At 67.1% G+C, this 461373-nt stretch carries 429 protein-coding genes, 10 tRNA genes, 1 other RNA gene and 8 pseudogenes (2 of these 448 running past the window's edge); 227 read left to right on the top strand and 221 right to left on the bottom strand.

The features are described 5' to 3' along the window. From G6N66_RS26860 to G6N66_RS26845, 4 genes are all read left to right on the top strand, one after another. Positions 1–619 carry the 3' portion of an ABC transporter substrate-binding protein/permease gene (locus G6N66_RS26860; protein ID WP_085233894.1) on the top strand. Its footprint begins 1193 nt before the window's first position, so only the last 619 of its 1812 coding nucleotides appear in the window; its start codon lies beyond the left edge, outside the window; the stop codon is at positions 617–619. Next, on the top strand, positions 616–1365 hold the full coding sequence (locus tag G6N66_RS26855; RefSeq protein ID WP_085233893.1) for an amino acid ABC transporter ATP-binding protein: 750 nt from the start codon (positions 616–618) through the stop codon (positions 1363–1365). The genes G6N66_RS26860 and G6N66_RS26855 overlap by 4 nt, the downstream gene beginning before the upstream one ends. Before the next feature lie 65 nt (positions 1366–1430). After that, positions 1431–1922: a MarR family winged helix-turn-helix transcriptional regulator gene (locus tag G6N66_RS26850; protein WP_085233892.1), complete on the top strand. Its 492-nt coding sequence runs from the start codon at positions 1431–1433 to the stop codon at positions 1920–1922. Between the two features lie 39 nt (positions 1923–1961). Continuing rightward, positions 1962–2633: an SDR family oxidoreductase gene (locus G6N66_RS26845; protein ID WP_085233891.1), complete on the top strand. Its 672-nt coding sequence runs from the start codon at positions 1962–1964 to the stop codon at positions 2631–2633. Here G6N66_RS26845 and leuS read toward each other — a convergent pair. After that, a complete protein-coding gene (gene leuS, locus G6N66_RS26840) occupies positions 2630–5506 on the bottom strand; it encodes a leucine--tRNA ligase (protein ID WP_139825309.1) in 2877 nt (958 codons plus the stop codon). The two genes, G6N66_RS26845 and leuS, sit on opposite strands and share 4 nt — an antisense overlap. Before the next feature lie 179 nt (positions 5507–5685). Here leuS and G6N66_RS26835 point away from each other — a divergent pair, with 179 nt between their 5' ends. From G6N66_RS26835 to G6N66_RS26825, 3 genes are all read left to right on the top strand, one after another. Further along, on the top strand, positions 5686–6723 hold the full coding sequence (locus G6N66_RS26835; protein WP_085233889.1) for an LpqN/LpqT family lipoprotein: 1038 nt from the start codon (positions 5686–5688) through the stop codon (positions 6721–6723). Positions 6724–6793: 70 nt separating this feature from the next. After that, on the top strand, positions 6794–7144 hold the full coding sequence (locus G6N66_RS26830; protein ID WP_085233888.1) for a hypothetical protein: 351 nt from the start codon (positions 6794–6796) through the stop codon (positions 7142–7144). Between the two features lie 17 nt (positions 7145–7161). Next, a complete protein-coding gene (locus G6N66_RS26825) occupies positions 7162–8142 on the top strand; it encodes a bile acid:sodium symporter family protein (RefSeq protein ID WP_085233887.1) in 981 nt (326 codons plus the stop codon). Here G6N66_RS26825 and G6N66_RS26820 read toward each other — a convergent pair. Continuing rightward, positions 8139–8744 (bottom strand): YqgE/AlgH family protein, encoded by a 606-nt coding sequence (locus G6N66_RS26820; protein ID WP_085233886.1) that lies wholly within the window; start codon positions 8742–8744, stop codon positions 8139–8141. The two genes, G6N66_RS26825 and G6N66_RS26820, sit on opposite strands and share 4 nt — an antisense overlap. Positions 8745–8879: 135 nt before the next feature. Here G6N66_RS26820 and G6N66_RS26815 point away from each other — a divergent pair, with 135 nt between their 5' ends. Then, the gene (locus tag G6N66_RS26815; RefSeq protein WP_085233885.1) at positions 8880–10169 is read left to right on the top strand and encodes an MFS transporter; all 1290 of its coding nucleotides are present in this window, start codon (positions 8880–8882) and stop codon (positions 10167–10169) included. Further along, positions 10169–10942 (top strand): TIGR03084 family metal-binding protein, encoded by a 774-nt coding sequence (locus G6N66_RS26810; protein WP_085233884.1) that lies wholly within the window; start codon positions 10169–10171, stop codon positions 10940–10942. Before G6N66_RS26815 ends, G6N66_RS26810 begins: the two co-directional genes overlap by 1 nt. An 82-nt stretch (positions 10943–11024) precedes the next feature. On the opposite strand, the gene eccCa is transcribed toward G6N66_RS26810, so the two are convergent. Continuing rightward, positions 11025–15224, bottom strand: a complete 4200-nt coding sequence (gene eccCa, locus G6N66_RS26805; RefSeq protein ID WP_085233883.1) for a type VII secretion protein EccCa — start codon at positions 15222–15224, stop codon at positions 11025–11027. A 4-nt stretch (positions 15225–15228) separates the two neighbouring features. Next, positions 15229–16716 (bottom strand): type VII secretion protein EccB, encoded by a 1488-nt coding sequence (gene eccB / locus G6N66_RS26800; protein WP_085233882.1) that lies wholly within the window; start codon positions 16714–16716, stop codon positions 15229–15231. A 261-nt stretch (positions 16717–16977) separates the two neighbouring features. On the opposite strand from eccB, the gene G6N66_RS28930 reads away from it, so the two are divergent. Then, positions 16978–17130 carry a hypothetical protein gene (locus tag G6N66_RS28930; RefSeq protein WP_169721523.1) on the top strand — a complete coding sequence of 51 codons (153 nt, stop codon included), beginning with the start codon at positions 16978–16980 and terminating at the stop codon, positions 17128–17130. A gap of 4 nt (positions 17131–17134) precedes the next feature. On the opposite strand, the gene G6N66_RS26795 is transcribed toward G6N66_RS28930, so the two are convergent. From G6N66_RS26795 to G6N66_RS26765, 7 genes are all read right to left on the bottom strand, one after another. Beyond that, a complete protein-coding gene (locus G6N66_RS26795) occupies positions 17135–18070 on the bottom strand; it encodes a hypothetical protein (RefSeq protein WP_232079422.1) in 936 nt (311 codons plus the stop codon). Positions 18071–18136: 66 nt separating this feature from the next. Then, positions 18137–18850 (bottom strand): DUF5631 domain-containing protein, encoded by a 714-nt coding sequence (locus G6N66_RS29850; protein ID WP_232079568.1) that lies wholly within the window; start codon positions 18848–18850, stop codon positions 18137–18139. A gap of 1456 nt (positions 18851–20306) precedes the next feature. Further along, a complete protein-coding gene (locus G6N66_RS26785; protein WP_085233880.1) occupies positions 20307–20846 on the bottom strand; it encodes a hypothetical protein in 540 nt (179 codons plus the stop codon). A gap of 317 nt (positions 20847–21163) precedes the next feature. Then, complete coding sequence (locus tag G6N66_RS26780; protein ID WP_085233879.1) at positions 21164–21712, bottom strand: hypothetical protein; 549 nt, start codon at positions 21710–21712, stop codon at positions 21164–21166. A 251-nt stretch (positions 21713–21963) separates the two neighbouring features. Next, positions 21964–23715 (bottom strand): putative alpha/beta hydrolase, encoded by a 1752-nt coding sequence (locus tag G6N66_RS26775; RefSeq protein ID WP_085233878.1) that lies wholly within the window; start codon positions 23713–23715, stop codon positions 21964–21966. A gap of 15 nt (positions 23716–23730) precedes the next feature. After that, positions 23731–24240: a pullulanase gene (locus G6N66_RS26770; protein WP_085233877.1), complete on the bottom strand. Its 510-nt coding sequence runs from the start codon at positions 24238–24240 to the stop codon at positions 23731–23733. A 24-nt stretch (positions 24241–24264) separates the two neighbouring features. Next, on the bottom strand, positions 24265–25698 hold the full coding sequence (locus G6N66_RS26765) for a CCA tRNA nucleotidyltransferase (RefSeq protein WP_085233876.1): 1434 nt from the start codon (positions 25696–25698) through the stop codon (positions 24265–24267). A gap of 120 nt (positions 25699–25818) precedes the next feature. Between G6N66_RS26765 and G6N66_RS26760 the strand changes: the two genes are divergently transcribed. The 11 genes from G6N66_RS26760 (at position 25819) to G6N66_RS26710 (ending at position 38942) form a co-directional block, all read left to right on the top strand. After that, a complete protein-coding gene (locus G6N66_RS26760; RefSeq protein ID WP_085233875.1) occupies positions 25819–27324 on the top strand; it encodes a putative alpha/beta hydrolase in 1506 nt (501 codons plus the stop codon). 19 nt (positions 27325–27343) lie between these two features. Continuing rightward, positions 27344–27685, top strand: a complete 342-nt coding sequence (locus G6N66_RS26755; RefSeq protein ID WP_139825295.1) for a hypothetical protein — start codon at positions 27344–27346, stop codon at positions 27683–27685. Positions 27686–27696: 11 nt separating this feature from the next. After that, a complete protein-coding gene (locus tag G6N66_RS26750; protein ID WP_139825294.1) occupies positions 27697–27969 on the top strand; it encodes a hypothetical protein in 273 nt (90 codons plus the stop codon). Between the two features lie 76 nt (positions 27970–28045). Further along, positions 28046–28777, top strand: a complete 732-nt coding sequence (locus tag G6N66_RS26745; protein ID WP_085233872.1) for an NUDIX hydrolase — start codon at positions 28046–28048, stop codon at positions 28775–28777. Then, on the top strand, positions 28774–31146 hold the full coding sequence (locus tag G6N66_RS26740) for a hypothetical protein (RefSeq protein ID WP_085233871.1): 2373 nt from the start codon (positions 28774–28776) through the stop codon (positions 31144–31146). Before G6N66_RS26745 ends, G6N66_RS26740 begins: the two co-directional genes overlap by 4 nt. Positions 31147–31277: 131 nt before the next feature. Beyond that, positions 31278–34694 carry a lipid II flippase MurJ gene (locus G6N66_RS26735; protein ID WP_139825307.1) on the top strand — a complete coding sequence of 1139 codons (3417 nt, stop codon included), beginning with the start codon at positions 31278–31280 and terminating at the stop codon, positions 34692–34694. Between the two features lie 53 nt (positions 34695–34747). After that, complete coding sequence (sigM, locus tag G6N66_RS26730; protein WP_179968323.1) at positions 34748–35293, top strand: RNA polymerase sigma factor SigM; 546 nt, start codon at positions 34748–34750, stop codon at positions 35291–35293. A gap of 60 nt (positions 35294–35353) precedes the next feature. Continuing rightward, on the top strand, positions 35354–36118 hold the full coding sequence (locus G6N66_RS26725; RefSeq protein WP_085233868.1) for an anti-sigma factor: 765 nt from the start codon (positions 35354–35356) through the stop codon (positions 36116–36118). Positions 36119–36217: 99 nt separating this feature from the next. Then, positions 36218–37198: a thioredoxin-disulfide reductase gene (trxB, locus tag G6N66_RS26720; protein WP_163645929.1), complete on the top strand. Its 981-nt coding sequence runs from the start codon at positions 36218–36220 to the stop codon at positions 37196–37198. 18 nt (positions 37199–37216) lie between these two features. Then, on the top strand, positions 37217–37570 hold the full coding sequence (gene trxA / locus G6N66_RS29845) for a thioredoxin (RefSeq protein ID WP_163645928.1): 354 nt from the start codon (positions 37217–37219) through the stop codon (positions 37568–37570). 151 nt (positions 37571–37721) lie between these two features. Continuing rightward, positions 37722–38942 carry an N-acetylmuramoyl-L-alanine amidase gene (locus G6N66_RS26710; RefSeq protein WP_085233867.1) on the top strand — a complete coding sequence of 407 codons (1221 nt, stop codon included), beginning with the start codon at positions 37722–37724 and terminating at the stop codon, positions 38940–38942. Here the strand turns inward: G6N66_RS26710 and G6N66_RS26705 are convergent. From G6N66_RS26705 to rpmH, 9 genes are all read right to left on the bottom strand, one after another. After that, entirely contained in the window at positions 38907–39683 is a 777-nt protein-coding gene (locus G6N66_RS26705; RefSeq protein WP_085233866.1) for an acetyltransferase, read from the bottom strand. The genes G6N66_RS26710 and G6N66_RS26705 overlap by 36 nt on opposite strands. Before the next feature lie 219 nt (positions 39684–39902). After that, positions 39903–40901 carry a ParB/RepB/Spo0J family partition protein gene (locus G6N66_RS26700; RefSeq protein WP_085233865.1) on the bottom strand — a complete coding sequence of 333 codons (999 nt, stop codon included), beginning with the start codon at positions 40899–40901 and terminating at the stop codon, positions 39903–39905. After that, positions 40898–41812 (bottom strand): ParA family protein, encoded by a 915-nt coding sequence (locus tag G6N66_RS26695; protein ID WP_085233864.1) that lies wholly within the window; start codon positions 41810–41812, stop codon positions 40898–40900. The genes G6N66_RS26700 and G6N66_RS26695 overlap by 4 nt, the downstream gene beginning before the upstream one ends. Positions 41813–41910: 98 nt before the next feature. Next, positions 41911–42645, bottom strand: a complete 735-nt coding sequence (gene rsmG, locus G6N66_RS26690) for a 16S rRNA (guanine(527)-N(7))-methyltransferase RsmG (protein WP_085233863.1) — start codon at positions 42643–42645, stop codon at positions 41911–41913. 60 nt (positions 42646–42705) lie between these two features. Continuing rightward, positions 42706–43278: a Jag family protein gene (locus tag G6N66_RS26685; RefSeq protein WP_085233862.1), complete on the bottom strand. Its 573-nt coding sequence runs from the start codon at positions 43276–43278 to the stop codon at positions 42706–42708. 97 nt (positions 43279–43375) lie between these two features. Next, a complete protein-coding gene (gene yidC, locus G6N66_RS26680) occupies positions 43376–44467 on the bottom strand; it encodes a membrane protein insertase YidC (protein ID WP_139825293.1) in 1092 nt (363 codons plus the stop codon). Further along, positions 44448–44717, bottom strand: a complete 270-nt coding sequence (yidD, locus tag G6N66_RS26675) for a membrane protein insertion efficiency factor YidD (protein ID WP_085234073.1) — start codon at positions 44715–44717, stop codon at positions 44448–44450. The genes yidC and yidD overlap by 20 nt, the downstream gene beginning before the upstream one ends. Positions 44718–44773: 56 nt before the next feature. Beyond that, positions 44774–45136, bottom strand: coding sequence for a ribonuclease P protein component (gene rnpA / locus G6N66_RS26670; protein ID WP_085233860.1), 363 nt, complete (start codon positions 45134–45136; stop codon positions 44774–44776). Between the two features lie 19 nt (positions 45137–45155). Next, positions 45156–45299: a 50S ribosomal protein L34 gene (rpmH, locus tag G6N66_RS26665; protein WP_083049437.1), complete on the bottom strand. Its 144-nt coding sequence runs from the start codon at positions 45297–45299 to the stop codon at positions 45156–45158. 594 nt (positions 45300–45893) lie between these two features. Between rpmH and dnaA the strand changes: the two genes are divergently transcribed. The 10 genes from dnaA to G6N66_RS26615 all read left to right on the top strand — a co-directional run bounded on the left by dnaA (position 45894) and on the right by G6N66_RS26615 (position 59615). Further along, entirely contained in the window at positions 45894–47429 is a 1536-nt protein-coding gene (gene dnaA / locus G6N66_RS26660) for a chromosomal replication initiator protein DnaA (protein ID WP_085234072.1), read from the top strand. Positions 47430–47855: 426 nt separating this feature from the next. Further along, the gene (dnaN, locus tag G6N66_RS26655) at positions 47856–49055 is read left to right on the top strand and encodes a DNA polymerase III subunit beta (protein ID WP_085233859.1); all 1200 of its coding nucleotides are present in this window, start codon (positions 47856–47858) and stop codon (positions 49053–49055) included. Continuing rightward, positions 49056–50204, top strand: a complete 1149-nt coding sequence (gene recF, locus G6N66_RS26650) for a DNA replication/repair protein RecF (RefSeq protein WP_085233858.1) — start codon at positions 49056–49058, stop codon at positions 50202–50204. Continuing rightward, entirely contained in the window at positions 50201–50764 is a 564-nt protein-coding gene (locus tag G6N66_RS26645; protein WP_085233857.1) for a DUF721 family protein, read from the top strand. The genes recF and G6N66_RS26645 overlap by 4 nt, the downstream gene beginning before the upstream one ends. 254 nt (positions 50765–51018) lie before the next feature. Beyond that, positions 51019–53052, top strand: coding sequence for a DNA topoisomerase (ATP-hydrolyzing) subunit B (gene gyrB, locus G6N66_RS26640; RefSeq protein WP_085234071.1), 2034 nt, complete (start codon positions 51019–51021; stop codon positions 53050–53052). 41 nt (positions 53053–53093) lie between these two features. Next, on the top strand, positions 53094–56873 hold the full coding sequence (gyrA, locus tag G6N66_RS26635; RefSeq protein ID WP_085233856.1) for an intein-containing DNA gyrase subunit A: 3780 nt from the start codon (positions 53094–53096) through the stop codon (positions 56871–56873). 32 nt (positions 56874–56905) lie between these two features. Further along, positions 56906–57769 (top strand): DUF3566 domain-containing protein, encoded by an 864-nt coding sequence (locus G6N66_RS26630; RefSeq protein ID WP_085233855.1) that lies wholly within the window; start codon positions 56906–56908, stop codon positions 57767–57769. 58 nt (positions 57770–57827) lie between these two features. Next, positions 57828–57901: transfer RNA gene (locus tag G6N66_RS26625), tRNA-Ile, on the top strand. Between the two features lie 136 nt (positions 57902–58037). Next, positions 58038–58110: transfer RNA gene (locus tag G6N66_RS26620), tRNA-Ala, on the top strand. Between the two features lie 131 nt (positions 58111–58241). Continuing rightward, positions 58242–59615, top strand: coding sequence for a PE family protein (locus G6N66_RS26615; RefSeq protein WP_085233854.1), 1374 nt, complete (start codon positions 58242–58244; stop codon positions 59613–59615). 218 nt (positions 59616–59833) lie between these two features. On the opposite strand, the gene cwsA is transcribed toward G6N66_RS26615, so the two are convergent. Then, the gene (gene cwsA / locus G6N66_RS26610) at positions 59834–60262 is read right to left on the bottom strand and encodes a cell wall synthesis protein CwsA (RefSeq protein ID WP_085233853.1); all 429 of its coding nucleotides are present in this window, start codon (positions 60260–60262) and stop codon (positions 59834–59836) included. Positions 60263–60359: 97 nt separating this feature from the next. Between cwsA and G6N66_RS26605 the strand changes: the two genes are divergently transcribed. Continuing rightward, on the top strand, positions 60360–60905 hold the full coding sequence (locus G6N66_RS26605) for a peptidylprolyl isomerase (protein ID WP_085234070.1): 546 nt from the start codon (positions 60360–60362) through the stop codon (positions 60903–60905). Between the two features lie 55 nt (positions 60906–60960). Here the strand turns inward: G6N66_RS26605 and G6N66_RS26600 are convergent, their stop codons facing one another. Both G6N66_RS26600 and crgA read right to left on the bottom strand, forming a co-directional pair. Then, entirely contained in the window at positions 60961–61383 is a 423-nt protein-coding gene (locus G6N66_RS26600) for a PH domain-containing protein (protein WP_085233852.1), read from the bottom strand. A gap of 155 nt (positions 61384–61538) precedes the next feature. Beyond that, positions 61539–61820, bottom strand: coding sequence for a cell division protein CrgA (gene crgA, locus G6N66_RS26595; RefSeq protein WP_085234069.1), 282 nt, complete (start codon positions 61818–61820; stop codon positions 61539–61541). Between the two features lie 95 nt (positions 61821–61915). Here crgA and G6N66_RS26590 point away from each other — a divergent pair, with 95 nt between their 5' ends. Together G6N66_RS26590 and G6N66_RS26585 are read left to right on the top strand one after the other, a co-directional pair. Beyond that, positions 61916–62659, top strand: a complete 744-nt coding sequence (locus G6N66_RS26590; protein ID WP_085233851.1) for a DUF881 domain-containing protein — start codon at positions 61916–61918, stop codon at positions 62657–62659. Between the two features lie 17 nt (positions 62660–62676). Beyond that, positions 62677–63378, top strand: a complete 702-nt coding sequence (locus G6N66_RS26585) for an aminodeoxychorismate/anthranilate synthase component II (RefSeq protein WP_085233850.1) — start codon at positions 62677–62679, stop codon at positions 63376–63378. Here G6N66_RS26585 and pknB read toward each other — a convergent pair. The 7 genes from pknB to G6N66_RS26550 form a co-directional block, all read right to left on the bottom strand. Continuing rightward, positions 63356–65227 (bottom strand): Stk1 family PASTA domain-containing Ser/Thr kinase, encoded by a 1872-nt coding sequence (gene pknB / locus G6N66_RS26580; RefSeq protein WP_085233849.1) that lies wholly within the window; start codon positions 65225–65227, stop codon positions 63356–63358. The genes G6N66_RS26585 and pknB overlap by 23 nt on opposite strands. Beyond that, complete coding sequence (locus G6N66_RS26575; protein ID WP_085233848.1) at positions 65224–66459, bottom strand: serine/threonine-protein kinase; 1236 nt, start codon at positions 66457–66459, stop codon at positions 65224–65226. Before G6N66_RS26575 ends, pknB begins: the two co-directional genes overlap by 4 nt. Then, positions 66456–67934 (bottom strand): D,D-transpeptidase PbpA, encoded by a 1479-nt coding sequence (gene pbpA, locus G6N66_RS26570; protein ID WP_085233847.1) that lies wholly within the window; start codon positions 67932–67934, stop codon positions 66456–66458. Before pbpA ends, G6N66_RS26575 begins: the two co-directional genes overlap by 4 nt. Beyond that, positions 67931–69340, bottom strand: a complete 1410-nt coding sequence (locus G6N66_RS26565; protein ID WP_085233846.1) for an FtsW/RodA/SpoVE family cell cycle protein — start codon at positions 69338–69340, stop codon at positions 67931–67933. Before G6N66_RS26565 ends, pbpA begins: the two co-directional genes overlap by 4 nt. Continuing rightward, positions 69337–70833 (bottom strand): PP2C family protein-serine/threonine phosphatase, encoded by a 1497-nt coding sequence (locus G6N66_RS26560; RefSeq protein WP_085233845.1) that lies wholly within the window; start codon positions 70831–70833, stop codon positions 69337–69339. The genes G6N66_RS26565 and G6N66_RS26560 overlap by 4 nt, the downstream gene beginning before the upstream one ends. Beyond that, a complete protein-coding gene (locus G6N66_RS26555; protein ID WP_085233844.1) occupies positions 70830–71294 on the bottom strand; it encodes an FHA domain-containing protein FhaB/FipA in 465 nt (154 codons plus the stop codon). The genes G6N66_RS26560 and G6N66_RS26555 overlap by 4 nt, the downstream gene beginning before the upstream one ends. 132 nt (positions 71295–71426) lie before the next feature. Next, a complete protein-coding gene (locus tag G6N66_RS26550) occupies positions 71427–73151 on the bottom strand; it encodes a DUF3662 and FHA domain-containing protein (RefSeq protein ID WP_085233843.1) in 1725 nt (574 codons plus the stop codon). Between the two features lie 260 nt (positions 73152–73411). Here G6N66_RS26550 and G6N66_RS26545 point away from each other — a divergent pair. Next, positions 73412–73494: transfer RNA gene (locus tag G6N66_RS26545), tRNA-Leu, on the top strand. An 81-nt stretch (positions 73495–73575) separates the two neighbouring features. Here the strand turns inward: G6N66_RS26545 and G6N66_RS26540 are convergent. The 4 genes from G6N66_RS26540 to G6N66_RS26525 form a co-directional block, all read right to left on the bottom strand. After that, the gene (locus G6N66_RS26540; RefSeq protein ID WP_085234068.1) at positions 73576–74967 is read right to left on the bottom strand and encodes a PPE family protein, SVP subgroup; all 1392 of its coding nucleotides are present in this window, start codon (positions 74965–74967) and stop codon (positions 73576–73578) included. Positions 74968–75280: 313 nt separating this feature from the next. Next, positions 75281–75622, bottom strand: a complete 342-nt coding sequence (locus tag G6N66_RS26535; RefSeq protein ID WP_085233842.1) for a GNAT family N-acetyltransferase — start codon at positions 75620–75622, stop codon at positions 75281–75283. A 71-nt stretch (positions 75623–75693) separates the two neighbouring features. Beyond that, entirely contained in the window at positions 75694–77073 is a 1380-nt protein-coding gene (locus G6N66_RS26530; protein ID WP_085233841.1) for an acyl-CoA dehydrogenase family protein, read from the bottom strand. A 54-nt stretch (positions 77074–77127) separates the two neighbouring features. Then, a complete protein-coding gene (locus G6N66_RS26525) occupies positions 77128–77553 on the bottom strand; it encodes a WhiB family transcriptional regulator (RefSeq protein WP_085233840.1) in 426 nt (141 codons plus the stop codon). 143 nt (positions 77554–77696) lie between these two features. On the opposite strand from G6N66_RS26525, the gene G6N66_RS26520 reads away from it, so the two are divergent. The 6 genes from G6N66_RS26520 to G6N66_RS26495 are packed head-to-tail and all read left to right on the top strand — an operon-like array spanning position 77697 to position 81766. Further along, positions 77697–78476 carry a helix-turn-helix domain-containing protein gene (locus tag G6N66_RS26520; RefSeq protein ID WP_085233839.1) on the top strand — a complete coding sequence of 260 codons (780 nt, stop codon included), beginning with the start codon at positions 77697–77699 and terminating at the stop codon, positions 78474–78476. Beyond that, positions 78473–79288, top strand: a complete 816-nt coding sequence (locus G6N66_RS26515; RefSeq protein ID WP_085233838.1) for a C40 family peptidase — start codon at positions 78473–78475, stop codon at positions 79286–79288. Before G6N66_RS26520 ends, G6N66_RS26515 begins: the two co-directional genes overlap by 4 nt. A 24-nt stretch (positions 79289–79312) precedes the next feature. Further along, complete coding sequence (locus tag G6N66_RS26510; RefSeq protein WP_139825292.1) at positions 79313–79675, top strand: DUF4226 domain-containing protein; 363 nt, start codon at positions 79313–79315, stop codon at positions 79673–79675. 38 nt (positions 79676–79713) lie between these two features. Beyond that, positions 79714–81132 (top strand): DUF4226 domain-containing protein, encoded by a 1419-nt coding sequence (locus G6N66_RS26505; RefSeq protein ID WP_085233837.1) that lies wholly within the window; start codon positions 79714–79716, stop codon positions 81130–81132. Positions 81133–81146: 14 nt separating this feature from the next. Continuing rightward, on the top strand, positions 81147–81464 hold the full coding sequence (locus tag G6N66_RS26500; protein WP_085233836.1) for an ESX-1 secretion-associated protein: 318 nt from the start codon (positions 81147–81149) through the stop codon (positions 81462–81464). Next, on the top strand, positions 81461–81766 hold the full coding sequence (locus tag G6N66_RS26495) for a DUF2694 family protein (protein WP_085233835.1): 306 nt from the start codon (positions 81461–81463) through the stop codon (positions 81764–81766). The genes G6N66_RS26500 and G6N66_RS26495 overlap by 4 nt, the downstream gene beginning before the upstream one ends. Here the strand turns inward: G6N66_RS26495 and G6N66_RS28925 are convergent. Then, positions 81763–81906, bottom strand: a complete 144-nt coding sequence (locus G6N66_RS28925; RefSeq protein ID WP_169721521.1) for a hypothetical protein — start codon at positions 81904–81906, stop codon at positions 81763–81765. The genes G6N66_RS26495 and G6N66_RS28925 overlap by 4 nt on opposite strands. Positions 81907–81986: 80 nt before the next feature. Here G6N66_RS28925 and G6N66_RS26490 point away from each other — a divergent pair, with 80 nt between their 5' ends. Together G6N66_RS26490 and G6N66_RS26485 are read left to right on the top strand one after the other, a co-directional pair. Beyond that, on the top strand, positions 81987–83135 hold the full coding sequence (locus G6N66_RS26490) for a DUF5631 domain-containing protein (RefSeq protein WP_085233834.1): 1149 nt from the start codon (positions 81987–81989) through the stop codon (positions 83133–83135). A gap of 29 nt (positions 83136–83164) precedes the next feature. Further along, complete coding sequence (locus G6N66_RS26485) at positions 83165–83491, top strand: DUF2710 family protein (protein ID WP_085234066.1); 327 nt, start codon at positions 83165–83167, stop codon at positions 83489–83491. A gap of 2 nt (positions 83492–83493) precedes the next feature. Here G6N66_RS26485 and G6N66_RS26480 read toward each other — a convergent pair whose 3' ends face one another. From G6N66_RS26480 to G6N66_RS26470, 3 genes are all read right to left on the bottom strand, one after another. Next, positions 83494–84351 carry an LLM class F420-dependent oxidoreductase gene (locus G6N66_RS26480; RefSeq protein WP_085233833.1) on the bottom strand — a complete coding sequence of 286 codons (858 nt, stop codon included), beginning with the start codon at positions 84349–84351 and terminating at the stop codon, positions 83494–83496. 69 nt (positions 84352–84420) lie between these two features. Further along, positions 84421–84493 (bottom strand) — tRNA-Arg (locus G6N66_RS26475). A 34-nt stretch (positions 84494–84527) separates the two neighbouring features. Then, positions 84528–84616, bottom strand: a tRNA-Ser gene (locus G6N66_RS26470). 88 nt (positions 84617–84704) lie between these two features. Between G6N66_RS26470 and G6N66_RS26465 the strand changes: the two genes are divergently transcribed. Further along, positions 84705–85772, top strand: coding sequence for a pyridoxal phosphate-dependent aminotransferase (locus G6N66_RS26465; protein ID WP_085233832.1), 1068 nt, complete (start codon positions 84705–84707; stop codon positions 85770–85772). Then, positions 85769–86230, top strand: coding sequence for a DUF4334 domain-containing protein (locus G6N66_RS26460; RefSeq protein ID WP_085233831.1), 462 nt, complete (start codon positions 85769–85771; stop codon positions 86228–86230). Before G6N66_RS26465 ends, G6N66_RS26460 begins: the two co-directional genes overlap by 4 nt. Before the next feature lie 84 nt (positions 86231–86314). Here G6N66_RS26460 and G6N66_RS26455 read toward each other — a convergent pair whose 3' ends face one another. Then, positions 86315–86896 (bottom strand): TIGR03086 family metal-binding protein, encoded by a 582-nt coding sequence (locus G6N66_RS26455; protein ID WP_085233830.1) that lies wholly within the window; start codon positions 86894–86896, stop codon positions 86315–86317. A gap of 23 nt (positions 86897–86919) precedes the next feature. Between G6N66_RS26455 and G6N66_RS26450 the strand changes: the two genes are divergently transcribed. Further along, positions 86920–87744: a crotonase/enoyl-CoA hydratase family protein gene (locus G6N66_RS26450; RefSeq protein ID WP_085233829.1), complete on the top strand. Its 825-nt coding sequence runs from the start codon at positions 86920–86922 to the stop codon at positions 87742–87744. Here the strand turns inward: G6N66_RS26450 and G6N66_RS26445 are convergent. Then, positions 87731–88132 carry a hypothetical protein gene (locus tag G6N66_RS26445; protein WP_085233828.1) on the bottom strand — a complete coding sequence of 134 codons (402 nt, stop codon included), beginning with the start codon at positions 88130–88132 and terminating at the stop codon, positions 87731–87733. The two genes, G6N66_RS26450 and G6N66_RS26445, sit on opposite strands and share 14 nt — an antisense overlap. A gap of 23 nt (positions 88133–88155) precedes the next feature. Between G6N66_RS26445 and lipE the strand changes: the two genes are divergently transcribed. The 3 genes and pseudogenes from lipE to G6N66_RS26430 all read left to right on the top strand — a co-directional run bounded on the left by lipE (position 88156) and on the right by G6N66_RS26430 (position 90763). Beyond that, complete coding sequence (gene lipE / locus G6N66_RS26440; protein WP_085233827.1) at positions 88156–89391, top strand: lipase LipE; 1236 nt, start codon at positions 88156–88158, stop codon at positions 89389–89391. Between the two features lie 27 nt (positions 89392–89418). Then, positions 89419–89617: pseudogene (locus G6N66_RS26435) on the top strand (hypothetical protein). Positions 89618–89656: 39 nt separating this feature from the next. Beyond that, positions 89657–90763 (top strand): Rv2629 family ribosome hibernation factor, encoded by a 1107-nt coding sequence (locus tag G6N66_RS26430; protein WP_085233826.1) that lies wholly within the window; start codon positions 89657–89659, stop codon positions 90761–90763. Between the two features lie 11 nt (positions 90764–90774). Here G6N66_RS26430 and G6N66_RS26425 read toward each other — a convergent pair. After that, positions 90775–90861, bottom strand: a tRNA-Ser gene (locus G6N66_RS26425). Between the two features lie 45 nt (positions 90862–90906). Between G6N66_RS26425 and G6N66_RS26420 the strand changes: the two genes are divergently transcribed. Then, positions 90907–91884, top strand: coding sequence for an NAD(P)H-quinone oxidoreductase (locus G6N66_RS26420; RefSeq protein WP_085234065.1), 978 nt, complete (start codon positions 90907–90909; stop codon positions 91882–91884). Here G6N66_RS26420 and G6N66_RS26415 read toward each other — a convergent pair. Then, positions 91881–93077 (bottom strand): cysteine desulfurase-like protein, encoded by a 1197-nt coding sequence (locus G6N66_RS26415; protein ID WP_085233825.1) that lies wholly within the window; start codon positions 93075–93077, stop codon positions 91881–91883. The genes G6N66_RS26420 and G6N66_RS26415 overlap by 4 nt on opposite strands. Positions 93078–93197: 120 nt before the next feature. Between G6N66_RS26415 and G6N66_RS26410 the strand changes: the two genes are divergently transcribed. From G6N66_RS26410 to G6N66_RS26360, 11 genes are all read left to right on the top strand, one after another. Next, positions 93198–95174 (top strand): DUF6541 family protein, encoded by a 1977-nt coding sequence (locus tag G6N66_RS26410; protein ID WP_085233824.1) that lies wholly within the window; start codon positions 93198–93200, stop codon positions 95172–95174. 14 nt (positions 95175–95188) lie between these two features. After that, positions 95189–95743 carry a bacterial proteasome activator family protein gene (locus G6N66_RS26405; RefSeq protein ID WP_139825290.1) on the top strand — a complete coding sequence of 185 codons (555 nt, stop codon included), beginning with the start codon at positions 95189–95191 and terminating at the stop codon, positions 95741–95743. Between the two features lie 12 nt (positions 95744–95755). Beyond that, entirely contained in the window at positions 95756–96550 is a 795-nt protein-coding gene (gene wzt, locus G6N66_RS26400) for a galactan export ABC transporter ATP-binding subunit Wzt/RfbE (protein ID WP_085233823.1), read from the top strand. 7 nt (positions 96551–96557) lie between these two features. Beyond that, a complete protein-coding gene (gene glfT1, locus G6N66_RS26395) occupies positions 96558–97472 on the top strand; it encodes a galactofuranosyltransferase GlfT1 (protein ID WP_085233822.1) in 915 nt (304 codons plus the stop codon). Then, entirely contained in the window at positions 97469–98299 is an 831-nt protein-coding gene (gene wzm, locus G6N66_RS26390; protein WP_085233821.1) for a galactan export ABC transporter permease subunit Wzm/RfbD, read from the top strand. The genes glfT1 and wzm overlap by 4 nt, the downstream gene beginning before the upstream one ends. A gap of 174 nt (positions 98300–98473) precedes the next feature. Further along, positions 98474–98953, top strand: coding sequence for a GreA/GreB family elongation factor (locus G6N66_RS26385; protein WP_085233820.1), 480 nt, complete (start codon positions 98474–98476; stop codon positions 98951–98953). A gap of 67 nt (positions 98954–99020) precedes the next feature. Next, the gene (locus G6N66_RS26380; RefSeq protein ID WP_139825306.1) at positions 99021–99389 is read left to right on the top strand and encodes a GtrA family protein; all 369 of its coding nucleotides are present in this window, start codon (positions 99021–99023) and stop codon (positions 99387–99389) included. 31 nt (positions 99390–99420) lie between these two features. Beyond that, positions 99421–100776 (top strand): FAD-binding oxidoreductase, encoded by a 1356-nt coding sequence (locus G6N66_RS26375; RefSeq protein ID WP_085233818.1) that lies wholly within the window; start codon positions 99421–99423, stop codon positions 100774–100776. Further along, complete coding sequence (locus G6N66_RS26370; RefSeq protein WP_085233817.1) at positions 100777–101541, top strand: decaprenylphospho-beta-D-erythro-pentofuranosid-2-ulose 2-reductase; 765 nt, start codon at positions 100777–100779, stop codon at positions 101539–101541. A gap of 2 nt (positions 101542–101543) precedes the next feature. Next, complete coding sequence (locus G6N66_RS26365; protein ID WP_085233816.1) at positions 101544–103439, top strand: galactan 5-O-arabinofuranosyltransferase; 1896 nt, start codon at positions 101544–101546, stop codon at positions 103437–103439. 5 nt (positions 103440–103444) lie between these two features. Then, on the top strand, positions 103445–106714 hold the full coding sequence (locus tag G6N66_RS26360) for an arabinosyltransferase domain-containing protein (protein WP_085233815.1): 3270 nt from the start codon (positions 103445–103447) through the stop codon (positions 106712–106714). 79 nt (positions 106715–106793) lie between these two features. Here G6N66_RS26360 and G6N66_RS26355 read toward each other — a convergent pair whose 3' ends face one another. Continuing rightward, positions 106794–107012, bottom strand: coding sequence for a hypothetical protein (locus tag G6N66_RS26355; RefSeq protein WP_085233814.1), 219 nt, complete (start codon positions 107010–107012; stop codon positions 106794–106796). A 207-nt stretch (positions 107013–107219) separates the two neighbouring features. Here G6N66_RS26355 and G6N66_RS26350 point away from each other — a divergent pair, with 207 nt between their 5' ends. Then, positions 107220–107831: a maleylpyruvate isomerase family mycothiol-dependent enzyme gene (locus G6N66_RS26350; protein WP_232079564.1), complete on the top strand. Its 612-nt coding sequence runs from the start codon at positions 107220–107222 to the stop codon at positions 107829–107831. Here G6N66_RS26350 and G6N66_RS26345 read toward each other — a convergent pair. Then, the gene (locus tag G6N66_RS26345; RefSeq protein ID WP_085233812.1) at positions 107818–108954 is read right to left on the bottom strand and encodes a BTAD domain-containing putative transcriptional regulator; all 1137 of its coding nucleotides are present in this window, start codon (positions 108952–108954) and stop codon (positions 107818–107820) included. The two genes, G6N66_RS26350 and G6N66_RS26345, sit on opposite strands and share 14 nt — an antisense overlap. 130 nt (positions 108955–109084) lie before the next feature. Continuing rightward, complete coding sequence (locus tag G6N66_RS26340; protein WP_163645927.1) at positions 109085–109246, bottom strand: hypothetical protein; 162 nt, start codon at positions 109244–109246, stop codon at positions 109085–109087. Positions 109247–109559: 313 nt separating this feature from the next. On the opposite strand from G6N66_RS26340, the gene G6N66_RS26335 reads away from it, so the two are divergent. The 7 genes from G6N66_RS26335 (at position 109560) to G6N66_RS26305 (ending at position 121147) form a co-directional block, all read left to right on the top strand. Further along, positions 109560–112889 carry an arabinosyltransferase domain-containing protein gene (locus G6N66_RS26335; RefSeq protein ID WP_179968322.1) on the top strand — a complete coding sequence of 1110 codons (3330 nt, stop codon included), beginning with the start codon at positions 109560–109562 and terminating at the stop codon, positions 112887–112889. Continuing rightward, positions 112886–116113, top strand: coding sequence for an arabinosyltransferase EmbB (gene embB / locus G6N66_RS26330; protein ID WP_085233811.1), 3228 nt, complete (start codon positions 112886–112888; stop codon positions 116111–116113). The genes G6N66_RS26335 and embB overlap by 4 nt, the downstream gene beginning before the upstream one ends. Before the next feature lie 6 nt (positions 116114–116119). Then, entirely contained in the window at positions 116120–117016 is an 897-nt protein-coding gene (locus G6N66_RS26325; RefSeq protein WP_085233810.1) for an SGNH/GDSL hydrolase family protein, read from the top strand. 232 nt (positions 117017–117248) lie between these two features. After that, positions 117249–117644: a hypothetical protein gene (locus G6N66_RS26320; RefSeq protein ID WP_232079420.1), complete on the top strand. Its 396-nt coding sequence runs from the start codon at positions 117249–117251 to the stop codon at positions 117642–117644. Between the two features lie 35 nt (positions 117645–117679). Then, on the top strand, positions 117680–119458 hold the full coding sequence (locus tag G6N66_RS26315) for an acyl-CoA dehydrogenase family protein (protein WP_085233808.1): 1779 nt from the start codon (positions 117680–117682) through the stop codon (positions 119456–119458). Beyond that, positions 119458–120318, top strand: a complete 861-nt coding sequence (locus tag G6N66_RS26310; protein ID WP_085234062.1) for a helix-turn-helix domain-containing protein — start codon at positions 119458–119460, stop codon at positions 120316–120318. The genes G6N66_RS26315 and G6N66_RS26310 overlap by 1 nt, the downstream gene beginning before the upstream one ends. A gap of 7 nt (positions 120319–120325) precedes the next feature. Next, a complete protein-coding gene (locus G6N66_RS26305) occupies positions 120326–121147 on the top strand; it encodes an SAM-dependent methyltransferase (RefSeq protein WP_085233807.1) in 822 nt (273 codons plus the stop codon). Between the two features lie 21 nt (positions 121148–121168). Here G6N66_RS26305 and G6N66_RS26300 read toward each other — a convergent pair whose 3' ends face one another. The 11 genes from G6N66_RS26300 to glf all read right to left on the bottom strand — a co-directional run bounded on the left by G6N66_RS26300 (position 121169) and on the right by glf (position 140466). Next, the gene (locus tag G6N66_RS26300) at positions 121169–122722 is read right to left on the bottom strand and encodes an acyl-CoA carboxylase subunit beta (protein WP_085233806.1); all 1554 of its coding nucleotides are present in this window, start codon (positions 122720–122722) and stop codon (positions 121169–121171) included. Continuing rightward, on the bottom strand, positions 122719–128094 hold the full coding sequence (pks13, locus tag G6N66_RS26295; RefSeq protein WP_085233805.1) for a polyketide synthase Pks13: 5376 nt from the start codon (positions 128092–128094) through the stop codon (positions 122719–122721). Before pks13 ends, G6N66_RS26300 begins: the two co-directional genes overlap by 4 nt. A gap of 7 nt (positions 128095–128101) precedes the next feature. Then, entirely contained in the window at positions 128102–129991 is a 1890-nt protein-coding gene (fadD32, locus tag G6N66_RS26290) for a long-chain-fatty-acid--AMP ligase FadD32 (protein WP_085233804.1), read from the bottom strand. A 251-nt stretch (positions 129992–130242) separates the two neighbouring features. Beyond that, positions 130243–131190 (bottom strand): carboxylesterase Culp6, encoded by a 948-nt coding sequence (culp6, locus tag G6N66_RS26285; protein ID WP_372515828.1) that lies wholly within the window; start codon positions 131188–131190, stop codon positions 130243–130245. Positions 131191–131405: 215 nt separating this feature from the next. Then, positions 131406–132320 (bottom strand): esterase family protein, encoded by a 915-nt coding sequence (locus tag G6N66_RS26280; protein WP_085233802.1) that lies wholly within the window; start codon positions 132318–132320, stop codon positions 131406–131408. A 171-nt stretch (positions 132321–132491) separates the two neighbouring features. Continuing rightward, complete coding sequence (ag85A, locus tag G6N66_RS26275) at positions 132492–133535, bottom strand: diacylglycerol acyltransferase/mycolyltransferase Ag85A (protein WP_085233801.1); 1044 nt, start codon at positions 133533–133535, stop codon at positions 132492–132494. Between the two features lie 326 nt (positions 133536–133861). Next, positions 133862–135832, bottom strand: coding sequence for a terminal beta-(1->2)-arabinofuranosyltransferase (gene aftB, locus G6N66_RS26270; protein ID WP_372515827.1), 1971 nt, complete (start codon positions 135830–135832; stop codon positions 133862–133864). Beyond that, complete coding sequence (locus G6N66_RS26265) at positions 135819–136739, bottom strand: decaprenyl-phosphate phosphoribosyltransferase (RefSeq protein ID WP_085234061.1); 921 nt, start codon at positions 136737–136739, stop codon at positions 135819–135821. Before G6N66_RS26265 ends, aftB begins: the two co-directional genes overlap by 14 nt. Positions 136740–136747: 8 nt before the next feature. Further along, complete coding sequence (locus tag G6N66_RS26260; RefSeq protein WP_085233799.1) at positions 136748–137281, bottom strand: phosphatase PAP2 family protein; 534 nt, start codon at positions 137279–137281, stop codon at positions 136748–136750. Then, positions 137274–139196 (bottom strand): glycosyltransferase, encoded by a 1923-nt coding sequence (locus tag G6N66_RS26255; RefSeq protein WP_085233798.1) that lies wholly within the window; start codon positions 139194–139196, stop codon positions 137274–137276. The genes G6N66_RS26260 and G6N66_RS26255 overlap by 8 nt, the downstream gene beginning before the upstream one ends. A 58-nt stretch (positions 139197–139254) precedes the next feature. Beyond that, positions 139255–140466, bottom strand: a complete 1212-nt coding sequence (gene glf / locus G6N66_RS26250; RefSeq protein WP_085233797.1) for a UDP-galactopyranose mutase — start codon at positions 140464–140466, stop codon at positions 139255–139257. Positions 140467–140712: 246 nt separating this feature from the next. Between glf and G6N66_RS26245 the strand changes: the two are divergent. The 3 genes and pseudogenes from G6N66_RS26245 to G6N66_RS26235 form a co-directional block, all read left to right on the top strand. Beyond that, positions 140713–141603 (top strand): annotated as a pseudogene (locus tag G6N66_RS26245) (PirG); the annotation flags it as partial. Positions 141604–142030: 427 nt separating this feature from the next. Beyond that, on the top strand, positions 142031–143623 hold the full coding sequence (locus G6N66_RS26240; RefSeq protein ID WP_085233796.1) for an LGFP repeat-containing protein: 1593 nt from the start codon (positions 142031–142033) through the stop codon (positions 143621–143623). A 10-nt stretch (positions 143624–143633) separates the two neighbouring features. After that, positions 143634–145601 (top strand): spermine/spermidine synthase domain-containing protein, encoded by a 1968-nt coding sequence (locus G6N66_RS26235; protein WP_085233795.1) that lies wholly within the window; start codon positions 143634–143636, stop codon positions 145599–145601. Here the strand turns inward: G6N66_RS26235 and G6N66_RS26230 are convergent. The 7 genes from G6N66_RS26230 to G6N66_RS26200 form a co-directional block, all read right to left on the bottom strand. Then, the gene (locus G6N66_RS26230; RefSeq protein WP_085233794.1) at positions 145543–146010 is read right to left on the bottom strand and encodes a DUF350 domain-containing protein; all 468 of its coding nucleotides are present in this window, start codon (positions 146008–146010) and stop codon (positions 145543–145545) included. The two genes, G6N66_RS26235 and G6N66_RS26230, sit on opposite strands and share 59 nt — an antisense overlap. A 22-nt stretch (positions 146011–146032) precedes the next feature. After that, positions 146033–147220, bottom strand: coding sequence for a glutathionylspermidine synthase family protein (locus G6N66_RS26225; protein WP_085233793.1), 1188 nt, complete (start codon positions 147218–147220; stop codon positions 146033–146035). Beyond that, positions 147217–147876: a hypothetical protein gene (locus G6N66_RS26220; protein ID WP_232079419.1), complete on the bottom strand. Its 660-nt coding sequence runs from the start codon at positions 147874–147876 to the stop codon at positions 147217–147219. Before G6N66_RS26220 ends, G6N66_RS26225 begins: the two co-directional genes overlap by 4 nt. Before the next feature lie 85 nt (positions 147877–147961). Next, complete coding sequence (locus G6N66_RS26215; protein ID WP_085233792.1) at positions 147962–148792, bottom strand: Cof-type HAD-IIB family hydrolase; 831 nt, start codon at positions 148790–148792, stop codon at positions 147962–147964. Positions 148793–148810: 18 nt separating this feature from the next. Next, a complete protein-coding gene (locus tag G6N66_RS26210) occupies positions 148811–149596 on the bottom strand; it encodes a lysophospholipid acyltransferase family protein (protein ID WP_085233791.1) in 786 nt (261 codons plus the stop codon). A gap of 28 nt (positions 149597–149624) precedes the next feature. After that, positions 149625–150380 carry a lysophospholipid acyltransferase family protein gene (locus G6N66_RS26205; RefSeq protein WP_085233790.1) on the bottom strand — a complete coding sequence of 252 codons (756 nt, stop codon included), beginning with the start codon at positions 150378–150380 and terminating at the stop codon, positions 149625–149627. 3 nt (positions 150381–150383) lie between these two features. Beyond that, a complete protein-coding gene (locus G6N66_RS26200; protein ID WP_163645926.1) occupies positions 150384–151163 on the bottom strand; it encodes a lysophospholipid acyltransferase family protein in 780 nt (259 codons plus the stop codon). A 132-nt stretch (positions 151164–151295) separates the two neighbouring features. Between G6N66_RS26200 and G6N66_RS26195 the strand changes: the two genes are divergently transcribed. Further along, a complete protein-coding gene (locus tag G6N66_RS26195) occupies positions 151296–152846 on the top strand; it encodes an MBL fold metallo-hydrolase (protein WP_085233788.1) in 1551 nt (516 codons plus the stop codon). After that, complete coding sequence (locus tag G6N66_RS26190) at positions 152843–153187, top strand: hypothetical protein (protein ID WP_085233787.1); 345 nt, start codon at positions 152843–152845, stop codon at positions 153185–153187. Before G6N66_RS26195 ends, G6N66_RS26190 begins: the two co-directional genes overlap by 4 nt. 18 nt (positions 153188–153205) lie before the next feature. Here G6N66_RS26190 and G6N66_RS26185 read toward each other — a convergent pair whose 3' ends face one another. Beyond that, positions 153206–154624, bottom strand: a complete 1419-nt coding sequence (locus G6N66_RS26185) for a condensation domain-containing protein (RefSeq protein ID WP_085233786.1) — start codon at positions 154622–154624, stop codon at positions 153206–153208. A gap of 456 nt (positions 154625–155080) precedes the next feature. Here G6N66_RS26185 and G6N66_RS26180 point away from each other — a divergent pair, with 456 nt between their 5' ends. Together G6N66_RS26180 and G6N66_RS26175 are read left to right on the top strand one after the other, a co-directional pair. After that, positions 155081–155812 (top strand): GAP family protein, encoded by a 732-nt coding sequence (locus tag G6N66_RS26180; protein ID WP_085233785.1) that lies wholly within the window; start codon positions 155081–155083, stop codon positions 155810–155812. 85 nt (positions 155813–155897) lie between these two features. Then, complete coding sequence (locus tag G6N66_RS26175) at positions 155898–157163, top strand: PE-PPE domain-containing protein (RefSeq protein ID WP_139825289.1); 1266 nt, start codon at positions 155898–155900, stop codon at positions 157161–157163. Positions 157164–157179: 16 nt separating this feature from the next. Here G6N66_RS26175 and G6N66_RS26170 read toward each other — a convergent pair whose 3' ends face one another. From G6N66_RS26170 to pks2, 3 genes are all read right to left on the bottom strand, one after another. Continuing rightward, a complete protein-coding gene (locus tag G6N66_RS26170; protein ID WP_179968320.1) occupies positions 157180–160395 on the bottom strand; it encodes an MMPL/RND family transporter in 3216 nt (1071 codons plus the stop codon). Positions 160396–160418: 23 nt separating this feature from the next. Next, on the bottom strand, positions 160419–161861 hold the full coding sequence (locus G6N66_RS26165) for a condensation domain-containing protein (RefSeq protein ID WP_085233784.1): 1443 nt from the start codon (positions 161859–161861) through the stop codon (positions 160419–160421). A 67-nt stretch (positions 161862–161928) separates the two neighbouring features. Further along, positions 161929–168258, bottom strand: a complete 6330-nt coding sequence (gene pks2, locus G6N66_RS26160) for a sulfolipid-1 biosynthesis phthioceranic/hydroxyphthioceranic acid synthase (protein WP_232079418.1) — start codon at positions 168256–168258, stop codon at positions 161929–161931. Between the two features lie 439 nt (positions 168259–168697). Here pks2 and G6N66_RS26155 point away from each other — a divergent pair, with 439 nt between their 5' ends. Beyond that, the gene (locus G6N66_RS26155; RefSeq protein ID WP_085233783.1) at positions 168698–170461 is read left to right on the top strand and encodes an AMP-binding protein; all 1764 of its coding nucleotides are present in this window, start codon (positions 168698–168700) and stop codon (positions 170459–170461) included. Positions 170462–170547: 86 nt separating this feature from the next. Here the strand turns inward: G6N66_RS26155 and G6N66_RS26150 are convergent, their stop codons facing one another. From G6N66_RS26150 to G6N66_RS26140, 3 genes are all read right to left on the bottom strand, one after another. Then, complete coding sequence (locus G6N66_RS26150; protein ID WP_163645925.1) at positions 170548–171822, bottom strand: HNH endonuclease signature motif containing protein; 1275 nt, start codon at positions 171820–171822, stop codon at positions 170548–170550. 108 nt (positions 171823–171930) lie between these two features. Then, positions 171931–173490, bottom strand: a complete 1560-nt coding sequence (locus tag G6N66_RS26145; protein WP_085235036.1) for a phytoene desaturase family protein — start codon at positions 173488–173490, stop codon at positions 171931–171933. A 48-nt stretch (positions 173491–173538) separates the two neighbouring features. After that, positions 173539–174162 (bottom strand): TetR/AcrR family transcriptional regulator, encoded by a 624-nt coding sequence (locus G6N66_RS26140; RefSeq protein WP_085235037.1) that lies wholly within the window; start codon positions 174160–174162, stop codon positions 173539–173541. 88 nt (positions 174163–174250) lie between these two features. Between G6N66_RS26140 and G6N66_RS26135 the strand changes: the two genes are divergently transcribed. After that, a complete protein-coding gene (locus tag G6N66_RS26135; RefSeq protein ID WP_085235038.1) occupies positions 174251–174739 on the top strand; it encodes a DUF2834 domain-containing protein in 489 nt (162 codons plus the stop codon). Here G6N66_RS26135 and G6N66_RS26130 read toward each other — a convergent pair. Further along, on the bottom strand, positions 174736–175302 hold the full coding sequence (locus G6N66_RS26130; protein ID WP_085235039.1) for a class I SAM-dependent methyltransferase: 567 nt from the start codon (positions 175300–175302) through the stop codon (positions 174736–174738). The genes G6N66_RS26135 and G6N66_RS26130 overlap by 4 nt on opposite strands. A 55-nt stretch (positions 175303–175357) precedes the next feature. Here G6N66_RS26130 and G6N66_RS26125 point away from each other — a divergent pair, with 55 nt between their 5' ends. Then, entirely contained in the window at positions 175358–176188 is an 831-nt protein-coding gene (locus G6N66_RS26125) for an AraC family transcriptional regulator (protein ID WP_085235040.1), read from the top strand. On the opposite strand, the gene G6N66_RS26120 is transcribed toward G6N66_RS26125, so the two are convergent. Next, positions 176083–176661: a TetR/AcrR family transcriptional regulator gene (locus tag G6N66_RS26120; RefSeq protein ID WP_085235041.1), complete on the bottom strand. Its 579-nt coding sequence runs from the start codon at positions 176659–176661 to the stop codon at positions 176083–176085. The two genes, G6N66_RS26125 and G6N66_RS26120, sit on opposite strands and share 106 nt — an antisense overlap. Before the next feature lie 86 nt (positions 176662–176747). Between G6N66_RS26120 and G6N66_RS26115 the strand changes: the two genes are divergently transcribed. Continuing rightward, positions 176748–177629, top strand: a complete 882-nt coding sequence (locus G6N66_RS26115; RefSeq protein WP_085235042.1) for an SDR family oxidoreductase — start codon at positions 176748–176750, stop codon at positions 177627–177629. 5 nt (positions 177630–177634) lie between these two features. On the opposite strand, the gene serS is transcribed toward G6N66_RS26115, so the two are convergent. After that, positions 177635–178891, bottom strand: a complete 1257-nt coding sequence (serS, locus tag G6N66_RS26110; protein WP_085235058.1) for a serine--tRNA ligase — start codon at positions 178889–178891, stop codon at positions 177635–177637. A gap of 128 nt (positions 178892–179019) precedes the next feature. Here serS and G6N66_RS26105 point away from each other — a divergent pair, with 128 nt between their 5' ends. The 3 genes and pseudogenes from G6N66_RS26105 (at position 179020) to G6N66_RS26095 (ending at position 181075) form a co-directional block, all read left to right on the top strand. Continuing rightward, positions 179020–180462 (top strand): septum formation family protein, encoded by a 1443-nt coding sequence (locus G6N66_RS26105; protein ID WP_408632890.1) that lies wholly within the window; start codon positions 179020–179022, stop codon positions 180460–180462. Between the two features lie 5 nt (positions 180463–180467). Continuing rightward, a pseudogene (locus G6N66_RS26100) lies at positions 180468–180884 on the top strand (metallopeptidase family protein). Next, positions 180881–181075, top strand: a complete 195-nt coding sequence (locus G6N66_RS26095; protein WP_085235044.1) for a hypothetical protein — start codon at positions 180881–180883, stop codon at positions 181073–181075. The pseudogene G6N66_RS26100 and the gene G6N66_RS26095 overlap by 4 nt, the downstream one beginning before the upstream one ends. 22 nt (positions 181076–181097) lie before the next feature. On the opposite strand, the gene G6N66_RS26090 is transcribed toward G6N66_RS26095, so the two are convergent. Both G6N66_RS26090 and pheA read right to left on the bottom strand, forming a co-directional pair. Continuing rightward, complete coding sequence (locus tag G6N66_RS26090; protein WP_085235045.1) at positions 181098–181784, bottom strand: histidine phosphatase family protein; 687 nt, start codon at positions 181782–181784, stop codon at positions 181098–181100. After that, a complete protein-coding gene (gene pheA / locus G6N66_RS26085; RefSeq protein WP_139825395.1) occupies positions 181781–182728 on the bottom strand; it encodes a prephenate dehydratase in 948 nt (315 codons plus the stop codon). Before pheA ends, G6N66_RS26090 begins: the two co-directional genes overlap by 4 nt. Positions 182729–182843: 115 nt before the next feature. Between pheA and G6N66_RS26080 the strand changes: the two genes are divergently transcribed. Together G6N66_RS26080 and G6N66_RS26075 are read left to right on the top strand one after the other, a co-directional pair. After that, positions 182844–183635: a DUF2470 domain-containing protein gene (locus G6N66_RS26080; protein ID WP_085235060.1), complete on the top strand. Its 792-nt coding sequence runs from the start codon at positions 182844–182846 to the stop codon at positions 183633–183635. Positions 183636–183886: 251 nt separating this feature from the next. Next, complete coding sequence (locus G6N66_RS26075; protein WP_197747069.1) at positions 183887–184828, top strand: LCP family protein; 942 nt, start codon at positions 183887–183889, stop codon at positions 184826–184828. Positions 184829–184833: 5 nt separating this feature from the next. Here the strand turns inward: G6N66_RS26075 and G6N66_RS26070 are convergent, their stop codons facing one another. After that, positions 184834–185664: a glycerophosphodiester phosphodiesterase gene (locus G6N66_RS26070; protein WP_085235061.1), complete on the bottom strand. Its 831-nt coding sequence runs from the start codon at positions 185662–185664 to the stop codon at positions 184834–184836. Positions 185665–185669: 5 nt separating this feature from the next. After that, on the bottom strand, positions 185670–186740 hold the full coding sequence (locus tag G6N66_RS26065; protein ID WP_085235048.1) for a DUF4328 domain-containing protein: 1071 nt from the start codon (positions 186738–186740) through the stop codon (positions 185670–185672). 418 nt (positions 186741–187158) lie between these two features. Between G6N66_RS26065 and G6N66_RS28920 the strand changes: the two genes are divergently transcribed. The 9 genes from G6N66_RS28920 (at position 187159) to rraA (ending at position 193125) form a co-directional block, all read left to right on the top strand. Further along, positions 187159–187314 carry a hypothetical protein gene (locus G6N66_RS28920; RefSeq protein WP_169721531.1) on the top strand — a complete coding sequence of 52 codons (156 nt, stop codon included), beginning with the start codon at positions 187159–187161 and terminating at the stop codon, positions 187312–187314. Positions 187315–187482: 168 nt separating this feature from the next. Further along, positions 187483–188106 carry a superoxide dismutase gene (locus G6N66_RS26060; protein ID WP_085235049.1) on the top strand — a complete coding sequence of 208 codons (624 nt, stop codon included), beginning with the start codon at positions 187483–187485 and terminating at the stop codon, positions 188104–188106. Positions 188107–188237: 131 nt separating this feature from the next. Continuing rightward, positions 188238–188771, top strand: a complete 534-nt coding sequence (locus G6N66_RS26055; RefSeq protein WP_085235050.1) for a peptidase — start codon at positions 188238–188240, stop codon at positions 188769–188771. A gap of 934 nt (positions 188772–189705) precedes the next feature. Next, complete coding sequence (locus tag G6N66_RS26050) at positions 189706–190104, top strand: helix-turn-helix transcriptional regulator (protein WP_085235051.1); 399 nt, start codon at positions 189706–189708, stop codon at positions 190102–190104. Between the two features lie 171 nt (positions 190105–190275). Further along, the gene (locus G6N66_RS26045) at positions 190276–190932 is read left to right on the top strand and encodes a DUF6474 family protein (protein ID WP_085235052.1); all 657 of its coding nucleotides are present in this window, start codon (positions 190276–190278) and stop codon (positions 190930–190932) included. A gap of 54 nt (positions 190933–190986) precedes the next feature. Further along, positions 190987–191583, top strand: a complete 597-nt coding sequence (locus tag G6N66_RS26040) for a YcnI family copper-binding membrane protein (protein ID WP_085235062.1) — start codon at positions 190987–190989, stop codon at positions 191581–191583. Next, positions 191580–192116 carry a copper resistance CopC family protein gene (locus G6N66_RS26035; protein WP_085235053.1) on the top strand — a complete coding sequence of 179 codons (537 nt, stop codon included), beginning with the start codon at positions 191580–191582 and terminating at the stop codon, positions 192114–192116. The genes G6N66_RS26040 and G6N66_RS26035 overlap by 4 nt, the downstream gene beginning before the upstream one ends. A gap of 93 nt (positions 192117–192209) precedes the next feature. After that, on the top strand, positions 192210–192638 hold the full coding sequence (locus tag G6N66_RS26030) for an Rv3852 family protein (RefSeq protein WP_085235054.1): 429 nt from the start codon (positions 192210–192212) through the stop codon (positions 192636–192638). A 1-nt stretch (position 192639) separates the two neighbouring features. After that, entirely contained in the window at positions 192640–193125 is a 486-nt protein-coding gene (gene rraA, locus G6N66_RS26025; protein WP_085235055.1) for a ribonuclease E activity regulator RraA, read from the top strand. Here the strand turns inward: rraA and G6N66_RS26020 are convergent. After that, the gene (locus tag G6N66_RS26020) at positions 193122–194591 is read right to left on the bottom strand and encodes a flavin-containing monooxygenase (protein WP_085235063.1); all 1470 of its coding nucleotides are present in this window, start codon (positions 194589–194591) and stop codon (positions 193122–193124) included. The two genes, rraA and G6N66_RS26020, sit on opposite strands and share 4 nt — an antisense overlap. A 59-nt stretch (positions 194592–194650) precedes the next feature. Between G6N66_RS26020 and G6N66_RS26015 the strand changes: the two genes are divergently transcribed. From G6N66_RS26015 to G6N66_RS30185, 3 genes are all read left to right on the top strand, one after another. Further along, positions 194651–195310: a TetR/AcrR family transcriptional regulator gene (locus tag G6N66_RS26015; RefSeq protein ID WP_179968319.1), complete on the top strand. Its 660-nt coding sequence runs from the start codon at positions 194651–194653 to the stop codon at positions 195308–195310. 23 nt (positions 195311–195333) lie between these two features. Then, positions 195334–196533: a DNA polymerase IV gene (dinB, locus tag G6N66_RS26010; protein ID WP_085235057.1), complete on the top strand. Its 1200-nt coding sequence runs from the start codon at positions 195334–195336 to the stop codon at positions 196531–196533. A gap of 113 nt (positions 196534–196646) precedes the next feature. After that, a complete protein-coding gene (locus G6N66_RS30185) occupies positions 196647–198599 on the top strand; it encodes a PE family protein (RefSeq protein WP_456320204.1) in 1953 nt (650 codons plus the stop codon). A 20-nt stretch (positions 198600–198619) separates the two neighbouring features. On the opposite strand, the gene G6N66_RS26000 is transcribed toward G6N66_RS30185, so the two are convergent. Further along, positions 198620–199624, bottom strand: coding sequence for a PHP domain-containing protein (locus G6N66_RS26000; protein ID WP_085236716.1), 1005 nt, complete (start codon positions 199622–199624; stop codon positions 198620–198622). Then, the gene (locus G6N66_RS25995; RefSeq protein WP_085236718.1) at positions 199612–200043 is read right to left on the bottom strand and encodes a hypothetical protein; all 432 of its coding nucleotides are present in this window, start codon (positions 200041–200043) and stop codon (positions 199612–199614) included. The genes G6N66_RS26000 and G6N66_RS25995 overlap by 13 nt, the downstream gene beginning before the upstream one ends. A gap of 51 nt (positions 200044–200094) precedes the next feature. Here G6N66_RS25995 and G6N66_RS25990 point away from each other — a divergent pair, with 51 nt between their 5' ends. Continuing rightward, positions 200095–200943 carry an LLM class F420-dependent oxidoreductase gene (locus tag G6N66_RS25990; RefSeq protein ID WP_085236720.1) on the top strand — a complete coding sequence of 283 codons (849 nt, stop codon included), beginning with the start codon at positions 200095–200097 and terminating at the stop codon, positions 200941–200943. Between the two features lie 346 nt (positions 200944–201289). On the opposite strand, the gene G6N66_RS25985 is transcribed toward G6N66_RS25990, so the two are convergent. Both G6N66_RS25985 and gltB read right to left on the bottom strand, forming a co-directional pair. Further along, positions 201290–202756 (bottom strand): glutamate synthase subunit beta, encoded by a 1467-nt coding sequence (locus G6N66_RS25985; protein ID WP_085236721.1) that lies wholly within the window; start codon positions 202754–202756, stop codon positions 201290–201292. Further along, entirely contained in the window at positions 202749–207341 is a 4593-nt protein-coding gene (gene gltB / locus G6N66_RS25980; RefSeq protein WP_085236723.1) for a glutamate synthase large subunit, read from the bottom strand. Before gltB ends, G6N66_RS25985 begins: the two co-directional genes overlap by 8 nt. 516 nt (positions 207342–207857) lie before the next feature. On the opposite strand from gltB, the gene G6N66_RS25975 reads away from it, so the two are divergent. After that, on the top strand, positions 207858–209009 hold the full coding sequence (locus tag G6N66_RS25975; protein ID WP_179968318.1) for a MinD/ParA family ATP-binding protein: 1152 nt from the start codon (positions 207858–207860) through the stop codon (positions 209007–209009). 12 nt (positions 209010–209021) lie between these two features. Here the strand turns inward: G6N66_RS25975 and sigI are convergent, their stop codons facing one another. Further along, positions 209022–209879 carry an RNA polymerase sigma factor SigI gene (sigI, locus tag G6N66_RS25970; protein ID WP_085236724.1) on the bottom strand — a complete coding sequence of 286 codons (858 nt, stop codon included), beginning with the start codon at positions 209877–209879 and terminating at the stop codon, positions 209022–209024. Between the two features lie 106 nt (positions 209880–209985). On the opposite strand from sigI, the gene G6N66_RS25965 reads away from it, so the two are divergent. Next, entirely contained in the window at positions 209986–210834 is an 849-nt protein-coding gene (locus tag G6N66_RS25965; protein ID WP_085236726.1) for an NmrA family NAD(P)-binding protein, read from the top strand. A 1-nt stretch (position 210835) separates the two neighbouring features. Continuing rightward, positions 210836–211288, top strand: a complete 453-nt coding sequence (locus G6N66_RS25960; protein ID WP_085236727.1) for a nitroreductase family deazaflavin-dependent oxidoreductase — start codon at positions 210836–210838, stop codon at positions 211286–211288. Between the two features lie 66 nt (positions 211289–211354). Here G6N66_RS25960 and G6N66_RS25955 read toward each other — a convergent pair whose 3' ends face one another. After that, a complete protein-coding gene (locus G6N66_RS25955) occupies positions 211355–211648 on the bottom strand; it encodes a WhiB family transcriptional regulator (RefSeq protein WP_085236729.1) in 294 nt (97 codons plus the stop codon). 412 nt (positions 211649–212060) lie between these two features. Here G6N66_RS25955 and espM point away from each other — a divergent pair, with 412 nt between their 5' ends. Beyond that, positions 212061–213164, top strand: coding sequence for an ESX-1 type VII secretion system transcriptional regulator EspM (gene espM / locus G6N66_RS25950; RefSeq protein WP_085236730.1), 1104 nt, complete (start codon positions 212061–212063; stop codon positions 213162–213164). Between the two features lie 22 nt (positions 213165–213186). Here the strand turns inward: espM and G6N66_RS25945 are convergent, their stop codons facing one another. The 18 genes from G6N66_RS25945 to G6N66_RS25860 all read right to left on the bottom strand — a co-directional run bounded on the left by G6N66_RS25945 (position 213187) and on the right by G6N66_RS25860 (position 228892). After that, complete coding sequence (locus tag G6N66_RS25945) at positions 213187–213585, bottom strand: type II toxin-antitoxin system VapC family toxin (protein ID WP_085236732.1); 399 nt, start codon at positions 213583–213585, stop codon at positions 213187–213189. Continuing rightward, the gene (locus G6N66_RS25940) at positions 213582–213815 is read right to left on the bottom strand and encodes a FitA-like ribbon-helix-helix domain-containing protein (RefSeq protein ID WP_085236734.1); all 234 of its coding nucleotides are present in this window, start codon (positions 213813–213815) and stop codon (positions 213582–213584) included. The genes G6N66_RS25945 and G6N66_RS25940 overlap by 4 nt, the downstream gene beginning before the upstream one ends. Before the next feature lie 108 nt (positions 213816–213923). Continuing rightward, complete coding sequence (gene eccA, locus G6N66_RS25935) at positions 213924–215720, bottom strand: type VII secretion AAA-ATPase EccA (protein WP_232079562.1); 1797 nt, start codon at positions 215718–215720, stop codon at positions 213924–213926. Between the two features lie 57 nt (positions 215721–215777). Further along, positions 215778–217400: a type VII secretion protein EccE gene (gene eccE, locus G6N66_RS25930; RefSeq protein ID WP_085236736.1), complete on the bottom strand. Its 1623-nt coding sequence runs from the start codon at positions 217398–217400 to the stop codon at positions 215778–215780. Next, on the bottom strand, positions 217397–219055 hold the full coding sequence (gene mycP, locus G6N66_RS25925) for a type VII secretion-associated serine protease mycosin (protein ID WP_163645974.1): 1659 nt from the start codon (positions 219053–219055) through the stop codon (positions 217397–217399). The genes eccE and mycP overlap by 4 nt, the downstream gene beginning before the upstream one ends. Positions 219056–219063: 8 nt before the next feature. Further along, a complete protein-coding gene (gene eccD / locus G6N66_RS25920; RefSeq protein WP_085230954.1) occupies positions 219064–220593 on the bottom strand; it encodes a type VII secretion integral membrane protein EccD in 1530 nt (509 codons plus the stop codon). Then, complete coding sequence (locus G6N66_RS25915; RefSeq protein WP_085230953.1) at positions 220590–221612, bottom strand: MinD/ParA family ATP-binding protein; 1023 nt, start codon at positions 221610–221612, stop codon at positions 220590–220592. Before G6N66_RS25915 ends, eccD begins: the two co-directional genes overlap by 4 nt. A gap of 115 nt (positions 221613–221727) precedes the next feature. Next, positions 221728–222558 (bottom strand): ESX secretion-associated protein EspG, encoded by an 831-nt coding sequence (locus tag G6N66_RS25910; protein WP_085230952.1) that lies wholly within the window; start codon positions 222556–222558, stop codon positions 221728–221730. 114 nt (positions 222559–222672) lie between these two features. After that, positions 222673–222963, bottom strand: a complete 291-nt coding sequence (locus G6N66_RS25905) for a WXG100 family type VII secretion target (RefSeq protein WP_085230951.1) — start codon at positions 222961–222963, stop codon at positions 222673–222675. A 30-nt stretch (positions 222964–222993) separates the two neighbouring features. Next, a complete protein-coding gene (locus G6N66_RS25900; RefSeq protein WP_085230950.1) occupies positions 222994–223353 on the bottom strand; it encodes a WXG100 family type VII secretion target in 360 nt (119 codons plus the stop codon). Between the two features lie 90 nt (positions 223354–223443). Next, complete coding sequence (locus G6N66_RS25895; protein WP_085230949.1) at positions 223444–224646, bottom strand: PPE family protein; 1203 nt, start codon at positions 224644–224646, stop codon at positions 223444–223446. A 12-nt stretch (positions 224647–224658) separates the two neighbouring features. Beyond that, positions 224659–224958 carry a PE domain-containing protein gene (locus tag G6N66_RS25890; protein ID WP_085230957.1) on the bottom strand — a complete coding sequence of 100 codons (300 nt, stop codon included), beginning with the start codon at positions 224956–224958 and terminating at the stop codon, positions 224659–224661. 99 nt (positions 224959–225057) lie between these two features. Next, positions 225058–225441, bottom strand: coding sequence for a type II toxin-antitoxin system death-on-curing family toxin (locus G6N66_RS25885; protein WP_085230948.1), 384 nt, complete (start codon positions 225439–225441; stop codon positions 225058–225060). Further along, the gene (locus tag G6N66_RS25880; RefSeq protein ID WP_085230947.1) at positions 225438–225644 is read right to left on the bottom strand and encodes a CopG family transcriptional regulator; all 207 of its coding nucleotides are present in this window, start codon (positions 225642–225644) and stop codon (positions 225438–225440) included. The genes G6N66_RS25885 and G6N66_RS25880 overlap by 4 nt, the downstream gene beginning before the upstream one ends. 39 nt (positions 225645–225683) lie before the next feature. Continuing rightward, a complete protein-coding gene (locus G6N66_RS25875) occupies positions 225684–226646 on the bottom strand; it encodes a 2-hydroxyacid dehydrogenase (protein ID WP_085230946.1) in 963 nt (320 codons plus the stop codon). A 174-nt stretch (positions 226647–226820) separates the two neighbouring features. Further along, positions 226821–227444, bottom strand: coding sequence for a hypothetical protein (locus G6N66_RS25870; protein ID WP_085230945.1), 624 nt, complete (start codon positions 227442–227444; stop codon positions 226821–226823). Between the two features lie 60 nt (positions 227445–227504). Further along, positions 227505–228539 (bottom strand): phosphotransferase family protein, encoded by a 1035-nt coding sequence (locus G6N66_RS25865; RefSeq protein ID WP_085230944.1) that lies wholly within the window; start codon positions 228537–228539, stop codon positions 227505–227507. Between the two features lie 5 nt (positions 228540–228544). Further along, the gene (locus G6N66_RS25860; protein WP_085230943.1) at positions 228545–228892 is read right to left on the bottom strand and encodes a nuclear transport factor 2 family protein; all 348 of its coding nucleotides are present in this window, start codon (positions 228890–228892) and stop codon (positions 228545–228547) included. A gap of 127 nt (positions 228893–229019) precedes the next feature. Here G6N66_RS25860 and G6N66_RS25855 point away from each other — a divergent pair, with 127 nt between their 5' ends. Continuing rightward, positions 229020–229961 carry a class I SAM-dependent methyltransferase gene (locus G6N66_RS25855; protein ID WP_085230942.1) on the top strand — a complete coding sequence of 314 codons (942 nt, stop codon included), beginning with the start codon at positions 229020–229022 and terminating at the stop codon, positions 229959–229961. Positions 229962–229994: 33 nt separating this feature from the next. Here the strand turns inward: G6N66_RS25855 and G6N66_RS25850 are convergent, their stop codons facing one another. Next, entirely contained in the window at positions 229995–230840 is an 846-nt protein-coding gene (locus G6N66_RS25850; RefSeq protein ID WP_085230941.1) for a glycoside hydrolase family 25 domain-containing protein, read from the bottom strand. A gap of 80 nt (positions 230841–230920) precedes the next feature. Between G6N66_RS25850 and G6N66_RS25845 the strand changes: the two genes are divergently transcribed. The 5 genes from G6N66_RS25845 (at position 230921) to G6N66_RS25830 (ending at position 234170) form a co-directional block, all read left to right on the top strand. Then, positions 230921–231340, top strand: a complete 420-nt coding sequence (locus G6N66_RS25845; protein ID WP_085230940.1) for an MmcQ/YjbR family DNA-binding protein — start codon at positions 230921–230923, stop codon at positions 231338–231340. Positions 231341–231431: 91 nt separating this feature from the next. Beyond that, a complete protein-coding gene (locus G6N66_RS29825) occupies positions 231432–231650 on the top strand; it encodes a hypothetical protein (RefSeq protein WP_085230939.1) in 219 nt (72 codons plus the stop codon). Positions 231651–231678: 28 nt separating this feature from the next. Beyond that, positions 231679–231837: a DUF6131 family protein gene (locus G6N66_RS28915; RefSeq protein WP_169721501.1), complete on the top strand. Its 159-nt coding sequence runs from the start codon at positions 231679–231681 to the stop codon at positions 231835–231837. 112 nt (positions 231838–231949) lie between these two features. Beyond that, positions 231950–232654, top strand: a complete 705-nt coding sequence (locus G6N66_RS25835) for a response regulator transcription factor (RefSeq protein WP_085230956.1) — start codon at positions 231950–231952, stop codon at positions 232652–232654. Further along, complete coding sequence (locus tag G6N66_RS25830) at positions 232632–234170, top strand: sensor histidine kinase (protein WP_085230938.1); 1539 nt, start codon at positions 232632–232634, stop codon at positions 234168–234170. The genes G6N66_RS25835 and G6N66_RS25830 overlap by 23 nt, the downstream gene beginning before the upstream one ends. 8 nt (positions 234171–234178) lie before the next feature. On the opposite strand, the gene G6N66_RS25825 is transcribed toward G6N66_RS25830, so the two are convergent. Beyond that, a complete protein-coding gene (locus G6N66_RS25825; protein WP_085230937.1) occupies positions 234179–234649 on the bottom strand; it encodes a lipoprotein LpqH in 471 nt (156 codons plus the stop codon). Positions 234650–234825: 176 nt separating this feature from the next. Between G6N66_RS25825 and G6N66_RS25820 the strand changes: the two genes are divergently transcribed. Further along, positions 234826–236700 carry an alkyl/aryl-sulfatase gene (locus G6N66_RS25820; protein WP_085230936.1) on the top strand — a complete coding sequence of 625 codons (1875 nt, stop codon included), beginning with the start codon at positions 234826–234828 and terminating at the stop codon, positions 236698–236700. Between the two features lie 149 nt (positions 236701–236849). Here G6N66_RS25820 and G6N66_RS25815 read toward each other — a convergent pair whose 3' ends face one another. The 7 genes from G6N66_RS25815 to G6N66_RS25785 form a co-directional block, all read right to left on the bottom strand. Further along, positions 236850–238001: a hypothetical protein gene (locus tag G6N66_RS25815; RefSeq protein WP_139825011.1), complete on the bottom strand. Its 1152-nt coding sequence runs from the start codon at positions 237999–238001 to the stop codon at positions 236850–236852. 63 nt (positions 238002–238064) lie between these two features. Continuing rightward, the gene (locus G6N66_RS25810) at positions 238065–239033 is read right to left on the bottom strand and encodes an NADPH:quinone oxidoreductase family protein (RefSeq protein ID WP_085230934.1); all 969 of its coding nucleotides are present in this window, start codon (positions 239031–239033) and stop codon (positions 238065–238067) included. Then, positions 239033–239644: a TetR/AcrR family transcriptional regulator gene (locus G6N66_RS25805; protein WP_276012284.1), complete on the bottom strand. Its 612-nt coding sequence runs from the start codon at positions 239642–239644 to the stop codon at positions 239033–239035. Before G6N66_RS25805 ends, G6N66_RS25810 begins: the two co-directional genes overlap by 1 nt. Beyond that, complete coding sequence (locus G6N66_RS25800) at positions 239634–240917, bottom strand: acyl-CoA dehydrogenase family protein (protein WP_085230932.1); 1284 nt, start codon at positions 240915–240917, stop codon at positions 239634–239636. The genes G6N66_RS25805 and G6N66_RS25800 overlap by 11 nt, the downstream gene beginning before the upstream one ends. 11 nt (positions 240918–240928) lie before the next feature. Further along, on the bottom strand, positions 240929–241687 hold the full coding sequence (locus G6N66_RS25795; RefSeq protein ID WP_085230931.1) for an SDR family NAD(P)-dependent oxidoreductase: 759 nt from the start codon (positions 241685–241687) through the stop codon (positions 240929–240931). A 1-nt stretch (position 241688) separates the two neighbouring features. Next, positions 241689–242735 carry a phosphotransferase family protein gene (locus tag G6N66_RS25790; protein WP_085230930.1) on the bottom strand — a complete coding sequence of 349 codons (1047 nt, stop codon included), beginning with the start codon at positions 242733–242735 and terminating at the stop codon, positions 241689–241691. Positions 242736–242798: 63 nt separating this feature from the next. Next, positions 242799–243437, bottom strand: coding sequence for a class I SAM-dependent methyltransferase (locus G6N66_RS25785; RefSeq protein ID WP_085230929.1), 639 nt, complete (start codon positions 243435–243437; stop codon positions 242799–242801). Between the two features lie 50 nt (positions 243438–243487). On the opposite strand from G6N66_RS25785, the gene G6N66_RS25780 reads away from it, so the two are divergent. Both G6N66_RS25780 and G6N66_RS25775 read left to right on the top strand, forming a co-directional pair. After that, complete coding sequence (locus G6N66_RS25780) at positions 243488–244099, top strand: histidine phosphatase family protein (RefSeq protein WP_085230928.1); 612 nt, start codon at positions 243488–243490, stop codon at positions 244097–244099. A gap of 9 nt (positions 244100–244108) precedes the next feature. Then, positions 244109–245158: a phosphotransferase family protein gene (locus G6N66_RS25775; RefSeq protein ID WP_085230927.1), complete on the top strand. Its 1050-nt coding sequence runs from the start codon at positions 244109–244111 to the stop codon at positions 245156–245158. Here the strand turns inward: G6N66_RS25775 and G6N66_RS25770 are convergent. Beyond that, positions 245147–245506 (bottom strand): LapA family protein, encoded by a 360-nt coding sequence (locus tag G6N66_RS25770; RefSeq protein WP_085230926.1) that lies wholly within the window; start codon positions 245504–245506, stop codon positions 245147–245149. The genes G6N66_RS25775 and G6N66_RS25770 overlap by 12 nt on opposite strands. Positions 245507–245618: 112 nt before the next feature. Here G6N66_RS25770 and G6N66_RS25765 point away from each other — a divergent pair, with 112 nt between their 5' ends. Genes G6N66_RS25765 through G6N66_RS25745 form a run of 5 tightly spaced genes read left to right on the top strand, consistent with a single transcriptional unit; the run spans position 245619 to position 249690 of the window. Then, on the top strand, positions 245619–246566 hold the full coding sequence (locus G6N66_RS25765) for an ABC transporter substrate-binding protein (protein ID WP_085230925.1): 948 nt from the start codon (positions 245619–245621) through the stop codon (positions 246564–246566). Further along, entirely contained in the window at positions 246563–247666 is a 1104-nt protein-coding gene (locus G6N66_RS25760; protein WP_085230924.1) for an ABC transporter ATP-binding protein, read from the top strand. The genes G6N66_RS25765 and G6N66_RS25760 overlap by 4 nt, the downstream gene beginning before the upstream one ends. 2 nt (positions 247667–247668) lie before the next feature. Then, positions 247669–248352 carry an ABC transporter permease gene (locus G6N66_RS25755; protein WP_085230955.1) on the top strand — a complete coding sequence of 228 codons (684 nt, stop codon included), beginning with the start codon at positions 247669–247671 and terminating at the stop codon, positions 248350–248352. Further along, positions 248349–249089 carry an ABC transporter permease gene (locus G6N66_RS25750; protein ID WP_085230923.1) on the top strand — a complete coding sequence of 247 codons (741 nt, stop codon included), beginning with the start codon at positions 248349–248351 and terminating at the stop codon, positions 249087–249089. The genes G6N66_RS25755 and G6N66_RS25750 overlap by 4 nt, the downstream gene beginning before the upstream one ends. Positions 249090–249093: 4 nt before the next feature. Next, positions 249094–249690, top strand: coding sequence for a putative glycolipid-binding domain-containing protein (locus G6N66_RS25745; protein ID WP_139825010.1), 597 nt, complete (start codon positions 249094–249096; stop codon positions 249688–249690). Here G6N66_RS25745 and G6N66_RS25740 read toward each other — a convergent pair. Next, the gene (locus tag G6N66_RS25740) at positions 249653–250597 is read right to left on the bottom strand and encodes a prephenate dehydrogenase (protein WP_179968372.1); all 945 of its coding nucleotides are present in this window, start codon (positions 250595–250597) and stop codon (positions 249653–249655) included. The two genes, G6N66_RS25745 and G6N66_RS25740, sit on opposite strands and share 38 nt — an antisense overlap. A gap of 130 nt (positions 250598–250727) precedes the next feature. Here G6N66_RS25740 and G6N66_RS25735 point away from each other — a divergent pair, with 130 nt between their 5' ends. The 5 genes from G6N66_RS25735 to G6N66_RS25715 all read left to right on the top strand — a co-directional run bounded on the left by G6N66_RS25735 (position 250728) and on the right by G6N66_RS25715 (position 253756). Then, on the top strand, positions 250728–251249 hold the full coding sequence (locus G6N66_RS25735) for a tRNA adenosine deaminase-associated protein (protein ID WP_085230920.1): 522 nt from the start codon (positions 250728–250730) through the stop codon (positions 251247–251249). Beyond that, positions 251246–251701: a nucleoside deaminase gene (locus tag G6N66_RS25730; protein ID WP_085230919.1), complete on the top strand. Its 456-nt coding sequence runs from the start codon at positions 251246–251248 to the stop codon at positions 251699–251701. Before G6N66_RS25735 ends, G6N66_RS25730 begins: the two co-directional genes overlap by 4 nt. 29 nt (positions 251702–251730) lie before the next feature. Next, a tRNA-Ser gene (locus G6N66_RS25725) sits at positions 251731–251820 on the top strand. 305 nt (positions 251821–252125) lie between these two features. Next, positions 252126–252956, top strand: a complete 831-nt coding sequence (locus G6N66_RS25720) for a DNA-processing protein DprA (protein WP_197747052.1) — start codon at positions 252126–252128, stop codon at positions 252954–252956. Next, entirely contained in the window at positions 252953–253756 is an 804-nt protein-coding gene (locus tag G6N66_RS25715) for a hypothetical protein (RefSeq protein WP_085230917.1), read from the top strand. The genes G6N66_RS25720 and G6N66_RS25715 overlap by 4 nt, the downstream gene beginning before the upstream one ends. 79 nt (positions 253757–253835) lie before the next feature. Here the strand turns inward: G6N66_RS25715 and istB are convergent, their stop codons facing one another. The 8 genes and pseudogenes from istB to G6N66_RS25675 all read right to left on the bottom strand — a co-directional run bounded on the left by istB (position 253836) and on the right by G6N66_RS25675 (position 261482). Then, positions 253836–254693, bottom strand: coding sequence for an IS21-like element helper ATPase IstB (gene istB, locus G6N66_RS25710; protein WP_085235496.1), 858 nt, complete (start codon positions 254691–254693; stop codon positions 253836–253838). Then, positions 254690–256049, bottom strand: a pseudogene (locus G6N66_RS25705) (IS21/IS408/IS1162 family transposase). Before G6N66_RS25705 ends, istB begins: the two are co-directional and overlap by 4 nt. A gap of 414 nt (positions 256050–256463) precedes the next feature. Then, on the bottom strand, positions 256464–256820 hold the full coding sequence (locus G6N66_RS25700; RefSeq protein ID WP_139825482.1) for a hypothetical protein: 357 nt from the start codon (positions 256818–256820) through the stop codon (positions 256464–256466). A gap of 357 nt (positions 256821–257177) precedes the next feature. Next, positions 257178–258224: a Gfo/Idh/MocA family protein gene (locus G6N66_RS25695; protein ID WP_163645923.1), complete on the bottom strand. Its 1047-nt coding sequence runs from the start codon at positions 258222–258224 to the stop codon at positions 257178–257180. A 5-nt stretch (positions 258225–258229) separates the two neighbouring features. Further along, positions 258230–259105: a phytanoyl-CoA dioxygenase family protein gene (locus tag G6N66_RS25690; protein ID WP_139825483.1), complete on the bottom strand. Its 876-nt coding sequence runs from the start codon at positions 259103–259105 to the stop codon at positions 258230–258232. Positions 259106–259294: 189 nt separating this feature from the next. Then, entirely contained in the window at positions 259295–260449 is a 1155-nt protein-coding gene (locus tag G6N66_RS25685; protein WP_085235726.1) for a glycoside hydrolase 5 family protein, read from the bottom strand. A 134-nt stretch (positions 260450–260583) separates the two neighbouring features. Then, positions 260584–261057, bottom strand: a complete 474-nt coding sequence (locus G6N66_RS30300; RefSeq protein WP_085235727.1) for a TM2 domain-containing protein — start codon at positions 261055–261057, stop codon at positions 260584–260586. A gap of 35 nt (positions 261058–261092) precedes the next feature. Beyond that, on the bottom strand, positions 261093–261482 hold the full coding sequence (locus tag G6N66_RS25675; protein WP_085235728.1) for a YbjQ family protein: 390 nt from the start codon (positions 261480–261482) through the stop codon (positions 261093–261095). A gap of 105 nt (positions 261483–261587) precedes the next feature. Here G6N66_RS25675 and G6N66_RS25670 point away from each other — a divergent pair, with 105 nt between their 5' ends. From G6N66_RS25670 to G6N66_RS25655, 4 genes are read left to right on the top strand one after another with little or no spacing between them, the layout of a single operon-like run. Continuing rightward, on the top strand, positions 261588–262850 hold the full coding sequence (locus G6N66_RS25670; RefSeq protein ID WP_085235729.1) for a sulfotransferase family protein: 1263 nt from the start codon (positions 261588–261590) through the stop codon (positions 262848–262850). Between the two features lie 14 nt (positions 262851–262864). Further along, positions 262865–264103 carry an MBL fold metallo-hydrolase gene (locus G6N66_RS25665; RefSeq protein ID WP_085235730.1) on the top strand — a complete coding sequence of 413 codons (1239 nt, stop codon included), beginning with the start codon at positions 262865–262867 and terminating at the stop codon, positions 264101–264103. Further along, positions 264100–264573, top strand: coding sequence for a VOC family protein (locus tag G6N66_RS25660; RefSeq protein WP_085235731.1), 474 nt, complete (start codon positions 264100–264102; stop codon positions 264571–264573). The genes G6N66_RS25665 and G6N66_RS25660 overlap by 4 nt, the downstream gene beginning before the upstream one ends. 1 nt (position 264574) lies before the next feature. Next, positions 264575–265546, top strand: coding sequence for an LLM class flavin-dependent oxidoreductase (locus G6N66_RS25655; protein WP_085235732.1), 972 nt, complete (start codon positions 264575–264577; stop codon positions 265544–265546). 7 nt (positions 265547–265553) lie between these two features. Here the strand turns inward: G6N66_RS25655 and G6N66_RS25650 are convergent, their stop codons facing one another. Further along, on the bottom strand, positions 265554–265946 hold the full coding sequence (locus G6N66_RS25650; RefSeq protein WP_085235733.1) for a hypothetical protein: 393 nt from the start codon (positions 265944–265946) through the stop codon (positions 265554–265556). A gap of 138 nt (positions 265947–266084) precedes the next feature. Here G6N66_RS25650 and G6N66_RS25645 point away from each other — a divergent pair, with 138 nt between their 5' ends. Further along, positions 266085–266471, top strand: a complete 387-nt coding sequence (locus tag G6N66_RS25645) for a DUF2237 family protein (RefSeq protein WP_085235734.1) — start codon at positions 266085–266087, stop codon at positions 266469–266471. A gap of 269 nt (positions 266472–266740) precedes the next feature. Beyond that, complete coding sequence (locus G6N66_RS25640) at positions 266741–269962, top strand: ATP-binding protein (RefSeq protein WP_308205871.1); 3222 nt, start codon at positions 266741–266743, stop codon at positions 269960–269962. Here the strand turns inward: G6N66_RS25640 and G6N66_RS25635 are convergent. Next, the gene (locus tag G6N66_RS25635) at positions 269959–270603 is read right to left on the bottom strand and encodes a GntR family transcriptional regulator (protein WP_085235736.1); all 645 of its coding nucleotides are present in this window, start codon (positions 270601–270603) and stop codon (positions 269959–269961) included. The genes G6N66_RS25640 and G6N66_RS25635 overlap by 4 nt on opposite strands. Positions 270604–270663: 60 nt before the next feature. On the opposite strand from G6N66_RS25635, the gene G6N66_RS25630 reads away from it, so the two are divergent. From G6N66_RS25630 to G6N66_RS25620, 3 genes are read left to right on the top strand one after another with little or no spacing between them, the layout of a single operon-like run. Then, positions 270664–272037 carry an LLM class flavin-dependent oxidoreductase gene (locus G6N66_RS25630; protein ID WP_085235737.1) on the top strand — a complete coding sequence of 458 codons (1374 nt, stop codon included), beginning with the start codon at positions 270664–270666 and terminating at the stop codon, positions 272035–272037. Then, positions 272030–273214, top strand: a complete 1185-nt coding sequence (locus G6N66_RS25625; protein ID WP_085235738.1) for a CaiB/BaiF CoA transferase family protein — start codon at positions 272030–272032, stop codon at positions 273212–273214. Before G6N66_RS25630 ends, G6N66_RS25625 begins: the two co-directional genes overlap by 8 nt. A gap of 13 nt (positions 273215–273227) precedes the next feature. Next, the gene (locus tag G6N66_RS25620; RefSeq protein WP_085235739.1) at positions 273228–274139 is read left to right on the top strand and encodes an HpcH/HpaI aldolase/citrate lyase family protein; all 912 of its coding nucleotides are present in this window, start codon (positions 273228–273230) and stop codon (positions 274137–274139) included. Here G6N66_RS25620 and G6N66_RS25615 read toward each other — a convergent pair. Next, positions 274123–275004: a PfkB family carbohydrate kinase gene (locus tag G6N66_RS25615; protein WP_085235740.1), complete on the bottom strand. Its 882-nt coding sequence runs from the start codon at positions 275002–275004 to the stop codon at positions 274123–274125. The two genes, G6N66_RS25620 and G6N66_RS25615, sit on opposite strands and share 17 nt — an antisense overlap. A gap of 102 nt (positions 275005–275106) precedes the next feature. Between G6N66_RS25615 and G6N66_RS25610 the strand changes: the two genes are divergently transcribed. Beyond that, a complete protein-coding gene (locus tag G6N66_RS25610) occupies positions 275107–275475 on the top strand; it encodes a hypothetical protein (protein ID WP_085235741.1) in 369 nt (122 codons plus the stop codon). 6 nt (positions 275476–275481) lie between these two features. On the opposite strand, the gene G6N66_RS25605 is transcribed toward G6N66_RS25610, so the two are convergent. Genes G6N66_RS25605 through G6N66_RS25595 form a run of 3 tightly spaced genes read right to left on the bottom strand, consistent with a single transcriptional unit; the run spans position 275482 to position 277957 of the window. Beyond that, complete coding sequence (locus G6N66_RS25605; protein WP_139825484.1) at positions 275482–276090, bottom strand: TetR/AcrR family transcriptional regulator; 609 nt, start codon at positions 276088–276090, stop codon at positions 275482–275484. Further along, positions 276087–276860 carry an SDR family NAD(P)-dependent oxidoreductase gene (locus tag G6N66_RS25600; protein ID WP_085235742.1) on the bottom strand — a complete coding sequence of 258 codons (774 nt, stop codon included), beginning with the start codon at positions 276858–276860 and terminating at the stop codon, positions 276087–276089. Before G6N66_RS25600 ends, G6N66_RS25605 begins: the two co-directional genes overlap by 4 nt. Before the next feature lie 20 nt (positions 276861–276880). Beyond that, positions 276881–277957, bottom strand: a complete 1077-nt coding sequence (locus G6N66_RS25595; RefSeq protein ID WP_085235743.1) for an NAD(P)H-dependent amine dehydrogenase family protein — start codon at positions 277955–277957, stop codon at positions 276881–276883. A 50-nt stretch (positions 277958–278007) separates the two neighbouring features. Here G6N66_RS25595 and G6N66_RS25590 point away from each other — a divergent pair, with 50 nt between their 5' ends. From G6N66_RS25590 to G6N66_RS25570, 5 genes are all read left to right on the top strand, one after another. Further along, positions 278008–278877 carry an SDR family NAD(P)-dependent oxidoreductase gene (locus G6N66_RS25590; protein ID WP_139825485.1) on the top strand — a complete coding sequence of 290 codons (870 nt, stop codon included), beginning with the start codon at positions 278008–278010 and terminating at the stop codon, positions 278875–278877. Positions 278878–278945: 68 nt separating this feature from the next. Next, positions 278946–279365 carry a hypothetical protein gene (locus tag G6N66_RS25585; RefSeq protein ID WP_085235745.1) on the top strand — a complete coding sequence of 140 codons (420 nt, stop codon included), beginning with the start codon at positions 278946–278948 and terminating at the stop codon, positions 279363–279365. A 65-nt stretch (positions 279366–279430) separates the two neighbouring features. Next, complete coding sequence (locus tag G6N66_RS25580) at positions 279431–280795, top strand: WS/DGAT/MGAT family O-acyltransferase (RefSeq protein ID WP_085235746.1); 1365 nt, start codon at positions 279431–279433, stop codon at positions 280793–280795. 5 nt (positions 280796–280800) lie between these two features. Further along, entirely contained in the window at positions 280801–281295 is a 495-nt protein-coding gene (locus tag G6N66_RS25575; protein ID WP_085235747.1) for an NUDIX domain-containing protein, read from the top strand. A 2-nt stretch (positions 281296–281297) separates the two neighbouring features. After that, the gene (locus tag G6N66_RS25570; RefSeq protein ID WP_085235748.1) at positions 281298–282536 is read left to right on the top strand and encodes a cytochrome P450; all 1239 of its coding nucleotides are present in this window, start codon (positions 281298–281300) and stop codon (positions 282534–282536) included. 5 nt (positions 282537–282541) lie between these two features. Here the strand turns inward: G6N66_RS25570 and G6N66_RS25565 are convergent, their stop codons facing one another. From G6N66_RS25565 to G6N66_RS25555, 3 genes are all read right to left on the bottom strand, one after another. After that, entirely contained in the window at positions 282542–284053 is a 1512-nt protein-coding gene (locus tag G6N66_RS25565; RefSeq protein WP_085235749.1) for a GMC family oxidoreductase, read from the bottom strand. Further along, on the bottom strand, positions 284040–284504 hold the full coding sequence (locus G6N66_RS25560) for a hypothetical protein (RefSeq protein ID WP_085235750.1): 465 nt from the start codon (positions 284502–284504) through the stop codon (positions 284040–284042). The genes G6N66_RS25565 and G6N66_RS25560 overlap by 14 nt, the downstream gene beginning before the upstream one ends. Before the next feature lie 63 nt (positions 284505–284567). Beyond that, positions 284568–285632: an ATP-dependent DNA ligase gene (locus G6N66_RS25555; RefSeq protein ID WP_085235751.1), complete on the bottom strand. Its 1065-nt coding sequence runs from the start codon at positions 285630–285632 to the stop codon at positions 284568–284570. A gap of 11 nt (positions 285633–285643) precedes the next feature. Between G6N66_RS25555 and ligD the strand changes: the two genes are divergently transcribed. Continuing rightward, positions 285644–286681 (top strand): non-homologous end-joining DNA ligase, encoded by a 1038-nt coding sequence (gene ligD / locus G6N66_RS25550; protein ID WP_085235752.1) that lies wholly within the window; start codon positions 285644–285646, stop codon positions 286679–286681. A 134-nt stretch (positions 286682–286815) separates the two neighbouring features. Here the strand turns inward: ligD and G6N66_RS25545 are convergent, their stop codons facing one another. Then, the gene (locus G6N66_RS25545) at positions 286816–287550 is read right to left on the bottom strand and encodes a DUF732 domain-containing protein (RefSeq protein WP_163645922.1); all 735 of its coding nucleotides are present in this window, start codon (positions 287548–287550) and stop codon (positions 286816–286818) included. 106 nt (positions 287551–287656) lie between these two features. Here G6N66_RS25545 and G6N66_RS25540 point away from each other — a divergent pair, with 106 nt between their 5' ends. Continuing rightward, a complete protein-coding gene (locus G6N66_RS25540) occupies positions 287657–287917 on the top strand; it encodes a hypothetical protein (RefSeq protein WP_085235754.1) in 261 nt (86 codons plus the stop codon). 5 nt (positions 287918–287922) lie between these two features. On the opposite strand, the pseudogene G6N66_RS30540 reads toward G6N66_RS25540, so the two are convergent. The 6 genes and pseudogenes from G6N66_RS30540 to G6N66_RS25510 form a co-directional block, all read right to left on the bottom strand. Next, positions 287923–288075, bottom strand: a pseudogene (locus G6N66_RS30540) (tyrosine-type recombinase/integrase); the annotation flags it as partial. Positions 288076–288227: 152 nt separating this feature from the next. Then, the gene (locus G6N66_RS25530) at positions 288228–288830 is read right to left on the bottom strand and encodes a TetR/AcrR family transcriptional regulator (RefSeq protein WP_085235800.1); all 603 of its coding nucleotides are present in this window, start codon (positions 288828–288830) and stop codon (positions 288228–288230) included. 20 nt (positions 288831–288850) lie between these two features. After that, positions 288851–291706: an MMPL/RND family transporter gene (locus G6N66_RS25525; RefSeq protein ID WP_085235756.1), complete on the bottom strand. Its 2856-nt coding sequence runs from the start codon at positions 291704–291706 to the stop codon at positions 288851–288853. Next, a complete protein-coding gene (locus G6N66_RS25520; RefSeq protein ID WP_139825487.1) occupies positions 291703–292149 on the bottom strand; it encodes an MmpS family transport accessory protein in 447 nt (148 codons plus the stop codon). Before G6N66_RS25520 ends, G6N66_RS25525 begins: the two co-directional genes overlap by 4 nt. A 232-nt stretch (positions 292150–292381) precedes the next feature. Then, positions 292382–292819: a type II toxin-antitoxin system VapC family toxin gene (locus G6N66_RS25515; RefSeq protein ID WP_085235757.1), complete on the bottom strand. Its 438-nt coding sequence runs from the start codon at positions 292817–292819 to the stop codon at positions 292382–292384. Continuing rightward, positions 292816–293070, bottom strand: a complete 255-nt coding sequence (locus tag G6N66_RS25510; protein ID WP_085235758.1) for an antitoxin — start codon at positions 293068–293070, stop codon at positions 292816–292818. Before G6N66_RS25510 ends, G6N66_RS25515 begins: the two co-directional genes overlap by 4 nt. A gap of 559 nt (positions 293071–293629) precedes the next feature. Here G6N66_RS25510 and G6N66_RS25505 point away from each other — a divergent pair. The 3 genes from G6N66_RS25505 to G6N66_RS25495 are packed head-to-tail and all read left to right on the top strand — an operon-like array spanning position 293630 to position 296786. After that, positions 293630–294622: an ABC transporter ATP-binding protein gene (locus G6N66_RS25505; protein WP_085235759.1), complete on the top strand. Its 993-nt coding sequence runs from the start codon at positions 293630–293632 to the stop codon at positions 294620–294622. Positions 294623–294662: 40 nt separating this feature from the next. Then, positions 294663–295940, top strand: a complete 1278-nt coding sequence (gene lipL, locus G6N66_RS25500; protein WP_085235760.1) for an esterase/beta-lactamase LipL — start codon at positions 294663–294665, stop codon at positions 295938–295940. A 33-nt stretch (positions 295941–295973) separates the two neighbouring features. Further along, positions 295974–296786, top strand: coding sequence for a DUF3060 domain-containing protein (locus tag G6N66_RS25495; RefSeq protein ID WP_085235761.1), 813 nt, complete (start codon positions 295974–295976; stop codon positions 296784–296786). Here the strand turns inward: G6N66_RS25495 and G6N66_RS25490 are convergent. The 4 genes from G6N66_RS25490 to G6N66_RS25475 form a co-directional block, all read right to left on the bottom strand. Next, entirely contained in the window at positions 296767–297573 is an 807-nt protein-coding gene (locus G6N66_RS25490) for a rhomboid-like protein (protein WP_085235762.1), read from the bottom strand. The genes G6N66_RS25495 and G6N66_RS25490 overlap by 20 nt on opposite strands. Before the next feature lie 13 nt (positions 297574–297586). After that, positions 297587–298900, bottom strand: a complete 1314-nt coding sequence (locus tag G6N66_RS25485; protein WP_085235802.1) for a diaminopimelate decarboxylase family protein — start codon at positions 298898–298900, stop codon at positions 297587–297589. A gap of 81 nt (positions 298901–298981) precedes the next feature. Next, positions 298982–299758 carry an SDR family NAD(P)-dependent oxidoreductase gene (locus G6N66_RS25480; RefSeq protein ID WP_085235763.1) on the bottom strand — a complete coding sequence of 259 codons (777 nt, stop codon included), beginning with the start codon at positions 299756–299758 and terminating at the stop codon, positions 298982–298984. 8 nt (positions 299759–299766) lie between these two features. Continuing rightward, complete coding sequence (locus tag G6N66_RS25475) at positions 299767–300276, bottom strand: PaaI family thioesterase (RefSeq protein WP_085235764.1); 510 nt, start codon at positions 300274–300276, stop codon at positions 299767–299769. Between the two features lie 96 nt (positions 300277–300372). Between G6N66_RS25475 and G6N66_RS25470 the strand changes: the two genes are divergently transcribed. From G6N66_RS25470 to G6N66_RS25460, 3 genes are all read left to right on the top strand, one after another. Beyond that, positions 300373–300948: a TetR/AcrR family transcriptional regulator gene (locus G6N66_RS25470; RefSeq protein ID WP_232079416.1), complete on the top strand. Its 576-nt coding sequence runs from the start codon at positions 300373–300375 to the stop codon at positions 300946–300948. 80 nt (positions 300949–301028) lie between these two features. Further along, positions 301029–301862, top strand: a complete 834-nt coding sequence (locus G6N66_RS25465; protein WP_085235766.1) for a mycofactocin-coupled SDR family oxidoreductase — start codon at positions 301029–301031, stop codon at positions 301860–301862. 10 nt (positions 301863–301872) lie between these two features. Further along, on the top strand, positions 301873–303075 hold the full coding sequence (locus G6N66_RS25460; RefSeq protein ID WP_085235767.1) for a cytochrome P450: 1203 nt from the start codon (positions 301873–301875) through the stop codon (positions 303073–303075). 13 nt (positions 303076–303088) lie between these two features. Here the strand turns inward: G6N66_RS25460 and G6N66_RS25455 are convergent, their stop codons facing one another. From G6N66_RS25455 to G6N66_RS25435, 5 genes are all read right to left on the bottom strand, one after another. Further along, a complete protein-coding gene (locus G6N66_RS25455; protein ID WP_085235768.1) occupies positions 303089–303706 on the bottom strand; it encodes a TetR/AcrR family transcriptional regulator in 618 nt (205 codons plus the stop codon). 12 nt (positions 303707–303718) lie between these two features. Next, positions 303719–304051: a hypothetical protein gene (locus G6N66_RS25450; protein WP_085235769.1), complete on the bottom strand. Its 333-nt coding sequence runs from the start codon at positions 304049–304051 to the stop codon at positions 303719–303721. Then, the gene (locus G6N66_RS25445; protein WP_085235770.1) at positions 304048–305352 is read right to left on the bottom strand and encodes an aromatic ring-hydroxylating oxygenase subunit alpha; all 1305 of its coding nucleotides are present in this window, start codon (positions 305350–305352) and stop codon (positions 304048–304050) included. Before G6N66_RS25445 ends, G6N66_RS25450 begins: the two co-directional genes overlap by 4 nt. Beyond that, on the bottom strand, positions 305349–306245 hold the full coding sequence (locus tag G6N66_RS25440; protein ID WP_085235771.1) for an enoyl-CoA hydratase/isomerase family protein: 897 nt from the start codon (positions 306243–306245) through the stop codon (positions 305349–305351). The genes G6N66_RS25445 and G6N66_RS25440 overlap by 4 nt, the downstream gene beginning before the upstream one ends. 64 nt (positions 306246–306309) lie before the next feature. Beyond that, complete coding sequence (locus G6N66_RS25435; protein ID WP_085235772.1) at positions 306310–307275, bottom strand: TIGR03621 family F420-dependent LLM class oxidoreductase; 966 nt, start codon at positions 307273–307275, stop codon at positions 306310–306312. 79 nt (positions 307276–307354) lie between these two features. On the opposite strand from G6N66_RS25435, the gene G6N66_RS25430 reads away from it, so the two are divergent. Genes G6N66_RS25430 through G6N66_RS25420 form a run of 3 tightly spaced genes read left to right on the top strand, consistent with a single transcriptional unit; the run spans position 307355 to position 309966 of the window. Beyond that, positions 307355–308065, top strand: coding sequence for an SDR family NAD(P)-dependent oxidoreductase (locus G6N66_RS25430; protein ID WP_085235773.1), 711 nt, complete (start codon positions 307355–307357; stop codon positions 308063–308065). Between the two features lie 8 nt (positions 308066–308073). Further along, positions 308074–309525: an aldehyde dehydrogenase gene (locus G6N66_RS25425; RefSeq protein WP_085235774.1), complete on the top strand. Its 1452-nt coding sequence runs from the start codon at positions 308074–308076 to the stop codon at positions 309523–309525. 54 nt (positions 309526–309579) lie between these two features. Then, positions 309580–309966: a PPOX class F420-dependent oxidoreductase gene (locus G6N66_RS25420; RefSeq protein ID WP_085235775.1), complete on the top strand. Its 387-nt coding sequence runs from the start codon at positions 309580–309582 to the stop codon at positions 309964–309966. Between the two features lie 58 nt (positions 309967–310024). On the opposite strand, the gene G6N66_RS25415 is transcribed toward G6N66_RS25420, so the two are convergent. Then, positions 310025–310303: a GlsB/YeaQ/YmgE family stress response membrane protein gene (locus G6N66_RS25415; protein ID WP_085235776.1), complete on the bottom strand. Its 279-nt coding sequence runs from the start codon at positions 310301–310303 to the stop codon at positions 310025–310027. Positions 310304–310487: 184 nt separating this feature from the next. On the opposite strand from G6N66_RS25415, the gene G6N66_RS25410 reads away from it, so the two are divergent. The 3 genes from G6N66_RS25410 (at position 310488) to G6N66_RS30180 (ending at position 312213) form a co-directional block, all read left to right on the top strand. Then, positions 310488–311189 (top strand): sensor domain-containing protein, encoded by a 702-nt coding sequence (locus G6N66_RS25410; RefSeq protein ID WP_085235777.1) that lies wholly within the window; start codon positions 310488–310490, stop codon positions 311187–311189. Between the two features lie 10 nt (positions 311190–311199). Beyond that, complete coding sequence (locus G6N66_RS25405; protein WP_085235778.1) at positions 311200–311985, top strand: SDR family NAD(P)-dependent oxidoreductase; 786 nt, start codon at positions 311200–311202, stop codon at positions 311983–311985. A gap of 93 nt (positions 311986–312078) precedes the next feature. Then, positions 312079–312213, top strand: coding sequence for a hypothetical protein (locus G6N66_RS30180; RefSeq protein ID WP_263990375.1), 135 nt, complete (start codon positions 312079–312081; stop codon positions 312211–312213). On the opposite strand, the gene G6N66_RS25400 is transcribed toward G6N66_RS30180, so the two are convergent. From G6N66_RS25400 to G6N66_RS25390, 3 genes are all read right to left on the bottom strand, one after another. Beyond that, a complete protein-coding gene (locus G6N66_RS25400; protein ID WP_085235779.1) occupies positions 312210–313196 on the bottom strand; it encodes an SDR family NAD(P)-dependent oxidoreductase in 987 nt (328 codons plus the stop codon). The genes G6N66_RS30180 and G6N66_RS25400 overlap by 4 nt on opposite strands. Positions 313197–313219: 23 nt before the next feature. Continuing rightward, positions 313220–313945, bottom strand: coding sequence for a cutinase family protein (locus tag G6N66_RS25395; protein ID WP_085235780.1), 726 nt, complete (start codon positions 313943–313945; stop codon positions 313220–313222). 154 nt (positions 313946–314099) lie between these two features. Then, entirely contained in the window at positions 314100–314273 is a 174-nt protein-coding gene (locus G6N66_RS25390; protein ID WP_085235781.1) for a CsbD family protein, read from the bottom strand. 89 nt (positions 314274–314362) lie between these two features. Between G6N66_RS25390 and lipL (G6N66_RS25385) the strand changes: the two genes are divergently transcribed. Continuing rightward, complete coding sequence (gene lipL, locus G6N66_RS25385) at positions 314363–315646, top strand: esterase/beta-lactamase LipL (RefSeq protein ID WP_085235782.1); 1284 nt, start codon at positions 314363–314365, stop codon at positions 315644–315646. Between the two features lie 2 nt (positions 315647–315648). On the opposite strand, the gene G6N66_RS25380 is transcribed toward lipL (G6N66_RS25385), so the two are convergent. From G6N66_RS25380 to G6N66_RS25365, 4 genes are read right to left on the bottom strand one after another with little or no spacing between them, the layout of a single operon-like run. After that, complete coding sequence (locus G6N66_RS25380; protein WP_139825489.1) at positions 315649–316284, bottom strand: cutinase family protein; 636 nt, start codon at positions 316282–316284, stop codon at positions 315649–315651. A gap of 38 nt (positions 316285–316322) precedes the next feature. Beyond that, on the bottom strand, positions 316323–317381 hold the full coding sequence (locus tag G6N66_RS25375; protein ID WP_085235783.1) for an NAD(P)H-dependent amine dehydrogenase family protein: 1059 nt from the start codon (positions 317379–317381) through the stop codon (positions 316323–316325). A 29-nt stretch (positions 317382–317410) separates the two neighbouring features. Next, positions 317411–318544, bottom strand: a complete 1134-nt coding sequence (locus G6N66_RS25370; protein ID WP_085235784.1) for a hypothetical protein — start codon at positions 318542–318544, stop codon at positions 317411–317413. Further along, positions 318541–319875, bottom strand: coding sequence for a hypothetical protein (locus tag G6N66_RS25365; RefSeq protein ID WP_085235785.1), 1335 nt, complete (start codon positions 319873–319875; stop codon positions 318541–318543). The genes G6N66_RS25370 and G6N66_RS25365 overlap by 4 nt, the downstream gene beginning before the upstream one ends. An 84-nt stretch (positions 319876–319959) precedes the next feature. On the opposite strand from G6N66_RS25365, the gene G6N66_RS25360 reads away from it, so the two are divergent. Then, positions 319960–320376: a hypothetical protein gene (locus G6N66_RS25360; protein ID WP_232079415.1), complete on the top strand. Its 417-nt coding sequence runs from the start codon at positions 319960–319962 to the stop codon at positions 320374–320376. Here G6N66_RS25360 and G6N66_RS25355 read toward each other — a convergent pair. The 3 genes from G6N66_RS25355 to G6N66_RS25345 form a co-directional block, all read right to left on the bottom strand. Further along, positions 320368–321726, bottom strand: a complete 1359-nt coding sequence (locus G6N66_RS25355) for a CHAT domain-containing protein (protein ID WP_085235786.1) — start codon at positions 321724–321726, stop codon at positions 320368–320370. The genes G6N66_RS25360 and G6N66_RS25355 overlap by 9 nt on opposite strands. Further along, positions 321723–323453, bottom strand: a complete 1731-nt coding sequence (locus G6N66_RS25350; protein ID WP_085235805.1) for an ATP-binding protein — start codon at positions 323451–323453, stop codon at positions 321723–321725. Before G6N66_RS25350 ends, G6N66_RS25355 begins: the two co-directional genes overlap by 4 nt. A gap of 83 nt (positions 323454–323536) precedes the next feature. Then, positions 323537–324019 carry a lipoprotein LpqH gene (locus G6N66_RS25345; protein ID WP_179968317.1) on the bottom strand — a complete coding sequence of 161 codons (483 nt, stop codon included), beginning with the start codon at positions 324017–324019 and terminating at the stop codon, positions 323537–323539. Between the two features lie 137 nt (positions 324020–324156). Between G6N66_RS25345 and G6N66_RS25340 the strand changes: the two genes are divergently transcribed. After that, positions 324157–324537, top strand: a complete 381-nt coding sequence (locus G6N66_RS25340; RefSeq protein WP_085235788.1) for a hypothetical protein — start codon at positions 324157–324159, stop codon at positions 324535–324537. 49 nt (positions 324538–324586) lie between these two features. Continuing rightward, complete coding sequence (locus tag G6N66_RS25335) at positions 324587–325339, top strand: enoyl-CoA hydratase/isomerase family protein (protein ID WP_232079414.1); 753 nt, start codon at positions 324587–324589, stop codon at positions 325337–325339. A gap of 17 nt (positions 325340–325356) precedes the next feature. Here G6N66_RS25335 and G6N66_RS25330 read toward each other — a convergent pair whose 3' ends face one another. Continuing rightward, entirely contained in the window at positions 325357–326130 is a 774-nt protein-coding gene (locus G6N66_RS25330; RefSeq protein ID WP_085235790.1) for a hypothetical protein, read from the bottom strand. Between the two features lie 91 nt (positions 326131–326221). Continuing rightward, positions 326222–326307 (bottom strand) — tRNA-Ser (locus tag G6N66_RS25325). A gap of 90 nt (positions 326308–326397) precedes the next feature. Between G6N66_RS25325 and ffs the strand changes: the two genes are divergently transcribed. The 5 genes from ffs (at position 326398) to G6N66_RS25300 (ending at position 332560) form a co-directional block, all read left to right on the top strand. Continuing rightward, positions 326398–326492, top strand: an RNA gene (gene ffs, locus G6N66_RS25320) — signal recognition particle sRNA small type. A gap of 89 nt (positions 326493–326581) precedes the next feature. Next, on the top strand, positions 326582–327859 hold the full coding sequence (locus G6N66_RS25315; RefSeq protein WP_139825492.1) for an aminotransferase class I/II-fold pyridoxal phosphate-dependent enzyme: 1278 nt from the start codon (positions 326582–326584) through the stop codon (positions 327857–327859). 167 nt (positions 327860–328026) lie between these two features. After that, a complete protein-coding gene (locus G6N66_RS25310; RefSeq protein WP_085235792.1) occupies positions 328027–329823 on the top strand; it encodes a DNA polymerase III subunits gamma/tau in 1797 nt (598 codons plus the stop codon). 133 nt (positions 329824–329956) lie between these two features. Then, the gene (locus tag G6N66_RS25305) at positions 329957–330985 is read left to right on the top strand and encodes a zinc-dependent alcohol dehydrogenase (RefSeq protein ID WP_085235793.1); all 1029 of its coding nucleotides are present in this window, start codon (positions 329957–329959) and stop codon (positions 330983–330985) included. 24 nt (positions 330986–331009) lie between these two features. Continuing rightward, positions 331010–332560, top strand: a complete 1551-nt coding sequence (locus G6N66_RS25300; protein ID WP_085235794.1) for an MFS transporter — start codon at positions 331010–331012, stop codon at positions 332558–332560. On the opposite strand, the gene G6N66_RS25295 is transcribed toward G6N66_RS25300, so the two are convergent. From G6N66_RS25295 to G6N66_RS25285, 3 genes are all read right to left on the bottom strand, one after another. Further along, positions 332487–333161, bottom strand: a complete 675-nt coding sequence (locus G6N66_RS25295; RefSeq protein WP_085235795.1) for a TetR/AcrR family transcriptional regulator — start codon at positions 333159–333161, stop codon at positions 332487–332489. The genes G6N66_RS25300 and G6N66_RS25295 overlap by 74 nt on opposite strands. Positions 333162–333285: 124 nt before the next feature. Continuing rightward, complete coding sequence (locus G6N66_RS25290) at positions 333286–334593, bottom strand: class I SAM-dependent methyltransferase (RefSeq protein WP_197747051.1); 1308 nt, start codon at positions 334591–334593, stop codon at positions 333286–333288. Next, positions 334590–335969 carry an FAD-binding oxidoreductase gene (locus G6N66_RS25285; RefSeq protein WP_085235806.1) on the bottom strand — a complete coding sequence of 460 codons (1380 nt, stop codon included), beginning with the start codon at positions 335967–335969 and terminating at the stop codon, positions 334590–334592. The genes G6N66_RS25290 and G6N66_RS25285 overlap by 4 nt, the downstream gene beginning before the upstream one ends. Positions 335970–336051: 82 nt before the next feature. Between G6N66_RS25285 and G6N66_RS25280 the strand changes: the two genes are divergently transcribed. Further along, positions 336052–336489, top strand: a complete 438-nt coding sequence (locus tag G6N66_RS25280) for an SRPBCC family protein (protein WP_085235797.1) — start codon at positions 336052–336054, stop codon at positions 336487–336489. Between the two features lie 62 nt (positions 336490–336551). On the opposite strand, the gene G6N66_RS25275 is transcribed toward G6N66_RS25280, so the two are convergent. After that, the gene (locus G6N66_RS25275) at positions 336552–337286 is read right to left on the bottom strand and encodes an Rv3717 family N-acetylmuramoyl-L-alanine amidase (RefSeq protein WP_085235798.1); all 735 of its coding nucleotides are present in this window, start codon (positions 337284–337286) and stop codon (positions 336552–336554) included. 146 nt (positions 337287–337432) lie between these two features. Between G6N66_RS25275 and G6N66_RS25270 the strand changes: the two genes are divergently transcribed. Next, positions 337433–337807, top strand: a complete 375-nt coding sequence (locus tag G6N66_RS25270) for a YbaB/EbfC family nucleoid-associated protein (RefSeq protein WP_163645921.1) — start codon at positions 337433–337435, stop codon at positions 337805–337807. A gap of 9 nt (positions 337808–337816) precedes the next feature. Next, positions 337817–338428 carry a recombination mediator RecR gene (gene recR / locus G6N66_RS25265; protein ID WP_085232642.1) on the top strand — a complete coding sequence of 204 codons (612 nt, stop codon included), beginning with the start codon at positions 337817–337819 and terminating at the stop codon, positions 338426–338428. Between the two features lie 86 nt (positions 338429–338514). Here the strand turns inward: recR and G6N66_RS25260 are convergent, their stop codons facing one another. The 3 genes from G6N66_RS25260 to G6N66_RS25250 form a co-directional block, all read right to left on the bottom strand. Next, positions 338515–339147 (bottom strand): C39 family peptidase, encoded by a 633-nt coding sequence (locus tag G6N66_RS25260; RefSeq protein ID WP_085232643.1) that lies wholly within the window; start codon positions 339145–339147, stop codon positions 338515–338517. 76 nt (positions 339148–339223) lie between these two features. Next, the gene (locus tag G6N66_RS25255; protein WP_085232644.1) at positions 339224–339931 is read right to left on the bottom strand and encodes a type 1 glutamine amidotransferase; all 708 of its coding nucleotides are present in this window, start codon (positions 339929–339931) and stop codon (positions 339224–339226) included. Then, positions 339924–341165, bottom strand: a complete 1242-nt coding sequence (locus tag G6N66_RS25250) for a Mur ligase family protein (protein WP_085232645.1) — start codon at positions 341163–341165, stop codon at positions 339924–339926. The genes G6N66_RS25255 and G6N66_RS25250 overlap by 8 nt, the downstream gene beginning before the upstream one ends. Before the next feature lie 249 nt (positions 341166–341414). Here G6N66_RS25250 and G6N66_RS25245 point away from each other — a divergent pair, with 249 nt between their 5' ends. From G6N66_RS25245 to G6N66_RS25235, 3 genes are all read left to right on the top strand, one after another. Next, on the top strand, positions 341415–342407 hold the full coding sequence (locus G6N66_RS25245; protein WP_085232646.1) for a DEDDh family exonuclease: 993 nt from the start codon (positions 341415–341417) through the stop codon (positions 342405–342407). 141 nt (positions 342408–342548) lie between these two features. Next, complete coding sequence (locus tag G6N66_RS25240) at positions 342549–342791, top strand: helix-turn-helix domain-containing protein (RefSeq protein WP_085232647.1); 243 nt, start codon at positions 342549–342551, stop codon at positions 342789–342791. Beyond that, a complete protein-coding gene (locus G6N66_RS25235; protein ID WP_085232648.1) occupies positions 342788–344137 on the top strand; it encodes a HipA domain-containing protein in 1350 nt (449 codons plus the stop codon). The genes G6N66_RS25240 and G6N66_RS25235 overlap by 4 nt, the downstream gene beginning before the upstream one ends. Positions 344138–344177: 40 nt before the next feature. Here the strand turns inward: G6N66_RS25235 and leuA are convergent, their stop codons facing one another. Further along, positions 344178–345992, bottom strand: coding sequence for a 2-isopropylmalate synthase (gene leuA / locus G6N66_RS25230; protein WP_085232649.1), 1815 nt, complete (start codon positions 345990–345992; stop codon positions 344178–344180). A 258-nt stretch (positions 345993–346250) separates the two neighbouring features. Between leuA and G6N66_RS25225 the strand changes: the two genes are divergently transcribed. The 6 genes from G6N66_RS25225 (at position 346251) to G6N66_RS25200 (ending at position 352006) form a co-directional block, all read left to right on the top strand. Then, a complete protein-coding gene (locus tag G6N66_RS25225) occupies positions 346251–346604 on the top strand; it encodes a VOC family protein (RefSeq protein WP_085232650.1) in 354 nt (117 codons plus the stop codon). A 140-nt stretch (positions 346605–346744) separates the two neighbouring features. After that, the gene (locus G6N66_RS25220) at positions 346745–348010 is read left to right on the top strand and encodes an aspartate kinase (RefSeq protein ID WP_085232651.1); all 1266 of its coding nucleotides are present in this window, start codon (positions 346745–346747) and stop codon (positions 348008–348010) included. Continuing rightward, positions 348011–349057 (top strand): aspartate-semialdehyde dehydrogenase, encoded by a 1047-nt coding sequence (locus tag G6N66_RS25215; RefSeq protein ID WP_085232652.1) that lies wholly within the window; start codon positions 348011–348013, stop codon positions 349055–349057. After that, on the top strand, positions 349054–350181 hold the full coding sequence (locus tag G6N66_RS25210) for a DUF4185 domain-containing protein (protein WP_139825170.1): 1128 nt from the start codon (positions 349054–349056) through the stop codon (positions 350179–350181). The genes G6N66_RS25215 and G6N66_RS25210 overlap by 4 nt, the downstream gene beginning before the upstream one ends. Positions 350182–350284: 103 nt before the next feature. Then, entirely contained in the window at positions 350285–351457 is a 1173-nt protein-coding gene (locus G6N66_RS25205) for a PE family protein (RefSeq protein ID WP_085232653.1), read from the top strand. Positions 351458–351547: 90 nt separating this feature from the next. Then, positions 351548–352006, top strand: coding sequence for a universal stress protein (locus tag G6N66_RS25200; RefSeq protein ID WP_085232654.1), 459 nt, complete (start codon positions 351548–351550; stop codon positions 352004–352006). Between the two features lie 19 nt (positions 352007–352025). On the opposite strand, the gene G6N66_RS25195 is transcribed toward G6N66_RS25200, so the two are convergent. Then, positions 352026–352265, bottom strand: a complete 240-nt coding sequence (locus tag G6N66_RS25195; protein WP_085232655.1) for a hypothetical protein — start codon at positions 352263–352265, stop codon at positions 352026–352028. Positions 352266–352303: 38 nt separating this feature from the next. Beyond that, on the bottom strand, positions 352304–352447 hold the full coding sequence (locus G6N66_RS28910; protein WP_169721513.1) for a hypothetical protein: 144 nt from the start codon (positions 352445–352447) through the stop codon (positions 352304–352306). A 46-nt stretch (positions 352448–352493) separates the two neighbouring features. On the opposite strand from G6N66_RS28910, the gene G6N66_RS25190 reads away from it, so the two are divergent. From G6N66_RS25190 to egtE, 9 genes are all read left to right on the top strand, one after another. Further along, on the top strand, positions 352494–352721 hold the full coding sequence (locus G6N66_RS25190; RefSeq protein WP_232079412.1) for a DUF3072 domain-containing protein: 228 nt from the start codon (positions 352494–352496) through the stop codon (positions 352719–352721). A 93-nt stretch (positions 352722–352814) separates the two neighbouring features. After that, complete coding sequence (locus G6N66_RS25185; RefSeq protein WP_085232657.1) at positions 352815–353201, top strand: hypothetical protein; 387 nt, start codon at positions 352815–352817, stop codon at positions 353199–353201. Positions 353202–353370: 169 nt separating this feature from the next. Next, the gene (locus tag G6N66_RS25180; protein WP_085232658.1) at positions 353371–353781 is read left to right on the top strand and encodes a hypothetical protein; all 411 of its coding nucleotides are present in this window, start codon (positions 353371–353373) and stop codon (positions 353779–353781) included. A gap of 222 nt (positions 353782–354003) precedes the next feature. Next, positions 354004–354651 (top strand): sensor domain-containing protein, encoded by a 648-nt coding sequence (locus G6N66_RS25175; protein ID WP_085232659.1) that lies wholly within the window; start codon positions 354004–354006, stop codon positions 354649–354651. 131 nt (positions 354652–354782) lie between these two features. Beyond that, complete coding sequence (egtA, locus tag G6N66_RS25170; RefSeq protein WP_085232660.1) at positions 354783–356099, top strand: ergothioneine biosynthesis glutamate--cysteine ligase EgtA; 1317 nt, start codon at positions 354783–354785, stop codon at positions 356097–356099. Positions 356100–356359: 260 nt separating this feature from the next. After that, on the top strand, positions 356360–357655 hold the full coding sequence (gene egtB, locus G6N66_RS25165; protein ID WP_163645972.1) for an ergothioneine biosynthesis protein EgtB: 1296 nt from the start codon (positions 356360–356362) through the stop codon (positions 357653–357655). Beyond that, positions 357655–358368: an ergothioneine biosynthesis protein EgtC gene (gene egtC / locus G6N66_RS25160; protein WP_085232662.1), complete on the top strand. Its 714-nt coding sequence runs from the start codon at positions 357655–357657 to the stop codon at positions 358366–358368. Before egtB ends, egtC begins: the two co-directional genes overlap by 1 nt. Then, positions 358365–359330 (top strand): L-histidine N(alpha)-methyltransferase, encoded by a 966-nt coding sequence (gene egtD, locus G6N66_RS25155; protein ID WP_085232663.1) that lies wholly within the window; start codon positions 358365–358367, stop codon positions 359328–359330. The genes egtC and egtD overlap by 4 nt, the downstream gene beginning before the upstream one ends. Before the next feature lie 47 nt (positions 359331–359377). Beyond that, positions 359378–360466, top strand: a complete 1089-nt coding sequence (egtE, locus tag G6N66_RS25150) for an ergothioneine biosynthesis PLP-dependent enzyme EgtE (protein ID WP_232079557.1) — start codon at positions 359378–359380, stop codon at positions 360464–360466. Positions 360467–360472: 6 nt separating this feature from the next. On the opposite strand, the gene G6N66_RS30175 is transcribed toward egtE, so the two are convergent. From G6N66_RS30175 to G6N66_RS25135, 3 genes are all read right to left on the bottom strand, one after another. After that, on the bottom strand, positions 360473–363070 hold the full coding sequence (locus G6N66_RS30175; RefSeq protein WP_085232665.1) for a PE family protein: 2598 nt from the start codon (positions 363068–363070) through the stop codon (positions 360473–360475). A 272-nt stretch (positions 363071–363342) separates the two neighbouring features. After that, the gene (locus G6N66_RS25140; protein ID WP_085232666.1) at positions 363343–364014 is read right to left on the bottom strand and encodes a class I SAM-dependent methyltransferase; all 672 of its coding nucleotides are present in this window, start codon (positions 364012–364014) and stop codon (positions 363343–363345) included. 20 nt (positions 364015–364034) lie between these two features. Further along, the gene (locus tag G6N66_RS25135) at positions 364035–365513 is read right to left on the bottom strand and encodes a glutamate--cysteine ligase family protein (RefSeq protein WP_085232667.1); all 1479 of its coding nucleotides are present in this window, start codon (positions 365511–365513) and stop codon (positions 364035–364037) included. An 82-nt stretch (positions 365514–365595) separates the two neighbouring features. Here G6N66_RS25135 and glpK point away from each other — a divergent pair, with 82 nt between their 5' ends. After that, positions 365596–367131: a glycerol kinase GlpK gene (gene glpK / locus G6N66_RS25130; protein ID WP_085232668.1), complete on the top strand. Its 1536-nt coding sequence runs from the start codon at positions 365596–365598 to the stop codon at positions 367129–367131. A 77-nt stretch (positions 367132–367208) separates the two neighbouring features. On the opposite strand, the gene G6N66_RS25125 is transcribed toward glpK, so the two are convergent. Then, positions 367209–367919 carry a PadR family transcriptional regulator gene (locus G6N66_RS25125; protein ID WP_085232669.1) on the bottom strand — a complete coding sequence of 237 codons (711 nt, stop codon included), beginning with the start codon at positions 367917–367919 and terminating at the stop codon, positions 367209–367211. Between the two features lie 138 nt (positions 367920–368057). Between G6N66_RS25125 and G6N66_RS25120 the strand changes: the two genes are divergently transcribed. Further along, positions 368058–368444, top strand: coding sequence for a hypothetical protein (locus tag G6N66_RS25120; protein ID WP_085232670.1), 387 nt, complete (start codon positions 368058–368060; stop codon positions 368442–368444). Between the two features lie 6 nt (positions 368445–368450). On the opposite strand, the gene G6N66_RS25115 is transcribed toward G6N66_RS25120, so the two are convergent. The 10 genes from G6N66_RS25115 to G6N66_RS25070 all read right to left on the bottom strand — a co-directional run bounded on the left by G6N66_RS25115 (position 368451) and on the right by G6N66_RS25070 (position 382690). Continuing rightward, positions 368451–369101: a biliverdin-producing heme oxygenase gene (locus G6N66_RS25115; protein WP_085232671.1), complete on the bottom strand. Its 651-nt coding sequence runs from the start codon at positions 369099–369101 to the stop codon at positions 368451–368453. A gap of 64 nt (positions 369102–369165) precedes the next feature. After that, complete coding sequence (locus tag G6N66_RS25110) at positions 369166–369735, bottom strand: TetR/AcrR family transcriptional regulator (RefSeq protein ID WP_085232733.1); 570 nt, start codon at positions 369733–369735, stop codon at positions 369166–369168. Between the two features lie 35 nt (positions 369736–369770). Then, the gene (locus G6N66_RS25105) at positions 369771–374396 is read right to left on the bottom strand and encodes a cytochrome P450 (protein WP_085232672.1); all 4626 of its coding nucleotides are present in this window, start codon (positions 374394–374396) and stop codon (positions 369771–369773) included. Next, the gene (locus tag G6N66_RS25100; RefSeq protein ID WP_085232673.1) at positions 374389–375429 is read right to left on the bottom strand and encodes a pyridoxal phosphate-dependent aminotransferase; all 1041 of its coding nucleotides are present in this window, start codon (positions 375427–375429) and stop codon (positions 374389–374391) included. The genes G6N66_RS25105 and G6N66_RS25100 overlap by 8 nt, the downstream gene beginning before the upstream one ends. Beyond that, entirely contained in the window at positions 375426–376502 is a 1077-nt protein-coding gene (locus tag G6N66_RS25095) for a UbiA family prenyltransferase (protein ID WP_085232674.1), read from the bottom strand. The genes G6N66_RS25100 and G6N66_RS25095 overlap by 4 nt, the downstream gene beginning before the upstream one ends. Before the next feature lie 2 nt (positions 376503–376504). Beyond that, complete coding sequence (locus G6N66_RS25090) at positions 376505–378970, bottom strand: ABC transporter permease (RefSeq protein WP_163645919.1); 2466 nt, start codon at positions 378968–378970, stop codon at positions 376505–376507. 56 nt (positions 378971–379026) lie between these two features. Further along, positions 379027–379710 carry an ABC transporter ATP-binding protein gene (locus G6N66_RS25085; protein ID WP_085232676.1) on the bottom strand — a complete coding sequence of 228 codons (684 nt, stop codon included), beginning with the start codon at positions 379708–379710 and terminating at the stop codon, positions 379027–379029. After that, positions 379704–380075, bottom strand: a complete 372-nt coding sequence (locus tag G6N66_RS25080; RefSeq protein ID WP_139825172.1) for an FAD-dependent oxidoreductase — start codon at positions 380073–380075, stop codon at positions 379704–379706. Before G6N66_RS25080 ends, G6N66_RS25085 begins: the two co-directional genes overlap by 7 nt. Further along, a complete protein-coding gene (locus G6N66_RS25075; RefSeq protein WP_085232677.1) occupies positions 380072–381502 on the bottom strand; it encodes a PPE family protein in 1431 nt (476 codons plus the stop codon). Before G6N66_RS25075 ends, G6N66_RS25080 begins: the two co-directional genes overlap by 4 nt. 288 nt (positions 381503–381790) lie before the next feature. Continuing rightward, positions 381791–382690 (bottom strand): RDD family protein, encoded by a 900-nt coding sequence (locus tag G6N66_RS25070; protein ID WP_085232678.1) that lies wholly within the window; start codon positions 382688–382690, stop codon positions 381791–381793. 260 nt (positions 382691–382950) lie between these two features. On the opposite strand from G6N66_RS25070, the gene G6N66_RS25065 reads away from it, so the two are divergent. Then, on the top strand, positions 382951–383952 hold the full coding sequence (locus G6N66_RS25065) for a stage II sporulation protein M (RefSeq protein WP_085232679.1): 1002 nt from the start codon (positions 382951–382953) through the stop codon (positions 383950–383952). A gap of 14 nt (positions 383953–383966) precedes the next feature. On the opposite strand, the gene G6N66_RS25060 is transcribed toward G6N66_RS25065, so the two are convergent. The 5 genes from G6N66_RS25060 to G6N66_RS25040 are packed head-to-tail and all read right to left on the bottom strand — an operon-like array spanning position 383967 to position 389283. Continuing rightward, the gene (locus tag G6N66_RS25060; RefSeq protein ID WP_085232680.1) at positions 383967–385289 is read right to left on the bottom strand and encodes a DUF58 domain-containing protein; all 1323 of its coding nucleotides are present in this window, start codon (positions 385287–385289) and stop codon (positions 383967–383969) included. Beyond that, a complete protein-coding gene (locus tag G6N66_RS25055; protein ID WP_085232681.1) occupies positions 385289–386278 on the bottom strand; it encodes an AAA family ATPase in 990 nt (329 codons plus the stop codon). The genes G6N66_RS25060 and G6N66_RS25055 overlap by 1 nt, the downstream gene beginning before the upstream one ends. Beyond that, a complete protein-coding gene (locus G6N66_RS25050) occupies positions 386275–387438 on the bottom strand; it encodes a DUF4350 domain-containing protein (protein ID WP_139825173.1) in 1164 nt (387 codons plus the stop codon). Before G6N66_RS25050 ends, G6N66_RS25055 begins: the two co-directional genes overlap by 4 nt. Further along, positions 387420–388073 (bottom strand): DUF4129 domain-containing protein, encoded by a 654-nt coding sequence (locus G6N66_RS25045; RefSeq protein ID WP_085232683.1) that lies wholly within the window; start codon positions 388071–388073, stop codon positions 387420–387422. The genes G6N66_RS25050 and G6N66_RS25045 overlap by 19 nt, the downstream gene beginning before the upstream one ends. A gap of 13 nt (positions 388074–388086) precedes the next feature. Continuing rightward, positions 388087–389283, bottom strand: coding sequence for a hypothetical protein (locus G6N66_RS25040; protein ID WP_085232684.1), 1197 nt, complete (start codon positions 389281–389283; stop codon positions 388087–388089). A 137-nt stretch (positions 389284–389420) separates the two neighbouring features. Between G6N66_RS25040 and G6N66_RS25035 the strand changes: the two genes are divergently transcribed. From G6N66_RS25035 to G6N66_RS25015, 5 genes are all read left to right on the top strand, one after another. Continuing rightward, complete coding sequence (locus G6N66_RS25035) at positions 389421–389885, top strand: GatB/YqeY domain-containing protein (protein WP_085232734.1); 465 nt, start codon at positions 389421–389423, stop codon at positions 389883–389885. Between the two features lie 42 nt (positions 389886–389927). Then, positions 389928–390914, top strand: a complete 987-nt coding sequence (locus tag G6N66_RS25030; protein ID WP_085232685.1) for an LLM class F420-dependent oxidoreductase — start codon at positions 389928–389930, stop codon at positions 390912–390914. 39 nt (positions 390915–390953) lie between these two features. Then, positions 390954–391508, top strand: coding sequence for a type 1 glutamine amidotransferase domain-containing protein (locus G6N66_RS25025; RefSeq protein ID WP_085232686.1), 555 nt, complete (start codon positions 390954–390956; stop codon positions 391506–391508). Positions 391509–391578: 70 nt separating this feature from the next. Next, positions 391579–392271 (top strand): HemK2/MTQ2 family protein methyltransferase, encoded by a 693-nt coding sequence (locus tag G6N66_RS25020; RefSeq protein ID WP_085232687.1) that lies wholly within the window; start codon positions 391579–391581, stop codon positions 392269–392271. Further along, positions 392268–392477: a CDGSH iron-sulfur domain-containing protein gene (locus tag G6N66_RS25015; protein ID WP_085232688.1), complete on the top strand. Its 210-nt coding sequence runs from the start codon at positions 392268–392270 to the stop codon at positions 392475–392477. Before G6N66_RS25020 ends, G6N66_RS25015 begins: the two co-directional genes overlap by 4 nt. A gap of 8 nt (positions 392478–392485) precedes the next feature. Here the strand turns inward: G6N66_RS25015 and G6N66_RS25010 are convergent, their stop codons facing one another. From G6N66_RS25010 to G6N66_RS24985, 6 genes are all read right to left on the bottom strand, one after another. Beyond that, complete coding sequence (locus G6N66_RS25010; protein ID WP_276013552.1) at positions 392486–393445, bottom strand: iron-containing redox enzyme family protein; 960 nt, start codon at positions 393443–393445, stop codon at positions 392486–392488. A gap of 98 nt (positions 393446–393543) precedes the next feature. Next, on the bottom strand, positions 393544–395787 hold the full coding sequence (locus G6N66_RS25005; protein ID WP_085232690.1) for a SpoIIE family protein phosphatase: 2244 nt from the start codon (positions 395785–395787) through the stop codon (positions 393544–393546). Then, complete coding sequence (locus G6N66_RS25000; RefSeq protein WP_085232691.1) at positions 395784–396410, bottom strand: SpoIIE family protein phosphatase; 627 nt, start codon at positions 396408–396410, stop codon at positions 395784–395786. The genes G6N66_RS25005 and G6N66_RS25000 overlap by 4 nt, the downstream gene beginning before the upstream one ends. After that, positions 396403–396813 carry an ATP-binding protein gene (locus tag G6N66_RS24995; protein ID WP_085232692.1) on the bottom strand — a complete coding sequence of 137 codons (411 nt, stop codon included), beginning with the start codon at positions 396811–396813 and terminating at the stop codon, positions 396403–396405. Before G6N66_RS24995 ends, G6N66_RS25000 begins: the two co-directional genes overlap by 8 nt. Continuing rightward, positions 396803–397192, bottom strand: a complete 390-nt coding sequence (locus tag G6N66_RS24990) for an STAS domain-containing protein (protein WP_085232693.1) — start codon at positions 397190–397192, stop codon at positions 396803–396805. The genes G6N66_RS24995 and G6N66_RS24990 overlap by 11 nt, the downstream gene beginning before the upstream one ends. Positions 397193–397212: 20 nt before the next feature. Then, positions 397213–398112 (bottom strand): STAS domain-containing protein, encoded by a 900-nt coding sequence (locus tag G6N66_RS24985; protein WP_085232694.1) that lies wholly within the window; start codon positions 398110–398112, stop codon positions 397213–397215. A 183-nt stretch (positions 398113–398295) separates the two neighbouring features. On the opposite strand from G6N66_RS24985, the gene G6N66_RS24980 reads away from it, so the two are divergent. Then, a complete protein-coding gene (locus G6N66_RS24980) occupies positions 398296–398664 on the top strand; it encodes an STAS domain-containing protein (RefSeq protein WP_139825174.1) in 369 nt (122 codons plus the stop codon). Between the two features lie 47 nt (positions 398665–398711). Here the strand turns inward: G6N66_RS24980 and G6N66_RS24975 are convergent, their stop codons facing one another. Next, entirely contained in the window at positions 398712–399470 is a 759-nt protein-coding gene (locus G6N66_RS24975; protein WP_232079410.1) for a maleylpyruvate isomerase family mycothiol-dependent enzyme, read from the bottom strand. 118 nt (positions 399471–399588) lie between these two features. On the opposite strand from G6N66_RS24975, the gene G6N66_RS24970 reads away from it, so the two are divergent. From G6N66_RS24970 to G6N66_RS24955, 4 genes are all read left to right on the top strand, one after another. Continuing rightward, entirely contained in the window at positions 399589–400194 is a 606-nt protein-coding gene (locus G6N66_RS24970) for a TetR/AcrR family transcriptional regulator (RefSeq protein ID WP_139825175.1), read from the top strand. Between the two features lie 31 nt (positions 400195–400225). Continuing rightward, positions 400226–400726, top strand: a complete 501-nt coding sequence (locus G6N66_RS24965; protein WP_085232696.1) for a DUF6328 family protein — start codon at positions 400226–400228, stop codon at positions 400724–400726. Positions 400727–400883: 157 nt separating this feature from the next. Further along, complete coding sequence (locus G6N66_RS24960; protein ID WP_085232697.1) at positions 400884–401174, top strand: DUF4193 family protein; 291 nt, start codon at positions 400884–400886, stop codon at positions 401172–401174. Between the two features lie 353 nt (positions 401175–401527). Continuing rightward, positions 401528–401839: a DUF732 domain-containing protein gene (locus tag G6N66_RS24955; protein WP_085232698.1), complete on the top strand. Its 312-nt coding sequence runs from the start codon at positions 401528–401530 to the stop codon at positions 401837–401839. A gap of 15 nt (positions 401840–401854) precedes the next feature. Here the strand turns inward: G6N66_RS24955 and G6N66_RS24950 are convergent, their stop codons facing one another. Beyond that, positions 401855–402187, bottom strand: a complete 333-nt coding sequence (locus G6N66_RS24950; protein WP_085232699.1) for a DUF732 domain-containing protein — start codon at positions 402185–402187, stop codon at positions 401855–401857. Positions 402188–402484: 297 nt separating this feature from the next. Between G6N66_RS24950 and G6N66_RS24945 the strand changes: the two genes are divergently transcribed. Then, entirely contained in the window at positions 402485–403714 is a 1230-nt protein-coding gene (locus G6N66_RS24945; protein ID WP_085232700.1) for an ATP-binding protein, read from the top strand. A 118-nt stretch (positions 403715–403832) separates the two neighbouring features. Here the strand turns inward: G6N66_RS24945 and G6N66_RS24940 are convergent. The 4 genes from G6N66_RS24940 to ponA2 form a co-directional block, all read right to left on the bottom strand. Continuing rightward, positions 403833–403909, bottom strand: a tRNA-Pro gene (locus tag G6N66_RS24940). 60 nt (positions 403910–403969) lie between these two features. Continuing rightward, positions 403970–405070: an L-cysteine desulfhydrase Cds1 gene (gene cds1, locus G6N66_RS24935; protein WP_085232701.1), complete on the bottom strand. Its 1101-nt coding sequence runs from the start codon at positions 405068–405070 to the stop codon at positions 403970–403972. Then, the gene (locus tag G6N66_RS24930; RefSeq protein WP_085232702.1) at positions 405067–406044 is read right to left on the bottom strand and encodes a metallophosphoesterase; all 978 of its coding nucleotides are present in this window, start codon (positions 406042–406044) and stop codon (positions 405067–405069) included. The genes cds1 and G6N66_RS24930 overlap by 4 nt, the downstream gene beginning before the upstream one ends. A gap of 44 nt (positions 406045–406088) precedes the next feature. Further along, positions 406089–408518: a transglycosylase/D,D-transpeptidase PonA2 gene (ponA2, locus tag G6N66_RS24925; protein ID WP_085232703.1), complete on the bottom strand. Its 2430-nt coding sequence runs from the start codon at positions 408516–408518 to the stop codon at positions 406089–406091. 366 nt (positions 408519–408884) lie between these two features. On the opposite strand from ponA2, the gene G6N66_RS24920 reads away from it, so the two are divergent. Next, positions 408885–409235, top strand: a complete 351-nt coding sequence (locus tag G6N66_RS24920; protein ID WP_085232704.1) for a WhiB family transcriptional regulator — start codon at positions 408885–408887, stop codon at positions 409233–409235. Between the two features lie 124 nt (positions 409236–409359). On the opposite strand, the gene G6N66_RS24915 is transcribed toward G6N66_RS24920, so the two are convergent. Continuing rightward, complete coding sequence (locus tag G6N66_RS24915) at positions 409360–410520, bottom strand: ArsA family ATPase (RefSeq protein ID WP_085232705.1); 1161 nt, start codon at positions 410518–410520, stop codon at positions 409360–409362. Further along, on the bottom strand, positions 410517–411539 hold the full coding sequence (locus G6N66_RS24910; protein WP_139825176.1) for an ArsA family ATPase: 1023 nt from the start codon (positions 411537–411539) through the stop codon (positions 410517–410519). Before G6N66_RS24910 ends, G6N66_RS24915 begins: the two co-directional genes overlap by 4 nt. A 41-nt stretch (positions 411540–411580) precedes the next feature. Between G6N66_RS24910 and G6N66_RS24905 the strand changes: the two genes are divergently transcribed. From G6N66_RS24905 to G6N66_RS24895, 3 genes are read left to right on the top strand one after another with little or no spacing between them, the layout of a single operon-like run. Beyond that, positions 411581–411742 (top strand): DUF4177 domain-containing protein, encoded by a 162-nt coding sequence (locus G6N66_RS24905; protein ID WP_090350112.1) that lies wholly within the window; start codon positions 411581–411583, stop codon positions 411740–411742. Continuing rightward, complete coding sequence (locus G6N66_RS24900) at positions 411739–412203, top strand: RidA family protein (RefSeq protein ID WP_085232706.1); 465 nt, start codon at positions 411739–411741, stop codon at positions 412201–412203. The genes G6N66_RS24905 and G6N66_RS24900 overlap by 4 nt, the downstream gene beginning before the upstream one ends. Next, entirely contained in the window at positions 412200–412997 is a 798-nt protein-coding gene (locus tag G6N66_RS24895; protein WP_085232707.1) for an MBL fold metallo-hydrolase, read from the top strand. Before G6N66_RS24900 ends, G6N66_RS24895 begins: the two co-directional genes overlap by 4 nt. A 73-nt stretch (positions 412998–413070) precedes the next feature. On the opposite strand, the gene crp is transcribed toward G6N66_RS24895, so the two are convergent. Beyond that, the gene (crp, locus tag G6N66_RS24890) at positions 413071–413745 is read right to left on the bottom strand and encodes a cAMP-activated global transcriptional regulator CRP (protein WP_085232708.1); all 675 of its coding nucleotides are present in this window, start codon (positions 413743–413745) and stop codon (positions 413071–413073) included. Positions 413746–413843: 98 nt separating this feature from the next. Beyond that, entirely contained in the window at positions 413844–414239 is a 396-nt protein-coding gene (locus G6N66_RS24885) for a hypothetical protein (protein WP_085232709.1), read from the bottom strand. Between the two features lie 185 nt (positions 414240–414424). Here G6N66_RS24885 and nth point away from each other — a divergent pair, with 185 nt between their 5' ends. Genes nth through marP form a run of 4 tightly spaced genes read left to right on the top strand, consistent with a single transcriptional unit; the run spans position 414425 to position 417758 of the window. Continuing rightward, positions 414425–415105: an endonuclease III gene (gene nth, locus G6N66_RS24880; RefSeq protein ID WP_276013555.1), complete on the top strand. Its 681-nt coding sequence runs from the start codon at positions 414425–414427 to the stop codon at positions 415103–415105. A gap of 6 nt (positions 415106–415111) precedes the next feature. Continuing rightward, positions 415112–415747, top strand: coding sequence for a TlpA family protein disulfide reductase (locus G6N66_RS24875; RefSeq protein ID WP_085232711.1), 636 nt, complete (start codon positions 415112–415114; stop codon positions 415745–415747). Between the two features lie 47 nt (positions 415748–415794). Then, positions 415795–416559 carry an NUDIX hydrolase gene (locus tag G6N66_RS24870; protein WP_085232738.1) on the top strand — a complete coding sequence of 255 codons (765 nt, stop codon included), beginning with the start codon at positions 415795–415797 and terminating at the stop codon, positions 416557–416559. Positions 416560–416564: 5 nt separating this feature from the next. After that, positions 416565–417758 carry an acid resistance serine protease MarP gene (gene marP, locus G6N66_RS24865; RefSeq protein ID WP_139825181.1) on the top strand — a complete coding sequence of 398 codons (1194 nt, stop codon included), beginning with the start codon at positions 416565–416567 and terminating at the stop codon, positions 417756–417758. On the opposite strand, the pseudogene G6N66_RS30535 reads toward marP, so the two are convergent. The 3 genes and pseudogenes from G6N66_RS30535 to G6N66_RS24850 all read right to left on the bottom strand — a co-directional run. Then, positions 417726–417824: pseudogene (locus G6N66_RS30535) on the bottom strand (hypothetical protein); the annotation flags it as partial. The gene marP and the pseudogene G6N66_RS30535 overlap by 33 nt on opposite strands. Positions 417825–417863: 39 nt before the next feature. Beyond that, a complete protein-coding gene (locus G6N66_RS24855; protein WP_085232713.1) occupies positions 417864–418814 on the bottom strand; it encodes an alpha/beta fold hydrolase in 951 nt (316 codons plus the stop codon). A 10-nt stretch (positions 418815–418824) separates the two neighbouring features. Then, positions 418825–419364, bottom strand: a complete 540-nt coding sequence (locus G6N66_RS24850) for a phage holin family protein (protein WP_085232714.1) — start codon at positions 419362–419364, stop codon at positions 418825–418827. Between the two features lie 304 nt (positions 419365–419668). Here G6N66_RS24850 and G6N66_RS24845 point away from each other — a divergent pair, with 304 nt between their 5' ends. After that, a complete protein-coding gene (locus tag G6N66_RS24845; protein WP_085232715.1) occupies positions 419669–420391 on the top strand; it encodes a chymotrypsin family serine protease in 723 nt (240 codons plus the stop codon). Between the two features lie 9 nt (positions 420392–420400). Here the strand turns inward: G6N66_RS24845 and acs are convergent, their stop codons facing one another. Then, the gene (gene acs, locus G6N66_RS24840; RefSeq protein ID WP_276013543.1) at positions 420401–422407 is read right to left on the bottom strand and encodes an acetate--CoA ligase; all 2007 of its coding nucleotides are present in this window, start codon (positions 422405–422407) and stop codon (positions 420401–420403) included. A gap of 47 nt (positions 422408–422454) precedes the next feature. Here acs and G6N66_RS24835 point away from each other — a divergent pair, with 47 nt between their 5' ends. The 6 genes from G6N66_RS24835 (at position 422455) to G6N66_RS24810 (ending at position 428916) form a co-directional block, all read left to right on the top strand. Beyond that, complete coding sequence (locus tag G6N66_RS24835) at positions 422455–422979, top strand: DUF4232 domain-containing protein (RefSeq protein WP_372515842.1); 525 nt, start codon at positions 422455–422457, stop codon at positions 422977–422979. Positions 422980–422996: 17 nt separating this feature from the next. Then, complete coding sequence (locus G6N66_RS24830) at positions 422997–424616, top strand: peptide ABC transporter substrate-binding protein (protein WP_085232717.1); 1620 nt, start codon at positions 422997–422999, stop codon at positions 424614–424616. A gap of 12 nt (positions 424617–424628) precedes the next feature. Continuing rightward, entirely contained in the window at positions 424629–425555 is a 927-nt protein-coding gene (locus tag G6N66_RS24825; protein ID WP_085232718.1) for an ABC transporter permease, read from the top strand. After that, the gene (locus tag G6N66_RS24820; RefSeq protein ID WP_085232719.1) at positions 425548–426411 is read left to right on the top strand and encodes an ABC transporter permease; all 864 of its coding nucleotides are present in this window, start codon (positions 425548–425550) and stop codon (positions 426409–426411) included. Before G6N66_RS24825 ends, G6N66_RS24820 begins: the two co-directional genes overlap by 8 nt. Then, on the top strand, positions 426408–428006 hold the full coding sequence (locus G6N66_RS24815) for a dipeptide ABC transporter ATP-binding protein (RefSeq protein ID WP_276013544.1): 1599 nt from the start codon (positions 426408–426410) through the stop codon (positions 428004–428006). Before G6N66_RS24820 ends, G6N66_RS24815 begins: the two co-directional genes overlap by 4 nt. A gap of 142 nt (positions 428007–428148) precedes the next feature. Next, a complete protein-coding gene (locus tag G6N66_RS24810; protein WP_085232721.1) occupies positions 428149–428916 on the top strand; it encodes a Fic family protein in 768 nt (255 codons plus the stop codon). Between the two features lie 393 nt (positions 428917–429309). Here the strand turns inward: G6N66_RS24810 and G6N66_RS24805 are convergent, their stop codons facing one another. Beyond that, a complete protein-coding gene (locus G6N66_RS24805; protein ID WP_085232740.1) occupies positions 429310–430176 on the bottom strand; it encodes an HAD-IB family hydrolase in 867 nt (288 codons plus the stop codon). A 428-nt stretch (positions 430177–430604) separates the two neighbouring features. On the opposite strand from G6N66_RS24805, the gene ssd reads away from it, so the two are divergent. Genes ssd through G6N66_RS24770 form a run of 7 tightly spaced genes read left to right on the top strand, consistent with a single transcriptional unit; the run spans position 430605 to position 435118 of the window. Continuing rightward, positions 430605–431684, top strand: a complete 1080-nt coding sequence (gene ssd / locus G6N66_RS24800) for a septum site-determining protein Ssd (RefSeq protein ID WP_085232741.1) — start codon at positions 430605–430607, stop codon at positions 431682–431684. Next, positions 431681–432856: a TadA family conjugal transfer-associated ATPase gene (locus G6N66_RS24795; RefSeq protein ID WP_085232722.1), complete on the top strand. Its 1176-nt coding sequence runs from the start codon at positions 431681–431683 to the stop codon at positions 432854–432856. The genes ssd and G6N66_RS24795 overlap by 4 nt, the downstream gene beginning before the upstream one ends. Further along, complete coding sequence (locus tag G6N66_RS24790) at positions 432853–433656, top strand: type II secretion system F family protein (protein ID WP_085232723.1); 804 nt, start codon at positions 432853–432855, stop codon at positions 433654–433656. The genes G6N66_RS24795 and G6N66_RS24790 overlap by 4 nt, the downstream gene beginning before the upstream one ends. A gap of 10 nt (positions 433657–433666) precedes the next feature. Then, a complete protein-coding gene (locus G6N66_RS24785) occupies positions 433667–434251 on the top strand; it encodes a type II secretion system F family protein (RefSeq protein WP_179968314.1) in 585 nt (194 codons plus the stop codon). A 15-nt stretch (positions 434252–434266) separates the two neighbouring features. Further along, entirely contained in the window at positions 434267–434467 is a 201-nt protein-coding gene (locus G6N66_RS24780; protein ID WP_085232724.1) for a DUF4244 domain-containing protein, read from the top strand. Between the two features lie 35 nt (positions 434468–434502). Continuing rightward, complete coding sequence (locus tag G6N66_RS24775) at positions 434503–434793, top strand: TadE family type IV pilus minor pilin (RefSeq protein WP_085232725.1); 291 nt, start codon at positions 434503–434505, stop codon at positions 434791–434793. Positions 434794–434809: 16 nt separating this feature from the next. Continuing rightward, on the top strand, positions 434810–435118 hold the full coding sequence (locus G6N66_RS24770) for an Rv3654c family TadE-like protein (RefSeq protein WP_139825177.1): 309 nt from the start codon (positions 434810–434812) through the stop codon (positions 435116–435118). A gap of 4 nt (positions 435119–435122) precedes the next feature. Here the strand turns inward: G6N66_RS24770 and G6N66_RS24765 are convergent, their stop codons facing one another. The 3 genes and pseudogenes from G6N66_RS24765 to G6N66_RS24755 all read right to left on the bottom strand — a co-directional run bounded on the left by G6N66_RS24765 (position 435123) and on the right by G6N66_RS24755 (position 441618). Continuing rightward, positions 435123–436160 (bottom strand): PAS domain-containing protein, encoded by a 1038-nt coding sequence (locus G6N66_RS24765; RefSeq protein ID WP_085232727.1) that lies wholly within the window; start codon positions 436158–436160, stop codon positions 435123–435125. Between the two features lie 488 nt (positions 436161–436648). Next, a pseudogene (locus G6N66_RS29810) lies at positions 436649–439179 on the bottom strand (PE family protein). Positions 439180–439302: 123 nt separating this feature from the next. After that, positions 439303–441618: a DEAD/DEAH box helicase gene (locus tag G6N66_RS24755; RefSeq protein WP_085232729.1), complete on the bottom strand. Its 2316-nt coding sequence runs from the start codon at positions 441616–441618 to the stop codon at positions 439303–439305. 314 nt (positions 441619–441932) lie between these two features. Between G6N66_RS24755 and cspA the strand changes: the two genes are divergently transcribed. The 3 genes from cspA (at position 441933) to topA (ending at position 445910) form a co-directional block, all read left to right on the top strand. Further along, positions 441933–442136, top strand: coding sequence for a cold shock protein CspA (cspA, locus tag G6N66_RS24750; protein ID WP_007166602.1), 204 nt, complete (start codon positions 441933–441935; stop codon positions 442134–442136). Positions 442137–442315: 179 nt separating this feature from the next. Further along, positions 442316–442915 (top strand): hypothetical protein, encoded by a 600-nt coding sequence (locus G6N66_RS24745; protein WP_085232730.1) that lies wholly within the window; start codon positions 442316–442318, stop codon positions 442913–442915. Positions 442916–443129: 214 nt separating this feature from the next. Beyond that, on the top strand, positions 443130–445910 hold the full coding sequence (gene topA / locus G6N66_RS24740) for a type I DNA topoisomerase (RefSeq protein WP_085232731.1): 2781 nt from the start codon (positions 443130–443132) through the stop codon (positions 445908–445910). Positions 445911–445917: 7 nt separating this feature from the next. Here topA and G6N66_RS24735 read toward each other — a convergent pair whose 3' ends face one another. Then, positions 445918–447534, bottom strand: a complete 1617-nt coding sequence (locus tag G6N66_RS24735) for an adenylate/guanylate cyclase domain-containing protein (protein ID WP_139825178.1) — start codon at positions 447532–447534, stop codon at positions 445918–445920. Positions 447535–447689: 155 nt separating this feature from the next. Here G6N66_RS24735 and G6N66_RS24730 point away from each other — a divergent pair, with 155 nt between their 5' ends. Beyond that, entirely contained in the window at positions 447690–448907 is a 1218-nt protein-coding gene (locus G6N66_RS24730) for a DNA polymerase III subunit delta' (RefSeq protein WP_085232744.1), read from the top strand. Positions 448908–448966: 59 nt separating this feature from the next. Next, a tRNA-Thr gene (locus G6N66_RS24725) sits at positions 448967–449042 on the top strand. Between the two features lie 13 nt (positions 449043–449055). On the opposite strand, the gene G6N66_RS30530 is transcribed toward G6N66_RS24725, so the two are convergent. The 3 genes and pseudogenes from G6N66_RS30530 to G6N66_RS24715 form a co-directional block, all read right to left on the bottom strand. Continuing rightward, on the bottom strand, positions 449056–449178 hold the full coding sequence (locus G6N66_RS30530; protein ID WP_408632897.1) for a hypothetical protein: 123 nt from the start codon (positions 449176–449178) through the stop codon (positions 449056–449058). Between the two features lie 84 nt (positions 449179–449262). Continuing rightward, a pseudogene (locus G6N66_RS24720) lies at positions 449263–450485 on the bottom strand (PE family protein); the annotation flags it as partial. A gap of 167 nt (positions 450486–450652) precedes the next feature. Continuing rightward, positions 450653–452467: a hypothetical protein gene (locus G6N66_RS24715; protein WP_232079409.1), complete on the bottom strand. Its 1815-nt coding sequence runs from the start codon at positions 452465–452467 to the stop codon at positions 450653–450655. On the opposite strand from G6N66_RS24715, the gene G6N66_RS24710 reads away from it, so the two are divergent. Next, positions 452433–453380, top strand: coding sequence for an NAD-dependent epimerase/dehydratase family protein (locus G6N66_RS24710; protein WP_085235338.1), 948 nt, complete (start codon positions 452433–452435; stop codon positions 453378–453380). The genes G6N66_RS24715 and G6N66_RS24710 overlap by 35 nt on opposite strands. Positions 453381–453416: 36 nt before the next feature. On the opposite strand, the gene G6N66_RS24705 is transcribed toward G6N66_RS24710, so the two are convergent. Genes G6N66_RS24705 through G6N66_RS24690 form a run of 4 tightly spaced genes read right to left on the bottom strand, consistent with a single transcriptional unit; the run spans position 453417 to position 456187 of the window. After that, positions 453417–453752: a DUF2304 domain-containing protein gene (locus G6N66_RS24705; RefSeq protein WP_085235337.1), complete on the bottom strand. Its 336-nt coding sequence runs from the start codon at positions 453750–453752 to the stop codon at positions 453417–453419. Beyond that, positions 453752–454450, bottom strand: a complete 699-nt coding sequence (locus G6N66_RS24700) for a glycosyltransferase family 2 protein (protein ID WP_085235336.1) — start codon at positions 454448–454450, stop codon at positions 453752–453754. The genes G6N66_RS24705 and G6N66_RS24700 overlap by 1 nt, the downstream gene beginning before the upstream one ends. Before the next feature lie 13 nt (positions 454451–454463). After that, entirely contained in the window at positions 454464–455663 is a 1200-nt protein-coding gene (locus G6N66_RS24695) for a polysaccharide biosynthesis protein (protein ID WP_232079408.1), read from the bottom strand. A 35-nt stretch (positions 455664–455698) separates the two neighbouring features. Next, a complete protein-coding gene (locus G6N66_RS24690; RefSeq protein ID WP_085235335.1) occupies positions 455699–456187 on the bottom strand; it encodes an inorganic diphosphatase in 489 nt (162 codons plus the stop codon). A gap of 108 nt (positions 456188–456295) precedes the next feature. Between G6N66_RS24690 and dacB the strand changes: the two genes are divergently transcribed. From dacB to hpt, 4 genes are read left to right on the top strand one after another with little or no spacing between them, the layout of a single operon-like run. After that, positions 456296–457681 (top strand): D-alanyl-D-alanine carboxypeptidase/D-alanyl-D-alanine endopeptidase, encoded by a 1386-nt coding sequence (gene dacB / locus G6N66_RS24685; protein ID WP_085235334.1) that lies wholly within the window; start codon positions 456296–456298, stop codon positions 457679–457681. Then, entirely contained in the window at positions 457678–458733 is a 1056-nt protein-coding gene (locus G6N66_RS24680) for a zinc-dependent metalloprotease (RefSeq protein ID WP_085235343.1), read from the top strand. Before dacB ends, G6N66_RS24680 begins: the two co-directional genes overlap by 4 nt. Then, positions 458712–459671 (top strand): tRNA lysidine(34) synthetase TilS, encoded by a 960-nt coding sequence (tilS, locus tag G6N66_RS24675; RefSeq protein WP_085235333.1) that lies wholly within the window; start codon positions 458712–458714, stop codon positions 459669–459671. Before G6N66_RS24680 ends, tilS begins: the two co-directional genes overlap by 22 nt. Positions 459672–459698: 27 nt before the next feature. Beyond that, entirely contained in the window at positions 459699–460310 is a 612-nt protein-coding gene (gene hpt, locus G6N66_RS24670; RefSeq protein ID WP_085235332.1) for a hypoxanthine phosphoribosyltransferase, read from the top strand. Between the two features lie 47 nt (positions 460311–460357). On the opposite strand, the gene G6N66_RS24665 is transcribed toward hpt, so the two are convergent. After that, entirely contained in the window at positions 460358–461083 is a 726-nt protein-coding gene (locus G6N66_RS24665) for an SIMPL domain-containing protein (protein WP_085235331.1), read from the bottom strand. Positions 461084–461314: 231 nt separating this feature from the next. Here G6N66_RS24665 and G6N66_RS24660 point away from each other — a divergent pair, with 231 nt between their 5' ends. After that, a protein-coding gene (locus G6N66_RS24660) for a PH domain-containing protein (protein ID WP_085235330.1) crosses the window boundary here: on the top strand, positions 461315–461373 show its 5' portion. It continues 319 nt past the right edge of the window; only the first 59 of its 378 coding nucleotides appear in the window; the start codon lies at positions 461315–461317; its stop codon lies beyond the right edge, outside the window.

The raw sequence follows: 461373 nt of genomic DNA, 5'->3' as shown, positions 1-461373 counted from the left end.
GGTCCTCGCAATGGCCGGCAGTTCTCATTCCCGCTGGCTGCGCTGGCCCGCGCGGATCTACACCGATATCTTCCGCGGGCTTCCCGAAGTGGTGATCATCCTCATCATCGGCATGGGAATCGGGCCGCTGGTGGGCGGACTGACGCACAACAATCCCTACCCGCTGGGCATCCTGGCGCTGGGCTGCATGGCTGCCGCGTATATCGGTGAGATTCTGCGAGCCGGCATTCAAAGCGTGGACGCCGGCCAGCTGGAGGCCGCACGTGCCCTCGGGTTCAGCTACTCGTCGGCGATGCGACTGGTGGTGATCCCGCAGGGTATCCGGCGGGTGCTGCCCGCGTTGGTCAATCAGGCGATCTCGTTGTTGAAGGCCTCCGCGCTGGTGTATTTCCTCGGCCTGATCGCCCAGCAGCGCGAGCTGTTCCAGGTTGGCCGCGACCTCAACGCACAGACCGGAAACCTGTCTCCGCTGGTGGCCGCCGGGCTCTTCTATCTGGTGCTGACCATCCCGTTGACACACTTGGTCAACTACATCGATGCGCGGTTGCGGAGCGGCCGCTCGGGCGGCACGCCCGATGACACGGATCTGGTCACGCCGACCTTCCAGGAGATGACATGACGACGGGTCTGACTGGCCGCGCGTCAGTGTCGTTGGCGGCCAAGGACATTCACCAGACCCTCGGTGGCACGCAGGTGCTGCGCGGCGTCGATATCGACATTGCCGCCGGCAGCACCGCCGCCATCGTCGGACCTTCCGGATCGGGGAAGTCCACGCTGCTTCGTACGCTGAACCGCTTGCACGAGCCCGATAGCGGCGACATTCTGCTGGACGGACATTCGGTGCTCGGTGACGATCCCGACGCACTGCGGCAACGCATCGGCATGGTGTTTCAGCATTTCAACCTGTTCCCGCATCTGAGCATCATGAAGAACGTCGCGCTGGCGCCGCGCAAGTTGCTCGGACTGTCGTCGGACGCGGCCCGCGATCTCGCGCTGGCGCAACTCGACCGAGTTGGCCTCAAGCACAAGGCCGGTGCCCGCCCGGGGATGCTGTCGGGGGGCCAACAACAACGGGTGGCGATCGCACGCGCCCTGGCACTGGCGCCGCAAGTGATGCTCTTCGACGAGGCGACCTCAGCGCTGGACCCCGAATTGGTCAAGGGAGTGCTGCAGCTCATCGCCGACCTGGGTCGGGACGGCATGACGATGATCGTTGTCACGCACGAAATGGGCTTCGCCCGCTCGGCGTCAGACACCGTCGTTTTCATGGATCAGGGCAAGGTCCTCGAATCCGGCCCTCCCGAGCAGATCTTCGAGGACGCGCAGACCGAGCGGTTGCAGCGGTTTTTGTCCCAAGTGCTTTGACGATCTAGAACTAGGCGCCGATAGGTCCCTTCCGCACCGCGCGTGTCGGGTTAGACTGCCGACTTATGGCGGACAGCGAACCCACTGGGCGCGAGGTGACCGAGCTTGCCGAGGGCCTGCACCGTGCGCTGTCCAAGCTGTTCTCCATCCTGCGGCGCGGCGACCCCAGCGCGTCGGCTGCGGCCAATGATTTGACGCTGGCGCAGCTTTCCATCCTGGTTACGTTGCTCGATCAGGGCCCCATCCGGATGACGGACCTGGCGGCGCACGAACGGGTGCGGACCCCCACCACCACCGTGGCGATCCGTCGGCTGGAAAAGATCGGTCTGGTGAAACGCTCGCGCGACCCCTCCGACCTGCGGGCCGTGCTGGTCGACATCACCCCGCGCGGGCGGGCGGTGCACGGCGAATCGCTGGCCAACCGGCGCGCGGCGTTGGCCGCTATGCTCAGTCAACTGCCCGAATCGGACCTGAACACGCTGATGAAGGCGCTGGCCCCGCTGGAGCGGCTGGGCTGCTCGGGTGAAGCGCGCTTGAAAGCTCCTGCCACTCAATAAGATTCGCAACGCCAGTAAGCCGGCCAGTAAGCTGGCTGCATGCCAACTGCACTCATCACCGGCGCTGGCGGTGGTATCGGCTCGGCGATCGCCGCGGCGCTGGCCCCGACGCACACCTTGCTGCTGGGCGGCCGGCCGTCTGCCCGGCTCGATGCCGTCGCGGAACGGCTCGGAGCGACCACTTTCCCGCTGGATCTGAGCGACCTGGACACCATCGAGGCCAGCTGTGAAGTCGTCGACGAACTCGCGGTGCTGGTGCACAACGCGGGGGTATCGCTCCCCGGCCGCGTCGGCGATTCGCATGTCGACGAATGGCGCGCCACCTTCGATGTCAATGTCCTTGGAGCGGTGGCGCTTACACTGGCGCTGCTGCCGGCGCTGCGCAGCGGCCGAGGCCACGTGGTGTTCATCAACTCCGGCGCAGGACGCACCGTATCGCCGGGCATGGCTTCGTATTCGGCGAGCAAGTTCGCGTTGCGCGCGTTCGCCGACTCCCTGCGCGACGACGAGCCCGACCTGCGGGTCACCACGGTGTATCCCGGCCGCACCGACACCGCTATGCAGCGTGAACTCATCGCATTCGAGGGCGGCGAGTACGACCCCACCAAGTTCTTGCGGCCCGAAACCGTCGCCGAGGCGGTCGCCCACGCGGTGGCTACCCCACCCGACGGCCACGTGCACGAGGTTGTCATCCGGCCGGGCCGGCGCTAGACGACCAAGTTCACCAACCGGCCGGCGACCACGATCACCTTGCGTGGCTCGGCCCCGGCCAAAAACGCCTGCACCTTCTCGTCGGCCAGGGCGGCGGCTTTCACGGCGTCGTCGTCGGCGTCGGCGGCGACGGTGACCCGCCCCCGCACCTTGCCGTTGACCTGCACCGGGTATTCGACCGTGTCGTCGACGAGATAGGCGGGATCGGCCTCCGGAAACGGACCGTGCGCCAGCGCGGTGGTGTGGCCCAGCCGCAGCCACAGTTCCTCGGCCAGATGCGGCGCCAGCGGCGCCACCATGAGCACCAGCGGCTCGACCGCCGCGCGGGGCGCCGAGTCCCGGTACTTTTTGGTGAGGTGGTTGGTGTACTCGATCAGCTTGGCCGCTGCGGTGTTATTGCGCAGTGCGGCATAGTCTTCGGCGACTCCGGCGATGGTGCGGTGCAACGCGCGCAGGGTGTTGGTGTCCAGGCTGGGTGCATCGACCACGCTGGCTTCGCCGGTCTGCTCGTCGATCGCCAACCGCCATACCCGCTGCAGAAAACGGTGCGCGCCCACGACATCCTTGGTGGCCCACGGACGGGAGGCCTCCAACGGCCCCATCGACATCTCGTACACCCGCAGCGTGTCCGCACCGTAGGCATCGCAGATCTCGTCGGGGGAGATCGAATTCTTCAGGCTCTTACCGATTTTCCCGAATTCCTGAAAGACCTCGATCTCGCCGTCGGGCCCCGGGTAGAAGAACCGGTCGCCGCGCTCGATCACCTCGGCGGCCGGTACATAGGACCCGCGGGCATCGGTGTACGCAAAGGCCTGAATGTAGCCCTGATTGACCAGCCTGCGGAACGGCTCGGCGGAACTGACGTGACCGAGGTCGTATAACACCTTGTGCCAGAACCGCGCGTACAGCAGGTGCAGCACCGCGTGCTCGGCCCCGCCGACGTACAGGTCGACACCGCCGGGATCGTTCGGGCCGTGCTCGGCCGGCCGCGGGCCCATCCAGTACGCCTCGTTTTCCTTGGCACAGAACCGGTCTGAGTTGTGCGGATCGGTGTAACGCAGTTCGTACCACGAGCTGCCGGCCCACTGCGGCATCACGTTGGTGTCGCGGCTGTAGGGCTTCAGGCCGTCGCCCAGATCCAACTCCACGTGCACCCAGTCGGTCGCCTTGGCCAGCGGCGGCGATGGTTCGCTGTCGGCGTCGTCGGGATCGAACAACACCGGCGAATAGTCGGCCACGTCGGGCAGTTCAACGGGCAGTGCGGACCCGGCGAGGGCATGCGGGCGCTCGTCCTCGTCATAGACAATGGGAAACGGTTCGCCCCAATACCGTTGCCGCGCGAAAAGCCAGTCACGCAGCCTGAATTCGATGCGGGCCCGGCCGCGCCCCTCGGCTTCCAGGCGCGCGGTGATGGCTGCCTTGGCCTCCTCGACGTTCATTCCGTCGAGGTAATCGGAGTTCACCAGCGCGCCGTCGCCGGTGTGTGCGGCCTCCGAAATATCGCCGCCGGCAATCACTTCCAGAACCGGCAGGTGAAATTCGTGGGCGAAGTCCCAGTCCCGCTGGTCATGGCCGGGTACCGCCATGATCGCCCCGGTGCCATACCCGGCCAAGACGTAGTCGGCGATGAAGATCGGGACGGGTTTGTCGTTGGCCGGGTTGGTCGCGTAGCTGCCCAGAAAGACGCCGGTCTTTTCCTTGCTTTCCTGCCGTTCCAGGTCTGATTTGGCCGCGATCGCCCGGCGGTAGGCCGCGACGGCCTCGCCCGGCGTGGCGGCGCCGTAGGTCCAGTGCGGGTCGGTGCCGTCCGGCCACGCGGTGGCGACCAACTCGTCGACCAGGTCGTGTTCGGGGGCCAGCACCAGGTAGGTGGCACCGAACAGGGTGTCGGGCCGGGTGGTGAACACGTCGATATCGACCTGCCCGTGCGCAGTGGTGGCCGCAAACAGCGCCGTCGCGCCGGTGGAGCGACCGATCCAGTTGCGTTGCATGGTTTTGACCTGCTCCGGCCAATCCAGCAGGTCGAGGTCGTCGAGCAGCCGGTCGGAATAGGCCGTGATGCGCATCATCCACTGCCGCAACCGTTTCCGGAACACCGGGAAGTTGCCGCGGTCACTGCGGCCGTCGGCGGTGACTTCCTCGTTGGCCAGCACCGTGCCCAGGCCCGGGCACCAGTTCACCATGGAGTCCGCCCGATACACCAACCGATGGCCGTCGATGACGTCGGCCCGCTCGCCCACCGACAGCGTGGCCCAGTCCCGCCCGTCCTCGAGTTGGCGTGCCCCGGAATCGTATTCGGCGATCAGCTCGGCGATCGGGCGGGCCTTGCCGGCCTCGCGGTCAAACCACGCGTTGTAGATCTGCAGGAAGATCCATTGGGTCCACTTGTAGAAATCGGCATCGGTGGTCGAGAAGCTTCGCCGGCTGTCGTGGCCCAGCCCGAGCCGGCCCAGTTGGCGGCGGAAGTTTTCGATGTTGGCTTCGGTCCTGGTGCGCGGATGGGTGCCGGTCTGCACGGCGTACTGCTCGGCCGGCAGCCCGAAGGCGTCGAACCCCAACGCGTGCAGCACATTACGGCCGTTCATCCGGAAGTACCGCGCGTAGACGTCGGTCGCGATGTAGCCCAGCGGGTGCCCGACGTGCAGGCCGTCGCCCGAGGGATAGGGAAACATGTCCTGGACGAACAACTTGTCGGGGGGCACCCCGGCACCATCCGTCGGAGCCAGGTCGCCGACCGGGTTGGGCACGTGGAACGTGCCCAGCCGGGCCCAGTTCTGCTGCCAGCTGCTCTCGATGCGGCTCGCCAGCTCCGCCGTGTAGCGGAAGGGCGGCGCATCGGAGTCCAACTGAACAGGTTCGGTCACGTCACACAGGGTATAAGGGCGACGCGCCGCAGCCGTCGGGCACAGGTTGATCTCGGTTCCGTTGCGCAAGATCAGAGCTTCATCCCAGGTCTATTGCAAGCCTGTCCACCGCGTCTGACCACTAGTTACATTCAGCCTCTAGCGAGCTTCGGGCGCTGACGCCCGACATTTCGGAAGGGTCGACGCAGATGATTGAGATTGCCCGTACATGGCGGGTACTCGGTGGGGGTCTGGTCGCCGGGGTGATCGGTGTCACCGCGTTCGCGGGCGCCACCGCGTCGGCGGATCCGCTGGTTCCCACACCCCCCGCTCCCGCGGTGCCCAGGGTGCAGGCGGCGGCCCCCGTGGCCCCCGTGGCCCCCGCGTCCCCGGTCGCGACCGGCAACAGCGCCGTCGTTCCCCCGACGGCGTCCTACCCGGGCGCCTCGGCCGCTCCCGGTAACGCCGCCGCGGCGGCCCCGCTGCCGCCGACGGTGACCACCCCGGTGACCGGCACGCTGCGCGACTACCTGCAGTCCAAGGGCGTGAAGCTGGTGGCGCAGAAGCCCGACGGGTTCAAGGCTCTGGACATCACCCTGCCGGTCCCGCCGCGCTGGACCCGGGTTCCGGACCCCAACGTGCCCGACGCCTTCGCAGTCATCGCCGACCGGCTCGGCAGCAGCATATATACGTCAAACGCGCAGGTGGTGGTGTACAAGCTGGTCGGTAACTTCGATCCCCGCGAGGCCATCACGCACGGCTTCGTGGACAGCCAGCAACTGGCCGCGTGGCAGACCACCAACGCCTCGCAGGCCGATTTCGGCGGGTTTCCGTCCACGGTCATCGAGGGCACCTACCGCCAGAACGACATGACGCTGAACACCTCGCGGCGCAACGTCATCGCCACGTCGGGGCCAGACAAGTACCTGGTCTCGTTCTCGGTGACCACCGACGCCGCGCAGGCGGTGGCCGATGGCCCCGCGACCGATGCCATCATCAACGGCTTCCGGGTGACCGTGCCGGGCGCGCCGGCGCCGGCTCCGGTCGCCACGCCCACGCCGGCTCCGGTTGCGACGCCGACGCCGGCTCCGGTCGGGTTGCCCGCGCAGGCACCCCCGGCCGCGACGTCGCCGATGGCCGCCCAACAGCCCGCCCAACAACCGCAGCCCAACCCGCTGGCGGCGTTGGTGCCCGGTCTGCCGCCGCTGCCGAATCTGCACCTGAACCTGCTGGGATCGCCTCGCTGATTCGGAATCCGCGGCGATAGCCGGCGGAGCCGGGCACGCCGGTCGCGCACCGGACTCGTATTGTGAGCCCATGTTGATCGCGGGCGTGCTGTGCATGTGTGCGGCGGTGGCGTCGGCCGGGTTCGGCACCTGGTCGCTCGCCCACGGGCCGGCTCCCAGTCCGGCCGACACGACAGCGGTGGCGTTGCGCGCGATGGCGCCGACGCAGTTGGCGGCGGCGATCATGCTGGGCGCCGGCGGACTGGTGGCGCTGGTGGCGTCGGCGCATACCGCGCTGGTGGTGCTGATCGTGTGTGTCCTCGGCGCCCTGGGCACGCTGGCCGCCGGCTCCTGGCAGAGCGCCCGATTCGCGCTGCGCCGGGAAGCGCTCGCCGAGGACTGCACGGGCGACTGCGCCGGCTGCACCCTGTCCTGCCACTGAGCCCGCACCCTGTCGTTTTGAGGCGGCTCCGGGCGCTTCCCGTCGACGGCTTCCTGCTGTTGCTGGCGGCGACGGTGGCTCTTGCCGCCCTTCTGCCCGCCAACGGATCGGCCGGCGAGGCCGTGTCCGGCGCGGCGAAAGCGGCGATCGCCGTGCTGTTCTTCCTCTACGGCGCCCGGTTGTCGCCGCAGCAAGCCTGGCACGGGGTGCGGCAATGGCGACTGCACCTGCTGGTGCTGGCCACCACCTTCGTGATCTTCCCGCTCCTCGGGCTGGCCTGCTGGGCTCTGGTGCCCGCGCTGCTGACCGATGACCTCTATGCCGGGCTACTGTTTTTGTGCCTCGTCCCGTCCACCGTGCAGTCCTCGATCGCGTTCACCTCGATCGCGCGCGGTCACGTGTCGGCGGCCATTGTCAGCGCCTCGTTGTCCAACATCCTGGGTGTGGTGCTGACCCCGCTGCTGGTGGTGCTGTTGATGAACCATCCGGGCGCGCCCCCCGTCACCGGCCGCGCGCTCGGCGACATCGTGGTGCAGCTGCTGCTGCCGTTCGCGGCCGGACAGTTGGCGCGGCCGTGGATCGCCGCGGCGTTGACGCGGCACGCCGCGCTGCTCAAGGTGGTCGACCGCGGTTCCATTCTGCTGGTGGTCTACACCGCTTTTTCGATGGGCGTGATCGAGGGGATCTGGCTCAGCGTCGGTGGCTGGCAGTTGATCACGGTCGTCGTCGTCGCCACCGTGCTGCTCGCCGTGGTGCTCGTCGTCACCTGGTTGATCGGCGGATGGGCCGGGTTCGAGCGCGGCGACAAGATCGTGCTGCTGTTCTGCGGCTCGAAAAAGAGCCTGGCATCCGGACTTCCGATGGCGCTCGTGTTGTTCCCTTCCGCCACAGTCGGTTTGAGCATGTTGCCGCTGATGATTTTTCACCAGATTCAGCTGGTGGTGTGCTCGGTGATCGCCAGCAGGCTGGGGCGCCAACAGCTGGAGGAAGTGGCCTAGTTGCGGCTCACGTCGATCGGGTGTGTGGCAAGCAACGCCAACGGCAGCGGTTGCCGGCGCAGCACCTGACCCCACAGATCGGTTCTCGGACCGACCAGAAGGTCAGAAGGCAACGCCGACAACACAATCCAATCGTCGCGCTCGATTTCGCCCTCCAGCTGACCGATGGTCCAGCCGGAATAGCCGGCGAAGATGCGCACCCCCTCGACCAGTGGCGCGATCAGATCCGGTTCGGCGTCCAAGTCGACCATCACCATCCGGCCGGCCACGTGCCGCAGGCCCGGCACACCGTCCGGGTCCGCTCCCACCCGCAGGGTGGCGAGGCACAGCGCGGCGTCTCGCTTCACCGGCCCGCCGATGAACATCGTCTTGGGCTTCGTCGCCAGTTTGGCCCACTGCGGCAGCACGTTATAGACCGCGGTCTCGCTGGGACGGTTGAGCACAACGCCCAACGTGCCGCCGTCGTTGTGTTCGACGATGTAGATCACGCTGCGCCGAAACGTCGGCTCGAGAAGATCCGTGTTGGCAAGCAGCAACGTACCCGCACGCACCCGCTGGGCGGCGGGGGCGATGTAGTCCTCTGGGTCCTCGGGCGGGGGCACCCCACCATCATGGCACCCCGAAGGGGTGTCCCCCGGTTAAACGATGACGTCGCACAAATATTTGTACTGTGGTTGAGGCGTCGAATCCCCCATCGCGCCGAATCGTCGGAAGTTGGCTGTGTGACTGGATCTCGGATGCACGCGCGTGCGCCCGTCCACCTGTGGCGGCTGGTGCGCAGCATGCCCGATTTCTGGCGGCTGCTGCAGGTACGCATGGCCAGTCAGTTCGGTGAGGGGTTGTTCCAGGCCGCGCTGGCGGGGGCGCTGCTGTTCAATCCCGACCGGGCCGCCGACCCGATGGCGATCGCGGGCGCCTTCACCGTGCTGTTCCTGCCCTACTCGCTGCTCGGGCCCTTCGCCGGCGCGTTGATGGACCGCTGGGATCGACGGCTGGTGATCGTCGGCGCGAACGCGGGCCGGGCGGTGCTGGTCGCCGTGATCGGCGTGATCCTGGCCGTCGGGGCCGGCGAACTGCCGCTGCTGATCGCGGCGCTTCTCACCAACGGCCTGTCGCGGTTCGTCATGTCCGGCCTGGCGGCGGCGCTGCCCGACGTGGTACCCCGCGACGAGGTGGTCACGATGAACTCGGTGGCCACCGCGACCGGCGCCGTCATGGCGTTCCTGGGCGCCAACTTCATGCTCGTGCCGCGCTGGATCGTCGGGGCGGGCGACCGCGGCTCCTCGGTGATCGTCTTCCTCGTCGCGATCCCGGTACTGATCGCATTGCTGCTGGCCTGGCGCTTTGGCCCCGGCGTGCTGGGCCCCGACGACTCCCGTCGCGCGATCCATGGGTCGGTGGCCTACGCGGTGATCATGGGCTGGCTGCACGGGGCGCGCACGGTGCTGCAACGCCCGACCGTTGCCGCCACGTTGTCCGGCCTGGCCGCGCACCGCATGGTGGTGGGGATCAACTCGCTGGTGATGCTGGTGCTGGTCCACCATTTGCGAGATCCCGCGATCGGCGGGCTGGGCACCGCGCTGCTGTTTTTCGGTGCGTCGGGCCTGGGCGCCTTCCTGGCCACGGTGTTGACGCCGGTGTCGGTGCGGCGCTGGGGGCGCTATGCCACGGCCAACGGCGCGCTGCTAGCCTCGGCGGTCATCCAGGTCGCGGCCGCCGGACTGGTACTCCAGATCATGGTGGTGTGCAGCTTTTTCCTCGGCATCTCCGGCCAGGTGATCAAGCTGTGCGCCGATTCCGCGATCCAGATGGACGTCGACGACGCGCTGCGGGGGCACGTCTTCGCCGTGCAGGATGCGCTGTTCTGGGTGATGTTCATCGCCGCGATCACCGTGGCCGCGACCCTGATTCCCGACGACGGCCGCGCGCCCGCGTTCGTGGTGGCCGGGTCGGTGCTGTATGTGATCGGCCTGCTGGCCCACACCACCTTCATGCGCTCGGCGCGCCGACAACCTGCGAGGCAATGATGGCTGGACCCGGACCCGTGGTGGCTGACCTGCGCGCCGAAAGCGACGACCTGGACGCGTTGGTGGCGGCGCTTGCACCGGACCGCTGGGCCGCTCCGACGCCCGCGCCGGGCTGGACCATCGCCCACCAGGTCGGGCACCTGTTGTGGACCGACCGGGTCGCGCTGCTGTCGATCACCGACGAGGCCGGGTTCGCCTCGACGTTGGCCGCGGCGGCGACCGACCCGGGTGGTTTCGTCGACGCGGGCGCCGAGGAGCTGGCGTCGGTACCGCCGGCCGAGCTGCTCGCCGACTGGCGGGAGACCCGCGCGCGCCTGCACGACGCGCTGCTGACGGTTGCCGACGGCCGCAAACTGCCGTGGTTCGGCCCGCCGATGAGCGCGGCGTCGATGGCCACCGCGCGGCTGATGGAGACCTGGGCGCACGGGCTCGACGTCGCCGACGCCCTCGGCGTGCAACGGCCCGCCACCGACCGGCTGCGGTCCATCGCGCACATCGGCGTGCGGACCCGGGACTACGCGTTCGTCGTCAACAACCTGACTCCGCCGAGCGAGCCATTCCTGGTCGAGCTGCGCGGGCCTTCCGGCGATGTCTGGTCCTGGGGACCGTCGGATGCGGCGCAACGCGTGACGGGGTTGGCCGAGGACTTCTGTTTCCTGGTCACTCAACGCCGCCCGCTGGCCACCTTAGACATCACGGCCGAGGGCGCCGACGCGCAGCACTGGCTGACGATTGCGCAGGCCTTCGCCGGGCCTCCGGGTCCGGGGCGCTGAACGCGTGCGTCGCTTGAGCACCGTCCGCCGACCCATAGGTGACTTTCAAATGCGCTATCACCGCTGATACTTCATGAACCGCCTACGGGCTGTCGCCACCACGCCCGGTCGACGGCATCCCCACCAAAACTCCCTCGACCGCTTCGTCCGCGCTGAGCAGCAGACCCCTCCCCGGCGGCAGCGCTTGAGCGCGGACCAACCGATTGATTCTGTTTTGCGGATCGTTGTCCATGTACAGCTGGGCTACCTTCGCTGAAGTCTGGAACCTGATCCACGGATCCATTTGCAGCGTCGCAAAATTCGCGCTATTGCGCGTCATGAACACGTGCAGACCGATCTGTCGGGCGCGTTCCATCAGCATCCACAGCGCCGCGCCCACCGGCGGCTTAGCCGGGTAACTCTGCTCCTTGCGCAGATCCTGCACGTCGTCGATGAGAACGAAATGCCGGGATCCCTCCCACGGCTTGAGGGCGCGCAGCTCCTCCTGGCTCAAACCCTTGGGAGGGAGCCGCGGCAACAAGATCTGTTGGGCCAGTTGGGTTATCACCTCGTCGATCTCGTCTTGGTCGTAGGCGTAGGCACGGACGTAGCCCGGACCGTGCAGATCTCTCAGCCCGTGCGCGGCCGTTTTGGGGTCGATCAGCGTGAGTTGGGCCTCCTGCGGGCTGAACCGGCTCATGATCGCCTCACCAATGGCCATCAGCGCGGTCGTCTTGCCGCAGCCCTGCCGGCCCAGAATCACCATTCCCGGGCTTTCCCGGAGACCGATGGGAACCGGACCCAGTTGGTGCCGTTCGCCGATCGCGAAGGCGATCGACAGCTCATCACCGCGGGGGTGCGCCGCTTCGTGCGTGAGGATCGCCTGTAGTTCCACGCGCTGCGGCAGCCGCTGCAGGTTGGCATGCTTGGTCACCCCGGCGACCTCGGCGACGCGCGCGCCGACGTCGGTAACCTCGAGCGGCATGCCGGTGTCAGGGTTGACCAACACCGGCACACCCACCCGCAGCTCGTGGAGGCTGTCGGTCAAACCGAAGCCGGGACGGTTCAACGTCCGCCGAGCCGCTTCCCGTGACTCGAGCGACGAGTGGCCCATCTGGCTCTCGCTGGGATCGGCCAACCGCAACTGGATTCGCGCGGTCACATTCTGCAGCAGGCTCTGTCTTTGTCCGTGAATCCAGCCTCCGGCGCTACACATCACGTGCACCCCGTACTCGGGGCCGCGGCTACTCAGCGAGATGATGCGATCGCCCAGCAGGTTGTCCATCGCGTAGAGGCCGTCGTAGTCGTCGAGCACCACGAAGACGTCGCCGAACGGGTCATTGGGATCGGTGCCGCCCAACCCGTCACTGCCTGGCCCGAATCGCCGCTCGCGAAATCCGTCGAGGTCAATCTTGGCTTGCCGGAACGCATTTTCGCGCGCATCGATCAGCGCGTCCATGCTGCTCAGGATGCGCTCGATGCCTTCGTAGTCCTTCGGCGACACAATGTCGGTGACGTGCGGCAGCGAGGCAACCTGGGCCAAGGTCGCACCCCCGACGCAGAAGAACGTCACCCTCGACGGGCTGTACATCGTTGCCGCAGAACACATCAGGGTCATCAACGTGGTCGTCTTGCCGCACTGTTTGGCGCCGACCACGATGATGTTGCTGCGCAGCGCATCAATGGCGTACACGACCTGCTTGGATTCCTCGGGGATATCCATCACGCCCACCGGAAAAGTCAGTCCCGAGTTCTGACCGTAGTCGGCATGCCATGGCTTGCCCCGGTAGCCGGCGACCAGAGCGTCGACCGGCTCGGGGTCGTCCAGCGGTTCCAACCACGGCCGCCGCGGTGATCGGTGCGGCACGTTCTGCAGCGACTCCCGCAACACGTCCACGATCTTTTTCCGCTTGAAACCGTCTTCGTGATAGAGGAATTCGTCAGGCTCGGTGTCGACGGCGGCGGCGGCTTCCAGTGCCGCGGCGTCGGGGGCGTCCAACGGTTGGTACTGCCAGTTGTACAGCCGCGGCTTCGTCAAGGTCATATCGACGGTGGTAGACATTTCGCTCACCTTCGGCACCACGAACGGTGCCGACAGGTAGAAGCATCGAAACGGTTCCAGGTCGCGCGGCCCGACCTTCAACAGTGCGAAGCCGTTTTCCTTCGACGGCAGATGATAGGCAGCGTCCGACCCGATCACTTCCCGGCTATCGTCGCCGGACTCCGCGCGCAACGCGATCCGAAAGGCGATGTTGGACTTGACTTTTTGCAACGAAGACAGGTCCAGGCGCTGTCCGCCCAGCATGAAGAAGACGTTGGCGCCGCGGCCCTCCTGGCCGATGTGGATGATGAGGTTGATCCACTTCTCGTGATTGGCGAACAACTCGAGATATTCGTCGACGATCACCAACAGCACCGGCACCGGTGGCAGGTCGCGTCCGGCCAGTCGGATCTCCTCGTAGTCGTTGGCATCGCGCGCCCCAACGGATGTGAACAGTTCATAGCGCTGCTTGATCTCACCATCGATCACCCGGCGCATCCGTTCCGCCAGATGCCGCTCGTCCTTGCCGAGGTTCGACAACGCGGCCACCACATGGGGAAGGCCAAGGATGTCCTGGGCCGCCGATTCGAATTTCATATCGACAAAGATGACGTTGAATGTCTCTGGGGAGTGCGTCAGCGCGATCCCGTAGACCAGCGACAGAAAGAATTCCGATTTGCCCGATCCGCTGGTGCCGATGACTACCGAGTGGAACCCGAAGCCACCGAAGTCTTTTGCGCGGATGATGATGTTTTGCAGCTCGCCATTGGGTTTAGCGCCGACCGGGATTTCCGACCACCGCTCGTCGCCGCGGCCGCGGCGTTCGGCCCACAGCCGGTCGACGTCCAATTCCCGCGGGTCGCTGATGCCCAGCGCACGCAACAACTCGGCGGCGCCGCTGGTGGAATCGGCGATCTCGCTGCGACTCGTGGGTGACCACCGCGCCATCGCCCGCGCATACCGGTAGGCCCGCGGAATCGACAACTGGTCGGCATGGGCGAAGAACTTGCCGCGCGCTCGCAGCAATGGCGCGGGGCGTCCGTCTTCGTTGTCGGGGCCGGCGCCGTTCCTGCTGGCTTTGCCGGTGACGGTTGCCTCGGCCATCTCTAGAATCTGACCTTCGCCGAAGCCGACCCCGATGCCCGCGCGAGACGCGATGCGCAGCAAAGTAATTCCGGCCTTGCCGACCTGTCCGACTACGCTTTCCCACGCATCTGGACTGCCGGTGTTGTCGTCGACGATCACCAGGTGTGGTCCCAAAATCGCGGTGTCAGTGCCTGGCCCGGTTTCCAGCGCCGAGCCCATTGCGGTCGGGCTGGCCGCTGCGAGTGGCGTCCACGCGCCACGCTTACCCTTCATGTGCAGCTCAGCGCCCAAGGCCTCTTCCAGCTCCTCGGGTGTGGCAAATATCAGGCGCCGCCAACCGCACGCATCGAACAGTTCGTCGTGCAAGTTGTGCGGCAGCCAGACCATCCACGACCAGACTTCGGGGTTTCTTGTTACCACCATCAACTTGACGTCGCGCGGATTGTGGAACACCGCAAGGGAACACAACACGGAACGCATCAGGGACCGGACTCGATCCAGGTCCTCGCTGACGAAGCTGAACCCGGGCGCCGACCGGAGGTTCAACACTTTGGCGATATCGCGAATCTTGCGCTGTTCCAAGATGAAATCGCGCAGCGCCTGCCCGGTGACCGGCTCGAGTTCCTCGTCGGAGGCGATGTCGGGCCACGTCACCGACAGCACCGAATCCGGTGCGTGCTGAACGCCGGTCCCCACCCGCACCTCGAGGAAGTCGACGTCGCCGCGGCCGCGTTCCCACATCCGCGGGCCGCCGATAATCGCGCCGAGCCCCCGTGGATCGGAGTGCACCGACTGCTGCCATTGACGTTGCGCGCACACGGCGGCCTGAATCTCGTCGCGGGTGGTGTCGAGGTCGCGCAGGTAGCGGCGGCGGCCCTTTTCCATTTCGCCCCAGGTGATTTTGCGCGCCCGCCCAAGCCGTCCGGAAAACGCCAGCATGCTGAACGCACCGATACCCATCAGCGGAAAGAAGCCGGTGGACAAGCTGCGCACACCGGACACGTAGAGCATCACGATGGTGCCGATCAGCGCGATGATCAGCGCCGGCACGCCGATCATCACCCAAATGTTGCGCGGCTCGCGTTCCGGCAGCGCGATCGGCGCAGCCGGTGCAACCCGAACCGGTTTCGGCGGCTCGATTTTGACGCGATTGATGGGAAACGATCTCTTCGACATTTCGCTAGCCCCCGGCTTTCGCAGTTGTGGTGACGACGGCCGCTTGACCCAGCGCCGGGACCGTGTCGCGGGCGAGAAGCGCCGCCTGTCGCGACAAAGCCGGTCCCGCAGCAAAAGTCCGCAACAGCGGCCACGGCGCCTGCACTGCCGCGGCAGGATCGAGCCCCAGCGCGCGCAACGTCGCCTCGTCGGCGTCGATCCCGAATCGAACCCCGTTGTCCGACACCCAAAACAACGATTCACGAGAATAGGCGGTCATCGCACCGCTGGTCGACGTCACGAAGTTGGCCGCGCCCGGCAACACCAGCACCTGATTGGCGACCACCGATGCTGAGTCGCGGTCGTCACGCACCAGGCGCACGATCCGGTTGTCCATCGACTCGGGCACCGGAAGCCCCCGCCCGTTATACACGGCGACGCGGGCCTGGGGATCCGTCGACGCCTTCTCCCAGCCGACACATGTTGTCGGATTAGCCGCTGGGTCAACGAAATTCAGCCGCCCGGTGGGATAGTAGTCGACCGGCAACGACGAGACTTGGGGGATGTTGACCAACGTATCGGGACTCACCGCCCGCGGCGCTGTCGATCCGTAAGAGTTTGCGCTGCGCAGCAGATCGGCGACGAAGCTGTTGATCTTTTGCACCCCGTCGGGTAGCAGCACGTAGAACTGGCTTCCCCCGGTGGCGGTTTGGGCCTGCAGGACCGCGCCCACCTGTGAACCTGGCACCCACTTTGACGGGGTGCCCGCCTCCGGTACTTGCGGCACGCGCAGCGGCTCCGTCGCGGGCAGTGCGTCGAACAGGGCGCGCGAAATCTCCACCGGCGCAGTCACTCCCGGGTCAAGCCCCAGGCTCAAGGTGACCGCCCGGTTGGTGGGGTCGATCTGTGAGCGCTTGGCTCCCCAAATCACATACGTGTTGCCGTCGAATGTCACCAGCAGCCCCGCGTCGTTGTGCAGCGGTACGGCGCGTCCCGCGGCGCTGAGTTCGCCCGCGATTGAGGTGACCACCGGCTTATCCCCGCTGCGCGGACGCCCTGCCGTATCGCACACCGACCACGCCGAGACGGCGCCGCGGTTCACCGTCATCGCCGCGGGCGCCCCCGGGATGCCAACCAGCGGCCCCGTCGGATACTTCGCGATCTCGGCGGGCTTGACCCACGTCGGCTGCCCGGCAGTGCCGGTCGCCAGCCGCGCGGAGGTCAAATTCAGCGCCGGATACAGTCGCCCGTCGATGCGCGCGTAGATTGCACCGGAATCGCGGTCGCCGATAATCGCCGAGTCGCCCACTGCCCCCGCGGGCTTGAGCACGTTGAGCAACATCATCCAGCCCGCGCCGATCGCCACCAACACCATCGACAACACGATCGCGGCGGTCTGCTTGCGGTCGTCGTGTTTCATCCGCGCCGAGAAGCGCGTTGTTGCCGCCCGCAACCGCCGGTTGTAAAACAGGTGGCCGGAATTTTGGTCCCGGTTGGACAAACTCAGCGGCATTCCCAGTAACCCCTCGATGATTCGTGACGATCCCCCTCAACGAATCTTCCACCGTAAATCCGCTCGAATCGACCCTCATTTGCGCTGCGCAACTTCGCACCTGGCATCGCCGTGCCGGCCGCGACGGCGCCGGACAACGCGAGCTGAGCCACGCGTCGGATTCTTGCCCAGCGGCCCGTACTGCGGTATTCACCTGCGGTAGGGCTGCGGCTGGCGCCCTGCGGCCGGTAGCGTTGGGCGCGGCGGGGACGGAGGACAGCGATGGCAACGCAGCAAGCAGCAGACGGCCGTAACCAGGAGCAGCAGCGTAGCCTCGCCGTGCGCAAGGCTGCTGCCAGGGTTGCGGTAGCCGCCAGCGAGAAAACAGGGCGCCCGGTCGATCCGCGGGTCAAAGAACTCGCCGAATCGCCGTAGCGGGCTATTCCTTCGGCTCTTCGTCGCTGGGCATGATGACGATCCGCCGCGGGGACCTGACGACGGGCGGCTTGTCGTCACTGGATCTCGTGACAGGAACAGCTGGCGGTGGCGTCATGCGGCCCTTGACCGGCTGGCCATTGGGCACCGCGGGGGCCGTCACCCGCTTCTCTGCGGGTTTGTCCTTGTTCTCCCCCGTTCCGCCCGCGCCCATCGCGCCCGGGGGCATGATCGGCATGCCGGTCATGCCCGATGGTCCTGGTCCAGTTGGTGTACCACCGGTCGGTGGCGCCGCTACGGACCTTGCGGCGGCCGGAGTCGTCGGCGGAGACGACGTCGGCACCGGCGGCGGGCCCATGACGCCGGCCGGGACCGTACCGCCGCCGGCGCCGAAACCATCGCCAGCGCCACCACCGGTGCCGCCCCCTATGCCAGATTCACCGCCGAGGCTGTCGGCCAGTTGCGCCTCGGATGCCAGGCCCGCAGCGCCCTGACCCTGCTGCAGCGCACCCATCAGCGGCTGCATAGCCTGCATGGCCTGTTGCGGTATCTCCTCGAGCGGCTTCATGAGTCCACCGACCGCCCCGCCGATTCCGCCCGCGATGCCCGACACCATTTGTTGGATCATCTGCGTCGCCTGTTGGTCGCCCGCCTGCGCGCCCACACCCTGCATTCGAGCTGCTGCATCGGCATCTTGCGCCGGGAACTTTCGCGCGGCGTCGAGCGCGCGCATACGACGATCGAGGTCCTCAAGAGTGCTGGATTGCACGTCGTCGGGGACGTCGGCATTAGCCGCGGCACCCGCTACGCCACCCCAAATACCGGCAGGCGACTGGTCGGGCGGGGGCACCGGAGACGGCGTTGGACCGGATACTGGCGGTGCCTCAGCCACGCTCCAATTGATCCCCGGATTTTGCTTTATTGGCGGCCCACCGCTCATGCTCTTACCCCTAAAACGTAGAGCTCCCCTAGCAGCCAGTTTCGCACAGCACGCTGCGTCCGGTATTCAGGTAGCAAGCTGGTGCGCGCCGCCGCGACGGTTGGTGACCGCGAACCAGGCCATGTGATAGTTCGCCAAATATTCATGCCCGTCGATCAATGCCTCGATGGCCGCCAGCAGCATCCAATCGCCAACCGCGGCCGGATCGTGGTGGGGGTAGGCGCTCAGGACTGCGCTTTGAACGTCGCTGATGCTTGTGCGCAACAGCGCGTGTTCGTTCTCGCCGACACCGGTATTCCGAGTCGCCGGCGCGGCGACCGCCTGCGCGATCCGCGGTAGTCCGTCACGACGGCGGACAGCGTCCACCAAGGTCGGTCCGAGCTCGTCGACCGTGGGAGCGGCGGAGCGGGCCGTCCGGTCACCGGTGAGCCGGGGCGGATCGGAATCCGGTTCCTCTATATAGGCATTGGGCTCGTGAGCCGCCGCGACAACGACGGCGCCCAGCAAATCGAGGACGCCCGCGTCGTGGCGTCGCGACGTCGGCTCGAGCAACGTCACGCCTGCGGGAAGCCGGATGTGCGGGGGGATCCAACCGCCGGCGAGATCGGTGACGAAGTTGGTCGTGCCGTCGTCGCGTAGGCCAGCCGCCCACGACAGGCGCGGCTCTTGGCGGGCGACCGCATCGACGAGCCGCTGCAGCCGTTGCTGCTCGACGGCCCTGCCGGCCGCCGCGCCGGAAGCAGCGCCCGCTCCTGCCGACAGCGCCGATGCTCCTGCCACGGTTGACCCGCTCGCACCGGCCTTCCCAGCCGCAGCCACTGACGCTGCCCGCTCGACCGGGGACACCAGCGGCCCACCTGCCGACGGAGACGTCGACGCAGACGGCGCGACCGGCGCCCCCGAGACCGGCGTCGACGGAAGCGGGGGCATTGCTGGCGCCGTGACCACAGGCGGACGGAGATCGGACCCGTAGGCCGGCAGCGGGCCAGCAGGGAGCGCGGGACCGACGGCGGCCGGGGCTGCCGGACCGCTGGTCACCACCGCGGGCGCGACCGTCATTCCCTCGCCACCGGTTGGTGTGGCCGCGACGCTGGGCGCCGGCGCATCCACGGGAACGTGTGGGGCAGTGAATGATTCGCCGCCACTGAAGGCAGATACGGCCGCGGGGGGCGACGTCGCCAGCGGCGGAGGTGCCGCTGGAAATGCCGCAGATCCCGGCTCCATTGCGTGCATCGCGCCGTCAGAAAACGATTGCAAAGGAGGTGTGGCGGGCTGGCCTGTCGGTAATCCGCCCGCGAACGGCTGCCCCATCGGTCCGGGCGCGAAATTATGGCCGAGCGCGGCTGGCGAAAGGGGTGCGCTGGGCGTCGCCGGGATCGTCGGCGATGTCGGTCCGCCAACGCCCGGAACCGATGGACCAGCAGCCGGCGGCAGTCCAGCCGGTGATCCCGATGGGACAGTTCCTACGCCGCCAGGCCCATTAGTTCCAACACCCGCAGCTGGCACGGGCCTAAGACCAGCCGTGAAAGCCTGGCTTGCTCCACTAGTAGGCCCCCCGGTGCCGGCGCCAGCGGCCGGTGCGGCTGGAGCACCATTCTGAACACCTCCGCCGCCGCCAACAGCTGGCCCACCCGTAGTGCCTACCGCCCGTGGTGAATCCAAGTCCTCCTTGCTGATCGGGCGTGGCGACTGAACATCATCTGCATTGAACCCGTGCTCACGCGCCCAAGTTCGGGCATCGCCATAGACGCCCTCAGCTTCCAGAATCTTTTGAGTCGCCGCCATGATCTTGTTAACGGCTACCCCGGACGCCTTCGCCGCGTCGGCGTTGCACCGCGCTTGGATCGTCTGTATTTCTGCTAACTTCTCCGGCGGTGGCTTTTTCGACGCGATAACGTCATCTATTTCCTTATTGCCTTGGTTTGCTATCTCTGTCAAACGGCTTCGTAGATAATCGATTTCGTCGGCGGCGGAGCTTAGAGCATCTGCCTTAACCTTATATTTTTCTGCCTTGTCAAGTTCCGACTTCTCGCCCTGAAAAAATCTTGAAACCAGATCTTCGGCTGATTTTCCTTGGTTCTGAGATAGCAGCTCCCGCCGGTGCCTGAGCGTCTGAGCGAGTTCTTGCTTTTTTGTTGACCACTCGGCCCAGTGACAGGCGGCATCGCGGAGAGTTGTCGACGGACCCGGCCACCAGGCACCTATAAGCGGCACTGTCCAAGTGCCCATCGGTAGGTCAGCCGCCACCACATAGCCTTTTCATTACGGCGTCCTTGGCAATGATGTCATCGAGCGAAGCTCTCCACTGATCATCGGTGCCAGCGCTCGACAACGCCGTCGTGGTCCGATACGCGTTGGCTAGCACATGTGTCGCGTCGCGATGCGGCGCGTCAAGAGCTGGATTGGCTGCCGCATTGTCGAGCATCGCCGCGGCGTTAGTGAGTGAAATACGGGCCAACGCTTTATCAGTCCCGTTCGTCTCAACTTGGACGGCGCGCGCCGCTAACGTGTACGTGTCGCAGAGCTGCCGTTGCGCAGCGGTGTTCTCGGCGGGGGTGTAAGCGGGCGTGATGGTCGCGGCTGGCGTCCCGGCGTGCGTGGACCTCGCGAGAGCCACGACCAGCGCCGCCACTCCCACGACAAGAGCGATCGTCGCCAGAGCGACAGCTGGCCATGTGCGTGGGCGCGGCTGCGAGTGGAGCTGGGCTGGCCGCCCCGCCTCGGGCGGGCGGTTGGTCGACGAATTACCGAAGCCCAAAGGCTGGTCCCCCACCATGCGCCCTCCTGAAAATCTGCCCGGGACAGTCTCTCGAATTGTCGGCGGGCTTTCCACCGTGCGTGGAAACGACAACGTCGATGGTGGAACAAGCAGTGGGACGGCAGCAAATCACTGCCGACGCCAACACGACTCTGCCCGATGCTGTTTTGCCCTGATTTTGTGATAGCAGCTCCCGTGAGCGTCGGAGCGTCTCGGCTAGTTGTTGTTTCTTGGTTGACCATGTGGCCCAGTGCCGCGCGGCGTCACGAAGAATCGTCGATGGACCCGGCCACCAGGGACCAATCAGCGGCCCGGTGTAAGTGCCCGTTGGGAGGTCAGCTCCCACCGCACACCTTTTTCAACACAGCGTCCTTGGCCACAATGTCATCTAGCGCGGCCTGATATTCGGAGTCCGAAGCGATCCCGTAGGTCCCCTTCGCCGTAAGCGTTCCGTACGCAGTCGCCAGCGCCCGTGCTGCGTCGCGGTGGTTCGCATCGAGGGTCGGATTGGCGGCGGCCATGTTGAGCAGAAGGGCGCCATTCGTAGTTGCAATGCGAGCCAGCGCTTTATCCCCGCCGCCGGTGTCGATCGCTACTGCTTGTGCCGCGAGCTTATATGTGTCACAGAGCTGACGCTGGGCAGCGGCTGTTTCAGCCGCCCTGTATGTCGGTGTCGTGATTGCGGGGGGCTGGGATGCGTGCGTGGACCTCGTGAGCGCCATGATCAGGGCCGCGACTGCCACAACAACAGCGATCGTCGCCAAAGCGACAGCTGGCCATGTGCGTGGGTGTGACGGCGTGCGGACCTGGGCCTGCCTCCACTGGTCCGCAGTCGGGCGGTTGGCCGACGCCTCACCGAAGTCCGAAGGCAGGTCCCCCACCATGCGCCCTCCTGAAAATCCGCGCTTCGGGACAGTCTCTCTAATTGTCGACAGGCTTTCCACCCTCTGTGGAACCGACAACGTCGATGGTGGAACAAGCAATGGGACCGCAGCAAATCACCGCCGACGCCAAACTCGACCGGGCCGACTCGACGAGAGGTCGCCGTTGGATCCACCCAACCCGCCAACATCACGACGACCCTATTCGCCAGCTATAACTCCAGCGCTCCCTGCGGTTCCTGCCCGAGCATCGGCTACTCGGTTGGTCCCCGATGGCGATGTCCGGTGGTCGCCGGTCGCCATGCCTCGGGGTCAAAGCCCTCGCCCATGGGAAACTCACCGCGGTGGTGGGCGGTCATGCCGTCGCGTTGTAGCGCATCGCCATGCCCGGAGGCCACGTCGGCGACGCTGAAAAGCGACTCGGACCCGTCGTCGAAGTAGTGCATGTGGTCATTGATCGGATTGACGCTGTAGCCGGGAACTTCGGCTTTGAAGCGAGTGGATCCAAATCCGTCGACCGCAGGGTCGTCGCCGAGTCCTCCCAAGGACAGTGCGAGCGGACCCGTCCGCAAATGTGCTGGAGCCCACGTGACCGCGTCTCCGGACGCCGCCCCGACGTACAGGTGTCCCCCCGGCGGCAGACGGAAGTCGGCCGCGGAGTGTGCCCGGTCGGTGCCCGGCGAGCCGAGCAACACCACGTCGTTGGTGCGCATCCCGTAGGTCGCCGCGTCCGACACAACGGTCGATCCGTAGGAATGGCCGACCACCGTCATATGAGTCGGTTCCCCCTGATGGGTGACCGCCAAGGCGTTCACTTCGGCTGCCAACAGTCGGGCCCCGCGACGGGCCATGCTCGGCTCGTACAGGCCCGGGTCGAACGCGGTGTTCGGTGCGTCGTAGCCGACCCAGACCACCACCGCGGTTGGCTTGGCCCAGTCGGCGTGATTGGACTCCTCGTATAGGTGCACTCCGTCGGGTTCGGCAAGCGTCCCCTCGCGCACATTCGCGCCGGCCCCGCTCACCAGAACTGCGGTATTGGCCGCGGTATCCGGGTTGCCCATGGCGATGGCCGCGGCCCCCTCTCCCCCGAATGCCTCGGGTTGATACCTCAAGAGGAACACCTCGGGAGGATGCCCGTGTAGGTCTTTCGCCGCGGCGGCCGCGGCGAGGCCTTCCTGGGTGCGGCGGGCGTTGTTGTACCGAGCCGCGTCGCCTTCTCCGCGATGGAGGTCGTCGTTCATCACTGCCTTGTTGATCGCGCTACGGACATCGACGGGAATCCCGTTGAGATTCCCCAGCTCTGGTGGATGCGCGGCGGTCAGTCGATCCTGCTGTCCTCGGCTCAGCGCGCGCCACCAGCGATTGGCGTCCTCAGCGCTTGTTCCCGGTGCTGGAAACTGCATGGGCTCTTCGGGTTTCGGCTCAGCCGTGACGTCCTGGGACGTCCGAGCCAGCCCGCTCAGTGCCGTCCGCAAGCAGTCTGAGTAGTCGCTGCGCAGCGAGTTCAGTTGTGTCAGAGTAGCTTTGGCTTCATCGAGGACGCTCTGCTCGAGGTCAGCGACAAGCGCATCAACCCCCGGCACACGGATAGAGGCGAGCTGGCCCACCCGGCTGTCGGCGTGCCGCAGCTGGGCCTCCAGTGTCGGGATCAACACCGCGCCGACGCGTTGTGCGTGAGCCAATGTGGCTGCGACACTTTCTAACCCGACGCCGATCGTGCGCAGGTGTGACGACTGTGTCGCCAGTGACTCGCTCATGCGCCGCACTTCCGGGGAGTCCCCGATCGGCTGGTCCCCGTTCCCGCGATTCCAGGACGCCGACAAGCGGCTGCGGGCCGCACCAAACGCGGCCTCTGATGCCGCGGTGCACCCGCTCGCGTCGTGAAACGCCTGTGCCAGCGCGCCAATCTGCGCCGGACGACCCGCTTGCAGGGTGTTGTTGATCGCCCAAGGGTCCGCACCGATCTCGGCGATCAACTGCGGAATGCGGATGTATCGCAGCCGCATTGCACGGCCCGGCGATCACAACGAGCTGGCGCCGTCGGCGAGACCGTCGCCGTTGGTGTCAGATAGCCGGACGTTCCAATGGCCGTCACCGTCGGTGTCAACGTATCCCGTTACGCCGTTCTCGCCCGCGCACAAGACCCGATCCGCCGTCCCGTCGCCGTCGGTATCGAGCAAGCGGTCATCGAGGTGCCCGTGACCGTCGAAGTCGACCAACGGGCCACCAGTGTGCTCGACCCCATCGAGCCCAAACCAGCGCAACTGCCCACCGCGGTCCACTGCGACCGCCCATGTCCCCGTCCCGTCGTCGGTGAAGAACGCCTCGGGAGTGCCGTCGTTGTTCAAGTCAAGCACGGCGTGGTCGGCCAGCCCGTCGCCGTCGAAATCGGCCAGCGCGTCGTCGCGCAGCCCGTCGCCGTCGAAGTCCAGGCTGACCGCATCGAGTCGACCGTCACCATCCAGGTCGAGCTCGGGCTGGCCGTTCCACATAGCCGCTGTGCCGTCGTCACCGGCGAGGCAATAGTCCACGAATTGTCTGACGCCGCAAGGGCACTACGGGTTCCCGCGCGCCCGCCACCACGCCAGCAGCTCCGCGGTGGCCTCCTCCGTGCTCAGCGGTCCGCGCTCCAACCGCAGCTCTTTGAGAAACGACCACGCCTCACCGACGAGCGGACCCGCCGGGATGTCGAGCAGCGCCATGATCTGGTTGCCGTCCAGGTCCGGACGGATCCGCGCCAGATCCTCGCGGGCGGCCAGCTCGGCGATGCGGGCTTCGAGCTGGTCGTAGTTGGCGCGCAGCCGCGCGGCGCGGCGCTGATTGCGCGTGGTGCAGTCCGCGCGCACCAGCTTGTGCAGCCGCGGCAGCAGCGGTCCGGCGTCGGTCACATAGCGGCGCACCGCGGAATCGGTCCACTTGCCGTCGCCGTAGCCATGAAAACGCAGATGCAGAAACACCAGCTGCGAGATGTCGTCGACCATCTGCTTGGAAAACTTCAACGCCCGCAACCGTTTTCGGACCATCTTGGCGCCGACCACCTCATGGTGATGAAAGCTCACCCCGCCGTCGGGCTCGTGGCGGCGAGTGGCGGGCTTGCCGATGTCGTGCAGCAGCGCCGCCCAGCGCAACACCAGATCCGGGCCCTCGTCCTCGAGCGCGATCGCCTGCCGCAGCACGGTCAGCGAATGCTGGTAGACGTCCTTGTGCTGGTGGTGCTCGTCGATGGCCATCCGCATGCCGCCGATCTCGGGCAGCACCACCTCCCCCATCCCCGTCTGCACCAGCAGGTCGATCCCGGCCACCGGGTTCTCCCCCAGCAGCAGCTTGTCCAGCTCGGCGGCCACCCGCTCGGCGCTGATGCGGGCCAGTTGCGGCGCCATCTCCTCGATGGCCGTGCGCACCCGCGGCGCGATCGTGAAGCCCAGTTGTGAGACGAAGCGCGCGGCGCGCAGCATCCGCAGGGGGTCGTCGCCGAACGACACCGACGGCTCCGACGGCGTGTCCAGTACGCGCTCGCGCAGGGCCGCCAAACCGCCTAGAGGATCAAGGAATTCACCGGGCCCGTCCGGGGTGATGCGCACCGCCATCGCGTTCGCGGTGAAGTCGCGGCGCACCAAATCGTCGTCGAGTCGATCGCCGTAGCGCACTTCGGGATTTCGCGACACCTGGTCGTAGGTGTCGGCGCGGAACGTGGTGATCTCCAGCCGTTGGTCGTTCTTGCCGACGCCGACGGTGCCGAATTCGATACCGGTGTCCCACAGGTTGTCGGCCCATCGCCGCGTGATGTCCTGCACCTGCTCCGGCCGGGCGTCGGTGGTGAAGTCCAAATCGGGGCTCAGTCGCCCCAACAGCGCGTCCCGCACCGAACCCCCGACCAGGTACAACTCGTGACCGGCCGCGTCGAACAACGCACCCAACTCGCGCAACACCGGGGCATGCCGATTCAAGGCGACAGCGGCCGCGGTGAGCAGGTTGGCGTCCTCGGGCACGTTCGAGAAGCCTAATGGGTCCGTTCGGGGCGACGCTGCGGGCCGAAGGTGAATTGACCGTTCGCTGGGCCGGAGTAGCGTCACACCCGGCAGAAGGGGGAGGCAGTTGAGGGCCGCACGATGCACCTCAAGTACATAAGCCGCGGCGCGCTGGTCATAGTTGCCGGCGGCAATCCGTGGAAAGTCAACGCCACGCTGCAAAGCGGCCGGCCGGCCCAGATTTCCGATCTCGCGCAAGCGTTCCATGATGCGGGCCAATCCACGACCGACGCCGAAACCGCCTTCCGTCAGGCGCGCGACCGCTTCGAGAAGGCGTGGACACATGAGGACGGTGGCAACCCGATCAACGACTCCGCCGAGGTCGAACGCGCCTCCAAAACACTGGGCCTGCAAGCGGCGCAACTGCCGGAAATCGGCGCCGGTCTGGAGAACGTCGCCGCCGGTTTAGCCGAGGCGCAGCGTTCCGGCAAGAATGAAATCTCAACGCTCGAAGGCAAATTGCAGAGCCTTGATGACGAGTTGGGCGTGGTGGATGAGCTCGAAAAGCATTTTCGATGGGGTACGCCCCAAAGATGGGCGTTTGAGGAGTACACCGCGCGCATCGAAGACCGCGCCCTGCAGGAAACCAAGAAGTCGTTGAGCACGCTCACGCACATTCGCGACCAATATTCGGAACGCCTGCGGCTTTCGATGAATAACCTGCGGAAGCAGGGCGGGTACGACCCGGTCCTTATCCAAGGTGTCGACGGCCACGAACCGGAAACGCCGGGACAGGACAAGCGCCGGGTTAACCAGATCGACGCGTTCAAGCAGGTTTTTGGTCGCGAGCCCACGTCGGATGCTGATTGGGCGACTGCGGCAGCTCTTGACCCGCACACCTACAACCCCGACTTTGGCGGGCAAGAATCACGGGTCGAGGTGGTGAAGATTAGCCCCGTGCCCGGCCAGGGCGTCGTCCGCGTCTCGCAGTGGATTCCGCAACGGGACGTTTGGAATCTGCCTCCAACGCGGGATCTTGGCAACAACCGCTTGGAACAGCCGTTTTTCGACCCGGAGAACACCAAGGTCACGGCGTACATTGACTACGAGAATGGCCTTGTGGTGCTGCGCCAGAATCCTTCCGTCGAGCAGACCCGAACCGGCGGTCCAGGGGAGGTACGGGTAAAGGCGCCCAGCGGTAGCGTGAGTCAGCTTTCTGATGGTTCGGTTCGCATTAAATACGACGCGGGCAATCCGTTCGCGCCGGCCTTCACAGCCGATCCCAACGGGCTACTTGCCGGCCATACGGAAACGGTCAACGGTGACCTCGTGTTCACACCTGGTCCGGGGGGCGTGCAGGTCAACGGAACGCGCACCGACTACCCCTCGCTGGAGGTCTATCAGGACCAACCAAATGCGGGCACGCGCACGGTCTTGATCGACCCGGCGCAGTCGGGCAGTTCGGAGGGCCCCGGGTTGAACCTGCTCTGGCACCACGATGTGGGCCCACTCGGCGGGAAAGCGTTCGCGCCGTTTGACCACGGCGGATGGAATCTCACGTACGACGTGCCTGCGCCGCTGCCGTCCACGGAGTTCGGCCCGGTCACCAACCCACCGTCGGTGCCTTCACTGCGAGCCCAATCCTGAGCGCAGAAAGCGAGAACCCATGTACGAGCAGGCTCCGGCCCCGGTTCGTCGTTTCGACAGCCGCGTCTGGCGCACAGCGACATGGTCTGGACCATTGCTCGTCCAGGTCGTGTTGGGAGGGCAGTTCCTGGCCATGTTGGCGCTGGGACGGTGGGCGTTCCCCACGCTCTCCACGGTTGAGGAGCAACGAAAGTGGTCGCTCACCTCGACGGCCTGCACCATGCTTGCGTCGGCGGTCGTCTGTGCGGCGTTGATGCTTTCGCGTACGCCGTTTTGTCGCGCTCTCGCCCTCAGCCTCGCGAGTTCCTCGGCCGTCGTCCTCATCGGGGCGATTCTTTATGCTTTCTGGCTGTTGCATTGAAAGGTGTTGTGGTGTCGTACAATTCGGCGGTTTCCCGCTCAAATGGTCGTTATGGGCCGGTGACGTTCGTCGTGGCACAATTGCATATCCTCATCACGACTCTGCCCATGTGGCTCTTGTTTCCTTATTCGATGGTGTTCGTTCTGCCGATAGTGCTTGTCTACCTCGCGCTATCCGCGCTTATTTCGATAAGCGGCGGAACAATGGGTCAGGTTGGCCGCGGAATGCTTATCGGTAGCCTTGCCGGGCCGCTGTCGCTGGCCGTCCTCGCGTTGGCGGCCTGACTATCGGCGGCGCCGGATAGTCCCGAGCGGCGAGTATGTCCGGGAAGACCCGCACGTGCCAGCTACTATCGCTTGGGTGTCCGACGGCGAGCAAGCAAAACCGCGTCGGCGCCGGGGCAGGCGTCGGGGCCGTCGTGCTGCCGCTTCCGCCGAAAGCCCATCCAGTCAAACCACCAGCGAGTCGAGCACCCCCAAACCGCGCCGGCGGCGCCCCACGCGCGGCGGCCCGGAACGCTTGCGCACCGTGCATGAAACATCGGCCGGCGGCCTGGTCATCGACGGGCTCGACGGGCCCCGGGAATCCCAGGTCGCGGCCCTCATCGGCCGCATCGACCGGCGGGGCCGGATGCTGTGGTCGCTGCCCAAGGGTCACATCGAGATGGGCGAGACCGCCGAGCAGACCGCCATTAGAGAAGTTGCCGAAGAAACGGGTATTCGCGGCAGCGTGCTGGCCGCGCTGGGACGCATCGACTACTGGTTCGTCACCGACGGCCGTCGGGTGCACAAGACGGTGCACCATTACTTAATGCAGTTCTGCGGCGGAGAGCTGTCCGACGAGGACCTCGAGGTCGCCGAGGTCGCCTGGGTGCCGATGTGCGAGCTGCCGTCACGGCTGGCCTACGCCGACGAGCGGCGCCTGGCCGAGGTGGCCGACGACCTGATCGACAAGCTGCAGAGCGACGGCCCCGCCGCCCTTCCGCCGCTGCCGCCGAGTTCGCCCCGGCGCCGACCCCAGACGCATTCGCGCACCCGCCATTCCGGCGAGCCCCCGGCGGGCCGGAAGAACGGTCACGGGCCGGGGACGTGACCGCGCGACGACTCCGGTGGGCCGGCTTGTTGCGCCTCGCCGCAGTGGTCGGCATCGTGGCCGGTTTCGGGGGGGTGCTCACCGGCCTGTCGCCGCACGCGGCGGCGAACGAGCCCACCGCAACCCCATTCGTGCGCGTGCGCATCGATCGGGTGAGCCCCGACGTCGTCACCACCACCAGCGACACCGCCGTCACGGTCACCGGCAGGGTCACCAACATCGGCGACCGCCCGGTCCGTGACGTGATGGTGCGCCTCGAGCACGCCGGCGCCGTCACCTCCTCGGTCGGGCTGCGCACCTCGCTGGACGGCAGCACCGACCAGTACCAGCCCGCCGCGGACTTCGTCACGGTGGCGCCCGAACTGCAACGCGGACAGGAGGCCGGCTTCACCCTGTCCGCGCCGGTGCGCGCCCTCAAGAACCGGTCGCTTGCCATCAAAGAACCCGGCATCTACCCGGTGCTGGTCAACGTCAACGGGACCCCGGATTACGGCGCGCCCGCCCGGCTGGACAACGCGCGGTTTCTGCTGCCGGTGATCGGCGTCCCGCCCGACAAACCCGACGTGATGGACGGCGCCGTCGCGCCCGACACCTCCAAACCCGTGTGGCTGACCATGCTGTGGCCGCTGGCCGATCGGCCCCGGCTGTCCCCGGGCGTGCCGGGCGGCACTATCCCGGTACGGCTGGTCGACGACGATCTGGCCACCTCCCTGGCCACCGGCGGCCGGCTGGACATCCTGCTGTCCGCGGCGGAAGCCGCCACCGGCCACGACGTCGATCCCGACGGCGCGGTCGGTCGAGCGCTGTGCCTGGCCGTCGACCCGGACCTGCTGGTGACCGTGAACGCGATGACCGGCGGCTACGTCGTGTCCAACGCCCCCGACGGCCCCGCCCAACAACCCGGAACCCCCACCCATCCCGGGACCGGCCAGGCCGCCGCCACCGCCTGGCTGGGCCGCCTGCGCGCGCTGGCCCACCGGACCTGCGTGACGCCGCTGCCCTACGCCGGGGCCGATCTGGACGCCCTGCAGCGCGTCCACGATCCGGGGCTGAGCGCGGCCGCCACCACCAACGCCGGGGACATCGTCGACCACATCCTCGACGTCACCTCCACGCGCGGGGCCACCGTGCTGCCCGACGGGCCGTTGACCAGCGGTGCGGTCAACCTGCTCGGCGCCAACAACGGCACCGTCGCGATCGCGGCCGCCGACTTTTCCGCGGAGGACAACCTCGACATCGCGCCCCTGCGGGTGTCTCCGCAGGTTGTCGTTGCCCCGTTCGACCCCGCCGTCGGCGCCGCGCTGGCCGCGGCCGGGACCAACCCGACCTTCCCCACCTATGCCGACTCCGCGTTGACCGTGCGGCTGGGACACGACTCCGCCACCGCGCGCCGCCAGGACGCCTTGGGCTCGATGCTGTGGCACGCCCTGGACCGCGACGTGGTGCCACGCACCCAGATCCTGGTGCCGCCCGCGGTGTGGACCCTGCAAGCCGATGACGCGCAAATCATCCTGACCACCCTGGGCACCGCGATCCGATCCGGCCTGGCGGTGGCGCGACCCTTGCCGGCCGTGATCGCCGACGCCCCCCAGGCGGCGCAGGCCCATGGCGGGCCCCCGGAGCCGGTGAGCGCCTCCACGTCCGCCCGCGGCCGGTTCGGCGACGACGTCACCGCCAACATCGCCGGCCAAGTCGGTCGGCTGTGGGGATTGACCTCCGCGCTGGCCACCGACGAGCGCACGGGCCTGACCGGCGTCCAGTACACCGCGCCGCTGCGCGAGGACATGCTGCGCGCCCTGAGCCAATCGGAGCCACCCGACACCCGCAACGGGCTGGCCCAGCAGCGCCTGACCATCGTCGGCAACACGATCCGGGATCTGTTCGGCGCGGTGACGATCGTCAATCCAGGCGGCTCGTACACGCTGGCCACCGAGCACAGTCCGCTGCCGCTGGCGCTGCACAACGGCCTGGCCGTGCCCATCCGCGTGAAGCTGCAAGTTGACGCGCCGCCGGGGATGCGGGTCACCGACGTGGGCGTGATCGAGTTGCCGCCGGGATACCTGCCGCTGCGGATACCGATCGAAGTGAACTTCACCCAGCGGGTCGCGATCGACGTCGCGCTGCGGACACCGGACGGCATGCGCCTCGGCGAGCCGGTGCGATTGTCCGTGCACTCCAACGCCTACGGCAAGGTGCTGTTCGGCATCACGATGACCGCGGCCGCGGTGCTGGTGGCGCTGGCCGGACGACGGCTGTGGCACCGCTTCCGCGGCCAGCCCGACCGCGCCGACCTGGACCGCCCCGACCCGCCCGATGCCCGGCGCGCCGCCAGGGTCGATCGGCGGGTGGACGAAAAGAACCGCGTTTGACGCGCCAGCGATCGCCCCGGTCTCACCGCGACCCCGCGTCGCCGCCGACGGGGCCGCTGCCGCCGGTCCCCGACCTGCCCCGTCAGCGGCCCGAGCTGTCCGACGCCGCGCTGGTTTCGCGGTCGTGGGCGATGGGGTTTGCGACCCTGATCAGTCGGCTGACCGGGTTCGCCAAAATCGTGTTGCTGGCCGCCATCCTCGGCGCCGCACTGGCCAGCTCCTTCTCCGTGGCCAACCAACTGCCCACGCTGATCGCCGCGCTCGTGCTGGAGGCGACGTTCACCGCGATCTTCGTGCCGGTGCTGACCCGCGCCGAGCAGGCCGACCCCGACGGCGGCGCCGCATTCGTGCGGCGCCTGGTCACGTTGGTGACCGTGCTGCTTGTGGTCGCCACCACGCTGTCGGTCCTGGCCGCGCCGCTGCTGGTGCGCCTGATGCTGGGCCGCGACCCGCAAGTCAACGAGCCCCTGACGACCGCCTTCGCCTACCTGCTGCTGCCCCAGGTGCTGGCCTACGGCCTGACCTCGGTGTTCATGGCAATCCTCAACACCCGCAACAAGTTTGGGGCGACGGCGTGGGCGCCGGTGGTGAACAACCTCGTCGCGATCGCCACGCTGCTGGTGTACCTGCTGGTCCCCGGTGAGCTGTCCGTCGATCCCGTCCGGATGGGCAACGCGAAGCTGCTGGTGCTCGGGATCGGCACCAACCTAGGAGTCTTCGCACAGGTCGCGGTGCTGTTGATCGCCATCAAGCGCGAGCACATCAGCCTGCGCCCGATGTGGGGCATCGACGAGCGGCTCAAACGCTTCGGCACGATGGCCGCCGCGATGGTCCTTTACGTCGTCATCAGCCAGCTCGGCCTGGTGGTGGGCAACCAGGTCGCCAGCGCGGCCGCCGCGTCGGGCCCGGCGATCTACAACTACACCTGGCTGGTCCTGATGCTGCCGTACGGCATGATCGGGGTCACCGTCCTCACCGTCGTGATGCCCCGGCTGAGCCGCAACGCCGCCGCCAGCGACACCCGCGGCGTGCTCGCCGACCTGTCGCTGGCCACCCGCCTGACCCTGATCACCCTGATCCCGATCGTCGCGTTCATGACCGTCGGCGGACCGGCGATCGGCAGCGCGCTATTCGCCTACGGCCACTTCGGCGGCGTCGACGCGGGCTACCTGGGCGCCGCGATCGCCCTGTCGGCGTTCACCTTGATCCCCTACGGCCTGGTGCTGTTGCAGCTACGCGTGTTCTACGCGCGCGAGCAGCCGTGGACGCCGATCGTGATCATCCTGGTCATTACGGCCGTCAAGATCACCGGCTCGCTGCTGGCACCGCACGTCACCCACGACCCGAAGCTGGTCGCCGGCTACCTCGGGCTCGCGAACGGCCTCGGCTTTCTCGCGGGCGCGATCATCGGCTACTACCTGCTGCGGCAGGCGCTGCTGCCCGCCGGCGGTCACTTGGTCGGCACCTCGGAGGTGCACACCGTCCTGGTAACCGTTGCGGCGTCGTTGCTCGCCGCGCTGGTGGCGCATGTGGCCGACCGGTTGCTCGAGCTGGGCGAGTGGACGGCCCACGGCGGCGGTGCGGGCTCGCTGCTGCGGCTCCTCGTGCTGGCCGCGATCATGCTGCCGATCATGGCCGTGGTCATGGTCCGGGCTCAAGTACCCGAAGCGCAGGCGGCGCTGGGCCTGGTGCGGCGCAAGATCACCGGCCGCGCTCCCGCGATACGCATTCCCCAGCGCGGCGAAGCCGGGCGCAGCGGGTCACCACCGACAGGCAATACTGCGGTCACGTACCCTGAGCAGAGGAATTCCTCCCAGCCGGTGGCACACGCGGTCCAGGAGCCGATCCGGCGCAGGCCTCCGGAACGGGCACCCAGCGCCCGGATAGCGAAAGGACCGGAGGTGACAGATCGCCCACTGGAGGGCGCCGCATCCGGCGTGGGGTCGGGCGGCGACCTGCCCCGGCCGACCGCCGACGACTTCCAGCCGGATCCGCCCGCCCGCGAACCCGGCCCGGATCCCCGTCCCCGCCCATCGGGCCAGGTGAACGGCGACGTTTCCACCTCGGCTGCCGCAGAATTGGTGCCCGGCGCCCGGATCGCCGGCGGCCGTTATCGGCTGTTGGTGTCCCACGGCAGCGCGCCCCCCTTACAGTTCTGGCAGGCGCTCGACACTGCGCTGGATCGACAGGTGGCGCTCACCTTCGTCGACCCCGACGGCACCCTGCCCGAGGAGGTGCTGCAGGAGATTCTGTCGCGCACCTTGCGGCTCAGCCGGATCGACAAGCCCGGCGTCGCTCGAATACTCGACGTCATCCAGACGGGGTCCGGCGGTCTGGTGGTCTCGGAGTGGATTCGCGGCGGTTCCCTGCAGGAGGTCGCCGACACCTCGCCGTCGCCCGTCGGCGCCATCCGGGCGATGCAGTCGTTGGCCGCCGCCGCGGAGGCGGCCCACCGAGCCGGTGTCGCGTTGTCGGTCGACCATCCCAGCCGGGTGCGGGTGAGCATCGACGGCGATGTCGTGCTGGCCTACCCCGCGACGATGCCCGACGCCAACCCGCAAGACGACATCCGCGGCATCGGGGCCACGCTGTACGCGCTGCTGGTCAACCGGTGGCCGCTGCGCGAGTTCGGGGCACGCAGCGGGTTGGCCCAAGCCAAGCGCGACGCCTCCGGCCTGCCCGTCGAGCCCGCCGTCATCGACCGCGACATCCCCTTCCAGATTTCCGCGGTTGCGGTTCGGGCGGTGCAGGAGGACGGCGGGATACGCAGTGCGTCAACGCTTTTGAACTTGCTGCAACAGGCGACCGCGGTCGCCGACCGCACTGAGGTGCTCGGCCCGATCGATGATGTCCAATCGCCGTCCGGCTCGCTTAGACCCGCTCCGCGGGAGAACGGCATCTTTGCGAATCGCCGCCGCAACCTGATCATCGGTGTCAGCGCGGGCGCTGCGATCATCCTGGTGGCCCTGCTGGTGCTGGCCTCGGTGGTCAAGGGCATCTTCGGCAACCTGGGCGGTGGCCTCAACAACGACAAACTCGGCCTGAACACGCCTACCTCGTCGAGCTCGTCATCGCAGACCAGTTCCGCGCCTGCCGGCAGTGTCGTCAGACCGACCAAGGCCACCGTCTTCTCCCCCGATGGCGATGCCGACAACCCGGGCCAGGCCGGGCAAGCGATCGACGGTGATCCGACCACCTCCTGGTCGACCGAGGTCTATATGGACGCGGTCCCGTTCCCGAGCTTCAAGAAGGGTGAGGGGTTGATCCTGCAGCTGCCGAGCCCCACGGTGGTGGGCGCGGTGAGCATTGACACTCCCAGCACCGGAACCAAGGTGGAGATTCGTTCCGCATCGACCTCCTCGCCGTCATCGCTGGAAGACACCAAGCTGTTGACCTCGGCCACCGCGCTGAAACCCGGACATAACGTCATCAAGGTCAGCTCGGCAGCACCGACGTCATATCTGCTGGTATGGATTTCCACGCTGGGAAGCACCGACGGCAAGAGCCAGGCCCAGATCCAGGAAATTAAGGTGCAGGCGGCCTCGTAGCGGCCGTCGCGGGTGAAGTGCCGCGTACCAGGTGATTGATTACTGTCCCGGCCGTGGGCACGGAGCGCAGTGACGCCGAACTGCTGGCAGCTCACGTCGCCGGAGACCGCGACGCCTTCGCCGAACTGTTTCACCGTCATCAACGGCAGCTGCACCGGCTGGCGCGGCTCACCACCCGCTCCCCCGAGGACGCCGAGGACGCCTTGCAGGACGCCATGCTTTCGGCGCATCGCTGCGCCGGCTCGTTTCGGCACGACGCCGCGGTCGGCAGTTGGTTGCATCGCATCGTCGTGAACGCCTGCCTCGATCGGCTGCGGCGCGTCAAAGGCCGCCCGACCATCCCGCTCGAGGACGTCTACCCGGTGGAGGATCGGACGGTTCAGGTAGAGACGGGGATCGCCGTGCAGCAGGCGCTGATGCGGCTTTCGGTCGAGCAACGGGCGGCGTTGGTCGCCGTGGACATGCAGGGCTGCTCGATCGCCGACACCGCCCGGATGCTGGGCATCGCCGAAGGCACCGTCAAGAGCCGCTGCGCGCGCGGCCGCGCCCGGCTGGTGCAGTTGCTCGGCTACCTGAACGCGCCGGCCGATCAGCTGTAGCGCACGACCATCCGGGGCTGTGCATGGCCCCCGTACTGTGCATGACGGACACTGGGGCGGATGAGTGCAGGCGAAAAGGATCATCCCCCCGATGGCGCGGATTCGGCGCTGACGGTGGAGCTGCTCGCCGACCTACAGGCGGGTCTGCTCGACGACGACACCGCCGCCCGGGTGCGCCGACAGGTCCGCGCGGACCCCGAGGCGCAGGCCACGCTTCGCGCCTTGAACCGGGTGCGCAGTGATCTGGCCTCGAGCGCCGAGGCTACGGCCGCGGTGCCCGACCCGCCGCCAGCTGTCACCGCCCGGATTTCGGCGGCACTGCGCTCAGCGAGCGGCCCGTCCGGCGGCGGCGCCGCGCACTCGGCCCGTCCGCAGATCCGTCCCGCCCGACTGGTCGCGGGAGTGGCCGGCGTCGGTGCGGTGGTCGCGGCGATCGTGGTCGGCACGGTGGCGCTGGTCAACGCGCCCACACCCGTCCCCAGCGCGCAGGTGACGGCCGAACACATCACGGTGTCGACACCGCCGATGTCGATCCCGCTGTCGGCGGCCCAGCTCCTCGGCCTGCTCGACCGCAGCCCCGACTACGGCACGCCCGCAGGCCCCCTCAATGACCCTGCACGGCGCGCATCCTGCCTCAGTGGCCTGGGCTATCCGGCGTCGACGCGGGTGCTCGGCGCGCAGCCGATCGACATCAACGCCCGCCCGGGCGTGGTGCTGGTGCTGCCCGGCGACACACCCGACAGCCTGACCGTCTTCGCGGTGGCGCCGAATTGCAGCGCGGCCGACACCGGTCTGCTGGTCAGCACGCAGGTTCCACGCACCTGATGGTCTCCCGGGGTGATGCAGGGTGTGGTACGACACGTGCGGGAACAGGCCCGCCTAGGCTGACGTTCATAGGCTTAGCTTCAAATCGGAAAGGCACGCATGACCTCTGCTGCTGATGAGACTGTGCACGACGTAATCGTTATTGGTTCGGGTCCCGCCGGATACACCGCCGCGCTCTACACGGCCCGCGCGCAACTGGCGCCGTTGGTGTTCGAGGGCACCTCGTTCGGTGGTGCGTTGATGACCACCACCGAGGTGGAGAACTACCCCGGCTTTCGCGACGGCATCACCGGCCCGGAGCTGATGGACGAGATGCGCGAGCAGGCGCTGCGGTTCGGCGCCGATTTGCGGATGGAAGACGTCGAGTCAGTGTCGCTGGAGGGCCCGGTGAAGTCGGTCACCACCGCCGAGGGCCAGACCTACCGGTCGCGTGCGATCATCCTCGCGATGGGCGCCGCCGCCCGCTATCTGCAGGTTCCCGGCGAGCAGGAACTGCTGGGCCGCGGCGTGAGTTCGTGCGCCACCTGCGACGGGTTCTTCTTTAAAGATCAGGACATCGCCGTGATCGGCGGCGGCGACTCCGCGATGGAAGAGGCCACCTTCCTGACCCGGTTCGCCCGCAGCGTGACGCTCGTGCACCGGCGCGACGAGTTCCGCGCATCGAAGATCATGCTCGAGCGCGCCCGCAACAACGAGAAGATCAAATTCATCACCAACGTCAACGTGGTCGCGGTAGACGGTGAGACGACGGTGACCGGCTTGCGGTTGCGGCACAACACAACCGGTGAGGAGACCACGCTTCCGGTGACGGGTGTGTTCGTCGCGATCGGTCACGAGCCGCGTTCGGCCCTGGTGCGCGATGTCGTGGACGTTGACCCGGATGGCTACGTGCTGGTGCAAGGCCGCACCACGAGCACGTCGATCGAGGGGGTTTTTGCAGCCGGCGATCTGGTGGACCGCACCTACCGCCAAGCGGTGACTGCCGCCGGCAGCGGCTGCGCCGCCGCCATCGATGCCGAGCGCTGGTTGGCCGAACACGAAGGTGCTCGCGCCGAATCCCTGACCGTACCGACACCCTAATTGATAGGAGCATTAACGATGGGCGACCCCGAAAAAGCCACAGCCACAATCGAAGTCTCTGACGCGTCCTTCTCCACTGACGTGTTATCGAGCAATAAGCCTGTGCTGGTTGACTTTTGGGCAACCTGGTGCGGGCCGTGCAAGATGGTCGCCCCGGTACTCGAGGAGATCGCGACCGAGCGGTCCGGGCAACTCACCGTCGCCAAACTGGACGTGGACGCCAACCCGGAGACGGCGCGTGACTTCCAGGTCGTGTCGATCCCGACGATGATCTTGTTCAAGGACGGTCAACCGGTGAAGCGCATCGTCGGCGCAAAGGGAAAAGCCGCGCTGCTGCGCGAGATTTCCGACCAACTTCCCAACATCACCTAAGCCGTTTGGATCGCGGCGCGACGCTCCGCGTTTACCCTGGGGTTTTCCGGAAATCCTTAACCGTCTGAGACAATAACCGTCAGCTGTTGTGCGCCGTTATGTCCCGACAAGTCTTTGCCAGCGCGTTAGTGAGTCCCGGAGGGCCCTTGGTATGCCGAGTCCGCGCCACGAACACGGCGATGTGCTGCGCTGTGGAGACCGTAGCGCGGCTGTCGCCGAGATCCGGGCCGCGCTGTCCGCGTTGGGACTACTGGACGGCCCCGACGACGACCTGACCACGGGCAGGCATGTCTCGCCCGAGCTGTTCGACGCCGAGCTCGACCACGCGGTGCGCGCCTTCCAGCAGCACCGCGGGCTGCTCGTCGACGGCGTTGTCGGCGATGCCACCTACCGGGCCTTGAAGGAAGCCTCCTACCGGCTGGGCGCCCGCACGCTCTATCACCAATTCGGCGCCCCGCTCTACGGCGACGACGTCGCCACCCTGCAGGCCCGGCTCCAGGACCTGGGTTTCTACACCGGCCTGGTCGACGGACACTTCGGCCTGCAGACGCACAACGCGCTGGAGTCTTATCAGCGCGAATATGGACTCGCCGCCGACGGCATCTGCGGCCCGGAAACGTTGCGCTCCTTGTACTTTCTGAGTGCCCGGGTCACCGGCGGTTCGCCGCATGCGATACGCGAGGAAGAGCTGGTCCGCCGATCCGGTCCGAAGCTGTCCGGCAAGCGGATCATCATCGATCCGGGCCGCGGCGGCGCGGACCACGGAACCATCACCCAAGGCCCCGCCGGCCCCATCAGCGAAGCAGATATGTTGTGGGACTTGGCAAGTCGGCTCGAAGGCCGGATGACGGCCATCGGCATGGAGACCTTCCTATCGCGCCCGACCAATCGCAGCCCGTCGGACGCCGAACGCGCGGCCACCGCCAACAACTACGGCGCGGACCTGATGATCAGCCTGCGCTGCGAGACGCAAACCAGCCCAGCCCCGAATGGCGTCGCGTCCTTCCACTTCGGCAACTCGCACGGCTCGGTGTCCACCATCGGCCGCAATCTCGCGGATTTCATTCAGCGAGAAGTGGTGGCGCGCACCGGTTTACGGGACTGTCGTACGCATGGCCGAACGTGGGATCTGCTCCGGCTGACGCGGATGCCGACCGTGCAGGTCGACGTCGGCTACATGTCCAACCCGCGAGATCGGTCGATGCTGGTTTCGACGCAGACCCGCGATGCCATCGCCGAAGGAATCCTCGCCGCGGTCAAGCGGCTCTATCTGCTCGGCAAGAACGACCGGCCCACCGGCACGTTTACCTTCGCTGAATTGCTTGCCCACGAACTGTCAGTCGAACGAGCCAGCAGACTCGGCGGTTCGTAAGTCACTCACGTTGGACGGCTGGGAACCCGCCCCCGCCCCTACCGGCACTTCCAACTGGGCATTAGCCAGCAGACGCTCCAGGGCGGCCTCGACTTCGGCCTTCCAACCCAGTCCCTTGTCCAACTCGAGCCGCAACCGCGGGAAGTACTGGTGCGGGGCGACCACGACGAAGCCAACGTCTTTCAGGAAATCGGCGGCGATGATGCAGTGATCGACCGAGCAGTCGCCGAGGGCCTCCAGCACCGGCCGCACATCGGGGTCGGCGGCGCGTGGATCCTGCAACTCGGCGGCCGCCTCGGTGCGACCGAAGGCCTCCAGCGCGCGCACCCCGCGGCGAACCAACTCGTCGATCACCCGGGCGATGAGGCTGTGCGGCAGGTCGTCGGTGGCCTGCCCCCGCTCCACTCCCATCGAAGTCAATAAGACCGCATCCGCCGACACCGGCGCGGTAGGAAACCGGTGCGCCCGTGGCACCGCGCCCGGTGGGGCGTAGAGCACGTAGCCGAGGCACGGCGGCTCGGCGTGGCTGCGTTCGTCGGGGATCGCCGTCGCGACCTGCCCGCACGAACCCCACTCCAGCATCACCATCGACAGCCACGCTTCTTTTTCGAACTCCGGGTCGGCGAGATGGTCTTGGTTGCCAAGCGTCGCCGGATCCACCTCCCAGAAGACGCAGCGGCGCGCGTGCTTGGGGAGGTGCTCAAAGGCTTCGAGCCGCAGCGGCGTGATTCGAGCGGACACTAGCCTCCTGGCCTTCGTGCGGTACTGCAGCCACTCCAGAATAGGAGAGTTTGTCGTCTTCGGGCCACTCCTGCCCCCTGTTGCCGCCGGCGCAACCGGCGCTTCCCAGCTCGGCGTCGAAATGGCTTGACGCACAGTGGATCTGCGTCGGATTGCCGTGCTTCTCGCGGCCCGCCATCACCGCAGTGTCACAGTGACGTAATTACATGAGGTGGCCGGTCAGCTGCCGGAGGGGTTCATCATGTCGATGATTCGCTGCAGATCGTCCACCGACGCGAACTCGACCACGATCTTGCCTTTGCGCCTGCCGAGGCTGACCGTCACCCGGGTGTCGAAGGCGTTCGACAGTCGCTCGGCGACGTCCTGCAGGCCCGGCATCTGGATCGGCTTGCGCCGCGGCGGCGTCGGCGTGGAGGTATCACCACGATTGGCCAGAGTCACCGCCTCTTCGGTGGCCCGCACCGACAGGCCCTCCGCGACGATCCTGCTGGCAAGCTCTTCCTGTGCCTCGGGACCGCCCTCCAGGGACAACAGCGCCCGGGCGTGACCCGCGGACAGCACGCCCGCGGCCACCCGACGCTGCACTGGGATCGGCAGCTTCAGCAACCGAATCATGTTCGTGATCAGTGGGCGCGAACGCCCGATCCGCGAGGCCAGTTCATCGTGGGTGACGTCGAACTCGTCGAGCAGTTGCTGGTAGGCCGCCGCCTCTTCCAAGGGGTTCAGCTGCACGCGGTGAATGTTCTCCAAGAGGGCATCGCGCAGCAGGTTGTCGTCACCCGTCTCACGCACGATGGCCGGGATGGTGGCCATGCCGGCCTCTTGCGCCGCCCGCCAACGCCGCTCCCCCATCACGATCTGGTAACGCGCGCCGCTCGCCGAATCCGGCACCTCCCGCACCACGATCGGCTGCAACAGGCCGAACTCGCGGATGGAGTGCACCAACTCCGACAGCGCCTCCTCGTCGAACACCTGCCGGGGCTGACGAGGATTGCGCTCGATGTCGCTCGGCGCGATTTCGCGGTAGACCGCACCGATCCCCGCGACGTCCGGGGCTGCGGCCGCTCCGGCCGCTCCCCCGATCAAGACGTCGGCGGCCGCGTTGCCCATCCGGGGGCCGAGTGTCGCCGGACCGGAGTCGGCGTCCGCGGGGCCGGTCGGGATCAGCGAAGCCAATCCTCGGCCGAGGCCGCCCTTCCTACGCGACGGCTGTGTCATGGTTGTCCCTTCGCGGATGGTGGCTGATCACGGTTGGCCAGTTCGCGGCTTGCGTCGAGATAGCTCATCGCACCCCGCGACCCGGGGTCGTAGTCAATGATCGTCATGCTGTAGCCGGGCGCCTCGGAAACCTTGACGCTGCGCGGAATTACAGTACGCAAAACCTTGCTCCCGAAGTAGCGGCGCACCTCTTCGGCCACCTGGTCCGCGAGCTTGGTCCGCCCGTCGTACATCGTGAGGATCACGGTGCTCACGTCGAGTTGCGGATTGAGATGGGCCTTGACCATCTCAATATTGCGCATCAGTTGGGAGACGCCTTCGAGCGCGTAGTACTCGCACTGGATCGGGATCATCACCTCCGGCGCGGCAACGAGCGCGTTGATGGTCAGCAGCCCGAGCGACGGTGGGCAGTCGATGAAGACGTAGTCGAAGTCGAACTTGTCCAACTCGCCCAGGGCCGTGCGCAACCGGTTCTCGCGCGCCACCATGCTCACCAATTCGATCTCGGCGCCGGCCAGGTCGATGGTCGCCGGTACGCAAAAGAGGCGCCCGCTATGGGGGCTGGGCCGCAGCGCCTCCTGCAACCCGACCTCCCCGATCAGAACCTCGTACGACGAGGGGGCGCCGGATTGACGTTCGGTGATTCCCAGCGCCGTGCTGGCGTTGCCCTGCGGATCGAGGTCGATGACCAGCGTCTTGAGCCCTTGCACCGCGAGCGCGGCCGCCAGGTTGACCGCGGTGGTCGTCTTGCCGACGCCGCCCTTCTGGTTGGCGACGGTGAACAGCCGGCGCTGACGCGGTCGCGGCAGCGGGTCGTCGGTGGTGTGCAGGACGCGCATGGCCCGTTCGGCCGCGGCGCCGATGGGGGTGTCGAAGTCGTCGGATGTTTCACGTGAAACATCGGCAGGCATGCCCGGCTCCTGGGGCCCGCCGGGTGCCGCTGCCGGCGGCTCATCGTGCGGCGCGCCGACGGACGACGAGGGCGCGTCGCTCCAACCTCCGGGAGAACTCACCGCGTTCCCCTGTTCGTTTCTCGTGCGGCCTTGTGCCGCGAGGAACTGCCTCGCCGCGCTAACACCACGGTCGCGGGCGGACGCAAGTATTTCGCGCCACATGTGACCACCCTGGCATCAACCGCGCCCGCTGCCTCCATCACACGCCGATGCTGCCGGAGTTCGTCGGGAGCCTGCTCCCCCTTGATCGCGACCATCCGCCCGCCCGTCCGTAGCAATGGCATGCTCCACTTCGTCAGCTTGTCCAGCGCGGCGACCGCCCTCGAAACAGCGGCGTCCCGCTCGCCGATCTGGGCGCGGACCCCCCGCTCTTCGGCGCGGCCGCGCACCACCTCGACCGGCAACCCTAGTTCGGCGATGACCTCGCGTAGAAAGTCGGTGCGGCGCAACATCGGTTCGAGAAGCACGATGTCGAGATCGGGGCGGGCAATCGCCAACGGTAGTCCGGGCAAGCCCGCACCGCTGCCGATATCCACAACCCGCTCCCCCGGCTCAAGGAGTTCGCTCACAGCCGCACTGTTAAGCAGATGCCGCTCCCAGATCCGATCCACCTCCCGCGGCCCCAGGAGGCCGCGTTCCACGCCGGCTCCCGCCAACAGTTCGGCGTACCGCCGAGCAGCATCCAGGCGCGGCCCGAAAACTGCTGCAGCTGCGTCGGGGCCCGCCTCGCCGCCGGGCAGCACCGGGGACTCGCGCCCTTCGCAAGGGCTGACATGTTTCACGTGAAACATCCCCTTCTTGGACCCGGCTTGGCCGCCCGGCACGAACTACATCTTTGTAACTCGGTGCGCCTAGTCGTGCAGGACAACAACCCGGCGCGACGGCTCAACGCCCTCGCTTTCGCTGTGCACGCCCGGCACCGCAGCGACGGCGTCGTGCACGATCTTCCGCTCGAACGGTGTCATCGGGGAAAGCTCCTCGCGCTCCCCGCTGCTGAGCACCCGCCGTGCGACCTTGTCGCCCAGCGCCGCCAACTCCTCGCGCCGCCGCCGGCGCCAGCTGGCGATGTCGAGCATCAAGCGGCTCCGCACGCCGGTCTTCTGATGTACCGCCAAGCGCGTCAGCTCTTGCAGCGCGTCGAGCACCTCGCCCCCGCGGCCGACCAGCTTGTTCAAGTCGTCGCTGCCGTCGATGCTGACGACCGCGCGGCTGCCTTCCACGTCCAGGTCGATGTCGCCGTCGAAGTCGAGCAGATCCAACAGCTCCTCGAGATAGTCGCCGGCGATCTCTCCTTCGGCGACCAACCGCTCCTCCAAGTCGTCGGCTTCGTCGCCACCCTCATCCACCGTGGCTTCGTCCTCGGCAGCTGTCTCTGCTATCGATTCCGCATCGGTCTCGTGCTCGGCGGTCTCGGCGTCCGTCATGGCTTTCCCTCTTCCTCAATCCACGGGCCCGTGTTTGTCATGGGGTCGCTCGCCCGTCTCACCCCGGTAAGGTCTGGCATCCGTCCCGGCCCTGCGCTCAGCGTTTCCGCTTCTTCGGCCGCGCCCCGGGCCGCGGGGTGCGGTTGGGCGGCGCGTTGTTTCGTCCGGCTGTCGGCTTTTTCGGGTCGGTCTCTGCGGTCTCCGCTTCGGCTATCCGTCCGGCCGAACCCGTGTCTGTCGATTCAGTGCTCGGCGGTGTCGACTTGGCCGGGCGCTTCGGCTTGGCCCCAGGCGCCGGTGCGTTCGCAGCGCGGCGCTGGATCACTTCCTGCTTCTTGGCCTCTTCCTCTTTTTCGATCATCCCGAACACGTAGTGCTGCTGGCCGAAGGTCCAGATGTTGTTGGAGAACCAGTACAGGATGATCGCCAACGGCAGGAACGGGCCGCCGACGACAACGCCGAGCGGGAACACGTACAGCGCCATTTTGTTCATCATCGCCGTCTGCGGGTTGGCGGCCGCTTCTGCGCTCTGCCGGGCCACCGAGGCGCGACTGTTGAAGTAGGTCGCGATGCCGGCCATGATCATCACCGGCGCCCCGACCGCAATCACCGCGGGGCGGTGGAAGTGGGTGAAGGCCTCCAACCCGGCGTGTTGCGTCATGAACGCCCCGATCGGCGCGCCCCACAGGTTGGCGTCGAGGAAGTGCCCGACCTCCGCCGGCGTGAACACGTAGTTGCCGGTCAGCCGGTTCTGGATGACCGACATGTGGGGCTGGCCGATGCCTCCGGTCGTGCGGTTGAACGACCGCAAGACGTGGTAGAGGCCCAGGAACACCGGGATCTGCGCCAGCATCGGCAAGCACCCCAGGATCGGGTTGAACCCGTGCTCGCGTTGCAGCTTCTGCATTTCGAGCGCCATCCGCTGGCGGTCCTTGCCGTACTTCTTTTGCAGCGCCTTGATCTGGGGTTGCAGCTCCTGCATCTGCCGGGTGGTGCGGATCTGGCGGACGAACGGCTTGTAGAGCAAAGCGCGCAGACTGAACACCAGGAACATCACGGCCAGCGCCCAGGCGAAGAAGTTCGACGGGCCCAGCACGGCGGCGAAAAGCTTGTACCAGACCCACATGATCCACGACACCGGGTAATAGACGATGTCGAGACTGAACGGATCAAACGACAAGAGACTCACCTTCCCCTAGCTCCGCTGGGGAGTCCCAGGCGTTGCTTTCTAAGTCGTCGCAGCCACCCGCGGCGCGATGGGGGCCGTCCCGCTCGGGTATCGGGTCCCATCCGCCACGATGCCAGGGTCCACATTTCGCCAGCCTGCAGGCGGCCAGCCAGCTCCCCCGGATCAAGCCAAACTCCGTTAGAGCGTCGACCGCGTACTGGCTGCAGGTCGGGACGAAGCGGCAGGACGCCGGCCGCAACGGCGACACCATGTGCCGGTAGAGCTGGATTACGAAGACCAGCCCTCGCACGCAGCGCGCCGACAGGCTCACCGGTGTGTCCCGGACGGGTTCAGGGCGCGTCGCAACCCGGTTCGCAGCTGCTGTTCCAACCAAGCGGACGACACCTGGCTGCTGCTCGGCAATGCCCGAATCACCACCCGATCGGACGTGGAGAGGTCGCCCAGCATGGTGCGCGCGACGTGGCGCAGTCGGCGCGCGACCCGATGCCGCTCAACCGCCGAACCAACGGACTTGGCGATGATCAATCCGACCCGCGGACCGTCACCGTCCCCAGGGTCGCTCCCCCGCCTGACATGGACGACGATGTCGGGCTGCACAGTGCGCAGCCCGTATTTCACCGTCGCATCGAATTCGGTGGACCGCCTCATGCGGTTGCGTGCGGAAAGCACCGCAAAAACCGTGCAGCGATCAGGCAGAGAGTGCGCGGCGGCCCTTGCGACGCCGACCGGCGACGATCGCACGTCCAGCGCGAGTGCGCATGCGCAGACGGAAGCCGTGCACCCGGGCTCGGCGCCGGTTGTTCGGCTGGAAGGTCCGCTTGCCCTTGGCCACGGCGTTCTCCTGTCATGTCCGGCCTGCTCATGCTTCGCCAGCACGCCGGTCGGGGGTGGTCTTGCTGTTGGCCGGCGCGGTCCCCAAGCGCTTTCATCCTGGGTCGCAGCCGTATCGCCGACTTTCGGGCGACTGTTCGAGGGTACTGACCGGCTTTCGCTGGGTCAAACCTGGCCAAATCCTGGCCGACCACGGCCGCCGAAAACTGGCTTGTCCCAACGCACCCGACGGCACCTGCCGAGGTAAACAGTCGGCACCCACGAGACCAACCGCCGCAATCTTCGCAGTAACCGAAAATGACCGCAAAACAACCGATCCGAATGCAACAGAACTGTTGGCAGCCGGACGGAAAACTGTTAGCTTCAGCCAGTGCCGTTTCAGACAGGAGCGGTGGTCACGACGAAGCGAGGATGGCGGATCGACTAGCTGCCTAGATGACCCACGGGTTGTCTCCAGCACGGAGATCGCGAGCTGTTGCCAAGAGGCCTCAGCTCACTGAACGATCATCCTGTCCACACCTGTGTATAACTATGTGGACAGTCGCCTTTGTCGCCACCCGAACCCGGACCTCACGAGAGCCAGGGAGATGCGTCGTTGATCGATGATCCCGGTTCAGGTTTCACCTCGGTGTGGCATGCGGTCGTCTCCGAACTCAACGGCGAGTCCCCCACCGACAACGGGGTCGCCACCCACAACGCTCTGATTACGCCACTGACCCCTCAGCAACGCGCCTGGCTGAATCTCGTCCAGCCACTCACAATCGTCGAGGGCTTCGCGCTGCTGTCGGTGCCGAGCAGCTTCGTGCAAAACGAGATCGAACGCCACCTGCGCACCCCGATCACCGACGCCTTGAGTCGTCGACTCGGACAGCAGATACAGCTGGGGGTCCGCATCGCCCCGCCGGCGGCCGTCGACGACGCGACCGCCCCGGCCGACCCCGGTCTTCCTCGAACCGAACTGCTCACCGACGCCGACGACTTGGACGCCGAACCCGACGACGCCGACGAACCCGACGAGCCCCTTGGCGATGCGCAACAAAGCTGGCCGGCCTATTTCACCGAACGCCCACACAGCAGCGAGTCAGCGGCCGCCGCCGGCGGCACCAGCCTGAATCGCCGCTACACATTCGACACCTTCGTCATCGGTGCCTCCAATCGGTTCGCGCATGCCGCCACTTTGGCGATCGCCGAAGCACCCGCCCGGGCCTACAACCCCCTATTCATCTGGGGCGAGTCGGGGCTCGGTAAAACACACCTGCTGCACGCAGCCGGCAACTATGCCCAACGACTGTTCCCCGGGATGCGGGTCAAGTACGTCTCCACCGAGGAATTCACCAACGACTTCATCAACTCGCTGCGCGACGACCGCAAGGTCGCGTTCAAGCGCAGCTACCGCGACGTGGACGTGCTGCTCGTCGATGACATCCAATTCATCGAAGGCAAAGAGGGCATCCAGGAAGAGTTTTTCCACACTTTCAACACTCTCCACAACGCGAACAAGCAGATTGTCATCTCGTCGGACCGCCCGCCCAAGCAGCTCGCGACCCTCGAGGATCGGCTGCGGACCCGGTTCGAGTGGGGGCTGATCACCGACGTGCAGCCGCCCGAGCTGGAGACGCGCATTGCCATCTTGCGCAAGAAGGCTCAGATGGAAAGGCTCGCGGTCCCCGACGACGTACTCGAGCTCATCGCCAGCAGCATCGAACGCAACATCCGCGAACTCGAGGGCGCGCTCATCCGGGTGACCGCGTTCGCGTCGTTGAACAAAACCCCGATCGACAAGGCGCTGGCCGAGATCGTGCTTCGCGATTTGATCGCCGACGCCAGCAATCTACAAATCAGTTCGGCGACGATCATGGCCGCCACCGCCGAATACTTCGACACCACCGTCGAAGAGCTCCGCGGCCCCGGCAAGACCCGGGCCCTGGCGCAGTCTCGGCAGATCGCGATGTACCTGTGCCGCGAACTCACCGACTTGTCGCTGCCCAAGATCGGGCAGGCGTTCGGCCGCGACCACACCACCGTCATGTACGCCCAACGCAAGATCTCATCGGAGTTGGCCGAACGACGCGAGGTGTTCGATCACGTCAAGGAACTCACAACCCGCATCCGCCAGCGCTCCAAGCGCTGAAACTTGCAAAAAACTTCTGACCCTTAAGTCACATCAGCCTCAGCGTGCGTGTGTGGGCGGTCCTGTGCACAACCGGCTGAAATATCGCGGTGGCCTTCGGATTTTCGTGCACAAGCGTACGCAATCCCCAGGGATCCAACATGTCCGGCGAAGTTATCCACCGCGTCATCCACAGCCCGCGCCCGCCCCTAGCTGCGCCGAGGTCACGCTGTCCCCAACATGCACAGCCCTTAATACTGTTACTGAGATCTCTTCGTTATTTCTTCTTTGAAAACCGCCGTTGGGGACACCGGTCGCACAGGCCGTCCAAACTGGTCGTTGACCAGCCTTGTCAGCCTCATCGATTAGCTTTCAAGTTGGCGCTGAACGATCTACGGTTGTTCTTCGATGTGCCACCGGAGTGCGAGTGTTAGGTGAAGGGAAGCCATGGACGCGGCGACGACAACAGCTGGCCTCACCGATTTGAAATTCCGTCTGGTACGGGAGTCCTTCGCAGAGGCGGTGTCATGGGTGGCGAAGAATCTGCCCACCAGGCCCGCGGTGCCGGTGTTGTCCGGGGTCTTGCTCACCGGCTCGGATGACGGCCTGACCATCTCGGGGTTTGACTACGAGGTTTCCGCCGAGGCACAGGTTGCGGCCGAGATTGCTTCTCCCGGAAGCGTTTTGGTATCCGGTCGGTTGTTGTCAGACATCACTCGGGCACTGCCCGACAAGCCGGTGGACTTCTACGTCGACGGTAACCGTGTCGCGTTGACCTGCGGAAGCGCCAGGTTCTCGCTGCCGACGATGGCGGTTGAGGACTACCCCACGCTGCCCGTCCTGCCGGAAGAGACCGGGACGTTGCCCGCGGATCTGTTCGCCGAAGCGATCAGCCAGGTCGCGGTTGCCGCCGGCCGGGACGACACGTTGCCCATGTTGACCGGCATCAGGGTTGAGATCTCCGGTGACACGGTGGTTTTGGCCGCCACCGACAGGTTCCGTCTGGCGGTCCGCGAGTTGACCTGGTCGGCGTTGACGCCGGACGTTGAGGCCGCGGTGTTGGTGCCGGCGAAGACGCTGGCCGAGGCCGCGAAAACCGGCACCGACGGGGCCGATGTTCGGCTGTCGTTGGGGGCCGGATCGGGTGTCGGCAAGGACGGGCTGCTCGGTATTAGCGGCAACGGCAAGCGCAGCACCACGCGGCTACTCGATGCGGAGTTCCCGAAATTTCGGCAGCTGCTGCCCGCCGAGCACACTTCGGTGGCGACCATCAACGTGGCCGAGTTGACCGAAGCCATCAAGTTGGTGGCGTTGGTCGCGGACCGGGGCGCCCAGGTTCGCATGGAGTTCGGCGATGGCATGCTGCGGCTTTCGGCTGGTGCCGACGACGTCGGCCGCGCGGAGGAAGACCTCGCGGTGGACTTCGCCGGCGAGCCGCTGACCATTGCATTTAACCCGACCTATCTAACCGATGGGCTGGCATCGGTGCATTCGGAACGGGTGTCGTTTGGCTTTACCACGCCGGGCAAGCCCGCGTTGTTGCGTCCGGCGGCCGAAGGCGACGAAGTGCCCTCGGGGAGCGGACCCTTCGCCGCCCCGCCCACCGACTACGTGTATTTGTTGATGCCCGTTCGGTTGCCTGGATAGGTGTACGTCCGGCATTTGGGACTGCGGGACTTCCGGTCCTGGGCGCAGGCCGATCTCGATTTGGAACCGGGGCGGACCGTCTTTGTCGCTCCCAACGGATACGGCAAGACGAATCTGATTGAGGCACTTTGGTATTCGACGACCACAGGATCACACCGGGTAGGGACCGATGCGCCGTTGATTCGGGCCGGAGCCGACCGCGCGGTGGTCTCGACGATCGTCGTCAATGACGGGCGGGAATGTGCGGTCGATTTGGAAATCGCCGCGGGGCGGGCCAATAAGGCGCGGTTGAACCGGTCACCGGTGCGCAGTACCCGCGAGGTGGTCGGGGTGTTGCAGGCGGTGTTGTTCGCGCCCGAAGACCTGGCGTTGGTCCGCGGGGATCCGGCCGATCGCCGTCGTTATCTGGATGATCTAGCCACGGTGCGAAGACCGACCGTCGCCGGCGTGCGCGCCGACTACGAGAAGGTGCTGCGACAGCGAACGGCGCTGTTGAAATCGCTTTCCGGCAGCCGACACCGCAACGACCAGGGCGCGTTGGACACCCTCGATGTCTGGGACAGTCGGCTCGCCGAGTACGGCGCTCAACTGATGGCCGCCCGCATTGATCTGGTCAATCAGTTGGCGCCGGAGGTGGAAAAGGCATACCAGTTGTTGGCGCCGTCGTCGCGGCCCGCGTCGATTGGCTACCGCGCCAGCCTGGACGGCGGCCCGTCGTCCGATCCGGATCGCGAATTCCTGGAAGCCGCACTGTTGGCCGCGCTTTCGGCGCGGCGCTCCGCCGAATTGGAACGCGGGATGTGCCTGGTGGGTCCCCACCGTGACGATCTGGAATTGCGGTTGGGCGATCAATTCGCGAAAGGCTTTGCCAGCCATGGGGAATCGTGGTCGTTCGCGGTGGCGCTGCGACTGGCGGCCTACGAGCTATTACGCGCCGACGGCAGCGAACCGGTGCTGTTGCTCGACGACGTGTTCGCCGAACTGGACGCCGCGCGCCGGCGGGCGTTGGCGGCCGTGGCCGAATCGGCGGAGCAGGTACTGGTGACCGCGGCGGTCTCCGAAGACATTCCCTCGGGCTGGGACGCTCGCCGGTTGACGATCGAGCTGCGCGACGACGACTCGGGCCGGGCCTCGGTGGTACAGCAGTGAGCGACTCTGACGACGTCGCGTCGGCCGACAACGCTGAGCCGGCGGGTGAATTGACCGGGATCGATCTGGTCAGACGAACCCTGGAGGAAGCCCGCGCGGCCGCCCGCGCCCAGGGCAAAGACGCCGGCCGGGGGCGGTCGGCGCCGCCGTCGGGGCGCCGTGTCGCGGGGCAGCGGCGAAGTTGGTCGGGCCCGGGTCCCGACGTTCGGGATCCGCAGCCGTTGGGCAGGGCGGCGCGCGAGCTGGCGAAAAAGCGGGGATGGTCGACGCACGTCGCGGAGGGCACCGTGCTTGGCCAGTGGTCCGCGGTCGTCGGGCAGCAGATCGCCGAACACGCGACCCCCACCGCACTGAGCAACGGGGTGCTCAACGTCACGGCCGAATCGACCGCGTGGGCGACGCAGTTGCGGATGATGCAGCCGCAACTGTTGGCAAAGATCGCGGCGGCGGTCGGCGACGGGGTCGTGACATCGTTGAAGATCACCGGCCCGGCGGCACCGTCGTGGCGGAAGGGGCCCCGACACATCGCCGGTAGGGGACCCCGCGACACCTACGGCTAGGCTGATTTGCGGTCTCCCGGCGGGCCCGGGCCAGGACGCGCGAGGCACCGCCTCAGAGCCGCCAGAACGTCACAGACCAGGGTGACTGGCGTCGGGACGTGCGTGGAATAAAGATATCGAGCACACGGCGCAGTTAGGTAGGTAGAAACGCGCCCAGAAAATCGGTCCAGGCCACCGATCACGGTAGAGTGGAGTATGCGATCGCTGCGGTGACTGGACCGCTCGCACGAATCCCCAAGGAGAGCATCCGGACCGTGGCTGCCCAGAAGAAGAAGGCACAAGATGAATACGGCGCTTCGGCGATCACCGTGCTGGAGGGTCTCGAGGCTGTCCGTAAACGCCCCGGCATGTATATCGGCTCCACCGGTGAGCGCGGTCTGCACCACCTCATCTGGGAGGTAGTCGACAACTCGGTGGACGAGGCGATGGCCGGTTACGCCACCCGGGTCGACGTGCGGCTGCTGGACGACGGCAGCGTCGAGGTCACCGACGACGGGCGTGGCATTCCGGTGGCGATGCACGCCACCGGGGCGCCGACCGTCGATGTGGTGATGACCCAGCTGCATGCCGGCGGCAAGTTCGGCGGCGAAAACAGCGGCTACACGGTCAGCGGCGGGTTGCACGGCGTCGGTGTGTCGGTGGTCAACGCGTTGTCGACCCGGCTCGAGGTCGAGATCAAACGCGACGGATACGAGTGGTCCCAGTTCTACGACCATGCCGTTCCGGGCACGCTCAAGCAGGGCGAGGCGACCAAGAAGACCGGAACGACCATCAGGTTCTGGGCCGACCCCGAGATCTTCGAAACGCTTGAGTACGACTTCGAAACCGTCGCGCGTCGTCTGCAGGAAATGGCGTTCCTGAACAAGGGTTTGACGATCGAGCTCACCGACGAGCGGGTGTCGCAGGACGAGGTCGTCGACGAGGTTGTCAGTGACACCGCCGACGCACCCAAGACTGCCGAAGAAAAGGCGGCCGAATCGACCGCGGGGCACAGGGTCAAACACCGCACCTTTCACTACCCCGGCGGCCTGGTGGACTTCGTCAAGCACATCAACCGCACCAAGAACCCGATCCAGCAGAGCGTCATCGACTTCGACGGCAAGGGCGCCGGCCACGAGGTCGAAATCGCGATGCAGTGGAACGGCGGATATTCCGAGTCGGTGCACACCTTCGCCAACACCATCAACACCCACGAGGGCGGCACGCACGAAGAGGGTTTCCGCAGCGCGTTGACCTCGGTGGTGAACAAGTACGCCAAGGACAAGAAGCTCCTCAAGGACAAAGACCCCAACTTGACCGGCGACGACATCCGCGAAGGCTTGGCCGCCGTCATTTCGGTGAAGGTCAGCGAACCGCAGTTCGAGGGCCAGACCAAAACCAAGCTGGGCAACACCGAGGTGAAGTCGTTCGTGCAGAAGGTGTGCAACGAGCAGCTCACGCACTGGTTCGAGGCCAACCCGACCGAGGCGAAAACCGTTGTGAACAAAGCGGTGTCCTCGGCGCAGGCGCGCATCGCAGCGCGCAAGGCGCGAGAGTTGGTGCGCCGCAAGAGCGCCACCGACCTCGGCGGTCTCCCCGGCAAGCTCGCGGATTGCCGCTCCACCGACCCGCGGAAATCGGAACTGTATGTGGTGGAGGGTGATTCGGCCGGCGGCTCGGCGAAGAGCGGGCGCGACTCGATGTTCCAGGCGATCCTGCCGCTGCGGGGCAAGATCATCAACGTGGAGAAGGCCCGCATCGACCGGGTGCTGAAGAACACCGAAGTCCAGGCCATCATCACCGCGTTGGGTACGGGAATCCACGACGAGTTCGACATCACCAAGCTGCGCTACCACAAGATCGTGCTGATGGCCGACGCCGACGTTGACGGACAGCACATTTCGACGCTGCTGTTGACCCTGCTGTTCCGGTTCATGCGGCCGTTGATCGAAAACGGGCACGTATTCCTGGCCCAGCCGCCGCTGTACAAGCTGAAGTGGCAGCGCAGCGATCCGGAATTCGCCTACTCGGACCGCGAGCGCGACGGTCTACTCGAGGCGGGCTTGAAGGCCGGCAAGAAGATCAATAAGGAAGACGGCATCCAGCGCTATAAGGGTCTGGGCGAGATGGATGCCAAGGAGCTGTGGGAAACCACCATGGATCCGTCGGTGCGGGTGCTGCGCCAGGTGACCCTGGATGACGCCGCGGCGGCCGACGAACTGTTCTCCATCCTGATGGGCGAGGACGTCGACGCGCGCCGCAGCTTCATCACCCGTAACGCGAAAGATGTTCGCTTCCTAGATGTCTGAGATGTCTGATTCGAGTTCTAACGATCTAATCCGAGGATCACATGACTGACACCACGCTGCCACCGGGCGGCGAAGCCGGCGACCGGATCGAACCCGTCGACATCCAGCAGGAGATGCAGCGCAGCTACATCGACTACGCGATGAGCGTGATCGTCGGCCGCGCGTTACCCGAAGTGCGCGACGGCCTCAAGCCGGTGCACCGCCGGGTGCTGTATGCGATGTACGACTCGGGATTCCGCCCCGATCGCAGCCACGCCAAATCGGCACGCTCGGTCGCCGAGACGATGGGTAACTACCACCCGCACGGCGACGCGTCGATCTACGACACCCTGGTGCGGATGGCGCAGCCGTGGTCGCTGCGGTATCCATTGGTCGACGGCCAGGGCAACTTTGGTTCGCCGGGCAACGACCCACCGGCGGCGATGCGCTACTGCGTAACAGCAGACGCATTGGTGCGCTTACCCTTTGGGCATTCGGTGCGGATCGGCGATGTGGTACCGGGGGCTCGGCCCAACTCGGACAACGAGGTCGAGCTGAAGGTTCTCGATCGGCACGGCGATCCGGTGGTGGCCGACCGCGTGTTCCATTCTGGCGAACACCAGACCTATACGGTGCGGACCGCCGAGGGCTATGAGGTCACCGGCACCGCGAATCATCCGCTGCTGTGCCTGGTCGATGTTGCCGGCGTGCCCACGCTGTTGTGGAAGCTGATCCAAGAGATCCGCGCTGACGACTGCGTCGTGTTGCAGCGGACGCCGCCAGTGGAGTTTGGGCCGGTCGATTGGTACCCGACCCTGCGGGCCCTGCTGTTGGGCGCCTTCATCAGCGAGGGTTTTGTTTCCGAGACGCGGGCCGGATTCAACAACCTCGACCGTGACTACTTCAACATGGTCGTCACCGCGTATGACGCTGTCGTCGGTGGGCGGCGCTACGTTTCATCGCGGACCATCGCGTCCGGGTCGAAGCTGCATGAGCTTGATATTCACAACCTTTCAGAGTTGAAGAAAACGCTCCTCGGCGGGCTGTGCGGACAGCGATCGGCGGACAAGGTTGTTCCGAGCTGGTTATGGGAGTCGCCGGCCGCTGTCAAAAGGACGTTTCTCCAGTCGTTGTTTGAAGGTGATGGATCGTGCTCGAGGTTGCCGCGCAACACGATTCAAATCTCGTACTCCACACGGAGCAAGCAGCTGGCGGTCGATGTCCAGCAGATGCTGCTTGAGTTCGGCGTGGTATCCAGGCGTTATCGGCACGCGACCGGTGAGCACAAGGTGGTCATCACCAATCGGGCGCAGGCCGCGGCGTTCGCCACCCAAATCGGTTTTGGTGGAGCAAAGCAAGCGAAGCTGACTGCAATCCTGGCGTCGATGCCGCCGTGCGCCGGTATGGACAGCGACCACGTTCCCGGCCTCGCCACGTTCATCCGCAAGCATGCCGGTGGTACGTGGGCCGACCGCGACTGGCTCAATCGCCACAACGTCGACCGCATCCACCGTTGGCGGACCAAGGGCGCCGAGATCCTCGCGCACATAGCCGATCCCGACGTGCGTGCCATCGCGACAGACCTCACCGATGGCCGCTTCTATTACGCCAAAGTCGCATCTGTCAGCGAAGCCGGCGTGCAACCGGTGTACAGCCTGCGCGTCGACACTGAAGACCACGCATTTTTGACCAACGGGTTCGTCAGCCACAACACCGAGGCGCGGCTGACCCCGCTCGCAATGGAGATGCTGCGCGAAATCGATGAGGAGACGGTCGATTTCATCCCCAATTACGACGGCCGGGTGCAAGAGCCGACCGTGCTGCCGAGCCGGTTCCCCAACCTGTTGGCCAATGGTTCGGGCGGAATCGCGGTCGGCATGGCGACCAACATCCCCCCGCACAACCTGCGCGAGTTGGCCGAAGCCGTCTACTGGTGCCTCGACAACCACGAGGCCGACGAAGAGGCGACCCTGGCCGCAGTCTGCGAGCGGGTCAAGGGCCCGGACTTCCCCACCCACGGTCTGATCGTCGGGTCTCAGGGCATCCACGATGCCTACACCAGCGGTCGCGGATCGATCCGGATGCGCGGAGTCGTTGAGATAGAAGAAGATTCGCGCGGACGTACTTCGATCGTCATCACCGAGTTGCCCTATCAGGTCAACCACGACAACTTCATCACGTCGATCGCGGAGCAGGTCCGCGACGGCCGGCTCAGCGGCATCGCCAACATCGAGGACCAATCCAGCGACCGTGTCGGCCTGCGCATCGTCGTCGAGATCAAACGCGACGCGGTGGCCAAGGTGGTGCTGAACAACCTCTACAAGCACACCCAGCTGCAGACCAGCTTCGGCGCCAACATGCTCTCGATCGTCGACGGGGTGCCGCGCACGCTGCGCCTCGACCAGATGATCCGCTACTACGTTGCGCACCAACTCGACGTCATCGTCCGGCGCACCACCTACCGGCTGCGCAAGGCCAACGAACGCGCCCACATCCTGCGCGGCCTGGTCAAGGCACTCGACGCGCTGGACGAAGTGATCGCTTTGATCCGAGCGTCGGAGACGGTCGACATCGCCCGCGCCGGGTTGATCGAGCTGCTCGACATCGACGAGGTCCAGGCCCAGGCCATCCTGGACATGCAGTTGCGGCGCCTGGCGGCCCTGGAGCGCCAGCGCATCATCGACGACTTGGCCAAGATCGAAGCCGAGATCGCGGACCTGGAAGACATCCTGGCCAAGCCGGAGCGGCAGCGCGGGATCGTGCACGACGAGCTCGCCGAGATCGTCGACAAGCACGGCGACGACCGTCGTACCCGGATCATCGCGGCGGACGGCGACGTCAACGACGAGGACCTGATCGCCCGCGAGGACGTCGTCGTCACCATCACCGAAACCGGCTACGCCAAACGCACCAAGACCGACCTCTACCGCAGCCAGAAGCGCGGTGGCAAGGGCGTGCAAGGTGCCGGGCTCAAGCAGGACGACATCGTCGCGCACTTTTTCGTCTCCTCGACGCACGACTGGATCCTGTTCTTCACTACCCAGGGCCGGGTATATCGGGCCAAGGCCTACGAACTGCCGGAGGCCTCCCGAACGGCGCGCGGTCAGCACGTCGCCAACCTGCTCGCGTTCCAGCCAGAAGAGCGCATCGCCCAGGTGATCCAGATCCGCGGCTACGAGGACGCGCCCTATCTGGTGCTGGCCACCCGCAACGGCCTGGTCAAGAAATCGAAGCTGACCGACTTCGACTCCAACCGGAGCGGCGGCATCGTCGCGATCAACCTGCGCGACGGCGACGAGCTGGTCGGCGCGGTGTTGTGCTCGGCCGAGGACGACCTGCTGCTGGTCTCGGCCAACGGCCAGTCCATCAGGTTCTCGGCGACCGACGAGGCGCTGCGGCCGATGGGGCGAGCCACCTCCGGCGTGCAGGGCATGCGGTTCAACGCCGACGACCGGTTGCTGTCGCTGAATGTGGTCCGGGAGGGCACCTTCCTGCTGGTTGCCACGTCCGGCGGCTACGCCAAGCGGACAGCCATCGAGGAGTACCCGGTGCAGGGGCGCGGCGGCAAGGGCGTGCTGACGGTGATGTACGACCGGCGGCGTGGCAGGCTGGTGGGGGCGTTGATCGTCGACGAAGACAGTGAGTTGTACGCGATCACCTCCGGGGGCGGTGTCATCCGCACCGCGGCGCGCCAGGTCCGCAAGGCCGGCCGGCAGACCAAGGGCGTTCGGTTGATGAACCTGGGTGAGGACAACACCCTGCTGGCCATCGCCCGCAACGCCGAGGAAAGCGCCGACGAGGATGGCGAGGACACCGATGGTGCTGAAGAGCCGGGCAACTAGACTCAGCCGCACAGACGTACGAAGGAGTCGCGGTGAGTTCACCGAACGAGCCTGGGGCCGCTAGCAAGGGCGACAAGGGTGACAGCCTGAACGGCGATGGCGCGCCCGAGCGCTCCGGTGCGCACCGGGCGGGGCCGCCTTCCGGGTCCGCGCCGACCGGCCCCGGTCCGGAGTCGGGCGACTCGCCGCCGTGGCAGCGGGGGCCCGCCCGGGCATCGCGCCCCGCCCAGCGCCCGGCGCCCGACGCGGGCGAGGCACGCGTGAACCGCTTCGTCTCCGGCACGTCGGTGTCGCAGACCCAGGAGTTCGACGCTCCCCCGGCGCGCGGCGATGGCCCGCCGTCTGAGGCCTACGCCAGCGAATTGCCCGATCTGTCGGGCCCCGTTCCGCGGCCCAGAGCGCGCAAACCCGCGCCCGAGCGGGGTTCCGCGCCGGCGGAGACGGCGGGCAAGAGCCGTCCGGGCGCGCCCGACTCGCGGGCCGAGTCGCGCGAAGAACGCGACAGCCGGGTCCAGGTGTCGCGGCGCGGCCGAGGTCCGGTGCGCGCGAGCATGCAGATCCGCCGGATCGATCCGTGGAGCACCTTGAAGGTGTCGCTGCTGCTTTCGGTGGCGCTGTTCTTTGTCTGGATGATCGCGGTGGCGTTCCTCTACTTGGTGCTCGGTGGCATGGGGGTGTGGGCCAAGCTCAACAGCAACGTGGGCGACCTGCTGAACAACACCAGCGGCAGCGCCGGAGAACTCGTCTCCAGCGGCACCATCTTCGGCGGGGCCGTCTTGATCGGCTTGGTCAACATCGTCCTGCTGACCGCGATGGCGACCATCGCCGCGTTCGTCTACAACTTGGCGACCGATCTGATCGGCGGCATCGAAGTGACGCTCGCGGACCTCGACTAGCGTTTTGGGGGTGGGGCGGCGCGTGCGGTAATCTCGTCGCTCGGCCGTACTCACGTACGGGCCTATAGCTCAGGCGGTTAGAGCGCTTCGCTGATAACGAAGAGGTCGGAGGTTCGAGTCCTCCTAGGCCCACAACCATGTGTCCGTCAAGACGATGTGTAAGGCTGGCGCTGCCGGTGGTCGCGATCGCTTCGATAGGGATAGTGGCGGCGGTGGTGCGGTCACGACGTGACGTCGAGGTGTGGCACGTGGCCGCGAATCAGGGCGAGGGGCCTTAGCTCAGTTGGTAGAGCACTGCCTTTGCAAGGCAGGTGTCAGGGGTTCGATTCCCCTAGGCTCCACAAGTTCTGCTTGAGCGTCGGCGCAGGCACCGGTGGAATACGGTTCTTGTTTTGAGTGATACGCCAGTCTAGGCTCCCACTAATATCGGCTTCTTTCGGGCGTTCCCCCGGACCGTGGTTAGGGGTGCGGTGTGTCGTATCTGGTAGCGGTGCCGGATCTATTGACGGCAGCGGCTCGCGATCTGGCCGGAATCAGCTCGGAGATCAGCGACGCGTCCGATGCGGTGCGTGCCGCGACGACGGGGATGCCCCCGGCGGCCGCCGACGAGGTGTCGGCGCTGATCGTCCGACTCTTCGCCGGCCACGCCGACCAGTACCGGGCGCTGAGCGCGCAGGCCGCGGCGTTTCACGGCGCGTTCGTCCGGGCCGTTGCGGCCGGCGCGACCTCGTATGTGAGCACCGAGGTCGCCAACGGCTCCGACATCGCGCTCATCATGGGCGGAACCTTCAACCCGCAACCAACGCCCGGCTACGTCAGCGCGATCAACAACCTGTTCATCCAGTCCAACCCGAACTACACCGGCTTCACCCCGTTCGGGCTGTACACCCCGGAGAGCGGCGGCGTCCTCCCACTCGTCAGCGGGCTGACGCTGGATCAGTCGGTGGTTCAAGGCGAGATCATTCTCAACAACGCCATCATGAACGCGCCCGCCGGCAGCCACATGCTCGTGTTCGGCTATTCGCAAAGCGCATGCATCGGCACGCTCGAGATGCGGGCCCTGGACGCGCTGCCGCCGGGCGAGGCGCCGAACCCCAGCAACCTGTCTTTCATGTTTATCGGCAACGGGGACACCCCCAATGGCGGTGTCTTCTCGCGGTTTTCGTTCAACATCCCGGGCCTGGACATCTCGACCTATGGCGCGATGCCGCCCAACACGCCGTACCCGACCACCATCTACACCTCCGAGTACGACGGGCTGGCCAACTTCCCGCAGTACCCGCTGAACATCGTCGCCGATCTCAACGCCGTCGCCGGCGCGATCTACGTGCACCCGCAGTACGCGTTCTTGACCCCGGCGCAGCTGCAGAGCGCGGTGCCCTTGGCGACGTCGCCCGGTTACTACGCCGACGGCGGCGTCACGCACTACTACATGATCCCGGAGCAGAACCTGCCACTGCTCAATCCCATACGGGCGATCCCCGTCATCGGCACCCCGCTCGCCGACCTGCTGCAACCGGATCTGCGGGTGCTCGTCAACCTGGGCTACAACCCCAACGGCTACGCCGACGTCCCCACCGGCGCGCAGTTGTGGCCGGGTTTCAGCCCCGTCGATGACCTGCTGAGAAGCGTTCCACCGCCCTGGAACGAGCTCATCTGGCAGCCCGACTACACGCCCTCGCCGCTGCCGCACAACAACCCGTTGGTGATCTACCGCGAGCTGGTCATCGGAGCACAGCAGGGCGTCACCGACGCCCTGGTCGACATCGGGGTATTGCCGCAGTCGTACTACGCGACGACCTACCCCGCGATCAACGACCTGGCGAAAATGACGAAGATCGCCTAGCGGCAATCGACGTGATCAATCGCGGACCGACCGCCTACGCGCGCACCAAAAGCATTGGGATGCAATGGGTCCCGGCAAGGCTGCGCGTTGTCCGATGGCCGGCGGCCGTGCCGGAATCTTGAAATACCGCCGCCACCAAGCGATTACAACGCCGCGACTGCGCGCGACTCGACGCGGAGCCGGTCTGGTAATGGGCGTGATGCACGCGAAGGTAAGCGCTACGGGCGCGGTTGCGGGTCCACGCTCGGCGGCCGAGGTGACGGGTCCGGGCGACCCTTTGAGCGTCGCACGATGCTGAAGGACACGGCTCCGACGGCCAGGACCGCCGCCGCGGCTCCCGCGATCACCCACGGGCGCGGACCGCGACGCTGCCTCTTGCGCGTGTCCTGCAAGGCCTGCGGCAGGCTTGCGACCACTTCCTGTGCCGCCGCGAGCTCCTGGGCGATTGTCTCCTGGGCCGCGGCGACCTCCCGGGCCAGCCGGCCTTGCTGGTAGCGGCGACGGAGCTGCGACGCGGTCGATTGCACCGAATGAACGCCAAGCCCGACAACGCCTCGGGTGACGTCCACCGGTCCGACCGCCGAGTACGTCAGGCCGCGGCTCAGCCGCTCCCGTGGGGTCAATTTGGTTGCCGCCTTTGCGCTCATCTGCCGCCTCTCCCTACCTGTCGCCCGAATGCTTCACCAGCCTGCCATCATTGCGGCGCTCGCGGGAGTGGACCCGGTGCGGACGTGCCCGCGCGTGATGGCAGACTCTGATCCCGTGACTAACCCGATCCAGACCGCCACCGCCACACTGCACACCAACCGCGGCGACATCAAGGTCGCGCTATTCGGAAACCATGCACCGAAGACCGTCGCCAATTTCGTTGGGCTGGCGCAGGGCACCAAGGAGTATTCGACCCAGAACGCATCGGGCGGCCCGTCGGGCCCGTTCTACGATGGCGCGGTCTTTCACAGAGTGATCCGGGGCTTCATGATCCAGGGCGGCGACCCGACCGGGACCGGGCGCGGCGGCCCCGGCTACAAGTTCGCCGACGAGTTCCATCCCGAATTGCAATTCGACAAGCCCTACCTGTTGGCGATGGCCAACGCCGGGCCGGGCACCAACGGCTCGCAGTTCTTCATCACGGTTGGCCCGACGCCGCACCTGAATCGGCGGCACACCATCTTCGGCGAAGTGACCGACGCCGACTCGCAAAAGGTCGTCGACGCGATCGCGACGACGGCCACCGACGGCAACGACCGGCCCACCGAACCGGTCGTCATCGAGTCGATCACCATCTCCTAAGCGTTCCTATGCGCCGCGAGCGTGCGCAAAATGACGCTCGCACGCTCGCCGGGGGTTAGTTCTTGCGGCCGGCGTAGCCGGCCGTGGTGAGGGCGTCGAGCACTTCCAGCGGGTCGGTGCCAAGGTCCCAGCGCGAGAAGATCACCAGCGCACCGGGGACCGTCTCGAGTTCGAGCAACCGGACTTTGCGCGCGTAGCGGCGGAACTCGGTGATCCGGATGATCTTGATGTCGGAGTGCTGAAATAGCTGCGTCTGGAACCAGCCCCGCAGGACCAGGCCGTCGGGGGTGATTGCCAGCTTCGGGCGCGCACGCCAGGACAATGCGGCAAACACGATCAACCCCGCCGCGGCAATGCCGCCCAGAACCCGCCCCGGCGGGTCTGTGACGACAGTCACACTCGCGATAGCCATGGCGACGCCCACGATCCCGCAACCTGCGATTCCCGCCGGATGCGGCTCCCACGACGTTTGCTGCATGCCCCGTCTAACCCCTCCTACCACTGCCGATGCGGTTATCCACAAGCGCTATCAACAGTGGGGATAAATCACACGCGTGTGATTGGGTGACGAGAAGGTTGCTAGACCAGTAACAGATCGACCACGAGATGAATTCATCGTGTCTTCAACGCCCGTTAATGCCAGCGCATCGTGAGCAACAGCCCGGTGATCATGAAAGCGAACGCGATGGCATAGTTCCACGGGCCCAGCTGCGCCATCCAGTGCAGCGCCGCCGGAGCCTGGGTTCCGACGGCCGCCAACTGAAACACCATCAACCAGACGAGCCCGATGAGCATCAGGCCGATGAACAGCGCCACGAACCACACACTCGAGGGCCCGACCTTCACCTTCACCGGCGTGCGGCTGACCGAGCTGACGGCGAAGTCGTTTTTCTTGCGGACCTTGGACTTGGGCATGATTTCCTTGGGATGGGGACCGATCACGTTAGCGGCTGCGTAGCTTGGTTACGAGACTAACTCACCTGGCCCCCTGACCAGGAAAATGGAGAAGCATGACTGACATGCGCCGCTCACCGTGGCGGTTCGGTGTCCCGTTGGTGTGCGTGCTCGCCGGCCTGCTCCTGGCCGCCACGCACGGGGTGTCGCGCGGCACCGAGATCCGCCGCAGCGACGCCCCGCGCCTCGTCGACCTGGTCCGAGAGGCCCAGTCGTCGGTGACCCGGTTGAGTGCCGCACGCGACGCGCTGACCAAAAAGCTCGATTCGATGCACGGCCGGTCCACGGATGCCGCACTGGGGGCGATGCTGAGGCGATCCGCCGAGTTGGCGGGCGAGGCGGACATGGACCCGGTGCACGGACCGGGCCTGGTGGTGACGCTGCAGGACGCGCAGCGCGACGCCAACGGCCGCTTTCCGCGGGACGCGTCCCCCGACGACCTGGTGGTACACCAGCAAGACATTCAGGCCGTCCTCAACGCGTTGTGGAGCGCCGGCGCCGAGGCGATCCAGATGCAGGACCAGCGCATCATCGCGACCTCGGTGCCTCGCTGCGTCGGCAACACGCTGTTGCTCAACGGGCGCACCTACAGTCCGCCCTACAAGATCACCGCGATCGGCAATGCCACGGCGATGCAGGCGGCGCTGGGGGCCGCTCCCCTCGTGACCCTTTACAAGCAGTACGTGGTCCGGTTCGGCCTCGGCTACCAGGAGGACGTCAAGCCCGATGTCCGGATCGTCGGCTATACCGAACCGGTCCGCGTGCATTTCGCTCAGCCGTCGGGCCCGGTGGGTTACTGACTCGGTAACCTGACACGATGCGGATCCTGGTTGTCGACAACTACGACAGCTTCGTGTTCAACCTCGTGCAGTACCTCGGACAGCTCGGGGTTCAGGCCGAGGTGTGGCGCAACGACGACGCGCGGCTGTCCGCCGAGCAAGAGGCGACGACGGTCACGCAGTTCGACGGTGTGCTGCTCAGCCCGGGGCCGGGCACGCCCGAACGCGCCGGCGCGTCGATCGGCTTGGTCCGCGCGTGCGCCGCGACCAACACGCCGTTGCTGGGGGTATGCCTGGGCCACCAGGCCATCGGCGTCGCTTTCGGCGCCAAGGTGGATCGCGCCCCCGAATTGCTGCACGGCAAGACCAGCAGCGTGTTCCACACGAATGTTGGTGTCCTGCAAGGCCTTCCGGACCCATTCACCGCGACCCGCTACCACTCGCTGACGATCCTGCCGGAGTCGCTGCCCGAGGTCCTGGAGGTCACCGCGAACACCCGCAGCGGGGTGATCATGGCGGTGCAACACACCAGCTTGCCGATCCACGGTGTGCAATTCCACCCGGAGTCGATCCTGACCGAGGGCGGGCATCGGATGCTGGCCAACTGGCTCGTCTACTGCGGCTGGGCCCGAGACGAAACGTTGGTCCGCAGGCTGGAAAACGAGGTCCTCGCGGCGGTGCGGCCGCACCTGCCGGAGTCGTTGCCGAATCCCGGCGCTACTGACCGAACTTCAGCGTGATGATTCCGTCCCGGTTGACGCCCATGCCGGCCTGCGGGTTCTGATACACGATCCGGTTGTGCTGGGAACCGCCGGCGTCGACGTCCGGGCCCTTGTCCAGCACCCCGGTCCAGCCCAGGGCGCGCAGCCGGGGCTCGGCGTCGGTCCAGAACATCCCCGACAGGTCGGGCATCAAAAACTGGTTGCCCTTGGACACCTGCAGCTCGATCACCGAATCCACCGGAACCGTCTGGCCCTTGGGCGGATTGGTGCCGGTGACCTCGCCGGCCGGGCGGGGGCTGTCGACCGAGGCCTGGGTGAGCTTGGTAAAGCCGTAGACGTTCAGGTTCTTTTGCGCCACATCGACGGTCTGACCGGCAACGTCGGGAACCTGCTTGGTCTCCGGTCCGGAGCCGACGACGACGGTGATCACATTGGTGATCGCCGAGGTCTGGTTGGCCGGCGGATTGGTGCCGATGACCTTGCCGGAAAGCTCCGGCGTCGACGGGGAGTTCGCCTGCTTGAACTTGGTGAAGCCGGCGGCCTTGAGCTTGTTGATCGCGTCGGAATAGCTCATCGAGGACACGTCGGGTACTTCGCGCTGTTCGGGTCCGGTGGAGACGATGATCGTGATCAAGTCGCCGGCGGCGACCGCGGCGTTCGCGCCGGGATCGGTGTTGATGACGTGATCGGGCGGGACCGTCGAATCGGGCCGCTGCTGGGTGCGGGTCTTGAAGCCGCGGTTTTGCAGGGCGGCGATCGCGTCGGCTGACACTTGGTCCCGCACATCGGGCACCTGAACGTCGCGCGTATTGCCGCCGAACGTGTTAAACGCGATCACGACGACGATCGTCAGCACCGCCAGCACGGCGACCGCGACGACCCAGCGGCCGACCGAACCGACGCGCTCGCCGTCGTCGTCCAGGGCCTGGCGAGGCAGCGGATCGGTGCGCGGCCCCCCGACATTCGAGCCCCCCGACGAGAACAGAGAGTTCCGCTCGTCCCCGCTGAGCACCTTGGGTGCCTCCGGCCGTTCACCGTTGTACACCCGGACCAGGTCGGCCCGCATTTCCGCCGCGGTCTGGTAGCGGTTTTCCGGGTTCTTGGCCAACGCCTTGAGCACGACGGCGTCGAGGTCGCTGGAGATGCCCTGGTGTCGTTCGGACGGCGGCACCGCGTCTTCGCGGACATGCTGGTAGGCCACCGCGATGGGGGTGTCTCCGGTGAAAGGCGGGTCGCCGGTGAGGATTTCGTAAAGAACGCAGCCCAGCGAGTAGACGTCGGATCTGGCGTCGACGGGATTGCCGCTGGCCTGTTCCGGCGAGAGGTATTGCGCCGTCCCGATCACCGCCGCGGTCTGTGTCACGCTGCTGCTGTCGGCGATCGCGCGCGCGATGCCGAAGTCCATGACCTTCACCTGGTTGGTGTGGCTGATCATGATGTTCGCCGGCTTGACGTCGCGATGGATGATGCCGTTTTCGTGGCTGAAGTTCAGCGCATTGCACGCATCGGCGATGACCTCGATGGCCCGCCGCGGGGGCAGGGGTCCGTCGGTGTGCACGATGTCGCGCAGGGTTTCACCGTCGACGTATTCCATCACGATGTAGGGCAACGGGCCTGCGGGGGTTTCGGCCTCGCCGGTGTCGTACACCGCCACGATGGCCTGGTGATTCAGCGCGGCGGCGTTTTGCGCCTCGCGGCGGAAGCGCAGGTAAAAGCTGGGATCGCGGGCCAGATCGGCGCGCAAAATTTTGATCGCGACCTCGCGATGCAGGCGGTGGTCACGCGCCAGGTGGACCTCGGACATCCCCCCGAAGCCGATGATCTCCCCCAGTTCGTAGCGATCAGACAGGAATTCAGGGGTGCTCATGGTGGTGTCTCGTGCGGCGGCGGCAGCAGCGGAAGCCTGGGCCCGAAGCCGGTGGGAGTTTTGGAGGGCGGCGGCGCGGCGGGCGGGCTGCCGGTGTCGGTGACCGTCGGCGGGGGTGACGCGGGTGGGTTTTCGCTGCTGTGGTTGATGACGATCAGCACCGCGATGATGATTGCCAGCGCTCCCAGCACGCCGGCGGCCCAGAGCAGCGCGCGCTGGCCCGACGAGAAGGTGCGCCGCGGCGGCGGAGGGCGGCGACCGCCCGTCGACGGCCGGGATCGGTGCGGCGCCGGGTTCCGGCCACTGGGGGTACCTGCGATCCTGGTCGGCGTGGCCGAGGGAATGGCGGCCGGGGACGCCCGGCCGGCCGGCGGGGTCTGACTCGGCCTGGGTGGCCGGCGGCCGGCTCGTACCGCGGCAACGGCATCCGCGAACGGACCCCCGCTGCGGTAGCGCATGCCCGGGTTTTTCACCAGCGTGATCTCGATGAGTTCTCGCACATTGGGCGGCAGGTCGGCCGGCAACGGCGGCGGAGGCTCCTTGATGTGCTTCATCGCCACGGTCAGGGCGCCATCGCCGGTGAACGGCCGCTTGCCCGAAACCACTTCATAGCCGACGACCCCCAGCGAATACACGTCGCTGGCTGGGGTCGCATCGTGACCCAGTGCTTGTTCGGGCGCGATGTATTGCGCGGTACCCATCACCATGCCGGTCTGCGTGACCGGGGCCGCGTCGACCGCCTTGGCGATGCCGAAGTCGGTGATCTTCACCTGCCCGGTGGGCGTGATGAGGATGTTGCCCGGCTTGACGTCGCGGTGCACCAGGCCCGCGGCATGCGCGATCTGCAGCGCTCGGCCGGTCTGCTCGAGCATGTCCAACGCATGCCGCAGCGACAGCCGGCCGGTGCGCTTGAGCACCGAATTCAGCGGTTCGCCGTTGACCAGCTCCATGACCAGATAGGCGGTGCGGCCCTCCCCGTCCAGCTGGCTTTCGCCGTAGTCATGGACGCTGGCGATGCCGGGATGGTTGAGCATGGCGGTGGTGCGCGCCTCGGCGCGGAACCGCTCGATGAACTCCGGGTCCTGCGAAAACTCCTGCTTGAGCACCTTGACCGCGACGCGCCGGCCCAGGCGGCTGTCCACCGCCTCCCAGACTTGGCCCATGCCACCGGTGGCGATGAGCCGCTGCAGGCGGTACCTGCCCGACAACGTCACACCAACTCGGGGGCTCATGCTCCTCCCTGCAGTGCGGCCTCGATCACGGCCCGTCCGATCGGCGCGGCGAGCGCACCTCCCGTGGCCGACAGCCGGTCACCGCCACCCTCCACCAGTACCGCTACCGCAACCTTCGGGGTCTGGGCGGGCGCGAAGGCGATGTACCACGCGTGCGGCGGCGTGTGCCGCGGATCGGTGCCATGCTCGGCAGTACCAGTCTTGGATGCGATCTGCACGCCGGGGATGGCTCCTTTCTGCTGCGCGTCCTTCTCGGCGCCGACCATCAGCTCTGTTAGCTTAGCGGCGACCTGCGGCGACACGGCGCGGCGCTGCTGATACGGCGCTGTTGTGCTGATGATGGACAGGTCGGGGCCCTTGAGGGTGTCGATCAGATAGGGCTGCATCATCACCCCGTTATTCGCGATGGCCGCGGCGATCTCCGCGTTCTCCAGCGGTGTCAGCGCGACGTCTTTCTGACCAATGCTTGACATACCCAGCGCGGCCGCGTCCGCAATGAGTCCCACATTGGATTCGGCAACCTGCAGTGGAATGACACTGGGCGTGCTGTCCAGGCCGAACGAACGCGCCATGCTGCGCAGGGCGTCGGCGCCGGTGGCCAGGCCCAGCTGGACGAACGCGGTGTTGCACGACAGAGCGAACGCCTCGGTCAGCGACACGGTGGGGTCGGGGCCGCATGGGGTGCCGCCGTAGTTCTCCAAGGTGACCGTGCTGTCGGGTAGCGGAATCCTGGCCGCGGAGGTCAGCTGCTCGTTCGGGTCGGCACCCGCCTGCAGCGCCGCCGCGGTCGTGACGACTTTGAAGGTGGAACCGGGCGGGTAGGTCTCGGCGATGGCGCGGTTGGTCAGGGGCGAGTTGGGATCGTCACGCAGCCGCTTCCAGGCTTGCGCCTGCTCCTCGGGATTGTGGGAGGCCAGCAGGTTGGGGTCATAGGACGGAGACGACACCATCGCGAGGATCTTGCCCGTGGCCGGTTCCAGCGCGACCACTGCTCCCTTGCAGGGCGATCCCGCGCAGCCTTGCTGCATGGCGTCCCAGGCGGCTTGCTGGACGCGGGGGTTGATGGTGGTGTCGACATTGCCGCCGCGCGGATCGCGGCCGGTGAAGAAGTCGGCCAGCCGGCGCCCGAATAGCCGCTCGTCTGACCCGTTCAATACCGGGTCCTCGGCGTGTTCGAGCCCGGTACTGGAATAGCGCAGTGAATAGAAGCCGGTGATCGGCGCGTACACCGCCGCGTTGGGATACACCCGCAGGAACCGGAAGCGGTTGTCGGTGGCCACCGAATAGGCCAGCAGCTGCCCACCCGCGGTGATCTGGCCGCGCTGACGTGAATACTCGTCGAGCAGTACGCGCTGGTTCCGGGGGTCGGCGCGCAGCCCGTCGGCGGTGAAGACCTGCGTGTACGTGGCGTTGAGCAGCAGCAGCACGATCAACGCCATCACGATCACCGAGATCCGGCGAAGCGAGGTGTTCATACTTTTTGGATCACTTCGGTGCCGGCCGTCGCGATCGGCGAGGTGTCGCGGGGGTGGGTGCGCAGCGGTCGGCGCGCGCTGTGCGAGATGCGCGCCAGGATGGCCAGCAGCACGTAGTTCGCCAGCAGCGACGATCCACCGTAGGACAGCCACGGGGTGGTCAACCCGGTCAGCGGGATGAGCCGGGTGACACCACCGACGACGATGAACAGTTGAATGGCCAGCGTTGACGCCAGGCCCGCGGCGAGCAGCTTGCCGAAGCTCTCCCGCGTCGCGATGGCGGTACGCAGGCCGCGGACAATGACGATCGTATAGAGCAGTAGCAGCGCTGCCAGACCCACCAATCCGAGCTCTTCGCCGAACGCGGCGATGATGAAATCGGTCGACGCCGCGGGCACGGTGTCGGGTTGGCCGTTGCCCAGCCCGGTGCCAAAGATGCCACCGGTAGCAAAGCTGAACATCGACTGCACCAGTTGATAACCGCTGCCCTCGGGATCGGTGAACGGGTCCCACCACATCTGCACGCGAACCCGTACGTGGCTGAAAATGAAATACGCCACAACGCTTCCCGCGACGAACAGCGCCAGTCCGATGACCACCCAGCTGAGTCGCTGGGTGGCGAGATAGACCACCACCAGGAACGAGGCGTAAAGCAACAGCGAAGTGCCGAGGTCCTTTTCGAAGACCATCACACCGATCGAGATCACCCACGCCGCAAGCAAGGGCGCGAGGTCTCGCGGTCGGGGCAGGTTCATACCCATCAAATGCCTACCGACACTGTGGAAGACGCCGCGCTTGGCGATGAGCACGGCGGAGAAGAAGATGAGCAGCAGGATTTTGGAAAATTCGGCGGGCTGAATCGAGAAGCCGGAGAAGCGAATCCAGATTTTCGCGCCGTTCTGTTCGGATAAGGATGCCGGCAGCAGTGCGGGTATCGCCAAGAAAACCAGACCCGTCAGGCCACAGATGTAGCCGTAGCGAGCGAGCTGTCGATGGTCTTTCAGAAACGTGACCACGAGCGCGAACGCCGCGACTCCGACCAGGGTCCACAGCATCTGCTGGGCCGCGCCGGCGTGATGGTGCCTATTGAGCTCGCTGTTGACGAGGTCGAGCCGGTGAATCATCACCAGACCAAGTCCGTTGAGCAGGGCCACGATTGGCAACAGCAGCGGATCGGTGTACGGGGCAAAGCGGCGAATGACCAGATGCGCGCCCCCGAACACGGCGAGGAAGGCCAGGCCGTAGCGAGTCAGGTCCCAGCGCAAGCCCTGCTCCTGGTTGGCTTCCACGACGAGTAAGGCCGCGACGGTGACGATGGCGGCGAAGCACAGCAGCAGCAGTTCGGCGTTGCGTCGCGTGGGCAGCGGGGGTGTCACCGCGACCGGTGGTTGGACCTGCGTGGTCATGCCGCCGCCCGGCAGTGCGGAATTGCGGGCACCGGCTGGGGAATTGTGGCGGGCGCAAGCGAGGAGGCCGACGGGGCCACTGGGGCCGAGGTGGCCGCCGGCGAGGTAGTTGAGGGGCCGCGCGTGGCGCTGCTGGTAGGCGAGGTCGGGGGCGTAGTGGTTGTCGGGGCGGTGGACTCGGGTGCCGGCGTTTGGCCCGCCGGTGCGGGCGGTGAGGTGGCGCGAGGGGGCGGGCAGGTCAGCAGCGAATCGGCCAGCAACTTCCGTAGCTGGGACTCCGCCTGATCGAGCGTGCCGCCCGGCAGGCCGCTTTGCACCTGCGCCTGTCCGGCGGGGTTGAGATCCTGCGGCGTCGTCAGTTGGCAGCCGTTGCTCCCGGATTGGCCGTAGCTGATCAGCGACATCTCGTTGCGTGCGTTGACGCAGGCCACCAGGTACGGCTCCTGCAGGGAAATGCCCAGCAGCGAACCCTGAATGCCGCGCAAGATGGACACCTTGCCGCGGTATTCGGCGACGTAGTAGTTATTGGTGATGATCCACCGGCCAATAGCCAGGCCGGCCAGCACCACCAGCACCACGACGGCTATGACGAGGGCCATCCGGCGCCGCGACCACCGCGGTCGAGTAGCTGTATCGACTTGCGGCGGTGTACGTTTGGCAACCTCCTTGCGTGGGTTGATGGCCGAGGCGCGGCCCGCGGCGGTGTTGGGCAGGGTCACGTTTTGGTCGTCTTCACCAGATACCGCGCCGGCGAGAATCGGCTGGGTCTGCCCGTAGTCGTAGTCCACGACATCGGCGACGACGACGGTCACGTTGTCCGGACCGCCACCGCGCAACGCCAATTCGATTAAACGATAGGCACTTTCGGCTACGTCGGGAATCTGTAACGCCTCGAGGATGGTTTCGTCGCTCACCGGGTCGGATAGGCCGTCCGAGCACAGCAGGTATCGATCGCCGGCCCGCGCTTCCCGCATTGTCAAGGTGGGCTCGACCTCGTGGCCGGTCAATGCCCGCATGATCAAGGAACGCTGCGGATGGCTATGAGCCTCCTCGGCGGTAATCCGGCCCTCGTCGACCAACGTTTGGACGAAGGTGTCGTCCTTGGTTATCTGCGTGAGTTCCCCGTCGCGCAGCAGGTAGCCGCGTGAGTCACCGATGTGCACCAGCCCAATCTGGTTGCCCGCGAACAGGATTGCGGTCAGCGTGGTGCCCATGCCCTCCAGGTCGGGCTCCAGCTGAACGTGCTCGGCGATGGCCGCATTGCCGGCGCGCACCGCGGCTTCCAGCTTGCCCAGCAGGTCGCCACCGGGTTCGTCGTCGTCGAGGTGGGCCAAGGCGGCGATGACCAATTGGGACGCCACCTCGCCGGCCGCGTGGCCGCCCATGCCGTCGGCGAGGGCCAGCAGGCGAGCGCCGGCATACACCGAGTCTTCGTTGTTCGCGCGTACCAGTCCGCGATCGCTGCGGGCCGCATATCGCAGGACCAGGCTCACGGGCGCAACTCGATTGCTGTTTTGCCGATCCGAACCGGCGTACCTATGGGAACTCGTACCGCAGTGGTCACCTTTGCCCTGTCAAGGTAAGTGCCGTTGGTCGATCCTAGATCCTCGACGTACCATTCCGAGCCGCGCTGGGACAACCGGGCGTGCCGCGTCGAGGCGTAGTCGTCGGTCAGGACGAGGGTGGAATCGTCAGCGCGCCCGATCAACACGGGCTGTCCGCTCAGGGTGATGCGTGCTCCGGTCAGCGACCCCTCGGTCACCACCAGATAGCGCGCCGCGGTCCGCTGTCGCGCAGGAAGCAGCGTGCCGCGCAACGCCAAGCCGCGGCGCACCATGACCGCCCCGGTCGGCGCATAGATGTCGGTCTTCAGGATGCGCAGCACCGACCAGATAAATACCCATAGCAACATTAAAAATCCGGCACGCGTCAGCTGCAGTACCAGTCCCTGCATCTGACGTCCTTTCCGTCTCGCGCCGTCCTGGCGCCGGGCCCCGGGTCCGTGACACCGTGCCCATCGGCAACGTCACGATAGCTTGGACGCTGGTGGAAGCGGGAGAAGCACGGCAGCGTGAACCCGACCGGTTCAGTGAATGCGGACGATGATCTCCGAGTGACCCAGGCGGATCACGTCGCCATCGGCCAGCTGCCACTCCTGCACGGGCGCATTGTTGACGGTGGTGCCGTTAGTGGAGTTCAGGTCGGAAAGGAGCGCGACGCGTCCATCCCACCGGATCTCCAGATGCCGTCGTGACACTCCGGTGTCCGGCAACCGGAACTGGGCGTCCTGTCCGCGACCGACGATGTTGGAACCGTCGCGCAGCTGATAGGTCCGCCCGCTGCCGTCGTCGAGCTGCAAGGTGACCGCGGTTCCGGCCGATCCATACTCGCCTTGCCCGTAACCGCCTTCGTAGCCGCCTTCGTAACCCCCGTAGCCGCCGCCCTGGCCGTACTCGGGCGCGGCCGATTGGCCCGCCGACTGGCCCCAGTCGTAGTCCTGGTTCGCCGGCTCGGCGTAGCCGCCGCCGGGCGGGCCGTATCCGCCGGGCGGGACGCTTTCGGCGTATTGCGTGTAGTCGCCCGATGAGTAGTCCTGGCGGCCGTATCCCTGGCCGCCTTGCTGGTAGCCCTGGTCGTATCCGCCCCCCTGCTCGGGATAGGCCGGGCGCTGTTCGGGTGCTGCCGTCGGAGCCTGGCCGCCGTAGCCGCCCTCGTCCTGCCCGCCCGGGCCTCGACCGTAGTCGCCGTACCCGCCGTAGGCCTGTTGACCCTGTTCGCCGCCGGGCGAGCCGTAACCGCTGTCCTGGCGGTAACCCTGGTCGTAGTTTTGGCCACCCTGGCCGGGCTGGCCGCCGTATCCGGCCGGGGCGGGCGGGCGTTGCTCGTAGGGCGGCGGTGGGTAGCCACCCGGGCCTTGGTCGGGGTAGCCGCCTTGCTCCGGGTAGCCGCCCTGCGATGGGTAGCCGCGCTGGTCGGGGTAGCCGCCCTGTTGTGGATAGCCGCCGTGCTCGGGATAGCCGCCCTGCGGTGGGTAGCCGCGCTGGTCGGGGTAGCCGCCCTGGTCGGGGTAGCCGCCCTGCGGTGGGTAGCCGCGCTGGTCGGGGTAGCCGCCCTGCTGGGGGTAGCCGCCTTGGTCTTGGCGGGGCGGCGGATATCCCTGCTGGGGCGGATAGCCGCCTTGTTCCGGCGGGTATCCGCCGCGCGGGTCGTGACCGCCCTGCGGATCCTGCCCGCCCCGCTGGTCGTCCTGCGGACGCCCGTAGCGCTCGTCGTAATACTCGTCGCCGGGCCGCCCTTGTCCCGGTCCCCCGCGGTAGCTCGAGTTGTCAGTCATTGGTGGTACTCCTGGTTCTGCGCCGAACGCCTGATTTGATTGTGGTCGGGGGGCATCGCTGAGCGTCGGGCGGGGCTCGACATCGGGGTTGACAGCACCGCGGGCGCGGAACTGGCCGGTATGCAGGTTCGACGACCGCTCGAACCGGACGACCACATCACCATACGTTTGCCACCCCTGTTCATAGATATAGTCGGCCAAGTAGCTCGCGAAAGCACCCGACGTGAGATCCGGGTCGCCGCCGAACTTCTCAAAGTCGTGCACACCGAGGGTAATGATGTATTCGTTGGGTGCCAAAAGGCGCTTTCCCTGAAGGGGGCGGACACCATCTTCGGCTTCCCTACGCAATAGGGCTTCAATCTCTTGCGGGACGATTGATCCGCCGAAGACACGCGCAAACACGTCACCGACGGTCGCCTCGAGCTTGCGCTCGATGCGCGCGGCAAGCCCCTTCTGGCTAGCACCGTGGCTACCCACCGCTCAGCGCTCGCCCGCACTTGCCATGGCATATCGCCGGCGCAAGGCAAACGACTCGGGCGCGTGTTGGATCACCCAAGCATGGTATCGGGATGGCGCGACGCTGCGGCACCGGGAGAATTCTGAGAATCGCATCATTGCAGGTCAGAATCGTATTGCCGCAGACTTCCGGGGGCTAGGCAGTCGAAGGGCCCCGCCAACGGCCGAGGCGACGGTTGGGGCGCACGACGCTTACAGTGGTATGGTCCTTCGGTTGTTTCGGGCGAGTGGCGGAATGGCAGACGCGCTGGCTTCAGGTGCCAGTGTCCTTCGGGACGTGGGGGTTCAAGTCCCCCTTCGCCCACAATGTGATGACGACAATCTCCCCGGCCAATCGGCCGGGGATTTTGTTTGGGGCGCTTTCTCTTTCGCCGACTCGACGGATTTACTGCGGAAGCAGGCGCCGTTTCTGCTCGGTGAATTCCTCTTCGGTGAGGATTCCCGAGTCGCGTAGCGAGGCCAGCTCGCGTAGCTCGGCGGCGATGCTCGTAATCGGGCCGCCCGGCGGGGTTTTCGGCGCCTGGGCCGATTGCTGGGCCGGTTCAGGCTGGGCCGGCTCAGACGGCTTTTGGGCGGGCACCGCGACCCGCTCGCCGATCCGCTCTCGGCGGCCGGCCCCACCCGTAGCGCCGGTACCGGCGCCGCCGGCGCCGCCAGCCAGGGCTCGCCCGGCCATGCCGGCCAGGGCCATCTGACTGAACACGCCTCCGGCGCCCGTCGAGGTCTCTGCGCTAACGACGGTGGCGGCCGGCAGTGCCACCGCGAGGGGGCGTATCTCCGGGGCCGCCTGCGCCCACCCGGTCGGCACCGACATCTTGCCGACCGTGTTCGCCGTTCCCATGCCCGCCGAAACCGGGGAGCCCAGGTTGGTGATCACCGGGAACGGGGACGGAGGCACCGGACCCGTGCCCGGCCAGGACTCAATGCCTGCCCAGCCGCTGACGATGTCGTCGGTATGGAGACCGGTGTAGAAACCGCCAACGTCGTAGGGCAGGGCCGTTATCCCGACTGCCGAGTCGACACCCAGTCCCGTGCCGCTCAATTCTGGATCGACGAAAATGCCGCTAAGGCTTCCCAGCAGGTTGATCAGTTCCAGCGGCGACAGCGCCTGGGCCGGGGAAGCGGCACTGTTCAGCGCGCCGGGCACCGCCGACAACGCCTGCTGCGCCTGGGTGAGCGCGCTCGGTATGTTGCCGGCGGGGGCGGCGCCGGCTTGGGCGACCGCGGCCGCTTGGTTCGCCTGTCCGCGCGGGTTGGTGCTCGACGGCGGTGAACCGAACGGTGGCAGCGATGTCGCCGACGCCGACGCGCCGGCATAGCTGTACATCGCGGCAGCGTCTTGGGCCCACATCTCGGCGTACTGCGACTCGGTGAGCGCTATCGCCGGCGTGTTCTGACCGAACAAATTGGTCGCCACCAGGGCCGCCAACAGGCTGCGGTTGGCCGCGACGACCGGCGGCGGCACCGTTTCGGCGAACGCCGCATCGTATGCGGCGGCCGCCGCTGTGGCCTGGTAGGCCGTCTGCTCGGCCTGCGCGGCCGTGCTCCTGATCCATGCCACATAGGGAGCGGCCGCGGCGGCCATCGCCGACGCCGCCGGGCCAGTCCAAGCTCCGGCGATCAGGCCGGCGATCGCCGACTGGTATGAGCTCGCCGTCGATTGCAGGTCAGCGGCCAGCGCGTCCCATGCCGTCGCTGCGGCCAACATCGGTCCCGAGCCGGGACCGGCATACATGCGGGCGGAGTTAACCTCTGGCGGCAGTAATCCGAAATCCATGTCGTTTCCTCCGATCGGTTCGCCCGCCGCCAACGCGTTGGCGGTTCGGTGACGGCGTCCCGGGCATCAGCGGCGTCGGCCGAAATTTCTTCGCGGTCATCGCCGGAACTGGCGTGGCAGGTCGCCGACACCGGTCGAGCCGATGCGCGTGTTCACCAGCCGGACGGCTGACGTTTACCGCGTTTGCTGGACCGATGATACGGGCCCCGACAGCCATGCTCGTAACAAAGCCGCATGTGCGAAGCCTAGGAGCTAAATGTGAGTTGGCAGCAAAACACCGGCAAACCGTGTCCGTATTGTTTCGCGCGGCGGACTAGGTGCTCGGCTGCGTCTGCACCCAGCGTTGGATCTCGGGGGTGACGGGGTCGGTGAGCTCGGCGAACTCGGGATGCTTCTCGACCACGTTGGCAACCATCGAGCAGACCGGGACGATGCGCTTCCCGTCGGCGCGCGCCGCGTCGAGGGCATGCTCGACGAGGATGGTTGCCAGGCCGCGTCCGCCGAACGCGGGGTCGATCACGGTGTGATAGAAAACCCGCTCGTCGCCGCGATCGGCGAAATCAGCGAAACCGACGGTTTCGCCCTCGACGGCAATGGTGTATTTGCCGTCCTGCTCGCTGACCGTGGTTTGCGCGCCGGTCTTATCCGTCGTCATGTGTCTTCCTTCCGTTGCGCCCGACCACGTTGCCTCGATGGGTGCTCCCTTCGCGACAGTACCTCTGGAATTCACCGGGGCGGACGGAGCACCTTCATGGCTACTCGCATGATCGGCTCGGGAACCTGGTCTTTCGCCGACAGCGCGGCATCGGCGACGCGCGAACGCAGCGGGGCGCCGCGACCGAAAATCTTGTTCAAAGGTCCCCCGGACGGCTCAATCACGACATGAAGGGGCGGGGTACCCACGGCCGCCCCAAGCGCGTTCGAGATGACCATCCGCTGGATTTCGCTCGTGCCCTCAAAGATGGTGTACAGCTTGGCATCTCGATACCACTTCTCGACCGGATGATCGGTGATGTAACCCCAGCCGCCCATTGTCTGGATCGCGCGTTCGGTGGCTTTGACCGCAACCTCGGTGGCGGCGAGCTTGGACATCGAGCCCTCGGCGCGCTCGAAGGGGACGCCGCTGGCGGCCATCCAGGAGGCTCGCCAGGTCAGTAAGCGGGCCGCGTCGATCTGGGTTGCCAAGTCCGCCAACGGGAAAGCGATGCCTTGATTGTCGATAATGGGACCGCCGAACGCTTCTCGCTCGGTGGCGTAGGACGTGGCGTACTCCAGTGCGGCGCGCGCGATCCCGATCGCCTGGGCGGCGACCATCGGCCGGGTTTGTTCGAAGGTGCCCAATGTAGCCGACCCCGACCGCTTTGCGCCCGCGACGACCTCGCGGGCTTTGGCCAGCTTGTGGTCCAATTTCTCTTGTCCGCCAAGCAGATTGGCTCCCGGAATGCGCACGCCGTCGAGCTTGAGCTCTGCGGTGTGCGACGCCCGGCAGCCCAACTTGTCGAGCTTGCGCACCATCTCGAGCCCGGGCGTGCCTCCGGGCACGACGAACAGCGCTTGACCGCGGTGGCCGAGCTCTTCGTCGACGACTGCGTTCACCACGTGCACGTTGGCGATGCCACCGTTGCCAATCCACATCTTGTGGCCGTCGATGATCCAGTCGTCACCGTCGCGGCGGGCTCGGGTGCGCAGATTGCGCACGTCGCTGCCGCCTTCGGGTTCGGAAATCGCCAGCGCCGCGAGCTTGAGATCGCCGGGCGTTCCGAAGCATTCGGGTGCCCACTGCAGCATCTGTTCCGGCGAGGCGGCCTGCCCGATCGCCGACAGTGCCAGCGCCGGCATGACGATCGCCAAACCGATTCCGGCGCAGCCCCAGAAGATTTCCTCCATGAACATCGGCAGCGACAGGCCGGTGGGGTCACCGATCAGGTCGCGGTAGAACAACGGGCTGTAGAAGCCACGTTGAGCGGCCTCCTCGAGCACCGGCCAGGGAAACTCTTGGCGCTGGTCATAGTCCAGTGCAACGGGACGTATCACGGAGTCGGCGAATTCGTGTGCGCGCCGGGCCAGGTCATGCTGCGCCGCGGTCGGGGTCAGGTCGAACGTCATGCCAACGCCTACCCCGTCGGCAGGGCCAACAAACTGACCGGCGGTGCGGCGCTTTTACGCCGCCGGGCGCGGACCAATCCGCGAGGCGGGCAGGTGCAGCACCACCGCCGTCACCGGAGCCGTCTGGTGCCCGCTGCGGGACAGGAGGGCCGCATTCTCGGGGAGTTGCCTGGAGTTGATTTCGCCGGCGGCGATGCGGCGCAGCGTCTCGTGGGCCGCGGCCAGTTGCGCGCGCTTGCGGTATTGGCCGCCGGGAAGTTTGATGCCGGCCCACACGCCGTACTCCTCGCGGTGCTTGATGGCGCGCTGGGCGCACTGGCGCTGCTGGGCCAGCGGGCAACGGCGCAGGCACTGGATGCGCGCCTCGGTAGCCGACCGCTCGTACGCGCGCGCTTTCGCGGCGCCGTCACCACCGTCGTCGTCGGGGTAGCCGAACCATAATTCCGGGTTGGTTGTGCAGGGGTGTCCCGTGGCGACCATGCCGAGCCTCCTCCTCGAACTGAAACGTAGGCAAAAGCGTATACAGATAGAAGGTGCTGACGCAAGGGAAACGTCGACCAAAACGTATATCCACAACTGCGGACCGTTGCCTGTGTAATATCCGGCTATGGCCGGAGCGTCCGATGAGCCGTGAATCGGCCGGCGCGGCGATCCGGGCGCTGCGGGAATCCCGCGATTGGTCCTTGGCGGAGCTCGCGGCGGCCACCGGCGTCAGCGTCATGGGATTGAGCTACCTCGAGCGCGGCGCCCGCAAACCACACAAAAGCACAGTTCAGAAGGTTGAGAATGGCCTCGGGTTGCCGCCGGGCACCTATTCGCGCCTTGTGGTGGCAGCCGATCCGGACGCCGAGCTGGCCCGGCTGATGGCCGCGCAGACCCCGCAGACGACGGCGCCGCGGCGGGCCGCGTCGGTCGTGGTCGATCGCCACAGCGACACGGAAGTCCTCGAGGGCTACGCCGAAGCACAGCTCGATGCCATCAAATCTGTCATCGATCGGCTGCCTGCGACGACATCAAACGAATATGAGACGTATATTCTGTCTGTGATTGAGCAGTGCGTGAAGGCTGAGAGGCTGGCGGCCAGCTCCTGGCGGGTGGCGGTCACCGCGGGCCCCGACTCGACGACCCGGTTGATGGAGCACCTCACGGAACTCGAGGAGACCCGGGCCGACCTGCTACGGCGGATGCCCGCCAGCCTCAGTGCGCGATTCGACGCGGCGTGCGCGCAATCGTCGCTGCCGGATCCGATCATTGCGGCACTGCTCGGCGTCAGCAGCGACGACGTGTGGGAGATTCGCAACCGCGGTGTCATCCCTGCCTGGGCGCTGCCACACGTCCGCGCCTTCACCGAGACGGTTGAGTCGGCGAACCGCGGCTCGGCCGGCCAGGAGGACGGCGCGTGATCGAAGGCGAAGTGCAAGCGCTCAGGCGCGCTCATCAACTGTTCGCCGACAGCGGTCCGCGGGTTGCGCTGGACGCGCGCACCAGTCACGTCGTCGCGCTGGATGACGTTGCGGGACAACAGCACTATCAGATCGCGGCACGCCGCAGCCGCGATGCGTTGGCGTCGGCGGCGCGGACAGACGCGGCGACCGAAGCCGTCATCGCCAGCGCCCAACGCGACCACGCGCAGGCACGGCAGCTGACCAAGAATGTGCTGCATCAAGCCCTGGCCGACGGCATGCCTGCGGCCAGCCCGATGGCACAGCGCGAGGCGTTGCGCCGAAGCGCGGCGCGACTGCGGGCCCAGCGAGCGCATGTCTTGGTGGCCCGACGCCGGGCTCGGCGGCACCTGATGGCGCTGCGAGCGCTGCGGTACCGCATGACGCACCGGCACGGCCCCGGTCTGGCCCGCCTGGCCCGCCTGCCCGGGGCGGGCGGCCGCGCCGGCGTCGCGGTGCGTGCGGCGTTGTCGCGGTTGGGCCGCCCGTATGTCTGGGGCGCGACGGGCCCTGACCAGTTTGACTGTTCGGGGCTGGTGCAGTGGTCCTATGCGCAGGCCGGCCTGCACCTGGACCGCACGACGTACCAGCAGATCAATGACGGAATCCCGGTCCCGCGCTCGCAGGTCAGGCCGGGGGACCTCGTCTTCCCCCATGCCGGGCATGTGCAGTTGGCCATCGGCAACAATCTGGTCGTCGAAGCGCCCTACTCGGGTGCGACGGTGCGGATTAGCCGACTGGGCGGCAACGTGCAAATACGCAGACCCTTTTGAGCACGCTCTGAGGAGGTGGGACCCGTGTCGGAGCAAGAACAATCCATGTTGGCCGCCGTCCGGGCGCGGCAGGCAGCGCTGTCGAGCTCGCACGACACGGTGGCCGACGCCGACCGGGTGCTGGTCCAGGCGATCTCCGAGGCTCACGCCGTGCTGCGCGAAAGCGTCACCCGGCTCGATGCGATCGCCGCGGAGATCGACCGGGTAGCGTCGGGTCAAGCGGGCGCCGCCGTCGATACCCCGATGGGCGCACGCGAATTTCAGAAGTTCCTGGTTGCCAAACAACGCGAGATTGCCGCGGTCGTGGAGCGTGCACACGAACTCGACCGCGCCAAAAGCGCTGTGCTGCAGGGCTTGCGGGCACAGTACACATCCTCGACGAGGTGAATTGTCGCCGCCGCCAGGTCTCGCTACTGTCGGCCGGCATGGCGACCTATCGGGATGTACTCGCCGCGGTCAAACAGATTCGGGACCGCACGGGCGACCCGAACGCGTGGCAGACCGGGCTGACGCCGAGCGAGCTGGTGGCCGTGATCATCCCCACCACGCGGCCCGACCAACTCGATGCGATCCTGGGCAGAATCCGCCAGCAACACCCGGACGTGTTCGGCGGCCCGCCGCGCCTGGCCGGCGCACCGCCGGCGTCTCACGAACCGCAGCAGGGTGAGGCCGCCAAGGCCATCGCGGACGCCGAAGCCGCTCTGGCACACCAGAATTCGGCGAGTTCTCACCTCGATCTGCAGGTGATCTCGGCGATCCTGAACGCCCACTTGAAAACGGTCGAGGGCAGCGAAGAGCTGAGCAAGCTGCAGCAGGAGACCGAAGGGGCGGTCCGGGCCCGCTCCGACTTGGACACCCCGGCAGGAGCGCGTGACTTCCAGCGGTTCCTGATCAGCAAGCTGCGTGACATCCGCGCCGTGGTCGCCAACGCGAGTTTGGATGACACCTCGAAGTCGACCCTGATGGCCGCGTGGACATCCCTCTACGACGCCTCGAAAAACGAAGTGGCCGTTCCCGCTCCACGGCCATCCGCGCCCGCCGTGCCCGACGATCCACCCGCGGGAACGCCCGACGACGCCGCAGCGGATCCGTACCTGGATGCACTGCTTGACGACCCCGGCCTGCCCGCCGAGGGATTACCCGCGCAGGATGCGCTCGCTGCGGCTCCGCCGCCACCGGCGACGCCCGCGCCGATGACGCCCACGGCGATGCCGTCGATGATGCCGAGCATCCCCAGTTTCGGCGGAGGATCACTGCCGGGTGGCTCCGCACCGGGGTGGAATAGCGAAGGCGGGCTTCCGCTTTCCAAGTTGCTCGACGGCGCCGAGCCCGAACCGACGGACGGCGACGAAGCTGGCGACCCGAAAGGCACCGAACCGGTCGACGCGGCCGGAAGCGAGCCCGAACCGCCGCCCAGCGGCCCGACGGTGGTCACCTTGCCCGACGGCGAGACGGTGACGGCGGGCAGCCCGCAACTGGCGGCGGTGATCCAGGCCGCGGTCGGTGGCACGCCGATCGCCGAGGCCTTCCACCAGCAGAGCATCACCATTCCGCCGCCTGGGACGGCGGTCAGCAACCCGATCGATCCCCAGCGGGTCATCCCCGGAGACATCGGCGTCCTCCGCGACCGCCACGCCCTTGCGCTCGGCAACGGTAAAGCGCTGCTCGACGGCCAGATTCAGCACATCGCCACCGTGAGTGGGCCGAGCTTTCTAGGCTGGGAGCACCCGCCCGCAACGCAAGGATCGGCGGCAGGGACGCCACCTGCCCCACCGACCGCACCGGCCAGGACGGACCCACCGGCCCCGACCCGGCCGGCGGCGACGTCGAGCACCGGCGACTGAAGAGGAGACAGCGGATGGCAGATCGAATCCAGGCGGTGCCCGCGCAGTTGCGTGCGGCCGCCGTCCATCACGAGGAGACGTCGGAGTACTTGCGGACCGTGCCGTCGTCGCATCCCGCGATCCAGGAGAGTCTGGACTCCCTCGGACCGATCTTCGGTGAGCTGCGCGAGGCCGGCCGCGAACTGTTGGAACTGCGGTGGCAGTGCTATCAGCAACAGGCTGACAACCACGCCGAGATGGCACACAACCTCAGGACGTCGGCGACGATGTGGGACGAGCACGACCAACAGGCGGCGCGCGACTTCGGCGACATCACCGACGGCGGCCGATGACGGACGCCAACCCCGCGTTCGACACCGTTCACCCCAGCGGACATATCCTGGTCCGCTCCTGTCGTGGCGGCTATATGCACAGCGTCGCCCTGAGCGCCGAGGCGATGGACACCGACGCCGCCACCTTGGCGCGCGCCATCGTGTTGACCGCGGATGTGTCGTGCCTCAAGGCGTTGCTAGAAGTGCGCAACGAGATCGTCGCCGCGGGCCACACCCCGTCCGCGGAGGTTCCGACCGCCCACGATCTCGATGTGGCGATCGAAAAGCTGCTGGCGCATCGACTACGCCGTCGCAAAGCCTAAAGCAGCCAGGGCTTGGCGATATCGGGGTCGGGTGCGATATCCTCCGGCGGCTCGATCGGATTGGCGCCGAACAACTCTCGCGCGCGGCGCAGCAACGTGCGCACCTCGTCGAGTTGCTGCTGCAGCGCAGAATCAGCCATGGCCCCACGCTACCCAGGCCGGGATCGACGCACAATTCACCGGCGAAAACGCCGGCGGCGGGTGCCGGTACGCTTACGCGGTGGCGATCTTCGGTCGGAACACGGCGCGCCGGCGCCTCCGGAGAGCGACAAGGGAATCGCTGGCGATTCCCACCTTCAGCTCTCCTGTCGATTGCACCCCGTGGGTCATCGGCGGCCTTTGGCCCGCCGAACTTGCGACGGTTAACGCCGAAACCTCAACGCTGGCAGAGTATCTCAATGCCGACCTGCGGCGGATCGCCAGCAGCGCCAACGACGAGCTGAGGATGATCCGGCGAGCGGGAATGAGTGATGCGGCCCGGCAGGCAGAAGAGGCCCGGGTCATCAACGAGGCCCGCAGCCGTGCCGAGCGGCGAGTCGAGTCCACGGTTCGTCAGCTGCGCGCCGCGCCGGCCGGCGGTCGGGCGCGATCCCCGCGGCACGCCGTGCGGGAAGCCCCCGCGGCGGATATCGATAAGACGCAAGTGATCCCCGCCGTCAACGTGGTTGAAATGCCGGACGTCGCAGAGGACGTCAACGAGCCCGCGACGACGCGGGTGGAAACCCCGGAGCCGCCGACGCCCGCCTCGGTGGAATCCGACGCCGAACGATTGCGGCGGCTGGTGGCTTTCGTCGCGCGCCAAGAACCCAGGCTGAATTGGGCGGTCGGCGATTACCCCGACGGCAGCACGGTTTTGGTCACCGACCTCGCCCACGGATGGGTGCCCGCGGGGATCAAGTTGCCGGCCGGCGTGCGGTTGTTGGAGCCCGGGCGACGCACGGGCCGAGCTTCCGCATTGATCGGCGATGCGCAGCGCGTCGAGACCTACAGTCCCGGTGATCCGCTGGGCTGGTCGACCGATTTCGCCGCGACACAGTCCTCGTCGCAGCCGCGCGACCTGCCTGCCGTTGACGACCTGGGATGGCAATTAATTCAAGCCACGCACTGGCGCGACGGCGTGCCGCGCATCGTGCACACGTTGGCCAAGGCCGCGGCCGCGGCGACCGGTGTCGTCGAGGACGAAGTCGATCTGCTGCGGGTGCACCTTGATACGGCGCGGTGCCGGCTACTGGACCAGTATCCGGACGTCGATTCCGGCCTCCTGGCCAACTGTCTGCTGCTGGCCGCCGCCGAGGGCGTGGTTACCGGGGATTTGCTGTCGGCGAACTATCACTTCTCCTGGTTTCAGAAGCTCGACGCTTTGAATTGACGCTGGTGAGAGGGGTCGATGATACTGACATCGTGTCAAGGTCGGACAGTCGCAGCGAGCGCAGCGACCTGAAAGACCGAGCTCTCGTCGAATCGGTTCTGCGGGAGCTAAGTGCGGCCGCCGACAAGTGGGAAGCCGTTGTCGCGCAAGCCGAAACCGTCACCTACAGCGTGGATCTCGGCGACATTCAGGCCGTCGCGAATTCCGACGGCAGGTTGTTGCAGCTGACGCTGCATCCGGGCGTCACCAGCTACGCCCACGGTGAATTGACCGACCGATTGAACCTGGCGATCGAGGCGCTGCGCGAAGAGGCAGAGGCCGAAAACCGGGCGCGGTACGGCGGAGAGCTGCACTGAGGTCACTTCAGATCGGTGGCGACGCGCTCCAGGACGGCGAGGTGGTCATCGACGGTTGCCAGGCCGGCGCCCATGGTGTTCACCGATAGGTGCGTCGCCCCGGCCGCCTTCCACTCGGCGATCTCGGCCGCCACCTGGTCGCGGTCGCCGGTCCAGCTGACCCGCCCTTCCATCCCGAGGCTGTCGGCGTCGCGGCCTGCGGCCACGGCCGCCTCCTTCACCCGGGCAACCGCGTAGTCCAGGCCCGGCCCGGGACCCATCATCGGGAACCAGCCGTCGCCGAGCCGTCCGGCGCGTTCATAGGCGCGGTCTGAGGCCGCGCCGAACCACAGCGGGATCGGGCGCTGATTCGGCAGCGGGGCCAAACCCGCACCGGTCACGGTGTGGTATTTGCCGTTGAAGGTGACCGACCGTTCGGTCCATAGCTTGCGCATGACCTCGACCTGCTCCTCGGAGCGTTTGCCGCGGTTGGTGAAGTCCTCACCGAGCGCCTCGTATTCGACCGCGTTCCAGCCCAGCCCGATCCCGAGCCGGAAGCGCCCGCCGGTGAGCAGGTCGACCTCGGCGGCCTGCTTGGCGACCAGTGCGGTCTGCCGCTGCGGCAAGATGATGATGCCGGTGACGAGTTCCAGCGAGGTGACCGCGGCCAAAAAGCCGAACATGACGAACGGTTCGTGAAATGTCGTGTCGATGTCGTAGGGGCCCTGGAAGCCCTGGTGCACCGCGGGGTCGGCGCCGACGACGTGGTCGTAGGCCAGGATGTGGGTGAATCCGAGCTGTTCCACGCCCTGGGCGTAAGTGCGGAGGACGGCGGGATCTCCCCCGAGCTCGGTTTGCGGGAACGTGACTCCAAGACGCATTCGCAATGCAACCGTGCCGCACCGCAATTGCTTCCCGCGAAGTGAAAGCCGCTGCGCGCTGCGCGCCTGCGCGCCCGAAGGGATTCGAACCCCTAACCTTCTGATCCGTAGTCAGATGCTCTATCCGTTGAGCTACGGGCGCCTTGTCTTCAGTTATGTTCTCGCAAACAACTCCGCGGAGGCGAGAGGATTTGAACCTCCGGTCCCCTTGAAGGGGGACAACTCATTAGCAGTGAGCCCCATTCGGCCGCTCTGGCACGCCTCCATGGACTTCACGAGGGTACCCGAACCGTTTCCGGGATCCCGCAACCGTCGGGGCCATAGCGTACACAGCCGCGACATATGCTGACAAAGTGAGCGCCCGCCTGCGACCCGAGCTGGACGGGCTGCCCGTTTATGTGCCAGGCAAAACGGTGCCGGGGGCCACCAAACTGGCCAGCAACGAGACGGTGTTCGGGCCGCTGCCGAGCGTGCGCGCGGCCATCGAGCGAGCCACCGATGCGATCAACCGCTATCCCGACAACGGCTGCGTGGAACTCAAGGCCGCCCTGGCCAAGCGGCTGGATTTCCCGCCCGAACAGGTCGCCGTGGGGTGCGGTTCGGTCAGCCTGTGCCAACAGCTCGTGCAGATCACGGCCGGTGCCGGCGACGAGGTGATCTTCGGCTGGCGCAGCTTTGAGCTCTACCCGCCCCTGGTTCAGGTCGCCGGCGCGACCGCGATTCGGGTGCCCCTGACCGAGCACACCTTCGACCTCTACGCCATGCTCGCCGCGGTCACCGAACGCACCCGGCTGATCTTCGTCTGCAACCCGAACAATCCCACCTCCACCGTCGTGGATCCGGGCGCGCTGACCCGGTTCGTCGAGGCGGTTCCGCCGCACGTTTTGATCGCCATCGACGAGGCCTATGTCGAGTACATCCGTGACGGCATGCTGCCGGACAGCCTCGCTCTGGTGCGCGCCCATAGCAATGTTGTTGTGCTGCGCACCTTTTCGAAGGCGTACGGGCTGGCGGGTTTGCGGGTCGGCTACGCGGTCGGTCACCCCGAGGTGATCGTCGCGCTGGACAAGGTCTACGTGCCGTTCACGGTGTCCAGCATCGCGCAGGCCGCCGCGATCGCCTCGCTGGACGCCGCCGACGAGTTGCTGGCCCGCACCGACGCGGTCGTCGACGAACGCGCGCGGGTCAGCGCGGGGCTGCGCGATGCCGGGTTCGTTTTGCCGCCGTCGCAGGCCAACTTCGTGTGGTTGCCGCTGGGGCCCCGCACCCTCGACTTCGTCTCGCGAGCCGCCGACGCCCGCATCGTGGTCCGCCCGTACGGCACCGACGGTGTGCGGGTTACCGTCGCGGCAGCGGAAGAAAACGACGCCATGCTGCGCTTCGCGCGCGGCTGGAACGCGAATCATGGGAGTACGCAATGACTCTGGCCCGCAAGAAGTTCACCGAATTCAAGGAAAGCGCCGTTCAGGTGTCCGACGCCGAGCTCGACGAGTTCTGGGCGACCCTCGAGCCCGCCACCATCGACGGCATGATCGGCGAGTGGAAGGGCGGCGAGTTCGCCACCGGGCACCGGGCCAACGGTTCGCTCGCCAAGATCAACTGGTTCGGCAAGACCTTCAAATCCGCCACCGATGCGCAGCCGCTGGTCTGCCTGGACGCCGACGGCAACAAGTACTCGAACGTGGAGCGGATGAACGGCGAGGCCAGCCTCTGGCTGGAAGAATTCCGCGGCGAGGTCACCGCCACGATGGTCTACGACGGCGCGCCCGTGCACGACCACTTCAAGAAGATCGACGACGACGCCGTGATGGGCATCATGAACGGCAAAGGCGTCCTAGACAACGGCCGGTATTACTACTTCTACCTCGAGCGGGTGTAGCGCTGGCTGCTACTCGCCGAGCGTGACGGGAGGGCGAAAATCCGCCCATTTTCGCGCCACGAGAACACTTTCGGCGAGAGGCGCCTACTGCGGATTGCGCCCGGTAAAGGCCACCAGCCGGTCCAGGGCGCCGGCCTCCTCGCCCACGGCGACCGGCTCGTCGAACCCGGCCCGGCCGCGCAGCTCCGGTCGGATGGTGGCGCGCGCCAGCCCCATCACGTATTCGGCCAGCGGCTCGGGCGCGTCGATGTCATGTCCGACGGCGCGGGCGTAATCCCAGGCGTGGACCAGGAATTCGAGCGACAAGATCCCGCACGCCGTCTTGGCCGGCATCTCGCCCTTGCCGAACGGCACGCTGCCGTCCAACCCGCGGCGATGCCAGGCGTCCAGCGCCGGGCGGGCGGCGCTGACGACGCGGCTCTCCGCGGAGGCGCCCTCGTCGGTGTCTGGAGGCTCCGCGCCGGCCAGGCCGCCGAGACCCGAGATGGAGTTCAGCAGGTGCTCGGTCAACTGCGCCACGGTGAACTGCGTGCACGGCGTCTGTCGCGCCATGTCGTCCCCGGCGACGGTGTGCAGCACCTGCTGCAGCACGCCCAGCGTGTCCTCGGCGCTGGCCAGCTCGTCGGTCGGCGGGGAATCTGGTCCGGGTCGCAAATCGGGAGCCATGCCCACCACGCTACGGTCTGCTGATGGGCGAAACATACGAATCCGTCACCGTCGAAATCAAAGACCAGGTTGCGCAGGTGACGTTGATCGGACCGGGTAAGGGCAACGCGATGGGGCCCGCGTTCTGGTCGGAGATGCCGGAGTTGTTCGCGTCGTTGGACGCCGACCGCGACGTGCGGGCGATCGTCATCACCGGGTCGGGCAAGAACTTCAGCTACGGCCTCGACGTGCCGGCGATGGGAGGCTTCCTCACCCCGATGCTGGCCGATGGCGCGCTGGCCCGGCCGCGCGCGGACTTCCACGCCGAGGTGCGACGCATGCAGGGCGCGATCACCGCGGTGGCCGACTGCCGCACGCCCACGATCGCGTCGGTGCACGGCTGGTGCATCGGCGGCGGGGTCGACCTGATCTCGGCGGTGGACATCCGCTATGCCAGCGCCGACGCCAGGTTTTCCGTGCGTGAGGTCAAACTGGCCATCGTCGCCGACGTCGGCAGCCTCGCCCGCCTGCCGCTGATCCTGAACGACGGGCATCTGCGCGAGCTGGCCTTGACGGGTAAGGACATCGACGCGGCGCGGGCCGAGAAAATCGGCCTGGTCAACGACGTGTACAGCGACGCCGAGGCCGCCCTAGCCGCCGCGCATGCCACGGCCGCCGAGATCGCCGCCAACCCGCCGTTGACCGTCCACGGCATCAAGGACGTCCTCGACCAGCAACGCACCGCGGCGGTCTCGGAGAGCCTGCGCTATGTCGCCGCGTGGAACGCGGCCTTCCTGCCGTCGAAGGACCTGACCGAGGGCATCTCGGCGACGTTCGCCAAGCGGCCGCCGCAATTCACCGGGGAATAGCCCGGCGCTCAATAATGCTGTAGCGCAAGGCAATTGCGAGCAGCACGGTGGAGATCGCCAAGCCGGCGAATTCGAGATAGCCGACCCACGCTCCGGTGTGGTGATTGGTGTCGACGAGATGGCTAAGCGCGTGCAAACCCCAATGTGCGGTGGCGTAGGCGAGCGCCGGCACCCGCCATGTCGACCAGCGCATGGCGGCCAGCAGCAGCAGACCCAGCGGCAGCTCGAACGAGGCGTTATCGAAGATGTAGTGCGTGTTGCGGGCGCCGAACGCGCCGAGGGTGTCGAAGAACGCCACCGGCGCCAGCGCCATGAAGACCCCGACGGCGACCGAGTAGATGCCGTAGGCAACGAGCATGACGTCGACGTAGCGGGAACGTGTGGCCATAGGGCCACGCTAGGCTCGCGGAGGTGACACCCGACGGCAAGGTCCGCGTCCCGGCCGACCTGGACGCCGTGACGACGATCGGCGCCGAAGACCACTCCGACATCGGCACAGCCGCCGTCGAGCGCATCTGGCAGGCCGCCCGGCACTGGTATCGGGGGGGCATGCACCCCGCGATCCAGCTGTGCATCCGCCGGCACGGGCGGGTGGTGCTCGACCGGGCGATCGGCCACGGCTGGGGCAACGCACCGACCGATCCGCCCGATGCCGAAAAAATCCCGGCCACCACGGACACGCCGTTCTGCGTGTACTCGGCGGCCAAGGGCATCACCGCGACCGTCGTGCACATGCTGGTCGAACAGGGGTACTTCGCGCTCGACGACCGGGTCTGCCAGTACATCCCCAGCTACACCAGCCACGGCAAGGACCGCACCACGATTCGGCACGTGCTGACGCACAGCGCCGGCGTCCCGTTCCCCACCGGGCCCAAGCCGGACCTCAAGCGCGCCGACGACCACGAATACGCCCAGGAGCAGCTGGCCAAACTGCGGCCGCTGTACCGACCCGGGCTGGTGCACATCTATCACGCGCTGACCTGGGGTCCGCTCATGCGCGAAATCGTCTACGCGGCGACCGGCAAAGACATCCGCGACATCCTGGCCGCCGAGATCCTCGATCCCCTGGGCTTTCGGTGGACGAATTTCGGCGTCGCGAAGCAGGACGTCCCGCTGGTTGCGCCCAGTCACGCCACCGGGCGCCCGCTCCCGCCGGTGATCGGCGCGATCTTCCGCAAGGCGATCGGCGGAACCGTGCACGAGATCATCCCGTACACCAACACCGCGGCGTTTTTAACCACCGTGGTGCCGTCGTCGAACACGGTGTCGACGGCCAACGAGCTGTCGCGCTTCGCCGAAATCTGGCGGCGCGGCGGCGAACTCGACGGCGTGCGGGTGATGAGCCCGGAACGGATGTACGGCGCGGTGCAGGAATGCCGCCGGTTGCGGCCGGATTTCGCGGTGGGCTTGTGGCCGGCCCGATGGGGCACCGGTTACATGCTGGGCACCAACCGATTTGGACCCTTCGGCCGCAATGCACCGGCCGCGTTCGGCAATCTGGGGCTGGCCAACATCGCGATCTGGGCCGACCCGGCGCGTGGCCTGGCCGCCGGCGTGATCAGCAGCGGCAAGCCCGGCCGCGACCCCGAGGCCCGCCGCTACGGCGCCCTGATGAACACCATCGCCGCCGAAATGCCAACCGGTTAAACCGCGCCGCGCGGGGAACAAGACGGTATGGCTACATACCGGGTGCTGAATCCAAAGGGCGAGGTTGTCGCGACCTAGGATGTCGGGGGACATCGAAAGCGCCGACGACGCGCACGCCTGGTTCGTGGACAACAAGGCCGACAATTCCGAGCTGGGCTGGCGGATGGAAGTCGAGCACGACGGCCAATGGTCTTTTTTCGACGACACCGAGGGCGGCGGCGCCTGACGCGTTTGTCTGCTCGGCGGTCGGGCAACCCAAACAGGCATGGAATCCGTCCGCTTTCGTTCGCTGCTGGATACGCCCGGACCGTTCGTGTCGGTCTACTTCGAGGACTCTCACGACACCCATGACGCCGATGCTCAGTTAGAGCTCAAGTGGCGTGGGCTGCGCGAACAGCTCGAGGACCAGGGCGTCGATGAGGCCCTCACCGCCGAAATCGGCCAGGCGATCATGGATTTGCGTCCGCCGATCGGCCGGAGCGGGCGCGCGGTAGTTGCCGGTGCGACGGGGGTCGTGGTCAACGAGCACCTGCTACGGCCGACCGCCGAGACGGTGGTCCGCGTCTCCGAGCTGCCCTACATCGTCCCCATCCTCGAGAACGGCTTCGACTCGTCGCAGTACGTGCTTGTGGTGGTCGACCACGCCGGAGCCGATATCACCGTGCATACCGATGGCCGCCTGCGTTCGGAGACGGTCGACGGCGGCGGCTACCCCGTGCACAAGGCATCGGGCGCCGAGACCGCGGGCTATGGCGACCCCCAGTTGCGCACCGACGAGGCGGCCCGCAAGAACGTACGTGCCGTCGCCGACCGCGTCGCCGAGCTGGTGGACCGGACGGGCGTCGGCGTGGTCTTCGTGGTCGGCGAGGTGAGCTCGCGCTCCGACCTGCTGACCGCGCTGCCGGAACGGGTGCGCGCGCTGGCGGTACCCCTGCAGATCGGGGCTCGCCACAGTGGGCACGGCTTCGATGAGGTGCAGCGGGCCATCGAGGGGTGGTTCCTCAAGCGGCGGCTCAACGTGATGGACGACGCCGCGCAACGCTTTGGCGCGGAGATCGGACGGGACTCCGGCCGGGCCGCCGAAGGCCTGGGCGGCGTGTGTTCCGCCCTGCGCCAAGGCGCGGTCGACACCCTGATCGTCGGCGACCTCGGCGACGCCACCGTGGTCGCCGACGAAAACCTGACCACCGTCGCGCCCAACGCGGACGTCCTTTCCGAGCAGGGCGCCGCGCCCGCCAAGACGCTGCGCGCCGACGAGGCGCTGCCGCTGTTTGCGATATCGGTGGGGGCGTCGTTGGTTCGTACCGACGAGCGGATCGCGCCCGCCGACGGGGTGGCCGCGGTGCTGCGCTACGCGCCCTCGGTGCATTGAGCCGCACTGAGCGGTGGCGGAGGGATTTGAACCCCCGGACGGTTTTAGCCGTCTCTCGCTTTCAAGGCGAGTGCATTAGGCCGCTCTGCCACGCCACCAATGGACAACGCTAGCTAAGAGTAGGCGGTAGTAGCGTGACCGGCATGCGCGCCATCGTCGCCGAGGCTTCCGATCAACTGGTATGGCAAGAAGTGCCCGACGTGGCCGCGGGGCCGGGCGAGGTGCTGATCAAGGTCGCGGCGGCCGGGGTTAACCGCGCCGACGTGCTGCAGGCCGCCGGCAAGTACCCGCCCCCGCCGGGCGCCAGCGAGATCATCGGGATGGAGGTCTCCGGGGTCGTCGCGGAGACGGGCGAGGGTGTCACCGAATGGCCTGTGGGACAACAGGTTTGCGCACTGCTGGCCGGCGGCGGATACGCCGAATACGTCGCGGTGCCCGCCGGTCAGGTGCTGCCGATTCCCGACGGTGTCGACCTGGTGGACGCGGCGGGCCTACCGGAAGTGGCCTGCACCGTGTGGTCGAACCTGGTGCTGACCGCGCACCTGGGCAAGGGCCAGCTGCTGCTGATGCACGGCGGGGCCAGCGGCATCGGGACCCACGCGATTCAGATCGCGCGGGCGCTGGGCGCGCGAGTGGCCGTCACCGCCGGGTCGGCCGAAAAGCTGGAATTCTGTCGCCAGCTGGGCGCCGAAATCACCATCAACTACCGCGACGAGGATTTCGTGGCGCGGCTGCGCGAGGAGTCCGAGGGCAAGGGCGCCGACGTGATCTTCGACATCATGGGCGCGGCCTACCTGGACCGCAACATCGACGCCCTGGCCACCGACGGCCAGCTGGTCATCATCGGCATGCAGGGCGGCATCAAGGGCGAGCTGAACATCGGCAAGCTCTTGGCCAAGCGCGCGCGGGTGATCGGCACCACGCTGCGCGCCCGCCCGGTGACCGGCGCCAACAGCAAGACCGAGATCGTCCAGGCGGTGACGGCGTCGGTCTGGCCGATGATCGCCGAGGGCAAAGTCCGGCCGATCATCGGCGCGCGGATGCCCATCCAGCGGGCCGGCGAGGCGCACCAGGATCTCGTGGCCAGCAAGGTGACTGGAAAGATCGTGTTGACCGTTTAGCCGAACGACGCCAGCGCGCGCACCAGCTGGTCGACTTCGGCCATCGTCGTGTAGTGCGCCAAGCCAACGGTGACCGCGCCGCCGACGTCGTTGGCGCCCAGAACTTCCAGTGCGCGCGAACTCTCGTCGGAAACCGCGAGAATTCCGTTGTCCGCCAACCGCTGCACCACACGGTCGGCGGGCACCTGGTCCAGCGCGAAACTGATCACCGGTATACGGGCCTCCGGGCGCCCGATCATCATCACCAACGGCAGCGAGCGCAACGACGCGATCAAATAGTCGAAGACCCGGTTCAGATACCCGGCCGCGGATTGCATTGACAGCGACAGCCTTTCCCGCCTGCTACCGCGCGCCGATTCATCAAGCGCCGCAAGGTATTCGATGCTGGCGACCGTCCCGGCCAGCAGGCCGAATTGGTACCTGCCCACCTCGAGACGCGCCGCGCCGGTCGCCTGAGGGTCGGTCGACAGGGAGCTGAAGGTGTTGATCAGCGTCGGATCGCGGAACACGATCGCCCCGATCGGCGGGCCGCCCCACGCGTGGGCATTCACCGCGACCACGTCGACCTCGGCGTCCTTGATGTCGAGCAGTCGGTACGGTGCGGCAGCGGAATGGTCGACGATCACCAGACCGCCGACGTCGTGCACCAGCTTGGTCATCGCCCGCAGATCGGTGACGGTGCCCAGCGTTCCCGAGGCGGAGGTGACGGCGACCAGCCGGGTCGACTTGCCGATCAGACTCTCCCACTGCCACGTCGGCAGGTCGCCGGTCTCGATGTCGACCTCGGCCCACTTCACCTTGGCGCCGTAGCGGTGTGCGGCCCGCAGCCAGGGCGCGATGTTCGCCTCGTCATCGAGGCGGCTGACGATCACCTCGTATCCCAGACCGGCGCGCGAGGACGACGCCTCGGCCAGCGACGACAACAAGACGGCGCGATCGGCGCCGAGCACGACGCCCGCCGGGTCGGCGCTGAACAGGTCGGCCACCGCGGCCCGCGCGGCCTCCAGCACGGCGGCGCTGCGGTGCGCCGACGGGTGTGCGCCGGCCGTGCTGGCGCTGGATCTACGGAAGGCCGTCGACACCGTGGTCGCGACGGAATCGGGGATCAGCATGCCTTCGGGCGCATCGAAATGCACCCATCCGTCACCCAGCGACGGATGCAGACCCCGCACCCGGGCGACGTCGTATGCCATGAAAGCCACCTTAGAACTTCCGCGATTCGGCGGAAATTTCGCAGTAATCATCCGGAGGCAGCGGGTGCCTTGGAGCCTCGGCTCCGCGAGGAAGGTCACCCGGCCAGCCATAATAGTCGGGTGGGGCTGGGCTTCGGAACGCTGATCGCGCTGTTCTTGCTCATCGCTCCCGGGGCAATCATCGGGCGTATCGCCCAGCTAAGGTGGCCGGTCGCGGTGGCCGTTGCGGCACCGCTGACCTACGGCGTGGTGGCGCTGGCGATCATCCCGTTCGGGGCCCTGGCCATACCGTGGAACGGTTGGACGGCGCTCGCGGCGCTGGCCGTGGTGTGCCTGCTGACGGTGGGGCTGCAGTTGCTGTTGGCCCGCTACCGCGACGCCCGCGCCGAAGCACTGGGTATCGGCGGCGGGCCGGCGCTGGCGGTGGCGGCCGGGGTGTCGCTGGGCGTCCTGCTGGTCAGCTGGGCCGCGTGGCGCGGGCTGGTGCACTGGCAGTCCGTCCCCAGCACCTGGGACGCGGTCTGGCACGCCAACACGGTGCGGTTCATCCTCGACACCGGCCAGGCGTCGTCGACGCACATGGGCGAGCTGCGCAACGTCGAAACTCATGCGCCGCTGTACTACCCGTCGGTGTTCCACGCCCTAACGGCGGTGTTCTGCCAACTCACCGGGGCGGCACCCACCACCGGCTACACCGTGACGTCGGTGGCGGCGTCGGTGTGGCTGTTTCCGTCCAGCGCGGCGGTCCTCACCTGGTTTTTGGTCCGCCCGAGAACCACCCAATGGCGGGCCGCGGGGGCGACGGCCACGGCGGCCGCGCTCTCGGCGTCGTTCACCTCGGTGCCCTACGTCGAATTCGGCGTCGCCGCCATGCCCAATCTGGCGGCCTACGGGGTCGCCATCCCGACGTTCGTGTTGCTGTGCTCCACGCTGCGGCACCGCGACCGCATCCCGGTGGCGGTGCTCGCGCTGCTGGGCGTGTTCTCCGTGCACCTCACCGGCGGGTTCGTCGTTGTCCTGTTCGTGTTGGGGTGGTGGCTGCTGGACGCGCTGTGGCATCCGGTGCGCGGCCGGCTCGCCGACGCGCTGACCCTGACCGCCGCGGCGGTCCCGACGGGGCTGATCCTGGCGCCGCAGTTCCTGGGGGTGCTGCGTCAGGCCGACATCATCGCCGGGCATGCGTTCCCCAGCTTCAGGAGCGTCAAGCAGGGCGTCATCGACGCGCTGTTGCTGCACACCCGCCACCTCAACGATTTCCCGATCCAATTTGGCCTCGTCGTGCTGTCGTACCTCGGTATGGCCCTCTTCCTGTACAAGAAGATCTGGTGGCCGGTGGCGATCTGGTTGGTGCTGACGGTGGCGACCATCTACTCGGGGGCGCCGTTTCACAACGCGGCCGGTGCGGTCATCGAAGAATTCAGCAAGTTCTTCTACAACGATCCCCGCCGCCTCACGGCGGTGGTGACGATGCTGTTCACGCCGATGGCGGGTGTCGCACTGTTCGTCGTGGTCATGGCGGCGGTAGCGGTCGCCAAGCGGCTCGTCGATCGAATCAGGCCGCTACCGGCGCCGGCGTGGGTCGCGGCCGCCGCGGCGGTGCTGGCGATGGTCACCGTGTTCAGCGGCCGGCACTACCTGTATCGGCATCTGGTCCTGTTCGGCGATAAGTACGACTCGGTGATGGTCAGCCAGAAGGACCTTGACGCCATGGCCTACCTGGCGACCCTGCCCGGCGCGAGGAACACCCTCATCGGAAACTCCAACGTGGACGGCACGGCGTGGATGTACGCCGTGGCGGACCTGCACCCGCTGTGGACCCACTACGACTTCCCACAGCAAACGGGGCCGGGCTATTTCCGCTACATCTTCTGGTCGCGCGCCAACACCGGCAACCCGTGGGTGGTCGAAGCGGTGCGGGTGCTCAACATCCGCTACATCCTCACCAGCGAGCCGTCGGTTCGCGGATTCGCCGTGCCCGAAGGACTAAGGTCACTGGAGAAATCGAAGTCGTGGGCGAAGATCTACGACAACGCCGGCGTCAACGGTGGCGCCCAAATCTGGGAATGGCGCGGGAACCCCGCAGCACCACACTCCTAGAACTTCGCACAAGGATGGTGACTGGATTGGCTACGAGCAACGACGACGACGACATCGAGGTCATCGGCGGCGTCGACCCGCAGATTATGGCTCTCCGCCAAGCGCGCGACAGCGCGCATCGCAGGGACGAGGACGACTCCGAGGAACGTTCCCTGACCGACCTGGTCGAGCAGCCCGCCAAGGTGATGCGAATCGGGACGATGATCAAGCAACTCCTCGAAGAGGTGCGCGCCGCCCCGCTGGACGAAGCCAGCCGCAACCGGCTGCGCGAAATCCATGCCACCAGCATTCGCGAACTCGAAGAAGGCCTCGCACCCGAACTGCGTGAGGAACTCGATCGGCTCACCCTGCCGTTCAACGAGGACACCGCACCGTCGGACGCCGAGCTGCGGATCGCCCAGGCTCAGCTGGTGGGCTGGCTGGAAGGACTTTTCCACGGCATCCAGACCGCACTGTTCGCCCAGCAGATCTCCGCGCGGGCGCAGCTCGAGCAGATGCGTCAGGGCGCGCTGCCGCCGGGGGTCAGCAGGTCGGGGCAGCCCGGATCCGGGCACGGGCAGTACCTGTAAGCAGAGTTCACGGTGTCCGCTCCACATATCGAGACACGCGACGCGTGGGTCGAGTTCCCAATCTTCGACGCCAAGTCGCGATCGTTGAAGAAGGCCGTGCTGGGCAAGGCGGGCGGCACCATCGGGCGCAACAACTCCAACGTGGTGGTCATCGAGGCGTTGCGGGACATCACCCTGTCGCTGAACCTGGGCGACCGGGTCGGCCTGGTCGGCCACAACGGGGCGGGGAAATCGACTCTGCTGCGCCTACTTTCGGGCATCTACGAGCCCACCCGAGGCTCGGCGACGGTCACCGGCAGGGTGGCCCCGGTCTTCGATCTGGGGATCGGCATGGACCCCGAGATTTCCGGTTACGAGAACATCATCATCCGCGGCCTGTTTTTGGGGCAGACCCGAAAGCAGATGCAGGCCAAGGTGGACGAGATCGCCGAGTTCACCGAGCTGGGCGATTACCTGTCCATGCCGCTGCGGACCTATTCCACCGGGATGCGAGTGCGGCTGGCGATGGGCGTGGTCACCAGCATCGACCCCGAGATCTTGCTGCTCGACGAGGGCATCGGCGCGGTGGACGCCGACTTCTTGAAGAAGGCGCAGTCACGGCTGCAGAGCCTGGTCGAGCGTTCCGGAATCCTGGTATTTGCAAGTCATTCCAACGAATTTCTGGCCAGGCTGTGCAAGACCGCGCTGTGGATCGACCACGGCGAGATCAAGCTCTCCGGCAGCATCGAGGACGTGGTGCGTGCCTATGAGGGTGAGGACGCGGCCCGGCACGTGCGTGAGGTGTTAGAGGAGACTGCGGCGGGATGACGGCGGGATGACTGACTCGGTCTTCGCCGTCGTGGTCACCCACCGGCGCCCCGACGAGCTGGCCAAATCCCTGGACGCGCTGAGCACCCAGACGCGCCTGCCCGACCATCTGATCGTGGTCGACAACGAAGGCGCCGACAGGGTGCGGGATTTGGTTGCAGCCCAACCGATCCCGACTACCTATCTGAGTTCGCGCCGAAACCTCGGCGGTGCAGGCGGTTTCGCGCTCGGGATCCTGCATGCGCTGGCGCTGGGCGCCGACTGGGTGTGGCTGGCCGACGACGACGGCAGGCCGCAGGATACCCGGGTGCTTGCGACGCTGATGGCATGCGCCGAGAAGTACGGCCTGGCCGAGGTGTCCCCGATGGTCTGCAACATGGACGATCCGGAACGGTTGGCGTTTCCGTTGCGGCGTGGCCTGGTATGGCGCAGGCGCGCAACCGAATTGCGCACCGAGCAGGGGCAGGATCTGTTGTGGGGAATCGCGTCGCTGTTCAACGGCGCCCTGTTCCGCGCGTCCACTTTCGAGGCGGTGGGCGTCCCGGACCTGCGGCTGTTCATCCGCGGCGACGAAGTGGAGGTGCATCGCCGGCTGGCGCGGTCCCAGCTACCATTCGGCACCTGCCTGGACGCGGTCTACCTGCACCCCTGCGGATCCGACGAATTCAAGCCGATCCTGGGCGGCCGGATGCACACCCAATATCCCGACGACGCCGCCAAGCGATTTTTCACCTACCGCAACCGCGGCTACGTGCTGGCGCAGCCGGGTCTGCGCAAGCTGCTGCCGCAGGAATGGGTCCGGTTCGGCTGGTTCTTCCTGGTGACCCGCCGCGACCCCAAAGGCTTGCTCGAGTGGATTCGGTTGCGCCGCTTGGGGCGCCGCGAGATCTTCGGCAAGCCCGACCCAGGAGGACCGTCATGACGTTCACCGACGCGGCAGCCCAGTCCAGGACGCTGACCCGGGCCCGCAGCGACCTGATCGACGGATTCCGGCGCCACGAACTGTGGCTGCACCTGGGCTGGCAGGACATCAAGCAACGCTACCGCCGCTCGGTGCTGGGACCGTTCTGGATCACCATCGCCACCGGCACCACCGCCGTCGCGATGGGCGGCCTGTATTCCAAGCTGTTCCACCTGGAACTGTCGGTGCATCTGCCGTATGTGACGCTCGGGCTGATCATTTGGAATCTGATCAACGCGGCCATTCTGGAGGGGGCCGACGTATTCGTCGCCAACGAGGGATTGATCAAGCAATTACCGACGCCGCTGAGCGTGCACGTCTATCGGCTGGTGTGGCGGCAGATGATCCTGTTCGCGCACAACATCGTCATCTATCTCGTCGTCGCGATCATCTACCCGAAACCGTGGTCCTGGGCCGACCTGTCGGTGTTTCCGGCGCTAGCGCTGATCGTGCTCAATGCCATATGGGTGTCATTGTGTTTCGGCATCCTGGCCACCCGCTACCGCGACATCGGCCCCCTGCTGTTCTCCATCGTGCAGCTGCTGTTCTTCATGACGCCGATCATCTGGAACGACGACACCCTGCGCCAGCAGGGCGCCGGGCGCTGGGCGAGCATCGTCGAACTCAATCCGCTGCTGCACTATCTGGATATCGTGCGCTCCCCACTGCTGGGCGCCCACCAGGAGCTGCGGCACTGGGTGGTGGTGCTGTCCTTGACCGTGGTGGGCTGGGTGCTCGCGGCGTTCGCGATGCGGCAATACCGCGCCCGGGTGCCGTATTGGGTGTGACCCGAGCCGAAAGACGATTCGCGCCAACACGATCGGCGACGACGAGGATAATTTTGCCGACAGAGTGGGTATCCAGTTCCGCTACCAGCTGAAAATGCGTGTTGGGATACGGGTGACGCCGGCCTCCCGATGGTGTATCACTGATTAACCACGACAAGACCTAGGGCGGCGGACGTGAGCAAGAAAGGCCAATCGGTTGCGGATGCGGCGCGAAATCAGCTAGCCGCCGAACTGGATCGGCTGCGGCAGCGGCGCGAGCGCTTGGAGCTCGAAGTCAAAGACGACCGCGGCATGATCGGCGACCACGGAGACGCGGCCGAGGCGATACAGCGAGCGGACGAACTCGTCGTCCTCGCCGATCGGATCAACGAATTGGACCGGCTGCTGCGCACCGGGCCCGCGCCCTCGGACAACTCCGACGTCCTGCCCGGCGGTACCCAGGTGACGCTGAAGTTCGCCGACGGGGAAGTCGTCACGATGCACGTGATCTCCATCGTCGAAGAGACACCGGTGGGCCGCGAGGCCGAGACGTTGACCGCGCGCAGTCCGCTCGCCTTGGCCCTGGTCGGCCACAAGGCGGGCGACAAGGTGACCTATTCGACGCCGCAAGGCGAAAGCCAGGTCGAGTTGGTCGCGCTCAAGCTGCCCAAGTGAGGCGCCACTAGACTTCGAACCCGTGGAGACAGCGCCGTCGCGTCCGGGCCTGAGCCTGGCGACGCAGGTGTGGCGGTTCGTGGTCACCGGCGGCTTTTCGGCGATTGTCGACTTCGGTCTATACGTGCTGCTGTACAAGGCGGTCGGACTGCAGGTCGACCTGTCGAAAACCCTCAGCTTCATCGCCGGCACCACCACCGCGTACCTGATCAACCGCCGGTGGACGTTTCAGGCGTCGCCGAGCACGGCCCGATTCGTCGCGGTCATGCTGCTTTATGCGATCACCTTCGCCGTACAAGTGGGGCTCAATCACCTGTGTCTGGCGCTCTTCCACTACCGGACCTGGGCGATACCGGTCGCGTTCGTGATCGCGCAGGGCACCGCCACGGTGATCAACTTTGTTGTGCAGCGAGCCGTGATCTTCCGGATCCGCTGACGCCGACGGTCAGGCGGTAGCCTCTTTGACGATGTTGACGACCAAACGCCTCACCGGCTGGGGCCGCACCGCTGCCTCGGTAGCGACGGTCCTTTCCACCCGGGAGCCGGATGAGATCGCGAAGGCAGTGGCCAACGCGGGCGATCGTGGTGTGATCGCCCGCGGCCTGGGCCGCTCCTATGGCGACAACGCGCAAAACGGTGGCGGGCTGGTCGTCGACATGACCCCGCTGAACCGCATCCACTCGATCAGCGCCGACAGCCGGCTGGTCGACGCCGACGCCGGCGTCAACCTGGACCAGCTGATGAAGGCGGCCCTGCCATTTGGGCTGTGGGTGCCGGTGCTGCCGGGAACCCGGCAGGTGACCATCGGTGGGGCAATCGCCTCCGACATTCACGGTAAGAACCACCACAGCGCGGGCAGCTTCGGCAACCACGTGCGCAGCATCGACTTGTTGACCGCCGACGGCACGATCCAACACCTCACGCCTGACGGCGAGCACACCGAGCTGTTCTGGGCCACCGTGGGTGGCAGCGGACTCACCGGCATCATCCTGCGTGCCACTATCGAAATGACGCCCACCGAAACGGCGTACTTCATCGCCGACGGAAACGTCACCAACAGCCTTGACGAGACCATCGCACTGCATACTGACGGCAGCGAAGCCAATTACACCTATTCCAGTGCCTGGTTCGACTCCATCAGCCCGCCCCCGAGGTTGGGCCGGGCCGCGGTGTCGCGCGGCTCGCTGGCGACCTTGGACCAGTTACCCAAGAAGCTGCAGCGCAATCCCCTCAAATTCGATGCGCCGCAACTACTTACACTGCCCGACATCTTCCCGAATGGCCTGGCGAACAAGTACACCTTCGTGCCCATCGGCGAGCTCTGGTACCGCAAATCCGGAACTTACCGCGGCAAGATCCAAAACCTGACCCAGTTCTACCACCCGCTGGACATGCTCGGGGAATGGAATCGGGCGTTTGGCCGGGCGGGGTTGGGCCAGTACCAGTTCGTCGTGCCCACCACTGCCGTTGAAGAGTTCAAGGGCATCATCCGCGACATCCAGAAGTCCGGACATTACTCATTCCTCAACGTGTTCAAGCTGTTTGGCCAGGGCAATCAGGCGCCGTTGAGCTTTCCGATCCCGGGCTGGAATGTGTGTCTGGACTTCCCCATCACGCCCGGACTTAACAGCTTCCTCAACGAACTCGATCGTCGGGTGCTGGACTTCGGCGGCAGGCTATACACCGCCAAGGACTCGCGCACCACCGCGGAGACTTTTCATGCCATGTATCCGCGCATCGACGAGTGGATTGCGGTGCGGCGCAAGGTCGATCCCACCGGAGTCTTCGCCTCCGATATGGCCCGACGGTTGGAGCTGCTCTAAATGGTGCTAGATGCGGTGGGAAATCCACAGACCATCCTGCTTCTCGGCGGCACGTCCGAGATCGGGCTGGCGATTTGTGAACGCTATTTGAAGAACGCGCACGCGCGAATCGTGTTGGCCGCCATGCCCGATGACCCGGGCCGCGACGACGCGGTGGCGCAGATGAAGGCCGCCGGCGCGCGCTCGGTCGAGTTGATCGACTTCGAAGCCACTGACCCCGACAGCCACCCCAAGATGATCGACACGGGCTTCGCCAACGGCGACGTGGACGTCGCGATCGTCGCCTTCGGCATCCTCGGCGATGCCGAAGAGCTGTGGCAGAACCAACGCAAGGCCGTGCAGGCCGCCGAAATCAACTACACCGCAGCCGTTTCCGTGGGTGTGCTCCTCGGTGAGAAGATGCGCGCTCAAGGCTTCGGCCAGATCATTGCGATGAGCTCGGCGGCGGGCGAGCGGGTGCGCCGGTCCAACTTCGTCTACGGCTCCACCAAGGCCGGTCTGGACGGCTTCTACCTGGGACTGTCAGAAGCATTGCGCGAGTACGGGGTTCGCGTATTGGTGATCCGGCCCGGCCAGGTGCGCACCCGGATGAGCGCGCACGTCAAGGAAGCTCCGCTAACCGTCGACAAGGAGTACGTTGCGAACCTCGCGGTGGCCGCTGCCGCAAAAGGTAAGGAATTGGTTTGGGCGCCAGCAGCATTCCGCTACGTGATGATGGTGTTGAGGCACATCCCGCGGAGCATCTTCCGCAAGCTGCCGATCTGACCATGCGCAACGCCCTCGCCAGCCTGGGCCAGATGGTCTTGGCCGCGGCGGTCGCCGCGGTCGTCGCGGTGGTATCGCTGATCGCCATCGCCGGCGTGCAGTGGCCGGCGTTCCCGTCGTCCAACCAGCTGCACGCGCTGACCACCGTCGGTCAGGTCGGCTGCCTGGCCGGGCTGGTGGCTTCCGGCTGGGCATACCGGCGCTTTCCTTGGTGGGCCCGACTGGGCGGGCTGCTCTTCGTCTCGGCGTTCACCGTCGTCACGCTGGGCATGCCGTTGGGGGCCACCAAGCTGTATCTGTTCGGCATCTCCGTCGACCAGCAATTCCGCACCGAATACCTGACCAGGCTCACCGACAGTCCCGCGCTGCACGACATGACCTACCTGGGCCTGCCGTCGTTCTACCCGCCGGGCTGGTTCTGGATCGGCGGGCGGGTCGCGGCGCTCACCGGGATGCCGGCCTGGGAACTGTTCAAGCCGTGGGCCATCACCTCGATCACCATCGCGGTCGCGGTCGCGCTGGTGCTGTGGTGGCGGATGATCCGCTTCGAGCATGCGCTGATCGTCACCACCGCCACCGCGGCGGCGACGCTGGCCTACGGCTCGCCGGAGCCCTACTCCGCGATGATCACCGTGCTGCTGCCGCCGGTGCTGGTGCTGACGTGGTCGGGTCTGCGCGCCGGCGCTCCAGGAGCACCACCCGCCGGCGTGATACTCGAGCCGCGGAGCGGCTGGGCCGCCGTCATCGGCGCCGGCGTCTTCCTTGGCTGGACCGCCACCTGGTACACGCTGCTGTTCGGCTTCAGCGCGTTCGCGATGACGCTGATGGGGCTGGCGCTGGTCGCATCGCGCTGGCGGGAGGGTGGCCGCAAGGCCGCCCTCGACCCACTGCGCCGGTTGGTCGTCATCGCCGTCATCGCGGCGGTCATCGGCGGCACCACCTGGCTGCCGTACCTGTTGCGGGCGGCCACCAACCCAGTCAGCGACACCGGCAGCGCCTACCACTACCTGCCGGCCGACGGCGCCGAACTGACCTTCCCCATGCTGCAGTTCTCGCTGCTGGGCGCAGTCTGCATGGTCGGCACGCTGTGGCTGGTGGCGCGGGCCCGCTCGTCGGTCAGGGCGGCCGCGCTGACCATCGGGGTGCTGGCCATCTATCTGTGGTCCCTGCTCTCGATGCTGGCCACGCTGGCGCGCGTGACCCTGCTGTCGTTCCGCCTGCAGCCGACGCTGACCGTGCTTTTGGTCGCTGCCGGGGCGTTCGGCTTGGTGGAAGCCACTCAGGCGCTGGCAGCACGCCATCGCGCGGTGGCCCCGATCGCCGGTGCCGTCGGGCTGGCCGCCGCGATCGCGTTCAGCCAGGACATTCCCGACGTGCTGCGGCCGGATCTCACCATCGCCTACACCGACACCGACGGGCACGGCCAGCGCGGCGACCGGCGGCCGCCGAGTTCGGAGAAGTACTACGACGCTGTCGACGCGGCCATCCTGCGTGGTACCGGCCGCCCGCGCGATCAGACGGTGGTGCTGACCGCCGACTACAGCTTCCTGTCGTACTACCCCTATTGGGGCTTTCAGGGCCTGACGTCGCACTACGCCAACCCGCTGGCACAGTTCGACCTGCGCGCCGCGCAAATCGAGAAGTGGGCGAAGTTCAAGACGGCCGACGAGCTGATCCACGCCCTGGACACGCTGCCGTGGCCGCCGCCGACGGTGTTTTTGATGCGCCGTGGCGCGAGCAACACCTACACCCTGCGGCTGGCCCAGGATGTCTATCCCAACCAGCCCAATGTCCGTCGCTACACCGTCGACCTGCGCGCTGCCCTGTTCACCGATCCGCGGTTCAGCGTGCAAAGCATCGGCCCGTTCGTGCTGGCCATCCGCAAGCCTGGGGTCTAGCGCTGATGGCCACGAAAACTCGAGAACTAGCATCTAGCTCCGTGAGTGGCGCGGCGACAAATTACCGGTTGGCCCGCGTCGTCGCCGTCGTCGCCGGGCTGCTCGGTGCCCTGCTCGCCGTCGCCACCCCGCTGCTGCCGGTCAACCAGACCACCGCCCAACTCAACTGGCCCCAGAACGGCACGTTCGGCAGCGTCGAGGCGCCGCTGATCAGCTACGTGGCCACCGAGCTGAACATCAGCGTGCCGTGCCAGGCGGCCGCCGGCCTGACCGGACCGCAGAACGCCGGCAAGACGGTGTTGCTGTCGACCGTGCCCAAGCAGGCGCCCAAGGCCGTCGACCGCGGGCTGCTCATCCAGCGCGCCAACGACGAACTGGTGCTGGTCGTGCGCAATGTCCCGGTGGTCACCGCCCCGCTGAGCCAGGTGCTGGGCCCGGCCTGTCGGCGCCTGACCCTGACCGCGCACGCCGACCGGGTCGTCGCGGAATTCGTCGGACTGACGCAGGGGCCCAACGCCGAGCATCCCGGCTCGCCGCTGCGCGGCGAGAAGAGCGGCTACGATTTCCGGCCGCAGATCGTCGGCGTGTTCACCGACCTGGCCGGCCCGGCCCCGCCGGGCCTGAGCTTCTCGGCCACCGTGGACACCCGCTACAGCAGCAGCCCCACCCAGCTGAAGATGGCCGCGATGATCCTCGGGGTCCTGCTGACCGCCGTCGCGCTCATCGCGCTGCACGTCATGGACACGGCCGACGGCACCCGGCACCGCCGCTTCCTGCCCGCGCGGTGGTGGTCGGTCGGCGGCCTGGACGCGCTGGTCATCGGCGTGCTGGTGTGGTGGCATTTCGTCGGCGCCAACACCTCCGACGACGGCTACATCCTGACCATGGCGCGGGTGTCCGAGCACGCGGGCTACATGGCCAACTACTACCGCTGGCTAGGAACCCCCGAGGCGCCGTTCGGCTGGTACTACGACCTGCTGGCGCTGTGGGCGCACGCCAGCACCGCGAGCATCTGGATGCGACTGCCCACCCTGGTGATGGCGCTGACGTGCTGGTGGGTGATCAGCCGCGAAGTGATGCCGCGCCTCGGCCACGCCGTCAAGCAGAGCCGGGCCGCGGCGTGGACCGCGGCCGGCATGTTCCTGGCGACCTGGTTGCCGCTCGACAACGGCCTGCGGCCCGAGCCGATCATCGCGCTGGGCATCCTGTTGACCTGGTGTTCGGTGGAGCGGGCGGTCGCCACCAACCGGCTGTTGCCGGTGGCGGTCGCTTGCATCATCGGAGCGCTGACCCTGTTCTCCGGGCCGACGGGCATCGCGTCGATTGGCGCGCTGCTGGTGGCGATCGGGCCGCTGCGCACGATCATGCACCGCAGGTCCGCAAGGTTCGGAGCGCTCCCGTTGCTGTCGCCCGTGCTGGCCGCGGTCACGGTCACCGTGATCTTGATCTTCCGCGACCAAACCCTGGCCGGCGAGATCCAGGCGACCGCCCTCAAGCGCGCGCTCGGGCCGAGCCTGAGCTGGTTCGACGAACCCATCCGCTACGAGCGCCTGTTCATGGCCAGCCCCGACGGATCGGTCGCCCGGCGCTTCGCCGTGCTGGCGCTGGTGCTGGCGCTGGCGGTAACGGTGGCCATGTCGTTGCGCAAAGGCAAGATTCCGGGCACGTCGGCAGGGCCGAGCCGCCGTATCGTCGGCATCACGATCATCTCGTTCGTCGCGATGATGTTTACCCCCACCAAGTGGACCCACCACTTCGGTGTGTTCGCCGGGCTCGCAGGATCTTTGGGGGCGTTGGCCGCGGTCGCGGTGACCAGTGCCGCCATGCGGTCCCGACGTAACCGCACCGTCTTCGCCGCGGTGGTGCTGTTCCTGGTGGCGCTGTCGTTCGCCAGCGTCAACGGCTGGTGGTATGTGTCCAATTTCGGTGTGCCGTGGTCGAATTCGTTCCCGGCATGGCACTACGCGTTTGCCACCGCACTGCTCGGGCTGACGGTCTTGGTGCTGCTCCTGGCGGCATGGTTCCACTTCGCCGCGCCCGATAACGGTTGGCCACAAACCCGCTACGGCGTCCGGGCGGCCGGAATCATCCAGTCCCCGTTGGCAATTGCGACATGGCTGCTGGTGCTGTTCGAGGTGTTATCGCTGACCCTGGCGATGACCGACCAGTACCCGGCGTGGTCGGTGGGGCGGTCCAACCTCGAGGCGCTGACCGGCAAGTCGTGCGGACTGGCCGAAGACGTTCTGGTGGAGCAGGATCCCAACCCCGGCATGCTCGCCCCGGTGAGCGGTTCGGTGGCCGACTCGTTGGGCGCGGGTCTGTCGGAAGCGTTCACGCCCAACGGCATTCCCGCCGAGGTTCGCGCCGACCCGGTGATGGAGCGGCCCGGTGACCGCAGCTTCGTTAACGAGGAGGACAAGACCGCCACTACCAACCAGGCCGGCACCGAGGGCGGCACCACTCCGGCGCCGGGCATCAACGGATCGGCCGCCCAGTTGCCGTTCAACCTGGATCCCGCCCGCACGCCCGTGCTGGGCAGCTGGCGCTCGGGTATCCAGCTGCCGGCTCACCTGCGCTCCGGCTGGTACCGGTTGCCGCCGAGGGACAAGGCCGGGCCGCTGCTGGTGGTGAGTGCGGCCGGTCGCTTCGATCCCCGCGAGGTCCAGGTGCAGTGGGCCTCAGACAAAGGGGGGGATAGCGCGGACCAGGCGGCCGGCGGGCACCCCGGCGGGTCGTTTCAGTTCGACGACGTCGGGGCGGCGCCGGCCTGGCGTAACCTGCGGCTCGCCTTGTCGACGATCCCGAGCACCGCTACCCAAATCCGCCTGGTGGCCAACGACGAGGACCTGGCGCCGCAGCACTGGATCGCGATCACGCCGCCGCGAATTCCGCAGCTGCGCACGCTGCAGGACGTGGTCGGCTCCCGCGACCCGGTGTTCCTGGACTGGTTGGTCGGCTTGGCGTTCCCGTGCCAGCGTCCATTCGGTCACCAGAATGGCGTCGACGAAACCCCGAAGTGGCGGATCCTGCCGGATCGATTCGGCGCCGAGGCGAACTCTCCCGTGATGGACAACAACGGGGGTGGCCCGCTGGGCGTCACCGAGTTGCTCCTGAAGGCGACCACGGTGGCCAGCTACCTGAAAGACGACTGGGCGCGGGACTGGGGCAGCTTGCAGCGACTGACGCCCTACTACCCGAACGCGCAACCGGCCCGGCTGGAACTGGGGACGACGACGCGTAGCGGCCTGTGGGGCCCGGCACCGCTCCGGCATTAGGCGGGGTGGGGAAACACTTCTGCCCCGCTCCGGATGGCCGTCGGTACGAATCCGGAAACGGGGCAGAAGTGCGTGGGGATTACGGGATCAGAGCGCGCAGCGGGTGGTGCAGCGCCCACGCCGGGTGCTTGATGTCGCCGACGTAGTGGCGCACCGGGTGCAGGGGCCCGCTGTGCGGGTCATAAGGCTCCGCGGAGGCGGTGGCCGGCATCAGGGATGCCACCAGTGACAGCCCGATGCCGCCCAACATGACGCCCGCCGCCATGCGGATTTTGGAAACCTTGTTCTTCGCCTTCATGGGTGCCCTTCCATTTCTGCTTTGGGGTCGGTCGCGGTTGGCCGACAACACCAGGCTGCCCGCGGCGGCTTGCGCGTCCCTGGCGAAGTTCTTGCGAGATTCTTGCGAAATTCTTGCGTGGCTGCGGGAGGGCAATCGGTTGCTTTTCGTTGGATGCCCGCGGTCCACGTGCCTACGCTGGGGTTCGTGGCTGGTGCACCCACGCTGATGGACATGGCCCGCGCCGAGCGGGCCGACCTCGCGGAGTTTCTGGCCACGCTGACCCCGCAAGACTGGGCCGCGCCGAGCCTGTGCACCAGGTGGACCGTCAAAGACGTTGTCGCGCATGTGATCAGCTACGAGGAACTGGGGACCCTGGGGCTGATCAAGCGATTCCTCAAGGGCGCCGTCGTGCGCGCGAACCAGGTCGGCGTCGACGAGTTCGCGTCACTGAGCCCGCAGCAGCTGCTCGATTTCTTGCGCGATCACCTGACGCCCCAGGGGTTGACCGCGGGTTTCGGCGGCATGATCGCACTGGTCGACGGCACGGTTCACCACCAGGACATCCGGCGCTCGCTGGGCCGACCGCGCAACGTCCCCGCCGACCGACTCACCCGCATTCTGCCGCTGGTGCCGAGCAACCCCCGCCTGGGCGCGGGACGCCGGATCAGGGGGCTGCGACTGCGGGCCACCGACGTCGACTGGGTCCACGGCCGCGGGCCCGAAGTCATCGGGCCGGGCGAAGCCCTGTTGATGGCGATGACCGGCCGTCCCGCGGCGCTCGCCGACCTCGCCGGTCCGGGGCTCGATACGTTGGCCGCACGGCTCAGCCCGGGTTGATCTGGAAGGTGTACTCGCGACTGCCGATGCGGATGAGGTCGCCGTCGGCCAGCGGGGAACTGCCCCGGATACGCCGACGCTGCACCTCCACCCCATTCGTCGACTTCGAATCGTGGATGACGAAACCCGCTCCGGTGTCGATGATTACGGCGTGGTAGCGGCTGACATCGGTGTCGTCGTCGAAGACGATGTCATTGTCCGCGAGACGTCCGATCCGGGTCGAGGCGGCGTTCAGCGGATACTGACGACCCTTTCGGTCGAGCAACCAGGCGACGGGTTGCCCCGCGCTCAAGGCGATGTCCGACGCGGTCTGGTAGGCGCTCTGCTTGTGCGTGGTCAGCGCCGACCGTTTGGCGACGATGGGTTCCTGCCGCAGGATGCGCTCGTAGAGCGCGCTGACCGTCGGGCCGGGGTCGATGCCCAGCCCATCGGCCAGCGCCGTCTTCAGTCGCCGATAGGCACCCAGGGCGTCAGATTGGCGCTCGGTCACGTAGTAGGCGGTGATCAGCTGTGCCCACAGCGGTTCGCGATAGGGGTGCTCGGCGGTGAGTGCCTCCAGCTCGCCGATGACGGCGCCGGCGCGCCCGCACGCGATCTCGGCTTCGGCGCGCGCGGTGTGGGCGGCCACCCGCTCCTCCAACAGCATGGCGGCGTACGCATCGACGAACGGGAAGTCACGCAGGTCGTCGAGCACGGGCCCGCGCCACTCACCCAGCGCCGCATGCAGATGGTTGCTGGCATCCTCGTAACGGCCGGCGGCCGCGGCCCGAACACCCGCGGACTTGTCGGCGGTGAAACGGCCGACATCGCAGTCGGCGTCGGCGATGGTGATCTGATACCCCGGCGGTGCGCTGGCCAGCACCAGGTACGGATCCACGCCGGCGCCGGCCAGCAACCGGCGCAACGTGGAAATGTGGGACTGGATGCTGGTGCGCGCGGCCGGCACGGGATCGTCACCCCACACCGCGTCGATCAACGAGTCGACGGATACCGGCCGGTTGCGGTTGATCACCAGCATGGCCAACACCGCCCGCTGCTTGGCGGCACCCAACGACACCCGGACGCCGTGCGCGGTGACCAGCAACGGTCCCAGAACGCCGAACCCGAGACCCGAGTTACTCATCGCGCCGCCAGCCTTCCGGGTACCTCCAGTCTTCAGCCCTCATTCTGACGGCAGTGTAGCGACAACTGAAGGATTCGCTCGGCTAACCCGCGCTCACGGAACGCGATTTGCCGGACGAATTAAGCGGTGGTTACAGCGCGGGCAGCGCGCCCTGCGCGACGAACTCGTGGAGCAGGCCCACCAGGCGGTCGACCGCGAATTCGTTGGTCAGCACGATGGGGCGCATCCGATCGCGAGGCGTGATGGCTGCCGGCTTGAACGCGTCGGTCCTGCTTGTGGTGGGTGCGGTCATGGCAGGTCCTCTCCCCGAATCCCAAATGCGCCAATGTGTGAAGTTGTTTCCCTAATTGGTGCGCTGCTAAACCAAAACTCCTAATGAATTCAATTAACGCCCGCGCAGGACTGAATCTCGCGGTCGGAGGGCATTTGCGCCGTCGGCCGCCATTATTACCGGCGTGCTTTTGGGCACGTGTCGAGTATTTCTTTCGCGTCGCTATCGAAATGCTTCCGCGCGCGGCCGTCGGCTATTTCAAAGCGAGTCTTGTCGCCGCTTCACGAGCGTCCATCCCGGGAGTCGACAGCTGCGTCGCTTACGATCGACCCTCGTGCGCTTAGACGCTTCCGAAGACGACGAAGAGCGGTCGCAGCGGCTCCCGAGGCTGATCGCGGTCGTCGCGGGAATCACGGGCCTGCTGTTGTGTGCCGTGGTTCCTTTGCTCCCGGTCAAACAAACCACGGCCACCATCGTCTGGCCGCAAGGAAGCAGCGCAGCCGGACACGTCAATCAGGTCACCGCCCCGCTGCTGTCTGGTGCTCCGCGCGCACTGGACATCTCCATCCCCTGCTCGGCCATCGCCACCCTGCCCGCCGAGGGCGGCTTGGTGGTCTCGACCCTGCCCACCGGGGGCGTGGATGCCGGCAAGAATGGCCTCTTCGTCCGCGGCAATAGGGACACCATCGTCGTCGCCTTCCGCGATTCGGTCGCGGCGGTGGCCCAGCGCTCCGCCGTCGCGGCCGGTGCGTGCAGCGTGCTGCACGCCTGGGCCGACGCCGGCGGCGCGGGCGCGGACTTCGTCGGCATACCCGGCGCCGCCGGGACCCTGTCCGCGGAGAAGAAGCCTCAAGTCGGCGGAATCTTCACCGACCTGAAGCTGGCCGCCCAACCGGGCCTGTCGGCCCGCATCGACATCGACACCCGGTTCATCACGGCGCCCTCGGCCCTGAAGACGATCGCGATGGTGCTCGGTGCGCTGGCCGTCCTGGCCGCGGTCCTCGCGCTGGCGGCCCTGGATCGGCGCAGCCGCGGCGCCACGCTCAGGCTCGGCTGGCACCGCCCGCGGCTGCAGCGGGTCGCCTGGCGTCACGTCGGGGCGGCGAGCTGGCTCGCCGACATCTTGGTGATCGGCACGCTGCTGCTGTGGCACATCATCGGCCCCACCTCCTCCGACGACGGCTACAACCTGACCATCGCGCGGATTGCGCCCAAGGCCGGCTACGTGGCGAACTACTACCGCTACTTCGGGACCACCGAGGCCCCGTTCGACTGGTACCTGTCGGTGCTGGCCAAAATGGCGGCGGTCAGCACCGCCGGGGTGTGGATGCGGTTACCCGCGACCCTGGCCGGGATCGCGTGCTGGCTGATCATCGGCCACTGGGTGCTGCGTCGCCTCGGCCCGGGCCGCGGTGGCCTGGCGGCAAACCGGGTGGCGGTATTGACGGCGGGCGCGGTGTTCCTGGCCGCATGGCTGCCGTTTAACAACGGCCTGCGCCCCGAGCCGCTGATCGCGCTGGGCGTCATCGTCACCTGGGTGCTGGTGGAGCGTGCGATCGCGCTGCGCCGCCTGGCGCCGGCCGCGGTCGCGATCGTGGTCGCCATGCTCGCCGTGACCCTGGCACCGCAGGGGCTGATCGCGGTCGCCGCGTTGCTCACCGGGGCGCGGGCCATCGCCCAGACCATCCGGCGACGCCGGGCGACCGACGGGCTGCTGGCCCCGGTGCTGACGCTGGCCGCGTCGCTGTCGCTGATTCTCGTGGTGGTGTTCCGCAGCCAAACGCTGGCCACCGTGGCCGAGTCGGTGCGCATCAAGTACAAAGTGGGGCCGACGATCGCCTGGTATCAGGATTGGCTGCGCTACTACTTCCTCACCGTGGAGTCCAACCCCGACGGGTCGATGGCGCGCCGGTTTGGGGTGCTGGTGCTGCTGCTGTGCATGTTCGGCATGTTGGTGGTGCTGCTGCGGCGCGGCAAGGTGCCGGGGCTGGCCACGGGCCCGGCCTGGCGGTTGATCGGCACCACGGCGTTCGGGCTGCTGCTGTTGACGTTCACGCCGACGAAGTGGGCCGTCCAGTTCGGCGCGTTCGCCAGCCTGGCTGCGGCCCTGGGGGCGGTCACCGCGTTCACCCTGGCCCGGGTCGGCCTGCACAGTCGCCGCAACCTGACGCTGTACATCACCGCCCTGCTGTTCGTGCTGGCGGTTGCCACGTCGGGCATCAACGGCTGGTTCTACGTCGGCAACTATGGGGTGCCGTGGTGGGACATCCAGCCCGTCGTCGCCAGCCATCCGGTGACCACCATGTTTTTGACGTTGTCGATCCTCACCGGGCTGCTGGCCGCCTGGCAGCACTTCCGCATGGACTACGCGGGGCATACCGAGATCAAGAACAATCGGCGCAACCGCGTCCTGGCCTCCACGCCGCTACTGGTGGTCGCGACGATCATGGTGCTGGGCGAGGTCGGCTCGCTCACCAAGGGCGCCGTCTTCCGCTACCCGGTCTTCACCATCGCCAAGGCCAACCTGGCGGCAATCGAGTCGGGGTTGTCGCCCACCAGCTGCGCGATGGGCGATGACGTGTTGACCGAACCGGACCCCAATGCCGGTATGCTGCAACCGATTCCGGGGCAGACGTTCGGCCCCGACGGCCCACTCGGCGGGATCAACCCGGTCGGCTTCAAGCCCGACGGGGTGGGCGACGACCTGAGGTCGTATCCGGTGGTGACCAAGCCCGGGGTGGTGAACTCCGACGCGTCGCCCAACAAGCCCAACGCCACCATGAGTGACTCGGCGGGCACCGCCGGCGGCTCGATTCCCAAGGGGGCTCCGGCCGGAGTGAACGGTTCGCACGCGGCGCTGCCGTTCGGCCTGGATCCGGCCCGCACACCGGTGATGGGCAGCTACGGCGAGAATTCGCTGGCCGCCACGGCGACCTCGGCGTGGTACGAGTTGCCGGCCCGCGCTGTCGACCGGCCGCTGGTGGTGGTCTCCGCCACCGGCGCCATCTGGTCGTACAAGGAGGACGGCACCTTCACCTACGGGCAGCAGCTGAAGTTGCAGTGGGGCCACCGCGACGTGGACGGCGGCACCGTCCAGCCGCTCGCGCAGGTGCAGCCGATCGACATCGGCCCGGAGCCGGCGTGGCGCAACCTGCGCTTCCCGCTCACCTGGGCGCCGCCGGAGGCCAACGTGGCGCGCATCGTCGCCTACGATCCCAATCTGAGCTCCGAACAGTGGTTCGCGTTCACGCCGCCGCGAGTTCCGGTGCTGCAGACCCTGCAGCAATTGATGGGATCACACACACCGGTGCTGATGGACATCGCGACCGCCGCGAACTTCCCCTGCCAGCAACCGTTCTCCGAACACCTTGGCGTTGCGCAACTTCCGCAATACCGCATCATGCCCGATCACAAACAGACGGCCGCGTCGTCGAACGGGTGGCAGGCCAGCGAGGCCGGCGGCCCGTTCCTGGTCACCCAGGCGATGCTTTACACCTCGACGATCGCCACGTATTTGCGCGGTGACTGGTACCGCGACTGGGGATCGGTGGAGCAATACCACCGCCTGGTGCCCGCCGATCAAGCGCCGGATGCCGCCATAGAACAAGGTGTGATGACAGTGCGCGGCTGGAGCCGGCAGGGACCGATTCGAGCCCTGCCATGAGCGCCATCACCGTGCGCAACTCCGACGACACGACCGCCCCCGGTCAGAACGTCCGCCTGGCGCGCTGGGTCGCGACGATCGCCGGGCTGATCGGATTCGTGTTGTCGGTGGCGACACCGCTGCTGCCCGTCGTGCAAACCACCGCCACGCTGAACTGGCCGCAAAACGGGCAGCTGAATAGTGTTACCGCACCGCTGATTTCGCTGACGCCGGTCGACGTGACGGCCACCGTGCCCTGCTCGGTGGTGCGCGCGCTGCCGCCCGAGGGCGGCGTGGTGCTGAGCACGGCACCCAAGAAGGGCAAGGACGCCGCGCTGAACGGATTGTTCGTCGTGGCCAGCGGCAAGCGCGTCGACGTCACCGACCGCAACGTGGTGATTGCCAGCGTGCCGCGCGAGCAGGCGGATTCTCCTCAGTGCCAACGCATCGAGATCACCTCCACCAAGGCCGGCGCCTTCGCCACCTTCGTGGGATTGACCGATCCGGCGGGCAAGCCGGTCGGCGGTGGCTTCCCCGATCCCAACCTGCGCCCGCAGATCGTCGGGGTGTTCACGGATCTGACCGGTCCCGCTCCGCCGGGGCTGCGGCTCTCGGCGACCATCGACACCCGGTTCTCCACCACACCGACGACGCTGAAACTGGCCGCGATGGTGTTGGCGATCGTGTCCACCATCGTCGCGCTGATCGCGCTGTGGCGCCTCGACCAATTGGATGGCCGGCGGATGCGCCGGCTCATCCCGGCAAACTGGCGCACGTTCACCCTGGCCGACGCCACGGTGATCTTCGGCTTCGTGCTGTGGCATGTGATCGGTGCGAACTCCTCCGATGACGGCTACATCCTGGGCATGGCCCGGGTCGCCGGCCCGGCCGGCTACATGTCCAACTATTTCCGCTGGTTCGGCAGCCCGGAGGACCCGTTTGGCTGGTATTACAACCTGCTCGCGCTGATGACCCACGTCAGCGACGGCAGCCTGTGGATGCGCCTGCCGGACCTGATCGCGGGCCTGCTGTGCTGGCTGCTGCTGTCGCGTGAAGTGCTGCCCCGGCTGGGCCCGGCGGTGGTGTCCAGCAAAGCCGCGACCTGGGCGGCCGGCATGGTGCTGCTGACCGCGTGGATGCCGTTCGACAACGGCCTTCGCCCCGAGCCCATCATCGCGCTCGGTTCGCTGGTCACCTATGTGCTGATCGAGCGGTCGATGCGCTACAGCCGGTTGACGCCGGCGGCGCTGGCGGTCATCACCGCCGCGTTCACGCTGGGCGTGCAGCCCACCGGCCTGATCGCGGTGGCCGCGTTGGTTGCCGGTGGCCGCCCGATCCTGCGCATCCTGGTTCACCGCCATCGCCTTGTTGGCACGTGGCCGCTGGTGGCTCCCATACTGGCGGCCGGCACGGTCATCCTCACGGTGGTGTTCGCCGACCAGACGTTGTCAACGGTGTTGGAAGCGACCAGGATTCGCACCTCGATCGGGCCCAGCCAGGCGTGGTACACCGAGAACCTGCGCTACTACTACCTCATCCTGCCCACCGTGGATGGCTCGCTGTCGCGCCGGTTCGGCTTTTTGATCGCCGCGCTGTGCTTGTTCACGGCGGTGTTTATCATGTTGCGCCGCAAGCGAGTTCCCGGTGTCGCCCGCGGGCCGGCGTGGCGGCTGATGGGCGTCATCTTCGGCACCATGTTCTTTTTGATGTTCACCCCGACCAAGTGGGTGCACCACTTCGGGCTGTTCGCCGCGGTGGGCGCGGCGATGGCCGCGCTGACGACGGTGCTGGTCTCGCATGACGTGCTGCGCTGGTCGCGCAACCGGATGGCGTTCGCGGCGGCGGTGTTGTTCGTGTTGGCGCTGTGTTGCGCCACCACCAACGGCTGGTGGTACGTCTCGAGCTACGGCGTGCCGTTCAACAATGTCATGCCGCGGTTCCACGGAATCAGCCTCAGCACAGTCTTTTTCGCCCTGTTCGTGATCGCGGCGCTGTGGGCGGTCTGGTTGCATTTCGCGCCTCCGGACCGCGGTGAGGGTCGGCTGGCGCGGGCGGTGACGGCGGCGCCGGTGCCGCTCGCGGCCGGGTTCATGGCGCTGGTGTTCATCGCGTCGATGGTCGCCGGCATCGTGCGCCAGTACCCCACCTACTCCAATGCCTGGGACAATTTGCGTGAGTTCAGCGGGGGCTGCGGCCTGGCCGACGACATCCTCGTCGAGCCGGACAGCAACGCCGGCTTCATGAACCCGCTTCCGGGCGACTTCGGGCCGCTGGGCCCGCTCGGTGGTGTCGGCCCAACGGGCTTCAGCCCCAACGGCGTACCGGACCGCACGCTGGCCGAGTCGGTCAAGGAGACGGCGGTGCCACAGCCGGGCACGGACTACGACTGGGATGCCCCGCTCAAATTGACGGCGCCGGGCATCAACGGGTCGACGGTGCCGCTGCCCTACGGCCTCAACCCCGAACGGGTTCCGCTGGCCGGCAGCTACACCACCGGCGCGCAACAACAGAGCAGGCTCACGTCCGCGTGGTACCAGCTACCCAAACCCGACGACGGGCATCCGCTGGTAGTGGTGACCGCCGCGGGCAAGATCGCCGGCAACAGCGTGCTGCACGGGCACACCGACGGGCAGACCGTCGTGCTGGAATACGGCAAGCCCGGCCCCGGCGGGGACATGCTGCCGGCCGGGCGGCTGGTGCCCTACGACCTGTACGGCGAGCAGCCGAAGGTTTGGCGCAACCTGCGCTTCCCACGCGCGAAAATGCCCGCCGACGCGGCCGCGGTGCGGGTGGTCGCCGAGGACCTGTCGCTGACGCCGGAGGACTGGATCGCGCTCACCCCGCCTCGGGTGCCGGAGCTGCGCTCGCTGCAGGAGTACGTCGGCTCGACGCAGCCGGTGCTGCTGGACTGGGCGGTCGGGCTGGCGTTCCCGTGCCAGCAGCCGATGCTGCACGTCAACGGCGTCACCGAGATCCCGAAATTCCGCATCACCCCGGACTACAACGCCAAAAAGCAGGACACCGACACCTGGCAGGACGGCGTCAACGGCGGCCTTTTGGGCATCACCGACCTGTTGCTGCGGGCGCATGTCATGTCCACCTACCTGTCGCGTGACTGGGGCCGCGACTGGGGATCGCTGCGTAAGTTCGACACGCTGGTGGATGCGCCGCCCGCCCGCCTCGACCTCGGCACCGCCACCCGCAGCGGCCTGTGGTCGCCGGGCCCGATCCGGATCAAGCCCTAGGGCTGCATGGGTTCGAAGCGTCTGGCGGTCGCCTCCCTGATCGGTGCGCTGGCGGCTGCGTGCGCCGGCCCGCCATCAGGGAGCCCCGCGGCGCCCGGGCGCGCCGGTTCGACACAGCGGCTCAGCTACGTCGCCGTCGGCGACTCCTTCGCCGCAGCGCCGGGCGTACCCGATCCGGCGCCGCCCGCCGGGTGTCGCAAGTCGACGAACGGCTACCCGTCGATACTGGCGCGAGAACTCAAGGTGATCAGCTTCGTCAACGTCACGTGCAGCGGCGCGAAGACGGAAGACATCACCGTCCGCGCGCAGCAGACAACGGACGGTCCGGTTGCCCGCCAGATCGATTCGGTCGACGCGAGCGTGGACCTGATCACCGTCACCATCGGGGCCAACGACGTCGGGCTGCCCTCCGACGCCAAGGGCTGCGAGGCCGAATCGGCCGAATCAGAACCGTGTACGAACAAATTCGTCGTCGACAACGTCGACCGCATTTCGCAGGTAAGTAACGCGCAATTGCCGGCGTGGGGCGCGCTCATCGACCAACTGCGCGCCGCCGCGCCGCACGCGCGAATCGTCTTCGTCGGCTATGGCACGTTTGTGCGGCCCGGTGGATGCTTTCCGGCGCAGCCGGTGCTATCGCGCGACGCCGACTATTTGCAATCCAAACTCAGTGAACTCGATGACCTACAGCGGCAACTCGCCGACGAGAAGGGAATCGACTATTTCGACACCCGTCTATTAGCGCGGGGCCACGACATCTGCGCCGCCCCCAACGAGCGGTTTATCGAAGGCTATATGACGGCCGGTTCCACGGAACCCTTGCATCCCAACGCTTTTGGCGAGATGGCGGTGGGGAAGGCGCTCGCCGACTATCTGAGAAGTCCGCGCGCCGCATTTAATTGACTCGGTCCAATAAAAGGCAGTTTCTGGACTTCGGGTTTTACTCGCGCTAATTTCGGCAATTACCGCTTCCGGGATCGGGCAACTCCTACGGGGCATAGAGGGTGGGCAAATGGGCGCGCTAACAGCCTGCGGAACAGCCGCTGCGGCGTTCACTTTATTGACATTTCCGACAATTACTGTCGCGGGCGGTAGCGCAATCGCCAATCCCGGCGCCAATAGCAACACCAGGGTCGTGCTGGATGCGTCACTGCGGGATTGCGATTTCAGCCCCGCCCGCACCGCCCCCGGGATCCCGGCCGTGATGCTTGGCACGGGCTGGGCCGACATCCGTCACACCGGGAGCAGCGCGGTCGCGGAGGTGCACCTGGACGTCCCCAACGAGCCGGGCACCCACTACATCGTCGGCGTGATCGAGGAACCCCGCCCGTCGTCGGCCAGCTGCGGTCCCGGAGCCGCGGGCACCAGCTTCGGTGGTCTTGACACCGACGCGGCCGGTGTCGGAACCACCACCGTTCAAGACAACCTTCGGCCCGGCGCGACCGGGGTCTGGGTGGTCATCGAGCGCCCCAATCCGCACTCACAAGACCCGGCCGAGTTCTACACCTCCGAATTCCTGGCGCCGGTCTAGCCTGCACGGTCCGCGACTGTAATACCGTCGCGAACATGAGTGAGTACGAGTCCGAGGCCGTCGACCGGTTGCCGTTTTCGACCCCGGAGAAGTCGCAGCGCTACCGCACCGACAATTACCGCGGGGCCGTCGGCCTGAATTGGTACCTCACCGATCCGACGCTGCGTTCCACGATGGCGTATTACCTCAAGCCCGACGAGCTGGCCGTCGTCGAGCCCCAATTGATCAGCATCGGTGCGCTGATGGGTGGCCCGGTCGCGCAGTGGGCCGACGAGACCGACCGCAACCCGCCGCGGCTGGAACGCTACGACCGGTGGGGGCACGACATCAGCCGGGTCGTCATGCCGTCGTCGTTCACCGAGTCGAAGCGCGCGGTGCTGGACGCGCAGAAGACCCTGCGCGCCGAGGCGCGGGCGGCCAACATGAGTTCCTCGCTGGCGATGTTCGCGTCCAACTATCTGCTCAACCAGGCCGACATCGGGATGGGCTGTGCGCTCGGCACCGGCGGCGGCATGGTGCAGTCGCTGGTCGCCGCCTACGCGCCCGCCGACGTCAAGGAGCATGTGCTGGGCAAGTTCGAATCCGGTGAATGGGCGGGCGAGACGGCGCAGCTGCTGACCGAGCGCACCGGCGGTTCCGACCTGGGAGCATTGGAGACAACGGCGACCCGGGCCGGGGATGCGTGGTTACTCAACGGCTTCAAGTGGTTTGCGTCCAACTGCGCCGGGGAGGCGTTCGTCGTGCTGGCCAAACCCGAGGGTGCTCCCGACTCGACGCGCGGCGTCGCGAACTTCCTGGTGCTGCGCACCCGACGGGACGGTTCCCGCAACGGCGTGCGCGTGCGGCGGCTGAAGGACAAGCTCGGCACCCGCTCGGTGGCCTCCGGTGAGGTCGAGTTCGTGGACGCCGAGGCGTTTCTGCTGTCCGGCGAGCCGACCGGGGACGCGGGCGGGGCCGACGGCAAGGGCCTGGGCCGGATGATGGAGCTGACCAACGCGGCCCGGCTGGGAATCGCCTTGTTCGGACTGGCCAACGCGCGCCGCGCCCTGGTCGAATCGCTGTGCTATGCCCACCAACGTCGCGCATTCGGCGGGCCGCTGATCGACAAGCCGTTGATGCGGCGCAAGCTGGCCGAGATGATCGTCGACGTCGAAGCCGCCCTGGCGTTGGTGTTCGACGGCACCGGGGCGACTAACCACCGCCAGCCGCGCGGCCTGCGCCAGCGCATCGCGGTGCCGGTCACCAAGCTCAGGGTGTGCCGGCTTGGGATCACCGCGGCGTCCGACGCCATCGAGATCCACGGCGGCAACGGGTACATCGAAACATGGCCGGTGGCAAGGCTTTTACGCGACGCGCAGGTGAATACGATCTGGGAGGGGCCCGACAACATCCTGTGCCTGGACGTGCGGCGCGGCATCGAGCAGACCCGCGCGCACGAGACGCTGTTGGCGCGCATGCGCGACGCGGTGTCGGTCTCCGGCGACGACGCGACCACCCGGCTGGTCGCCGGCCGCATCGAGGACCTGGACGCGGCGATCACCGCCTGGATGAAGCTGGACCGTGACCTTGCCGAGGCGCGGCTGTTCCCGCTGGCCCAATTCATGGGCGACGTCTACGCCGGGGCGCTGCTCACCGAGCAGGCGGCCTGGGAGCGGGAAACCCAAGGCAGCGAACGCAAGTCGCTCGTCGCCCGGCTGCACGCGCTGCGGTATCTCGCCGACCGCGCGCCGCTGCGCGGCATCGACAACGACACCGACGAGGCGCTGGAGCGCTTCGACGAGTTGGTCGACGGCGCGTTCACGGCCGAGGCGTGATGACTGCTCAGCTGTTGTATCGGCCGCGCCCGCCGCTCGCCGATCACATCGAGTATTTCGGCTACTGGCGGGGCGATCCTGCGGCCGGCGCACACACGAGTCGCGCGCTGCCGCGAGGCGCGGTGACGGCGATCATCGATGTCGACGGTTGCACCGATCTCGGTTTCTGTGCCGCCGACGGCCGCACGCGGCTGGCGGTTCCGCCGGCGTTTGTCGTCGGCGCCGGCGTGGCCTCCTACATCATCCGTATCGTCCCCATCCACAGCGTCATGACGATCCACTTCCGGCCCGCGGGGGCGCTGGCGTTCCTCGGGTGTCCGCTGGGTGACCTGGAGGATGCGGTCGTCGGCCTGGACGATCTGTGGGGTTCGAGCGCAGAACGGCTGCGCGAGCGGCTGATTGCGGTCGGCTCGGCGAGAGGACGCGTGGCGTTGCTGGAGGCGTTCCTGCTCGAGCGGATGCGCCCCGGGATTTGGCCGCAACCGCGCGTGGCGTCGGCCTTGCGATCCGCGGAACTCGACCCATCGATGCGGGTCTCGAAAGCTCAAGCCCTGAGCGGTCTTTCGGCCAAGCGCTTCAACGCACTGTTCCGGTGCGAGGTCGGGCTGACTCCGAAGGCCTATCTTCGGGTGCGCCGCCTGCAGGCGGTACTGCGTGCACTTAACACGCGCGCGGGGGGTGCTTCGATCGCCGGGATCGCGGCCGACCTCGGCTATTTCGATCAGGCTCACTTGGTGCGCGAGTTCCGGTCGTTCGCGGCCATCACGCCGACGCAGTACGCGCAACGACGCTCGGCGATGCCCGGTCACGTCGAACTCGGACCAAAATATCCAAGCCAGGCCGGCGCGGGGCGCCGATGATGGCGTCATGGACAGGAATCACGTAGCGGTCGCGGACACCGGCCTGCTGGTTGCGGCGATGCGCGCCCACGAAACCACCCGCGAAGACCGGCTTTTCTCGGATCCCTTCGCGCAGCGGCTGGCGGGCGACCGCGGGCGGGAGTTGTTCGCGGCGGGCCTGGCCGCCAGCGGTGAACAATCCACCATGCAGATCGTCGTGCGCACCCGATTCTGGGACGAGGCGCTCCTGCAAGCGGCGCAGGAAGTTCGCCAGATCGTCATCCTCGCGGCGGGCATGGACGCGCGTGCCTATCGGCTGCCCTGGCCCGACGGCACCGTCGTCTACGAACTGGATCAGCCGCACGTGCTGTCGGCCAAGGCCGATCTCCTCGCTGGCGAGCACCCTCTTTGCCAACGTGTCCCGGTGGGTGTCGATCTGGCCGACGACTGGCTGGCCGCCATTCGAGCTGCCGGTCTGGATCCGGCCCTGCCGTCGGTTTGGCTGATCGAAGGGCTGTTGCAATACCTGGACGAGGGCGCGGTGGGGACATTGTTCGAGCGTGTCGACGCGCTGTCGGCGCCCGGCTCGGTCCTGCTGTACGACGTCGTCGGCAAGACGCTGCTCGAGTCGGAGTTCATGGCGCCGCTGCTGAAGTCTATGGCCGACAACGGTGCCCCGTGGCTGTTCGGCACCGACGATCCGGGGCGGTTGTCCCAACGCCTGGGCTGGTCGGCGACGGTCACCGACATCGCGGAACCGGGCAATCGCTACAACCGCTGGTATGCGCCGTCGGTGCCGATGGACGTACCCGGCGTGCCGCGAGGCTATTTCGTCGAGGCGACCAAGTAGCCAAAGACTCGCGGGTGAAAACTAGATCGGCAGCAGGCTGTGCTTGCGCCCGACGCGGTACCACAATTGCTTGTCCCGCAACAGATGTAGCGACCGGCGCAGTAGCAGCCGGGTTTGGTGCGGGTCAATGACCGCGTCGATGAACCCGCGTTCGGCGGCGATCCACGGGATCGCCATGTTGAGGTTGTAGCCCTCGATGAAGTCCTTCTTGATCGCCTGCGCCTCGGGCGTCGTCGGGTCCGGGAAGCGCTTCATCAGCAACTGCGCGGCGCCCTCGGCGCCGATCACCGCGATCCGCGCGGTCGGCCAGGCGAAGTTGAAGTCGGCGGTCAGCTGCCGCGACCCCATTACGGCGTAGGCGCCGCCGTAGGACTTGCGGATCGTGATCGTCACCTTTGGCACATCGGCTTCCACCACCGCGGACAGGAACCGGCCGCCGCGCTTGATGATGCCGTTCTTCTCCTGCGCGGCACCGGGCAGGAACCCGGGCGTGTCGACGACGAACACCAGCGGGATCTCGAACATGTCGCAGAACCGGATGAAGCGGGTCGCCTTGTCGGAGGCTTCGTTGTCGATCGAACCGGACAGGAACATCGGCTGGTTGGCGATCACCCCGACCGGACGGCCGTCGACCCGGGCGAACCCGGTGATGATCGCCTGCCCGCCGTGCGCGGCGACATCGAGGAAGTCGCCGTCGTCGAAGATGCGCAGCAGGATCTCGTGCATGTCGTAGGCCATGTTGTCCGAATCCGGCACGATCGAGTCGAGTTCCAGGTCGGTCGGCGTGATTTCCGGCTCCAGGCCCGGATTGACGACCGGCGGTGTGTCGAAGACGTTGGACGGCAGGAACGACAGGAAGTCCCGCACGTACTGGAACGCCTCGGCCTCCGAATCCACCACCTGGTGGATATTGCCGTAGCGGGCCTGGGCGTCGGCGCCGCCGAGCTCGTCGAGGCTGACCTCTTCGCCGGTGACCTCCTGGATCACGTCGGGCCCGGTGACAAAGAAGTAGCCCTGGTCGCGCACCGCGACCAAAAGATCGTCCTGAATCGGCGAATAGACCGCTCCCCCAGCGCATTTGCCGAAGATCAGGGAAATCTGCGGCACGATCCCGGACAACAACTCGTGGCGGCGGCCCAGCTCGGCATACCACGCCAACGACGTGACCGCGTCCTGGATGCGGGCGCCCCCCGAGTCCTGGATGCCGATGATCGGGCAGCCGACCATCGCGCACCACTCCATCAGCCGGGCCACCTTGCGGCCGAACATCTCGCCGACCGTGCCCTGAAACACCGTTTGGTCGTGCGAGAACACCCCGACCGGCCGGCCGTCGATCAGCGCGTGCCCGGTGACGACGCCGTCGCCGTACAGCGCGTTGGGATCGCCGGGGGTGCGGGCCAGCGCGCCGGTCTCCAGGAAGGTCCCCGGATCGACCAGGGCATGCACGCGCGCGCGGGCGCTCGGGATGCCCTTCTTTTCGCGCTTGGCCACGGCCGCCTCACCGCCGGGCTCCTTGGCCAACTCCAGCTTTTCGCGTAGCTCAGCCAGCAGCGCGGCGGTGGTCTTGGTGCTCAATTACGGGCCCTCTGTTCAGCCTCGATCTGGTCCAGTGCGCGGCTCATGTGTTCGCCCACCTTGGCGATGATCGGCTCGTCGATGGCCTGAATGTGCTCGCCACCGATCGGCACCACCTCGAGGTCGGAAACGTACTCACCCCAGCCGCCGTCCGGCTTGCGCACGGCGTACCGCGGTTCGAACATGATCGCGTCGTCATGGTAGCGATCGGCCATATAGAGGGTGACATGGCCGTCGTAGGGCTGGATCTCGGCGGTGTCGATGGCCCGGTTGTCCAGGTACGACGTGCGCTGGTGCTCGATGATGCCGGCCGGGATCTGCACCCCGCTCTGACGCACGGCCTCCAACACGAACCGGATCTGGCCCTCGTCGTCGAGCTCCTCGAGTTGCTCGTAGGGAATGGCCGGGATGGTGACGTTGAAGGTCCGCTCGGCGAACCGGGCGTAGCGGTCCCAGCGCTTGCGGACCTCCTCCTTGGTCTGCGGGACCTCCTCGCCGGCGCGCACCGCGTCGATCAGCCCCACCCATGCGACGTTTTTGCCCAGCCGCTTCAGCCCGATCGCGCACGCGTAGGCCAGCACACCGCCCAGCGACCAGCCGGCCAAGATGTAGGGCCCGTCGCCCTGCATCTCGATCAGCTTCGGAACGTATTGCGCCGCACGCTCTTCGATCGACCCCTCGACCCGTTCGAATCCGTACATCGGGGTGTCCGCCGGCAACCGGTTCAGCAGCGGCTCGTACACCACCGTCGACCCGCCGGCCGGATGGAACACGAACACCGGCGGTTTCGAGCTGCCCTCCGGGCGCGCCCGCAGGGTGCGGACGAACCCGTCGATCTGCCCAGCCTCCAAATAGCCGCGCACCTTCTCGGCGAGCGCCTCAATGTTCTCCGACGTCAGCACGTCCTCGACCGTGATCGGCCCCTCGGCGCGCTCGGAGAGCCGCTGAGCCATCTTCTCGGCGGCGGCGTCGTCCAGCTTGGGCAGCGGGTTGAAGATGCCGCCCGCGGACTTGCCGGTGACGATCGCCCAGGTGGCGAAGGTGACGCGCTCGGCGGCGTCACGCGGCGGGATGTCGGCGTTCAGCGCCTTGGCGACCGCCTCCTGGTTGAGCGCGTCGGCGGCGGCCGCGAGGTTCGGCTTGCCGTTTGCCGAGGGCCCGGACGGGCCCGAGGGGTCCGTCGGCGGTGGCGGTATCGGAATGTCCGACGGTGGCGGGGCCTGCGTTTCCGGCTCGGCCTGCGGATCCGGCGCGGGCGCCGTCACGCTGGCCGGCGTTGCGCCGCTGAGCATTTCGGCCTGCGCCCGCGCGATCTCCTCGGCCGTCTGCGTCTTCTGGTGCTCGTGCAGCAGCTCGACCTCGTCGCGGTGCTCGATCGCGTACTCGATCAGCTTCTCGACGTTGTACAGGTTCGCGTCGCGCACCGCCGTCAACTGAATGGGCGGCAGGTCGAAGTCGTACTCGACCCGGTTCTTGATCCGCACCGCCATCAGCGAGTCCAAACCGAGCTCGATCAGCGGCACCTCCCACGGCAGGTCCTCGGGCTCATAGCCCATGGCCGCCGCGACGATGGTGCCCAACCGCTCGGCGATGGTCTCGCCGGACTCCGGCGACCACTTGGTGAAGCCGGCCGGCATGTAGCGGGTGGTCAGGCTGTCGCCGAGCGTCTCGGCTTCGGGGTCCTCGCCGGCACTGATCGCGGCCGCCCGCGGATCCCCGGTGGGTTCGACGGGCGCGGATGCTTCCGTGATCGCCGGGGCCGCCATCGCAGTGCCGGCGCCGACGGCCGTCGGCAGCGCCGACGCGACGCCGCCGCGGCTGACCAGCGCGTCGTACACCAGCGTGAAGGACTCGTCGACGCGCGCGTGCACCTGCACCGACGCGCCACCGGGGTGCCGGGTCAGGGTCGTGACCAGCCGGGCACCGTACGCGGGCACCGCGCGCTGCTCGGCGGCCGTCAGCTGCGCGTCCGGCATCACCTGTGCCGCAGCGACTTTCACCAGATCGGCGAGATCCGTCGTGGTGCGGGGAGCGTATTCCCAGACGTGGCGACCGTCGGGCAGCGCGACGTGGGACCCAGGCGGCAGGATCGAGCCGTCGCCGGCGAAATGCACGTCGAGCCAGTGTTCCTTGCGCTTGAATCGGGTCGGCGGAATATTCGCGTAGTCCTGGGGTCCGGTGGCCGGGCTGAACAGCGTCCGTGGATCCAGGTCGTGGCCGTAGACGTAGAGCTGGGCCAGCGTCGAGGTGATCGACTCGACCTCGTCCTGCTTGCGGGCCAGCGTCGGGATCAGCTGGGCGTCGTGCAGCCCGGCGTCGGCCGTCGTGAGACCCACCTGCATGAGTGCCACAGGGTTGGGGGCGAGCTCGACGAACGTGGTGTGGCCGCTGTCGACCGCGTTGCGGATGCCGTGGGTGAAGTAGACGCTGTGCCGCAGCCCCTTCTTCCAGTACTCGACGTCGTGGATCGGGTCGCTGCCGGGCTTGATGTAGCTGCCCTCGTGCACCGTCGAGTAGATCCCCGCGGTCGGGCTCATCGGCTTGATGCCCTGCAGTTCGGCGGCCAGCTCGCCGAGCAGCGGGTCCATCTGCTGCGTGTGGCTGGCGCCCTTGGTTTGGAACTTGCGGGCGAACTTGCCCTCCGCCTCACAGCGGGCAATGATCGCGTCCACCTGCTCGGGCGGGCCGCCGATGACGGTCTGGGTCGGCGCGGCGTAGACGCACACCTCCAGGTCGGGGTAGTCGGAGAACACCGTCTTGATCTCGTCGGCGGAGTACTCGACCAGCGCCATCAGCCGGATGTACTCGCCGAACAGCATCGCCTCGCCCTCGCCCATCAGATGCGAGCGCGAGCAGATCGCCCGGGTGGCGTCGGCCAGCGACAGGCCGCCGGCGAAGTACGCCGACGCGGCCTCGCCCAGCGACTGCCCGACGACCGCGGCCGGCTTGGCGCCGTGGTGCTTGAGCAGCTCACCCAGCGCGATCTGGATCGCGAAGATGGTGACCTGGGTGGTTTCGATGCCGTAGTCCTGCGAGTCGTCCAGGATCAGCTCGAGCACCGAATAGCCGAGCTCGTCCTGGACCAGGGCGTCGACCTTCTCGATCCATTCGGCGAACACCGGGTTGCGCAGGTACAGGCTCTTGCCCATCTTGCGGTGCTGCGCCCCGAACCCGGCGAGCACCCACACCGGGCCGTTGCTGACCGGGCCGTCGACGCTGAACACGTTGGGGCGCTGCTTGCCCTCGGCGACCGCGCGCAGGCCCTTGACGGCCTCCTCGTGGTTGTGGGCGAGCACCACCGCGCGCGAGCGGCCGTGGTTGCGCCGCGACAGCGAGCGGCCGATCGACTCCAGCGACGACTCCTGCCCCTCGGGGCTTTCCATCCAGTCCGCGAGTTCGGCGGCGGCGGCCTTCTTGCGCGACGTCAGGAACGCCGAGACCACCAACGGGATCACCGGTTCTGGAAGCTCTTGTGCGGCAAGCTCTTCCAGCGCGGCTTCCTTGAGCGCGAGCGCCTCGTCGGTGATGCCCGGCAGCTCGTACTCCGGCTCCTCCGCCACGGCGTCGTCGCCGATGATGTTGCCGAAGTCGTCGAAGCGCAGCGCATGGCTTTCCAGCGCAGGCGATTCGGTGACAGCCGCCTCGGTGACCCCGGTGGCCTGGGCCTCCGGCTCGGGCTCGCGCTCAACCACGTCACGCGGCAACACCTCGCGCACCACCACGTGCGCGTTGGCGCCACCGAAGCCGAAGCTGGACACGCCGGCCAGGGCGTAGCCGCCGTAGCGCGGCCAGTCGGTCACGGTGTCGATGACCTTCAGGCGCATCCCGTCGAAGTCGATGTAGGGGCTGGGCCCGGCGAAGTTGATGGACGGCGGCAGCTTGTTGTGCTGCAGCGAGAGCACAACCTTGGCCATGGCGGCCACGCCGGCGGCCGATTCCATATGTCCCACATTGGTTTTGATGGCACCCAGCAGCGCGGGTCGGTCCGCGGGCCGGCCCCGGCCGACGACGCGGCCCAGCGCCTCGGCCTCGATCGGGTCGCCCAGGACGGTGCCGGTGCCGTGCGCCTCGATGTAGTCGACGGTGCGCGGGTCGATGCCCGCGTCCTTGTACGCGCGGCGCAGCACCTCGGCCTGCGCGTCCTGGTTGGGTGCGATCAGGCCGTTGGACCGGCCGTCGTGGTTGACCGCGCTGCCGGCGATGACGGCCAGGATCTGGTCGCCGTCGCGGCGCGCGTCATCGACCCGCTTGAGCACCAGCATGCCGCCGCCCTCGGAGCGCGTGTACCCGTCGGCGTCGGAAGAGAACGACTTGATCCGGCCGTCCGGCGCGAGCACCGCGCCGATCTCGTCGAAACCAAGGGTCACCGCGGGGGTGATGAGCGCGTTGACGCCACCGGCGACGGCCACGTCGCACTCGCCGTTACGCAGCGCCTGCACGGCCTGGTGGGTGGCCACCAGCGAGCTCGAGCACGCCGTGTCCATCGCCACCGAGGGACCGCGGAAGTCGAAGAAGTAGGACACCCGGTTGGCGATGATCGCCGTCGAGTTCCCGGTGATGGCATAGGGGTGCGCGACGGTCGGGTCGGCGATCGACAGGTATCCGTAGTCGTTGTTGGTGAAGCCGATGTACACGCCGACGGCCTCGCCGCGCAGGCTCGACGCCGGGATGCGCGCGTGTTCGAGTGCCTCCCAAGTCAATTCGAGCGCCATCCGCTGCTGCGGGTCGATGTTGTCGGCCTCGGTCTTGGCCACCGCAAAGAACTCGGAGTCAAAACCCTTGATGTCCTTCAGGTAGCCGCCGCGGGTGCGCGCCTGATTGATCCGTTCCGCCAGCCGGGGCTCTTCGAAGAACTCCGACCAGCGGCCCTCGGGCAGATCGGTGATGGCGTCGCGGCCTTCCAGCAGCGCCTGCCAGGTCTCCTCGGGGGTGTTCATGTCGCCGGGCAGCCGGGTGGACAGGCCCACCACCGCGATGTCGACGCGCTCGGCGGGCCCGGTGCGCGTCCACTCGGCGCCATCGAGGGCGGCGTCGTCGACCTCGGGCTCGCCCTCGATGATTCGGGTGGCCAGCGATTCGATGGTCGGGTGCTGGAAGGCCACCGCGACCGACAGCGTGACGCCGGTCAGGTCCTCGATGTCGGCGGCCATCGCCACGGCATCGCGCGACGCCAGACCCAGCTCCACCATCGGTACGGACTCGTCGATGTCGTCGGGCGATTTCCCGACGGCGTTACCCACCCAGTTACGCAGCCACTGCCGCATCTCGGGGACAGTCGTTATGCGCCGCTCTTGCTCGCCCACATCGTCACCGGCGCGCGTCTCGATCTGGTCGGCGGGCAGGTTCTCCTGTGGTTCCTCTATGTCAGCCATACCTTCCTCAGGACTCGGTGGCGAACACCGTCGGAGAAGCGACGCCGCTGCGCAGGCTGCCATCCAGGTAGGCCGCGCGGCAGGCGCGGCGACCGATCTTGCCGCTCGACGTGCGCGGGATGCTGCCGGCCTGGACCAGCAGCACGTCGCGCACGGTCACGCCGTGCCCCACCGCGATGGCGGCCCGGATGTCATCGACGATCGGCTGGTAGTCCAGCTTGTGTGTGCCGGGCGCGCGCTCCCCGACGATGACCAGCTGCTCGGAGGTGTCGTCAGCGTCGAGCTTCAGGCCGGCGTGCGTGTCATCGAACACGCTCGGCGGCAACTGGTTGGCCGGCACCGAGAACGCGGCCACATAGCCGACCCGCAACGCCTTGGTGGATTCCTGCGCCGTGTACTCCAGGTCCTGCGGGTAGTGGTTGCGGCCATCGACGATGACGAGGTCCTTGATCCGGCCCGCTATATAAAGGTGTCCCTTGTGGTAGGTGCCGTAGTCGCCGGTGCGCACCCACAGGCCGTCGTCGGCGGCGCCCTCGGCGTGCGACTCGCTGATCCGCGACTTGAGGATGTTCCGGAAGACCTCGGTGGTCTCCTCTTCCTTGCCCCAATACCCGACGCCCAGGTTGTTGCCGTGCAGCCAGATCTCGCCGATCTGCCCGTCCGGCAGCTCGCTGGCCGTGTCGGCGTCGACGATGACGGCCCATTCGTCGACCCCGATCTTGCCCGCCGAGACCTGGGCGACGGCGTTCGGCGCGTCGGCGGCCACCTCCACGAAGCTGCCCTTGTTCAGCGCGTCCCGGTCCACGTGGATGACCGTCGGCTTCTCGTCCATCGGGGTGGTCGAGACGAACAGCGTCGCCTCCGCCAGGCCGTACGACGGCTTGATCGCGGTCTCCTTCAGCCCGTAGGGCGCGAAGGCTTCGTAGAACTTGCGCATCGAGGCCGGGCTGACCGGCTCGCTGCCGTTGAGGATGCCCTTGACGTTGCTCAGGTCCAGGGGCGGCTCGTCGTCGCGGGGCAGGCCACGCACCGCAGCGTGCTCGAACGCGAAGTTGGGCGCGGCCGAGAAGACGCCGCCCGTCTCGCCGGGCTTGCGCGCCAGCTCCCGGATCCAGCGACCGGGACGACGCACGAACGCGGCGGGCGTCATGAAGGTGAAGCTCTGCCCGAGCACCGACGACAGCAGGCAGGTGATCAGGCCCATGTCGTGGAAGAAGGGCAGCCACATGCAGCCGCGGTCGCCTTCGGTGCCCTCCAGCGCGTTGAGCACCTGCAGCACGTTGGTGGGCAGGTTCAGGTGCGTGATCTGCACGCCGGTCGGGGCGCGGGTCGAGCCCGACGTGTACTGCAGGTAGGCGATGCTGTCCTCGTTGGAGTCCGGCGGCTCCCAGGTGGCGGCGACCTCGTTGGGCACCGCGTCGACGGCGATCACCCGGGGCCGTTCCTTGGCCGAGCGGGCGCGGATGAACTTGCGGACGCCTTCGGCGGAGTCGGTGGTGGTCAGGATCGTCGACGGGGTGCAGTCGTCGAGCACGGCGTGCAGCCGGCCGACGTGACCCGGCTCGGCCGGGTCGAACAGCGGCACCGCGGTACGGTCGGAGTACAGCGCTCCGAAGAAGGAAACGAGGTAGTCCAGGTTCTGTGGGCACAGGATCGCGATGCGGTCGCCCGGCTGGGTCACCTGCTGCAGGCGCGCCCCGACGGCGCGGTTGCGGGCGCTGAACTCGGACCACAGGAGGTCGCGTTCGATGCCGTCCCGTTCGGTGGAGAAGTCCAGGAAGCGGTAAGCCAGCTTGTCCCCGCGGACCTTCGCCCACTTTTCCACGTGCTTGACCAGGTTGGTGTTTTCCGGGAAGCGGATCTTGCCATTGACGATGAACGGGTTGTGGTACGCCATTCCGCCCTCTCCTGCTATCACGCAACATCTCGATCGGCCCAGCCTGCTTAGGCCGACGGTTATCTTCGGTTGGCTCGGCTACCCACCCTGCGCGAGCCGCGACCCGATCGGGTCAACACACACTACTCGTATGCTCTTACTTTTCTCTTAATGTTAAGGCGCGCCGCGCGGCAGACCAAATCACAAGGTACCGCCGATACGGTCACTATCCGGGTACTGCGAGCTGTGTCCCGCCGCCCAGTAAGCGCGGTTCATCCGTGTTTGGGATGCGGTGCGCCGTCGATGAGCCCGTGTGCCCAGTTCAGCGTCCAATCGGGCGCCGGCGTCCCGTCGAGGTTCCAAAACTGCGGAGTGGCGTACAACGCGTGGATCGGCTGGCCCCCGTTGCCGGCCAGTGTGCTCAGCGTGTTGGACAGGTTGGCGATGTTGAACGCCTCGGCCGGGGCGGCACAGATCAGGTCGCCGGGCGCGCAGATCTCGTTGGTCTTGCCGTCCAGCGCGCCGAAGCCGCCCGGCCGCGGACCGGTCATCGTCAAACCCATCCCGGACAGGATCGGCACCTCGTGCAGGGTGATCTCGGCGCCCTCCCCCGGCGGATCGGGCCCGATCACCTTGCCCACCCCCGGCTCGCGCCGGCCGTCGGCGATCAGCGTCACACCGAGGACCAGGTCGTCATCGACGGGTCCGCGCCCGTTGCCGATGTCGCTGGCGATGTCACCGGCGATCACCGCGCCCTGCGAAAAGCCCATCAGGACGTAGCTGGTCAGCGGGCACTTGTTGTTCATGTCGGTCATCTCTTGGACGGTCGCGCGGGTGCCCTCCGCTCGGCTGTCGTTGTAGGACATCTGCTGGTCGGAGCTCAGCGGATTGTGAAACTGCGCCGTGTAGGGAGTCGTGAACGTCTGCACGCGCGACGACGGGAACTGCTGGCCGAGCGTGGCGGTCACGTTGTGCAGCAACGCGTTCGGGAATTGCATCGGAGTGAGCGGGCTGTCCTGCAGCGACGATTCCCAGGTACCGGGAACGTCGACCAGCAGCACATCCGGGCACGACGCGTCCTGCGAGGCGGGCCGGGGCTTGTGCGGGTGCGAGGAGCCAGAGGTCGGGGGCACGGCCCCGGGCACCGCGCTCGGCGGCGTTTCTGGGCTGCGCAGCATGACCACCACGGCGAAGATGACCAGTCCGACGACGACGGCCATCGAGCCGGCCGCGACCCAGGCGAGAACTCGGTGACGTTGACGACCAGCGTTGCTGGTTTTCACGGAAGATTTGGCCTTCTTGGCCATAACTGTGCGGTCTCCTGCTAGCAGAGTCGGTAGGTCGCAGCCCTCTGCTGCACTCGACTACACGGTACCGGCTCGAGGTATGTGCACCCTGAGGACCGATTTGGCCTCTGATCGCGCTGCGATCGCCGCTAGCGGATGGCGCCGACGATGTCGCCCGACATGGCGCCCAGCTGCCCGCCCCACGAGCCCCAGCCGTTGTCTCCGCCACCGGGGAAGTCGAAGTGGCCGTTGTGCCCGCCGACGTTGCGGTACTGCTGGTAGAAGGTCAGGTTGGTGCCCATCGCGGTTTCCGACTGGCCGATCATGGCGGCGGGATCGCTGGCCGCGCCGGTCTTCGGGCTCCACACCCAGATGCGGCTGTTGTTCGCCGCGAGCAGGTCGGCATGGACCCACGGGTCGTGCCATTTCCACCGGCCCAGCTGCGCCGCGCCCCACATCGCTTGGGTGTTTACCCCACCGAACTGCTGCATGCCCGCCGTGATCGCCCCGTTCACCGAGGTGTCCGACGGGTACAGGAAGCCGGAGAGCGAGCCGGCGAAGCCGTACCGATCGGGATGGAAGCAGGCCAGCGCCATCGCGCCATACCCGCCCTGGGCGGCGCCGACGACGGCATGGCCGCCCGGCGCCAGGCCGCGGTTGGCGGCCAGCCAATCGGGCAGCTCCTGGGACAGGAAGGTCTCCCACTGCTTGCTGCCGTCCTGTTCCCAGTTGGTGTACATGCTGTAGGCACCACCGGCCGGCGCCGCCACCGAGATCCCCTTGCCGGCCAGCGTGTTCATCGCGTTGCCTGCGGTCACCCAGTTGCTGACATCGGGTCCGGCATCGAAGGCGTCCAGCAGGACCACCGCGTGCGGCCCGCCGGCCAGGAAGGCCACCGGGATCTCGCGGCCCATCGCGCCCGACGGCACCATCAGGGTTTCGTAGCCCGCGGCGCGGGCTTTGCCCGGGTTGGCTGTCGTGACCGTGACACCGCCCACCGCGATCGACAGTGCGGCGGCGCACAGCACCCGTAGGACCGCCGACAGAGCCCGTACACCGCTCATGCCTAACCTCCCTCGTGGATAGCTGTGAAGAACACTATCCAAGGTCAGGGCCGGTTCCAACAGGCAGAGACGGCCGGGTAGTGAACCCCGTCGCCCGCGGACGCGCGAAAACGACTGACGGCGACGACCCGGATGGGTCGCCGCCGCCAGTTGATTGTTCAGGCCAGGTGCTTACTGGCCCTGGTTGCCGGCCGGGTTGGCGCCCGGAGCGGTGGTGGGGCCGTTGCCGGGCGTGGCGCCCAGCACCCGCTGCAGCTCAGGCTTCATCGCGTTGACCTGCGCGCCCCAGTACGGCCAGTCGTGCGTGCCGTTGGCGTCGAAGTTGAACACCGCGTTGTGACCACCGGCGGCGTTGTACGCGTCCTGGAACTTCAGGTTGCTGGTCCGGACGAAGCCCTCCAGGAACTTGGCGGGCAGGTTGTCGCCGCCGAGGTCCGACGGCTTGCCGTTGCCGCAGTACACCCAGATGCGGGTGTTGTTCGCGACCAGCTTGCCGACCTGCAACGACGGGTCGTTGCGCTGCCATGCCGGGTCCTCCTTCGGGCCCCACATGTCGGCGGTCTTGTAGCCGCCCGCGTCGCCCATGGCCAGGCCGATCAGCGTTGGGCCCATGCCCTGCGACGGGTCCAGCAGCGCCGACAGCGAGCCGGCGTAGATGAACTGGTCGGGGTGGAACGCCGCCAAGATCAGGGCCGACGAACCGGCCATCGACAGGCCGACCACGGCGCTGCCGGTCGGCTTGACCTGCCGCTGCGACGCCAGGTAGGCGGGCAGCTCACTGGTCAGGAAGGTCTCCCACTTGTAGGTGGTGCAGCCGGCCTTGCCGCAGGCGGGCTTGTACCAGTCGGAGTAGAAGCTGGACTGCCCACCGACCGGCATGGCGACCGAGATGCCGGACTGGTAGTACCACTCGAACGCCGGGGTGTTGATGTCCCACCCGTTGAAGTCGTCCTGCGCCCGCATTCCGTCGAGCAGGTACAGCGCGGGCGAGTTGTTACCGCCGCTTTGGAACTGCACCTTGATGTCGCGGCCCATGGCCGCGGAAGGCACCTGCAGGTATTCCACCGGCAGGCCCGGGCGAGAGAACGCCCCAGCGGTCGCCGAGCCCCCCACGACGCCGATCAGACCCGACAGCAGAGCCGCTCCCACGGCACCCACCGCGAGCCGGCGCGGCATAACCGCTACGGCGCCGCGAAACCTGTCAACAAGTTTCATGCTTTGCTTCCTCATCCTTTCGGCCGCAGCACACGCACGAAAGCGTCTTCTGGGCTTAGTGGGTTTTTCGACTGCACACGTCCGGCGCGGCAGTGCCCGTGTAGTCAATCACATCTTTGCCCCCGGGCTCTCATCGAGCGCGTCGCTGAGGCGGTAATTCACAGCGCTTTTCGCGCTCGGCGGGGCGCCGAATGCGGCCGTTTTCGCATGTGCCGAGGCATGGCCGCCCGCTGGTGAGCGCTTGGTTGTGACTTTGCTGTCAGTGTCTGGGAATCGCGCGCGCCAAACCGCGACTGTGATTTTTTCGGCACCCGTACCAGAACCGGTCACTCGCGGGGAGGAGCGGGGGGCACGTCCGGCACCGGCAGCCCGCACCGGGCGAGTTCGTAGAGCGGGACGCGATCGATGCGGTAACCGGTGAATCGAAACGAATTCACCAAGTTGGACACGAACCGGTGCGGGGTCATCGGGGCGCGCACCGAGCTCAGCACCGCCGTCGTCTCGGGGCATTTGAGGGCCGCCACCGCCTGCGCGACCCAGGCCTGGTCCAGGTAACCGGGTATGCCCGGGGGCCACTTCACCCAGGGGCCGTCGGCGATGACCCAGTCCGGGAAGAGGTTTTTGTCATGGCCGATCCGTCCGTGCTTGAGGCGCTCGGTGTGCGCGGCGATCGGGTTCGCCAGCCCGATCTGGTCGATCACCCTGACATCGAGTCCGACGTTCATGCCCACCATGCCGAGGTTGGTGAAAAACACTGCGTGCTCAGGCTTTTGACGGCTTCCCGGGGGCGGCGGGATCATCGGGACCAGGTCCCACTGGTTGTAATTGCCCGACGGCAACAGCAAGGCTCCGTCGGGGGTGTTGTCGAGCGCGGTCAGGATCGCCGCCATCCTCGGGTAGTCCAGGTAGTCGGCGGCGGTCAGCGGATGCGCGTGGCCGGTGGCCTGCGCGTAGAAGCGGCGTTCGTCCACGATGCCGGAGTAGGTGACGCGGGTGGCGTCGTCACCCATGCCGGGCGAGTTCGCCGCCCACAACGACCAGCCCGCGATGCCCAGCCACAGCAGGGTGGTGGCGCCGGCCAGCCAAAGGCTCGTCTCGCGCGAATATTTCTCGCCGTCCGGGATGGCCACCGGGATCACGGCCACCGGGGCCAGCAAACAGAACAGCGGCGCCAACAACACCCGCGCGTGCATGAAGTCGCCGCCCTGACGGATCCAGTAGAGTGCCTGCACCAGGCCACTGAACAGCACAAAGGCCACCGCGGCCGGGGGGCTTTGCACCGCGCGCGCCAGTCGGCCGTAGTTGGGGGACTCCATCGGGCGTACGAACGACGGCCGACGACGGACCACCGTCACCAAGATGCCCACCGCGACCAGCAGAACTACCGGCGCCCACAGCGCGTAAGGCCCGGTGAAATTCGCGAGGTAGATCATGCCTTGCGACCACTTGTCCCCGGCCGCGTCCTTGGCCAGGGCGGTGCCCGGCACCAACAGGCCGTAGTAGCCCATCCGGAAGATCTCGTAGGCAACCGGCAGGAACCCCCCGGCCACCACGATGAGCACGCGATTGCGCCAGGTCCGGGCAGCGATGAGCATCATGATCAGCGCCAGCCCGCCCATCAGCGCCAAGTCGGGCCGGACCAGCACGGACAACCCCGCGACGACGGCGAGGGCACCGAGGAACGCGCGGCTGTCCGGCCGGGTTCGCAGCGGCTGCGACCAACACACCATCATCCACCACAGCAAACCCAGATACGCCAGAGTCAGGCCGCTCTCCAGACCGGATGTGGCGAAGTCACGCGCGGGTGGCAGCGCGATGTAGACCAGCGCGCCGGCGGGCAGCAGGATCGCCTTGCGTCCCCGCAGGCTGGGGGCGTACAGCCGGCCCGCACCCAGCATGAGCAGCGCCACGCCCAGCAGGGACAGCGTCAGCGCCAGGGCCAGCGCCACGTACTCCATCCGCAGCGGCCCGCCGATCCAGCTTCCCACGTACATCAGGTACGTCCATGCGGTGGACGTGTTGGCCTCCACCCGCTCGCCCTGGTTGAACACCGGTCCGTTGCCGGCCAACAGATTTCGCACGGTCCGCAGCACGATCAGCCCGTCGTCGGCGATCCAGCGCCGTTGCCAGCTACCCCAACCGAACAGCACGACAACCACAAACACGCTCAGCCACAGGCTGATTCGAACCGTCCGCTGATAGGGAAACGCGAACCGGGCCAGCCGCGGCGCACGGCGAAAAGGCCGGAAAGTCAGGGCCCCAAAAGGCGCGGCGAGGTTGGGACTAGCCGAAGGCAACAGCGGCACCAAGTGTTCCGATCCACGCCACCGCGAGCAGCTGCAAGACCCGGTCACGTAGCGCGATGTCTTCGGGTTCCCCGGCCAGCCCGCCGTCGACGTCGACCGCGTAGCGCAGGATCGCGATGGTCCACGGAACCATCGACACCGAGAACCAGCCCGCCGACCCATGGTCACGCTCGAAGGCCCACAGCCCGTAACACATCACCACCGCGGTGGCCGACAGCGTCCAGACGAAGCGCAGGTAGGTCCCTGTGTAGCTTTCCAGCGCCTTGCGGATGGCCGCGCCGGTGCGCTCGGACAGCTGCAGCTCGGCATACCGCTTGCCGGCCGCCATGAACAGCGACCCGAACGCCATGACGAGCAGGAACCACTGCGACAGCCGGGTATCGGTGGCCGCGCCCCCGGCGATGGCGCGCAGCAAAAATCCCGACGACACGAAGCAGATGTCCATCACCGCTTGGTGTTTCAGGCCGAAGCAGTAGCCCAATTGCATAGCGATGTAGATCGCCATCACCACGGCGAGGTTCGGCTTGAGCCACCAGGCCAGACCGAGTGAGGCCACGGCGAGCACGACGGCCAGGGTGTAGGCCAGCCATTCGGGCACCACGCCCGCGGCGATGGGGCGATACCGCTTGGTGGGGTGCTCGCGGTCGGCCTCGACGTCGCGGACGTCGTTGATCAGGTAGATGGCCGAGGCGGCCAGGCTGAACACCACGAAGGCCACCAACACCTGGATTGCCAGCGGGCCGTATTCGTAGTGGTAACCGCGGCCCGCCGCGCTCAGCGGCGCGGCCAGGACGAGCACGTTTTTCACCCATTGCCGCGGGCGGATCGCCTTGATCACGCCGACGATCAGGTTCCCCGGGGGTTTGACGGGGACCTCTTCGCTGACGTGTTCGTTCAAGTCCTCACTCACCTGCGCCACAACTTTCGCGTTCGGACGGCGATCCCCGCGACGGCGGCGCCGAGACCGATGCCGAAGGCCACGTCGCTGGGATAGTGCACTCCCAGCAGTATCCGCGAAAGTGCCATCGGAGGAACGAGCAACACGGGTAACGGCGACCCGGTGGCCCCAATGGCTCTGCCCATCAGGAGGGCCGCGGCCGTGGTGGAGGTGGCGTGCGCCGACGGGAAGCTCAGCTGGCTGGGTGTGCCGACGTTCACCGCGACGGCCGGGTGATGCGGCCGTTTGCGCCGTACCACCCGCTTGACCAGCACGGCAGCCGCATGCGCGGTGAACGCGCCGGCGCCGGCCAGCAGCCACTCCTCGCGGCGGCGCGGCATCAGCAGCGCGCCGAGCAGCGACACGGCGACCCAACCGATGCTGTGCTCGCCGAAGTGGGACATCGCGCGTGCCGTGGTCAGCAGGCCCGGGCGGTCGGCCAGCGCCGACTGGACGGCAACCATCGCGGCAACCTCACCGCGCGGCGGCTCGGGTTCAGGCATGCCCGGGCTTGCCGTCCGTCTTGCCGTCCGCTGAGAGCTGCCCCGCGGGCAACAACGCCGTCTCCCACTTTTGCTTGCTGGACAGCACGGGCAGCGCGTCCCGGTACACCCGGCGCATCTCGTCGAAGCGGCTCGCGAGTTGACGTTGCCGGCGCAGCGACTGCAGCAGCAGCGTGAACATCTTGCGCCGGTCGCGCTGGCGGTAGACCACGCCGCAGCCGTCGGCGGTGGTGACGGTGACGCCGTCGACCGTGCACAACCGGAACCAGCGCGCGTCCTGGGTCGGCACGTTGAACTCGGGGCGCTCGTGAGCTTCCGGGTCGGCGCGCTTCAGGTTGTGCAGGATGCCGCGGGCCAGCCGGTAGCTGATGGACACCGGGTTCACCGGCGGCTTCATCGCCTTGCACATGCGCGCCGGCGCCGGCAGTTCGCTCGCCGCCGGTAGCACGACGGCGTCCGGGTATTCCTTGCGCAGCCGGTGCACCTCGGGCAGGGCCGACTCCAGAATCGAAAAGATGTGTTCGGGTCCGGCGAGGAAGTCGTCGATCGCCCTGTTCTGGATTGCCACGGTTGAATATTCAAGGCAGGCAAGGTGTTTCAGTGTTGCCTTCAGGTGACTGCGGACCAGACCGCTGACGTCGCCATCCCAGTGCATGGCCGCGACCACCAGCCGGTTGCGCAGGTGGTAGTAGGCCTGCCAGTCGATCGCGTCGTCTTTGTCGCTCCAGGCCATGTGCCAGATCGCGGCGCCGGGCAGCGTGACCGTCGGGTAGCCGTGCTCGCCGGCCCGCAGACCGTATTCGGCGTCGTCCCACTTGATGAACAGCGGCAGCGGCTGCCCCATCTCCTCGGCGACCTGGCGCGGGATCATGCACGTCCACCAGCCGTTGAAGTCGACGTCGATGCGCCGGTGTAGCAGCGCGCTTCGTTCGTTCTTGTCGTTCAACGGGAATTCGGCGAAGTCGTGGTCGTATTCGGCGTGCGGCGCTGCGGTCCACATGAAGTTCGACTGGTCGACGACCTCGCCCATGATGTGCAGGTGCGACGGCTCCTGCAGGTTGAGCATCTGGCCGCCGACCAGCATCGGCGTCTTGGCGAACCGGTTCATCGCCAGCACCCGCAGAATCGTGTCCGGCTCGATGCGGATGTCGTCGTCCATGAACAGAATCTGTTGGCAGTCGGTGTTTTTCAGCGCCTCGTACATCACCCGGCTGTAACCACCGGAACCGCCGAGGTTGGGCTGGTCGTGGATGGAGAGTCGACTGCCGAGACCGGCGGCCGCCGCCGGGAAGTCCGGGTGGTCGCGCACCTTGCGGGTACCCTGATCGGGAACGATCACCGCACCAATGACCTTGTCCACCAAGGGATCTGCGGTGAGATCGGCGAGCGCGTTGACACAGTCGCCGGGGCGGTTGAACGTCGGGATCCCCACCGCGATGTTGGCCGTACCCGGAGCGGGTTCGGTCGCATACCAACCTCCGCTGACCAGGCTGACCGCGGTGTCGGTGGTGATGTCGAACCAGATCCAGCCGCCGTCCTCGAACGACCTGAGGGGCACCTCGATTTCGACGACGGTCGGCTGATCGTCGGTGCCGACAAACGGGCGGCCCTCCACAGAGATTCGCACCCCGGTGGCCTTGGTCCGGTACAGGTCGACGCGGCCCGTTCCAGTCAGCTCGACCCGCAGCACCACCGACTTACAGATCGACCAACGCCGCCAGTAGCTGGCCGGAAAGGCATTGAAATACGTGGCGAACGAGACCTCGGATTCCTTGCCGATCTCCAGCGAGGTGCGGCTCGTCGCATGCGCACGTCGGGCGTTGGTGGTGGACTCTTCCAAATACAGCTTGCGCACGTCGAGCGGTTCCCCCGGACGCGGCAAGATGATTCGGGACAGCAGGCTTACGGCGGTCATCGCTGCCGCTCCTCCCCTACATTCGTGTCGCTGCGCGCCATATCGTCGCCGGCACGACTCATGCGTGCGCGCCTTCCTCTTCTTTTTGCGTTTCGATCAGCTCCGCGCCGTCGCGCAGGTGCGGCGCCAGGACGTTGTCGTACATGTTCAGTGCACTGGCGATGGCCATGTGCATATCCAGGTATTGATAGGTACCCAGCCGTCCCCCGAAAAGCACCTTGGACGACGCGGTTTCGGACTTCGCCTTGGCCCGATACGCGGCCAGCAGCTCGCGGTCGGCCTCGGTGTTGATCGGATAGTAGGGCTCGTCGTCGTCCTCGGCGAATCGCGAGTACTCCCGCATGATCACCGTCTTGTCGGTCGGGTAGTCCCGCTCGAGGTGAAAGTGGCGGAACTCGTGGATGCGGGTGTAGGGCACGTCGAGATCGTTGTAGTTCATGACCGGCGTGCCCTGGAAATCCCCGATCGGCAACACTTCCACTTCGAAATCCAAAGTGCGCCAACCGAGCCGGCCCTCGGTGTAGTCGAAGTAGCGGTCCAGTGGGCCGGTGTAAACGACTGGCGCGTCGGGACTTTCGGCGCGCAGCTGCTCGCGGACGTCGAACCAGTCGGTGTTCAGCCGGACCTCGATGCGGTCGTCGGCGGCCATGTTCTTCAGCCATGCGGTGTAACCGTCGACCGGCAAGCCCTCGTAGGTGTCGCTGAAGTATCGGTTGTCGAAGGTGTAGCGCACCGGCAGCCGGTTGATCACGGCGGCCGGCAGCTCGGCGGGATCGGTTTGCCACTGCTTGGCGGTGTAGCCCTTGACGAACGCCTCATACAGGGGTCGGCCGATCAGTGAGATGGCCTTCTCCTCGAGGTTCTTCGCGTCCGCGGTGTCGATTTCGGCGGCTTGTTCGGCGATCAGCCGTCGGGCCTCGTCGGGGGTGAAGTACTTGCCGAAGAACTGCGACACCAGGCCCAGGCCCATCGGGAACTGGTATGCCTGCCCGTTGTGCATCGCGAAGACCCGATGCTGGTAGTCGGTGAACTCGGTGAACTGGCGCACGTAGTCCCACACCTTCTTGTTCGAGGTGTGGAACAGGTGGGCGCCGTACTTGTGGACCTCGATTCCGGTCTGCGGCTCGGGCTCGGAGTAGGCGTTGCCGCCGATATGGGGGCGTCGGTCGACGATGAGCACGCGCTTGTCCAGCTGGCTAGCCACGCGCTCGGCGACCGTCAGACCGAAGAATCCGGACCCGACGACGAGAAGGTCAAAACGAGCGGTCATCGGTTGCCTACGTTATCCGACCGGGCGGAAATAACCCCATTTGACGACGTGACGGGGCCGTGATTCCGGCCGGGCTCCGGCCGGGTGGGGTTGCCGCGCCGTGTGTTGCGGTCCGACTACCGATTGCCTCACGATTCGATATCGCCACACCAGTCACACCAATCCCACTCGTACCATCGACTCCGTGGGGCTCATATCTGCAGATATGGCCCGACACACCAGATAGCCCAAATTGAGGAGACTTCCGTGCCGAACCGACGCCGACGCAAGCTCTCGACAGCCATGAGCGCGGTCGCCGCCCTGGCAGTCGCGAGTCCATGCGCTTATTTCCTGGTCTACGAATCGACCGAAAGCAACAAACCGCCGCAGCACCACGAGTTCAAGCAGGCGGCCGTCATCACCGACCTGCCCGGCGAGCTCATGGGAGCGCTGACGCAAGGACTGTCGCAGTTTGGCATCAACCTGCCGCCAGTTCCCGCGTTGAGCGGGACCAGCGGCGCCAGCACCGGGTTGACGAGTCCGGGCCTGGGCAGCCCGGGCCTGGGCAGCCCGAGCCTGGGCACCCCCGGACTGGGTACCACGGGTCTTACCGGTACCGGGCTCACCAGCCCGAGCCTGGCGAGCCCCGGTCCGACGACTCCCGGTCTGGGCGCTACCACCGGCCTGACGCCGGCGGCCACCGGCGCCACTGGCGGGCTGACCACGCCCGGCACCGCGCTGACGCCCACGCTGCCGACCACCCCGGGTGCGGCGGCTGCAACCCCGAACCCCGCGCTCACCAGCCCGGCCGGGGTCGCACCCGGTACGGGTGCGGGCATGGGCAGTCCGATCGCGGCGCCCAGTGAGGTGCCGATCGCGGACCCCGGCGTCGACGGCACCTACCCGATCCTGGGTGACCCGTCGGGGTTGGGCGGTGCCGGACTGTCACCGGCCCCGGCCGCCAGCAGCAGCGGCGGCGGCGGACTCATCAACGACCTGATGCAAACCGCCAACCAGTTGGGCGCTAGCCAGGCCATCGACCTGCTCAAGGGCCTGATCATGCCGGCAATCATGCAGGCGCAGCACGGTGGTGCCGCCGCGGCCGCGCCGGGTGCTGCCCTGCCGACCGGTGGTCTGCCGGGTGCGGCCGGCCTGCCGGCTGCCGCCGGCGCGCCGGGCGCCGCTGGCCTGCCGGCCGCGGCCTTGCCGGCCGGTGCGGCCCACGGCGCAGTGCCCGCCGGGGCACTGCCGACCGGCGCCGCGCCCGCTGCCGCCCTGCCTACCGGCGGCCTGCCGGCCGCGGGAGCACCGGCCGCAGTTGGGGCGGCCGCCGCTCCGGCCGCGGCGGCTCCGGCTGCAGCGGCTCCGGCGGCTCCGGCTGCTGCTGCTCCGGCCGCGCCGCTGGCGCCCCCCATGTAACAAACCTTCACTACCTGTCCCCTGACGGCACCGCAGAGTCACATCTCTGCGGTGCCGTCGAACGTCCGTCCGCGGAGTTCTGGGACCATATACCGTGTCGCCTCACAAATAACATTAGACACACAAGTAACATCGGCTGGTGGTGTCCGGTAGGCGTACGCCGACGATGTTGCTCACCGCTATCGCGGCGACGGTCGTCATCGTGTCGTGGATTGCGGACCCGACCCGCGAAACCGGCCCCGCCGCCGCTCCCGAGACCCGACTGGCCGAGCACCCGCTCACCGGGCTCGGCGCGGGCATCACCGTTCGCGAAGTTTCCCAGGATCTACCGTTCTCGCTGGTCGCGCTCACCGGCGACCTGGCAGGCACCTCCACGCGCGTGCGGGCCAAGCGCGCGGACGGCTCGTGGGGGCCCTGGTACCAAACGGATTTCGAAACCGGCCGGGCCGATGCCGTAGGGCCGGTGGGACCGCGCAGCACCGAACCGGTGTTCGTCGGCACCACCACCTCGGTGCAGATCGCGGTCACCCGCCCGATGGACGCGCAGGCGGCCCCGGCGCCGGCCGAGCCAAGACCGGTCCTGGGCTACAAACCGGCCACCAAGGAACAGCCGTTCGGGCAGAACATCTCCGCCGTGCTCATCTCTCCGCCGCAGGCACCGGCCAAGACGACGTGGACACCCCCGGCCGGCGTGCTCATGCCGGGTCAGGCGCCCGCCATCATCAGCCGAGCGGATTGGGGCGCCGACGAATCGCTGCGCTGCGGTACCCCGAAGTACGACGACGGGGTTCGCGCCGCGGTGATCCACCACACCGCGGGCAGCAATGACTACTCGCCGCTGGAATCGGCCGGCATCGTCAAGGCCATCTACACCTACCACGCCAAGACGCTGGGCTGGTGCGACATCGCGTACAACGCGTTGGTCGACAAATACGGCCAGGTGTTCGAGGGCAGCGCCGGAGGACTCACCAAGGCGGTCGAGGCCTTCCACACCGGCGGGTTCAACCGCAACACCTGGGGTGTGGCCATGATCGGCAACTTCGACGACGTGCCGCCGACACCGCTTCAGCTACGAACCGTGGGCCGGCTGCTCGGCTGGCGTCTGGGTATGGACAACGTCGACCCCAAAGGCACGGTGGCACTGGAATCGGCGGGCAGTCACTACACCACCTTTCCGGCCGGTGCCGTCGCGACGCTGCCGACCATCTTCACCCACCGCGACGTCGGCAACACCGATTGCCCGGGCAATGCGGCGTATGCGTCGATGGACGAGATCCGGGACGTCGCCTCACATTTCAACGATCCGCCCGAGGAGCTGATCAAGGCGCTGCAAGGCGGCGCGATCTACCAGCACTGGCAGGAGATCGGCGGCGTGAACAGCGTCTTGGGCTCGCCGACGTCCCCGGAGGATGACGCGGAGGGCGGGGCCCGCTATGCCACGTTCGTCCGGGGGGCGATGTATTGGTCGCCAGCCACCGGACCCCAACCCGTCACCGGCGCGATCTACAACGCCTGGGCCTCGCTGGACTACGAACGCGGCGTGCTCGGCTTGCCCACCAGCGCGGAGATCCAAGAGCCGCTGCAGATCACGCAGAACTTCGCGCACGGAACGTTGAACTTCGACCGGCTGACCGGCACCATCACCGAGGTCGTCGACGGGATCACGACACCGGTTTCGGGGCCGGTCTCGGGGCCGACCGCGAGCGCACCCGAGTTGCCGGCCGAGCATTTCTCGCCGCCGACTCGCCCGGCCATCTAGTCTGCGACATGTGCCCGAGTCGCCCTATCTGAGCATCGATCTCGATCGGGTGCGCGACGATTTCCACACCCTGCACACGGCGCTGCCCGGGGCGCGGATCCGCTACGCAGTCAAGGCGAATCCGGCCGAACCCATCCTGCGCCTGCTCGCGGCAGCAGGCGCGGAATTCGACGTCGCCTCGCCCGGTGAGATCGACGCATGCACCTCCGCGGCGATCGAGGGCCGCCTGTTGACGTTCGGCAACACCATCAAAAAACCGGCAGACATATCCCGAGCGTTCTCGCGGGGGGTGCGCAGGTTCGCGTTCGACACCAAGGACGGTGCGGCAGCGATCGCCGAGTCCGCCCCCGGGTCAAGCGTGGAATGCCGCATCGCGCCGCCGTTTCCGTCATCGGTGACGCCGTTCGGCCACAAGTTCGGGTGCGCTCCGGCTGAGGCCGTCGGCCTGCTCGAGCACGCCAGGGCGCTGGGACTTCGACCGGAGGGCGTGTGCTTCCACGTCGGGTCCCAACAGCTCGACCCGTCCGCGTGGGAGCTCGGAATACGCTGCGCCGAGCCGATTTTCGCCGCATGCGGCGACCTGACCACCCTCAACGTCGGCGGCGGGTTCCCGCTCGCGTATGCGACCGGTGCGCCGGAGCTGGCGCGGATAACCGAGTCCATCGCGGCCGCGCTGCAGCGCCACTTGGGCTCACATCCCCCACAACTCGTGGTGGAACCCGGACGGGCGATCGTGGGGTCGGCGGGCACCATTCACTGCGCGGTGGTAGCGGCGCGCACCGGCACCGACGGCCGACGCTGGGTGTACCTCGACATCGGTCGCTACGGCGGGCTCGCCGAAACCGAGAACGAGTACATCCGGTACCGGTTGCGGACCGACCGCGACGGCGACCCCGTCGACGACGCCGTGCTCGCCGGGCCGACGTGCGACGGCGACGACGTGCTCTACCAACGCTATCCGCTCCCGGTCACGCTGCGGGCCGGCGATCGGGTCGAAATCGCTGACGCCGGCGCCTACACCGCGAGCTATGCTTCGGCGTCGTTCAATGGATTCGCGCCGTTGCCAACGTATTTCGCCGGGCGCCCGCCGACCAGGGACATCGTCGAGTCGTTGGCGCCCGGGCTCACCCGCACGTGGCGGCTCTCCGAAGTCATCTGTGACGCGCGCACCCAATTCCAGCATCTGGTGATCGGGCGCACCGAACAGGGCGTCGCGTTGTTCAGCGATGGTGAACGACAGAGCACCGAGCTCAGCCAGCTCGTCTACCACGAGGCGTTGTTGATTCCTGCGCTGCTGCTGGCGGGCAAGGTCGAACGCGTGCTCGTCATCGGCTCGGGCGAGGGGGTGGTCAGCCAGTTGGCGGTGGCCGCCGGCGCCACGCACGTCGACCACGTCGACATCGACCGCGACGCCGTGCGGATGTGCGCCGAACACCTACCGTACGGGTACACCGTGGACGAATTGCGCAGCGCCGAAAGCGGACTCGGCCCGATCACCGTGCACTACCGAGACGGATGGAGCTTCGCCGCCGAATGCAGCGCACGCTACGATGTCGTCGTCGTCGACCTGCCCGACGAGCGGCCCGAACCCGTGCAGCAGAACCGGTTGTACGACGTCGACTTCCTCAGAACGTGCCGCGATCTCGGCCGCGTCGTGGTGTTCCAGGCCGGGTGTCCGACACTGTGGCGGAACGAATCCCTGCGCTGGTCCTGGCGTCGCTTCCACGAAACCTTCGACGAGGTGGTGTATTTCGGCAGCGATGAACATGAGTGGTCGTTTTTGTCGGGACTAACCGAAACCCTGCAGGGCCCAGCCGATCCCGTGGCGACGATGTCGGCCCGCCTGCCGGCGCTGCGCTATCGGCCGCAAACGATCGACGCCGACTCGCTGCGCGCATGCACGATCCCCCCGAGAACGCTCAGAGAATCGCTACCGCCACAACGATACCCAGCGCGAACTGCGCCGCCGCGACCATGAGCGACTCGTAGCTGAACTCGTCGCGCTGGAACAGCGCGTCCATGTCAATGCCGATGACCAGGGTGGCAAATCTCATCATGACCACCTGCGCGACGATCCCGACGAGACCGAAAATCGCGGAACCCACCAGCCCTTCCACCAGCTTGCCCGACGATGCGTAGATCGCCAGCACCACGATGAGGGCCATGCTGACCATCCCCGCGGCGGCGACGACGATGGCGTTGGGCTTTCCCGCGTCGACCATTCTGCGCAGCGGCCCCGGTGTGGTGAGGTCGATGGCATAAAAGCCGATCACCATCAGGATCAACCCGACGATCGCATACAAGACGATCGCACCGACTCCACGGCCGAGCACGTTCCAGTAACCCGCATCCCAATAGCCCGACAGCGCGATATTCGTTGTCGTCATCGATGATCAACTCCGTTCGGTTTCAGGGGGAACCGTCTTTTATAGGAATCCTGTGCGGCACGAAAGCCGCGCCGTCGTCGGTCACCAGTCCGGCGGTCTCGCGGATGCCCAGCCCCGCCGACGAATCACCGACGACCCACGCGCCCAGGGCGGGCCGCATGTCGTCGAATTGAGGCAGCGGGTCCAGCAGTTGGTAGACGAACCCTTCCTCGCCATAGACTCCGCCGGTCGCGGTGTCCATGCCCGCACCGACGACGGTGATGTTGGCCCCCTCGCGGCCCAGCTTGGGCTTGCGGACGTATTCGGTCAGCTCGTGCGGGTCGTCCAGGTAGGCGGGCAGCAGGTTCGGGTGGCCCGGATACATCTCCCACAGCACGGCCAGGATTGCCTTGTTGGACAGCAACGTTTTCCACAGCGGTTCGATCCACATCGTCTGCGGCAGGCTCGACACCACATTTCGGCCGAACTCGTCCTCAAGCACCCACTCCCACGGGTGCAGCTTGAAGATCGTGTCGATCTGGTCCTCTTCCAAATCGACGAACCGCTGCAATGCGCTGTCCCAACCGACGTCCTCGATCATCAACCCGACGGTCGTGAACCCCGCTTCCGCCGCGGTCTCCTGCAGGTAGGTCGTTGTGATCTGGTCCTCACCGGTCGTCTCCACCCCGGACCAGGTGAAGTGCAACTCGTTGCTGGGCAACAGATCACGGACGACCTTCCAGCGGTCCACCAGCTGCTCGTGCAGTGAATTCCACTGGTCCCATTTGTCGCTGTCGGGAAATTTGTCCTTGAGCCAGTACCACTGCAGGATCGCCGCCTCGAGCAGCGTGGTGGGCGTGTCGGCGTTGTACTCCAACAGCACCGCGGGCCGGCGCCCGTCGTAGCGCAGGTCGAAGCGGCCGTAGACATGTGGGTCCGACCGACGCCACGATTCGGCGATCGGCTGCCAACTCCATTCCGGCAGAGCGAAATCCGCGTACCGCTCCATCAGCACGACCTGCTCGACGGCCTTCAGACACATCGAGTGCAGCAGCTCGACGTCGGCTTCCAGCGCCAGGACCTCGTCCATGTCGAACTCGTAGTACACCGACTCGTCCCAGTACGGCCGGGCCGCGCCCCGCGCATCGCGCGCCGGTGTCCCGTACACCAATCCCTGCGATTCGACGATCGAGCGCCAATTCGGTCGGGGCTGAGTTCTGACGCGCTTCACGAGCCGCCGCCCTTGCCGCCAAGCTTGCCGCCCAGTCCACCGCGCTGAATGGTGGTGCCGGACCGCGTCTTTACCGTCGAACCGCTGGGCGCCACCGTCGAACCGCCGATCGGTCGCTGGCCGATGGACCCCGAACTGCCGTAGTAATACCGGTACGAATGCCCACCCCAGAAGAAGAAGCCGTTGAGGCCCGCGGTGTGGCCGGTGCAGTAACTGTCCGGAACGATCACCGGCTGCCCATTGGTGTCGTCCCGGACGCACTGCGCGGTGACCGTGGGTCCCGAAAACGCCCAATACCCCAGGCCCGCAACCACACCCACCACCCCGATACCGACCCCGGCACCGATCAGCCGGCGATTTCGCTTGCGGCGCTTGGCCTCGGCCGCGAGGCGGGCCTCCTCGAGCTCCTGCTGCTTCTTGGCGAACTTCTCCCGCGCGCGCAACTCGGCGGGCGTCGGCGCCCGCGGCCGCGTCGTGTCCGCGTCCTGGAACTCGACACTGCCGCCGGAGGGGTACTGCGTCGAATCGTCGTCGTCCGACCCGGCTTGGGGTGGCTCGGGTTCGGTTGCGGGCCGCTCGACCGCCTCGGTCTCGTCGCCCTCGTTAGTGTCCTCGGGCTCGCCGCCGGCCGGCGGCCGCCCTTCGTGTGACCCCATCAGCCGGCCTCATCCGGCACGCGGCGGGCGTCAGGCACAAACATGGACACGCGGGCAGTTTCCCACATCGGATCAGCGTACGACGCTAGATACTCCACCAACGTTCCAGCACCCGCGCGACACCGTCCTCGGTGTTGGGGCTGGTGACCTCGTCGGCGGCGGCCACGGCCTCGGGATGCGCGTTGCCCATCGCGACCCCGCGTCCAGCGCGCAGCAGCATCGGGATGTCGTTGGGCATGTCCCCGAAGGCCACTACCTCGTCGTCGTCGATGCCCAGGGGTCGGGCGATCTCCTCGACACCGGTCGCCTTGTTGATGCCCAGCGGCAGGATCTCCACCAGGCCGTTGTTGGTGGAGTAGGTGATGTCGCCCTGCAGCCCGACATGCTTGGCCAGCTCGGCGGCCATATCCGCGCTGCGCGCGCCGGCCTTGCGGATCAGCAGCTTGATCGCCGGCGCGCTGAGCAGGTCCGCGATTGACACCTCGGTGTTGTCCGGGTTGAGCCACGCGTGCTCGTAGCCGGGCGAGCTGATGAACTGCGGGGTCGCGGTGTCGTGGGCGCTGTTGCCGATCCGCTCCACGGCCAGCCCCGCGCCCGGGATCGCCTTGTTCGCGATCTCGGCCAACTCGCCCAGCAGGTCGACGGACAGCGTGCGCGCGGACAGCACCCGATCGGTCGCGGGGTCGTAGATCACCGCGCCGTTGGCGCACGCTGCCATCGGCGCGAAGCCGAGCGCCTCGACGACGGGGCGCACCCAGCGCGGTGGCCGCCCGGTCGCCAGGATGAACTGCGCACCGGCGTCGACGGCGGCACGCACCGCCGCGCGGGTGCGTGGGGTGATGGTTTCGTCGTCGTCGAATAGCGTGCCATCGACATCGCAAGCGATGAGGGCCGGCGCGGTTCCTTGAGCGTCTATTTTTACCGACCGGTCCCGTCAGTGAATCCCACTCTGGTCCTGCCCCGGCCGCGTCACACCGTCGTGCCCGTGCTTGCGGGCCCGCTCCTGCAATTCGGCCAACCGGATCGCCCGGGAATCGTCCTGGTTCGGCGCACTGCCACCCAGCCGCCGCGGCACCCAGAACTCCCCCTCGGGGTGCGGATACTCCTCTTGCACTTTGTACAGCAACGCGGTCATCGCGTTGCGGAGCGTCACGTTGAGCTGCTCGGGAGTGCCCTGGGGCGCCAGCGGCCGCCCGGCGGCCACGGTGATCGGAACCTTGTTGCGGAACACCTTCTTTGGATGATCTTTGGGCCAAATCCGATGAGCTCCCCAGACGATCACCGGAACGATCGGCACCCGCGCCGCCAGCGCCATCCGCGCCGCGCCGGTCTTGAATTCCCTGAGTTCGAAACTGCGGCTGATGGTGGCCTCGGGATGCATCCCGATGAGTTCCCCCTCACGCAGGCGCTGCACGGCCGCGTCGAAAGCGTCTTGACCCCGGGTGCGGTCCACCGGGATCAGCCGGGCGTGTTTGATGACGTAGTTGACCGCCTTCACGTCCGCCATTTCGGCCTTGATCATGAAGTACATCCGTCGGCCCCGCTCACGCACGGCGAACAACGGCGGCAGCCAGTCCAGGTAGCTGGTGTGGTTCTGGGCGAGCACCGCGCCACCGCGCGTGGGGATGTTCTCCAGGCCCTGAAATGTGAACTTGGTTCCGTTGATCGCGACCATCGGCGGAACGATCCACTCCCCAAAGCGGTAGAACGGCTCTGCCATGTCCCCTCTCCTTCCCGTGCCCCCCGGCCTACCGCGACCGATGCGCGCTACGGTTCGCGGCCCTGGCCGCGGCTTCGTGGGCATCCATCTGGGCCGCTTCGGCCGGGGTCGGTGCGCTGCCGCCCAGGCGGCGGGGCACCCAGTACTGTCCTGCCGCGTGAACATACCGCTGCTGCACCTGGTGCAGCAGCGCGCTCATCGACTCGCGCAACGCGCCATCGGTCTGCAGGATGTCGTCCGCGGCGCGCAACGGCGCCCCCGCGGCGACGGTGATCGGCACATTCCGCAGACCGAGACGCCTCGGGTGGTCCTTGGTCCAGATCCGTTGGGCACCCCAGACGATCAGCGGGACGATCGGGACGTCGGCCTCGCGCGCCATGCGGGCGGCCCCCGACTTGAATTCCTTGAGCTCGAAACTGCGGCTGATGGTGGCCTCCGGATAGACGCCGACCACTTCCCCTTCGCGTAGCCGCTGCACCGCCACCGCGTACGCGTCGGCCCCGGCGTCGCGGTCCACCGGAATCGTTCCGGTGTGTTTGATCAGGAAGTTGATGACCTTCACCTGTTCCATCTCGGCCTTGATCATGAACCGCATCCGGCGGTGCCGCCGATGCAACGCCAGCGCGGCCGGCGCCCAATCGACATAGCTGGTGTGGTTGATGGCGATCACCGCTCCACCCGTCTCGGGGATGTTCTCCTCACCCAGGTAGGTGATCCGCTTTGCGGTGGCCGCGACGAACAGCTGGACCAGGATCTCGAGGGTGCGAAAGGTGGGCTCCGCCATCGATCACCGCTCCGTCCCGCTGGACTGATCGGTTTGCGCGGCGCGGCGGGCCGCCTTCTCCGCCGCCTCCTCGGCGTCCAAGCGGGTCGCCTCGGCCAGCGAGGGCGCGCCCCCGCCCAGCCGATGCGGCACCCAAAACTCCCCCGCCGGATGCGGCCCGTACTGCTCTTGCGCCTGTTCCAGCAGATGCTGCATCCGCGAATGCAGCAGCCCGCTCAGATCCTCGATCGCCAGCGTGGGCTCGATCGGTTCCCCGACGAGCACCGTGATCGGCACCTTCGGCCGGAAGATCTTCTTGGGGTGCCCCTTGGTCCAGATCCGCTGCGCGCCCCAGACGATGTGCGGAACGATCGGCACGCCGGCCTCGACCGCCATCCGGGCGGCCCCCGATTTGAACTCCTTGATCTCGAAGCTGCGGCTGATGGTCGCTTCGGGATAGACGCCGACCAGTTCGCCGTCCTTCAGGTTCCGGACGGCGGCCTCGTAGGACGCTGCCCCGCTTTGCCGGTCCACCGGGATGTGCCGCAGGCTGCGCATGATCGGGCCGGTGATCTTGTGGTCGAAGACCTCCTGCTTGGCCATGTACCGGACCTTGCGGCCCAGTCCCTGTTGGTAGGTGGGCAAGCCCGCGAGCATGAAGTCGAGGTAGCCGGTGTGGTTGATCGCGATGACGGCGCCACCGCTAGCGGGTACGTTCTCCACCCCCGTGACGCTGATCTTCAGCCCCTGCAGGCGAAAGATCAGGCGAGCTAGCTGGATGACAGTCCCGTATACCGGTTCCACAGCCATTCAGCCTAGTGCTCCGGACTGTGAGCCGCCTGAAGTGCCGGAAACAGGATGGGACCTCGGCTGACGCGCCACGCTAAGCTCGAAGCGATCGCCCGACGGGTGCGGGAAAGGTGTTGAAAGGTAGTTGTGCAGGTCACAAGCGTCGGACACGCTGGCTTCCTGATTGAGACGCACGCGGGCAGCATCCTGTGCGACCCCTGGGTCAACCCGGCTTATTTCGCGTCCTGGTTCCCGTTCCCGGACAACAGCACGCTGGACTGGGACACCCTGGGCGACTGCGACTACCTGTACGTCTCGCATTTGCACAAGGATCACTTCGACGCCCAGCACCTGAGCGCCCATGTCAACAAGGATGCGGTGGTGCTGCTGCCGGACTTTCCGGTGCCCGACCTGCGAAACGAGCTGCAGCAGCTAGGTTTTCACCGATTCTTCGAGACCACCGACTCGGTCAAGCACCGGCTGACCGGACCCAAAGGCGACCTGGACGTCATGGTCATCGCGCTGCGGGCGCCGGCCGACGGCCCGATCGGTGACTCAGCGCTTGTGGTATCCGACCGTGCCACAACGGTTTTCAACATGAACGATGCACGGCCGGTCGATCTGGATGTGCTGGCGTCCGAGTTCGGTCACATCGACGTGCATCTACTGCAGTACTCCGGCGCGATCTGGTATCCGATGGTCTACGACATGCCGACGCGCGCCAAGGAGGCGTTCGCGGTCCAGAAGCGGCAACGGCAGATGGATCGTGCTCGCCAGTACATCGCGCAGGTGGGCGCGACCTGGGTGGTGCCCTCGGCCGGGCCGCCATGCTTTTTGGATCCGGAGCTGCGCCACCTCAACGACGACCGCGGCGATCCGGACAATATCTTCCCCGACCAGATGGTGTTCCTAGACCAGATGCGCACGCATGGGCATGACCGGGGCCTGCTGATGATTCCTGGGTCGACCGCGGACTTCACTGGCGCAGAGCTGAATTCGCTTAATCATCCGCTGCCCGTCGACGAGGTCGAGGCCATCTTCACCACCGGGAAGGCGGCATACATCAGTGCGTACGCCGACCGGATGGCGCCGGTCCTCGCGGCGGAGCGGGCGAGCTGGGCACCCGCGGTCGGCGAGCCGTTGCTGGAACCGCTGCGGGCGCTGTTCGAGCCGATCATGCTGCAAAGCGACGAAATCTGCGACGGCATCGGCTACCCGGTCGAGCTGGTCATCGGCCCGGAAACGGTGGTCCTGGATTTTCCGAAGCGGACAGTGCGCGAACGCATTCCCGACGAAAAGGTCCGCTACGGATTCGAGATAGCGCCGGAATTGGTGCGCACCGTGCTGCGTGACCAGGAACCGGACTGGGTCAACACGATCTTCCTGTCCACCAGGTTTCGTGCGTGGCGGGTCGGCGGCTACAACGAATACCTGTACACGTTCTTCAAGTGCCTGACCGACGAGCGCATCGCCTACGCCGACGGCTGGTTTGCCGAGACACACGACGATTCGGCATCGATCACGCTGGACGGCTGGGAGATTCAGCGGCGCTGCCCGCATCTCAAAGCGGACTTGTCGAAATTCGGTGTGGTGGAAGGTGACATGCTGACCTGCAACCTGCACGGGTGGCAGTGGCGGTTGGACACCGGCCGCTGCCTGACCACCCGAGGGCATGAGCTGCGGAGCGCCCGCGCATGAGCGAGACGCCCGGCCAAACCTACGACGACGGCCTGATCCAGCTGGATCACACCGCGATCACGTTGCGCCGCTACCACTTTCCGTCGGGCACCTCGAAGGTCATCGCGCTGGAAACCATTCGCGGATACCGGACCGAGAAGCTGGGCCTGGTGGTGCAGCGGTTCCGCCTCTGGGGCAGCTCGGACCTGCGTCGCTGGTTACCGCTCGACGTGCATCGGCCGTTCAAGTCGACGCTGATCACCCTGGAGGTGCCAGGAATCTGGCCGAGTCCCGCGTTCACACCGGCGCGTCCGGACGATTTCATCGCCCTGCTAGAGGTGCTACTCAGTCAGCGCAGCTAGCCGCGCGCGGGGACTAAATCAAGCCCACTTCAAGGAGGGCGCGAAGGCTGCCCGGCGCCGGCCGTCGGCGACGCGGACGAAGACGGATTTCATCGCCTCCACGTAGCGGATAACGGATTCGCGGGCAACAGGATTGTTCGGGAAGAGCACCATCACCTTGGTCTCCTCGCGGAACCGGCCCACCCACATCGACACCTGGTGCGAAACCCGGCCCTCGTCGTAGATGCGAAAGTCCAAGTCGGAACTCGCGACAGCGGAAAGCGGGGCGATGCTGGCGTCGAGGAAGGACATCACGAAGTTTCCGGGCCGCGGGCGGCGCAGCATCAGCTCCGGCGGCGCCAACTCCAACGCGCGGTCGAACGGCACCGTCGCGAGGTGGTGACCCGAGTCGAAGGAAGCCTGCGCGGCCCGGGCGGTGTCGCCGAACGACGTCGCCGTAACGGGCACGGTCACCGGCACCAGGCCGGTGAACCAGCCGGTCGTTGCGAGTTCCGTTGGCGTGCTGCGGGTATCGGTGGTGGTCAATAGCGAGATGGTTTCGTCGCCGGTCAGCTCGTGTTCGGTGAGGGCGGCGCAGCCGAACACGCCCCCGCTGAAGCGGGCGCCCGCCGCGGCGCACACGTCGTCGAATCGGCGCGTCTGCTGCTCGTCCATGAGGGTCACGTTGAGCAGCTCGCCGGTACACGGCACCGACAAATCACCGAGCGGCAACGGGAAGTGCGGCAGGGTGCCGCCGCTGTGTTCGGCGAACTCGAACCAAGCGCGGATGCTGGGCGAGTCCGCCGTCAGGGCCGACGTCTCCTGGCGTTGCCGCGCGCAGTAATCCTCGTACTTGCCTACCGCGGGCAGCGGGGCGGGCACGCCGCCCCGCACCAGGGTGGCGTACGTCGTGTGCAGCTCGGTGAACAACACGGGCACGATCATCAAGTCGACGCAGAGATGGCCGATGCTGGCATAGAACGTGAAGTGGTCGGCGCTCTGAATGACCCCGAACAGGAAGCAACCCCACTGCAACGGGTGGGGTGCCGAAATGTGCTCACGCAACTCCGCGGTGGTCATGTCCGTGTGCTCGACCGGGACGAATTCGATGTCGGCGGGATCGGCGATGGTGCGGCGCACGATGTTGTCCGCGTCCTTGTACTCAAACCAAGTGCGGTAGGTGTCGTGCCGACGGAGGTGGGCGTTGATCGCGTAACCCATGGCGCGCAGGTCGCACCGACCGGGGACCTCCCAGGTGAAGATCATCATGCGGGTCATTTCGAGACCCCGCGCCGCGTGGTCGCAGTAGCGACGAAGATGCTGCGTCTGCTGATAGCTGGGCGGCACTGGGTTCACCGGCGCGTGCCGCGCATTGAGGCTCGCTGCGGCCGAAGGGTGCCAGCAGGTTATCGACCCCGGGTCTGGCACCCAGTCGTCAAGTGTTGACATTGCAAACACTTTTCCTCCTCCTGTCCCCCCACCAGTCGGTCGCACGGACAAATTCAAGTTCAACGGCCGCGGAACCACAGGGCCCCAGAGCCTACGTTGCTATTCGACCTCTACCGGCCCTACCGTCCAAGACCGGGTAACACACCAGCGTGTCGCGACGCTGGACCACTGGCTGTCGGTAGGTAGTGGCTGTCAGAAAACCCTAGCAACATATTGGCCGCCGCATCGCAGGAATAACCATTAAAGCAAATGGGCCAATTACCCACATCTTGCGAGGCCTTCAGCAACCTCCTGACACCCACGTCGACCTCATTCCGGGCTGCGTCCAACCAAGTCAACAACGCATGTCAGCGTACGGCCAACGGTTGACGTTCGTGTGAGCAACAGTTAGGTGTCAGCTTTGAATGCAGCACCGGAAAGGCATTCCAACGCGGCGGTCGGGTGACTGCGGTACGGTTCTCATACATGTGGATCACCGTGCTAGTGATGGCACTCGCGGTGATTTTCGAGCCGATCCGGCTCGGACTGGCGGTGTTGATGCTGAACCGGCCCCGCCCCATGCTGCAACTGCTCACCTTCTTGTGCGGCGGCTTCACCATGGGCCTGGGTGTCGGCCTGGTGATACTTTTCATCCTTCGAGAGACCCCGTTGGCCGGGCATTTCACGGTGGCCCAGGCGCAGATCGTGGCCGGGCTGCTGGCGCTGCTGGTGGCCGCCGCACTGGCCGCAAACGTGTTGGTCCGCAAGCAGATTCGGCGCGTCCCGGCGCGCGCCGCGGTCGGTGGCGCGGCCGAAGATAAAGGGGGCGTGGACCTGTTGGAGCCGCCTGCGCCGGGCAGCTTGCGGAAGGTGTCCGCGCGCGCCCGCGACTTTTTGCAGGGCGATTCCCTGCGGGTGGCGTGGGTGAGCGGGCTGTGCGTCGCCTTGCCGTCCGCCAACTATTTGGGCGCGATGGCCGCGATCCTCGCCTCGGGCGTCGGACCGGTGGCGCAGGCGCACGCCTTGCTGCTATTCAACGTGGTGGCGTTCACGCTGGTCGAGATCCCGCTGGTGAGCTATGCGGTGGCGCCGCAGCGGACCCGCGCGTTCATGACGGCCCTGCAGGAATGGCTCCGAACCCGCGACCACTGGGAGTTCGCGCTGCTGCTGGCGGCCGGCGGGTGCTTCTTGGTCGTCCTAGGCGTGAGCACCCTCTGAGCAGGCTCTGCGCCCGCTGTGAACTGCGCAAATGAGGATTAGCGAATTGGTACTTCCGCCCCGTTTTCGGTGCGGGCGCGGTAGCATGCTTGCTATATCGACCGGCCTTATTGGGGGACATGTGAACAAACTGCTCGCAGGCGCCGTTGCGGCAGGGATGCTCACGTGGGCAACGGCTTTCGGTGATGGTGTCGCTGGGGTGGCAGTTGCCGACGACACCGCGTTGATCGTTCCAGGCACGGCGCCGTCCCCCTACGGACCGCTGCGGTCGCTCTATCACTTCAAGCCGGAGACGCAGCCCGAAATCGGCGCGAATTACATCCCGCCCGGTGCTACCCGCCGGATCATCCCCTATCCGGGCAGCTTCTGGCCCGTCACGGGGTTGAATTCGCCGACGCTCGCGTCGTCGGTGAACACCGGGACGAACAACCTGGACGCGGCGATCCGCAGCACCCACGGCCCGATCTACGTGGCCGGACTGTCGCAGGGCACCCTGGCGCTGGACCAGGAGCAGGAGCGGTTGGCGCACGATCCCGCCGCACCCCCGCCCGACCAGCTCACCTTTGTCAAGGCCGGCGACCCGAACAATCTGCTGTCGCATGTCTTTCGGCCCGGCACCAAGGTTCCCATCATCGGGTACCGGGTGACGGGCCCGCTGGACAGCCAGTACGACACGGTCAACGTCGTCGGTCAGTACGACATCTTCTCCCATCCGCCGGACCGGATGGGCAATCTGCTCGCTGACCTGAATGGGATCACGGCGGGCGGCTTTTATGGCCACAGCGCGACGGCGTTCTCCGATCCGTCCAAGGTCGCACCGCAGGACATCACCCGAACCGTCAACGACCGGGGCGCCACCACCACGACCTACCTGATCCGCACCGGTGATGAACTGCCGCTGGTGCGCGCGCTGGTGGACATGGCGGGTCTTCCCCCAGACGCGGCGGGGCCGCTCAACGCGGTGCTCAAGCCCATGGTGGACAGGGCCTACGGCCCGGATCCGGGTCCGCTGCCGACGCCGAAGCAGATCTCCCAGGTCGGCCACGTGGGCCCGGCGATCAGCATCCCGATCGAGAGCACTAACGCCGGCATCACCGCCGGTCTGACCACCGCCACCCTGGCCCTCAACGCCTTCAACGTCGCCAGCGCGCTCTCACGGGTGGCGTCCGGCGCCGGCGCGCTGGGTGCGGGCGCCAACCTGGCCGGCGCGGCCACCCATGCGGCCCCCCATCCGGCCCCCGCCCCCATGGCCGGCGCGGCCGCACACGCGGTCACCAAAGCCATCAAACCGGGCAAGGGTGGGCCGGGGTTGCCGAAGATCGGTGTGCTGCCCCACAAGCACAAGCTGTAAAGCCCGTTACGGCCCGCTAAAGCCTGAGCCCGTCCTGCGGGGAAAACGCGATCACCTCGTCGTCGGCCCACGTCGGCGTCTTCTCGTCATCGGGCAACAGCGGCTTGCGCTTCTTGGGTTGAGCGCTCCCGCGGGCCCGCCACAGCGTCAGCAAGCCCGACGGCCGCCACCAGTTGGCCTTTCCGACGAGGACGGCGATGGCGGGCACCAGCACGGTGCGCACCAGGAAGGTGTCCAACAGCAGCCCGGTGCCAAGGACGAAGCCGCCCTGAACCACGTTGGCGAGGCTGGAAAAGACCAACCCGTACATCGAGGCCGCCATGATCAGGCCCGCCGCGGTGATCACACCGCCGGTTGAGCTGACGGTGCGGATGACCCCGGAGCGCATGCCATGCACGGATTCGTCACGCATCCGCGAAATGAGCAGCATGTTGTAGTCGGCACCGACCGCGACCAGGATGATGAACGTCAATCCCGGTACGCTCCAATGCATTTCCTGACGGAGCAGCAACTGAAAGACGATCACGCCGATACCGAGCGCCGACAGATAGGAAATGATCACCGAACCGATCAGGTACAGCGGCGCGACGATCGCTCGCAGCAACACGATCAGAATGAACAGCACGACGAAGATGGTCATGATGATGATGAAGCGGACGTCGTGATCGGAATAGTCACGGGTGTCCTTCAGCACCACCGGCAATCCCACCACCGACACCTTCGCGTCAGCCAGCGTGGTGTTCGGTTGTGCCCCTCGCGCGGCGGCCAGCACCGCATCGATCTGGTCCATGGCGGCCGAGCTGAACGGGTTGATGTCGTTTTGGATCAGGTACCGCATTCCGTGTCCGTCGGCCGTCACGAAGGCCGAGGCGAATTTTCGGAGCTGGTCGACGTTGATGCCGTGCATCAGTTCTTGCGCCTCGGGCGGAAGATTCCCGGGGTTCGCCGTCTCGCCGGTGGCATACGAGAGCAGCTGCGGGGGAATGTAGAACCCCGCCATCGCCGGCGTGGTGGCCGTGTCCTTCATGGCCAGCAGGAACGACGACGCCTGGCCGAGCCCGAGGCCCATCTTCTTGACCTGGTCGACCAGCAGTTGCACCCCGTCGGCCAACTGCTTGCTGCCGTCGGCGAGCTGATTGGCCCCGCTTTGCAAGTAGTTGACCTTGGCGTGCATGCTGCCGCCGCTACCCATCCCCAAGGAGTTCATCGAGCTCATGACCGTGCTCAGCGCCCGGCTCAAGCCGCTCACGGTCTGGGCCAGGGTTTGCAACGACCCGGTGGCCTGCAGCTGCCGGGCCAGTGCGGATAACTTGCCCAGCGTTCCGTCGTCGCGGGCGGCGACCATCCGGCGCAGCTCGTCCCGGGCCCGGACGCAGCCGGGATCCATGTTGCACGCCGGGCTGGTATCGAGGGCGTTGAGCACCGGGTTGGCCCAGTCGGAGTTGTTCGCGACGAAGTTGGCGTTCGCGCCGATCGCGTCGCCCAGGCTGTGCATGCTGCCGATGAGCTGCGCGGCCCCCTGCAGCTCGCCGAGCGTCTTGCTGCCGCCGAACACGCTCTGCAGATAACCGAGGGCGTCGATGAGGCCGCCGGCGTTGGCCACGGCCTGGTTGACCTGGGTCCGCAGATCGCCCAGCTTGCCCGCCATCAGGTTGGCCCCGCCCGCCAGCTTGTCCAGATCAGCGGTGCGGTCGGCGATTTGCTTGGAGCCCTCGTCCAGCTTGCCGCCGACCTGACCCGCCTGCCACGAGGCCCTGGCCTGCTCCAGCGACTGGCCGTCGGGCCGGGTGATGCCCCGGACCGTCGAGACACCCTTCACCTGGCTGACCCGCTGCGCCATCTGCTCCAGGTCGGCGAGGGCCTGCGGCGTGCGCAGGTCGTGCGGCGAGTCGATGAACAGGTATTCGGGGATGATCATGTTCGTCGAGAAGTGCCGATCCAGCGCGGCGTAGCCGATCGAACTCTCCACCGAAGGCGGCAGGGTTTTACGGTCGTCGTAGTTGTAGTGCGCCAGACCGGCGCAGCCGGCCAGGATGATCAGCACCAGCGCGCTGGCGGCCAGATGGGTCTTGGGCCGGCGCACGATGGCGATCCCGGAACGCCGCCAGAGCTGACGGGTCATCTCGCGTCGCGGTGCGATCCAACCACGGCGCCCGGCGAGCACCATCAGGGCCGGCAGCAGCGTCACCGCGGCCAGAAAGACGACGGCAACCGAAAGGCCCAACACCGGACCGATGGTCTTCAGAATCCCGAGCTGAACGAAGATCATCCCGAGGAAGGTGATCGCCACCGTGGCCGCCGAGGCCGCGATCACTTTGCCGATGGACGTCAGCGACCCGCGGACCGCCTCATCCGAATCGACGCCCCGCCGCAGGTAGTCGTGATATCGGCTGATCAGAAAGACCGCGTAGTCCGTTCCGGCGCCGACCATCATCCCGGTCATGAAGATGACGGTCTGGTTGGCCACGCCGAGGCCGGCCGAGCCGACGATGGCCACCAGGCGCTGCGCCACCACCAGCGACATGCCCAGGGTGACCAACGGCAGCACCATGGTGACCGGGTTGCGGTAAATGATCAGCAAGATGAAGAACAACAGGACGATGATCGCCGCCTCGATCTGAGTCCTGTCCCGCTGCCCGGTCAGGTTCATGTCGGCGACGGTCGACGCGGGTCCGGTCACGTAGGCGGTCAGCGAGGACCCGGCGACGGTGCGGTGGATGAGGTTGTCGACGCGGGTGTACGCCTGCTTCGACCGCGGCGAGCCCAGGTCACCGGGCAGCGCGATCGGCAGCAGCCAGGCCTTTTTGTCCTTGCTGGTCAGCAGCTCGCGCAGCGGCTCGGCCGCCAAGAAGTCCTGCACCATCACGACGTCTTTGGTGTCCTTGTGCAGGGTGTCGACGAGCTTGCGGTAGACGGCTTCGTCGGCGGGGCTCAGGCCCTTATCCCCCTTTTCATGGGCGAGCACCACCACCGCGATGCTTTGATCTCCGTCCTCGTGGAACGCTTTGGTCATTTTCTCGGCCGCGACAAGCGACGGCGCGTTGTCCGGCAGGATGGCCACCGGGTGCTTCTGGGAGACCTCTTCCAGCGTCGGCGTCGTGAGCATGAGGACGATCGCCAGCACGATCCAGCCGCCGATCACCACCCACGGACGGCGCGCGACAAAGCCGCCCAGCCAACCGAATAGGCCCCCGCCGGCGGGCGAGCTGGCCGCCTCAGTCTGCCGTGACACTCGTTACCGCCTGGAACCTAGGGTCAATACGCCGGCTGCTGAGAAAGCTCGGCGGGGTTGCGGACCCGCGACGGTGTCCAGCCATCGGCGGCCCGCACGCACACGGATTTCAGGGCCCCCAGATATTGCGTGATCGATTCGCGGGCAACCGGATTGTTGGGGAACAACACGCTCACCGTGGTCTCGTCGAACCGGCCCACGATGGTGCTCAGCGGGTAGGTGAACCGGCCGTCGCTGTAGGCGCCCATGGTCACTTCGTCGAACATCTTGGTGAGCATCGCCAGCGGGCCGGCCAGCGCGTCGAAGAAATTCACCTGTGAGAACAGCGGACGGGGCCTGGCCAGCGAGGGCTCCAGCTCGACCACGCGCTCGAAGGGCACCTGCGCCAGGTCCAAACCCTCGTCGAAGGACGCCTGCGCCGCCCGGGCGGTGTCGGCGAACGACGCGGCGACCACCGGAACGGTCACCGGTGTCAGCCCGGTGAACCACCCCTGCGTGGTCAGCTCGGACTGATTGCTGCGGGTGTCCTTCGGTGTGGTTCCCGCATAGGTCTCGACGCCGGTCAGCTCGTACAGCGCCAGCGCGATGCAGGCGAACATCCCACCGATGAAGCGCGAACCCGCTGCCAGACAAGCGGATTCGAATCGCTCCGTCTGCTTCTCGTCCAGCAGCGTCATGCTCAACATGTCGCCGCCGGAGGGCTCCGACCGATCGCCCAGCGGCAGCGGGAAGTCGGGGAAGCTCCCGCCGTTGGCTTCGGCGAAGTCGATCCACCGGCGTACCTCCGGGGTGTCCGCGGTCAATGCGGAGGTGTACTCGCGCTGCCGGACGCAGTAGTCGTCGTAGCTGCCGGATTGGCCTACGGCGACAGGGGGTTCGCCCATGATCAGGGTGGCGTACATGGTCTGAAACTCCATCAGGCCCACCCCGACGAATTGCCCGTCCGCGTGCAAATGATCGATGCTGGCGTAGAAGGTGAAGCGGTCCGGACGCTGCACCACCCCGAAGCTGAAACAGTCCCACTGCAGCGGATCCGGCGTGGCCAAGATGTGGTCCCGCAACTGGGCGGCGTCCTTCTCCCCGTGCTCGGTGGGAGCGAATTCGATATCGGCCGGGTCGGCGATGGTGTGCCGCACGATGTGGTCGGCGTCCCGGTACTCAAACCAGCTGCGATAGGTATCGTGCCGGCGCAGGTGGGCATTGATCACATACGTCATGGCGCGGATATCGCATTTGCCGTACACCTCGCAGACCGCGATGAGCAGCCGCGAATGATCGGAGCCACGCTCGGCCTGCTGTGCGTAGTTGCGAAGGTGTCGTTCTTGGATGTAGCTCGCTGGTACGGGACTTGCCGGCGCCTCGCTGGCCTTGGCGCGCGAAGCAGGTTTCGGGTGCCAGGAAACAAGTGAACCCGGACTCGGCTCCCATTCGGGGAGTGTCGCCAGCTCAAGTGGGCCAATTAACACGTTCTCTCCTGCGATTCAGCACATCCACTTCGACGGTAAGCGCACTTCGACGGTAAATCGCTCCCGTCTAGGAAGAGACGACTTTGGCGTCTTCGGGTGCCAGCTGTTCGTACAGGTGGTCGGCGAGTCCTCGCACCGTGGTGGTGATGTTCTTGGGGTTGAGCCGTATTCCGGTTTCCGTTTCTATGCGCGTCCGTAGCTCGAGGGCTCCAAGCGAGTCTAGGCCGTATTCGGGCAATGGGCGGTCAGGGTCGACCGTTCGTCGCAGAATCAGGCCGACCTGCTCGGAGACGAGCTGGCGAAGCCGCGCGGGCCACTCGTCGGTGGGCAACCCGTCGAGCTCGGAACGGAATTTGCTTGTGCCGCCCCGGCTTTGCCCGGCCTGGAACACCTCGAAGAATTTGCTCCGCTCGGCCAGCGCGGCCAGCCACGGCACCCCGATGATCGGGGTGTAGCCGGTGTAGGCGCGGTCGTGACGCAGCAGCATCTCGAAGGCGTAGGCGCCCTCGTCCGCGCCGATGGCCGCACCCGTGCTTTCCGCCACGGCGGTGGCGCGGCCGACCTCGGCCCAGGCACCCCACGCGATCGAGGTGGCCGGCAGGCCCTGGGCCCGCCGCCAGTAGGTGAAGGCGTCGAGCCAGCTGTTGGCCGCGGCGTAGGCGCCCTGACCGGGCGAGCCCAGCAAGGCCGCACCGGAGGAGAACGAGCAGAACCAGTCCAACGGCTGGTTCAAGGTCGCCTGGTGCAGGTGCCAGGCCCCGAAGGCCTTGGGCGCCCAGTCGCGGGTGAGCAGCTCGTCGGTGATGTTGGCCAGCGTCGCGTCCTCGACCACACCGGCTGCGTGCAGCACGCCGCGCAGCGGCAGCCCGGTCGCGGTGGCGGCGGCCACCAACCGGTCCGCGGTGCCCGCCGCCGCGATGTCGCCACATTCGACGACGACGTCGGCCCCGATCGCCCGGATCATCTCGATGGTCTCGAGCGCCTTTTGACCCGGCTCCGAGCGGGAGCTGAGCACGATGCGGCCGGCGCCCGAGACGGCCATCTTCTCGGCCAGGAACACCCCGAGGCCACCCAGGCCACCGGTGATGATGTACGAGCCGTCGGCCCGGAACGGCCGCACCTGATCGGGCGGCAAAACCACGCTGCTCGTGCCGGTGTGCGGGACGTCGAGGATGAGCTTGCCGGTGTGCTCGGCGGCGCTCATCACCCGGATCGCGGTGGCCGCTTCGGCCAGCGGGTAGTGCGTGGCTTGCGGCATCGGCAGCGTGCCCTCGGCCGTCAGCCGGTACACCGTGTTCAACAGTTCCCGGACCTCGGCGGGGTGGCTGACCGACATCAAGCCCACGTCGACGCCGTAGAACGCCAGGTTGCGGCGGAACGGGAACAGGCCCAGCCGGGTGTCGCCGTAGATGTCCTTCTTGCCGATCTCGATGAACCGCCCACCCAGGGCCAGCAGCTTGACCCCGGCGAGTTGGGCGGCGCCGGTGACCGAGTTGAGCACGATGTCGACGCCGTAGCCGTCGGTGTCCTGACGGATCTGCTCGGCGAACTCGATACTGCGCGAGTCGTAGACATGCTCAATGCCCATGTCGCGCAACAGTTGTCGACGCTCCGGGCTGCCCGCGGTGGCATACACCTCGGCGCCGGCGGCACGGCAGATCGCGATCGCCGCCTGTCCGACGCCACCTGTTGCCGAGTGGATCAACACCTTGTCCCCGGTCCGGATGCGGGCCAGGTCGTTGAGCCCGTACCAGGCGGTGACCGACGCGGTGGTGACGGCGGCGGCCTGGGCGTCGGTCAATCCCTCGGGCAGCGTGGCGGCCAGGTTGGCGTCGCACGTGACGAAGGTGCCCCAGCAGCCGTTGGGCGACATGCCCCCGACGTGGTCGCCGACCTTGTGGTCGGTGACGTCCGGCCCGACTGCGGTCACCACCCCGGCGAAGTCGGTGCCCGGTTGCGGCAGGTGCCCCTCGAACGAGGGATAGCGGCCGAACGCGACCAGGACGTCGGCGAAGTTGATGCTCGACGCGGTGACCGACACCTCGATCTCTCCGGGGCCCGGCGGCACCCGGTCGAAGGCGACGAACTCCATCGACTCCAGGTCGCCGGGGTTACGGATCTGCAGCCGCATGCCGTCGGTGGCGCGGTCCACCGTCGTGGTCTGGCGCTCCTCGGGGCGCAGCGCCGTCGGGGTCAATCGCGCCGTGTACCAATTGTCGTGGCGCCACGCGGTTTCGTCCTCGTCGGCGCCGCTCAACAGCTGGCGCGCCAGCCGCTCCACATCGGTCTGCTCGTCCACGTCGACGTGGGTGGTGCGCAGGTGCGGGTTCTCGGTGCCGATGACCCGCAGCAGGCCACGCAGGCCGCCCTGTTCGAGATTCGGGCAGTCCTCGGGCACGACGTGTTGCGCGTTGCGGGTCACCACATACAGGCGCGGTGACGCGCCGTCGACCTCGGTCAGTTCGCGGGCGATCCGCACCACGTGGGCGACGTAATCGCCGCCGCGCGCGGCGATTTCGCTGTCTTGGCTGTCCGGCGGCCCCGCCAGCACCACCACGCCGGCGGGCCCGCCGGCACCGAGCTGGGCCCGCAGCGCCTCGGCGGCGGCTTGGTCGGCTTCGGGGTGGTCGCCCCGCACCGGCCATGCCATCGTCGAGGTCTGCGCGTCGGCGGCGGTCAGCGCGTCGGCCAGATCATCGCGGCCATCCGCACCGGCCGCGGTGCTGATCAGCAGCCACGGTCCCCGGCTGGTCTCGTCGGTCTGGTCCGGTTCGGGCAGCTTGCGCGCTTGCCATTCGATGGTGAGCAACCGCTCGTTGAGCACGCGGTTGCGGTTGCCCTGCTCGGTGGCCCCGGAACCCAGCAGCAGCCCCTCGACGGACAGCAGCACGGTGCCCTGTTCGTCGAGCACATCGAGGTCGGCCTCGATGCCGGCCGGGCCGGTGTGGGTGTCGCGGATATAGCAGTAGCAGGCGTTGCGGGCCGTGCCGAAGGCGCGGAGCCGCCGCACCCCCAACGGCAGCATCAGGCCACCGCTCAGGCCGGCCCGCACGTCGGGATGGGCCGCGACCGCCTGGAAGCAGGCGTCCAACAGCGCGGGGTGAATCCCATAGGAGTTCAGCTGGGAACGGATCGACGGCGGCAGCGCGACCTCGGCCAGCACCGAGCTGCCGGTGCCGTCGGCGGTCCCGTCGGCGATGAGGGCGGCGCCCAGACCGGTGAACGCCGGACCGTACTGCACGCCGTGCGCGTCAAAGTGGGTGCGCATGTCCTCGCCGTCCACCCGCAGGGTGTGCGCCGCGAGCAACGCGGCCATGTCGTGGGCGGCGGGCGGTTCGTCGTCGGATCTGGCGTGCAGCACCGCCGAAGCGCGCCGGATGTGTCCCATGCCCTCGGCGACGGCCGCTTCCACGCTGAACTCGACCACGCCGGGCGACGGCACGGTCGCCACGGCCGAGATCGGGGTCTCCTCGTCGAGCAGCAGCATCGCCTCGAACCGCACGTCGCGGGCTTCGGCTCCCTCGCCGAGCACGGCGCGCGCCGCGGTCAACGCCATCTCGCAGTAGGCGGCGCCGGGAAGCGCTGCCACGTTGTGGATTTGGTGGTCACCCAGCCAGGGCAGGGTCGCGGTGCCGACGTCGCTCTGCCAGGCGTGCCGCTCGGGCTCCTCGGGCAGCTGCACGTGCGATCCCAGCAGCGGGTGCACGGCGACACTGAAGGCGCCCTTGCTCTGTTGGGCGTCAGCGTCGTGATACAGGCGACGGTGCGTCCAGGCCGGCAGCGGCGTGTCGACCAGTCGGCCCTGAGGGAAGGGAATCGCGAAGTCCACCGCCGCGCCCGCGGCGTACACGTCGGTCAGCAGACCACGCAGCCCCAGCGGCAGCGGCTGCTCGCGGCGCATCCCGGCCAGCGCGGCCACCGGCATGCCGATGCTGGCCGCGGTCTGCTCGACGGCGTGGGTCAACAGCGGGTGTGGCGACAGCTCGGCGAACACCCGGTAGCCGTCGTCCAGCGCCGCGCGCACCGCGGCGGAGAACCGCACGGTGTGGCGCAGATTGTCGGCCCAGTACCCGGCATCGCAGGCCGGCCGCTCACGCGGGTCGAACAGGGTCGCCGAGTAGTAAGGAACCTGCGGCGCCTGCGGGGACAGGTCGGCGAGCACCTCGGTCAATTCAGCCAGGATCGGGTCGACCTGCGGCGAATGCGAGGCCACGTCCACGGCGACTTCCCGGGCCATGACTTCGCGCTGCTCCCACGCGTCGACCAGCTTGCGGATCGATTCGGTGGAACCGGCGACCACCGTGGACTGCGGCGAGCTCACCACGGCCACCACCACGTCGTCGACGCCCTGCGCGGTCAGCTCGGACTGCACGGCCAGCGCGGGCAGCTCCACCGACGCCATCGCCGCGGACCCGGCGATGGTGAGCATCAACTTCGAGCGTCGGCAGATCACCTTGATGCCGTCTTCCAGCGACAGGGCCCCCGCGACCACCGCCGCGGCGGACTCGCCCATCGAGTGGCCGATCACGGCACCCGGGATGACCCCGTACGACTTCATCGTGGCGGCGAGCGCGACCTGCATGGTGAAGATCGTCGGCTGGACGCGGTCGATGCCGGTCACCGTCTCCGGCGAGGTCATCGCCTCGGTTACCGAGAACCCGGATTCCCGCGCGATCAGCGGCTCGGCTTCGGCGACCGTCGCGGCGAAAACCGGTTCGGTGGCCAGCAATTCGGCGCCCATCGCCGCCCATTGCGAGCCCTGCCCGGAAAACACCCACACCGGGCCCCGGTCGTCTTGACCCACCGCGGCCTGATAGGGAGCGTCACCGTCGGCGACCTCACGCAGGCCCGCGATCAGCTCCTCCATGGTGGCGGCCGTGACGGCGGTACGCACCGGCCGGTGCGCGCGCCGCCGGGCCAGGGTGTAACCCAAATCTGACAGCGCGACGGCGTCCGAGTGCTCGGGCAGCCAGTCCGCCAGCCGCTTGGCGGTCTGCCGCAGCGCGTCGGCGGAGCTCGCCGACAACGCAAACCACAGCGGGTTGGCCATGCCCTGCGTGGGCGCCTCGACGTCGGGAGTCTCAAGGATCTGCGGGGCCTCGGGAGCCTGCTCGACAACCACGTGCACGTTGGTCCCGGAGAACCCGTAGGAGGAGACCGCCGCCCGCCGCGGGGTGCCGTGACCGTTGGAGATCGGCCACGGCGTGGTCACCACCGGCACAAAGAGATTGGTCTCGATGGGGGCGATCTCATCGGGCAACTTGTTGAAGTGCAGATTGCGCGGGATCTCACCGTGCTGCAGCGCCAGGATCGCCTTGGCCAGCCCCAGCACCCCGGAGGCCGACTGGGTGTGCCCGAAGTTGGTCTTCACCGACGCCAGGGCGCACGGGTACTCGGTGCCGTAAACCTCGGCCAGGCTGGCGTATTCGATCGGGTCACCGATGGGCGTCCCGGGGCCATGGGCTTCCACCATCCCCACGGTGCTCGGGTCGACGCCGCCGGCGGCCAACGCCGCCCGGTAGGCCGCCGCCTGGGCGGCCTGCGAGGGCGTCGCGATGTTGATGGTGTGGCCATCCTGATTGGCCGCGGTGCCGCGCAACACGGCCAGGATGCGGTCGCCGTCGGCCTGTGCGTCGGGCAGGCGCTTGAGCAGCAGGACCACGCAAGCCTCGCCCGGCACGAAGCCGTCCGCGTCGACGTCAAACGCATGGCAATGCCCGGTCTTGGACAACATTCCCAATGCCGACCCGGCCGCGGCCTTGCGCGAGTCCATCTGCAGCGACACCCCACCGGCGAACGCGAGGTCGCTTTCGCCCTCGTGCAGGCTGCGGCACGCCATGTGCACCGCGGCCAGACCGGACGAGCACGCGGTGTCCACCGTCAGGGCCGGGCCATGTACCCCCAGGGTGTACGCCACCCGCCCGGACGCCATGCTGAAGCTGTTGCCCAAGAAGCCGTAGGGGCCGTCCAACGCGCTGGCCTCGGCGGCCACCATGGTGTAGTCGTTGTGCGTCACGCCCATGAACACACCGGTGCGCGTATCCGCGAGGGTGGCCCGGTTCAGACCACCGTGTTCCATGGCTTCCCACGACGTCTCCAGCAACAACCGTTGCTGGGGGTCGGTGTTGATCGCCTCGCGCTCGCTGATGCCGAAGAACTCGCAGTCGAAGTCGGCGTGGCCGTCGATAAATGCGCCCCATTTGCATACCGACCGGCCCGGCACGCCCGGCTCGGGGTCGTAGATCTCGTCGGCGTCCCAGCGGTCCAGCGGAATGACGGTGATCAGGTCATCGCCGCGCATCAGCGCGTCCCACAGCAACTCCGGGGAGTCGATGCCGCCGGGCAACCGGCACGCCAAACCGATAACAGCAACAGGAGTCACACGTGGCTCGTCCACGACCCGTCCCACCTCTTCTTCTTTCCCACCAGCTTTGCGAGGGCCATCAACGGAATTCAAGCCCGGTTGGAACGCTGCATCATCGCAGCAGATCCGCCGCCCCCCGACATTGAAGCCAGACGCTCATGCTGAACTCTTCAGCAGCGTAACCGGTCGGGTCCGCCGAAGAGGAAAAATCAGGCGAACGTACCAAAACTCTAATCTTGGAGCTGCGCCCCGCGGTCGGCGGCGGGCCGTTCAGCTGCACGTTTCGTCGCCCGATGCCGCCCGATGACAGGCTGCACCCAGCGCGCACATAGCCGAATCGCCCGCGGATCGACCCGTCGTCACGGCCGCCCAGCCGACGCCTTCCGCGGGCTCCCGAGGGGCGTCCGGGTGGGGTCCGATCGGGCTGCGAAGTCCGGCGCGGGGTGATGGCCAATTGGTAGTGTGTTGCCCTGTGGTTCAGCCTTCCATTCCCGCGATGCTCCGGCAGAATGTCAATTTGCACCCCGACGGCGCCGCATTTAAATATGTAGATTACGGCCACGACTGGGACGGCATATCCCAAATTGTCACGTGGTACGAGTTGTATCGGCGAATGGTAAACGTGGCACTGGAAATCCGTCGGCACGCTTCGCCCGGCGACCGGGCCGTCATATTGATTCCACAGGGTTTGGACTACATTTATGCCTTTTTGGGTGCGATGCAGGCCGGTGTTATCGGGGTCCCGCTTTCGCTGCCTATGGGTGGGGCCACGGACGAGCGCGTTGAAGCGGTGTTGCTGGATGCCGCGCCGACCATCATTCTGACGACGTCCTCGGTAATCGGCGATATCGCCCAACAGATTACGTCACAGCCGTTGGCTGCGACGCCCACGATCATCGAGGTCGACCGGCTGGATCAGGATGCTGCGCTCCCGTCAGGAGTCGAACTCGATAGTCGACCCGGCGCCGTGTATTTGCAATATACGTCCGGTTCGACGCGTACTCCCGCCGGGGTTGAGATCACGTACACCAATTTGCTGTCGAATTTCAAGCAATTGATGGCCGGTTATTTCTCGCATCTCGGCGGCATTCCGCCGCAGAACGGCTTTCTCATGTCGTGGTTGCCCTTTTACCACGACATGGGCCTGGTCCTGGGGGTGTGCGCGCCGATCATGGCGGGGCTTCCTGGCGTGCTCACCAGCCCCATCGCGTTTCTGCAACGGCCGGCGCGATGGCTGCAGTTGATGGCCGAGGGCGGTCAATCGGTGGGGGGCGAACGGGCATTCTCGGCGGCACCCAACTTCGCCTTCGAGTTGGCCTCGGGCAAAGTTTCCGACGACGACCTCGCGGGGTTCGATCTGGGCGGCATCGTGACCATCCTCAGCGGTAGCGAGCGAGTGAATCCGGCAACCCTGAAGCGGTTCAGTGACCGGTTTGCTCGCTTCAATTTCCAGGCGTCGGTGCTGCGCCCCTCGTATGGGCTCGCTGAGGCAACCGTGTATGTGTCGACGAGCTCGCCCGGCAAACCTCCGACGATCGTCGACTTCGACGCCGGCGAGCTTTCCGCGGGGCAGGCGAAGCGCTCGACGGGCGAGGGCAGCACACCGTTGGTCAGTTACGAGGTGCCCGAGTCGCCGACGGTCCGCGTCGTCGATCCCGACACCTCCACCGAGTGCCCGCAGGGAACGGTCGGCGAGATCTGGGTGCACGGCGACAATGTGGCCATCGGCTACTGGAATAAGCCCGCGGAGACCGAGCGCACCTTCGGCGGGCGGTTCGCGTCCGCGTCGAACGGCACACCCGAGGGGCCCTGGCTGAAGACGGGAGACTCGGGCTTCATTTCCGAGGGCGAACTGTTCATCATCGGCCGCATCAAGGATCTGCTGATCGTCCGCGGACGCAACCACTCCCCCGACGACATCGAGGCGACGATCCAAGAGATCACCAAGGGCCGGTGCGTGGCGATCGCCGTTCCCGATGACGCCGGGGCAGGCGGCGAAAAGCTGGTCACCATCATCGAGGTCAAGAGGCGCGGTCCCAAAGAGGAGGTGTCGGAGCGGCTGGGGATGGTCAAGCGCGAAGTCACCGCCGCGATCTCGACGTCACACGGGTTGAGCGTGTCGGATCTGGTGATGGTGTCCCCCGGCGCAATTCCCATCACCACCAGTGGCAAGGTCCGACGAGCGGAGTGCGTCAAGCTCTACCGCGGCGGCCAGTTCAACCGGATAAACGCCTGAGGTTTCGGGGCCGCAGGGTCGGCCGGGCACTGCGAATTATTCTGTGCTCCAACATGTTTGAGCGTTGACGCGCCCCGCTCATCAACTCAGTTGTTGCTGGGTGGTGGTTGGGGTTGGAAGGGTGTGTACCACCACCAGTCGGCGCGTTCGCCGAGGGGCCCGCGGCAGGGCGGGACCGCGGGTGGGGGTTGGGTGGGTGGTCGCGCTAGTGATCCCGGGCTGAGTAGTTGGCCTTCGTTGTCGGTGACGGTCAGGGCGTCGGCGGGTCCGCTGATCCTGATCAGGCCGCGGTGGTGCAGCCGATGATGGTACGGACAAAGCAGCACCAGATTGTGTAATTCGGTGGGGCCGCCGTCTTCCCAATGCTGGATGTGGTGCGCATGCAGACCGCGGGTGGCGCCACAACCGGGCACCGCGCAGGTCGGGTGGCGGTGCTCGAGCGCGCGGCGCAGCCGGCGGTTGATCACCCGGGTGGTGCGCCCGGCGCCGATGACGTTGCCGTGGCGTTCGAACCAGACCTCGCAGGTGGCATCGCAGGTCAGTTCCTGGCGTTCGGCGTCCGACAGCAGCGGCCCCAGATGCAGGGCGGCGGCTTTCTGCTGCACATCGACGTGCACCACCACGGTGGTGTGCTGCCCGTGCGGGCGGCGGGCCGCCTCCACATCCCAGCCCGCCTCGACCAGGTGCATGAACGCCTCCCCGGTGCTCGGCAACGGCGGCCTCTCCTCGCCGGCGCGCGCGTCGTCGTTATCGTCGTCGTCACCGTGGTCGCGTTTCCACTGCGCGACCAGCGCCTCACGGTGCGAGGCCAGCGCGGCGTCGAATGTCGCCGCCTCCAGATTCCCTAGCTTGATCCGCCAATAGCTGAATCGTTCATCAGAAAAGGTCTTGGTGATCGACGGCCGCAGATCGGGCTCAGGTTCGGGGCCGGGGTCGGGTCGCGGTTCGAGTTTGACCGCGGTGCGCAACTGGCTCACCGTGGCCACCGCGGCCAGCTGCGCGTAGTGCTCATCGGATCCCTGCCCCGCGCGCGCGGCGATCACCCCGACCTGATCCAGCGACAGCCGACCCTCGCTCAAAGCTTGAGCGCAGCGTGGAAACTCCTCCAACCGCTCGGCGATGGTGGCCACGGTGCGCGCATTGCCCGGTGAGCAGCCCGTCTTCCAGGCCATCACCGCCGCCAGCGACCGCGCCCCGGTCATCCCCCACAACTGCCGACCATCGAGCTCGGCAGCGATCGCCACGATGCGCCCATCAATCGCATTACGCTGACCACACAACTCCGCCAACTCCCCAAACAACACCGCAAGACGATCCTTCGGAATCATCTCCACGGCATCAGCAGAAGCGGTCAACGACATACCGCCATCAAAGCAGCCACCACCGACAAGTTTCGGCCGCGCGCAAAGGAGCAGGTCAGCCGGCTGCGACTAGCGCGAACCCCTCACACTTGAGCCGACACAAAGCGGCTAGCCGTTTCGGTCCGCCAGTGCCGCCTGTGCCGCGTTGTAGCCGGGAATGAACGTGATGCCGGGCCCGCCGTGGCATCCGGTGCTGGCGAGGTAGAGCCCGCCGACCGGGATCGGTTGCCCGATAAAGCCTTTCGGCCCCGGACGGTTGGGGCCGACCTGCTGCGGATGGAACAGCCCGTGGCAGTAATCGCCACCCGGGGCGCCGAACATCACACCCATGTGCTTGGGCGTAAAGGTGGTGTGCCGACTGATGCTGCGTTCGAAGTTCGGCGCCAGACGGTTGATCTTGTCGATCACCCGCTGGCCCATCTCGACCTTCGCCTGCCCGTAATCCACGTTGCCCTCGATGGGGAACCACAACGCGAACGCCGACGCCGCATGCTTGCCCTCGGGCGCCAGGTTGGGGTCGTTCTGCGAGGGGATCTGGAACACGACCGTCGGGTCGGCCGGCACGATCCCCCGTCGGCAGTCCTCCCACTGCTGCTGTACTTCCTCGGGTGTGCAGAAGATGCCGATCGACGCCTGCATGCTCGGGTCGTTGAGCGCCTCGTAGGGCGCGGCGAATTCGGGGGGCTCGTCGAGGGCGAAGTGCATCTGGATGTAGCTGCCGCGGTGATCGATCCGCGCGTAGCGTTCGCGGATGTCGGCGGTCAGCACCGCCGGGTCGATCAGCTCGTTGAGGGTCACGTCGGGCGCGATGGCCGAGATCACGATCGGGGCGCTCAGGGTCTCGCCCGCCTCGGTGCGCACCCCGCTCACGTGGCCGTCGGTGACGAGGATTTCGGTCACTTTGGTGCGCAGCCGGACTTCGCCGCCGCCGCTTTCCAGCGTGTCGGCCAGGTGGGCGGTGAGCGCCCCGATGCCGCCGCGCAGCTTTTTCATCTGCATGGTGTCGCCGTCGGGGACGCCGAGCCCGAAGGCGAGGGCGGCCGCGCTGCCCGGGGTGGCCGGACCGCGGTAGAGGGTGTTGACCGCAAGCACGGTCATGGAGCCGCGCAGCGCGCCGTGCTTCTCGCGGTCGGGAAGGTAGCGGTCCAGGATGTCGGTGACCGAACCGAACAGCATGTCGTCGATGGCCGAGCGCTCGAATTCGTTTGTGGCGCAGGCATACATCTCATCCAGCGTCTTGGGCAGCGCCCCGGCGTCGAACCGGCCCAGCGCGCGGGTCGGCGCTTGCGCCCAGGCCATCAGCCCGGCCATGCCGTTGACGGCCTCCGCGCCGTGCACCTCGTTGAGGTGGGCGAACAGTTTCATCGGGTCGCTGTACTGGACCATCGGGTCGTCCCGGATGCCGCGCAGGGCCACCGACATCACGTCCAGGTCGATCGTCGGCAGGGTGTCCAGGCCCAATTCTTGCCGGACCACCGGCGCGGTGGGGAACTGCACCGAGCCCGCGATCTCGAACTGGTAGCCGTCGAAAAGCTCCACCGTGGAGGCCATCCCGCCGGCGTAGAGCTTGGATTCCAAGCACAGCGTCCGCAGGCCGGCCTTCTGCAGCAGCACCGCCGCGGCCAGCCCGTTGTGGCCGGCACCGATAACGATCGCGTCATAGGACATGTCTGACCTCCCGAACTGCAGGCTGGCACGCGGTCAAAGTTTTGTCAATTATGACGAAACTGCGTCGGCCCAGGTGCCAGAGATGCCGTCACGCAGCGATTCGAGCGCCGTATGCGACATCCGCGCCAGCTCGCCGAGCGATCGATCGTCGCCAACCATCCATGCTTCCATCGCGCCGAACACCGCGGCCGCGATGCAGCGAGCGGCCACCGTGATTCGCAGCCGCGCATCCGAGGTGTACTCGGCCCGGCGGCTGCGCCTTTCCAGTTGTCCCGCAATCGCATCCGCGAGGTCGGCCTGGACATCCCGAATGTGGCGAACGATGCGGCCCTGGTCCAGGCCGCCGACCCTCAGCGTTGCGATTTTCGTGACGGCTTCAACGTCATACGGGAACGCGAAGATCGCCGATTGCACGGAATCGATGATCGGCTCGTCGTTCGGTCTGGCGTCGAGCGCGGCGCGGAACCAGTTCAGCCCGGTGTAGTCGGCGAACAGCAGATCGTGCTTGGACGTGAAATGTCGATAGAACGTCCGCAACGACACCCCGGCGTCGGCCGCGATCTGTTCGGCCGACGTGTCCTCGACGCCCTGGGCCAGAAATCGCACCACCGCGGCTTGGCGCAGCGCCTCGCGGGTGCGTTCGCTGCGCGCCGTCTGCGCGGGCCGGACCATGCCAGTAAGGTACTCCCCCCGATGTCCCCTATGTCGCGTCAATTTGTCAATATTGACAAAACTTCGGCGGTGGGGTGAGACTGCGCCCATGGTGTCACTTATCGTCCACGCCGTCCTCGGGATCTCCGTCATCGCCTGGATCGTCGCGGCCAACCAACGCGTGTTCGCCAAACCCGGCGCCGGTCCACTGTTTTCTCCACTGGAATGCGTCTACTACGTCGTCGGCATCGCGTCGGTGGCACTGGGCTGGTACTTCAACATCACCTACGTGGAGGAGTACTCGCACGGAGGGTCTACCAACCCGTTGTGGGGTGAACACGGCAGCTGGGCCGAATACATCAAGCTGATGTTCACCAACCCGGCCGCCAGCTCGGCCAGCCAGGACTACACGATCGCCAATGTGGTTCTGCTGCCGATCTTTACCATCGTCGACGGCTATCGCCGCGGGCTGAAGCACCCCTGGCTGTATTTCGTGTCGAGCCTGTTCACCAGCTTCGCCTTCGCGTTCGCCTTCTACTTCGCCACCATGGAACGGCAGCGCCGACACGACCAGGCCCGAGAGACCGTAGACGCCTAGGGCTTGGTCGCACGCCAGCGTTGGCGTGCGGCATTGGCGTCGATAACGACGTCGGTGAATCCGGCCTTGCGCAGCCTCTCGGCGAGATTCGTTGGCGGGATTGGGTTGTAGGTGTCCGCGATGTGCTTGAGCCGAAACGACAGCGACGGCACCCCGTCACTGCCGGCAAACGTGCAGCCCGGTTGCAACACCCGGAATGCCTCGGCTAACAACCGATCCTGTAATTGGGCGCTGGGCACATGGTGCAGCATCGTGAAGCACACCACGGAAGTGAAGTGGCCATCGGGCAGCCCGGTGTCGGTGCCGTCGCCGTGGATGATCTGTGCGCGATCGCCGTAGCGCCGGTTCAGCCGATCCGCCATCGACCGGTCCACCTCGACGGCGGTGAGCGAGTCCGTGCGCTCGAGCAGTGCGCGCGTCGTCGCCCCGTAGCCCGGCCCGATTTCCAGGGTCCGCGGGCCGAGCTCGACCCCGTCCAACGCCCACGGCAATAACTGGTCGGCCACCATTTTCGCCCAGTTCGAAGAGCTGCAGCGGTATCGGTGCAGGAGATTCATCGCCATGCCGGAAACGCTATGCGTCCGGCGCGTCCGCGGGCTTCCGATATTCTGCCGTCTTATGTCGGAAATCGGCCACCGCGCGTTCGTGACGTCCTCGCTGTCGCTCCCCGCGGGCGCGCGCATCGAGCGGCACCGCCACGACGCGCATCAGATCGTGTACCCATCGTCGGGTGCCGTCTCGGTGACAACCCCGGCGGGCACCTGGATCACCCCGGCAAACCGGGCGATCTGGATACCGGCGGGTTGTTGGCACGAGCACCGGTTCCACGGCCACACCCAGTTCCACGGTGTCGCGCTGGATCCGCAGAGGTACCGCGGCGGCCCCACAGCGCCGACCGTGCTAGTGGTAGGCCCGCTGATGCGAGAACTCATCGTCGCGTGTTCGCAGGCTGACGAGACCCATGCCGCCGAACACCATCGCATGCTCGCCGTTCTGCATGATCAGATACGGAACACGAGAGTCCTTGAGCCACTGTGGATTCCGATGCCCGTCGACGCCCGTTTGCGCCAAGCGTGCGCGCTGATCGCCGACAACCTGACGGAGCCGTTGAGCCTGCGGCAGATCGGCGACCGGATCGGCGTCGGCCAACGCACGCTCAGCCGCCTGTTTGCCGACGAACTGGCAATGACCTTCCCCCGGTGGCGCACCCAGGTGCGCCTGCACCACGCGGTGATGCTGCTGGCCGAGGATCACGACGTCAGCTCGGTCGCGCTGCAATGCGGCTGGGCCACCCCCAGCGCGTTCATCGACACCTACCGCCGCGCCTTCGGCCACACCCCGGGTCAGTCGAGACTGCTTGCGGCTAAACGTAATTCGCGCAGCGCCTCGCATGCCATGGCACCCAGGTCTTGGTCTGGATCCGAGTCCGGCTCGGCCCAGCGAGCGTAAGCCGACTTGAAGGCCAGGGCACCGAGTTCGGCGGCCAACGACGCAGTCGACTCGGGCACACCGCGGGAGCGCAGCGCGTCAGCCATCGCGAGGGCCAACCCAATCTGTTTGAGCGCGTTGCGCTCCTGAAGCTCGGCGCTGGCGGCGATGGCGGCCTTGAGCCGGGGCGCGAGCTCCCGGTTGAACGACGTGAACGCGGCGGCGGCCGACTTCAAACCGGAGCCCACCGCGGCCAGCGGTGTCGCGTCGGGCGGCGCCGCGGCGACGCCCTCGCGGAGTAGTTGTGCGATGGCGTCCTGGCCGGCCGCGAGCACGTCGCGCTTGTCGGGGAAGTGCCGAAAAAACGTGCTCTTGGTCAGCCCGGCCCGCTCGGCGATCTCGGCGACGGTGGTCTGGTCGTAGCCGCGCTCGTTGAACAGATCCAGTGCGGCGGCGACCAACCGCCCACGCGCATCGGGTTCCCAACGAGCCATGAGCCCACCATAGTGATGCGACCTTTATCGCATCGCGGGTATACAGTGATGGGATAACAGTCGCATCACATGAACGGAGCTGCAAAATGCGGGTATTCGTCACCGGCGCCAGCGGGGGAATCGGCTCGGCCGTTGTCTCACAGCTGATCGGCGCCGGCCATCACGTCGTGGGCCTGGCTCGATCCGAAGCCTCGGCCGCGACCGTCGCCGAACTCGGCGCCGAGCCGCTGCGCGGCGACATCACCGACCTCGACGTTTTGCAGAAGGCGGCGATCGACGCCGACGGCGTGGTCTATCTGGCGTTCTCGCACGACTTCAGCGCGGCTGGGGATGCCGTAGCAGACGAAGCGCGTGCGGTCGGCGCGCTCGGCGAGGCACTCGTCGACACCGGTAAGCCGCTGGTGCTCGCGAACGGCACGCCCGCGGCGCCCGGACGTCCGAGCACCGAGGACGACCCTTTCGCCACCGAAGGTCCGGTGGGCGGACGCGGCCGCACCGGCCAGGCCGTCGTGGATCTGGCCCAGCGCGGTGTGCGATCCGCGGTGGTGCGGCTGCCGCGGTCGGTACACGACGCCGGCGGACGCTACGGCTTCGCGAGCATCCTGATCCAAGCCGCGCGCCACAGCGGCGTGTCGGCCTACGTGGGCGACGGAACTCAGCGCTGGCCCGCGGTCCATCGCGACGACGCGGCGACGTTGTTCCGGCTTGCCCTCGAACAGGCCCCGGCCGGTTCGGTGCTGCACGCGGTGGGCGACGAGGGGGACCCGATGCGGGCGATCGCCGAAGTGGTCGGCCGACGGCTGGGTCTTCCTGTGCAATCCGCTCCGGCCGAGAATTTCGGCCCGCTGGGTGTCGTGTTCGCCGCCGACCAGCCGTCATCCAGCGCAGTGACCCAGCAGCGGTTCGGTTGGCGGCCAACGCATCCGAGCCTGCTCGAGGACCTCGCAACCGGCGACTACCCCGAGTAACGGGGTTAGCGCGGCGTCAGCAGGTCGGTGCCCACAAACGGCACCAGCGCGTCCGGTACCCGCACGCTGCCGTCGGGCTGCTGGTGATTTTCCAGGATCGCCACTAACCACCGGGTGGTGCCCAGCGTGCCGTTGAGCGTGGCCGCGGTCTGCGGCTTGCCGTTCTCGTCGCGGTAGCGGGTCGCCAGTCGGCGCGCCTGAAAGGTGGTGCAATTCGACGTCGACGTCAGCTCGCGGTAGGTGCCCTGTGTCGGCACCCAGGCTTCGCAGTCGAACTTGCGGGCCGCCGATGAACCGAGATCACCTGCGGCGACGTCGATCACGCGATACGGGACCTCGATCTGCGCGAGCATCTGGCGCTGCCAGCCCAGCAGCCGTTCGTGTTCGGCCTCGGCCTGGGCGGGCTCGCAGTAGACGAATCCCTCGACCTTGTCGAATTGGTGCACCCGAATGATGCCGCGGGTGTCCTTGCCATAGCTGCCGGCTTCGCGGCGGAAGCATGACGACCAGCCCGCGTAGCGCAGCGGCCCACCGGACAGGTCCAAGATCTCGTCAGCGTGATAGCCGGCCAGCGGCACCTCGGAGGTGCCCACCAGGTAGAGGTCGTCGGCCTCGACCCGGTAGACCTCCTCGGCGTGGGCGCCAAGAAATCCGGTGCCCGCCATAACTTCTGGGCGCACCAGCACCGGCGGGATCATCGGGATGAACTCGTTCTCGACCGCCAACCGCAACGCCAATTGCAGTAGGCCCAGCTGTAACAGCGCCCCCCGGCCGGTCAGGAAGTAGAACCGCGAGCCGGAAACTTTGGCACCGCGCTGCATGTCGATGAGGCCGAGCGACTCGCCGAGGTCGAGGTGGTCCCTGGGGTTATCCAACCGCGGTGGCTCGCCCACGACGTCGAGCACCGCGTAGTCGTCCTCGCCACCGGCGGGCACGGGATCCAGAATCACGTTCGAGATCGCCATGTGCGCCGCGGTGAACGCCGCCTCGGCCTGGGCCTGCGCGGATTCGGCGGCCTTCACCTGCTCGGCGAGTTCCTTGGCGCGCGCCAACAACGCGGGGCGCTCATCGGCGGACGCGGAGCCCACGCTCTTGCTGGCGGCCTTTTGTTCGGCGCGCAGGGAATCGGCGGCAGAAACCGCGGCGCGCCGATCGGTGTCGGCCCTCAGCAACACATCCACCAGCGCCGGGTCTTCGCCACGGCTGCGTTGAGACCGGCGCACTGCGTCGGGGTCCTCCCGGAGCAACTTCAGGTCGATCACGGCCGCAACACTACTTTTGACGTCCCGGTCAGGTCGCGCCAGATGGCCGCCCACGGGCATCGGCGCCTCTCACGCAACATTGGCAACATTCGTCACGCGGCCGCGTTGGTGCTGTCAGAATGGATCCGATGTCCGACGCGCCCGAAGAGGCTGTACCCACCGGCGAGAGCGAACCGATCGACGAGCCAATCGCCGATGTCGTCGACGCGCCTGCCGATGACGAGGCCCCCGAGCCACCCGCCGACGGGCCCACCACGGAGCTTCCCGCCGTGCCCGTCGAGCCCGGCGAATCGCCGACAGACCCGGCGGACGGCTTCCGCTGGCCACGCGGGCTGCAGGCGACGGCGACCAGGCGCGCGCTGCTGCTCACCGCCCTCGGCGGCCTGATTATCGCCGGGCTGGTCACCGCCGTTCCGGCCGTCGGCACCGGACCGGGGCGGCTGGCGGGCTACATCGACAGTGATCCCATTCCCAGCACGGGCGCCCGGAGCAACTCCGCCTTCAACCACGCGGCCAGCGGCGACTGCCTGATGTGGCCGGACGGCAACCCGGACGCCGCCAACATCGTCAAGTGCACAGACGACCATCGCTTCGAGGTCGCCGAGTCGCTGGACATGCGGACCTTCCCCGGTTCGGAGTACGGGCCCAATGCCGCTCCCCCCACGCCGGCCCGCATTCAACAGATCACCCAGGAACAATGCGAAGCCGCGGTGCGGCAGTACATGGGCCCCAAGTTCGATCCCAACAGCAAGTTCAGCGTCAGCCTGCTGTGGTCCGGGGACAGGGCGTGGCGCCAATCGGGCGACCGGCGCATGCTGTGCGGGCTGCAGCAGCCCGGGGCGAACAACCAGCAGACCGCCTTCAAAGGCAAGGTCGCTGACATCGACCAGTCCAAGGTCTGGCCGGCCGGTACCTGTCTGGGCATCGACTCGGCCACCAACCAGCCAATCGACGTTCCGGTCGACTGCGCGGCCCCGCACGCGATGGAGGTGACCGGCACGGTCAACCTGGCCGAGAAGTTCCCCGCTGCCCTGCCCGCGGAACCGGAGCAGGACGGGTTCATCAAGGACTCGTGCACCAAGATGACCGACGCGTACCTCGCGCCGATCAAGTTGCGCACCACCACCCTGACGCTGATCTATCCCACGGTGTCGCTGCCGAGCTGGGCGGCCGGCAGTCGGGCGGTGGCGTGCAGCATCGGGGCGACGCTCGGCAACGGCGGCTGGGCCACCTTGTTGAACAGCGCCAAGGGGCCGCTGCTGATCAACGGCCAGCCGCCGGTGCCCCCGCCGGACATCCCCGAGGAACGGCTCTCCCTGCCCCCGATCCCCGCTCAAGCTCCGGCTCAGGCCCCGCAGGCCCCGCAACAGACCTCGCCGCCCGATGCCATCCCGCCGGGCAATCAACATCTCCCCAACCAACCGGCGATGACGGTGCCGCAGTCCCCGGCGCCCCAGGCGCCCGCTGCGCCGCAGGCGCCGGCGCCGGCGGACGGCGGGGCACCTCCACCCCCGGCGGACGGGGGCGCGCCGCCACCGCCCGCGCCGGGCGAACCCGCCCCGGGCACCTAGCCCGAGTGGCTGCGCGGATGGACCCGCAGCGGTTCGACGAGCTGGTCTCTGACGCGCTCGATCTCATCCCGCCCAAGCTGGCCGCCGCGATGGACAACGTCGTGGTGTTGGTCGCTGACCGCCACGCCGAGGAACCCGACCTGTTCGGGCTGTACGAAGGGGTCGCGCTGACCGAGCGGGACTCCGACTACGCGGGTGCGCTACCGGACACCATCACGATCTACCGCGAGGCGCTGCTGGACGCCTGCGATTCCGACGACCAGGTCGTCGAGGAGGTGGCGATCACCGTAATCCATGAAATCGCGCACCATTTCGGCATCGACGACGACCGGTTGGAAGAGCTGGGTTGGGGGTAAAAACCGGCGCCCGGTGGGCGCGGCACCCTGATTTTGTCCCCGCCCGGTGCTATGAACGGCGTATGAGCACGGGCTGTCGCGACTGCCGGGCTGGCTTGGATCACTGCCACGGCACGATGATTCACCACGCGTTACACCGGTCGGAATGCACCGAGCCGGATTGCACCACCCCGGAGCTGACGCTGCACAGCTTCGTCATCGACTGCGACGCCGTCGGCTGCCGTTGCTGGGAAGAATCGATCGCGGTAGCTGTCTAAGTAGCTGTCTAGGGCGGTCCGCTCAGCCCATCGGGTCGCTGCTGGACGTCACGGCCTCGGTAACGGCGTGGGAGTCGGGCTTGGGATAGAACGGCGGGTTCAGCGTTCCCCATCGCACGCAGCTCCACCGCCCGTCGGTGACGGGTGCCAAGACCACCGACTGGGCGTTTTCCAGGTGGTTGTCCAGCGCAAAGTTTGCGTCCACTCCGGCGAGCACGGCCGAGGCCAGCCGGATCGCCGCGCCGTGGCTGACCACGATGATGTCGCCGGTGAAGTCGTCGTCGTCGAGATAACGCATGCGCAGATCGGTGAGCACCGGCACGTACCGGTCCAGGACGTCGTTGCCAGTTTCGCCGCCGGGCAGCGGCACGTCGAGCTCGCCGTGATGCCACCGTTCGTAGATGGCGTTGAAAGCGGCGACGGCCTCGTCGTCGTTGCGGTCTTCCAGCTCGCCGACCTGCGCCTCGTGGATGCCGACGACCTCGTGGGCGGGAACGCCGAGTGCGGCGCCGATGATGGCGGCCGTCTCCGACGCCCGGACGGCCACGGAGTGCGCGAGCAGTGCCGGCCGCCCGAACCCCTGGGCGAACGCCAGCGCCTGATCACGGCCCAGCGGGGTCAGCGCCGCGCCCGGCGGCCGGGTGTCCAGCCTGCGTTCGACGTTGCCGTATGACTGGCCGTGCCGTAGCAGCACCAGCCGTCCGCTCACCGCTGCGACCCCTCGGGCTTGCCCGCCTGCAGTCGTTTGAGCCAGCGCGACGCTTCGTCGGGTGGCGCTGGCGCGGGCTGCTCGGGGCCGACGGCCGGCCTTGTCGGCCAGGACCCGAGGTAGCGCACGTCCGCACAACGGCGGTGCAGCGCCTTGAGCGCCTCGGCGACCGCGTCGTCGTCGATGTGGCCGACGCAGTCGACGAAGAACAGGTAGGTGCCGAGTTCGGTTCGGGTGGGCCGGGATTCGATCCGGGTGAGGTCGATGCCGCGGATGCCGAACTCGGCCAGCGCGGCCACCAGCGCGCCGGGCGCGTTGTCGATACGGAGCACCACGGAGGTGCGGTCGGCCCCGGTGCGCGCCGGCGGTGGGCCGGGCGGCCCGACGAGGACGAAGCGGGTGCAGGCGCTGGATTCGTCGACCACACCCTCGGCCAGGGTCGCCAACCCGTAGTGGATGGCGGCCAGCGGCGAGGTCACCGCGGCGTCGACCTGACCGTCGGCGACCTGCCGTGCCGCGTCGGCGTTGGAGTACGCCGGCCGTAGCTCGACCTCGGGCACGTGCGCGGCGATCCACCGCCGCACCTGTGCCGCCGCCACCGGGAAGGCCGCCAGCGTGCGCACGTCAGCGGCGGTGCGCTCGGGTTTGACCACGATGCTGAACGTCACGTCCAACGTTGTTTCGGCGTACACCTGCAACGGGGACCCGATGGCGAGGCTGTCCAGGGTCGGCGACACGGATCCGTCGATCGAGTTCTCGATCGGCACGCACGCATACTCGGCGGCGCCGCCGCGGACGGCGTCCAGCGCCGCCGGCGTGCTCTCCAGCGGCAGTTGTCGCAGGGCCTCCGGCTGGAGGCCGGGCACCAAACCGGCGGTCGCCATCTGCAGCAGGGCCGCCTCCGTGAAGGTCCCTTCCGGACCGAGATAAGCGATGCGGGCCACGCTGATAACCCTAGTGGCGCGTGATCGCCGATCGAGGCACTTGCGGTGTCCTCGTCTAGTGGGTTAAGTTAGGCTTACCTAATTACGGTAAGCGTGTTCACCAAGGAGGGTAATGATGTTACCACTGGCTAGCGCCACGCAGACGACCGCGGAGCGCATCCGCAGCGCCTGTGTGCGAGCCAGCGGTGCGCTGCTGGCCTTCGAGGCCGGCGCCGGAGAGGAGCCGGTGGCCACCCCCATCCATCACCTGCTCGCCGACGGATCGTTCGCCGTCGCGGTCCCGGTCGACCGATCCACGGATGCGGCCTCAGGCTGTCAAGCGCTGTTGGAGCTGATCGACTACGCGCCGCTGCCCGTGCGCGAACCGGTCCGCTCCCTGGTGTGGGTGCGCGGCCGGCTGCAGCCGGTCCCGGGTTTCGCCGTGCCCCAGACGCTCGACCTGATCGCTGCCCAGAACCCCAGCCCCGCGCTGCTGCAAGTGGAGACCCCGAGATCCCGACCGGCTGCCGCCGGCGAGACCCGCTACGGCCTGATGCGGCTCGAGGCGGCCTCCGTCGTCGTCACCGACGCGACGGGCGCCGAGCCGGTCAGCCTGACGGACTTACTCGCAGCCCGGCCCGACCCCTTCTGCGAGATCGAATCAAACCTGCTCTGGCACATGGCGACCGCGCACAACGACGTCGTCGCGCGTCTGGTGTCCAGGCTGCCGGCGCCACTGCGACGCGGCCGGGTGCACCCGCTGGGCCTCGACCGATACGGGATGCGCTTTCGCATCGAGGACAGCGACGGCGACCACGACGTCCGGCTGCCCTTTCACAAGCCGGTGGACGACATGGCCGGATTGAGCCAGGCCATCCGGGTGCTGATGGGTTGCCCGTTTTTGAACGGGCTGCGCGCGCGCCGATAGCGCTGCGTCCGATCCCGGCTCCAGGCACGTACGTTGTCGAGGTGGACGGTGACCAAGCCCCGCGGGGGTCGCCTCGACTGGAACCTTCGCAGGTAATTCGCCGCGAGGCGGCCCCGCCGCGACCGCCGGACCGCAGACGGCCCCCGCCGCCGGCTGCCCCGCGTCCTCGCCGCCGGCCGCCGCGTGCGGCCGCTCCTACCGCACGCCCCGTCGCACCGAAGATGCGACGCAAACGCCGCGGGGGCCGGGTGCTGGTGGTGAGCCTGTTGGTCGCGCTGCTGCTGGCCGGCGTCGGCGTGGTCGGCGGGGCCGTGTGGTTCGATACGTCCCTGCGTCGCGAGCCGGCGCTGACGGATTACGCCGACCGCCCGGCGGCCGGCCGCGGGACAAACTGGCTGCTGGTGGGGTCGGACAGCCGGCAGGCGCTGTCCGTCGAGCAACAACAAGCACTATCCACCGGCGGCGACATCGGTAACGGCCGCACCGACACCATCCTGCTGATCCATCTGCCGGCGTTGGGGTCCAGTACGCAGCCGACGGCGGTGTCGATCCCGCGCGATTCATACGTGCCGATTCCCGGCGCCGGCGGAGGGGGCAAGGACAAGATCAACGCCGCGTTCGCCATCGGCGGGGCTCCCCTGCTCACCCAGACCGTCGAGCAAGCCACCGGGCTGCGCCTGGACCACTACGCGGAAATCGGATTCGGCGGGTTCGCCGGCCTGGTCGACGCACTGGGCGGGATCAGCCTCTGCCTGCCTGAGTCGATCACCGATCCCCTCGCCGGCATCGACCTCCCGGCGGGTTGCCAGCGGCTGAACGGCCGCGATGCGCTGGGGTACGTCAGGAGCCGGGCCACGCCACGGGCGGATCTGGATCGCATGGCCAACCAACGGCAGCTCGTCTCGGCGCTGCTGAACCGTGCCGCCAGCCCGGCGGTGTGGCTCAATCCCTGGCGCTGGTATTCGGTCCCGCGCGCCGCGCTGGACGCCCTGACCGTAAACCGGGGCGACCACGTGTGGGACCTGGCCCGCCTGGGGTGGACCCTGCACGGATCCGTCACCGCGATCACGGTCCCGATCGGCGAATTCACCGACAGCGATGCCGGATCGGTGGCGGTGTGGAACCACGATGCTGCGCGCACGCTGTTCGACGCGCTCGCCTCGGATTCCCCGGTGCCGGCTGCGCAGACTTAGCCGACTCAGCCGATTTGGCCGTCCCCGTCGTTACGCGCGTTGTCCAACCACGCTTTGGTGCGACCCGGGTGATTGGTGGCGATCCAGGCCACCCCGGCATCGCGGCAGAAGTCGATGTCGCCGTACTCGTCCACGGTCCAGCAGTACACCGCCCTGCCCTGGGCCAGGGCACGATCCGCGAGTTGGGGATAGTCCCGCAGTGCGGCCAGCGACGGACCCACGGCCGTCGCCCCGACGGCGGTGGCCGCGCTGCTGGCCAGGTAGCGGGCCGTCCTGCCGAGCAGGACCGTGGGCAGCAGCGGCGCGGCCCGCCGGATCCGCCACACGGCGGACGCCGAAAACGACATCACCACCGCGCGGGACCGGTCCGCCGAGGCCGGCGAGGCGATGCCGAACCGGTGCAGCAGGGCCAGCAACTTGCTTTCGACCAGCGAGCCATATCGGACGGGATGCTTGGTCTCGACGAAGATCTTGACGGGTCGATGCCAGTCCAAAACGAGCGAGACCAGGGCGTCCAGCGTCAGCAGGCTGGTGTCACCGTGCGCGCCGTCCGGACGCCAGCTGTCGTGCCACGAGCCGTACTCGTGCTCGCGCAGTTCGGCCAGCGTCATCGTGCTGACCAACCCGGCCCCCGTCGAGGTCCGGTCCAGCCGGCGATCATGGACGCACACCAGGTGGCCGTCGCGGGTGAGCCGCACGTCGCATTCCACCCCGTCGGCGCCCTCCTTGAGGGCAAGCTCGTAGGCGGCCAGCGTGTGTTCCGGCCGCGCGGCCGAAGCGCCGCGGTGGGCGACCACGAACGGGTGTCCGGTGAGCACCTCGTCGGCCGCCGTCATGACCACTATGCTGCCGGTTCCTGCCCGGCCAACTCAACCGGAGCAGCAGATCGGGGTCCGGGAGTGCCATCCGGCCTCACCACCACCCAGCGGTGCGTCGGTCGGTGCACCGGTTTGCGCTCGAACCCTTCGAAGACCCGGGCCGCGCCCGCGACGGCGACCGCCGCAAACAGGTACGCGAACACCATCATGACGGTGTTGTTGGCGATGCCCTGGGAGTCGGTGGCAAAGCTGGAGGCGAACGCGAAAATCGAAACGACGTAGCTGAAAATCCACGCGATCCACCACAGCATGATCGGTCGCTGCAACCGGGCGTAGTGATTTTCGAGCGTGGCCAGCTCGATGACGTAGACCGGGGCCCACAGCAGGTGGGCGAACGGCACTAGCCCGCCGACCCAAAACGCCCGCGTAGAGCGTTGTTCGGGCAGCGCGTAGTGCGAGAACGCGGCGCCGCGTCGCGCGATCAGCCATCGGATCAGCACCACGACGCACACGATCAGAGCGACGATCGCGGCCACGCTGGCCGCCACTGAAAGCCAGTCCGCGGCGCCGGCCACCACGGAGTTCAGCAGGGTGTTCCGGTTGATGACCAACAGCACGTAGCGCAGGACATACACCAGCGCCGCACTGGCCAGGGTCAGCACGGTCAGGAACAAGGTGGTACGCACGGTTGGTGCGGTCGGCCCTTTTCGCGCGGGTGCTTGCGGCGTCTCGGGCGCTTGCTCGACGCGGTCCACGAGGCCCCACCGGGGTATCACGGCGTAGCGCGGTGTGGGCCCCAGGTGGCGCCGCCTGCGTCGAACGGGCGGCGCGGCGCCAGGCCGAACGGCTATCCAGCGGAAGCCCGGCGGCAGCTGTGGCGGCGTGCGCGGAAACGCAGCCGGCCGTTGAACCGGCGCGGGCGCCGGTGCGGCCAGACGCGTCGGCGGGCCACCGCGCGGACTCCACCGCGGGTCGGGCGGTGGCGGCGCATCAGCGAGTGGCGCCAGCAGCGCCCCGCGGCAGCGGGGGCACCATTCGCGCCTGCGGTCGCGGACATTCCACCGCGTTCCGCACTGTGAACACACCTGGATCACCGGACAAGCGTAGCCCGGCCGACGACGCCACCCGGGGACCGATCAAGCGGCAGACGCGACCCGACCCCCCGACGAGCAACGAACGCCGCTCCGCCTCTGCGCCGATCGCGCAGGTGGCGCGGGACGACTGGCAATCAACCCCGCGGCTGGCTGGCCTATCCACAGTTTGCACACTCTTATCCACAGTGGCTGTGACCATCTGTGCAGGCCCTATCGGCCGGCGGGGCCGTAACTGTGGATAACGTCCGCGCCCCGCATGCGCCGGCAAACACCGTCCCGCGAGACGGCCGGGAAACCGCCAGGAAAGCGGCGCTGCCGCTGGGAGAGTTTCCATGCGGCCCGCAAGCGGCTATGATCGCGGTCACAGCAGTGATCCAACTCACTGCAGTGGGGCGAAAGCGCAGGTGAGGGGCGTTTAATGGCAACGCATTCGTTCGGTACGGGGCCGGGGGCCCCGTCGAACTCGTACTCCGGCGCGCCGGCGTGGAGCCAGTCCTACAGCGTCGCCGCGCTACGTGCCGGCCTGATCGCCCTGGCGCTGCTGGCAGTCCTGGCCATCATCGTCTTGTCTTGACGGTCCCGTCTTGAACTCACGCCGACCGGGTATCCGGTGGCTCTAACAGTCGCGGTCGTTCTTGCGGCACGGGCGCTCTTAGAGCAGGGTTGATTAGGCTAGCCGTCGCGCGGCAGCCTCGCGCGAACGAGCGGTAGACGACCATCAAGGATCAAAGGAAGGAATGCCGTGGCGGAATACACCCTGCCCGATTTGGACTGGGACTACGCAGCGCTGGAACCCCACATCTCCGGTCAGATCAACGAGCTTCACCACAGTAAGCACCACGCCACCTACGTCAAGGGCGCCAACGACGCCATCGCCAAACTCGAGGAGGCTCGCGCGAAGGATGACTTTTCCGCGATCCTGCTAAGCGAGAAGAACCTGGCGTTCAATCTGGCCGGCCACGTCAACCACACCATCTGGTGGAAGAACCTGTCGCCGGACGGCGGGGACAAGCCGACCGGTGAGCTCGCCGCGGCAATCGACGACGCCTTCGGGTCGTTCGACACCTTCCGTGCGCAGTTCCACGCGGCCGCCACCACGGTGCAAGGGTCGGGATGGGCGGCGCTTGGCTGGGACACTCTGGGCCAGAAGCTGCTGATATTCCAGGTGTACGACCACCAGACCAACTTCCCGCTCGGCATCATCCCGCTGCTGCTGCTCGACATGTGGGAGCACGCGTTCTACCTGCAATACAAGAACGTCAAGGTGGACTTCGCCAAAGCGTTCTGGAACGTCGTCAACTGGGCCGATGTGCAGTCCCGCTACGCGGCGGCGACCTCTAAAACCCAGGGGCTGATTTTCGGCTGACCCTGTTCCCCATCGGGCTCGGGCGCCGCGCGGATCGCGTGGCGCCCTTGCCTTGTCCGCACAATTTGTAAACCCAAGCGCCGGTGGCCGTGTTGGGTTGCATAGGGCGCCAACCTTGCGCATCCTTAGTTATGGCTACCGGGTCAGATCAGCCAATCGAAATTGCTCCCTTCCATTCTCGCGGTGCCCTGAAAGGGTTTGTGATCTCCGGGCGTTGGCCCGATTCGACGAAAGAATGGGCCCAGCTGCTGATGGTCGCGGTCCGGGTCGCATCGTTACCCGGATTGCTTTCCACCACAACGGTGTTCGGCGCGCGTGAGGAGCTTCCCGACGAGCCCGAGCCCGGCACCGTGGGCCTGGTGCTGGCCGAGGGCACCGTCTTCGGCGAATCGGCAATCCAGCCAGGTTATTTCGCTGACCACCAGCCGCCGGCCCTGCTGATGTTGCATCCACCGTCAGAGACCACGCCGTCACTGCCGGAATGCACCGGGGCGGCATCGGGATGCGTATTGCTGCCGGGATTGCCATATCTCGGACTCGAGCACCGCGCGGCGTGGGTGGAGGCAGAAGCCGACGGCACCATCACGTCGATGGTGAGCCGGGTGGGCGTCGACCCGATCAGCCATCCCGACACCGCGATTCTGGCGATGTTGCTTGCGGCATAAGGCAATTCGGGCCGTATCGAAGTGTACGGGCGCTCGAACTACCTGGACTTCACGGCGCGTAGCTGCAGCCTTACCGCCGAGCCGGGGTGGTCCTGCCGGGTGTAGCGCCGCGTCGTGCCTGGGGCAGAGGCTCTCGGTCACGCCCTACCGGGATGAGAAGACTGGCGACGACCACAACCGGGTAGGGGTAGCACCTCGGGCTGTCGGCCATGGCCCAGGCCGCCGGCCCGGCGCCCGGTCCGGCGAGCTGGTTGCATCAGCGACTCCGAGTGGGTGCTGCCAGCTTGGCCGGCCGGCGGTCCCTGGCATTCGGATTGTGGATATTTTTCGACCGCGCATGGGGCAGGCGCTCGGTGGCATTTGCGGTTGCTGGAGCCGGTATCGTGGCGGCGGCCATCGCCGCCGCGATCTACCGGTCGCAAACCTCGCGACGGCGCCGAAGGCGGGCCCCAAGCGCCGCGCGACCACCGGAGTCCGCCTGAGTTGGCGACGACGCAGCAGCACCGGGCGTCCGCGCCGCGCGGGTCCGATGCATGCGCCGTAGCACGTAATCGCGGGCTGTCGCCGACGCACCGCCCGATCACGTGCAGCAAAGGAAGCGTTCAGCGAATCAGTGTCGATGTCGCGGTTGCCCAACACGGCGCATTTCCGCTTTACAGAGCGTTCTTGACTGCTTCGTAAATTACGACAGAGGGGAAGCCGCGCAGGTCGCTATTAGACGATTTCTGCGTATAGCCTGTGAATTTCGTTTCATGGCTAGACATCTGAGCTGCAGGGTTGCACGCTCTGCAGGGGCGGTCTGGCGTACCGCTTTGGACGCGAGTACCAAACCCACGAAGGTTTGCACTTTGTCGGTGCAAAAAACTGTCGCTAGGATGGTCAGCAAATGCCTGGAGCCACCAGTTCCCTCTTCAGTACCGTGGAGGTCTTACCAATGAGCACGACGTTCTCTGCCCGCCTCAACCGTTTGTTTGACACGGTGTACCCCCCGGGGCGCGGGCCGCACACCTCCGCCGAGGTCATCGCGGCACTCAAGTCAGAGGGCATCACCATGTCGGCTCCCTACCTGTCACAGCTACGCTCAGGCAATCGCACCAACCCGTCCGCGGCGACGATGGCCGCCCTTGCCAACTTCTTCCGCATCAAGCCGGCCTACTTCACCGACGACGACTACTACGCCAAGCTCGACAAGGAGTTGTCGTGGCTGTGCACGATGCGTGACGAGGGTGTGCGTCGGATCGCCATGCGGTCGTTCGGCTTGTCCCCGCAGGCCCAGCAGAACCTCGTCGAGCGGGTCGACGAGCTGCGCCGCGCGGAGAAGCTCGACGCATAAGCCCGCTGGCCGCCGCGCATAGCCGGCGGCGCCCCGGAAAACCAATCGGTTGTTCGCTCGGCCCGACCTGGCGGGTCGGCATCGGTTCATGCCGATTAGGGTTGGCTCACGGATCGCACACGCGAGAGCGACAGATAACGAGTCAGCGAGATTACCGGGAGGCGGCCGGGAATGGGCCTGTTCCGCAAGCGAAAGAGCCGCGCGACGCGTCGCGCCGAAGCCCGAGCGATCAAGGCCCGCGCCAAACTAGAGGCCCGGCTGATCGCGAAAAACGAAGCGCGTCGGATCAAGCAGGCCCAGCGTTCCCGCGACAAGGCGTTCAGGGCACAGGTCAAAGCTCAGCAGGACAGCGACCGCATGGCGTTGAAAGTCGCCGAGGCCGAACTCAAGGCGGCGCGCGAAGGCAAGCTCCTCTCGCCGACGCGAATCCGGCGGGCGCTGACGGTTTCTCGGCTGCTCGCGCCCATCCTGACCCCGGTGATCTACCGCGCGGCGATGGCCACCCGCGCCCTGATCGACCGCCGTCGCGCCGATCAGCTCGGGATTCCGCTGACCCAGATCGGCCAATTCTCCGGCAGCGGTGCGCGACTGTCGGCACGGATTGCGGGGTCAGAGCAATCGCTGCGGCTGGTGCAAGAAAAGAAGCCCAAAGACGCCGAGACGAAGCAGTTCGCGGCCGCGATCACCGAACGGCTCGCCGACCTGACTGCCGCCGTCACCGCTGCGGAGCACATGCCGGCGGCGCGGCGCCGCGCGGCCCACGCGGCGATTTCGTCTCAGCTCGACGGCATCGAGGCGGATCTGATGGCCCGGCTCGGGTTGACCTAAGCGGTGAAAGGCACTCGCAGCATTAATCGCATCGTGATCGCCGGCGCCCCGATCATGGCGGCCGCCGCGCTCTACGTCCCCGCCGGTACCGCGCTGGCCTCGGCGCATGTGCACGCCAGCAGCGACAACGCGGTGCGCGGTGGCACGGCGATCGTCACTTTTGAGGTGCCCAACGAATCCAATACCGGCGCCGCCACCACCGCGCTGACCGTCAGACTGCCCAACGTGGCGTCGGCGCACGCCGAGGCCATGCCGGGGTGGACGGCCAAGCTGGACCGCGATGCCGCAGCCGGCACCGTGCGCTCGGTGACCTGGACGGCCGCGCCCGCTGGCGGGATCCCGGCGGATCAGTTTGCACTGTTTAGGATCTCGGTGCAGCTGCCCGACGCCGCCACCGTCAGCTTCCCGGCCACCCAGACCTACTCCGACGGGTCGATCGTCAAGTGGGATCAGCCGGCCCAACCCGGCGGCGGCGAACCGGAATACCCGGCACCCACGTTGACGCTCGCGGCGGTGCCGCATGACCATCACGCGCCCGCCGTCGCGCAGCCCGGGCCCGCGGCCGACAACACCGCCCGCGTGCTCGGCGGGCTCGCCCTGGTCCTCGGCGCGCTGGGCCTGTGTCTGGCCCTGGTGCGTCGTAGGAGATGACGCGCCGACGGTATGTCACCAGGCTGGGACCGCTGCTGGCCGTCCTGGCGTTGGCCGCGACCTGGACTGCCCCGCTCGCGTCCGCGCACGCCGCGCGCGTGTCCTGTCAGCCCGCCGACAACGCGGTGCTGGCGGCCGGCCCCGCGCAGGTCAGCGCCACCTTCAACGAGCAGTTACAAACCTCGTTCGCGGCCATGGCCGTCGTCGGTCCCGACGGCAATTTGTGGTCCGTCGGCGAGCCCACCGTGCAGGGTGCCGTTGTCAGCGTCGGCCTGCGACCGCTCGGTCCGACCGGCAGCTACACGGTGAACTACCGGGTGACCTCCGCCGACGGCCATGTGGTGTCCGGGTCCTGGTCGTTTCGGCTGACGGTGGCCGGCACCGGCACTCCCGGGCCTGCGCCGGCCGCGACCGGGGCCGGCGGTGCCATCCCGACATGGCCGTTTGTGGCGGTGGCCGTGGTGCTGGTCGCCGGTGCTGCGTTGGGGGCTGGGTTGTGGGCGAAGCGTCGCCGGCCGGGACCGACCCGGTGACCGGGGCGCTCCGCGGCGTCCTGGCATGATGGATCCAACCCCCTTTTAGTACGCCACCTAGCTGTAACGACAACGCTGTAAAGGAGCGGCCGCATGGCAGACCCGCAGGACCAACCCGAGGGCCAGCCCGACGGCGCTTCGGAACCACCGGCCAAGAAGTCACCTCCCGACGCCGCGAAGAAGGCACCCGCCAAGAAAGCACCCGCCAAAAAAGCACCCGCGAAGAAGGCGCCCGCGAAAAAGGCGCCCGCCAAGAAGGCGCCCGCCAAGAAGGTCCAGCCCGCGCCACCTAAGCCCGCGGGCCAGCCCTTGGGACACGTGCAGCCGATCGAAACCAACGGCCAACTCGACGCCGCCAAAGACGCAGCGGCACACGCGAAGTCGACGGTGGAAAGCGCGAACGACCCGGTGTCCGGCGACGCGCATGCGCCGGCAGCGCGCACGCCGCAGGTGCCGCTGCTGGTTGCTCTGGCGGTCAGCGTGTTGGCCATCCTGTTGGTCCGCCAACTGCGCCGCCACTGAAGTGACGGTGACGTTTCGGCCAACCGCCGACCTCGTCGATGAAATCGGTTCCGACGTGCGCAGCTGCGACATGCAGTTTCGCCAGTTCGGCGGGCGGTCCGAGTTCGCCGGGCCGATCAGCACCGTGCGTTGCTTCCAGGACAACGCGCTGCTGAAATCCATACTCTCCCAGCCCGGTGCGGGCGGCGTGCTGGTGATCGATGGTGCCGGTTCCCTGCACACCGCACTCGTCGGCGACGTCATCGCCGAGCTGGCCCGCTCCAACGGCTGGTCCGGGCTGGTGGTCAACGGAGCGGTGCGCGACGCGGCCGCCCTTCGGGGCATCGACATCGGCATCAAGGCGCTGGGCACCAACCCACGCAAGAGCACCAAGACCGGGGCCGGGCAGCGCGATCTGGAGGTCAGCCTGGGTGGCGTGACGTTTGTGCCGGGCGAGATTGCCTATAGCGACGACGACGGCATCGTCGTCGTCGCTGCGGAACCTTAAACCGCCACTGGCGCAGGTTTTTTGGCGAATCGCAGACCCTCGTCTGCGATCTTCCCGCGCCGGATCAGCTGGATATCGCGCAGGTAGTTCTGATTCAGCCGCCACGGCGTGCGGTCACCCTGCTTCGGTAACTCATCCAGCGAGCGCAGCACGTAGCCGGGGGTGAATTCCATGAACGGGCGCTCTTGGATATCCGAACCCGGGTGCTCAACCACCACGGTGTCGAAACCGTTGTCGTCCATGTAGTTCAGCAGCCGGCAGGCGTATTCGGACACCAGGTCGGCCTTCAGCGTCCACGATGCGTTGGTGTATCCCACCGTGTAGACCATGTTGGGCAGACCGGACAGCATCATGCCCTTGTAGGCCATCGTCTCGGTGAGATTGGCCGGCTGTCCGTCGACGCTGACCGTCGCGCCACCGAACAACTGCAGGTTCAATCCCGTTGCGGTGATGATGATGTCGGCTGGCAACTCCTGGCCCGAGTTGAGCCGAATGCCGGTCGGGGTGAACCGATCGATGGTGTCGGTGACGACCTCGGCCGTCCCATTGCGGATAGCGCGGAATAGGTCACCGCTGGGTACCAGACACAGCCGCTGGTCCCACGGGTTGTAGTTCGGGCCGAAATGCTTCTCCACGTCGTAGCCTTCGGGCAGTCGGCGTTGAACGTAGCTCAGCAATATCTTTCGCATCGGCTTCGGGAACTTCTGGCACGCGCCGTACAGCAGCGACTGCCGCAGCACGTTCTTCCATCGCACCGCGAAGTAGGCCGCGTCTGCGGGCAGCCAGCGGTTAAGTCGCTCGGCCGTCTTGTCCCGCTTGGGCTGAGAGACGATGTAGGTCGGCGAACGCTGCAGCATCGTGACGTGCTTGGCACCCGAATTCGCAAGTGCCGGAATCAAAGTGACCGCGGTGGCACCGCTGCCGATCACCACGATGTTCTTGTCTGCGTAGTCGAGGTCCTCGGGCCAGTGCTGCGGATGGATGATCGGACCGGTGAAGTCCTCCGCGCCGTCGAACTTCGGAGCGTAACCCTGCTCGTAGTTGTAGTAGCCACTGCACAGGAGAAGGAATGAGCAGGTGAGTGTGCTTGGTGTGCCGTCGATTTCAAGCTGCAATGTCCAGCGGTTGTCGGCATTCGACCAGTCGGCCGCCAAGAGCTTGTGGTTGAGCCGGATGTGCTTGTCGATGCCGTACATGGCCGCGGTGCTTTTGACGTATTCGAGAATCGGGCCGCCGTCGGCGATGGCCTGGCGCTCGGTCCAGGGACGGAACCGGAAACCCAGCGTGTGCATGTCGGAGTCGGAGCGAATGCCCGGATAGCGGAACAGGTCCCAGGTGCCGCCCATCGCGGAGCGCTTCTCCAGGATGGCGTAGCTCTTGGTCGGGCAACGATCCTGCAGGTGCCAGGCCGCGCTCACACCGGAAATACCGGCGCCCACGATGACGACGTCGAGGTGTTCGGTCATGACCGTCACGTTATCAACGCAGTGTCGAGTCAGTCAACACACTGTCGAAACTCTCAACCATGTGTAAAGTAGCCCGAGTGAGTACCGCCAGTCCGACACGCGCCCCGCGGGGCAGGCGTTCCAGCCGCCCGTCGGGCGACGACCGCGAGCAGGCGATCCTCGCCACCGCCGAGCGGCTGCTGGCCGAGCGCTCCCTGGCCGACATCTCGGTGGACGACCTGGCCAAGGGCGCCGGCATCTCGCGCCCCACCTTCTACTTCTATTTCCCATCCAAAGAGGCGGTGCTGCTTTCCCTGCTCGAGCCGCTGATCGCCGTGGCCGACGCGGAGTTCGAGGGTGCGGGGCAATCGCCGAGCGAGGATCCGCGCGGGATGTGCCGAAACGTGATCCAAGCGTTCTTCACCGCGTTCAGCTCGCACCGTGCCGTCGCGCGGGCAGGTGTGGAGGCGCTGGCCACCAGCCCGGAGATCCGCGCCGTGTGGTCGGGCTTCATGCAAAAGTGGATCGACCAGACCGCGGCCGTGATCAGCGCCGACCGAGCGCGTGGTGCGGCACCGGAGACCATCCCGGCGGCCGACCTCGCGACGTCGCTCAACCAGATGAACGAGCGCACCATGATGGCCACCCTGTCGGCCGAGCACCCGGCGGTCAGCGAGGACAGCGTCGTCGACACCCTCACCCACATCTGGGTCGCCAGCATCTACGGCGGATCTCGCTAATCGTCACACCCCAGTGCGAACATATGTTCGTGCGGTGTGATGCGTCCATCCTGCACGCGGACCTGGATTCGTTCTACGCGTCCGTCGAGCAGCGCGATGACCCGACGCTGCGCGGGCGCCCGGTGATCGTTGGCGGCGGTGTGGTCCTGGCGGCCAGTTACGAGGCCAAGGCCTACGGCGTGCGCACCGCGATGGGCGGGGCGCAGGCGCGCAGGCTGTGCCCGCACGCGGCGGTGGTGCCCCCGCGGATGAGCGCCTATTCGCGGGCCAGCGACGAGGTGTTCGAGGTATTCCGCGACACCACTCCGGTCGTCGAGCCCCTCTCGGTGGATGAGGCTTTTCTCGACGTCGGCGGCCTGCGCCGGGTCTCGGGTACCCCCGTCGAGATCGCGGCGCGGCTGCGCGCCAACGTGCGCGACCGAGTCGGACTACCCATCACCGTCGGGATCGCGCGGACCAAGTTCCTGGCGAAGGTGGCCAGCCAGGAAGCCAAACCGGACGGGCTGCTGTTGGTGCGGCCCGATCGCGAGCTGGAGTTCCTGCACCCGTTGCCGGTGCGTCGGTTGTGGGGCGTGGGCGCGGTGACCGCCGAGAAGCTGCATGCCCACGGCATCGAGACGGTGGCCGACGTGGCCGAACTCGGCGAGTCGACGCTCGCTTCGATGCTCGGCGCCGCGATGGGTCGCCAACTGTATGCCCTGTCCCGCAACATCGATCGCCGCCGCGTGACCACCGGGGTGCGTCGCCGGTCGGTCGGGGCTCAGCGGGCGCTCGGCAGCGCCGGCAATCGCATGACGCCCGGCGAACTCGACGCGGTGGTGGTGAACCTCGTCGACCGGATCACCACCCGCATGCGCGCCGCCGGGCGCACCGGACGAACGGTGTTGCTGCGCATGCGTTTTGACGACTTCAGCCGCGCTACCCGCTCGCGCACGCTGCCGTGGGCAACCTCGTCGACGCAGCCCATCCTGGCCGCCGCTCGACAGCTGCTCGCGTCGGCCGCACCGCTGATCACCCAAAAGGGTTTGACGCTGGTGGGTTTCGCCGTATCGGGCATCGACCGGGATGGCACCCAACAGCTGATGCTGGCCTTTGTCGACGACTCGACCGCCATCGATCAGGCGGTCGACCAGGTGCGGCGCCGCTACGGCAAATCGGCGTTGACGCGTGGGGTGCTGGTCGGTCGCGACGCCGGACTGGAGATGCCGCACCTACCGGACTGAGCCGGTCCAGGGCGCCGACCCGCCGCAACGGCGCGCACTCAATCATGCTGAAACGCAAGAATTGCGCAAGTCGTCGTCGTTATTCTCGGGCTCGACAACACCGATTAGGAGCCATGATGTCGTCTTTCGTGTCGGTATTTCCTGAGGTTCTCAGCACAGCATCGGCGGACGTGAACGCGATTGGATCGGCGATCAGGTCGGCCAACGCCGCGGCGGCGGCTCCGACGACATCGGTGATGGCGGCGGCGCGGGATGAGGTTTCGGCGGCGGTCTCCCAGGTGTTCGGCCGCTATGGCCAGGAGTATCAGGCGCTCAGCGCGCAGGCGGCGCTGTTTCATGAGCAATTTGTGCAGGCGTTGACGTCCGGCTCGCGGCTCTATGCGATCAGTGAAGCGGCCAGCGCAGCGGCCACTGCCGATCCCCTGACGGCGCTGGTCGGGGCGGCCCAGGGCCTCGGCGTGTTCTCGCCGGTGGAGTTGCTGACCGGGCGCCCGTTGTTCGGCAACGGAGCCAACGGGGCGCCGGGCAGCGGGAACGACGGTGGTGACGGCGGATGGCTGATAGGCAACGGCGGCAACGGTGGGTCGGGCGCGCACGGCCAGGACGGCGGGGCCGGCGGGTCGGCGGGGCTGTGGGGCCATGGCGGTAACGGGGGCGCCGGCGGAAGCGGCAAGGCCCTGTTCGGCGAGCCGGGCGGCAACGGCGGGGCCGGCGGGGCCAGCGGGCTGATCGGTGGTGGCGCGGGCGGGACCGGCGGGACCGGCGGGGACGGCGGCAGCGGCCTTCCGGTTGGGGTGGCGGGCGGCCATGGCGGTGCCGGCGGTGCGGGCGGGGCCAACAGGCAATTGCTATCGCTGAACGGCGCCGGTGGTGACGGCGGGGCGGGCGGGCGCGGCGGCCTCGGCGGAACCGGTATCGACGTCAGCGTGACCGGCGGGACCGGCGGGGCCGGTGGGCACGGGGGCGCCGGTGGCAACGGTGGGGCCGGCGGCGCAAATCAGGCCCTGCTGGGCGGCGCCGGCGGGGCGGGCGGCATCGGCGGCGACGGCGCCTCGGGTGGCAAGGGCGGCGGCGGTGGAGACGGGGCCGGTGCCACCAGCGCCGGAACCGGGGGCGTCGGTGGCGACGGCGGCAACGCCGGTGCCGGTGGGGCCGGTGGCGCCGGAGGAGGCCTCCTCGGGCAGGCCGGTAGCGGCGGCTCGGGAGGTACCGGGGGCGCTGGCGGTACCGGCGGTGACGGAGGTGGCTTCAGCGGCACTGGGTTTAATGAGGTGGCCGGCCGAGGCGGCCTAGGCGGCCACGGCGGCGCCGGCGGCGCCGGCGGCGACTCCAGTGCTGGCGCAACCAATGGTTCCGGCGGCGACGGCGGTCTCGGCGGTACCGGGGGTACCGGCGGCGGCGCGAAATCGGGAACCGGCGCAAACCACTCCGCCTACGGCGGTGGCGGGGGCGGCGGCGGTGCGGGCGGTACCGGCGGCCAGGTCGGGGGCGGTGGCATCGGCGGCTCCGGAGGTACCGGTGGCACCGGCGGCAGCGGCGGCACCGGCGGCGCCGGCTCAACCCAACTCAGCCAGCCAGTAGCCCTCGGACTCGGCGGGGACGGCGGCCAAGGCGGCGCCGGTGCTCCCGACGGCGGGGCGGGGGGTACCGGAGGCGGAGGCGGCACCGGCGGTGGCGCGGTTGGGGAGGCGAACGGGGACATGGCCTTTGGCGGAGGCGGAGGCGGGGGCGGTGGGGCCGCTTACGCCGGCGGCGCGGGCGGCGCGGGCGGCGCAGGAGGAAACGCGATCACCACCGCCTCTGGGGGGCTAGCTCAAGGAGGTGCCGGCGGAAGCGGCGGCACCGGCCCCGGTGGTGGTGGCGGCGGCGGAGCGTGGGCCTACCCCGCCAACGCCGACAACGGCTCCGCCGGCGCCAAGGGCGACTTGGGCGGCGCCGGGGGCGTGGGTGGTGGTAATAGTGGGCAGTACGGCGGTGACGGGGGCGCCAAGGGCGTCGCCGGTGACGGTGCCGAGGCCCTTATCGTGATTGGCGGCAACGCCGGCGGCGACGGGCAATCCGTCTGACGCTGGCGGTCGCACCCGCCTCAGGCTGCGGTCCACTCCAACAGCCGTTCGGCCGGCCAGGTGTTGACGATCCGGTCGACGGGCACACCGGCGTCGAGCGCGCGCTGGGCGCCGTAACCGAGGAAGTCCAACTGGCCGGGGGCGTGCGCGTCGGTGTCGATGCTGAACACGCAGCCGATGTCCAGCGCCAGCTTCAACAGCCGCGTCGGCGGGTCACGGCGCTCGGGGCGGGAGTTGATCTCCACCGCGGTGCCGTGGTCGCGGCAGGCGGTGAACACCGCTTCGGCGTCGAATTTCGATTCGGGCCGGATGCCGCGATTGCCGGCGACCAGCCGCCCGGTGCAGTGGCCCAGCACGTCGGCGTGACCGTCGGACACCGCGCGCACCATGCGGCGGGTCATGGCATCGGAATCCATCGACAGCTTGGAGTGGACGCTGGCCACCACGACGTCGAGGCGCTCGAGCAGCTCGGGCTCCTGGTCCAGGCTGCCGTCGTCGAGGATGTCCACCTCGATGCCGGTGAGAATGCGCATCGGCGCGAACTTGTCGCGCAACTCGTCGATCACGTCGAGCTGTTTGCGCAGCCGCTCCGCCGAGAGCCCGTGGGCGATCGTGAGCCGCGGCGAGTGATCGGTGAGCGCGCAGTACTCGTGTCCGAGCGTGGCCGCGGTGGCCATCATCTCCTCGATCGGTGCCGACCCGTCCGACCAGTTGGAGTGCAGGTGCAGGTCCCCGCGCAGCGCGGCACGTATTTGTCCCCCGCCGAGATCGCCTGCGGCAGCGCGCAATTCGGCCAATTGATCGGGCTCGCGCCCGGCCCAGGCCTGCGCGATGACCTTCGCGGTCTTGGGTCCGATGCCGGGAATCGACTGCCAGCTGTTGGCCTGGCCGTGTCGCTCGAGGGCGGCGTCGTCAAGGTCCTCGAGGATGTCGGCGGCGTTGCGGTAGGCCATCACCCGCCGTGGATCTTGGCGGTCGCGATCCTTGTAGTACGCGATCTGGCGCAGTGCCTCTACCGGGTCCATAGCTGCCCCACCACAAAGCCGGCGAAAACCACTGCGAATCCGCCCATTTCGCCCACGATCAGCAACGCCATCATCGCCCCGGTCCCCCGCGGCGGACGCTCGAATTGATTCTCCGTGTCGCGCCGCGCCCCGTGCAGGATGTAGGACCCGATGGCGGCGACGAAGAAGAACACGGCGACCATCGCCGCAATCAGGTTCACCCACGCCGGCCAGGCGCTGAGCTCGACGAAGACGGCGATGAGCAGCGTCGCGAACGAATAGAGCAACGCCGCCCGATGCGCGATGTCGACGTAGGGGTGCGCCCGGTGATCGTCGGAGACCATGATCTGCCGGTACTTCCACACGCCGAGGCCGAGCGCCAGCAGAAAAATCAGACCGGCCGCCAGCAGCGTGATCTTGGTGTCGATTCCGAGGACCATGGTGTGCCCGAGTTTAGTTGCGCTTAATAAAGGCGGACTACCGTCGATTACATGCGATTCGCCTTCAAGACCGCTCCGCAAAACACCACCTGGCCCGACATGCTTGCCCTCTGGCAGGAGGCCGACCAGATCGACGTCTTCGAATCGGGTTGGACCTTCGACCACTTCTACCCGATTTTCAGCGACAGCAACGGTCCCTGCCTGGAGGGCTGGACGACCCTGACCGCACTCGCGCAGGCCACCACGAGGCTCCGCCTCGGCACCCTGGTCACCGGCATCCACTACCGGCATCCAGCCGTGCTCGCCAACATGGCCGCCGCGCTGGACATCATCTCCAACGGCCGCCTCGAATTAGGGATCGGCGCCGGCTGGAACGACGAAGAATCGGGCGCCTACGGCATCGAGCTGGGTTCCCTCAAGGACCGCTTCGACCGGTTCGAAGAAGCATGTCAGGTGCTGATCAGCCTGCTGAGCCAGGAGTCCACCGACTTCGCTGGCAAGTTCTACCAGCTCAAGGGCGCCCGCAACGAACCCAAGGGCCCGCAGCGCCCGCACCCGCCAATCTGCATCGGCGGCAGCGGTGAGAAACGGACGCTGCCGCTGACGGCGCGCTACGCGCAGCATTGGAATTTCGTTGGCGGGACGCCCGAGCAGTTCGCGCACAAGCGCGACGTCCTGGCTGCACGCTGCGCCGACATCGGGCGCGATCCCAAGGAGATCACCCTGTCGGCCCACCTGCGCCTGGGTGAAGACCGCAACTACGGGCAGGTCGTCGAGGACGCGGCCGCCCTCGCCGCCGAAGGTTTGGACCTCGGCATCGTCCACATCGCCCCGCCGCACGATCCGGTGATACTGGAATCGCTGGCGGAGGCGATCCGCGAATCCGGCCTTGTTAGCTGAGTTAGCTCAGAGCAAACCTCGCGACGTACGTGCGGTGGCGTTGACGGGCCGCTAGACCCCGAACAATATGAGGTCCTGAGCCGTCACCAGGCGCTCGTGTTTGGCGGGAAATTCGTGGCTTTTCAGTGGATGGCGTAGCCATGACCAGGCAATTCGGCCCATCCGTGATCGCGGTCCGGGGTGTGTACGCACAGTGATCACTCCTGCGGTCGGCCAGCTCGTTCGGACTCCCCCTGTGATGAAGCCCACACCGGTCTATTACACAACAATCGTCTGGCAAACGGTGGCAGAAACGCCGAAAAATATATTCATGTTTCTGAAGTTACTGGTGTGACTTTCCGGGCTTTTATTGGAGCGGCGCCGCCGTCGGCTTGATTGGCGCCGGCAATGCCGTCGAGCCCATCAGATAGCGGTCCACCCCGGCCGCGGCCGCCCGCCCCTCGGCGATCGCCCAGACGATCAGCGACTGGCCCCGGCCCATGTCGCCGGCGACGAAAACGCCGGGCACCGAGGTGTCGAAGTCGGCGCCGCGCGCGACGTTTCCGCGGTCGGTGAGCTTCACTCCGAGGTCGGTCAGCAGGCCCGGCTGCTCCGGGCCGACGAATCCCATCGCCAGCAACACCAGATCGGCGTCGAGTTCGAAGTCGGTGCCCTCGACCTTGACGAACTTGCCGCCCTCCATGGTCACTTCGTGCACCTTGAGCGCGGCCACGCGCCCGTCCTTGCCGACGAACTCCTCGGTGTTGACCGAGAAGACCCGCTCGCCACCCTCTTCGTGTGCCGACGACACGCGGTACATCAACGGATAGGTCGGCCATGGCGTGGACTCGGCGCGAGAGTCCGGCGGGCGCGGCATGATCTCGAACTGGTGGATGCTGGCGGCGCCCTGCCGGTGCGCGGTGCCCAGGCAGTCGGCGCCGGTGTCGCCGCCGCCGATGATGACGACCTTTTTGCCCTTGGCGGTGATCGGCGGCTCCCCGTCGTCGCCGAGAACGTCGTCGCCTTCCTGCACTCGGTTACTCCACGGCAGGTACTCCATCGCCTGGTGGATGCCGTCCAGGTCGCGGCCGGGAATCGGCAGATCCCGCGCGGCGGTCGCGCCACCGGCCAGCACCACCGCGTCGAAATCGGCGCGCAGCTGCTCGGCGGTGATGTCGACGCCGACGTTGACGCCGACCCGGAACTCGGTGCCCTCGGCGCGCATCTGTTCGAGCCGCCGGTCGAGCACCCGCTTTTCCATCTTGAATTCCGGGATGCCGTAGCGCAGCAGACCACCGATGCGGTCGTCGCGTTCGAAGACGGTCACGCGGTGGCCGGCGCGAGTGAGCTGTTGGGCGGCGGCCAGTCCCGCCGGGCCCGAACCCACCACGGCCACAGTCTTTCCCGTCGACTTGTCCGGAGGCAGCGGCACCACGAAGCCCTCATCGAAGGCGTGATCGATGATCTCCAGCTCGATCTGCTTGATCGTCACCGGATCCTGATTGATGCCGAGCACACAGGCCGGTTCGCACGGCGCCGGGCACAGCCGGCCGGTGAAATCCGGGAAGTTGTTGGTGGCATGCAGCCGTTCGATCGCGTCGCGCCACCGGCCCCTGCGCACCAGGTCGTTCCATTCCGGAATGAGGTTGCCCAGCGGACAGCCGTTGTGGCAGAAGGGAATCCCGCAGTCCATGCAACGGGTCGCCTGCTCGCGCAGGGTGTCGTCGTTGAACTCCTCGTAGACCTCTTTCCAGTCTTTCAGCCGCAGCGCGACAGGCCGTCGCTGCGGCAATTCCCGACGTGTGTATTTCAGGAAGCCGCTCGGATCAGCCATGCGCGGCCGCCATGATCGCCTTGTCGACATCCGTGCCGTCGCGTTCGGCTTCGGCGATCGCCTGCAGCACCTTCTTGTAGTCCCGCGGCATCACCTTGACGAAGTGCCGTTGCTGGCCATGCCAGTCGGCCAGGATGCGTTGCCCCACAGCTGAGTCCGTGGCATCCACGTGCGCCTGGATGATGCCGTGCAGGAACTCGGCGTCGTCCTCGTCGAGGGTCTCGACGTCCACCATCTCGGTGTTCAGGTTGTCGGGCAATTCCTCGTCGGGGTCGTAGACGTAGGCAACACCGCCGGACATACCGGCCGCGAAGTTGCGGCCGGTCCGGCCCAGGATGACGACCCGACCTCCGGTCATGTACTCGCAACCGTGATCGCCCACGCCCTCGACCACGGCGTGTGCCCCGGAGTTACGCACAGCGAACCTTTCTCCCACCACACCGCGCAGGAACGCTTCCCCGCTGGTGGCGCCGAACAGAATCACGTTGCCACCGATGATGTTGTCCTCGGCGACGTAATCCTGCGGCGCGTTGTCCGACGGACGCACCACGATGCGGCCACCGGATAGACCCTTGCCGACGTAGTCGTTGGCATCGCCGTACACGCGCAGCGTGATGCCCTTGGGCACAAAGGCGCCGAAGCTGTTACCCGCGGACCCGTCGAACGTGATGTCGATCGTTCCATCCGGCAAGCCTTGGCCGCCATAGGCTTTCGTCACCTCGTGGCCGAGCATGGTGCCGACCGTGCGGTTGACGTTGGCGATGGTGGTGGAGAACCGGACCGGCTTCTGCGAATCCAGCGCCTCGCGGCTCATCACGATCAGCTGCTGGTCGAGCGCCTTGTCCAGGCCGTGGTCCTGGCGCGAGCTGCAATACAGGTCCTGGTTCATGAACGCCGATTCCGGCTCGTGCAGCACCGGCGTCAGGTCAAGCCGGTGCGCCTTCCAATGTGCGCGAGCCAGCGTGGTGTCCAGGGCGCCGACCTGGCCGACCATTTCGTTGAACGTCCGAAAACCCAGCTCCGCCATGTATTCCCGGACTTCTTCGGCGATGAACAGGAAGAAGTTCTCGACGAATTCCGGCTTGCCGGTGAACCGCTCACGCAGCACCGGGTTCTGCGTGGCCACGCCGACCGGGCAGGTGTCGAGGTGACATACCCGCATCATGATGCAGCCGGCCACCACCAGCGGGGCGGTGGCGAAACCGAACTCCTCGGCGCCCAGCAAGGCGCCAATGACCACGTCGCGGCCCGTCTTGAGCTGGCCGTCCACCTGCACCACGATCCGGTCGCGTAACCCGTTGAGCAGCAAGGTCTGCTGCGTCTCGGCCAGCCCCAGCTCCCACGGGGCACCCGCGTGCTTCTGCGATGTTAGCGGGGTGGCACCGGTGCCGCCGTCGTGTCCCGAGATGAGGACGACGTCGGCGTGCGCCTTGGAGACGCCGGCGGCAACCGTGCCCACCCCGTTCTCGGAGACCAGCTTGACGTGCACCCGCGCCGATGGGTTGGCGTTCTTCAGGTCGTGGATCAGCTGCGCCAGGTCCTCGATGGAATAGATGTCGTGGTGCGGCGGCGGCGAGATCAGGCCGACACCGGGTGTGGAGTGCCGCACCTCGGCCACCCACGGGTACACCTTGTGCCCCGGAAGCTGGCCGCCCTCACCGGGTTTCGCGCCCTGAGCCATCTTGATCTGGATATCGGTGCAGTTGGTCAGGTAGTGCGAGGTCACGCCGAAGCGGGCCGAGGCAACCTGCTTGATCGCGCTGCGGCGCCAGTCGCCGTTGGGGTCGTGGTCGAAGCGCTTGACGTCCTCGCCGCCCTCGCCGCTGTTGGACCGGCCGCCCAGCCGGTTCATCGCGATCGCGAGGGTCTCGTGCGCCTCGGCGGAGATCGAGCCGTAGCTCATCGCGCCGGTCGAGAACCGCTTGACGATCTCGCTGGCGGGCTCGACCTCGTCCAGGGGGACCGGGGGCCGCACGTCGCCGCGGAACTTCAGCAGGCCACGCAGCGATGCCATCCGCTCGCTCTGGTCGTCGACCAGGCGGGTGTACTCCTTGAAGATCTTGTACTGCCCGGTGCGGGTGGCGTGCTGCAGCCGGAAGACGGTCTCCGGGTTGAACAGGTGGTACTCGCCTTCGCGACGCCACTGATAGTCCCCGCCCACCTCGAGCTCACGGTGTGCGCGTTCGTCGGGCCGGTCCAGATACGCCAGCCGATGCCGGGCGGCGACGTCGGCGGCGATGTCGTCCAGGGTGATCCCGCCGGTCGGGCAGGCCAGCCCGGTGAAGTATTCGTCGAGCACATCCTCGGAGATGCCGACCGCTTGGAACAGCTGTGCGCCGGTGTAGGAGGCCAGCGTCGAAATGCCCATCTTGGACATCACTTTCAGCACGCCCTTGCCGGCCGCCTTGACGTAGTTGTTCAACGCCGTCTTGCGGTCGATGCCGTCGATGATGCCGCGATCGAGCATGTCCTCGATCGACTCGAACACCAGGTAGGGGTTGATCGCCGCGGCCCCGCAGCCGATCAGCATCGCCATGTGGTGCACCTCGCGGGCGTCGCCGCTTTCGACCACCAGGCCCGCGTGCGTGCGAGTACGGTCGCGCACCAGGTGGTGGTGCACCCCCGCCACCGCGAGCAGCGACGGAATCGGAGCCATCGTCTCGTCGGACTCACGGTCGGACAGGATGATCACCCGCGCGCCGTCGGCGATCGCCGCCGAGGCTTGCGCGCGCACGTCGTCCAACGCGGCGGCCAAGCCGGCGCCGCCCTCGGCGACCGGGTACAGGCAGCGAATCACCTTGGAACGCATGCCATGCGGGCGCCCGTTGACCTCGTCGTCGGGGTCGAGGTTGATCAGCTTGGCCAGCTCGTAGTTCCGCAGAATGGGCTGCGGCAGCGAGATCTGGTGACACGACCTCTCGGTCGGGTTGAGCAGGTCGCACTCACCACCGGTGGTGCCCTGCAGGCTGGTCACCACCTCCTCGCGGATGGCGTCCAGCGGTGGGTTGGTCACCTGCGCGAAGAGCTGGTGGAAGTAGTCGTAGAGCATCCGGGGACGCTGCGACAGCACCGCGACCGGAGTGTCGGTGCCCATCGACCCGATCGGCTCGGCGCCGGTGCGGACCATCGGTGCCACCAGCAGATTGAGCTCCTCGTAGGTGTAGCCGAAAGCCAATTGGCGCAAGACAACTCGACTGTGCGGCATCCGCGCGTACTTGCCCGCCGGCAACTTCTCCAGCGGAACCAGTCCCTTGTCGAGCCACTCGCGGTAGGGGTGCTCGGCGGCCAGCTCGGCTTTGATCTCTTCGTCGGAGACAATGCGGCCCTGCGTCGTGTCCACCAGGAACATCCGGCCGGGCTGCAGCCGCATCCGGCGCACCACGGTCGACGGGTCGAGATCCAGCACTCCGGCCTCGGAGGCCATCACCACCAGGCCGTCCTCGGTGACCCAAATCCTGGACGGGCGAAGGCCGTTGCGGTCCAGCACCGCGCCCACGATGGTGCCGTCGGTGAACGTCATCGACGCCGGGCCGTCCCACGGCTCCATCAAAGACGCGTGGTACTCGTAGAAAGCCCGTCGCGCGGGGTCCATCGACTCGTTGCGTTCCCACGCTTCGGGGATCATCATCAGCACCGCGTGCGGCAGGCTGCGCCCGCCCAGGTGCAGCAGTTCGAGTGCCTCGTCGAAGCGCGCGGTGTCGGAGGCGCCCGGCGTGCAGATCGGGAACAGCTTCTCCAGGTCGTCGACCGACCCGAAGATGTCGGTGCTCATCAACGCCTCGCGGGCCCGCATCCAGTTCTCATTGCCGGTGACGGTGTTGATCTCCCCGTTGTGCGCGATGCGCCGGAACGGGTGCGCCAGCGGCCACGACGGGAACGTGTTCGTGGAAAAGCGCGAGTGCACGATGCCCAGGGCGCTGGTCAGCCGATCGTCTTGCAGGTCAAGGTAAAACGCCTTGAGCTGCGGGGTGGTCAGCATGCCCTTGTAGACGAACGTTTGCCCGGAAAGGCTTGGGAAATAGACGGTTTCGCGACCCGGGCCGTCCTGGCCCGGACCCTTGGTGCCCAGTTCGTGCTCGGCGCGCTTGCGGACGACATAGCAGCGTCGCTCCAGCGTCATGCCCGAAACACCCGGAGCCCCCGCCAGGAACACCTGCCGGAAGGTCGGCATGGCGTCGCGGGACAACGCGCCAAGGGAGGAGTCGTCAGTGGGTACGTCGCGCCAGCCCAGCACCTGCAGGCCTTCGGCTTCGGCGATCTTCTCCACCGCGGCGCAGGCGGCGGCGGCGTCCTTGGAGGACTGCGGCAGGAACGCGATGCCGGTGGCGTAGCTGCCCTGGGCGGGCAGCTCGAAGTCGACGACCTCGCGCAGGAACGCGTCGGGGACCTGGATCAGGATGCCGGCCCCGTCACCACTGCGCGGCTCGGCTCCCTGCGCGCCGCGGTGTTCGAGGTTGAGCAGCGCGGTAATGGCCTTGTCGACGATGTCTCGGGTGCGCCGGCCGTACATATGGACGACCATGGCCACTCCGCACGAATCGTGCTCGTATGCGGGGTTGTACAGCCCTGCGCGCTTGGGCGTCATTCCCACCTAACCCTTCACCTGAAACTCTCTGCGCGGCCTATGTGGTGGCACCGACGGTTCCGAACCCCTAAGGTCGCGGGTTAGGCCCCTTCGGTCTTGTCGATAGGCTGTCCGCCAGCCGGAGATGACTCGATCGTGTATTCGTCCGTGCAGCGCTGAACGGTGGGCTCGTAACCAGTCTCGACAAGTCGTAAAACGATATGACAAAACCCGCCTGACATGCCAACTTCCCTAATAGTAACCTGCCGGCTGGCGTCACCGTAAATTCGCTGTAACGACTGGTCGACGGCCTCGCTGCCGGGGCAATCCGCGCACCACCGTTCGGATCGGGCCGACCACCGGCCTTAGCGCGCCCTCGGACGAGTTTGCCCGCGGCCGTCGTCCCGTGAGTCGCGGGCGTGCCCGGAGGCGCCCTGCCGCGGCACCCGATCCGCCCCGCCGAGTCTGCGCAGGCCAGGTCGGTGGCCGCGCGGCGGTTAGCCGATACTGGTCTGCAGTTGATACCCGAGGGGGCCCATGAACGAGCGCGACGAATACCTCCGGGACCGCGTTGGGCCCGGCCGGCCGCCGGCTTACCCGCCCAACGCGCCGCAACCGCCGTCCCCGGCCTTTTCCCCCGTCGGCCCCGCGCCGCAGGGCCGGCCCGCGCCTCCTCCCGGTCCGCCGCACCAGCCGGCGTACCCGGCCACGGGTCACGGCGCGCCGGGTCCCCCGCCCGGTGGGTGGTCCGACTCGGCATTCGCGCCGCCGCTGGGCAACCGTCCGCCGCTGCGCGCCGACCGCGGCTGGCGGCGCCTCGTCGAGTCGATGACGTTCGGCCTGGTCAGGCTCGGTCCGTCGCGCGCGCAGCGCGAGGAGGCCCAGTACGAAGCGGCCATCCGGACGGTCCTGCACGGCAACCACAAGGTCGGTGTGCTGGGCAAAGGCGGCGTCGGAAAGACGTCGGTCGCCGCCAGCGTCGGGTCGATCTTCGCCGAACTGCGTCGACAGGATCGCGTCGTGGCGATCGACGCCGACACCGCCTTCGGGCGCCTGGCTAGCCGAATTGATCCGGAGTCGACCAACTCCTTCTGGGAATTGACCGCCGATAAGAACCTGCATTCCTACGCCGACGTGATGGCCCGCGTCGGCCGCAACCGCGCCGGGCTGGCGGTGCTGGGCGGCGAGCCGGCGGCGGGTCCACGCCGGGTGCTGGATCCGGCCATCTACCGCGAGGCGGCGTTGCGGCTGGATCGCCATTTCGCCATCTCGGTCATCGACTGCGGCTCGACGATGGACGCCCCGGTCACCCAGGAGGTCCTGCGGGACCTGGATGCGCTGATCGTGGTGTCCTCGCCGTGGGCCGACGGGGCCTCGGCGGCCGCCAAAACCTTGGATTGGCTGGCCGATCACCACCTGAGGGGCCTGCTGCAACGCACCATCGTGGTGCTCAACGACTCCGACGGGCATGCCGACAAGCGCACCCGGGCGCTGCTGGCTCGAGAGTTCGTCAACCACGGGCAACCGGTGGTCGAGGTGCCGTTCGATCCGCATCTGCGGCCCGGCGGGGTCATCGACGTGAGCACGGAAATGGCTCCGGAAACCCGGCTGCGAGTGCTGCAGATCGCGGCAATGGTGACGGGGTATTTCGCCGCGCGGCCCGCCGAGTCCCGCAACCGCCCTCGATAACCCGCGGTTCCGTCAGCGCGCCGACGGGTCGGCCACCGCCTCGATCTTGGTGATGAGGGCGCCGCGGATGGTCAGCACGATGGCCGCGAACAGCCGACCGTCCGCGAATGCCAGCACGGTCGGCTGCCCGGCGGGTCCGGTGACCAAGGTCGCCCCGGGCCCCAGATAGCGCAGTAGGTTGGTGGCCACGTTGTGCGGCCCGTGGTTGACCTGCGGGGGCGGCGCCGGGTCGGCGAGGACGGTGCCCACGCCCCACACCGTCGGATCCAGCACGGCTGTCAGGGCGGCGATGTCGCCGTTGGCGCAGGCGGTGATGAATTTCTCGGTGACCAGTTGGTGTTCGGACGAGGCCACGTCGATCAACTTCGGTTGTGCCCCAGTGAATTTGGCCCGCGCGCGGCGCGCCAGCTGGCGGCAGGTGCCGACCGGACGGCCCACCGTGTCGGCGATGGTGTCGAAAGGCACCCCGAACACGTCGTGCAGCACGAAGGCCACCCGTTCGCCGGGGCTGAGCCTGCGCAGGACCTCCAGCAGCGCGGCACGGACCTCGTCGTCGAGGGTGACCCGGTCGGCCGGGTCGGCGCGTGGCGATTCGTCGATCAAGGCCTGCTGGCCGGTGTCGGTGGGGCGCTCGTAGCGGGCTCGCGCCGAACGCACTTGGTCCAGGCACAGCCGGCTGGTGACCACCGTGAGCCAGCCCCGGACATCGTCGATCTCGTCCGGCTCCGTGCGCGACAGCCGCAGAAATGCCTCCTGCGCAACGTCTTCGGCGTCGCCGACATCGCCGAGTATCTGGTAGCCGAGGTTGATCAGATACGGGCGGTGCCGACGCCACGCCTCGCTTATCTGGTCGCTGGGTGGTTGCTGCATAAATCTTCGACGATCCGGTGCCGCGGAAAGTTACCGATTCCGACTGTAACTTTCCCACCTTTCGGCCCGTCCTTGGATCGAGAACCTCACGCAAAGGAGTCGCATCATGACGATCGTGATCACCGGGGCGACCGGTAACGTCGGCCGCCCGCTCGTCGCAGAACTCGCCGCCGCGGGCGCACCGGTGCGGGCCGTCACCCGCACGCCGAAGACCGCTCGGTTTCCCGCTGGCGTCGAAGTCGTCGGCTCGGCAGCCGAAGCATTGTCCGGCGCATCGGCGGTGTTCCTCAATTCCCGGGCCCTGGGTGAAGCGCTGCCGGTCTTCGTAGCCGAGTGCGTCCGTGCCGGGGTCACCAAACTGGTTGCGTTGTCGGCCATCAACGCCGACGACGACTTCTCGTTGCAGCCGTCACGCTTCCGCGGCGACCGCAACAAGGAGGTCGAAAGCTTGGCGATGGATTCCGGCCTGTCTTGGGTTAGCCTGCGGCCCAGCGCTTTTGCGACGAACTTCGCGGGCATGTGGTCCGCTCAGATCCGGGCCGGCGATGTGGTGACCGGACCCTACGCCCAGGCATCCAGCGCGCCGATCGTCGAGAGCGACATCTCGGCGGTCGCGGCCCGCGCGCTGCTCACCGATGAGCTTGTGGGCCAACGGGTTACGCTGACCGGTCCGCAGGCATTGACCAACAGCGAGCTCACGGAAGTGATCGGCGCCGTGCTGGGGCGCGCGCTGCGCTACCAGGAGGCGCCGCCGGATGTCGTCCGGCAGCGGTTCATCGGCCTGGGCTTCCCAGCCGAGTTCGCCGACGCGTATATAAAGATGCTCGCCGAGACGCTGGACCAGCCCGCCCTGGTCACCTCCGACGTGGAGAAAATCCTTGGCCGCCCGGCACTTTCGTTCGCGCACTGGGTTGCCGAGCACCGTGCGGTGTTCACCGAGAAGATGGGAGCCTGACATGCGTGACGCGTTGGGGCCACGTCCGCCGCGTTATCTCAAACCCATGAACAAGGTGATGATGGCCGTACAAAAGCTGGGGATACCGACCGGTCCCGCCATGGTGCTGACGGTGCCGGGACGCAAGTCGGGCCAACCGCGCAGCACCCCGATGACGCCCTTCGAGTTCGACGGCGGGCTTTACGTGGTGGCCGGCTATCCCGGTGCAGACTGGGCGGCCAACGCCCGGGCTGCGGACTTCGGCACACTGTCGCGCGGGCGGCGGTCCCGGCGGGTGAGGATCGTCGAACTGACCGCCGAGGAGGCCCGGCCGGTGCTGCGGGAGTTTTCGACCGCCGTGCCGGTCGGTGTCGCGTTCGCGAAGCGATCCGGGATGGTGCGCGACGGCACCGCCGATGAATTCGAGGCGTTGGCGGGCCGGCTGGCCGTCTTCCGGTTCGACCCGAGCAGCTGATAGGCGAACGGCTCCCGCTGTCGCTCGGTCGCTGACCCCTCAAAGCAGCGATCCGAGCCCAGCGGGTTAGGCCGATCGCGCGGTTCGGCGAATCGGGTAGCCGTTGCGCTCGGCCAGGGAGCGCAGTTGGCGCAGCGCGAAGGTGCGTGCCCGGCCGGCTTCCGGAATCACCACGCCTGCCCACAGGCCTTCCGCGCCCGGGGACTCGACCGCGTCCCGGGCACACAGCCAGCGCCGCGGGCACGCCCGGCACAACACCTTGGCCTCGACGTCGGGACCCTTGCCGGGCACCAACGTCCAACGGTCAGGATCCTGCGTGCAGGCGCCGAGCTCCATGTTGTCCAGAGCTGTCGCGGTCATATCGCTGCGTTCCCTTCAGAAGCGTCGCATTTCCGAGCCCTACCGGCGATACGGTATAGCAGTAACCATTGCGCTGCAACAGTTAGATACGTCACTTCCGTGGCGGTTGCGGTTCGAGGGTTGTGCTGCGCTGCGTTGTTTGCTTTGGCAATCTGATCGGTGAAGGTTCGCAGCCTACCCGCAAGTACTCGCGCCGACCTGGGCATACGGGCGGGCCGCGGCCGCCCCGCCTGCGCGGTCGAACCGTAGCGACACCACAGTTCGATAGCGAAGCGACCCGCATGTCGGCAAGCCACCCTGTGACGAAAATATCAGCTGTAACCGTAGCGAAGTAATGACTTGTGGTGCCCGCGACGGTTAAGATCGCGGTTGATGTGGGCCTCCAGGGCCCTGCAGCGAGGAATGAACCCAGATGCCCCCTGCCCAGTCGGCCGCCCAACCCGCTCTGCTGATCGTGCACAGCGACGACACCTCACACGCGGTCGAACCCGGCCAGGGCGTTGTCACCATCGGCCGCGAGCCGGACGCCGACGTGCAGATCGACGATCCGACGATCTCGCAGGAGTACCTGCGGGCCGAATGCGCCGATGGGCAGTGGCGGATCGTCGACACCAGCCCGTCCGGCATGTTTGTCGACGGATCACGAACGACGTCGCTGCCCGTCACCGATAAGGCGACCGTCCGCTTCGGCGACCCCGCCACGGGCAAGGCGCTGACGTTCGAAGTCGTTAGGCCCTCCCGCCCCCACGAACCGCACCCTGACGACACGGACGAACACGCGGACCACTCCCCTGCCGACGCTGCCGATCCTGGACTGGCCCGCGCGGGAGCCGCCGCCGCGGCGCGCCGTCGCGAGCTCGACATCAGCCAACGCAGACTGGCGGCCGAGGGAATCATCAACGCGGGTGCGCTGATCGCTTTCGAAAAGGGCCGCAGTTGGCCGCGCGAACGGACCCGGGCCAAGCTCGAAGAGGTGCTGCAGTGGCCCGCCGGAACGATCGCACGGATCCGGCGAGGCGAACCGATCAACGGTGAAACCCACAGCGCCACAGTATTTCCCGCTGACACCGCATCGGCATCGAACGGTTCGGCGGCGCTGATCGCGCAAGCCGTCGCGGCCGGCGTGGATGGATGCCGGTTGGCCATCGCCGCGCTGCCCCCGGTCGACGCGCCTGGCTTCACCTTCCACCTCGCGGCGATCCTCGCCGACCTTCGCCAGCTCGAGGCGATCGCGGTGCAAGCCACCCACATCACCCGGATCACACCGGAATTCATCAAGGCGCTCGGCGCGGTGCGCCGCTACCACGAAGAGCTGATGCTGCTCGGCGCCAGCGCCCCCGGCGCCACGCTGGGACAGCGACTGTACGCGGCACGCCGGCGGGCCAACCTCTCCACCGAGGAGACAGCCCAAGCGGCCGGTGTCGCAGAGGAATTGATCGTTCACGCCGAGGCAGAGGAAGCGTTACCAGCAGCCGTCATCAAGGCGATCGAAGCGCTGATTACCCAGATCAGTTGAGGCTCACTTCTCGCAGAAATGGTCAGCGACACACGACCGAGCACTCGATGCCGGGTGCCCGCAAGATACGCCGATCAAGGGTAATGAGGTCCGCGCCGATTGCCTCGGCGAGTGCGACGTATGACGCATCGTAACTAGAGAGGTTGGCGCGTAGCTGCCACACCCGGGACGACAACAGTTCGTAGGGCCACAAGTCGACCGCCAGGTCGAGCAGATCGGCGTGGCTCTGAGCCGCTTGGTCGGCGCTAACCAGACCCGCGAGTTCATGTCGACGGATGATGTTGGCGCATTCGTAGGGGAGCAGCGCTGGCGCGAAAAGCTCGCTGCCCCTGAGACGGTCAGTAGCCCACTGCCCATCAGGCCCGGAGTCAAGGAGCAGGGCGACCACCGCCGATGCGTCGCAGACGACCCGAACCGTCATCCGCGATCGGCATCCTTTTCGGCCAGGATGCTGGCGGCATCCAGGCGCACACCGGTGGTCTGGACCCGAGCTCGCGCGCGTGAGATGACGTCGGCGGCGCAGGGCTTGTCCGCGGCGCTGACCAGCAGCCCGCGCAAGTATTCCTGTAGGGACTGGCCCGCCCTGGCGGCGCGCGCGGCGAGCTCGTCACGAACGTGAGCCGGGATGTCGCGGACCGTGATCGCCACCATGCAGGCATTTTAGCAGCAACAGTGCTGATATGCAGCCAGCCGTCGCTCCACCGGGCGTTGCGGTAACCGCGTCCGCAGCGGGAGGCTGGGGCACAAGCACTGTGGCGCTCACCAGACGATGGCCGCCATATCGCGATTGTCCGAGCACACACTGCGCACCGCGGCCTCGATGTCGGCGGCGGTGATGATCTGCAGATCTTCCACCGTCACAGGCTGGCCCGCACGCTTTTGGGCGACCACTCGAGTGTCGCGGAAGCCTTCGGCGCGTTCGACGACATTGCGGGCGAAGCGGCCGTTCTGCATAGCGTCGATGCCGTGCTGCCCACCGGGAGTGGTGTAGTTGCGGATGGTGCAGGCCGCGTCCAGGAAAGTCTTGCGCGCCGCCTCGTCGAAAAGGCTGGCGCGGGGTTCGGCGTAGCGACGCCCAATCTCGACGATCTCGGCCGGTGAATACGATTCGAAACGCAGCTTGCGGTTGAATCGGCCCGCTAAGCCCGGATTGACGGTAAGGAATTCGTCGACTTGATCCTCATATCCGGCTCCGATAAAACAAAAATCCAATCGGTGCGTCTCCAACTTGACCAGCAACTGGTTGACGGCCTCCATGCCGATCATGTCCGGCGTCCCGTCGTGGTGCCTTTCGACCAAAGAGTAAAACTCGTCCATGAAAATGATTCGCCCAAGCGACTTTTCGATTAATTCGTTGGTCTTCGGGCCCGACTCCCCGATGTAGTGGCCGCAGAAGTCCGAGCGGCGGACCTCCCGAATTTCGGGGTGCCGCACAATACCCATGCCGGCATAGATCTTGCCTAGCGCTTCGGCGGTGGTGGTCTTACCCGTGCCGGGTGGTCCCACCAACAGCATGTGATTGGTCTGTCCCTCGACCGGAAGGCCATGCTCTAAGCGCATCATTCGGACTTCAAGCTGATCTTCCAGCGCCGACACCGCTTGCTTGACCGCGGCGAGGCCCACTTGTCTGGCCAGCAGTTCGCGGCCCTCAGCCAGCAGTTCGGCGCGCCGGTCCGTCGCTGCGTCGTCGTCGATCTCATCGCGCGTCTTCGCCGTCGACGCGTCCCAGCGGTCCGTGCGGCTCGCGATCGTCTTCTCGTCGCTGATGACCAAGTGCAGGTTAGGGTCGGCCAGCGCGGCTTTGGCCGCCTCCGTCAGAACCCCGTTGATGGTGGCCTTGGACAGCCAGATCTGAGCCTTGTCCTCTTCCCGCAACTGACGGTGCACCATTCCGCGCACATACGCCAAGTCTGCGACGAGCAGCGGAATATCGGACGGACCGATCGACGCGGTCAGCACATCGGCGTCGAATCGGCCCGACGACTTCGTGTGCCCGATCACGTCGACGCGGTCCAGCCAGTCGAGCGCCACCCGACTCTGCCCGAGATGCGCCGCGGCGTGCGCCGCCAACGCGCAAATCGATGCGGTCACTGCGGCCATGACGATCGCCTGCGGCGGTAAATCTTCGGCAGCCGTCGACAAGACATCGGGCCAGCGCTGGGTGGCGTACATCAGGAAGGTTCGCGCCAGCTGGTGCCACTGATGGTTGCCCCACGAGTCCAACAGCTCACGGTTGGCCAGCAGTGCGTCGGCCTCGGCGTACTCCCCCGCAATCGTGAGCGCTGACGACAGCGCCAGTCCAACCTGGGATGCGTCGGTCACCGTGATTCCGATATAGGGGCCCAGCTGGATCTCGGCAGCCAGTGTTCGGCCGATGCGGGTGGTCTCGCGGTGCAGCCATTCGCGGCTGGCATTGAGGTGTTTCAGCGAGGTCAAATCGTTGTCGCCGCAGGCGATCCGGCCGAGCCACGCATCTGCCATCGACGGGTCCGCATCGGTGGCCGTGATGAATTCTGGCAACGCCGCCGCGGGCCCTTGGCGGGCCAGGGCCGCCATGGCGCGGTCGAAATGCCAACGCGCGCTAAGCAAATCCGCCACCGTGTCCACCCCAAACTACGTCGACAATACGACCGGCTCGAGGCTGACGTAGCGGTTCTCCGCCCGGAACAGGTCCATCTGAACCAGCCAGTTTTGGCCCGCCGCACTGACATTCACCGTCGCAGGGCCGACCTGCTCGATCGCCACCTCAAAACCATGCCTGTCTCTGTCAGGCAGCCTAGTACCGGACGGGGCAACGGTGATCACGGTGGGTGGCCGCGGCGTCGGCGCGATCCCGATATCGCCGATGTCTGCGAAAGCCGGGCCCGCATCGTGAGCGTCGTCGATGGCTGCCCTGCGCCGCGGTACGTATTCCACGACGCTCACCGTGGTACGCGGCGCGGGCCGTGACGTGTTGACGACGCTCAGCTCGGGCATCCTTACGCTCCCCCATCGTGCCGTGTCGTTGGTGTGCACAGTGACGCGCTCGCCGGTGCCGGCGACGCGGATCACGATTCGTTTGGCAATCGGATCATCCGCGGCCACAAACACGCGGGACAGCTCACCGCCGTCGGTGATCGGAATCATCAGCCGGTCCCCGTTGCTCAGTTTGCCGACCAACACACCCGACGGACCGATCTCGACAATCAGTTGCGCGGGAAGCGGGCTGCGCCTCAGCCCGCGCAGGTGCGGACGTGGTCCGCACATATTGGCCGCTGCCGCGGCCGCTTGCTCTCCGTTGAGCCGCCGCAGGATCACGCTCGGGGGCGTGGGCGCCTGTGTAGGGGTGCGCACGGTGATGGTCGCGGTGCATGTGGCGTCCGGATACAGCGTCACGTTCTGAATGATCTCGTCGGCTCGTAATGTCCACGCCTGCGCAAGAATTCGCGATGTGATCGCCTCCGGCGGATACGCGTACGTCGTCATCCACCCGGCTTCCCCGCGTACAGCTTTCCAGTTCTGTGTGCTACCGGCCACGGCGTCCGACCCGAGCCGACGATCGAGTTCGATCAGGTCGGTGGCGGTGGCCACCTTTGCGCGCAAGCCATGACAGCGCAACAATCCGGCGATGCGCTGGGCGATTGAGACCGCCGCCACGCCAACGGTGTTGCGCCACTGCAGCGCTTGCGTGTTGTCAAGCACTGGAAGGCGCATGAGCAGCCAGGTCTCACGGCGGCCGGCATATGGCGGAGTGCCGATCTCTGAGTCGTAGACCCGTGGATAGTCTCCGACGACGCCATGCCGGGATCCGAGCGTGATGACGGAGAGCGAATCCAGCCGCAGACCCAGCGCGTGATGCAGCATCGGGGCGATTTCGACGACGTCGATGACGTTGTCGGTCTCGACGGTGACCGATCCGGTCACCTTGGTGGCTCGATGCGCTCGACCAAGGAGCTGCACCGCTACCACTGCGGTGCCGTCTTGTACGCGGATCCCTCCCCCGGATCTATTGTTGGCCACCGTGATTGGGGTGTTCCAGCTGATCGGGCGTCGACCCCGCAACGCCAACACGGCCCACGACCATGCCGGCTGACCCCACCACGGCACAAATACCAGGGCCACGGCAACGACGACGGCGATCACCACGCCGATGTATCCGCCCAGCCACCAGCTCAGCAACGTGAGCAGGAATACCACCCAAACCCCGGCGACCCGCCGGTTGCTGCCGGGGCTGAACCCCGTCAGCGTGGAACTCATCGTGCCCTCCGCAGCAGTGCCGCAACCGCCACCGCGAGTACACCGCCGCACACGACGCCAACGAAGCCGAGTGCGATGTTGCGCGCCCGGTGGTCGGGGAGCGGAGCCGGCGTCGCGGGGGCGATGACACGGCTCTGAGCACCCGGCGGCAGCCGGTCGCCGGCAGGGATGTTGAACGTCAACGCGGCGACCGGATCGACCAGCCCGTAGCCCACCTTGTTGTCCACTCCCGCCGGGGGATTATGAGCGGACTGCACAATTCGGTTGATCACTTGATGTGCGCTCAGCTCAGGGTATTTCGCGCGGACGAGCGCCGCGACGCCACTGACGTAGGCGGCGGAGAAACTGGTGCCCCAAAACGGCATGTTCTTCTCGCCCGGCCGTGACGGCGGGTATGCGTTGACCGGCCCGCCGCCCTGCGGCGAAAGGCCCATGATGTGCGTTCCGGGAGCCGCGACACCGACCCAGGGGCCCGACATGCTCTTGTCGATCGCGGCGCCACTGCCGTCGACAGCACCCACCGACAGGACGTAGTCGGAGAACCACGACGGCGAGGAGACGACCTTGACCTGATGCCAGTCTCGTGGATCTGACGGATTCAGCGGGTCATACATCGGATTGTTGTCGCAGCCGGCTTCGCCGTCGTTGCCCGCGGCGGCGACGACCACCGCGTCCTTGACGGTGGCCGCATACCACAGTGCCGCGCCCAGCGCCCGCTGATCGGCGGGAGCGGCTGCCGGCAGGCAGGCGGTCACCGAAATGTTGATCACCTTCGCGCCCATGTTGGCCGCATGCACCACCGCGCGAGCCACGGTGTTCAGTGTCCCGGCTTTGACCTTCTCATCGGAATTCGGGTCTGCCGGAGGGGGATTGACTGGTTCGAACGCTCGTGACGACTGCCGGATCGAGATGATGGTTGCATGCGGCGCGACGCCGACCACCCCGTCGGGACCCCCCGGGGGCAGCGGCGGTACCGCGGGTTCGTCCTCGCTCTGCGGATCGGGTGGACCGTTGGACGGCGCCATCGCTCCCGGCGCGTCCGGCGGGGGCGGGGGAGGCGGAGGCGGTGGAACGATCTGGGTGATCGTGACTGGCGGCGGCGGTGGGGGAGGCGCGGGCGGGGGAGGGACCTCCACCGGTGGCGGCGGTGCCCCGACGGAAGGGGGTGGTCCGGCCGGTGGCGGGAAAGCCGGGGCGGCCGGCAACGGGCGCGGCATCGGCAGAATCCCTTGCGGCGCAGCCCCAATGATGGAACTCACGATCGTGCCGTGCGCGTCGCAATCGGACAGGCCATCCTCACCCATGATGTAGTCGCCGCCGGGCACGACCGGCAGTCGCGGGCTCGGGGTAACCCCGGTGTCGATGACCGCCACGGCCACACCGTTGCCGGTGCTGTAATCCCACGCCTTGGTGATGTTCAGCAGATTGAAGCCGGGCGCCATCTGCGCCACGTCGGGATTTCTCACCGTAATCGGCGCGGAGCAGCTGTTGGCGCGGCGCATCGGTTGCTCGGGGCGCGGCGGCCCATCCGGCGGTACCAGGGCCGGATCCACGGACGGTGGTGGAATGGCTTGTGCTGCAGTGATATTGGCCGAAAGGGCGGCCAGGCACAAGGCGGCCGTCACGGCGGGGACCCGGGTGACCGCACGCGCCAGTGACCGCGTTACTGACGCAGCCACGTGAACAGCCCTCCCAGAGCTGCCGCGGCCGGAAGCAACGCGATCATGGCCAGCACCTCAACCCATTCCACCGTCAATCGGATGAGCGGCCTAAACCGCGTCGCCGGTACCAAAAGAGCTGCGGCCAAACCCAATGCGGCGAAGCCCAGCACAGCCAGCGCGGGCCACGTCAAGCCGGACTGAACCTCTTTCGAGCTAGCAACCGCGTACTTGACGACCCCGGCGCAAACTGCGGCGCACGCCCCACAGACCAAGGCCACCGCTTGGTATTTGGCTGCGAATCCGCGTCCCTGGGTGATGAAGATGCCCACCGCCAATCCCGCCACCACCAGGGCCAACCACGCCAACGGGCGCCACGGCGTCAAGACCCCCCACACCGCGGCGGGGAGTAACAGCGACACCCCGCCGCATACTCCCACCTGTACCGCGTTGACCAGCCGTGCCGATGCGGCGATCGCGGTGCCGCGCGCCGTGATGTCCGTCAGCTCGTTATCTTCGTCTTCGGTTTCCTCCTCGCTGACCGGAGATACGGTATCGACGGGCATTCCCTCCCGGCGTGCGAACAAGTCGCGGCCGGTGATCGAGCCGAAGTGCGGTGGTCGTACCCGCGCGACCCATAACGCAATCGTGGGCGTCATCCTGACCAGGACGACCAGCCCTACGACCACGCAGATCGCCAAGACCTGTCCCGAAACGGGCCGAAACATCCGCACAAAGGCCACCGCGGCCAGGACTCCGCATACCGTCACTACCGCGGTCACTACCGCGGTCTGCCAACGGTTCTTGGTGACCGCACCAATCGCAACGGCGCCCAGAAGTATTACCACCAACCCAATCAGCGCATGGGCTGACCCGAGATGACCAGGGGGCGCGCAGGCACCGGCCACGGCAAGCGACACCACCGCCAGCCAAGCGAACCCGCTGAACATGTCGCGCCGCTGCTGCCACCCCCACCACACGACCGACGCTGCGACGACCAGAACGATGCCGATGCCGCCCACGACCACAGCCGGGATCAGACTGTCGGTAAACCCGCGTGCCCGCAGCGCCAGGGCAACCACCACACCGACCGCCATCGCGGTGACCGCGATCGCAGTGTGGGCGGCCGTCAGCGGCGTCACCGGCGCGAACATCCGGTCCCCGCCGTCTCGGCCCAGCCACTTGCCCATCGCCGCCAATCCTGTTGACAGCGACTCGTATTGGGGTTCGAACGACTCGCCATCCACCCGGGGCACCAGCACCAATGTGTCGCCGTCTTGAACCCCAAGCTCGTCGAGGCTCTTGTTGATGTCCAGGCGGACGCCGTTGATCTTGTGCAACTCATAGCTGCCGGCCGGCAGGGCGACCCCGTCGAACCCTTTGCGCTTCAGGTCGGCATCGAACAGCTCGACCATTCCCTCGAAGAACCCCTCCACCGGAATTCCGGCAGGGAAAACCTGCGAGCAAAGATGCTTCTCGTAAGAAATATTGACCGCACAGCGCGCCGGAAAGGCGACCTTATGCGGCGTTGTCACTGTGGCGCCCGCTCAGCATCGGGAATGTATTTGCCGGCCAATCCGGCCGTAATTTCGAAAAGCCGCAAACGCGACTTCTTTTTTAATTCGTGCACAGTGTCGATGATTCCCCCTTTGGCCAGGTGCGAATCAAACGGCATCACCTCGACAATCGCGCCGACCTTGGTGAACCGCTCGGTCAAGTAGGCCAGAGCGTCCTTGTCGGTGATGTCGTCGGTGTGGTTGATGATCACGGTGCTGTGGGAGACCAGCTCGTGGTATCCCTGCGACCTGAGGTAGTCCACGGCTCGCAGCACCGGACGAGAGCGGTCGGCGGTGATACCCGATACGAACACCAGAGTGTCGGTGGCCTCCAGCACCGGTTTCATCACGTCATGCTCGAGGTCGGGCGAGGTATCGACGACGATCACGGTGTGGGTTCTCCGCAGCCGCGACAACACCCCGGAGAACATCGCCGGCACCAGTGGTCTGGGCTGGTCCGAAGTGCGATTTCCGGCAAGCACGTCTAGGCCGACCGGGTTTTGTCCCAGATGTTCGCGGATGTCTGCGTAACCCTGGACGTCGGTGTCGTTGATGATGGCGGTGTAGTCGCCCGGCGGCGATTCGTCGATCCGGTCAGCCAGCGTCCCGAACCCGGGAACCGCGTCGATCGCGATGACGTTCTCCGGCCGGCACTCTCGGAACACCCCGCCGATGCAAGCGGCCATCGTCGACACCCCAACGCCGCCCTTACCGGAGACGAGTGTAATGACGTACTGCCGCCGGATATGCCGGCGGATACGCTCCTGTAGATTGCGGTAATGCCGTTCACTGGGTGATTCGCCCAGATTTAGTTTGTGAAATGTCGTGTTATAAATGAATTTGCGCCAGCCCGAGCCAGGGGGAATCTTTCTCGGTGCCGCAAGATCGGTAATGCGCATGGTATCGGATACCGAATCACGGAAGTGCCGCCCCGCCGGATCCCCCCGACCGAGTGCACCCTCGTCCGAGATATTCGGGTCATTCCAAGGGCTGGTCACGATCGCGATGCTAACACGATTTCAGATATCACGTTTACGCGCTCACTCTTCGTCAAGTTCATTACGAGTATGTAATTCCAAAACAATGGCTACTAAGTTTGTTGGTTTCGTCCGGTCAGACGACGCGTCGGTAGGAATACCACTCCTCGCCGGCGGGCAAGCACCGGATCAGGCGTTGGACCGCCCCGCTGATGTCACTGAGCGAGCCGGGGGAGAGGACTTGGTAACGCCGCTTACCCGACATCACGCTTTCTACGCAAACGCGGCCGGCCGGCGTGTCGACGATGGCCACCGTCGAATCGCCAACGACTGTGCGCGCCATACGTTCTGAGCCGATACCGGCCTGCAGCGCCACGATGGCTGCCTGTGCAGAGCGGGCGGGATCGGCGGCCATGGTGACGATCTGTAGTTGGTCGACATCGAGGTGCTGGTCGAGCAGAAACAACCGCAGGCTGGCGGCGTCGTGTACTGATTTTTGGAGTTCCTCGGTGTCCACGGTGACGGGCCGCAGCGGCGCCGCTTCGGCAACGCCACACAGCCGCTCGACTTGACCTACCACCAAATCACTGGCCGCGGTGGAATCGTTAGCCGTTCCGGCCGGGTAAAGCCGCAACAGCTCGCCGCAGCGCTCCAACACCACCCACCAACTGGCGAATCGGCAGATGGCCGCGCGTGCGGGCTCCCGGCCCGGGACGTTGATGTATACCAATAGCCCCAGATCGCGTCGCAGAAGTACGGTGAGCCACTCGCGGATCATCGGGTCCGCGTCGCCGGACTCGTCGAGCGCACCGACCGCAGTCAGCTCAGCAGCGACCGGGTGGCTAAGCGCCCGCTCGCGGGTGTCCAGTCGCGGCAGCAGGGGCCGCAACCCCAATTCGGGGCAGGTCTGCTCCACCCCGGTCACCGCTTGCAACACCCACAAACCATCGACTGTTGTTGTCAGCATGGCGATTTCACCTCAATGCCCGAAGGTGGGGCATACGCGCGGCGGACGCGCAGCTGCCCCACCTCGAAACCCGCCACCAGCGCGCACACTCGGCGCTGGCGGGGGCGACCCGGCCTAGAACAGACCGCTGATGTGGTTGTCGGTTGCGATCGCGTCGCCGAGCACCTGGGTAGTCGTCTGACCGTGCTGGTGCACCGTTTCGATCAGACCACGCAGGCCCGACAGCATCTGGTTTTGGGCGTCGAAGAACCCCGCCGCGCCTTTACCGGCGAAGAACTCCTGTAGCGCATTGGTCAGGCGGGCGGTATCTGCGTGAATTGCCTCGAGTTGACTTGCGCGGGAACCCACATCTGTGGCGAAGTCGGATACTGCTGCAGGGTTATAGGTAATAATCGGGTTTGACATTGTGTACGTCCTTTCGGGGTCAGGTCAGAATTAGGCGCTCTGGGCGCCGCCGCCGAACAAAGCGTGAAAAGCGGTTTGCGAGTGGCTTTCGTGGCCTTCCATTAGGGCTGCGGCCTGCTTGAGGCCTTCCGCGAGGCGCGTTCCGCCCATGAGCACCTTGTTCAAATCGCCGGTGACCTCGGTCGCCGTCATATGCGATGCGACCACGCCGGCACCCGACCAGGTCGACGGGTTCATTACGTTTTCTTGGTTATCGAGATAGCCCTTGGCGATTCCGAGCGCGTGCTCCATATTCGCGTGAATGGCGTCTGCGGTACTCCGCAAAACGTTTGCGTCAACTGTGATTGATGCGTCTGACACGATACAAATTCTCCTATTCCGGCTGGCCATTCCCCTTTGGCCCCGACGGATCTCCCCGGGGTATGGGTCGAGTGTATGGTGACTCCTCAGATGTGTCGATTCACCCCCTGAACTGGGGTTTTAGGCCCTATCGTCGACGACGCGCACCGTCGTGGGCTGCTCGGACTTGCCGTGGGATGCGCGATGTCCCCCGGCTGCCGCGCCCACCGGCATACCGCCGATCGGGGCGCCGCTGGTCGTTGTTGTCGGCGGGCGGAAGGCTTCCGCTCCCAGCGCTCCGCTTGGCCGCAGCCCCACCGGCCGGCCGCTGCTGCCGGGCTCAAAGGCACTGACCGGGCGGGTAAAGCTGGTCAACGGCACGCCCGCGCCGCCCAGGGCCGCCCCGCCGCCAGTCCCGGCCGAAGCCCCCGCCTCGGCGGCCGAGATTGCACCGGTCGTAGAGAGGGCAGAACTCGCCGGCAACGCCCCGCCCATCCCCATGGCACCCGGATTGGCGAACATGCCCACCATCGACTGCAGCGGCTGCATCGCGCTCATCGGCGCCTGCAGCAGACCGGAGGACGACTGCAGCACCTGGGGCGCGGTTCCGAGCATCGACTGGGCCGGCTGCATGAATGTGCTGAGCTGGCTGGTGAGGCCGTCGCCCGCGCCGGCCGACTGACCCGCGCCACTTGTGCCGGCCTGCACGCCCTGAAATGCCGAGCGCATCCCGTCGCCGGCCGCGGTGTCTGCCGCCGACTCGCCGATGGCCGAGGCGGCCTGTGCCGGTGCTGCTGGCGAGGCGCCCATGCCCGCGACCGGCGGCGGAATTGCCAAGCTTTCGGCCAACCCCGCAAGGATCCCGCCGTAGGTAGCGCCGACCGCCGAATTGTTGGGCCACATCGAGCCGTAGTACTCCAGCTCCAGCGAGGTAATGCGCGGTGTCAACGTCCACAGCACGCTGGGATTGGCAATGTAGTCGGCAGCGCATTCAGTGCGGTTTCCGACGCACTCGGGGGCGGGGCGCATGGCGGCGTTGGCCGTCTCGAATGCCGAAATCGCTGTCGCCACCACCGCCGGCTTGACGTCTACCCATCCCGCAAGACCGTGCAGCGAAGCGTTGAGCATGGTGACGCTGCTAGCCGATGTCGCGGAGCCCCCGCCTAGCCAGCTCGCCGAGGTTGCCGCGGTGTTGATTGCCGACGCAATGCCCGCGGCGTGGTGGGTCGCACCCAAGGTCTGCCATGCGGTTTGGTTGGCCACGTGCGTTCCGACCCCGGTCCCGGCCTTGAGCACCGTGTCGTTGGCTTCGGGTGTGCGCGAGGCCCAGCCCGGATCCGGCATGCTGGAGTCGCCCTACAGCCCGATGGCTCCCGTGCGGGCCGCCTCGGTGGCCACATATACCCCCGAAGCGAGACCCTGAGCGCCGGCGAACAATCCGCGCTGGGCCGCGTGCTCGGAGACCGCAGCCAGGTAGCTGCCGCCGCATGCGTTGAGCGCTGCAGAGAACATCACCGAGTCAGCGTCGGCGCCCATGGGGGTCGTTCCTAGCAGGACGGGCGCGGCCGCCGAGGCCGCGGCCTCGGTTTCCGCGCTGATGGCCGACTCCGCGGCCGCCGACCCCAAAACCGCCTCTGATTGCACAGACCACGTCATCTTTGTCCCTCCGAGATCCCACCCAAGAAACGCGTCAGTGAGCCAGTGTAGTGCGCGGCGCCCGACCGTGTATTCCACCGAAAGCCGAGGCCCGGCAGTTCAGCCCTCCCGATGGCTCCAGCTGCACAGTCGCGCCGCGATCTCGGCAAGGTCGGGAATTGCACCGCTGGCCACCCCGATCACCAAGTCGAAGCGCTCGTCCTCGGGCGCACTAATCCACTGTGCGTTGATGGCGAGGAATGTCCGGCAGGCTGTCCACGCCAGCCGCTTATTGCCGTCGACCAGCGCGTGGTTCCGCAACAGCGAGTGCAGTAGCGCGGCCGCCTTCAGGTGGAGATGCGGGTAGGCGTCCTGGCCGAATACGGAGGCGCGGGGCCGCGCGAGCGCCGATTCAAGCAAGCCATAGTCCCTGACCACGACGTCTCGTCCCACGGCCGCTCGGGCAATTTCCAGGAGATCTTCGAGGTCCAGGTAGTCGGTCATGCGTCCTTAAGGCGCTCCAAAACCCCGGCCTCCTCGCGGATCACGCGCTCCAGCGCCGTGGCGATTTTGGCCTTGTGCGCCCGCCGCGCGATGTATTCGTCGATGGCCGAAAGTGCGACAGCCTGCATCGACCGCCCTTCGGACGCGGCCTGCCGACGCAGCGCTTCCGCCTGGTGCTCACTGGGCCGCAGAGTCATTCCCACGAGTCGCGACGATACCAGATTGATACCACGACGACCTCGCTACCGGCGTGGTCGCAACACCGGCGTGACAAGCACGCCGTTGTCTAGGTAACTTTCGAGGTTGCGGATCGCGAGCAATGCCATCGCCCGGCGGGTGCGCGCGGTGGCGCTGCCGATGTGCGGGAACAGCACCACGTTGTCCAGGCCGAACAGTTCGGTCGGCACACGCGGTTCGTCGGCGAAGACGTCCAACCCCGCCCCGGCCAGGCCACCGCCGGCGAGCAACTCCACCATCGCGTCCTGGTCCACCACGCTGCCGCGCGCAATGTTGATCAGGTACCCCTCGGGGCCCAACGCCTCCAGCACGCGGCGATCGACGAGGTGCCGCGTCTTCGGATCGCCCGTCGTCGCGACGACCAGAACGTCGACCGACTCGGCCAACTCCAGCGGGGACTCCGCGTAACGGTACGGCGACCCCTCGACCCGGTGGCGGTTGTGATAGGCGATGGCACAGTCGAATCCGAGCAACCGGGTGGCGATGGCCGATCCGATCCGGCCCAGGCCCAAGATGCCGACCTGCAGGCCGCTGACATCCCTGGCGTAAGGGAATGGCCCATCGCTGACCCACCTGGCCGCCCGCACGTAGCGGTCGGCCGCGCCAAAATGGCGCAGCGCCATCAGGATTAGCCCCAGGGCGGTATCGGCGACGGTGTCGGACAGCACGTCCGGCGTGTTGCTCACCCCGATGCCCCGGCGCTCGGCCGCGTCGAGATCGATCGTGTCCACGCCGGCGCCGTTGTTGACGATCGCCTCCAGGTTGGGCAGCGCGGCAATGAGATTGGCGTCGACACCCGGGGGGCCTGACGTCACCGCGACGCGAAACTCGGCCCCGTGCTTGCGCAGGAATTCGGCCCGCGGGGGACCGTCGGGAAGCTCGCGGATGTCGTAACGCGCGCGCAGTTCGGCTTGGAACGTCGGTTCCCACGTACCGATCAACAGCACGTCGGCTTTCTTCACTGCCACGCCGAGATCAGCCTCCAAACGTGTTGCTAGACAACCACGTTAAGGGCGTGGTTGGAATGGTCGGCGCACCCGGCGGATGATGGCGCGGGGCCTCCCCACCGCGCCGAGCAGAAGTCCGGGCACTCAGGCCGAGGAGGCACGGAAGGCGATGCTAGGCGGACCTCGACACCTCGGTCACGTCAGGGGCTTCCAGGTGTCCCAGCTCTTGCCGAAGTCAAGAGCTTTTTTCGGGACCGTGGCGACGCTGATGATCTCGCGGAAGTGGTCTTGCCAACCCCACCAGTCGCCGACATGGAAGACGCGTTGGAACCAGCTGATCTGATAACCGTGCGGGATCACCTCGCCCTTGCTCTCCGGGGCGAACACGGCGATGGCCAACATGCCGATCACCGACGACGCCGGAAGCTGGATCTTCCCCTCCCGCCAAATGTGCACCCCCGAGGCGCGCGGCCCGGGCGGCGTCAGCTCGAACCCGTTGGGCAGCTCTTCCTTGTGACCGTGGCCGTACCGGTGAATGCCGTACATGACGTCGGCGATATCGGGACGCTTGTCGGGCAGATCGGACTCCACCTCGATCGGGAAGCGCGTCTCATCCCAGTCGATACCCTGCGCCGTCATCGCCCCGAAGATGTCCAGCGCGTCCCGCACGGTGCGCTTGAACTGGGTGGCCACCCCCTTCCGCGGATACCGCGCATTGCCGATCGCATCCACGGCGTTGCAGGCGTGCAGCATGGACGCGTCCCACTCCTTGCCTTCCCAGCTGTTGAGTGAGCGCCTGACCTCATTGGAGACTTTCACACCAGAGAGGCTAACGGTGTCATGCCGGCTCGCGCGGCCGACCTGCCAAAGCCGCTGCGATTAGCCCCGCGTTTCGATGAGCCCCAACGCCCGCTCGAACAGGTGCACCGTGGCCGCGTGCAGCTGGTCGCCGACTTCCTTCTCGGCCTGGCCCGCGCACGCTCGGGCCAGCGTGCCCTCGATGACGATGCCGAGCTTGAAGCAGGCCAACACCGTGTACCAGGCGATGTGCGACAAATCGCGAACCGTGTTGGCGGCGTACCGCTCCAGCAGCTCGTCGGTGCTGGCCAGTCCCTCCTGACCGCCGAGGGCGTGGCTGAACACCGCCGACCCGTCGGACTGGCGCCAGGTGGCCAACAGCCAGCCCAGGTCCAGCAGCGGGTCGCCGATGGTGCACATCTCCCAGTCGACGATGGCGACCACTTCCGGCCCGGTGCGGGAGAACATCACGTTGGCGGCGTGGTAGTCGCCGTGCATGATGCCCGGCATCCAGTTCGACGGCCGGTGCTCTTCCAGCCACCCGGCGACCTGCTCGATCCCGGGAATCTGCGGCCCGGGGTAGCCCTCGTACTGCTGATAGGACTCCAGCTCCGAAAGCCAGCGCGGCACTTGGCGTTCCAGAAAGCCGTCCGGTTTGCCGAAATCGGCCAGACCGACGGCGACGTGGTCGACGGCGCCCAGCTTGGCCAGCGCGTCGGCCATCGACAGCCCCATCCCGTGCCGCACGCCGGCATCGCCCGCATGCAGTGCGGGCAGTGCCTCGCCGGCGTTGAAGCCGTCGATCGGGTCCATCAGATAGAAGACCGCGTCGCCGAGCACGCTGGTGTCCTCGCACGTGGCGATCAGGTGCGGGTGCGGTACATCGGAATCGGCCAGCGCGGCAAGGACTTTGGTTTCGCGCAGGATCACGGTGTTGCTGCGGGTGCGCAGATGCCGCGGCCCGCGCCGCAGCACGTAGTCCCGTCCCGACCTGGTGAACCGCAGCATCACGTTTTGCGTCCCGCCGGTGACTGCGGAAACATCCTCTAGCGGTCCTTCGCCGAGCCCCTGCTCGGACATCCAGTCGGCGACGGCTTTGAGGTCGACGGGCTCCATGAACGTCAGCCCTTGGCGTGCGGCGTGTAGCGGATGGTCTGCGCGCAAATCATCCCGTCCCGGAAAACGAAGGTGTCGACGCCGTCGTCGACCCGGTGCACCGCCGAATCGGCGGCCCACTCGAGAAACAACAGGTCGCCCTCGAAGACTTGGGTTTTCAGGTCCCAGGCCGCGTTCGGCAGGTCGTCGAGCAGCTTGGCGAACACCTTCCGGACGCCGTCCTTGCCGTGCGCGACACCGGCCGAGGTGATCACCACGCAGCCGTCGGCGTAGTCGGCGACGATCTCGTCGAGGTCGCCCGCCGCCAGCGCCTTGCCGTGGTGGGCGAATACTTCTTGCGGCGCGCGTGTCATGGGCAATCCTCCGCAACCTGTGGGGTGTCTGGAAAAAGCCTAGGCCACCGGCTTGGAGCGGCATCCTCGGACGGCGGCTGGAAGAATAGTGCGCGGAACTAAATTTCTGGCTGCGAAGGGACTGGCGATGCCGCGTACCGACAACGATTCCTGGGACATCACGCAAAGCGTCGGGGCCACCGCGCTGGGTGTCGCCGCCGCGCGTGCCGCGGAGACCGAGAGCGAACACCCGCTCATCAACGACCCCTTCGCCCGGGTATTCGTCGACGCGGCGGGGGAGGGGATGTGGAGCATCTACGCCAACCCCACGCTGATGGCCAAGGCGACGGAGACCGAACCGGAGCTCGGAGCCCGCCTCCAGCTGATGACCGACTTCATGGCCATCCGCACGGCGCTGTTTGACGAATTCTTTCTCGGCGCGGCCGATGCCGGCGTTCGGCAGGTGGTGATCCTCGCGTCCGGCCTGGACGCACGCACCTGGCGGCTGCCCTGGCCGGACGGCACCGTCGTCTACGAGCTGGATCAACCCAAGGTGTTGGACTTCAAGACGACAACGCTTGAACAGCATGGCGCACACCCGGCGGCGAGGTTGGTGACCGTCCCGATTGACCTGCGCCAGGATTGGCCAAAGGCTTTGCAGGAAGCGGGTTTTGACGCATCACAACCGACAGCATGGTCGGCCGAGGGTCTGGTGCGCTACCTGCCAGCCGAGGCCCAGGATCTGTTGTTCGAGCGCATCCACTCGCTGAGCGCCGAGGGCAGTTGGCTGGCTTCCAACGTCCCTGCTGCGGGTTTCACCGATCCCGACGTGGTGCGGCGCCAGCGTGAGGAGATGCGGCGACTGCGGGCCGCGGCCGCCACACTCTTCGACACCGAGGTAACTGACTTCGACGACCTCTGGTATCCCGAGGAACGCACACCCGTCGACGCATGGCTCCGCGAACGTGGCTGGGACGTCTCGGCGGTGACCTTCCCCGAGCTGATGGCTCGCTATGACCGCACCATTCCCGACGGCGCCGAAGCCACAATGCCGCCAACCCTTTTCGTGACTGCCCAACGGCGTGGTTGACGCGCGGGAACCCCTGGTGATGATTCGCGGCGGCTAGGTAGCGCCCCCCGATGCGGCCGACGGCACCAGGCGTTCGACGTCTTGCTTGATCGCTGCGATCGCGTCGACGGGCGTAAGGTCTTGCCCTTCGCTGTTCTGCCCCAGTTGCGGCCAGCCAGCGCCGCCGGGCCCGCGCAGTTGGTCCCAGATGTCGCGGACCTTGGACAACAGTTCGGCTTGCTCGTCGTCGGTGAGGGCCATCAGCCAACCTCCGTTCGTTGTGATGCCGCATGCGGCGGCGAATGCTTGCGGTGTCAGCCCATCGGCAGAATTCATGTCGCAGTTGCCGAATGGGGGAGCGCCCTGCGGCAGATTGGGGCTGTAACCAGTGCCGTCAGTGTATTGGTGCGCCACTTGTCCGGGAAGGTTCGGATTCGCCCCATAGCCGGCCGCGACTACGCGCAGGCCGTCCGGGCGCACCCGCCACATGTTGTAGAAGTCAAAGGAGTTGGCGTAGCCGATGATTCGAGCCGGGGAGCCCGCGTAGTCGGCGAGGTTCCAATACACATCGTTGATCCAGCTCGACCCGTCGCCCGCCGGATTGCCGCCCGATTCGACGTCGAGCATCAGTGCCACCCGCGGATGCAGGCCGCCACCGGCGTCGATCATCGAACGCACCGTGTCGGCGGTGGCCGACGAATTCGGGCGCACATAGGTGTACACGATCCCAAATGTCATCCGTCCGCTGTCCAGCGCCCCGCGCAGCCACGCGTAGTTGGCGGCGAAGTTGTGATCTTGGTACGTGCCGTCGCTGACGCGGATTGAAAGCACCTGGTACGGATACGAGTCATCCACGGGTACTTGGTATTCCGAGACGTCGGCGAACAGGGTGTCGGTCACGGCTGCTCTCTTTGACGGTAGGGGTCGCAGTCTGTGTTACCCGAAATATCGGGGCGCTACCCCTCGGTATCGTCGCGGCTATGGCTGACCGCGCTGATCGACCCGCCCGGGTCGACGACGTGCATCGAATCGCCGCCTCGATGCCCCACGTGACGCGGTTGGAAGGGCCCAAGGGCAACGCGATCTATCAGGTGGGCGGCAAGTCGTTCGTGTTCTTCCGCACGCCCCAACCCGACGCCGTCGACGAGGTGACCGGCGAGCGCTACCCCGACGTCATCATGCTGTGGGTGGAGTCCGAGGGCGACAAGCTGGCACTGGTCCAGGATCCGGATTCGCCGTTCTTCACCACGGGCCACTTCGACGGTCATCCCTCGGTGCTGGTGCGGGCCAGTCGACTCGCCGAAATCGGCAGGGCGGAACTAACGGAACTAATACAGGACGCCTGGTTGTCGCGGGCGTCCAAGCGGCGCGCCGCCGCCTGGCTTGCGCAACATCACTAGTGCGCGTGCTGATTACAGCAATGTTTAGACACGAGTCCAACGGGTATCGCTAGCCGCACGGGAATTTTTCTCGGACACAACGGAGGTCACGATGCGAGGTCGTGGAATTCTTAGCGCGATTGTCGTGGTGTGGTTACTCGTCGGAGTCCTAGCAGCGTGGCAACGGGACTACTTCAAGGGTGGTCCTACCAACTGTGCCTCAGCGGCGTCCATCGCAACGACCGTGATCGCGGGCCCATTGAATTACAAACTCAATCCCCGCGTGAATTGCGATATCCAGTCGCCGCAGCTACCGCAGCCAAAGCAGTGAACATTCACCTCGAACAAAGGAAGTCATCATGATCGCATTGGGTGTCATCTTGATCATTCTCGGATTGGTGTTCCCCCAACTTTCCATTCTGACGACGATCGGCATCGTATTGCTCGTGATCGGCGCGATCCTGTGGATCCTGGGCGCGGTGGGCCGCCCCGTTGCTGGGCGTCGATACTGGTACTGACGCCACGACGTCCCTTCACAGCGCAGACATAGGTTTTCCATAGCCCAAGTCAAGTCGGGCGCGGATACTGGAAGCTGTGACTCAGGCCAAAACTCCGGTCGAGCGCGTCGTGATGTGCCGTGCCGACGGAAATCCGATCAATGTGCTCGTCGTCGATGATGAAGCTGTCCTTGCCGAGATGGTGTCGATGGCACTGCGTTATGAGGGCTGGAACATCGCCACCGCCAGTGACGGGTCGGCGGCTATCGCGGCGGCCCGCACTCAGCGGCCCGACGTCGTCGTGCTCGACGTGATGTTGCCCGATATGAGCGGTCTCGACGTCCTGCACAAACTGCGCGAAGAGCACCCCCAGTTACCGGTGCTGCTGCTCACCGCCAAGGACGCGGTGGAAGACCGCATCGCCGGGCTCACCGCCGGCGGCGACGACTATGTCACCAAGCCGTTCAGCATCGAGGAGGTCGTGCTGCGATTGCGGGCGCTGTTGCGGCGCACCGGCGTGACGACGGTGGACAGCGGTGCGCAGCTGGTGGTCGGCGACCTGGTGCTCGACGAGGACAGTCACGAGGTGACGCGTGCCGGGGAGCCAATCGCGTTGACCTCCACCGAGTTTGAGCTGCTGCGGTTCATGATGCGCAACTCGAAACGCGTGCTGAGCAAGGCGCAGATTCTGGACCGGGTCTGGAGCTATGACTTCGGCGGCCGGTCCAACATCGTCGAACTCTATATTTCCTACCTGCGCAAGAAGATCGACAACGGTCGCGAGCCGATGATCCACACGCTGCGCGGCGCAGGGTATGTCCTCAAGCCAGCCCGCTAACAAGGCACGGCGAGTCTGGTCGCTTCGCTTCCGGCTGTTGGCCGGACAGATCGTCGTACTCGCTGTCGTGTGCCTCGGCATCAGCGCGGCCACCGAGCTGGCCCTGCTGCATCACTTGGTGAGGCAGCTCGACGGTCAGCTCGCCGGTACGTCGTACCGCTCGGCCCTGCTCTATCCCGAACCGAAGCGTCCGGGTTGGCGGCAAGCGCACTCTTACTATCCGACCCCCGGCCCCGGTCCGAGGTTCCTCGATGCCCCGGGCCAGCCGGCCGGCATGGTGGCGGCGGTGATCAGTAAGGGCAAGGTCGTCGATGTCGGCTACCTGACCAGCACCGGCACCCGCGCCGCTGTCAGCCCGGCCGCCCAGGAACAACTGCAAGGCATCGCCGGCAGCCGCAAGCCGGTAACCCTGGATCTCGACGGCCTCGGGCGCTATCGCGTCGTCACCGCCCCGGCCCGCCGCGGCGGCGACATCATCGTCACGGGCCTGTCGATGTCCACCGTCGACGCCACGATGCTGCGAATGCTGATCATCTTGGTGATCGTCACCCTGATCGCGCTGACGGCCGCAACGATCGCGGGCGCCATCATCATTCGGCGTGCGCTGGCGCCGTTGCGGCGCGTCGCGCAAACCGCGAGCAGAGTAGCGGACCTTCCGCTGGCCCGCGGTGAAGTCGAATTGCCGGTCCGGGTGCCCGAATCCGACGCGAACCCGCACACCGAAGTGGGCCAGCTCGGATCGGCACTGAACCGGATGCTCGACCACATCGCGGGCGCGCTGTCGGCACGGCAAGCCAGCGAGACCCGCGTCCGTCAGTTCGTCGCCGATGCGAGTCACGAGTTGCGCACGCCGCTGGCCGCGATCCGCGGGTACGCCGAACTCGCCCAACGGATGGGCCGGGATGACGGGGATCGCGAGGCCAGGGCGCAGGCGATGAGCCGGGTCGCTTCCGAAACCGCTCGGATGACGCGCCTCGTCGAGGACCTGCTGTTGCTCGCCCGCCTGGATTCCGCCCAGCCGCTACAACGCGAACCGGTGGACCTGACGCGACTGGCGGTCGACGCTGTCAGCGACGCTCACGTCGCGGGACCGGATCATCAGTGGGAGCTGGACCTGCCCGACGAGCCCGTGATCGTCACCGGTGATGCGGCACGGCTGCACCAGGTGGTGACCAACCTGCTTGCCAACGCCCGCATCCACACCGCCCCGGGCACCGTCGTCACCACCCGGTTGACCACCGAGCCCGCGCACAGCGTGCTGCAGGTCATCGACAACGGCGCCGGCATTCCGGCGCAGCTGCAGTCGGAGGTATTCGAGCGCTTCGCGCGCGGCGATACCTCGCGCTCGAGCAAAGGCGGCAGCACCGGGCTGGGCCTGGCGATCGTTTCCGCTGTGGTCAAGGCGCACCACGGAACTATCACGGTGGACAGCGCACCCGGGCATACCGAGTTCACGGTGCGGTTGCCACTCCCGTCACCTAACGGGCGGCAACCGCCCGCGTCATCCTCGAACTAGAAGTCGAATTAGGAACAAGTCGCGTCGATTTCGAACGGCTTGTTCACCGGCTGTGTCGGGTTGGCCATGTCCACGCCGGTCGCAGTGCCGGTGATCTTGTAGGTGTTACCGTCCACGGTCACCGAGGCGTTGCCCTGCCCGCCCTGCGCGTACTGAAGGGTCACGCCGTTGACGTTGCCGAGCTGGACCGCCTTGACCGCGGGCGGATTGGCATCGGTGAGCACGACACTGATCCCGGTGCTGCTCCCGCCGACCGCGATGCTGACATTGCCGCCAGCCTTCGTGCAGACGGTGGTGCCCTGAACGTTCTGGTCCTTGCCGTCGATGGTGACCTTCGCCTTGTTCGCGCCGCCGACGGACACCGAGCCTCCCGGCACGGAAGTCGCGACACCGCCGCCCGACTTGTTACCTGAACACCCGGTAATGCCGGCGGCCAAAATTGCCGCTCCGGTCACCGCGACCGTCAGTCCACGCTTCACGTGTTCTCCTTTGCCCGATGTTGGCGGTCCGTCGGCATTGAGGACCGCACCGGAAGTATGCGGGTTAATTGGACCGCAGAGCTAGGGTCCGCGGGGAAATAATTTCTAATTCGTTTGCTTGTCGTCATCTGAACAGGTACTTCTCGACGGGACGCGCTGATGGCAAGGTATGGACGGTGCCTCCCAAACCGCCTACCACGGCCATTCAGTCACGCCATAGCGAACTCGCGCTGCCGTTTCACGACACTGCGGACTTCGACAACGCCGATCGTGGATTCATTGCTGCCCTGACCCCGTGCGTCGTCAAGGCCGCCGACGGTCGCGTGGTGTGGGACAACGACGCGTACGCCTTCCTCGACGGGCCTGCGCCGGCGTCGGTGCACCCCAGCCTGTGGCGGCAGTCGACCCTGGCCGCCAAACAAGGCCTCTACCAAGTGGTGCCGGGGATCTACCAGGTCCGCGGCCTGGACCTGTCCAACATCACCTTCGTCGAGGGCGACACCGGGATCATCGTCATCGATCCGCTGGTGTCCACCGAGGTGGCCGCGGCGTCGCTGCAGTTGTACCGCACCCACCGCGGCGGCGACCGGCCCGTCGTCGCGGTCATCTACACCCACAGCCATGTCGACCATTTCGGCGGCGTGCTCGGCGTGACCTCCCAGGCCGACGTCGACGCCGGTCGGGTTGTGGTGTTGGCGCCGGAAGGATTTACCGCGCACGCCGTCCAGGAGAACGTCTACGCCGGCACGGCGATGACGCGGCGGGCAACCTACATGTACGGCAGCATGCTGGCGCGCGGACCGCAGGGCCAGGTGGGGTGCGGGCTGGGCCAGGCCGCGTCCACGGGCGAGATAGCGCTTATCGTCCCGACCCTCGACATCAAGACGACGGGCGAGACGCACACGATCGATGGCGTGGAGATCGAGTTCCAGATGGCGCCGGGCACCGAGGCCCCCGCCGAAATGCACTTCTATTTCCCGCGTTTTCGTGCCTTGTGCATGGCCGAGAACGCCACCCACAACCTGCACAACCTGATCACGCTGCGGGGCGCGCTGGTGCGCGACCCGCACGCATGGTCGGGGTATCTCACCGAGGCGATCGACACCTTCGCCGACCGCAGCGACGTGGTGTTCGCGTCGCATCACTGGCCGACATGGGGGCGCGAGCAGATCCTCGAATTCCTGTCGCTGCAACGGGATTTGTACGCCTACTTGCATGATCAGACGCTGCGGTTGCTGAACCAGGGCTATACCGGTGTGGAGATCGCCGAGATGTTCCAAATGCCACCGGCTTTGGAGCGGGCCTGGCACACCCACGGCTACTACGGGTCCGTCAGCCACAACGTGAAGGCGGTCTACCAGCGCTACATGGGGTGGTTCGACGGCAACCCCGGCCGGCTGTGGCCGCACCCGCCCGAGGCGCTGGCTCCCCGATACGTCGAAGCCATGGGCGGTATCGACCGAGTGGTCGATCTTGCTCGGGCGGCGTTCGATTCGGGTGACTTCCGTTGGGCGGCAACACTGCTCGATCACGCGATATTCACCAATACCGAACACGCGGCCGCCCGTGAGCTCTACGCCGACACCCTGGAACAGATGGGGTACGGCGCCGAAAACGCGACCTGGCGCAACTTCTTTATTTCTGGTGCAACGGAATTGCGTGACGGCAACTTCGGCACCGCCACGTCGACCGCTTCGCCGACATTGCTGGCGCAACTCACGCCCGAGCAGATCTTCGACAGCCTCGCCATCCGGGTCAACGGTCCGCGCAGCTGGGACCTCGACCTTGCTTTCGACATCACCTTCGGCGACACGGCCACCAATTACCGACTCACCCTGCGCAACGGCGTGCTCGTCTATCGCAAGGTCGCCGCCGACCCCGCATCCGCGACCGTAACCGTGCGGCTGGACAGCAAGATGCGTTTGCTAACAGCGGCTTTCGGTGACTTCACGTCACCCGGGCTGGAGTTGTCCGGCGACGAGACGGCGCTGCAGTCGCTGCTGGGGGTGCTCGACGAGCTGGACCCGAGCTTCAACATCATCACGCCGTAGGCAGGGCCGAGCGCCACGGGCGCCATGCTCTGAGCGTGCGGTCACCGCGACACTGAACCTACGCACACGACACGCCGCGACGGACGTGCGTGGCTTCAGTCTCGAGAAGGGCGTCGGTCCCGCTGTCGCCTGCGGTGCGCGAAACCGCGTTAGAAGCTGCTGGTGCTCGGTGCGGGCCGCATGCTCGCAGCGATTGTTGCGAGCTGGTCGCTGGTGAGGTTGTCAGAGACAAGGAATACGAACGTTCCCTCGCGTTCGATGTAAGCCTGCGCTTGACCCCATTCGGCTGGTCTGACTTTGACCGACGTCCCATCGCGGGCCAGCTCGCGCCAGTTTTCGTCGTCGATCATGTGCCCGTACTGGCGGGAAACGTCTGTCGCGGCGATCTGCGAGATCGAGATGCTCTCGTGTCCGTCGTGCGACCGATAGTTCAGCGAGACCATCGCCGGCGTTGGTGGCCGGTGATTGGGCTCACTGCACATGCAGTGCAGGAGCTGCCAATCGGCGGGCACGCGGTCTGGCATGAGAACGGTGAATGGGGCGCGCTGCTGGGCTTCGGGGAGCGTGATGGGTTGCAAACTGCGGCGACGACTTTGGAAGGGCTGGATCTCTTCGCCTTCCGGTGGGACGAACCGGAAGGTCTCGGCGGGGATCGGTTCGTCGAAGCGGATCGCCAACGTGGTGATCTTGTAGAAAGGCTGTTCGTCTTGGATCGCGGTGACCGCGAGTAGCACCCCGCGCTCCTGGTCAACCTCGAGCCGGTAGTAATCGGCGCCGGTACCGAGTTCGTGGACGCCGTGGACGAATCCCCCGTGACGTGGATCCTGTGGACGGGCAGTGGCGTGAGTTGTGACCGTGGTCCTGCCCGCAACCTCGGAATTCCCGACCACGCGAAAGGTCAGCGCACTGAGCAGCGGTGTCGGATTGAGCATGATCTGGAGCTCTTGTCCTATGCCGCTGCCGACGCTGGGATCGTTCTGGTTGCTCGTCGCGCCCATCTGCTCGTCCCAGAACCACCACAGCGGGCCGTCAGCGACACCGTAGTAGCCGTCTCGGCGGCCGCCGTGGTGCTCTTCGCGGATTCGTTCGCCATCGCGCCAGATGCGCATCGTCTCTTCGGTTTCGGGGGGCTCGGGTTCACCATCGGTGCGCCGAACGGCGGAGACGCTGCTGATGAAAGCGCCGCGACGCTTTCGCTCCTCGGTGTTGGCGCGGAACGCCTCCAGCAACCGCTGCTCGTGACGCCAGGTGCGGTAGGTCGCTTGAACGGTTCGAAACGAGTCAGCGGCGCCGTGCAGCAATACCAGCAGCGCGCCGAGTCCGACCTCCGACATGGGATCAGAGTAGACCGCGACCGCCGCGCGTCAAGGAATGTCGATGACCACCTTGCCCAGCACCTTGCGATCGGCCACATACCGCAGCGCCGCGGGGGTTTCGTCCAACGGGAACCGTGCGCCGATGTAGGGACGAACCGTGCCGACGGCGAACATCTGCGCCAGCTCCGCCATGTCGCGCACGGCCTCGTCGGGGTGGTCGCCGAGGAAGGTGCGAATTTCCATGCCGCGCACGCAGATGTCTTTGAGCAAAACGAGATTGAGCGGAATGGCAGGAATCGCGCCGGCCGCATAGCCCAAAGTGATGAAGGTGCCGCCACGGGCGAGCCCGCGCAGCGCCGGCTCGGAATACTTACCGCCGACCGGGTCGAGGACGACGCGGGCCGCGTCACCGGTCAGTTCACGGATGCGGGCTTTCAGGTCCTCGCGGTCGTAGTCGACGACGGCCTCCGCCCCGCGCTGACGGCAGATCTCCAGCTTCTCCGGACTGGACGCCGCCGCCAGTACGCGAGCCTTCATCGCCACCGCCAGGTCCACGGCCGCCAACCCCACGCCGCCGGCCGCGCCCAACACCACTGCCCAATCACCTTCTGCCACCTGGGCAACCGATCGCAAGGCGTGATAGGCGGTGCGGTAGGTGACGCCGAAGGCCGCGGCCGACGCGAAGTCGGCGTCGTCGGGCACCAACGTCGCCTGGCCCGCGTCGAGCAGCGCCTGCTCGGCGAACGCGCCGAAGGTGGTTCCGGCGACGCGCTGCCCCGGGCTGAACGGCGCGCCTTCGCCGGCAGCGATCACTTCGCCCGCAATCTCGTTGCCCGGTATGAAGGGCGGCGGAATCTTCACCTGATACTTGCCGGCGATGAAGAGCACGTCGGGAAAGTTGACCGCCGCCGCACGCACGCGCACCAGAAGCTGGCCGGGACTCGGGACCGGTTCGGGAACATCGTCGATGACCAGATCTTCTGGTGTGCCGTAGGCACGGCATACGACCGCGCGCATCAGCCGACCCCCAACCCGCGCAGGCAGAATTGCACCAGGTGCGTGATGTCGGCCGCATCCGGTCGGTCCGTCGAACCCACGTACCGTCTCAGCATCGCTGCCGTGCAGTTGAAAACGGCATTGACATCACGATCAACATCGGTACTGGCCAGCGCGGACACCGGCCCGATCAACAGATCACGCAGCGGCCGCATCATTTCCTGGTCTCCCGCAGGCCAATTAGGCGCGGCCGACAATTGCCCTGCGGCGGCGCGGCTCATGCTGATCAGGTGCGGGTCGGCGACCTGTGCGAGCGTGCCTTCGATCCAGCGAGCGATCTTGTCCTCGGGTCTGATTTCCTTGGCCATCTGGTGCTGCAGATAGGAGACGACGATCGCCACACCGCGTTCCATGACCGCGAGAATGAGATCGTCCTTGCCGGCGAAGTATCGGTAGAACGCCTTGTTCGACGAGCCGGCCTCGGCCACGATATCGCTGACGCGCGGTGGTTCGGGTGCGACCCGTTCCATCACCCGCACCGCCGCGGCCAGGATGCGTTCCACTTCTTCGGTGGCCTCGCGCTGCCGGTCATCGAGCGCGCGCTCGACGGCCGCGGTCACTCTATTGCTCAACGAGCTCACCGTATTTGGCGCGCGCCGCCGCACGCCGGACGTCCAGCATTTCACTGGGCCAATCGCCATCCTCGGCGTCATAGCCCTTGAGCAGCATCCGGGCCAGGTTGACCTTATGCGCCTCTGTAGGCCCGTCGGCCAGCCCGAGCGCGATGCCGCCGAGCAGCACGTTGACCAGCGGTAGCTGGTCGGTGAGGCCGAGCGCCCCATGCACTTGGATCGCGCGCAGCGCAATAGATTTCAAAACCTGTGAGGCCAGGATCTTGCACGCCGCGATCTCCGCGCGCGCGGCCCGCTCGTCGCCGCTGTCGATCAGCCACGCGGCGTGCAGTACCGTGAGCCGGAACGGAATCAACTCGGTGTACGAGTCGGCGACGAATTCTTGCACGAGCTGCTTATCGGCCAGCGAGCTACCCTGCGTGAAGCGGCTTTTCGCCCGTCGGGACATCATCTCGACCGCGCGCTGCGCCATGCCGATGGAGCGCATCGCATGATGCAGTCGGCCGCCGGCAAGTCGGGTTTGCAGGATCAAAAAGCCCTGTCCCGGTTCGCCGAGCAGCGCATCCGACGGCACCCGTACTCCGTCGTAGTGCACCAGGGAGTGCCCCGGCTCGTGCGGATCCGCGCCGACCAGGTGGTGGTTGGCCTCCAGCACCAGCCCTTCGGTGCCGGCGGGAATCAGGAAGGTCGATGCGCCGGTATGGACTGGGACATCGGGATCGGTGATCGCGACGACGATGAAAAATGATGCGACGGAAGCGTTGGACGAGAAGTACTTTCGGCCCGTGATGACCCAGTCGTCCCCATCGCGCACCGCGCGGGTGGTGAACACCCGCGGGTCGGCGCCGCCTTGCGGTTCCGTCATCGAGAAGCACGAGAAGATCTCCCCGGACAGCAGGCCGGCAAGGTAGCGGTCCTTTTGCTCCTGCGTCCCGAAGCGGGCGATGATCTCCGCGTTGCCGGTGTCGGGCGCCTGCGTTCCGAACACGATCGGCGCCCACGGACTGCGACCCAGAATCTCATTGATCAGCGTCAGTTTGACCGCGCCGAAGCCCTGGCCGCCCAGTTCTGGGCCCAAATGCGGTGCCCACAAGCCGTTGTCGCGGACCTGCTGTTTGAGCGGATCGACGATGCGGCGCCGCTCGTCGTTCAGCGGGAGGAACTCGCACCCGGGAAACAACACCTCGAGCGGTTCCACTTCCTCGCGCACGAACTCGCGGATCCACTCCAGCTTCTTCTCAAACTCCGGTTCGGTGGAAAAGTCCCATGCCATTCGAATACTCCTTAAGGGATACCACCGTCGGACCGCAAGATCGAGCCGGTGGTGAAACTCGACGCCTCGGAGGCTAAAAACAATGCGGCGCCGACGATTTCGCGTGGATCGCCGGCGCGTTTCAAGGCAAGGTGGGAGAAATTGTTGCCGTCACCGAGATCCCAAGCCTTGCTGACGTCGGTCAGGTACGGGCCGGCCATCAAGGTGTTGACCCGCACCGCGGGTCCGAATGCCTGCGCAAGTCCTTCGGTCATCGCGTTGAGCCCGGCCTTGGCCGCGGCATAGGGAATGATCCCGCCGTTGGGGCGCAGCGATCCGGTGGAGCTTACGTTGATGATCGAGCCGCTGCCCGCGGCCACCATCCGCTCGCCCACCAACGCTGACAATCGGAAGGGCCCCTTGAGGTTCAGGTTGACCACCGCGTCGAACAGCTTCTCGGTGACGTTGCTCAGCTTGTCGTAGAGCGGGGACATGCCGGCGTTGTTGATCAACGTGTCGATCTTGCCGAAGCGCTCATAGGTCGCCTCAACCAAGCCGTCGAGCTGGTCCCAGCGCCCCACGTGCACTTGATAAGGCATTGCGGTGCGGCCGGTTTCGGCCTCGATCTCCTTGGCGGTGGCCACGCAGTTGTCCATGTTGCGGCTGGCGATCACCACGTCGGCTCCGCAGTGCGCTGCGGCAAAGGCCATTTCCCGGCCCAGTCCGCGGCTGCCACCGGTGATCAGGATGACGTGGTCGGTAAGGTCGAAAAGCGTATCGGCGTAGCCCATTTCACCGTCCCTTGCTTGGTAAGGACCGCGCAAGTTCAGCGGCCGTCGCGATCAACCGCGGGATCATCGCCCCGAAAGCATCTTGAATCTTGGGATCCACTTTGCCGGTCCGCACCCCGGCGGCGTACGTCTTCTCCAGCACAATGCCGAGCTTCCAGTTGGCCAACACCAGGTAATAGTCGATGTTTTCGGTGGAAAGCCCGCTGACCTTCTCGTAGTGCGCGAGCAGCTCGCTGCGGGTCGGCATGCCCTTCATGTCCAGATAGAAGCCGTCGTCGCTGGGATTTTCGCCGTCGTAGCCCAGCAGCGCCCAGGCCAGGTCCAGCAGCGGATCGCCCACCGTCGTCATCTCCCAGTCCACGATCGCGGCCAGTCGAGCCGGACCGCCATGCGCGAACATCACATTGGCGAACTGGTAGTCCCCGTGCATGATGCCGGGCGTGTAGTGCGCGGGCCGGTTATCGCGCAGCCATGAGGCGGCCTCGTCGAGGCCGGGAAGTTCGCGCACCTTGTAGGCGTCGAGAAACTTCAGCCAGCGGTCGACCTGTCGTTCGTGGAATCCGTCTGGGCGGCCGAAGCCCTCCAGGCCCTGGGTGCGCCAATCCACGCGGCCCAGCTTGGCTGCGCCGTCGACGAGTTCGAACGCCAAGCCGCGCCGGGCCGCCAGGTCGGTGTCGAAGGGCGCCTGCCATCCGCCGTCCATCGGGCTCCACCCGTCGATGGCTTGCATGACGTAGAACGGCATGCCCAGCACGGTGCCGGTGTCGTCGGCGGCGATCAGCGCGGCGTGCGGTACGTCGGTGCCCGACAGCGCCCGCACCAACCGGATTTCCCGCAGCAGCCCGTCGATGCGAGCGGCGTCGGCGCGCGCCCCGGGCATGCGCAGCACCATCCGCTCCCCGCCGCGCTCGATCAGATAGAGGGTGTTCTGCGAGCCGCCCTTCAGCAGTTGCAGCGTGGGTTCCTCACCGGCGCCGGGGGCGTCGTTTTCGTCCAGCCACCGAGCCAGCACATCCGCGTCAAGTTGTGTCTCGTCGATCGTCGACATAGGCCCGCACACCTCGCTCTCCGTGCGGAGAATACCATTCTCCGCACGTTTGGGAAGGGCCTCTTAATCCGGTTTGTGCGCGCTGACCAGGAAGCCGGGCGCCCGGAAGAAGCCGTCGTCGTCGTGCTCGACCGAAGGCAGCGCACTGCCGTTGCCGTACACCTTCGCCGGACGCAGATCGTCGACGCTCCAAAGTTCGGCCACGGCGCCGCGCAACTCGGCTTCGGTGAAGCCGCGCGGCCCGCCCGCGCCGGGGAGTGCCCCGGCTTCAAACGCCAGGATGTAGAGCGCCGCCCCGGGCGCGGCGGCCCGAAAGATCGACCCCAGATACTCCTGGCGCTTCTCGGCGGGCAGGACGTGCAGCAATCCGCTATCGAAGATCGTGGCGAAGCGGCCGTCATAGCCGCGAAAGCTGGTCATGTCGGCCTGCGCGAAAGTCGCTGTCGTCAACCCTTGTTCGGCGGCCGCCGCGGACGCCGCAGCGATCGCCGTCGGGCTGGCATCCAGGCCGACGACGGTGTGGCCACGCGCGGCGAGTGAAAGCGAGAGGGCGGCGTGGCCGCAGCCGGCGTCCAGGATGTCGCTGCGCACCTTGCCCTGATCGATCAGAGCCGCCAGCTCGGGCTGCGGCCGGCCGATGCTCCATGGCGGTGGTGCTTCTTGTCGGTAGGCGGCGTCCCACTCGATGCTCGGATCGGTCATCTTGCCTCCTCGGGATCGAGCCTAGAACCACCGCGTGCGAAAGTAACGGCATGCAAGTGCTCCTGATCCGGCACGCGCTGCCCCTGCGCAGCGAACCCGGCGATGGCTCCGACCCGGCCCTGTCGGAGGACGGGCTGGCTCAGGTCAAGCGCCTGCCCGACGCGCTCGCCCGGTTTCCCATCTCGCGGGTGGTGAGCAGCCCGCAGCGCCGTGCCATTCAGACGGCGGAACCGGTCGCGGCGATGCGTGACTTGCCCGTCGAGATCGACGACCGCTTCGCCGAATACGACCGCGGCCTGCCGCATTACATCCCCATCGAGCACATCCGCGAGGAAAACCCGCAGGAATGGGCGCGGATGGCGGCAGGGCAGCTACCCGGCGCGGTCGACGAGGGCGCTTTTCGCGCCCGGGTCCGTGCGGCGGTCGAGGACCTTGTCGCCGCGGCCAATCCCGAAGACACGGTCGCGGTGTTCAGCCACGGCGGGGTGATCAACGTGCTGCTGCACGAGATCCTGGGTACCGCCAGGCTGTTGTCGTTTCCCATCGACTACGCATCGCTGACCCGGCTGCTGTACTCCCGGTCCGGCCAGGCGACGGTGGCGGCGGTCAACTCGACTGAACACGTGTGGGACCTGTTACCCCGCAATCAGCAGCGGTGGTAAACAAGTTCGGTGACTTCAACTGACCGACTCGAGGGGCTCGACCTGGGCGGGTTGGACCAATATCTGCGTTCGCTGGGCATCGAGCGCGACGGGGAGTTGCGTGCGCAGTTCATCTCCGGTGGCCGCTCCAATTTGACGTTTCGGGTCTACGACGACAAGACGAACTGGCTGGTGCGGCGCCCACCGCTGCATGGTTTGACTCCTTCGGCGCACGACATGGCCCGCGAGTACCGGGTGGTGGCCGCGCTGCAGGACACCGCGGTTCCGGTGGCGCGCACCATCGCGCTGTGCGAGGACGACGCGGTGCTGGGCGCTCCCTTCCAGATCGTCGAATTCGTTGTGGGCCAAGTGGTGCGCCGGCGCGCGCAGCTGGAGGCCTTCAACCACACCGTCATCGACGGCTGCGTCGACGCACTGATCAGGGTGCTCGTCGACCTGCACAGCGTTGACCCGCACGCGGTGGGGCTGGGCGATTTCGGCAAACCCACCGGCTACCTGGAACGCCAAGTGCGCCGATGGGGTTCGCAATGGGACCTGGTGCGGCTGCCCGACGACCACCGCGACGCCGACGTCGCGCGCCTGCATTCCGGTCTGCACCAATCCATTCCGCAGCAGAGCCGCACCTCGATCGTGCACGGCGACTACCGGATCGACAACACCATCCTCGACAACGACGACCCCACCCGGGTGCGTGCCGTGGTGGATTGGGAGCTTTCGACGCTCGGCGACCCGCTCAGCGACGCCGCCCTGATGTGCGTCTACCGCGATCCCGCGCTGGACCTCATCGTCAACGCCCAAGCGGCCTGGACCTCACCGCTGCTGCCGACGGCCGACGAGCTGGCCGATCGTTACTCGCTGGTTTCCGGGCTGCCGTTGGCGCACTGGGAGTTTTACATGGCGCTGGCCTACTTCAAGCTCGCGATCATCGCCGCCGGCATCGACTTTCGCAGGCGCATGGCCGAGCAGGCGCAGGGAATGGATGACGCATCCGAGGGGCCCGAGGTGGTCGCGCCGTTGATTTCGCGCGGCCTGGCCGAGCTCGCGAAGCTACCTGGCTGAAGCCTTCAAAGCGGCCGCATGACTCTTCTTGGCCGCCCGCCGCAGTTGCAGGATCCGCGCGGTGCCGACGGCCACGGTGATCAGCCCGCCGCCGATGGCGGCCAGCAGCATCGCCACACCCAGCGGCAGGCTCCAATGCCAGCCCAAGAAGGTGAACGCCGAGCTCTCCATGTTCTGGATGATGAAGACCAGCAGCAGGATCAGGATCAGGAAACCGGCCGTCAACGACGTCCACAGCGCACCGGCGCGGGTCAACGTGGCCGACGGATCCTTGGGCGGCGGACCTGCGGTCGGTGCAGGTACAGCCGCACTTGTGTTATCGGGCCCGGCAGAGGGATCGCTGCTCATGGTTCCATCTTTGACCCATCTGGCCCAGAAATAAACAAACGACGCGATAAACCTGCCGCGGCTGAACCTTATGCCACAGCGTCTCGTAGTTTCCGAGGTTAGTGTCAATGCCATGAGGAGGTCGGGGCGTATGCGCGTCGCGACCTTCGCTGTCACCGCATGCGTTGCGGTGACGTGTCTGACCGCGGCCTGCGCCAACTCCGATCCGCTGGGTGCCGAGACCCGCAGCATGAGATCCATCGTGGTCGGATCGGGTGATTTTCCCGAATCCGAGATCGTTGCCGAGATCTATGCTCAAGCCTTGCAGGCCAACGGCTTTGAGGTCGGTCGCCGCCCTGGAATCGGCAGCCGCGAAACGTACGTGCCAGCGCTCAAGGACCATTCGATCGACCTGGTACCCGAGTACATCGGCAATTTGTTGCTGTACTTTGCCCCCAACTCGAAGGCGACCATGCTGGACGCCGTCGAGCTCGAGCTCCACCAGCGATTGCCCGCCGACCTGTCGATTCTGAGCCCGTCGGCGGCATCTGATACCGACACCGTCACCGTCACCAACGCGACGGCCAAGGAGTGGGATCTGACAACAATCGCCGACTTGGCAGTACATTCGGCGGACGTGAGGTTCGCGGCGCCGTCCGACTTCCAGTCCCGCCCGTCCGGGCTTCCGGGCCTGAAGCAGAAGTACGGGCTGACGATCAGCCCCGGTAACTTCGTGGCGATCGAGGACGCCGGCGGCGCGGTGACGGTGCGAGCACTGGTCGAGGGAAAGGTGCACGCGGCCGACATCTTCAGCACGTCACCGGCTATCTTGCAAAATCACCTGGTGGTCCTCGACGACCCCCAACATAACTTTCTCGCCGGTAACATTGTGCCGCTGGTGAATTCGCAGAAGAAGTCCGACCTCCTTATTAATGTGCTCGACGCCGTATCGGCCAAACTGACCTCTGCGGGCGTGGCCGCGCTCAATGCCGCCGTCGCCGGTAACGCAGGGATGGATCCCGCCCAGGCAGCACGAAACTGGGTGCGCGACAACGGCTTCAATCACCCAATCGGCCAATGATCGTCTTCGACAAGGTCACCAAGTTGTTCCCCGGCGGCAACACCGCGGTGGATCAGGTAAGTATGAAGATCCACGACGGCGAGCTGACGGTCTTCGTCGGCTCCTCGGGCAGCGGCAAGACCACGACGCTGCGGATGATCAACCGGATGGTCGATCCGACCTCGGGAACGGTCACGGTCGACGGGAAAGACGTTTCGACCGTTGATCCGGTGAAGCTGCGCCTGGGGATAGGCTACGTCATCCAGAACGCCGGGCTGATGCCCCATCAGCGCGTGATCGACAACATCGCAACCGTTCCCGTGCTGCGCGGCCAATCGCGCCGCGCCGCGCGCAAGGCCGCCTACGCGGTGCTGGAACGGGTTGGACTGGACGCCAAGCTTGCCACCCGTTATCCCGCGCAGCTTTCCGGAGGAGAACAACAACGCATCGGGGTAGCGCGGGCGCTGGCCGCCGATCCGCCGATTTTGTTGATGGACGAGCCGTTTTCTGCCGTCGATCCGGTTGTCCGCAACGAGCTACAGAACGAAATCCTCAGCCTGCAAAGCGAATTGCATAAGACCATCGTGTTCGTCACGCACGACATCGACGAAGCGCTCAAGCTCGCCGACCGGGTCGCGGTGTTCGGACGCGGCGGTGTGCTCGAGCAATACGATGAGCCGGCGCGGCTGCTGTCGCGCCCGGCCAATGCCTTTGTATCGAAGTTCATCGGCCTCGGCCGTGGCTACCGCTGGCTGCAACTCATCGGCGCGTCTGGGCTGCCGCTGCACCCCATCGACCGGATTTCGGTCAGCAGCCTCTCCACCGATTCCGACCTTGCCGAAGGCTGGACGCTGGTCGTCGATGACGACGTCCCGGTGGGCTGGATCGACGCCGACGCCGTCCGGCGGCATCGCGGCGGCGCACCGCTGTCCGACACCATCACGGCCATCGGTTCGCAGCTTCGCCCGGGCGGAAACCTCAGCCAAGCCCTCGATGCGGCCCTGTCGTCGCCGTCGGCGGTGGGTGTCGCCGTGAACAGCGACGGCAAGGTCATCGGCGGCATCCTGGCGACCGACGTGCTGGCCGCCGTTGACGAACGCCGCGCGCGCCGGAAGGCGTGACCGTGCACTATCTGCTGAAGCACCTCGACAGCGCCTGGGCGCTGACCGTCGTGCACCTGCGACTGTCGTTGCTGCCGGTGTTGATCGGGCTCGCGGTCGCGGTGCCGCTCGGCGCGGTGGTCCAGCGTGCGCCGATCGCGCGACGGGTCACGACCATCACGGCCGCCGTGGTGTTCACCATTCCGTCGTTGGCGCTGTTTGTCGTCTTGCCGCTGATCATCGGAACCAGGGTGCTCGACGAGGCGAACGTCATCGTCGCGCTCACGGCCTACGCCGTGGCGCTGCTGGTGCGCGCGGTGCTCGAGGCGCTGGATGCGGTGCCGGTTCACGTGCGCGACGCTGCTATTGCCGTCGGATACCCGACCCTCACCAGGATGCTGAAAGTCGAACTGCCACTGGCGGTTCCCGTGCTGATCGCCGGGCTGCGGGTGGTCGTGGTGACCAACATCGCGATGGTCTCGGTCGGTTCCGTGATCGGTATCGGCGGCCTCGGGGCCTGGTTCACCGCCGGGTATCAGACCAACAAAAGCGATCAGATCGTGGCCGGCATCATCGTCGTGCTGGCCCTCGCGGCCGTCATGGACCTGCTGATCGTCCTGGCCGGCTGGCTACTCACGCCGTGGGAACGCGCGGGCAGCGGCAGACGCCGTCCGTTGGTGTCGCCGATAGTGGGTGGCGCGCGATGAATTTCGTCGAAAAGGCGATGGCGTACCTGTTGACCGCGGACCACTGGACCGGTCCGGTCGGGCTGGCGGCGCGCACGATCGAGCATTTGGAATACACCGTGCTGGGGGTAGGCGCGTCGGCGCTGATCGCCATACCGATCGGGCTGATCATCGGGCATACCGGCCGCGGCACGCTGGTGGTCGTGGGGGCGGTCAATGTGCTGCGCGCGCTGCCGACGTTGGGTGTGTTGTTGCTCGGGGTGTTGGTCTTCGGGTTGGGCGTGGGGCCGCCGCTGGTGGCGCTGATGCTGCTGGGCATCCCGTCGGTGTTGGCCGGTACGTACGCGGGCATCACCAGTGTCGATCGAACCGTCGTGGACGCCGCCCGTGCGATGGGCATGACGGAGCGCCAGGTGCTGATGCAGGTGGAGGTGCCGAACGCGATGCCACTGATTCTGGGTGGGTTGCGCAGCGCGACGCTGCAGGTCGTCGCCACCGCCACGGTGGCGGCCTATGCCAGCCTGGGCGGGTTGGGCCGCTATCTGATCGACGGGGTCAAGATGCGTGAATTCCAGCTGGCGCTGGTCGGGGCGCTTATGGTCGCAGCGCTGGCGCTGATTCTGGACGCGCTGCTGGCGCTGGCGGTGTGGTTCTCGGTGCCCGGCACCGGTCGCCTGCACGGCGCGCGGGCCATAAAAATGTGGTTAGGAGCACTTGTTGACAAACATGCCGCGGCCAGTGCGCACGCTCTACGGTAGACGAGTGAGCGCAGCCCCCGATCCGACTCCGAGCGCCTGGCCTGCAATGTTGACGTGGCGTGCGCAGGACGTCTCGCGCATGGAATCGGTGCGCGTGCAGCTGTCCGGTAACCGAATCAAGGCCAACGGCCGCATCGTGGCCGCCGCGACGGCGACCCATCCCGCGTTCGGGGCCTTCTACGAAGTGCAGACCGACGAGAGCGGCGCCACCAAACGCTTCGGGCTGACGGTGACGCTGGCCGAGCGGGAACGTCAGCTGGCCATCGCGCGGGACGAGGAAAACATGTGGATGGTCACGGATCACCAGGGCGAAAGTCGGGCGTCCTTCAACGGGGCCCTCGACGTCGATGTGGTGTTCAGCCCGTTCTTCAACGCGTTCCCGATCCGGCGCCTCGGCCTGCATCAACGGGCGGACTCGATCACCTTGCCGATGGTCTACGTGCACGTGCCCGAGATGTCGGTGACCGCGGCCGAGGTGAGCTACGCCAGTCAGGGGCGTCCGGATGGGATCAAGCTGCGTTCCCCGGTCGCCGACACCACCGTGAGCGTCGACGCCGACGGGTTCATCGTGGACTATCCAGGATTGGCAGAGCGGATCTGATCACCCCGCCGGCCCGGCCAGCAGCGGCCAGCTCTTCGCGCCAGTTCTCCGCGCCGATCACGACGCCGAAGATATCGGAGCGCGGGAAGCTGTCGTAGCGCGTTCGCGCGGCGTGACCCGCCTCGACGAGCTCGGCCACCGAGCCGTGGGACGCCAACGAGTCGCGGGCGCGGCTCAGCAGCTCGATGGCCCGGTCGACCGCGGGCACCAGTTGGTCGGAGTTGCCTTCACACATCGCGCGCACCAGATCGGGCGGGCTGCCGGCAACCCGGGTGGCGTCCCGGAAAGACCCGGCGGCCAGCGCGAAGGCCAACGGCACCTCGCTCACGCTGGTGGCGAGCGCCTCGGCGAGCAGGTGCGGCAGATGCGAGATGGCGGCAGCCGCCGCGTCGTGCTCGTCGGATTTGGCCGGGACCACCACGGCACCGCAGTCCAGGGCCAACGTCATGACCATCGCGAACACCACGGGGTCCACCTCGTCGTCGACGCTGACCACCCATGGGGCCATGGTGAACAGTCCGGCGTGCCCGGCGGCCCAACCCGAGTTCTCGGTGCCCGTCATCGGGTGGCCTCCGACGAATCGTGCGCGCAGACCGGCGGCGGTGACCGCCTCGAGCACCGCGCTTTTGACGCTGGTGACGTCGGTCAGCGGACACCGGGGAGCCAGCTCGCTGATCCGGGCGAGCATCGCCGGCACCGCCGGCATCGGGACCGCCAGCACAATCAACGCGCCGGTATCGGCGGCGCGCGCCAGCGTGTCGCCGAGTTCGGTCGTCGCGTCAAAGCCGTCGGCGACGGCGCCCTGCGCGCTTTCCACCGAGCGGTTGTAGCCGAACACTTCACGGCCGACCGCCGCGCCCGCCCGCATCAGCGAGCCGCCGATGAGGCCGAGCCCGAGCACGCACACCGGTGTCTTGGAAATCGGGGAAGCAGCGGGGCCGGCCACAGTGCAAGGTTGGCACAGTTCGGCGACCAGTGCTGCTTTTAAATGCGTCGATCTGGTCATGGAGCCTGGTCAGCGACTACCGTAAGCGGCCATGGGAGCACAACGGGCCCCAGCGAAAGGCCGCGCGGCGGACGTGCCGGACGGCTTTGGCGTTGCGGTCGTGCGCGAAGAGGGCAAATGGCGCTGTTCCGAGATGACCGCCAAGTCGCTGACAAGCCTGAGCGCCGCCGAGACGGAACTGCGTGAACTGCGCAGCGCGGGCGCCGTCTTCGGCCTGCTGGACGTCGACGACGAATTCTTCGTCATCGTGCGCCCGGCGCCCTCGGGGACCCGGCTGTTGCTCTCCGATGCCACCGCGGCGCTGGACTACGACATCGCCGCCGAAGTGCTGGACAACCTGGACGCCGACATCGATCCCGAGGATCTCGAGGACGCGGACCCGTTCGAGGAGGGCGATTTGGGGTTGCTGTCCGACGTCGGGCTGTCCGAAGCGGTGCTCGGGGTGATCCTCGACGAAACCGATTTGTACGCCGACGAGCAACTGGGCCGCATCGCGCGCGAGATGGGCTTCGCCGAACAGTTGTCGGCGGTGATCGACCGCCTCGGTCGGTGACCGACGAAGATTTGATCCGCGCTGCGCTTGCGGTTGCCGCGACGGCCGGTCTGCGCGACGTTCCCATCGGCGCGGTGGTCATCGGGGCCGACGGCACCGAACTTGCCCGCGCGGTCAATGCCCGTGAGGCCCTTGGTGATCCGACCGCGCACGCGGAAATCCTGGCGATGCGGGCGGCGGCCCGGGTGCTCGGCGACGGCTGGCGGCTGCAAGGGACCACGCTGGCCGTCACCGTCGAACCGTGCACCATGTGCGCGGGCGCGCTGGTGCTGGCACGCGTTGAGCGGCTGGTGTTCGGCGCGTGGGAACCCAAGACCGGAGCGGTCGGTTCGCTGTGGGACGTGGTTCGCGACCGGCGGCTCAACCATCGCCCCGAGGTGCGCGGGGGAGTGCTCGCTGCGGAGTGCGCCGCGCCGCTGGAGGCGTTCTTCGCGCGTCAACGATTGGGATGAGTGCCCGCCGGTTCTGTAAGCTGCACGGCGGTGGCGTGTCCGAGCGGCCTAAGGAGCACGCCTCGAAAGCGTGTGACGGCTAACACCGTCCGAGGGTTCAAATCCCTCCGCCACCGCCAAAGCCCCAACGCCTGCAATCGAGGTTAAGGGATGCGGGTCGGGCCAAGCTGCGATCCGGCGTCGCGGTCGGCAGACTGGAGCCGAGGCCTACAAAACACGCCGCCGTGAATTGCGCTGGTCACGTCGGTCGGTGCGCCGGTCATGTCTTACCCTGAGGACACAATTGAGCACGTATGACTACGTATGACACCCGAAGACACCGCGCGACATCGCATGACTGCCTGGGGGCCGAACGATGAACCATGAACAAATCGCCCTCGTCGCCCTACTTCGCACTCGTCCTAACGGGCTCAGCTGGCCGAAGTTGACCGAGGAAGTTCTGGAGCGCGGCAGCGCCCTCACCGTCTGGCAGGAGTACAACCCTGAGCAGCTCATCCCGTTGCCGACCGCGACAGCCGCACTGGAGGAAGCAGAGGCGGATCTCGAGAAGTGGGAACATGATGGCCTGCACTTTATGAGCGTGCTGGACAACGACTTTCCGCGGCGACTGCTCGACATCGTTGAGACGCCGCCGTTTCTATTTTCTCAGGGGCGAGTCGATCAAGATGATCCTGGCATGTCGGTTGTTGGCTCACGCAAAGCCTCGGAGCGCGGCCTTGATATGGCCTCAAAGATTGCTCGATTCCTTGTTAAACAGGGGCTGACGGTCATCTCTGGTCTGGCCGCAGGCATTGATACCGCCGCGCACACCGCAGCGCTGAGCGAGGGGGGCCGGACGGTGGCGTTTATTGGCACCGGGTGCAATCTCTCGTATCCTGCGAAAAATCGCCAGTTGCAAGCGGCCATCGCCGACTTCGGATTGGTGCTGTCGCAGTTTTGGCCAGACGCACCACCACAGAAGCACAGCTTCCCAATGCGCAACGCTCTAATGTCGGGCTATGGCATGGCCACCATTGTCGTGGAAGCCGGCGAAACCAGCGGTGCACGTACACAAGCGCGCATGGCGGTCGAGCACGGTCGGCCTGTGATCCTGACGGATATGGTTGTGGAACGCAATGAGTGGGCCCAGAAATTGGTGCAGCTTCCTGGAGTCCACGTGGTTGCCGGCTTGCGAGAGCTGGGACCGATAGTGGAGGAGATTCGATCCGAGCCGCAGCGCACAGAGCAGGCGTTGAGGCAGCTCTCGTTCCGGTGACCAACGCTGATGCTGCGTTCGCACAGATCAAACGGAGCCTTATCCAGAACGCGGGTGGGTATCTGAGGAACACCGCCCATATCGCGGGTGAGACGTGCTCGAAATGTCGCGGTGCCTGGATGAAAGATGGGTGCGACACATGCTATCCGTGCGAGTTTCACTACAGCTCAAACAGCACCGCCGACTTGGTGGGCTCGATCATCTACGCCGTCAGTGATTCTCAGAGCGCCAAGCTTATGCGCGGTTACAAGGACACTCCGCCTAGCAAGGCTCTCTTACAGCGGGTGACTTCACTCGTAACCCTTGGTGTAAAGGACCACTTCGGCTGCGTCAGTGAGCTACTCGGCGAGGTACCAACCCATTGGGCAACGGTGCCGTCGCTGAAGACGATTGGGTCCGATCATCCACTTCGCACAAAGATTCTCCTTCCCATGCTCGGCGAGGAGTACGAGATCGAAGTGGTCGCGGCGGAGGCCGCCAAGGGTAAGACTGAGCAGGAGCGCCGCGCGCTAGACCCGTCCCTCTATCACGTGAAGGCAGACGTGCCAGAGGGAGCTCATGTGCTCCTGATAGACGACACCTGGACGTCGGGCGGGCACATTCAGTCTGTCGCTGTGGCGCTCAAACGAGCTGGAGCGGTAAAAGTGGCGGCATTGACCGTCGCACGGTGGATGGATAAAGACGACCCACGGACTAAACGCGTCCTAAACGAGCACTTCAGGGATCGCCCATACGACGCGGACGTCTGCCCCTGGACGGGCGGGGATTGCCCGCGGCTCATCAAGTTTGCACCGTCGTAGCCAAGCTGCCGTACTACTGATCGCGCTCATCGAAAGTCCTCAGGTGTGCTCGCCGAAATTCCTCACCTGTGAGCAACGGTCAGTGTAGTTGTTGGCGGGTGCCGGTGGTGGTTCGGCGTAGGGTTTCGGCGGCGGCGTGGTGGTCGCGCAGGCGGTAGGACTCGCCGTCGAGGTTGATGACCACGGAGCGGTGTAGTAGGCGGTCAAGCATGGCGGCCGCGACTGTGGTGTCGCCGAGGATCTCACCCCACGCGCCCACCCCGCGGTTGGTGGTGATCACGATGCTGGTCTTTAAATACCGTTGGGAGACAACCTGAAACAACGCCGAGGCGGCCTCGGCGGGCAGCGGCAGGTACCCCAGTTCATCGATCACCAGTAGAGTCGGGCCTGCGTAGAACCGCATGGTGGTGGCCCAGCGGCCCTCGATCGCGGCGCGGTGACACCGTGCGGCCAGATCAGCTGCGGTGGTGAAATAGGTGCGGTAGCCGGCATGGGCTGCGGCCCTTGCCAATCCGACGCTGAGGTGAGTTTTTCCGGTGCCGGGTGGGCCGATCAGCAGGATGTTGGTCGCTGATTCGAGATAACGGCAGGTACCCAGCTCATCGATTAGCTTGCGGTCGATCCCAGCGGCGGCATCCACGTCGAAGTCGGCCAGGGTAGCCGGGGTGGGCAGGCAGGCGAACCGCAGCCGCCCGGCCAGTCGGCGGGCGGTGCTGGCCTGGACTTCCACGGCCAGCAGTCGCTCCAGGGCGACGGTGAGCGAGAGGCCTTCGGCAGTAGCTTGGTCGAGGACCGCGGGTAGGGCTTCGGCGGCGGAGGCCAGTTTGAGTTCGGCCAAGTGCGAGCGCAGCTGCTGATACCGCGACGCTGCTGCCGTCGGAGACTCCTCGGTGGGCGTCGTGGTGGTGGTCTTCGGGGTGCGGCCGGTGGGGGTCATTGGATGGTCCTGTTCTGGGCGGCCCGCTCGTAGGCGGACAGGTCGATGACGGTGGAATCGGTTGACGAGCTTGATGATTCAACGGCGATGGATGGCGCCTGCTTGAGGTGTAGTAGTTGCGCGGCAGCGGCTTTGGCGGCTGGGCCGGGTGGGATGCGTTCCTTGCGGCGATGAGGACGCCCGGTCGCCGCAGTGGCCATCGCCGCGGTATCCAGAGCGATGACATGCCCGCTGTCACGCACCATGACCCCGAGCCCGTCGCCGGCCATCCGGTGCCGGGCGATCACGATGCCGCTCGCGGTGGCGATGTCGATGAAGTCACCACCGACCGGATGTGACACCACGACGTTGGCGGCGGCCAGTTCCGGGGGCACGGAGTAGCGGTTGCCGCGGTAGGACACCAACGCTTGCCGCGAGGCGGTGCGGGTCTCGCAGACGATCACCGGATACGGCGATGCCGGCACGGGGTGCAGTGGTTCAGCCTTGGCCACCACCGCGACCGAGGAGCGGCCGTCGGCGGTGGCGCGCAGCCGGGTGTCGCCGCGAACCCGCGCGAAGCGGTCCAGACTCACCTGGGCCTGCTCGGCGGTCAGGTCGTCGGCCAGGGTGCGCCACCAACGTTGCGCGGCAGTGTGGTTGACCTTCTCGACCACGCCCTTGCGGTTGCCGCGTCGCGGCGGGCAGATCGCCACTGCGACGCCGTAGTGCTTGGCCACCCCAGCGAACGACGCGGTCACCCGTCCCGAGCCTGGGTCGCAGACAGTGGCCATCCGATCGAACCGCCACACCCGGGTCAGCCCACCGAGTCCGCGAGCGACGCGGTCCAAGCCGGCGACCAGGTGCGGCTGATCCTCCGAGGGCGTCAGCAAGCCGCGCCACTTACCAGAATGAGCCAGCGAGCCGACCAACAGGTGTGCCGTTTTGCCCCAGCCCCACGATTGCGGTGGGTCGGGCAATTCCAGCCAGTCCCATTGGGTTTCATCTCCCGGAGCATGTGGGATCACCGCATTCGGGCGCTGGGTGGCGCTCCGGCACGCCTCACAGACCGGGCGTAAACTCCGGGTGCGGATGTTGCGGGTCAGGCTCTGATACGACAGACCGAACCCCAGGTCCTCCAATTCGTCGTAGAGGGTGCGGGCCCACAAGTGCGGGTCCTCGATCAGTCTCGCGGTCACGTAGTCAACAAACGGATCGAACGGATCCGGGCCGGGCCGAACTCGCACCCGGGGTGCCGTCACCGGCCAGATACTTGCGGACCGTCTTGCGGTCGAAACCGGTGTGGCGGGCGATCGCCGAGATCGTCCAACCACGCTTGCGCAGGGCATGTACTTCCACATCGTCCTCCCATGTGAGCATGAGAAAGCGGGCCTCCTTCGATGGAGCAACTGGCGTCAGACACCAGCAGCTTCGAAGGAGGCCCGCCCTTCTCGGCGGAGCCACACGGGTGGGGAATTTCGACGAGCGTCAGTGGGGAATTTCAGCGAGCGCGGTCACTACCGGCCCAAGTTAGGCAGCGGTCGCTGCGACCGGCATTAGGGCATACGGCGAGTGCCCACATTCTGCTGGCTGTTACAGATAACTGCGGTGATCTCCCATAACCAAAGTGCACAGGTAGAGCAGGTTTTACCCCTCTGGCTAGGTAGCCGAATAGGGTTCAAATCCCTCCGCCACCGCCAAAGTTTTTGTGATCTCCACTGCAGGTGGAGGCCTATTCACGCACCGGGCGCCGGCTGGCAGCCGAAGGGCGCGTAGCCGAGCGGTTAAGGCTCGTCAGACGGCGTGGTCGACCACTTTTTGGTACCAGCCGATGAATTTGGTGAGTCCCTCGTCAACGTAGGCGTTGGCGACGCTGACGTGAGACGCGACCAGCTGTCCACGGGTGACGTGTTGCTGGTACTCCTTGCTGTGGCGTAATGCGTCAATCTGCTTCGCGGAGCCGCGCGCCACAAGCAGTCCGGCCACGTCTCCACCGGAGAACTCGAGAACGCTCACGTCGAAGCGTTCGATTTGTCCCTTCTGCTGAAGACCCGCCCAGTACTGCATTGCTTCGTTGTAAACATTGAGGGCTTGCTTCTCCCGCCCAGGTATGGGGTCTCCCCAGACTGTGCATAGAGCAGCTTCGGCCATCGGACTTCCTCTCTCCTATGCCCCAATCCGGATTATGCGGAACTTTCTCGCCGACGGCTACCAGGCACACGCGTAATTTGCTATTCAATTTCCAGACTTCTAATCGGTTTGGCCGCGTTGCGGTGACGAATTATGTAGGGTGGCTTGTTCGCGCACGCCTATACCAAGTCGGCTCAGCTCCCGAATAGTGCCCGCTGTCTGGGAGGTGCGTACAGGTCATCGCCTGGCCGTTCGCGTCTGGCGCGAGCGCGATGGCCGCGCTTGCGACAACTCCACCCGCAGCCGGCCAACTCAATTCGGTTGCTAGAACACGGTTTTCACGTCAAATGGATCTCGACGGCCGCCGATGCGGATGATTTACTTCAGAACGGATTCGGCGAGATCGACCATGTTACGGTTGCCAGCCCGCGGCGTCGGCCACCACGGCAGCGCGCGGGACGTGACACTGACCAGGCCGTCGGCCATGGCGTCTTGTAGCCGATACGCCGAATTAAGCGGATCGGGGGACCACAGCGACACGATGATCTGCCGCAGGGCATCGACCCGGAGCAGGTTGAATTCGCTGTTGTCTTCGAGTCCCATGGCGCGCAGCGGAATCAGGGATGGCACGGTCGTCGTGGTTTCGGTACCCAGCCCGACCACCCGGAAGCCGGACAGTCCCGCGCCGTCTTCGATCCGCTCCAGGCGACCGCCGCCTGCGCCGGAATCCGCGTGCCCCATCGAGTGCCCGGTGATCGACGCCCGGGTCCCGACGACTTCGAACGGCCCGTCGGCTCCGGTGAACGGCTCGATGACTTCGCCCGTCACGCCACCGGGAAAGCGGTAGACGATGTCGACCGCGCCCTTGCGCGACCACCGGCAGTGCGAGCTACGGACGAGGGGAAAGCCGAGCCAAGACCTGAGCAACGCCAAGGCGTGGTACCGGTAACCCATGCTTTCCAGGCGAATGCGCACGACGTCGCCAATGGCCCCCGACTCGATGACCTTCCCGATCAACCGGAATTGCGGCAGGTTCATGAAATCCTCGGCCACCCGGACCGTGCGCCACCGTCGATACAGGGCGAGCTGTCGCAGATCCCCCCACCGAACGGCGGCCGGTGTGTCCATGACCAGGGCGGCGCCCGGGGCGAGATGCGCCGTGGCGCGCAGCACCGCCAGATTGCTGGTGGGCGTGACGGACACCAGCACCGCGTCGACGTCGCCCGGCCGCAACGAGCTGAGGTTCTCTACGGCATCGACCCCAAAAGGTTCTCCCGCGGCACGCGCGTTCGCGATGTTGCGCGAATGCACCCCCACGACCTCGACATCGGAATCCAATAGCTTCAGCGCGGGTAAAAACGAGTTTTTGACTCGGTATCCCGAACCGATGATCAAGACTCGCCGTGCGGGATTGGTTGAACCCACCGAACTTACGAACCTGACCCCGGTCGGCTGAACAGTCTCCGCCCAGCCATATGCAGGCGGTCCATGGCCACGGCCGGGCCGGAAAGCCCGTTTCTGCCCGTCGGCGGCATCAGCCGCGCCTCGACGGGGGCACTGGCATCCGAAAGCGGCTCCGATGTTCCCACCCGCCGCTCGTCCACGAGCGCCTTGAGCACCGGATCATCCAGTTTCGAGTAGGCCGACTTGAACTCGTCGGTGCCGATCAGCTCGTTCGCCAACCCCGCGGGCTGGGTGGAGATCTTCAGAATCCGGCGACGCCGCGGGCCACGATTCGGCGCGGCGCGATGGTAGTAGCAACGGTTCCAAATTACTGCTGTACCGACCGGCCCCACCATCTGAACGACGTCCCCGCCGGCGCTTATCCGGTCAGCCGAATTCGGTGCAAATTCGAAGGCGCCATCGTCGTCGCCGACCGGCGACATGAGAATGAAGATGCTGACAAAATTTGGAAAATTCTTCGCGAAGCCTTCGAGTGTGTCGTAGTCCCGGTGCCAACCGTCGAGTCGTTGTTCATTGATATGCGACTTTGTTTGCCCGCCCGCGGTTTCGTAGCAATGGCAGTGGTATAGCAACGCCGAAGGATGAACGCTGGCGATGAGTCGGCGCGCCGGCTCGATGAACATTTCGTGGAAAATTCCCACGTCAACGAGTTGATCTGGGCCAAGCACCGCGCGAGGCTGATCCGCAATTTCCGCGAACAGAGAATCCACCCGCTGATTCCACGACTCGACCTGCTCGACGGGCCAAAGGCCGGTGAGATCAGCGATGCCCTCTTGAGCGAGAACTTCCGGGAGCGTACGAGTCTCCGTTAATACGTCCAATTCCCCACCGTCCGATTCCATTTCCACCTGCAGGCTACGGCATCGGCGCCTCGCTGGACGGCGGATACCGATACATTGGGCATCTACCAGGAGGTTTCCGGACACCGTGTCGGCGTCAGGCGGGTGCGGGCGGCCGTCCTGCGATGCGGTCGCGCCATCGGTTCGGGTCCGGCACAAAGCGGCATTCGATGTTTGCTGGTTCGAGGCTGGTTAACCGATGGCCCCGCCGGTCAGGCTTCGGACCATTTGAATTTCGCTGTCTCGATAGGGCCGCCCGTCGGGCAACACGAGGTCGTGAAACCACACTTTCGGGGGGGCCGGATACGGGTGATCCCACGAATCCCACGGGAAATATGTCTGGGTTTTTCCGGCGACGAAGCCCCAATTGAATGCGCCGACGCTATGGCGCTTGGCGACGGGCAGGATTGATTCAATGGTGCTGCCCTGGGGACGAGCCATGTACTCGGTGCAAATGATCGGCCGCCCCAGTGGCGCAAGCTCACTGATCCGGGACTCGAACGCCGCGGGTTCGGCATAGGAGTGAAAGGTGATCACGTCGGCATTGCCGAGTTGAATGTCGGCAATTGTGCTGCGCGCCTGAGGATTTGCCCACTTGCCCTGCCACACGCCACTCGTCAGCGGTTGACTCGGGTCAACCGCACGCGCCCACTGAAATACTTGCGGGAGCAGGTCAGCGACGAGCTGCAGTTTGTCTTTCCGTTCGACCCTTTGGTACACCCGTGCGGGATTGTCGGGTTCATTCCACAGATCCCAAGCCAAAACACGGTCGTCATCGCGGAATTGGGTCAACACACCCGTGACGTACTCACGCAGCAGACGGCTGTAGGTGGGGTCGCCGAGGCGTTCGGCACCGGGGCTTTGCACCCAACCGGAGTTGTGGACTCCGGGTCGTGGCGCGCGCTGCGGACCCAGCTTGGGCAGCGGGTCCCAGCATGAATCGAAGAAGACAAACAGCGGTTTGATGCCGTGGCGCGCAGCCATCGAGACGAATTGCGCCAGCCGCAACTGAAATCCCCGCGCATCCTGTGCCCAAAGTAGGTCGTGCAGGAAGACCCGCACGCTGTTGAGGCCGGCTGAGCGGGCCCAGCCCAGTTCGGTATCGATGCGCCGAGGGTCAAAGGTGTTGGGCTGAAACATCTCGAGCTGATTGATGGCGCTTGAGGTGATGAAGTTCGCGCCGACGAGCCAGCCGTGGGCTTGATACCAGCGGTTGGCCCGGTCGGGTGACCACCGGGTGGCTTCCCCCGAGGAACGTGGCGGTTCCGCGGAAACGCGAGGTCCTTGAGTCAAAGCGGTACCCGCCGCCAGCAGCAGCGGCAGCTTCAGGACCGTACGGCGGTACACCAGCTGACGATAAGTTGACCGGGGCAATGTTCCCGGCATTTGCTCAGCGCGTCGTTCTGGCTAGATCCTGAGAATTGTTACCCGTTGGTAATGAGCGACATTCGGCTCCGCGGACGTAGCCGCTTCCAGCTGTTCTATCGCAGCTTTCGGCCGTAGTTGTCTTTGACGCCTCCGGTGAACATCATGATCGCATCCACGAGCGCCCAGATGCCGACGCCCAGCAGGATCGGAAGCCCGAAGAAACAGAAGATGGTGGTGACGAGTCCGAACAGCCCCAGGCACAGTTGCAGGACGGCGATCTGGGTCGAATCGATATAGAAGCGGCCGATGCCGAACACGCCGAGGAAGAGTTGCAGCAGGCCGGCGGTCACAGCGGACTTATCCGACAGAGGGACCCCCGTGGCCGGGTCGCGACCGAATGGCGCCTGCGGGTCGGCTCCGTAGTTTGACGACGGATAGCCCGCGTACGGATACGGCTGGCTAGCAGGGTAGGGATACTGCTGCGGATACCCGGGCGGTCCCGGGTAGGGATTTGCTCCGTAGCCCGGCGGCTGGCCAGCCCAGGGTGGCTCGTCGGACGGATTTCCCGGTTGGTTCGGTGTCACCATGACTTAAGTTAACCCCCCGTTGTGATGGCGTCGGGTCAGATCTGTTGCGGCTGCTGCGGGGTTGCGCCATAACCCAATTGCGCGGCGGTGTAGCGCGCGGCATCGGTGACCGGCACCGCCTGCACCGCGGTGCCGTAGGCGCAGATCTCGGTCCACACGTCACCGATTTCGGTCGTGTCGAACCGCATCGCCACGATCGCGTTGCCGCCCTTGTTGCGCGCCTCGTTGAGCAGCCGCGCCATCGCCTCGTTGCGGCTCTCGGCGAGGTTTTTGGTCATGCCCTGCAACTCGCCACCGAACATCGACTTGAAGCCGGCGCCGAACTGGGCGAAGGCATTTCGGGACCGGACGGTGAGCCCGAACACCTCGCCGCACACGCGCTGGATCTCCCAACCGGGAATGTCATTGGTAGTGACGACGAGCACCGGACAACCTTTCTGCCGAGCCGAGCATTGCGTTCGTTATCGCTGCAGGGTACCGCCCCCACCGAGGGTAGATATATTCGACGAAGCAAACGACGAGGAGGTCGAGTGGGTGCTGCGGTGGACGACATCGACTTCGACGATCTGACGTCGCCCGTGCTGACCGATATTCAACGTCAGGTCCTGGAGTTCACCGAGGCTAAACCCGTCGAATTCGACGTCGATCGGATGCTAGCCGAAGCCAGAGACCAGGCAGGCGTGGGTGACGACCTGGACGACACCGACGGCTTCGCTGAGCGGCTGGCCGTGCATGTGGCCGCGATCGAAGCCGACGACGGCCTGACCCAGCTTGCCCGCTCGACGTTGCGGCAGCGTGTGGTTCGCCTGCTGCGCAACCGGCTGTCGCTGACCGACCTCATCAAGAGGTATCCCGAGATCGAATCGATCGCGATCGACAAGCCCTTCATCGTCGTCGGAATGCCACGCTCGGGCACCACCCATCTGGTGAATTTGATCGCGTCCGATCCCCGCCGGCGCGCGCTGCCCTATTGGGAAAGCCAGGATCCGATACCGGCGCTGGGCCAGGGCCCCGACATCTTTGGGATCGACCCCCGCTTCGCGCGTGCCAAGGCCGAACACGACGCGCTCATGATCAGCGCTCCCGTGGTGGCCGCGATGCACGATCGTTTTCCCGAAGCGATCGAGGAGGAGGTCGAACTTCTCGACCTGGATCTGGCCTCCTATGTCCTGGAATGGCATGCGCGCGTGCCCAACTGGCGCGACTACTACCTGGAGCTGAACCAGCACCGGCACTACGCGTACATGAAGAAGGTGCTGCAGGCGTTGACGTTTCTGCGCGGCCCGCGGACCTGGGTTCTCAAGAGTCCCCAGCACTGTGAGCAACTCGGCCCGCTGATGGCCACCTTCCCGGACGCGACGGTGGCCTTCACCCACCGCGATCCCGTCGCCGTGGTCCAGTCGGCAATCACGATGATGGCCTATTCCGATCGGTTGCGCCGGCGGAGCATCGACCCTGCGTGGCTACTGGACTACTGGAGCGATCGCGTGCACCGGTTGCTCAGCGCTTGGGTTCGCGACCGCGATTTGGTGCCGGCCGAACGCAGCATCGATGTCAGCTTCCACCACCTCAACGGCAATGAAATACCGCTGCTGGAGGACCTATACCGACGCGGAGGCGTCGAGTTGACTCCCAAGGCGCGCAGCCGTTTTCAGAACTACCTTGACGACAATCCACGCGGCAAACACGGCCGTATCCACTACGACTTGCAACGACACTTCGGCATCTCGCCCGACCAACTTCGCGAGCGGTTCGGCTTTTACTTCAACAGGTTCGACGTCCGCCCCGAATAAAGGAGAAACCAGCGATGTTCGAACCGGTGTATCGCAACCGGCCGGGCGCCGACGCCATGCGCCCCGCCACCGCCGAACAGGCCGAGCAGATCGCCCCGGGGCTGTGGTGTTCACCGGGCCTGTCGAATGCCTACCTGCTGACCACCGGCGCCGGGCGAGTCATCGTCAACACCGGAATGGGTTTCGAGGGCCCGGTGCACCGCGCCAACTTCGACGCCGTCGACCCCGCACCGGTGCGTTACATCATTTTCACCCAGGGCCACGTCGACCACGTCGGCGGTCTGGACAGCGTGCGCGACCCGGAGACAACGGTTGTCGCACAAGCGAACTGGACGCTGTGGCGCGATGACAACGAACGCCTCATCCCGTATCGCGCGAGCCGCAGCGCCTTCGCGTTCCAAGACACCTTGACCGACGGCATCCGGGCCATTCAACGTCGTCTCGGCACCAAGCACCTGGCCGCTCAGAGCGTTCCCGTCGTCGATGTCGACTTCGACGACACGCTGTCGCTCGAGGTCGGTGGGCGGCGGCTGGAGCTAATCTCGGTGCCCGGCGGTGAGACCAACGACTCGCTCGCGGTGTGGCTGCCCGAGGAGCGGATCTGTCTGTGCGGTAACGTTTTTGGTCCATTGTTCGGCCACATTCCGAACCTGGTCACCATGCGCGGGGACCGGTACCGGGACGCCCTGACCGCCATCGAATCGGTTGAACGCGTGCGTGATCTGCGGCCCGAGCTCTTGGTGACCGGCCACTTCGACCCGATCGGGGGCGCCGATCGCATCCACGCCGAGCTGACCCGGCTGCGCGACGCGATCCAATACGTCCACGACCAGACCGTCGCCGGTATGAACGCCGGCAAGGACGTCCGGACCCTGATGCGCGAGATCACGTTGCCCCCGGAATACGAAGTGGGCCAAGGCTATGGGAAGGTCGCCTGGGATGTCCGGGCGATCTGGGAGAACTACTCGGGCTGGTTTCACCACCAGTCCACGACCGAACTCTATCCCGTCGGTTTCGACGCCGTCGCCGCCGATGTGGTCGAGTTGGCGGGCGCCGAGGCCCTCGTGGAACGGGCGCGGGCGCATCTGGCCGCGGGCCGCCCCGTGCACGCCATCCACCTCGCCGAGCTTGTTCCCTCCGACCATCAGGAGGCGCGTGAAGTGCTTCGCGAAGCGCACCAAAGCCTCCTGGCCGACAGCACGAACTTCTGGGAAAGAGCCTGGCTCACAAGGCAGATAGCGAGGAATTCATGACGCTCCGGCCCGAAGACTTCTACCACACCGGCATCGTGGTACCCGATCTCGATGCCGCGATGGCGCGGCTCACCGCGCTGGCGGGCTACCAGTGGATCAACCCGATGAGCTACACGCTGCCGTTCCGCACCGTGACGGGAACCCACGAGCTGACCTCCACCATCGTCTATTCGGTGCAGAGCCCGCACATCGAACTTGTCAACGAAGTCCCCGGCACCCCGTGGACGGCGGCACCGGGTAACGCCGTCCACCACGTCGGCTATTTCGTCGACAACCTGGCCGAATCGGCGCGGGTGTTGGAGAGTAACGGCTTCACTCTGGAAATGACCGGAGATGTTGGCGGATCGGAGCTTTCGCTGTTCGCCTACTACGTCGACTCCTTCGGTACCCGCATCGAGATCGTCGACCGAGCGCTGTTCCCCGATTGGCCGGCCTTCTTGCGGGCGGCATCACAGCCCAACGGAGCCTGACGTGTTGCTGCCGGTGCTGCGGTTCAACTTCGGTTCCCCGCAGGGTGATCCACGCACACAGAGCAAGCTGATCTCAGCCGCGCTCGAGATGGCTCAGTGGGGCGAGTCCCGCGGCATCACCACGATCAGTGTCGATGAACACCACGCGACGGGACACGGGTGGAGCTGCAACCCCATCATGGCCGCGGCGATGTTTTTGGCGCGAACCGAGCGCCTGATCGCGAGCGTGGACTGCGCGCTCGGGCCGTTGTGGAACCCGGTCCGGCTCGCCGAAGACATCGCGCTCGTGGACAACATGAGTCGAGGACGGCTACATACCACCGTGGGCCTGGGTTATCGCACGGTCGAATATGACGCGCTGGGAGCGGATTTCAGTCAGCGCGGCAAGCTGATGGACGAGCTGGTCGAACGCATGCTGACGGTTTGGTCCGGCGCCGGTCCCTACGCGGGGGTCTGCGCCGGCACCTGGACCCGGCCGCATCCACCGCTGTATGTCGGCGGGGGCGCGCGCGCGACCGCGCGGCGCGCGGCGCGCTTCGGGCTGCCGCTCAGCTTGGCCGACCACCTGCCCGAGATCGACGCCTACTACCGTGAGCTGTGCGCCGGCGCCGGCATCAACCCGTTCGTCATCATGCCGGGACCGACCAATCGCGGAATGATCTACCTGCACGAAGATCCGGACCGGGCATGGGCGGAACTGGGTGGCCATATCCTCTGGGAGGCAGTCACTTACGGCGAATGGTCAACCGACGAGCGGTCTCTGATGCACCTGCCCGGAGTGAAAACCCTGGACGAGGTCAGGGCCTCGGGGCGATACCGTTTCCTGACGCCCGAGCAACTCATCGCCGAGGTCCGCGGTGATAAGCAGTACGGACCGATCGTGTTGCATCCACTGGTCGGCGGCATGCCCATCGACGAGGCGTGGAAGTCGGTTCAGCTGCTCGCCGATGCCGTGCTGCCGGCGCTCGGCTAGCGGTTCGTCAGATGCCGAGCGATTGGGGTGGCGTCCAGGTGTCCACCAGCAGCGGCAGGGTGATCGCCTCGCTGCCGCCGGTCACCACGAGCACCCAGCGGCCGTCGACCGGCAGGTTGGCGTCGATGCCGAAGAAAGCGAATCCCGGGAATTCGCCGATCGAGGCTTCGGGCACCTCGAACCGTCGCAGCACGGGCGCCTCGCCCGTCGGAGGGATCAGCTCTACCTCGACCCGACGGTCGTCGGAGTTTTCGGGGTCGGCCCGCGTCAGCACCACCAGAACAAAGCTGGCCGACCGGTCGGGTCCGACGGTGAATTTGGACAGCACGCCGCCCGCTACGTTGAGCTTGTTGTCTATTGTCGCGGCCTGTTCGGCCAGGAATGCCCCGGTAAGTATCACAGCGTCGAACCTACCGTGCAGCTACCTGTCGTGAGGAGGGGGTAGGCACCTACCACCGTGACCGTCGGGAGGCCCAGCCGGCTCAATAGATGGTGTCGTTCCCTGCAAACTTTGTCCAAGGCGCGCGATACTTGACGCGTGCCTGATCGCAATGTGCTGGGTGGCCCGCTTGAGCCGTGCAGCAATGAACCGCTCACGGGGTTCTACCGCGACGGCTGCTGCTCTTCCGGACCCGAAGACATCGGCCGGCACACCATCTGCGCGGTGATGACCGCGGAGTTCCTGGAGCACCAGCGCTCCATCGGTAATGACTTGTTGACGCCGGTGCCCGAATACCGGTTCCCCGGCCTGCTGCCCGGGGACCGCTGGTGCGTCACCGCGCTGAACTGGCTTCGCGCCCACCAGGACGGCTGTGCCGCGCCGGTGGTGCTGGCAAGCACCCACGAGCGCACCCTCGAGGTCGTGCCGCTGGAGGTCCTCGAGGAACACAAGGTCGACGTTCCGGACGACCTAGCGAATTTGTAGGCCAGCCTGTAAAGGCCGCGGCGTGTTGAGCGCGCTTTCGAGCGGCTAGCCAACCGCCTCCCGACGTCGGTGTTCGGGCGGATCTGCGCGTCGCGCCGCGGCAGCCGGCGACGTTGGGCCAGGTAGATTTCGCTCCTCCGCCGCACCCAAGCAGCCGCACAATGGTCTGCCCGGCGAATGTCGCGCCGCTGGTCAACGGCGTTCGGGGAGGTATTGCCGCACTCGAACCTCGGCACGGGGATTTGCCGCAAGTACGGCGACGGCAGCCTATGGTTGGGCCATCGGATGCTCGGCCAGTGCCCACTTGTAGCGGAGGTCGGATGGCGGTGCGGTCCTGTCGGGCGTGCGGCCTGGGGCTTCGCGACGGCGCCAGGTTCTGCGACGGCTGTGGCGCCTCGGTGAGCGCCGGACGTGAGCAGGCCGAGTACAAACAGGTGACGGTGTTGTTTGCCGATGTGGTGGGCTCGATGCAACTTGCCGCGGCGTTAGGTCCAGAGGCGTTGCGTGATGTCGTGACGCAGGTGTTCAGTCGCTCGGCGGTGGCCGTCGAGCGGTACGGCGGCACTGTCGACAAATTCACCGGCGACGGGATCATGGCCGTGTTCGGCGCGCCGGCGGCGCTGGAGGACCACGCGCTGCGTGCCTGTCTGGCCGCGCTAAATATCCAAGGCGAGATCCAAAAGCTGGCCGGCGAAATAAGGCGACGCGACGACGGCATTGCGGTGCAGGTACGGGTCGGGCTCAACTCCGGCCAGGTTGTTGCCGGTGAAATTGGTTCTGGTGCAGCCGGTTACACCGCGATCGGCGAGCAGGTGGGCATGGCGCAGCGGATGGAGTCGGTGGCCCCGCCCGGTGGGGTGATGCTGAGCGAATCCACTGCGCGGCTGGTCGAAAATGTGGCGCTCCTCGGCGACTTGGAAATGGTGCGCATCAAGGGTTCAAAGGCCGCGGTGCCGGCGCGTCGTCTGCTGGCCGTGAGCGCTGACCGCATAGCGCCCCAACGACGCGAACCGACCCTGGTTGGTCGAACCTGGGAGTTGAACACTATCGCGGGGATTTTGGATCAGTCGATCGACGGAAACGGCTGTGTGGTCGGGGTGGTGGGCCCCGCGGGCATTGGAAAAAGCCGGGCAGTCGGCGAGGCGGTGCAACTGGCAATCGGCCGCGGGCTGGACGTTTTCAGCACCTATTGCGAATCGCACACCCGAGACGTGCCTTTCCATGTGGTCGGACGGCTACTACAAGCCGTATTCGGAATCAGCGATGTCGCCGCCCAGGTCGCGCGGGCACGGGTGCGCACACGCATACCTGACGCCAGCCCTGAGGATCTGCTGTTGCTCGACGATCTGCTCAGGATCGCCGATCCCGCAGTCGCATTGCCTGCCATCACTCCCGACGCCCGTCGACGCCGGCTGGGTGCCATGCTCAACGCGGCCGCGCTGGCCCGCACCACCCCTGCGCTCTTCGTGGTCGAGGACGCGCACTGGATCGACGAGGCCAGCGAGACGATGCTCGCCGAGTTCGCGACTGTGGTCCCCCAAACCCGGTCGCTTGTGCTGATCACCTACCGTCCCGAATATCGGGGCACTCTGTCGCATACCTCCGGCGCCCAGACGATCGCCCTGGGCCCACTGAATACCTCGCAAACTCTTGCACTGATACGCGAGTTGTTGGGATCGCACCCGTCGGTCACAGGATTGGCTCAGCAGATCGCTGAGCAGGCCGCTGGGAACCCTTTCTTCGCCGAAGAGATCGTCCGTGACCTCGCCGGGCGAGGCGTCCTTTACGGCGAGCAGGGACACTATGAATGCCGCGACGACAGTGTCGCGATCAGCCTGCCGGGCACGCTGCAGGCCACCATCGCCGCACGCATCGACCGCTTGGCGGCCGCGGCCAAACAAGCGCTGTACGCCGGGGCGGTCATCGGGGCGCGGTTCCGGCCGGACGTACTCGCAATTGTGCTCGGGGACAACGGGTCTCCCGATGAAGCTCTCACCGAGCTCATGGCGGTGGAACTGATCGATCAGGTGCGATTCACCCCGCACGCCGAGTTTGCTTTTCGGCACCCGCTGATCCCCACGGTCGCCTACGAGTCGCAGCTCAAGGCAGGGCGTGCCGAGTTGCACAGACGCGTGGCCGACGTCATTCAACAGGGGGATTCCGGAAGCGATGAAAACGCCGCGCTGATCGCCGAACACCTCGAAGCCGCCGATGACCCACACGCAGCGTTTGACTGGCACATGCGCGCTGCCGCGTGGTCCAACTTCCGCGACCGCGCCGCGGCTAGGGCGAGCTGGGCGCGGGCCCGTCAGGTCGCCGACCGCCTAGCTGCCGAAGACCCGGACCGGCTGCGGATGCAAATCGAGCCCAGAACTTTGTTGTGCGCCACAGCATTCCTGGCGAATGTCGGCTTCGACGACGTGGGATTCGACGAACTCCACGAACTGTGCGCGACGGCCGGCGACAAAGTTTCGCTCGCGATTGGCATGTCCGGAGCGATTCTGGCGATGGCAACCAACGGGCGCCCGCGCGATGCCGCCGACCTCTGCCCGGAGTTCACCGAGCTGGTGGACGCGATCGGAGACCCCGCACTGACCGTCGGGCTGTTCCAAGCCGCGCTCTACGCCTACTCTGAAGCCGGTGAGGTTGTGGAGGCGGTACGCCTAGGGCAGCGGGTCATTGATCTGGCGGACGGTGATCCCACCATGGGCAACCTGATCCTCGGTTCGCCGCTATCCATGACGCTTGGCATTACGGGCCTGGCCAAAATGCGACTGGGTATCGCGGGCTGGAAAGAGGACGCCGATGCAGCCGTTGCGATGGCGTCCCGGTTCGACGCGACCAGCCATGTCAGCGCGATCATGTGGAAGTACGTCGGCGCCATACCATTCGGGGTTCTGGTCGCCGATGGAACCGCCGTAGCCGAAACTAGCTTCGCGTTGCGGATAGCGGAGCAGGCCGGCGATGACTTCCTCCTGGGCCTCGCCCAACTGACCCACGGGCTGACGCTGATCCAGCGCGGCGGTCTCGAACGGGATGAAGGCCTTTCGCTGCTTCGCCGAGTACGTGAGTCGGCCGAGCGCGGCCGCTTCGTCAGAGTGGCGATACCGATAGTTGACCCCTACCTAGCCAGGGAGCTGGCTCGAACCGGCGAGATCGATAAGGCGATCGATTTGGCCCGATCGGTCTTCGACGACGACTTTGAGACCGGCGAAATGTTCTGGGTATGGCTGGCCGCCACGGTTTTGGTCGAATCGCTGCTAGCTCGCCGCGGCGATAGGGACTTGGCAGATGCGCAGATCGCCATGGACCGACTGGCGGCCTCGTCCCCGGGCCCCGAATATCTCCACCACGAACTCACGGTTCTGCGCTTGCGCGGTCTGCTCGCGCAAGCGCAGGGAGACGCGTTTGCCCACCAGCAGTTCATGGAGAGCTTCAGAGCCAAAGCTGCAGCGGCCGGATTCGAACCGCTCGCTTCACGGCAGGGCTAGCCTCGCGGCTCCAGCCAGTCCACCAGCGACCGACCCGCATCCAACACATGCCGCTCGGCGATCGCGCGCGCCCGCTCGGCGTCTTTGTCGCCGAGCGCGTCGAGCAGCTGTTGGTGCTCGTCGAGCGAATGCTTCTCGTGGTCGGGGAACAAGGTGAGAAAGTTGCTCGGCACCACGCGTGCCGCCTGCTTGATCTGGGTCATCAGCCGTGGCGAGTGCGCGGCGTGGTGAATCTTTTGGTGAAAATGCCAATTCGCCTCGCCGATGCTGTCGTCGCCGGAGCGCGCGGCGACGTCGGCGGCGAGCTCGCGCAGCATCGCGAGTTCGTCGGGCTCGATTCGCTCGGCAGCCCACGCGGCCGCCTGCCCCGTCAGCACGCCCAAGATGGTGAAGCTGTCCAGGACGTCCTCCGGGCTGATGCCGAGGACCGTGATCCCGCTCCGTGGCGCGACTTGAACCAGGCCCTCGAAGGACAACTCGAGCAGTGCTTCGCGCACCGGCGTGCGGCTCGTCGCGAACTCCTCGGTGATGGCGTCGAGATCGACGCGTGAGCCGGCGGGCAGGGCGCCGGTGAGAATGCGATCGCGCAGTTCGCGCGCGGCGCGTTCCCGCACGGTGCCGGAGATGTCGATGGCTGCCATTCGCGCATGCTACCAAATGCCACATTTGAAATCTGATATATCAGATGTTAGGTTCCGAACATGGCTGATCGACGACACGACAAGATGGCGCTGGTTGCCTTCATGCAGGCGGGCAGCACCTCGGTCTACGCAGGATCGTGGCGGCATCCCGCGACCGAGCACCACTACCTTGATGCCTCCTACTACGCGAAAATCGGGCGGCAGCTCGAAGAAGGCTGCTTCGATCTGATGTTCTTCGACGACCGCCTGGCGATGCCGGGCGTGTACGGCGGATCGGTCAACGAAGCGGTGCACTACGGAGCCCGGCCGGTCAAGCTCGACCTCGGCGTGGTGCTCGGCGTCCTGGCGCAGGCGACATCGCGCATTGGGCTTGGTGCGACGTACTCGACCACCTACTACGCTCCGTTTCACGTCGCTAGAACCTTCGCCTCGCTCGACCACCTTTCGCACGGGCGGGCCGCGTGGAACGTCGTCACCTCGGTCAACGACAGCGAGGCCCAGAACTTCGGCGTCGAGGCCCACCTCGGACACGACGAACGCTACGACCGTGCCGACGAATTCATGGATGTGGTGACCGGCCTGTGGGATACCTGGGAGGACGACGCCCTCCTGCATAACCGCGAGTCAGGGCAGTTCGCCGATCCCGCCAAGGTCCACGAACTGGGCCACTCAGGCCGTTACTTCTCCGCGCGCGGTCCACTGACCGTGCCGCGCACACCGCAGGGGAGACCGGTCATCATCCAGGCCGGTTCGTCAGGGCGCGGACGGGAGTTCGCTTCCCGCTGGGCCGAATTGATCTTCACCGGCGACCCCGGGCTGGACGTCGCGCGCAGCCACTACACCGACCAAAAGGATCGCATCGCCGACGCCGGACGCGATCCTGCTACGGTGCGCATCTGCCCGATGGCTTACGCTGTGGTCGGCGAATCCGAGGCGCACGCCAAGGACCGCGAAGCCTTGTTCCTGAACGATTTGGTGCACCCCATGGCATCGCTGACACTGTTGTCGGAGTTGATGAATTACGACTTCGCGCAACACGATCTGGACGACCCGGTTACCGATGAGCTCATCGCGTCGGCCTCCGGTATCCGTGGCCTGGTGCAAAATCTGCGCACCCACATCGGCGGGGACACCGTGACGGTGCGTGACCTGGCGGGCCACCGGGCCACGCTGCTGCAGGGGCCGCGGTTCGTCGGGACCGGGGAACAGGTCGCCGATCAGATGGCGGATTGGTTCGAAAGCGGCGCGTGCGATGGCTTCGTCCTGGCGGCGACGCATTTGCCGGGTGCGTTCGAAGACGTGGTGCGGATGGTGGTCCCGCAGCTGCAGCGCCGCGGGCTGTTCCGCACCGAGTACGAGTCGTCGACGTTGCGGGGACACCTTGGGCTGCAACGGCCTTCAAACAAACGGGTCCATGCCAGTGCAAATGCTTGACGGTATTCGCGTGCTCGACCTCGCCACTTTGGCGGCCGCGCCGCTGGTCGCCACCTATCTGGGCGAGTTCGGCGCCGAGGTGATCAAGGTCGAGGATCCGCGGCACGGTGATCCGATCCGCGGATGGGGCCATCAGCGTGATGGCGTCGGCCTGATGTGGAAGTCGTTGTCGCGCAACAAGCGATCGATCACCTTGGACCTGCGCTGCGTCGAAGGCCAGGCGCTGGTGCGGCGCCTGGTCGAGCACGCCGATGTTGCCATCTTCAACACCCGGCCGCAGACGTTACGCAAATGGGGCCTGGACTACGAAAGTTTGCGCGCCGTCAATGACCGGATCGTGATGCTGCACATCACCGGCTACGGGTTGACCGGGCCGAAGAGTGAGCGCCCGGGTTTCGGCACGCTCGGGGAAGCGATGAGCGGATTCGCCCACATCACCGGGCCCGCCGGTGGCCCGCCCACGCTGCCGCCGTTCATGCTCGCCGATGGCGTCGCGTCGTTGAATGCCACCTACGCGGTGATGATGGCGCTCTACCACCGCGACGTGCACGGCGGACCCGGGCAGCTGATCGACGTCAACCTCATCGACCCACTCGCCCGGCTTTTGGAGCAGACGCTGTTGGGCTACGACCAATTGGGGCTGGTGCCCGAGCGCGCCGGCAACCGCTGGGACATCTCGGCGCCGCGCAATACCTACCAGACCGCCGACGGGCACTGGCTGGCCATGTCCGGGAGTTCACCGGCGTTGGCGTTGCGGGTGTTTCGGGCGATCGGGCGCGACGACCTGCTCGAAGACCCGGACTTCTCCGACCCGCAACGACGCCTCGCCCGTGCCCGCGAGGTCGACGCCGTAGTGGCGGATTGGGTTGGCACCAAGACGCTTTCGGAAGCCATGGCGGCCTTCGAGAAACACGAGGTGGCCGCGGCCCCGGTGTACGACATCCGTGACCTGGTCGCCGACGAGCAGCTGGCGCATCGCGGCGTGTTCGTCTCGGTCGAGGACGACGAGCTCGGGCCGATGACGGTACAGGCCCCAGTGCCGCGGTTCTCGTTGACGTCCGGCACAGTTGACCGTCTGGGACCGCGTCTGGGCGAACACAATGCCGAGGTCTATGGCGAGCTACTCGGCTTGACCTCGGATGAACTCGACGACCTGCGCGCCCGCGGCGTGTTGTGACAGAAGGACATTGATGACTGGTCTGCTTCGTCGTTCCGAACTCGCGGTGCCCGCATGCAACGACAACATGTTCGAGAAGGGCGCCAACTGTGGCGCGGATCTGGTGTTCCTCGACCTCGAGGACGCGACCCCCGCCGCCGTCAAGGTGGCATCGCGCGCCAAGGTTATCGCCGCACTCAACGACATCGACTGGGGCAGAACCGTTCGCGCCATCCGGATCAACGGTTTGGACACCCGGTGGTGCCACGACGACATCATCGAAGTCGTCACCAAGGCCGGTGAGAACCTCGACACGATCATCATCCCGAAGCCCAAGAAGGCCCGCGACGTGTGGTGGGTTGACGTCCTGCTCACCCAGCTGGAGGCGAAACTTGGCCTCACCAAACGCATTCGGCTCGAAGCTCTCATCGAAGAGGTGGAAGGGCTGGCCAACGCCGAGGAGATCGCGGCGGCCAGCCCGCGGCTGGACGCGTTGATCTTCGGCGTGGGTGATTTCTCGCTATCCCAAGGCGCCCGGGTGGACACGAACTTCGTTCCGCTCGGCGAATACCCGGGCGAATTCTGGGCTTACGCCCGCAACAAGGTGATCGTGGCGGCGCGGATCGCCGGCATCGATGCGATCGATGCGCCCTATCCGGACTACAAGGATTTGTCCGGGTACGAGCGCGACGCACGTCGCGCATCGCTGCTGGGCTACACCGGCAAGTGGGCGATTCACCCCGACCAGGTTGCCGTCGCCAACACCGTCTATGCACCGACCGCCGACGAGATCGCGCGCGCCGAACGGAATGTCGCCGCCTACCGGGAGGCCGAGGCCAAGGGGCGCGGCGCCGTTGGGGTCGATGGGGTGCTGGTCGACGCCGCGCACGTCAAGATGGCCGAGCAAACGCTCGCGCGCGCCGCGCTGATCAACGGCAGCCGCTGAGGTTCGGCCGGCCGCCCAGGCGCTGCACGGTCGAGCTGGCAGCGGCCGCCGCGCGCCGGCCCGCCTCGCGTGGCCCGTCCCCGTCCCGTAGGGCGGCGATGAGTCCGGCCGTAAACGCATCGCCCGCGCCGGTCGGATCCACCACCTGCACAGCTGAGAATTCGAAGAGCTGACTGTCCTCGCCCCATACCAACAGATCGCCGACACCGGGTACTGCAAGCGCGACAAGTTCCGGCCCGCGAGCCAGCAGGGTGCGCCCCAACGACTCGGCCTGCTCCACGGTCGTGACGTCGGCACCGGCGATCAGCGCCGCCTCGGCGGCGTCGGCGCGCAACACATTCACCGACGCGAGCAGCTCCGCCTGGATGTCCGCAGGGGGTGCGCCGTCGGCGACCACCCGCACCTTCTGCTGCCGCGCCCGGCTCGCGGCCGCCAGCGCGGTGGCCGGCGGCTGCTGCAGCTGAATCGAGACGGTGTCCGCGGCCTCCAACAATGCAGCAGATCGATCGAGGTCCGCCACCTGAACCAGGGAGCTCTGCGGGACATGTTCCAGCAGAACACGTTCCGACCCCCACCCGACGATGTCGATGAGCAGGGCCGTGGTGCCGCGCCGCACTACTCCCTCGGTGTTGATGCCGTCTGCCTTGGCTTGCTGCAGTACCATGGTTCCCGCGATGTCATCGCCCACCACACCGAGGAGCGCGACCGGCACGCCGAGTTGGGTGAGACCGACGGCCTGGTTGGCGCCCTTGCCGCCGAGCAACTCGTCGCGCCGCAAGATCTTGGTGGACTCACCCGACGCGGGCGGGCCGTCTGTGCGCAACACCAAATCACGTCCGATCTGGCCGATCACCACAACACTCATGGAGCAAGGCATGCCCACCTTCGGCCCAGATATGCGGCCGGGACTTCGCAGGCGTCCGATGCGGCGCGGTTTATATCGCCCAATAGTGGGCAACGGACCAACATGTCTGTGACAGCTTTCAACGATCTACCGTTGGCCGACCGCGGGCGCAAATGGGACGGTGCGGCGGCCGAGAAACGGGTGCGCAAGTGGGCGGGCGCGCAGGACGGTCCAAACGACAAGTACCGCAAGGCCCACGTGTGGTACGACTCGGCCCAGAAGGCCAATTTCACCGCATACAAGCTCCTCATCGCCGACGTCATCGGCGGGGAACTGAAGGTAGTGCCGCGCGGGGTGATGATCGCCGGTGCGGTCATGGACGGCGCGCGCGGTGGTATCGATTTGCCCAAATCCGATGTCGGCCGCGTCAAGGGCCACCTTGCGAAGTACTACAAGAAGATGGGCGAAACCCCGCCCTGGGATCGCGACTAGCCGGAGTCAGCGCGGACGGCGACGGCGGCCCCAACTCGGGCTCTTGACCGCTTGCAGGGCCTCGGCGACATAGTGGTCCAGCGGCCGGCGGCGGCCCGATTGGCGCACCCATTGCTGAAAGGCGAAATCAGCCGCGGCGAAACCAAGTTGCACGAGCAATCCGGGTGCGATGTCGGCGGCGGGGTCAGCGCCCATGCGTTCGGCGATGATCTGCGTCGCGCGTTCCTTGTCCGCGGGCGTATGAAACCTGAGCTTGTCGATCAGGCCGGGCGCCATCATTAGGGCCTTCCGCCACTCTTCGGTGTCGGACTCGTCGAACGAGCGGGTCCGCGTGATGATGGCGTTGACCAGTGCGACGTCGGGCGCCTCGCCCGGCGGACGCTGTTCGAGCAGATGCACGATCGCCGCGCCGCCATGGCGGACGGGCGCCAGCAGCAGTTCGTCCTTGGTCGGCACGTGCCGGAAGAAGGTGCGTTGGGAAATGCCTGCGGCAGAAGCGATTTCCTCTGTCGTCACCGCGTCGTAGCCGCGCTCGATGAACAACCGGAACGCCGCCCGCCTGATTTCGGTCCGGATCTGTGCCCGTTGCCGGTCACGCAGCGATCCTTCGATCACCGGAAGCAGCCGATTCCGCCGTCGACGTGTATGGTCTGCCCGGTGATGAACGTCGCGTCGGTGCTGAGCAAGAACGCGACCAGCGCGCCCACGTCGGTGCGGACGTCGCCGATGCGCTTCATCGGAACGCGTCCGACCGCCTTCTCGTACTCCTTGGGCGAGAACGACTTCCAGAACTTCACACCGTCGGACTCGGCGAACGGGCAGATGACGTTCACGCGGATGTTGTCGCGCCCCCACTCCAGCGCGGCGACCTTCGACAGCCCGCGGATGCCTTCCTTGGCCGCCGCGTAACCACCCCACTTGGGCTCGCCCCCGGTACCCGTTCCGGATCCGAGGTTCACGATCGACCCGCCACCCGCCTCGACCATCAGGGTATGCACGGCCTGCATCAGCAGGAATGTCGCGCGTGGGCCGACGTCATACCCGAGCGCCAGGTCCTCGGTGGTGATGTCGACGAAGGCCTTGGGCTCGTTGGTGGCAATCGCGTTGTTGACCAGGCCGTGCACCGCGCCGAAGGCGTCGACGGCGGCGGCCGCGATGCGCTGAGCGCTGTCCGGGTCGCGCAAGTCGGCAACGAGCTGCGCCACAGGGCCGATCGCCGTCAGTTCCGCCGCTGTCGCGCTGAGCTTCTCGTCCTGGATGTCGGTTAGTAGCACCGACGCGCCGCGTTCCAGCAGCGCGGAGGCGACGCCTTTGCCGACGCCTTGGGCGGCACCGGTGACGATCGCGACGTGCCCGCGCATGGAATCGGGGTGTGTGTAGGCCATTTGCGCGCTTCTGGGGCCGGTCAATTCGCGGTGGCAAATGCCGGAGCCGGGCGACCGGCGAACAGCGGCAGGTCCAGGTAGGTCTTGATGCCCGGCTCGGCGGCACACACATCGGGGATGGCGTTGACGCAGTGGTTGGCGGTGACCACGACGCCGGGATTCTTCACCAGCCCTTCGGCGATCGTGTCCGGCTGCAGGCCCTTGAACGTAAGTTTCACGTCGGGGTCGCCGGTGATCTCCACCTCGAACCGTTCGCCGCGGCCCTCGAAACTCCAAGCCGGATCGAGGTTTTCCTCACCCATCAACCAGTTCACCGCGGCCGTAATGACCGGCTCGCCCTCGACGAGGGCCTGCCAGCGGAACCGGCGCGCGGCCACGTTCCCGGTGGTGATCGGGAACGGGGCGTAGTCGATGTCCGAGGTCGCCACGGCGACGTCCTGGATGGTCCTGATGTTCGGGTCGATACGGAATCCCATGTGGTCGGCGATCATTCGCACCGACTGCTTGAAACCCGCATCGAGCAGGCCGGCCATCGGACCCTGCATGGCTTCCTCGGGGGTGCCGCCGAAGCCCATGATGTGGCGCACCACGTCGGGGGCGTTGTAGGTGCGGATGTCGGAGAACTCCTCGGCGCGAATGTGAGTCACCGCCGACGACAGGCCGGACAGCATCAGCGGGAATCGCTCGGTGATGCCGCCGGGGTGGATCCCCGACCCGTGCAGGGTCACACCGCCCTCGACCGCGGCGTCGGAGACCGCCTTGTGCCGCGGGTTGCCCGGATCGGGGTAGACCCAGCCGACCGGGGTGACCACGTTCTTGCCGGAGCGCAGGATCGCGATGACCTCGTCGTCGTTGGGCACCAGCGGGCTGTACACGACGCAGTCCGCGTCCAGCGCCAGGATGTCGTCGATGTTGGACGTGGCCGCGACGCCCAGGTCCCCTCTGCCGAGGATCTGACCCACGTCGGCGCCGTTCTTGCTGGCGCTGTGAACCCAGCATCCAACGAGTTCGAGCTGTGGGTGATTGAGGACGCACTCGATGGCGGCTTTACCGACGCCGCCGGTCGCCCACTGGATGACCCGCAACTTGTTACTCATCGGGTGGCCTCTCTTGGCACGGACTTGACAACATGGCACAGTATGACCGCATGGCAGTGACTGTCAACGAGCTCGACGGCAAGGTCGCCATCGTCACCGGGACCAGCCGCGGTGTGGGCGTCGGTATCGCGCATGAACTGCTGCGGGCCGGGGCCACCGTCATCGGCTGTTCCCGCTCCGCGCTGGATACCATCCCGGGCATTGAGGCGGACTGGGCCGCCCGGGCTTCGCAAAAGGTGTGCGACCAAGGCGATTTCCGATCGATCGACTCCTTCGTCGCAGAAGTCGTTGCCGCCCATGGCCGGATCGACATCTTGGTGAACAACGCCGGCGGAACGGTCCCGGCACCGCACGTGGAGAGCATTCCCGAACTGGTGCAACGCATTCAGGGCGCACCCCCTGCCGACGACGAATACGAGCGGACCGCCCTGTTCCACGCCTTCGCCGTGCAGATGAACCTGATCAGCCCGCTTTGGTTCGCCATCCGCACGTACCGGCAGATGCGCACCCAGGACGGAGTGGGCTGCATCATCAACATCTCTAGCGGCGCCGGGCATCCAGCGGGCTCGCCGACGCTGGTCTCGTACGGCGCGGCCAAGAGCGGCCTCAACCATCTCACCCGATCGCTGGCCGAGGAGTGGGGCCCGAAGGTACGGGTGAACTGCATCGCGCTGGGTCCGACGATGACCGAGAACTTCCGCTCGTTCGTGTTACCCAAGGACGATCCCACCGGTGAGAAATACTTCGCCGCGGTGCCGATGCGCCGCGCGGGAGAGCCGGCGGAGGTGGGGCGTGTCGCCGTTTTCCTCGCGAGCGGAGCCGCGGACTTCGTCAACGGCACCACCATCGAATGCGACGGCGGCATGCTGCCCGGCGTGCTTTACGAGGCGGGTCTGAAGACCATCACCGATCTGCTGTGAGCAGGCCCGTCGCTCTGCTACCTTCCCGGAAGGGACACGTCAACGATGGCCCAGGCAGGGGAGGAATCGTGTACCGACAAATTCTTGGCGCGCTGGTGCTCGTTGTTGCCGGCTGCTGCTCAGTGGCGCCGCAAGCCGCCGCGGATAATCCGGTGTGTACGCAGACCTGGTGCACCTTTTTAGCTCCGTCTCGCAACCTCGGTTGTGAGATGAATTATCAGCGTGGCAGCGGCATCCCCGACGAAACGTACTGCCAGACCGACACGCCCCCGCAGTCGGTGCGCATGTCGACCGACGGGTCATTCAAAACTTGTACCGGAGACTCCTGTCTCGGCAATGCGGGCGAAGGAACCGCGACGCTCGCCTACGGCCAGGCCGCAAGCGTCGGCCCCTTCAACTGTCGGTCGGAGATGAGCGGCGTCACCTGCACGGTCATCTCGGGCCGCGGCTTCACCATTTCCAGCGCGGGGATTAACTCTGTCGGCTAGGGCGACCGGCCTACGCCGCTTGCTAATGGCCTTGCGTCGCGCACCGTTCGCGGTCTAATGGACGCATGGAACTCATGGCGCCCACCGATTCGGTATTTCTGCTTGCGGAGTCACGCGAGCATCCCATGCACGTGGGCGGCCTGTCGCTGTTCGAGCCCCCGGAGGGTGCCGGCCCCGGATTCGTCCGGGAATTCACCGATGCCATGGTTGCCAACCGCGAATTCCAACCCACCTTCCGCAAGCACCCCGGCACGATCATGGGCGGAATCGCCCCGATGGCCTGGGGCTGCGACGACAACGACGACATCGACGTCGACTACCACATTCGGCGCTCGGCGCTGGCGTCGCCGGGACGGGTCCGCGAACTGCTGGAGTTGGCCTCGAGGCTGCACACCAGTCTGCTTGATCGCCACCGCCCGCTGTGGGAGCTGTACGTGGTGGAAGGGCTGAACGACGGCCGGTTCGCCATCTACAGCAAGATGCATCACGCGTTGATCGACGGTGTTTCGGCGATGAAGCTGATGCAACGCACGCTGTCGGTCGACCCGCGCGACGAGGAGGTGCGGGCGATGTGGAGCCTGCCGCGCCGACCGCGCCCCAAGTCCGCCGGCTCGTCCCCGTTGGGGTCTCTGATCAACGGCGCGAAATCCGTTGCGGGACTTGCCCCATCGACGGTGAAGCTGGCCCGCGCCGCGCTCTTCGAGCAACAGTTGACGCTGCCGATGGCGGCACCGCACACGATGTTCAACGTCAAGATCGGGGGCGCGCGCCGCTGCGCCGCCCAGTCCTGGTCGGCGGACCGCGTCTTGCGCGTCAAGAAGGCGGCCGGGGTGAGTTTTAACGACGCCGTGTTGGCCATGTGTTCGGGCGCGCTGCGCTACTACCTGATCGAACAGAATGCGCTGCCCGATGCGCCGCTGATCGCGATGGTGCCGGTGAGCCTGCGCTCGAAGGAGGAAGCCGACGCCGGCGGCAATATGGTCGGCAGCATCTTGTGCAGCCTCGCCACCGATCTCGAGGACCCCGCGGAGCGGATACAGGCGATCAGCGCTTCGATGCGCAGCAACAAGAAGGTGGTCGCCGAATTGCCGCGGCTGGAGGTGCTCGCGTTGTCGGCGCTGTACATGGCGCCGCTGACGCTCGGGCTGGTCCCGGGTTTCATCTCGTCGACGCCGCCGCCGTTCAACCTGGTCATCTCGAATGTGCCGGGCATCTCGGAGTCCATGTACTACGGTGGCGCCCGGTTGGACGGCAGCTACCCGCTGTCCGCGCTGCCGGAGGGACAAGCGCTGAACATCACCCTGGTGAACAATGCGGGCAACCTCGATTTCGGTCTCGTCGGCTGCCGTCGCAGCGTGCCGCACCTGCAGCGGCTGCTCGCGCACCTGGAGTCCTCGCTCAAGGATCTGGAAGTCGCGGTTGGGGTTTAGGGCCGATGCCCAAACTCAGCGCGGGACTGCTGCTGTATCGCGCTCGCGACGGTGTGGTGGAGGTCCTCATCGCACATCCCGGCGGCCCGTTCTGGGCGCGTAAGGACGACGGGGCGTGGTCGATCCCGAAGGGCGAGTACACCGACGGCGACGATCCCTGGGTGGCGGCGCAGCGCGAATTCGCCGAAGAGATCGGGCTGCCGGCACCGAGTGGACCGCGCATCGACCTCGGCGCGCTGAAACAACCCGGCGGCAAGGTCGTCACCGCCTTCGCGGTCCAGGCCGACCTCGACATCACCGAGGCGCGGAGCAACACCTTCGAGCTGGAGTGGCCGAAGGGATCGGGCAAGATGCACGAGTTCCCCGAGGTCGATCGGATCGAGTGGTTCCCCGTCGCGCAGGCACGCACCAAGTTGCTCAAGGGGCAGCGGGCCTTCCTCGATCTGTTGATGGCGCACCCGACGGCGGCGGGCCTATCCGAAGGCGCGGGCACAATGTGAACATGACGACGAGTGCGCCCACCGAACCGGGCGAATCGCACGCGCTGTTGCTGCAACTGCTGGACCCGGCCAACCGGGCTGACCCATACCCGGTCTACGCGAAATGCCGTGCACGCGGCCCCTTTCAGCTGCCGGACGCCAACCTCACCGTCTTTTCCACCGCCCGCGACTGCGACGAGGTGCTGCGGCACCCGTCGTCCTCCAGCAGCCGCGTCAACTCGACGATCGCGCAGCGACAGATCGCGTCCGGGGCGTGGCCGAAACCCCCGTGGCCGCCGGGATTTCTGTTCCTCGATCCCCCCGACCACACCCGGATGCGCAAGCTGGTCAGCAAGGCGTTCGCACCGAAAGTGGTGAATGCACTGCGACCCGACATCACCGCGTTGGTCGACGGATTGCTGGACCGGATCGCCGAGCGGGGCGGCTTCGACGTGATCGCCGACCTCGCGTATCCCCTTCCGGTGGCGGTCATTTGCCGACTGCTGGGTGTGCCCCTGGAGGACGAGCCGATGTTCCGCCGCGCGTCCGGCTTGCTCGCGCAGGCGCTGGACCCGTTCGCCACGATTACCGGAGCGCCGTCGGAGAACGTCGAGGAGCGCATCCAGGCCGGCCTGTCCCTGCGCAAGTACCTGCACGCGTTGATCCAGCGCCGCCGATCCGACCCCGGCGACGACTTGCTGTCGGGCCTGATCGCCGTGGAGGAGTCCGGTGATCAGCTGACCGAGGAAGAGATCGTCTCTACGTGCAACCTGCTGCTGATTGCCGGGCACGAGACCACCGTGAACCTGATCGCCAACGCCATCCTGGCAATGTTGCGGCAGCCGGAGCAGTGGTCCGCGCTGGGCTCGGACGCCGGCCGGGTGTCGGCCGTGGTCGAGGAGACACTGCGCTATGACCCGCCGGTGCAGTTGGCTGCCCGAAATGCGCTCGAGGACATGGTCATTGGGGAGACCCCAGTAATCAAGGGCGACACCATGTTGGTGCTGCTGGCCGCGGCGCAGCGCGACCCCGCCGAGTACGACCGGCCCGACACGTTCGACCCGGACCGGGAAACGTTGCGGCATCTGGGTTTTGGTGTCGGCGCGCACTATTGCCTGGGCGCGCCGCTGGCGAGGCTGGAAGCCAGTGTGGCCCTGTCGGCCGCCACAGCACGCTTCCCGAACGCCCGACTGGACGGCGAGCCGCAGTACAAGACCAACGTCACACTGCGCGGGATGTCCACGCTGTCCGTGGCCGTCTAGCCTGTCTAGGCCTCGGCGAGCAGGAAGTCCGCGCAGCGTTCGCCGATCATGATCGACGGCGCGTTGGTATTGGCCCGGGGGATCTGGGGCAGCGCGGAGGCGTCGGCGACGCGGAGATTCTGCACGCCACGGACCCGAAGCTTCTCGTCGAGGGGGCTGTCGGATTCGCTACCCATCGCGACGCTGCAGGCCGGATGGGCCGTGGTGAGCGCGGTGTTCCTGATGTGCGCCTCGAGGTCCGAGCCGGGACCGGGCGAAACCTCGCGCTCGACGGTGGACGCGATGGGTTCGGTCGCGATGATCTCGCGGCTGAGCTGTATCGCGCGAGCCAGCGCGTCGACGTCCTCACGCTCGGTGAGCAGGTTCATCCGGATGGCCGGGGGCGTCGCGGGATCGGCCGACCGCACCATGACGGTGCCGCGACTCTTCGGCGTCCAGTAGGACTGCATCACCGAGGCCGTGGGTTTGAGCGCCGCCCCGGTGGTGCCCGACAGGACATCGATGGGTGCGAAGACGATCTGAAAGTCGCATGCCGGTAGCCCGGCCGTCGACCGGACGTGGGCCAGCGCCTCCATGATGTTGCTGGTGAGCTTGCCGCGGCGACCAACTAGCCACTGCAGCAACCATTTTGGATTCGCGGCGTCGGCCAAGCCGACGTAATCCGGTTTCAGGGCCCAGGTGGCAAAGGTGGACGGGTGGTCGGCTAACCCGTCGCCCACGCGGGGGCTGTCGACGAGCGCGGTGATCCCGATCCTGCGCAGGTGATCGGCCGGGCCGACACCCGACAGCTGAAGCAGCTGCGGGGTGCCGAAGGCGCCGGCGCTCAGCACGACCTCGTGGTCGGCGAACGCCTGCTGCTCCCGTCCTCGGTGGCGGTACTCGACACCGACGGCGCGGCCAACGCGGATGATGACCCGACGGACCTCGGCCTTGGTGACGACGGTCAGGTTCTTCTGGCGGTGCAGATAGGCCCGCGCGGTGGTCCAGCGCTGGCCCTTGTGGATGGTGACGGGCGCGATCGCGACGCCGTCGAGTCCGGGACCGCTGACGTCGTCGTTGGCCGCGATGCCCGCGGCGCGCGCCGCGGCGACGAAGCGGTGCGACAGTTCGTCGGGAGACGCCACCCGGGTGATCCGCATCGGACCTTGTTCGATGCGCGCGAACACCGGCGCCACGTCATCCCAAGTCCAGCCCGGCAGCCGCCAGCCGTCGTAGTCGAGGTTGCTGCCCTTGACCCAGACCATCCCGTTCATCGCGCTGGTGCCGCCCAGCACGCGGCCACGGGGTTGCCCGATTCGTCGGTCGGCGCAGCCGGGCTCCGGCTCGGTTTCGTATGCCCAGTCCAGCGAGGTCCCGAATTGGCGGCCGAACGCCAGCGGCGCCCGCACCTCCAACCGGCGATCCGAACCGCCGGCCTCGATCAGCAGCACCCTTGATGACGATTGCGTCGCCAGTCGTCCCGCGACCGCGCAACCGGCCGAGCCGGCGCCGACCACGATGAAGTCAAATGCCGCCAAACTGGAGGCTCTCCTCGGGACTGTCGTCGTTGGTGGCGACAACCTGCGTGGTCGTCAGCATCATCGAAACCGGTATCGGCGTGGCCATTTCGATCATGCCTTCGCCGTCGTAATACACACCGATCGTGTATTCGCCCTCACGGTCGATCTCGAACGGGATGTTCTGTGTAAAGCATCGATATTTCGATGGCTTCCCGTCTTCGTCGGGCCAGTGCCAGTTCGCCTGAATGCTGCCGCGCTTCGTTCCGGCCGGGTCTTTCGCCACGATGTAGAGCTGCGGGTCGTAGTCTCCACCGGCTCGTGCGTGCACGACGAGAATGACGGGGATCTCTGCCGCCAGGGGGACTTCGTCGATCTGGTAGCAAGTCGTCGGGATGCGCGTGGCACTGAGCGCCCCGTCGTCGTCGAGGGTGGCGGAACCAGCCACCAGCAGTGCGGCTACGTGAAGCATCACGACAGCTTAGCGGGGTCCTACGGTCCGACCACCTCGTGTTAGGAGAAAATTCGTCTTGCCTCAAGCAAGTCCGGGCACGATGTCGCCGAGGCTGAAATTGACCGGCTGTTCGAGCTGATCGTAGGTGCACGAGAGCGGGTCGCGGTCGGGCCGCCACCGGCTGAATTGGGCCGTGTGACGAAAGCGGCGCCCCTCCATGTGGTCGTAGCGGACCTCGACCACTCGCTCGGGGCGCAGCGGTACGAACGAGAGGTCCTTGCCGGCATTCCAGCGGGAAAATTCGTTCTTGCGTGGTGTGCGTTCGCCGGCTTCGTGGGCGGCCCAGTTCCATGGGTGATCATCGAAATCCGTGACCAGCGGCTGCAACTCGGTGAACAACCGTCGTCGTTCGGCCATGGGAAAGGCGCCGATGACGCCGACGGAGGCGAGCTGTCCGTCGTCCTGGTAGAGCCCGAGCAGCAGCGAACCGATCGCATCGTTGCCGGTCTTGTGCACTCGGTAGCCGGCCACCACGCAGTCGGCGGTCCGTTCGTGCTTGATCTTGAACATGACGCGTTTGTCCGGCTGATAGGTCACCGTCAACGGCTTGGCGATGACGCCGTCGAGGCCGGCTCCCTCGAATTCTTCGAACCAGCGCTGCGCGGTCGCCAGGTCGGTGGTCGCCGGGGTGATGTGGATGGACGGTCCGGATCCGCTTAACGCGTCGACCAGCGCGGCGCGCCTCTCGCTGAAGGGCCGGCGGGTGCAGTCGTCGTCGCCGAGGGCGAGCAGGTCGAACGCGATGAAGGAAGCCGGGGTCTTTTCGGCGAGCATCCGCACTCGCGAGTCGGCCGGATGGATGCGCTGTTGCAGCGCCTCGAAGTCCAACCCGTGGTCCGTGGCGATCACGATCTCACCGTCGATCACGCAGCGGCGCGGCAGCTCCGCGGTGACCGCCGCGACCAGCTCGGGGAAGTAGCGGGTCATCGGTCGCTCGTTGCGGCTGCCCAGCTCCACGTCGGCGCCGTCGCGGAAGCAGATGGACCTGAAGCCGTCCCACTTGGGCTCATAGGAGGCGTCGGCGGGGATCGCCTTGACCGACTTGGCCAGCATGGGGGAGACCGGTGGCATCACGGGTAAGTCCATAGGCTGAGGATATGGCCGCAGCAGAAGAACTGGACGTCGACGGCATCGCGGTGCGGGTCACCAGCCCGGAGAAGGTCTATTTCCCCGAACTCGGCGCGAATGGCACCAAGCGCCGGCTCGTCGAGTACTACCGTGCGGTGGCGGGCGGCCCGATGCTGGCAGCGTTGCGCGACCGGCCCACCCATCTGCAGCGTTTCCCCGACGGCATCGACGGCGAGGAGATCTATCAGAAGCGGGTGCCGCAGCATCATCCCGACTATCTGCAGACCTGCCGGGTCACGTTCCCGTCGGGGAGGACCGCCGACGCGCTGAAAGTCACCCATCCGGCGGCCATCGTGTGGGCGGCGCAGATGGGCACGATCACGCTGCACCCCTGGCAGGTGCGCTGCCCGGACACCGATCACCCCGACGAGTTACGCATCGACCTCGATCCGCAGCCCGGCACCGGCTTCGCCGAAGCGCGCGCGGTCGCGGTCGATGTGCTGCATCCGTTGCTCGACGAGCTCGGCTTGGTGGGATACCCGAAGACGTCAGGGGGACGCGGGATCCACGTGTTTCTGCGCATCGCCACCGATTGGGACTTCATCGCCGTGCGCCGGGCGGGCATCGCGTTGGCCCGCGAGGTGGAGCGGCGCGCTCCGGACGTGGTGACCACCTCGTGGTGGAAGGAAGAACGCGGCGCGCGGATCTTCATCGACTTCAACCAGAACGCCCGCGACCGCACCATGGCGTCGCCGTATTCGGTGCGGCGCACGCCGATCGCGACGGTATCGACACCACTGACCTGGGCGGAGTTGGCCGCGGCGGATCCGGACGACTACACCATGGCCACCGTGCCGGAGCTGGTACAGCGCCGCGAAGATCCTTGGGCCGCAATGGATAACGAGTCGCAATCGATCGCACCGCTGCTGGAAATGGCCGCGACCGACGAAGAGCGTGGGCTTGGCGACATGCCGTATCCGCCGAATTACCCGAAAATGCCGGGGGAGCCGAAGCGGGTGCAGCCGAGTCGGGATACCGATCTGACCAGGAAAAACAAGCCTGAGTAATGTCGTGCGCTTGCTCGCATAACGCGCCGAATTTCTCAGTTTCAAGCCGGCCAATCCGATCTCGTTAGTGCGCTGGGCGCCTGCTGGGTACGTCGTTCGTGCTCACGAGGGCGACGAACTACCGGGTGGAACGGTTAGGAGCAGCTTGAGTAGGCACCTTGGGCGCTGGCGACCAGCTGCATCGCATCGTGCATGGACACGTCGGTCTCGGCGGCGATGATGTTATAGACCTCTTCGGGCTGGTGGCCTTCGTGGAGCAGTAAGCACGCTGTGCGAGCGGTGTCGACAACTACCGGCGGGTTGTGGATGTCCCACCCCAGCGCCCGTAGTCTGCCGAGAAGTTGTTCATCTTCGGCGGGGCTGAAATGCCTCGGCGTTATGGGCCTCGGGGGCATCACAACCGTTGTCGGCGGCAGCGTCACAGTTGTCGGCGGGAGGACTATCGGCATCGTCACCTGCGGTGGCGGATTTGTGTTGGACGGCGTCAGTGTCACGGTCGATGGAGGTGGCGCCGGCATAGTCACGGTTACTGGTGGCGATGGCGCCGGACTGGGTTTGCGCAACCCGGCTAACGTCCACACCACCCAACCAAGGGCGAGGATCGCGACCATGAATATCGCCGTCGCAGCCGCCCAACGTATTCGTGTCGGCCACATGTTGGGCATCTGAAGTTCGGGTTGTTCGAAGGACCAGGCGTCGGCTTGAAATTGCTGAGGCGGCGGGGTGATGGGAGCGGCAATGGCGGTCGGGGCTGCGGATGCTGGGGCGGCCGCGTCGGCCGCTAGCAGCTCAGTCTGTTCGGCTGCCGGGGGGCCTATTGCAGTCTTGGCGTCGGGGCCAGCCGCAGCGCTCTCTTCGTCGGAGGTCATCTCCGCCCTCCTAGTGGGGTTTGGTATCGGCATTGTGCGCCGGGCAGCCGACACCTTGCCCGAATATCGGCAAGATCGTGTAACTCGGCTGCGCTAGGTTGCGCGAATGGCGAAGCACTACGCGACCACCCGAGTCCGCGCCGACGAAGTGGAGATCGGTTTCGAGCTGCTCCTGCCATCCGGTATGGATGGCGTGCCCCCGGCTCACTTCGTAGTCGACGGAGTCAAGCTCGTCCGCAATCATGGCGTCGGAGAGCCGTCGCAGATCAGGCTGACGTCTGATCTGCCCGAAGGGTCGTACACCGTCGACTTTCCGCGCGGCGCGATGGTCACCATGATCCTTGAACCCAACGACAACGACGTCTGAGGGGCTTATCGAAGCCCCTCAGAAGGGCGAGGGTTGGAGACCTGGACGTAGATCGCCGTGGTGTTCAGCTGGGCATGTCCCATCAGCGTCTGGATGGTGCGAAGTTCGGTGCCGCTTCCGACCAGTTTTGTTCCGTGCCAATCCATTAACCGATGGGTTGCCGCCGTCCGGCTGTTCTGTTTAAGTCTCTGACCGCTGCCGTTGCCAAAGCGTCAAAGCATTGACCAGATGCGAACGGGATTGCGACCGGTGACTGTGACAGCCAGTGCGTACTATCAAAACGTCGATACACCATGCAGGACAGCGCAATTCAAACCGGGCGGGCCAGCGCGGGAAGAACAAGGGTGTCGATGACACGTCGTATGAAATCCGCGTCGACGGTTTGTCCGTTGAGCGCTCGATGCAGGCTCATCGCCATGAGTACGTCGGCGACCAGCGACCAGTCGCGGTCGGCGGCGATTTCACCGCGGGCCGCGGCGCGGGTCAGAATAGCTGACATTTTGTGCGTGCCCTTGAGCAGCATCAGCTCATCGAGGGCCTCGGCGAGCTGGGGATCGTGGATGGCTTCCAGGGCGACGCGGAGCACCAGGTCGTTGGTGACCAACTCGTTGTCATTGCGTGCGACGCCCTCGATCAGGGCCTCGATGTCGCCGGCCAAACTGCCGGTGTCGGGCGTGTCGGTGGTCCGCAGATCGGGCCGCCAGTACACGAGAACATCGGTGATCAACGCCGCTTTCGACGACCACCGCCGGTAGATCGCGGCCTTGCCGACGCCGGCGCGCGCGGCGATGTCGTCCATGTTCGCGGCGTCGTACCCGTGCTCGGTCAGTGCGGCAAGGGCGGCGTTGAGAATCGCGGGATCACGGGACCGGTCCAGCCGGCCAACCGTGCGTTGGCGAAGCTTCGATTCCATCTCGCTCACATGTCCCCGCGCTACACCCGTGCCAGCTCCCGGATCGGCGCGGTGTCGCTCTCCGACTTTCGCGCGTTCTTCATCATGCCGAAGGTGTCCAGCGGCCACCAGAACCAGCGGCCCAGCGCGGCCGCGATCGCCGGCGTCATGAAGGCCCGCACGATGAACGTGTCGACGAGGAGACCCATCCCGATCGCGGTGCCGAACTGCCCGATGACCACCAGGTCGCTGACGATCATCGACGCCATGGTCGCGGCGAATATCAGGCCCGCGGCGGTCACCACCCGGCCGGATGCCCCCATGCCCCGGATGATCCCGGTGTTGAGGCCCGCCGGGATCTCCTCCTTCAGCCGGGAAACCAGCAGCAGGTTGTAGTCGGACCCGACGGCCAGCAGGATGATGACCGTCAGCGGGAGCACGATCCATTGCAGGCCCACCCCGAGGATGTCTTGCCAAAGCAGTACGGACAGACCACATGCGGTGCCCAGCGACGCGAGCACGGTGCCGACGATCACCAGGGCGGCAACCAAGCTGCGAGTGATCAGCAGCATGATCGAGAAGATCAGGATCAGTGTCGCGATGCCGGCAATCGTCAGGTCGATCACGACCCCGTCTTGCATGTCGCTGTACATCGAGGCGGTGCCGGCCAGCGACACCTTCGCGTTTTCCAGGGGAGTTCCCTTGATCGCGTCGGCGACGGCCTGCTTGATGCCCTGGACATGGCGGATGCCGTCCACGGAGGCGGGGTCGCCCTGATGGGTGATGATGAACCGGACGGCTTTACCGTCGGGCGAGACAAACATTTTCAGTCCGCGTTTGAAGTCGGGGTTTTGGAAAACCTCCGGCGGCAGGTAGAAGCTGTCGTCGTTCTTGGCTTGGTCGAAGTAGTTTCCCATCATCGTTGAGCCTTCGGCATTCTCTTGCATGTGGCGCTGAATACCGGCCATGGAGCTGTGGGTAGCCAGCATGTAATCGCGCATTCTTTGCATCGACTCGATGGTTTTGGGTAGATCGGCCAACACTTGCGGCATGAGGGTGTCGAGTTTGTCGACGTCTTTGACCGTCTTCCCGATGTCGTCGGCCATGAGATCGATGTCGTCGAGCGTGTCGAAGATCGATCGCAGCGACCAGCACACCGGGATGTCGAAACAGTGCTTCTCCCAATAGAAATAGGCGCGCATCGGGCGCCAGGTGTCTTCGAAATCGGCCACGTGTTGGCGCACCCCCTCGATGTCAGCCTGCAGGATGTGCATGTCGCGGGTCATCTGGTGGGTGGTGTCGGTGAGTTCCTTCATGACGCCATACATATGCTGCATGACCGAGATCGTTCGGCCCATCTCGTCGGCCTGCTCGAGCATCGACGCCATGCTGTCGTTCATGAATTTCGCCGTCTGCAGGGTGCTCGAACTGTTCATGGCGATCACGAAGGGCAGCGAACTGTGCTCGATCGGCGCCCCGAGGGGCCGGGTGATCGTCTGGATCCGACCGATGCCGCGCTCGTGAAAGACGCTCTTGGCAATCCTGTCGATAACCAACATGTCCGCCGGATCGCGCAGATCATGGTCGGCTTCGACCATCAGCAATTCCGGGTTCATGCGCGCCGGGCTGAAATGCCGCTCCGCCGCCGTCTGAGCGACGTTTGCCGCGATGTCCGGCGGGGTGAACTTTCTGTCGTTGTAGGTAGGGACGTAGGTCGTCAGACTGACGAAACCGATCACGGCGATAAAGGACGCCACGACGATGATCGGTTTCGGCCACCTCGTCACGACAGTGCCGACTTTGCGCCAGCCCCGTTCCGACACTTGACGTTTCGGATCGAAGAAGCCGAACTTGGACGCGACCGCGAGCAACGCCGGCGCCAACGTCAGGCCCGCCAGCATCGTCACCACCAGGGCGATCGCGCACGGTACCCCCATGGTCTGGAAGTACGGCAGCTTGGTCGCGGTCAGGCACAGGCAGGCGCCCACGATCGTCAGCCCCGACCCCAGGATGACGTGCAGCACGCCGTTGTAGGCGCTGTAGTACGCCTGTTCTCGATCCTCGCCGCGAGATCGTGCTTCGTGGTAGCGACCCAACAGGAAAATGAAATAGTCGGTGCCCGTAGCGATGGTGAGCATCGTGACCATGCTGACGGCGTACGGGGTCAGGCCGATGATGTCCAGATTGCCGGCGGTGGCCACGATGCCCTCTGCGGCATATAGCTCGAAGCGGACCAGGATCAACGCGAGGATCGCGTTCTTGAGTGAGCGGTAGATGAGAAGCAGCATCACGAAGATGACGCCGATCGTGATCAGCGTCATCAAGTCCATGCTGTTGTGTGCGGCGATCAGGGTGTCGGTGTTGAGCGCGGTGTTGCCGGCCACGTAGGCCTTGACACCCGGCGGCGGCGGCACGCTTTTGACGATCTTGCGCACCTCGGCGACGGACTTGTGGGCGGGGGTGGTGCCCTGCGCACCGTCGAGGAAGACCTGCACGTAGGCGGCTTTACCGTCCGGGCTTTGCGAGCCGGCGGCGGTCAGCGGGTCGCTCCAGAAATCCTGCAGGTTCTGGACATGCTTGCTGGCCTTGAGCTTGGCGACGATCTTGTTGTAGAACTCGTGCGCACTGTCGCCGAGCTTGTCGTCGCCTTCCAACACGACCATCACCGAGGAGTCGGTGTCGAACTCCTGGAACTTGTGGCCGATGTTCATCATGTCCTTGAACGCTGCGGCATCTTTCGGCGTCATGGGCACCGAGTGCTTGCCCGCGACCTCGCCGAGTTCGGGGGTGAACAGCGTGGTGCCGAGCGCGACGAAAAGCCAGAGCAGGATGATCGGCAGCGCCAGGACCCGGATCAGGCGCGCGATGCGGGAACGAGGGGCGGGACCATTACTCATACGGATTTCACCAAGCAGTAGATGAAAGGTTGGTATTCGTTGATGGTGCGCTCGTCGCGGACTTGCCCGTCGACGATGACCCGGCATCGAATGTGTTGGACGCTGGTGTCACCCTGGGCAACGATGTTGGCCGACATCGACGGCAGGGTCGTCACGATCGTGTAAGACCATGGCAGCGAGGCATTTTCGACCAGATGGGGCTGCCCATTTTCGTCCAGGTAGTTGACGCTGACTTGACCGCCCGAGGGGCCACTCGAGGGTGCCGTCACCTCGTAGGTGATGTGCTTCGGGTTGAAGGGCTTCGTGTCAGCGTTCATATCGCCTCTCGCGATGGCGGTGTCGGCGCCGAAGCTGGCGCGGACCCGCAGCACGACATATCCGCCGAGCGCGATGACGACGACAAGAAGTAGCGGTATCCACGCCTTCTTGATCAGTCGATACACCCGCCACCTCCTCTCCCACCGGCCACACCCCGATACGGAACTCAAGTTCCGTAGTTGGGTTGGTCAGGACTGTACCGCATCGCGGGACGCTTCGCCGAAGGAGATGCTCGCCCTGGATCGCCCACGCCGCCCCGGAAGCCCCGCGCCGAACCGCCGCCGGCAACCGAAGATGCCGGGCGAACCCCAACGGGTGCAGCCCAGTCGCGGCGTCGGCCGGCGCATTAATCCAGCGTCAATCCACCAGTGAGTCCGGTGTTTCCCACCGCAGACCGTCGAATCGTCCAAAGTCACTGTCGTAACTCACTATTCGGGCGCGGTGCTCGATCGCCAAGGCGGCAAGGTGGGCGTCGTTGACGAGATTTCCTCCCGCGCCGACCTGTGCCAGCAACGCGGACAGCACGTCGCCGTGACGCGGGGTCGGCGTCACGATGACGGCGCCTGGTGCGCTACACCAGTCGAGTACTTGAGCCATTGCCGCGTCGGCAGTCAGGGGCGAAGGGAAAAGCCCATGCCGAGTCGTCAACTTCACGAATGCGAGTAGCGGCACCCAGGCCAGTCCGACGGTGTCACCGCCGGACAGCGCACCGTCGAGCCAGCGGCGTGAGGTCTCGTGGTGGTCGGCGGCCGTGTTGACGGCGTACAACAGGACATTGGCGTCGACGATTCTCATGCGCGGCGGCGCTGTCGCCGGATTAATTCTTCGTCTTCGAGTTCGCCGGCGAGCTGCAGCGCCCGGTCCAGCTTGACCGACGGAACACCCAAATCGGCTGTGCGCGTTTGGAAGACCGTACTGGCCCGGCGCTGCCGTGCGCCTTGCCGGATGGCGTCATTGAGAGCCTGTTTGAACGAGATGCGGCGTTCACGCATCAGCCGCCGGACAACCACGAGCGTGTCATCGTCCAGTGTCACCGTGGTGCGCATGTTGACAGCATAGCATCAAATATGGTGGTGCCATGCTGTCATACGGGGTTGGGGTCGGTCGACCCACGGCGGAATCGGGTTGGCACAGTGGCTATTTCAGAGGAGCCCTGTCCTACTGGGCGTTGCGCGCTCGACGCCCGCACACCGGCACCTTGAGGCCGAAAGACGGGCGTGGTGTTTAGCGCGCCGGGCCCGAGGGTATCGCGATAGGCAATCGACACACGTTCAGTAGGTATCCGCCAGGAGGTAGAGAGTGACCGTCGAAGTCTGCCCCGCATGCGGCTACCCCACGATCGGCACCGGTCCGTGCGCCTTCTGCCGCCCGGTGTTGGCTCTGGCCGGCGACCATCGAGCTGACTTTCCCCCTCCCTTTGATCGGCGCGTGTACGCGGTTGAGTCTGCTTGACGGCTGGCCACGCGAACGCGACGTGGTTCGTCTCGTTAGCGAAGGCGCCACGCACGCCTAGGTTGAAGAGCCGGTTTTCGAAGCGCACAAGCGGTTATCCCTATCTAATGCCGTCGACGCGGCGGCTGGGGCGCGAGCTGGGGAGGACTACAGGTGGGCATCGGAATTTCAGTCCAGGGGGTGACCAAGTCCTTCGGGGCCGCGCGAGTCTGGGAAGACGTCACGATGGATATTCCCGCTGGCGAGGTGAGCGGGCTGATCGGCCCGTCGGGAACCGGCAAGTCGGTGTTCTTGAAGTCGCTGATCGGGCTGCTGCGCCCGGAGCGCGGCGCGATCTATGTCGACGGCACCGACATCATCGAGAGCTCGGCCAAGGAACTCTACGAGATCCGCAGGCTGTTCGGCGTCATGTTCCAAGACGGCGCGCTGTTCGGCTCGATGAATCTCTTCGACAACACCGCGTTCCCGTTGCGCGAACACACCAAAAAGAAGGAATCCGAGATCCGTGACATCGTCATGGAGAAGCTCGAGCTGGTGGGCTTGCACGGGGACGAGAAGAAATTCCCCGGTGAGATCTCCGGCGGAATGAAAAAGCGCGCCGGGCTGGCCCGCTCCCTGGTACTCGATCCGCAGATCATCCTGTGCGACGAGCCCGATTCCGGCCTGGACCCGGTTCGCACGGCGTACCTGTGCCAGCTGCTCATCGACATCAACGCGCAGATCGACTGCACGATCCTGATCGTGACGCACAACATCAACGTCGCCCGCACCGTGCCGGACAACATCGGCATGCTGTTCCGCAGGCACCTGGTGATGTTCGGCCCGCGCGAAGTCCTGCTGACCAGCGACGAACCGGTGGTGGGGCAGTTCCTCAACGGCCGTCGCATCGGCCCGATCGGCATGTCCGAGGAGAAGGACGAGGCGACGATGGCCGAAGAGCAGGCCATGGTCGACGCCGGTCAGCACGCCGGTGGCGTGGAGGACATCGAAGGTGTGCCGCCCCAGGTCGTCGCCACACCCGGGATGCCGGAGCGCAAGGCCGTGCGGCGCCGACGGGCCAGGGTGCGGGAAATGCTGCACACGCTGCCGGCGGATGCCCAAAAGGCCATCCGCGAGGATCTTGAGGGCGCCGACCGACGGCGTTGAGCCGGTTCTCGTACGCGCGTCGCTAATAGGGGATTGGGCCGTGACACAGGCAGCCGTTCTGGATAGCGATAACGGCTTGCCAGAGCACGTCCACGGCGCCGCCGACCCTCGTTTCTCATGCGCCTTGCAGACCTTCGCCAGCCTGTTTCCCGGTCCTCGTTTCGGCGGCGGCGCCCTTGCGGTTTACGTCGACGGTGAACGGGTCGTGGACGTTTGGACCGGATGGTCGGATCGCCACGGTGAGCAGCGTTGGGCGGCCGATACCGGCGCGATGGTCTTCTCCGCAAGCAAGGGGGTGGCCTCCACCGTCCTGCACCGGCTGGTCGACCGTGGGCTGCTGGACTACGACGCGCCGGTCGCACAGTATTGGCCGGAGTTCGGGGCTAACGGCAAGGCCTCCATCACCGTGCGCAACATGTTGCGGCATCGGGCCGGACTGTCACACCTCAAGGGCGTCAAAAAGGAAGAGCTCCTCGATCACCGCTTGATGGAGGAACGGATCGCGGCCGCACCCGTCGAACACCGTCTGGTGGGGCGTGCGGCCTACCACGCCATCACCTATGGGTGGCTCGCCTCGGGCCTGGCCCGAGCGATTACCGGCAAGGGAATGCGGGAGTTATTCCGTACCGAGGTCGCTCGGCCGCTCGACACCGACGGTCTGTATCTCGGACGGCCTCCCAAGGACGCGCCTACCAAGGCTGCACAGATCATGTTTCCGCAAAACACGCGGGCCAATCCGCTGATCGACCGCCTCGCGCCCAGGCTCGCCGAGCTGCCGGTGGCGGGCGGGCTGGGCGCAATCTACGTGCCGGGCCTCACCTCGCTCATCCAAGGAGACATCCCATTTCTCGACGGCGAAATCCCGTCGGTCAATGCGGTGGTCACCGCGCGAGGATTGGCGAAGATGTATGGCGCACTTGCCAATAGCGGCCGCATCGACGGATCACAGTTTCTCTCAACGGAATTGGCGGATGGTCTGCTGGGCAAGATCAGTTTGCGGCCCGACCTCAACATGGTCCTCCCGATGTCGTTTCACCTCGGTTACCACGGATCGCCGGTGCCCGGGCTGTTGCGCGGATATGGCCATGCCGGCCTGGGCGGGACTATCGGCTGGGCCGATCCGGCCACTAAGAGCGCGTTCGCCTTCGTGCACAATCGGCTCGTCACGCCGATCGTGATAGACCAGATCCTGTTTGTGCCGCTGATCTTGCCGCTGCGGCGCGCCATCACGGCCGCCCACACGCGTGGGTGCCACGCGGTGCCGCAGTTCGGGGCGGGTTATGCAGAACCCAGCACCCAAAGCGCCAAAAAGCGCTAAAGCACACGGAGTCCGTATGGGACCATTTGGCAAATGGAAGCCGACGACGACCCCGAGAAGCGGATCCGCGAGTTAGAGCGCGGGCTTTCCGACCCGACGCCGATCACCCCTTCGGTCACCCCGTCGGCCACCCCTGCCTGGAAGTACGACCCGGCGTTCACCCCGCAGCCGGGCAGGTCAGCAATGCGCCGGCCAATCCTCATCGCGGTGGCGGCATCGGTTCTGGCGCCGATCGTGGTGGCAGTCGTCGCGGTGGTGAATCAGTTCAACTTCTCAAGCGGCGGGGGAACTAGCGGGCCGATCAGCGTCCCGCAAGGTGGCGCGCTCACCGTCGGCGGGAACCAACAGAACCAAACGATCGCGTGCAACGACGGCAACCTGACCCTATCCGCGAATAACAGCGCGATTAATGTCACCGGTCACTGCGCGAGCGTGCAAGTGTCCGGCTTCGATACTCGCGTGAATGTCGAAAAGGCCGACGCCATAGCGGTATCCGGCAACGGCAACACGATCGGCGAGACCGAATGCAATGACGGCAAATTGACCCTGTCCGCCTACAACAACACCCTGACCGTCGCCGGTCACTGCGACAGCTTGACGGTGTCCAGCTACGGCAATCGGGTGCAAGCCGACAGCATCGACGCGATCGCCGTCGGCAACTACGGCAACAGGTTGACCCTCACCGGGCATTGCGGCAGCGTCAAGGTCTCGGCTTACGACAACCAGCTGCAGTTTGACAGCGTGGACGCCGTCGACATCTCGGGCTATAGCGACACGGTGACCTACCACTCGGGCTCACCCAAGGTGACCAAGTCGGGCTATGACATCACCTTGAAGCAGGGCTAAGAGCGTCGCACGGCGCCGGCAACCCCGGTGATTCAAGATCGTTGCGTGGCCACAGGTTTCGGCCGGCAAGGGTTGCGAGCAGCATCCCCGCCAGCCCGCCGAGCGGTGCCACTGCCGATGACCCGGACACCATGAAGTAGCCGAACACCACACCGTTGACGAGCAACACCAGGTGTAGGGGTTGCCAACGATCGATCGAGGGCAGGCGCAACGACACGCCGACGCCGAGCAACAGGGCCAAAACGTGGCCGACCGCGGTGAAGTCGAAGTCCGCCGCCCAGGCCACCACCGCTGCAACGCCAAGCCACCAACCGATCCAGATCGGCCGCCAGCGCGACGGTATCGACGCGGTCAGCGCGCCTATCACACAAACCGCGCCGTAGCTGATCCCCACATCGCTGGCTCGGGTGATCGAAACCGGTACCCAACCCATTTTGACCGCGGCGGTCAACCCCACCGCGACGAGCAATGTGGCGCCGATATGCCCGAGCGTGAATGCGATGAGCAAACCCCTACTGCGCCATATCAGTTCGCCCAGCGCCAGTAGGCACACCAGCCCGGGCAACCACGCATACACGGGGCCGCCTTCGACGAATGCGCTGCCAACCAACGTGCCCAGGTGACCGTGCGCCAGGTTGTGCAGGTTGGTGCTCATGCGGGTCACGGCGACGTCGCGTGCTTCCGGGCCGAGCGCTGCCAGCGTCACCGACACCGTGACCAACGCGACGGCGTACAACGTCGTGACCCGCACCGCAGCGGCGCCGGACAGTGCGCGGGCAATCGTCATGTGCGACCCAACCTCAGGAGGCCGCCGAGGTGACGGTGTGGCCGGGCCAGCCGCGATCGCGCCCCAGCAGGTCCGCCACGGTTTCGCGGCGCACCAATTCCTGGCACTGTCCGCCGGCGACGGCGACCAGCGGTGGCCGTCCTTCCAGATTGCAGCTCCGACCCATCGAGTGGTGGTAGGCGCCGGTGCAAGCCATCGCCAGCAGATCACCGGGACGGATGTCGTCAGGCAACTCGACGTCGCAGGCGAGCTCGTCGCCGTGCCGCCCCACGACGACGATGGGCGCGGTGCGACTGTGCCGGTGCCGATTGGCAAGTGCCACGGTGTATTTCGCGCCACCGGGTGCGGCGCTATCCGCGATGGTGCCGTCGACCGCAACGAGGCTTCCGCCGTCGGGCCGGCGCTTGACGGCGATGACCCGATACAAGGTCACACCGGCACGGGCGGCGATCGCCCGGCCCGGCTCGATCACGACTCCCGGACGGGGATAGCTGTATTCGGCGCAGGCCGCTCGAAGCCCGCCGTCGATGATCGTAGCCAGCCTTCGAAGTTCGGGCTTCGACTCGCCGGGGTGGCCGCCACCGAGGTTCAGTTCGGTGAGGACGATCTGATGACGCTCGCGCACCTCAGCCATCGCGGCGATCAGCTGCCGGATCGCCTCGCCGTACAGCCCCGGTTCGGCGAGTTGCGACCCGAGTTGGCAGTGCAGCCCGACCAAATCCAGGCATGGTTGATCCAACACGCGCTTGACGGCGCCGACGGCCTGGCCACCGGCCAGGGCGAAACCAAATTCGGCGCTCTCGGCGCCCACGTCGGGGATCACCCGGACCAGGACGCGCTGGCGGCGACGCAGCCGGGCGGCGAGAAGCGCGATCTCGCTGGGCGAGTCGATCACCACGCGGCCCACCCCGGCCCTGGCGGCGTCGTGCAGTTCCCCGGCGGTTTTAGCGTTGCCGTGCAAGATGATTCGCGACGCCGACATGCCGCCGGCCAGAGCGGTGACCAGCTCGCCACCCGTGCAGACGGCCACGCCGGCACCCTCGGAGGCTGCCCATCCGGCCACCGCGGTGCTCAGCAGCGCCATGCCGGCGTAGGCCAGCTCGACATCGGGAAGCGCGGCGCGATACTGGCGGATTCGGGACCGGAAATCTTCTTCATCCACCACGTGGGTGGGGGTGCCGAACTCGGCCGCGACGTCGGTGGCAGGGACGCCGCCCACACATAGTCGGCCCCGCTCGTCGATGGTGGTGCTCAGCGGCCAGATCGTGCGGTCCAAAGGCGAATTGAGCCCATGCCGCGACGGCGGATGCAGCGCACACAGCGTCATGTCTCCAAGGTGCGGGTCTTGCAGAAAATCGGCCACATTCTTTACGAACTCTTCACACCCGGGTCGCTAATCTTCACACCTTCAGGGCGGCTTCGAGGCCGCTAGGAAGGGGGCGTCGTCAGGTGCGGCGTGCCGGGCCGCCAACAACGCCCGCGCCGCGTCACCGATTGGAACGCGTAGCGGCAAGTGTGGTTGCGCTGCGGCGTCGGCCACCTCCGCGGCGACCTGTTCGGGGGTGATCATTCCGCTGCGCGGCCCGCCGCCGCGCAGGATCGCGGCATAAGGATCGTCGGGCAACGTGTAGGTCGTGACGTCGTCGAGGGCGCCGGAGCTCACCGCGCCGGGTTCCAGCAGGGCGGCTTGCACACCGAACGGCGCCACCTCGATCGCCAGCGCTTCGACGAGGGCTTCTAGGGCCCACTTGCTGGCGGCGTAGGCCGCGCTGGGGGGTCGCACGACGCGCCCGAGCACGCTGGACATGAACATCAGCTTCCCGTCACCGCGGGCGCGCATCTGCGGCAGCACCGCCTGGGCGAGGCGGACGGCGGCGACGGTGTTCAGGTTCAGCAGGCGCTGCAACTCCGGCAACGGCGTTGCTTCCACGGCGGCGTAGATGATGGCCCCGGCGTTGGCGATGACGACGTCGATCTGGCCGGCCGCGGCGACGGCCGCGGCGACACTGGTGTCGTCGGTGACATCGAGGCGCAATCGCTGGCCGGCCTCTTCCCCAATCGTCAAGTCGGCCAGTGTGCGCGGATCACGCGCGGTGGCGATGACGTGGTGCCCGCGGCGGGCGAACTCGGTGGCAATGGCGCGGCCGATGCCACGGTTGGCGCCGGTGATCAAGACGGAAGGCATTGCAGGACTTAGAAGATCAGCAGCGTGCTCGTCGCGGTGGCGACGAGCCTTCCCGCGGCGTCGGTGACGGTGGCTTCGGCGAATCCGATGCGCGACCCGGCCTTGACGACGGTGCCCACCGCGGTCAGCGTCCCGCTCTCGAGGGTGACCGCCTTGAGGTAGCTGACCTTGATTTCGACGCTGGTGTAGCTGACACCCTCGGGCAGCGTGGTGTGCAGCGCGCAGCCGGTGGCGGTGTCCAGCAGCGTGCACATGGCACCGCCGTGCACGACGCCGAGCGGGTTGTACATCGAGCCGTCCGGTGTGCAGGTGAAGGTGACGCGGCCGTCCTCGGCCTCGACCAGTTGCATACGCAGCAGCTCGGCGATCGGCGGTGGCGGGAAGTGTCCGTCGATGACCGCGCGCCAGTAGGCGAGACCGGACATCGATCGGGCCGCGTGCAGTGCCGGGGTCGGGTCCTGCCAGGTGACCAATCGGGACTGTGTTGTGCCGGCGTCTGCACGGTGAGTTGCCGTCATCGCCCCGCCCTCCTTGAAAACTGATCGGTTTACCTAATGAAACTCAACCTAGCGGCGATCTGGGACCGTGTAAACCGTTCGGTGTACGATCGTGCTGTGAGTGACGTCACTGTGCCCGCGCGCGAGCGCATCGAGCGCGCCGCGGCTCGCCTCTTCTACCGCAACGGAATCCACGCCACCGGCGTCGAACTCGTTGCGCGCGAAGCCAACGTGTCCAAACGCACGTTGTACCAACACTTCGCCAGCAAGAACGACCTGGTGGATAACTATCTGCGCGGCATCGATGCCCGCGGCGGCTCGGTCGTCGAGAAGCGCCTCGGCGATCTCGACGCGCCCGCCCGGGACCGGCTGCTCTCCATTTTCGACATACCGCGCGCCGAAGTGGTGCGCGGTTGCCCGTTTCACAATGCCGCCGTGGAATCGGCCGGGTCCTTGGCGGGAGCCGATGCCATCGTGCGCGCCCACAAGGAGAAGTTCGTCCGTCGTCTGGTCGCGATCGCGAAGGAGGCCGGGGCCGCGGACCCGCACCTGCTGGGCCACCAGCTCGCGGTGCTGTTCGAGGGAGCCAGCGCGATGGCGACATCGCTGAACGACACCGCGCCCGTCGTGCATGCTCGTGCGGCCGCGGCGACCCTGATCGATGCCGCGCTCGCGGGGGCGCATCCCTCTTGACGGGCTGATCACGATCCTGCTAGACATGGCGTGCGCAACAATTTGGGCGATCGCCCAAATCACGCTAGGTGGAGGTTGCCATGGGCCGGATGGACGGCAAGGTCGCATTCGTGACCGGAGCGGCACGCGGGCAGGGCAGAAGTCACGCGGTCCGGCTGGCGCGCGAGGGGGCCGACATCATCGCCGTGGACATCTGCCGGGGATTCGATGCCTCACCCGTCGACGGAGCCACGCCCGAAGATCTCGACGTGACCGCGGGGATGGTCAAAGATGCCGGCGGCCGGGTCATCGCCGCCGAGGTCGACGTGCGCGAATTCGAAGCGCTGCGAGCCGTCGTCGACGACGGCGTCGAACAGCTGGGCCGGCTCGATGTGATCGTGGCGAACGCCGGCATCGGCACCACGGCGGGAAGACTGCACAAGGCCGACGAGGCGGTGTGGCAGGAGATGATCGACGTCAATCTGAGCGGGGTGTGGAAGTCGGTGAAGGCGGGCGTGCCTCATCTCCTCGCCGGTAATCGCGGCGGCGCGATCGTGCTGACGTCATCGGTCGCGGGCGCCAAGGCCTACTCCCACATGGGCCACTACGTCGCGGCCAAGCATGGTGTGATCGGCCTAATGCGGTCATTCGCAGTCGAATTGGGCCAACACATGATCAGGGTCAACGCCGTGCTCCCGACCCATGTCAACACGCCGCTATTGATGAACGACGGGACCTACCGGGGTTTTCGGCCCGAGCTGCAGAATCCCGGCCCCGACGATCTGGCTCCGGTGTGCCAGAGCTTTCACGTCCTGCCGATCCCGTGGGTGACACCCGAGGACATCACCAACGCTGTGCTGTTCCTGGCCTCTGATGAAGCGCGTTACATCACCGGTGTCGCGCTTCCCGTGGATGCCGGCAGCTGCCTGAAGTAAGGAGGCATCGATGACCCTCGCAAACGACACCGACGTCTACTACGACCCGTACGACACCGGCATCATCGCCGACCCGTATCCGACCTACGCCCGGCTGCGCGAAGAGGCACCGATCTATTACAACGACAAGTACGACTTCTGGGCGCTGTCAAGGCATTCCGACGTCGAACAAGGGTTGGCGAACTGGCAGACCTTCTCCAATCGCCGCAGCGACATCCTCGAGTTGGTCCAATCAAAATTCGACATGCCCGGCGGCGTGATGATGTTCCAGGACCCGCCCGAGCACACCATGCTGCGCGGGCTGATGTCGCGAGTGTTCACCCCGCGTCGAATGGCCGAGATCGAAGACCAGATCCGTGCGTATTGCGTTCGGTGCCTCGATCCCCATGTGGGATCGGACGGATTCGACATCATCGCCGAGCTCGCCTCGATGATGCCGATGCGGGTGATCGGCATGCTGCTGGGAATCCCTGAGTCCGAACAGATCTCGGTTCGCGACGCCAATGACGCGAACCTGCGCACCAAGCCCGGCGCGCCGCTGAAGGTCGCCAACGCCGACTCCATCGCCGACGGCCGGATCTACGCCGACTATGTCGAATGGCGGTCGAAGAACCCGTCCGACGACCTGATGACGACGCTGCTCAATGTCGAGTTCGATGACGAGAACGGGGTGCACCGCAAGCTCACCCGCAAAGAGGTGCTGCACTACACCCAGGTGGTGGCCGGCGCGGGCAACGAGACCACGGGCCGGCTGATCGGCTGGCTGGCCAAAGTGCTCGCCGAGCATCCCGATCAGCGCCACGAAATCTGCCAGGACCGGTCGTTGCTAAACCGCACCGTCGACGAAACGCTGCGATTCGAACCCACCGGGCCGCACGTAGCCCGTTGGATGGCACAGGATTTCGAGTGCTACGGCACGACCGTCCCCGCCGGCAGCGCCATGTTGTTGCTGTTCGGTTCGGCCAATCGCGACCCCCGCCGGTATGAAGACCCGGACACCTTCAACATCCGCCGCAACAACATCTCGCACATAACCTTCGGCAAGGGCGTGCACTACTGCCTGGGCGCCAACCTGGCCCGACTGGAGGGCCGCGTCGCGCTCGACGAAATGCTCAACCGCTGGCCCGAGTGGGGGATCGACTACGACACAGCGAAACTCGCGCCGACCTCCACGGTGCGCGGCTGGGAGAAGTTGCGCGTCGTTTTGCCCTGACGGCCGCGATGATTCAGCCCGGCGCTCCGCGCCCGCGGCGCGCTTTCGGCGTCGGCATCTCGAACTTGTCGAGGAACCGGCTGACCAGTGCGACGGCCTCGTCGTGACCTCGGGTGGAGCCGAGCCCCTGCTCGAGAATCAGGGTACGGCCGATGGAAGCGATCACCACGGCGAGGCCCGCCGGCGGGAATTCGCCTGTGTCGAGCCCGTGTTCGCGCACGATGAAGTTCAGCGCGGTGATCTGCTGCTCGCGCCACCGATCGGACCAGGCGGCGATCTCGGCCCGAATCTCCTTGCGGTGGTTGGCAAGTCCCATGAACTCCAAGAGCAATCGGGTGTCCTTGGGTTCGGTCAGTGTTTCCCAGAAGGCGTGCAGTGGGCGGTCGGAGGACAAGGCTTCCTGCTGCCTTCCCAGATAGACCGTGGCGCCGCGGCGGAAGACGGCCAGATACAACTCGTCCATGGTGGGGAAGTAGTAGTGCACCAAAGCCGGCTTGACGCCGGCCTTGGCCGCGACCCGCCGTGACGTCGCCGCGGCGTAGCCCTCCTCGAGCATGATCTGCACCGTCGCGTCGATCAGCATGTCGCGCGTGGAGGAGTCCCGTGGCTTAGGGCCTGCGGATGCGGTCATCGTGCCGTCTTATCACACCGCCGGCTCAGCGACCATCTCGAAGAAGGCCGCGCCCGAATCCGGGATCCGGTTCTGCTTGAACACGTTGACCGCGTAGGAGACCAGGATCATCGAATACAGCAGGTGCAGCAGCCGGGTAGCGTCGTCGGGCAAGGCGTCGATATCGAGCCCGTTTAGGTAGGCGATCGCCTCTTCGGCCCGCGGCGCGACGGCGTCGTAGAACGCGACGAGGTCCTCGTAGGGCTTCGAGAGCCGGGCCTCGTAGCGTTGCGCCCGCGTCGCCAAGGCCCAGTCGGCGACGAACGGTTCCAGCTCGGCGAACTCCGCCGGCAGCACGTTGGTCATGACGCCTCCCCAGCCTGGTAGGCGGCGACCGTATCGCGGATCACGGTGTGGAACTGCCGGATAAGCAGCTCCTGGTCGCTGAGGTGGAACGTGTTCTGCGCCCGCGTTTTCAGCGCGGAATGCGTGGCCTCGATGGTGTTCACATCCTGCATGGCGAACTCAATCGTGCTGTCCACCACCAACTCCTGGGCCAGCCGGCCGGCCGCGTTCGACGGCGGCACGAAGTACATGTCGATCTCGTAGATGTGCGAGTCGACCGTCTCGGGCCAGTAGGTGTAGGTGATGTAGTAGCCGCGCGCCCAGATCTGAACAGACAGGTTGGGGAACAGCCAGAATTGGTCGTTGCCCCACGACGCGATGTTGCCGCGGTTCAGGAAGTCCGGCGGCGCTCCGCCAAAGCCCAGGTCGGGGATGTCGTCGGGCCCGAACAGGCCCGCGCGGAACAGCTTGTACACCCAGCGTTGGTCCTGGCGGGCGGGTCCGGCGGTGCCAGGTTCGCGTGCGGGCAGCGGCGGCGGCCCGGGAACCGAGGTGAGCATGTGCGGCCGGAACAGCTCGTAGTGGTAGGCGTCGACGGGCGGCACCATCTTTTCGGCCTTGGCGACGTCCGGGTCGATGAAGCGGCCGTGCACATACGGCGGGTGATACCACTCGCACACCGAGTCGACCGCCAGCTTCCAGTTCCCGTTGATCCGGGTGGAGAAGCCGTAGTGCTGGGTCATTAGATGGAACGGATAGTCCTCGATGGGCAGCAGCCCGTCGCCGAGGAAACTGCGCAGCGGCACCGGATCTTCAGCCAGGTTGACGAAGATGAAGCCCGCCCAGACCTCGCAGTGCACCGGGGGCATCCGCAGGCTGCTCTTGTCGAGGTCGAAAAACTCGCCTTCGTTGGTGATGTGATTGACTTTGCCGTCCAGCCCATATCGCCAGCCGTGGTACTTGCAAGCGAATGCGCGACAGCTTCCCGAGCTTTCCCTGCCGGGATGTTCCTGCCAGACGACCTTGTTGCCGCGGTGAGCGCACACGTTGTGGAATGCGTGCACGGTGTCGTTCAGGTCGCGGGTGACCACGATCGACGCGAGGCGTCCTGGCAGCTCGCGGGTGAAGTACGATCCCTTGCGCGGCAACCGCTCGATGCGTCCGACACACAACCAATTTCGTTCGAATACCGCCTTGCGTTCGGCGGCGAAGAACTCCTCGGAAATCGAGTCTTCGTAGTTGACGGGAGCGGTGCCGAGTTCGGGATAGTCGGTGGTGAACTTGCCCCGGCCGGTCGACAGCCGCTGCTGGATGCTCGTCATGACCGAACTCCTTCACTGCGTTGGTCGCCGTTGGGCGGGGAACTCCAGGGCTCCTCGTCCCAGGGCCGATCCAGCGGCGCCATCTCGCCGCCGAACGGGAAGAACACGCGCTGGGCGTAGGTTTCGCGGCCCAGCCCGTGGCCGAGCTCGTCGATGAAGGCCCGCTTGAGCGGATTGGTGAACAGTTGTCGGGTGTACCGCAGTGTCAACGGGGGTCGCTTGATCAGTTCGCGGGCATGCTCCCAGGCGCGGTCCAGCAATTTGTGCTTGGGCAGCACCTCGTTGACCACGCCCCACTCCTTGGCCTCCTGCGCGCTGAGTTTCTGACCCGTGAGCAGGAAGTAGCGTGCGCGGTTGTGACCGGCGAGCACACTCCAGATCACGTGCTGGCCATCGCCGGGTACCTGTCCGCGCGGGAAGTGCGAGGCGTCCTGGAAGTAGGCGTCCTCGGAGGCCAGCACGATGTCGCCCATGATCGGTACCTCGGAGTGCATGTTGCACGGACCGTTGACTGCACTGATCATCGGCACGTCGACGTCGAGCACATTGAAGATGAGATGCCTTGCGTACCAGGCTTTCTCGTCTAGCTTGTGCGTTCCGCGGTCGTCGGGCATGGCCTGGTAGATGGGGTTTTCGGGCGGTTCGCCGTTGGGTAGGCGACCCCAGTTGGCGTTGTAATTCTCGCCGGTACCGGTGTGAATGAGCACCTTGATCTCGCGGTCCCCGGCGATGTCGGCGAACGCGTCCGACATCTCGTCGTGCGCCTTCCAGCTCCACACCAGGCTGTCGCCGTTGGTGTGGCACTGCATGAACAGGATGCCGTCGTCGGTGAGCTCGAACCGATAGTTCGCATAACGATCGCAGTATTCGCTGTATCTAGTTCGCTTTGCCATCACACCAGCCTTATTTTTGGGCGAACGCCCAAATCGTCGCACCTCCGCCCCCGCCGGTCAAGGCTCAACGCCCGTGCAGCCGGGCCACCACGGGGGCGAAGGATTCGATCTGGGCCTGCTGCACCGTCACGTAGTTCACCCCCAGCGTTTCGCGGCGTGAATGCAGTTCGTCGACAACCCTTTCCAACGAGCCGACCAGAACGTTGGGATGGTCGCGCAGCAGGTCGACGGCGATGCCGGTCGACTTCGCCACGGTGGCCAGGTAATCCTCGGCGTCGTCGGTGATTTCGGTGAAGTACGGCGAGGTCTCGACGTCGAGGCCGGGGTAGCGCTCCCCGGCCGCGGCGCGGACAAACTGGGTCCGCCGCAGCGCGGCCGCCTGCGGATCAAGGCCCTCGGCGTCCCGGGCCACGAACGGCACGGTGGAAATGCTGACGATGTCGGCCTCCCGGCCCGCGAACGAAAGCACACGTTGACCACCGCCGCCGATCATGATCGGCGGGTGCGGCTTCTGCACCGGCCGCGGCCGTCCCGCGTAGCCGCGCACCTGGACGAACTCGCCCGAGTAATCCAGCTCCTCGGCCTCCCAGTGGGCCTTGATCAGCGAAACGACCTCGGCCAGCTTGGCGATTCGTCGTCCGGGGCGGTCAAATTCGAGGCCCATCGCGGTGTATTCGCCCTCGCTCCAGCCGGCGCCGATCCCCATTTCCAGTCGGCCGTCCGAGAGCACATCGAGCGTCGCCGCCTCCTTGGCCAGCACCGCCGGCACGTGATAGTCGACGCAAAACACCCGGCACCCGATGCGCAACGTTTCGGTGTAGGCGGCCGCCGCGGCCATCGCCGCGATCGGCGCCAGGTCTTGGCGCGGAGTGCGAGCGGCCTTTTGCGCGGGCCCCGGGCCCAGATAGTGATCCGCGAGGAAAAGCGTTGAATACCCGAGATCTTCGACTTTGCGAACGGTGTCGCGCCACGCGCGTTGCCCGGCGGCGTTGGTCGCCTGCACGCCGAATCGGAAGGGGGGCCTGTCCATAGGGTTGACCGTAATCGATGCGGGGTGATAGGCATGTGCGAATCGTTTGGGCGATCGCTCAGGAAGGTGGGTGTGCGGGTTGGGCGCGAAGACGGCGGTCGTGACCGGGGGTGCGTCAGGGATTGGCCGCGCCGTCGCCGAACGTTTGCGCAGCGACGGATTTCGGGTGGCTGTCCTCGATGTGACGCCCACCGATGACGGCTTCGGTCACGTCGCCGACGTCACCGACCGCGCGCAGGTCGACACCGCGATCGCCGCGATCCGGGACGAATTCGGCCCGATCCTCGTGCTGGTCAATGCGGCCGGAGTGGAGGGCTTCAAAAAGTTCTCCAACATGACCTTCGAGGAGTGGTCCAGGGTCATCGACGTGAACCTGAACGGCGTGTTCCACACCATCCAGGCCGTGCTGCCGGACATGGTCCAAGAGGGCTGGGGACGCATCGTCAACATCTCGTCGTCGAGCACCCATTCAGGACAGCCGTTCATGGCGCACTACGTGGCGGCGAAGTCGGCGGTCAACGGCCTGACCAAGTCGCTGGCGCTGGAGTACGGGCCATCGGGGATCACCGTCAACGCCGTACCGCCCGGCTTCGTCGACACGCCGATGCTGCGCAGCGCCGAACAGCGGCAGCTGCTCGGCGGCACGGTGGAGGACCACATCAATCGCACCCCGGTGCGCCGGGTGGGCCGCCCCGAAGACATCGCCGCCGCGTGCGCCTTCTTTGTCTCCGAGGAGGCCGGATACATCACCGGACAAATCCTGGGCGTCAACGGCGGCCGCAATACCTGAGGAGCGGGATGTACGAACGGGACCAACTGTTCATCGACGGGAAGTGGACGGCGCCGGAGTCCCCGGATGCCGCCATCTCGGTGATATCGCCGCACAGCGAGCAGGTCATCGGTCACGCGGCAATCGCGGGTCCCGCCGATGTGAATCGCGCCGTCGAGGCCGCCCGGGCGGCCTTCGACAGCGGACCGTGGCCCCACATGCAACCCGCCGAACGCATCGAGGCAGTCAACCGGCTGGCCGGCATTTACAAGGAACGACGGGCCGACATGGCCGCGCTGATCTCGGCCGAAATCGGCGCTCCCATCAGCTTTGCCAAGATGGCGCAGGTCCGCCTGCCGCTCACCATGCTGCAGGCGTTCTGCGCTTTCGCGGGTGACTACCACTGGCAGCAGGAACGTCCGGGCTTGTACGGCAAGAACATTCGGATCGTGAAGCAGCCGGTGGGAGTCGTCGCCGCGGTGGTGCCGTGGAACATGCCGCAGTTTCTCACCGTCACCAAGGTCGCCCCGGCGCTGTTGGCAGGGTGTTCCGTGGTGCTCAAACCCGCGCCGGAATCGGTGCTCGATGCACAGTTGCTCGCGGAAATCGTTGCGGCAGCTGACCTTCCGCCGGGTGTCGTTAACGTCGTTCCCGGCGGCCGCGATGTGGGTGAACAGCTGGTGAGTCACACCGGCGTCGACAAGGTCTCTTTCACCGGGTCCACAGCGGCCGGTCGCGAGGTGGCCCGTGCCTGCGCCGCGGGCCTCAAGCAAGCGAGCCTGGAACTGGGGGGAAAGTCCGCGGCCATCGTCCTCGATGATGCGGACCCGGCTGCCACCGCCGCCGGCATTCAGATGGCCAGCCTCGCCAACAGCGGTCAGGTCTGCAACGCGCTGAGTCGGATCCTGGTACCCGAGGACCGCAAGGGCGCGTTCGTGGACGCGTTGGCTGCCGCGATGGAGTCGATGACGGTCGGCGACCCATCCGACCCGAACACCCAGATCGGTCCGCTGGTGGCGCAGCGTCAGCAGGAGCGGGTCCGCGGCTACATCGAATCGGGCCGCAGCGAAGGTGCGCGCCTGGTGACCGGCGGCGCCGAGATGCCCGACGGTCTCGACACGGGCTGGTACGTGCGGCCGACGCTGTTCGCCGACGCGCACAATGACATGCGGATTGCCCGGGAAGAGATCTTCGGTCCGGTGCTGACGGTCATTTCCTACCGCGACGAGGACGAGGCGCTGCGGATCGCCAACGACTCCGAGTACGGGCTGGCCGGCTCGGTGTTCACCTCCGACGTCGAGCGTGGGTATGACGTCGCGGCGCGAGTGCGGTCCGGGACGTTCGGCGTCAACGAGGGCTACATCATGGACCCCGCCGCCCCGTTCGGCGGTGTCAAAAACAGCGGCTACGGCCGCGAACTGGGGATGGAGGGAATCGACAGCTACACGGTGAGCCAGTCGATATCCACCGCGGGGCCGTGAGCCTCGCGGCCGCATTGTGTTTAAGCTTCTTAAGCATCGGGGATATTGGGGTGCATGGCACCCAGTTTCACGGACGTCATCCAGTCCAAGTACCTGCTGTTGACCACCTTCACCAAGGACGGGCGCCCCAAGCCCACACCGATCTGGGGTGTGCCCGACGGTGACAAGCTGCTGGTGATCACCGACGACGGGTCGTGGAAAACCAAGCGCATCAACAACACTCCGCGGGTGACGATCGCCAAGAGCGCCGCATTGGGCAAGCCCAAGAGCGGTGAGGTCGAGGCCGTCGCGCGGGTGTTGCCCAAGTCGGAGACGCGGCGCGTCTACAACGCCGTGCTCAAGCGGTACTGGTATCACGCCCCGTGGTTCTATGTGCACTCGATCTTGCGCGGCGGCGTCGACAAGGTGCACGTCGGACTCGAGATCAAGCCGGCCGCCTAGAAACGAACCGACGCTTCGGTCCCGCCGCATAAGCGGGCCCGAAGCGTCGGCTGTGTAGCTAGACCCGGGTACCGGAACGGCGACCGCTGACGGTCTCCCAGATCGCGATGAGGACCACGGCGACGCCGACCCCGACGAAGAACGGGATCCAGGCGATGCCGCCGTTGGCGTTGTGGTATCCGAACTGGCTCGTGATCCACGAACCGATCAAGCCACCGAGGGCACCGAGCACGATTGTCATCACCATGCCGACGTTTTGCTTGCCCGGCATGACGAGGCGCGCCACCAAACCGATGACCGCACCCACGATGATGGCGAGCACTATTGATCCAATCATTGCAGCTCCTGTTCTAGGTTCCTGTCGAAGAGGCGCCCGGGCTCGACGCCGTCTGGAACGGGATTCCCTGAACTGGCGGTCTTATAACACCCGAGTTGATCTTCAATCGCTGCGCCGGGACGCGCGATAATCCTTGGTACGGATCCCGGGCTCCCGCCGGGCACGCCGGAACGGGGATGTCATCATGCGTCAGTCGATCGCCGCAGTAGTCCTAGTCGCCGTCGTCGGCATGCTCACCGGCGGGTGTCATCAAGCCGTGCAAGGAACGAAAACGACGACCACCACTTCGACAACCACCCCGAAGGCGCCGCCCCCTGTGGTCGAGAGTGCGCTGAAGGGATTCCTGCTGAGCCCCGAGCAGATCAACGCCGTCCTGGGCACGACCGACATGAAAGTCACGAACAACCGCGACGCCCTGCCCGATGACAGCGCCACGATGACGCCCAGGGAGTGCTTGGCCATCGACGGTTCGGCCCAGGCCCAGGTCTATGCCAATAGCGGCTTCATGGCCGTGCGCGACCAGACACTCAACCGGCAGGAGGGTAATAACCTCAGCCATTTCGCCGAGCAGGCGGTGGTGCTGTTCCCCACCGCCAAGCAGGCCGGCGAGTTCTTCACCGCGTCCGCCCAGCAGTGGCAGGGCTGCCATGACTACACCCACGTCCAGTCCAAGACCCATTGGACCGTGGCGGCGATAACCAACAGCAACGGCGTTCTAAGCACGACCTCGACGCTGCAGGACCCTCCGGCCACGGGCTGGAAAGCTTGCGCACGGGCGCTCACCGTGAAGAACAACGTCGTCGTCGACGCAAATACGTGCAGCGTGGACCCGAAGAACTCCGCGGTCGACATCGCCGGCCAGATCGCAGCGAAGGTGCCCGCGTAGCGTCACGCACATGGATCTGCATCTGTCGGGAAAGACGGCCGTCGTCACCGGGGCGAGCAAGGGTATCGGCCTTGCGGTGACCAAGGCGCTCGTCGAGGCGGGCGCGCACGTGGTGGCCGGGGCGCGGACGCGGGGCGATGAGCTGCCGGCGCTCGAGGAGACCGGGCAGGTGTCGTTCGTGTCCGTCGACCTGTCCCAACCCGATGCCGCTGAAGAACTGATCGCTGCGGCTGCGCACCGTGGCGGGATCGACGTTCTGGTCAACAACATTGGCGTTGCCTCCATCCGTCCCGGCGGGTTCGCCAGCATCACCGACGACGAATGGCAGGCGTCCTGGGACATCAACGTGATGGCCATCGTGCGGCCCACCCGAGCCGCACTGCCGGAGATGGAGAGGCGTGGCGGCGGCTCGATCGTGATCGTCGGCTCGGTCAATGCCTATCTGCCGCTCACGCAGATCTATGACTACAGCGCCACCAAGGCTGCCGTCACCAACCTCATGAAGACATTGTCAAAAGAGCTGGCGGCGAAGAACATTCGGGTAAATTCCGTGAGCCCGGGCCCGGTGTCGACCGGATTGTGGACGGACGAGGGCAGGGCGGCCGACGGGTTCGGAGCGGCCACCGGACAGAGTGCCGACGAGGTCCGGGCGATGATCCAAAACAGCACTCCGACGGGTCGTTTCACCACCCCGGAACAGGTCGCCGACCTCGTCGTGTTCCTGGCCAGCGACCGCGCCGGCAACACCACCGGATCCGACTACCGCATCGACGGCGGCTTCGTCGACACCCTGTGATTAGGCTTGGCCAATGACTCAGCGGTTTCGCGGTCGGGCAATGCGCGGCAGGCCGCTTGTCGTGCTCGGCTTCGTTCGGAGCGTGAAAAGCCCGTGACCACAGCGATTGTGGTGACGACGCTGGTGCTCTTGGGGATTGGCATCGTCGTCAACGGACTGCTTCGGTTGAAGAGGTGGCTGGATAATCCGCCGCCGACCGAACCGCCGGAAGCTTCCGAGCCGGACTAGCTGCTCATGCTGCGAATGGCCGCGACAGTATCGGCCACGGTTTCGCGGGGATCGCGATAGGTGATCCCGAGTTCTTGTTCGCTCGGCGAGTCGTCCGACGACGGCATCTGCGTGTAGTACTGCATCCCCGCCGAGGTGATGGGCGTGTCGAACGGCAGAAACGGTGTCGCTCGGTCCAGGACCGCGCCCGCGGCGCGAATCACGGTGTCGGGCACCGGAACCGCCAGCATCGGTGTCTCGGCGATCTCGCCGAACAGGCTCGCCAGCTCACCCACCGGAATCCGGCGGCCCCCCGCCATGTAGCGGCGTGGCCCGCGCCCCGGCTCCAACAGCGCCACATGCAAGGCCGCCACGTCGCGCGCGTCGACGATCAACCATGCCGCGCCGCGGCCGGGAACGACGTGCAAACCCAACAGCGATCGGACGCCCTCGCCGGCCTCACCGAATTGGTCGCCGACCGGTGGGCCGAGCACCATGCCCGGATAGGTGATGTTCACCGGTGCGCCGGCGTCTTGCAGGCCGCGGGCATAGATCTCGACCTGGGCCTTGGATTGTCCGTACCCGTCGGTCCCGCCGACCACGGGCAGGTCCGCCCGCAACGTCTCCAAGTTCGGATGAAAAAGCGCCGTGAAGCTCGACACGTGAATGATCGGATCGAGTCCCAGTTCGACGGCTTGTCCGAGGACGTTCTGCGCGCCCGACATGTTGGTGCTCAGCATCCGGGCGGTTTCGCGCGGGTCGGTCGCGACCAAGGCGGCGCTGTGAACCACGGCGTCGCATCCCTGCAACGCCTCGCGCACCGACAGCCGATCCGAGATGTCTCCGACGGCGAAATCCGAAGTGTCAACCCCCAATTGGGCGACCGATGTCTGGAGCCGTGCGGGATTTCGCACCAGGAACTTGACGGAATGACCCGCGTCGGCGATGGCTTTGGCGGTCCACCCGCCTACGAATCCCGTCCCCCCGGTAACCAGAACACGCATGGCGCCATTATCGTCCGCCGCGATCAGAGGTGACTGGCGGCGTAGCTCGCGGCTTGCCCCGTCATGCCGTTCACGGCGTAGAGGGCGTGCGCCAGGCCCGGGGTTCCCACGGATTCGCAGATCGCGTCGCCCTGGGCGCACAGCTCCAGGGTCTTGGGCTGGTACAGCGGCCCGATCGTGATCGGCGGCGCCCCGTACTGCTGCAGGAACTGAGCCGACGGCGTTCCGAAAAGCGTGACCGCGGCGACGTGGTTGGCGACCTCCGGCGGCATCGGCTGCGGCACGGCTTCCGCGGGCACGCCCGGCGGCACGGCGGCCGACGTGACGTAACCGGCGAGGGCGGCGCCCTGAGAGTAGCCGCCGAGCACCTCTCGGGTCTTAGGGCAGTTCGACGCCATCGACTCGATGTGGTTGCCGGCGTCACGAATGCCGTCGATGACGGTCATGGCGAAGGCGACCCCACTGGAAAAGTCGGTGCTGGCGGGGTAATTGACCGGATACACCCCCAGCGTTCTGGATCCGATCTGCGAGCGCAGTGCGTCGACGAAGGGCCCTCCGACGCTGCCGAGCCCCGGTGGCTCCCCGGAGCCGCGCGCGAAGACCACCTCGACATCCGGACAGGGATCGGCCGACGCTACGGGAGCCACAGATGCGCCCAATAGCGCCGACATGGCCAGCGTCGCGGCCAAACTCGCGACGCCGGCCAGTCGGCGCACCCCTCTGACGTGGATCAATCTGCGGAAGTCCATGCTCTTACCCCACCTGTGTCGCGCCGGCATCGATTCACGTCGCCCGATAACTTTCATTCGGCGCTGATGACGGTACGGATTGCCAAAAGGTTCACCCTTCAACCAGAAAGCCCGCCCCGGGCTTGCTGGTTAATGGCGGGTCGGCGCGACGCGGTTACTTTTTAAAGGCGTCTTTCACCTTCTCGCCGGCATCCTTCAGGCTGGACTTGGCCTGATCTGCCCTGCCCTCGTTCCTGGTGTCGTTATCGCCGGTGGCCTTGCCCAGGGCCTCTTTGGCCTTGCCGCCGAGGTCTTCGATCTTGTTCTTCAGTTTGTCTTCGGCACTCATGCGCTATCACCCTTTCGATTGGCAAACGTTGGGGCTGAGTACCCGACCAAACGGAATCGTCAAACCGGCCTCGGTGATACGTTCGTGGCGTGAAGGCTCCGGCAACGCTGCTGGTCACCGACGATGGTTTGCCGCGCGGGGTGTCCGGTGCCGCCGACCCGCGTTTCGCCAACGTCGTCAAGCTATTCGGACAGCTGTTTCCCGGACGCCGCTTCGGCGGCGGAGCCCTCTGCGTCTACATCGACGGGCAGCCGGTCGTCGACGTCTGGACCGGATGGTCCGACCGGGCCGGCACCATGTCCTGGACCGCCGACACCGGCGCAATGGTGTTCTCGGCGACCAAGGGTGTCGCCTCGACCGTGATCCATCGGTTGGCCGACCGGGGCCTGCTGTCCTACGACAAACCCGTCGCCGAATACTGGCCGGAGTTCGCGGCCAACGACAAGGCCGACATCACCGTTCGGGATGTCTTGCGGCATCGGTCCGGGTTGTCGCATCTTCGGGGCGTCACCAAGACCGAGCTGATGGATCACCTCCTGATGGAGGAACGGCTGGCCGCCGCGCCCGTCGACCATCTGCGCGGCGTGCAGGCCTATCACGCGCTGACCTACGGCTGGCTGCTGTCCGGCCTGGCGCGCGCGGTGACCGGCAAGGGCATGCGCGAGCTTTTCCGCCAGGAGGTCGCGCGCCCGCTCAACACCGACGGCGTGCATCTCGGTCGGCCTCCCGAGGACTCGCCGACCGAGGCCGCGCAGATCCTGATCCCGCACGGCAGGCTGCGCACCCCGGTGTTCAACTTCATCGCGCCCAAGGTGGCCGGTCTGCCGTTCTCGGGTGCGCTCGGGGCGATGTACTTCCCCGGTGTCATCTCGCTGATCAAAGATGACACCCCGTTCTTAGACGGTGAGGTGCCGGGCGCCAACGGCGTGGTGACCGGCCGCGGCTTGGCCAAGATGTACGGGGTGCTGGCCAACGACGGCCGCATCGACGGCAAGAAGTACCTATCGGAAGACTTGGTGCGCGGCTTGACGGGCGAGGCGCGGCGCAAGTGGCCGGACGCGAACATGGTGGTGCCCATGCCTTTTCACCTCGGCTACCACGAAACGCCGGTTCCCGGGCTACTTCGCGGGTTCGGTCACGTCGGTCTGGGCGGAACCCTCGGCTGGGCCGACCCGGAGGCCGGCAGCTCGTTCGGATTCATCCACAACCGGCTCCTGACGCCGTTGCTGTTCGACATGGGATCCTTTGCGGGACTTGCCCGCCCGCTGCGCAATGCCATCGAAGCCGCCCGTCACCAGGGTCCGCTCCAGGTGCCTGCGCTCGGCGCCGCCTATCCCAAGCCCGCGCGGCAAAAGGCGGCCGCGCGAAGTTAGCTTTACAGTCGGGCCGCGACGAACGTTGCCGCTTGGGTCGTCATGCCGGACTCGGCGTAGGAACCGTGAGCCTGGGGATTGAAGCCGCCAGAACATGCCGGATCGTCCGGGGCGCACATGTCGATGGTCTTCGGCGCGAAAAGCGGGCTGATGTCGGGGAAACCACCCGAGACGGCCGTGGCCAGCATGCTTTTCGGATTGCCGAAGAGGGCGACGGCGGCGACATGGTCGGCCGCCTCCGGCGAAATCATGGTGGAGGCCATGTCGATGACGCCCGCGCCCTGCGACATTCCGCCAAGCACCTGTCTGGTATTGGGGCAGCGCCCGGCCATGTCCTGGACGTGAGCGGTGGCGTCCTGGGCGCCGATGGGCGCGCTCTGGGCGAATTGGAAGGTCGCGGGGTAGTTCACCGAGTAGACATTCATCGACCGCCCGCCGATCTGGGATCGCAGCGAATCGACGAAGGCATCGCCCACCCTGCCGAGGCCACCGGAAGGTCCGCCGGTGCCCCGGGCGAACGTCACTTCGACGTTGGGACACGGGTCGGCGTGCGCCGGGCGGCTCATTGGGCCGAGCAGCAGCGCCGACATCATCGCGAACGCAGCGCCGAGGATGCGGCCGATGCGAGAGGCGTTCATGGCGCTAATGCTGACACATCGACCTGAGACGCGCCGGGTCAGTTTCTCGGCACCCAGCCCCGGGACAGCGTCAGCGGAAGGTCGTTGTAGGTGACGATGCCGGGCGGCGCGGCGACGACGGCCGGGATCGCATTGATGGGCGGCACCGCGGTCATGATGTGCCCCAGCGCCATGAAGTCTTCGAGCGTCTCGGCCTGGAAATACGGCGGCGGCAGGAAGCCGACCTTGGTGGTCACCGTCGGCTGACCGTCGACCTGGATGACCCAGCCGTCCTGCTCGATCTTCCAGTCGGGGTCGAGGGTCTGGCCCTTGCGCCAGCGCACGTTGAGGTCGATGACCGTCTTGCCGTCGACGATTCCCTGCCAGCTGATGTAGGTGCCCGCGACGTGCCCGGCCGGGATCGTCCACGACGCCATTTCGAGATCGGCTGTCGTTTGGGCGAACTCGGCGACGCAGCGCACCTCGTCGAGCTCGACGCCGAGCGCGTCGGCCACCAGGCGCACGGCCTCGCCGAAGATGGCGGTGCCCTTGGCCGCCATCTGCTGCAGCTCCGGGTGATCGATCGGCTGACCGAAGCCGACCGGCTTTTCGGTGTCCGGCGAGTCGTAGAACGTGGTGTCCGCGGCTTCGTTGACGGTGACCTTGTCGACTCGGTTGCACACCATGCTGGACACGATGGCCAGCAACTCGGCGAAGCCGGGGCTGACGCCGGATCCGAAGATCGTCGAACCGCCCTTCTCGCAGGCCTCGATGATCCGGTCGCGGCCCTCGCCCAGGTTGTGCCCGGTGATGAAGGACGCCGTGGTCACCACGTTGACGCCCGCGGACAGGATGCGCACCAGCTCGTCGACGTCGATCCACATCGGGTTGTAGACCACGCAGTCCGGTTTCAGCGCGAGCAGCGCATCGACGTCATTGGTGGCGGCGACGCCCACCGACGGAATCCCGACCAGCTCGCCGGCGTCGCGGCCCACCTTCTCTTGCGACCAGGCATAACAGCCCACCAGCTCGAAGGTGGGGCTGTCGACGATCGACTGCAACGAGCTCTTGCCGACGTTTCCGGTATTCCACTGCACTACGCGATAGGTGTTTGGCACTCGCTCAGCATAGGGGAAGGGGTCCGGGCTCAGTAGCTGGATTCGCCGGCCAGGATCTCGGCCAGGTAGGTGTCGTCTGACGGTTGATTCAGGCGTGCGCGCGCCCAGCGCCGGACCCGCTCCCGCGCCTCGCGCGACTCGGACGCCTCGGCGCCGACGATCACCGACGTGCCCGCCCAATCGTGGTCCCAGGCCGCCGATTCCGTGAGCGGCCGCTGCTGGGCATCGAACAAGGGCAGGGTGGCATGGCCGTCGGCGTCCAGGGCCCCGGTTGCGCTGAGGGCGCCGGATCGCACCAGCACCGTGACACCGGTCGCGGGGTCGGGCCCGATGACGGCGGCGCGGACGGCGGCCACCACCGCGGTGCCGGTCGCCTCGACATACCAGTCGACGGTGTCCTCGGCGGCGTCGAATATCCGCGCCGGGACCCCGCTCCATTTGATGGACGCCACGCCGCGCGCTATCGGGGCAGCGCCCTGCGCACCCCGGTCGGCTCCGTCATCGGCACCGGCCGCCAGCGCGTAGTCGTCGCGGCGTCCGGTCGGAAGGTCCACAACGACACCCGAATCATCAACGGCCGCTGCAAGTTCGGCCCAACCGCTACCGTCGATGCCCAGCTCGTCGCCGAGCTCGACGCCCGCGCGCACCAAGTCCCTGATGCGCGCATCGTCGTCGCGTACGTGCACGATCAGCGCCGTCGCGTGCGGCCGCAGTAGTTCGGCCACGTCCGAATCCAGGGTGTCGTCGGTGAAGAAGCCCTGCGCCCCGACGGTCAGCAGCGCGACCTCGACGTCGAGCAGAGCGCGGTCAAGCGCGGGGACGCCGTCACGTCGACTGGCCGGCCACCAGCGCTGCAGCCAATGGCCCAGGGCAAGCCTGCGCAGCGGGGCCACCGACCCGGGAGCGATGTCGACCCCGGTGAGCTCGATGCTGCGCGCCGCCGAATCGACGGCAGATGCCAATGCGACGTGCCCGTCGGCGCCGAGAACCCGCCACATCCAGTCGGCGCGGGAAGGATCGGTCAGCGTGATGCGGGTGGCATCCGGCGGGCCGTCGATGGTCCAGGACAGCACCGCACCGCTGACTTCCACCACCGCGGCCAGCGGGGGCGCCTCGGTTTCTTCGCCCGCGACCCAAAGCCCCGAATCGGTGATCAATCTCATCCGGCTGCCTGCAATTCCAGCATCGCCTTGATGCGTTGGCGGTGATCGAGGCTCACCGACCTGGCCACGCCCTCAAGTAGGGAGCGCACGTCGTCGATGTCGTCGCAGGGTTCCTGCCGAACGTCGCGTCCGTGCAGGCGCGCCCACAGCCGACTCAGGTACGGCTGCGGGTACGCGACGAGGTCGTCGATCACCTGTTGTTGGCGCGGATGGATGGGGCCATCCTCGGCCAGGTACCGCCGCGCGTGCAGGACGTAGGCCTCCTTGCGCAGCCGGGCCTGGATCTGCGCCGCCAATGCGTAGCGGCTGGCGATGGAGCGGTCCAGCGGTGCCAGCTCGACCGCGACCTCGATGCCGGCCACCAGCGTGGCCTGCTTGTCCTCGCTCAGCAGGCCCCAGGGGGCGGCAGCCCGATCGACCTCTTCCTCGCAGAGCAGCGGCATGTCGGGCAGCGCGTCGCGGTCCAGGGCACGGCGCAATGTCGAACGCACCCGATCCACCACGCTGCGGTCCAGTGGGCGGTCGCTGTCGGAATCCCCGTGCACCTTCGGCTGTTGTTGCGGCGCAACCGAACTGAGCCCAAGCTCGACGATCGACCAGGGTAGCTCCGCGCCGTCTACGCGGGCCAGCGCGCCCAGGTTGTACGGCGTGGCGTCGGCGATCATGGCGGACCAGACTTGCTGGCGCGCTGTGGCGGCGTTGTGCCGGTTGCCGGTCGCGGGTCCGAGCACCGTGCCGAGCCCGGCCAGGAACGGACCGGTGGCGGTGTCGCCGGCCCGCACGTCGCGCCAACTGCGGTCGAGCTGATCGGCCAGCATCGCGACGACATCCGGGCTGGCGATGTACTGCTGGAGCACCTCGATCGCGGTGCGATCCCGACCCTGGTGGATATCCTGCAGCACGTCGACCGCAGTTTGGTGATCGTCGGGCGTCGGCGCGCCCTTGGTCACCGCGAGCTCGAAGCAAACCGGGAAATACAATTCCTGCGCGTTTCCGGTGCGAATTCGCAGCCGGCGGCGCTCGAGTTTGAGCGTCTCGAACCATGCTGCGGCGGCGCACAATTCGGGGCCGCTGCGCACGATCAGGTCGTGCATCGCCGCGGCCGCTTCGGGTGTGACGACGGGAAGCGAATACTGCGGATTTGTGCGCAGGCGCAGCACCAACGGATCGATGATCCGCTTGACCGTGCGGCTGAGTGGGCCGCCATCGTCGCTACTGAGCACGTCGACGCCGGGACCGATTGCCCGCCATGCCTGCTCGATCACCGCCCGGCGCGGGTGGCCGGCGACGGCCCCAGCCATGTACGCCGTCGCCGGCGATCCCGCGTTCATGGTCAAAAGGATAGGGGCATGGCCAAAAATTAGACATCGAAAAAGTTGGGTTCGGTAGCCGACCGGCGCAGCGAGTCTGGTCGCATGAAGAAGCCCACGCTGCTGCTGGGCGGTGCGGAGATCGTCCTATTGGCAACCGCCGTGCTGTTCCTCGCTTTTCAAGATTTGTGGAACACGTTGATCGGCGTTTCCTGTGTGGGGGTGGCATTGGTCGTGGTCGGCTGGCTGGTGTTCGGGCCCGCCGAAAGGCCAGCCGAAGGCCGGACGGTCGGCGTGGGCACGGTGTGCGCCGCCGGTGACCGCCAGATCACCGTTGAGGTGACCAGCGTGCACGGCGAGAGGTTCATCGGCCGGCTGGTTCATGGTGGCAGCGATCCGGTCGCGTCATGGTTGCGTCCCGGCGCCATCCTCTTGGTCGCGTTCGATCCTGATGCCCCCGAACAGCTTTCATTGCCCGACGACATATTGGCCGTTCGGGCCGCGGATGTGTGCTCAACGTGAACCGTCGACGGCAAACGTGACCAACGCACCCCAATACAGCGGGCTGGCGGTGACGTCACCATCGCGCCACCGCCGCATCTGTTCGCGCTGCCAGCGATTGACCGCGCACCCCCCATCGTGGTCGTCGTGGGCGCGATCGACCGCGACGACGACCTCGGCCATCGGATCGGCCTCGCCGGCGGGACCGTCGGGCGCGGCAAATCGCCGATAGGCCGCCGTGGTGGGCAGCGACCACAACGTGGCGGTCACCAGCTGCGCGCCGCCCAGGATCATCGCCGCCACCAGGCCGGTCGCCTCGTCGAACCGGTAGTCCCCGCCCGACGCGCAGGCCAGCAGGGCCACCCGGGGCGGCATCGGCAACCGCATCGTCATCAGGTCCGCCGCCGTCAGCGGGCGATGGTCCCCAATGGGATTGGCATCTCCGGGAATTCCCGCGGTGCAGGCGAGGTGCAGTGCCGCCCGATCGGCGGAGCCGTCGGCGGAGCTGGCGTGTCCGACATACATCAGCCGGCTTGGCTGCTGGGTGAGCAACTGGGCCAACCAGTTTCGGTCAGCGTCTTGGCGCCGGAAGAGCTCGACAGCCGCCTGGACACTCGGTAGCACCGGGTGGCGTTGCATCAATTCGGCGAAGTGCTGCGCCAACCGGGAGTGCGCAGTGGGCCTGCCAAGCACCGAGCCGAGCGCGGAGTCCGGGAGCTGCCCCGGCACCCGGGGGTCGAGGATCAGCAGAACAGGACCGTCTTGTCTGGCGCCCCAGCTGGCCGGTCTTCGCGGCGAGTGCACGATGTTCTGCGGCACCGCCATCAACACGTCGACCATCTCCATGAGCCGATAGCCGTCGGTGTGGTCGTTGATATCGGCTAGCTGCCAGGGGATTCGGGCGGGTGATACGCCTGACAGGGTGATGGACTCCGCGCGGGCGCGCACCAATTCTTCTGTGGTCGGACCCGACTTCGGCAGCGCCAACAGTCCCCACGGCACCCGGGCCAGCCGGGCGCTGGGGGAGACGAACAGCAGCGCGCGCGGCGAAGCCGTGCACTCGGTCAACAGCTGCCACGCGGGCGACGCGATGAGCAGCACACCCAGGATGTATGCGACCGTCAGTTCGGTGGGTGGCGTGGCGAAAGGCCCTCTGGTCAAGGCCCGTTCGATCGCGTCGCGGCGGCTCTCGGATTCGCGAGGCTCCGGCAACGCATCATCCAACTCTTGCAGGGCGGCGAGCAAAAGTGGTTCTTCGACGACCCAGGTCACGGTGCGCGACGGTTGGCCGACCACCCGCAAACTGGCGTAGGTGGCGATCCCGACGTCGGCGAATCGCAGGACCAGGGTCAGCCGGTCCGCGTTGTTCACGGCCAAGTCGACCAGACGGGTTCGGCGGCCGTGACGTCGCGGCCATAGCGCTGCAACGCCAGCGCTCGGTAGTGACTCAGGATCGGCGGCGCATCCGGCTGCATCCGCAACGGCGGCAACGGGCCGAGCCGAGTCAGCGTCGCTTGGCCGCCTGGTGCCGGCCCGGCGGCGGACAGCGCAGGGTCTTCAGCGTCGACGAGAACGGGCGCAGTCGCGGTTGATGCCCAGTCGCTAGCCTCTTGGTGTTGCGGCTCATTGCTGAAAGTGCCGCGCGCACTGTGATATTCCACCAGCTCGCTGATCAACTCGGTGTTTTCCCACTCCTGGGCGACGGCGAAGGCTCCGGCCAGAATGGGCGCCGAAATGTAAGTGGCCCAACGCGATCTGGCGTCGGCGTCGGCGATCGAATACCGGACCGAGTCGACGGCCAGCGCTGCCGGCACCTTGAGCTCGGCGGCCTGCTCGAGTTTGGCTGCCGCACGCCGGAACTCCGGGCTGTCGACCTCGGCCCGGATGATGCCGAGTGAGGTGGCCTGTCTGGCTTCGACTTCCTCCAACGTATCGGAGGGGTCACCGGCCGCGTCGAAACCAAGGTCGGTCAATGCATCGGCCCGCCAGACGGTTCCCAGGTGATTGTCGAGTTGCGCGTACTGCAGCCAACTGCTGCGGGGTGACGAGTCGAGCCACTCCCGGGCCTGGGCGATCAGCTCGACCGCTTCGTCGAAGCGCCCTCGAAATATTGCAATCCAGCTGCGCTGCAACAGAATGCGATGCATGGGCAGCGGCCTACCGAGCTTTCGCCAGCATCGCTCGGCGTGCCTCCAGCATTGGTCGGCGGCCTCGAGACCACCCACCGCCAATCGGGTCAGGCCGAGATAAAGCCAGCAGCGTGCCATGTCGTGGCCGCGGTCGTATCGCGAGATGACGGGATGGGCCTCGGAGACCAGGCGTTCGGTTGCCGCGCGGTCGCGCGCCGACCAGTTCATCGCGGCCCGTTCCAATTGTGCTCTGGCAGAGGCTAGTTCCCATCCGTTCGCCGACGCGCGGGCCTGAGCGCGGCGTAGCCACGGCTCGGCCTCCGTCAACCTGCCGGTCTCGACGCAGAATCTGCCGTACCCGGTGGCCGCGAGCACCCGAAGAAAGTCGGCCGCCTCGTCGCCCTGCTGAGCGCGGTCGACGGCGGCGAGCACCTGTGTCCACAACGGCACCGACCGCAGATGCAGGTCGTCGTCGCAGAGCGCAGTCGCGCAGAGAACCCGCGCATAGGTGAGCAGGAACGCGTGCTCGTCGGCGAGGGCAGGAAACTCCGCCCCCGTGTCGACATCGCCCAGGGCCGTCAGCGCCGCCTCGGCTCCTTCGTGGTCGCCCTGTGCCGCGGACAGACCGATTTCCAGGAATTGGGCCCGCCGTGAGTATCGGCAGACCATCTGCGCCACTTCGGCGCCCGACATCCGTACTTGCGCGGCGGCGTTCGGCATCGCGCCGGCGGCCATCTCCAAATAGATGGCCAGGCAGTCGCGGATGCGCCCGACGAACTCTCGCGCGGCGTCACTCGCGCCCCGAACCAGATAGATCTCACCAAGCTGCGCAAAGACTTCCAGCATGAGATCGTCTCGGTCGGCGTCGACGATCTGCGGTACCAGCGACATCAACAGGTCCCGGGCCGCGACCTCGTCGGCGGCGAAAATCAGGCGACGAGCGCGCTCCAACTCGCCAGAGATCGACACGGCTGCATCATAAGTCCGCTGCGGGGCAAACCGGAGCGGCGGACGCGTGAGTGAGTCACGTCCGCCGCCCGGCGTCGAACCGATCAGCCGCACGTCACCTTGATGTTGAAGTCCTTGGTGATCATCCCGGCCATCGGGTTCTTCATGTCAGCGCCCTGCGCCTGACCGGTGATGGTGTAGGTCTTGCCATCGACGGAGACTTTGGCCGAACCGACCTTTGCGCCCATGTTGCTGACCGACAGCGCGTTGCCGTCGACCACCATCGCCAGCGACTGCACCTGCGGGGTGGCCTCGTCGGTCATCACGACCGCCAATGCCTGCTGGCCGGCCGTGGATCCGCTACCGATGTTGATCTTGCCGCCCTGCTTGACGCAGGTCACCGTGGCCGGGTCCAGGCCCGCCAGGGCGCTGCCGCCCACCAGAACCTGCGCGCCCCCGCCGCCGGTGGAAACACTGGACGCCGGACCGGCCGCGTGGCCGCCGCTCGAGCATGCCATCAGTGTCGACGCACAGCCAATGGCTCCAATCGCAGTCGCGAGAAGACGTTTCACTGGACTTCCTTCCATTCATGTCACCGCCCGGTTGGCGGCGTAATGAGAGTCAGTAGAGACCGGCCGGCCCGCTACCGATCCCAATTTTCTGGTCCACCCGGTAGGCTGCGATCGACGTGACGCCTGGGCAGGGCCACGAAGGGAGATCGCCGATGGCCAAGGTGAAATGGCTGGAAGAGCCTGAGCCCCATGACTTTCCGGCCGCGTCCGATTACCTGGACATGCTCGCGGAGCCGCACATCGTCAAGCAGTTGACCGAGAAGTTGCAGGCCGGGACCATCGTGCACAAGAAGGCCAAGGACATTCTCCGGGCAGCGCAGCTGACCCTGCTGCCCAATGAGAATCCCCATGTCGTCGCCGATCTCGCGAAGATCAAAAAGGGGCAGGCGCTATCGCCGATCCTGTTGATCCGCGGTGACTATGCGACCGGCGTGCCGCTGCAGATCGCCGACGGTTATCACCGCGTGTGCGCCAGCTACTACACCGACGAAAACACCGACATCCCCGTCGTGCTCGTGTCGTCGGCCCGGTAATGGGAGCCCCTGGCGCAGGGCCCAGTGCGCTCAATGCTTGAGTGTCTCTGTGATTGAGATCGAGGCTGTGACGGCCGAGGCAGTGACGGTGCAGCTATTGACCGTGTCATCGGGGCGCGTCAACGCCCTCGATGTCGAGGCACTGCAAGAGTTCACCGATGCGGTTCGCGAGCTGCGGGGCTCCGGCGCCGGGGCGCTGGTTGTCACCGGCGCCGGCAAGGTGTTCTCCGCCGGCGTGGAGCTCGACCGGGTGCTGCAGGGCGGGGCTGATTACACCGATCGGCTGATCCCGGCGCTGTCCGACGCGTTCGAGGCGTTGTTCTGTTATCCCGGACCGACGGTGGCTGCGATCAACGGTGCCGCCATCGCGGGTGGGTGCGTGCTCGCGTGCGCGTGCGACCGCCGCCTCATCACCCCCGACGCCAAGATCGGGGCATCCGAGGTTCGCGTCGGCGTGCCGTTCCCGGCGGCCGCGCTGGAGGTGATGCGGTACGCGTGCGGACGCCATGCCGAGGAGGTGCTGCTTGGCGGCGGCCTCTATCGGGGCGACGACGCCGTCTCCAGCGGGCTTGCGCACCGCGTCGTCGCCGACGATCTTCTCCAGGCGGCCCTGGCGGAGGCGTCGGATTTGGGCGGCATCTCGGCCGAGGCCTACGCCCACACGAAAGCTCAGCTGCGCGCACCCACCGTGGCGCGGATGCACGCGGGCGGCGAGATCGACCGCGAAGTCAGCCGATCGTGGGGTTCCGAGGACACCCGACGGCGCATCGCCGACTCGATGGAAAACCTGCGGCGCCGCTGACCCCGCTCATAGCTGGCTCACTCCGGTCGCGGTTCGTCCAAGGTGACCGTGCCCCGGGTGGTCCTGCGACGCATCCGATGCGATGCCTTCCCCGCTGGGCGGCGGTTCCGCAATCCGCCCTGGGCCTCCTCGGCCTCGGGCTCCGTGGCGGCTTCGGCCGTCTCCTCTGCCGGCTCCGACGTTTCGTCGGGCTCGCCGACCTCGGCCTCGACGGTCTCAGCTTCCGCCGCGTAGGCCTCTTCGGTCTCTTCGGACTCGTCGGACTCGCCGGCGGCCGCATCGGCCTCTTCGGTCTCGTCGCGCTTCTTGCGGCGGCCGACGCGACGCTGTTTGGGTTTCTTCGCCTTGATCGGTTTCGGCGGTGGCGGCGGAAGTTCGGCGACAAACGACAGGTAGAAGGCGAAAATCCCGAGGACCGCGATCGCGGCGGCGCCGCCGTAAATGGCAAACAGATACTGTCCGGCGGCATCCAGGCTGACCCAGATCTCGCTGATCGCGGTGCCGACGATCAGCACACCGGCCAGCACGTGGGCCACGATCGACCAGGTCCGCAGCGACAGCGCCAGCTGCGGGGTGCCCAGCTCGGGCTTGCGGGTACGCAACAGCGTGAACACCACCGGCAGCGCGGCCAGCCCGATCAGGGCACCCGCCACGATCCGCATCGCCGTACCCAGCGCGTGCGAGGTGTCGCCCAGTAGCTCATGCCAACGGGGCAACACGAAATAGAAGTACAGGGCGCCGGCGACGAGGGAGAACAGCAGGTGCCACGGCACGGCGATCTTGCGCCCCATACCCCTCCTCGTGCTGGTTGAGTTCACGCCAGCCTAAAGGCGGCCAGCTCGATTCCCAACCATCATGTTGGTCCGCGCGGCGGACTCGTTGCGGAGGATGCGGGATTTGAACCCGCGAGGGCTGTTAACCCAACCCGCGTTCCAGGCGAGCGCCATAGGCCACTAGGCGAATCCTCCGTGGCAATGGTAACCGTTGGGCAGCCGGCTGACTCGCGCCCCGTTGTCTCGTGGCCGCCGACGTTGGTCGAACCCAGGTATTAGACTCGCCGTGGACCCCGCGCGGCGTCTATCCTGTGAACTCCCCCAGGGCCGGAAGGCAGCAAGGGTCAATGGGCTCTGTCGGGTGCGCGGGGTCCCCTTAGTTTGATGGTGGCGATCCGCTGCACCAGGCTCGGATATCGCCGCCAAGTCGCGCCACAAATTGCCCGAAAGGGGCCCCACTAGAAACATGGTGTCGCTCGATTCCCTCACCCCCGACGAGTTGGCCGCTGTGCATGCCCGCCACCAGCAGGATTATGTGCAGCTGCAGGCCATGAAGCTGGCGCTGGACTTGACTCGCGGCAAGCCGTGCACCGAACAGCTCGACCTGTCCAACCAGTTGTTGAGCCTGCCGGGCGACGACTACCGCGACGAGGAGGGCACCGACACCCGCAACTACGGCGGCCTGCATGGTCTGCCAGGACTGCGGGCCATCTTCGCCGAGCTGCTGGGCATCCCGGTGCAGAACCTGATCGCCGGCAACAACTCCAGCCTGGAGCTGATGCACGATCTCGTCGTGTTCTCGATGCTGTACGGCGGCGTGGACTCGACGCGTCCCTGGAAGGACGAGCCGAGCGTCAAGTTCCTCTGCCCGGTCCCGGGCTACGACCGGCATTTCGCCATCACCGAGACGCTGGGCATCGAGATGATCCCGGTGCCGATGCTGCACGACGGCCCGGACGTCGATCTGATCGAGGAACTGGTCGCCGCCGACCCCGCGATCAAGGGGATGTGGACGGTCCCGGTGTTCGGCAACCCCACCGGGGTGACCTACTCCTGGGAAACCGTTCGCCGGCTGGTCCAGATGCGGACCGCGGCGCCCGACTTCCGGTTGTTCTGGGACAACGCGTACGCGGTGCACACGCTGACGCACGAATTCGTCCGCCAGGTCGACGTCCTCGGGCTGGCCGACAAGGCCGGCAACCCCAACCGGCCCTACGTTTTCGCGTCCACCTCCAAGATCACGTTCGCCGGCGCCGGCGTCAGCTTTTTGGGCGGCTCGCTGGGCAACATCGCCTGGTATCTGCAGTACGCCGGGAAGAAGTCGATCGGCCCGGACAAGGTCAACCAGCTCCGGCACCTGCGCTTCTTCGGTGACGCCGAAGGGGTGCGCCTGCAGATGCGGCGCCACCAGCAGATCTTGGCCCCGAAATTCGCGCTGGCCCTCGAGATCCTGGACCAACGCCTCACCGACTCCAAGATCGCGTCCTGGACCGAACCCAAGGGCGGCTACTTCATCAGCCTCGACGTGTTGCCCGGCACCGCCCGGCGGACCGTCGCGTTGGCCAAGGACGCCGGTATCGCGGTCACCGAGGCGGGCGCGTCGTTCCCCTATCGGAAAGACCCGGAGGACAAGAACATTCGGATCGCGCCCACCTACCCGTCGGTGCCGGACCTGCGCAATGCGGTTGACGGGCTGGCGACCTGCGCGCTGCTGGCGGCTTCCGAGTCGCTGCTGGCCTCGGCGTGATATGCCGTGACGGCGGTCCACACTCCGCGCCGAAACTGCGGTGAGAGTCACTTTTCGCGCGGAATCGCGCGCTGAGTGCAGTTTCGACGGCCTGCCGCGTCGAGGGTGCACGCACGCTCGATGACCAGCCGGGCAGTCGTCACCGGGCCTGAGTAGCCTGGCTGTCCGTGGCCCTCTACCGCAAATATCGACCGGCAACCTTCGCAGAAGTGGTGGGGCAGGAGCACGTCACCGAACCGCTGTCGATCGCGCTGAACGCCGGCCGGATCAACCACGCGTACTTGTTCTCCGGGCCGCGTGGCTGCGGAAAGACGTCGTCGGCGCGCATCCTGGCGCGGTCGTTGAACTGCGCCCAGGGGCCGACGGCGACACCGTGCGGGGTGTGCGATTCCTGTACGGCGTTGGCGCCCAATGCGCCGGGCAGCATCGACGTGGTGGAGCTCGACGCCGCCAGCCACGGCGGGGTCGACGACACCCGCGAACTGCGCGACCGCGCGTTCTACGCGCCCGCGCAGTCGCGCTACCGGGTGTTCATCGTCGACGAGGCGCACATGGTGACCACCGCGGGGTTCAACGCGCTGCTCAAGATCGTGGAGGAGCCGCCCGAGCACCTCATCTTCATCTTCGCGACCACCGAGCCGGAGAAGGTGTTGCCGACGATCCGGTCGCGCACCCATCACTATCCGTTCCGGCTGCTGCCGCCGCGCACCATGCGGTCGTTGATCGCGCGGATCTGCGAGCAGGAGGGCGTCGTCGTCGACGATGCGGTGTATCCGCTGGTGATCCGTGCCGGCGGTGGTTCGCCGCGGGACGCCCTTTCGGTGCTGGACCAGTTGGTCGCCGGCGCCGACGACGATCACGTCACCTATCAGCGGGCACTGGGGTTACTGGGCGCCACCGACGTCGCGCTGATCGACGAGGCGGTCGATGCCCTGGGCGCAGGCGACGCCGCGGCGCTGTTCGGCGCGGTCGAGTCCGTGATCGACGCCGGGCACGACCCGCGGCGCTTCGGCATCGACCTGCTGGAGCGGTTCCGCGACCTCATCGTGCTGCAGGCGGTTCCCGATGCGGCGTCACGTGGCGTCGTGGACGCGCCCGAGGATGTGCTGGAGCGGATGCGCGAACAGGCGGCGCGGATCGGGCCGGCGACCCTGACGCGCTACGCCGAGGTGGTGCAGGCCGGGCTGGGTGAAATGCGCGGTGCCACCGCCCCGCGGCTGCTGCTCGAGGTGGTCTGCGCGCGACTGCTGCTGCCGTCGGCTTCCGATGCCGAATCGGCGCTGCTGCAACGCATCGAACGGATCGAGACCCGGCTGAATGTTTCGATACCGGCCGACGAGGCCGCCCCGCCGGCTCGCCCCGCGGCCCCGCCGGTCCGGCCGCGCAAGGAGGCCCCCGCGCCCCCGCCGAAGGCGGCCCCCGAACCCGTCGCGGCACCACCGCCGGCGCCCCAGCCAGCCCCCGCGCCCGCCGCTGGACCCGAAAGTGCTTCGTCCCCAGGCGATCTCAACGCGGCAGCGGTGGGGACGATGTGGCCGACGGTGCGCGACAAGGTGCGCCAACGCAGCCGCACAACCGAGGTGATGCTGGCCGGCGCCACGGTCCGGGCGCTGGAGGGCAACACGTTGGTGCTGACCCATAGCTCGGCGCCCCTGGCCAAGCGGCTCTGTGAACAGCGCAATGCCGATGTGATCGCCGAGGCGCTCAAGGACGCGCTCGGGGTCAGCTGGCGGGTGCGGTGCGACGTCGGCGAAGAGGCACCGGCGGTGAGCACCCCCCCGCCGGCCCGGCAGGAAGACCCTGCAGCGCAGCCCGTCGACGACTCGGCGCGCCGCGACGAAGAGGAACACATGCTCGCCGAGGCCGGGCACCAGGAGTCGTCGGCGCCGCGGCGCGATCCCGAAGAGGTCGCGCTCGAGTTGCTGCAGAACGAGCTGGGCGCCCGCCGCATCGACGGCGGCTAGCGCGGCCGCGGACGTCATCGGAAACTGCGGTATCGAACTGATCCTTGACAAAGGAACAATAATGTTCCTTTAATGATATGGCGAGTGTGACAGCGGCGCCCCATCGGGTCCCCACTCCTGGGAGGAGAAACCCATGTCGTTTGTGACCGCAGTGCCCAGCCGGATGCGCGCAGTTCTCAAACAAGGACGTTCGGTGCAGCTGTCCTGGGTCGCCGTGCCCGAACCCGGTCCGTGGGACGTCCTGGTCCGCGTCGAAGTCGCAGGAGTGTGCCGCACCGATATCTACGTCGCGCAGGGGAAGCTTCCGTGCGCAGACCCGGTGATTCTTGGGCACGAGTTCGCCGGCGTTGTCGCCTCCGTCGGATCCGAGGTCCACGGGTTTGTTCCCGGGGACCGGGTAGCCGCAATGCCCGCGATCCCCTGCGACAGTTGCCCTCGGTGCGCGAGCGGCATGGCGGAATGCTGTGCACGCCCTCAATTCCTCGGGTTGAGCCGACACGGAGCCTTCGCCGAGCACATTGCGGTGCCCGCTCAGGTGGTCTACCACCTGCCCGACTCGCTCTCGTTTAGGGAAGGCGCCTACGCCGAGCCGGTGTGCGCCTCGCTGGCGGTGCTGAAGGCCGGCATCCAACCCGGAGAGCGTGGCCTGGTCTTCGGCGACAACCGGATCGCGGGGCTGACCAAACGCGTCCTGTCGACGGTGGGCTTTCCGGACGTCGAGATGCACGGGATGGACGAATCGATGTGGCTGGAAACGGATGCCTACGACTTCGCTGTCGAAACCCTGCCCACCCGTGAGGCTTTCGACGAGTTGATCCGGATCCTGCGCCCCGGCGGGCGGATCATCCTCAAGAGCCGGCCGCCAAACCCGGTGGAAATCGATCTCACCGCTGCCCTTCGCAAAGAGCTCCGTTTCGAGGCGGTGTCGTACGGGAAGTTCCATCAATCGCTGGAGTTCTTGGCCCGCAACGAGATTGGCGACCTGCTGGGCAACACCCACCCGTTGGAGGACTTCGCCGAGGTGTTTGCCGCCGAGGAGATCGGTGAGCACTTCAAAACCTTCCTGTCTCCCGGCTTGATGCACACCGAACGCTTCTGTCACTCGGGCTCTGTTCGCGGGCGGAACGACCACTTCCGCCGGGTTGCCAACGCCTATGTCTGACAATCAGAACGGGAGCGGACAGAGATGACCGTCACTATTGGGCAGAGCTCGAAACATACTGCCACTGGCCATGATTGGCTGGCGTTGGCGGTACTGCTCGCCGGCGCCTTCATGGCGCTGCTGGACAGCACCATCGTCAATGTCGCCGTCCCCACCATCCGCACCAGCATTGGGGCGTCGAATGCCACGCTGTCGTGGATCGTTTCGGGTTACGCGCTCGCGTTCGGCCTGGCGTTGATTCCCGCCGGCAGGATCGGTGACCGGATCGGACACAAGTGGGTGTTCATCGGTGGCCTGTCGTTATTCACGCTCGCCAGCCTCGCGTGCGGGCTGGCGCAGGAGGACGCGCAGCTCGTCGCCGCCCGCGCGGTGCAGGGACTCGCCGGCGGCCTGTTTTACACGCCGATCAACGCGTTGATCCAGTTGATGTTCGTCGATCGGCAACGGGGACGGGCCTTCTCGCTCAGGGCCGCGACGATCGGGGTTTCCATGGCTTGCGGCCCGCTGGCCGGCGGTCTGATCATTCAGGCCTTCGGCCCTGGCGTGGGGTGGCGGCTGGTGTTCGCGATCAACATCCCGATCGGGGTGCTCGCCGTCGCCGCCGCGCTGCGGCTGCTTCCCGGGCGGGCCGATCCTCGCGCCTTCTCCGCGGACTGGCCGGGACTTGGTTTGCTTTCGGCCGGGCTGGTCGCGCTGCTGGCAGCTCTGATCGAGGGGCAGCAGCTGGGTTGGCCGGTATGGACCTACCTGTCGCTTGCCGCCGCGGTCGTCACGATCGTGGTGTTCGTGCGGTGGCAACGTCGAGTCGAAAACCGCGGTGGCACTCCGGTGGTGCCGCCACGGTTGTTCAAACATCGATCGTTCGCCGGTGGCGTGCTTGTCGGCTTGGTCGACTTCGCGGCCTTCATGAGCATTTTCTTCACCATCGCGATGTTGTGGCAGGCGGGGCTCAGTCACAGCGCACTCCAATCCGGTTTGGTGGTAATGCCTTTCGCGGTCGGCATCGTCGTCGGGGCGGCTCGCAGCGCCGCCTTCGCGGCACGGTTCGGTCGTGGCGCGCTCGTTATCGCGCTGGGGCTTGTCGCCGTTGGCATGAGCGCGGCGTGGCTGGTTCTGGCCGTGACCCCGGCGGCCTGCTACAGCGGCTGGCAGCTAGCGGTGCCGCTGCTGGTTGCCGGTGCGGGCAATGGCATATTCATCGCTGCGAACCTCGATTTCATCGTCGCCACGGTCGAGCCGGCCGATGCCGGGGCAGCCAGCGGGATCATCTGCACCACGCAGCGCGTAGGCAGCTCGATCGGTACCGCCGTCGCCAGCACCGTACTGTTCGGCACGCTTCACTTTGACCGCGTACCCAACAGCGTCGCGTTGGCCTTCGCTCACAGCGCTACCGCGGCCATGGCGGTAAGCGCCTCCCTGAGCGTCGTGGCCTTCGTGTTGGTATTCATCCTTCCCGCCGACGAGAGCGCGAGGTCATGTATCGCCTCGGCGAAAGGGCGGGTTACCGGCGGGCGTAGCCATGCAGAAACACCCGCACGCCGCGCCGCACGATCGCCTGAAGCTGTTCGTCGGTGAACGGTTCCCCGAGCAACGCCCGCTCCCGAACCTCACCGAAGCTGAGCATGCCGAACTGGCGGGCCGCGGAGTCGGGGTCAACAATGTCGAGAGCACCCCGCTTGGCTTGTTCGCGCATGTAATCGGACAGTGCGGTGCGCAGCTGCGCCATGGTGGTGTGATACATCCCAGCCAGCTCCGGAAACCGGGGCGCCTCGGCAATCACCAGCCGGTACAGACCCACGACCCAGGGCGACTGCCAGCCCCGCGCGATCTGCAGCCCGAATGCCAGCAAGCCGTGTTCCGGATCTGCCTGGGCGTCGGCCACCGCCCCGACCGCGGCATTCAGCGAGGCCGAGGCCAGCTCCCCGGCCACCTCGAGCAGCAGTGCGTCCTTGTTGGGGAAGCGGGCGTAGAACGTCTTGTTAGACATGCCTGCGGCGCGGGCCATGCGCGCGATGCTGGCGTCGGCGTAGCCGCGAGACAGAAACTCCGTCGCGGCGGCCTCCAGCATGCGGCCGCGGCGCGCCTCCAGCTCGGAGTTGGGTGGGCGGCCCGGACTGACCGAGGCGGGCCGCCGCTGCGGCCGGGTGGTGTCGTCTGATGCGCTCCGGGATGCCATCAGAACCGAACCTCGCACAGCGAAATGATCAACACCAAACCCCTCGCAAAAGGAACTAGGCTATTCCTTTAAGCATAGAGGCCGTGTTGGCGCGGTGTCCAATCGCTTGCCGTCGTCGCCGCAATCAGGCGGTCCACCAGGGCCGCAGCGGCAGATTGTCGTCGCCCCACGCGTCGACCTTGGCCGCCAGCACATGATGCAGCTGAAGGTTGTTGCGTTCGAAGGCAACTCGTGATGCCGCCATGTACAGGCCCCACACCTTGGCGATCGGCAGCCCGACCTCGCCGACCGCTTCGTCCCAATGCTCGACGAGGTTGCGGCACCAGTCGCGCAGCGTCATCGCGTAGTGGTGGCGGAGGTTCTCCTCATGCAAGACCTCCATGCCGACTTCCTGGATCTCGGTGACGATGCGGCCCGAGCCGGTCAGCTCGCCGTCGGGAAACACGTAGCGGTCGGTGAATCCGCCGGCGAAGGACGTCGACCGGTTGTCGTGGCGGGTGATGCAGTGATTCAGCAGCAGCCCGCCGGTGCGCAGCTTCGACTTGAGGAAGCCGAAGTAGGCGGGGTAGTTCTTGACGCCGATGTGCTCGGTCAGCCCGATCGAGGACACCGCGTCGAATCCCGCCTCGGGTACGTCGCGATAGTCGCAGTGCCGGACCTCGGCCAGCCCCGCGAGCCCCTCGTCCTCGATGGCCTTTTGGGCCCACTTCGCTTGCTCGGCCGACAGCGTGGCGCCGACGGCGCGCACCCCACGTCGGGCGGAGTAGCGCACCATGCCGCCCCAGCCGCAGCCGACGTCGAGCAGGCGATCGCCCGGCTGTAGCCGCAGCTTGTCGAAGATCAGCCGGTACTTGTTGTCCTGCGCCTCTTCCAGCGTCGCGTTGGCGTGCGGGTAGACCGCGCAGGTGTAGGTCATCGACGGACCCAGCACCCATTCGTAAAACGTGTTGGAGACGTCGTAGTGGTGGTGGATGGCCTCGGCGTCGCGGGTCTTGCTGTGCATCAAGCCGGCCGCGACCCGGCGCCACCGCGGCGGGGTCTCTTGCGGGGGCGGCGCGACCGGCAACAGATGTTCGACGCCGATCGATCGCACGACGTTGGCTAGCACCGGCAACGACGGTCGCTTGAAGTCAACCCTTTCGGTGAGCGTCTTCAGCAGCTCGTAGGGATCACCGGGGTGCACGCCGTAGGTCTGCAAATCGCCCGACACGTAAGCGCGGGCGATGCCGAGTTCGCCGGGAGCGGTCGCCAGATAGGTGGCGCCGCGGGGGGTACGAAGATCCAGCCCCAGGTCGGCGTCGTCGTCTCCGGCGCAACTGCCGTCGTAGGCGGTGAACTTCAGTGGTTGCTGGCCGGTCGCCGTGAAGATCTGCAGGATCTCGGCCATGCTCAGTTTGTGTGATGCGCGCGCCGACTCTCTGATTGCCGTCATCGCCGTTGCACCGCCTTTGCGTAAAGGTCAAGAAGACGTGAATCCGGATCGTAGGTTTTCTTTACCGTGTTGTAGGTCTCCCCGCCGTAGAGCTGGTCAAACTCGTCGCGGGTGTAGTAGGAGTCGGAGTACAACGACTTGTGCCCGTCGAGCGAACTCACCTTCGCTTCGATGCGCCGGTTGGTCGCCCCCTCGCTGTCCCCGGCCGGCACCGAGGACCAGAACCCGATGTTGACGTATGTGCGGTCCGGGCGGATCGGATACAGGGGCCAACCCTCACGATCGCGAAGTCTCAACGGGCACAGCCAGATTGGCTCGATGGGCACGTTGTCCAAGAACCACTCCAAGAACTCGACGGCTCGTTCCACCGGCACCTCGATGTCCTGCACCACCCGTTCGCGTGGCGGCCGGCCGTTGCGTCGTTCGATCCGGTCGGCGATGCCGAAGCGCTGGTCTGCGGCGATGAGTTTCCAGTAAAAGCTGCTGCGCCGGAAGCGACGCGGCCACCAGCGGCGCAGGCGCGGATTCTGCGCGCCGAACGCGCGTGAGCACCAGAACCAGTCGGTGTCCCAGCGCCAGAGGTAGTCATGGATGGTCAGCCGGTCGTCCGTGATACCGGCATCATGCTGAATCGACCGGTAGTAGATGCGCTGCCCGGTGTAGTCGCTGACCGGGCCCGGGGTGGTGGTCCGCGTGCCGACGCACAAGTAGCTCTCGTCGGCGCTGAACACCACACCGTCGAGGTAATCCACTGGGGTGCCGTCGCTTCCGCCGGTGTCGATGATCCGTTCCATCGCAGCGGTCAGTTCCGTCAGCGAGTGGAACCGGATGTGCCGCAACGCGACAAAGGGCGCGACGGGCTCCAGTTCGATCCGCAGTCTGGTTGAATACCCCAGCGTTCCATACGAATTGGGGAAGGCGCGGAACAGATCGGCGTGCTGGTCGGCGGTCGCGGTGATCAATTCCCCAGCGCCGGTGAGGATATCCATCTCCAGCACCGACTCGTGCGGCAGACCGTTGCGAAACGACGCCGATTCGATCCCCAGACCGGTGACCGCGCCGCCGAGGGTGATGGTCTTCAACTGCGGAACCACCAGTGGCGTAAGGCCATACGGCAGAGTCGCGGCCACCAGGTCTGCGTAGGTGCACATGCCGGCCACGTCGGCGGTGCGGGCCTCTGGGTCGACGCCGATGACATTCCTCAAACCCGACGTGTCCAGGCCGCGCGCAGTGCGTTTGGTGCGGGCGCGGAACAGGTTTGAGGTGGGTTTGGCAAGTCGGACGGATGCCGTCGCGGGGATGGATCGATAACTCGCCATCAACCGTTCGACGCCCGCCGTGTGTGTGGCCAGTGCAGAAGCTTGGACAGGCACCAGATATACCCTAGTCCCGGATAGCGCCCCCTGCACCTAAGGCAAGGGGTGACACCGCACATCAACGACGGAGGAGTTGCGCCTGATGGGACAGGTCAGCGCGGCCAGCACGATATTGGTCAACGTCGAGCCCGCGGCCACGCTCGCCGCAGTGGCCGACTACCAGACGGTCCGGCCGAAAATTCTGTCGCCGCAGTACAGCGAATACGAAGTGCTGCAGGGCGGGCAGGGGGCGGGCACGGTCGCCAAGTGGAAGCTGCAGGCGACGAAATCACGCGTGCGCGACGTGCAGGTCAACGTCGACGTCGCCGGGCACACCGTCATCGAGAAGGACGCGAACTCGTCCATGGTGACCAACTGGACGGTGGCCCCGGCCGGGCCCGGCTCCAGCGTCACCGTGAAGACCTCGTGGGACGGCGCGGGCGGCATCGGAGGCTTCTTCGAGAAGACCTTTGCGCCGCTGGGGCTGAAGAAGATCCAGGGCGAGGTGCTGGCCAACCTCAAGCGGGAATTGGAAAAATAGGAGCGATCGCAAGCGCGGCGAAGCCGGGCGCAGCGGGTCGCGACCATTGGGCTAGCCCTGCTCTAGCGCGCCTGGCCCTGGCTGGCCAGGAAGCCCGCAACGCCGCGCACCATCGCGTCGGCGTATTTCTGCCTCCCGTCGGGCGACTCCATCAACGCCGAATCCACCGGATTCTTCATGTTGCCGCACTCGACCAGGATCGCGGGATACTGCGCCAGGTTCAGGCCGGCCAGGTCCGCGCGGCCGTACAGGCCGCCCTGGCCGATGTAGGTCGCCGGCGGGATGCCCGACGCCTGCATCTGGTCACGCATGATCCGGGCGTACTGGACGGACGGTCCCGCCTGCGCGGCGTTGAGCGGCGGGGCGGAGTAGTTGACGTGGAACCCTCGCCCCGTTGCGGGCCCGCCGTCGGCGTGGATGCTCAGGATCGCGTTGGGGCGCAACGCATTGGCCATGTTGGCGCGCTCGTCGACACACGGCCCCAGCGCGTTGTCGTTGCCGCGCGACAGGGCGGTCCGCACCCCCAGAGCGTTCAGCTCGGCGCGGACCCGCAGCGCGGTGTCCCAGGTGAACGTGTGCTCGGGATACCCGTCGTTGGTCGACGTCCCGCTGGCCTGGCAGTCCTTGGTGCCGCCGCGACCGGTGGGCACCTGCCGGCCGATGGACGCGTCGTTGGCCCCGTTGTGGCCGGGGTCGATGAACACGACCATGCCGGCGATGTTGGAGGGGGCCGCCCAGGCGGGCGCGGTGGCTGGGATGGTTGCTGTGGTGGCCGCGACGAGCAGGCCAACGACCATCCTGATCCCGACACCCACCCCGACACGAAGGCTGACTCGTGAGCTCACTGCGCCAAGGTAACGTGACGCGGTCTACGCTGGGTGTCTCGAATCGCCCGATATCCACAGGCGAGATGAACTCGGTATCGAAACGCGAGGGGACTGTCATGCAACCCGGAGGCGATATGTCGGCACTGCTGGCGCAGGCACAGCAGATGCAGCAGAAGCTACTGGAGACCCAGCAGCAACTCGCGAATGCCGAGATACACGGTGAAGCCGGCGGCGGCCTGGTCAAGGTCGTCGTCAAGGGCAGCGGGGAAGTGATCGGCGTGACCATCGACCCCAAGGTCGCCAACCCCGACGACGTCGAGACCTTGCAAGACTTGATCGTCGGTGCGATGGCCCACGCCTCTCAACAGGTCACCAAGATGGCGCAGGAACGGCTGGGGGCACTCACCGGTGCGCTAACGCCGCCGCAGCCGCCCCAGGCCCCGCAGCCGCCCCAGCCCCCCCAGGCCCCGCCTGCGACGCCGGGGTTCTGACTTCCACCGATGTTTGAGGGACCTGTCCAGGATCTGATCGACGAGCTTGGCAAGCTGCCCGGTATCGGACCCAAGAGCGCGCAGCGTATCGCGTTCCATCTGCTGTCAGTCGAACCGCCGGACATCGACCGGCTCACCGCCGTGTTGGCCAAGGTCCGCGACGGCGTGCGGTTCTGCGCGGTGTGCGGCAACGTCTCCGACGAGGAGCGCTGCCGGATCTGCGCCGACCCCCGCCGCGATGGTTCGCAGGTCTGCGTCGTCGAGGAGCCGAAAGACGTCCAGGCCGTCGAGCGCACCCGCGAATTCCGCGGCCGCTATCACGTGCTGGGTGGGGCGCTGGATCCGCTGTCCGGCGTCGGTCCCGACCAACTGCGGATCCGCGAGCTGCTCAGCCGCATCGGTGAGCGCGTCGACGACGTCGACATCACCGAGGTGATCATCGCCACCGACCCCAACACCGAGGGCGAGGCGACGGCCACCTACCTGGTCCGGATGCTGCGCGACATCCCGGGACTGACAGTCACGCGGATCGCGTCCGGGCTGCCGATGGGCGGGGACTTGGAGTTCGCCGACGAGTTGACGTTGGGCCGCGCGCTCAGCGGCCGCCGCGCCATGGTCTGACGCGACTCCGATCTGTTCTTGCGCGAGCGTGACGTGGCTGCGATTTCCCGCCCGGATTTTCGCGGCCCGGTCACGCTCGCGACGATCTAGCCGGTGACGACGGCGAAGTTGTTGCTGGTCGCCCAGGCCTGTTCGAAGGTGGCGACGGACACCTGCTCGTCGCGGCCGACCGAGGAACCGGTGTCGTTGAGGTGCACCATCCCGGCCCTGGTGTCGATGCCGGTGACCACCACGAAGTGGTTCTCCACGCTGCGGTCACCGCGCTTGTTCCAGATGATTTTGTCGTTGACGCCGGCGATGATCTTGCGGCCGTGGTCCAGATCCTCGATGAGCGCGTCAGTGTTGGTGTGGAGCGAGGAGGCCGGAATTCCGTAGTGCGCCAGCAGCGGCTGCAGGTCGCTGTTGCTCGTTCTGCTGCCGGGCTTGTAAATCGGTCCGGAGTGGTTCACGCTCAGCACGGTTTCCGCCACGGCCGTGACCTCGTCCTCGGTGGGCTGGCGGCCGGTGATCTCACCGACCACGTCGGCCGCGGCCATTTCACCGCAGTCGTAATCCTGTCGCTGGTAGCGCCAAAACGGCGCGGCCGCGGCCGGGTCGCCGTGCATCCCTTCGGCGGTGGCGTGTGGGGCGGGAGCGGCTTGGGCCGCACCGGCGAATCCGATCGCGGCAACGCTGAACACAACCGCGAGTCCGCTGATCGATACCGACGCGTTTGTCATGAGGGGCCCATTCTCTCGTGCCGGCGTGCGCGCGTTGCGGGATTGAAAACACTCTCGCCGATGACGCGACTGCGCCTCACCGCGCCGTGAGCCGCTCGCGGCGCAGCAGGTCCACCTCGGGCAACTGCAACGGCGCCAGCTTGCCCACCACCCTGCCGAGCAGCAGATCGGCGAGCTCCGGGTTGCGGGCCAGACACGGTCCGTGCATATAGGTCGCGAACACGCTGCCCTGAACGGCGCCGTCGAAACCGTCACCGCGCCGGTTGCCCGCGCCTTTGACCACGGCGCTCAGCGGCGCCGCCGCGGGGCCGAGCACGGTGCCCCCGCGGTGGTTCTCGAAACCGGTGAGACGTTGGCTCAACCCGGCCACCAACGGCTTGCCGACCAGCTCGCCGATCGTGCGCGCGTCCTGCGGCGACGTGGTCGCATCCAGCAGGCCCACGCCGTCGACCCGCTCACCCGCCGACGTCTCATACCAGTGCCCCAGCACCTGGACGGCCGCGCAGACCGCGAGCACCGGCGCACCGCGCTCCGCCGCGCGCTGCAGTCCGGGGTATTTGATCAGGTGCCTGGTGGCCAGTCGCTGCGCGTAGTCTTCCGCGCCGCCCAGCGTGTAGAGGTCCAACGACTCCGGAACGGGATCGGCGAGCGTGATCTCGACAACCTCCGCGGCGATGCCGCGCAGCAGCAGCCGTTGGCGCAGCACCACGGCGTTGCCGCCGTCGCCGTAGGTGCCCATCACGTCGGGCAGCACCAGTCCGATGCGGACGACCGAATCAGCCATGACGGGCCAACCTGCGCTGCAGCTGAAGGAACGCGGTGTAGTTGGCGACGACCTCGACCCGGCCGGGTGGGCAGGACGCGATGGCCGCCACCGTGTCGTGCACCAGCGTGTGCTCGACGCCGGCATACCCCAGACGCACCGCCAGGTCGGTGCCGCGTTCGCCGGCGGCGACTATCGGCCTTTTGAAGGCCGTTGTCTCGAAGTGCTCGAAGCGCACGTCCCACAGCCAGGACAGGTCCTCGCCGTCGGGGATCTGCCCGTTGACCGAGATGACTACCCCGGCCGCGTGCTTGTCGACCATCGACAGCGCCTCCTGCCAGCCGGCCGGATTTTTGGCCAGCAGCATCCGCACCTCGTGTGCGCCGATGCGCACGGTCCGGTAGCGCCCGGCGACCTCGTCGACCCCTGCGACCGCCGCCACCGCCGCCGCCGGGTCGGCGCCCAGCGCGACGGCGGCGGCCACGGCCTGCGCGGCGTTGCCGCGGTTCACCGAGCCGGGCAGCGCCAGCCGCATCGGCAACGCCAGCCCGTCGGGACCGTAGAGGGTGTCGTCGTCGAACCACCAGTGCGGACTGGGCCGCTTGAAGTCGGCGCCGGTCGAATACCAGTGGCCCTGCTCGCGGACGATGACTTCGCCGCTGCGGGGGCAGCTGACCGAGTCGTTGGCCCACGAACCGCCCGCGGCCACCCACACCACGTTCGGGCTGTCGTAGGCGGCCGAGGTCATCAGGACGTCGTCGCAGTTGGCGATCACCACCGCCTTGGGGTGCTCCGCAAGCCCGGCCCGCAGCGCGCGTTCGATCACGTTGATCTCGCCGACCCGGTCCAGCTGGTCGCGCGAGAGGTTGAGCAGGACGATGGCGCTCGGCTCGACCGCGTCCGAGACGTGCGGCACATGCATCTCGTCGACTTCCAGCGCCGCCAGCGGGGCCTGCCGGTTGGCGGCCAGCGCGGCTACCAGGCCGGCATCCATATTGGCGCCTTCGGCGTTGGTGGCCACCGGTCCCAACGTGCCCAACGCGGCCGCGGTCATCCGGGTGGTGGTGGATTTGCCGTTGGTCCCGGTTACGACGACGGTTCGCCGGCCCGCGCCGAGCTGACGAAGGATCGAGCGATCCAGCGTCATCGCCACCAGGCCGCCGATCATCGCGCCGGCCCCGCGTCCGGTGACCCGCGACGCCCATCGCGCGCCGGAACCGGCGGCGAGGGCCAGGCGCGCACGGGTGGTTACCACCCGCGCAGTTTAAGGGCGATCGCAAGCGCGGCGCTTTGCGCCGGGCGCAGCGGGTCGTCCTCATCGGGTCAAGGGCGATCGCAAGCGCGGCGCTTTGCGCCGGGCGCAGCGGGTCGTCCTCATCGGGTCAAGGGCGATCGCAAGCGCGGCGCTTTGCGCCGGGCGCAGCGGGTCGCCTGCGTCGAATTGAGACGCGACACGACCCGCGGCGATCCAGGCAATGTCGGTCCGGCGTGCCATTCTCAAGCCATGAACCGGATTCCCTGGGGTCGGCCGGCCAGCCAGCCGGTTGGGGGATGGGCCGTCGTCGATGTCGAGACCTCGGGCTTTCGGCCAGGTCAGGCCCGAATTATCAGCATTGCCGCCCTTGGCCTCGACGCTGCCGGCCGCGTGGAGCAATCGGTGGTCAGCCTGCTCAATCCCGGGGTGGACCCGGGCCCAACCCATGTGCACGGCCTGACGGCCGCCATGCTGGAGGATCAGCCGGAATTCGGCGACATTGTCGGTGACGTGGTCGAGGTGCTGCGGGGCCGCACGCTGGTAGCGCACAACGTCGCGTTCGACTATGCGTTCCTGGCCGCCGAGGCCGAGATCGCAGGCGCCGAGCTGCCCGTCGACACCGTCATGTGCACCGTCGAACTGGCCCGACGGCTCGACCTCGGCATCGACAACCTGCGGCTAGAGACGCTCGCCGCGCACTGGGGTGTGATCCAGCAACGTCCACACGACGCCTTCGACGACGCCATGGTGCTGACCGGGGTGCTGTCAGCGGCGCTGCGGCGGGCACGCGAACGTGACGTCTGGCTGCCGGTGCATCCGGTGACGCGACACCGCTGGCCCAACGGCCGGGTGACCCATGATGAACTGCGACCGTTGAAGGTGCTCGCGTCCCGAATGCCGTGCCCCTACCTCAACCCCGGGCCCTACGTCGCGGGCCGGCCGCTAATCCAGGGCATGCGCGTCGCCCTGGCCGCCGAGGTGGGACGCACCCACGAGGAACTCGTCGAGCGGATCCTGCACGCCGGGCTCGCCTACACCGACGTCGTCGACCGCGACACCTCGCTGGTGATCTGCAACGAACCCGCCCCCGAGCAGGGCAAGGGCTACCTGGCCCGACAACTGGGGGTACCAGTGGTTTCCGACGTGCAGTTCATGGACTGCGTGCGACGAGTGGTGGGCGGCACCGGCATGGAGGAATTTACCGACCTCACCACGGTCGATCACCAGCTCGCGCTGTTCTGACCCACGCGGCCCACGCGGCGGTTCGGCGACATCGCGCTGACTGCCCGCGTTTTCGATGTTGGGAAAATCAAACATCGACACCGTTGAAGCGCTATGTGATGAATTCTTGACATCAGATTTCCTCATACGTAATGTGATGAAATGTCAACATCGGAGATGATCGCACGTTCGGCGCCAGCGCTCGGGCGTGCGCTGCGCGCCGCGCGCCAGGCTCGGGGCATGACCCAGAGCGAACTTGCTGAGCGATCTCGAACCAACCGCTTTTCCATCGCCCAACTCGAGGCCGGCGAAACCACCAAGGCGATGGAGAAGCTGTTCGAGGCACTTGCGGCGCTCGAACTCGAACTGGTTGTCCGCCCGCGCCAGGGCTGGAAAGCCCGATGAATATCGACTTATGGCTGGGCGGAGTACTCACTGCGCAAGCCATTCTGAAACCAGGCGGGCGCAAAGTGGTGATCGAGTACACCGACGAGGGTCGTCACGGCTACGGCGGTGGTGCGCCCATCCTGTCCTGCTCCCTGCCGTCCACGGCCGGACCGAATGCACCCACGGCCTCACGGGCATTCTTGGAGGGCCTGCTTCCGGAAGGTCGTGCATTGCAGACGGCCGCCGCTCGGTTGCGCGGGGTTGAACTCGATCTGGCGGGCGCTCCTGCGACCCCCTCCGACGTCGTGGCGCTGCTTGCAGAATACGGGCGGGAGTGTGCCGGCGCAGTCGTCGCCGTGCCCAGCGGAGAAGGGTTGCCATCTGGAGGCCATCCGTCTAACCCGCTGACCGAACAGGACCTTGCCGATCTGATCCGAAATCTCCCGATGAAGCCACTGGGGGCCGACCCCGCCAAGGGAATCCGGATGTCCCTTGCCGGCGCTCAGGACAAACTGCTGCTGACCCGTGTCGACGGACGGTGGTGCATACCCATCGACGGCTATCCGTCTACGCACATCGTCAAGCCCACCACGGTGTGGCCCCACAGCGCCGAGAACGAGGCGCTAATACTGAGCCTGTCGCGGGCATGCGCCCTGTCGCACAACGAGGCGTGGGTCGAGCGGATGGGCGACACTGCCGTGCTCGTTGTCGAGCGATATGACCGCAGCGTCACCAGCGACGGAACGATCGAACGCCTGCACCAGGAAGACATGTGCCAGGCCGTCGGGCTGCGGCCGAAAGACAAGTACCTGATCGGTCGGCCGTCCGATCGTATGGTGCGTGTGCTTCGCGAATTCGCCGAATCCCCGCAGCGGGAAATAACGGCCATCTACAAGCAAGTTGCGTTCCGCGCGCTCGTCGGCGACGAGGATGGCCACGGTAAGAACTACTCGTTGATCTTGTCTGAGGGAACAGTCGAAACAGCTCCTCTGTATGACTCGCTATGCACGTTGGAGTATCCCGACCTGTCCGGAACGATGGGCACGAAGATCGCCGCCCAGCAGACGCTGGCCAAGGTAGATCGACAGGCACTTGCCGACGAGGCGAGGGCGATGGGTCTCCCGGCCGCAGTTGCCGAACACGCTCTCGATGAACTCGTTGCTCACGTTCGATCCGGCATCGCAAACCTCTCCGCCGACATCACCGAAGGCTGGGCCTCGGAACACGTGATTGAGACCGTCCTTGCGCGGGCGAAGCGACTAGAAGCGGGGGAGCGGCTCGGCGCAGCCAGCGTTCCACGACGGCCAAGCCGAACACTGGACGCGGCCACCGTTGACCGACGTGGAACCGGCCCTGCCAGTTAAGCCGCCGGCGGCCACTATCCGTAGGACGAGGCGTAGCGCCCTAGTCTCGGGACGCCCGGTTGACCGCCGAGACGACGGCGCGCAGTGACGCCGCGGTGATCGACGGCGCGATCCCGACACCCCAGACCGTGCGCCCAGCCACGGACGCTTCGACGTAGGCCGCCGCCTGGGCTTCTTCGCCGGCACTCATGGCGTGCTCGGAGTAGTCCAGGACGGAAACGTCGAAACCGACGCCGCCGAGCGCGTCGACGAAAGCGGCTAGCGGGCCGTTGCCGGCGCCCTTGATCTCGGTCTCGACGCCGTTGACCTTGACCGTTGCGGTGATGCTGGTGGTGCCGGTGTCCTCCTCGGAGGCATCGACGTGCTGCCTGACCCGTTCCAGCGGCAGGATCGGCCTCAGGTACTCCTCGGAGAACGCGTCCCACATCTCTTTGGGCGAGACCTCACCGCCCTCCCCATCGGCGATCTTCTGAATCACCTGCGAGAACTCGATCTGCAGCCGCCGCGGCAGGGCCAGGCCGTGGTCGGCCTTCATGATGTAGGCCACCCCGCCCTTGCCGGACTGCGAGTTGACCCGGATCACCGCCTCGTAGGTGCGCCCGACGTCCTTGGGGTCGATCGGCAGGTAGGGCACCTGCCAGAGCATGTCCTCGACGTCGGAGTCCGCGGCGTCGGCGTCGATCTTCATCTGGTCCAGGCCCTTGTTGATGGCGTCCTGGTGGCTGCCGGAGAACGCGGTGTAGACCAGGTCGCCGCCGTAGGGGTGGCGTTCGTGCACCGGCAGCTGGTTGCAGTACTCCACCGTGCGCCGAATCTCGTCGATGTTGGAGAAGTCGATCTGGGGGTCCACACCGCGGGAGAACAGGTTCAGGCCCAGCGTCACCAGACACACGTTGCCGGTGCGCTCGCCGTTGCCGAACAGGCAGCCCTCGATGCGGTCGGCGCCCGCCTGATAGCCCAATTCGGCTGCGGCGACGGCGGTTCCGCGATCGTTGTGTGGATGCAGGCTCAGGATCACCGACTCCCGGTTGGCCAGATTGCGGCTCATCCACTCGATCGAATCGGCATACACGTTGGGCGTGGCCATCTCCACGGTGGCGGGCAGGTTGAAGATGATCGGGTCGTCCGGCGTCGGGGCGATGATCTCGCCGACGGCGTCGCACACCTGCTTGGCGTACTCGAGCTCGGTGCCGGTGTAGGACTCCGGCGAATACTCGAACCGCCAACGAGTGTCCGGGTATTTGGCGGCCTCCTCGACGCACTTGCGCGCGCCATCGGTGGCGATCGCCTGCACGGCGGCCCGGTCGGCGCGAAACACCACGCGGCGCTGCAGGATTGACGTCGAATTGTAGAAGTGCACGATCGCTTGCCGCGCGCCCCGGCACGCCTCGAAGGTGCGCTCTATCAGCTCGGGTCGGCACTGGGTCAGCACCTGGATCGTCACGTCGTCGGGGATCGCGCCGTCGGTGATGATCTCGCGGACGAAGTCGAAGTCGGTCTGGCTGGCTGACGGGAAGCCAACCTCGATCTCCTTGTAGCCCATGCGCACCAGCAGGTCGAACATGCGGCGCTTGCGGGCCGGGCTCATCGGGTCGATCAGCGCCTGATTGCCGTCGCGCAGGTCGACCGCGCACCACAGGGGTGCCTGAGCGATGACGCGATCGGGCCAGGTCCGGTCGGGTACCCGGATGGGCTCTACTTCCTCGGCGAAGGGCCGGTACCGGCCGACGGGCATCGAGGTGACGCGCTGGGGGTTCCAGCTGGGCTGGCCGGGCCGAGGCGGGCCGGCGGGTTTTACGATCGTCCGCGCCGAGCTATAGGCGTCGGGGCTGGCGGATTCAGGAAAGTTGTTCACGGTAGTTGCTCCGGGGATATCAGAAGGAAACCTCAGACCGGCGCATCGCGAACGCCCGCGACGGGAAGCCGGTCTGGATCAGACCCCGTCGCGGCGTCCGAGGAGGAGCACCCGCTGCACGTTTGTGCACTTTACCGTGCTTTAGCCCGGCGCCAAAACGGCGGTCACGTCCACCGGCCGCCGACGCCGCGGAGCCCGCCATTTCGAGGAGCCGACGACGGACTTAATCTGACAACGATCTTTCGCGAGGAGGGACCAGTGAGCGAGCACGAAGTACGGATGATCGTCTTGTCGACCGATGACCTGGACGAATCAATCCGGTTTTACAGCGAGACCCTGGGCATGCCGCTGAAGTTCCGGGACGGGGCCCACTTCGCGGCCCTCGACGGTGGCGCGGTCACGCTGGCGCTGGCGACCCCGGTGGACCATCCCATCCCCGGGCAGGTGGTCGTCGGCATCAAGACCGCTGACGTGGACGCGGCCGCCAAGGCCGTCGAGGCCAGTGGCGGGGGCATCGTCAAGGGCCCCTACGACGACGCGCACGAGCGTCGCGCCGTGGTTTACGACAACAAGGGCAACGGCCTGGTCTTCTACAGCCCGCTGGCCCGGTGAACTCGCACTACTCCTAGGGCACCCGCCCACTCGGCGGACGGCGTTGCGCAGGTTATCTGCGCTGCGGGGCTCAACGTCTGATCGAACGCCGGGCGCACGTATCCTGTTGTCGACCTGAAATCCCACCCGAAAGAGCAACAGTGGCGCTCGTCGTGCAGAAATACGGCGGATCCTCGGTGGCCGACGCCGACCGGATCCGTCGCGTCGCCGAACGCATCGTCGAGACCAAAAAGCAAGGCAACGACGTCGTCGTGGTGGTCTCGGCGATGGGCGACACCACCGACGACCTGCTGGACCTGGCTCAGCAGGTGTGCCCGGTGCCGCCGCCTCGCGAACTGGACATGCTGTTGACGGCCGGCGAGCGCATCTCCAACGCCCTGGTGGCCATGGCGATCGAATCGCTGGGTGCGCAGGCCCGCTCCTTCACCGGCTCGCAAGCCGGCGTGATCACCACCGGCACGCACGGCAACGCGAAGATCATCGACGTCACACCGGGACGCGTGCAGGACGCGCTGGCAGAAGGCCGGGTGGTGCTGGTCGCCGGATTCCAAGGCGTCAGCCAGGACACCCGCGACGTCACCACGCTGGGACGCGGCGGCTCCGACACCACCGCGGTCGCCCTGGCCGCGGCGTTGAAAGCCGACGTCTGCGAGATCTACACCGACGTGGACGGGATCTTCAGCGCGGACCCGCGGATCGTGCCCAACGCCCGCAAGCTGGAGACGGTCACCTTCGAGGAGATGCTCGAGATGGCCGCCTGCGGCGCCAAGGTGCTGATGCTGCGGTGCGTGGAATACGCGCGGCGCTACAACCTTCCCGTGCATGTCCGGTCGTCCTATTCGGACAAATTGGGCACTGTCGTCGTCGGATCGATCAAGGACGTAACCATGGAAAGCCCCCTGCTCACCGGAGTCGCGCACGACCGCAGCGAAGCCAAAGTCACCGTGGTCGGCATCCCCGACATCCCCGGTTACGCGGCCAGGGTCTTCCGCGCGGTCGCCGACGCCGACGTGAACATCGACATGGTGCTGCAGAACGTGTCCAAGGTCGAAAGCGGCAAGACCGACATCACCTTTACCTGCCCGCGCGACCTTGGGCCGATCGCGGTGGCCAAGCTGGACTCGCTCAAGGACGAGATCGGGTTCACCCAGCTGCTCTACGACGACCACATCGGGAAGGTGTCGCTGATCGGGGCGGGCATGCGCAGCCATCCCGGCGTTACGGCGACCTTCTGTGAGGCGCTGGCCGAGGTGGGTGTCAACATCGAGCTGATCTCCACGTCCGAGATCCGCATCTCGGTGCTGTGCCGCGACACTGAACTAGACAAGGCCGTCGTCGCGTTGCATGAGGCGTTCGGCCTCGGCGGCGAGGAGACGGCGACGGTGTATGCGGGGACGGGGAGATAGATGGTTGCCATCGGTGTAGTCGGTGCCACCGGTCAGGTGGGCCAGGTGATGCGCGCATTGCTCGACGAGCGCGACTTCCCGGCGACCTCGGTGCGGTTTTTCGCGTCGGCCCGCTCGCAGGGCCGCAAGCTGCCGTTCCGCGGCCAGGAGATCGAGGTCGAAGACGCCGCGACGGCCGACCCGACCGGATTGGACATCGCGCTGTTCTCCGCGGGCAAGACGATGTCGCTGGTGCAGGCGCCGCGGTTCGCCGCGGCGGGGGTGACGGTGATCGACAACTCGTCGGCGTGGCGCAAGGACCCGGACGTGCCGCTGGTGGTGTCGGAGGTGAACTTCGCAAGAGATGTCGCCGCGGGGCCCGGGTCTCTCAAGAAGGGCATCATCGCCAACCCGAACTGCACCACCATGGTCGCGATGCCCGTCCTCAAGGTGCTGCACGACGAAGCCCAGCTGGTGCGCCTGGTGGCCTCGACCTATCAGGCGGTGTCGGGCACCGGCCTGGCCGGGGTGGCGGAACTGGGCGAGCAGGCCCGCGCCGTCGTCGATGACGCCGAACAGCTGGTGCACGACGGCGCCGCGCTGGCATTCCCCGCGCCGAAGGCTTACGTCGCGCCGATCGCCTTCAACGTGCTGCCGCTGGCCGGGTCGCTGGTGGACGACGGCTCGGGGGAGACCGACGAGGACCAGAAACTGCGCAGCGAGAGCCGCAAGATCCTCGGCATTCCCGACCTGCCCGTCAGCGGCACCTGTGTGCGCGTTCCGGTGTACACCGGGCATTCGCTGTCGATCAACGCCGAGTTCGCGCGGCCGCTGTCGCCGGAGCGGGCCACCGAACTGCTCGACGGGGCGCCGGGCGTGAAGCTGGTTGACGTGCCGACGCCGCTGGCCGCCGCCGGAGTCGACGACTCGCTGGTCGGCCGGATCCGGCGCGACGAGGGCGTGCCCGGCGGACGGGGTCTGGCGCTGTTCGTCTCGGGCGACAACTTGCGCAAGGGGGCGGCGTTGAACACCATCCAGATCGCCGAGCTGCTGGCCGCCGAGTTGTGATCACGGCCGCGCGGCGCTTCGTGTTTGCCGCGTGTCTGCTTGCCCCGCAATGCTTTTCGGTCGCCCACGCCGATCCTGCGGCGCCTGTCCCTCAGCCGATCCTGCCGCCGCTGGCTCGGGGTCAGGTATTGCGGATCGGCCCGACGGCCGGCACCGGCACCCCCACCGGTGACTACGGCATCGGCGCGACCGACCTGTGTGAGTTTGTCGATTTCCCCACCGAGTTGCTGCAGGTCTGCGGCGACAGCTTCGCCGGCCAGGGCGTGGGGTTCGGTGGCTGGTACTCGCCCATCGCGCTGCACGTCGACACGTCGTCGGTCGATGACCCCGCCGGCGTGCGGTACACGGGCGTCACCGGAATCAGCAAGCCCCTGCTGGCCGACCCCACGCCGCCCGGCACCTCGCAGCTGCCCGCCGGAGTGGTGGAGATCAACCGGCACAACTACCTGATGGTGACCACCACGAAGAACCTGGAACCGCAGAATTCGCGGCTGGTGCTGGCCGAGCCGGCCCGCGCCGGGTGGCAGACCATCGCGGGAACCCGGCGCGCCGCGTCGTACCAGGGCGGCGCGCAGACGCAGATCAGCGGGTACTACGACCCCATCCCGACCCCCGATTCGCCGAGTGGGTGGGTGTACATCGTGGCCAACAGCTTCACCCGGAGAGATCCGGTGACGCTGTATCGGGCGACCCCGCAGACCTTCATCGACCGGTCCACATGGCAGGGGTGGGCCACCGGACCCGACGGTGGCTGGGGCAAGAAGCCCACGCCGCTATGGCCGGACAAGGTGGGTGAGATGTCCGTCCGCCAGATCGACGGCAAAACCGTGCTGTCCTATTTCAACGCCGACACGGGCAACATGGAGGTCCGGGTCGCCATCGATCCGACGTCGCTGGGCGATGCCCCGGTGACGACGGTGGTGCAGCACGATGAGTGGCCCGACCCGGCGGAAAGCCTGCCGCCGCCCTACGACAATCGACTCGCGCAGCCCTACGGCGGATACATCTCACCCGGCTCGACCCTCGACGAGTTGCGGATCTTCGTCAGCCAGTGGGATACCCGTGCTCGGGTTTCGGCGCCGTACCGGGTGATCCAGTTCGCGGTCAATCCGTTCAAGCCCTGATCGGAGGGCGAACTGCAGTAGTGCGCTACTGAGGTCGTCCCACCTTGTGCGTGTGACGGTTCCCAAGTGGAGCGGTATCGCGGGGACTGAAAGGGGAACGGCCGTGTCGTACGTAATCGCATTGCCCGAGATGCTGACCGCGGCGGCGACGGATTTGGCCCGTATCGGCTCGGAGCTCAACACCGCCAATGCGGCCGCGGCGGCCCCTACGACGGGGATCGTGGCCGCGGCGATGGATGAGGTATCTGCCGCCATCGCGGCCCTGTTTTCGAGTCACTCGCGGGACTTTCATGCGCTCAGCGGTCGGGCCGCTGCGTTTCATGCGCAGTTTGAGGGCGCGGTGAACAGAGCCGGGAGCGCCTATGCAGCCGCCGAGGCGGCGAATGTGTCGCCGTTGGCGGCGGTGGTGTCGGCGGCGCAGAGCCTGGCGGTGTTTTCGCCCGTCGCCGCCGCGACGGGGCGCCCGCTGGTCGGCAATGGCGCCAACGGGGCGGCGGGGACGGGCCAGGCCGGCGGCGACGGCGGTTGGCTGTACGGCAACGGCGGTAACGGCGCGTCCGGCGTGCCCGGTGGTGCCGGCGGTAAGGGCGGTTCGGCCGGCCTGATCGGGAATGGCGGCAAGGGCGGTGACGGTCAGCCCTCGTTGTCCTTTTCCGATCCAGGCAGCGGATTCGCTGGGGCTGGCGGTGCCGGCGGTGCCGGTGGGCTACTTCTCGGCACCGGGGGCATGGGCGGCAATGGCGGCGAAGGCTTGTATGCCGGTGGTCGGGGTGGTGCCGGCGGTGCCGGGGGCCTGGTGTTCGGCGCCGGTGGGGCTGGTGGCACCGGGGGCAACGCCGACGGCGCGCTCTCCCCGGCTGGCACTGGGGGGGCCGGAGGTAATGCCGGGCTGATTGGCAACGGCGGCGACGGCGGCGCTGGCGGGCAGGGCGGTCCCGAAGGGTTTTGGGAAGGCGGCAACGGCGGCGACGGCGGCCGCGCGATGCTCATCGGCAACGGCGGCCACGGTGGCCATGGGGGAAGCGGCGACTCTTCCGGCTTCGGCGGCGATGGCGGTGCGGCCGGGGTGATCGGCAACGGAGGAGCCGGCGGTCAGGGCGGGGATAGTCCGGGCAACGGCTTCGGCCATCAGGGCGGGGCGGGCGGCGACGCGTTGCTAGTTGGCAACGGCGGCCACGGTGGCGCCGGCGGAAGCGGCGTCTTAGGCCCCGGCCCGGGCGGCGCCGGCGGTAAGGCCGGACTCATCGGTAAGAACGGTGCAAACGGAGAGCCGTAGCCGCGGGCCTGCCTTACCCAGTGCTGCTGCGGAGACCCGACGCCGGACCGGTTCTTCTAACGAGCCCCCCCGCGCCCTAGACTTCCCGAAATGAGCGCCTATCAGACCGTCGTAGTCGGCACCGATGGCTCGGACTCTTCGATGCGTGCGGTGGACCGCGCAAGCGCGATTGCTGCGGAGCACGGCGCAAAGTTGATCGTCGCGACGGCGCATCTCCCGGTCCCCGAGGAGAAGGGCCGCTACGCCATTCCACCCGGGAGTGATCACGGCCAGGACTACCGGTTGGTGGGCGAGGCCCCGTATTACCGGATCCTGCAGGACGCCCGGGAGCGGGCACACCAGGCCGGAGCCAAGGACGTCGTGGAGAAGGCGATCGTCGGCGCCCCCGTCAACGCGCTGGTGCACCTCGTCGAGGAAGTCGATGCCGACCTGCTGGTCATCGGCAACGTCGGTCTGAGCACCGTCGCTGGGCGACTGCTGGGATCGGTTCCGTCCGAAGTCTCGCGCAAGGCCAAGACTGACGTCCTGATCGTCCACACCACCGGCTGAGCAATTGCGGAGAACCGGGCTATTCTTCCAACTCGTCCAACCAGGAGATGATTGCGTCCCGCTTGTTGGGGTGCTGCGGGTCGAGGTCATGGCGCACTCCCTCGCGTGACCACTCGGCGTGCCAGATGGCTCCGGTATGCAGGTAGCGGACCTTGATGGTGGTGTCGCCTTTGTTGTATTGCTGCATGACGGACGACGACCAGATAAGTTCCCACCCCCGTTCCACCGCCGCCCTGCCGATGATGTTTCGCAAAACCATGATCGCCCCACAAGCCCCGGCTCTCCTTAGCGAGTGCTCTAGTCGGCGAGCTGATCGTGTGTCTGTTGCAAACCTGGGCCGTCCGGGTCGTCGTTTTGATGTTCCATGCGCTCTTCGGTTTCGCGCTGCTCTTCGGTTGGCTGCGTCGCGTCGGCGGGCACCGACCGCGGGTTGCTATTCATTCCGCTAGGGTCACCCGCGGCCCGGGATTCGAAACGTGTTTCGAACATGCGTGCGACGGCTATCCCCGTCGTCATGACGACCAACGACATGAACCCGGAGAAAGATACGGCCGACTGGGTGACCGGCGACGAGCCGATGACCGGTCCCCAGCGCAGTTACCTGAACACGCTGGCGCAGGAGGCGCGGCTGGAGGTTCCGGAGGATTTGACCAAGGCGCAGGCGTCGGAGCTCATCGATGAGTTGCAGCAGCGGACCGGACGCGGGGCCGAATAGCTTATTGGCAGGTAGGCGGCGGTTTTTAGCTCATAGCTGGTACTTAACTAACGCATAGCGGCGGCTATTGGTCACGCCCGCATCATGTGTCTCATGAGTGAAACATCTGAAACCCCCACCGTGCGGACTGCTACCGCAACTGCGCCGCCGCCCGACGCTCCCGTCGAGGTGGTACACCGGACCCCTCGGGTCTTCCAATTCGCGGCCTGGGTCGCGATCGTCGCCGGGATCGTCTTCATCGTCTCGGTCATCTTCTTCAGCGGCTACGCCCTCGGCAAGCATTCGGGTCACGGGCATCACCACGGCCACAGGCACCACTCGATGATGGGGCATCCGCACCGATTCGGTGGTCCTGGCGGGCCCGGCGGTCCCTGGGGTGCACCGGGGGCGATCCCGCCGGGTGCGCCTGCGCCCGCGGCTCCGGGCGCGCCCGGACCGAGTCAGATCCCGTCGTCGGTCGTGCCATCGCACACGCCGTAGGGGACTGCAGGTATAACCCCGGCGGGCCAACCTAGTAGCCCGGCGCTCGCCTGAGCGCCGGGCTACGCGTCGGTCGCCATAACCGCCGCCCAACTGCGGCATCTCAATTCACAGCAAGTTTGTGACCGAAACCTGTTACTGCGGTTATCAGCTAGGCAATATTCAAGGCATGACTGAAACGCCCGAACCCTCGACCCCGCCGACGTCCGTCGCCGCGGCTCCACCGCCGCCCCCGCCGCGGGCCAAACCGCCCAGACTCTACGCCGTGGCGGCGTGGGTCGTGATCGTCGCCGGCATCCTCTTTATCTTGTCGGTCATCTTTTTCTCCGGCGCAATAATCCTCGGGCACAACAACTGTCACCACTTTCACCATGGCGGGTTCAAGCCCGGTGGGCCGCCCGCGTGGGGGCCGCCGATGGTCTATGGACCCTGGCAGCCTGGCGGGCCCGGCATGCCTCCGCCGCCGGTCGGTGGACCTGGTGGTCCCGGCGGTCCGTTCGCTGGTCCGATGGGCCCGGGCGGCCCGAGCCAGTTGCCGACGCCTCCGTCCCCGCCTCCCGCCCCGTCGCCACGTCCCTAGCGCCGCAAACCGGACTCGGTGTCGGTTTGGTGACCGCCGAGGGTAGCAACCCCAAAAGCTGAGATTGATTGGCGCACAACATCATTGGTTACGTCTTGCAGTGTCGAGGAGTCGGTGCTGTCACCTGATCTCGGCAAGAAGGTCGGAGAAGGAGTGCGGACTAACTTGGGGCAGTAGGAGTTGGACGACGGGATCGTCGTGGGCCTGGCATGATCGAGAGCCATGCGGATGTCCGCGACGGTGGCCAGCGTCGTGCTGGGCGTAGGCGCAGCCTTCGGGAGCCCGGCCGCGCAAGCCCACCCGTCAGATCCGGGAGTGGTGTCCTACGCGGTCCTCGGCAAGGGGTCGGTCGGCAACATTGTCGGCGGCCCGATGGGGTGGGAGTCGGTGTTCACCCAGCCATTCCAGGGTTTCTGGGTCGACCTTCCGGTGTGCAACAACTGGGCCGACATCGGGTTGCCGGAGGTGTACAACGACCCCGACCTGGCGTCGTTCAACGGAGCCACCGCACAGACGTCGGCAACCGACGAAACCCACCTCGTCAAGCAGGCAGTGGGGGTATTCGCCACCAATGACGCCGCCGGCCGGGCCTTTCATCGAGTGGTGGACCGAACCGTGGGCTGCGCGGGACAGACCACCGCACTGCACCTGGACAACGGGACCACGCAGGTGTGGTCCTTCGATGGCGGTCCGGCGACCGGTGCCGACGCAAACTGGATCAAGCAAGAAGCGGGCACCGATCGACGGTGCTTCGATCAAACCCGGCTGCGTGAAAATGTGTTGGTGCAGGCCAAGGTCTGCCAATCTGGCAACGCCGGGCCCGCGGTCAACGTGCTGGCCGGCGCCATGCAGAACGCGTTGGGGCAGTAGCGAATGATTTTGGGTACCCAGCTGAGCCGTGCAGCCAAAGCGGTCGGGAACGGGAATATGTCGGTGCCGTCTGGTAGATGAAGTGGTGGCGGCTATCGTTCCGTTAGCTGCGCATCCGGAGGGATCGTGATATGACGCTCGCCGCCAGCAGCGCTCTGCCGGTTTCGAAGAAAACCCTGGATACCCCGTGCCCCGCCGAAGCGGAGGTGGACTCGTCGTCCACGGCCGCGGAGTACATCGCCGAGGGCTGCCTGACGGATGGACCCCTCGGCCGCGTTGGTCTGGAGCTGGAGGCGCACTGTTTCGACCCGGCCGATCCCTACCGCAGGCCGCGGTGGGAGGAAATCACCGCGATACTCAAGCAGCTGCCCCGGTTGCCCGGCGGCAGCGCGGTCACCGTGGAGCCCGGGGGTGCCGTCGAGCTGTCCGGCCCGCCGGAGGACGGCGTCGTGGCGGCCATCGCTGCGATGAGCGATGACCAGGCCGTACTGCGGAGGGTCTTCGCCGATTCCGGGCTCGGACTGGTTTTTCTGGGCTCCGACCCGCTGCGCTCGCCCCAGCGGATCAACCCCGGGTCACGCTACCGCGCGATGGAGCAATTCTTCGCCGCCAGCGATTCCGGAAAGGCGGGCGCGGCGATGATGACGTCGACGGCGTCGGTCCAGGTCAATCTCGACGCCGGCCCGCAGGCCGGCTGGGCCGCGCGGGTGCGGCTGGCGCACGCGCTAGGGCCCACGATGATCGCGATCGCGGCCAACTCCCCGATGCTGGGCGGCGAATTCTCCGGTTGGGTGTCCACCCGGCAATGGGTGTGGGGTCAGATGGACTCGGCGCGCTGCGGGCCGATCCTGGGTGTCAGCGGCGACGACCCGGGGACCGACTGGGCGCGCTACGCGCTCAAAGCGCCCGTGATGCTGGTCAACAATCCGGGCACCGCGGACTGCGCACCGGTCACGCACTGGGTGCCCTTTGCCGACTGGGCTGACGGCCTACAGCTGCTCGGCGATCGCCGGCCCACCGTCGCCGATTTGGAATACCACCTGACCACCCTGTTCCCGCCGGTGCGCCCGCGGCAATGGCTGGAAATCCGCTACCTCGATAGCATGCCGGACGACTTCTGGCCCGCGGTGGTCTACACGCTGGTCGCGCTTCTCGACGACCCGGAGGCCGCCGCCATCGCCGCCGAGGCCGTCGAGCCGGTGGCCACCGCGTGGGACAACGCGGCCCGGCTCGGGCTCTGTGATCGGCGGCTCTACGAGGCGGCCAACCGCTGCGTCGCCGTCGCCGCGGAAAGGGCGCCCGCCGAGCTCACCGACGCGATGGAGCGACTCGTGCGGTACGTCGAAAAGGGCCGTTGCCCCGGTGATGATTTCGCCGACCGCGTGATCGACCACGGCATCGCGGCCGAGGTTGCGCGGGCCGCGCAGCTGACACAAGGGGGCCCGTGACTCCTGCTGATGATTCCGACCCGCTGCGCCCGGCTGCGCCGCGCTTGCGGTCGTCATGTGCCGATGATTCCGACCCGCTGCGCCCGGCTGCGCCGCGCTTGCGGTCGTCATGTGCCGATGATTCCGACCCGCTGCGCCCGGCTGCGCCGCGCTTGCGGTCGTCATGTGCCGATGATTCCGACCCGCTGCGCCCGGCTGCGCCGCGCTTGCGGTCGTCATGTGCCGATGATTCCGACCCGCTGCGCCCGGCTGCGCCGCGCTTGCGGGCGCTACGCCGCGAAGGGCTCGCCGACGATTTGGCGCGGGCGCGCACGCGCACGCTGCGGCTGGTCGATTTCGACGACGCCGAACTGTGTCGGCAGTACGACCCATTGATGAGCCCTTTGGTGTGGGACCTGGCGCACATCGGTCAGCAGGAAGAACTGTGGCTGCTGCGCGGTGGTGACCTCAACCGGCCCGGGATTTTGCCGCCTGCCGTCGAGGGCCTCTACGACGCCTTCGAACACTCCCGCGCGAGCCGTGCCGAGTTGCCGCTGCTGTCTCCGAAGCGGGCGCATTCCTATTGCCGCACAGTGCGATCGGCCGTGCTCGACGCCCTTGACGCGCTCCCCGACAGCAACGGGCAAGACGGCGAGTTTGTGTTCGGCATGGTGGTCAGCCACGAAAACCAGCACGACGAAACCATGCTGCAGGCGCTCAACCTGCGCACCGGCGCGCCGCTGTTGCCGGACACCGTCACGCTGCCCGCCGGCAGGCCGGGCCTGGCCGGAACGTCGGTGCTGGTGCCCGGCGGGCCGTTCGTGTTGGGCGTGGATGCCGGCAGCGAGCCGTACTCGTTGGACAACGAGCGTCCCGCCCACGTCGTCGACCTGCCGGCGTTTCGCATCGGCCGGGTTCCGGTCACCAATGGGGAATGGCGACACTTCATCGACGACGGCGGCTATGACGACTCGCGCTGGTGGTCCGAGCGCGGTTGGCAACACCGTCAGGCCGCGAACCTGACCGCGCCGCAATTCTGGAATTCGTACGGCCGCAACCGATTTGGCCACGCCGAAGAGGTTCCGCCCGATGAGCCGGTGCAGCATGTCAGCTATTTCGAGGCCGAGGCCTACGCGGCCTGGGCCGGGGCGCGGTTGCCGACCGAGGCGGAATGGGAGAAGGCCTGCGCCTGGGACCCGGCGGCCGGCGCCCGCCGTCGCTATCCGTGGGGAGCCGAGGCGCCGACGGAGGCCCACGCCAACCTCGGCGGCGCCGCGCTGCGCCCCGCGCCGGTCGGCGCGTACCCGCGCGGCGCCTCGGCCTACGGGGTCGAGCAGATGCTCGGTGATGTGTGGGAGTGGACCAGCTCACCGCTGCGGCCCTGGCCCGGGTTCGTTCCGATGATCTACGAGCGGTACTCGCAGCCCTTCTTCGACGGCGACTACCGGGTGCTGCGCGGCGGATCGTGGGCGGTGGAGTCCGCCATCCTGCGGCCGAGCTTTCGCAACTGGGACCATCCCTACCGCAGGCAGATTTTCTCCGGGGTCCGGTTGGCGTGGTCTGTCGAGGACGCCTGATGTGCCGTCATCTCGGTTGGCTCGGGCGCGAGGTCGCAATTTCCTCGTTGGTGCTCGACCCCCCGCATTCGCTGCGGGTGCAGTCTTATGCCCCGCGCCGGCAAAAGCACGGCCTGATGAACGCCGACGGTTGGGGCGTAGGGCTTTTCGATTCTTCCTTGCAAGACAATGTAGCGCGGCGCTGGCGCAGCCCGGCGCCGCTGTGGGGCGACGCGTCGTTCGACTCGATGGCGCCCGCACTGCGCAGCCACTGCGTGGTTGCCGCGGTGCGCTCGGCGACCGTCGGCATGCCGATCGAAGCCAGCGCTACCGCGCCGTTCACCGACGGCCGATGGTTGTTGTCGCACAACGGCGTCGTGGACCGGGCCGTGTTGCCGACTGGCTTGCTTGCCGAATCAGTCTGCGACAGTGCGATGCTCGCGGCCACCATATTCGCGCGCGGCCTGGACGCGCTGGGTGAAACGGTCGCGCAGATCGGTGCCGCCGACCCGGATGCGAGGCTTAACGTGTTGGCCGCCAACGGTTCTCGAATGCTGGCTACGGTGTGGGGGGATACCTTGTCCATCCTGCGCCGTGACGACGGGGTCGTGCTGGCCAGCGAGCCGTACGACGACGAGTACGACTGGGAGGACGTGCCGGACCGGCACCTCGTCGAAGTCACTGCCGGCGGTGTCGTGTTGACGCCGCTAGATCCCGCGAAAGGACCTTCATGACGCTGTCGCTGGCCAACCATCTCGGCGCCGACTCGGCGCATCGCGCACTGCGCCGCGATGTATTCGAAGGCCTGCAGGAGACCCCGAAGTCGTTGCCGCCCAAGTGGTTCTACGATTCGGTGGGCAGCGACCTGTTCGACCAGATCACCCGGCTTCCGGAGTACTACCCGACCCGCGCCGAAGCGCAGATCCTGCGGGCGTCCTCGGCCGAAATCGCCTCCGCCAGCCAGGCCGACACCCTCGTCGAACTCGGCGCCGGAACCTCCGAGAAAACCAGGCTGCTGCTCGACGCGCTGCGCGACCGCGGGTCGCTATGCGGATTCGTGCCGTTCGACGTCGACGCCGGGATGCTCTCAGCAACCGCGACAGCCATCCAGGGCGAATACCCGGGCGTCGAAATCAAGGCCGTCTGCGGCGATTTCGAGGAACATTTGACCGAGATTCCCGAAGGCGGTCGGCGTCTGTTCGTGTTCCTGGGATCTACGATCGGCAACCTCACACCCGAACCGCGCGCGCAGTTCCTGGCGACCCTCGCCAACGTCATGCGGCCCGGGGACACCCTGCTGTTGGGCACCGACCTCGTCAAGGACGCCGACCGCTTGGTGCGCGCCTACGACGACGCCGCGGGGGTGACGGCCCAGTTCAATCGCAACGTGCTCGCGGTGATCAACCGGGAACTCGACGCCGACTTCGACATCGACGCCTACCAACATGTCGCACGCTGGAACCTCGACGAGGAGCGAATCGAGATGTGGCTGCGTTCGCAGCGCGGCCAGCGGGTGCGAGTCGGCGCGCTCGACCTGACGGTCGAGTTCGCGGCCGGTGAAGAGATGCTGACCGAAGTGTCATGCAAGTTCCGACCGGACGGGGTGAGTGCCGAATTGGCCGACGCGGGGCTGCGTCGAATCCGTTGGTGGACAGACGATGCCGGCGACTTCGGGCTGTCGCTGGCGGTCAAGTGAGCCCGAGCGACGAGCTGGCGCAACGATGGCGCGCGGCACGCCCCCCGATGGCCGGGCTGCACCTGGACAGCGCCGCCTGCTCGCGCCAGAGCTTCGCGGTGCTCGACGCCACGGCCGAACACGCCCGGTTTGAGGCCGAGGTCGGCGGATACGTCGCGGCCGAAGCCGCCACCCCCGTGCTGGACGCGGGGCGAGCCGCGGTCGCCGCGTTGTGCGGCATGCCCGACGCCGAGGTGGTGTTCACCACCGGCTCGCTCAACGCGCTCGATCTGTTGCTCGGCAGCTGGCCGGCCGAGCGCCGGACGCTGGCCTGCCTGCCCGGCGAATACGGTCCCAACCTGGCGGTGATGGGCGCCTACGGATTCACCGTGCGCACGCTGCCGACCCGCGACCACGGCAGGCTGGCGCTCGATGACGCGGCGTACCAGTTGGAGGAAGACCCACCGGATCTGGTGCACCTGACCCCGGTGGCCAGCCACAGCGGCGTGGTGCAGCCGCTGGCGATGATGGCGCAGCTCTGCCGTGACTTGGGCTTGCCGTTGGTCGTTGACGCCGCGCAAGCGCTGGGCCAGGTGGACTGCGCGGTGGGCGCCGACGTGACGTATTCGTCGTCGCGCAAGTGGATCGCCGGCCCGCGGGGTGTGGGTGTCCTGGCCGTGAAGCCCGACCTGATGGAGCGGTTGCGTCCCAGGCTGCCGGCTCCGCAATGGGCGGGGCCGTTGACGGTGGCCCAGCAACTCGGCTTCGGCGAAGCCAATGTTGCTGCCCGAGTGGGGTTTTCGGTCGCATTGGGAGAGCATTTGGCGTACGGCCCCGAGGCTGTGCGGGCACGGCTGGCCGAGCTGGGTGGTATCAGCCGGGCCGTGCTGGCCGAGGTGCCCGGGTGGGCGGTGGTCGAAGAAGTCGACGAGCCGAGCGCGATCACCACCCTGGCGCCCCTCGACGGCGCGGACCCGCGCGCGGTGCGGGAGTGGCTGCTCACCGAACGGCGGATCCTGACCACGTGCGCCGGGCCGGAGCGAGCGCCGCGCGAGCTGACCACACCCGTGCTGCGGATCTCGCCGCACGCGGACACCCTTCCCGACGACCTGACCACGTTCGCCGAAGGGTTGGCCGCCGCGACGGCAGCCGTGTAGGGAGCGCTAGGGACCGCCGGGGCCACCGGCGCCACCCTTGCCGCCACCGCCACCGAACAAGCCGATGCCCGCATCGCCGGCGGTGCCGGTGCCGCCCGCGCCGCCGGCACCGGCGTCGCCGGCTCCGCCTTGCCCGCCGTGGCCGCCCGTGCCGCCTGTGCCAGCGGTATCGAGAACGACGCCGGCGCCGCCGGTTCCGCCGGTTCCGCCGCTGCCGCCGGTACCGCCGGCCGCCGTGGTGCTGGAACCGCCCTTGCCGCCGACACCGCCCGTGCCGCCGTTGCCAGCGGTCCCGAGAGCGACGCCGGCACCGCCGGTTCCACCCGTCCCACCTTGGCCGCCGACCCCGGCGCCGCCGCCGGCATCCGTGCCGCCGGTGCCGCCGGTTCCGCCGGTTCCGCCGGTTCCGCCGGTGCCCAACGCGACCTCGATGCCGCCGGTGCCACCGTTGCCGCCGGTGCCACCGGCACCGGCCGCGCCCGCGGTGCCGCCGGTGCCCCCGGTGCCCTGCGCCCCGCCCGTGCCGCCGTTGCCGCCGTTGCCGCCGTCGCCCCCGGCGAAGCCGTTGATAACGCCGGTGCCCCCTTGGCCGCCGCTACCGCCCGTGCCGCCGGTGCCGCCTTGACCGCCGCTGCCGTTGATGCCGCCGTTGCCGGCGCCGCCGGCCCCGCCGGCGCCCGCGTTGCCACCGGCGCCGCCGTTACCACCCGCGCCGATAAGGCCCAGCGCGCCGCCACCGCCCGTGCCGCCGTCACCGCCCAACCCGCCGCTGCCGGCCGTGCCACCAACACCCGACGAACCACCCTGGCCGCCTTGGCCGCCGTGGCCGCCGGTGTCGCCGGCACCCGAGACCAAGTTGGTGATGCCGGCCCCGCCGGTGCCGCCGTTCCCTCCCTGACCGCCATCGCCCCAGGCGCCCACCGTGCCGCCGGTGCCGCCGGTGCCCGCGGCGCCGCCGGCACCCGCGTTGCCGCCGTGACCGCCGTTGCCGCCAGCGCCGGCACCCAGACCCAGGCCGAGGTCGGGCGTGCCGGCGGCGCCATTACCCCCGGTGCCGCCGTTGCCGCCGACGCCGCCGCTGCCGGCGGTGCCCCCGGTACCGCTATTGCCGCCGGCGCCGCCCGCGCCGCCCTGGCCGCCGGCGTCGCCGTCGCCGCCGGGCAGCAGGGCGTTGTTGCCGGACGCCCCGTCACCGCCGGTGCCACCCTGGCCGCCGGTGCCATAGGCACCCGCCGACCCGCCGAACCCGCCGGTGCCGACCACGCCCCCAGCGCCGGCATTGCCGCCGGTGCCGCCGGTGCCGCCGGCGCCACCGCCCAGACCGACGTCCGGCAGGCCCGCGCCGCCGGCGCCACCGGCGCCGCCGTTACCGCCGACGCCGCCGGTGCCGTTGGTGCCGCCCGCCGAGAAGCCTCCCGCGCCGCCCTGGCCACCCTGCCCGCCGCTGAGGCCCGGCGCGCCGGGCAAAACCGCCGCGCCACCGGCCCCGCCGTTACCGCCGGTGCCGCCAGTGCCGCCAACTCCCGCGACACCGGGCAAGCCTGGCAGGCCTATGAATCCGCTAAAGCCGCCGACGCCACCGATCCCGGCGTCACCACCCGTCCCGCCGACTCCGCCCACACCTCCGAACGAACCCACGCCCACTCCGCTGGCACCGGCCCCGCCGACACCGCCGACGCCGCCGTGCCCGCCGACACCGCCGGGCCCGCCGGCGCCGAGCAGCGCACCGAAACCGAACAGACCTTCGTTGGCTCCGCCGGCTCCGCCGGCACCACCTAAGCCGCCCTTGAATCCCTCGCCGCCAGGGACGAGGGGCGCCAGGCTCCCGATGCCTCCCGCACCGGTCCCGCCGGTCCCGCCGGTCCCACCGGCGCCGCCGGAGTTGAAGAACAGCGCCCGGTCGGCGCCGCCCGCGCCGCCGACCCCGCCGGTCCCCGCGGACACGATGACGGTGCCGGACCCGCCGGTCCCGCCGGTCCCGCCGGCCCCGCCACTGCCCCACAGGAAGCCGCCGTCACCGCCACGGCCGCCGGCAGCGCCGGTGCCCCCGTTGACGATGGCGCTACCGCCGGCACCGCCGAGCCCGCCATTACCGATCAGGCCGGCATTCCCGCCGGCCCCGCCGGCCTGCCCGGGTGCCCCCGAGCCGCCGTTGCCGCCGTTGCCGAGCAGCCAGCCGCCGTCACCGCCGGCCTGCCCCGTCCCCGGTGCCCCATTGGTGCCGTCGCCGACCAACGGGCGCCCCGTCAGGGCCTCCACGGGCCCGTGCCCAGCCGCCGCCGCGCTCAACAAGTTCCGCGCGACCGACTGCAGTGGCGAGACGTTGGCGGCCTCGGCTCCTGCATATAGCAACCCGGTGCCGCTCAGTGCGTGCACAAACGCTTCATGAAACGCCGCCGCCTGCGCGCTCAGCGTCTGAAACTTCTGGCCGTAGCCGCCGAACAACGCCGCGATCGCCGCCGACACCTCGTCCTGCGCCGCGACGACCACCGATGTCGTCGACGGCGCCGCCGCGAAGGTGGCCGATCTGATTGATGACCCAAGACTGGACAAATCCGAAGCTGCTGACGCCACCGCTTCCGGGGCAGCAACCACAAACGACATTCCCCCACCTCCCCAGGTTGTGGACGCCCGAGATGCGGTCGATCGGTTTGGAGCGCCCGGCGAACGAACAGTACCGCTATTGCGAGCGCCCTGCGACGTTAATCTTCAAACCGTTATTTTGTGTTGCGGGTGCTCACTGCACGGGGCGGTGGGTAGCGGCAGGTGCCGACAATGGTTGCGGTGCAGCGTTATTCAGCGCCTGTCGAATACGCGGTCGCCGGTGCAGCGCGACCGAGCGAATTGAGTCAGGGCGGTCCTGATTCAGCGTGGATTCAGCCCGCTTTGTGAGCCGCCAGCAAATACGCCGGCAACTTCATCCGGCCCTTCTCGTCGCGGTCGTGCGGCGGGAACGGCCCCTCCGGCCCGGATGGAATGTTGGCGTGGATGTAGGCCGGCCGAATGTCGTCGACCTCCCAGTATTTGCTCACCGCGGTGCGCAGTTCGTCCTCGTCGACCTCGTTGGGCTTCGTGTCCCACTCCGCCGGAAAGGCGCCCTTGGCGAACACCAACACGTAGTAGGCCGCGCCAGCGGCGGCCGCGCGGTGCACCGAACTCAGGTAGCCGTCGCGTCCCTCGATCGGCAGCGAGTGAAACAGCGTGCTGTCGATCACCGTGTTGAAGCGGCCGTCATACCCGGAGAACTCAGTGATGTCGGCCCGCACGAAACTGGCCGTGCTCAGCCCGCGCTCCTGCGCGGCCTTGGTGGCCGCCGCGACGGGCGTGGGCGAGTTGTCGATGCCGACGACGGTGTAGCCCTCGGCGGCGAGCGACAACGACAGCTCGGCCACCCCGCAACCGGCGTCCAACACGTCGCCGCGAACCTTGCCGGCCGCGATCAGCGCCGCGAGTTCGGGTTGCGGCTCGCCGATGTTCCACGGCGGCGGTCCCTCGAACACGCTTTGTTCCCGGTATACCTCGTCCCAATCGGGTAGCTCAGAACTCATGGTTCCCAACCTACCGGCGGCTACCAGGTGTGCACCGGCTCGTTGGCATGCATGTGCTCGCAGTACCGGCGCAGCATTTCCGCCAGCGCCTGCGGTCGGGGCATCCCGCCGTCTTCCAGGCTCCGCACCGTCGTCACTTGCCACCACGCGCCGTTGCGGCCCGTCTTGGCGCGTCCCTCGATGACACCGAGGAGCCGGTCGCGCACATCGGCGTCGACGTTCCAGCGGCGCAGCCCCTCGTGCGCCATCGGCAGAAGCGTCTCCAACACCAATCGTTGGGGCGTCACGTCCCCGAAGCCCGGCCACTGCAGCCGCGCGTCCATGCCGTGCTGGGCCGCCTGCAGGAAATTCCGTTGAGCCGCAGGGAAACTCATGAGGACCCACAGCGGCTGCTCGGCTTCGGACAGGCTGCGCAGCAGGCCGTAGTAGAAGGCCGCATTCGCCAACATGTCGACGACGGTCGGCCCGGCCGGCAAGACCCGGTTCTCCAGCCGCAGATGCGGACGACCATCGACGACGTCGTACACGGGCCGGTTCCACCGGTAGACCGTCCCGTTGTGCAGGCGCAGCTCGGACAGGTGCGGGATGCGCCCCGCCGCGAGCTCGGCGACCGGATCCTCGTCGGAAACCTCGGGCAGCAGGGACGGGAAGTAGCGGATGTTCTCTTTGAACAAGTCGAGAATCGACGTGATCCATCGTTCGCCGAACCACACCCGCGGCCGCACGCCCTGGGTCTTGAGTTCCTCGGGGCGGGTATCGGTGGACTGGGCGAACACCTCGATGCGGGTTTCCGACCACAGCTGGTGCCCGAAGAAGTATGGCGAATTGGCCGCCAGCGCCAGCTGCGGGCCGGCCAGCACCTGGGCCGCGTTCCAGTTCGCGGCGAAATCCTCCGGCGCGACCTGGAGATGCAATTGCATACTGGTGCAAGCGGATTCGGGTGCGATGGACGCCGCGTTCCAGCTCAGCGGCTCGGGGCCGTAGATGTTGATCGGAATGTCCTCGCCGCGGGCGGAGAAGATTGACTCGTTGAGCGCCGTGTAGCGGGTCGATTCGCTCATCCAGTTGTCGCGCAGGTGCTCGGGCATCAGCGTCGGCAGGATGCCGATCATCACGATGTGGGCCCCGCCCGGGCCAATGCCCGCGCTCGCCTTCGACTCGGCCTCATTCAGGCTGGCGCGGATCTCTTCCTCCAGGTCCACGCTGGTGCGCCCGGACAGCGGCCGCGGCGGCACATTGAATTCGATGTTGTAGGCGCCCAATTCCTTTTGATAGGCCGGATCGCCGATCGCATCCAACACGATGCGATTCGACATGGCGGGCTGATAGTCGGCATCGACCAGGTTGCATTCGATCTCCATGCCGGTCAGTGTGCGCTCGGAGTCGAACCTGGACTGGGCGAGCATCGTCTCGAAGACGTCCAGACAAAGCTGCACCTTGCGCCGGTACTCGCGGCGGTGACCGTGGTCGTATGTGGTGCGCTTGATCTCTTCGCCCACACGGCCGATGGAACAGGGTTACGGTCGGTTACGCAAGTAAGACCATCACCCGGAGTGTCCGATCTCACCGCAGGAGCGCGAGTTGGCCGAATCCGCAGAGTCCGCCGAATTCATCGCCGCCATCGACCAGGGCACCACCAGCACACGGTGCATGATCTTCGACCACGACGGTGCCGAAGTGGCTCGCCACCAGCTCGAGCACGAGCAGATCCTGCCCCGAGCCGGCTGGGTCGAGCACGACCCCGTCGAGATTTGGGAGCGCACGTCTTCGGTGCTGACGTCGGTGTTGAACCGGGCCGATCTGACTCCCAAAGACATTGCGGCGCTGGGCATTACCAATCAGCGCGAGACCACTCTGGTATGGAATCGAAAGACCGGAAGACCGTACTACAACGCGATCGTCTGGCAGGACACCCGCACCGACCGCATCGCGTCCGCGCTGGATCGTGACGGCCGCGGCGATGTCATCCGCCGCAAGGCCGGGCTCCCGCCGGCCACCTACTTTTCCGGCGGCAAGCTGCAGTGGATCTTGGAGAACGTCGACGGCGTGCGTGCGGCCGCCGAATCCGGCGATGCGCTGTTCGGCACCGCCGACACCTGGGTGTTGTGGAATCTGACCGGCGGTCCGCGCGGCGGCGTACACGTCACCGACGTCACCAACGCCAGCCGCACGATGCTGATGAACCTCGAAACGCTGGACTGGGACGACGAGCTGCTGTCGTTCTTCTCCATCCCCCGGGCGATGCTGCCGGCGATCGCCTCGTCGTCGCCGGTGCAGCCATACGGCGTCACGCGTGACAGCGGGCCCCTCGGTGGCGAGGTGCCGATCACCGGCGTTCTCGGCGACCAGCACGCCGCGATGGTCGGGCAGGTATGCCTGGCCGCCGGCGAGGCGAAAAACACCTACGGCACCGGCAATTTCCTGTTGCTGAACACCGGCGAGTCGATCGTGCGATCCGACAACGGCCTGCTGACCACCGTCTGCTACCAGTTCGGCGATGCCAAACCCGTGTATGCGCTTGAGGGTTCGATCGCGGTGACCGGTTCGGCGGTGCAGTGGCTGCGCGACCAATTGGGCATCATCAGCGGCGCGGCGCAGAGCGAGTCGCTGGCCCGTCAGGTCGACGACAACGGCGGCGTGTATTTCGTGCCGGCGTTTTCCGGTTTGTTCGCCCCCTACTGGCGCTCGGATGCCCGCGGCGCGATCGTCGGGCTGTCACGGTTCAACACCAACGCGCATCTGGCGCGCGCGACGCTGGAGGCGATCTGCTATCAGAGCCGCGATGTGGTGGACGCGATGGCCGCGGATTCCGGTGTGCGCCTTGAGGTGTTGAAGGTCGACGGCGGCATCACCGGCAACGACCTGTGCATGCAGATTCAGGCCGACGTGCTCGGTGTTGACGTGGTGCGGCCGGTGGTCGCCGAGACCACCGCGCTGGGCGCGGCCTATGCGGCTGGTCTGGCGGTGGGGTTCTGGGCCGACCCGTCGGATCTGCGGGACAACTGGCAAGAGGACAAGCGCTGGACGCCGAACTGGTCCGACGACCAGCGCGCCGCGGGCTATGCCGGCTGGCGCAAGGCGGTAGAGCGCACCCTCGACTGGGTCGATATCTCCTAACCGCGAGCGCGCTCATATGTACAGCGACACGCCGGTTTGGCCGGCATTTTGAGCGCGCTCGCGGCGGAGAAAAGGGTTCAGTCCTCGCCGAGGATGCCGTAGACCTCGCGTCGCGCATTGTTCAGCAGCTCGACGATGCGCTGCTGCTGTTCCTCGGTCGCGGCGTGCGCGGACTGCGCGACCGCGCCGCACAACTGGCCGATGGCGGCCCGCAGGTTCACCTGTCCGGGGTCGGCGTCCTCGGTGATCTCCTCCCACGGCGGGGTCTCTACCTTCTCGGCGGCCGCGCGGCCCGTGTCGGTCAGCTCGAAAAGCTTCTTGCTGCCGTCGGTTTCGCTCGCGGTGATCAAACCTTCGTCGTCGAGCAGCTGAAGCGTCGGGTACACCGAGCCGGGGCTCGGCTTCCACAATCCGTTGCTGCGTTCGGCGATCTGCTGGATCATCTCGTAGCCGTGCATCGGCTGCTCGGCCAGCAGCTTGAGGATGGCCGCGCGCACATCGCCGCGCCTGCCGCGGCTGTGGCCACCGCGGCCTCTGCCGCGACGGCCCCTCCCGAATCCGGGGCCGAATCCGGGGCCGAAACCCGGACCGACGCCGGGCCCGAAGCCGCCGCCGAAGATGGGGTCGAAACCCCTGCCGTGCTCGCGGAGATGTTCGCGGAATTCGTGTCGCGCCTGCCTGCGGGCGGCGTGTATGGCACGTCGGTCCATGGGGCCGGGTGCGAAGCCGAATCCGAAACCGGGGCGGCCGGGGAAATCGCCGCCGCCGGGGGTGAATGGGTTGCTCATGGGTGTAGTCCTTGGTTTTCGGGGAAGCGCCGTGATGCGCTTCCGGTGTATCGCAGAACATCACGATATATCGGAAACTATCGCGATGCAATTACCTCCGTGGTTTGCATTCATTTGTCGCCGGGTAGCAGTTGTCGGGTGAACGGCAATGACCACAACCTGACAATCGATCAACGCGCCGGCGCGACCGAGCCCGCGCAGGGCAGCCGCCGCCACCGGGGGGACGTGTGGCCATGGGTCAACTGGGGGTTGGCGCTGACCACGGTCCCGGCTGCGGCGATCGTGATGCTCTTCGCGCTCGGCGCGGTGATGAGCACCGACGCCTGCACCGACCACAGTTGTCCCGGCTTGGACAAGGGCATCAACTTCGGCGTCGCGTTCTACGGCGCGCCGGCGGTGGCCCTGGTCGTCATCCTCGTTTCGTTCTTCACCGCGAAGCGCCGAGGCGGCATCGCGGTTCCGCTGTGCGGGTGGGCGCTGCTGGTCGCCGACGTCGTCATCATGGCGGCGACGGTGGCTCAGTAACGCGAGTCAGCGCCGATAGGCCGGCATGTTGTCGGCGAGTTCGTCGAACAGCGCCTGATTCAGCGAGAAGGCGACCTTCACCTCGTCGACCGCGCGATCGATTTCGTCGGCGTCGAGGCTGAGCCCGTCGAGCTTGGCCCGGTAGGAGTCCTTATAGGGCTTGGCCCGCATCGGAAATTCGTAGAAGGCCAACCCGGCACCGCCGAGATCGAAAGTGCGGTTGAGGATCTTGCCGATGGCCTGGCCGCCGGAGAGGTCGCCAAGGTAACGGGTGTAGTGATGCGCCACCAGGGCGCCGCCCCAGGACGCGGCCGCGACCCGATCGCGGTAGGCCTGGGCGGCGGGGGATTCGACGTGGTGGGTGGCACCTGGGGCCCAGTGCGCCAAGTCGGTGTCGATGGCCGCGAGCCGCTCCAGTTCCGGGTCGTACACGGCGGAGACGAGCGGGTCGTCGCGGCGGGCGCGCACGGCATCCTCGAGCGCGCCGTAAACCACGCGCAGCCGGCGCAGGTAATCGGCATAGCCCTGGCCGTTGATCCGACCGGCGAGCAGTTCCGCGACGAACGAGGACCCTTCGGCGGCGTCGTGCTCGGCCGCCGACCCCTCTTTCATCGCGACGGACAGGGGTCGCGCGCGCTTGGCGGCGCTCACTGACATGCTCGGCTCCCAAAAGATATTGACAACTTGTCAAAAAAACTAGCACAGTCGGACGAGGTTGTCTTCACGAGGGGGTTGCCCCCAACGCACGCAAGACAAATCGCTCGACCTCGGCGGCCGGCAGGTCGCGAGGGCTAAGGCAGGCGTGGATCAACGACATCGCCGCCGCCTGATCCTCGACCGTGAATTGTCCGGTCGAGACGCCAGCGGTCAGTATCTCCCGCAACACGTCCTCGACCGCCGTCACATGTTCGCGGATTGCACTCATCGCGTCCCGCGAAAGTGTGCGATAAAGCTGTGGCCCCAGCCCGATGTGAAATTCCTGACCGGCAGTGAGTTGATGCCGGACGTAGATCCCCAGCCGTTGCACCGGGTCTTCGACACCGGCCAGATTCGCGCGCAGCCCGTCGATGTAGCGGCTCGTTTCGTGCGATGCGAACGCGACGACGACCGCTTCCTTGTCGGCGAAGTGGTGGTAGATCGCCGTGCGCCCGATGCCCGCCCGCGTCGCGAGTTTGGCCATCGTGATCGCGTCGAAGCTGTACTCGGTCATCAGCGTGGCGAAGGCCTCGAAGACGCGCCGTTGCACCGACTCGCGGTGCTCCTCGACGGATGCGGCGCTGATCTTGGGCACGTCCGCGACTCTAACCCCGTTGACGGATGCACCGGTCATACCTCGGACAACCTCACGGGCAGCCCACCTTTGACGGTCACCGAGAAGGTGAAGTGGGGCTGGGGTCGCCACCCCTGCGGCACGCTCAGCCGGTACCGCTGAAACAACGTCGCCAGAAAGAATTGCGCCGTCATGTACGCCATTTGGGTGCCCATGCAAAAGTGCTGCCCGGCGCTGAAGGGCATGAACGCCAGCCGCGGTCGTGCCTGAATCTGCTCGCGGTCCAGGAACCGGGCGGGCTCGTACCGATCCGGCTCGGGCCACCAGCGCGGGTCGCGGTGGATCACCGACATCGACGCGCCCAGCAGGGTGTACTTGGGCAGCCGGTAGTCCCCGAGGGTGGTGTCTTCCATGCAGTATCGCGGGAAAAACGGGTGCCCCTGCATGCGCTGCGCCTCGTCGAAGCACGCCTTGGTCCATTCCAGCCTGGGCAGGTCGTCGTAGCCGGGCGGCGCCCCGCCGAGCGCATCGATTTCGTCGAGCAGGGTTGCCAACTGGTCGGGGTGGTTCACCAGCAACGCGACGGCCCACGTCAGGGCAGCGGCGCTGGGGTCGTAGGCGCCGCCGAGTAGGCCGACAATCTCTGCTGCCAAGTCCGCCTTGGACATTGGCGAACCGTCCTGATATCTGGCTTCGAGCAACGTATCGAGAAAGTCGGGTACGTCCAACGGGCGAGCTTTGCGCTCTCGGATGAGACGCCCGACGAGCCGGTAGGTGCGTGCCAGCGCCGGCGCGACGTTCAGTCTGGGGAACGGCACCATCAGCGTGGTCAGACCCAGCAGACCGGTGATCGCCCGCATGTCCGCGTCGAGTTGACGGAGCTCGGGATCGCTGACCGAGACGGAGAACAACGCCCGCAGATAGACCGACAGCGTCGTCTGGAAGATCTCATCCTGCAAGTTCACCGGCCGGCCCGTCGCGGCCCACGCTGCCCATCCGTCCAGCCGGCGCGCCAATTCACTCGAGACAACCTCGGCGATGTTCGTCTGGTGCCTGCGGGCGAACATGGGCGTCAACATCCCCCGGCGTTCGCGCAGTTTCGGGCCGTCCAGCATGATGCTGTTCGCGCCGATGATCGACAACATCGGCCGCACCGGGCCGTATCGGCTGAAGCGGCCGGTCGGCTCCTCCATGAATTCGTGCACCAGATCCGGATGCGTCACCGCGACGAGGTCGAGCAACGGCAGCGGGGCCCGGAAGATATCGCCGTACCGGGCCGCACCCCGCTTCATGAACTCGAAAGGGTCCCTGCGTAATTGGAAGAACGAGCCGACGACGGGAAGCCCCTTAGGCCCGGGGGGAAGCGGAGTCGGACGACCAAAGCCGCGCGCGGCGCCGGACAACGTCGACACGGACAGCCGGGTCGGCCACAGGGGGTCCGGTCGCAGCGAGCTGACCACGCTGCGCCGCCCCGTGGACCGCGGGCCCCCGAGCGGCGACGGCTGGGCGCAGGCCAGCCTTGGATGGTCAGCTTTGGTTACCGGGCAACTGCTTTGCGGGACCGTCAACGCGTCATCAACCTCTCTTGTGCCGGGCGAAATGCCCTTCTCGTCAAGCTTTGCGCGCACCACGGCACGCAGGACTTCACCGAATGAGTCGAGGCCGGCGCGGCCCTCTTGCGACCAGGCGACAAAGAAGCCCATTACCTGCCGCCAGTTTTTCTTCCCGGCTTGGACCGGGGCATCGTTGAGGACGCAGCGCGCGTCGATTAGATATGGGCCGCCCCCGCTGATCGCCTCTTTGAAGGTGGCGCGGAATTCACGCAGGGTGTCGACTCGCCGCGACGGCACTCCGACGGAGGCGGCGTATTGCGCGAAATCGATATCGGGAAGGGCGGATCCGCGGTCCGGCCAGCCCATGATCTCGTTTTCGTATTTGATCGCGGCGAGCGCCATGTTGTTCACGACGACGAAGACCACGGGTGCGGTGAGACCGGCCGACGATGCAATCTGGCTCAGCGTGATCCCCGTTCCGCCGTCGCCCGCGACAGCGACCACCAGCGTCGGCGCCGCGGAATTTCGAGCCACCGTGATGGCGGCCGGAACCGCAAAACCCATGGTGCCAAACGATGCTGACCAAATGCTGTGCGTCATGGAGGTGATGTATCGGTAGACCCACAACGTGTTGACACCCACGTCCGCGCAGACGGTGCAGCTCCCGTCGTATCGACGCAGCTCCTCGTCGAGGGCCTGGGTGAGACTCGACGCGCGCAGCGGCGCGTTCTCCGCGCGTCTCGAGACACGTTGTGCGATAGATGATTTCCTCCGTGACGACGGGCGAGGGGGCGCCGGTGGGCGCGACGGCGAGTCGACACGCAGCGCAGCGACGATCGACTCCAGCGCCGCCATGGCATCGCCGAGGACGCAGATGTCGTGCTCGCCGAGCCGCAGCATCGTGTTGGGGTCGAGGTTCACCGCGATGGTTCGACCGGACACCCTCAACTCAAAGGCCGAGCCTCTGTTGGACACGCCGATCAGAAGCAGTACGTCGGCACGGGCGACCTCGTGAAACGCCCGCAAGTCACCCGATCCGCCAATCCTGCTGTGCGATCGTACGATTGGGCTTGAGATCACCGAATCGCCACCCATTGTCAGGTGCACGCGGCAGCCCAACAAGCCGGATAGTTCGGCGAGTTGATTCGAGCACCCGGCCGCGCCCCTGCCGGCGACTATCGCGACCCGTCGGGCGTCGCGCAGCGCGGCGACCGCGCGTTTGAGCGCGGACGGGTCCGGGGCAGCGGCAGGATGCCGCGGTGTGACCGTCTCGGCCGGGCCCGGCTCGTGCTCATACCATTCAACGTCGAGTGCGCCCGGCAGCACCTGGAGATGCACAATGCCAGCCCCTGGCGAGGCGGCGGTGGCGCAGGCCCGTTGCACCGTTGTCGCTGCGGTAGTTGGGTTGTCAACGACGTAGCGCGCGGCGGTGACCCCGTCCAGCAACCGGCAGGCGTCGAGTGACCAGGCCTGCGGCTCAACGGTAACGACCAGGATCCTGGCGTTGTCCAGTGCCGCGTCGTAAATCCCGTTGAGCTGCAACAGCAGCGCAGCCCCGGTAGCGGCCACCGTGCCCGCCGACGCGACTCCCATCTTTCGCAACGCGGACGCGTTCATCGAGGGGGCTTGGGCGTTGACGCTGCGCTGCGTAGCGCCGAGGAACGGGAGAACCGAAGCGCAGGACTCGCTGATCTGGACCGGAGTCGCGAGATTGATGCGGAGGTGTGCGGCGAGCGAAAGCTCGCCGAGCCGCTGCGGCGGGACGGGCGGCGCAAAAGCATTGTGCAGCAGGCCAATGAGGGCTGGGCACCGTGGCGCGGCGCTGACTGAAAGCACGCGGGAGAGGTCCTCGACGGATTCCGCGGTAGCGGTGCGCAGCGACATGGAAGGACCGAGACGCGTTATGCGCGAGAGTGTTTCGCGATCATCTACCACACAGATCACGGCGAGGTCAACGGAGCTGGGCAGACTGGACAGTTCCGCGACAAATTGGCCGAGCTGGCGATAGTCGGTGACGACGAGGTTGCGCGACGCCGCGCGATCGGCCAGTGCCCCGCCGATGCCCAGCGGCAGCGCCGCTCCTTGAATACCGGCTAGGCTAGACACGACTGCTGTGTTGAGCGAAATGCTGTCCGGCAGAACGGCGCTGACCTCGTTGAGGTCGGAAAACAACTGCCAGGGTCCTGAAGCGGAGTCGCGAAATTCGCCGTTGGCATTCGAACCGAGCGCGGCCCGCAGCGTGGCGTCCACGTCGCAGATGATCTGCCTGGCATACGGTGTCGAGCGGGCCGTAAACCGACGGTCGGTGAGTTCGAGCAGGTTGGCGTGCGCGTGGACGCGCTGCTTGATCAGCGGGCTCGAACGGCCCACGAGCAACACATTGCCGGCGTGAATTTGGCTGTCATCTGCCAGGCTATGCACCGAGCATTCAAGCCGGGCGGAAAGCTCTTGAGCCAGAGCGATATACGTGTCATCCGAAACGGCGATGGCCAGGTCATCCGCGTCCAGGAACTCCAGGACCTCGCGCAGCTCTTCTTTACTTGCCACCGACGGACTCGGTACGTCGGGGGTGCGGAACCCCGTGTCGAGCGCGCCGATGGGGCTGTACAGCACGTCGCCGGGGATCGCGACGTGGCAGGCGGTGGCCTCGTGCATCGCCAACGTGCACGACCGGGCGAACCGCTCGAATTGGCTGGTGGCGTTGATTTGGACGGAGGAGGCGGTGCACGACGAGAAAAGGGCTGCTGAGTCGATTTCCTGGAACGAGTCTCGGCCCACGCTGGCAACTGGCACTTGACCGCTGATCGCGAGTAGTGGCACCCGTCCGACGAAAGCCTCGTAGGTTCCGGTCAACAGGTTGGTGGCCCCGGGGCCCGCGGTTCCAAAGCACACGCCCAATCGGCCGCTGGTCCGCGCGTACCCGACCGCCATGAGTGCGGCCGCCGCCTCGTGCCGGGTGCTGACGACCTCGATCTCACTGCGGCGGCTCGCCGCGTGCACCAACGAATTCACCGACTCCGCGGGCATGCCGAACAGATACTCGACGCCGAGGCTGATCAAATAGTCCACCAGCTCGTCCGCGAATCGCCGGCGTCCGAGAGCGTTGGAGAACAGGTGGCGGTTATGCATTGCAGTCGGCGAATGCGCGGCCGCGGACGTGACGTTGCGCCAGAAGCGTTCTCAGAGACGTTAATACCGCATCAACGGAGATCTCCGATTGGATCGTGATCCGCACGCCTAGCCCGGGGTACTCGCGTGAGGCGATGCCATCGCTGCGCAGATGCCAGAACAACGAATTCGACTCCCGGGTCGCTAGCCAAACGAAGTTCCCCTGAGACTCGGTCCCGCAGAACAGGCCGTGCCGGATCAGAAATGCCTCCAGGCGCCGACGGCTCTCAACGACGCCCGCCACCCTCTCCCGCAATTCCCGTTGATGCCGCAACGACTCACCGGCGGCTGCCACTGCAACCGAGTTCACCGAATAGGTGGGCACCGCGATCCGGACTTTGGCCGCGAGCGCCGCGCTGCTGAAGACTCCGTAGCCGATTCGCAGTCCAGCGAGTCCGTAAGCCTTGGAGAAGCTGCGCAGGACCAGTACGCCATCCAGCTCAGTCACGATCTGGCACAGCGTGTCCGACGTCGTGGTCATGTCGAACTCCGCGTACGCCTGATCGACAACGAGCAGTGCCGATTTCGGCAGAGCCCGTCGGAAGCGAATGAGTTCATCGACGCTGACGGTGGAGCCTGTCGGGTTGTGCGGCGCGGCAAGGATGACCTGCCGCGTTGAGGCATCGACGCGCGAGAGGATGGCGTCCAGGGCCTGCGTCCCGGGTGGAGTGCTAGGGACCGCGGCGCAGTTGCCGCCGGCGCGTGTCACGAGCGCCGCGTATTCGTCAAAAGTGGGCGTTCCGAACGCTGTTGAGGTGTTGACCTGCGGTCGCGCGTGTAGGAGGGCGTCGAGCACGCCGACACTTCCCGCCCCTACGACCACCTGGTCGCGCGGCACGTCGTGCAACGCGCTGATCTGCTCCACCAGCCGCGCGATGCCGGCGTCCGCGGGGTAGCGGTTCAGGCTGGCGGCACTCGAATCGAGGACCCTCTGCACTCCTGGCAGTGGACCGAGATGCAATTCGTTTCGGGAGAGGTCGAAGTCGATTCTCATGGCAACTCGAAGTCTTCTCTCCGTCTGGTGTCCAACCCCAGCCAGTCGCAGAGCAGCATCACGGCGAACCCCGCGAATACCACCGTGACGGCGATGAAAGAGATGCGTTCGATCAGGATGAGCGTCGAGAGATACCCCACGGAGACGAACATGTCGTCGCGCAGCATGTCGTTCCACGACTTCTGGTCAGACTCGTACACCAGGCGCCAAGCTTGGAACGAAGCGACCGGCAGCCACAGCACGGCGATCAAATACTTTCCCCCGATGAAGCCGAAGGCCACCGGGACGGTGACAGCGGCGTAAACGAGCACGGTCGCTACGGCGGCGATGATCGCCGCGTGGCGCCTGCTGGCGCTCAACGTCGCCGACGTCGCCAAATTCGCCCGTCGGTCCCCGTCGTAATCCGGCACGTTTTTGATCAGGCCCTTGGCGCAGAACCAGAAAAACAAGTAGACCGCGAGGGCGGTGTACTCCTCTTTGCCGAAGACGCGCAGCTTTTCTGGCGCGGCAAGTGCCGCGCTGAGGTAGGGATAGGCAACTGCGTTGGCGAAGTACAGGATCCCGACGCGCGGCCTCGCCTTCATCCGAAACGGCGGGAAAGAGTATTGCTGACATCCGATCAGAGCCAGCAGAGTCAGCGCGGCGAAGTACCAATTGACAAGCAGTGAAAGCAAAAAGACGCCCGCGGTCAGCAGATGGGTATCACGAAGCAGGCGGGCCCTGCCGTAGAGACCAAGGTCTAGAACCCGTACGGGGATGTTCTCGTTGTCCTCCTCGATGTCGGTGTACATGTTGTACAAGTTCGCGATCGCGGCGATGTGGTAGGACACCACCATTCCCACGATCAGGTCGGCGACCGGCACCCCGCCACACACCACCGTCGCGAAATAAAAGGCCAACATCCCCGGGATGCATGTCCTCGGGCGCGCGAACGCCAGAAACCGGGCCAGCCGCCTCGTGCCCGGTGCGGTGATACCTTCGGAGCTTCGCACCCATGCCAACCGCTCCTCAGGCGGCATGCGCAGGAAGCGTGTGAGCCCGGTGGGTTCGGTCGCCAGTTTGTAATCCCCCACAGCTACTCCACTTCCAGCGCGTCCACGATTGTCGATTTCGCCGCCCGCGACGCGGGCAGCAATGCGCCACTCCAGCACAGGATTACCGCGACCAACAGGCTCAATAAGTCGACGGGCGACACCGAAAACCGCACCGTCATGGCCGTCACCGTGCTCATGATCAAGGTGCCCAGACGGTGCACCACCAGGCTGGTCAACAGCCCCAGAACGCCGCCCAGCAGCGCGACACTGCTCGACTCGACCAGGATTGATTTGGCGATGTACGCGCGCGATGCGCCCATGGCGCGTAGCACCCCGATCTCGCGCCTGCGCTCGATCACCGAGATCATGAACGCGTTGAACAGGGCCATCGCTGCCAACAGCGCCACGATCCACTGGACGAATACCGCCAGCGACCCCATCTGGGCGACCGCTGCCTTCCCCGAGTCCACCGCGTCCTGCCCGCTGTAGGCGAACAAATCCTTTGCGGCGGCGATCTTCTCGGCCTGACGCAACACCCTGCCCGCATCCTTCGGGGCGTCGACATGGACCTCCAGGTAGGTCGCGCCGTCGCGCTGGAACCACGTCTGCATGGTCGGCAGGGAGAGCGCGATCATGCCCCGCTCCGAGGTGAGATAGTCGACCACCTCGAGGATGTGCACCGATCGCTCACCGGAGGGCGTGCTCAGCGTCAGCTCGTCTCCAACGCCGCGGTGCAAGCGGCGCGCAAGCTGGCGAGACACCACGGCACCGTCGCCCACCGCCACCTTGGCCCGCACCGACGGGTTCATCGCGGAGAACGCGGGCGTAACCGTGCCGGACGCGCCGCCGACCACCAGAACTCGGTCGTTGCCGACGTTCACGAAGGCGTACTGCACCGGAATCACCGAGGCTACGCCCGGGATCTGTCGCAGCTGCTCGTCGACCCCTACCGGGACTATCGGGCCCACAGGGACAACGTCTTTCGCCGTGGTGGACACGTATACGTCCGCTTTGGCCAGCGGGGCGAAGAAGTTACCGGTGGAGTCCACCACGTTCGACAACACACCGTTGGTGACGCTGCCCAGCGCGACCGCGATCGTCACGATCATCACGTTGGCCCACGTCCGTTTGGCGGATTGAGTCATCGTCGACCTGCTGACCTGCCCACTGGGCCCCATCGTCGCCGCGAGTTTGCCGCTGGCCGCCACCAGCAAGGGGCCGAGCGCCCAGCACAGCAGCAGTATGCCAATCAAGACCAAAACGCCACCAGCAAAGGCGATTTCGTCGTGCAGCCGGATCGCGCTCAGAAACGCCGCGACGGTCAGCGTTGCGCCGAGCACGACTCCCGCCCAGTTCGGCTTGGTACGGTCGGCGCCCAGGCTTTCCAGCTCCGCGGGGCGCATCGCGGAGATGGGCGACGCCTTGAACACGACAAGCGCGGGCCAGGCGGCACCCAACACGCAGGCGACGACGCCCAGCGCTATTACCACTACGACCGCGCCCCCGGGAAAGAAGAATTGCGGTTTGACATCCACCGACTGCAACATCAACGGCGGCAGCCGCTTTATCGCGAAGTAGCTCAGCAGCGCGCCCAGCGGCGCCCCAGCGCAGCCGCCCAAAAATCCCATCACCGCGACCTCGAGCAGCAAGTCCCTGGCAAGTTGGCCGCGCCGGGCACCCAGCGCCCGCAGTGTGGCGATCATCGGCTTGCGTTGCACCACCGCCATGTTCATCGTGTTGAAGACGATGAACATGGCCACCACGAGCGCGATCGAACCGACCAGAAGCAATGTGTCCCGGGTCAGCGAGACGGAGTTGTCGGCCTGGGTCACCCGGAACTGCGGCTCGGCGACCACTGCCCGGTGGTCCACCACCCGCACCAGTGCGGCGTTCAACGTCCCCAGATCGGCGCCGGGTTTGGCCACGATGAACACGGAGCTCACTCGGCCGGGCTGGTGCAGGAACTGCTGGGCCATCGGTAGCGGCACGATGAGGTAGTCGCCGGAGTTGTATTTTTCGGCGAGATCTCCCTTGGGCACGAACACGACTTTGACGGGCACCGAGTTGAGGTCGACGGTGCCGCCCGCCGCCGTGGCCAGGCCGGGACCGGCGACCGCGCCGTCGGCCAGTGAGCCGTGCGACTTGTCCTGCTCGGCCTGCTGGACGAGCTCGTTGCCCACCCGGTTGTCCAGGACCCGCAAGTTGGAGCTGACTCCCAATAGTGTTGTGCCGGAGCGGGGTACGTTGATGGTGGCTTTCACGATCGGTTCCGCGGCGGCCACCCCGTCGACTCCGCGCAGCTCGGTCACCAGTGATTCGGTCAGCCCGCTGTCCGCGACGCCGGTGACCTCGAACGCGGCTTTGCCGTAGAGGTCTTCGGACATCGTCGCCACCGATTTCGTCAGCGACCCGTAGATGCCGCCGATCGCCACCAGCAGGGCGGTGCCGATCATCACCGCCACCACGCAGCTCAACGATCGCTTCCAGTGCGCGAGCGCGTAACGCACATTCAGAATCTTGAAGCGGGCAGCCGCCGACGCAATCATCTCTAAGCCACGATTCCTTAAGCCCGCGACCGGCTTTCGACGACCTTGCCGTCCCGCATGACTATTTCCCGATCCGCCTCGGCGGCGATGGCCGGATCGTGCGTCACCATGATCACCGATGATTCGCCGGTGTCGGCGATCTTGCGGAGCAGTTCAAGCACGCTGCTGCCCGATTCGGAATCCAGGTTTCCGGTCGGCTCGTCGGCCAGCACGACGCCGGGTTTCATGATCAACGAACGCGCGATGGCCACGCGCTGCATCTGGCCCCCGGACAATTCGGAGGGTTTGTGGTTGATCCGGTTGCCCAGCCCGACCAGCTCCAGCAGTTCGCACGCGTCGTTGCGCGCGACCTTCATCGACGATCCGTCCAGAACCCTGGGCATGGCGACGTTCTCCCAGGCGGTCAAAGTGGGTAGCAGGTTGAAGAATTGGAAGATGAAGGAAACCTTGCGTCGGCGGTATTCCGACTGCTGGTCGTCGCTTTTGTCCGACAGCTCCTCGCCGTCGACCTTGATCGAACCCGCATCCGGCCGGTCGATGCCGCCGATGAGGTGCAGCAAGGTGCTTTTACCCGAGCCGGACGCTCCCGTAATGGCAACGAGGTTCTCGCTGCCAAGGGTCAGCGTCACGTCGTCCACCGCCTTGACGAGTTCCTCGCCGCGCTGATAGGTCCGGCTCACGGACGTGATCTCGATCAACATGCCAATTGCTCCACGGGCAGCTCCCACTGCTGTATGCGTGTTGTGCGACGGTTGAAGATTCGGTCGGGCAACGGAAACTCGGTGCGGTCGACGGCCGCCGCGAGCCGCACCAGCCACCGTCCGTTGGGCGCGCGACGTATCCCCGACCTCTGGTATGGCGGGGTGTCGGCGCATATCATGCGGACGGACGACCCGAGTCCCAGGGCGTCGAGGGCTCGAAAGCCATTGCCGATTATGGACAATCCAGCTCTCGGCGGTCGCGGATCGGCAGAGCGCTCCAACACCAGCGTCGCCCAGCCCACTCGCTGCAGCCCGCTCGCGACCGCGAGTCCGGCGATTCCCCCGCCGACCACAACAGCTTTCATGCGCTATCGCCGTCCCAGGTGTGGGGCAGCATCGGCTCGCGCGGGGCGTCGTCGAGTTCGGAACCGCCGAGGCGCGTGAGTCCTTTCGCCTCCGCAGCAACGGGTTTGGGGCTCGTCCCGGCAAACCCGAGCGGACCCGCTCCGGAAACGGAGGCGAAGATGCCTTCGGCCGGCGTCGGGTCGTCGGGCACAAGCGAAGGTATGTCGGCACCGAGGTAGGCGAACTGATACTTATGGACGCGCTGGCGCAGCCCTGCCTTCCGTTTGGCGCGCAGTTGGCGGCTGTCCGCCGGCATCTTGGCGGACGGGGCAACGGCGCCGGCGGCCACGGCGGCGCGACGCGTGGTGCCCGACGTCGGAGAGAAACCCTCGCCGTCGGGGCCGCCACCGATCGCGTAGAACAGTTGGGCGACACTTCCGCTGGCCGGCGGTGCCGACGCCGGCACGGACGTGGCCGGTGCGCCGGCAGACGGGGCTGCGGCGGTGGTGCCGGTGCCCGCGAGCGTGGGCTGCCCAGGCGCCGCCATGATCGGGTTGCCGGGCTGCGAAGTCGCCCCCTGAACCGCCGGAGGCAAGTCTTCGGGGGTTACAGCCTCGGCAAGGCCGACCAATCCGACGAGCCCGATCGGGGCCAGGAACGGAAGCAGCAACGGCATGAACGGGCCGAAGTAGATGGCAGGGTCGACTATCGAATAAAAGGGAATCAAGAACAGCTGGGTGGACATGAAAGCGACCACCGAGTCCAGCATTTGGCTGACAGCGCTGCCGACCGGGCCCGGGAGGTACTGCGCCGCCAGATCGCCGATGCGGGTGAGGATATTTTGCAGCGCCTCGATGATCAGCTCGGTCGGGTCCCCAGAGACGGAGTCTTCGACCGGGCTGGCTTCGGCGGTGACGATCCGCGGCGCGGGCGAGGTCGCTGAGATGGAGGCGATGCTTTCCCCCGCTACGGCGTGATACGCAGCCATGGTGGTCGCCGCCTGGATCCACATGCGCAGGTAGTCGCCTTCGTTGAGCGCGATGGGGATGGTGTTGATGCCGAAGAAATTGGTGGCCACCAAGACGCCGTGCAGCACATGGTTGGCGACCAACTCGCCGGGCGTCGGCATGCTGGCGAGTGCGGCAGCGTAGCCGGCCGCGACGGTTTCGTGTCCGGTCGCGGCCGTGGCGGCCACCTTGCTGGCTTCGCCGAGCCAGTAAAGGTAGGGCTGATGGGCCGCGACGAAGCGCTGCGCGCTCGACCCCTGCCACGCGGCTGCCTGAACGGCGGCCAGCAGCGCGTCGAGTTCGGCCGCAGTTTCGGCATATTCGGCGGCCAGGCCCCGCCATGCCTCCGCCGCGGCAAGCAGCGGACCAGCGCCGGCGCCGGCGGTTAGCAGCGTCGAATGCACCTCCGGGGGCGAGGCAAACCACAGCGGCGCAATCATGGCCGGCCGGCCTGGCGCCGGACGACTACTGGCGATGCGGGGAGACGAATTGCGACGTCCGCCACGGATCGGCTCCTTCGAGGGGTTAGGTGAGCCTGACCTTGGTTACAGTAGGCTAACCTAATTCGGCGGATATGCAAATCGGCCGAAGAAGCGCGATGCTAGCTGGTGAATCCCCAGTTCAGGCGGCTAGTGGCCGCGATGGCGCTCGATGTTGCGGGCACAGTGAGCGCCGCGCTGATGCCCGAGCGTGGCTAACCCGGCGGAAATTAACTGGCGAAGACGACGTCACTCCGGCGCCGCGAAACCACCGGTCGATGACGTCGGGCCCTGCTCGGGCCGTGGCACAGTCTGGGGAGGCGCCGGCGGCGGCGCCGATTGCGGCGGCGCCGCACCCGGCCACGGCGCGGGCCCGGTCGGCGGCCACGGGCCGGGGGGACCGGGGAACACGGCCTGCAGCCGCGCCAGCTCGCGGCGGTGTCTTTCGGCGAGCACGGCGGCGAGCACCAGCTCCGGCGGTGCGCCGGGCGGGGGCGGCGGGGCGATCCGCGACACCACGTCACCGGCGATTCGGTACGACATCTGCTGGCGCAGCCGCGGATCGAGTTGTGCTGCGCGAGAAAGAAACTGGCGCGCAACCTCGGCCTGACCGGCGTCCAGCCCCGACAGTTGCAGCGACGACGCCCACCAGGCCAACGACGGCGGCATCATCGGCGGTGACGCCAGCCGCGGGCCGCGTTCGCTGATCACCACGGTGCCGGCGAAGATGTCGCCGATCCGTTTGGCCTTCGGCGACAGGATGCTGCATATCACGGCGGGACTTCCGGCGAGTGTCCAGATCTCCACCACGGACGCCAGCGCGCGAAACAGCGCCTGCCGGAAGCGTTCCGGGCCGCCGTCGTCGGACACCACCCGCAGGCCCATCGCCAGCTTGCCCAAAGACCTTCCCCGCGTGGCGGTCTCGAACACCAGCGGGTATCCGACCATCACCAGCATGGTGAAGATGATGAGGATCGCCGTGGTCAATGCCTCGTCGAATTGGGTCAGGGTGGCCGCCCACAAAAACAACCCGACCACGTAGCCGGCGATTATCACCATGATGTCGATCAGCGCGCTTACCGCCCGCACCGGCAACTGGGCAATCTGCACATCGAGTACGACGGCGTCACCGGTCACCACCTCGGGCATACCACCGAACGGTACAGGTTCGTGGCCCGCCACCTTGCGCGCCGACCCGCTGCACTCGGCACCGCCGAGCTCGCGATCGGCTCGTCACCTTGCGCGCCGACCCGCTGCACTCGGCACCGCCGAGCTCGCGATCGGCTCGTCACCTTGCGCGCCGACCCGCTGCACTCGGCACCGCCGAGCTCGCGATCGGCTCGTCACCTTGCGCGCCGACCCGCTGCACTCGGCACCGCCGAGCTCGCGATCGTCGCTACGCTGCCAGGGTGGATGTCGACGCGTTCGTGCTGATTCATCGGGGCACCTGGGATCGCCTTGAGCAGCTCATCAAGCGACGCCGGTCGCTGACCGGTGCCGAGGTCGACGAACTGGTCGAGCTCTATCAGCGGGTGTCCACGCATCTGTCGATGCTGCGGTCGGCCAGCACGATCGGATCGGACTCGCTGCTCATCGGCCGGCTTTCGAGCCTGATCGCCCGCGCTCGTGCCGCGGTGACCGGCGCGCATGCCCCGCTGAGCAGTGCGTTCACCCGCTTTTGGACGGTGTCCTTCCCGGTGGTTGCCTACCGCGCCTGGCGGTGGTGGCTGGCGACGGCGGTGGTGTTCTTCGCCGTTGTGGGGGTGATCGCGTTCTGGGTGGCCGGCAATCCGGAGGTGCAGTCCGCGATCGGAACACCAAACGATATCGACGAGTTGGTCAACCATGACGTCTCGGCGTACTACAGCGAGCACCCCGCGTTGGCGTTCGCCCTGCAGGTGTGGGTGAACAACTCCTGGGTGGCCGCCAAATGCATCGCGTTCTCGGTCGTGCTGGGGCTGCCGATCCCCTTCGTGCTGTTCCAAAACGCCGCCAACGTGGGATTGATCGCCGGCCTGATGTTTCACGCCGGCAAGGGCAACATTCTGCTGGGACTGCTCGCCCCGCACGGGCTGTTGGAGCTGACGGCAGTGTTCCTCGCCGCGGCGACGGGGATGCGGCTCGGCTGGTCGGTGATTTCGCCCGGTGATCGTCCGCGCGGACAGGTGCTCGCCGAGCACGGCCGCGGCGTGGTGTCGGTTGCGGTGGGGCTGGCGGCCGTGCTGCTGGTCTCCGGTCTGATCGAAGCGCTGGTGACGCCGTCACCGTTGCCCACAGCGGTTCGGGTCGGGATCGGCATCGTCGCCGAGCTGGCGTTCCTGTCCTACGTCGCGTACTTCGGTCGCCGCGCGGTCAAAGCCGGCGAGACCGGCGACATCGACGACGCGCCGGACGTCGTGCCGACCCGCTGAGCGCGGCGCGAAAGCTAAAGCCGCCCGGTCGCTTTCATCGCCAGGTAGTGGTCGGCGAGCGCGGGCGCGAGTTCGGCGGGGGCCGCGTCGACCACGTCGACCCCGCTGCGCCGCAGGCGCGATGCGATTGCGTGTCGATCGTTGCGGGCTCGTTCGGCGGCGGCCGCGTCGTACACCGCGGCGGGATCGGAACGCGCGGCGGCCAATTGGTCCACGCGCGGGTCGGCGACCGCCGCGATCATCACGTGATGTTTGGTTGACAGCCGCGGCAGCACCGGCAACAGGCCCTCGTCGAGAGCGGTCGCGTTGAGGTCGGTCAGCAGCACCACCAGTGAGCGTCGTCGGGTGCGTCGCAGGATGGTGGCAACCATTGCGCGCCAGTCGGATTCGACCAGGGTCGGTTGCAGCGGGGCCATCGCGCCGACCAGCTGAGCCAGCAGCTCGGTGCGCGATGCGCCGAACACCCCGGCCCGGCTGATCCGGTCGTGGGCGAGGAAATCGACATGGTCGCCGGCCCGCGACGCGAGCGCGGCCAGCAGCAGGGCGGCGTCCATCGACCAGTCCAGCCGCGGCCACCCCGCGGGATCGGCGGCTACCGGGTCCACGCCGACGCGACCGGCCGCCATCCGGCCGGTGTCCAGCACGATGACGACCCGCCGGTCGCGTTCCGGGCGCCAGGTGCGGACCATGACGTCGGCGCGGCGGGCGGTGGCGCGCCAGTCGATGGAGCGGACGTCGTCGCCGACGACATACTCACGCAGCGAATCGAATTCGGTGCCCTGCCCGCGGATCAGCGTCGGCAACAGCCCGTCGATCTCACGCAACTTCGCCAGCCGCGACGGCAGGTGCTTGCGCGACAGAAACGGCGGCAGCACCCTGACCTGACCGGGCACCGACTGCGAACGCTGGCGCCCGGCCAGCCCCAGCGGCCCGATCGATCGGGCGGTGACCGCGGCCGCGCGCTGATCACCGCGGCGGACCGGCCGCAGCACCGTGCCGACGTGCTGGTGTTGCCCGGCCGCGATACCCACGGTGTGGGTGCGCGGCTGGGCACGCGCGCTCGGTGGCCAGGCGTCGCGGATCTGGCCGCGGAATCGGCGCCGGCCGTCGTTGTGGACAAGCAGTCCGGCGTCCACCTGTTGGCCGAGCCGGACCGAGGTGTCCGGCGACCGGGTGTAGCGCAGCCTGCGGGGACTGGCCGCCAGCCCGATGTCGATGGCCACCAAAAGCGCCAGCGCACCCAGCAGAACGACGAAAGACCGTTCCGGCCAAGGCGCTAACGCGATCGGCACGACGCAAAGCAACGCCACCAAGCCGGTGCGTCCAGTCAGGATCACTAGCGGGGCACCGGAGCCGACGCCAGAATTCCCTCGAGGACGCCGTCGGGAGTGGCGCCCTCGAGCTCGGCCTCCGGGCGCAGCATGATCCGGTGGCGCAGCGTCGGGCGGGCCATCGCCTTGACGTCGTCGGGGGTGACGTAGTTGCGTCCGGAGAGCCACGCCCAGGAGCGCGCGGTGCCCAGCAGTGCGGTGGCCCCACGCGGCGACACCCCTAGCTGCAGCGCGGGCGAGGAGCGGGTTGCTCCGACGATGTCGACGATGTAGCCGAGCACCTCGTCGGCGATGAGGACCTTGCGCACCGCGTCGCGGCCGGCCGCCAACTCGGCGGGCCCGGCCACCGGCTTGACCGCGGACAGATCACGCGGATCGAAACCGTGCGCGTGCCGGGCCAGGATGGCGATCTCCGAGTCGCGTGACGGCAGCGTCACGTTCAGCTTGAGCAGGAACCGGTCCAATTGCGCCTCGGGCAATTGGTAGGTGCCCTCGTATTCGATCGGGTTCTGGGTGGCTGCGACGATGAACGGGTCGGGCAGCGGCTTGGGTTCGCCGTCCACACTGACCTGACGCTCCTCCATCGCTTCGAGCAGCGCGGCCTGTGTCTTGGGTGGTGTGCGGTTAATCTCATCGGCGAGTAGCAGGTTGGTGAAAACCGGACCCGGGCGGAACGCGAATGCCGCGGTGCGGGCGTCGTAGACCAGCGAGCCGGTCACGTCGCCGGGCATCAGGTCGGGAGTGAACTGCACCCGTTTGAACTCCAGTTGCAGGGCGGCGGCCATGGCCCGCACCAACAGTGTTTTCGCCACTCCCGGAACACCTTCGAGCAGCACATGGCCGCGGCACAGCAGCGCGATCACCAGGCCGCTGACGACGCCGTCCTGTCCGACGACGGCCTTGGCGAGCTCGGTGCGCAAGGCCAGTAGCGCTTCGCGTGCCGAGTCGGCTGGTGGGTCAGCAGGATTGGAAGGGGCAGCACTTGAATGTGTCACGAGCGGGTGACCTGCCTTTCGATTTCGTCGAGTACGCGCGCCAGCTGGAGTAGGTCATTGTCGGTGGCCGGGGGCGGGCCAAAAAGGTTATAGGACAAGAAGTTTGCGTCCGCCCCGCTGCGTTGAGCCAAAGTCGTCACCACCACGGGAGGCGGCGCGCCCGTTCCCAGGCCCAGCCGGGGCAGTAGCCGCCGCAGCGTTGCGGCGCGCAGCGCGTCGGCGGCGCGGTCACGTGCCCGGCGGGACCGGTAGAGCCGGCCGCGGCCCTCGACCGTCTCCGAAGCCCGTACCACGACGGGCAACTCCTCGGCCACCAGCGGACCGATCCGCCGTCCCTTCCACCAGGCCACCAGCGCCACAACCAGCACCAGCTGCCAGGTGATCCAGGTGACGCTCTCCGGAATCAAATCGTAAATCGATGTCGGAGTGGGGTTCTCGCCCTCGGCGTGGTGCGGCGCGTACCAGATGAGGCGGGGCCGATCACCCGCGAGGTTCATCGCCAGCGCGGCATTGCCCGCATGCAGCAGGCCGTCGTTGGTCATGAAGTCGCTACTGCCGACGACGGTGACGGTGCGGCCGCCGTCACGATAGCGAATCAGAGCCCCGTCGTAGCACCGCGTCGCCACTCGGCCCTTGACGTCGTAGGTGTCGCTCGGCCCGAAGCGAACTGAGCCGGCTCGAACGGCCTCGCGCAGAGTGCAATTGGGGTCGCTGCTGAGAGCGCTCGTGGTCGCTTTGCTCAAATCCGGCGCCAGTGCCTCGCGGGTTCGTGCCGTCGGCTCCACCAGCAGTAGGTCGCCGGGAACGCTCGCCAGGCGGTCGAGCAGCGTGGTGTCGGCCAGGTATTCGGTTTCGGCCACCAAGGTCAGCGTGTCGGGGCGCGCAGCCTTTTCGACGTCGGCGATACGGTCGGCCGCGACGACGTCGACGCCGTTGTCGCGCAACAATGTCACCAACGCGTGGGCGCCGTCGGGTTCGGTGGACTCGGGATCCATCGGGAGGCCGGGCCGGGGTGCGGTCAGATAGGTGGTGAGCGCCGCCATCGCCGCAACCACGAGCAGTGTGACCAGCGGCCACCGCCAGGCCCGCCAACGGCGCGGCGCGGCCACGGACTGCGGAGGTGTTGCCGTGCCGGTCACCATCACCTGACCTGAGCCCATGACTCGGCTGCCGCGGTGTCTCCGGTCACCGGGGCGCTAGCCGGTGATCGCGACCGAAGGTGGTCATCGAGGTCGGCGATCATCTGGTAGGCCGCCGGTGTCCCGGGCCGCTCGCCATAGGTGACATCGTTGAACGCCGTTGCCGCCGTAGACAACTCGCCCGCCAGGTGCGGCAACGCCGCGCCCGCGTCGACGGCCAGCTCGTTGGCGGTGCGGCCGAGATTGGGACTGAGCACGCCGGTCTCTTCCAGCTGACGGGCGACGGCGCGCAGCCGGTGTCGTATCGCTGCGGCCCAATTCCCTTCCGCTGCAAAGGCTTCAGCGGTTGCGCGATGTTGCGCCGCGGTGAGCGCAGTGGTTTCGAACAATTGGTAATCGCCACCGCGTTTGGTGCGCATGGTGCGTCGCGTGACGTGGATGGCGACCGCCACCGCGACGGCCACCAGGACGAGCAGCACGGTGGCCGTGAACCACCCGCCCGGGATCTTGGACGTCGCCTCCAACAGTCGATACAACTTGTCGCTGAGCCATTCATCGAGTTGTTGCGCCGCGGAGCCCCGCGAGTAAATCGGCTTGTCCAGCTCGTTCTGGGCGGCCTGGTGTGCGGCATCGCGGTCGATGTCGATGGAAGGCACGGTCAGCTGGTCCTCATACCGGGCGCCGCAACCAGAGGTGGTCGGTGGACTCGGTCGCGTAGGGACCACCGGCGGCGCCGGTCTGCAGCACCAGGTCGAATGCCTCGGCGCGCATCCGGCGGTCGGTGTAGAGCAACACGATGACCCCGGCGTTGAACGGCGCGGTGATGATCTGGCCGACCGCAGATCCAATGGATGCGATCGTGGTAGCGATCAGCACGGCACTGATCGATCCGGCGCCGACCATCATCAGTTGGCCGCCGATGCTGAACGGCGCGGCGACCGCATTCGCGACCACGCTCGCAACGATGAACGTCAGGAGCCGGATGCCGAACACTCGCCAGAAGCTGTTGCGCACCAAAGCAAAGGATCGGGTGACCGCTTCGATGACCGGCAGCCTCTCCAGCACGATGAGCACCGGCGCGAACAACACCACGGTGTACAGGTAGGCCATCACCGCGGCCATCCCGAGCAACAGCGGAAATCCGAGCAGGATCGCTGCCGCCGGGTTGCCGACGGCCGCGATCACGGCGATGACCACCACCACCAGTCCGATAAGAGCCGCCACCACCGCCGCCTCGAGCAACGCCAGGCCCAGCAGTGCGGGGATGCGGCCACGAATCTTGGCCCAGGTTTCGCCGATCGTGATCGGCGACCCGAACACCGCCCGCCCGACGATCACCGTGAGCATCCCGGACAGCAACATGCCGCCCAGCCAGGTGACCAGCATGCCCACGCCCAACGATGTCATCAGCGTGCCCAGCACGCCCCAGTGCGGCTCGTCGGGGCTTTGCGTGGCGATTCGGCCGTAGCCGGCCAAGGGTCCCACCGTGGCGGCCAGCGAGACGATCTGCATAAGTACGACCACCATCGCGGTCAATCCGAGCGTCGCCTTCGGATTGGCGCGGATGTAACCCACCGCGCCGTTGAAGATGTCGCTGAGCGTAAGGGGCCGCAGCGGGATGATGCCGGGTTTGGCCGGGCCGTACCCCGCCGGCGGGCCATACCCCGGTGGGGGACCGTAGCCAGGCGGCTCGCCGTAGCCCGGCGGGGGGCCGTAGCCAGGCGGCGGGCCGTAGCCAGGCGGCGGGCCGTAGCCAGGTGAGCGCGGCGGCCATCCGCCATAGCCGGGTGGTGGGCCGCCATAACCGGGGGGCGCGCTGTACCCCGGCTGCACATATCCGGGGTAGCCAGGCGGCGGCGTGCTCACCGGGTGTGAAGGCCTTCGTCGTCGGTCACAGCGTTCATCCTGCCCATCCTGCCCTGCCGCTTTCAGCTGGGGGCATTTCCACCCGCTTTGCCCACGAGTGGCCGTCAGGAATGCCGGCGGCGCGTACCGTCTGGTCCATGGCAGAACTGCAGGCCCGGCTGCGGGCGGATCTGACCCAGGCGATGAAATCCCAGGACAAGCTGCGCACCGCGACCCTGCGCATGGTGCTGGCCGCGATCCAGACCGAGGAGGTCTCGGGCAAGCAGGCCAGAGAGCTCTCCGACGACGAGGTGATCAAGGTGCTGGCCAGGGAATCCCGCAAACGCGGTGAGGCGGCCGAGATCTACACCCAAAACGGGCGCGGTGAGCTCGCCGCCAACGAACACGCCGAGGCGCGGGTGATCGACGAGTACCTGCCCACCCCCCTTACCGACGCGGAGCTGGCCGATGTGGCCGACACCGCGATCGCCGAAGTGGCCGAGACCCTCGGCGAGCGGCCCACCATGAAGCAGATGGGACTGGTGATGAAAGCGGCCACCACGATCGCGGCCGGGAAGGCCGACGGCGCGCGACTGTCCGCGGCGGTCAAAGACCGCCTGTAGCCGCGTCGTTTGCCCGCGGGACGCCGGGGTATTCGTGCCGGTATGACCAATTTCGGCTATACCTTGATGACGGAGCAGAGCGGCCCGAAAGACCTTGTCCGGTACGCGATTTCGGCTGAACAACGCGGTTTCGACTTCGAGGTGTGCAGCGATCACTTCTCGCCATGGCTGACGTCGCAAGGACATGCGCCGAACGCGTGGGCGGTGCTGGGCGCGGTGGCGCAGGCGACCGATCATGTCGAGCTGTACACCTACGTGACCTGCCCGACGATGAGGTATCACCCCGCGATCGTCGCCCAACAGGCGGCCACCGTGCAGATCCTCGCCGACGGCCGATTCACCCTGGGACTGGGCAGCGGCGAAAATCTCAACGAACACGTGGTGGGCAAGGGCTGGCCAGCCGTCGAGCGTCGGCAAGACATGCTGCGCGAAGCCATCAAGATCATTCGCGAGCTGTTCGGGGGGCAGCTGGTGAACTGGCGCGGCGACTACTTCCAGGTGGACGCCGCGCGACTCTGGGACCTCCCCGAGGTGCCGGTGGGCATCGCCGTGGCGATGGGCGGGAAGAAGGCGATCGATAAATTCGCCAAACTCGCCGACCATCTGGTGGCGGTCGAACCCAACGGAGAGCTCGTCGACGCCTGGCACGCCGCCTGCCAAGCCACCAACGGCGTGGGCGCCCGTCGAGTTGTCGGGCAGATACCGGTGTGTTGGGATCCCGATCGCGACGCGGCCATCGACCGCGCCCATGACCAATTCCGCTGGTTCGCCGGCGGCTGGAAGGTCAACGCCGACCTACCGACGCCGGCCGGGTTCGCCGGTGCGACAAAATTCGTGCGCCGCGAAGACGTCGCCGGGAGCATTCCCTGCGGGCCGGACCTGGACGCGATCGTTGACGCTGTCCGGCCCTACTGGGAGGCCGGGTTCACCGATATCGCGCTCGTCCAGGTCGGCGGTGACGCACAGGAGCTGTTCCTCAAAGAAGCCGCCGAACCGTTGCTGCAGGCGTTGCGTGCCGCCGCGAACTGACGCACGTTTGGTGGTCCTTGGCCCGGGTATTCGATGCCGATGTCAAATCAATTGCAAGGCAAGAAAATCGCCATTCTTGCAGCGGACGGCGTGGAGAGGGTGGAGCTCGAGCAACCGCGAGACGCCCTGCAGCAGGCGGGCGCGCAAGTCCAGGTGATGTCGCTGGAATCCGGTGAGATCCAGGCACGCAACCACGATCTCGAGCCGGCGGGCACCTTCCCCGTCGACCGAGTGGTTGCGGAGTCGTCCGTCGACGAATTCGACGGGCTGGTGTTGCCCGGTGGCACGGTGAATCCCGACAAGCTGCGATTGGACAGATCGGCGGTCGCGTTCGTGGCGGAGTTCGTGGGTTCGGGAAAACCCGTTGCCGCGATATGCCACGGCCCGTGGACATTAGTGGAGGCGGGCGTGGTGGCCGGGCGGACATTGACGTCGTATCCGAGCATTCGCACCGATCTGCGCAATGCCGGCGCGCATGTCGTTGACCAGGAGGTTGTGGTCGACGGGAATTTAATCTCGAGCAGGTCACCAGCCGATCTCCCGGCCTTCTGCGCGACGGTGATAAAGCAGTTATCCCCCGTCTCCACGGTTTAGACCAGCCGTTTGCGGGCACAGTCTCGTAATGTCGCGATCACACGCGGCGAATTGACAGAAAGGCCCGCGCTTGACGACCACCTACCCTGGCCTGGTTGGCGCCTCGGCAGTTTCCGAGGTGTATCGGCCGCAACAAGATTCGCGTCTGCTGGTAGAAACAATGCGACAAAGCGGTATCGTACCCGGGCGCCGGGTGCTGGATTTGTGCACCGGGAGCGGCTATGTCGCGATTGCGGCCGCCGAGTTGGGCTGCGCCAGCGTCACCGCTTTCGACATCTGCCCCAACGCTGTGCGATGCTCGCGCGACAATGCCCTCGACGCCGGTGTGGAAGTCGACGTTCGGGAAGGCTCGTGGACAAGGGCTTTCGGCTGCGCTCCCTTCGACGTCGTGGTGTCGAATCCGCCGTATGTGCCCGCCCCGCCGGTTGACGACTCGGAAGTCATCCCGCGTGATGCCGGCCCGGCCTGGGCGTGGAATGCCGGCCCGGATGGGCGGCTGGTGTTGGACCCGCTGTGCAGGTCGGCGTCAAACCTGTTGTGCAAAAAGGGGACTCTGCTTTTGGTGCAGTCCGCATTCGCCGGTGTGCAACAATCGCTGGATGCGTTGCGAGCGAGTGGGTTGGAGGCCGAGGTGATCGCTTCCCAATGGATTCCATTCGGTCCGGTGCTTTCCGCGCGAGCGGCGTGGTTGGAGGCCACCGGTCGTCTGCGTCGCGGCTGCCGGGAAGAGGAGCTGGTGGTCATCCGGGCGGACAAACCATGACCGGCACCCGGGTACAGGTGGTTCCCAAAGGGCCCGTGCTGGTCTCGGGCCCGGCCCGGATCGAAGTGGCCGGCGGCCGCGTCGTGGAATCCGATCGATTCATGGTGGCGATCTGCACCTGCGCGCGCAGCAAGGAATATCCGCTGTGCGACACCAGTCATCGCCGATGCCGGTCCGTCCCGGCAAAGGATCAGGGCAGCACCTAACCGACTAGTTAGTCGAGCGGTCGTCGCAATGACGACTGGCCCAGCTTCCACGCCGCCATCATGTTGTCCCCCAGACGTTTTTCCACGACCGCGTGCGCGCGCATCCCGAACACCACGTCGCGGTCGAGGTGAGGTTCGCGGGCCACCAGATCACCGACGACGTCATGGCGCACCACCTGTTCGTGTACCGCGTCGGCCTCGACATGCTCGGCGTAGAACGCGACGCAGGCCGGCGGCGCGTTCAGCCGCTGCAGGGCCTGCACCATCCGTCGGGAGCCCGGCGGCGAGGTGATTTCCGTCGCGGCGAAGTGTCCGATCGCGGCGCCGCGCAACCAGCGGTGCAAACCGAACAGGGACATCACGTTGACCACCGCCAGCGACTCGGCCCGGACGGCGTCCAGGTAACCGAGATACGTCGCGTCCAGGTCGGCCGCGGTCAACAGGTCGGCGAAGAGCTGCTGGTGCAACCGCGGGCCCTGCCCCGCCCCGTATTCGTCGAATTCGATCGCCACGAAGGCCGCCTTCGCGGTGCCCATCAGCCGCGGGATCGCAAACGCGTGCGGGTCGCCTTCCTTGAGGTGGTAGAGCGACCTGTGCGCGAAGTACTCACGCATCTGCTGCCAGCTTCCGGTGTCGCGCAGATAGTACGAGGGGCCCGTTCCGTCGATGGGTTCGACCGAGGCCGCCTCCATTTCGACCGCCGCGGTGTGGCCGGGCTCGATGGGCCCGACGTCGCGACGGATCCCCGCCAGGAAGGCGTGTTCGAGTTCGGCGCGCAAGTGCAGCAGCGCCGGGTTCCATTCCCACGTCGCATCCACGCCCGCGAATCCGCGGTAGTGCAGCTCATAGCACATGAACAGGGCCAGCTGAAGGTCGAGACCGTAGGGGTCCGAATCGCGCACCGATGCGGTGATGCGGGCGAGCTGGTTGCGCGACGCGGGTCCGGTCACGGTGCGACGCACGGCCATCGACAATGGTCCGTGCGCTTCAGGCAGAACAGGCTCAATGCTGAGCGATGCGCTAGTCACGAAGGTGAACGTACCCGCTCAGGACGCGCGCAAACAGCTCAGCGGTTGACCGCTCCGGCGGGTGCCGGAAGTTGAAAGCTGATGTCTACCGTTGTTCCGTCTTCGGTGCAGTCCAGTTCGACCGCGCTGCTGATGGCTTTGATCAGTGGCAGCCCGCGCCCCCCGTTGCGGGGTTGCGCGGGCGGTGGCTTCCACGAGCCCCAATCGCCGACTCGCGCGCGGACTTCGCCTTCGAGGGCCTCGACCTCGATCAGCATGGTCCCGGCGCTCTGACCGCGGTATGCATGCTCCACACTGTTGGTGCACGCCTCGCTGATGACGAGCACGATGTCGGCGGCCAGCTCGTCGGGGACGTCGGCCGCGCGCAGCCAACGGGACAGCCGACGACGGATGCCCGATAATTTGTCAGCGCTGGCTTCGCTTTCGATCCGAAGTGGCACCAGCTCGTGCCGGTAGATGACCATCGCGACGTCGTCGTCATAGCCTGCCGCGGGAGCCAACTCGCCAAGCATCGCGTCGGCCACGGCGTCCAGCGGCAACTTCGTCGTTCCTACCAAAACGTCTGCTGCACGGGCGATTCCGTCGTCGATCGACTCGTGCTTGCGCTCGACCAAACCGTCGGTGAACAACATCAGCGTCGAGCCGGGCGGCAGCAGCTGGGAAACTTGCGGGCGAGGCCCGTCGCGGCGCACCGCGAGCGGCACCGATCGCGCACCGGTCAACGCCGTCGTCCCGGATCCGGCCGACGCCAACACGGCGGGCATGTGGCCCGCGTTGCTGTACTCCAAGACTCCGGATTCGGTGTCCAGGATCGCCAGGAACACGGTGGTGCAGTAGGCGTCCGGAATGAGTGCCGCCGCGGCGTCGAGTTGTTCGAGCAGCACCGCCGGCTCGGCACCGGTGAGCAACAGGGCGCGCGCCGAGCTGCGCAGCTGGCCCATGATCGCGGCGGCCGGCAAGCCACGACCGACGCAGTCACCGACGACGATGCCGATGCGGTGATCGCCGACGGGAAGCACGTCGTACCAGTCGCCGCCGATTTCGAGTGGCGGCACGGCGGGTTCGTAACGGACGGCGAAGCCCGGCGGCGGTTGCAGCGGCGGCAACATCGCGCGTTGCAACGTCATCGCCGTTTCGCGCGCACTCTCGAACTGGCGGACATGCTGCATCGCCAGGCTGAGGTGGCCGATCAAAACCGTGGCCAGCAGTCGATCCTCGCCGCTGACCCACCGCGGCACGCGCAGCTCCAACCACAGCGCCATGTCTCCCGCGCCCGAGAGCACCGCCACCAATCCCTTTGCCTTACCGGGTGATTCGGGCCCATCAACCGCCTTGGCCGTCAGCGGCAGCTGGTGTCGGGCGAATTCGAATATCATGCGCAGCCACGGATCCAGGTCGCGCCACGTCGATTCGTGTGGCTCGCCCGCCATCTGGACCACCGGTTCGCCCTGCGAATGCTCGCCGGGCGGCCACATGACCGCGATCACGCGCTGCACGTCGACCGTCGCCCGGCACTCCTCGAGGGTGATCGACAGCACCTCGTCCACGCTCTTGGCCACCGCGACGGCGGTGGCCAACCGGAGGACCGCGCTTTCCCGTGCGGCGAAAGCCCTTTCCGCCGTTATGTCGCGAATGGTTCCGACATAGACGTCTTTGCCGTCTTCGTCGGTGCCGCTGCCGCGGACTGCGTTGATGCTCACCGCCACCCAGGCAAGGTGGCCGTCTTTGCGGCGAATAGGTGTCTCGTAGTCGGCGCTGCCGTAGCTACGGACCCGGGATTGCTGTTCCGCGGCGGTGTTCTTGTCGACCAGCCATGGGTGGGGCCAGCGGTAAGGCAGGCCCTCGGAGGAATAGCCGAGTATCTCGGCGAACGCGTTGTTGATGTCGACGACCGCACCGGTGTGGTCGGCGACGAAAAACCCCTCTTGTAGGGAATTCACCAGGGCGGTGTGGAATTTGTCCCGGTCGGCCAGATCCTCGGCGCGGGCGCGCTGTTCGGCATAGGCCTTGGTGCCGTCGAGGAACCCCCGGGTCGCGATGTCGAGCGGGGCCAGCGTTTGCAAGAGGAATTCCAGTGCGACCGGCGCGTCGACGCGCACGTCGTGCGAGAGTTGGAGAATCAGGTGGACGTGCTGCTCGACGATATCGAGCACGCTGATCTGGTCCTGCAGGGCGCGGCGGCCCAGTTCGTGGGCGACGGCCAGGCTGTCCTCGTCGTGGGTGAGCAGATACCGTCGCAGCGCGGCGAGGTATTGGGCGCGGAAGTCGTCGGCGTGGGTCAACCCGAGACCCCTCGGTGACGTGCGGCGAGCACCATGGCGTCGTCCGATTCTTTCGAGTGTTTCGCCAAAATTTGTTCGGCGATGCCCGTGGCCGGGGCGGCGAAGTCGATGTGTTCGAGGTGGTCTTCGGTGATTCCGTCGCTGGCGATGATGAGCAAATCGCCGGTGCGTACCGGAATCACTTGCGCCGGAAAGATTTCCGGTATTCGATAGCCGACGATGCCAGCGGCCAAGCGTGCGGAAGAACGGACCTTGACACCCGGGGCAGCCTTGGCTACCAGGTTGGCCGTGACATTGCCCACCCCGGTCCAGTACAGCTGGCCAGTCTGAAAATCGAACTGTGCCAGGGTCATCGCGGCTCCCCTGGTTCCTTCTAGCACACGGTGACAGAGCTGGACCAAAACTTCAACCCGTTCGCCGCGGGCTTTCCGAACCGCCTCCGCCGCGGCGATTGCCGCGTTCGCGGCGGACGGGCCGTGGCCCAGGCCGTCCACGACACCGAACAGGGCACCTTGGTCCTCGATGCTGGCCGCGATCGCTTGATCGCCACAGACATACTCGCCGGGGCGTGGACGTCCCGCCGCCGCCCATTCGATCGGCCCCCACCGGCCCTGCTCAAGCACGCGCCGGCACCCACTTCCACATCTCGATGACCGTTCCGCGCCCGAGCTCGGATTCCACGATCATGCGGTCCATCAGGCGCCGCGAACCGGGCAAGCCGAGACCCAGCCCGCGTCCGGTCGAATAGCCGTCTTCCATCGCCCGTTCGATGTCGGCGATGCCGGGGCCCTCGTCCTCGGCGCGAATGATCAGCGCCCTGCGGCCCTCCCGGTCGGCCACCTCCACCCGCACCGCACCGTGGCCGGCGTAGCTGGTGATATTGCGCGCGACTTCCGAGATCGCCGTGGCGATCATCGTGACGTCAGTTAGAGAAAATCCCAGACCGAGGGCCAGCTCGTGCCCGGCTTTGCGGGCGTTGACGATGTCGTCGGGGTTGTTGATCGCGACGACGATCTCACCCGCCACCGTCGCGCCCGATCGTCGATTTGCCCAGTCCCAGTTTGCGATTCAGGAGCGCTATCCCTTCTTCGAGGTCTAGCGCGGTGTTCATGTCGTCGAACGCCAGGCCCAACTGCACCATCGCGAAAGCCACCTCTGGCTGCAGGCCCACGATCACCGTGATGGCGCCGCGCAGCCGGGTCATGTGCGCGATCGTCCGCAGCGACCGCGCGGCAAAGGAATCCATCACGTCGATGGCGGTGACGTCGACGACGATGCCCTGCGCGCGAAACCGGCTGACCCTCTCCATGAGGTCATACCGCAGCCGCTCGGTGTCGGAATCGGTGAGCGCAGCTTGCACCGTTGCGATCAGAATCGCACCCTGTTTCAGGATCGGTACTGGCATATGGCTGGTTACGGTCGCGCTTAGCCGGTTTGCTCGCCGGTGCGGGTGACCTCGTACCCGAGCAGGCGCTCGGCTTCTTCGATGCCGCCCTGCAGGTCGCCGACGGCATTCATCTTCGACAGGTCCAGGCCGATCGTCACCAGTGTCAGGGCGATCTCGGAGGACAGCCCGGTGATGATCACGCTCGCACCCATCAAGCCCGACGCGTCAACCGTCTGCACCAGGTGGTTGGCCACGGTGGAGTCGATGGTGGGCACACCGGTGATGTCGATGACCACGACCTTCGCGCGGTTCGCCCGGATGGCGCGCAGCAACTGCTCGGTGACTTGTCGAGCGCGCTGACTGTCGAGCACGCCGATGATGGGCAGAATCAGCAGCTGCTCGCGCACCTGCAGCACCGGCGTGGACAGCTCGCGGATGGCTTCCTGCTGCTGGCGGATGATGCGCTCGCGTTCCTGCACGAAGGACACGCCCACGGTATTGGCGATACGGTTGGCCGCCGGCTCATAGGCGTCCAGAACGCGGTTCAGCATGTCGAACTCGGCCTGATACTTCTCGAACAGCGAGCGGGCCAGCACGTCGCGCAGCAGCAGCACGATCCCGAGTACCTCGTCGGTTTCCACCCCTCGCGGGATGATGCGCTCGGACAGGTCGCGCGCGTAATCCTGCAGCGCCTCGACGCTACCGGTCTCGAGCACCTCGACGTAGTTGTCGTAGACGGCAGTCGCCTCGGAGAAGATCTCCTCGGGCGTCATCGCCGTCAGCAGTTCGGCCGCGGTGATCCTGCGGGCCCACTCTTCGCGCAGCACCGTCCGATTTCGACGGAGGTGTTGGACCAGCTGTGGCAGCAAGCCCTCGCTGGAAACGACGGCGGCCTGAGCCGTCGCGTTGGCGTTGGAGTCTGTCGGTGAATCTGACATGTGGCCTCCCAAGGCCTCCCAAGTGCACCTAAGTGTTACAGCTCTCCCAGGGCGCGGGCCCCTATGGGGAGACTATCCTGGCGACGCCACGCGCAGTGTTGAGGGCTTCGTCTTCTCGCAGTTGGCCGGGCGGGTTAGGCTGGCACACACTGAAGGACTTGAGGCACGGACAAAGGATCGCCATTGTCAGCTCCCGATTCGATCACCACGCTGGTTGCGGACCACGATGGGGTCGCTGTGGTCAGTGTCAGCGGCGAAATCGACCTTGTCACCGCGCCCGCCTTGGAACAAGCGATCGGTGCAGTCGTGGCCGAAGGCCCGACCGCGCTGGTCATTGACCTTTCCGGGGTGGAATTTCTCGGTTCGGTGGGACTCAAGATTCTGGCGGCGACGTACGAGAAACTCGGCGATGCCGCTGAGTTCGGCGTGGTGGCCCGCGGCCCGGCGACGCGACGGCCAATTCACCTGACGGGTCTGGACAAGACCTTCCCGCTGTATCCGACCCTCGATGACGCCCTGACCGGCGTGCGGGACGGCAAGCTGAATCGCTAGCTGTTTGCCTCAACGCGAGTTTTGCCAAAGCTCAACGTGTCTGGCAATCAGAACACCCTGAACTGACGAGCGATCTCCTGGATTGATCGGTCCCCTTCGGCATGCACGCCCAAGGCTTCCCACGTGCCTCGTTGCGTGACCCACTGGACGAAGGCCTCGGCCCCGCACGTGATGCGGGCGGCGACCTCAGCGCCGCCGATGCGGATTTTTCGGCCGGCGCTTCCGTCGAGGTCTATCTCGACGGCATTGCCCATGCGCGCCAGCAGGGCCGCGTTCTGCTGGGGCAGCGCCGCTTCGATCCAGTCGAGGGTGGGCGCCAGCCGCAACTCGTCCGACGGCGCCTCTCCGCTCAGCGGCCCACCCGGTGCCAGGAGGTCATATCTGAGGTGGACGAAATGTTCGAAGGCGAACGCGTTCGCGATGAGCGGCGCCGGGTAGGTTCCGACGTCTCCCAGCGGCACCTCAACGATCTGGGCGTCCTGTTCCTGCAACGCGGCGAGCACCTCAAGGCCCTTGGCGCTGACCGAGTCGTAGTCGGCCACAATCTGTTCGTGCGTCATGTCGCGACGCGACTCCACATACAGGTCGGCTGCCCGTTCGGCAGGCAGCGCTGCGGGGTCGGGCAGCATCGCCGGGTCCACGGCCAGCCAGAAGCTACAAGCCATGTGCGACAAGACATCTCGCGCCGACCAGCCCGGGCAGCCGCTGGTCTTCGTCCAATCGGAGGCGTCGAGCTCGCGGGCCAATGCCAAGACGGTCTCCCGGTCGGCCTCGATAGCTTTCAGCGCGGAACCCATGTCCTTCATGTCCGTAGCCCTCCTTGTGACTTGATACTGGACTTTCGAAACTTCTCAGCGAGGTAACTAGAAACCTACATACTGTATGTATGAAGATACATACGGTATGTATGAAAGGCAAGAGCTGATGGTTGAAACGCGCCGCACGCAGGCCGAGCGAGCCGCGGAAACCCGCGAGGCGCTGGTCACGGCCGCCCGACCGCTTTTTGCCGCACACGGCTTCGCCGATGTCGCGTTGGAGACGATCGTGCGCGCGGCGGGCGTGACCAGGGGCGCCCTGTATCACCACTTCACCGACAAGACCGAACTTTTCGCGGCGGTCTTCGAACAGGTCGAGGCTGAAGTAGCCGAGCGCATGGCCCAGGCGATCGTGGCCGCCCAACAGACGGACCCGATCGAAGTCATGCGGCTGGGGACCGACTTCTGGCTTGATGCCTGCTCCGACCCGGAGGTTCAGCGGATCGTCCTGGTGGACGCCCCGGCCGTGTTGGGCTGGACGCGGTGGACCGAGATCGGCAACCGCTACAACATCGGGATGGTGCAGGGGCTGCTCAAGAACGCCATCGACGCCTCTCGGATCCCGCCACAACCTGTGGAGGCGACAGCGCTGACGCTATTGGGGGCGATGCGGGAAGCAACCCTGTTCGTGGCGCGGGCCGATGACCACGCGGAGGCGCGTCGTGAAGCCGGCGCGGTGATGGAGCGGTTCATTCGCGCGCTGAGCGCCACCTGATACGGCGTGCGGCCGTGCGATGATCACGGCTATGGATGTCGATCATCCGGAAGACGATCAGGGGTGGGACCGGCGCGAGCGCGGTGAAACGGAAATCGAACGGTTGGACCGCAACTGGAACAGCCTGCTGCAGGAGCTGCGGGTGGTCCAGACCGGCGTGCAGCTGCTCACCGGGTTCCTCCTGACGCTGCCGTTTCAGCAGCGATTCGACGTACTCAGCGGGCACATGCGGGTGCTCTATCTGGCCACCGTGGGGTGCTCGGTGGGCGCGACGGTGCTGCTGATCGCCCCGGTGGCTACGCACCGCTTGCTGTTCCGGCGGCACCGACTGCAGGTGCTGGTGTCGGCGGCGCACCGGTTCGCCTATGCCGGACTGGCGCTGTTGGGTGCCGCGCTCACCGGCGTGACGGCGATCGTCTTCACTGCGGTGGCTGGGCGCACCCCGGGCCTGGTCGCCGGGGTATGTGCGGTGGCGCTTTTCGCCCTGTTCTGGCTGTTGTTGCCGGTGTCGCTGCGCGGCCGCGAGTTCTAGCCGGCCGCTCGAACCCGGCTTGTCCCCCGGTTCGGCTCGTGTGCAATTTCTTTCTGCTTTCTGCGTGTGGATTGAACCCCGATGGGGTACACCGCGTGACCTAGGGGTGACTGCAGGAAGTCGGTCAGACCCGCCGCTGCGCAGGAAGGGATCGCTCATGACGACCGTTAGCGACTATGACGCACGCCGCGTGTCCGACGTCGAGACTATGGACAAGTCCGGCCTGCCCGACTTAGCGCCCCCGTCATCGGGGGTAATCGTCGACGACGACGCAAGTGAGACGTTTTTCGAACTGCCCGACGCCGACCTGTCGGGTGAAGAACTGGTGGTGACGGTGATTCCCGCCCGCGCCGACGAGTTCACCTGCTCGAGTTGCCATTTGGTGCAGCATCGCAGCCGGTTGCGCAGCCCGGACGGGGCGTCACCGATCTGCGCGGATTGCGCGTAGTTCAGCAGCTTCTAATCGAGTGTGCGCGAGCATTTGAGTGTGAACTCAGGGCTTTCGGTGTGAAGTGACGGCGAGATTTTCGCCGTCTGACCGCCCTGATTACACAATGAAATTTGCGGACATTTGCAACAGCCCCGCGACCACCGATTTGTCGCTCACTGGTGGACACAAAGCACATCGCTTCCCCGCCAGTGACAGGTGTGGCCGATGTGGCTCAACTAGCCGCCGCGGATTGGCGCCCCGAACGCTGTCGCAGCCGGCACCGCGGATCCCCGCCGACGACGGTAGGCTGCAGCCGATCGCGGGGCTGCAATTGGCCAGTCCTGCAAAGCAATCCAGAGGCAGGGTCGTCGATGAAGGTACTGCTATCCATCGCGGTGTTCCTGGCGAGCGCGACGGCGTCGGCCGCGACCGCGCACGCAGACCCGAACGACGCGCAGTTCCTGAAAAACATCCAAGACAACATGGGTCGACCGATCACCGACCCCCAAGCGCTGATCGCGTCGGCGCACGAAATCTGCTCGGAGCTACAGGCGGGCAAGCCCGCCAACGCCGTCATCACCGACATCCGGGTCGGCAACCCGGATTGGTACTACAACGAAGCGGGCTACTTCGTCAGCGCCAGCGTCGAGGCTTACTGCCCGGACCGGCTCGCCAGCGAATGAGCTCTCCGGCAGGCGTCAGTCAAATTTGCTCGAGAACTGCGGGCAGTAGGCCCCCGTCGCCGCACCCATGATGGTGGCGATGGAGGAGTCCTGTAACTGCGGGAGTCCCGATTTCGCGTCGGCGAAGGTTTGCTCGAACGTGAATCCGTGGGTCCAGTCGACACACACCGCATGCCCGATGTTGACCATCGTCGAGTCCCCGCCGTTCGGCCAGGAGATGCCTTTCTTCGTGAGGGCTTGCAGGTAACCGTCGTCCGCCGAATCCGCGTTGGCGATCGGGGCGATGAGGACTGCGGCACCGCCCAGCGCGGCGGCAAGCAGACCGGTGATTCGTCCGGTGTTCTTCATGTGTGACTCCTCGGTGTGGGCACGTTGCGTGCAGGCCCCTGTTGGCACCGGCGTGCCAGCAAACAGATTATGTCGAGACTGCGGGCCCGCGCGCCATGAAATGGCGGATATTCAGTGCGAAGACACCAGATTTAACAATGGTCGGGGTGGCGATCGGGGTGACGGGATTTGAACCCATCCCGAACGGTGCTGAGCTGGGTAAACGGCTCACCGCATGGTAGCTGCGGGACAAGGGCGACCGCTTTACAAGGCTAAGTAGGTTTTATCTAAAACTAATAAGATGCTATAAAGCTTGTAATGGACCCGCACTCCAATCCATACACACCTAACGCGGGCGCGAAGCCGCCCCTAATCGTCGGTCGAGACGACCAGCTCGCCTCTTTCGATCTCTTGCTAGCGCGACTCGAACGCGGGCGTACCGAGCAATCAATGATCATCACCGGGCTACGCGGAGTCGGCAAGACGGTGTTGCTGGGCCAATTCAACAAAAAGGCTGACGCCCGCAACTGGGCCACGATCGAGATCGAAGTCAGCAAGCACGACAACGACGACTTCCGGAGACAGCTTGCCCGAGGATTTCGGTCAGCTCTTTTGCAGATGTCGCCGAAGGCGCGGTGGGGCGACCGCGCCCGGCGACTGGCTGCAGTGATCAAATCGTTCACGGTAGCCATCGATCCGGACGGTAAGATCACGGCCGGCCTCGACACTGATGCTGCAGACGGGATCGCCGACTCTGGTGACCTCTCCACAGACCTGACCGAACTACTTGTGGCCGTGGGTGAAGCCGCTGCAGACCACCAGACCGGCGTCGTTCTATTGCTTGACGAGATTCAGTTTCTGCGGCGTGAACAGCTGGAGGCGTTGGTCGCTGCATTACACAAGACTGTTCAACGAGAGCTTCCGGTGACCATGGTGGGCGCAGGCTTACCGCAGATCGCCGAACTGGCCGGCGAAGCGAAGTCTTACGCGGAACGGCTTTTCAAGTTTCCTGACATCGGGGTGCTTTCCGAGGAAGACGCTGGTGCGGCGTTGTCTAAACCTGCCGCAGAAGAGGGTGTCACCTTCGAAGACGCCGCACTAGAACTTGCGGGTGAAGTGACTGGGCGATACCCCTATTTCCTCCAGGAACTCGGTTATGCCATTTGGCCGATAGCTTCCAACGACCGCATCACACGCACGGACGTCGAACAGGCTCGGCTGGTGTATGAGGACAAGCTCGACGGCAGCTTTTTCCGAGTGCGGATGGATCGTGCTACGGAACTCGAACAGGCGTATCTCAGGGCAATGGCCGAACTTGGTCCACAACCGCAGCTTGCCAGCGCCGTCGCCCGCCTCCTGAATCGAAGTTCGGAGCAATGCGGGCCAACTCGATCAGGGCTGATTGAGAAGGGTCTTCTCTACACGCCTAATCACGGGTATGCCGCATTTACAGTTCCTCACTTCGATCAGTTCATGCGGCGGTCTGTGCCGACGCTATCCGTGCCGCCCGTCAGGCAGCGGCGCAAGAGTTCCCGACGCAGAGATTGAGCGTTCGACCAAGCGGTTAGCGAGACTAGCCGACGATCGCCGCCATGGAATCCCATAGCGCGCAGTCGACGTGCGCGATCGCCTAGTGTCATCGAAACCCGGCTTGATAAACCAGTCGTGGTCGGGGTGGCGGGATTTGAACCCACGGCCTCTTCGTCCCGAACGAAGCGCGCTACCAAGCTGCGCCACACCCCGCTTGAAGCTTCGACAGCCTATCGCACCCGCGCGCCGGCTGGCGAAACCGCTGGCAGGGCATCACTTCCAGGCGCATGAGCGTTCGAATTCGACCAGCGCCTCGGCGGGTCCGCTGGGATCAAGCCCCTGGGCGCTGACCCACTCGTCGCTGAAATAGGTGTCGGCATACCGGTCGCCGCTGTCGGCAAGCAGGGTGACCACCGAACCGCTGCGGCCCTCGGCCACCATCTCGGCGAGCAACCCGAAGGCGCCCCACACGTTGGTGCCCGTCGACGGCCCCACCCGGCGGCCGAGCACGGCGCTGACATGGCGGGCCGCGGCGATCGATGCCGCGTCGGGCACCGAGACCATCCGGTCGACCACGCCGGGCAAAAACGACGGCTCGACCCGCGGCCGTCCGATGCCCTCGATCCGCGACGACGCCTCCATCACAAGGTCGTCCCGGCCCTCGGCGTAGGCGGGGAAGAACGCCGAGTTCTCGGGGTCGACGACGCACAACCGGGTCGCGTGCCGCCGGTAGCGGATGTAGCGCCCGATCGTCGCGCTGGTTCCGCCGGTGCCGGCGCCGACCACGATCCACTCCGGGATGGGGTGCCGCTCGTCGCGCATCTGCGCAAAGATCGACTCGGCGATGTTGTTGTTGCCGCGCCAGTCGGTGGCGCGCTCGGCGTTAGTGAACTGGTCCAGGTAGTGCCCGCCGGTCTCGCGCGCCACCCGCTCGGCCTCGGCGTACACCTGGCTCGAGTTCTGCACGAAATGGCAACGCCCGCCTTGTGATTCGATCAATGCCACCTTGGAGGGACTGGTCGTCGCGGGCACGACGGCGACGAACGGCAGGCCGAGCAGCGACGCGAAATAGGCCTCGGAGATCGCCGTGGAACCCGACGACGCCTCGACCACCGTGGTGCCCTCGTCGATCCACCCGTTGCACAGCGCGTAGAGGAACAAGGAGCGAGCCAGCCGGTGTTTGAGGCTGCCGGTGATGTGGGTCGTCTCGTCTTTGAGGTACAGCTCCACGTCGGCGCTCCACGCCGACGGCAGCGGATACCGCAGTAAATGCGTGTCGGCGCTACGGCGGGCGTCGGCCTCGATCAGCCGGACCGCGTTGTCCGTCCAGGAACGCGAGCGGCTGCGGACCGCGATGTGGGTTCGGTCGTTCAACGCAGCGAAGCTGCTGGCTGAAAACGGCCCAGATTGCTGCTCGAGTCTCGCCCGCCCATCGGGGTGGCGATCAACGTCAGCAGGGTCGCCTCGGGCCGGCAGCAGAATCGCACCGGCGCAAACGGGGAGGTGCCGATCCCGGCGGACACATGCAGCCGCATGTCGGCGCCCCAGCGGGACGGACCCTTCGCCCGGGTGCGGTCCAGCCCGCAGTTGGTCACCAGGGCCCCGTAGAACGGCAGGCAGAGCTGCCCGCCGTGGGTGTGGCCCGCCATCACCAGCTGGTAGCCGTCGGCGGCGAAGCGGTCCAGCACCCGCGGTTCGGGCGAATGCGTCAGCCCCAGCCGCAGGTTCGCCACCTGGCTGGCGGGTCCCGCGATCGCGTCGTAGCGGTCCCGATCGATGTGCGGGTCGTCGACGCCGGCCGCCGCGATGTGCAGGCCGGCCACTTCGAACTCACGGCGGGTGTGGGTGAGGTCGAGCCAGCCGCGCTCGGTGAACGCCGCCCGCAGGTCCTGCCAGGGCAATGGCTCTCCGCGAACTCGGTGACCAGGATTCGTCAGGTAGTTCAGCGGGTTCTTCAGGCGCGGCCCGAAGTAGTCGTTGCTGCCGAAGACGAACACGCCCGGTCGCGACAACAGGTCGCCCAGCGCCTGGACGACGGCCGGCACCGCCCTGGGGTGCGCCAGGTTGTCGCCGGTGTTGACCACCAGGTCGGGCTCCCAGCTGGACAGCTCCCGCAGCCAGGCCTGCTTGCGGCGCTGATTCGGCGTCATGTGCAGGTCGCTGATGTGCAGCACGCGCAGCGGCGTGGAGCCCGGCGTCAAGACGGGCATGGTCAGCTCGCGCAGCACGAACGCGTTGCGCTCGACCACTGCGGCGTAACCGAGCCCGGCAACGGTCGAGCCGAGCGCTACGGCGCCGGTGCGAATCAAGGCGGCGGGCAGCGGGGCAGTCGGGCGTGCATCAGCCATGCAGGCAGCCTACTGCCCGTCGGGCGCTGACGCCGCGTCTCTGGCTACGGCGGCGGTGGTGGCGGCGGAGGGGCCAGCAACGGAATGGTGATCGGCGGCAGGCCCGGAATCTCCACCACCTGCGATCCGACCGGGACGGGTATCCCGGGCAGACCTTCCGGCGGCGGCGGCGGTGGCGGCGGGATGCCGTTACTGACCTGAATCGTGATGATCGAACCCGGAATGGTTTGGCCGCTGGGCGATGTCCCGACGACTTCGCCGAGCTTGGCGGTGCTGTTGACCGAGTTGGTTTGGTCGGCCACCTGGAAGCCGGCTTCCTTCAGGCGTGTGCGCGCGGCGTCCACCTCCAGCCCGGCGACGGTGGGCACACGGGACGCCGGGGAGCCGTCGACGTAGCGAGGGTCGGTGGCCGGCAGCTGCACCGGACCGAAATTGGTGGCGATCGGCTTCATCGCCGTGAACCAGGTCCGGGCCGGCTCATTCCCGCCGTACAGGTCGCCGTCGCCGCAGTGGCGCAGCGGCGACGAACACAGGTCGGTGGGATTGGGCGAGTCGTCATAGATGTAGTTGGCCGCCGCGTAGTGGCTCGTGAAGCCGACGAACCCGGAGGAACGGTGGGCCTCGGTGGTGCCGGTCTTGCCCGACACCGGCAGATCCCAGCCGGCCGCGCTGGCCGAGCCGGCCGCGGTGCCGCCGCCGAGCGCGTCCTTACTCATCGCGTTGGCCAGGGTGTTCGCCAGCCCCTCGGGCACCACCTGGTCGCAGGTCTCGGTGGTGACCGCGACTTCGTTGCCGTTACGGTCGATCAGCTTGTCGATCGGGCTCGGCGGGCACCACACGCCACCGGAGGCCAGGGTGGCCGCGACGTTCGACAGCTCGAGCGCGTTCAGCTCGATTGGGCCCAGGGTGAAGGAGCCGATGTTCTGCCGCTTGACGAAATCGGCCAGGCTCTCGTTGCTGTCGGGGTTGTAGTCGCGGGCGGTGCCGGGGTTGGCGTAGGAGCGCAGGCCGAGCTTGATCGCCATGTCGACGGTGCGCGACACCCCGACCTGCTGGATCAGCTTGGCGAACGCGGTGTTGGGTGAGGTGGCCAGCGCGTCGGTGACATTCATCGAGCCCCGGTAGTTTCCGGCGTTGACCACGCACCAGGTGTCCTTGGGGCAGCCCTTGGCCCCGCCGCTGCCCATGCCCTTGGCCTGGAACCGGCCCGGCACCTCGAGGGTGGCGTTGATGCCCATGCCCATGTCCATCGCGGCGGCGGTGGTGAAGATCTTGAAGATGGACCCGGCGCCGTCGCCGACGAGGGAGAACGGCTGCGGTCGCATGGTTTCGCCGGCGTCGGTGTCCAGCCCGTACTTGCGGTTGCTGGCCATGGCCATCACGTGGTGGGCGTTCTTGCCCGGTTCGATCACGCTCATCACGCTGGAAATGCCCGGCAGGGTCGGGCTGGCGAACTTGTCGATGGCCGCCTTGACCGGGATCTGCACGTCGGGGTTGAGCGTGGTGCGGATCAGGTAGCCGCCGCGGGCCAGCTGCTCCTTGCTGATGCCCGCACGCGACAAGTACTCCTGGACGTAGTCGCAGAAGAAGGCGCGGTCGCCGGCCGCGATGCAGCCCCGGGGCAGTTCGTTCGGCTGCGGCAATATACCCAACGGCTGCGCCCTGGCGGCGCGCAGCGCGTCGGCCTGCTCCGGCAGATTCTCAATCATGGTGTCCAGCACCAAGTTCCGCCGGGCCAACGCGCCCTCGGGGTTGACGTACGGGTTGAGCGTGCTGGTCGACTGGACCATGCCCGCCAGCAGCGCCGCCTGCTGCCAGTTCAGGTCGGAGGCGTTGATGCCGAAGTAGGTCTGCGCGGCGTCCTGCACACCGAACGAGCCGTTACCAAACGAGACCAGGTTCAGGTAGCGGGTCAGGATCTCCGGCTTGGTGAAGGTCTTGTCCAGCGTGAGGGCCATGCGGATCTCGCGCAGCTTGCGCGCCGGAGTGGTTTCGACGGCCGCGCGCTTTTCGGCGTCGGTTTGCGCGGTCACCAGCAGCTGATAGTTCTTGATGTACTGCTGTTCGATCGTCGAGCCGCCGCGGGTGTCGACGTCGCCGCGCGCGTAGCCGGCCAGACCGGTCAGGGTGCCCTTCCAGTCCACGCCGTTGTGCTCGGTGAACCGCTTGTCCTCGATGGACACGATCGCCAGCTTCATCGTGTTGGCGATCTTGTCGGTGGGCACCTCGAAGCGTCGCTGCGAGTACAGCCACGCGATCACGTTGCCCTTCGCGTCGACCATCGTCGAGACGGCCGGCACCTGCCCCTCCATGAGCTGAGCCGAGCCGTTGGCGACGACCTCCGAGGCGCGGTTGGACATCAGCCCCACGCCACCCACGAAGGGGAACATCAGGGCGGTGGCCACAACGCTGGCCAGCAGGCAGCACCCAGCGAGCTTGAGGACCGTCAGGACGGCCGGGGGGCGCTCTGCCATGCGTACTACCCTAACCGCCCGCGTGCACGTCCCCAGAAATCATTGGCCGCCCGCGACCCCGAAAAAGCTCTCTACCAGGTGACCAGTGGTCGCCTCATAGGGTTTTCGCCTGCATTACTGGTCAACCGCCCAAAACGGACTGGCTGGGCTACTGTTGCCCGAACCGTATGCGCCGAGACGGGACGCTTGTGCCAGAAAAAGCTTTATCAGACTGTTGCATAATTACCACCTGACCACCTAACTTAGACACACGGTGAGATTCAGGTAACACCGAAGTGCATAGTGTGGCCCCCGACATACGGCCGCAGCTGATCTGCACTCGAGGAGGGCGGTCGCAAAACGCGACCGGGAGGAAGGAAACAGCTCGTGTCAGGTACGCGGCCGGCCGCGCGACGAACCAACCTGGTTACTAGCCATACCACCCTGCGCAGTGTCGACGCAGAGGAGCGGATCGCCTGGGTGTCCAAGGCATTGTGCCGGGCAACCGATCCCGACGAACTGTTTGTCCGCGGAGCCGCTCAACGCAAAGCCGCGGTGATCTGCCGGCACTGCCCCGTCATGCAGGAATGCGGCGCCGACGCGCTGGACAACAAGGTCGAATTCGGCGTCTGGGGCGGGATGACCGAGCGCCAGCGCCGGGCCCTGCTCAAGCAGCACCCCGAGGTGGTGTCGTGGGCCGACTTCTTCGACAAGCGCAAGCACCGCAGCGTCGGCTAAGTACTGCGCTTCGTCATTACTGTCCTGTTACGGCACTCGGAAATCCGCGTCGGGTCAGACGCGTGTTGAATTGCTTTGAGCGTAGCGCGGTTTGGGCCCGTATGGACCCCTTTTCGCTCGTTCTCTAGCTGGCCCCAGCGCGACTCGCATCGTCGCCGGCCGCCGTGATCTGATCGGCGAGCGCGCGGAGCGCCTCGAGGTCGCTGACATCGAACGGCAGCGACGGCACCCCGATGACCGGCACGTGCGGGTTGGCCCCGGTGAAGCGGGACAGCAGTCGAACCTCCCGTTTGGCGGTCAGTCCGCGGTCGGCGTGGATTTGCAGCACGGCCGCGGCCAGCGCGGCGGCCGCGGCGTCTCCCTCGGCGGTCGCCAGCGTCTCGGTGCCGTCGATCGCCCGTTCGACCGGCAATGAACACAGCATCGGATGCGTGCGATTCAAGACCAGTCCCGCCAGCGGCATACCCTCCTGTGACAGCCGATCGACGAAGAACGACGCCTCGCGCAGCGCGTCGGGTTCGGCCGCCGACACCACCACGAACTGCGTGCCGCGCCGCTTCAGCAGCGAATAGGTGCGGTCCGCCTTCTCTCGCCAGCCGCCGAATGTGGCTTCCAGCGATTGCACGAAAGACCCTATGTCGCTGAGTAATTGCGAACCCATGATGGTGGAGAGCGCCTTCATGGCCAAGCCCATCGCGCCGGTGACCAACCGCCCGATGCCGCGGCCCGGTGCGAGCAGCAGCCGCCACAGTCGGCTATCCATGAAGCTGCCCAAGCGTTTTGGCGCGTCCAGGAAGTCCAGCGCGTTGCGCGAGGGTGGAGTGTCTACCACGATCAGGTCCCAGCGGTCCTGACCCAACAGTTGGCCGAGTTTCTCCATCGCCATGTACTCCTGCGTGCCGGCGAGGGACGTGGCAACGGTCTGATAGAACTGGTTGTTCAACAGCGATTGCGCGCGCTCTGGGCCGGAGTACTGGATCACCATTTCGTCGAAGGTGCGGCGCATGTCGAGCATCATCGCGTACAACTCGCCGGACACTTCGGGCGCCAACGGGACGCGCTGCGGGGTGTTGCTGAGGTCGTTGACCCCCAGCGCCTGCGCGAGTCGCCTGGCCGGGTCGATCGTCAAAACGCAGACGGTGCGGCCATATTCGGCCGCGCGCAATGCCATCGCCGCCGCCGTCGTGGTCTTGCCGACGCCGCCGGCGCCGCAGCACACCACCACCCGGTTCGATGTGTCGGCCAAGATCGCCGCCATGTCAAGCGTTTCCGGCTTCACGCTCATCGAACTCCTTGATGTGCAAGAGATTCCGAAAGTTCGTACAGGCTGCCGAGGTCGACGCCGTCGGAGATGGCCGGCAACTCCAGCCGCGGCACCTTGAGGGCGTCGAGTTCTTGTGCGGTCTCGGCGCGGGCGCTGATGCGGGTGGCGTGCTGGATGGTCTCGGTTAGCAGGCCGGCGAAGTCGGTGTCGTCGAGCGTGATACCGGCCAGCTTCAGGCCGGCCCGCAGCGCGTCGGTGTCGACATGACCTTCGGCGGCCTTGGCCAGGTCGCCGGGCTCCAAGTGCGAGGGGATGTTGCGGTTTACGATCACGCTGCCGATGGGCAGGTCCAGCTCGGAAAGTTCCTCGATGGCCTCCAGCGTCTCCTGTACCGGCAGCGCTTCCAGCAGAGTCACCAGGTGAATGACGGTCAGGTCCGAATGCAGCAGCTTCACCACGCCGTCGGCCTGCGAGTGCACCGGCCCGCCCTTGGCCAGGTCGGACACCGCCTTGGTGGTGTCCAGGAAGCGGGCGATCCGGCCCGTCGGCGGGGAGTCCACGACGACCGCGTCGTAAACCGGAAGCTTGTTCTTGTCCAGCCGCACCACGGCTTCCTTGATCTTGCCGGTGAGCAGCACGTCGCGCAGGCCGGGCGCGATCGTCGTCGCGAACTCGACCGCGCCGATGCGGCGCATCGCCCGGCCCGCCATGCCGAGGTTGTAGAACATCTCGAGGTATTCCAGAAACGCGGCCTCGATGTCGATCGCCAACGCGTTAACCTGGCCGCCCCGCTCGGCGGTCGCGATCTTGACCTCTTCATACGGCAGCGGCGGGACGTCGAAAAGTTGCGCAATCCCTTGGCGCCCTTCAACTTCGACGAGGAGTACTTTGCGGCCCCCCGCCGCCAGGGTCAGAGCCAGCGCCGCCGCGATGGTCGACTTGCCGGTGCCGCCTTTGCCGGTCACGAAATGCAAGCGCGCCTTCGACAAGCGCGCCGGCCAGCCGACCGAACTGCCGGCGCTAGGTGTCTTTGCCACCATCGCATGCTAGCCCGCCCCCTTCCGACCGATAAGCTGCCGTCATGAGCCAACCCACCGCATGGGAGTACGCCACCGTTCCGCTGCTCACGCACGCCACGAAGCAGATCCTCGACCAGTGGGGCGCCGACGGCTGGGAGCTGGTGGCGGTGCTGCCCGGGCCGACGGGTGAGCAGCACGTCGCCTACCTGAAACGGCCGAAGTGACCACTGGCCCCGCCCGGGCCCGGCTCGAGCAACTGGGTGTGGTGCTGCCGCAAGTGGTAGCGCCGCTGGCGTCCTACGTGCCGGCGGTGCGCACGGGCAACCTGGTCTACACCTCCGGGCAGCTGCCGATGGAGGGCGGCAAACTGGCCGCGACCGGCAAGGTCGGCGGTGGGGTCAGCCCGGAGGAGGGCAAGGCCTTGGCGCGCATGTGCGCGCTCAACGCGCTCGCGGCGGTGGGCTCGGTGGTGGACATCGACACGGTGACCCGGGTGGTCAAGGTCGTCGGGTTCGTCGCCTCCGCGCCGGGCTTCAACGGCCAGCCCGCCGTCATCAACGGGGCATCCGACCTGCTCGCCGAGGTGTTCGGCGACAACGGCGCGCACGCCCGCTCGGCCGTCGGGGTGGCCGAGTTGCCGCTGGACGCGCCCGTGGAAGTCGAGTTGATCGTGGAGGTCGGTTGACGTCAGCCGAGTCCGCTGAGCAGCTGTCGCATCCGGCATACGGCCGGCTGCGGCCGGTGACGGACACCGTCTCGGTGCTGTTGGCCGACAATCCCGGCTTGCTGACCCTCGAGGGCACCAACACCTGGGTGCTGTGCGGCCCGGGCAGCGACGAGTTGGTCATCGTCGATCCCGGGCCGGACGACGACGAGCACATCGCGCGGCTTGCCGCGCTGGGGCGCATCACGCTGGTGCTGATCAGCCACCGCCACCCCGACCACACCGACGCCATCGACAAGCTGGTCGACGCGACCGGCGCGACGGTCCGATCGGCGGGCAGCGGCTTCTTGCGCGGTCTCGGCGGCCACCTAGTCGACGGCGAGGTGATCGATGCGGCCGGCCTGAAGATCACCGTGCTGGCGACGCCCGGCCACACCGCCGATTCGCTGTCGTTCGTGCTCGACGACGCTGTCCTGACGGCCGACACGGTGCTGGGGCGCGGCACCACCGTCATGGATAAGGAAGACGGCAGCCTGACCGACTACATCGAATCTTTGCACCGGCTGCGGGGTCTGGGCGGGCGCACTGTGCTGCCCGGGCACGGCCCGGAGCTGCCCGACCTTCAGGCCGTGGCATCGGGATACCTGGCGCACCGGCACGAGCGTTTGGAGCAGGTGCGTTCCGCGCTGCGAGAACTCGGCGAGGAAGCCAGCGCGCGCCAGATCGTCGAGCACGTCTACACCGACGTCGACGAGAAGCTCTGGGACGCGGCCGAATGGTCCGTGCAGGTGCAGCTGAATCACCTGCGCGGCTAGTTGCCGCGAGCCGAACCACACCGCGAAAATCAATGCCGAAGACCGCAGCCAGGTTGGGCTCGCGGGGACCGGCCTACCGCGCTCGGCGGGCCAGCCGTTCGGAGTCCGAGATCAGCACGCTCTTGCCCTCCAGCCGGATCCAGCCGCGGTGGGCGAAATCGGCCAGCGCCTTGTTCACCGTCTCGCGGGAAGCGCCCACCAGCTGCGCGATCTCCTCTTGGGTCAGGTCGTGGGTGACGCGCATCGCGCCACCTTCCTGCGTGCCGAACCGCTGGGCGAGCTGCAGCAGCTGTTTGGCCACCCGACCGGGCACGTCGGTGAAGATGAGGTCGGCCAGGTTGTTGTTGGTCCGCCGCAGTCGTCGGGCAAGGACCCGCAACAGCTGCTCGGCGATTTCGGGACGGTCGGCGATCCACGCGCGCAGCGCGTCGCGGTCCATCGACACCGCCCGCACCTCGGTGATGGTGGTCGCGCTGGACGTCCGCGGCCCCGGGTCGAAGATCGACAACTCGCCGAACATGTCCGACGGGCCCATGATGGTCAGCAGGTTCTCTCGCCCGTCCGGCGAGCGGCGCCCGATCTTGACCTTCCCCGCGACGATGATGTACAGCCGATCGCCCGGCTCCCCCTCTGCGAAAACCATGTGTCCGCGGGGGAAGTCGACCGGTTGCAGCTGTTTGGTCAGTGCGGCGACCGCAGTCGGTTCTACCCCTTGGAAGATTCCTGCCCTTGCCAGGATCTCGTCCACGTTGCCTCTTCAGCTCTCCAACGAAGTGATACGTGCAGGCCACCCTCTTGCGACTGGCTTGAACCTGAGGTTATGCCAATCGGTTCGACCTGCCAACGCTACACACGATTGACGTGTCTGGTGCCGGTTACCTCTGGATTGGCTGGCGGATGCTTGTGCATCTGTGTGGGCAAAGTGGGCTCGTCGTCGATGTCGAAGTGTCCGCCACCTAGCGGGCCGGAGTCCTCCGGCCTGGCATGGCGGCCCGACGGCGGGAAGTCAGCAGCCCGCTGGGCCTGACGTCGGTGCAGATAGTCCAGTGCCTCCGGCATGCCCTCGCGAGCCAGCGTGTGCACGTCGACGGCGTCGGCGTTCTCCACAAACTCGTCGACGTCGGTCGCGGTGATGCCGGCCTGGGCCAGCTCCTTTTCCAGACGCCCCAGTCCCAGCGTGGCGATCATCAGCAGTCCCGGCACGAGGGCGGCCAGCAACCATGACACTAGGAGAGTAAACATGGCCTTGCATCAACACGAGGTCTCGGTGAGATCACGAAATCAGTACTCTGTCGTAGGTGACAGCGGCAAAGTCGTCCCGGCGCTCCAAGGCAGTGCCCGTCTCCAAGCCGGCCAAGCCCACGGCGGTTGTGCCCCAACGCTTTGCGGACGAGACCAGGGTTGGTTTGGTGCGACGGGCCCGGCGCATGAATCGTGCACTGGCGCAAGCATTTCCGCACGCATACTGCGAGCTTGACTTCACCTCGCCGCTGGAGCTGACGGTGGCCACGATCCTGTCGGCGCAGAGCACCGACAAGCGAGTGAACATGACGACGCCCGCTTTGTTCGCGCGATACCGGACGGCCCTGGACTACGCGCAGGCCGACCGCACCGAACTTGAGACCCTCATCCGTCCCACCGGTTTCTATCGCAATAAGGCGGCGTCGCTCATCGGGCTCGGTCAGGCGCTGGTCGAGCGGTTCGACGGCGAGGTGCCGGCGACCATGGCCGAGCTGGTCACGCTGCCCGGAGTGGGGCGCAAGACCGCCAACGTGATCCTGGGTAACGCCTTCGATATCCCGGGAATCACCGTAGACACACACTTCGGGCGTCTGGTGCGGCGCTGGCGCTGGACCGCCGAAGAGGACCCGGTCAAGGTGGAGCACGCGGTCGGTGAGCTGATCGAGCGCAGTGAGTGGACGCTGCTGAGCCACCGGGTGATCTTCCACGGCCGCCGCGTGTGCCACGCCCGCAAGCCGGCATGCGGTGTCTGCGTGCTCGCCAAAGACTGCCCGTCTTTCGGCCTCGGTCCCGTCGAACCGCTGCTCGCCGCGCCCCTGGTGCAGGGCCCGGAAACCGAGCACCTGCTGGCACTAGCCGGTCTCTAATCTCTCGTGACCGTACGAACCCGGTGGACCATCGCCGTCCTGACGGTGGTGGCGGCGCTGATCGTGGCGCTGGCGGCCCAGCTGCGGGACCAGCAGCCGACGCCGGCCACGCCGCAGGCCGCGGTCGGCCGCGAACACCGCGACGCGGACACGCCCGCCGCATTGGCCAGGCCGCGCGCACGTGCGGATCTGCCGCCCTGTCCGGCCCCCGCAGGCGTTGGAGCACCGACTTCGACGGCACTGCGCGGGGTGGTGGTGGAGTGCGCGGCGGACGGATCACCCGTCGACGTCGCCCAGGCGTTGGCCGGGCACCGGGTGGTGCTGAACCTGTGGGCGCAATGGTGCGGGCCGTGCATGCGCGAACTGCCCGCGATGGCCGAATACCAACGACGCGTAGGCCCCGACGTGATGGTGGTGACGGTGCACCAAGACGAGAACGAGACGGCGGCCCTGCTGCGGCTGGCGGAGCTCGGTGTTCGGCTTCCGACCTTGCAGGACGGTCGACGTCTGGTCGCGACGGCATTGCGGGTCGCAAATGTGATGCCCGCGACGGTGGTCCTGCGGGTGGACGGTAGCGTTGCCCAGACGCTGCCGCGGGCGTTTGCCAGTGCCGACGAGATCGCGGCGGCGGTCGGAAACTAGAGGGTAAGCGGGATAAGAGGACGCAACGGAGGCGCCGGTGAGTGCTGATGTGTGTTAAGGCCCCCCTGACGCCCGACGTTGGGCCGTCCTGGTTGCGTCCGCTCGTCGACAACATCGGGCAGATACCGGATGCGTACCGACGCCGACTGCCGGCCGATGTGCTGGCGATGGTGACCGCCGCCCGAGCCGTGTCTTCGGTCGGTCGCCGCAGCCGCGAGGCCGCGGTCCTGGTGTTGTTCTCCGGTCCGGAGAGCGGCCCCGCCGACGGCGGCCCCCCCGACGACGCCGACCTGCTGCTGACGGTGCGCGCCTCGACATTGAGTCACCATGCGGGCCAGGCGGCCTTCCCCGGCGGCGCGTCGGATCCCACCGACGACGGGCCGGTGTCCACCGCCCTGCGCGAGGCCGCCGAAGAAACCGGGATCGACGTCAGCCGGTTGTATCCGTTGGCCACCATGGAGCGGACGTTCATCGCGCCGTCGCAGTTTCACGTGGTTCCGGTGCTGGCCTACTCGCCGGATCCGGGACCGGTGGCCGTCGTCAACGAAACCGAAACGGCGATCGTGTCGCGGGTTCCGGTGCGCGCCTTCATAAATCCGGCCAACCGGCTGATGGTCTACCGCGGCGACCTCGGCCGTCGCTGGGCGGGCCCGGCGTTTCTGCTGAACCAGATGCTGGTGTGGGGGTTCACTGGCCAGGTGATCTCCGCGGTGCTCGACGTGGCCGGCTGGGCCAAGCCTTGGGACACCGACGATCTGCGTGAGCTGGACGAGGCGATGACGCTGGTCGGTGAGCAGGGCGGCCGGCGATGAATACGATGACCCCCTCGCAGTGGTTGGACGTCGCCGTGCTGGCGGTGGCGTTCATCGCGGCGATCTCGGGTTGGCGGTCGGGGGCGCTCGGCTCGCTGCTGTCGTTTGTCGGTGTGCTGCTGGGCGCGATCGCGGGGGTGTTGCTGGCGCCGCATATCGTCGCCCACATCGCCGCGCCGCGCGCCAAGCTGTTCGCCGCCTTATTCCTCATCCTGGCGCTGGTGGTCGTCGGCGAGGTCGCGGGAGTGGTGCTGGGCCGCGCGGTCCGCGGCGCGATCCGTAGCAGCACAGTGCGATTGGTCGACTCGGTCATCGGCGTGGGCGTGCAACTGGTGGTGGTGCTGACCGCGGCCTGGTTGTTGGCGACGCCGCTGACGCAGTCGAAGGATCAGCCCGAGTTGGCTTCGGCGGTCAAGGGTTCGCGGGTGCTCGCGTCGGTCAACGACGTTGCGCCGCCGTGGCTGAAGACGGTGCCCAAGCGGTTGTCCGCGCTGCTGAACACTTCCGGCCTGCCCGCGGTGCTGGAGCCATTCAGTCGCACCCCGGTGATTCCCGTCGCGTCACCGGACCCGGCGCTGATCAACAACCCGGTGGTGCTGGCCGCCCAGCCGAGCGTGGTCAAGGTCCGCAGCCTGGCCCCCAGCTGCCAGAAAGTGTTGGAGGGCAGCGGATTCGTGATATCGCCCGACCGGGTCATGACCAACGCGCACGTCGTGGCCGGGTCCAGCAGCATCCAGGTCTACGCCAGCGGTAACCCGCTCGACGCCACCGTGGTGTCCTACGACCCGTCGGTCGACATCGCCATTCTCGCCGTGCCGAATCTGCCGCCGCCGCCGTTGGCCTTCGCCCAGGCGGAGGCGAAATCGGGTGCCAGCGTGGTGGTGCTGGGCTATCCCGGCGGCGGTAACTTCACTGCCACACCCGCCCGGATTCGCGAGGCCATCAAGCTCAGCGGACCCGACATCTATCGGGATCCGGCGCCGGTCACCCGCGACGTCTACACGATCAGAGCCAATGTGGAGCAAGGCAATTCGGGTGGGCCGTTGATCGACCTCGACGGTCACGTGCTGGGTGTGGTATTCGGCGCCGCGGTCGACGATGCCGACACGGGTTTTGTGTTGACGACCGCTGAGGTCTCCAGCCAGCTCGACAAGATCGGCGACACCCAACCGGTGCCGACGGGGGCCTGCGTCAGTTAGTGATGATCGCAAGCGCGGCGAAGCCGGGCGCAGCGGGTCATCACCATCAGTTAGTGATGATCGCAAGCGCGGCGAAGCCGGGCGCAGCGGGTCATCACCATCAGCTCAGCCGTGAACTTGCTCGAAAAACTTCGTCAGGTATCTGTTGGTTTCCTGGGGCGCTTCTTCATGGCCGAAATGTCCTGCGCCGGCAATGGATATGTAGCGTCCGTGCGGCGCGTAGCGGCGAGTGCGGTCGACGGGATCTGCCAGCACGTAGGGATCGGCGTCACCGCGCAGGTGCAGCACCGGGATGGCGAGTCGTTCGGACATCGATCTCATGAAGCGCCGGCCTTCGTCGCGCAGCTGGCTGCGCAGCGCCCAGCGCTGGTACTCCAGCGCGCAGTGCGCCGCCGCCGGGATTTGTATCGCTTGGCGCAGATGGCCGATGCTTTGGGAGAAGTCTTCTGACGCAAGCCATTTCGCGCTGCTGCGGCTACGGACCAGGCGCTCGATCTCCGCTGCGTTGTCCTTGGTCAGCAGGCGCTCCGGCCAGATCGGCACCTGGTAGCGCATCAGCGTCGGCAGCAGCGCGTAGCCCTGGTCGCGGCGGGTCAACGTCGATCGCCGCAGCGCGGCCGGGTGCGGCGAGCTGACCAATGCGATGGCGCGCACCAGCCGGGAATGCAGCAGTGCGGTGCTCCAGCAGGCCAGCCCGCCATCGGCATGGCCGACCAGCGTTGCCGACGAGTGCCCGAGCGCACGGATCAGCCCGGCCGTGTCGCCGGCCAGTGTCCAGCCGTCATAACCTCGCGGTGGCTTGTCGCTACCGCCGTAGCCGCGCAGGTCTACCGCGATCACCCGGGCCCCGGTCAGCCCGCGCAGTTGGTGGCGCCAGGACCACCAGAACGAGCCGAAACCGTGCAGCAGCATGACCAGGGGCCGCGCCGTGGCGGGGGTGTCTTCGTCAGTGCCGGGCATGGCTTCGACGACGTGGAAACGGATGCCGTTCGCGTGCACGTCCAGATGACGCCACGGTCCCGCGATGCGGATTACCGACGGGTCCGGCGCCGGCATTTACCAGCCCTTACCAGCCCGTGCGATCGGGGCGAGCATCGCTGGGAGCCTTGTCGCCCGAGCTGCCCTCGGGGATGGCGGGCGTGCCGGCCTGGGCCTTGTCGTGGCCCGGAGTCAGCGCGGTGCGTGTCTCCTTGACCGACTCGATGGTTTGTTGTGGTCCGCGGATTCGGCGCACCTTCAGGAAGCCAAACAGGGCCAGCACGCCCCCGACCAGGACCATGGCCCCGAACACGATCAGGAACGCCACCCAGCGCCACAGCCAGATGTTGAGCACCTCGACCAGGAAGAAGAAGAAAAAGAAGGTGGAGTAGAACAGCACCACCATCGCGGCGATGAAGAAGACACTGCCGGTCAGGCCCTTTTTCACGTCGCGGGTGATCTCGGCGCGGGCCAGTTCGACCTCGGCGCGCACCAGGGTGGACACCTGGGTGGTTGCGTCTTTGATCAGATCGCCGATCGACGGCTCAGCGGGCCTGGCGTGCGGGTCTGCCAGGGGAATCGTGGTCAGCGTGCTGGGCACACCACTGGTGCGGTCGGCTTTGCTCACGGACGGTCCTCTTTCGCTTGGGTGCCTGGCTCGCGCGAGGGAGCCGGACTGCGGTTCATGTTGCCATGCGCGGCCCCTAGAGCCGAAGCCGGACGCTGGCCAGACGTAGCCAACCGAAGACCGCGTTTGCCGGATACCCATGTTCACCGCGTGGCCTGTTCCGGGCAGCGCGGCGAAAAAGTTGCTCTAATGCTCGATTCCGTTGAGCCCGAAGCGAATCAAGAAGGTGCGCGGCGACGCGCCACGCCGCGCCGACCTGGTCGGATGAGGCCCCTCAGCCACTAGACTGACCGGGCCGCTCGGGATGTCGTTCGATAGGGGTGTTGCTTTGCGCACGGCACAGCGCTGCATCGTGGTAGCTGTAGTGGCCGCGCTCTTGGCGCTGGCGGGGACGCCCGGCAGGCTCGCGGCGGCCGACGGGAGGCTGCCGTTGGGTGGCGGCGCGGGCATCGTCATCAACGGGGACACGATGTGCACCCTGACGACCATCGGCACCGACAGGGCCGGCGAACTCATCGGCTTCACCTCGGCGCACTGCGGCGGGCCGGGCGCCCAGCTGGCCGTCGAGGGGGCCGAACGGCTGGGCACCGTCGGCGTCATGGTCGCCGGCAACGACAAACTCGATTACGCCGTGATCAAGTTCGACCCGGCCAAGGTGGCGCCGGTCGCCACCTACAACGGCTTTGTGATCCGCGGCATCGGCCCGGATCCCACCTTCGGCCAGGTCGCCTGCAAACAAGGCCGCACCACCGGCAACTCGTGCGGTGTCACGTGGGGGATGGGACAGGATCCCGGCACGATCGTGATGCAGGTGTGCGGGCGTCCCGGCGATTCCGGTGCGCCGGTGACGGTGAACAATCTCCTGGTCGGCATGATCCACGGCGCGTTCACCGACGTGCTGCCGGACTGCATCATCAAGTACATCCCGCTGCACACCCCGGCGGTCGTGATGGACTTCAACGCGATCCTGGCCGACATCAACGCCAAGAACCGGCCGGGCGCGGGCTTCGTCCCGATAGCCGGCTGACGCTCGCCGCTATTTGGCGGCGCGGATCGCGTCGAACACGCTTTCGTCGACCAGGGTCGATGTGTCACCCAGCTCGCGCTTTTCGGCGACATCGCGCAACAACCGGCGCATGATCTTGCCGCTGCGGGTCTTGGGCAGCTCCGGCACGATGTGGATCTCGCGTGGCTTGGCGATCGGCGAGATCTCCCTGGCCACCTCGCCGCGCAGCTCGTCGTGCGTGCCGTCGTGCGGCTGGTAGTTGCCGCGCAACACCACGAACGCGCAGATGGCCTGCCCGGTGATGTCGTCGGTCACTCCGACGACCGCCGCCTCGGCGACCGCCGAGTGGCCAACGAGCGCCGACTCCACCTCGGCGGTGGAGATGCGGTGCCCGGACACGTTCATCACGTCGTCGATGCGGCCCAGCACCCAGATCGCGCCCTCGGGGTCGAGGCGGGCGCCGTCGCCGGCGAAGTAATAGCCGCGGTCGGCGAACTTGGACCAGTAGGTGTCGCGATACCGCTCGGGGTCGCCCCAGATCCCGCGCAACATCGACGGCCACGGCTGGTCGATGACCAGGTATCCGGTGACATGCTCTTCGCCCTCGGCGTCCGGCGGCAGCGGATCGCCATGGTCGTCAACGATTTTCGCCGAGATGCCGGGCAGCGGCTTCATCGCCGAACCCGGCTTGGCGGCGGTGACGCCGGGTAGCGGCGCGATCATCGCCGAACCCGTCTCGGTCTGCCACCAGGTGTCGACCACCGGGGTGCGGCCCGCGCCGATCACCTCGCGGTACCAGCGCCACGCCTCGGGATTGATCGGTTCACCGACCGACCCGATCAGCCGAAGGCTGGACAGGTCGTGGGCGTCGGGGATCTCACGGCCCCACTTCATGAAGGTGCGAATCATGGTTGGCGCGGTGTAATAGATTGTGACGCCGTACTTTTCGATGATCTGGAAGTGGCGGTGCTCGGTGGGCGAATTGGGCGTGCCCTCGTACAAAACCTCGGTGATGCCGTTGCACAGCGGACCGTAGACGCCGTAGGTGTGCCCGGTGACCCAGCCGATGTCGGCGGTGCACCAGAACACGTCGCTGTCGGGCTTGACGTCGAAGACGGCGTGCACGGTGTAGGCGGCCTGGGTCAGATAGCCTCCGCTGGTGTGCACGATGCCCTTGGGCTTGCCCGTGGTTCCCGAGGTGTACAGCAGGAAAAGCGGGTGCTCGGAGTCGAACGCCTCCGGTGTGTGCTCGGGGGAGGCCGCATCGACCACGTCGTGCCACCACAGGTCGCGGTCGTCGTTCCAGGACACGTCAATTCCGGTGCGCCGCACCACCAGAACGTGCTCGATGGGGCTGTCCGGCTCGGAAACCGCTTCGTCGGCGGCCTCCTTGAGCGGCGCGGGCTGGCCGCGCCGGAACTGCCCGTCGGCGGTGATCAGCAGCTTCGCCTCGGCGTCGGCGATCCGGGCCTTGAGAGCCTTCGAGGTGAACCCGCCGAAGACCACGCTGTGCATGAGTCCCAACCGGGCGCAGGCCAGCATCGCGACCACGGCCTCGGGAATCAGCGGCATATAGATGGCGACGCGGTCACCGGCCACCAGTCCGAGGTCGCTCAGCGCGTTGGCCGCTTTGCACACCTCGTTCTGCAGATCGGCGTAGGTCAGGGTGCGCTGATGACCTTCCGGCTCGCCCTCCCAGTGAATCGCGACCCGGTCGCTGTGGCCGGCCTCGACGTGGCGGTCGACGCAGTTGTAGGCGACGTTGAGCTTGCCGCCGACGAACCACTTGGCGAACGGCGCATCCGACCAGTCCAGCACTTCGGTGTACGGCGTTGCCCACGAGAGCCGATCCGCCTGCTTGGCCCAGAAGGCCAGCCGGTCTTCCTCGGCCTCTTGGTAGTGCTCGCCGCGAACGTTGGCCTGCTCGACGAAGTGTTCCGGCGGCGGGTACGAGGAGGGGTGTTCGGTTGCGGTCTCGGTCACGGGTGTGAGCCTAACGCGACCCGGATGGGGATGCTCGGGCCGATTTGCGGGCATCGCGACTCGGCTTGCCGGATAATCCCGGTGTGCCCCGTTCTCGTCTGGTGGCTTCTGTCTTGGTGGCTTCGGTGGCGGCCGCGAGTGTTGCCGGCGGCGTCCTGCTGGCGGCGCCGGCGCGGGCGGTGCCGATCGCGGCCGGCGACGAGGGGACGCCCTGCTGGGGAGAGCAGGTCGCCGTGAACGCGTCGTCGACGGACAGCGCGGCGGGCCACCGCCGGGTCGTCCTGACCTTCAGCCTCGTCGGTGGAGAGCCGTGCACACTTTCCGGCTACCCGTCGGTCGACTCGGGCGCCGGCGGACCGGCCATTCATGCCGACGACACACCGCGCGGCTACATGGGCGGCCTGCCGGCCGGGGTGGACGAGCCGCCCAACGTCATCCTTTCGGTGTCGACCCAGGCACAGGCCATCGTGGAGGGCTTGGCCACGGACACCGCCGGCAATTCCTGCCCCACGTACACCGACCTGAGCGTGAGCCCGCCGGGCGTGAACTCCGTCTATACCGTGCCCGCCATCATCGAGGCCTGCCAATTGCAGGTGCACCCGGTCACTGCGGGCCCATCGGGGTAGGCCCTAGGGTCGCTTGCATGCGTCGGATGCGGGCCGCGCTGGCCTCGCTAGCCTTCTCGCTAGCCTTGGTGGCCGGGTTTCTGACGGGATGCGGTGGTGGCGTCCTGAGCCCCGATGTGGTGGTCGTCAACGGCGGGGAACCGTCGAACCCATTGATTCCCACCACCGCCAACGACAGCTTCGGCGGTCGGATCCTCGATCGGCTCTTCGCCGGCCTGATGTCCTTTGATGCGGACGGGAAGACTTCCACCGAGGTGGCTCAGTCGATCGAGACCGACGACGACGTCAACTACCGGATCGCGCTCAAGCCGGGCTGGAAATTCACCGACGGGTCGCCGGTGACGTCCCACTCGTTCGTCGACGCGTGGAACTACGGGGCCCTGAGCACCAATGCCCAACTGCAGCAAAGCTTTTTCAGTCCGATCCAGGGGTATGACGACGTGGCGGCGCCGAAGCCGGTGAGCACCACCATGTCCGGGCTGCGGGTGGTCGACGACCTGCACTTCACCGTCCGGCTCAAGGCCCCCACGATCGACTTCGCCGTGCGCCTGGCTTTCAGCCCGTTTTATCCGCTGCCGCCAATGGCGTTTCGAGACATGGCTGCGTTCGGCCAAAACCCAATTGGCAACGGGCCCTACAAACTTGCGGCTAGCGCGGACGGGCCGGCCTGGGAACACAACGTCAAGATCGATCTGCGGCCCAATCCCGATTACCACGGCAATCGGGTCCCGCACAACAAGGGACTGCGGATCGAGTTCTACGCCAACCTGGACACCGCCTACTCCGACCTGCTGTCTGGCAATCTCGATGTGTTGGACGCCATCCCGCCGAGCGCGTTGCCGATCTACAAGCGTGATCTCGGGGGCAACGCGACCAGTGGGCCGGCCGCGGTCAATCAAACTCTCGACACACCGCTGCGGCTGCCGCATTTCGGCGGCGAGGAGGGGCGGCTGCGCCGCCTGGCCCTGTCGGCCGCGATCAACCGTCCGCAAATCTGCCAGCAGATATTCGTCGGAACACGCACTCCAGCCCGCGATTTCACCGCCCGGTCGCTGCCGGGATTCGATCCGAACATCGCGGGCAGCGACGCGCTGGATTACGACCCGGATCGCGCGCGCCGGCTTTGGTCACAAGCTAACGCCCTATCGCCATGGAGCGGCCAGTACGCGATCGCCTACAACGCCGACTCGGGCCACCGGGAGTGGGTGGATGCGGTGGCCAACAGCATCAAAAACGTCTTGGGCATCGACGCGGTCGGCGCTCCGCAACCAACGTTCGCCGGATTCCGCACGCCGATCGTCAATCGCACCATCCAGACCGCCTTCCGCGCTGGATGGCAAGCCGATTACCCGTCAATGCTGAATTTCCTTGGCCCGTTGTTCGCCACCGGGGCGGGTTCCAACGACGTCGGGTATTCCAGCCGGGACTTCGACACCGCGCTGTCGGCGGCTGAATCCGCTCCCACGTTGCAGGAGTCGTATGTGCGCGCCAACGCAGGGCAACGAATCCTGTTGCATGACATGCCCGTTGTTCCGCTGTGGAACTTCATCAGCGTGGTGGGGTGGTCGCCGGGGGTGAGCGCGGTGCGCGTCACCTGGAACGGCCTGCCCGACTATGAGAACATCCGCAAGAACTGAATTGGGTTGACAATGGGTTGGTACATCGCGCGTCGGATCGCCATCATGGTGCCGGTCTTCCTCGGCGCCACCCTGCTGATCTACGGCATGGTCTTCCTGCTGCCCGGTGACCCGTTGGTGGCGTTGGCCGGCGAGCGGCCCTTGACTCCCGCGGTGGCCGCGCAACTGCGCGCCCGCTACCACCTGGACGAACCGTTCCTGCTGCAGTATCTGCGCTACCTGGGTGGGATCCTGCATGGCGACCTGGGCCGTGCGTATTCTGGGCTGCCGGTGAGTTCGGTTCTCGCGCATGCGTTTCCGGTGACCGTCAGGCTGTCGCTGATCGCGCTGGCGATCGAGACGGTGCTGGGGATCGGATTCGGTGTCATCGCCGGCTTGCGTCGAGGCGGGATATTCGATTCCACGGTGCTGGTCGCGGGGCTGATCATCATCGCGGTCCCCATCTTCGTGCTGGGCTTTCTTGCGCAGTTCGTCTTCGGGGTCCGGCTTGGCATCGCGCCGGTCACCGTGGGAGAACGGGCAACGTTCGGCAGGCTGCTGCTGCCCGGAATCGTCTTGGGCTCGGTGTCATTCGCCTACGTGGTGCGGCTGACTCGCTCCGCGGTGGCCGCCAACGCGCACGCCGACTACGTCCGCACCGCCACCGCCAAGGGCTTGTCGCGGCCCCGGGTGATTATGGTCCACATCCTGCGCAACTCGCTGATCCCGGTGGTGACCTTCCTCGGCGCCGATCTGGGAGCGCTGATGGGCGGGGCCATTGTCACCGAAGGCATTTTCAATATCCACGGTGTCGGTGGTGTGCTGTATCAGGCGGTGACCCGCCAGGAGGCGCCCACCGTGGTGTCGATTGTGACCGTCCTGGTGCTGATCTATCTGGTCTCCAATCTGCTCGTCGACCTGCTCTACGCCGCCCTGGACCCGCGGATCCGATATGGCTGAGCACAGCGGTTTTTGGCGTGAAACGTGGCGCGGGCTGCGCCGGCGGCCGAAGTTCGTCGTCGCCGCCCTGCTGATCCTGTTCGTGGTCGCCGTGGCACTGTTTCCGGCGCTGTTCACCGGAGCCGATCCCGGCTACGCCGATCCCGCCCAGAGCCTGCTCGCGCCGTCGTCGGCGCACTGGTTCGGCACCGATTTGCAGGGCCACGACATCTATGCGCGCACCATCTACGGTGCGCGAGCGTCGGTTACCGTCGGGCTGGGCGCCACGCTGGCCGTGTTCGTGGTCGGCGGGGCGCTGGGTGCGCTGGCCGGCTTCTACGGCGGCTGGGTCGACGCGGCGGTCTCGCGCATCACCGATGTGTTCTTCGGGGTGCCGCTGCTGCTGGCCGCCATTGTGCTCATGGGTGTCCTGCACCACCGCACGGTGTGGACGGTGATCGCCATTCTGGCCCTGTTCGGCTGGCCGCAGCTGGCCCGAATCGCCCGCGGCGCGGTGTTGGAGGTGCGCACCAGCGACTATGTGTTGGCCGCTGAAGCGTTGGGGCTGAGCAGGTTTCAGATCCTGGTGCGACATGTGCTGCCCAACGCTCTGGGCCCGGTGGTCGCGGTGGCCACCATTGCGCTCGGGCTCTTTATTGTCACCGAGGCCACGCTATCCTACCTCGGAGTCGGGCTTCCGACGTCTGTGGTGTCCTGGGGCAGCGATATCAACACCGATCAGACCCGGCTGCGGTCGGGTTCACCAATACTGTTCTATCCCGCTGGCGCACTGGCGATTACGGTGCTGGCATTCATGATGATGGGTGACGCGTTACGCGACGCCCTGGATCCGGTATCACGGCGGTGGCGCGCATGAACGCGCCGCTGTTGTCGGTCGAAGGGCTGGAAGTCAGGTTCGGCCACGGCGAGCCCGCGGTGTGTGGGGTGGATCTGTCGGTGTCCCGCGGGCACACCGTCGCGCTCGTGGGGGAATCGGGATCGGGGAAATCCACCACGGCCGCCGCGATCTTGGGGCTGCTGCCACCCGGCGGCCGGACCACCGGCGGGCGCATCGTTTTCGACGGCCTGGATATCACCTCGGGGAACCAGCGGCTGCTGCGGTCGATCCGGGGGCAGCACATCGGCTATGTGCCGCAGGACCCGATGACCAACCTCAACCCGGTCTGGAAAGTCGGCTTCCAGATCTCAGAAGCGTTGCGGGCCAACGTCCGCGGGCGTGCGGCGCGGCGGCGGGCGGTACAGCTGCTCGCCGAAGCGGGTATGCCGGACGCGGCGACGCAGGCCGGCAAGTACCCACACCAGTTGTCCGGCGGCATGTGTCAGCGGGCGCTGATCGCGATCGGGCTGGCCGGCCGTCCGCAGCTGCTGATCGCCGACGAGCCGACCTCAGCGTTGGACGTGACGGTGCAACGGCAGGTGCTCGACCATCTGCAGCGTCTCACCGACGAGCTGGGTGCCGCGCTGCTGCTGATCACCCACGATCTGGCGCTGGCCGCCGAACGCGCCGAGTCGGTCGTCGTGATGAACCGCGGGGTGGTGGTGGAAAGCGGTGCGGCACAGTCGATCCTCACCGAGCCGCGGCACGACTACACCCGGCGGCTGGTGGCCGCGGCGCCGTCGCTCGCGCGTCCCAAGGTTCGACCGCCGGTCGGTGACGACACCATTCTCGTCGCCTCGGAGCTGACCAAGATCTACCGAGAGTCGCACGGCGCACCGTGGCGGCGCTCGGAGCTCCGGGCGGTGGACGCGGTGTCGTTCGAGTTGCGCCGGGCCAGCACGCTGGCGATCGTCGGGGAGTCGGGTTCGGGGAAATCGACGCTGGCCCGGATGGTGCTGGGACTGCTGCCGGCCACGTCGGGCACGGTGGTCTTTGACGGCACGACCGATGTCGGCCGGATGAACCGGTCACAGGCGCTGGCGTTCCGCCGGAGAGTTCAGCCGGTGTTCCAAAACCCTTACAGCAGTTTAGATCCCATGTACTCGGTGTTCCGCGTCATCGAAGAGCCATTGCGGATCCATGGCATCGGCGACCGCAAGCAGCGCGAGCAGGCGGTGCGCGAGCTGATCGACGAGGTGGCGTTGCCGTCGTCGATGTTGACCCGGCGGCCCCGGGAGCTGTCGGGCGGGCAGCGGCAGCGCGTCGCGATCGCGCGCGCACTCGCGCTGCGGCCCGAGGTGCTGGTGTGCGACGAGGCCGTGTCGGCGCTCGACGTCCTGGTGCAGGCGCAGATCCTGGACCTATTGGCGGATCTGCAGGCTCGACTGGGGCTGACCTATTTATTCATCAGCCATGACCTGGCCGTGGTTCGGCAGATCGCCGATCATGTCCTGGTGATGCGCCGGGGCCGGGTGGTGGAGCAGGCGCCCACCGAGGAGGTGTTCACCCGGCCCCGCGAGGAGTACACCCGACAGCTGCTGCAGGCGATTCCCGGAGCGCCGGCTTCTCGTTAGGAGCGGGTCGCGACCGTCGGGCAGGAGCGATCGCAAGCGCGGCGAAGCCGGGCGCAGCGGGTCGCGACCGTCTACTACGTTGGCTACCTGTGACTTGCGCCGACGACGATGCAGAGCGAAGCGACGAGAAAAAGTGGCGCACATGAGCCACGATCCGCTGGCTCCGCTGATGGAGTTGCCCGGGGTGGCGGCTGCCAGCGACCAGGCCCGCGACGCGCTGGGGCGGGCGCACCGGCACCGGGCCAACTTGCGGGGCTGGCCGGCGACCGCCGCCGAGGCGGCGCTGCGGGCGGCGCGTGCGTCGGCGGTGCTCGACGGCGGTCCGGTGCGGGTGGATGAGCAGGCCGGCGCGGCCACCCATCCGGTGTTTGCCGGTGCGTTGAGGGTGGCCCAGGCGCTGGAGGGCGGCGGGGGCTCGTTGATCGGGGTGTGGCAGCGGGCGCCGCTGCAGGCGCTGGCCCGCCTGCACATGCTCGCGGCGGCCGACCAGGTCGACCACGAACGGCTGGGCCGCCCGCGTGCTGACAGCGAAGTCGGCCCGCGGCTGGAGCTGCTCGCCAACGTCGCGACCGCGCGCACCCGAGCGTCGGCACCCGTGATCGCCGCGGTCGCGCACGGCGAGCTGTTGACACTGAAGCCGTTCGGCAGCGCGGACGGCGTGGTCGCCCGGGCGGTCTCGCGGTTGGTGACCATCGCCACCGGGCTGGACCCGCACGGACTGGGTGTGCCCGAGGCGAGTTGGATGCGCCAACCGTCGGACTATCGCGACGCGGCGCGCGGTTTCGCCGACGGAACACCCGACGGTGTGGCGGCATGGTTGGTGCTGTGTTGCCGGGCGCTGCAGGCCGGCGCTCAGGAGGCTTTGACGATTGCTGAGTCGGCCGGCAAGGGGAGCCCCCAAGACGCATGAAGCGGGCGGCGTTCCGAAGGATTTCGGAGCGCCGCCCGCAAACACGAATCTCGGTTACCAAGCGTGCATCTTTGGGCTGCGTGGGTGGCCTCGGCGATCTTGCGACGCTTCCGGCTGCAACCCCACCCAAAGGGCCGTCGACACCGTTAACTTTTCGCAATTACGCAGGCCCGCAACACTTCTGCCATTATCGCGGCTATGACTCCGCGTGGGTGCCGGGACTCGTGCTGGGTGCCCGAATCGGGAGATCGAACCTTCTCTTCCGGACCGACCTTGGCCTCAACGGGCTTCCGTGGTTTCCTTTGTACTCTTAGACCCTTAACACAGCAAGGCCCAATCCCGCGAAAGTTGCGAAGGGGGCCGGGATCGGGTGTCTTTTTTGTTTGCTGGAGACTAGAACGTAAAGCGCCGCAACAGCGAGTATGTGACCGCCCCGGCGGCCAGCGCGCTAATACCCACCGCGGCGGTGGTTGCGATCGCGGCGCCCGAAGGGGCCGGGATGCGGTCACGCAGCGACACCGGCCGCGAGAAACTCAGCACCGGCCACCCGCGCTCGTTTGCTTCCCTGCGCAAGCCGCGGTCCGGGTTGACCACGCTCGGATGGCCGACGACCTCGAGCATGGGCAGGTCGGTGATCGAGTCGGAGTAGGCGTAGCAGTGCTCCAGCGGGTAGCCCTCGCGGGCGGCCAACTCGCGGATCGCCTGCACCTTGCCTTCGCCGTAGCAATAGAACGCCACATCGCCGGTGTACTTGCCGTCCTCGACGACCATGCGGGTCGCCATCGCATGGGTGGCACCCAGCGCCCGGGCAATCGGCGCCACGATCTCTTCCCCCGATGCCGACACCACGACGACGTCGCGACCGCACAACTTGTGCGCCGCGATCAGGTCGGCGGCTTCGGCGAACACCAGCGGAGTCACGATGTCGTGCAGGGTTTCGTTGACGATCGACTTGACCTGCTCCACATCCCATCCGGTGCACATGTTGGCCAAGTGGGTGCGCATCCGATCCATTTGGTCATGGTCGGCACCGGAGAGCAGGAAGATGAACTGCGCGTAGCTGGACTTGAGCACGGCGCGGCGGTTGAGCAGTCCCTGGTTGAAGAACGGTTTGCTGAACGCCAGCGTGCTGGACTTGGCGATGATGGTCTTGTCCAGGTCGAAGAAGGCGGCCGTGCGGGCGCTGGAAGCCGGATTTGCCGCTGTTTCGGGCTCGGATTGCTGGTGCTGCTGATGCGCGGCCGAGTCAGAGACGGTCACCAGTTCAGCATAGGTGGGCGCCGCGCCGAGACCGTCGACTTGCGCGCAAAACGCACGATCAGGACAGATAGAATAGGTGGTGTTTTTGCGGCTCACAGTGTTTTTTTGATTTTGCCGCTACTTGCGTCAGCCGCCACTGTCATGTGTATAGTAAGCATTACTCGGCCTTGAGCCGAGGGTGTATCAGCCCGACCCCCCGGGGCTGATGCACGACGACCCTCGCCTCCTCCCCCCCTGGCGGGGGTCGTCCCTTATCTGGACTAAGTAGTTAGCGGCGCTAAGCGTCGGTTCCTTTCCCGACTAGTGCACAGTCGCGTCTCTTTCCACAATTTCGGATCGGGGACTGGCGTCCCACCCTTGCGGCCTCGCACGGTGAGTGGGTGACGAGGACGGCTGCCGCCCGTAGCGGCTCTTCGGGGGTGCTGGCGGTGCTCACCGATGCGCAGTTGCGCGACGAATTCGACCGGGTGGCCGCCGCGGTGGGTGTTCGGGTGGTTCACGCCCGCCCAGGGGCCGCGGTGACCAGGAAAACCTGGTCGGCCGCCGTGGCGGTGGTGCTCGATGCGGTGGCGGCGGACCGCTTCGCCCGGTCCGGGCTGCCGCGCCGTGCGCACGTCAGCGTTCTGAGCGCCGCGGAAGCCGCGACCACGACGTGGGCTGCCGGCATAGCGGTGGGCGCCCAGCACGTGCTGAGGCTGCCCGAGCAAGAACGGGAATTGATCGGTGAGCTGGCCGAAGCCGCCGAATCGGCGCGTGACAGCGGGTCCGGCGGCCCAAACGGCCCAATCGGCCCACACGGCCAGGTCGTCGCCGTCGTCGGGGGCTGCGGCGGAGCCGGCGCCTCGTTGTTTGCGGTCGCCCTGGCCCAGGTCGCCGCCGATGCGCTGCTGGTGGACCTCGATCCATGGGGCGGTGGCATCGATCTGCTGGTGGGCGGGGAAGCGACGCCCGGCCTGCGATGGCCGGACCTGGCATCGCAAAGGGGGCGGCTCAACTGGTCCTCGGTGCGTGAGGCGCTACCGAAACACCGTGGAATCAGTGTGCTCTCCGGCACCCGGCGCGGGTACGAAATCGACCCCGGGCCGGTGGACGCCGTCGTCGACGCCGGCCGCCGCGGGGGAGTGACCGTGGTCTGCGATCTCCCTCGGCGCCTCACCGATGCCACCCAGTCCGCTTTGGACGCCGCCGATTTCGTGGTCGTGGTCAGCCCGTGCGACGTTCGGGCGTGCGCGGCGACCGCGACGATCGCCCCGGTTGTCTCGGCGATCAATCCGCATCTCGGGCTGGTCGTGCGGGGGCCGGCGCCAGGAGGCCTGCGGGCGGCGGAGGTCGCCGACATCGCGGGGCTGCCGCTGCTGGCATCAATGAGGGCCCAGCCGCGGCTCGCCGAGCAGCTGGAACACGGTGGCCTGCGATTGCGAACACGCTCGCCGCTGGCGGCGGCCGCGCGCCGGGTGCTGGCCGTGCTGCCGAGGTCGGGGTCACGGCAGAACGGCAGAGCGGCGTGAGCGGCTCGCTGATCGACCGCGTGCGTGAGCGGTTGGCGTCGGAATCCGCCCCGCTGGGGCGGTCGTTGCGGCCCGCGGTGGTGGCCGACGCGATCCGCGCCGAGTCCGGCGGGATGCTTGGCGATACCGAGGTGCTCGCCAACCTTCGCGTGCTGCAGACCGAACTGACCGGTGCCGGCATCCTCGAGCCGCTGCTGTGTGCCGACGGCACCACCGATGTCCTGGTCACCGCACCGGACGCGGTATGGGTGGACGACGGAAACGGATTGCAGCGCAGCCACATTCGGTTCACCGACGAGGCGGCGGTGCGACGGTTGGCGCAGCGGCTGGCGTTGGCCGCGGGGCGTCGCCTCGACGACGCGCAGCCCTGGGTGGACGGGCAGCTGACCGGCATCGGCGCGGGACGGTTCGCGGTGCGGCTGCACGCGGTGCTGCCGCCGGTGGCAGCGGCCGGCACCTGTCTGTCGCTGCGGGTGTTGCGGCCGGCGACACAGGATCTGGGCGCGCTGACCGCGGCGGGCGCGATCGCGCCGGAGGCCGCCGCCTTGATCAACGACATCATCGCGGCCCGGCTCGCCTTTCTGGTGTGCGGCGGGACGGGTGCGGGCAAGACGACCTTGCTGGCGGCGATGTTGGGTGCCGTCCCGCCCCATGAGCGAATCGTGTGCGTGGAGGACGCGGCCGAACTGGCGCCCCGGCATCCGCATCTGGTCAAGCTGGTCGCGCGGTGTGCCAACGTCGAAGGCGTCGGCGAGGTGCCGGTGCGTCAACTCGTCCGCCAGGCGCTGCGGATGCGGCCCGATCGCATCGTGGTGGGCGAGGTCCGCGGCGCCGAAGTCGTCGATCTTCTGGCGGCGCTGAACACCGGCCACGACGGCGGCGCGGGCACCGTGCATGCCAACAGCCCGGGCGAGGTTCCCGCCCGGCTGGAGGCGCTGGGCGCGCCCGGCGGTCTCGATCGGGCCGCGCTGCACAGTCAGCTCGCCGCGGCGGTGCAGGTGCTGCTGCATGTCGCACGAGATCGCACCGGCCGGCGAAGGCTTGCCGAGATCGCGATGCTGCGCCGGACCGACTGGTTGGTTCACGCGGTCACGGTGTGGACCGCCGACCGTGGGCTGACCCACGACGCGCACGAATTCGATCAATTGCTGCGAAGTCGGAGCCCGGCATGACCGGCCTTGCGCCCGGTGCGCTGCTGTTATCGGTTGCGCTGCTGGTCTTTCCGTCCTCGCCGCGCTGCCGGCTCGCGCCGCTCGCGTGCCCGCGGTGGGTGCGGTCACCGCTAGACCCCCGCTGGCTCATTCGTGTCGCGGCGTGCGCCGCCGTCGGTGCGGCGGTGCTGCTGCCGCTGACCACGGTGATCGCGATCGGGGTGGTGAGCGCGACCGGATTTCTCCGTTACCGCCGACGTTGCCGCAGCCGGCGCGCCAGCGCCGAGGGGGCCGCGTTGCAAACCGCGCTGGATGTGCTCGTCGGGGAGCTGCGCGTGGGCTCTCATCCGGTGGACGCGTTTTGCGTCGCCGCCGACGAAACCGGCGGCACGGTCGCTGCCTCGTTGCGCGCCGTCGCTGCGCGCGCCAGGTTGGGCGCCGATGTGACGGCCGGCCTGCGTCTGCAGGCCCGGTCTTCGGCGCTGCCCGCCCACTGGGAGCGACTCGCGGTGTGCTGGCAACTCGCCAGCGAGCAGGGACTCGCCATCGCCACCCTGATGCGCGCCGCGCAACGGGATATCGCCGAACGGCAACGGTTTTCGGCGCGGGTGGCATCGGGGATGGCCGGCGCCCGCGCTACCGCGGTCATCCTCACGGGCCTGCCGGTGCTCGGGGTGCTGCTGGGTCAACTGATCGGCGCCCGGCCGCTGACGTTCTTGCTGAGTGGGCACGTGGGGGGATGGCTGCTGGTGATCGGGTCGACGTTGGCGTGCGGCGGCCTGCTGTGGTCGGACCGGATCACCGATCGGCTGGCGTCATGAGCGCCGAGCGGTGAGCACCGCGGTGGTGCTGCTGGCCGTGGCGTTGCTGACGGGTGCGCGTCCCTCGGCCGTGCGGGCGCGCGCCCGGATGCCGGACCGCGCCCCGCGGCCGCGCCAGCGGTCGGCGTCGGGGCCGGATCCGCTCGCCGTCGCATCCAGCCTGGACGTGCTGGCGGTGTGTTTGGTGGCGGGCATGGCGGTGTCGACCGCCGCGGCCGCGACCGCCCCGTCCGCGCCGCCGAAACTGGCCCAGGTGTTGCGCCGGGCCGCCGACCTGCTGGCGTTGGGCGCCGACCCCGCCGTGGCCTGGTCGACGGCGTCGGACCTGCCGGCGGTCGACGCGCAGACCGACGCGCTGCTGCGGCTGGCGCGGCGGTCGGCGTCCTCGGGCGCGGCACTGGCCGACGGGGTTGCCACACTGGCGGAGCAGTCGCGCAGTGACGCCCAGCACGCGGCCAGCGCAGCCGCGGAGCGGGCCGGGGTGCTGATCGCGGGACCACTGGGGCTGTGCTTTCTTCCCGCGTTTGTCTGCCTGGGCATCGCTCCGGTGGTGGCCGGCCTGGCCGGCGATGTTCTGCAATCGGGTCTGCTATGAGAGGGGAATCTATTGATGAGCACCATGTTTCGTGCGTTCGTCGCGCGGATGACGTTGCTGGCGGCCGACGAGTCGGGCATGTCCACGGTGGAATACGCCATCGGCACAATCGCGGCGGCGGCCTTCGGCGCGGTGCTGTACACCGTCGTGACGGGCGACTCCGTCGTATCGGCGTTGGCCCGCATCATCGGCCGCGCGCTCACCACCAAGGTTTAGGTGGGAGTGCCGGCGCCAGCACCGTCGAAGCGGCGTTGGGCATCGCGGCGCTGGTCGTCGTGCTGGTGTTGTGTCTGGCGGGTATCAGCGCGGTGTCGATGCAGGTGCGCTGCGTCGACGCCGCCCGTGAGGCCGCGCGACTCGCCGCGCGCGGTGACGATAAGGCGGCGATCGACGCGGCCCGCCGGATCGCGCCCGGTGGCGCGCTGGTCCGTGTGCGGCGCGACGGCGACTTCTTCGTCGCGACCGTCGTGGCGCACTCGAATCTGTTGCCCACCTTGGATATTGGCGCCAACGCCGTGTCGTCGGCCGAGCCGGGGCGGTGATCGAGGTTCGGCCACCGTGGTGGCGGTCGCCATGGTCGCGGTGCTGTTGTGCATCACCGGGGCCGGGGCCTACCTGGGTTCGGTCGTGGTGGCGCGTCACCGTGCGCAGGCGGTCGCCGACCTGGCCGCGCTGGCGGCCGCGGGGGCACTGCCGTCGGGCGTCACCGCGGCGTGCGACCGTGCGACGGCGGTGGCCCGCGCGATGCGCGTCGACGACGCCCGCTGCCGTGTCGACGGGCTCGATGTCGTCGTCACCGCGCGCGTGCGCGTCGCGTTCGTCGGGGTGGCACAGGCCGGCGCGCGGGCGGGACCGGTAGCTCCGTAGCCGGTCAGGTCTCGTCGCCGGTGGCTTTCGGTAGCCCTGCGTCGGCGAGTTCGTCCTCGGTCGGTAACCGCAGCGAGGCCAATCCGGCGAAGACATCGGGCTCGAGTTCCACCCTGTTGACGGTGACATGCATGGGCACCCAGTCGTTGTCGAACCCCCGCATGCGTAGCACGCGACTCGTTGCTCCGTCGGTGAATTCCTTTGTCATGGACTCCTTCAACGGTTCGTCGTCGGGGTGGATACGTGGCCTGTCCGTCCCGCTGCCCCGCCAGTCGTAGAAGGGGCACGGCTCGTCGAGCCATCTCAGCAGGTTCCACGTCTTGAGGTCGAAGAGCGCACGGTGCACTCCGGACTGTGCCAGTCCGTTGAGGATTCGTTGCGCCAGGTCATCCGCCGATACCGTCGGGCCCCTAAGTTCGGCGCGCCAGTTCATCGCGCGCGCGACCAGGTGCTCGCGGCCGTCGGGGCCCGGTTCGAGTCCGGTGCGGGCGACGAAACCTATCCGGATGGCGTTGCCTTCCCAGTCGGTGAGATCCCAAGTGCTGCAGAGTGTTTGGCCGGGCTGAGCCTTGACGGCCATGGCCAGCACCTTGGTTTCGTTCGGATTCAGTTCGCGCGAGGGAAGGTCTTCGGCGAAGGCTCTGCCGTAGGTGACCTCAATTTCGGGGTTCTTGCCGCTGTTGGCCAGCGACTCCTGGGTGTCGGTCGCCGCGCCGCGGGTCAGGTCCCACTTGAGCGGTCCGGGGGTCGGTCGCTCGGGCGGCTGCGCATCGGCGGGTCCGGTCCATACATGCACCCCGTGCGTGTGGCCGTCGGTCATCAGCACCGGTTCGGTGCGGATCACTCGGTCGCGCTTGGGGGTGATGCTGGTGAGGCTCTGGCCGGTCTGCAGTGTCTCGGCGATGGCCGTTCGGACCGCGGCCAGATACGGACTGCGCCGCAGGAACGTCGTGATGGGCACGAGGTTTTTCAGCTGACGCCCCTGCGCAACCACGGCGGGTTCGTCCCCCAGCGTCTCCACGAGCAGCCAGTCGTGGGCCATGCAGGCAAGCTTACGTCCGAGTGACGTCCCGATGATCAACCGGGGAGATTCACAACTCGATTACCGCCGCGCTCGGGCCCCAATCATGGCTCGCTGCTTGACTTTTGCCGACGGATGCCACGACGCACCCGCAAGTCCGGCGTCCGGTCCGGGCGGCCCGACGGATGGACATAGCCCGAGGCGATAACAAATTCCGCCACGCGGCGGGTTCGGGTTTGCAAATGTGGCCACAGCTAGGTAGTTTCGCGATGCACCCGCGTTGTCGGGTTGGCGAACGGACCGTGATGTCCGACCGTTCGTTGCGACGTGTGGCGGTGCGCCGGCACTCTTCAGAGGTGAGGAGATGCCTCCTCTGGCGGCCGTCACCACGTAGATCCGTGGAAGTCGACCGTCGAGGGGTCGGTCGCCATCCGCCGGATTGGTCAGCGTGGCGCGAGTTGGCCGCGACAGTGGTCGGGGGGATGCCTGCCCGGCCTGATGGGGGCCGGCTATGGCTTCCCGTCGATCCCCATTTGACCCACCAGCAGCCCGGCATGGCCACCGGTACCGTTGCCCGCGGTTACGCCCTGGTCACCATTGCCGCCATTGCCACCGTTGCCGATCGTCACGGCGTTGCCGCCGTCGCCGCCGACAGCACCGGACGTCGCGCCTTGCCCGGCGGCCCCACCGGCACCCCCGTTGCCCAGCAGGTCGCCTGCGGCGCCGCCGTGCCCGCCGTCACCGCCGTCGCCGATAGTGCCGTATCCACCGGTTCCGCCGATCCCGCCACAGCCCAGCAGGGTGGCGTCGCCGCCGGCTCCGCCGCCACCGCCGACGTCGCCGAATCCGCCGGTTCCGCCGATCCCGCCGCTGGAGGCCACCCAGCCGGCGTCGCCGCCATGCCCGCCGGTCCCGCCGGTACCGCCTGGCGCGTCGTTGAATCCGCCGTCTCCACCGGCTCCGCCCGCGCCGTACAGCAGGCCGGCGTTGCCACCGGTCCCGCCGGTGCCGCTCGTCCCGGTGCTGTCGGAATTGCCGCCGCCGGTGCCCCCGGCGCCGCCGAACCCGGACACCGGGCTGGCGTTGCCGCCGGCACCACCGTCGCCGCCGTGGGTGTGGCCGAACCCGCCGGTCCCGCCGTGCCCGCCGCCGGCGCCCACCAGCCCGGCCAGCAGCCCTGCGGTGCCGCCGCGACCGCCCGTCCCGCCGGCCCCGGTGTCGCTGACGGCGGCGCCGCCGGCGCCACCGGCCCCGCCGGCGCCGAGCAACCCGGCGATCCCGCCGCGCCCGCCGTCGCCGCCGGTGCCGCTAGACGCTGCCCCGCCGGCGCCGCCGACCCCGCCGTTGCCGCCGATCAACCCGCCATGGCCGCCCATACCGCCGGTGCCGGCGGCGTCGGAGCCGCCCACGCCCGCGCCGGCCCCGCCGGGACCGCCGGTGCCCATCAACCCGGCGAGCCCGCCGGCCCCGCCGTTGACGTGGCCCGGTCCGCCCGATCCGCCGGCCCCGCCGTCGCCGAGCAATATCCCCCCGGGAGCGCCGTTTTGCCCCGAACCGGGGGCCGCGTTGGCGCCGTTGCCGATCAGCGGACGGCCGAGCAGCGCCTCGGCGGGGGTGTTCACCGCGCTGAACACCGGTTGCAGCGGCGAGCTGGAGCCGGCGGTGCCGGCACCGCCCAGGGTCGGGCCGGTCCCGGGATTTCCGCCGTTGCCTCCGACGCTGAGTAGCCCGGCGGCGCCACCGTGACCGCCGTCGCCACCCACGCCGGGACCGCTGTTGTTCGTTGCCGCCTGTCCGCCGGCACCACCGGCCCCGCCGGTCCCCAGCACCAGGCCAGAGTTGCCGCCGTTGCCGCCGGCGCCGCCGTCGCCGAGCAGGCTGGATCCGCCCACCCCGCCGACCCCGCCGCAGCCGAGCATGGTGCCCTTACCGCCGTCCCCGCCGGCTCCGCCGGTGCCACCCTGGCTAAATCCGCCCGCCCCGCCAGACCCGCCGGACGAGGCCACCAAACCGGCGGCGCCGCCGGCTCCCCCGGCCCCACCGTCGCCGCCGCCGCCCAATCCGCCGTCGCCGCCGATCCCGCCGGCGCCGAACACGAGGCCCGCGTTGCCGCCATCGCCGCCCGCGCCACCAGCGCCAACTATCCCGGTCCCGCCGGCCCCGCCGGCGCCACCGGGACCCGCGAGCAGGCCGGCGTTGCCGCCGGCTCCGCCGTGACCGCCGGCGCCGCTGGCGCCAAACCCACCGGTTCCGCCGTTCCCGCCGCCGGCGCCGACCAGCCCGGCGATTAGACCGCCGGTGCCGCCGGCCCTGCCTGCCCGCCGCTGGCGCCGGCCCCGCCGGTGCCGCCGACCCCGCCGGCACCCAGCAGCCCGCCGGCGCCGCCGGTTCCCCCGGCCCCGCCGTCGCCGCTGAGCGTGGGTCCGCCGCTGCCGCCCGCACCACCCACGCCGCCGTTGCCGCCCAAAAGCCCGCCATGGCCGCCGGTCCCGCCCGCCCCGGCGGTGCCGCTCGACGCGCTGCCGCCGGCCCCGCCGGCGCCGCCGGTGCCCATCACTCCGGCGGCCCCGCCGTTGCCGCCTTTTTGGCCCGGTGCGCCCGACCCGCCGGCCCCGCCGTCACCGAGCAACCATCCGCCGGGCGAGCCGTTTTCCCCGGTTCCCGGGGCGCCGTTTTCGCCGTTCCCGATCAGGGGCCGGCCGGTAAGCGACTTGATCGGCGCGTTGATCACGTCGAGAAGCGTCTGCAACGGCGAGACATTGGCGGCCTCGGCGCCGGCATAGGCGTCCGCGCCCGCCGTCAACGCCCGCACGAAGTCGGCGTGAAATGCGGCCGCCCACGCGCTGACCGCCTGATAGCCCTGGCCATGCCCGGAAAACACGGCCGCGATGGCGGCCGACACCTCATCCTCGGCCGCGGCGAGGATCCCCGTCGTCGGGGGCGCCGCGGCCGCGTTGGCAACGCCCAGCGCAGAGGCGATGTTGGTGAGATCAGTGGGCGCAGCGCCGAGCTGCGCGGGCGCCGCCATCACGAACGACATGTGACACCTCCACCGGGTCCCGATAGCCCGAATAGTGCCCAACGAGTTCGCTTTTCAGTGCACCACAGTGTGGTTCAACAAGTGTCGAATTCGCTTAACTTTTGCCGGTTCGCCGGCCTGGGTTCAGCGTGCGCCGCGGGTCAGCTCCGCGAGCACCAGCCGCAACACCAGCAAAGCCCCCGCCTTGTCCAGCGGATCGTTGCCGTTGCCGCATTTGGGGGACTGCACGCACGACGGGCAGCCGCTGGGGCACTCGCACGCCTCGATCGCCGCGGCCGTCGCACCCAACCAGGTGCCTGCCAGACGGAACCCGCGTTCGGCGAATCCCGCTCCGCCCGGGTAGCCGTCGTAGACGAAGACGCTGGGCAGCCCGTCGGGCCCGATCGCGGTGGACATGCCGCCGATGTCGCCACGGTCGCAGCTGGCTACCAAGGGCAGTAATCCAATGGCGGCGTGCTCGGCGGCGTGCAGCGCCCCGGGGATGCGGGGCGCGTCGATCCCGTTGTCTGACAACGCATCCGGTTCGACGGTGTACATGACCGCGGTGGTGGGCAACGTGTGTTCGGGCATGTCCAGCTCGATGAAGTCGATCACCTCCCCGGTCAGGCGGCGCCGCAGATAGCCGACGACCTGGTGGGTGACCGTCACTTGAACCAGGCCCAGCGTCACCGACCCGTAGGCCAGACGCTCAACCTCGCCGGTGACCGCGATGTCGACGACTTCCCGCGCGAAGGTCGCGTAGCCGGGGTCTTCGGCGTGGACGAAGGCGATCCCCTCCTGGGGATCGAGCGAATCGACGACGTAGCTCTCGCCGCGGTGCAGGTAGACCGCCCCCGGATGCACCGAGGCCGGGGCCTGGCCTGCGCCGACGCTGCCCAGCAGCCGGCCGGTATCGGCCTCCACGATGACGATCTGGCCGCCGATCGAGCCCCGGATGTCCACTGCGGCATGCGGCTCGACACCGGGCGCCGGAAAGTACCTGCCGTTGCGGTGGCGCAGCAGCCCGTCATCGACCAGAGCCGCGGTCACCTGCTCTGCGCCCAAAGCCCGAACTTCGGCGTCGTCGAGGGGCAATTCGGTTGCGGCGCATAGGAGTTGGGGGCCGAGGATATAGGGGTTGGCGGGGTCGATGACGACGCGCTCGACCGGTTTGTCCAACAGCGCGGCGGGGTGATGGACCAGATACGTGTCCAGCGGGTCGTCGCGCGCGATCAACACCACCAGGGCGCCCTGGCCGCGCCGGCCCGACCGGCCGGCCTGCTGCCAGAACGAGGCGACCGTACCGGGGAAGCCGGCCAAGACCACGGCGTCGAGTCCCGCGATATCGATCCCCAATTCCAGCGCATTCGTGCTGGCCAGGCCGCGTAATTGGCCCTCGGCCAACGCGTGTTCCAACGCGCTGCGGTCCTCGGCGAGATAGCCGGCCCGATACGACGCCACCTTGTCGCTCAGCTCCGGGGCGATGTCGCCCAGGCGGGCCCGCGCGCCCAACGCGGTCAGCTCGGCGGCGCGCCGCGAGCGCACGAACGTCAACGTCTGCGCTCCCTGCGCGATCAGGTCGGCCATCACCCGGGCCGCCTCCCCGCCCGCGGACCGACGCACCGGGGCGCCGTTCTCGCCGGTGACCTCCGCGCGCAACGCGGGTTCCCACAACGCGACCGTGCGCGCCCCCTGGGGCGAGCCGTCGTCGACGACCTCCTCGACCGGCTGACCGATCAGTTCGGTGGCCGTCGCGCCCGGTGATGCGGTCGTCGCACTGGCGAAGATCACCGTCGGGCTGGCCGAATAGCGGGCGCACAGTCGCAACAGCCGGCGCAGCACCATCGCCACATTCGAGCCGAAAACGCCTCGGTAGTAATGACATTCGTCGACGATCACGAAGCGCAGACCGCGCAGCAGCACACCCCAGCGCGCATGGCTGCGCAGTATCGACAGGTGGATCATGTCGGGGTTGGAAAACAGCCAGCGTGACCGCTCGCGAGCAAACCGGCGCACCTCGGCGGGACTGTCGCCGTCGTAGGCGGTGGGCGCGACATCACCGCACCGCGCAATGGCCGCCGTCAACGCGTGCGCGGCGCGCAATTGGTCGTGACCGAGCGCCTTGGTGGGCGACAGGTACAGCACCCGGGCCCGAGGATCCGTCGCCAGCGCGTTGAGGACGGGAAGTTGATACGCCAGAGACTTTCCGGACGCGGTGCCGGTGCTGATCACCACATGGCGTCCGGCATAGGCCAATTCCGCGGCCTGCACCTGATGCGACCACGGCGAGGTGATGCCGTTGTCGGTGAACGCGCGCACCACGTCGGCCTCGGCCCACCGGGGCCACCCGTGGGGACGGCCGCTGCGCGACGGCAGTTCGGCGACGTGTCGCAGCGGCTGCTCATCCGGCGCGGTGCCCGCCAACGCCGCAGCGAGCAACTCACTGCCGAAGCTTGCCATTACAAACCTTTCTGACCGTTTGCCGGCTTCCGGCAAACCCATCGTCTAGGTGACATCCGGGTTAAGAGACCAAGCATTAGGGATCGTGGTTAATGGAAATCTGTTGCAAAGACGCTGAACATGGTTGACTAATCAGCGGTCGCAGCTTCTGTGTTCGTGTCAAACTTTCGCAGGATCGACGTTGCGGCCGCGGTTCCTGCGAGGTTATCGGTCGGGGGAGATTCCGGCGACAACGCATGGTATGGCGGTCGTGGCGGGCCCGGTGCGCCGGAAGGCGGTGCACCGCACCCATGTAGAAAAGGAAAGATCGAGAGATGCCACAGGGAACTGTGAAGTGGTTCAACGCGGAGAAGGGGTTCGGCTTCATCGCCCCTGAAGATGGTTCCGCGGATGTGTTTGTCCACTACACGGAAATCCAGGGTTCGGGCTTCCGCACCCTTGAAGAAAACCAGAAGGTCGAGTTCGAGATCGGCCACAGCCCTAAGGGCCCCCAGGCCACCGGAGTCCGCTCCGTCTAGGAGCAGAGCTCAAAGAGAGAGCAAGTCCGACGAAACCCCCCGTGCAGTCCCGCGTAGCGGGCCGCGCGGGGGGTTCTCGTTTAGCCGCCCGGCTTTTCGTCGACACGGCCGCGACACGGCCCGGTCGCGGCGCGCCGGAAGCGAGCCGCGGATCGGCAAGCTGGCCTACTGTCGTTTGAGTGAGCCAGCTTTCTTTCTTCACCGCTGAGTCGGTACCCCCCGCGGTCGCCGATCTTTCCGGTGTGCTGGCGGCGTCCGGTCAGATCGTGATGGTGGGCGCCGACCAAGCCCATCAAGCCAAGGGCGCCCGGCTCTCGGTGGTCGTGGATCGGCCGTGGCGTGCCGCGGCGCTGGCCGAGATGATTCACCAAGCCGGCTTGGAATCCGAGATCACCAGAACTGAGGAAGACACCCCGTTGGTGCGCACGGCGGTCAGCCGCCTGCTTTGCCCGATTGCCGCCGAGTGGACGCGCGGCGCGGTCAAGACGGTGCCGCCGCGATGGCTGCCCGGACCGCGCGAGCTGCGGGCGTGGACCCTGGCGGCGGGTACGCCGGAGGTCGACCGATACCTGCTCGGTCTGGACCCGCACGCGCCGGACACGCATTCGCCGCTGGCGTCGGCGCTGATGCGGGTCGGGATTGCGCCCACCCTCATCGGCACCCGCGGAGGCCGGCCGGCGCTGCGGATCAGTGGCCGCCGGAGGCTGTCACGCCTGGTAGAGAACGTGGGGGAACCTCCCGCCGACCCCGAGGCGTTGTTGCTCTGGCCCCGTGTCTAGCGAGCCAACTAAGCGCTTGCTTCGGAGAGCCAGTTTGCGAAAGCGCACCCAAGGGTGCGAAATTGTCAGATGCCCGCAGGCGTGCGGTACGGCGGCGTACCTGGATATCCGAGGAAATTGCCCGGACTTCGCGGATATTCAGAGGCCGACCTGTCATTCTTCTGCGGGGCGGTCCCGCTAGGGGACCGGCATAGGAGATGGAGCGTAGGCGCAGTTGGCTGACGGAAATGGAAGCAGTCGGCGACTGGTCATAGTCGAGTCGCCCACCAAGGCGCGCAAGTTGGCCGGTTATCTGGGTTCCAACTACATCGTTGAGTCCTCGCGGGGGCACATCCGCGACCTGCCGCGTGCCGCGGCCGACGTGCCGGCGAAGTTTAAGTCGGAGCCGTGGGCGCGCCTTGGCGTCAACGTCGACGCCGACTTCGAACCGCTCTACATCATCAGTCCCGAGAAGAAGAGCACTGTCAGCGAGCTGAAGGGGTTGCTGAAGGACGTCGACGAGCTCTATCTGGCCACGGATGGTGACCGCGAGGGCGAGGCCATCGCCTGGCACCTGCTGGAAACCCTGAAGCCGAGCATCCCGGTCAAACGGATGGTCTTCCACGAGATCACCAGGCCGGCGATCCTGGAGGCCGCCGAGAATCCGCGCGATCTGGACATCGACCTGGTCGACGCGCAGGAAACGCGCCGCATCCTGGACCGGCTGTATGGCTACGAGGTCAGCCCGGTGCTGTGGAAGAAGGTGGCGCCCAAGCTGTCTGCGGGCCGGGTGCAGTCGGTGGCCACCCGGATCATCGTGCAGCGCGAACGCGACCGGATGGCGTTCCGCAGCGCGTCCTACTGGGACATCGTCGCCAAGCTGGACGCCAGCGTGTCCGACCCGCAAGCGCAGCCGCCGACCTTCACCGCCCGACTGGCGACCGTCGAGGGGTCGCGCGTGGCCACCGGCCGCGACTTCGACTCACTGGGAGCGCTGCGCAAAGCCGACGAGGTTGTGGTGCTCGACGAGGCCCGCGCGACCGCGTTGGCGGCGGGCTTGCAGGGCGCGCAGCTGTCCGTCGCGTCGGTGGAGGAGAAGCCCTACACCCGTCGCCCGTACGCACCGTTCATGACGTCGACGCTGCAGCAGGAGGCCGGCCGCAAGCTGCGGTTCTCCTCGGAACGCACGATGAGCGTCGCGCAGCGGCTCTACGAAAACGGCTACATCACTTATATGCGTACGGATTCCACCACGCTGTCGGAGTCGGCGATCGAGGCGGCGCGCACCCAGGCGCGCCAGCTCTATGGTGCGGAGTACGTCGCCGCGTCGCCGCGTCAGTACACCCGCAAGGTGAAGAACGCGCAGGAGGCGCACGAGGCCATCCGGCCCGCGGGCGAGACGTTCGCCACGCCGGACGCGGTGCGCCACGAACTGGGCGGGGACGAATTCCGGCTCTACGAACTGATCTGGCAGCGCACGGTGGCCTCGCAGATGGCCGACGCGCGCGGGACCACCCTGAGCCTGCGCATCGCCGGCACGGCGGTCGAGGCCGGCCAAGATCGCGAGGTCGTCTTCGCCGCCACCGGCCGCACCCTGACCTTCCCCGGCTTTCTCAAGGCCTACGTGGAGACGGTGGACGAACTGGTCGGCGGCGAGGCCGACGACGCCGAACGGCGGCTGCCGCATCTGACCAAGGGCCAGCGGCTGGGCGTCACCGAGTTGACCCCGGACGGCCACGCCACCAACCCGCCGGCGCGCTATACCGAGGCGTCGTTGGTCAAAGCGCTCGAAGAGCTGGGCATCGGGCGCCCGTCGACGTACTCGTCGATCATCAAGACCATCCAGGACCGCGGCTACGTGCACAAGAAGGGCAGCGCCCTGGTGCCCTCCTGGGTGGCGTTCGCCGTCATTGGCCTACTCGAGCAGCACTTCGGCCGGCTTGTCGACTACAACTTCACCGCCGCGATGGAAGACGAGCTCGACGAGATCGCGTCTGGAAACGAGCAACGCACCAACTGGCTCAACAACTTCTACTTCGGCGGCGACCACGGGGTGGCTGACTCGATTGCCCGCTCCGGCGGCCTGAAGCGGTTGGTCGGGGTCAACCTCGAAGGCATCGACGCTCGAGAAGTCAACTCCATCAAGCTTTTTGACGACGCGCAGGGCCGGCCGGTCTATGTCCGGGTCGGCAAGAACGGGCCGTATTTGGAACGTCAGATCATGGGCGAGGACGGCGAGCTGACGCCCCAGCGGGCCAACCTCAACGGCGCGCTCACGCCCGACGAGCTGACGCTCGAAGTGGCCGAGGAACTCTTCGCCACCCCGCAAGAGGGCCGCGTGCTGGGCGTGGACCCGGAAACCGGCCACGAAATCGTCGCCAAGGACGGCCGCTACGGGCCGTACGTGACGGAGATCCTGCCGGAGCCGGAGCCACCCGCCGACGACGAGGGTGGCGCCCCGGCAAAAAAGGGCAAGAAACCCATTGGTCCCAAACCGCGCACCGGTTCGCTGCTGCGCAGCATGGACTTGCAGACCGTCACCCTCGAGGACGCCCTCAAGTTGCTCTCGTTGCCGCGGGTGGTCGGCGTGGACCCCGACTCGGGTGAGGAGATCACCGCGCAGAATGGGCGCTATGGGCCATACCTCAAGCGCGGCAACGAATCTCGCTCGCTGGCGAGCGAAGACCAGCTGTTCACCATCGCCCTCGACGAGGCGTTGAAGATCTACGCCCAACCGAAACGCGCTGGGCGGCAAAGCGCTTCGGCGCTGCCGCTGCGTGAGTTGGGCGCGGATCCGGCGACGGGCAAGCCGATGGTGATCAAGGACGGCCGCTTCGGGCCTTACGTCACCGACGGCGAGACCAACGCCAGTCTGCGCAAGGGCGACGACGTGTTGTCGATCACCGACGAGCGCGCCGCCGAACTGCTGGCCGACCGGCGGGCGCGGGGGCCGGTCAAGCGGACCGCCAAGAAGACCGCCCGCAAGGCGCCGGCGAAGAAGGCCACCAAGCGTTAGCGGCGGCTCACATTATTTCGCTGGAGACCTCTTCGGCGGAGGGGCCCGGGGGGCCGGGTTGCTGGGCGGCCAGCTTCAACGGCCGTGCCAGCTGAGTGGGCGCGCTGCGCCCGCGCAGCTCGACGACCTCACCCACGTCCCAGCACAACGCCTCGGAGTCGAGGGCGCCGCTGACGGCGATCGCCGACGCCAGCACGTGGCCGGCCTCGAGCTTGGCCAGCTCGGTCAGCCGCGCGGCCTCGTTGACCGGGTCGCCGATCACCGTGTACTCGAAGCGGGCCTGCGCGCCGATGTGACCGGCGATGGCCCTGCCCGACGACACCCCGATGCCGAAGTCCGCGGAGCCGATCACCGGAAGCAGTTCGTCGTGCAGCTCGCGCGCGGCCGCCAGTGCGCCCCCGGACGCGTCCGGGTGTTCGATCGGCGCGCCGAAAATCGCCAGCGCGGCGTCGCCCTGGAACTTGTTCACGAACCCGCCGTGGCGGCCGACGGTGTCCACCACCACCCGGAAGAACTCGTTGAGCAGATGGACCACCTCGACGGGCGGTCGCGTGGCCGCCAGCTGGGTCGAGCCGACCAGGTCCACGAACAGCACCGCGACGTCGCGTTCCTGGCCACCCAGCTCGGTGCCGCGCTCGAGTGCCCGGCGCGCGACGTCTTCGCCGACGTAGCGACCGAACAGGTCGCGCAGCCGCTGCCGCTCGGACAGGTCGCGCACCATGTCGTTGAAACCGGCCTGCAGCAGGCCGAGTTCGCTGGCGTCGTAGATCTGCATGTGCGCGTTGTAGTTTCCGCGCTGCACCTCCGAGAGCGCCCAGCGCAGCTGACGCAGCGGATCGGCGATCGACATGGCCACCAACAGCGTGCTCACCAACCCGATGCCCAACGCCGCCAACGCCAACAACAGGATCGGCGTGAACAAGCTCTCCGGTGCCGCGTGCAGCAGCGCCACCTTGTCGGCCACCACGGTCAGCACGATCGCCAGCACCGGCACGGCGGTGGACAGCATCCAGGTCAGCATCTGGCGCAGAATGACGCCCGGCGCCTTGACGTTCTCCGGCACGCCGCTGCGCAGCGCGGCCACCGCCACCGGCCGCAGCACCCGCTCGGACTGCAGATAACCGATGATCGCGGTCGCGGCGGCGCCCAGCGCGACGGCGACCGTTACGACGGGCGCCGCGTGCCTGGCCACCGACCAGCTGGCCAGGATGAAGATCGCCCCGCCGATGCACCAGGACGCCATGCTGATCACCGTGCGGTAGAAGGGCATGCGCAACGCGCGGCTGCGGGCCAATTCGGTGGCGGCCGGGTCGGCCTCGGCGAGCAAGTTGTCGCGGCGCTGCCACCGGAAGACCGGCATCAGCATCCTCAGGTTCACCAGGGCGTTGGCGAGGAAGACGACGATCAGCGAGATCGAGAAGCTCGCCAAGTTGAGGGGCGGCAGGTCCTGTAGTTGAATGCGGTCCTGGGGCGGCAGGCCGTAACGCAGGAAGCCGAGCACGAACAGGGCGCCGATGATGTCGGCCTGCAGCATGCTGAGCACGAACACCGGCCACGGGGTGCGCACCACCCACCGGACGAACGCGTTGATCCGCCCGGGTAATGCCGCCGCCGGGGTTGCCACCTAGCCACCGTATCGGGCATCGGGGACTTGTCGGTAACTTACAACCGGCTCGGCAAGTCGCCGGATCCTGGCGAAAGAGGCCGCAAGATAACGGGATTGTCGCGGAACGGTAGCCATTCGGTGTCTGTCGCCCGGTGTCACTAAAGTTGCCGATGATGTCCGGAGTGTTTACGCGGCTGGTAGGCCAGGACGCCGTCGAGGCTGCCCTGCTGGCCGCCGCCCGGGCCGCCCGCGGTGATTCGGCTCACAACCCCACGGGCGGCGGGACTATGACACATGCGTGGCTCATCACCGGTCCGCCCGGGTCCGGCCGCTCGGTCGCGGCGCTGTGCTTCGCCGCCGCCCTGCAGTGCACGAGCTCTGCCGCCGAGGGCGGCCCCGGGTGCGGCAGCTGCCGGGCCTGCACGACGACGATGGCCGGCACCCACGCCGACGTGCGGCGGGTGATCCCCGAGGGCCTATCCATCGGTGTGGACGACATGCGCGCCATCGTGCAGGTCGCGTCGCGCCGCCCGACCACCGGACATTGGCAGATCGTCGTGATCGAAGACGCCGACCGATTGACCGAGGGCGCGGCGAACGCGCTGCTCAAGGTGGTCGAGGAGCCGCCGTCGTCGACGGTGTTCCTGCTGTGCGCGCCGTCGGTGGATCCCGAAGACATCGCGGTCACGCTGCGATCCCGGTGCCGGCACGTCGCGCTGGTGACCCCGTCGACCGAGGCCATCGCGCGGGTGCTCGTCGACAGCGACGGCCTGGCCGCCGACACGGCGACCTGGGCGGCGTCGGTCAGCGGCGGGCATGTCGGCCGGGCGCGGCGGCTGGCCACCGACCCGGAGGCCGCGCAGCGGCGCGAGAAGGCGTTGGGGTTGGTGCGCGACGCCGCCACCCCGTCGCGGGCCTACGCCGCGGCCGAGGAGTTGGTCGCCGCCGCCGAAGCCGAGGCGTTGGTGCTGACCGCCGGGCGCGCCGAGGCCGAAACGGAAGAGCTGCGAACCGCTTTGGGGGCCGGCGGGACGGGCAAGGGCACGGCTTCGGCGATGCGCGGCGCCACCGGTGCGATCAAGGATCTGGAGCGACGGCAGAAGTCCCGTCAGACCCGCGCGTCGCGCGACGCGCTGGACCGGGCGCTGATCGACCTGGCGACCTATTTTCGGGATGCGCTGGTGATCTCGGCCCGCGCCGGCGGCGTGCGGGCCAATCACCCGGACATGGCCGAGCGGGTGGCCGCGCTGGCCGCCCACGCCGCGCCCGCGCGGCTACTGCGCTGCATCGAGGCCGTGCTCGAGTGCCGGGAAGCGCTGGCGGTCAACGTCAAACCCAAGTTCGCCGTCGACGCCATGGTCGCCACCATCGGCCAGGAACTGCGCGATTGATTTCCCCAGAGTTGGGGGCGCCCGCCCACCTGCCGTAGACTCGTGCCGCCCGTGGGCGTGCCGCCTTAGCTCAGTCGGTAGAGCGATTCACTCGTAATGAATAGGTCAGGAGTTCGATTCTCCTAGGCGGCTCCATCAACCAGCGACGCTATGTCGCCCCGGCTTTCCCGTTCTTGCCGCCGTGCGGGCCACCTTTGCCGCCGGTGCCGGGGCTGCCGTGGGGCGTGCCGGTGCCGGCGTTGCCGCCGTTGCCGCCGTTGCCAAAGTTCACGACCTTGCCGCCGTCGCCGCCGTTGCCGCCGGTGCCCGACGTGGACGCCCCGCCGTTGCCGCCGTTGCCGCCGGAACCCTTATGGGCGGTGCCACCGAGGCCCCCGTCGCCGCCGGTGCCCGTCGTCGCCTTGCCGCCGTCACCGCCAAGGCCGCCGTTACCCAAATGCTGCGCGGCCTCGCCGCCGGCCCCGCCGGCCCCGCCGTGGGTGACACCGGCCCCGCCGGCCCCGCCTGCCCGCCGCTGCCCATGAATCCGTGGCCGATCAGACCGCCGCCGGCTCCGCCGGCGCCTCCGATGCCGGCGGCGCTGGCGCCGCCGGTCCCGCCGACGCCCCCGGTGCCGGTCACCCCGCCGCCGTCCCCGCCGGCCCCGCCGGCACCCGCCACGGTGCTCCCGGTGCCGCCGTTGCCTCCGGTCCCGCCGATGCCGGAGAACGAGCCGGCGTGCCCGCCGGCCCCGCCGGCGCCCCCGGCCGCGGAGCCGCCGTTGCCGCCATTGCCGCCGGTGCCGCCGATGCCGGCCATCCCGGCGTTCCCGCCGGCCCCACCGGCACCTCCGCCGGCGAACCCGGCCCCGCCGTCGCCGCCGGACCCGCCGGCACCAAATTTGAAGTCGTTCCCGCCCGCGCCGCCGTTGCCCCCGTGGCCCGCGGTGGCCGCGCTGGCGCCGCCGTTGCCGCCCGCTCCGCCGTTGCCGATGAATCGACCGCCGGTTCCGCCGTCGCCGCCGTTGCCACCGTTGCCGCTGCCGCCGTTTCCGGTGCTGCCGGCGCCGCCGTCGCCGCCTCTACCGCCGTTGCCGATCAGCCCCGCCTTGCCGCCGGCCCCGCCGTTGCCGCCGGCCGCGCCGGATCCGCCGTTGCCGCCGCTGCCGATGATCCACCCGCCGTCGCCGCCGGCCGCGCCGGTGCCCGCCTTGCCGTCGGCGCCGTTACCGAACAGGGGGCGCGTCGTCGCTGCGGCAACCGGGGAAAACGCCGGTAGCTCCTGCGCTCCCGCCACCAGGGCCTCCAACGGCGACGCATTGGCGGCCTCGGCGGCTGCGTACGCCGCGGCCGAGCGGCTCATCGCCTGCACAAACTGCGAGTGAAACGACGCCGCCTGCGCGCTCAACGCCTGGTAAGCCCGGGCGTGGTAGCTGAACAACGCCGCGATGGTCGCCGACACTTCGTCGCCACCGGCGGCCAGCACGGCCGACGTCGGGGCCGCCGCGGCGGCCCCGGCCTCGCTGATCGAGGAGCCGATGCCTGCCAGATCCTTGGCCGCTGCCGCCAGGAATTCCGGCGCCGCGATCATCTCTGACATGCTGTCTCCCCCACTCAGCGCCGGTGCGACGGACGAACAGAAAAAACCATAGGCAGCCTAATAGGAGCCTGGGCCGAAATTCTCGGGCATGTGCCAAATATCAGAAATTTCTAAGGTCATGGAGCTGCCGCGTCCGCGTAGCCGCCAGCGGAGTCGTGCCGGCTGCCTTAGGCCGGCGCGAGGAATCCCACCGGCCCCGACGCGATGCATAACGACAGCGCGGTGGTGTTGGCGCGCACGGTGATCGCGTCACCGGCGCCCGGCAGCCGGGCGTAGACGCGGTTCAGGCCCGGATGCACCGGAACCCGTTGCGGCGGGCCTTCGGCGAGCGCCAACGTCATCGAGCCGTCGCTGTTGGCCAGGTAGTTGAGTTCGACGGTCCAGTCGGCCGGCAGCAGGGGGCCGTCCAGAACCATGCGTGCGGGCTTGTCGGGTTGCGCGAAATAGCCGCAGCGCGGCATCGGCCCGGGCACGATGGTTCGAGTCCAGGTGACGCGGGCGTTGATCAGGTGCCCGGAGTTGTCCAGCATCCGCAATTGTGTTGTGACGGTGTCGAATTCGGGCCGGTCGCGCAGCAGGGCGAACATGTGGCTGGCCAGGTTCTCCGGCCAGGCCACCCGTTGCAGCACGAACGGGTCGACCTCCTGGTCCAGCAGCGGCGCGTCCGAATTCGCATGTGCGGCAGCCAAACTGGCGCGAGCATTCCGCAGGTACGGCTCGGCGGGGTTGTCGCGCCAGCTGGTTAGGAACGTCGCCGTCGAATAGAGACTGCTCGCCAGGAACAGCACCGCCACGCCCGTCGTCACCACGGCGCGGCGCGGCGAGGCGTCGAGCCGATACGACGAGGGCCGGTTGGGCGCGGTGAGGCCGACGGCGGCCAACAGCGCCAACACCACCACCAGATCCGGGAAATACCTTAGGGTTTGCGCCAATTCGAGTGCGGTGAAGCGCGACGACCGCATCAGATAGATGGGCACCTGGCAGGCGGCGACATACCCGATGGCGATCAACCACACCGGACCGATGCGTTGTTTGCGGATCAACGACAGCGCCAGCACTGCCAGCAGCACCAGCCAGCCGAGCACCATCACCGACGTCGGTGGCGTGGCCCACGGTGAGGCGGGCGCCCAGCGATCCCAGTGCCATGGCCCGCCGGCCAGACCCGGCACGATTCCGTGGGTGATCGACCGGGACAACAGATCCCACGTCATCGTCAGGTCGGTGCTCCACCGCCGCTGATTGACCACCGCCAGATACAGCGCCACCCAGCCGGCGGTCAGCGCCAGCGTCGCGATCCACAGCCGCGCACCGGCCCGCCACGCCGTCCGCAGGGCCGAGCCCTCCACGTGGCCGAGCAGCGCCACCACCGCGAAGGCGACGAACGGGATCACCGCGGCCTTTTCGAAGAACAGCAGCCCGCCGAGGTAGGCCAGCACACCGGTCACCGCGTAGCGCTGGTTGCCGGTGCGCACCAGCAGGATCGCGTCGGCGCAGACCCACGCCAGCGCGGCGAGCATCGGCAGCGAGTTCAGCGCCGCCGCCCACCACGCGAACCCCGGCACGCCCAGCGGTGTGAACAGCGCAAACGTCAGCGGGATCAGCAGCACCGGACGCCAGCCGAGGATGACGTGCAGCGCACGCAGCAGCGACAGCGACGCCACCAGCTGCAGCACCACCAGGCTGATCGCCGGACCCGTCCACACCAGCGGCGCGAACCGGGTGATCGCCCCGGCAACCAAAAAGGCGGCGGGCATCAGGTGCCCGTCATGGTCGTCGAACAGGTACGACGGCGAGAGCAGATTCTCGGTGCCGGCCTTGCCGACCAGGATCAGGTCGTCCCAGTAGAAGTAGCCGCGAAACGCCAGCACCGCGCGGATCACCAGCTGCACGGCGACCAGCGCGGCCACGGCGGCTTGGACCCAAACGACCCGCCGGTATGGTTGGCCGGTGCGCGCATTGGTCACCGGGGCGGCCGGTTTCATCGGGTCGACGCTAGTCGACCGTCTGCTGGCGGACGGTCACACGGTTGTGGGGCTGGACAATTTCGCGACCGGCCGCGCGACCAACCTCGAGCATCTGGTCGACAATCCGGCGCACGTGTTCATCGAGGCGGACATCGTCACCGCGGATCTCGACGGCATCCTCGACGAGCACCGGCCCGAGGTGGTCTTCCACCTGGCCGCGCAGATCGACGTGCGGCACTCGGTGGCCAACCCGCAATTCGACGCCTCGGTGAACGTGATCGGCACGGTGCGGCTGGCCGAAGCGGCTCGGAAGGCCGAAGTCCGCAAGATCGTGCACACCTCGTCGGGCGGATCCATCTACGGCGCCCCGACCCAGTTCCCGACGCCCGAAACGGTGCCCACCGACCCGGCGTCGCCGTACGCCGCGGGCAAGGTGGCCGGCGAGATCTACCTGAACACCTTCCGCCACCTCTACGGGCTGGACTGCTCGCACATCGCGCCGGCCAATGTCTATGGCCCGCGCCAGGATCCGCACGGCGAGGCGGGCGTGGTGGCGATCTTTTCCCAGGCGCTGCTGGCGGGCAAGCCCACCCGGGTCTACGGCGAGGGCGGCACCAACACCCGCGACTATGTGTTCGTCGACGACGTGGCGGATGCCTTCGTCAAGGCGTCCGGCGAGGCGGGCAGCGGGCAGCGGTTCAACATCGGCACCGGCATCGAGACCTCGGACCGCGCGCTGCACACCGCGGTGGCCGCGGCCGTCGGCGGCCCCGACGACCCGGAGTTCGCCCCGGCGCGGCTGGGCGATCTGAAGCGGTCCTGCCTCGACATCGGCTTGGCCGAAAGGGTTTTGGGCTGGCGCCCGCAGGTCGCCTTGGACGAAGGGTTGCGCCGGACGGTGGACTACTTCCGCCGGCTGCACACGGGCTAGCCGCGCGCAGAACACTTTGGGCGCAGGGGTTTTCGACTATTCCGGCTCCCGCGCGCCCTCCAACGCCACCGCCCGCGCCAGCCGGGCATAGCGCAACTCCAAATCCTTGAACCGCATGTAGGTGCTCAGCGTGGTGAAGCTGAACGCCATGATCAGCGCGTAGAGCATCAGGTCGGTGCCGCGGCGCACCCCGAACCAGTGCGCGACCAGCGTAGTGTCGTCGGGCCGCAGCACCGCATAGATGCCGCCGAACACGAACAACACATAGCCGACCTTGACCCACGCCTTGGACCGCGAGCTGCGCCGCGAGCGCAGCAGGTACACCAGCAGCGCGACGATCGAGCCGATCAGCAGCACCTGAATCCAGTTCATCAGCGTGACCTCCCTCGCAGGAATCCGTCGAAGATGATGTTGACGCCGTTGAGCAGTGGCTGCCCCTTCGACTTCGAGTATTCGGTGTAGAGCACCTCGATCGGTTCTTCTGCTACGCGCCAATGGTTTTCGGCGATCAGCATGACGAACTCGTTGGCGTGGCTCATCCCGCTCATGGTGATGTCCAGCCCGTCGGCCACCTTCTTGTTGAACACCCGCAGCCCGTTGTTGGTGTCGGTCAGCCCCAGCCGGCGACCGCGCGGGCTCAACCACGCCGCTGTGCGCAGCACGATCCGCTTCAGCAACGGCGGCCGGCTGGCCAGACCCCGACCGAACCGGGTCCCGATCACCACGTCGACGTCGCCCGCGGCCAACCGGTCGATCATCGCGGTCAGGTCTTTGATGCGGTGTTGACCGTCGGCGTCGAACGTGGCGAACACCTTCGCCCCGGGCTGCTTGCGGGCGTACTCGATGCCGGTCTGGATGGCCGCGCCCTGGCCCAGGTTGACCGGATGGCGCAGCAGGTGCGCCCCGGCCCGCAGCGCGATCTCGCCGGTGCCGTCGGCGCTGCCGTCGTCCACACAGACGACATGGTCGAAAACCGCGCGCAGGTCGGTGACGACCTCGCCGATGACGGCGGCTTCGTTGAAGGCGGGGACGACGATCCAGGCGTCGGGGTAATGCGCGTCGGTGGCCATTTGTGCCCCAAGATTAGCCGCGCGCCGCGCGTGCCAGCGTGATTACATGCGCGCCTATGCCCACCAGCGGGCCGCACAACAGGGCGATCACCGTGCGGGTTTGCAGCGGGAGCGGCAACAGCAGCAACAAGCCCGATGCCACGGTGGCGCCCACCCAGCCCAGCGAGTACGCCCGGTGCAGCGCGGCGGCCACCGTGGCGGCGCCGGTCAGCGTGAGCATGGCGATCGCCACCGCGGCGGCGGTCAGCCAGGCCAGCAGCGCGCTGCCCGCGTCGTACTGCGGCCCGAACGCGACGCGCAGCAACCACGGGCCCACCACGCCGGCAGCCAGCACCCCGAGAGCGCCGATGCCGCCGACGAGCGCCGCCGGTGCGATCAGCGCGCGGAGCCGATCGGCGCGCTCGTCGACGAAGTGAGCGATGAGGTTGCCCTGCATGGCGGTCAGCGGAACCAGCAGTGGTGCGCGGGTCAGCGTGACGGCCAGGATGACGACACCCCCTTGTGCCCCAAGGTGATTCGAGGTGACCTTGAGCAGCACCGGGAATCCCATCACCAAGATCGCGCTGGCGCCGGCGGCGGTGATCGAGTGCGCGGCGCCCCGCAAGAACATCGCTGCGCTGCCGGGCGTCATGAGCCGTGCCGCCGCCCGCGCCGCGGGTGACGCCGCGAGCATGATCAGCCAGGCCACCGCGCCGGCGACGGTCGCCCACAAATACCCGCCCAGCCCCCAGCCGATCGCGAATGCCGCCGCGGCGACGGTCACCCGGATCAGCGCGTCGGTCACCATCAGCGCGCCGTACTGCGTCCAGCGGTTGGTGCCGGCCAGCATCCCCAGCAGCGTGGCGTGCAGGCAGAACCCGGCCAGCCCGACGCTGAGCAGCGCCACCGACAGCCAGCGCTGCTCGACGAACACCCGCCCGCTCCACAGCGGCGCGCTACCGGCGATCACGACGGCCGCCCCGACGCCGAGCAGCGCGGCGACCCGCATCGGATGGTTGCGGTTCTCCGGCAACGCCTGGAAATAGCCGGTCGATCGGACCTCCCGGGTGGCCTCCTGCAGCAGGCCGTTGGCCGCGCCGGTCACCAGGCCGAACGCCCCCCAGAACACCCCGAAAATTGAGAAGCCGCTCGGGGCCAGGTCGCGGGCGGCCAGGTAGATCACCGCGTAGCCGCACAGCGCGGTCAGCGCGGTCGCCGCGCCGACGCGGGCCATGCTGGCGCGCGCGATGGGCCCCTGAGCAGCTTCGGTCAGTGCGAGCCCTTCTTGAACCGCTCCACCGAGCGCTGCACCTCGGCCTCGGCCTCGGCGCGGCCGACCCAATCGGCCGCCTTCACGAACTTGCCCGGTTCGAGGTCCTTGTAGTGCACGAAGAAGTGCTTGATCGAGTCCAGTTCGAACTCCGGCACATCGGTGATGTCTTGGATGTGCTCCCAGCGGTGGTCGCCGGCCGGAACGCACAGCACCTTGGCGTCGCCGCCGGCCTCGTCGACCATCTGGAACATTCCCACCGGGCGCGCCTCCACCAGGACGCCGGGAAACAACGACTGCGGCAGCAACACGAGCGCGTCCAGCGGGTCACCGTCCTCGCCGAGGGTGTCTTCGATGAAGCCGTAGTCGGTGGGGTAGCCCATCGGCGTGTAGAGGTAGCGGTCCAGCTTCACCCGTCCCGTTTCGTGATCGACCTCGTACTTGTTGCGGCTGCCCTTCGGGATTTCGATGGTCACGTCGAATTGCACGGCGTCTGCTCCTCTGCAAAGGGGAATCAAGTCTGGTGGGTCGCGTACACCCTAATCCAGCGGAATTCGACCGGTTCGGCAGAATGGGACTCGACAGTCAGGAGTCCGATGAGTTCTACTCGCCGGCGCAAAATCACCCAGGTATCCATCGGGTTCGCCGTGCTGGTGTTCGTTGCCGCCGTGGTGGCGGCCGCGGCGTTCTTCACCATGGGCAATCACGGCGTCAGCAACGCGCGGGCCACGGTGCCGCCGCCGCGGCCGCCGACGGTCAAGCCGGGCATCGTGCCGGTGGCCGACACCGCGGCCGTCCCCAGCGCCCCCGCGCTGGCGGCCGTGCTGGCGCCGGCGGCGGCCGACCCGAACCTGGGCAAGCTGGGCGGCCGCATCACCGACGCCATGACCGGCAAGGAGCTCTGGCAGGTGGCCGACGACGTGCCGTTGGTGCCGGCGTCGACCAACAAGGTCCTCACCGCGGCCGCGGCGCTGCTGACCCTGGACCGCCAGGCGCGGCTGAGCACCCGGGTGGTGGCCGGCAGCCAAAGCGCCCAGGGGCCCGTCGTGCTGGTGGGTGCCGGGGACCCGACGCTGTCGGCGGCGGCACCCGGCCAGCCCACCTGGTATCGGGGCGCGCCGCGGATCAGTGATCTGGTCGAACAGGTGCGTCGCAGCGGCATGACGCCGACGGCCGTCCAGGTGGACACGTCGTTGTTCAGCGGTCCGACGATGGCGCCGGGCTGGGATCCGTCCGATGTGGACAACGGCGACATCGCGCCGATCGAGTCGGTGATGATCGACGCCGGACGCATCCAGCCGACGACCGTCAACTCCCGACGGTCGAAGACGCCCGCGCTGGACGCCGGGCGGGAACTGGCCAAGGCCCTCGGCCTGGATCCCGGGGCGGTGACGATCGCCAAGGCACCGTCCGGGGCGCGGCAACTGGCCGTGGTGCAGTCGGCGCCGTTGATTCAGGTGCTCTCGGAGATGATGGACCACTCCGACAACGTGCTGGCCGAGTGCATCGCGCGGGAGGTGGCGGCCGCCATCAACCGGCCGCTGAGCTTCGCCGGCGCGGTGGACGCGGTGACCAACCGGCTGAGCAGTGCGCACATCGACACCACCGGCGCCGCGCTGGTCGATTCCAGCGGGTTGTCGGTTGACGACCGGTTGACGGCCAAGACCCTCGACGGCACGGCCCAGGCCGCGGCGGGGCCGGACCAGCCGTCGTTGCGGGCGCTGCTGGATCTGCTGCCGATCGCCGGCGGCAGCGGCACCCTGGCCGAACGGTTCCTGGACCGCGCCACCAACCTGGGCCCGGCCGGGTGGTTGCGCGCCAAGACCGGGTCGCTGACCGCCGTCAACTCGTTGGTCGGTGTGCTCACCGACGCCGGCGGCCGGGTGCTCACGTTCGCTTTCATCTCCAATGCCGCGGGACCGAACGGACGCAACGCGATTGATGCGCTGGCCAGCAAGCTGTGGACCTGTGGGTGCACATGAGCGCTTCTCCCGAGCTGACCCTGGGCGCCACCGTGGACTGGCAATTCGCCGCGACCGTCGGTTCCCGACTTGCCCGCCCGGGCCCGCCGTCCAGCGAATACACCCGCCGGCAGGCGATCGACGAGTTGACCGCGCTCGCGGCCAAGGCCGAGCCCCCGGTGCGCGACGTCACCGGCCTGGCGACTGAGGGATCAGTGCCCGCGGCCCGCATCGTCGACCGGGCGCAGTGGGTCCGCGCGGCCGCCGAATCGATGCGCGTGATGACCAACGGGACCGACAAGCCGCGCGGCTTTTTCACCGGCCGGCTCACCGGCGCGCAGACGGGCGCCGTGCTGGCGTTCGTGGCGTCCGGGATCCTCGGTCAGTACGACCCGTTCACCAGCGCCGGCCCGGCCGAGAGCGGCAGCCTGCTGCTGGTCTATCCGAATGTCATTGCCGTGGAACGGCAATTGCGGGTGGAGCCCTCCGATTTCCGGCTGTGGGTGTGCCTGCATGAGGTGACGCATCGGGTGCAGTTCACCGCCAACCGCTGGCTGCCGGGGTACATGTCGGAGTCGTTGGCGGTGTTGACCCAGGAGTCCGCCGAGGACGTCGGGCAGATGGTGAGTCGGCTCGCCGACTTTGTTCGCACTCGCGGGGATGGGGCCTCCGACGGCAGCGACTCGGGGATCCTCGCGCTGGTGCGGGCCGTGCAGTCCGAGCCGCAGCGCAAGGCGCTGGATCGGCTTCTGGTGCTCGGCACGCTGCTGGAGGGCCACGCCGATCACGTGATGGATGCGGTCGGTCCGATGGTGGTGCCGTCGGTGGGCACCATCCGCAGCCGGTTCGATGAGCGTCGTCATCGCAAGCAACCGCCACTGCAGCGGTTGCTGCGCGCACTGCTTGGGCTGGACGCCAAGCTCAGCCAATACACGCGCGGCAAGGCGTTTGTCGATCATGTGGTGGGCCGGGTCGGGATGCAGCGGTTCAACACGATCTGGTCGGGGCCCGACACGCTGCCGTTGCCCGAAGAGATCGAACGCCCGCAGCGATGGATCGACCGGGTGCTGTAGGGCAGCTGCGCACAGCTGTCGAAGCGTTCGCCAAGGACCACCTGCCCGCGGTCGACCGGTGGTGTGTGGCCCTGTCCGGCGGCCCAGATTCGTTGGCGCTCACCGCCGTTGCCGCGCCGCTGCGGCCGACCACCGCGTTGATCGTCGATCACGGCCTGCAGCCCGATTCGGCGGCGGTCGCCGAGACCGCGCGGGCCCAGGCCGAGGCGCTGGGATGCGTTGAGGCGCAAGTGCTTTGCGTGCGGGTGGGCAATGAGGGCGGGCCGGAGGCGGCGGCCCGGGCCGCGCGCTACGCCGTTTTGGGCGCGTATCACGACGGCCCGGTGCTGTTGGCCCACACGCTCGACGACCAGGCCGAGACGGTGTTGCTGGGGCTGGGCCGCGGGTCGGGAGCGCGCTCGATCGCGGGGATGCGCGCGCACGATCCGCCGTGGTGCCGGCCGCTGCTCGGGGTCCGGCGCGCCGTGACGCACGCCGCGTGCGCCGAGCTCGGTCTCACCGCCTGGCAGGACCCGCACAACGCCGACCGCCGCTTTACCCGAAGCAGGCTGCGTCACGAGGTGCTGCCGCTACTGGAAGACGTGCTGGGCGGCGGGGTCGCGGAGGCGCTGGCGCGCACCGCCCTGGCGTTGCGCGAGGACACCGAGCTGATCGACGCGCTGGCCGCACAGGCGCTGCCGCACGTCACGGCCGGGGCCGGGCTACAAACCCAGGCCCTCGGCGAGCTGCCGGACGTGATTCGGCGCCGGGTGATCCGCGGCTGGTTGCTGGCCGGCGGGGCGACCGGCCTGACCGACAAGCAAATTCGCGGCGTGGACAGGCTGGTGACCGCGTGGCGGGGCCAGGGCGGGGTGGCGGTCGGATCCACTTTGCGTGGTCAACGATTGATCGCCGGCCGGCGCGACGGCGTGTTGACCCTGCGCAGCCAGCCCGTGTAGCAATTTCGCCCGCCGGCGTGGCACGCTGTGGGCGTGCAGCAGATCTCCTCGGCGGTCACACCCGGACAGCCACCGGAGCTGTATCCGGGGGACATCAAGTCGGTACTTCTCACCGAGGAGCAGATCCAGGCCCGCATCGCCGAGCTGGGCGCCCAAATCGGCGACGACTACCGTGACCTTTCGGCGGAGTGTGGGCAAGATCTGCTGTTGATCACCGTGCTCAAGGGCGCCGTGCTCTTCGTCACCGACCTCGCGCGCGCCATCCCGCTGCCGACCCAGTTCGAATTCATGGCCGTCAGCTCGTACGGATCGTCGACGTCGTCGTCGGGGGTGGTGCGCATCCTCAAGGACCTCGACCGCGACATCACCGACCGCAACGTGCTGATCGTCGAGGACGTCGTCGACTCGGGCCTGACGTTGTCGTGGCTGTCGCGCAACATCACCACCCGGCATCCGCGTTCGTTGCGCGTGTGCACCCTGCTGCGCAAGCCCGACGCCGCGCGGGCCAACGTCGCAATCAACTATGTGGGCTTCGACATCCCCAACGATTTCGTCGTGGGCTACGGGCTGGACTACGACGAGCGCTACCGCGACCTGCCCTACATCGGGACCCTGGATCCGAGGATCTACGAGAGCTAGATGGTGGCGACCCGCTTCGCCGCGCTCGCGATGGCCACGAGGGCTAGCTAGTTCAACTCCCACACCGCGGTCACCGAGAAGCTGACCGTCTGCTGGCCGGGCTCCAGCGGTACCGGGGCGGCCAGGCTTCGCGGCGGGGCGGGCGGTCCGCCGACCGGCGGCGAGCCGGAAGCCTCCGAGATCGACAGCACCTTGCCCAGTTGCAGTCCGGACAGTTGGGCGTATTGGTCGGCGCGGTTCTTGGCGTCCTGGAAGGCCCGCGCCCGCGCGTCCTTGACCAGTTGCGAGTCGTCGGCGATCGAGTAGCTGACCGAGCTGATCCGGGTGGCGTCTCCGCCGGTGCTGACGATGAGCGCCAACAACTTCGACGCGGCATCGGTCGGGTGGATCTTGACCGCGATCGCGTTGGTGGCCCGGTAGGCGGTGATGGTCGCGGTCCCCGCGGGCTCGGGGTTGCTGTACTGGGGCTGCAGGTTGACCGTGGTGGTGCTGATGTACTTGCGGTCCAAACCGGCGCCGACCAGCGCGTTGATCACCGCCTGCTGGCGGTCGTTGGTCTGGTTCATCGCGGTGGTGACGTCGGGTGCGGTGAATTCGATGCTGACGTTGGCGGTCAACGTGTCCGGCACGCCCTGGACTTGCCCCGATCCGATGACGGTCACTTGGCGCGGATTCGCCCCGGGCGCCGGCGCATCGTGTTTGTTGCACGCCGACAGCGTGACGACGATCAAACCTGCGGCAGCGAAGGCAATCAATCTGCGAACGAACGGCATGCCTGGACCCTATCTACAAGGGCGGGCTGTCGGGTAGCGCTGGCGTCGCCGGTCTGCGGAATCAGTCCGCAGGCGAATTTTGGTGTGAAACGGGCTGGTGATCGGTGTGTCGAATAGAAACAGCATGCCGCGCATGTGGTTTCGCCAACTTGCGCCCCGAAGAGGCGGGTTTTCATGGCGATCTAAAAGAGGGTCAACGACGGGCCGAATCGCGATCGTTACGCTGCTGGAATGATTGACTTCCAAAGTGGCGGCCTCTTAGCGAGGCTAGGACCGAGCGACCCGAAAGC

Origin of the sequence: Mycobacterium conspicuum (genome assembly GCF_010730195.1) — a bacterium.
In the GTDB taxonomy this organism is placed as follows: domain Bacteria; phylum Actinomycetota; class Actinomycetes; order Mycobacteriales; family Mycobacteriaceae; genus Mycobacterium; species Mycobacterium conspicuum.
The sequence above is the reverse complement of the archived record's forward strand: the minus strand, read 5'-3'. Positions and strand labels throughout refer to the sequence as shown.

What these genes read in the sequence shown, in the direction of transcription:
- G6N66_RS25595 (WP_085235743.1), bottom strand. Translation starts at nt 277,957, where the DNA reads ATGAGTAACAAGTTGCGGGTCATCCAGTGGGCGACCGGCGGCGTCGGT.
- G6N66_RS26345 (WP_085233812.1), bottom strand. Translation starts at nt 108,954, where the DNA reads ATGAGTAACTCGGGTCTCGGGTTCGGCGTTCTGGGACCGTTGCTGGTC.
- G6N66_RS25455 (WP_085235768.1), bottom strand. Translation starts at nt 303,706, where the DNA reads ATGACCGCATCCGCAGGCCCTAAGCCACGGGACTCCTCCACGCGCGAC.
- G6N66_RS25630 (WP_085235737.1), top strand. Translation starts at nt 270,664, where the DNA reads ATGGCTGATCGACGACACGACAAGATGGCGCTGGTTGCCTTCATGCAG.
- sigI (WP_085236724.1), bottom strand. Translation starts at nt 209,879, where the DNA reads ATGCAGCAACCACCCAGCGACCAGATAAGCGAGGCGTGGCGTCGGCAC.
- G6N66_RS25025 (WP_085232686.1), top strand. Translation starts at nt 390,954, where the DNA reads ATGTCAAATCAATTGCAAGGCAAGAAAATCGCCATTCTTGCAGCGGAC.
- G6N66_RS24915 (WP_085232705.1), bottom strand. Translation starts at nt 410,520, where the DNA reads ATGAGCGTGAAGCCGGAAACGCTTGACATGGCGGCGATCTTGGCCGAC.
- G6N66_RS26255 (WP_085233798.1), bottom strand. Translation starts at nt 139,196, where the DNA reads ATGACCGCCGTAAGCCTGCTGTCCCGAATCATCTTGCCGCGTCCGGGG.
- recR (WP_085232642.1), top strand. Translation starts at nt 337,817, where the DNA reads ATGTTTGAGGGACCTGTCCAGGATCTGATCGACGAGCTTGGCAAGCTG.
- G6N66_RS30185 (WP_456320204.1), top strand. Translation starts at nt 196,647, where the DNA reads ATGATGTCGTCTTTCGTGTCGGTATTTCCTGAGGTTCTCAGCACAGCA.
- G6N66_RS24790 (WP_085232723.1), top strand. Translation starts at nt 432,853, where the DNA reads ATGACCGGCCTTGCGCCCGGTGCGCTGCTGTTATCGGTTGCGCTGCTG.
- G6N66_RS26785 (WP_085233880.1), bottom strand. Translation starts at nt 20,846, where the DNA reads ATGGTGGGGGACCAGCCTTTGGGCTTCGGTAATTCGTCGACCAACCGC.
- G6N66_RS26420 (WP_085234065.1), top strand. Translation starts at nt 90,907, where the DNA reads ATGCGCGCCATCGTCGCCGAGGCTTCCGATCAACTGGTATGGCAAGAA.
- G6N66_RS28920 (WP_169721531.1), top strand. Translation starts at nt 187,159, where the DNA reads ATGGCAACGCATTCGTTCGGTACGGGGCCGGGGGCCCCGTCGAACTCG.
- G6N66_RS24730 (WP_085232744.1), top strand. Translation starts at nt 447,690, where the DNA reads ATGTCCGGAGTGTTTACGCGGCTGGTAGGCCAGGACGCCGTCGAGGCT.
- G6N66_RS24950 (WP_085232699.1), bottom strand. Translation starts at nt 402,187, where the DNA reads ATGAAGAACACCGGACGAATCACCGGTCTGCTTGCCGCCGCGCTGGGC.
- dacB (WP_085235334.1), top strand. Translation starts at nt 456,296, where the DNA reads ATGAGTTCTACTCGCCGGCGCAAAATCACCCAGGTATCCATCGGGTTC.
- marP (WP_139825181.1), top strand. Translation starts at nt 416,565, where the DNA reads ATGACCCCCTCGCAGTGGTTGGACGTCGCCGTGCTGGCGGTGGCGTTC.
- G6N66_RS25070 (WP_085232678.1), bottom strand. Translation starts at nt 382,690, where the DNA reads ATGCCCGAGGTGGTGACCGGTGACGCCGTCGTACTCGATGTGCAGATT.
- G6N66_RS25125 (WP_085232669.1), bottom strand. Translation starts at nt 367,919, where the DNA reads ATGAGCAACCCATTCACCCCCGGCGGCGGCGATTTCCCCGGCCGCCCC.
- G6N66_RS25185 (WP_085232657.1), top strand. Translation starts at nt 352,815, where the DNA reads ATGAGTGAAACATCTGAAACCCCCACCGTGCGGACTGCTACCGCAACT.
- G6N66_RS25410 (WP_085235777.1), top strand. Translation starts at nt 310,488, where the DNA reads ATGCGTCAGTCGATCGCCGCAGTAGTCCTAGTCGCCGTCGTCGGCATG.
- G6N66_RS25975 (WP_179968318.1), top strand. Translation starts at nt 207,858, where the DNA reads ATGAACGAGCGCGACGAATACCTCCGGGACCGCGTTGGGCCCGGCCGG.
- G6N66_RS26535 (WP_085233842.1), bottom strand. Translation starts at nt 75,622, where the DNA reads ATGACGACGGATAAGACCGGCGCGCAAACCACGGTCAGCGAGCAGGAC.
- G6N66_RS25890 (WP_085230957.1), bottom strand. Translation starts at nt 224,958, where the DNA reads ATGACGTGGTCTGTGCAATCAGAGGCGGTTTTGGGGTCGGCGGCCGCG.
- G6N66_RS25180 (WP_085232658.1), top strand. Translation starts at nt 353,371, where the DNA reads ATGACTGAAACGCCCGAACCCTCGACCCCGCCGACGTCCGTCGCCGCG.
- G6N66_RS25415 (WP_085235776.1), bottom strand. Translation starts at nt 310,303, where the DNA reads ATGATTGGATCAATAGTGCTCGCCATCATCGTGGGTGCGGTCATCGGT.
- G6N66_RS26145 (WP_085235036.1), bottom strand. Translation starts at nt 173,490, where the DNA reads ATGTCCTATGACGCGATCGTTATCGGTGCCGGCCACAACGGGCTGGCC.
- G6N66_RS24825 (WP_085232718.1), top strand. Translation starts at nt 424,629, where the DNA reads ATGGGTTGGTACATCGCGCGTCGGATCGCCATCATGGTGCCGGTCTTC.
- G6N66_RS26150 (WP_163645925.1), bottom strand. Translation starts at nt 171,822, where the DNA reads ATGTCGTTGACCGCTTCTGCTGATGCCGTGGAGATGATTCCGAAGGAT.
- G6N66_RS24965 (WP_085232696.1), top strand. Translation starts at nt 400,226, where the DNA reads ATGGATGTCGATCATCCGGAAGACGATCAGGGGTGGGACCGGCGCGAG.
- G6N66_RS25400 (WP_085235779.1), bottom strand. Translation starts at nt 313,196, where the DNA reads ATGCGTGTTCTGGTTACCGGGGGGACGGGATTCGTAGGCGGGTGGACC.
- G6N66_RS26370 (WP_085233817.1), top strand. Translation starts at nt 100,777, where the DNA reads ATGGTGCTAGATGCGGTGGGAAATCCACAGACCATCCTGCTTCTCGGC.
- egtE (WP_232079557.1), top strand. Translation starts at nt 359,378, where the DNA reads ATGGCCGGGCTGCACCTGGACAGCGCCGCCTGCTCGCGCCAGAGCTTC.
- G6N66_RS25525 (WP_085235756.1), bottom strand. Translation starts at nt 291,706, where the DNA reads ATGAGTAATGGTCCCGCCCCTCGTTCCCGCATCGCGCGCCTGATCCGG.
- G6N66_RS25955 (WP_085236729.1), bottom strand. Translation starts at nt 211,648, where the DNA reads ATGACCGCGACAGCTCTGGACAACATGGAGCTCGGCGCCTGCACGCAG.
- G6N66_RS25100 (WP_085232673.1), bottom strand. Translation starts at nt 375,429, where the DNA reads ATGAGAATCGACTTCGACCTCTCCCGAAACGAATTGCATCTCGGTCCA.
- G6N66_RS24845 (WP_085232715.1), top strand. Translation starts at nt 419,669, where the DNA reads ATGTCGTTCGATAGGGGTGTTGCTTTGCGCACGGCACAGCGCTGCATC.
- G6N66_RS25445 (WP_085235770.1), bottom strand. Translation starts at nt 305,352, where the DNA reads ATGACGAGCATCCAGCAGCGGCTGTCGACCGGCCGGGGCAAGTTCACC.
- G6N66_RS25785 (WP_085230929.1), bottom strand. Translation starts at nt 243,437, where the DNA reads ATGACCGATCCGAGCATCGAGTGGGACGCCGCCTACCGACAAGAAGCA.
- G6N66_RS25275 (WP_085235798.1), bottom strand. Translation starts at nt 337,286, where the DNA reads ATGGTCGTTGGCCTGCTCGTCGCGGCCACCACAGCAACCATCCCAGCC.
- G6N66_RS26040 (WP_085235062.1), top strand. Translation starts at nt 190,987, where the DNA reads ATGGCGGCCGCCGCGCTCTACGTCCCCGCCGGTACCGCGCTGGCCTCG.
- G6N66_RS25215 (WP_085232652.1), top strand. Translation starts at nt 348,011, where the DNA reads ATGGTTGCCATCGGTGTAGTCGGTGCCACCGGTCAGGTGGGCCAGGTG.
- G6N66_RS25700 (WP_139825482.1), bottom strand. Translation starts at nt 256,820, where the DNA reads ATGGCCGAAGCTGCTCTATGCACAGTCTGGGGAGACCCCATACCTGGG.
- G6N66_RS24700 (WP_085235336.1), bottom strand. Translation starts at nt 454,450, where the DNA reads ATGGCCACCGACGCGCATTACCCCGACGCCTGGATCGTCGTCCCCGCC.
- cspA (WP_007166602.1), top strand. Translation starts at nt 441,933, where the DNA reads ATGCCACAGGGAACTGTGAAGTGGTTCAACGCGGAGAAGGGGTTCGGC.
- G6N66_RS25765 (WP_085230925.1), top strand. Translation starts at nt 245,619, where the DNA reads ATGAGGAGGTCGGGGCGTATGCGCGTCGCGACCTTCGCTGTCACCGCA.
- G6N66_RS26850 (WP_085233892.1), top strand. Translation starts at nt 1,431, where the DNA reads ATGGCGGACAGCGAACCCACTGGGCGCGAGGTGACCGAGCTTGCCGAG.
- G6N66_RS25625 (WP_085235738.1), top strand. Translation starts at nt 272,030, where the DNA reads ATGCTTGACGGTATTCGCGTGCTCGACCTCGCCACTTTGGCGGCCGCG.
- G6N66_RS24910 (WP_139825176.1), bottom strand. Translation starts at nt 411,539, where the DNA reads ATGGTGGCAAAGACACCTAGCGCCGGCAGTTCGGTCGGCTGGCCGGCG.
- G6N66_RS24755 (WP_085232729.1), bottom strand. Translation starts at nt 441,618, where the DNA reads ATGGCAAGCTTCGGCAGTGAGTTGCTCGCTGCGGCGTTGGCGGGCACC.
- G6N66_RS25665 (WP_085235730.1), top strand. Translation starts at nt 262,865, where the DNA reads ATGTTCGAACCGGTGTATCGCAACCGGCCGGGCGCCGACGCCATGCGC.
- G6N66_RS25795 (WP_085230931.1), bottom strand. Translation starts at nt 241,687, where the DNA reads ATGGGCTACGCCGATACGCTTTTCGACCTTACCGACCACGTCATCCTG.
- G6N66_RS28915 (WP_169721501.1), top strand. Translation starts at nt 231,679, where the DNA reads ATGATCGCATTGGGTGTCATCTTGATCATTCTCGGATTGGTGTTCCCC.
- G6N66_RS24945 (WP_085232700.1), top strand. Translation starts at nt 402,485, where the DNA reads ATGGACCCGCACTCCAATCCATACACACCTAACGCGGGCGCGAAGCCG.
- G6N66_RS26365 (WP_085233816.1), top strand. Translation starts at nt 101,544, where the DNA reads ATGCGCAACGCCCTCGCCAGCCTGGGCCAGATGGTCTTGGCCGCGGCG.
- G6N66_RS26695 (WP_085233864.1), bottom strand. Translation starts at nt 41,812, where the DNA reads ATGCCTGCCGATGTTTCACGTGAAACATCCGACGACTTCGACACCCCC.
- G6N66_RS25530 (WP_085235800.1), bottom strand. Translation starts at nt 288,830, where the DNA reads ATGGAATCGAAGCTTCGCCAACGCACGGTTGGCCGGCTGGACCGGTCC.
- G6N66_RS25255 (WP_085232644.1), bottom strand. Translation starts at nt 339,931, where the DNA reads ATGGCTGATTCGGTCGTCCGCATCGGACTGGTGCTGCCCGACGTGATG.
- G6N66_RS26095 (WP_085235044.1), top strand. Translation starts at nt 180,881, where the DNA reads ATGAGCACGGGCTGTCGCGACTGCCGGGCTGGCTTGGATCACTGCCAC.
- wzm (WP_085233821.1), top strand. Translation starts at nt 97,469, where the DNA reads ATGACGTTCACCGACGCGGCAGCCCAGTCCAGGACGCTGACCCGGGCC.
- G6N66_RS25080 (WP_139825172.1), bottom strand. Translation starts at nt 380,075, where the DNA reads ATGAAAGCTGTTGTGGTCGGCGGGGGAATCGCCGGACTCGCGGTCGCG.
- G6N66_RS25480 (WP_085235763.1), bottom strand. Translation starts at nt 299,758, where the DNA reads ATGCCTTCCGTCTTGATCACCGGCGCCAACCGTGGCATCGGCCGCGCC.
- G6N66_RS25800 (WP_085230932.1), bottom strand. Translation starts at nt 240,917, where the DNA reads ATGGCATGGGACTTTTCCACCGAACCGGAGTTTGAGAAGAAGCTGGAG.
- eccCa (WP_085233883.1), bottom strand. Translation starts at nt 15,224, where the DNA reads ATGTCGAAGAGATCGTTTCCCATCAATCGCGTCAAAATCGAGCCGCCG.
- nth (WP_276013555.1), top strand. Translation starts at nt 414,425, where the DNA reads ATGAATCGTGCACTGGCGCAAGCATTTCCGCACGCATACTGCGAGCTT.
- G6N66_RS25660 (WP_085235731.1), top strand. Translation starts at nt 264,100, where the DNA reads ATGACGCTCCGGCCCGAAGACTTCTACCACACCGGCATCGTGGTACCC.
- G6N66_RS24680 (WP_085235343.1), top strand. Translation starts at nt 457,678, where the DNA reads ATGAGCGCTTCTCCCGAGCTGACCCTGGGCGCCACCGTGGACTGGCAA.
- G6N66_RS26455 (WP_085233830.1), bottom strand. Translation starts at nt 86,896, where the DNA reads ATGGCTCCCGATTTGCGACCCGGACCAGATTCCCCGCCGACCGACGAG.
- G6N66_RS25985 (WP_085236721.1), bottom strand. Translation starts at nt 202,756, where the DNA reads ATGGCTGATCCGAGCGGCTTCCTGAAATACACACGTCGGGAATTGCCG.
- G6N66_RS26450 (WP_085233829.1), top strand. Translation starts at nt 86,920, where the DNA reads ATGGGCGAAACATACGAATCCGTCACCGTCGAAATCAAAGACCAGGTT.
- yidD (WP_085234073.1), bottom strand. Translation starts at nt 44,717, where the DNA reads ATGGTGTCGCCGTTGCGGCCGGCGTCCTGCCGCTTCGTCCCGACCTGC.
- G6N66_RS25575 (WP_085235747.1), top strand. Translation starts at nt 280,801, where the DNA reads ATGCCCAAACTCAGCGCGGGACTGCTGCTGTATCGCGCTCGCGACGGT.
- G6N66_RS25885 (WP_085230948.1), bottom strand. Translation starts at nt 225,441, where the DNA reads ATGACCGACTACCTGGACCTCGAAGATCTCCTGGAAATTGCCCGAGCG.
- egtA (WP_085232660.1), top strand. Translation starts at nt 354,783, where the DNA reads ATGACGCTCGCCGCCAGCAGCGCTCTGCCGGTTTCGAAGAAAACCCTG.
- pbpA (WP_085233847.1), bottom strand. Translation starts at nt 67,934, where the DNA reads ATGAACACCTCGCTTCGCCGGATCTCGGTGATCGTGATGGCGTTGATC.
- G6N66_RS25260 (WP_085232643.1), bottom strand. Translation starts at nt 339,147, where the DNA reads ATGACAAACGCGTCGGTATCGATCAGCGGACTCGCGGTTGTGTTCAGC.
- G6N66_RS25910 (WP_085230952.1), bottom strand. Translation starts at nt 222,558, where the DNA reads ATGCTGACAACAACAGTCGATGGTTTGTGGGTGTTGCAAGCGGTGACC.
- G6N66_RS26045 (WP_085235052.1), top strand. Translation starts at nt 190,276, where the DNA reads ATGGGCCTGTTCCGCAAGCGAAAGAGCCGCGCGACGCGTCGCGCCGAA.
- G6N66_RS26855 (WP_085233893.1), top strand. Translation starts at nt 616, where the DNA reads ATGACGACGGGTCTGACTGGCCGCGCGTCAGTGTCGTTGGCGGCCAAG.
- G6N66_RS28910 (WP_169721513.1), bottom strand. Translation starts at nt 352,447, where the DNA reads ATGAATAGCAACCCGCGGTCGGTGCCCGCCGACGCGACGCAGCCAACC.
- G6N66_RS26135 (WP_085235038.1), top strand. Translation starts at nt 174,251, where the DNA reads ATGGTGTCACTTATCGTCCACGCCGTCCTCGGGATCTCCGTCATCGCC.
- culp6 (WP_372515828.1), bottom strand. Translation starts at nt 131,190, where the DNA reads ATGGCCGTCGTCGTCGGACTGGTCATCTTCGCCGTGGTGGTCATGCTG.
- G6N66_RS25485 (WP_085235802.1), bottom strand. Translation starts at nt 298,900, where the DNA reads ATGACGCTGTGTGCGCTGCATCCGCCGTCGCGGCATGGGCTCAATTCG.
- G6N66_RS26590 (WP_085233851.1), top strand. Translation starts at nt 61,916, where the DNA reads ATGACTGACATGCGCCGCTCACCGTGGCGGTTCGGTGTCCCGTTGGTG.
- G6N66_RS25290 (WP_197747051.1), bottom strand. Translation starts at nt 334,593, where the DNA reads ATGACGGCAATCAGAGAGTCGGCGCGCGCATCACACAAACTGAGCATG.
- G6N66_RS25895 (WP_085230949.1), bottom strand. Translation starts at nt 224,646, where the DNA reads ATGCCGGATCCGGGCTGGGCCTCGCGCACACCCGAAGCCAACGACACG.
- G6N66_RS25245 (WP_085232646.1), top strand. Translation starts at nt 341,415, where the DNA reads ATGAACCGGATTCCCTGGGGTCGGCCGGCCAGCCAGCCGGTTGGGGGA.
- G6N66_RS26795 (WP_232079422.1), bottom strand. Translation starts at nt 18,070, where the DNA reads ATGAGCGGTGGGCCGCCAATAAAGCAAAATCCGGGGATCAATTGGAGC.
- G6N66_RS24705 (WP_085235337.1), bottom strand. Translation starts at nt 453,752, where the DNA reads ATGAACTGGATTCAGGTGCTGCTGATCGGCTCGATCGTCGCGCTGCTG.
- G6N66_RS25175 (WP_085232659.1), top strand. Translation starts at nt 354,004, where the DNA reads ATGCGGATGTCCGCGACGGTGGCCAGCGTCGTGCTGGGCGTAGGCGCA.
- G6N66_RS25540 (WP_085235754.1), top strand. Translation starts at nt 287,657, where the DNA reads ATGGCGAAGCACTACGCGACCACCCGAGTCCGCGCCGACGAAGTGGAG.
- G6N66_RS26460 (WP_085233831.1), top strand. Translation starts at nt 85,769, where the DNA reads ATGACTCTGGCCCGCAAGAAGTTCACCGAATTCAAGGAAAGCGCCGTT.
- G6N66_RS25620 (WP_085235739.1), top strand. Translation starts at nt 273,228, where the DNA reads ATGACTGGTCTGCTTCGTCGTTCCGAACTCGCGGTGCCCGCATGCAAC.
- dinB (WP_085235057.1), top strand. Translation starts at nt 195,334, where the DNA reads ATGTTCGTGCGGTGTGATGCGTCCATCCTGCACGCGGACCTGGATTCG.
- egtC (WP_085232662.1), top strand. Translation starts at nt 357,655, where the DNA reads ATGTGCCGTCATCTCGGTTGGCTCGGGCGCGAGGTCGCAATTTCCTCG.
- G6N66_RS26525 (WP_085233840.1), bottom strand. Translation starts at nt 77,553, where the DNA reads ATGGTCGCCACGGGACACCCCTGCACAACCAACCCGGAATTATGGTTC.
- G6N66_RS25780 (WP_085230928.1), top strand. Translation starts at nt 243,488, where the DNA reads ATGCAAGTGCTCCTGATCCGGCACGCGCTGCCCCTGCGCAGCGAACCC.
- G6N66_RS26735 (WP_139825307.1), top strand. Translation starts at nt 31,278, where the DNA reads ATGGGGTTTGCGACCCTGATCAGTCGGCTGACCGGGTTCGCCAAAATC.
- G6N66_RS29825 (WP_085230939.1), top strand. Translation starts at nt 231,432, where the DNA reads ATGCGAGGTCGTGGAATTCTTAGCGCGATTGTCGTGGTGTGGTTACTC.
- G6N66_RS26505 (WP_085233837.1), top strand. Translation starts at nt 79,714, where the DNA reads ATGGCGACCTATCGGGATGTACTCGCCGCGGTCAAACAGATTCGGGAC.
- G6N66_RS26375 (WP_085233818.1), top strand. Translation starts at nt 99,421, where the DNA reads ATGTTGACGACCAAACGCCTCACCGGCTGGGGCCGCACCGCTGCCTCG.
- G6N66_RS26585 (WP_085233850.1), top strand. Translation starts at nt 62,677, where the DNA reads ATGCGGATCCTGGTTGTCGACAACTACGACAGCTTCGTGTTCAACCTC.
- G6N66_RS25390 (WP_085235781.1), bottom strand. Translation starts at nt 314,273, where the DNA reads ATGAGTGCCGAAGACAAACTGAAGAACAAGATCGAAGACCTCGGCGGC.
- G6N66_RS25380 (WP_139825489.1), bottom strand. Translation starts at nt 316,284, where the DNA reads ATGAACGCCTCTCGCATCGGCCGCATCCTCGGCGCTGCGTTCGCGATG.
- G6N66_RS25395 (WP_085235780.1), bottom strand. Translation starts at nt 313,945, where the DNA reads ATGGACTTCCGCAGATTGATCCACGTCAGAGGGGTGCGCCGACTGGCC.
- G6N66_RS26835 (WP_085233889.1), top strand. Translation starts at nt 5,686, where the DNA reads ATGATTGAGATTGCCCGTACATGGCGGGTACTCGGTGGGGGTCTGGTC.
- G6N66_RS24810 (WP_085232721.1), top strand. Translation starts at nt 428,149, where the DNA reads ATGAGCCACGATCCGCTGGCTCCGCTGATGGAGTTGCCCGGGGTGGCG.
- G6N66_RS25300 (WP_085235794.1), top strand. Translation starts at nt 331,010, where the DNA reads ATGACCGTCACTATTGGGCAGAGCTCGAAACATACTGCCACTGGCCAT.
- G6N66_RS26520 (WP_085233839.1), top strand. Translation starts at nt 77,697, where the DNA reads ATGAGCCGTGAATCGGCCGGCGCGGCGATCCGGGCGCTGCGGGAATCC.
- pks13 (WP_085233805.1), bottom strand. Translation starts at nt 128,094, where the DNA reads ATGGCTGACATAGAGGAACCACAGGAGAACCTGCCCGCCGACCAGATC.
- G6N66_RS26360 (WP_085233815.1), top strand. Translation starts at nt 103,445, where the DNA reads ATGGCCACGAAAACTCGAGAACTAGCATCTAGCTCCGTGAGTGGCGCG.
- G6N66_RS25015 (WP_085232688.1), top strand. Translation starts at nt 392,268, where the DNA reads ATGACCGGCACCCGGGTACAGGTGGTTCCCAAAGGGCCCGTGCTGGTC.
- G6N66_RS26355 (WP_085233814.1), bottom strand. Translation starts at nt 107,012, where the DNA reads ATGAAGGCGAAGAACAAGGTTTCCAAAATCCGCATGGCGGCGGGCGTC.
- gyrA (WP_085233856.1), top strand. Translation starts at nt 53,094, where the DNA reads ATGACTGACACCACGCTGCCACCGGGCGGCGAAGCCGGCGACCGGATC.
- G6N66_RS25555 (WP_085235751.1), bottom strand. Translation starts at nt 285,632, where the DNA reads ATGGACTTACCCGTGATGCCACCGGTCTCCCCCATGCTGGCCAAGTCG.
- G6N66_RS24695 (WP_232079408.1), bottom strand. Translation starts at nt 455,663, where the DNA reads ATGGCCCGCGTCGGCGCGGCGACCGCGCTGACCGCGCTGTGCGGCTAC.
- G6N66_RS25580 (WP_085235746.1), top strand. Translation starts at nt 279,431, where the DNA reads ATGGAACTCATGGCGCCCACCGATTCGGTATTTCTGCTTGCGGAGTCA.
- G6N66_RS25600 (WP_085235742.1), bottom strand. Translation starts at nt 276,860, where the DNA reads ATGGCCTACACACACCCCGATTCCATGCGCGGGCACGTCGCGATCGTC.
- G6N66_RS26015 (WP_179968319.1), top strand. Translation starts at nt 194,651, where the DNA reads ATGTGTAAAGTAGCCCGAGTGAGTACCGCCAGTCCGACACGCGCCCCG.
- G6N66_RS26530 (WP_085233841.1), bottom strand. Translation starts at nt 77,073, where the DNA reads ATGACGTTCGACCTGACCCCGACCGCGGCGCAGCATGACCTGGCCCGG.
- G6N66_RS26020 (WP_085235063.1), bottom strand. Translation starts at nt 194,591, where the DNA reads ATGACCGAACACCTCGACGTCGTCATCGTGGGCGCCGGTATTTCCGGT.
- G6N66_RS24820 (WP_085232719.1), top strand. Translation starts at nt 425,548, where the DNA reads ATGGCTGAGCACAGCGGTTTTTGGCGTGAAACGTGGCGCGGGCTGCGC.
- G6N66_RS25085 (WP_085232676.1), bottom strand. Translation starts at nt 379,710, where the DNA reads ATGTTGATCGAGATCACGTCCGTGAGCCGGACCTATCAGCGCGGCGAG.
- G6N66_RS25995 (WP_085236718.1), bottom strand. Translation starts at nt 200,043, where the DNA reads ATGGTCCTCGGAATCGACACCAAGATCACGCTGCTGGCGGCCGGTCTG.
- G6N66_RS25760 (WP_085230924.1), top strand. Translation starts at nt 246,563, where the DNA reads ATGATCGTCTTCGACAAGGTCACCAAGTTGTTCCCCGGCGGCAACACC.
- G6N66_RS25240 (WP_085232647.1), top strand. Translation starts at nt 342,549, where the DNA reads ATGTCAACATCGGAGATGATCGCACGTTCGGCGCCAGCGCTCGGGCGT.
- G6N66_RS26310 (WP_085234062.1), top strand. Translation starts at nt 119,458, where the DNA reads ATGACTGCTCAGCTGTTGTATCGGCCGCGCCCGCCGCTCGCCGATCAC.
- cwsA (WP_085233853.1), bottom strand. Translation starts at nt 60,262, where the DNA reads ATGAGCGCAAAGGCGGCAACCAAATTGACCCCACGGGAGCGGCTGAGC.
- G6N66_RS26115 (WP_085235042.1), top strand. Translation starts at nt 176,748, where the DNA reads ATGCGGGTATTCGTCACCGGCGCCAGCGGGGGAATCGGCTCGGCCGTT.
- G6N66_RS24715 (WP_232079409.1), bottom strand. Translation starts at nt 452,467, where the DNA reads ATGAAACCGGCCGCCCCGGTGACCAATGCGCGCACCGGCCAACCATAC.
- G6N66_RS25420 (WP_085235775.1), top strand. Translation starts at nt 309,580, where the DNA reads ATGGCACCCAGTTTCACGGACGTCATCCAGTCCAAGTACCTGCTGTTG.
- G6N66_RS24885 (WP_085232709.1), bottom strand. Translation starts at nt 414,239, where the DNA reads ATGTTTACTCTCCTAGTGTCATGGTTGCTGGCCGCCCTCGTGCCGGGA.
- G6N66_RS26350 (WP_232079564.1), top strand. Translation starts at nt 107,220, where the DNA reads ATGGACATGGCCCGCGCCGAGCGGGCCGACCTCGCGGAGTTTCTGGCC.
- G6N66_RS24780 (WP_085232724.1), top strand. Translation starts at nt 434,267, where the DNA reads ATGAGCACCATGTTTCGTGCGTTCGTCGCGCGGATGACGTTGCTGGCG.
- G6N66_RS24905 (WP_090350112.1), top strand. Translation starts at nt 411,581, where the DNA reads ATGAGCCAACCCACCGCATGGGAGTACGCCACCGTTCCGCTGCTCACG.
- G6N66_RS25305 (WP_085235793.1), top strand. Translation starts at nt 329,957, where the DNA reads ATGTCGTTTGTGACCGCAGTGCCCAGCCGGATGCGCGCAGTTCTCAAA.
- G6N66_RS25195 (WP_085232655.1), bottom strand. Translation starts at nt 352,265, where the DNA reads ATGGTTTTGCGAAACATCATCGGCAGGGCGGCGGTGGAACGGGGGTGG.
- G6N66_RS26430 (WP_085233826.1), top strand. Translation starts at nt 89,657, where the DNA reads ATGGAATCCGTCCGCTTTCGTTCGCTGCTGGATACGCCCGGACCGTTC.
- G6N66_RS26140 (WP_085235037.1), bottom strand. Translation starts at nt 174,162, where the DNA reads ATGGTCCGGCCCGCGCAGACGGCGCGCAGCGAACGCACCCGCGAGGCG.
- G6N66_RS25750 (WP_085230923.1), top strand. Translation starts at nt 248,349, where the DNA reads ATGAATTTCGTCGAAAAGGCGATGGCGTACCTGTTGACCGCGGACCAC.
- G6N66_RS25460 (WP_085235767.1), top strand. Translation starts at nt 301,873, where the DNA reads ATGACCCTCGCAAACGACACCGACGTCTACTACGACCCGTACGACACC.
- G6N66_RS25830 (WP_085230938.1), top strand. Translation starts at nt 232,632, where the DNA reads ATGTCCTCAAGCCAGCCCGCTAACAAGGCACGGCGAGTCTGGTCGCTT.
- G6N66_RS25855 (WP_085230942.1), top strand. Translation starts at nt 229,020, where the DNA reads ATGCCGCGTACCGACAACGATTCCTGGGACATCACGCAAAGCGTCGGG.
- trxB (WP_163645929.1), top strand. Translation starts at nt 36,218, where the DNA reads ATGACCTCTGCTGCTGATGAGACTGTGCACGACGTAATCGTTATTGGT.
- G6N66_RS25105 (WP_085232672.1), bottom strand. Translation starts at nt 374,396, where the DNA reads ATGCATAACCGCCACCTGTTCTCCAACGCTCTCGGACGCCGGCGATTC.
- G6N66_RS25405 (WP_085235778.1), top strand. Translation starts at nt 311,200, where the DNA reads ATGGATCTGCATCTGTCGGGAAAGACGGCCGTCGTCACCGGGGCGAGC.
- G6N66_RS26480 (WP_085233833.1), bottom strand. Translation starts at nt 84,351, where the DNA reads ATGCGTCTTGGAGTCACGTTCCCGCAAACCGAGCTCGGGGGAGATCCC.
- G6N66_RS26830 (WP_085233888.1), top strand. Translation starts at nt 6,794, where the DNA reads ATGTTGATCGCGGGCGTGCTGTGCATGTGTGCGGCGGTGGCGTCGGCC.
- G6N66_RS28925 (WP_169721521.1), bottom strand. Translation starts at nt 81,906, where the DNA reads ATGGCTGATTCTGCGCTGCAGCAGCAACTCGACGAGGTGCGCACGTTG.
- istB (WP_085235496.1), bottom strand. Translation starts at nt 254,693, where the DNA reads ATGACCCCCACCGGCCGCACCCCGAAGACCACCACCACGACGCCCACC.
- G6N66_RS26780 (WP_085233879.1), bottom strand. Translation starts at nt 21,712, where the DNA reads ATGGTGGGGGACCTGCCTTCGGACTTCGGTGAGGCGTCGGCCAACCGC.
- ponA2 (WP_085232703.1), bottom strand. Translation starts at nt 408,518, where the DNA reads ATGGCAGAGCGCCCCCCGGCCGTCCTGACGGTCCTCAAGCTCGCTGGG.
- G6N66_RS26700 (WP_085233865.1), bottom strand. Translation starts at nt 40,901, where the DNA reads ATGACACAGCCGTCGCGTAGGAAGGGCGGCCTCGGCCGAGGATTGGCT.
- acs (WP_276013543.1), bottom strand. Translation starts at nt 422,407, where the DNA reads ATGCCCGCAAATCGGCCCGAGCATCCCCATCCGGGTCGCGTTAGGCTC.
- tilS (WP_085235333.1), top strand. Translation starts at nt 458,712, where the DNA reads ATGGATCGACCGGGTGCTGTAGGGCAGCTGCGCACAGCTGTCGAAGCG.
- G6N66_RS26220 (WP_232079419.1), bottom strand. Translation starts at nt 147,876, where the DNA reads ATGGGGTCACACGAAGGGCGGCCGCCGGCCGGCGGCGAGCCCGAGGAC.
- G6N66_RS26495 (WP_085233835.1), top strand. Translation starts at nt 81,461, where the DNA reads ATGACGGACGCCAACCCCGCGTTCGACACCGTTCACCCCAGCGGACAT.
- G6N66_RS24985 (WP_085232694.1), bottom strand. Translation starts at nt 398,112, where the DNA reads ATGTCAGATTCACCGACAGACTCCAACGCCAACGCGACGGCTCAGGCC.
- G6N66_RS26555 (WP_085233844.1), bottom strand. Translation starts at nt 71,294, where the DNA reads ATGCAGGGACTGGTACTGCAGCTGACGCGTGCCGGATTTTTAATGTTG.
- G6N66_RS25270 (WP_163645921.1), top strand. Translation starts at nt 337,433, where the DNA reads ATGCAACCCGGAGGCGATATGTCGGCACTGCTGGCGCAGGCACAGCAG.
- eccE (WP_085236736.1), bottom strand. Translation starts at nt 217,400, where the DNA reads ATGAGTTCCACGCTGACGGGGTTCAGCCCCGGCAGCAACCGGCGGGTC.
- G6N66_RS25640 (WP_308205871.1), top strand. Translation starts at nt 266,741, where the DNA reads ATGGTTGGGCCATCGGATGCTCGGCCAGTGCCCACTTGTAGCGGAGGT.
- G6N66_RS24855 (WP_085232713.1), bottom strand. Translation starts at nt 418,814, where the DNA reads ATGCCGGCGCCGGACCCGTCGGTAATCCGCATCGCGGGACCGTGGCGT.
- G6N66_RS26000 (WP_085236716.1), bottom strand. Translation starts at nt 199,624, where the DNA reads ATGGACCCGGTAGAGGCACTGCGCCAGATCGCGTACTACAAGGATCGC.
- pknB (WP_085233849.1), bottom strand. Translation starts at nt 65,227, where the DNA reads ATGAGCACCCCTGAATTCCTGTCTGATCGCTACGAACTGGGGGAGATC.
- G6N66_RS25295 (WP_085235795.1), bottom strand. Translation starts at nt 333,161, where the DNA reads ATGGCATCCCGGAGCGCATCAGACGACACCACCCGGCCGCAGCGGCGG.
- G6N66_RS25360 (WP_232079415.1), top strand. Translation starts at nt 319,960, where the DNA reads ATGAAGAAGCCCACGCTGCTGCTGGGCGGTGCGGAGATCGTCCTATTG.
- G6N66_RS26575 (WP_085233848.1), bottom strand. Translation starts at nt 66,459, where the DNA reads ATGAGCCCCCGAGTTGGTGTGACGTTGTCGGGCAGGTACCGCCTGCAG.
- G6N66_RS25075 (WP_085232677.1), bottom strand. Translation starts at nt 381,502, where the DNA reads ATGATTGCGCCGCTGTGGTTTGCCTCGCCCCCGGAGGTGCATTCGACG.
- G6N66_RS25425 (WP_085235774.1), top strand. Translation starts at nt 308,074, where the DNA reads ATGTACGAACGGGACCAACTGTTCATCGACGGGAAGTGGACGGCGCCG.
- G6N66_RS26810 (WP_085233884.1), top strand. Translation starts at nt 10,169, where the DNA reads ATGGCTGGACCCGGACCCGTGGTGGCTGACCTGCGCGCCGAAAGCGAC.
- G6N66_RS24665 (WP_085235331.1), bottom strand. Translation starts at nt 461,083, where the DNA reads ATGCCGTTCGTTCGCAGATTGATTGCCTTCGCTGCCGCAGGTTTGATC.
- G6N66_RS25035 (WP_085232734.1), top strand. Translation starts at nt 389,421, where the DNA reads ATGGCAGAACTGCAGGCCCGGCTGCGGGCGGATCTGACCCAGGCGATG.
- G6N66_RS25235 (WP_085232648.1), top strand. Translation starts at nt 342,788, where the DNA reads ATGAATATCGACTTATGGCTGGGCGGAGTACTCACTGCGCAAGCCATT.
- G6N66_RS26105 (WP_408632890.1), top strand. Translation starts at nt 179,020, where the DNA reads ATGTCCGACGCGCCCGAAGAGGCTGTACCCACCGGCGAGAGCGAACCG.
- G6N66_RS25490 (WP_085235762.1), bottom strand. Translation starts at nt 297,573, where the DNA reads ATGACGATTGCCCGCGCACTGTCCGGCGCCGCTGCGGTGCGGGTCACG.
- glfT1 (WP_085233822.1), top strand. Translation starts at nt 96,558, where the DNA reads ATGACTGACTCGGTCTTCGCCGTCGTGGTCACCCACCGGCGCCCCGAC.
- egtD (WP_085232663.1), top strand. Translation starts at nt 358,365, where the DNA reads ATGACGCTGTCGCTGGCCAACCATCTCGGCGCCGACTCGGCGCATCGC.
- G6N66_RS25905 (WP_085230951.1), bottom strand. Translation starts at nt 222,963, where the DNA reads ATGTCAAACCCGATTATTACCTATAACCCTGCAGCAGTATCCGACTTC.
- G6N66_RS26190 (WP_085233787.1), top strand. Translation starts at nt 152,843, where the DNA reads ATGAGCGAGACGCCCGGCCAAACCTACGACGACGGCCTGATCCAGCTG.
- G6N66_RS26230 (WP_085233794.1), bottom strand. Translation starts at nt 146,010, where the DNA reads ATGACGACAACGAATATCGCGCTGTCGGGCTATTGGGATGCGGGTTAC.
- G6N66_RS25475 (WP_085235764.1), bottom strand. Translation starts at nt 300,276, where the DNA reads ATGACGGCAACTCACCGTGCAGACGCCGGCACAACACAGTCCCGATTG.
- G6N66_RS28930 (WP_169721523.1), top strand. Translation starts at nt 16,978, where the DNA reads ATGGCAACGCAGCAAGCAGCAGACGGCCGTAACCAGGAGCAGCAGCGT.
- G6N66_RS26725 (WP_085233868.1), top strand. Translation starts at nt 35,354, where the DNA reads ATGAGTGCAGGCGAAAAGGATCATCCCCCCGATGGCGCGGATTCGGCG.
- G6N66_RS25200 (WP_085232654.1), top strand. Translation starts at nt 351,548, where the DNA reads ATGAGCGCCTATCAGACCGTCGTAGTCGGCACCGATGGCTCGGACTCT.
- G6N66_RS25465 (WP_085235766.1), top strand. Translation starts at nt 301,029, where the DNA reads ATGGGCCGGATGGACGGCAAGGTCGCATTCGTGACCGGAGCGGCACGC.
- G6N66_RS26280 (WP_085233802.1), bottom strand. Translation starts at nt 132,320, where the DNA reads ATGAGCGGTGTACGGGCTCTGTCGGCGGTCCTACGGGTGCTGTGCGCC.
- rsmG (WP_085233863.1), bottom strand. Translation starts at nt 42,645, where the DNA reads ATGTTTCACGTGAAACATGTCAGCCCTTGCGAAGGGCGCGAGTCCCCG.
- G6N66_RS25370 (WP_085235784.1), bottom strand. Translation starts at nt 318,544, where the DNA reads ATGAGATTGATCACCGATTCGGGGCTTTGGGTCGCGGGCGAAGAAACC.
- G6N66_RS25515 (WP_085235757.1), bottom strand. Translation starts at nt 292,819, where the DNA reads ATGAGAATCGTCGACGCCAATGTCCTGTTGTACGCCGTCAACACGGCC.
- G6N66_RS26325 (WP_085233810.1), top strand. Translation starts at nt 116,120, where the DNA reads ATGGGTTCGAAGCGTCTGGCGGTCGCCTCCCTGATCGGTGCGCTGGCG.
- G6N66_RS26415 (WP_085233825.1), bottom strand. Translation starts at nt 93,077, where the DNA reads ATGGCATACGACGTCGCCCGGGTGCGGGGTCTGCATCCGTCGCTGGGT.
- G6N66_RS25495 (WP_085235761.1), top strand. Translation starts at nt 295,974, where the DNA reads ATGGAAGCCGACGACGACCCCGAGAAGCGGATCCGCGAGTTAGAGCGC.
- G6N66_RS25810 (WP_085230934.1), bottom strand. Translation starts at nt 239,033, where the DNA reads ATGCGCGCGGTCGTATGCCGTGCCTACGGCACACCAGAAGATCTGGTC.
- G6N66_RS25735 (WP_085230920.1), top strand. Translation starts at nt 250,728, where the DNA reads ATGGGAGCACAACGGGCCCCAGCGAAAGGCCGCGCGGCGGACGTGCCG.
- G6N66_RS25050 (WP_139825173.1), bottom strand. Translation starts at nt 387,438, where the DNA reads ATGGGCTCAGGTCAGGTGATGGTGACCGGCACGGCAACACCTCCGCAG.
- G6N66_RS25190 (WP_232079412.1), top strand. Translation starts at nt 352,494, where the DNA reads ATGCGTGCGACGGCTATCCCCGTCGTCATGACGACCAACGACATGAAC.
- ag85A (WP_085233801.1), bottom strand. Translation starts at nt 133,535, where the DNA reads ATGAAACTTGTTGACAGGTTTCGCGGCGCCGTAGCGGTTATGCCGCGC.
- espM (WP_085236730.1), top strand. Translation starts at nt 212,061, where the DNA reads ATGCCCCCTGCCCAGTCGGCCGCCCAACCCGCTCTGCTGATCGTGCAC.
- G6N66_RS26775 (WP_085233878.1), bottom strand. Translation starts at nt 23,715, where the DNA reads ATGCGGCTGCGATACATCCGCATTCCGCAGTTGATCGCCGAGATCGGT.
- G6N66_RS26565 (WP_085233846.1), bottom strand. Translation starts at nt 69,340, where the DNA reads ATGACCACGCAGGTCCAACCACCGGTCGCGGTGACACCCCCGCTGCCC.
- G6N66_RS25030 (WP_085232685.1), top strand. Translation starts at nt 389,928, where the DNA reads ATGACCAATTTCGGCTATACCTTGATGACGGAGCAGAGCGGCCCGAAA.
- G6N66_RS26125 (WP_085235040.1), top strand. Translation starts at nt 175,358, where the DNA reads ATGTCGGAAATCGGCCACCGCGCGTTCGTGACGTCCTCGCTGTCGCTC.
- G6N66_RS26760 (WP_085233875.1), top strand. Translation starts at nt 25,819, where the DNA reads ATGCACCTCAAGTACATAAGCCGCGGCGCGCTGGTCATAGTTGCCGGC.
- ligD (WP_085235752.1), top strand. Translation starts at nt 285,644, where the DNA reads ATGGCCGCAGCAGAAGAACTGGACGTCGACGGCATCGCGGTGCGGGTC.
- G6N66_RS24815 (WP_276013544.1), top strand. Translation starts at nt 426,408, where the DNA reads ATGAACGCGCCGCTGTTGTCGGTCGAAGGGCTGGAAGTCAGGTTCGGC.
- G6N66_RS26405 (WP_139825290.1), top strand. Translation starts at nt 95,189, where the DNA reads ATGGTGACTGGATTGGCTACGAGCAACGACGACGACGACATCGAGGTC.
- G6N66_RS24765 (WP_085232727.1), bottom strand. Translation starts at nt 436,160, where the DNA reads ATGGCCCACGACTGGCTGCTCGTGGAGACGCTGGGGGACGAACCCGCC.
- G6N66_RS26845 (WP_085233891.1), top strand. Translation starts at nt 1,962, where the DNA reads ATGCCAACTGCACTCATCACCGGCGCTGGCGGTGGTATCGGCTCGGCG.
- G6N66_RS26710 (WP_085233867.1), top strand. Translation starts at nt 37,722, where the DNA reads ATGCCGAGTCCGCGCCACGAACACGGCGATGTGCTGCGCTGTGGAGAC.
- G6N66_RS25510 (WP_085235758.1), bottom strand. Translation starts at nt 293,070, where the DNA reads ATGCGCACCACGGTGACACTGGACGATGACACGCTCGTGGTTGTCCGG.
- G6N66_RS26445 (WP_085233828.1), bottom strand. Translation starts at nt 88,132, where the DNA reads ATGGCCACACGTTCCCGCTACGTCGACGTCATGCTCGTTGCCTACGGC.
- G6N66_RS24990 (WP_085232693.1), bottom strand. Translation starts at nt 397,192, where the DNA reads ATGCCAGTACCGATCCTGAAACAGGGTGCGATTCTGATCGCAACGGTG.
- G6N66_RS25845 (WP_085230940.1), top strand. Translation starts at nt 230,921, where the DNA reads ATGGCTGACCGCGCTGATCGACCCGCCCGGGTCGACGACGTGCATCGA.
- G6N66_RS24960 (WP_085232697.1), top strand. Translation starts at nt 400,884, where the DNA reads ATGACGACCGTTAGCGACTATGACGCACGCCGCGTGTCCGACGTCGAG.
- G6N66_RS24970 (WP_139825175.1), top strand. Translation starts at nt 399,589, where the DNA reads ATGGTTGAAACGCGCCGCACGCAGGCCGAGCGAGCCGCGGAAACCCGC.
- fadD32 (WP_085233804.1), bottom strand. Translation starts at nt 129,991, where the DNA reads ATGGCGTACCACAACCCGTTCATCGTCAATGGCAAGATCCGCTTCCCG.
- G6N66_RS26260 (WP_085233799.1), bottom strand. Translation starts at nt 137,281, where the DNA reads ATGCCTGAACCCGAGCCGCCGCGCGGTGAGGTTGCCGCGATGGTTGCC.
- G6N66_RS26035 (WP_085235053.1), top strand. Translation starts at nt 191,580, where the DNA reads ATGACGCGCCGACGGTATGTCACCAGGCTGGGACCGCTGCTGGCCGTC.
- G6N66_RS25115 (WP_085232671.1), bottom strand. Translation starts at nt 369,101, where the DNA reads ATGTCAGTGAGCGCCGCCAAGCGCGCGCGACCCCTGTCCGTCGCGATG.
- G6N66_RS25545 (WP_163645922.1), bottom strand. Translation starts at nt 287,550, where the DNA reads ATGACCTCCGACGAAGAGAGCGCTGCGGCTGGCCCCGACGCCAAGACT.
- G6N66_RS25340 (WP_085235788.1), top strand. Translation starts at nt 324,157, where the DNA reads ATGGCCAAGGTGAAATGGCTGGAAGAGCCTGAGCCCCATGACTTTCCG.
- G6N66_RS24955 (WP_085232698.1), top strand. Translation starts at nt 401,528, where the DNA reads ATGAAGGTACTGCTATCCATCGCGGTGTTCCTGGCGAGCGCGACGGCG.
- G6N66_RS25560 (WP_085235750.1), bottom strand. Translation starts at nt 284,504, where the DNA reads ATGCTTCACGTAGCCGCACTGCTGGTGGCTGGTTCCGCCACCCTCGAC.
- glf (WP_085233797.1), bottom strand. Translation starts at nt 140,466, where the DNA reads ATGACCGCTCGTTTTGACCTTCTCGTCGTCGGGTCCGGATTCTTCGGT.
- G6N66_RS24930 (WP_085232702.1), bottom strand. Translation starts at nt 406,044, where the DNA reads ATGGCTGATGCACGCCCGACTGCCCCGCTGCCCGCCGCCTTGATTCGC.
- G6N66_RS25440 (WP_085235771.1), bottom strand. Translation starts at nt 306,245, where the DNA reads ATGGCAAAGCGAACTAGATACAGCGAATACTGCGATCGTTATGCGAAC.
- G6N66_RS30175 (WP_085232665.1), bottom strand. Translation starts at nt 363,070, where the DNA reads ATGTCGTTTGTGGTTGCTGCCCCGGAAGCGGTGGCGTCAGCAGCTTCG.
- G6N66_RS26340 (WP_163645927.1), bottom strand. Translation starts at nt 109,246, where the DNA reads ATGACCGCACCCACCACAAGCAGGACCGACGCGTTCAAGCCGGCAGCC.
- crgA (WP_085234069.1), bottom strand. Translation starts at nt 61,820, where the DNA reads ATGCCCAAGTCCAAGGTCCGCAAGAAAAACGACTTCGCCGTCAGCTCG.
- G6N66_RS25345 (WP_179968317.1), bottom strand. Translation starts at nt 324,019, where the DNA reads ATGGAAGGAAGTCCAGTGAAACGTCTTCTCGCGACTGCGATTGGAGCC.
- trxA (WP_163645928.1), top strand. Translation starts at nt 37,217, where the DNA reads ATGGGCGACCCCGAAAAAGCCACAGCCACAATCGAAGTCTCTGACGCG.
- G6N66_RS25590 (WP_139825485.1), top strand. Translation starts at nt 278,008, where the DNA reads ATGGCAGTGACTGTCAACGAGCTCGACGGCAAGGTCGCCATCGTCACC.
- G6N66_RS25140 (WP_085232666.1), bottom strand. Translation starts at nt 364,014, where the DNA reads ATGAGTTCTGAGCTACCCGATTGGGACGAGGTATACCGGGAACAAAGC.
- G6N66_RS25860 (WP_085230943.1), bottom strand. Translation starts at nt 228,892, where the DNA reads ATGACACGCGCGCCGCAAGAAGTATTCGCCCACCACGGCAAGGCGCTG.
- embB (WP_085233811.1), top strand. Translation starts at nt 112,886, where the DNA reads ATGAGCGCCATCACCGTGCGCAACTCCGACGACACGACCGCCCCCGGT.
- G6N66_RS25900 (WP_085230950.1), bottom strand. Translation starts at nt 223,353, where the DNA reads ATGGCCAGCCGGAATAGGAGAATTTGTATCGTGTCAGACGCATCAATC.
- G6N66_RS25635 (WP_085235736.1), bottom strand. Translation starts at nt 270,603, where the DNA reads ATGGCAGCCATCGACATCTCCGGCACCGTGCGGGAACGCGCCGCGCGC.
- G6N66_RS25770 (WP_085230926.1), bottom strand. Translation starts at nt 245,506, where the DNA reads ATGAGCAGCGATCCCTCTGCCGGGCCCGATAACACAAGTGCGGCTGTA.
- G6N66_RS26180 (WP_085233785.1), top strand. Translation starts at nt 155,081, where the DNA reads ATGTGGATCACCGTGCTAGTGATGGCACTCGCGGTGATTTTCGAGCCG.
- G6N66_RS26070 (WP_085235061.1), bottom strand. Translation starts at nt 185,664, where the DNA reads ATGACGGCGGCCGACGAGGTGCTCACCGGACACCCGTTCGTGGTCGCC.
- G6N66_RS26315 (WP_085233808.1), top strand. Translation starts at nt 117,680, where the DNA reads ATGAGTGAGTACGAGTCCGAGGCCGTCGACCGGTTGCCGTTTTCGACC.
- G6N66_RS25450 (WP_085235769.1), bottom strand. Translation starts at nt 304,051, where the DNA reads ATGACCAACGTGCTGCCGGCGGAGTTCGCCGAGCTGGAACCGTTCGTC.
- G6N66_RS26130 (WP_085235039.1), bottom strand. Translation starts at nt 175,302, where the DNA reads ATGGCGATGAATCTCCTGCACCGATACCGCTGCAGCTCTTCGAACTGG.
- G6N66_RS26600 (WP_085233852.1), bottom strand. Translation starts at nt 61,383, where the DNA reads ATGCAGCAAACGTCGTGGGAGCCGCATCCGGCGGGAATCGCAGGTTGC.
- G6N66_RS25990 (WP_085236720.1), top strand. Translation starts at nt 200,095, where the DNA reads ATGCGATTCGCCTTCAAGACCGCTCCGCAAAACACCACCTGGCCCGAC.
- G6N66_RS30300 (WP_085235727.1), bottom strand. Translation starts at nt 261,057, where the DNA reads ATGGTGACACCGAACCAACCGGGAAATCCGTCCGACGAGCCACCCTGG.
- G6N66_RS26080 (WP_085235060.1), top strand. Translation starts at nt 182,844, where the DNA reads ATGTTACCACTGGCTAGCGCCACGCAGACGACCGCGGAGCGCATCCGC.
- G6N66_RS26030 (WP_085235054.1), top strand. Translation starts at nt 192,210, where the DNA reads ATGGCAGACCCGCAGGACCAACCCGAGGGCCAGCCCGACGGCGCTTCG.
- G6N66_RS25960 (WP_085236727.1), top strand. Translation starts at nt 210,836, where the DNA reads ATGCGTGACGCGTTGGGGCCACGTCCGCCGCGTTATCTCAAACCCATG.
- G6N66_RS24830 (WP_085232717.1), top strand. Translation starts at nt 422,997, where the DNA reads ATGCGTCGGATGCGGGCCGCGCTGGCCTCGCTAGCCTTCTCGCTAGCC.
- G6N66_RS25945 (WP_085236732.1), bottom strand. Translation starts at nt 213,585, where the DNA reads ATGACGGTTCGGGTCGTCTGCGACGCATCGGCGGTGGTCGCCCTGCTC.
- G6N66_RS24870 (WP_085232738.1), top strand. Translation starts at nt 415,795, where the DNA reads ATGTGTGTTAAGGCCCCCCTGACGCCCGACGTTGGGCCGTCCTGGTTG.
- G6N66_RS26500 (WP_085233836.1), top strand. Translation starts at nt 81,147, where the DNA reads ATGGCAGATCGAATCCAGGCGGTGCCCGCGCAGTTGCGTGCGGCCGCC.
- G6N66_RS25280 (WP_085235797.1), top strand. Translation starts at nt 336,052, where the DNA reads ATGGGACAGGTCAGCGCGGCCAGCACGATATTGGTCAACGTCGAGCCC.
- G6N66_RS26240 (WP_085233796.1), top strand. Translation starts at nt 142,031, where the DNA reads ATGTTGCTCACCGCTATCGCGGCGACGGTCGTCATCGTGTCGTGGATT.
- G6N66_RS25610 (WP_085235741.1), top strand. Translation starts at nt 275,107, where the DNA reads ATGTCTGTGACAGCTTTCAACGATCTACCGTTGGCCGACCGCGGGCGC.
- G6N66_RS26755 (WP_139825295.1), top strand. Translation starts at nt 27,344, where the DNA reads ATGTACGAGCAGGCTCCGGCCCCGGTTCGTCGTTTCGACAGCCGCGTC.
- gltB (WP_085236723.1), bottom strand. Translation starts at nt 207,341, where the DNA reads ATGACGCCCAAGCGCGCAGGGCTGTACAACCCCGCATACGAGCACGAT.
- G6N66_RS25690 (WP_139825483.1), bottom strand. Translation starts at nt 259,105, where the DNA reads ATGGAATCGGACGGTGGGGAATTGGACGTATTAACGGAGACTCGTACG.
- G6N66_RS24975 (WP_232079410.1), bottom strand. Translation starts at nt 399,470, where the DNA reads ATGAAGGACATGGGTTCCGCGCTGAAAGCTATCGAGGCCGACCGGGAG.
- G6N66_RS25570 (WP_085235748.1), top strand. Translation starts at nt 281,298, where the DNA reads ATGACGACGAGTGCGCCCACCGAACCGGGCGAATCGCACGCGCTGTTG.
- eccA (WP_232079562.1), bottom strand. Translation starts at nt 215,720, where the DNA reads ATGGCGGCCCTGGCCCGCCAAGGGCCCGCGGCGGCGTTGCCAGAATTC.
- G6N66_RS25865 (WP_085230944.1), bottom strand. Translation starts at nt 228,539, where the DNA reads ATGGAGCCCGTCGACCTCAAAGCCGTCGCCGACTGGATGTCCGAGCAG.
- G6N66_RS26305 (WP_085233807.1), top strand. Translation starts at nt 120,326, where the DNA reads ATGGACAGGAATCACGTAGCGGTCGCGGACACCGGCCTGCTGGTTGCG.
- G6N66_RS25010 (WP_276013552.1), bottom strand. Translation starts at nt 393,445, where the DNA reads ATGGCCGTGCGTCGCACCGTGACCGGACCCGCGTCGCGCAACCAGCTC.
- G6N66_RS26210 (WP_085233791.1), bottom strand. Translation starts at nt 149,596, where the DNA reads ATGGCAGAGCCGTTCTACCGCTTTGGGGAGTGGATCGTTCCGCCGATG.
- G6N66_RS26175 (WP_139825289.1), top strand. Translation starts at nt 155,898, where the DNA reads ATGCTTGCTATATCGACCGGCCTTATTGGGGGACATGTGAACAAACTG.
- G6N66_RS25790 (WP_085230930.1), bottom strand. Translation starts at nt 242,735, where the DNA reads ATGTCGACGATCGACGAGACACAACTTGACGCGGATGTGCTGGCTCGG.
- G6N66_RS26050 (WP_085235051.1), top strand. Translation starts at nt 189,706, where the DNA reads ATGAGCACGACGTTCTCTGCCCGCCTCAACCGTTTGTTTGACACGGTG.
- eccB (WP_085233882.1), bottom strand. Translation starts at nt 16,716, where the DNA reads ATGCCGCTGAGTTTGTCCAACCGGGACCAAAATTCCGGCCACCTGTTT.
- G6N66_RS26055 (WP_085235050.1), top strand. Translation starts at nt 188,238, where the DNA reads ATGGCTACCGGGTCAGATCAGCCAATCGAAATTGCTCCCTTCCATTCT.
- G6N66_RS26605 (WP_085234070.1), top strand. Translation starts at nt 60,360, where the DNA reads ATGGCAGACTCTGATCCCGTGACTAACCCGATCCAGACCGCCACCGCC.
- G6N66_RS25435 (WP_085235772.1), bottom strand. Translation starts at nt 307,275, where the DNA reads ATGGACAGGCCCCCCTTCCGATTCGGCGTGCAGGCGACCAACGCCGCC.
- G6N66_RS25615 (WP_085235740.1), bottom strand. Translation starts at nt 275,004, where the DNA reads ATGAGTGTTGTGGTGATCGGCCAGATCGGACGTGATTTGGTGTTGCGC.
- G6N66_RS25330 (WP_085235790.1), bottom strand. Translation starts at nt 326,130, where the DNA reads ATGGGGCGCAAGATCGCCGTGCCGTGGCACCTGCTGTTCTCCCTCGTC.
- G6N66_RS25940 (WP_085236734.1), bottom strand. Translation starts at nt 213,815, where the DNA reads ATGGTGGCGATCACGGTCCGCGACATCCCGGCTCACGTTCGTGACGAG.
- G6N66_RS26685 (WP_085233862.1), bottom strand. Translation starts at nt 43,278, where the DNA reads ATGACGGACGCCGAGACCGCCGAGCACGAGACCGATGCGGAATCGATA.
- G6N66_RS25365 (WP_085235785.1), bottom strand. Translation starts at nt 319,875, where the DNA reads ATGAACGCGGGATCGCCGGCGACGGCGTACATGGCTGGGGCCGTCGCC.
- G6N66_RS25835 (WP_085230956.1), top strand. Translation starts at nt 231,950, where the DNA reads ATGTGCCGTGCCGACGGAAATCCGATCAATGTGCTCGTCGTCGATGAT.
- G6N66_RS25965 (WP_085236726.1), top strand. Translation starts at nt 209,986, where the DNA reads ATGACGATCGTGATCACCGGGGCGACCGGTAACGTCGGCCGCCCGCTC.
- G6N66_RS26205 (WP_085233790.1), bottom strand. Translation starts at nt 150,380, where the DNA reads ATGGCGGAGCCCACCTTTCGCACCCTCGAGATCCTGGTCCAGCTGTTC.
- G6N66_RS26120 (WP_085235041.1), bottom strand. Translation starts at nt 176,661, where the DNA reads ATGGCTCGTTGGGAACCCGATGCGCGTGGGCGGTTGGTCGCCGCCGCA.
- dnaN (WP_085233859.1), top strand. Translation starts at nt 47,856, where the DNA reads ATGGACGCGGCGACGACAACAGCTGGCCTCACCGATTTGAAATTCCGT.
- G6N66_RS26540 (WP_085234068.1), bottom strand. Translation starts at nt 74,967, where the DNA reads ATGGATTTCGGATTACTGCCGCCAGAGGTTAACTCCGCCCGCATGTAT.
- G6N66_RS26815 (WP_085233885.1), top strand. Translation starts at nt 8,880, where the DNA reads ATGCACGCGCGTGCGCCCGTCCACCTGTGGCGGCTGGTGCGCAGCATG.